Here is a 461,373-nt window from a genome sequence, read left to right on the forward strand (position 1 = left end):
TTTATGGGAGAACTTTAATCCCCAAAAATGAAAATACTTCACACTAGTTTCGAATGCCACCCTATAGCGAAAGTTGGTGGTTTAGCCGATGTTGTTGGCTCATTACCCAAATATCAATCTAATTTTGATGTAGAGTCTTTTGTCGTTATGCCTTTTTACGAAAACTCGTATTTAAAAAAGAAAAAAATTGTAGAAATTAAAAAAGGTGCTATTGATTTAAATGGTATAAGTTATCAATACGTAGTTTATAAATTCAAACCCAAGGATATTTCATATTCAGTCTATCTAATTCAAATTAAAGATTTATTGGATACTGAGAATGTTTATGGATATATCAATGAAACGCAACGATACATTGGGTTTCAGAAGGCGGTATTAGATTGGATAAAGAGTGAAGATTTAACATTTGATGTAATCCATTGTCATGATCATCATACATCGCTTATACCTTTTTTTATAAAGCACTGTTCAGAATACAAATGCCTTGAAAATACCCCAACTGTTTTAACAATTCATAATGCACAATACCAGGGACAATTTGCACATGATAGTTTAAACTTATTACCTCAATTTGATTTTAATAATGTAGGATTACTTGATTGGTATGGTTCTGTGAATCCTTTAGCAGCTGGAATTAAATGTGCTACTAAAGTTAATACGGTGTCTCCTTCTTATATGGAAGAGCTAAAAAAGAATGCAGCTGGTTTAGAAGGTTTGCTATCATCAGAGAGTGATAAGTTTCATGGAATTTTGAATGGAATAGATACTGCCGTTTGGAACCCCGAGACAGACGGTTCAATATCTAAAAATTATAGAGTAGGTAATGTTATTTCTGGAAAAAAGGCTAACAAAACGGCGCTTTGTAAAAAATATGGATTAGATCCAGAATTACCTTTATTTGGTTTTATAGGCAGACTTGTTTATGAAAAGTCTGCAGATTTGTTGGCCGATGTTATCCGCGAAACTCTTTTAAAAACTAAAGAGCTTAATATTTTTGTACTAGGTTCAGGAAACGAAGAGATTGAAGCACAGATTTTGGAGTTAAAAGAAGAATTTAAAGAACATTTTAATGCGTATATAGGGTATGACGAAGAACTTTCTCATTTAATATACGCTGGAGCTGACTTCTTATTAATGCCGTCGAGAGTCGAGCCTTGTGGATTAAATCAAATGTATTCATTACGATATGGAACAATACCTATTGTTCGAAGAACTGGAGGTTTAAAAGATACCGTTGTAGATATAGGAGATGGTGGGTTTGGTATTTGTCATAATCAAGCTACTATATGGGATATTAGCTATTCGATTGGTAGAGCCATAGAACTTTTTAAAGATCAAAAGAGTTTCAGAAAAATACAGAAGCAAATAATGAAAATAGATAATTCTTGGGATAAGTCAGCCAAAGAATATGTAGATCTATACAAATCAATCTAACCAAAAAAGAACCAAACTATAATGATTAACAAAAAAGTTCTCGCAATTATATTGGGAGGTGGACAAGGGTCTCGATTATCTCCTCTTACAGACAAACGTTCGAAACCTTCAGTTTCTATGGCTGGTAAATACAGGTTAGTTGATATTCCTATTTCAAACTGCATACATTGTGATATAAAAAGAATGTTTGTGTTGACGCAATTCAATTCGGCTTCTCTCAACAGACATATTAAGAATACATACTCATTTAGTAGCTTTAGTGAAGCTTTTGTAGATATAATGGCCGCTGAGCAGACACCAGATAATAAAACATGGTTTCAAGGAACGGCCGATGCGGTAAGACAATCAATGCATCATGTTTTAAATCATGAATTCGAATATGCCCTCATTCTTTCAGGAGATCAATTGTATCAAATGGATTTCAATAGAATGTTAGAGCAGCATATTGAAAAGAAGGCAGAAATTAGTGTTGCAACATTACCAGTTACGTTCAAAGAAGGTACAGAATTTGGTATTTTAAAAACAGATAGTGATAGTTTTATTTCTTCGTTTATAGAAAAACCTTCAGAAGATGAATTAAAAGGTTGGGAATCTGAAGTAGATGCTCAGATGAATAAAGAAGGGCGACATTATTTGGCTTCGATGGGAATATATATATTCAACAGAGATTTACTTGTTGAAATAATGTCAGATACAAGTACTACCGATTTTGGTAAGGAAATAATACCTAATTCCATTGGAAAAAATAAGGTGCTGGCATATCAATATAAAGGATATTGGACAGATATAGGAACCATTGGGTCTTTCTTTGAAGCAAATATAGATTTAACAAAAGAAGTTCCTAAATTTAATTTATTCAATCAAGCGAAGAGTATACTCACTCGTCCAAGAATATTACCGCCTTCAAAAATTTACGGAACACTTCTAAATAAATCCGTAATAGCTGATGGGTGTATTATCAATGCAAAAACAATTGATACTTGTGTTATCGGAATTCGATCAAGAATAGGTAAAGGATGTGAAATCAAAAATACCTATATGATTGGTGCGAATCAATATCAAGAAAAAGAATTAATGGAGAATAACGAACAAAATGAAACTCCGAAAATAGGTGTTGGAGATAATTGTATAGTAGAAAATGTTATTATCGACAAAGATGCGAGAATCGGAAACAATGTTATTATTAAGGGAGGAAAGCATCTTGACGATACAGATAAGGATTCTTATGTAATCAAAGAAGGAATTGTGGTAATTAAGCGTGAAGCCGTTATAGAAGATGGTTTTGTTTTGCAATAGATCGAGAGTTTGCAATTTTAAAAGCACAATTAAAGAGCTAAACTTAGAAGCTTCATGAAAAGTTGAAGTTTTAAACCTCACTTAGTGAGCAATACTATTATATGAGTAAAGTTATACCACATAGTTTATTTACAGAATTTGATATCGGATTATTCAAACAAGGAAAACATTACCGTTTATACGAAAAATTGGGCTCGCATGCCGCAACCATCGATGGCGTTATGGGTACCTACTTCGCCGTTTGGGCCCCTTCGGCGAAAGAAGTATATGTCGTTGGAGATTTTAATTATTGGTCGGATAATGAACATTTATTAAATGTTCGATGGGATGAATCTGGTATTTGGGAGGGATTCATACCTAATGTTGGAAAAGGAAGTTTGTATAAATATAAAATCCATTCTCATAACAATAACATTGTAACAGAAAAAACGGATCCCTATGCTAGGCGATTTGAGCATCCACCAAAAACCGCATCGGTTGTGTGGTATGATTCATATGAATGGGAAGATACCAAATGGATGAAAATGCGCAAGGAAAAGAATGCCCTTGATGCTCCTTTTTCTGTATATGAAGTCCATTTAGGTTCCTGGAAGAAAAAGTTTAACGACAAAAACAGGTCCTTGTCGTATGTTGAATTGGCAGATGAGCTCGTTACTTATGTAAAAAAAATGAAGTTTACCCATGTTGAGTTTATGCCCATTATGGAGTATCCTTATGATCCTTCTTGGGGATATCAAATTACAGGATATTTTGCACCAACTTCCCGATACGGATATCCAGAGGAGTTTAAACTTCTAATTGATAAATTTCATCAAAACGATATAGGGGTTATATTGGATTGGGTTCCCTCTCATTTTCCTGAAGATAATCATGGTCTAGGTTTTTTTGACGGTTCACATTTGTATGAACATCCTGATAGAAGGAAAGGTTACCATCCCGATTGGAAAAGTTTAATCTTTAATTATGGAAGAAATGAAGTAAAAAGTTTCCTTATTAGCAATGCTATTTTTTGGTTAGATCAATATCATATTGACGGCTTAAGGGTAGATGCCGTTGCTTCCATGATTTTTCTCGATTATTCACGGAATTATGGTGAATGGGAGCCAAATATGATGGGAGGAAATGAATATTTGGAGGCGATAGATTTTTTGAAAGAGTTAAATGAAGAGGTATATGGATCATTTCCTGATGTGCAGACTATCGCGGAGGAATCCACAGCCTTTCCTAAAGTTTCAAAACCAACGTCTATAGGAGGGCTTGGATTCGGAAAAAAATGGATGATGGGTTGGATGCACGATTCTTTGCAATATTTTGGAAAACTACCTATATATCGTAAAAGTCATCAAAACGATTTAACCTTTAGTATGACTTATGCGTTTTCTGAGAATTTTATGTTACCATTATCTCATGATGAAGTGGTACATGGTAAAAATAGTATTATAGGAAGAATGCCAGGTGATGAATGGCAAAAATTTGCAAACCTTAGAGTGTTGTATAGTTATATGTTTACCCACCCTGGAAGTAAATTATTATTTATGGGAGGTGAATTTGGTCAACATACAGAATGGAATTTCAGAAATAGCTTGGATTGGTATGTTTTGGAATATGATTTTCATAAGGGAATTCAACAGTTAATTATAGATCTTAATAGTTTGTATCGAAAGTATCCTGCACTTTATCAAAAGCAGTTTGAAAGCGATGGATTTGAATGGATAGCTTATGATGATTATGAAAATTCAGTAATAAGTTATTTACGAAAAGGACAATCAGAAAATGATTCTTTAATGGTCGTTTGTAATATGACTCCCGTACCTCGTGATATCTATCGAATTGGAGTACCTAGAAAAGGTACACTGGTAGAAGTATTAAATAGTGATGAAAAGAAATACGGAGGAACTGGAAATTATGTAAATGAGAAAGTTCTTACGGATACTTCAGAATGGAATGGTAGAAAATATTCGTGCGAGGTTACATTACCACCTTTGAGCACAACAATTTTTACAATAGAGAATTAATAAAAAATAAAAAGAAATTCGCACAAGTACGCGAATGATTTAATCTCACTTAAAAGAGAAAATCAACTAAACTTAAATCGTATGATTGTTAACACGCAGCTTGAAAACAAAGGAAATCTTTTTCCTGGTAAAATACGTTCCTTTGAACAGGACGTTGATAAAATCTACTTTAAAACTGAAAATGGAGTTATTCTTCAAGTTACCGTACTTCGTGGAAGTGTTATAAGGTTTAGATACGCTACTGATAATAATTTTGAAAATGATTTTTCATATGCCATAAGTAATGAAGGAGCTAGAGGTTACAGCAAGTTAGACGTCGAAGAGCACGAGAATCATTATAAAATAATTACGATTAAAGTAATTATTGAAATAAGTAAATCAGATTTAAGAACTTCGATTTACGATACTTTGGGAAATGTAATTTGTAATGATGATTGGGGGTTCCATTGGGAACAAAGCTATGAGTACGGAGGAAATATTGTAAAAATGAGTAAATCCGCACCTCAAGGAGAATGTTATTATGGGCTAGGAGATAAAGCAATGCACTTAAATTTAAAAGGGAAACGTGTTGAAAATTGGGCTACCGATCAGTATGCTTTTGGTAAAGATCAGGATCCTTTGTATAAAAGTGTGCCTTTTTATATTGGAATGTATGAAGAAAGAGCCTATGGCGTTTTCTTTGATAATACTTTTAAAACATTTTTTGACTTTTGTAACGAACGAAGAAACGTTACTAGTTTTTGGGCGCATGGAGGAGAAATGAATTATTATTTCTTTTATGGGCCAGACATGCAAGATGTTATTACAAGATATACCGATTTAACGGGAAAACCGGAACTACCTCCGCTATGGGCTTTGGGGTATCATCAATGCAAATGGAGCTATTATCCAGAATCAAAGGTGAGAGAAGTCACTCAAAAATTTAGGGAGTTACAAATTCCTTGCGATGCGATTTATTTGGATATTGATTATATGGATGGATTTAGATGTTTCACTTGGAACAAAGATTATTTTCCTGATCCAAAAAAAATGGTTTCTGAGTTGGAGGAAGATGGGTTCAAAACTGTAGTTATTATAGATCCAGGAATAAAAATTGATGATGATTATTGGGTTTACAAGGAGGCTTTGGATAAAGATTACTTTTGTAAGAGAGCCGATGGCCCTTATATGAGAGGGAAAGTATGGCCTGGAGAATGTTATTTTCCTGATTTTACGAATCCAGAAGTGAGAAAATGGTGGTCTGGTTTATTTAAAGAAATTATCGATGATATTGGAGTAAAAGGAGTGTGGAACGATATGAATGAGCCTGCGGTAATGGAGGTGCCTTCTAAAACATTTCCAAACGATGTTCGCCATAATTACGATGGAAACTTTTGCAGCCATAGAAAGGCACATAATATTTATGGTACTCAAATGGCTAGGGCAACTTATGAAGGCGTTAAGAAATATTCATATCCCAAAAGACCTTTTATTATAACTCGTTCAGCTTATTCTGGCGCACAACGATACACGTCTTCTTGGACAGGTGATAACGTTGCTTCATGGGAGCATTTATGGATCGCAAATATTCAAGCTCAGCGTATGAGTATGAGTGGAATGTCTTTTACAGGAAGCGATATTGGAGGGTTTGCTGAGCATCCAACGGGTGAATTGTATACACGATGGATTCAATTAGGAGTGTTTCATCCATTTTGCAGGACACATTCTTCTGGAGATCATGGAAATCAAGAACCATGGACATTTGGAGAAGAGGTAATCGCTGTTACAAAAAAATATGTTGAATTACGTTACCAATTACTTCCTTATTTATATACTATGTTTTGGGAATATGCTGAGTATGGAATTCCGATGCTTAAACCTTTGGTACTATTCGATCAATATGATTTGCAAACTCATTATAGAACAGACGAATTTGTTTTTGGAAATCAAATTTTAGTATGTCCAGTTCAAGAACCTAATTCGAAAGGAAGAAGAATGTATATCCCGAGAGGGAACTGGTATAACTATTGGACCAAAGAGTATATTTCTGGTGGAATGGAACATTGGGTTGATGCTGATATTGATATTATTCCAATGTTTATAAAAGAAGGAGCTTTAATACCTAAATATCCTGTTCAGCAATATGTAGGAGAAAAAACAATTGAAGTGTTAAAAATTGAAGCCTATTTTAAACTAGAAGAAAAAGAAGTATCTAAAGTTTATGAAGATGCCCAAGATGGTTATGATTATATGAAAGGGAGGTATTGTTTAAGAACTTTTACCATTACAGGGAAAGAAAAAGAGGTAATTATTCAACAGCATAAAGATGGTACTTTTATTACGGAATACGATACGATAGAATTTGAGTTTATAGGTTTACCTTTTACGATAAGAGAGGTAGAAGTAGATAACGTAATTGTAGATTTAAGAAGTATTCAGAGTTCGGAGAATGATACTATTTTAGGTATTCCGAAGGATTTTAAGGAGATTCATGTTATCGGCTAAGGATGATAACAAAATAAAAGCTCAAGATTTAATTCTTGAGCTTTTTTTAATGGACTCAATAATTACTTTTATTGATTGTCCGTTATTTTCATAATCAACATATTGGGTGTCATTTGACACCTACGATTTATGGTCAATTATGGATAAACATATTATTTTTTAATAAATTTTATCATTTTGGTTTGGCCTTTGTACCCTATTCGAATGAAATAAACCCCTGGTTGATAATGACGAATATCTTTATCGTCATGTTTGATATCATCAATATAATTTCCAGACTGATTATAAATTTTAATAGAGCCAACTCTGTTACGAAGTGATAAACTATTATTTATGGGGTTACCGACCAAAGTTGTTGCAATTAAAGCGGCGTTGCAGCTACCTATTCTTTTCCAAACTTGAGTGTATATATTGGGAAAAGCATATCTACTCCACCATATAGCTTCATAAAGTGTGTTCTGATAAACAACTTTATCTCTTATTTTATAAGTTTTTGAGGTCTTCCATTCTTCAATATTGTCACAAACACTTCCCGTACTTGGGTTTTTAACTTGAATTTGAACCGTTTTTTCGGAAGAAGCCCCCTTAGAATCTGTGGTTCTAAACCTAATTGTAAAATTACCATAATTACTAGGAGTCCATTGCGCTGTACTTGAATTAAAAGTTTGTCCACCAACATTGATTTCAGTGGTTGTAGAATCACCATCAGGATCACTAATATTGCAGCTAATAGTTATTGGCTGGAAAGTTGTTTGCTCAAAAACTTGACCATTGTTAGGGCTAATAATTGTTATGGATGGAGGATTATTGTTTGGCTCTTTAATCGTAATATTAATGGTAGAACTTCCAGTTTTTCCTGTTGTAGTAGTGGCAGTTCCTTTAATAGTGAAATTACCATATTTAGAAGGTGTCCATGAAGCGGACGTACCATTGAAGTTTTGATTATCGACGTTAATCGTAGATGAATATGAACTACTACCTGTATTAGTGACATTAATTTGAATGGAAACAGGTTTCAATTGATCTAAGGTTATTACTTGATTGTTTGTAGGAGTACTGAAAGTTATCGTTGGATTAGTTCCATTTGAAGTTCCGGTAATTGAACCAGAAATACCATACCAACCTAAAGATGAGTAGCGAGAAAAACCGTTACTAGGTGTTCCTTCCGAACCGCTTTCAATAATTAAAGTATAGTTGCCTGATGGAAGATTTTGATTAAAGTTCGCTTTACGGTCTCTTTTGGGGTTGCTTTGTGCAACGGTAGCTCCATTTGAGTTTTCAATTCGAGCATTGATATCTAAAAACGTTATATATTCTATTGGTTTAATGGAAAGGTTTATTTTTCCTCCTGAACTTCCGATTGAGAAATTAAATCGATCAGTATCTGAATTTGTTTCTATTAAGCCTTTGTTTTTTTCTTGGTTTACAGTTCCATTAGATATTTGTAAGGCTTTTCCTTGTGAATTATCATCTTGACGATATGAAAGATATCTTCTTATAAGAGTTAAATCATTTTCTTTGTTTGTCGCAGTGTTATATTCTCCTTTGCTGTATTGAAATAATGGATTTCCCCAAGAGCTTGAGAAATAATAATTACCCATAATTGGCACCCATTGAAACTCAGGTAATCCTTGATAGTACTCTCCACCTGGAGTTCCTCTATCATGACTTAGCCCTAATTGATGTCCAACTTCATGCGCAAGAGTAAGTCCATAGAATTTAGGATTTGTTTCTCTGTAAATGATAGAAGGTCTTGATGTACCAAAAGAGTTTAGATAGGCATAGGAGCGTCCTGTTTGGCTTTTCATTTGAGCAATTCCAGAGTTTACAACTGGAGTAGCTGTATATAAAGAATGGTCAGTAGTTACATTAACATTAAATGCCGAAAGGGCGGAAGCTAAACATTGATAAACCTTCCAAATGTCTTCCTTAGAACCATATTTGGGGTTGGCACCATTCATTATCTCTCTTAAATCAATATACATTACCTTAGGAGCTCCTGGTAAGCTTTGAAGCTTTCTTACATCTGTTCCTGGGTAATTCCCAATATGTTCTTTAGAATGTTCATGATGTTGATGCTGGGGGTTATTAAAATTACAAACTGAAACTAATTTATGAGAAGGAACTTTTTGAACGGTTACTTTTCCCGTTTTGTTAGTAGTGTATTCATAGCCGTAACTTTTAGTTTGATCTAAGGCATAACCGTAAATATTATTCTGATTCCCTCGAAGAATAAAAACGGACTTTTCATTTTTTTCAATGGTTCCATTTAAAGACATTTCACCATTTTCGTAATAGTAATCTTTTAAAGAAATAGGAATTGAATGGTTATCGGTTAACTTAAATTTAATTTGACGGTTTAGGTTGTTTTTTGAATTTTTAAAGGTACAGAGATCGAGAATGTCTTTAGGAGTTCCGATTTCGACTTTTTTTGATTGCTCTTGAGCAAAATTTATTGATGTGTAAAGACATATCAAACAAATTAGAAAGGGTTTGAAGGTTTTCATAATGGGTTAAAATATTAAGTTAGTACTGGTTAGTTTACTTAATAACGTTTGTAATCGAATATGATTAAATTTAATAAAACCTTCTAATTGTGTGAAAGTAAGTATATTGTGTGTTTTGGTCTAAAAAAATCTCTAAACGGAGCAATTTTGAATATGAACGAAGTGATCTAAAGGATAAACAATAGTTAGAAAACAAAAAAAGCCGAAACAATGTTTCGGCTTTGAGCGGGAGACCAGGTTCGAACTGGCGACATTCAGCTTGGAAGGCTGACGCTCTACCAACTGAGCTACTCCCGCGGTAAAGGTTTGTGCAATTTCTTGCTATGTGTTTTAAATTTGAGCGGGAGACCGGGTTCGAACCGGCGACATTCAGCTTGGAAGGCTGACGCTCTACCAACTGAGCTACTCCCGCTTTAAAGCGGTTGCAAATATAAAACCTTTTCTAGAATCTACAAGGGTTTTTTATGATTTTTTACATAATTTTTTTGTCGTTTTTTGTAACTTTCATAGTATCAGTAATTTTGGTTTTTATTTTTTTAAACATTGTTTTTAAGTAAAGCTTTATTTTTTCTCGAGATCAATTAATTTGCATCGAATGGGGAATTTAGATATACTAGCACCAGAAGATAAACTACGTACAAAATCAATAGCTTTTGTCAAATCTAGAGTCTCTATTTTTAATTCATTTGAAATTCGACCATCATTTGTCATATCCGTATCAACTACACTTGGGCATAAACAGCATACTTGGATATTAAAAGCTAATAACTCATGATACAACGATTCACTATAACTAATAAAGGCAGCTTTCGAAGCAGCATATGCAGCTATTTTAGAAGATGGTTCTAGGCCAGCCATAGAGCCTAAGTTATAAATTTCGCCATATCCCTGTTCTTTCATTTTCTCAGCGGCAATATTGCTAATAATCATGTTCGAAATCAGGTTAACATTCATTAGTTGTGTTATTTCCTTGGCTGATAGTGTCGTATTACCAGTCAGTAATATCCCTGCATTATTTACAACAACGTCAATAGTTTCATTATGATCCATAATAGTGTTAATTTTGGATTCGACTTCCAACGGTATATTGAAATCTAAGGAAACTATTTTAATTTTGTTTATTTGATGGTTTTTGTGCAGCTCAGATTTAAGTTTGATAAGGTTATCATGTTGACGAGCAATTAAAATTAGAGAATACCCTTGAGCCGCGAAATAATGTGAAATTGCTTTACCAATTCCACGACTGGCTCCTGTTATTAAAGCAAACTTATTCATTATAAAAAATGTTTAGAAACAGTATTTGTTACATTCTTTTTGATTTAAAGGCTTAATCACCATTATTGTTAAGGAATGGATTGTTCTTATCGTAGACTTTAACAAAATGAAACCCGTAGATTTCAAAACCTTCGTTGTAATAGAATTTATGCGATTTTCTATTTCCAGTATAGGTGTTTAGTTCAATAGCTTCGCATCCTTTCGATTCTGTGTATTCGTAAATCCAACTAAAAAATTGCTTGCCAATATTTTTACCTCTATACGATTCGTCAATTACAACGTGATCTGGTTCTACGCTCATACCTGAATAATGACGCATACTGTACCATAATCCTGAAATTCCAATAAGCCTATCATCATGATAAACACCAACACATTCGTAATTAGAACATTCTGTCATTTTGAGCACTCTTTCTTTCAATATTTCTTCAGGAGTTGTTGAGTTTATGACAGTAAGTAGAGGAAGAATAGTTAGTATTTCTTCCGTTTTAATTGCGGTAAAAGTTAAGTTCATTGATAAAAAAAATCTTTGAGTTATTATGAAACTCATACAATCTTTTAGATTTTAAGCGACACATATCGTCTTTTTTAGTAAATCAAAAAGTTTGATAGAGTTTGCTAATTTAGTTTGTTTTATTTTTGTGAAGTTACTGCTTAAATACGATTAAGATGGAGTTTACCGTTGAAAAAATAGAAGCGAAGGAAACTTATGCTTTAAGAAAGAAAATTTTAAGAGAAGGTATAGATTTGCCTTATAAATTTGACAGAGATTTAGATAGAGACACTTTTCATTTTGGTGTTTTAAAAGATGGTAAATTGATAGGGATTGCTAGTTTTATGAAATCAAAGAATGATTTGTTTTCATCTGATCAATATCAGCTAAGAGGTATGGCAACTTCTGAAGAAGTACGAGGCATAGGAGCAGGAAAAATTTTGATAAACACTGCAATTGATTTATTGAAAAATAAAGGAATTAAACAGGTTTGGTGCAATGCTAGAAAAGAGGCCACTACTTTTTATAAAAAATTAGGTTTTAAAGTAACAGGTAATTTATTTATAGTTGAAAAAGTAGGTCCTCATTTTACTATGTTTTTAGATCTTTAAACTATTCATCTTCCTTTAGTGCTTTTAATTTTTTGAGTCCATCAACTAAAAACCATCCCGCAAACAAGGATCTTATAGCCAGAAAGATAAATTTATTTTCAGTATGAAATCCAAATAGCACCCTATATGTATCTTTATCCAGTAAAAAAGAACGAATGGTTGCATAAATGATTAATACACCTATGATGATATATATGAAAGGAAGTATTTTTTTCATAGCTTTAAGTTTGTATAGTTGTTGGAGTTTATTCTAAATTTTCAAATTCCTTCTATATCAGAAAGTTTAGACCTTTTAATAAATATATCTTCATATACACATTTACAGGATATACAAATTGATTCGTATAAAGGTCTAAACTTTATAATTAGTATTTATTGATTCGCAGGAATTTTTATATAATATTGCTTCCTACTCTTATTATTTAGTTTTGTTTCTCTCAACCAAGGATTTGCCAATTTTAGCTCCTTATAGGTTACCCCAAAATGCTTCGCAAAACTAGGAATATTTGTAATGGCCGAATCTACAGGTACTTCATATGATTTTATTGGTTGATACAAATCTTCTTGATTGAAAACGAAACCATATTTTTTTGGATTTGAAATAATCTCTTTTAAAGCAAGAATTCTAAAGACGTATCTCGATGTTTCTTCATTTAATAGTAAGTCGAAATAGTCCGATACTTGCTGTTCTTTTAATCGTCTTGACACCCTTCCCTCTCCGGCATTATATGCGGCAGCTGCTAAGGTCCAAGATCCAAACCTTCTTTTTGATTTTTTTAAATATTTAGCGGCTATTTCAGTAGCTTTTTCAAGGTGATATCGTTCGTCAACATTATTATTTACCTCAAGTCCATATTGTCTTGCAGTTCCTTTTAAAAATTGCCAAAATCCAGCGGCTCCAGCGTATGATTTAACATTCATTAAACCGCTTTCGGCTAAAGCAAGATATTTAAAGTCATCAGGTAAGCCATACTTTTCCAATAAAGGTTCAATTATAGGGAAATACTTATGCGCTCTTTTAATCAACAAAAGCCCATTAGATTGCCAGTATGTGTTAACTAAAAGCTCTCTATCCATCCGTTCTCTAATATCCTGTCTTTTAATAGGTATTTTTTCTCCTGCTAAATTCATGTTAGGAGGTAGTTTTACCGCTTTGATTTCGTAGTTTTCAGCTACATTTTTAACAGTTGGTTCATTCTCTTTACTAATCGTATTAACAAGTAGGGTTGCAGCACATGTTATGGCTACTATAGGTAATAATCGTAATACTTTATTCATAATTGCTTTCTCTTTTAACTGTTATATGACCTAATTTAACAAAAAACATTCCGTTTCTAAAATTTTCGAGATAGTTTTTGCTTTGTTAAGTATCATTATATGTGTTCCTTGTTCAATAATTTGGGCTCCTTTAATGTTTTTAAGCGGGAATATTTCGTCATTATCACCATGAATATGAGTTATATAAGGAAGTGTTTCGCTTTGTGCCCAATGCAAAACATTAAAAATAGCCCATTGTAAATATGTTTTATCTCTTACAGATAAATATATTTTGTACAATTCGGCTCGTTTCTTTAGATAATCACTAAAAAAGTATTGTTCATACTTTTCAATATTTGAAATGATTTTTGAAGGAAACAGTTTATAAGCTTTTGTTATTTGTGCCAATTTAAGCCTGTTAGGAAGCTCTTGATTATTCTTAATACTTGAAATAATAATAACTTTATTAAAAGAGATATGTTTACTCATTTCTTGTACCATTATCCCTCCAAACGAAACTCCAACAAGTATTGGGTTTTCATGTTGAATTTTTTTACACATTCGTTGAGCATAGTCTTGAATGGGTTCGTTTGCGTTTGCCGGTAATATCCAGTCTAAAAATATTAATTCAAAATGTTCTTCCGGAAGCGAAATATGCTCGAAGATTTTAGTGTTAGCTGCAAGGCCAGGTACAAAATAAATAGGAATTTTAGTCATTATTCTAAAAACTTTCTTTTATATAACAGGTCGCCTATGTATTCATGAACTTCTATTAGTTCATCAGGTAAATCCTTCCAAAGACGAATTTTTACTTGTTTGTTGTTGTATGTAATATACGTGCTAGCTAAATCCATAATCTCTGGATCGTCATAAACGTTTTTAAAATTATTAAAGTCTTTTTTATCTAGCTTGTTTTTTAACGTTTTTAACTCATTTTCCGATAGCTTAAATGTTTGTATGCCTTCTTCTTTAACATATTGAATGCCATTAAAAACGAGATTCCCGTTTTTATCAATGGTTACTTCATATACAGGACAATCACCAAAGCATGCAGTTTTACTCAATGTTATCAATATCTTTTCTTCTTCGATAATAGCATTGTCAATGGCTCCTTCTTCATTTTTTGAAACCAATTTGAATGCACCTGATTCTTTTAAGCGTTGAATCCAGGTTTGACGATCTGTATCAGGAAGTGTAACAACCCCTATTTTGGTTACTTTAGAGTCGTAATTAGAGTCTTTCCATTGGAGGCTACTGTTTTTTAGTAAACTTAGAGCTTCATCGCTATTCTGAGCATACTTTAAGACAACAACTAATTCTTTGGAGTAATCTTTTACGGGAACGACGGTTTTCTCTACTTTAATATCTTCTTCTTCCGTTGCCTTTATAACTTCTTCAACGGGAGCGGGTATTTCTTTTTTCTTTTCTTTTTTTGGTGAGTCACATGACAGAACCAATAGTAATGTAAAGAATAAAATGTATTTCATAATGTTTATTTTTTTTGTTAGATAAAACACTTTAAAAATACACTATTTTTCAAGAAAATTGAATGTGAATATTGTAAAAGAGAGAAGAATTAATGAAATATATTTTATTGATAATGAGAATTAAAACAAGAAACGAACAATTTTAAATATACGATTGTTCGTTTTTTATTTTATGAACAAAAATCGAATCTTACAATTCCATCTTCGTCTATTTTCGTTAATGTAATTTGCTGTAAAGTATTCACAAATTCTGGGTTCCATGGAGTTTTAACTTTTACATAGTTTTGAGTAAACCCATAAATATATCCTTCTTTATTTTCATTTTCAAATAAAACTGTTAAGGTATTACCTAATTGACTTTCATAAAAAGCTCTTCGTTTTTTAACGGAAAGTCCACGAAGCATTTTACTTCTTTTAGAACGAATATTTTTGGGCACAACATCGCTCATATCAACCGCTTCTGTGTTAGGTCGTTCAGAATATGTAAATACATGTAGGTACGAAATGTCTAGTTCACTTAAATAATTATAAGTTTCTAAAAATAACTCATCCGTTTCTCCAGGAAAACCAACAATCACGTCAACACCGATACAGGCATTTGGCATTACTTCTTTAATTTTAGAAACTCTATTGGTGTATATTCTTTTTAAATAACGACGTTTCATTCTTTTCAGAAGAATATCGCTACCTGATTGCAATGGAATATGAAAGTGAGGTACAAATATGTTGGAGTTAGCAACAAACTCAATGGTTTCATCTTTTAATAAGTTTGGTTCTATGGAAGAAATTCGTAATCGGTGGATTCCTTTTACTTCATCTAAAGCTTGAACAAGTTCAAAGAAGGTATGCTCATGTTTTTTGTTTCCGAACTCTCCTTTCCCATAATCACCAATATTAACTCCTGTTAATACAATTTCTTTAATACCTTTTTCAGAAATTTCTTTTGCGTTTTTTAACACATTTTCTAAGGTGTCACTCCTTGATATTCCTCTAGCTAAAGGTATGGTACAGTAAGTACATTTATAATCACATCCATCTTGAACTTTAAGGAATGCTCTTGTTCTATCACCAATAGAATAAGAACCAACATAAAAATCTGCGTCTTCTATTTCACAGGAATGAACTTCACCAAATTCGTTTTTTGTAAGATCATTGATATAGCTTGTTACATTAAACTTTTCAGTAGCACCTAGAACTAAATCAACACCATCAACAGCAGCTAATTCTTCTGGTTTTAATTGGGCATAGCACCCAACTCCGATAATAAATGCTTGGTCGTTTTGTTTTAAAGCAGATTTTACGATGGTTTTAAATCTTTTATCTGCATTATCTGTTACAGAACAAGTATTGATAACATATACATCAGCTTTGTTGTCAAACTCAACGCGTTCGAAACCTTCATTGACAAAGTTTCTTGCAATTGTTGATGTTTCAGAAAAATTCAACTTACACCCAAGCGTATAAAAAGCTACTTTTTTATCTACATTCATTTCTCTATCCAAGGTTTACAAAAAACCGAAATTTTCATAATATGTATGGGAAGTACTCGCTTTACTGGTTAAAGTTTGTAAATTCGTCACTATAGTATGATTACGGCAAATTTTAAAAATGCAAAAGTACTTAATTTATGATAATTTTTGAAACAGAAAGATTAATTGTTAGAGAACTGATTCTTCATGATTTGGATAGTTTTCATGAGATGCAAAGTAATCCTAAAGTTATGCAGTATGCCGAAGGAGAAGTTAAAAGTTATGAAGAGCATAAGGTTGAACTTAAGCAGTTGATAGGGAAGTATAAAGAAAAAGGAAATGATTTTTGGATTTATGGCATTGAACGAAAAGAAGACAGTGCTTTTGTAGGAACTTTTGCATTGGTTAAAGATGGTGTGGACGATGAAATAGGGTATCGCTTTTTAGAAAAATATTGGAGGAATGGATATGCTTCGGAAATTTGTGAAGGATTAATTACCTATTGCCGATTAAAAGGTATAAAAAAGCTTGTGGGTTATGTTGTTGATAAAAATATAGCATCGGCAATCATTTTGAAAAAGTATCATTTTAAAATTGTGAAACAATTTATAAATGATGATATTGGATTGGCTGAAACGAAATACGAATTGATTTTATAAGAAAATAGCTTATGTATGCAGGATTGAATAATTTTTTCAAGAAATACTTCAAAGATAGTACGATATTTAGGTATGGATTTAATATTTCACCCATGTATCGAAGATCTACAGGAAGAATAAAATTTGTTTCTGATGATTTGCTAACCGTAAAGGTTGAAATTCCCATAAGTATCAAAAATAAAAACTACGTAGGGTCTATTTTTGGAGGTAGTTTATTTTCGGCAACAGATCCAATTTTTATGATTCAGTTGATTAATATTTTAGGGAAGGAATATGTGGTTTGGGATAAGAAAGCAACAATAAAGTTTAGACGGCCTGCTTTCTCAAGCGGTTTTGTTGATTTTGTTTTTACTGATCATGAAATTGAAACTATAAAGGAACGCGTAAAGATTGAAAAGGAGATAGATTTAGTAAAAGAGATAAAGATAACGGATAAAAGTGGTTCAGTAGTTTTTGCTGAGGTTTCTAAAACAATATACATTGCAAATAAACAGTATTATAAAAATAAGCGAAGAAATTAAATTGATTGTAGTAAAGCGGGTTTCTGGAATTATGAATGGGAACTTTATCATGAAAAATAGTAAGAATGATAGTGTTGTGAAAAGAGTATCTAAATTAATTTTAATTGTTTGTACACTATTGATTTTTTCATCATGTATGAAAACAAAAAGTAGTTATTCTGATATTGATGTTTTTCGTTATAATGAGCATTCTAACATAACCTCGTTAGATCCTGCTTTTGCAAAAGATCAACGAAATATTTGGGCTGTTAATCAGCTATTCAATGGATTGGTTCAGCTAGATGATAGTTTAAAGATTAGACCAGACATCGCAAAAGAATGGACTATTTCTGATGATGGGAAAACGTATGAGTTTAGCTTAAGGAAAGACGTGTTTTTTCATGAGCATGAAATATTTGGAGAAAATAAAACCAGAATAGTTAACGCTTCAGATTTCGAGTACTCATTTAATCGTTTGTTAGATCCAGATGTAGCGTCTCCTGGAGGTTGGGTATTACAAAATGTGGCTCAATTTAAGGCTAAAAACGATTCTGTTTTTACAGTAGATTTAAAGAAACCTTTTCCTCCTTTTTTAGGCTTATTAGCTATGAAATATTGCTCGGTAGTTCCTAAAGAAGCGGTGGATGCATTCGGAAGTAAGTTTCGTGAAAATCCCATAGGAACAGGCCCGTTCTATTTTAAGTTATGGATAGAAAACACCAAATTGGTTTTCCGTAGAAATGAAAATTATTTTGAAAAGGATTCAAAAGGAAATAAGCTACCGTATTTAGAGGCAGTTGCTATTACTTTTTTACCAGATAAACAAAGTGAGTTCTTGCAGTTTGTTCAGGGGAACATCGATTTTATGAAAAGCTTAGACGCATCTTATAAAGATGATATTTTAAATACTGATGGAAGTTTAAAGGGGAAGTACAGAGATAAGGTGAATATGTTAACTGGCTCCTATTTAAATACAGAGTATTTGGGAATTTACCTTGATGGAGATAAAAGTTTGGCTGTTAATTCTGTAGATATACGAAAGGCAATTAATTATGGTTTTGATCGTGAAAAAATGATTAAGTTTCTTAGAAACGGAATTGGTACTCCTGCAGTGAATGGGTTTATTCCAAGCGGATTACCTTCTTTCAATAAACAAGAAGGATATACTTATCAACCTGAAAAAGCAAGAGAACTTGTTGCTAAATACAAAAAGGAGACAGGGAAATCAGAGGTGGAAGTAACAATCACTACCAATAGTAATTATTTAGATTTATGTGAGTTTATTCAGCGAGAACTTCAAAAGATAGGTATTCAAACTAATGTTAATGTAATCCCTCCTTCAACTTTGCGTCAAGGAAAGGCAGGAGGAAAGCTTCCTGTTTTTAGAGCAAGTTGGATTGCTGATTATCCCGATGCCGAGAATTATCTTTCTTTATTTTATAGTAAGAATTTCATTCCTAACGGTCCTAATTATACACATTTTAAAAACGCCGAGTTCGATAAATTGTATGAGTTATCCATTCAAGAAGTTGAAATAGAAAAAAGATATAAGTTGTATCAGAAAATGGACAGTATCATTATTGATAACGCTCCAGTTATTCCCTTGTATTATGATGAGGTTATTCGATTCATGCAAAAGAGAGTTAAAGGACTTGGGATAAATCCAATTGATATGCTTCATTTAAAAAATGTTAGAAAGGAAAATTAATAATTGAAGCAATTCTTAGATTTGTTCGTTTCTTAAAATGTTTGATTTTATCATTTAATCTTCAAAATTACATATAAAAATTATGACGAAGTTTGGTGAAACTTAAGGTTAAGTTTTTAATCTTTTTTTTTGCTAAAAATATTGATAGTCCATTTAAATACTTAGTGTTCAGAGTGATTGGGTTTCTGTTATCCTTAACAATATTTTAAACTTTTGGTTTGGTACAAGGTACTTTTTTTATTAAATTGCGTTGCTTTTTAGAACTATTATAGTCTAAAATGAAAATATATACAAACAAAGCATACTCATGTAACTGAGAACGGCGAAGCCATACCCATCCCCCAAACAATCAATTATTTTTTTATGAATCGCAATAACAGATCGATTCTTTCATATGCCATTTTTTTGGTAGATAAAGAGGTATTAACGAATAGCCTAGAAAGCAGATTTATGATTTTTTTCACCTCTATAAAAAGTATTAAATAAAAAAATAATAGAATAATTTCTATATAAGTTTCCATGTATTCCCTCAACATAAAATTCTTTTAAAATCCTAATTATAAATATAAGTTGTAGTTAAGTCTACTCTAAATATTAATAATTGTATTGAAATCATCGTAAGAATGGATTCTTAGGAATAAACGTTATGTGTGCAGTTTTTGTATAAAGTAAACTCATAATATCAATCTAAAACCCAAATTCCTCTTGTTATATTAATAAGGAAAATAAGTAGTAATGCATCATTTTCCATTATTAAATTAAAACTAAAACCTTATTAATAAACCGCACTAAGTTTTAAGAACATTGTTTTTGAAGTTTAGAAGAGGTATTAATTAACTAACTAATTTTTTTACCATGAAAGAAACAGTAAATAAGTTTTCAAAATTTCACTTATCAGAATCTGCTAAAATTGTAGTAGAAAATGTACCAGGAGAACGTTCTAAAGAATTACTAGAGTTGCAAAAAGAAATTGAAGGAGCTGTGGTTTCCTATCCTAAAAGTATGCCTTTTGCAATTAAAAGAGCAAAAGGTGCTATTATAGAAGATGTTGATGGAAATCAGTTTATAGATTTATTCGCAGGATGCGGAGTAGTTAATGTAGGGCATTGTAATGAAGAAGTACTTTCATATGTTAAAGAACAGCAAGATCAACTAATTCATGCATTAGACTTTCCAACGGAAAATAAATTATCAGCAATACAAAAAATAATTAAAAACTTGCCTAAGGCAGTGCAAAATGATTACAAAGTAAGTTTTGGAGGGCCAACAGGTTCCGATGCTGTTGAAGCGGCAATTAAACTTGCTAAAATAAAAACGGGAAGAGATGGAATTATAGCATTTTCTGGAGGGTACCATGGTATGACATCGGCGGCTCTGGCAGTTACTGCTGACACTGCATTTAGAAAAACATTAACATCGTTAATTCCGAATGTACATTTTACACCTTTTACGTATCAGTATAGATGTCCTTCTAACGATGACGAGTTGGCATGTAAAAATTATGCAATTGATCGTTTAAAATTTTTATTAGAAAATAAACACTCAGGTATCGCTAAACCAGCGGCAATTATAGTTGAATCTATTCAAGGAGAAGGAGGAAACGTACCACCTGTAGCAGGTTTTTTAAATGAGTTGGTAGAAGTAGCTCATAGAAATGATGTTTTGGTCATTTTTGATGAAATTCAAAGTGGATTTTTTAGAACTGGTGAATTCTTGGCTTGCATGAATTATGGAGTAATGCCAGATATAATTACCTTATCTAAAGGTTTAGGAGGTGTCGGATTTCCAATATCAGCATTAGTTTATAAAAAAGAAATAGAAGCATGGGGACCAGGTGCTCATATTGGCACATTTAGAGCTAATCAGGTAAGTTTAGCCGCAGCAAATGGAGCTTTCGATTTTGTTGATAAATATGATGTAAAATCACACACTAAGGAAATGGGGAACTATTTTATGAACGGATTAAAAGAATTGGCAGAGGTATTTCCGCAAATTGGTGATATCAGAGGTAAAGGATTAATGATTGGGGTAGAGCTTGTTAAAGATCCGTTTACGAAAGCACCGTATCCGGAATTAATAAAGGAATTACGACAAACATGTTTACAGAGGGGGCTTTTATTTGAAGTAGGAGGACATTATAATAATGTTATTCGTATTGTACCACCGCTAACAATTACACCTACAATTATTGACAATGCTTTAGAAATTATAAAAGAATCACTTATTGAAATTTTATCAAAAGAAAAAGAACAACACTCACTTCCAGAAACAGTATAAAATAATTAAGTAGTAAGCATTTTTTGAGGAAAAAATAGTTTCACTGTCATAAATATAAATCAGTATTGTAATCAACATTAGAAAAAAGAGATTTCTCTAATTGTTAATGTGATTGATTACATAATCCTTAGCAGTTTTTTTAATAATAAGTATTTAAAACTATTAGATACTGAATTAATAAATCGAAAAATAAAAGAAAAATACTTTGATAATTTTTTAATTAAAGAAGAAAAACAACAAACCCGAATCGGGTACGATTATCATCATTTTTTATAAAATATAACCTTCAAAGAGGAGGAATGAAAGTAGGTGTAAGAGATATTAATCTTTCTTTAGAATAGAATGTTATCAATGAAGAGCCTATGTTAGTAGAGAGTATATCGGTGTTAAAAATAAATTTTGTAATAGATACACCGATGTCATGTTGCTGCAGCTGCAAAAGAATATGAAGTAAATTTTAAGGACATATCAATAGAATACTATTGAAAACCTTGTTTAAGAAAAATAATAAGAATGGAAGTTTTAAAATTTGGAGGGAGCTCTGTAAGTTCTGAAGTTTCTTTAAAAAACATGTTAAAGATTGTAAATAATTACGATCTAGAAAATGAACCTTTAATAATTGTAGTTTCTGCTTTAAAAGGGGTTACTAATGAGTTAGTTGCCTTAACAAAGTTGTTGAAAGATGGAGATCAAGAGTACGCGAAAGTAATCCGGACCATATTTGAAAAACACAAAGAGTTCATCAATATTATTTTTAAGGAAGAACAATCAGAGTTACTTAAAAAAATAAAACTTGTAGAGAATGATCTTTTAGAAAGTGTAAGTAATATTATAAAAAATGGGGTTACTTCTGATAAAGATTATGATAAGGTTTTAAGTTTTGGAGAGTTATTTTCAGCGCAAATTATTACAGCATTCCTTAATAAAAATCGACTAAATTTTTGTTTTAAGGATTCAAGAGATCTGATTATAACAAATAATGTTCATATGAAGGCGAAGGTAAATTGGGATTTAACAAGAACTGTTGTTAATTCTTTTTTCTCTGGAAATAAAAATAGTTATGTCGTATCTGGGTTTATTGCACGTTCTATTTATGGAGATACAACTACTTTAGGAAGAGGAGGGTCGGATTACACTGCTACGGTACTTGGAGCTATATTAAACGCAGAAAAAGTAACTAAGTGGACCGATGTTAATGGTATTATGACAGCTGATCCAAATAAAGTATTGGAAGCATCATCATTAGAGAATATTACATTTTCGGAACTTAAAAATTTATCAAAATTTGGTTCGAATGTTTTAGTACATCCAAACTCTATTGATGAACTGTCAAAACATAACATTCCCTTTTTAATTAGAAATACTTTTGATCGCGACTTCAAAGGCACGCAAGTAATCAATGAAAATAGCTCTAACAAAAAAGCTCTTTCATTACACGAATCTTGTTGTTTAGTTGGTTTTAATAATACAGCTAAAGTTCCCAAAGAATTTATCAAACAAATAATAGAGAAAGATTGGTTGTTTTTTAGAGTTAAAAGACCACAGTCTAAAGACAAAAGTTATTATGTAGTTTCTGAAGAGTGTGTTAACTTTTTTAAATCGAACATAAAAGCAAATAATAATGATGTCGATATCTTAAACGAGGAAATGGTTTTAATCACTATTACTGGAGAAAATATGGACAAGAAAAAGGAAGTAAATAAGATTCAGGAAAAATTAAAAAGTAATGACATTAATCTTATTGAATTTAGACGTTTTTATAATTCGATTTCATTAATACTCGATAATAAGGATTTAAAAAAGGCAGTAGTGTTGTTACACGAAGTAATAAAGAACGATGAAATACTTTTTGTATAGTAAACACTTTAGCTAAGGATACTCAAATAAACTACAGTAAGACAATAAAAAGATTAGTAAAAAGATAATTTCTTTAACAGCTTATAGAAAACATCTTAAAAATTAAATATCAATAAATGGACTAATGGATAAAGTAAGAATAATAGCAATTCCATTTGCTGGAGGAAACCGATATAGTTTTGGTGATATTGAAAAACATATAGTAAAAAAAATAGAGTGGATAACTCTAGAACTTCCTGGTAGAGGTGGACGATTTAAAGAAAGCCTTTTAACCAGTGTTGAAGAAATGGCCGATGATCTTTTTCAGAAGATAGTACCTCATATTTTAAAGGAAGGCGAATATATTATTTATGGTCATAGCTTAGGAACAATATTAGGCTATGAGCTAACAAGAAGAATAAGAAGCAAAGGATTAAAACAGCCTTCTTGTTTGTTTTTCACAGGAAGAGGAGCTCCAGGGTTTGAAAGATGTTCTAAAAAAAGATCTCATTTACCTAAAGATGAATTTTGGGAAGAAATTGATCAAATAGGAGGATTACCCAGTGATTTTTTCGAACATAAAGAATTGCTGGATTTGTATTATCCAATAATGAAGTCCGATTTTAAAGCTGTTGAAAATTACGAGTTTAAGGAAATGGACAAGCCTTTTTCAATGCCAATACATATTTGTATGGGAGAAGATGAAATAGGTGAAGAAGATGATGATAAAACACCTTTACCTAGCATGAAAGCATGGGCAAATGAGTCTACGGCCGTTTGTACATTTGAACTGTTAGACGGAGATCATTTCTTTATCCTAAATCATTCGAATACAATTGCCGATAAAATCTACAATGCCGCAGTTAGTGGTAAAGTTGTAGCTCATTAATAGAAGAATTTATACACTCAAATAACAATTACATATGATAAACTTAAAGAGTTTGTCATGTAAAACTAGAACAACTTAAAAATTATAAAATTGGAAAAATTAACTTTATTTAGCTTTTTTAAATTTAAGCTAGCCTTACCGATGCTTACTTTATTCACTATAATAAGTAGTTTATGGAGCATGGCTTTAATATCAATAATTAACAACAAAATATCTGGTGCGCCAATGCCATTTTTTGAAGGATATGATTGGCAAATTTTTATATTTGTAGCATTAACATCATTTGTATTTACCTATTATTTTAAACTTCATATCGTAAAAATAACCCTAAACTTTGGGAAAGATATGATGCTTAAAATCATCAATACACTTAGATTATCGGATTATGAATCTTATCTACGTTTGGGAGAGGCTAAAATTCGTACTGCAATGGAAGATATTGGAACTTTAGAAGATATTCCAGAAACATTTATCTCGCTTTTGAACGCTTTAGTTATGGCAATTGTAACTATCGCATATATGTTCTACTTGTATCCTCCAGGTGCTTTTATGATCATAGGAATTGTGGTTGTTTTAAGCTCAATTTATGCATATACTAGTTCAGTTATTGAAAAGAACATGGATGAAGAGAGAGATTTAGAAGATTCTTTTATGGATAATTACAATGATTTTATCCATGGATTCAATAAAATAAAAATGAGCACAAAAAGAAGTAATTCTATCTTTTTCAACTTTATGAAGAAAAATAGAGAAAGAGGAGTAAGTTTAATGATAAGATCTCAAAAGGCGGCTTTAGGAAATGATGTTTTGGGAGAATTTTCTTTTAATTTATTAATTGCCTCGATACTATTTATTATGCCAGTTGTCTTTACTGTGGATAGGGGAGTGATCAGTGGTTTTATGTTTGCTGTTTTATTTTTAATAGGACCTATAACAGCCTTGATTGGTTTGATTCCAGGAGTAATAGCTTTTAACATTGCAATTTCAAGGTTAAATAAATTTACAGAAATTACTACAAGTAAGTTTAACTACGAGAAACTGTCGAAAGACTTAAAAGATGACTTAGGAAGCTTTGAGAAGTTAACGATTAATGGGGTAACCTACGAATACCTTGATGAAAAAGAAGATAAAGTAAGCTTTACCCTCCAACCAGCGAGTATTGAGGTGAACAAAGGAGAGGTTATCTTTATTTATGGTGGAAATGGAAGTGGAAAAAGTACTTTTATAAATATACTATCTGGTTTATGTATTCAAAAATCTGGAGAAATTTTCTTTAATGATACTTTAATAACGAATGAAAATAGAAAATTTTATAGAGATAAACTATCATGTATTTTTTCTAATAACTATCTTTTTACTGAAAACTATGATGGGTTCGATTTAACCGAATCAAATGAAGAGTTTGTAGAATTGTTGAAAGAAATGAGATTAGATGAGGTGATCCGAAAAAATGAGGAAGAAAATAAAGTTCATCAGGATTTATCGAGTGGTCAAAAGAAAAGGCTGGCCTTGATATATGCATTACTAGAGGATAAAGATATCTTTGTTTTTGACGAATGGGCTGCCGAGCAAGATCCTGAATTTAGAAAGTATTTTTATCATAATATTATTCCTGGATTAAGAAGCAAAGGAAAAACTGTGATTGCTATAACACATGATGATGCTTATTATGAATATTGTGATCGATTAATCAAGTTCGATTACGGACATATGCATGAATTGGAGGAAAAAACATTAGGTATTCATAGTTTTTAAAAGTAAAAACGTTGAAATAACCTAAGAGCGACGTTTAATAATATTCAAACATATTAAATCGTTAATAATTAATTTCAAACAGTAATTACCTTTTTATTTTAACGAAATAAGCTCTAACTTATTTCAAAAAGATATTTACAGCTTAATAAATTACATACTACTATAATTTTCTATTCTGCCTGATCAAATCAGGTAGAATGGGAAAATTGTAATGCCCATCTTCAAGTAATTCTAGCTGTAACAGACACTCTTAACTTATTACTACAGTCTTTCCAAAAGGTGAATTTCTTGAAGCAAAAAACAATTTTAAAATGAATTTAAAAGAGAAGTTGCATTTAGCACAGCTAGAGGTTTATTATGGTCAATTAATAGATCCTCAAAGTCCAATATATAATATGGGAGGATATGCTGTTCTCACAGGTAAATTAGATATCGCACTTTTTAGGAGTACGGTAGCTAGTTTGTCATCAGTTTATGATACCTACAATTTTAGATATGATTTTACGGGAGTAGAACCATTGTTTTATGTAGGTGATCATAAAGGAGTTCATTTAAATGAAATTGATTTTTCGGAAGAGTTACATCCTGAGCAAAAAGCTAAAGAATGGATGCAACAAGGAATTGATACGGCTTTCGATTTAAGCAAAGAAAAACTTTATAGCTATACACTAATAAAATTAGCGGAAGATGTTCATTGGTGGTGCTGTTACAATCATCATTTAGTATATGATGGTTTTGGCTCAGCTTTAATGGTAAGTTATGTAATAGAAGAGTACGATAGAAGGTTGAATCAATTTGAACAACCTGAATCGATGAAATATCCGTCGTACTTTGATATAGCTAAAAAAAGTAATGACTATTTAGAATCAAAACAGTACGAAAAAGATGCTGAATATTGGAAAGAGAAATTTTCTAGTATTCCTGAATCTATAATTAGTAATAAGAGTAATACTAACAATACAGGAGGGCAACGATTTTCTATTGAAATTTCGAAAGCAGATAGAGAGTTGTTTAGTCGTTTAACAGAAAAAACTAAGGCAAACTTACCTCAATTTACAATAGCGGCATTATTACTATATTTTGGTAAAACCACAGATAAAAATACTTTTAGTTTTGGGGTGCCAATTCACAACAGAGTAAGTCGTCAAGAGCGCAAGGCATTGGGAATGTTTTCAGGAGCTATTCCTTTCAAAGGGGCTTATAATTCTGATGAAATTCTAATTGATTTTATTACTAATGTTAAAAAAACACAACGAAACGATTACAGACATAGACAATATCCAATATCACATTTAAATAGATCATTGAAGTTACTTTCAGAAGGTAGAAGACAACTTTTTGATGTTTTAGTGAACTATGAACCTTTCCCTTTTCCAAAATCACTCGAATCAGGTTTACACGTAGCCATAAAGCACTTATCTACAATAATCGATTTAGAAGTTCCTTTATCATTTCGTTGGTGTGACTACGGAGAAGATTCTTCACTTATTTTAAATATTGATTTTCTTCAAGAGTATTTTGGTCAAGAAGAAATTGAAAAATTAACAGAGAGGCTATTATTCACCTTAAGACAATTTGAAGAAAACCTATCACAACCATTAAAAGATATCTCAATACTTTCTGAAGAAGAAAATACAGAGTTAGTTAATGATTTCAATGATACATCAATAGTATATCCAGAGGATAAAACATTAATCGATTTATTCAGTACTCAAGTTCAAAAAACGCCAAATGTTATAGCATCAGTTTATAAGGATGAGGAATTAACATATAAGGAATTAAATGAATTATCAAATCAATTAGCACAGTATTTAGTTGCTAATTATTCAATAAGTATTGAAAGCTCAATTACTGTTATTTTAGAAAGGAGCAATTGGTTAATTGTTTCAATGTTGGCAATATTAAAAGCAGGAGGAACTTATGTTCCAATTGACCCATCATATCCTGAAGAAAGAAAATCATACATACTTAAAGATAGTGGTAGTATTTTTAGTATTGACAATGAATTCTTAAACGAATTTAAAGAGCAAAAAGAGGCGTACGAAATAAATTCAACGGGTGTTAAAGTAGAAGCAACGAATTTAGCGTACATCATCTACACATCTGGAAGTACAGGGAAACCAAAAGGAGTATTAATTGAGCATAGAAGTATTGTCAATACCATTCTGTCTCAAATAGAAATATTCTCAATTACTTCAGAATCTCATTGTTTACAATTTGCAAGTCAGTCATTTGATGCATCAATTTCGGAGATTTTTACTGTGCTTTTAAAAGGAGCAACATTATATACAATCGAAGAGGATAAAAAATCAGATGTTTTGTTCTTCAAAGAATATATAAAAAACAATGCGATTACCATTGCTACGTTACCACCAGCATTTTTACAATTGTTAGAAGTTGAAGACTTACAAGGATTCACCACTTTAGTAACTGCTGGAGAAGCAATTCCTTTAACATTGGCAAAGAAGTTTGCTGAGAGTTATAATTACATAAATGCATATGGTCCAACCGAAACCAGTATTTGTGCAACTACCTTTAAAGGAAATATAGAAACCCTTGTTCCAATAGGAAAACCAATCGATAACACTCAGATCTACATTTTAAATGAAGCAAATGAATTATTACCAAAAGGAGTAGTAGGAGAGTTGTGTGTTGGAGGAAGAGGAGTTGCTCGAGGATACTTAAATAGAGAAGAACTAACAGCAGAAAAATTCATTCCAAATCCATTTAAGAAAGACGAAAGAATCTACAAAACAGGAGATTTAGCTCGATGGTTACCTGATGGAAATATTGAATTCTTAGGAAGAAAAGATGATCAGGTAAAAGTTAGAGGGTATAGAATTGAATTGGGCGAGATAGAAAATGCTTTAGCATCACTTTCATCGGTAAATCAAGGCTGTGTATTAGCAACTGCTGATTCAAACGGAAACAAACGCTTGGTTGGCTATGTAGTTTCAAAAGAAACGTTCAATAAAGAACTTATTCAGGAAGAGTTAAAAGAGATGTTACCGGAGTATATGGTACCTACTCTATGGATTTCACTAGATGAAATGCCTGTAACAAGTAGTGGTAAAATCGCCAGAAAATCATTACCAACTCTGGAAGGCTCGGAGTTATCAAGTAAAGAATATGTAGCCCCAAGAAACAAGTTAGAAGAACAATTAGTAGCAATTTGGCAAGAAATATTAGGTTTAGAAAAGATAGGTGTTTATGATGATTTCTTTGAACTAGGAGGACATAGTTTATTAGTTGTTCAGTTAATCGCAAGCTTGCAGAAAATCGGATTCAGTATAGCGGTAAAGGATATCTTCTCAAAGCCTACCATTGCAGCGATTAGTAAAAATACGTCGTCGTCGTCTCCTACGTATCAAGTTCCTATCAATGGAATTTTTGAAGGAATGGATCGCATTTTACCAGAAATGGTTCCATTATTAAATTTTGGTCAAGAAGACCTCGATACAGTTGTATCCAAAGCACCAGGAGGGATATCGAATATTGAGGATGTGTATCCACTATCACCATTACAGGAAGGAATCTATTTCCATTATTTAATGAGTGATCAAGATCATGGTGATCCATATGTGTTATCAAGTTTGTTTTCATTTCCAAGCAAGGAAAGGCGTGCTTTATTTATAGAAGCTTTACAATTTGTAGTGGATCGTCATGATGTACTGCGTACTTGTGTCATAAGCGAAGGTTTACCAAAGGCTGTTCAGATAGTACTTAGGGAAGCAGTATTGAAGGTAGAGGAGTTAGATGTAACTTTATCAGAGTTAGAATTACTAACTGAGCCAGGAAACCAACGAATGGATGTATCAAAAGCACCATTGTTAGAGTTAAAATCAGCAGATGATGTAACTACAGATAGTTATTACCTAATTATCAATCAACATCACCTAGTTTTAGATCATGTTGGGTTAGAGAAAATTGTATTAGAGATCACGGCCTATTTATCAGAAAAAACATCAGATCTTCCAACACCAGCTTTATACAGAAATTTTATTGGTCATACATTACATTCGCAAACAACAAATGATAGCGAATCATATTTCAAAAATCTATTAGAGAATATTGAAGAACCTACTTATCCATTTAATTTATCAGATGTAAAAGGAAATGGAAGTGATGTAGAAGAGTCGAGTATATTTTTATCACCTAAGTTAGGTGAAGAAATTAGAGAGGTTAGTACTAAATTAGGAATGAGCCCAGCGGTCTTATTCCATGCAGCTTTCGGATTAGTTGTCGCTAGATGCAGTAGTAAAGATTATGCCATTTTTGGGAGCTTGTTTTCTGGACGTTTACAGGGAGTTTCAGGAGCTTCAGATTCTTTAGGACTTTTTATCAACACATTGCCATTTTATGCTGAATTAAGAGGGACTATTTCTGAGTATATAGAAGTTATAAAGAAAGGACTAAGAGCTTTATTACCGTATGAACAAACTTCTTTAGCTGATATTCAAAGATGGAGTGGTGTTTCTAATGAAGTACCGCTATTTAGTGCTTTGTTAAATTTTCGTCATTCTGCAACCTTATCTGAAAAAGAAGCAATTATTGAGAATCTTGGAGTTACTTCCATAGAAAGCCACGAAAGAACAAATTACCCGCTTACTTTAAACGTTGATGATCGAGGAGATGATTTTCAACTGGAAGTTCAAATGAGTGGAGGAATTTCATCAAATGTAGTTCTTGTATACATGCAAGAAGCTTTGGAACAATTACTAGAAGGATTGACTTCTGAAGGAGCTATTGAAGTTAGTAGTACGGCAATCTTACCAAAAGAGGAGTTAACATTATTAGATACATTCAACAACACTCATGCTGAGTATCCATTAGATAAAACATTGGTTGATTTATTTGCAGAACAAGTAATTAAATCACCAGAGGCAATTGCTGTTGTTTTTGAAGGTGAAGCATTAACCTTTGCTGAGTTAGACGAGCGTTCAAATCAGTTAGGATATTATTTACGTGAACAAGGAGTTACCCCAGATACTTTGGTAGGTATTTGTATCGAACGTAGTATAGAAATGCTGGTTAGCATTTTAGGAATCTTGAAATCGGGAGGAGCGTATGTGCCAATCGATCCAGAATATCCAGAAGATCGTATTGAGTATATGTTATCGGATGCTGAGATCAAATTGGTATTAACGAGCGCAAAAGTTGAATCAGAAGTATTAGGAGATCGTGAAGGTGTCACTACCGTTACATTAGATAGTCAATGGGAAACTATAGCAAGTTATTCAATAGATGCTTTAACTCCAGTAGTATCTCCAGAGAATTTGGCTTATGTAATTTATACTTCAGGAAGTACAGGAAAGCCAAAAGGAGTAATGAATCAGCACAATGGTATTGTAAACCGTTTGTTATGGACGCAATCAGAATACCAATTGACTTCAGAGGATACTATTTTACAAAAAACAACATTCAGTTTTGATGTATCGGTATGGGAATTATTATGGGGAACTATTAGTGGATCGAAATTAGTATTAGCAAAACCAGAAGGACATAAAGATGCACGTTATTTAAAAGAGATTATAGAAGAGCACAAAATAACGACGATGCACTTTGTACCATCGATGTTGAGAGTGTTCTTAGAAGAAATAGCCTCAGGAGATTGTGATTCTTTACGTCGTGTAATTTGTAGTGGAGAAGCCTTACAGGTAGATCATGTAGCTTTATTCAATGAGAAATTCACAGGAGTAGCATTACACAATTTATACGGACCCACGGAAGCAGCTATTGATGTTAGTTATTGGCCAGTTCCATTAAACAAAGAAATTAGCAATGTATTAATTGGACGTCCAGTAGCCAATACAAGTTTATATGTACTGGATGATTCAATGAATTTAGCACCGATTGGAGTTGCAGGAGAATTATGTATTGGAGGAGTTCAGGTAGCTAGAGGCTATTTAAACAAAGAAGAATTAACCAATGAGAAATTCATTCCGAATCCATTTAAGGAAGGAGATAGAATTTATAAGACAGGAGATTTAGCCCGTTGGTTACCTGATGGGACAATAGAATATATTGGAAGAAAGGATAATCAAGTAAAGATCCGTGGATACAGAATTGAATTAGGAGAGATAGAAAACACATTATCATCATTAGAAAGCATCAGTCAATGTTGTGTGCTAGCAAAAGATGATAGTATAGGAAGCAAGCGTTTAGTAGCCTATGTAGTTCCAAATGGAGAATTCGGGAAAGAAAATATTCAAAACGAATTAAAAGAGATTCTTCCAGAGTATATGGTACCTGGATTATGGGTTGAGTTGGAAGCAATGCCATTAACAGTGAATGGCAAATTAGATAGAAAAGCGTTACCAGAACCAGACGGATCATTATTATCAACGAAAGAATATGTTGCTCCAAGACATGAGATGGAATCTCAAATGGTGAGCATTTGGCAAGAAGTATTAGGGATAGAAAAGGTAGGAGTTAACGATAATTTCTTTGAATTAGGAGGACATAGTTTACTGGTTGTTCAGTTAATCTCGCGTTTACAAAAGATAGATTTCAATATCGCGGTAAAAGATGTTTTCTCAAATCCAACGATTGCATCTATGAGTGATAGCGCTTCATCATTATCGTTAATGTATCAAGTTCCAGCGAATGGAATAACAGAAGATATAGATCAGATTGTTCCAGCAATGGTTCCTTTATTGGATTTTGCTCAAGAAGATATTGATGCAGTAGTTTCAAAAGTTGAAGGAGGGGTATCGAATATTCAAGATATCTATCCATTATCACCATTACAAGAAGGGATTTATTTCCATCACTTAATGAGTGATAAGGAACAGGGAGATCCATATGTTTTGTCTCATTTACTGTCTTTTGAAAATGAAGAGAAGCGCAAATCTTTTATAGAAGCCTTACAATTTGTAGTGAATCGTCACGATGTATTGAGAACATGTTTTGTAAGTGAAGGTTTACCCAAAACGGTTCAGGTAGTACAAAGAGAAGTTAAGTTATCGATAGAAGAGCTAACCTATGAAAATGCTACAGCTGTTGAGTCTCAATTAGAAGAATTAACCGCTCCGGGAAGTCAATGGGTAGACACTTCTATTGCTCCATTATTACAATTAAAATCGGTAAATGATCTAGAAAGTGGTGCTTGTTATTTGGTATTAAATCAGCACCATTTGATATTAGATCACGTTGGAATGGAGAAGATTGTAGCAGAGATTGAAGTTTACCTTTCAGGAGAAGTAGCAACACTTTTAGAACCAGTATTATATAGAGATTTTATAGGCCATACCTTACATTCACAAACCACAAACGATAGTGAATCATATTTCAAAGATTTATTAGATAATATCGAAGATCCTACGTATCCATTTGGTTTATCAGATATCAAAGGAGATGGAGGAGATATCCAAGAATTTAGTAAACTCTTGAATAAAGAGCTAAGTAAGGAAATCCGAAATATATGTACAAAGAACGGAATGAGTCCAGCGACTTTATTCCATGCAGCTTATGGACTCGTAGTTGGAAAATGTAGTAATTCAGAGTATGCGTTATTTGGTTCGTTATTTTCAGGACGTTTGCAAGGAGCTTCAAATTCAGCAGACTCACTAGGGTTATTCATTAATACTTTACCATTTTTAACTGAGTTAAACGCAAGTATTTCAGACTATGTCATTGAAGTTAAAAATAGATTAAATGAGCTTTTATCTTACGAACAAAGCCCATTAGCTGACATTCAAGGATGGAGTGAAATTTCGAATGATGTTCCTTTGTTCAGTGCTTTATTAAACTACCGTCATTCTTTTGAAGCATCAAATAAAGAAGGCCTTACCACAAGTTTAGGAATTACAAAAATAGAAAGTCAAGAGCGAACGAATTACCCATTTACTTTAAGTGTTGATGATTATGGGGTAGACTTCGGTTTGACGGCTCAAATTGAAGAGCATATCGATGCTGCTCGTGTTGTAGAGTACATGCAAGAAGCCTTAGAACAATTAGTAAAAGGCTTGAATTCGGAAGAAATTATTGAAGTTAATAGTGCAGTAATTTTACGAAAAGAAGAACAACAACAATTATTAGAAGATTTTAATACAACAACTGTTGATTTTGGAACGGATCAAACTATTTTAAATCTGTTTTCAGATCAGGTAAAGCAATCACCGAAACAAGTAGCTGTTGTTTATAAAGGAGAAGCATTAAGTTATAAAGAATTAGATCAACGTTCAAATCAAGTAGCTCGATATTTACAAAATCAAGGAGTTCAACCAGATGGATTGGTAGGAATTTGTATGACGCGTAGTTTGGAGATGATCGTAGGAATTTTAGGAGTTTTAAAATCAGGAGGAGCCTATGTTCCAATCGATCCGAACTATCCAAAAGAGCGTATCGAATATATCATAGAGGACACTGGAATTGAATTATTATTAAGTAATGCTTCAAGTCAAGATGCTTTAGAAGACAAAGAAGGATTCACCAGCATTGCTTTAGATACAGATTGGAATCAGATTTCAGAATATTCAACAAGAAAATTAAGCTATCAATCAATCTCACAAGAGAATCTGGCGTATGTAATTTATACTTCAGGAAGTACAGGAAAACCAAAAGGAGTACTTATTGAACATGGTAATATGTTCAACTTGGTAAACTGGGCAATCTCAAACTTCAAGGATTCATTGGATTTAGGAATGCTAGCCAGTACTTCTATCAACTTCGATTTATCGATTTTTGAGATATTCACCTCACTAGCATCAGGAGCAAAGATTGAATTAGTTGATAACTTATTATCACTAGTTGAAGATTCAGAAGTTTCTGTATCATTAATCAATACAGTACCAAGTGTTTTACTAGGAGTCTTAGAATCAGGAAAATTACCAGAGACAGTAAAAACCATTAACCTAGCAGGAGAGCCATTACTACCAAGTTTAGTAGATCGTATTTATGAAGAAAGCTCAGTAGAAGCGATCTTTGATTTATACGGACCATCAGAGGCTACGACTTATAGTACCTTTATCAAGAGAGAAATCAACGGAGTTCAAACCATTGGACGTCCGATTGCCAATACTCAAATATATATTTTAAGTGAATCGAGTGAACTCCTACCGGTAGGAGTTGTCGGAGAATTATGTGTAGGAGGAAAAGGAGTAGCTAGAGGATATTTAAACAGAGAAGAATTAACGAATGAAAAATTCATTTCAAATCCATTTAAGGAAGGAGAAAGAATTTACAAGACAGGCGATTTAGCACGCTGGCTCTCTGATGGAACGTTAGAATATGTAGGAAGAAAGGATTCACAAGTAAAGGTTCGTGGATACAGAATAGAATTAGGAGAGATTGAAACAGCTTTAGCAGCCATAAGCAATATTCAAAACAGTTGTGTACTAGCCAAAGCAGATGTCACAGGAAGTAAGCGATTGGTAGGATATGTAGTTGCAGAGGGAGAGTTCGACAAAGAAAAAGTTCAAACCGAGCTAAAAGAGAGCTTACCAGAATACATGGTCCCATCTTTATGGGTTGAACTCGAAGAAATGCCATTAACCGCTAGTGGTAAATTGGATAGAAAAGCATTACCAGAACTAGACGGCTCATTATTGTCAACCAAAGAATATATAGCTCCAAGAACTGTGGTTGAATCACAAATCGCTACGATTTGGCAAGAGTTGTTAGGTGTTGAGAAAGTAGGAGTTTATGATAATTTCTTTGAATTAGGAGGGCATAGTTTATTAATTGTTCAATTAATATCACGTTTACAAAAGCTTGATTATCATATAGCTGTAAAAGATATTTTCTCAAAGACTACGATCGCGTCAATGAGTGAAATAGCAATGCCTTTATCATCAATGTATCAAGTTCCAGCAAATGGAATTACTCTAGAAGTGGAACATATAGTTCCTTCAATGGTTCCATTGTTAGATTTTACTCAAGAGGATATTGATGCAGTAGTTTCAAAGATTTCAGGAGATGTTTTGAATATTCAAGATATGTACCCTTTATCACCGTTGCAGGAAGGAATGTATTTCCATTATTTAATGAGCGATAAAGAGCAAGGAGATCCATACATATTACCAAGCTTATTATCATTTCCAGATAATGAAAAACGGGCTTTATTTATAGAAGCTTTACAATTTGTGGTAAACAGACATGATGTATTACGTACTTGTGTAGTAAGTGAAGGATTACCGAAAGCTGTTCAAGTAGTACAAAGAGAAGCTAAATTATCGATAGAGAAGCTAGCATTTGATAATACAACAGATATTTTAACTGAATTAGAAGACTTAACAGCTCCAGGAAATCAGTGGATGGATGTTACCAAGGCTCCATTACTAAATTTATTAACAGCAGAGGATCATAAAAGCAATACGTATTATTTAGTTATACATCAGCATCATTTAGTGTTGGATCATGTTGGGTTGGAAACAGTTGTTGCAGAGATTGAAATGTATCTGTCAGGAAACAAAGAAAGTCTCCCAGTAACTGGATTATATAGAAATTTCATTGGAAATACATTACATGCGCAATCTGTAAATGATAGTGAAATTTACTTTAAAGAGTTAATAGGTAGTATTGAAGAGCCTACATATCCGTTTGAGCTATCAAATGTCCGAGGTAATGGAAGCAGTATAAAGGAATCAGTAGCTGTACTATCTGAAGATGTTAGTAATGAACTTCGAGAGGTTAGTACGAAATTAGGAATGAGTCCAGCAGTATTATTCCATGCAGCTTTTGGACTGGTTGTTGCAAAATGTAGTAATTCTGAGTACGCCCTATTTGGATCGTTGTTTTCAGGTCGTTTACAAGGCTCTTTAGATGCAGCAGATTCACTTGGGTTGTTTATCAATACCTTACCGTTTTACGCTTCTTTAGAAGGTAATGTTACTGAATATGTCAAGGCAGTTAAACAGCAGTTGAATGAGTTACTGCCTTATGAACAAACACCATTGTCAGAAGTGCAAGATTGGAGTGGAATTTCAAATGAAGTTCCATTATTTAGTGCATTATTGAATTTCCGTCACTCACGTGCTTCTGAAGAAGAAATTAGTGATTCTTTTGATTTAGGAATTACAGCCATAAGTGGTCAAGAACGTACAAATTATCCATTTACCTTAAACGTTGATGATTATGGATCTATTTTCGAGCTTACAGCACTTATAGATGAACAGGTTTCTGCAGATCGTGTCTTAACGTATATGCAAGAAGCCTTAACAAGTTTGTTACAAGGATTAAAAGTAGAGCAAAAAGAATCAGTTACAAGCTTAGCTATTTTATCTGAAGAAGGAACTACAGAAATATTAGAAGTTTTCAATGCTACTGAATTAACGTATCCATCAGAGAAGTCGGTAATAGAACTATTTGAAGGTCAGGTAGTAAAAGCACCAAACAAAGCAGCGATTTCATTTGAAGGAACTACATTAACGTATGAGGAACTAGATAAACGTTCAAATCAATTAGCACATTATTTACAAGCGCAAGGAGTAGAGATGGATACGTTTGTAGGAATCTGTATGGATCGTAGTTTGGAGTTACTTATTTCGATTTTAGGAGTCTTAAAATCAGGCGGTGCTTATGTACCAATCGATCCAAGTTATCCAGAAGATCGTATCGAGTATATGTTAAGTGATACTACGATTAATTTGGTATTGACAAGCGAAGCAAATACTGAAGTATTAAAAGATAGAGATAATGTATCAATCATTTCTTTAGACAAGCAGTGGAATGAACTAATTGCAACCTATTCAGAAAACAGTTTAAATACAACTATTTCATCAAATGATTTAGCGTATGTGATCTACACTTCAGGAAGTACAGGACAGCCAAAAGGAGTTCAAATCGAACATAAAAACATTGTTAGTTTAAGTACGAGCTGTGATTATGTAGAGCTGAATTCAGATACGGTTTGGTTATCAACAGGATCGATTTCTTTCGATGCAACCACAATTGAATATTGGGGAACCTTACTTAATGGAGGAGAACTTGTTTTAACAACCAAAGACACTTTATTAGATACCGCAAGCTTTAAAGCATTATTACAAGAGAAAGAGGTAACTACATTATGGATGACTGCTTCATGGTTCCATGGGGTAGTAGAGGAAGATACGAGTGTTTTTGCTTCATTAAAACATTTACTAGTTGGAGGAGATGTAGTTCTATTCAACTATACCAATAAAATAAAAGAGTTATATCCAGATGTAACGATCATCAATGGATATGGACCGACAGAGAACACGACGTTCTCAACCACGTACACTATTGAAATCATCGAAGAAAATCTTCCAATTGGTAAGCCAATAAAGAACAGAGTGGCTTATATCGTTGATTCAGTAATGAACTTAGTTCCTGTAGGAGTAGAAGGGGAATTAGTTGTAGGAGGAGCAGGAGTTGCTAGAGGGTACTTAAACAATGAAGAACTCACCCAAGAGAAATTCATTTCAAGTCCATTTAAAGAAGGAGAAAAACTTTACAAAACAGGAGATTTAGCGAAATGGTTACCTGATGGTAATATTGAATTCGCAGGAAGAAAAGATGCTCAGGTTAAGATTCGAGGATATAGAATTGAGCTAGGGGAGATAGAAAACGCGTTATCCAATTTAATCTCTATCAGTCAATGTTGTGTATTAGCAAAAGAAACTGTTGGTGGTACCAAATACTTGGTAGGATATGTTGTTTCGGAAGGTGAATTTGATAAAGAAATAATTCAACAAGAATTAAAACAACATTTACCAGATTATATGATTCCATCGATTTGGGTGGAAATGGAAGAGATGCCATTGACGAGCAATGGTAAATTAGACAGAAGATCTTTACCAGAGCCAGATAGTTCAGATTTATCAAGCAAAGAGTATGTCGCTCCAAGAAATGAAACAGAAGAACAATTAGTTGCGATTTGGCAGGAATTGCTAGGAATTGAACAAGTAGGAGTTTATGATGACTTTTTTGAATTAGGAGGACATAGTCTATTAATTGTGCAGTTGATTTCTCGTATGCAAAAGTTGGATTTTTATGTTAATATCAATGATATTTTCTCAGAACCAACAATTGCAGAAATTAGCAAAAAAATATCTTCTGAATCATCAATTTATATCGTTCCAGCAAATGGAATTACTGCAGGAATCGATCGTATTGTACCAGAGATGGTTCCTTTATTAGGATTTGATCAAGAAGATATTGATGAAGTCGTTTCAAAAGTAGGAGATATTTCGAATATCCAAGATATGTATCCGTTGTCACCATTGCAGGAAGGGATGTATTTCCATTATTTAATGAGTGATAAAGAGCATGGTGATCCATATGTATTACCGAGTTTATATTCATTCCCAAGTAAGGAAAAGAGAGCTTTATTCATAGAGGCGCTTCAGTTTGTCGTAAACCGTCATGATGTACTCAGAACATGTGTTATCAGTGAAGGCTTACCACAGGCCGTTCAAGTGGTACTTAAAAATGTATCATTAGAAGTTGAAAAGTTAGATTTAGAGATATCAGAACTGGAGTCTTTAACAGCTCCTGGAAAGCAATGGATGGATCTTTCTAAAGCACCATTATTAGAGTTGAAATCAGCTGATGATATTGCAGGTAACAATTACTATCTGATTATCAATCGACATCACTTAGTTTTTGACCATGTAGGCTTAGAAATTGTTGTTAATGAAGTGTATGCATATTTATCAGGAAAAGAAGCAGGTTTACAGAAGTCTGCATTATACCGTGATTTTATTGGACATACGTTACATCAACAATCCATTAATGATAATAAATCATATTTCAAAAAACTTTTAAAAGGAATTGATGAGCCAAGCTATCCTTTTGGTTTATCAGATATTCTAGGAACAGGAGAAGAAACCAAAGAATCTCATACTATTCTGTCAGAGAAATTAAGTCTAGCTATTCGAGAGGTAAGTGTCGATTTAGGAATGAGTCCTGCGGTGTTATTTCATGCAGCTTATGGATTGGTTGTAGGAAAATGTAGTAATACAGACTATGCGTTATTTGGAACTTTATTTTCAGGACGTTTACAAGGAGCCTCAGGAGCGGCGGAGTCATTAGGATTATTCATTAACACCTTAGCTTTCTTAGCAGATCTTAAAGGAAATGTATCTGAGTATGTACAAGAAGTTAAACGAAAGTTACAAGACTTGTTGCCATATGAGCAAACTCCACTATCAAGCATTCAATCTTGGAGTGATATTTCTAACGAGATTCCTTTCTTTAGCGCTTTACTAAATTACCGTCATTCATCATTAGAAACAGAAAAAAATGATGAGAATACTGCTGATTTAGGAATAGAGATTCTCAGTGATCATGAGCGAACGAATTATCCATTTACCTTAAATATTGATGATTATGGAAAAGAGTTTAAATTAACAGCTCAGATTGATGGCAGTATTGATACAGATCGTGTACTGGCTTTTATGGAAGAAGCTTTGGTACAACTTGTAGAAGGTTTACAAGCAGAAGAGGCGATACCAGTTGCGGCTTTATCAATTTTAGAAAAAGAAGAAGAGCAGTTATTATTGGAGATTTTCAATGCTACTGATGCTGACTATTCATTAGATACAACCATATTAGATCTTTTTTCAGATCAGGTGAAGCAATCACCGAAACAAGTAGCTGTTGTTTATAAAGGAGAAGAATTAAGTTATAAAGAACTCGATCAACGTTCGAATCAAGTAGCAAGTTATTTGCAGGTTCAAGGAGTTCAACCAGATGGATTGGTAGGAATTTGTATGACACGTAGCTTGGAGATGATCGTAGGAATTTTAGGAGTTTTAAAATCAGGCGGAGCCTACGTTCCAATAGATCCGAACTATCCAAAAGAGCGTGTCGAATATATCATAGAAGATACTGGAATAACATTAATATTAAGTAATGCAGCAAGTCAAGAGATTTTAGAAGGCCAAGAAGGGGTAACAAACATTGTGTTAGATACGGATTGGGATCAGATTTCAGGGTATTCAACAAGAAAATTAAGCTATCAATCAATCTCACAAGAGAATCTGGCGTATGTAATTTACACTTCAGGAAGTACAGGAAAACCAAAAGGAGTCCTTATTGAACATGGAAATATGTTCAATTTGGTAAACTGGGCAACGGCAAACTTCAAGGATTCATTGGATTTAGGAATGCTGGCAAGTACTTCCATCAACTTTGATTTATCGATTTTTGAAATATTTACTTCACTAGCCTCAGGAGCGAAGATTGAATTAGTCGATAACTTATTATCATTAGTAGAAGATTCAAAAGTTTCTGTATCACTGATCAATACGGTACCAAGTGTTTTACAAGGAGTCTTAGAGTCAGGAAAATTACCAGAAGCGGTAAAAACAATCAACCTAGCAGGTGAGCCATTATTACCAAGTTTGGTCGATCGTATTTACAACGAAAGTTCGGTAGAGTCTATTTATGATTTATACGGACCATCAGAAGCTACGACTTATAGCACCTTTATCAAAAGAGAAATCAACGGAGCTCAAACTATTGGACGTCCGATTACCAATACTCAGATTTATATTTTAAGTGAATCGAGTGAACTTTTACCAGTGGGCGTTGTAGGAGAATTATGTGTAGGAGGAAAAGGAGTGGCGAGAGGATATTTAAACCGAGAAGAATTAACGAATGAAAAATTCATTACGAATCCATTTAAGGAAGGTGAGAGAATTTACAAGACAGGTGATTTAGCCTGCTGGCTCTCTGATGGAACGTTAGAATATGTAGGAAGAAAGGATTCTCAAGTAAAAGTTCGTGGATATAGAATAGAATTAGGAGAGGTTGAAACAGCTTTAGCAGCCATAACCAATATTCAAAACAGTTGTGTACTAGCAAAAGCAGATGTCACAGGAAGTAAGCGATTGGTAGGATATGTTGTTGTAGATGGAGAGTTCGATAAAGAAAACGTTCAAGCCGAGTTAAAGGAGAGCTTACCAGAATACATGGTCCCATCTTTATGGGTTGAGTTAGAAGAAATGCCATTAACTGCTAGTGGAAAGTTAGATAGAAAATCCCTGCCAGAACTAGATGGATCACTCTTATCAACCAAAGCATATGTAGCTCCAAGAACAGTAGTAGAAGAACAAATCGCTGAGATTTGGCAAGAGTTGTTAGGAGTAGAAAAAGTTGGTGTATATGACAACTTCTTTGAATTAGGAGGTCATAGTTTACTCGTTGTTCAATTAATATCACGTTTACAAAAACTTGATTTATACATAGAGGTAAAAGATATTTTTGCCAATGCAACCATTGCAGAAATCGCAGAAAAATTATCAACGGACACACCAACATACCAAGTGCCTGAAAATGGAATTACCCCAGAGGTGGAGCATATTGTTCCAGCGATGGTTCCGTTATTGGATTTCAATCAAGAAGATATTGACACAGTCGTATCGAAAGTTTCTGGCGGTGTTTCGAATATTCAAGATATCTATCCATTATCACCATTACAAGAAGGAATTCATTTTCATTATTTAATGAGTAATAAGGAAGAAGGAGATACTTATATATTATCTAATCTAGTATCCTTTAAAGACAAAGAAAAGCGCTCTTTGTTTATTGAAGCCCTTCAGTTTGTAGTAGACAGACATGATGTACTGAGAACTTGTGTTGTGAGTAAAGGTTTGCCAAAAGCAGTTCAAGTAGTACAACGAGAAGCTCAATTATCGATAGAGGAGTTGGTCTTTGAAAAAACAACAGATGTTTTATCTGAATTGGAACGATTAACCAGTCCAGGGAATCAATGGATGGATATTTCAAATGCCCCATTACTACAAATAAAATCGGCGAATGATGATGAGAATGAAATTTATTATTTAGTTATCAATCAGCATCACTTGGTATTAGATCATCTAGGTTTAGAAAGAGTGATTTTTGAGATAGAACAATACTTATTCGGTAATAAAGAAAGTCTTCCTATTCCAGTATTGTATCGTGATTTTATAGGGCATAATTTACACTCGCAGATAACAAATAATGATGAAATTTATTTCAAAGGTTTATTAGGAGATGTTGAAGAACCTACGTATCCGTTTGACTTAACGAATGTTTTAGGAAATGGTAGTGATATAGAGGAATTAGAAATTAGATTACCAAAAGAACTAAGCCAAAAAATTCGAAGCGTTAGTGTCGAGTTAGGAATGAGTCCAGCAGTATTATTTCATGCTGCTTATGGAATTGTTGTCGGAAGAAGTAGTAATAAAGGGTATGCTATTTTTGGTTCACTATTTTCGGGACGTTTACAAGGAGCGGTTGGAGCAGCAGAATCTTTAGGATTATTCATAAATACTTTACCATTTTTCGTAAAACTAGAAGGTAACATTATAGAGTATATTCAAAAGATTAAACAAGGATTAAATGAATTATTACCTTATGAACAAACTCCATTGTCTAGTATTCAGAATTGGAGTGATATTTCCAACGAAGTTCCATTATTCAGTGCTCTATTAAATTACCGTCATTCAATAGACCCAAGTAATGCAGAAGCTACGTCACTTGAGAATGACTTAGGAATAACTCTTATTAATGGTCATGAAAGAACAAATTACCCACTTACTCTGAATGTTGATGATTATGGAGTTGATTTTGGGTTAACAGTGCAAATCGAAAAACATATTAATGCAAGGCGCATTATAGATTATATAGAAGAGACCCTAGAACAATTACTAGAAGGATTGACTTCTGAAGGAGCTATTGAAGTTAGTAGTGCAGCAATCTTACCAAAAGAGGAGTTAGCATTATTAGATACATTCAACAACACTCATGCTGAGTATCCATTAGATAAAACACTGGTTGATTTATTTGCGGAACAAGTAATTAAATCACCAGAAGCAATAGCTGTTGTTTTTGAAGATGAGGCATTAACATTTACTGAGTTAGACGAGCGTTCAAATCAGTTAGGACATTATCTGCGTGAGCAAGGAGTTACCCCAGATACTTTGGTAGGTATTTGTATTGAGCGAAGCATTGAAATGCTAGTAAGTATTTTAGGAATCTTAAAATCGGGAGGAGCGTATGTGCCAATTGATCCAGAATATCCAGAAGATCGTATTGAGTATATGGTATCGGATGCTGAGATCAAATTGGTATTAACGAGTGCAAAAGTTGAATCAGAAGTATTAGGAGATCGAGACGATATTACTGCAGTTGCATTAGACAATCAATGGGAAACTATTGGAAGTTATTCAATAGATGCTTTAACTCCAGTAGTATCTCCAGAGAATTTGGCCTATGTAATTTATACTTCAGGAAGTACAGGAAAGCCAAAAGGAGTAATGAATCAGCACAATGGTATTGTAAATCGTTTGTTATGGACGCAATCAGAATACCAATTGACTTCAGAGGATACTATTTTACAAAAAACAACTTTCAGTTTCGATGTATCGGTATGGGAATTATTATGGGGAACTATTAGTGGATCGAAACTAGTATTTGCAAAACCAGAAGGACATAAAGATGCACGTTACTTAAAAGATATTATAGAAGAGCACAAAATCACAACAATGCACTTTGTACCATCGATGTTGAGAGTGTTCTTAGAAGAAATAGCCTCAGGAGATTGTGATTCTTTACGTCGTGTAATTTGTAGTGGAGAAGCCTTACAGGTAGATCATGTAGCTTTATTCAATGAGAAATTCACAGGAGTAGCATTACACAATTTATATGGACCCACGGAAGCAGCGATTGATGTTAGTTATTGGCCAGTTCCATTAAACAAAGAAATTAGTAATGTATTAATTGGACGTCCAGTAGCCAATACAAGTTTATATGTACTGGATAATTCAATGAACTTAGCACCGATTGGAGTTGCAGGAGAATTATGTATTGGAGGAGTTCAGGTAGCTAGAGGCTATTTAAACAAAGAAGAATTAACCAATGAGAAATTCATTCCGAATCCATTTAAAGAAGGAGATAGAATTTATAAGACAGGAGATTTAGCCCGTTGGTTACCTGATGGAACGATAGAATATATTGGAAGAAAAGATAATCAAGTAAAGATCCGTGGATACAGAATTGAATTAGGAGAGATAGAAAACACATTATCATCATTAGAGAGCATCAGTCAATGTTGTGTGCTAGCAAAAGACGATAGTATAGGAAGCAAGCGCTTAGTAGCCTATGTAGTTCCAAGCGGAGAATTCGATAAAGAAAATATTCAAAACGAATTAAAAGAGATTCTTCCAGAGTATATGGTACCTGGATTATGGGTTGAGTTGGAAGCAATGCCATTGACAGTGAATGGTAAATTAGATAGAAAAGCGTTACCAGAACCAGACGGATCATTATTATCAACCAAAGAATATGTTGCTCCAAGAAATGAGATGGAATCTCAAATGGTGAGCATTTGGCAAGAAGTATTGGGGCTAGAAAAGGTAGGAGTTTATGATAACTTCTTTGAATTAGGAGGACATAGTTTACTGGTTGTTCAGTTAATCTCACGTTTACAAAAGATAGATTTCAATATCGCGGTAAAAGATGTTTTCTCAAATCCAACGATTGCATCGATGAGTGATAGCGCTTCATCATTATCATTAATGTATCAAGTTCCAGCGAATGGAGTAACAGAAGATATAGATCACATTGTTCCAGCAATGGTTCCTTTATTGGATTTTGATCAAGAAGATATTGATGCAGTAGTTTCAAAAGTTGAAGGAGGGGTATCGAATATTCAAGATATCTATCCATTATCACCATTACAAGAAGGAATTTATTTCCATCACTTAATGAGTGATAAAGAACAGGGAGATCCATATGTTTTGTCTCATTTACTGTCTTTTGAAAATGAAGAGAAGCGCAAATCTTTTATAGAAGCCTTACAATTTGTAGTGAATCGTCACGATGTATTGAGAACATGTTTTGTAAGTGAAGGTTTACCCAAAACGATTCAAGTAGTACAAAGAGAAGTTAAGTTATCGATAGAAGAGCTAACCTATGAAAATACTACAGCTGTTGAATCTCAATTAGAGGAATTAACCGCTCCGGGAAGTCAATGGGTAGACACTTCTATTGCTCCATTATTACAATTAAAATCGGTAAATGATCTAGAAAGTGGTACTTGTTATTTGGTATTAAATCAGCACCATTTGATATTAGATCACGTTGGAATGGAGAAGATTGTAGCAGAGATTGAAGTTTACCTTTCAGGAGAAGTAGCAACACTTTTAGAACCAGTATTATATAGAGATTTTATAGGCCATACCTTACATTCACAAACCACAAACGATAGTGAATCATATTTCAAAGATTTATTAGATAATATCGAAGATCCTACGTATCCATTTGGTTTATCAGATATCAAAGGAGATGGAGGAGATATCCAAGAATTTAGTAAACTCTTGAATAAAGAGCTAAGTAAGGAAATCCGAAATATATGTACAAAGAACGGAATGAGTCCAGCGACTTTATTCCATGCAGCTTATGGACTCGTAGTTGGAAAATGTAGTAATTCAGAGTATGCGTTATTTGGTTCGTTATTTTCAGGACGTTTGCAAGGAGCTTCAAATTCAGCAGACTCACTAGGGTTATTCATTAATACTTTACCATTTTTAACTGAGTTAAACGCAAGTATTTCAGACTATGTCATTGAAGTTAAAAATAGATTAAATGAGCTTTTATCTTACGAACAAAGCCCATTAGCTGACATTCAAGGATGGAGTGAAATTTCGAATGATGTTCCTTTGTTCAGTGCTTTATTAAACTACCGTCATTCTTTTGAAGCATCAAATAAAGAAGGCCTTACCACAAGTTTAGGAATTACAAAAATAGAAAGTCAAGAGCGAACGAATTATCCATTTACTTTAAGTGTTGATGATTATGGAGTAGATTTCGGATTAACCGCTCAAATAGATGGGAGTGTTGATGTAAATCGAGTTATTGATTATATGCAAGAAGCCTTGGAACAATTAGTACAAGGTTTAAATTCAGAGGAAACGATTGAAGTTCGTAATGCAGTCATCTTATCAAAAGAAGAAGAGGAGTTATTGTTAGAGACTTTCAACAATACTGAAGCAGAGTATCCATTAGATCAAACTATTTTAAATCTGTTTTCAGATCAGGTAAAGCAATCACCAAAGCAAGTTGCCGTTGTTTATAAAGGAGAAGCATTAAGTTATAAAGAATTAGATCAACGCTCGAACCAAGTAGCTCGATATTTACAAACTCAAGGAGTTCAAGCAGATGGATTGGTAGGAATTTGTATGACGCGTAGTTTGGAGATGATTGTAGGAATTTTAGGAGTTTTAAAATCAGGCGGAGCTTATGTTCCAATCGATCCTAATTACCCAAAAGAGCGTGTCGAATATATCATAGAAGATACAGGAATTGAATTATTATTAAGTAATGCTTCAAGTCAAGATGCTTTAGAAGACAAAGAAGGTTTTACAAGCATTGCTTTAGATACAGATTGGAATCAGATTTCAGAGTATTCAACAAGAAAATTAAGCTATCAATCAATCTCACAAGAGAATCTGGCGTATGTAATTTATACTTCAGGAAGTACAGGAAAACCAAAAGGAGTACTTATTGAACATGGTAATATGTTCAATTTAGTGAATTGGGCAACGGCAAACTTCAAGGATTCATTGGATTTAGGAATGCTAGCGAGTACTTCCATCAACTTTGATTTATCGATTTTTGAGATCTTTACTTCACTAGCCTCAGGAGCAAAGATTGAATTAGTTGATAATTTATTATCATTAGTAGAAGATTCAGAAGTTTCTGTATCACTGATTAATACGGTACCAAGTGTTTTACAAGGAGTCTTAGAATCAGGAAAATTACCAGAAACGGTAAAAACAATCAACCTAGCAGGAGAGCCGTTATTACCAAGTTTGGTCGATCGTATTTATGAAGAAAGTTCGGTAGAGTCTATTTATGATTTATATGGACCATCAGAGGCTACGACTTATAGTACCTTTATCAAAAGAGAAATCAACGGAGTTCAAACCATTGGACGTCCGATAGCCAATACTCAGATATATATTTTAAGTGAATCGAGTGAACTCCTACCAGTAGGTGTTGTAGGAGAATTATGTGTAGGAGGAAAAGGAGTAGCGAGAGGATATTTAAACCGAGAAGAATTAACGAATGAAAAATTCATTACAAATCCATTTAAGGAAGGAGAAAGAATTTACAAGACAGGCGATTTAGCACGCTGGCTCTCTGATGGAACGTTAGAATATGTAGGAAGAAAGGATTCACAAGTAAAGGTTCGTGGATACAGAATAGAATTAGGAGAGATTGAAACAGCTTTAGCAGCCATAACCAATATTCAAAACAGCTGTGTACTAGCCAAAGCAGATGTTACAGGAAGTAAACGATTGGTAGGATATGTAGTTGTAGATGGAGAGTTCGATAAAGAAAAAGTTCAAGCTGAATTAAAGAAGAGTCTACCGGAATATATGGTTCCATCTTTATGGGTTGAACTCGAAGAAATGCCATTAACGGCAAGTGGTAAATTAGACAGAAAAGCGTTACCAGAACTAGATGGATCATTATTATCAACTACAGCATATGTAGCACCAAGAAATGAGTTGGAATCTCAAATAGCTAGAATTTGGCAAGATTTATTAGGTGTTGAGAAAGCAGGGGTTTATGATAACTTCTTTGAATTAGGAGGGCATAGTTTATTAATTGTTCAATTAATATCACGTTTACAAAAGCTTGATTTATACATTGAGGTAAAAGATATTTTTGCCAATGCAACCATTGCTCAAATAGCAGAGAAATTAACATCAGATACAGAAAGATATCAAGTTCCAGCCAATGGAATTACAGTGGATACAAAGACGATCACACCAGCAATGGTCCCATTGTTAGATTTTGCACAGGAAGATATTGATACCATCGTTTCGAAGATTTCAGGCGGTGTTTCAAATATTGAAGACATCTATCCATTATCACCACTACAAGAAGGAATCTATTTCCATTATTTAATGAGTGATAAAGAGCAAGGAGATACCTATGTACTATCAAACTTACTGTCTTTTAAAGACAAAGAGAAACGAGCTTTATTTATCGAGGCTTTACAATTTGTGGTAAACAGACATGATGTACTCAGAACTTGTGTAGTAAGTGAAGGTTTACCGAGTGCAGTTCAAGTAGTACAGCGAGAAGCAGCATTATCAGTAGAGGAATTAATTTTCGATGCAAAAACAGACGTTTTAACTGAATTAGAAGAGTTAACCGCTCCAGGAAATCAATGGATGGATGTATCGAAAGCTCCATTATTACAATTAAAATCGGCAGATGATAAGGAGCATGATCGTTACTATTTGATTGTCAATCAGCATCACTTGGTACTGGATCATATTGGTTTAGAAAAAGTTGTTGAGGAGGTTCAATTATATCTATTAGGACATGAGGAAAATCTTCCAACACCAGTATTGTATCGAGACTTTATTGGACATACATTACATGCGCAAGCAACCAACGATAGTGAGACTTATTTCCAAGGGGTATTAGGTGATATTGAAGAACCAACCTATCCATTTAATTTATCAGACACCAAGGTGAATGCCAATGCCATTAAAGTGGCAAATGTACTTTTACCAGATACATTGAATAAAGAACTTAGAGAAGTTAGCATCGAATTAGGAATGAGTCCAGCGGTATTATTCCATGCGGCTTATGGATTGGTAATCGGAAAGTGCAGTAACTCAGAATACGCTTTATTCGGATCACTATTCTCAGGACGTTTACAAGGGGCGTTGAACTCAGCGGATTCTCTAGGAATGTTTATCAATACCTTACCTTTTTATGTTTCTTTAGAATATACTACACAGGAATATATTCGCCAGGTAAAAGGACGCTTACAAGACCTATTACCTTATGAGCAAACTCCATTGTCAAACATCCAAGGTTGGAGTGGTATCTCTACGGAGGTTTCTTTGTTTAGTGCCTTATTAAATTATCGCCACTCTCATTCAGCAGTAGAAGAGACTGAAGCAGGAGAAACGATTGATTTAGGAGTGGAGGTTCTAGGAGGAGATGAGCGTACGAACTATCCATTTACATTAAACGTTGATGATTATGGATCTATTTTCGAACTTACAGCACTTATAGATGAACAGGTTTCTGCAGATAAGGTATTGTCTTATATGCAAGAAGCCTTAACGAGTTTATTACAAGGATTAAAAGTAGAGCGAAAAGAATCAGTTGCAAGCTTAGCTATTTTATCTGAAGAAGATAGTACAGAGATATTAGATGTTTTCAATGCTACTGAATTAACGTATCCATCAGAGAAGTCGGTAGTAGAACTATTTGAAGTACAAGCTGAAAAAACACCAAAAGCAGCAGCAATTTCATTTGAAGAAACTACATTAACGTATGAGGAACTAGATAAACGTTCAAATCAACTAGCACATTATTTACAAGCACAAGGAGTAGAGACCGATGCATTTGTAGGAATCTGTATGGATCGTAGTTTGGAATTACTTATTTCGATATTAGGAGTCTTAAAATCAGGCGGTGCTTATGTACCAATCGATCCGAGTTATCCAGAAGATCGAATTGAGTATATGTTAAGCGATGCAACGATTAATTTGGTGTTGACAAGCGAGTCAAACAAAGAAATTCTCACAGATAAAAAAGGCATCTCAGTTATTGCGGTAGATCAAGACTGGAATGAACTAATTGCAACCTATTCAGAAAACAGTTTAAATACAACTATTTCATCAAATGATTTAGCGTATGTGATCTACACTTCAGGAAGTACAGGACAGCCAAAAGGAGTTCAAATCGAACATAAAAACATTGTTAGTTTAAGTACGAGCTGTGATTATGTAGAGCTGAATTCAGATACGGTTTGGTTATCAACAGGATCGATTTCTTTCGATGCAACCACAATTGAATATTGGGGAACCTTACTTAATGGAGGAGAACTTGTTTTAACAACCAAAGACACTTTATTAGATACCGCAAGCTTTAAAGCATTATTACAAGAGAAAGAGGTAACTACATTATGGATGACTGCTTCATGGTTCCATGGGGTAGTAGAGGAAGATACGAGTGTTTTTGCTTCATTAAAACATTTACTAGTTGGAGGAGATGTAGTTCTATTCAACTATACCAATAAAATAAAAGAGTTATATCCAGATGTAACGATCATCAATGGATATGGACCGACAGAGAACACGACGTTCTCAACCACGTACACTATTGAAATCACCGAAGAAAATCTTCCAATTGGTAAGCCAATAAAGAACAGAGTGGCTTATATCGTTGATTCAGTAATGAACTTAGTTCCTGTAGGAGTAGAAGGGGAATTAGTTGTAGGAGGAGCAGGAGTTGCTAGAGGGTACTTAAACAATGAAGAACTCACCCAAGAGAAATTCATTTCAAGTCCATTTAAAGAAGGAGAAAAACTTTACAAAACAGGAGATTTAGCGAAATGGTTACCTGATGGTAATATTGAATTCGCAGGAAGAAAAGATGCTCAGGTTAAGATTCGAGGATATAGAATTGAGCTAGGGGAGATAGAAAACGCGTTATCCAATTTAATCTCTATCAGTCAATGTTGTGTATTAGCAAAAGAAACTGTTGGTGGTACCAAATACTTGGTAGGATATGTTGTTTCGGAAGGTGAATTTGATAAAGAAATAATTCAACAAGAATTAAAACAACATTTACCAGATTATATGATTCCATCGATTTGGGAGGAAATGGAAGAGATGCCATTGACGAGCAATGGTAAATTAGACAGAAGATCTTTACCAGAGCCAGATAGTTCAGATTTATCAAGCAAAGACTATGTCGCTCCAAGAAATGAAACAGAAGAACAATTAGTAAACATCTGGCAAGAATTGTTAGGTGTAGAACAAGTAGGGATTTATGATGATTTCTTTGAATTGGGAGGACATAGTTTACTCGTTGTTCAATTAATCTCCAGAGTACAAAAGATAGGATTGAATATCTCAGTAAAAGATATTTTCTCAGAACCTACCATTGCAGGGATTAGTCAAAATGTATCCTCATCAGAGTTGATGTATCAAGTTCCAGCTAATGGAATAACGGAAGGTATCGATAGTATCACACCAGAGATGGTTCCTTTATTAGATTTTGCCCAAGAGGATATTGATACGGTTGTATCGAAAGCCCCAGGAGGGATATCGAACATTGAGGATATGTATCCATTATCACCCTTACAGGATGGAATCTATTTCCATTATTTAATGAGTGATCAGGATCATGGAGATCCATATGTTTTACCAAGTTTATACTCATTCCCAAGTAAGGAAAAGAGAGCTTTATTCATAGAGGCGCTTCAGTTTGTCGTAAATCGTCATGATGTACTCAGAACCTGTGTTATCAGTGAAGGCTTACCACAGGCGGTTCAGATAGTTCTTAGAGAAGCTGTATTGGAGGTAGAGGAGTTAGATGTAGCTTTACCAGAATTAGAATTATTAGCTGAACCAGGTAAGCAACGAATGGATGTTTCAAAAGCACCTTTATTACAATTAAAATCAGCCGATGATAAAGAGAATAATAACTACTATCTAATCATCAATCAACATCATTTAATTTTAGATCATGTTGGATTAGAGAAAATTGTAGCAGAAATCACTGCTTATTTATCAAACAAAACAGAGAATCTTCCAACACCAGTTTTATATAGAGACTTTATCGGTCATACACTTCATGCGCAAGCAACCAATGATAGTGAAGCCTATTTTACCAATTTATTTGAAGGAATAGAGACACCTACCTATCCATTTGGATTATCAGATATTCAAGGAACAGGAAGTGATATTAAAGAATTACAAACTGTTTTACCAGAGGAGTTAAGTGAGGCTATTCGAAAGATAAGTACTGGATTAGGAATGAGTCCGGCAGTAGTATTCCATGCAGCCTATGGACTGGTTGTAGGAAAATGTAGTAATAGTGATTATGCACTATTTGGAACTTTATTCTCAGGACGTTTACAAGGAGCTTCAGGAGCAGCAGATTCGTTGGGGTTATTTATTAATACCTTAGGTTTCTTAGTAGAATTAAATGGAAGTGTTGCTGATTATATTAAACAGGTTAAAGAACGATTAGGAGACTTGTTACCCTATGAGCAAACGCCACTTTCAAACATTCAGAATTGGAGTGAGATTTCTAACGAGGTTCCATTGTTTAGTGCCTTGTTAAATTATCGTCACTCATCAATACTAACAGAAGAAGAGGTTGATCAGGATACAGTTAATTTAGGAATAGAGATTGTCAGTGATCATGAGCGTACGAACTATCCGTTTTCATTAAATGTTGATGATTATGGAAAGGAATTCAAATTAACGGCTCAGATTGATGGCAGTATTGATACCAAGCGTGTACTTGCTTTTATGGAAGAAGCTTTGGTACAACTTGTAGAAGGATTACACGCAGAAGAAGCGGTGCCAGTTGCGAGTTTAGGTATTTTACCTGAAGAAGATAGTACAGAGATATTAGAGGTTTTCAATGCTACGGAATTAGCATATCCATCAGAGAAGTCAGTAGTAGAACTATTTGAAGCACAAGCTGAAAAAACACCAAACAGAGCAGCGATTTCATTTGAAGGAACTACATTAACGTATGAGGAACTAGATAAACGTTCAAATCAATTAGCACATTATTTACAAGCGCAAGGAGTAGAGACGGATACGTTTGTAGGAATCTGTATGGATCGTAGTTTGGAGCTACTTATTTCGATTTTAGGAGTGTTAAAATCAGGCGGTGCTTATGTACCAATCGATCCAAGTTATCCAGAAGATCGAATTGAGTATATGTTAAGCGATGCAACGATTAATTTGGTATTGACAAGCGAAGCGAATACTGAAGTATTAAAAGATAGAGATAATGTATCAATCATTTCTTTAGACAAGCAGTGGAATGAACTAATTGCAACCTATTCAGGAAACAGTTTAAATACAACTATTTCATCAAATGATTTAGCCTATGTGATCTATACCTCAGGAAGTACAGGACAACCAAAAGGAGTTCAAATCGAACACAAAAACATTGTTAGTTTAAGTACGAGCTGTGATTATGTAACACTAAATTCAGATACGGTTTGGTTATCAACAGGATCGATTTCCTTTGATGCAACCACAATTGAATATTGGGGAACCTTACTTAATGGAGGAGAACTTGTTTTAACAACCAAAGACACTTTATTAGATACCACAAGCTTTAAAGCATTATTACAAGAGAAAGAGGTAACTACATTATGGATGACTGCTTCATGGTTCCATGGAGTAGTAGAGGAAGATACGAGTGTTTTTGCTTCATTAAAACATTTACTAGTTGGAGGAGATGTAGTTCTGTTCAACTATACCAATAAAATAAAAGAGTTATATCCAGATGTAACGATCATCAATGGATATGGACCGACAGAGAACACGACGTTCTCAACCACGTATACTATTGAAATCACCGAAGAAAATCTTCCAATCGGTAAGCCAATAAAGAACAGAGTTGCTTATATCGTTGATTCAGCAATGAACTTAGTTCCTGTAGGAGTAGAAGGAGAATTAGTTGTAGGAGGAGCAGGAGTTGCTAGAGGATACTTAAACAATGAAGAACTCACCCAAGAGAAATTCATTTCAAGTCCATTTAAAGAAGGCGAAAGACTTTATAAAACAGGAGACTTAGTAAAATGGCTTTCTGATGGGAACATTGAATTTGTAGGAAGAAAAGATGCTCAGGTTAAGATTCGAGGATATAGAATAGAATTAGGAGAGATAGAAAATAGTTTATCAAACTTAAGTTCAATTAGTCAATGTTGTGTGCTTGCAAAAGAAGCAGCAAACGGCACTAAACGTTTGGTAGGATATATAGTTTCAGAGGAAACTTTTGACAAAGAAGCAATCCAAACAGAATTAAAAGAGCATTTACCAGATTATATGATTCCATCGATTTGGGTGGAAATGGAAGAGATGCCATTGACGAGCAATGGTAAATTAGACAGAAGATCTTTACCAGAGCCAGATAGTTCAGATTTATCAAGCAAAGAGTATGTCGCTCCAAGAAATGAAACAGAAGAACAATTAGTAACCATCTGGCAAGAATTGTTAGGTGTAGAACAAGTAGGAGTTTACGATGATTTCTTTGAGTTAGGAGGACATAGTTTACTCGTTGTTCAATTAATCTCAAGAGTACAAAAGATAGGATTGAATATCACAGTAAAAGATATTTTCTCGGAACCTACCATTGCAGGGATTAGTCAAAATGTATCCTCATCAGAGTTGATGTACCAAGTTCCATCTAATGGAATAACAGAAGGTATAGAGACTATCACACCAGAGATGGTTCCTTTATTAGATTTTGCCCAAGAAGATATTGATACAGTTGTATCGAAAGCCCCAGGAGGGATATCGAACATTGAGGATATGTATCCATTATCACCCTTACAAGATGGAATCTATTTCCATTATTTAATGAGTGATCAGGATCATGGAGATCCATATGTTTTACCAAATTTATTCTCATTCCCAAGTAAGGAAAAGAGGGCTTTATTTATAGAGGCACTTCAGTTTGTCGTAAATCGTCATGATGTTTTAAGAACCTGTGTTATCAGTGAAGGCTTACCACAGGCCGTTCAGATAGTTCTTAGAGAAGCTATATTGGAAGTAGAGGAGTTAGATGTAGCCTTATCAGAATTAGAATTATTAGCTGAACCAGGTAAGCAACGAATGGATGTTTCAAAAGGACCCCTATTACAATTAAAATCAGCAGATGATAAGGTTTCTGATAAATATTACTTAGTTATCAATCAACATCACCTCGTTTTAGATCATGTTGGACTAGAAATGATTATTAATGAAGTGGATGCTTATTTACTAGGAAAAACATCGAGCCTTCCAACACCAGTTCTTTATAGAGATTTTATTGGTCATACACTTCATACGCAGGCAACGAACGATAGTGAAGCTTATTTTACCAGTTTATTTGAAGGAGTTGACACACCTACCTATCCATTTGGATTATCAGATATTCAAGGAACAGGAAGTGATATTAAGGAGTTGGAAGCTGTTTTACCAGAGGAGTTAAGTGAGGCTATTCGAAAGATAAGTATTGAATTAGGAATGAGTCCGGCAGTAGTATTCCATGCAGCCTATGGACTGGTTGTAGGAAAATGTAGTAATAGTGATTATGCACTATTTGGAACTTTATTCTCAGGACGTTTACAAGGAGCTTCAGGAGCAGCAGATTCGTTGGGGTTATTTATTAATACCTTAGGTTTCTTAGTAGAATTAAATGGAAGTGTTGCTGATTATATTAAACAGGTTAAAGAGCGATTAGGAGACTTGTTACCCTATGAGCAAACGCCACTTTCAAACATTCAGAATTGGAGTGAGATTTCTAACGAGGTTCCATTGTTTAGTGCCTTATTAAATTATCGTCACTCTTCAGTTGGAACAGTAGTAGAAGAGATCGATGAAAGTGCTATCAGTTTAGGAATAGAAATTGTTAGTGGTCATGAGCGCACAAATTACCCATTTTCATTGAATGTTGATGATTATGGAAAGGATTTTAAATTAACGGCTCAGATTGATGGTAGTGTTGATACACAACGCGTATTAGCTTTTATGGAAGAAGCTTTGGTACAACTTGTAGAAGGATTACAATCAGAAGAAATAGTACCAGTTGCAGCCTTATCAATTTTAGCAAAAGAAGAGAAAGTACAATTATTAGAGACTTTCAACAACACTCATGCAGAGTATCCATTAGATAAAACATTGGTTGATTTATTTGCAGAACAAGTAATTAAATCACCAGAAGCAATTGCTGTTGTTTTTGAAGGTGAAGCATTAACCTTTGCTGAGTTAGACGAGCGTTCAAATCAGTTAGGACATTATCTGCGTGAGCAAGGAGTTATCCCAGATACTTTGGTCGGTATTTGTATTGAGCGAAGCATTGAAATGCTGGTTAGCATTTTAGGAATCTTGAAATCGGGAGGAGCGTATGTGCCAATCGATCCAGAATATCCAGAAGATCGTATTGAGTATATGTTATCGGATGCTGAGATCAAATTGGTATTAACGAGCGCAAAAGTTGATTCAGAAGTATTAGGAGATCGAGACGATATTACTACAGTTGCGTTAGACAATCAATGGGAAACTGTAGCAAGTTATTCAATAGATGCTTTAACTCCAGTAGTATCTCCAGAGAATTTGGCCTATGTAATTTATACTTCAGGAAGTACAGGAAAGCCAAAAGGAGTAATGAATCAGCACAATGGTATTGTAAATCGTTTGTTATGGACGCAATCAGAATACCAATTGACTTCAGAGGATACTATTTTACAAAAAACAACTTTCAGTTTCGATGTATCGGTATGGGAATTATTATGGGGGACTATTAGTGGATCGAAATTAGTATTTGCAAAACCAGAAGGACATAAAGATGCACGTTACTTAAAAGATATTATAGAAGAGCACAAAATCACAACAATGCACTTTGTACCATCGATGTTGAGAGTGTTCTTAGAAGAAATAGCCTCAGGAGATTGTGATTCTTTACGTCGTGTAATTTGTAGTGGAGAAGCCTTACAGGTAGATCATGTAGCTTTATTCAATGAGAAATTCACAGGAGTAGCATTACACAATTTATATGGACCCACGGAAGCAGCGATTGATGTAAGTTATTGGCCAGTTCCATTAAACAAAGAAATTAGTAGTGTATTAATTGGACGTCCAGTAGCCAATACAAGTTTATATGTACTGGATGATTCAATGAACTTAGCACCGATTGGAGTTGCAGGAGAATTATGTATTGGAGGAGTTCAGGTAGCTAGAGGCTATTTAAACAAAGAAGAATTAACCAATGAGAAATTCATTCCGAATCCATTTAAAGAAGGAGATAGAATTTATAAGACAGGAGATTTAGCCCGTTGGTTACCTGATGGAACGATAGAATATATTGGAAGAAAAGATAATCAAGTAAAGATCCGTGGATACAGAATTGAATTAGGAGAGATAGAAAATACATTATCATCATTAGAGAGCATCAGTCAATGTTGTGTGCTAGCAAAAGACGATAGTATAGGAAGCAAGCGCTTAGTAGCCTATGTAGTTCCAAGCGGAGAATTTGATAAAGAAAATATTCAAAACGAATTAAAAGAGATTCTTCCAGAGTATATGGTACCTGGATTATGGGTTGAGTTGGAAGCAATGCCATTGACAGTGAATGGTAAATTAGATAGAAAAGCGTTGCCAGAACCAGACGGCTCATTATTATCAACCAAAGAATATGTTGCTCCAAGAAACGTAAAGGAAGCACAAATAGCTACTATTTGGCAAGATGTATTAGGGCTAGAAAAGATTGGTGTTCATGATAATTTCTTTGAATTAGGAGGGCATAGTTTACTTGTTGTTCAGTTAATCTCACGTTTACAAAAACTGAATTATCATATTGAAGTTAAAGATATTTTTTCTAATCCAACTATTGCAGAAATTGCAGAAAAAGTATCCTCAGGAGCTGCAGTATATCAAGTTCCAGCAAATGGAATTATTCCAGAAGTGGATCATATCATTCCAGCAATGGTTCCTTTATTAGGTTTTGCTCAAGAAGATATTGATGCAGTAGTTTCAAAAGTTGAAGGAGGCGTATCGAATATTGAAGATATCTATCCATTATCACCATTACAAGAAGGAATGTATTTTCACTATTTAATGAGTAATAAGGAGCAAGGAGATCCATATATTTTATCTAACCTATTATCTTTTGAAGATTCAGAAAAACGCGATTCTTTTATAGAAGCTTTACAGTTTGTAGTGAATCGTCATGATGTATTGAGAACATGTTTTGTAAGTGAAGGTTTACCAAAAGCGGTTCAAGTTGTTCAAAAGGAAGCAGAATTATCCATTGAAGAGTTAAAGTTTGAAAAAACAACAGATGTTTTATTAGAATTAAAGACTTTAACTGCTCCTGGAAATCAATGGATGGATGTCGCAAAACCTCCATTATTAAAACTAAAATCTGCTGATGATTTAGAAAATAATGGATGTTATTTGATTATTAATCAACACCATTTAGTATTAGATCATATTGGTTTAGAAAAAGTGATTGTTGAAATAGAACACTATTTATCAGGAAATAAAGAAAATTTACCAGTTCCTGTTTTATATAGAGATTTTATTGGGCATACTTTGCACTCTCAAGCCACAAACAATAGTGAATCGTATTTCAGAAATTTATTTGAGAATATCGAAGAGCCAACCTACCCATTTGAATTGTCAGATGTTCAAGGAGATGGAAGTAATGTGGAAGAATATGGGGCTTTATTAACGAAAAATTTAAGTGAAGAAATACGAAGTGTTAGTCATGAGTTAAGAATGAGTCCAGCCGTATTATTCCATGCAGCTTATGGTATTGTAATTGGAAGATGCAGTAATCGCGATTATGCGATTTTTGGGTCATTGTTCTCTGGACGTTTACAAGGAGCATCAAACTCTGCTGATTCATTAGGTTTGTTTATTAATACTTTACCATTTTTAACCGAGTTAAACGGAAATGTTACAGACTACATTGATAGCGTTAAAATTAGATTAAATGAGTTTTTATCCTATGAACAAAGTGCTTTAGCTGATATTCAAAGCTGGAGTGGAATTTCTAACGATGTACCATTATTTAGCGCTTTATTAAACTATCGACATTCTACAGGAACTTCAGATGAAGAAAGAAATACGCTAAATTTAGGAATTACAGCTATTGAAGGTCATGAAAGAACGAATTATCCGTTTACTTTAAGTATCGATGATTATGGAAATGACTTCAAAATAGATGCTCAGGTTAGTGGGAGTATTGCTCCAAACCGTATAGTTGATTTCATGCAAGAAGCTCTAATCGAACTATTAGAAGGTTTAAAATCTGAAAAATCAATTGGTAGTATAGCTATTTTACCGAAAGACGAAGAACTCAAATTATTAGAAATATCAGATAATGCTTCAACAGCATTTCCTTCAGACAAAACAATAATTGATTTATTTCAAGAGCAGGTAAGAAGTAATCCAAATGCCATTGCATTAATTTATGAAGGAAAAGAATTAAGTTATAAAGATTTAGATTCTAGGTCTAATCAGTTAGCTCATTATCTAAGAGAGCAAGGAGTTCAACCAGATACTTTAGTTGGTATTTGTTTAGAACGAGGTTTTGATATGATTGTTGGTATTCTAGGGGTTTTAAAATCTGGTGGAGCTTATGTTCCAGTGGATCCAGGCTATCCAGAAGATCGAATTGAGTATACACTATCGGATGCAGGAATTAAGTTGGTTGTAAGTGATGAATCTAGTAAGGAAGTTTTAAACAATAAAACTGAGCTTAATATAATTTCTTTAGATGGAGATTGGAATATGATTTCAACATTTTCATCGGAAGAATTAAGCAAGGTTGTTTCACCAACTAATTTAGCTTATGTAATTTATACTTCAGGGAGTACTGGAAAACCAAAAGGAGTTTTAATAGAGCATTTAAATGTTGTTCGTTTATTCAAGAATGATGAATGTTTGTTTGATTTCAACTCTAATGACGTTTGGACTTTATTCCACTCTTTCTGTTTTGATTTCTCAGTTTGGGAAATGTATGGAGCCTTATTATTTGGTGGTCGTTTGGTAATTGTTCCGAAGGCGATAACAAAAGATACGATAGCTTTCAGTAATTTATTAGTAAAAGAGGGAGTTACAGTATTAAATCAAACACCAAGTTCTTTTTATACGCTGCAAGAACAATACGTATCAATAGCCAACGAAAGCACAATTCGCTATGTTGTTTTTGGAGGAGAAGCTTTGAATCCAAGTTATTTAGCAAGATGGAAGAAGCTATATTCTAACACTAAGCTTATCAACATGTACGGTATTACAGAAACTACGGTTCATGTTACCTACAAAGAAATTACCGAAGCTGATGTTAACAATTCTGTTAGTACTATTGGTGCTGCCATTCCGACACTAAGTTGTTATATCGTAGATGATAATTTAAACTTGGTTCCACAAGGAGTTATAGGAGAATTATGTGTTGGAGGTAGTGGAGTTTCCAGAGGTTATTTGAATAGAGAAGCTTTAACAAACGAGCGATTTGTTCCCAATCCATTTAGTAATGATACCAATTCCCGTTTGTATAAATCAGGAGATTTAGGTCGTTGGTCCTCAGATGGAACAATTGAATATATCGGAAGGAAAGATGCACAAGTTAAGATTCGCGGATATCGTATTGAATTAGGAGAAATAGAATCAATATTATCAAAAGTAGCAGGCATTCAGAGTAGCTGTGTTTTAGCTAAAGAAGATGGTACAGGAAACAAACGTTTAATCGGATATATAGTTAAAGATAAGGTTTTAAATAAAGAGCTAATCCAATCGGAATTAAAAAGGAGTTTACCAGAGTATATGGTACCTCAAATATGGATTGAATTAGAAGAAATGCCATTAACATCAAATGGTAAATTAGATAAAAAGTCACTTCCTGAACCAGATGGATCGTTATTATCAACTAAAGAATATGTTGCTCCACGAAATTTAAAAGAAGCACAAATAACTACTATTTGGCAAGAAGTATTGAGTATAGAAAAGGTTGGTGTTTATGATAATTTCTTTGAGTTAGGAGGACATAGTTTATTGGTTGTTCAATTGATATCTCGTTTACAAAAACTGAATTATCATATTGAAGTTAAAGATATTTTCTCTAGTCCAACAATAGCTGAAATTGCAGAAAAAGTATCATCTGAAGTTTCAGTATACGAAGTTCCAGCTAATGGAATTACTGAGGATACAGATCGCATTGTTCCAGAGATGGTTCCATTATTAGATTTTGATCAAGAAGATATAGATAAAGTTGTGTCAAAAGTTCCTGGAGGTGTTTCGAACATTGAAGACATATATCCTTTGGCTCCATTGCAGGAAGGAATTTATTTCCATTATTTAATGAGCAATGAAGAAGAAGGAGACCCTTATATTTTACCAAATTTATTGTCTTTTGAAAGCGAAGAGAAACGTAATTCTTTTATAGAAGCTTTAGAGTTTGTGGTAAATAGACATGATGTATTACGAACTAGCTTTTTAAGTGAAGGTTTACCAAAAACTGTTCAAGTAGTTCAAAGGAAAGTACATTTGTCTATAGAACATCTCACCTTTCATTCTTCTCAGGATATAGCGTCAGAATTAGAAATATTAGGTTCACCAGGAAATCAGTGGATGGATATTTCTGAAGCACCATTATTAAGATTAAAATCTATAAATGATGTTGAGAATAATGTATACTATTTATTGATTAATCAACACCATATGGTATTGGATCATATTGGGTTGAAAAAAGTAATTCTAGAAATAGAGCAATATTTATCAGGAAATGCAGCAAATCTTTCTGCTCCTGCTCTATATAGAAATTTCATAGCACATACGTTACATCAGCAATCGTCAAATGATAGTGAAGCTTACTTTGGAAAATTATTAGGTTCTATAGAAGAGCCAACGTATCCATTTAATCTATCAGATGTTCAAGGAGATGGAAGTGGAATTAAGGAACATAGTATGCTTTTAACTGGCAAGTTAAGCGACAAAATCCGTAATGTTAGTCTTAGCTTAGGTGTAAGTCCTGCCGTTCTATTTCATGCAGCTTATGGTGTTGTAATTGCAAGATGTAGTAATTCAGACTATGCAATATTTGGTTCGTTATTCTCAGGCCGTTTACAAGGAGCAGCTAATTCTGCAGACTCATTAGGTTTATTCATTAATACCTTACCATTTTTCACCGAGTTAAAAGGGAGTGTTTCAGAATATGTAACCGAAGTTAAAAATAGATTGAATGAACTTTTATCTTATGAACAAAGTTCTTTATCAAATATTCAAAGTTGGAGTGGAATATCCAATGATGTACCATTATTCAGTACTTTATTAAACTACCGTAACTCTTCAGAATCATCAAGTGAAGAAGAACTCAATGAAAATTTAGGAGTTACCATAGTTGGTGGTGAGGGACGCACAAATTATCCATTCTCTATAGATGTAGATGATTACGGTGATCACTTCGGTTTAATAGCTCAAATCGATACTCGTATTGATGGAGATCGAGTACTTATTTATATGTACGAAGCTTTAGTGAGTCTAGTAAAAGGATTAAAATCCGAAGAAGAAGTATCAGTATCAGAGTTAAATATTTTATCATCTGAAGAAAAAGATCAGTTACTAGGAGCTTTTAATTCTAACTTATTAGAATTACCAGAAAATCAAACTATTCTTAATCTTTTCGAAGATCAGGTTGCAAAGAACCCAACCAATGTAGCTGTTGTTTATGAAAACAAATTAATTACATATAAAGAATTAGATGAGCAGTCGAACCAATTAGCTCGTTATATTGATCGTATCTATCAAGGTTCTAGTAACTTAGTGGGGATTTGTTTGTCAAAAGGAATTGATATGATTATCAGTACGTTAGCCGTATTGAAATCAGGAAGAGCTTATGTACCGATTGATACAAGTTACCCATCTGATCGTATTGCCTATATTATTGAAGATGCAGGGTTAAACCTTTTAATCACTAGTAAATTAGATAGTGAATTATTGAAATCTTTTGGAAGTGTTCAAAAAATCATTGTAGATGCGGAAGCAATCGTAATAGCTGAGGAGCCTACAAATACATTGGATACTGTTGTCGGTATCGATGACTTGGCCTATATAATTTATACTTCGGGAACTACTGGGAAACCGAAAGGGGTTGCCGTCAAACATTTGGGGGTTTATAATGTCGCTTTAAGTTGGAAAACTTCTTTTGAGATTGATGAAGATACTCGCTTATTACAATTAGCTAGTTTTGCTTTTGATGTTTTCGTAGGAGATTTTTGTAAATCACTATTATTTGGAGGTCAGATGATTATCTGCCCAGAAGATCTTCGTTTAGATATAGCAGCACTTTACAACTTAATAGCAGCACATAAAGTTAATATTTTTGAAACAACGCCATCGCTAGGTGTCCCATTAATGGATTATATCTATGAGCAAGACTTAGATGTTTCTTGGTTAAAACAAGTTGTTTTAGGATCGGATATTTTCCATGTACACGATTTCAGGCGTTTATATGAAAGATTTGGAAGTACCCTTAGATTAGTGAACAGTTATGGGGTTACTGAGGCAACTATTGATAGTTCATACTATGAAGTTGAAGATATCGATAGTTTATCGGATTCAGTAGCAGTCCCCATTGGAAAGCCATTGCATAATATGAGTTTTTATATTATGGACGCTTCTAAAAACTTAGCCCCTATTGGCGTTGCAGGAGAGCTTTATATTGGGGGAGTAGGATTAGCAAAGGCTTATTTAAATAAAGAAGAGCTAACCAAAGAGAAGTTTGTTCCGAATCCATTTGAAGAAGGAACTCTATTATACCGCACAGGAGATTTAGCTCGCTGGTTGTCTGATGGGAATATGGATTTCATAGGAAGAGGTGATAGTCAGGTTAAAATTCGCGGTTATCGTATTGAATTAGGAGAAGTAGAGACCGTACTTTTCGACGTACCAGCCATTGAGAGTTGTTGTGTATTGGCAAAAGCAGATATAACAGGTACGAAGCGTTTAGTAGGTTATGTAGTTTCAAAAGAAGGATTTGATAAGGAAGCTACTGAAGCATTCTTAAAAGATCGACTTCCAGAATATATGGTACCTACATTATGGGTTGAATTAGATAAGATACCATTAACAGCCAACGGTAAATTGGATAAGAAGGCCTTACCAGAACCGGATGGATCGTTATTATCTACAGCAGCTTATGTAGCACCAAGAAATGAAAAGGAAGCAGAAATAGCTATTATTTGGAAAAAGTTATTAGGCATTGAGAAAGTAGGGGTTTATGATAATTTCTTCGAATTAGGAGGTCATAGTTTATTGGTGGTTCAGTTAATTTCTCAACTACAGAAAAACGATTTACATATTTCAGTAAAAGATATTTTCTCAAACCCAACAATAGCTGGTATTGGTGAAAGTTTATCATCATCGTCAATATATGAAGTTCCAGCAAATGGAATTAAAGAAGATACAAATCGTATTGTTCCATCAATGGTTCCTTTACTGGATTTTGAACAGGAAGACTTGGATAAGATTGTTGATAGTGTAGAAGGAGGAGTTTCAAATATTCAAGATGTTTATCCATTATCGCCATTACAAGAAGGAATGTATTTCCATTATTTAATGAGTAGCAAGGAACAAGGCGATCCTTATGCAGTACCTTGTTTATTATCATTTACGGAAGAAAATAAGCGCGATTCTTTTATAGAAGCTTTACAGTTTGTAGTGAATCGACATGACGTATTACGTACAAAGGTTTTAAGTGAAGGATTACCTAAACCAGTACAAGTTGTACAAAGACAAGCCATACTTAACATAGAAAATTTAGAGTTTGATGAAAATCAAAATGTTTTATCTGAATTACAAGAACTAATAGTACCAGGAAATCAATGGATGGACGTTGCTAAAGCTCCGTTATTGGGATTACAAAAGGCAGATGATTCACGAAATAATGCTTATTATTTAATTTTATTGGAGCATCACTTAATCATGGATAATATCGGGATGGAGATGCTTATTTCTGAGATCTTGACATACTTGTCAGGAAAAGGTGCTAGTCTCACGGAACCTTCATCGTATCGAGAGTTTATAGGCCATACACTTTATCAACAAGCTACGAATGATAGTGAGTCTTACTTTACGAATTTATTAGAAAGTATTGATACTCCAACGTATCCATTTGATTTATCGAATACTCAAGTAACAGGAGAATCAATAAAAGAATCGATAGTTACCTTACCGCAGGAACTAAGCAAGGAGATTCGTACTATATGTACAAAGAAAGGAATGAGTCCAGCAACCTTGTTCCATGCGGCTTATGGATTGGTAATTGGAAAATGTAGTAATTCTGAGTATGCTTTATTTGGATCTCTATTCTCAGGACGTTTACAAGGTTCATCAGGGGCTGCAGATTCGTTAGGGTTATTTATAAATACCTTACCGTTTTATGTAGACTTAGAAGGAAGTATTGAAGATTATGTTGAAACAGTTAAAGAACGATTGTCAGGATTATTATCCTATGAACAAACCCCGCTTGCAAATGTTCAAAGTTGGAGTGGTGTTCCGAATGAAGTAGCATTATTTAGTGCTTTATTAAACTATCGTCGTACTCAAATAGGGTCTGAGGAAAAAGAAGCATGGGTAGACTTAGATTTAGGAGTTAATATTATTGGAGGTCAGGAGCGCACAAATTATCCTTTTACATTGAGTGTTGATGATAACGGAGTTGATTTTGGGTTAACAGCTCAAATAGATGAGAGTATCGATGTAAATCGAGTACAATCATATATGCAAGAGGCCTTGGAGCAATTGGTTGTAGGCTTGAATTCTGATGAAACGATTCAAGTAGGTAATACAACGATTCTTTCTTCAGAGGAAAACGCAGAAATACTAGAAGTTTTCAATGCTACAGAATTAGCATATCCATCAGAGAAGTCAGTAGTAGAACTATTTGAAGTACAAGCCGAAAAAACACCAAACAAAGCAGCGATTTCATTTGAAGGAACTACATTAACGTATGAGGAACTAGATAAACGTTCAAATCAATTAGCACATTATTTACAAGCGCAAGGAGTAGATACGGATACATTTGTAGGAATCTGTATGGATCGTAGTTTGGAGTTACTTATTTCGATTTTAGGAGTGTTAAAATCAGGCGGTGCTTATGTACCAATCGATCCAAGTTACCCAGAAGATCGAATTGAGTATATGTTAAGCGATGCAACGATTAATTTGGTATTGACAAGCGAGTCAAACAAAGAAACTCTCACAGATAAAAAAGACATCTCAGTTATTGTAGTAGATCAAGACTGGAATGAACTAATTGCAACCTATTCAGAAAACAGTTTAAATACAACTATTTCATCAAATGATTTAGCGTATGTGATCTACACTTCAGGAAGTACAGGACAGCCAAAAGGAGTTCAAATCGAACATAAAAACATTGTTAGTTTAAGTACGAGCTGTGATTATGTAGAGCTGAATTCAGATACGGTTTGGTTATCAACAGGATCGATTTCTTTTGATGCAACGACCATAGAATATTGGGGAACTTTACTCAATGGAGGAGAACTTGTTTTAACAACCAAAGACACTTTATTAGATACCGCAAGTTTTAAAGCATTATTACAAGAAAAAGAGGTAACTACCTTATGGATGACTGCTTCATGGTTCCATGGAGTAGTAGAGGAAGATACGAGTGTTTTTGCTTCATTAAAACATTTACTAGTTGGAGGAGATGTAGTTCTGTTCAACTATACCAATAAAATAAAAGAGTTATATCCAGATGTAACGATCATCAATGGATATGGACCGACAGAGAACACGACGTTCTCAACCACGTACACTATTGAAATCACCGAAGAAAATCTTCCAATCGGTAAGCCAATAAAGAACAGAGTTGCTTACATTGTTGACTCAGCAATGAACTTGGTTCCTGTAGGAGTAGAAGGAGAATTAGTTGTAGGAGGAGCAGGAGTTGCTAGAGGGTACTTAAACAATGAAGAACTCACCCAAGAGAAATTCATTTCAAGTCCATTTAAAGAAGGCGAAAGACTTTATAAAACAGGCGACTTAGTAAAATGGCTTTCTGATGGGAACATTGAATTTGTAGGAAGAAAAGATGCTCAGGTTAAGATTCGAGGATATAGAATAGAATTAGGAGAGATAGAAAACAGTTTATCAAACTTAAGTTCAATCAGTCAATGTTGTGTGCTTGCAAAAGAAGCAGTAAACGGTACCAAACGTTTGGTAGGATACATAGTTTCAGAAAACACTTTTGACAAAGAAGCAATCCAAACAGAATTAAAAGAGCATTTACCAGATTATATGATTCCATCGATTTGGGTGGAAATGGAAGAGATGCCACTGACAAGCAATGGTAAATTAGACAGAAGATCTTTACCAGAACCAGATAGTTCAGATTTATCAAGCAAAGACTATGTCGCACCAAGAAATGAAACAGAAGAACAATTAGTTGCGATTTGGCAAGAATTACTAGGTGTAGAACAAGTAGGAGTTTATGACGATTTCTTTGAATTAGGAGGACATAGTTTACTCGTTGTTCAATTAATCTCAAGAGTACAAAAGATAGGATTGAATATCTCAGTAAAAGATATTTTCTCAGAACCTACCATTGCAGGGATTAGTCAAAATGTATCCTCATCAGAGTTGATGTATCAAGTACCAGCCAATGGAATAACAGAAGGTATAGAGACTATCACACCAGAGATGGTTCCATTATTAGATTTTGCCCAAGAGGATATTGATACGGTTGTATCGAAAGCCCCAGGAGGGATATCGAACATCGAGGATATGTATCCATTATCACCCTTACAGAAAGGAATGTATTTCCATTATTTAATGAGTGATAAAAAGCAAGGAGATTCGTATGTGTTATCGAACTTATTATCTTTTAAAGATGAAGAAAAGCGCTCTTTGTTTATTGAAGCACTTCAGTTTGTAGTAAATCGTCACGATGTTTTAAGAACTTGTGTTGTCAGTGAAGGTTTACCAAATGCCGTTCAGGTAGTACAAAGAGAGGCTGAACTATTAATAGAGGAACTTATATTTGATAATACAATAGATGTTTTATCGGAATTAGAAGACTTAACCGCTCCAGGAAGTCAATGGATGGATGTATCGAAAGCTCCATTATTACAATTAAAATCGGCAGATGATAAGGAGCATGATCGTTATTATTTGATTGTCAATCAGCACCATTTAGTACTGGATCATGTTGGATTAGAAAAGATTGTAGAGGAAGTTCAAATGTACCTATTAGGACATGAGGAAAACCTTCCAACACCAGTATTGTACAGAGACTTTATTGGACATACATTACATGCGCAAACAACCAACGATAGTGAGACCTATTTCCAAGGGGTATTAGGCGATATTGAAGAACCAACCTATCCATTTAATTTATCAGACACCAAGGTGGATGCCAATGCCATTAAAGTGGCAAGTGTACTTTTACCAGATACATTAAATAAAGAACTTAGAGAAGTTAGCATCGAATTAGGAATGAGTCCAGCGGTATTATTTCATGCGGCTTATGGACTGGTGATCGGAAAGTGTAGTCATTCGGAGTATGCTTTATTCGGGTCAATCTTCTCAGGACGTTTACAAGGGGCGTTGAACTCAGCGGATTCTCTAGGAATGTTTATCAATACCTTACCTTTTTATGTTTCTTTAGAAGATACTACACAGGAATATATTCGCCAGGTAAAAGGACGCTTACAAGACCTATTACCTTATGAGCAAACTCCATTGTCAAACATCCAAGGTTGGAGTGGTATCTCTACGGAGGTTTCATTGTTTAGTGCCTTGTTAAATTATCGTCATTCTCATTCAGCAGTAGAAGAGACTGAAGCAGGAGAAACGATTGATTTAGGATTAGAAGTTATAGGAGGAGATGAGCGTACGAACTATCCATTTACCTTAAATGTTGATGACTTTGGAGAGAGTTTTGGTTTAACCGCTCAGATAGAACAAGGGATTAATGCAGATCGTGTATTGTCTTATATGCAAGAAGCCTTAACAAGTTTATTAGAAGGATTAAAGGCAGAGAAAAAAGAACCAGTTACAAGTTTAGCTATATTATCTGAAGAAGAAACTACAGAAATATTAGAAATTTTCAATGCTACAGAATTAGCATATCCATCAGAGAAGTCAGTAATAGAACTCTTTGAAGCACAAGCTGAAAAAACACCAAACAAAGCAGCGATTTCATTTGAAGGAACTACATTAACGTATGAGGAACTAGATAAACGTTCAAATCAATTAGCACATTATTTACAAGCGCAAGGAATAGAGGCGGATACGTTTGTAGGAATCTGTATGGATCGTAGTTTGGAACTACTTATTTCGATTTTAGGAGTCTTAAAATCAGGCGGTGCTTATGTACCAATCGATCCAAGTTACCCAGAAGATCGTATCGAGTATATGTTAAGTGATGCAACGATTAATTTGGTGTTGACAAGCGAGTCAAACAAAGAAATTCTCACAGATAAAAAAGGCATCTCAGTTATTGCGGTAGATCAAGACTGGAATGAACTAATTGCAACCTATTCAGAAAACAGTTTAGATACAACTATTTCATCAAATGATTTAGCCTATGTGATCTATACTTCAGGAAGTACAGGACAACCAAAAGGAGTTCAAATTGAACACAAAAACATTGTTAGTTTAAGTACGAGCTGTGATTATGTAACACTAAACTCCGATACGGTTTGGTTATCAACAGGATCGATTTCCTTTGATGCAACGACCATAGAATATTGGGGAACCTTACTTAATGGAGGAGAACTTGTTTTAACAACCAAAGACACTTTATTAGATACCGCGAGCTTTAAAGCATTATTACAAGAGAAAGAGGTAACTACATTATGGATGACTGCTTCATGGTTCCATGGAGTAGTAGAGGAAGATACGAGTGTTTTTGCTTCATTAAAACATTTACTAGTTGGAGGAGATGTAGTTCTGTTTAACTATACCAATAAAATAAAAGAGTTATATCCAGATGTAACGATAATCAATGGATATGGACCGACAGAGAACACGACATTCTCAACCACGTATACTATTGAAATCACCGAAGAAAATCTTCCAATCGGTAAGCCAATAAAGAACAGAGTTGCTTATATCGTTGATTCAGCAATGAACTTAGTCCCTGTAGGAGTAGAAGGAGAATTAGTTGTAGGAGGAGCAGGAGTTGCTAGAGGGTACTTAAACAATGAAGAACTCACCCAAGAGAAATTCATTTCAAGTCCATTTAGAGAAGGCGAGAGACTTTATAAAACAGGAGACTTAGTAAAATGGCTTTCTGATGGGAACATTGAGTTTGTAGGAAGAAAAGATGCTCAGGTTAAGATTCGAGGATATAGAATAGAATTAGGAGAGATAGAAAACAGTTTATCAAACTTAAGTTCAATTAGTCAATGTTGTGTGCTTGCAAAAGAAGCAGTAAACGGCACTAAACGTTTGGTAGGATATATAGTTTCAGAGGAAACTTTTGACAAAGAAGCAATCCAAACAGAATTAAAAGAGCATTTACCAGATTATATGATTCCATCGATTTGGGTGGAAATGGAAGAGATGCCATTGACGAGCAATGGTAAATTAGACAGAAGATCTTTACCAGAGCCAGATAGTTCAGATTTATCAAGCAAAGATTATGTCGCACCAAGAAATGAAACAGAAGAACAATTAGTAACCATCTGGGAAGAATTACTAGGTGTAGAACAAGTAGGAGTTTATGACGATTTCTTTGAGTTAGGAGGACATAGTTTACTCGTTGTTCAATTAATATCCAGAGTACAAAAGATAGGATTGAATATCACAGTAAAAGATATTTTCTCAGAACCTACCATTGCAGGGATTAGTCAAAATGTATCTTCATCAGAATTGATGTACCAAGTACCAGCTAATGGAATAACAGAAGGTATAGAGACTATCACACCAGAGATGGTTCCTTTATTAGATTTTGCCCAAGAAGATATTGATACGGTTGTATCGAAAGCCCCAGGAGGGGTATCGAACATCGAGGATATGTATCCATTATCACCATTACAGGATGGAATTTATTTTCATTATTTAATGAGTGATCAGGATCATGGAGATCCATATGTTTTACCAAGTTTATACTCATTCCCAAGTAAGGAAAAGAGAGCTTTATTTATAGAGGCGCTTCAGTTTGTCGTGAATCGTCATGATGTACTCAGAACCTGTGTTATCAGTGAAGGCTTACCGCAGGCGATTCAGATAGTTCTTAGAAAAGCCGTATTGGAGGTAGAGGAGTTAGATGTAGTTTTACCAGAATTAGAATTATTAGCTGAGCCAGGTAAGCAACGAATGGATGTTTCAAAAGCACCCCTATTACAATTAAAATCAGCAGATGATAAAGAGAATAATAACTACTATCTAATCATCAATCAACATCACTTAGTTTTTGATCATGTTGGATTAGACATCATTATCCGTGAAGTAGGAGCCTATTTATCAGGAGAAATATCGAGTCTTCCAAGGCCGGTTCTTTATAGAGATTTTATAGGGCATACACTTCATGCGCAAGCAACCAACGATAGTGAAACTTACTTTACCAATTTATTAGAAGGAATAGAAACACCTACCTATCCATTTGGATTGTCAGATATTCAAGGAACAGGAAGTGATATTAAGGAGTCACGTCTTATTTTACGAGAAGAATTAAGTGAGACTATAAGAAAGGTAAGTGCTGGATTAGGAATGAGCTCAGCAGTACTATTCCATGCAGCCTATGGACTGGTTGTAGGAAAATGTAGTAATAGTGATTATGCGCTATTTGGAACTTTATTCTCAGGACGTTTACAAGGAGCCTCAGGAGCAGCAGATTCATTAGGATTATTCATTAATACACTTGGTTTCTTTGTAGAATTAAAAGGAAGTGTTGCTGATTATATTAAACAGGTTAAAGAGCGATTAGGAGAGTCATTACCCTACGAGCAAACACCACTTTCAAACATTCAGAATTGGAGTGAGATTTCTAATGAGGTTCCATTGTTTAGTGCCTTATTAAATTATCGTCACTCGTCAATACCGACAGAAGAAGAATCTGAAGAAAGCATTATTGATTTAGAAATAGAAGTTATCAGTGATCATGAGCGTACAAATTATCCGTTTACCTTAAATGTTGATGATTTTGGGAAAGAATTTCAGTTAACTGCTCAGATTGATGGTAGTATTGATACGGGTCGCGTACTGACTTTTATGGAAGAAGCTTTGGTACAACTTGTAGAAGGATTACAGTCAGAAGAAGCAGTACCTGTTGAAACGGTATCAATTTTAGAAGAGCAAGAAAAAGTACAGGTATTAGAGACTTTCAATGCTACTGATGCTGACTATCCGTTAGATACAACGATACTAGATCTATTTTCAGATCAGGTAAAGCAATCACCAAAACAAGTTGCTGTTGTTTATAAAGGAGAAGAATTGAGTTATAAAGAACTCGATCAACGTTCAAACCAAGTAGCGAGATATTTACAAACTAAAGGAATTCAACCAGATGGATTGGTAGGAATTTGTATGACGCGTAGCTTGGAGATGATCGTAGGAATTTTAGGAGTTTTAAAATCAGGCGGAGCCTACGTTCCAATAGATCCGAACTATCCAAAAGAGCGTGTCGAATATATCTTAGAAGATACTGGAATAACATTAATATTAAGTAATGCAGCAAGTCAAGATGCTTTAGAAGGCCAAGAAGGGTTAACGAGCATTGTGTTAGATACGGATTGGGATCAGATTTCAGAATATTCAACAAGAAAATTAAGCTATCAATCAATCTCACAAGAGAATCTGGCGTATGTAATTTACACTTCAGGAAGTACAGGAAAACCAAAAGGAGTACTTATCGAGCATGGAAATATGTTCAACTTGGTAAACTGGGCAATCTCAAACTTCAAGGATTCATTGGATTTAGGAATGCTGGCAAGTACTTCCATCAACTTCGATTTATCGATTTTTGAGATATTTACTTCACTAGCCTCAGGAGCGAAGGTTGAATTAGTTGATAACTTATTATCATTAGTAGAAGATTCAAAAGTTTCTGTATCAATGATTAATACAGTGCCAAGTGTTTTACAAGGAGTCTTAGAATCTGGAAAACTACCAGAAACGGTAAAAACAATCAACTTGGCAGGTGAGCCATTATTACCAAGTTTGGTAGATCGTATTTACAAGGAAAGTTCAGTAGAAGCAATTTATGATTTATACGGACCATCAGAAGCAACTACCTATAGTACCTTTATCAAAAGAGAAATCAACGGAGTTCAAACTATTGGACGACCGATAGCCAATACACAGATTTACATTTTGAGTGAAAGAGACGAATTAGTCCCTGTAGGAGTTGTTGGAGAATTATGTGTAGGAGGAAAAGGAGTCGCTAGAGGATACTTAAACCAAGAAGAATTAACAAATGAGAAATTCGTTTCAAATCCATTTAAGGAAGGAGAAAGAATTTACAAGACAGGAGATTTAGCACGTTGGTTACCTGATGGAACGTTAGAATATGTAGGAAGAAAGGATTCTCAAGTAAAGGTTCGTGGATATAGAATAGAATTAGGAGAGATTGAAACTGCTTTATCAACTATCGAAGAGATTCAAAGTAGTTGTGTATTAGCCAAAGCAGATGTTACAGGAAGTAAGCGTCTAGTAGGATATGTTGCTGTAGATGGAGAGTTCAATAAAGAAAACGTTCAAGCCGAGTTAAAAGAGAGCTTACCAGAATATATGGTTCCATCTTTATGGGTTGAACTCGAAGAAATGCCACTAACGGCAAGTGGTAAATTAGACAGAAAAGCGTTACCAGAACTAGATGGATCATTATTATCAACTACAGCATATGTAGCACCAAGAAATGAGTTGGAATCTCAAATGGTGAACATTTGGCAAGATGTATTAGGTATAGAGAAAGTTGGAGTTTATGACAATTTCTTTGAATTAGGAGGACATAGTTTACTTGTTGTTCAATTAATTTCACGTTTACAAAAGATAGATTTCAATATTGCTGTAAAAGATATCTTCTCAAATTCAACGATTGCAGAAATAGCAGAGAAAGGGTCTTCGGATATTTTAATTTATGAAGTTCCAGCGAATGGAATTACAGAGGATACAGATTACATTGTTCCAGACATGCTTCCTTTATTAGATTTTAACCAAGAAGATATTGATGCAGTAGCTTCAAAGGTTTCAGGAGGCGTATCGAATATTCAAGATATCTATCCATTATCACCATTACAAGAAGGAATCTATTTCCACTATTTAATGAGTAATAAGGAGCAAGGAGATCCATATATTTTATCGAATCTACTTTCATTTACAAGTAAAACAAAACGTGATTCTTTTATAGAAGCACTTCAGTTTGTAATAGATCGTCATGATGTATTACGTACATGTTTTATTAATGAAGACTTACCGATAACTGTTCAGGTAGTGCAGAAAGAAGCAAAATTAGAAGTAGAAGAAATAACTATTGATGCGTCAAATGATATGGAGTTTGAGTTGAAACAACTTACAAATCCAGGAAGTCAATGGATGGATATTTCTGAAGCCCCCTTATTAAAATTAAAATCAATTGAAGATGAGGAGAACGAAACCTATTACTTGATAGTTAATCAACATCATTTAGTATTAGATCATGTAGGTTTAGAAAGAGTGATTATTGAGATAGAGCAATATTTATCAGGAAAAAAGGAAAGTCTTCCAACGCCAGTATTGTATCGTGATTTTATCGCACATACCTTACACTTGCAAGCAACGAATGATGATGAAGGGTATTTCAAAGATTTATTAGAGGATATTGAGGAGCCTACGTATCCGTTTGAATTAACGAATGTTTTAGGAAATGGAAGTGATGTTAGCGAGTTTGAAACCATATTACCAGCAGAATTAAGTAAGAGAATTCGAAACGTTAGTATCAAATTAGGAATGAGTCCAGCAGTATTATTCCATGCTGCTTATGGAATTGTTGTTGGAAGAAGTAGTAATAAAGAATATGCTATTTTTGGTTCACTATTTTCAGGTCGTTTACAAGGTGCAGTTGGAGCGGCAGAGTCTTTAGGACTGTTCATAAATACGTTGCCTCTTCTAACAAAATTAGAGGGTAACATAACTGAGTATATTCAAAAGGTTAAGCAAGGATTAAATGAGATATTACCTTATGAGCAAACACCATTGTCAAGCATTCAGAATTGGAGTGATATTTCTAATGAAGTTCCATTATTCAGTGCGATATTAAACTATCGTCATTCTGATACTTCGAATAATATAGAAGATGCTCCAGAAGAACGTGATTTAGGAATAATACATGTTGGTGGGCACGAGAGAACAAATTATCCATTTGCATTGAGTGTTGATGATTTTGGAGTTGATTTTGGGATGACGGCTCAAATGGATAGAAGCATTCTTCCAGAAAGAATTCTTTCTTATATGGAAATGGTGTTACATCAACTTTTAGATGGATTAAATTCAGAAAATACAGTCGAAAGCATAAGCATGCTTACCAATACTGAAGCAAAAGAGTTAGTTAATGATTTCAACAATACATCAATAGCATATCCAGAGGATAAAACATTAATCGATTTATTCAGTACTCAAGTTCAAAAAACTCCAAATGTTATAGCATCAGTTTATAAGGATGAGGAATTAACATATAAGGAATTAGATGAATTATCAAATCAATTAGCACAGTATTTAGTTGCTAATTATTCAATAAGTATTGAAAGCTCAATTACTGTTATTTTAGAAAGGAGTAATTGGTTAATTGTTTCAATGTTGGCAATATTAAAAGCAGGAGCGACTTATGTTCCAATTGACCCATCATATCCTGAAGAAAGAAAATCATACATACTTAAAGATAGTGGTAGTATTTTTAGTATTGATAATGAATTCTTAAACGAATTTAAAGAGCAAAAAGAGGCGTATGGAATAAATTCAACGGATGTTAAAGTAGATGCAACGAATTTAGCGTACATCATCTACACATCTGGAAGTACAGGGAAACCAAAAGGAGTATTAATTGAGCATAGAAGTATTGTCAATACCATTCTGTCTCAAATAGAAATATTCTCAATTACTTCAGAATCTCATTGTTTACAATTTGCAAGTCAGTCATTTGATGCATCAATTTCGGAGATTTTTACTGTGCTTTTAAAAGGAGCAACATTATATACAATCGAAGAGGATAAAAAATCGGATGTTTTGTTCTTCAAAGAATATATAAAAAACAATGCGATTACCATTGCTACGTTACCACCAGCATTTTTACAATTGTTAGAAGTTGAAGACTTACAAGGATTCACCACTTTAGTAACTGCTGGGGAAGCAATTCCTTTAACATTGGCAAAGAAGTTTGCCGAGAGTTATAATTACATAAATGCATATGGTCCAACCGAAACCAGTATTTGTGCAACTACCTTCAAAGGAAATATAGAAGCCCTTGTTCCAATGGGAAAACCAATCGATAACACTCATATCTACATTTTAAATGAAGCAAATGAATTATTACCAAAAGGAGTAGTAGGAGAGTTGTGTGTTGGAGGAAGAGGAGTTGCTCGAGGATACTTAAATAGAGAAGAACTAACAGCAGAAAAATTCATTCCAAATCCATTTAAGGAAGACGAAAGAATCTACAAAACAGGAGATTTAGCTCGATGGTTACCTGATGGAAATATTGAATTCTTAGGAAGAAAAGATGATCAGGTAAAAGTTAGAGGGTATAGAATTGAATTGGGCGAGATAGAAAATGCTTTAGCATCACTTTCATCGGTAAATCAAGGCTGTGTATTAGCAACTGCTGATTCAAACGGAAACAAACGCTTGGTTGGATATGTAGTTCCAAAAGAAACGTTTAATAAAGAACTTATTCAGCAAGAGTTAAAAGAGATGTTACCAGAGTATATGGTACCTACTCTATGGATTTCACTAGATGAAATGCCTGTAACAAGTAGTGGTAAAATCGCTAGAAAATCATTACCAACTCTGGAAGGCTCGGAGTTATCAAGTAAAGAATACGTAGCCCCAAGAAACAAGTTAGAAGAACAATTAGCAGCAATTTGGCAAGAGCTATTAAAGGTAGATAAAATAGGAATACACGATAATTTCTTTGAACTAGGAGGACATAGTTTATTAGCAACTCGATTGGTTGCAATGATTCGTAAAGAGTTATCAATAGAAATTTTTATTCAAGAAATTTTTGAGTTCAGTACCATAGAAGAAATGGCCTCTTATATCAATTATAAGGTAGTCAACTTTAGTGAAGATTCTGTAGATGATTACAGTATGAGTATTGACATATAATTTTTAATAACATGGATTTATTAAGTTTTTTTCAAAGACTAAACGGACAAGGTGTAAAGTTGATATTAAAAGATGGATCACTAAGTGTCAAATCAAATAAAAGAGTCAGTCAAGAATTGCTTTTAGAAATTAAGAGTAATAAGCAGTTGATTATAGACCATTTAAAAAAGTATCTAGGCGAGAATGCTAATGGATTGCAAGAAAAATATGGGAAAAAAGATTCCAAAAGAACATTATTAGAAAGTATAAAACCATTTGATAGAAAAACGGTTGAAAGAATACCTTTATCATTTAGTCAGGATCGTTTATGGTTCTTAGATCAATTTGAAGAAACCTTAACATATCATTTACCTTCTGTAATTCGTTTGGAAGGCGATTTAGATATACCAGCACTTGAAGAATCATTAAAAACAATTGTCTCTAGACATGAAGTACTTCGAACAAATTTAATGTCTATTGAAGGAGTTGGGTATCAAGAAGTGATAAGCGAAGAAAATTGGTCATTAGATCAAGTAAAAATAACACAAGAAGAATTAACAAAAACTACATTACATGATTACATTAATATTCCATTTGATTTATCAAATCATTATAAGTTAAGAGCTTGTCTATACGATTTAGACAACAATAAGTACGTATTAGCATGTGTTTTTCATCACATAGCTAGTGACGGATGGTCATCAAACATTTTAGTTGGAGAGTTTGTTGAGTTATATAGCTCTCTACGTTTGAATAGAAAACCAAAACTTCCAGAATTAACACTTCAATATACCGATTATGCCATGTGGCAACGTACGTATTTGGAAGGTGAAGTTTTAGAGAATCAATTGTCGTATTGGCAAGAAAAACTAAAAGGGGTAAGCACTCTTGAATTACCAACAGATTATGCTCGTCCAGCAATCCAAAGCACAAGAGGGGCTTATATTCCATTAAGGTTAGATAAAGAAATAAGTTCCTCATTAAAAGTAATATGTCAACAAGAAGGAGTAACCATATTCATGTTAATGTTATCTGCTTTTAAGGTATTGTTATCTCGTTACAGCGGTCAAGACGATATAAGTGTTGGAACTCCAGTAGCGAATCGAACGCAAGCTGAGTTAGAAGGAATGATTGGTTTCTTCGTGAACACTTTGGCTTTACGAAGTGATTTGAGTGAAAACCCAAGTTTTAGGGAATTGTTAAATCAAGTAAAACGAACAACATTAGCGTCTTACGATAACCAATTGGCTCCTTTTGAAAGAGTTGTAGATAGAGTAGTTAAAACTCGTGATGTTAGTACAAACCCATTATTTCAGGTAATGTTTGCGCTAGAGAATACTTCTTCAGGTTCCGAAACGGAAATTGATGGAGTTGTTCTTTCAGGATTTGAAGTTGAAAAAACAACCTCAAAATTTGATCTTACAATGCACGTTTCTGAAGAAAACATAGAAATTTCTTTAGGGTTAGAGTATTGTACAGACTTATTCAATGAAGCTACGATTAACCGAATGCTGACTCATTATCAAGAATTATTGAGAAGCATTATAAAAGATATAGACCAACCGGTTAAAGAGTTATCAGTTATCACAAAAGATGAAGAGACTAAACTACTGCAGGATTTCAACGAAACGTTTTTAGAGTATCCAGAAAATGAATCAATAATTGAAGTATTTGAATCACAGGTAGAAAAAAATCCTTCAGCGATTGCAGTTTCTTTTGGAAAAGAAACACTAACGTATAAAGAGTTAGATCAACGTTCAAACCAATTAGCTCATTATTTAACAACACAAAGAGCAGGAGCAAATTCCTATATAGGAATTTGTATGGATCGTAGTATTGAAATGATCATTGGAATCCTTGGAATTTTAAAATCAGGAGAGGCTTATGTACCTATTGATTCTGAATATCCAGAAGAACGAATCGATTATATGTTAAGCGATGCCAGTATTGATTTGGTATTAGTGAGTGAAATTACCAGTAAGATATTTGAGGTAAGAAAAAAATTGTCCATAGTTTCTTTAGATAGTAATTGGAACTTAATAGCAGAACATCCGACTACAAGTTTAAATAAAGATATAACGTCTACTAATTTAGCCTATGTTATTTATACTTCTGGAAGTACAGGAAGACCGAAAGGAGTGCAAATTGAACACAAAAGTGTCGTTAGTTTAGCAACAAGTTGCGATTATGTTTATTTAGATACTAAAACAAAATGGTTATCGACAGGATCTATTTCTTTTGATGCTACAACAATTGAATATTGGGGAACATTATTGAACGGAGGAGAATTGGTACTAACAACTTCGGAAACCTTATTAAATACTGTAAGTTTAAAAGAACTAATCTTAGCGAAAAAGGTGACAACATTATGGATGACCGCCTCGTGGTTTCATCAAGTTGTTGAAGAAGATTCAAGTGTTTTCGAATCATTACAGTACTTATTAGTGGGAGGAGATGTTGTTTTGTTTGCATTCACAAACAGACTGAAAGAATTATATCCCGAATTAACAATTATCAACGGGTATGGTCCAACAGAAAACACCACCTTTTCAACGACCTATTCAATTGAAACTACTCAAAAAGCAATTCCAATTGGAAAACCTATCAAAAACAGTTACGCTTATATTGTAGGGAATGACATGAAATTATCTCCAATAGGTATTGTTGGAGAATTATTATTGGGAGGATCTGGAGTAGCTAGAGGTTATTTAAATAACCAAGATTTAACAGATGAAAAATTTCTTGATAGTCCATTTAAAGATGGAGATCGTTTGTATAAGACAGGCGATTTAGCGAGATGGTTACCAGATGGAAATATTGAGTTCATCGGAAGAAAAGACCATCAAGTTAAAATACGTGGGTATAGAATAGAACTAGGAGAAATTGAAAATACATTATCATCACTACAAACAATTAATCAATCTTGTGTATTAGCAAAAGAGGATGCAGAAGGAAATAAACGTTTAGTAGGTTATGTTGTTGTAGATGGTGAATTTATTAAAGAAAATATTCACGCTGAGTTAAGAGAAAGTTTACCAGATTATATGGTGCCAAATTTATGGGTTCAGCTAGATTCATTACCATTAACATCTAATGGTAAATTAGATAGAAAGTCGTTACCGGAACCTGATAGTACCGATTTGTCAACTGCCGAATACTTAGCTCCAAGGAATGAGATAGAAGAACAATTGGTTACAATTTGGCAAGAACTATTGAAAGTTGAGAAAATTGGAGTTCACGATGATTTCTTTGAGTTAGGTGGTCATAGTTTGTTGGTTGTTCAATTGATCGCTCAATTGCAAAAAAACGGATTCTATATAACTGTAAAAGATATTTTCTCGAATCCTACAATTGCGGCGATAGCCGAAAAAGTATCACTAGAAAGCCCTGTTTATAAAGTTCCTGAGAATGGAATCAAGAGCGATACAAATCGTATTGTTCCTGAAATGCTTCCTTTGTTAGATTTTAGTCAAGAGGATGTAGATACTGTCGTTTCAAAGGTTCCAGGGGGTGTTTCTAATATTCAAGATATTTACCCTTTATCACCTTTACAGGAAGGAATGTATTTCCATTATTTAATGAGCGATAAGGAACAAGGAGATCCTTATGTTTTATCAAACTTACTATCGTTCAAAGAAGAAGAAAAACGTTCGTTGTTTATAGAAGCACTACAATTTGTTGTGAATCGTCATGATGTATTACGTACCTCTGTTCTTAGTGAAAATTTGCCAAGAGCAATTCAAGTTGTACAAAGAGAAGTGGCATTATCACTAGAAGAAATTGTTATTGATAGTGACAAAGATGTTCTATCTGAATTAAAAAGATTAACAGAAGGAAGTCAATGGATGGATGCATCTAAAGCCCCTTTGTTAAAGTTAAAATTGGTTGATGATAAGAAGAACGGAAATTATTATTTATGGATTAACCAACATCATTTAATATTTGATCATGTCGGGTTAGAAATAATAATATCAGAGATAGAACTTTATATATCAGGAAAGGAATCAAGCCTTTCTAAACCTGTATTATACAGAGATTTTATTGGACATACATTACATCTTCAAGAAACAAATAATAGTGAATCTTATTTCAAAAAAATATTAGGAGATATTAATGAGTCTACCTATCCATTCGGATTATCAGATATTCAAGGAAATGGTAGTAATATTAAGGAATCTCATATTGTATTATCGGAAGAGTTAAGTAAAGAAGTTCGAAGTACAAGTATTCAATTGGGGATAAGTCCAGCGGTGTTATTTCATGCTGCATTCGGGGTAGTAATAGGAAGATGTAGTAATACAGATTATGCTCTTTTTGGTTCATTATTATCAGGACGTTTGCAAGGAAGTTTAGGATCAGTAGACTCATTAGGACTTTTTATAAATACGTTACCATTTTATACAAACTTAGATAGAAGTGTACCAGAATATATTTCGGAAGTTAAAAAGTCTTTAGGAGACTTACTTTCACACGAGCAAACTCCGTTGTCATCCGTTCAAGGTTGGAGTGGAGTCTCTAACGAAGTTCCATTATTTAGTGCTTTATTAAACTATCGTCACTCTGCCATGGGATCGGAGGAAGAAGTAACCGATATGGTTGATTTAGAATTAAGTTTGATAGAAGCGAATGAGCGCACGAATTACCCACTTTCGATAGATATCGATGATTATGGTCTTGAGTTTGGATTAAAGTCTCAAATAGATGGTAATATAAATGCCGATAACTTCCTTTTGTACATAGAAGAGGCGATTAAAGGTTTATTAAAAGGATTAAAATCCGAAAAAGATGTAGCCGTTTCGGAGTTAAATATTTTACCAGATATAGAAGAAAGTCAATTATTAGAAGTTTTTAATGATACTTCAATTGACTATCCATTAGATAAAACATTTATAGACTTATTTGTCGATCAAGTTCAAAAATCTCCAGAAGCTATTGCAGCAGTTTATGAAGATCAGAAAATAACTTATGAAGAATTAGATAAACGTTCTAACCAGCTAGCAAATTGTCTAATAGAGAAAGGAGTTGCACCAAATACTATGGTTGGTATTTGTTTGGAACGTAATTTAGATATGCTGATTGGAGTGTTAGGTATCTTAAAATCGGGAGCTGCCTATGTGCCTATGAAACCAGATTTCCCGCAGAGTCGTATTGCCTATATTCTAGAAGACTTAGGAAATTCTTTAGTGGTAACAAATGCAGAAAGTAAGCTTGTTTTATCTTCTCCCGAAAACATTGACTTAGTACTATTAGATGATCCAGAGATACGTATAAATTATTCAATTAAGCCATTAGAAAGAGTTTATAATCCAACGGATTTAGCCTATGTAATTTATACTTCGGGAAGTACGGGATTGCCTAAGGGAGCAATGATAGAACATGTTGGATTATTAAACCACTTGTTCATCATGATTGATGAGTTGAAAATGGATAGTAATAGTACAGTAGCCTTTACTGCTCCGTTTACTTTTGATATTTCGGTTTGGCAAATGTTGAGTGGACTGTTATGTGGAGGACAAATAGCAATATACACAGAGGAGGATCTTTTAGCTATTAATAAATTCCAAACTTCTTTAGTTACTAATAAAGTAAGTCACCTTCAGTTAGTTCCATCATATGTTACGAGCATATTAGAAAATAGTGAAGTAGTTCCAGGTTTATCTAATTTGGCTTATTTCTTAGTAACTGGAGAAGCTGCCACGAAATCATTATTAGATAAATGGTTCTCATTATATCCAAATGTTCCAGTAGTGAATGCTTATGGACCAGCAGAAGCTTCAGATGATATCACTCTCCATATCATGAGTGAATCTCCGACAGGAATTGTAGTTCCAATCGGAAAGCCAGTAGCAAACATGGATGTATATGTGGTAGATAGCTTTGGTAACTTAAGTCCAATTGGAGTTGTAGGAGAATTATGGACAGCAGGTATTGGAGTTGGTCGTGGATATTTGAACAGAGAGGAGCTTACCAAGGAAAAATTCATAGAAAATCCATTTAAATCAGAAGGCGGAAGACTGTACAAAACAGGCGATTTAGGGCGTTGGTTACCGGATGGAACTATCGAATTTGTAGGTCGTTCAGATGATCAAGTAAAAATAAGAGGGTATCGCATTGAACTAGGAGAAATCGAAAATGCTTTATCTATTATTTCTGGAGTTCAAAACAGCTGTGTATTAGTTAAAAAAGACGCTAATGGAATAAACTGTTTAGTAGGTTATGTAGTAATGGAAGCCGAATTAGACAAAGAAAGAGTTCAAGGTGATTTATTAAATGTCTTACCAGAATACATGGTTCCTGCCTTGTGGGTAGAATTGGACGAAATGCCACTAACTGCAAATGGTAAAATAGATAAAAAAGCATTGCCTGAACCCGATGACTCACTATTATCAACGGCAACATACGTAGCTCCAAGAAATAAAACAGAAGTTCAAATAGCTGATATTTGGCAAGAACTATTGGGAGTAGAAAATATTGGCGTTTATGATAATTTCTTTGAAATAGGAGGACATAGTTTATTGATAATCCAATTAATTTCTCAATTACAGAAAATTGATTATCATATCTCCGTAAAGGATATTTTCTCAAACCCAACCATTGCATCAATGAGTGAGAAATTACTATCAGGAGCAACAATATACCAAGTTCCAGCCAATGGAATTACTGAAGATATAGACCGTGTTCTTCCATCAATGGTTCCTTTACTAGATTTTGAACAGGAAGACTTAGATAAGATTGTAAATAGCGTAGAAGGAGGAGTTTCGAATATTGAAGATATGTATCCGTTATCTCCATTACAAGAAGGAATTTATTTCCATCATTTAATGAGTAATCAGGAGGAGGGAGATCCATATGTTTTACCTCATCTATTATCATTTCCAAGTAAAGAAAATAGAGACGTTTTTATAAAAGGTTTACAGTTTGTGGTAGATCGTCATGATGTGTTGCGCACCTTCGTTATCAGTGAAGGATTGCCGAAAGCGGTTCAAGTAGTACTCAGACAAGCGGAACTATCTTTAGAATATTTAAAGTTAGATCCTTCTAAAGATGTTTTATCGGAATTAAAATTACTTACAACTCCAGGAAATCAATGGGTGGATGTTTCAAAAGCACCTTTGTTGAAATTACAATCTGCTGATGACGTTAAAAACGACACGTATTATCTGGTTTTATTAGAACATCACTTAACATTTGACCATGTCGGAGTAGAGAAAATTATTGAAGAGATTGGTGCCTATTTAACTGGAGATACATCAGTTTTGTCAAAACCAGCGTTGTATAGAGATTTTATCGGGCATACACTTCATCAACAAGCTACCAATGATAGTGCCTCTTACTTTACGAATTTATTAGGAAGTATTGATACTCCGAGTTACCCATTCAATTTATCAAATATTCATACTACTGGGGCATCTATAAAAGAATCGGGACTTATCTTACCACAAGAATTGAGTAAGGAAATTCGCAATACATGTATGAGAATAGGAATGAGTCCAGCAACCTTGTTCCATGCAGCCTATGGTTTGGTAATAGGAAAATGCAGTAACATGGATTATGCTATTTTCGGGTCTTTATTTTCAGGACGTTTACAAGGTTCAACTGGAGCAGCAGATTCGTTGGGATTATTCATTAACACCTTACCATTTTATATCGCATTAGAGGGAACAATTACCGAATATGTAGAAAAGGTAAAACAACAATTAGCGAATTTATTGCCTTATGAGCAGACTCCATTATCTCATATTCAAGCTTGGAGTGGTGTGTCGAATGAAATTCCTTTATTTAGCGCTTTATTAAACTTCCGTCATAGTGCTATTCCATCATCAAATGAAGAAGAAACAGAAACAGAAACAGTAGATTTAGGAATAGAAAAAATAGGCAGTCATGAGCGAACGAATTACCCATTTACCTTAAATGTTGATGATTATGGAGTTGACTTCGGGGTAACGGCGCAGATTGAGGAACATATTGATGCAGCTCGTGTTGCAGAGTATATGCAAGAAGCCTTAGAACAATTAATAAAAGGCTTAAACTCGGAAGAAGCTTTAGAGGTTAGCAGTACAGTAATTTTACCAAAGGAAGAAGAGCAACAATTATTAGATACTTTCAATAATACTCATGTTGAGTTTCCATTAGAACAAACAATATTAGATGTCTTCTCAGATCAAGTGAAGAAATCACCAAAACAAGTTGCTGTTGTTTATAAAGGAGAAGTATTAAGTTATAGGGAATTAGATCAACGTTCGAATCAAGTGGCACGTTATTTAAAGGCTCAAGGAGTTCAGCCAAATGGATTGGTAGGAATTTGTATGACTCGCAGCTTGGAGATGATCGTAGGTGTTTTAGGAGTTTTAAAATCGGCAGGAGCCTATGTCCCAATCGATCCGAACTATCCAAAAGAGCGAATTGAATATATCATAGAAGACACTGGAATTGAATTATTATTAAGTAATGCAGCAAGTCAAAATGCTTTAGAAGACAAAGAAGGATTAATCAGCATTGTTTTAGATACAGATTGGAATCAGATTTCGGAGTATTCAACAAGAAAATTAAGCTATCAATCAATCTCACAAGATAATCTGGCGTATGTAATTTATACCTCAGGAAGTACAGGAAAACCAAAAGGAGTGCTCATTGAACATGGTAACATGTTCAACTTGGTAAACTGGGCAATCTCAAACTTCAAGGATTCACTAGATTTAGGAATGCTAGCAAGTACTTCGATCAATTTTGATTTATCAATTTTTGAAATATTTACTTCACTAGCATCAGGAGCAAAGATTGAGTTAGTTGATAATTTATTATCACTAGTAGAAGATTCAGAAGTTTCTGTATCACTGATCAATACGGTACCAAGTGTTTTACTAGGAGTCTTAGAATCAGGAAAATTACCAGAAGCGGTAAAAACCATTAACCTAGCAGGAGAGCCATTACTACCAAGTTTAGTAGATCGTATTTACAACGAAAGTTCGGTAGAGTCTATTTATGATTTATACGGACCATCAGAAGCAACTACCTATAGTACCTTTATCAAAAGAGAAATCAACGGAGCTCAAACCATTGGACGTCCGATAGCCAATACTCAAATATATATTTTAAGTGAATCGTATGAACTACTACCAGTAGGTGTTGTAGGAGAATTATGTGTAGGAGGAAAAGGAGTAGCGAGAGGATATTTAAACCGAGAAGAATTAACGAATGAAAAGTTCATTTCAAATCCATTTAAGGAAGGAGAAAAAATTTACAAGACAGGTGATTTAGCCCGCTGGTTATCTGATGGAACTTTAGAATATGTAGGAAGAAAGGATTCTCAAGTAAAAGTCAGAGGATATAGAATAGAATTAGGAGAGATTGAAACAGCTTTATCAACTATCGAAGAGATTCAAAGTAGTTGTGTACTAGCCAAAGCAGATGTCACAGGAAGTAAGCGATTGGTAGGATATGTTGTTGTAGATGGAGAGTTCAATAAAGAAAACGTTCAAGCCGAGTTAAAGGAGAGCTTACCAGAATACATGGTTCCTAGTTTATGGATTGAGTTAGAAGAAATGCCATTAACTGCTAGTGGAAAGTTAGATAGAAAATCCCTGCCAGAACTTGACGGCTCACTATTATCAACCAAAGAATATATAGCTCCAAGAACTGTGGTTGAATCACAAATAGCTACGATTTGGCAAGATATATTAGGAGTAGAGAAAGTTGGAGTTTATGATAATTTCTTTGAATTAGGAGGACATAGTTTACTTGTGGTTCAATTAATATCACGTTTACAAAAGCTTGATTTATACATTGAGGTTAAAGACATCTTTTCAAATCCAACGATAGCACAAATAGCAGAAAAATTATTATCCGATACTCCAAGGTATCAAGTACCTGTCAACGGAATTCTAGATGATACAGAGTATATCGTACCAGCTATGGTTCCTTTATTAGAATTTAGTCAAGAAGATATCGATACGGTAGTTTCGAAGGTTCCTGAAGGAATTGCAAACATTCAAGATATTTATCCGTTATCACCATTACAAGAAGGGATCTTTTTCCACCATTTAATGAGTGATAAAAAGCAAGGGGATTCGTATGTTTTATCAAATCTTTTATCTTTTAAAGACAAGGAAAAACGTAACTCTTTTATTGAAGCGCTTCAGTTTGTGGTGGACAGACATGATGTTTTACGTACTTGTTTTATAAATGAAAATATACCAAAGGCAGTACAAGTAGTAAAGAGAAAAGCAAAATTATCAATAGAAGAATTAGTATTTGAAAATACAACAGATGTTTTATCTGAATTAGAGAAGTTAACTTCTCCAGGAAGTCAATGGATGGATGTTTCAAATGCTCCATTGTTACAATTAAAATCAGCATACGACAAGGTAAATGATTGTTATTATTTAATAGTTAATCAACATCACTTGGTGTTGGATCATGTTGGAATGGAGAAAATAGTATCAGAAATAGTAATGTACTTATCTGGTCAAGAAGCTCATCTTTCAACACCAGTATTATACAGAGATTTTATTGGTCATACATTACATTCCCAAGGAACTAATAATAGTCAATCATATTTCAAAGGCTTATTGGCGGATATTGAAGAACCAACATATCCTTTTAATTTATCCAATACCAAAGTAAATGCAAATGAAATAAAAGAGTCAAACGTACTTTTATCGGAAGCTTTGAATACTGAAATACGAGAAGTGAGTACTTCTCTAGGAATGAGTCCTGCAGTATTATTCCATGCGGCTTATGGTTTAGTTATTGGTAAGTGTAGTAATTCTGATTATGCGCTATTTGGTTCTTTATTTTCAGGACGCTTACAAGGAGCTATAGGTGCAGCTGATTCACTGGGATTATTTATCAATACCTTACCTTTTTATATTTCTTTAGAAGGGAATGTTGCTGAGTACATTGGTATGGTTAAGCAATATTTGAATGAACTATTGCCATACGAGCAAACTCCATTATCGAGTATTCAAGGTTGGAGTGGTATTTCTAACGAGGTAGCCTTTTTCAGTGCCTTATTAAATTATCGTCATTCTCATTTAGGAACAGAAGAAACGGAAGGTGATGAAGTAATTGATTTAGGATTGGAAGTTATTGGAGGAGATGAGAGAACGAATTATCCATTTACGTTAAATGTAGATGATTTTGGAGAAAGCTTTGGTTTAACAGCTCAGATAAAAGAAGGTACAGATGCCGAACTGGTATCAGCGTACATGCAAGAAGCTTTAACGAGTTTATTAAAAGGATTAAAGGAAGAGGTAAAAGATCCAGTGATAAGTTTAAATATTTTATCTCAAGAAGAAAAATCAGAAATATTAGAAGTATTTAATGCTACTGAATTATCGTATCCATCCGATAAATCGGTTGTGGGATTATTTGAAGAACAAGCAGTAAAAAAACCAAATTCGGCTGCGATTTCGTTTGAAGGAACCACTTTGACTTATCAAGAATTGGACAAGCGTTCAAATCAGTTAGCACATTATTTACAAGAACAAGGAGCACAAAAAGATACGTTTATTGGAATTTGTATGGACCGTAGCTTGGAGTTACTTGTTTCGATTTTAGGAGTCTTAAAATCGGGAGGTGCTTATGTACCTATCGATCCAAGTTACCCACAAGATCGTATTGAGTATATGTTAAGCGATGCAACAATTAATTTGGTCTTGACAAGCCAAGCGAATACTGAAGTATTAAAAGGTAGAGATAATATATCTATTGTTTCTTTAGATCAACAGTGGAATGAATTGATTGCAACCTATTCAGAAAACAGTTTAGATACAACTATTTCATCAAATGATTTAGCTTATGTGATCTACACTTCAGGAAGTACAGGACAGCCAAAAGGAGTTCAAATCGAACATAAAAACATTGTTAGTTTAAGTACTAGTTGTGATTATGTCGATCTGAACTCAGAAATGGTTTGGTTATCAACGGGGTCAATTTCATTCGACGCAACTACCATAGAGTATTGGGGAACTTTACTTAACGGAGGAGAATTAGTTTTAACCACTACAGAAACTTTATTACAAACCGCAAGTTTAAAAAGATTAATCGAGGAAAAAGAAGTAACTACATTATGGATGACTGCTTCGTGGTTCCATCAATTAGTGGAGGAGGATGCTGGTCTTTTTGCTTCATTAAAAAACATATTAGTTGGGGGAGATGTGGTACTATTCAACTATACCAACAAGATTAATGAGCTGTATCCCGAGTTAAGAATTATTAATGGGTATGGGCCTACAGAAAACACAACTTTTTCAACGACCTATACTATTGAAATCACAAATAAAACACTTCCAATCGGTAAGCCAATAAAGAACAGAGTTGCTTATATCGTCGATTCGGAGATGAACTTGGTTCCAGTAGGGGTTGAAGGAGAATTAGTAGTTGGAGGAGAAGGAGTAGCTAGAGGGTACTTGAATAACGAAGAATTAACCAAAGAAAAGTTCGTAGAGAGTCCATTTAAAGAGGGAGAAAGACTTTATAAAACAGGCGATCTAGTGAAATGGTTACCCGACGGGAACATTGAATTTGTGGGAAGGAAAGATGCTCAGGTTAAGATTCGAGGATATAGAATTGAATTAGGCGAAATAGAAAACACCTTGTCAAATTTAAATTCAATTAGTCAATGTTGTGTATTGGCAAAAGAAACCGCTAATGGAACCAAACATTTGGTTGGATATGTAGTTTCGGAAAATACTTTTGATAAAGAAGCAATTCAATTAGAACTCAAAGAATATTTACCAGATCACATGGTTCCATTGATTTGGGTAGAAATGGATGAGATGCCATTAACAAGCAATGGTAAATTAGATAGAAGAGGCTTACCAGAACCAAATCGATCTGATTTATCGAGTAGGGATTACATAGCACCTAGAAATGAAACTGAAGAAAAATTAGTAGCCATTTGGCAAGAATTAATGGAGGTTGAAAAAATAGGAGTCTATGATAATTTCTTTGAGTTAGGAGGGAACAGTTTATTGGTTACTCGCCTAGTGTCAATTATTAGTAAAGAGTTTAAAATAGAAGTTATGATTAAGGACATATTTAGCTTCGTAAGTATTGATGAATTAGGGACTTATTTAGATTATAAAAAGATCAAAGAGAAAGAGAGTTCGGATAAAGTTTATAAAAAAATAATTAAAATATAATGAATAAGGCTTTAAGTATTATTAAAACGGCACAAAGTAAAGGTGTTACATTAGAATTGGAAGAAGGTTCTTTGGTTTTAAAATCAGAGGATGAAGATATTGATGATGCTTTACTTGTTGACATAAAGCTTAATAAAGAACTTATTATTGAGCACTTAAATAAATTTGATGGCGATAGTATTTCATATAAGGGGTTTGATAAAAATGCTATAAAACCATTCGATAGAGAACTTATTCAACAAATTCCATTATCGTTTAATCAAGATAGAATTTGGTTCTTAGATCATCTTGATGGTACCCAGGCATATCACATTCCACTTGTGATGCAGTTACAAGGCGATCTCAATATCAACTATGTAGAAAAAGTATTACAATCAATCGTTGATCGACATGAAGTATTGCGCACTGTAATTTATGAAGAGAATGGAATCGGTTATCAAAAAGCGATTACTTCAGATAATTGGTCATTACAAAAAGTAGTTACTTCAGAAGAAGCAAATTTGAAAGAACAGATTCGAGCTTTCATCAACTTACCTTTCGATTTATCGAAAGATTATATGCTACGTTCTTGCTTATATGATTTAGGAAATGAGAAGTATATCTTAGCTTGTGTTTTCCATCATATTGCCAGTGATGGTTGGTCTTCAGGTATTTTAACTAGTGAATTTGTTGAGTTATACAGTGCCTTAAGAGAAAACCGTACAGTTTTTCTTCCAGAGTTGACATTACAATATTCAGATTATGCCGTATGGCAACGCCAATATTTAGATGGAGAAGTTTTAGAAGCTCAATTGTTGTATTGGAAGGAAAAACTATCTAATGTAAGTACATTAACATTACCGTTAGATCATGCACGTCCAGCTATACAAAGTACAGCGGGAGCCAATACGTCATTAATACTAGATAATAAATTAAAGAATTCGTTACTAGAATTGTGTCAACAAGAAGGGGTAACATTATTTATGTTGTTGTTGTCAGCATTTAAGGTTTTATTGTCTCGTTATAGTGGACAAGATGATATTTGTGTTGGAACACCAGTTGCAAATCGTACACAAACCGATTTGGAAGGAATGATTGGTTTCTTTGTAAACACATTAGCATTACGAAGTGATTTAAGTGACAATCCAACATTTAAAGAATTCTTAAAGGAAATAAAAAATACTACGTTAGATGCCTATGATCATCAATTAGTTCCTTTTGAAAAGGTAGTTGATGAAATAGTAACTACTCGTGATATGAGTATGACTCCGCTTTATCAGGCAATGTTCGTATTACAAAACTTGCCTTCAATATCAGAGAAAAAGGGAGAAGGAGTTAGTTTAGGAGCAGTTGAAATTTCAGGTTATAAGTATGAAGTAGAAACTTCGAAGACCGATCTTACCATTACCATATCTGAAGAAGAAGCAAGTATTAATATCGATATGGAATATTGTACTGCCTTATTCAAGCAATCTACAATTGATAAGATGTTGAGGCATTACAGGGAATTATTAGTTAGTATTGTTAACGACATTCAGTTACCTATTAATAATTTAGGTTTATTGACTAAGGATGAAGAAGCACATTTGTTAAGATCATTCAATGAAACAGCATCCGTAGATTATCCTGAGAATTTAACCATTATAGATTTGTTTGCAGAGCAGGTAGCAAACGCCCCAAATGCTATTGCATTAACATTCGAAGGAAAAGAATTAAGTTATAAAGATTTAGATGCTAAGTCTAATCAATTAGCTCATTATTTAAGAGCGCAAGGAGTTGAACCAGATACTTTAGTAGGTATTTGTTTAGAACGAGGCTTCGATATGATTGTGGGTATCCTTGGTATTTTAAAATCTGGAGGTGCTTATGTTCCAGTAGATCCAGCATATCCAGCGGACAGAATCGAATATACTTTAACAGATGCAGGAATTACCTTGGTGTTAAGTGATGAGGCTAGCAAAGAGGTTTTAAAAGATAAAGCTGAGTTGAGTACACTTTCTTTAGATGGAGATTGGGATACAATTTCATCATACTCAATTGAGGAGTTAAGTAAAGTAGTATCACCAACTAATTTAGCCTATGTCATTTATACTTCTGGAAGTACTGGAAAACCAAAAGGTGTTTTAATTGAACATCTAAATGTAGTTCGTTTATTTAAGCATGATGAATGTTTGTTCGATTTCGATTCAAATGATGTTTGGACCTTATTCCATTCTTTCTGTTTTGATTTCTCAGTATGGGAAATGTATGGAGCATTATTGTTTGGAGGTCGTTTAGTAATTGTTCCAAAGTCAATTACAAAAGATGCCATGGCGTTTAGTAATTTATTGATGAAAGAGGGAGTTACGGTATTAAACCAAACACCCAGTTCTTTTTATACACTTCAAGATCAATATTTATCAATAGCCAACAAAAGTACCATTCGATATGTGATTTTTGGAGGAGAGGCATTGAATCCAAGTTATTTAGCAAGATGGAAACAGTCGTATACAAATAGTAAGCTTATCAATATGTATGGTATTACAGAAACTACGGTTCATGTTACCTACAAAGAAATTACTGATGCTGATATTAACCATTCTGTTAGTACAATCGGTACAGCTATTCCTACATTAAGTTGTTATATAGTAGATGACTATTTAAATCTTGTCCCACAAGGGGTTATAGGAGAATTATGTATCGGAGGTAGTGGAGTTGCCAGAGGTTATTTGAATAGAGAAGCTTTAACAAATGAGCGATTTGTTTCCAATCCATTTAGTGATGATAACAAAGCTCGTTTATACAAGTCAGGAGATTTGGGTCGTTGGTTACCGGACGGAACTATTGAATATATCGGGAGAAAAGATAATCAAGTTAAGATTCGTGGGTATCGTATTGAATTAGGAGAAATAGAATCGGTTCTATCAAAAGTATCTGGAATTCAGAGTAGCTGTGTTTTAGCTAAAGAAGATGGTGCAGGAAACAAACGTTTAATTGGGTATATAGTTAAAGATGAGGTTTTAAATAAAGAACGAATTCAATCGGAATTAAAGAAGAGTTTACCAGAATATATGGTACCTCAAATATGGATTGAATTAGAAGAAATGCCATTAACATCAAATGGTAAATTAGATAAAAAATCACTTCCAGAACCGGATGGAACTGCACTGTCAACAAAAGAATATGTTGCTCCAAGAAATGAAGTAGAAACTCAAATAGCTATTATTTGGCAAGAATTATTAAGCTTAGAAAAGGTAGGAGTTTACGATAATTTCTTTGAGTTAGGAGGACATAGTTTATTAGTGATTCAATTAATATCTCGCTTACAAAAGATTGATTTTCACATTGAAGTTAGAGATATTTTCTCTAGCCCAACCATAGCAGAAATCGCAGAAAAAGTATCTTCAGAAGCTTCAGTATATCAGGTTCCTGCAAATGGAATTACGAAGGATACCGATCGTATTATACCAGAAATGCTTCCACTATTGGATTTCGATCAAGAGGATATTGATAAAGTCATCTCAAAAATTTCTGGTGGAGTTTCAAACATTGAGGATATTTATCCATTAGCTCCATTACAAGAAGGAATGTATTTCCATCATTTAATGAGCAATGCTCAAGAAGGAGATGCTTATATTTTACCAAATTTATTGACCTTTCCTGATAAAGAGAAAAGAGCAATGTTCATTGAGGCATTACAATTTGTAGTAAATCGACATGATATACTACGAACATGTTTCTTAAGTGAAGGCTTACCAAAAGCTGTTCAGGTTGTACAAAGAGAAGCACAACTTTCTATAGAGCATATAGTAATTGATGCATCAAAAGACTTCTCAAAAGAGATAGAAAGCTTAAGAACTCCAGGAAAGCAATGGATGGATATATCTGAGGCTCCATTGTTAAAACTGAGATCCATTGATGATACAGCAAATGATGATTATCATTTATTAGTGAATCAACATCACTTGATATTAGATCATGTTGGATTAGAAAAGGTTATTTCTGAAATAGAAATGTACTTATTAGGAGAAGGAACGAAACTTCCCACTCCAGTATCATATAGAGATTTTATAGGTCATACCTTATATCAGCAGACTACAAATGATAGCGAATCGCATTTCACGAGTTTATTAGCAGGAGTAGATACTCCTAGCTATCCATTCGGTCTGTCAAACATTCAAGGAACTGGAAGTGAAATCAAAGAATTACATACGGTTTTACCTGAAGATTTAAGTGAGTCTATTAGAAAAGTGAGTTTAGATTTAGGAATGACTCCGGCGGTATTGTTTCACGCGGCTTACGGATTAGTAGTAAGTAAATGTAGTAATACGAATTACGCATTGTTTGGAACATTATTCTCAGGACGTTTGCAAGGTTCTTCTGGAGCGGCAGATTCGTTGGGATTATTCATTAATACCTTACCTTTTTATGTAGCTTTAGAAGGAAGTATCTCTGAATATGTTGACCTTGTTAAGGAGCGCTTAGGACAATTAATGCCTTACGAGCAAACCCCTTTGTCTAGAATTCAAGGATGGAGTGAAATATCTAACGAAGTTCCATTATTCAGTGCTTTATTGAATTTCCGTCATTCGTATGCAACATCTGAAGAAAAGAATGAAGGTCATGGTGTTGATTTAGGAATTAATTTTGAAGCAGGTCAGGAACGTACCAATTACCCTTTTACCTTAAGTGTTGATGATTATGGAGTTGATTTTGGCTTAGGAATCCAAATAGATAAAAGCATCGATGCGGGTAGAGTGTTAGTATATATGAGACAGGCTTTAGAAGAATTATTAAAAGGCTTGAGTTCAGAAGAAAATATTCAAATCGATGACGCGGAAATCTTATCAAAAGAAGAAAAACAACAGTTATTAGAGGAGTTTAATACTACGGCTATAACTTATGAAACAAATCAAACAATATTAGATTTATTTTCAAATCAAGTTCAAAAATCACCTGAAAAAATTGCGGTTGTTTATCAAGAAGAAGAATTAAGTTATAAGCAACTGGATGAAAGGTCGAATCAATTAGCAAATTATTTAGATGAGCAGGAAGTAGAATCGGGTTCGTTGGTCGGTATTTGTATTGATCGAAGTTTAGAAATGTTGGTTGGAATTTTAGGGGTTTTAAAATTAGGAGGAGCCTATGTTCCAATTGATCCAGAATATCCCGAAGACCGTATTAATTATATGTTAGCAGATGCTAATATTAAGTTGGTATTAACAAGTGAAAAAGTTAAATCAAAAGTACAGTTTCCAAAAAATATTGTTACCGTAGCATTGGATAGTAGTTGGGCTTCAATTGCTAACAAGAGTTTAAATGTTTTAGGGAAAGTAATAGCTCCAGAAAGTGTAGCCTATGTTATTTATACTTCTGGTAGCACAGGTAGACCCAAAGGAGTATTGGTTGAGCATAAAAATGTTATCAATCTTATTGTTAGTCAGTTGGGTGCTTTTGGTGTTGATTCAAGTGACGTTATTTTACAGTTTTCAAGTTTTATATTCGATGCTTCTGTAGAACAGATATTTATGGCTTTATCGGGTGGATGTAAATTGGTTCTAATAGACAAAGAAACAATAATTGATCCTACTAAGGTAGTAGAAGTCATTCAACAAGAAGAAGTAACGCATCTTCATGCCACTCCAAGTATGTTGAGTACTTTTTCAATAAATAAAGATGTAAATTCATTAAAAAGAATTATCGCCGGTGGAGAAGTTTGTACGCCTGATTTAATGAAACATTGGACAGGTAACTATTCTTTTTACAATGAGTATGGACCAACAGAAACAACAGTTACTTCTACGATTTCATTTTATAGAGATATTAAAGAAATTGAACAAATTACTATTGGAAAACCCATAGGAAATACACAAGTTTATATTACCGATTCTAGAATGAATTTGCTTCCTAAAGGTGTAATTGGAGAACTATGTATTGGAGGAAAAGGAGTTGCTAGAGGATATTTAAATAGAGAAGAATTAACCCGTGAGAAATTCGTTCCAAACCCATTTAAAAAAGGGGATAGAATCTATAAAACGGGAGATTTAGCTCGTTGGTTACCTGATGGAACTTTAGAATATGTAGGAAGAAAAGATTCACAAGTAAAGGTTCGCGGATACAGAATTGAATTAGGAGAAATTGAATCTGTATTATCAACAATTGAAACGATTCAAAATGGTTGTGTACTTGCCAAAGAAGATGTTACAGGAAGCAAACGTTTAGTAGGATATGTAGTTGCAGAAGGAAAATTCGATAAAGAAAAAGTTCAGGCAGCGTTAAAAGAGAGTTTACCAGAATACATGGTGCCTTCTTTATGGGTTGAGTTAGAGGAAATGCCATTAACAAGTACTGGAAAACTTGATAAAAAAGCGTTACCAGAACTAGATGGGTCTCTTTTGTCAACTAAAGAATATATAGCACCAAGAACTGAGTTAGAAGAGCAAATAGCTTCCATTTGGAAAGATTTATTAGGTGTTGAGAAAGTAGGAGTTTATGACAATTTCTTTGAGCTAGGAGGACATAGTTTATTAATTGTTCAGCTGATCTCTCGTTTACAAAAAGTAGGTTTTCATATTACCGTAAAAACTATTTTTTCTAACCCTACAATAGCGGGTATTAGTGAAAACTTAGCTTCTTTAAATACAGTTTATCAGGCACCTGCAAATGGAATAACTGAAGATACTATTCAGATTACTCCAGATATGATTCCTTTGGTAACATTCAGTCAGGAAGATATTGATACCGTAGTATCCAAAATCCCAGGAGGAACGCAAAACATTCAAGACATATACCCTTTATCACCATTACAAGAAGGAATGTATTTCCATTATTTGATGAGCGATAAGGAACAAGGGGATCCATATATTACACCTAATTTATTATCCTTTACAGATAAAGAAAAACGTAATTTATTTATAGAAGCATTACAGTTTGTAGTAAACAGACATGATGTTTTACGTACTGCTATTTTAAATGAAGGATTACCTCAGGCAGTACAGGTCGTTCAAAGAGTTGCTAAGCTTCGAATAGAAGAATTAACTTTTGATTCTGTAGATGATATTTCATCAGTATTGAAAGATTTAGTTGACAATGGAAAGCAATGGATGGATGTTTCGAAAGGTCCGTTACTAGAATTAAAAATCGTAGACGATCTGCCGAACGACAACTATTATTTAGTGATTAACCAACATCACTTGATTACGGATCACGTCGGACTTGAAAAAGTTATTTCAGAGATAGAAATGTATCTCCTTGGAAATGCAGCAAGTTTAGGTGAACCTGTTTTATATAGAGATTTTATAGCGCATACATTACATCAGCAGTCAATTAATGATAGTGCATCATATTTCAAAGAATTATTTGGAAATATCGAAATACCAAGTTATCCATTTGGCTTATCAGATGTCAGAGGTAATGGTACTGAAATAAAGGAAGTCTCTATTATTTTACCGACAGAATTAAATACATCACTTCGTGAAACTTCTGTAAAATTAGGAATGAGCCCAGTTGTTTTATTTCACGCAGCTTACGGATTGGTTGTTGGAAAATATAGCAATAAAGATTACGCAATTTTTGGAACATTATTCTCAGGGCGTTTGCAAGGTTCGGTAGGAGCAGCAGATTCATTAGGACTCTTCATTAATACTCTACCATTCTTGACGGATCTGAAGGGAAGTGTTTCTAAATATGTTGAAACTGTAAAAGCTAGGTTACAAGATTTATTGCCATATGAGCAAACACCATTGTCGGATGTTCAAGCTTGGAGCGGTGTTTCTAATGATGTCCCTTTATTTAGTGCTTTATTGAATTATCGACATTCAGCGAATCCTTCGGAAAAGAATGAGATTGTTGATATAGATTTAGGAATTTCAGTAATAGGAGGAAAGGAACGTACCAACTATCCATTTACCTTAAATGTTGATGACTTCGGAGATAATTTTGGATTAACAACTTTACTAGATGGAAATATTGATGCTGATCATGTTTTAGGGCACATGAAACAAGCGTTAACAGGAATATTAAATGCTCTAGAGACTGAAGAAACAACTTCCATTGAAAGTCTAGGGATTTTATCTAAGGAAGAAACCTTAGAAATTTTAGAGGTTTTTAATGCTACTGAATTAACGTATCCATCAGAGAAATCGGTAGTTGAGTTATTTGAAGAGCAAGCTCGAAAAACACCAAGTGCAGCAGCAATTACTTTTGAAGAAACTACCTTAAGTTATGAGGAATTAGATAAACGTTCAAATCAATTAGCAAATTATTTAAAAGCCCAAGGAGTAGAGACAGATACATTTGTAGGAATTTGTATGGATCGTGGTTTGGAATTACTCATTGCGATTTTAGGAGTGTTAAAATCTGGAGGTGCCTATGTACCAATAGATGCAAGTTATCCAGAAGATCGTGTTGAGTTTATGTTAAGCGATGCTACCATTAGTTTGGTATTGACAAGTAAGTCAAATAAAGAAACTCTAGTAAATAGAAAAAACATATCAGCCGTAGCTCTAGATCAAGAGTGGGATACATTCATAGCAACATATTCTACAAACAATTTAAATACAACGATTTCACCAAACGATTTAGCTTATGTGATTTATACTTCAGGAAGTACAGGACAGCCAAAAGGAGTTCAAATAGAGCATAAAAACATTGTAAGCTTAAGTACTAGTTGTGATTATGTAGCACTAAATTCAGAGACGATTTGGTTATCAACAGGATCAATTTCGTTTGATGCAACCACAATAGAATATTGGGGAACCTTATTAAACGGAGGAGAACTTGTTTTAACTACAAAAGATACTTTACTAAACACAGTTAACTTTAAAGAAGTACTACAAGAAAAAGAAGTTACTACATTATGGATGACTGCTTCATGGTTCCATCAAATAGTGGAGGAAGATACTAGCGTCTTCGCTTCATTAAAGTATTTATTAGTTGGAGGAGATATAGTTTTGTTCAACTATACTAATAAAGTAAAAGAGCTATATCCGAACTTAACAATCATAAATGGATATGGACCGACAGAGAACACTACATTTTCAACGACTTACACTATTGACATTACAGAAGAAAATCTTCCAATTGGTAAGCCATTAAAGAACAGAGTGGCTTATATCGTTGATTCAGTAATGAACTTAGTTCCTGTAGGAGTAGAAGGGGAATTAGTTGTAGGAGGAGCAGGAGTTGCTAGAGGATACTTAAACAATGAAGAACTCACCCAAGAGAAATTCATTTCAAGTCCATTTAAAGAAGGAGAAAAACTTTACAAAACAGGAGATTTAGCGAAATGGTTACCTGATGGTAATATTGAATTCGCAGGAAGAAAAGATGCTCAGGTTAAGATTCGAGGATATAGAATTGAGCTAGGGGAGATAGAAAACGCGTTATCCAATTTAATCTCTATCAGTCAATGTTGTGTATTAGCAAAAGAAACTGTTGGTGGTACCAAATACTTGGTAGGATATGTTGTTTCGGAAGGTGAATTTGATAAAGAAATAATTCAACAAGAATTAAAACAACATTTACCAGAGTATATGATTCCATCGATTTGGGTGGAAATGGATGAAATGCCATTAACGAGCAACGGTAAATTAGACAGAAGATCTTTACCAGAGCCAGATAGTTCAGATTTATCAAGCAAAGAGTACGTGGCTCCTCGAAATGAAACCGAAGCACAATTGGTAGCTGTATGGCAAGATATTCTGGGGATTGAAAAAATTGGAGTGTATGATAACTTTTTCGAATTAGGTGGACATAGTTTATTGGTTGTTCAATTAATTTCTCGTTTACAAAAGTTCGATTATCATGTTGAGGTAAAGGATATATTTTCAAACCCGACAGTTGCTGGAATTAGTGAAAAAGTAACATCTTCTTCATTGTTATATCAAGTTCCTGCAAATGGAATTACAAAAGGTATAGATCGCATTTTGCCAGAAATGGTACCGTTATTGGATTTTAATCAAGAAGATATAGATGCCGTTGTAAATAAGATTTCGAGCGGTGTTTCTAATATTCAAGACATATATCCATTATCACCATTACAAGAAGGAATGTATTTTCATTATTTAATGAGTGGCAAAGATCAGGGAGATCCGTATGTTTTACCGAATCTTTTATCCTTCCCAAGTAGTGAAAAAAGAGATTTATTTGTTGAGGCTTTACAATTTGTAGTCAACCGTCATGATGTGTTGCGTACTGCTATTGTAAGCGAAGGTTTGCCAAAAGCCGTTCAAGTTGTATTGAAACAAGCGGAATTATCTGTTGAAGAATTGACAATAGATAATGATAAAGATATTTTATTAGAATTAAATAGATTAACCGAGCCAGGGAACCAATGGATGGATGTTTCAAAAGCACCATTATTGGATTTAAAATCTGCAAACGATAGTAAAAATGACAGCTATTACTTATTATTATTTGCACATCACTTGGTATTGGATCATGTAGGTTTAGAAAAAATAACATCAGAAATTGAAACATACCTTTCAGGTAAAAGTGAAACACTTCCTACTCCTGTTCTGTACAGAGATTTTATTGGACATACGTTATATCAACAGGCAGTTAACGATAGCGAGTTATATTTTACTGAGTCCTTAGGAACCATTGAAGAACCAACATATCCTTTTGACTTAACTGATATACAAGGGAATGGTAGCAATATAGAAGAATCAGGAATGATTCTTTCTGATGAATTGAATAAACAACTTCGAGAAGTTTCTTTGAAATTAGGAATGAGTCCTGCTGTATTATTTCATGCAGCTTATGGATTAGTTGTAGGGAAATGCAGTAACAAAGAGTATGCATTATTTGGTTCTTTATTTTCAGGACGTTTACAAGGTTCTCTAGGTGCAGCAGATGCGCTTGGGTTGTTTATTAATACTTTACCATTTTACGTTTCTTTAGAAGGGAACATGTTAACCTATGTAAAGGGTGTAAAACAACAATTACACGAATTATTACCATACGAACAAACAGCATTATCAAACATTCAGAATTGGAGTGGAGTTTCAAATGAAGTTCCGTTATTCAGCGCTTTATTAAATTTCCGTCATTCTCATGTTCCAATAGCAGTAGCTGAAGAAGAAGAAGGGAATAAGGTCGATTTAGGAATAACAGTAAAGGGAGGACAAGAACGTACGAATTATCCACTTACATTAAATGTAGATGATTTCGGACATGGGTTCCGATTAGAAGCTCAGGTTGATGGAGGCATCGGAGCAGACCGATTATTAAGTTATATGCAAGAGGCATTAACGGAACTACTAAGAGGGCTGAATTCAGAAGAAACTGCGAAAGTTAAAAATGTAGTAATTTTACCAAAAGAAGAAAAAGTACAGTTACTAGATACTTTCAATGATACTAATGCAGCCTATCCATCAGATACAAGCATCTTAGATCTTTTCTCAGATCAGGTAAAGCAATCACCAAAACAAGTTGCTATCGTTTACAAAGGAGAAACGTTAACATACAAAGAACTTGATCAACGTTCAAATCAAGTAGCTCGATATTTACAAAATCAAGGAGTTCAACCAGATGGATTGGTAGGAATTTGTATGACGCGTAGCTTGGAAATGATTGTAGGAATTTTAGGAGTTTTAAAATCAGGAGGAGCTTATGTTCCAATAGATCCTAATTACCCAAAAGAACGTATCGAATATATCATAGAAGACACTGGAATTGAATTATTATTAAGTAATTCTTCAAGTCAAGATACTTTAGAAGACAAAGAAGGATTCACCAGCATTGCTTTAGATACAGATTGGAATCAGATTTCAGAATATTCAACAAGAAAATTAAGTTATCAATCAATCTCACAAGAGAATCTGGCGTATGTAATTTATACTTCAGGAAGTACAGGAAAACCAAAAGGAGTCCTTATTGAACATGGTAATATGTTCAACTTGGTAAACTGGGGAATCTCAAACTTCAAGGATTCATTGGATTTAGGAATGCTAGCAAGTACTTCAATCAACTTTGATTTATCGATTTTTGAGATCTTTACTTCACTAGCCTCAGGAGCAAAGGTTGAATTAGTTAATAACTTATTATCATTAGTAGAAGATTCAGAAGTTTCTGTATCACTGATCAATACGGTACCAAGTGTTTTACTAGGAGTCTTAGAATCAGGAAAATTACCAGAAGCGGTAAAAACAATCAACCTAGCAGGTGAGCCATTACTACCAAGTTTGGTCGATCGTATTTACAACGAAAGTTCGGTAGAGTCTATTTACGATTTATACGGACCATCAGAGGCTACGACTTATAGTACCTTTATCAAAAGAGAAATCAACGGAGTTCAAACTATTGGACGTCCGATTGCCAATACTCAGATTTATATTTTAAGTGAATCGAGTGAACTTTTACCGGCAGGCGTTGTAGGAGAATTATGTGTAGGAGGAAAAGGAGTAGCAAGAGGATACTTAAACCGAGAAGAATTAACGAATGAAAAATTCATTACGAATCCATTTAAGGAAGGAGAGAGAATTTACAAGACAGGCGATTTAGCCCGCTGGCTCTCTGATGGAACGTTAGAATATGTAGGAAGAAAGGATTCTCAAGTAAAGGTTCGTGGATACAGAATAGAATTAGGAGAGATTGAAACAGCTTTATCAACTATCGAAGAGATTCAAAGTAGCTGTGTGCTAGCAAAAGCAGATGTTACAGGAAGTAAGCGATTGGTAGGATATGTTGTTGTAGATGGAGAGTTCAATAAAGAAAACGTTCAAGCCGAGTTAAAGGAGAGCTTACCAGAATACATGGTTCCATCTTTATGGGTTGAGCTCGAAGAAATGCCATTAACCGCTAGTGGAAAGTTAGACAGAAAAGCCTTACCAGAACTAGATGGATCACTCTTATCAACCAAAGCATATGTAGCTCCAAGAACAGGGGCAGAAGAACAAATTGCTGCGATTTGGCAAGATATATTAGGAATTGAAAAAGTGGGAGTTTATGACAACTTCTTTGAATTAGGTGGGCATAGCTTATTAATAATCCAATTAATATCACGTTTACAAAAACTTGATTTATATATTGGGGTTAAAGATATTTTTGCTAGTCCAACAATTGCAGAAATAGCAGAAAAACTTTCATCAGATACTGAAATATATCAAGTGCCAGAAAACGGAATCACTCCAGAAGTGGAGCATATAGTTCCATCGATGGTTCCGTTGTTAGATTTTGCTCAAGAAGATATTGATATGGTGGTTTCCGAGGTCCCTGGAGGAGTTTCGAATGTTCAGGATATCTATCCATTATCACCATTACAGGAAGGAATGTATTTCCATTATTTAATGAGTAATGAAGAAGAAGGAGATCCATATATTCTATCGAATTTACTCTCTTTCTCAGACAAAGAAAAACGAACTATTTTTATTGAAGCACTTCAGTTTGTAGTAAATCGTCATGATGTTTTAAGAACTTGTTTTATAAGCAAAGACTTACCCAAAACAGTTCAAGTAGTGCAACGTGAGGCGCAATTGTTAGTAGAAGAAATATTCATTGACCCTTCAAAAGATATAGTATCAGAATTAGAAATAATTAAATCGCCAGGGAATCAATGGATGGATATTTCAAAAGCACCATTATTGAGGCTAAAATCGACGGACGACCAAGAAAACGGAGTTTATTATTTGTTAATAGATCAACACCACTTGGCATTAGATCATGTAGGTTTAGAAAAAGTGGTCGTTGAGATTGAACAATACTTATTAGGAAACGGAGCTAACCTTCCAAGGCCTGTATTATATAGAGATTTTATAGCGTATACATTACATCAACAATCAACAAATGATAGCGAAACTTATTTTAAAGAGTTGTTAGGCGTTATTGAAACTCCAACCTATCCATTTGATTTGTCGAATGTTCGTGGAACTGGGCGAGATATAAAAGATTCAGAGTTTCTTATTCCTCAGGAAATAAGTAAAGAAGTTAGAACGATTAGCGCAAAATTAGGAATAAGCCCAGCTGTTTTATTCCATGCCGCTTATGGTTTAGTAATTGGTAGATGTAGTAATTCTGACTATGCAATATTTGGCTCGCTATTCTCTGGGCGCTTGCAAGGAGCATCTAATTCAGTTGATTCCTTAGGGTTGTTTATCAATACCTTACCGTTTTTTACCGAATTAAAAGGAAATGTTTCAGAATATATAATCAGCGTAAAAAATGGATTAAATGAACTTTTACCTTACGAGCAAACTTCCACAGCAGATATCCAAAATTGGAGTGGTATTTCAAATGATTTACCTTTATTCAGTGCCATATTAAATTACCGTCATTCTACAGTTCCTACGGAAGTAGTAGAAGAAATATCAAATGGAATTGATTTAGGAATTAGCAGACATGGAGGACATGAAAGTACAAATTATCCAGTTTGTGTGGATATTGATGATTATGGAGATTATTTTGGTATTGTAGCTCAGATTGACATTCAAGTTGATGGAAACCTAGTAATATCGTATCTCTATCAGGCGATTTTAAGTTTATTAGAAGCTTTAAAGTCGGAGAAGCAGACAACAGTTTCTGAATTAAAAATATTACCTGAAACAGAAGAACGTCAGTTGTTAGAGGTATTCAATGCAGAAACAGAGGATTATCCATTAGATAAAACAATTGTCGATTTATTTACTGAACAAGTTCAAAAAACACCAGAGGCTGTTGCTGCTGTTTTTGAAAATCAGAAGATTACTTATAAAGAATTAGATAACCGCTCAAATCAACTTGCACATTACTTGGCAGCTAAAGGAGTTGGTTCTGATACCATGGTGGGTATTTGTTTGGAACGAAATTTCGACATGATCATTGGAGTTTTAGGGGTTTTAAAATCGGGAGCCGCTTATGTTCCCATTAAACCAAATTTTCCAAAGAGCCGTATTGCATATATTCTTGAAGATATTGGACAATCTTTGGTAGTAACAAATTCAGGAAGTAAATCAGCTTTATCTTCTTTAGAAACAATTGAATTAGTATTGTTAGATGATCCTGAATTAACGAAAAATTATCCAAAAACAACATTAGAAAAAGTTTATAATTCTACAGATTTAGCCTATGTGATTTATACTTCAGGGAGCACTGGATTGCCTAAAGGAGCAATGATAGAACATGCTGGATTGTTGAATCACTTGTTTATCATGGTTGATGAATTGGATATGGATAGTAATAGTACGGTAGCCTTTACTGCTCCATTTACTTTTGATATTTCTGTATGGCAGATGTTAAGTGGATTATTAAGTGGAGGACGCATAGCAATATATTCGGAAGAAGAACTTTTAGCCATTGATAATTTCCAAGATTCTTTAACAAAAAATAATGTCAGTCATCTTCAGTTAGTACCATCGTATGTGGCTAGCTTACTAGAAAGTGATACTGTGGTACCTGGTTTATCCAATTTAGCGTACTTTTTGGTTACTGGAGAAGCGGCTACCAAATCGTTATTAGATAAATGGTTCTCGTTATATCCTAATGTTCCAGTTGTAAATGCGTATGGACCAGCGGAAGCTGCAGATGATATCACTCTTCATATCATGAATGAATCTCCAACAGGAGCCGTAGTTTCAATTGGGAAACCCGTAGCGAATATGGATATTTATGTGGTTGGTCAATTTGATAATTTATGTCCAATTGGTGTGGTAGGAGAATTATGGACAGCAGGAGTTGGTGTTGGTCGCGGATATTTGAATAGGAAAGAGCTTACCAAAGAAAAATTCATTGTAAATCCATTCAAATCAGAGGGTGGACGATTATATAAGACAGGTGATTTAGGTAGATGGTTGTCAGATGGAACCATTGAGTTTGTAGGTCGTTCGGATGATCAGGTTAAAATTCGAGGTTATCGTATTGAATTGGGAGAAGTAGAAAATGCGCTATCAATTGTTTCTGGAGTTCAAAATAGTTGTGTTTTAGCTAAAAAGGATGCGAATGGAATAAACCGCCTAGTAGGTTATGTGGTAATGAACGGTGAGTTTGATAAAGAAAGGATTCAAAATGATTTGTTGGAGAGCTTACCAGAATACATGGTTCCTAAATTATGGATTGAATTGAAAGAAATGCCATTAACGGCAAATGGAAAAATCGATAAGAAAGCTTTACCAGAGCTCGACGGTTCTTTATTATCAACAACAACCTATATAGCTCCAAGAAATGAAGTAGAAGCAAGAATCGTTAGTATATGGCAGGAGTTGTTAAATGTTGAGAGAGTAGGGGTTCATGATAATTTCTTCGAGTTAGGTGGACATAGTTTATCTGTTGTTCAATTAATTTCTCAACTACAGAAAAATGATTTCCATATTTCAGTAAAAGATATTTTCTCAAACCCGACAGTTGCATCAATGAGTGAGAAAGTGTCTTCGGGTGAAGAAGTATATCAAGTTCCGACAAATGGAATTACGAAAGATACAGACTATATCGTTCCAGAAATGGTTCCATTAATAGATTTTGATCAAGAAGATATTGATGCAATTGTATCAAAGATTTCTGGAGGAGTTTCGAACATTGAAGATATTTATCCGTTATCACCACTGCAAGAAGGAATCTATTTCCATCATTTAATGAGTAATCAAGAAGAAGGAGATCCTTATGTAGTTCCCTATTTATTATCATTTGAAGAAGAAGAAAAACGAACTTTATTTATAAAGGCCTTACAATTTGTAGTGAATCGTCACGATGTACTTCGTACTTGCATTATTAGTGAAGGCTTACCTAAACCTGTTCAGGTAGTAGAAAGAAAGGCCACACTTAAAATAGAGGATTTAGCTATAGATAAGAACAAAGATGTTTTAGCTGAATTACAAGAGTTAACCACTACTGGAAGCTTATGGATGGATGTTACGAAAGCTCCCTTATTAGGATTGCAGAAAGCAGATGATCCAAAAAACAATGCCTATTATCTGAATTTATTAGGGCATCACTTGAATATGGATCACGTTGGAATGGAGATAATTGTTTCTGAGATTATGGCATATTTATCAGAAAAAGAAACTACGCTTCCAACTCCGTCTTCATATAGAGATTTTATAGGTCATACGCTTCATCAACAAGCGACTAACGATAGTGAAAGCTATTTTACGAACTTATTAGGAGATATTGATACACCAACGTATCCTTTGAACTTATCAGATACAAAAGTATCAGGAGCGTCAATTAAAGAATCTGTGGTTGTTTTACCAGAGGAGTTGAGTGCGGGTATCCGAAAAGTTAGTACACATTTAGGAATGAGCCCAGCGGTAGTATTCCATGCTGCCTATGGATTAGTTGTAGGGAAATGTAGTAATATGGACTATGCTATCTTCGGATCTTTATTCTCAGGACGTTTACAAGGTTCGTCTGGAGCAGCAGATTCATTAGGGTTGTTTATTAATACTTTACCATTTTATATAGCTTTAGAAGGAAGTGTAACTGAATATGTTAAAACAGTTAAAGAACGATTAACAAAATTACTGCCATACGAGCAAACACCATTATCGAGTATTCAAGGCTGGAGCGGAATTTCTAACGATGTTCCTTTATTTAGTGCCTTATTGAATTTCCGTCATACACCGTTGGAATCAGAAGAAGATTCTGGAACGAGTTTAGATTTAGGCATCAATGCTATTGGAGGAAGAGAATTAACGAATTATCCATTTACTTTAAGTGTTGATGATTATGGAGTAGATTTCGGATTAACCGCTCAAATAGATGGGAGTGTTGATGTAAATCGAGTTATTGATTATATGCAAGAGGCCTTAGAACAGTTAGTACAAGGTTTAAATTCAGAGGAAACGATTGAAGTTCGTAATGCAGTTATCTTATCAAAAGAAGAAGAGGAGTTATTATTAGAAGATTTTAATACAACAACTGTTGATTACGGAACGGATCAAACTATTTTAAATCTGTTTTCAGATCAGGTAAAGCAATCACCGAAACAAGTTGCTGTTGTTTATAAAGGAGAAGCATTAAGTTATAAAGAATTAGATCAACGTTCGAATCAAGTAGCGCGTTATTTACAAACTCAAGGAGTTCAAGCAGATGGATTGGTAGGAATTTGTATGACGCGTAGTTTGGAGATGATCGTAGGAATTTTAGGAGTTTTAAAATCAGGAGGAGCTTATGTTCCAATCGATCCTAATTACCCAAAAGAGCGTATCGAATATATCATAGAAGATACAGGAATTGAATTATTATTAAGTAATGAGAAGAGTCAAGATGCTTTAGACGACAAAGAAGGTTTTACAAGCATTGCTTTAGATACAGATTGGAATCAGATTTCAGAATATTCATCGAAAAAATTAAGTTATCAATCAATCTCACAAGAGAATCTGGCGTATGTAATTTATACTTCAGGAAGTACAGGAAAACCAAAAGGAGTGCTTATTGAACATGGCAATATGTTCAACTTGGTAAACTGGGCAACGGCAAACTTCAAGGATTCACTAGATTTAGGAATGCTAGCGAGCACTTCTATCAACTTTGATTTATCGATTTTTGAGATCTTTACTTCACTAGCCTCAGGAGCGAAGATTGAATTAGTTGATAATTTATTATCATTAGTAGAAGAATCAGAAGTTTCTGTATCACTGATCAATACGGTACCAAGTGTTTTACAAGGAGTCTTAGAATCAGGAAAATTACCAGAAACAGTAAAAACGATTAACCTAGCAGGTGAGCCATTATTACCAAGTTTGGTCGATCGTATTTATGAAGAAAGTTCGGTAGAGTCTATTTACGATTTATACGGACCATCAGAGGCTACGACTTATAGTACCTTTATCAAAAGAGAAATAAACGGAACTCAAACCATTGGACGTCCGATAGCCAATACTCAAATATATATTTTAAGTGAATCAAGTGAACTCCTACCAGTGGGTGTTGTAGGAGAATTATGTGTAGGAGGAAAAGGAGTAGCGAGAGGATATTTAAACCGAGAAGAATTAACGAATGAAAAATTCATTACGAATCCATTTAAGGAAGGAGAAAGAATCTATAAAACAGGCGATTTAGCCCGCTGGCTACCTGATGGAACGTTAGAATATGTAGGAAGAAAGGATTCACAAGTAAAGGTTCGTGGATACAGAATAGAATTAGGAGAGATTGAAACAGCTTTAGCAGCCATAACCAATATTCAAAACAGCTGTGTACTAGCCAAAGCAGATGTTACAGGAAGTAAACGATTGGTAGGATATGTAGTTGTAGATGGAGAGTTCGATAAAGAAAAAGTTCAAGCTGAATTAAAGAAGAGTCTACCGGAATATATGGTTCCATCTTTATGGGTTGAACTCGAAGAAATGCCATTAACGGCAAGTGGTAAATTAGACAGAAAAGCGTTACCAGAACTAGATGGATCATTATTATCAACTACAGCATATGTAGCACCAAGAAATGAGTTGGAATCTCAAATAGCTAGAATTTGGCAAGAGTTGTTAGGTGTTGAGAAAGCAGGGGTTTATGATAACTTCTTTGAATTAGGAGGGCATAGTTTATTAATTGTTCAATTAATATCACGTTTACAAAAGCTTGATTTATACATTGAGGTAAAAGATATTTTTGCCAATGCAACCATTGCTCAAATAGCAGAGAAATTAACATCAGATACAGAAAGATATCAAGTTCCAGCCAATGGAATTACAGTGGATACAAAGACGATCACACCAGCAATGGTCCCATTGTTAGATTTTGCACAGGAAGATATTGATACCATCATTTCGAAGATTTCAGGAGGTGTTTCAAATATTGAAGACATCTATCCATTATCACCCTTACAAGAAGGAATCTATTTCCATTATTTAATGAGTGATAAAGAGCAAGGAGATACCTATGTACTATCAAACCTACTGTCTTTTAAAGACAAAGAGAAACGAGCTTTATTTATCGAGGCTTTACAATTTGTGGTAAACAGACATGATGTACTCAGAACTTGTGTAGTAAGTGAAGGTTTACCGAGTGCAGTTCAAGTAGTACAGCGAGAAGCAGCATTATCAGTAGAGGAATTAATTTTCGATGCAAAAACAGACGTTTTAACTGAATTAGAAGAGTTAACCGCTCCAGGAAATCAATGGATGGATGTATCGAAAGCTCCATTATTACAATTAAAATCGGCAGATGATAAGGGGCATGATCGTTACTATTTGATTGTCAATCAGCATCACTTGGTACTGGATCATATTGGTTTAGAAAAAGTTGTTGAGGAGGTTCAATTATATCTATTAGGACATGAGGATAATCTTCCAACACCAGTATTGTATCGAGACTTTATTGGACATACATTACATGCGCAAGCAACCAACGATAGTGAGACTTATTTCCAAGGGGTATTAGGTGATATTGAAGAACCAACCTATCCATTTAATTTATCAGACACCAAGGTGAATGCCAATGCCATTAAAGTGGCAAATGTACTTTTACCAGATACATTGAATAAAGAACTTAGAGAAGTTAGCATCGAATTAGGAATGAGTCCAGCGGTATTATTCCATGCGGCTTATGGATTGGTAATCGGAAAGTGCAGTAACTCAGAATACGCTTTATTCGGATCACTATTCTCAGGACGCTTGCAAGGAGCGTTAAACTCAGCAGATTCTCTAGGAATGTTTATCAATACCTTACCATTCTATGTTTCTTTAGAAGATGATGTACTCAAATATATTCACCAGGTAAAGGGACGTTTACAAGATTTATTACCCTACGAGCAAACACCACTATCAAACATCCAAGGTTGGAGTGGTATCTCTACGGAGGTTTCTTTGTTTAGTGCCTTATTAAATTATCGCCACTCTCATTCAGCAGTAGAAGAGACTGAAGCAGGAGAAACGATTGATTTAGGAGTGGAGGTTCTAGGAGGAGATGAACGTACGAACTATCCATTTACCTTAAATGTTGATGATTTTGGAGAGAGCTTTGGTTTAACTGCTCAGATAGAACAAGGGATTGATGCAGATCGTGTCTTAACGTATATGCAAGAAGCCTTAACAAGTTTATTAGAAGGATTAAAGGCAGAGAAAAAAGCACCAGTTACAAGTTTAGCTATATTATCTGAAGAAGAAACTACAGAAATATTAGAAGTTTTCAATACTACAGAATTGGCATATCCATCAGATAAGTCAGTAGTAGAACTATTTGAAGCACAAGCTGAAAAAACACCAAACAAAGCAGCGATTTCATTTGAAGGAACTACATTAACGTATGAGGAACTAGATAAACGTTCAAATCAATTAGCACATTATTTACAAGCGCAAGGAATAGAGACGGATACGTTTGTAGGAATCTGTATGGATCGTAGTTTGGAGCTACTTATTTCGATTTTAGGAGTCTTAAAATCAGGCGGTGCTTATGTACCAATCGATCCAAGTTACCCAGAAGATCGAATCGAGTATATGTTAAGAGATGCAATGATTAATTTGGTATTGACAAGCGAAGCGAATACTGAAGTATTAAAAGATAGAGATAATGTATCAATCATTTCTTTAGACAAGCAGTGGAATGAACTAATTGCAACCTATTCAGAAAACAGTTTAAATACAACTATTTCATCAAATGATTTAGCGTATGTGATCTACACTTCAGGAAGTACAGGACAGCCAAAAGGAGTTCAAATCGAACATAAAAACATTGTTAGTTTAAGTACGAGCTGTGATTATGTAGAGTTGAATTCAGATACGGTTTGGTTATCAACAGGATCGATTTCCTTTGATGCAACCACAATTGAATATTGGGGAACCTTACTTAATGGAGGAGAACTTGTTTTAACAACCAAAGACACTTTATTAGATACCGCAAGCTTTAAAGCATTATTACAAGAGAAAGAGGTAACTACATTATGGATGACTGCTTCATGGTTCCATGGAGTAGTAGAGGAAGATACGAGTGTTTTTGCTTCATTAAAACATTTACTAGTTGGAGGAGATGTAGTTCTGTTCAACTATACCAATAAAATAAAAGAGTTATATCCAGATGTAACGATCATCAATGGATATGGACCGACAGAGAACACGACGTTCTCAACCACGTATACTATTGAAATCACCGAAGAAAATCTTCCAATCGGAAAACCAATAAAGAACAGAGTGGCTTATATCGTTAATTCAGCAATGAACTTGGTTCCTGTAGGAGTAGAAGGAGAATTAGTTGTAGGAGGAGCAGGAGTTGCTAGAGGATACTTAAACAATGAAGAACTCACCCAAGAGAAATTCATTTCAAGTCCATTTAAAGAAGGCGAAAGACTTTATAAAACAGGCGACTTAGTAAAATGGCTTTCTGATGGGAACATTGAATTTGTAGGAAGAAAAGATGCTCAGGTTAAGATTCGAGGATATAGAATAGAATTAGGAGAGATAGAAAATAGTTTATCAAACTTAAGTTCAATCAGTCAATGTTGTGTGCTTGCAAAAGAAGCAGCAAACGGTACCAAACGTTTGGTAGGATATATAGTTTCAGAAAACACTTTTGACAAAGAAGCAATCCAAACAGAACTAAAAGAGCATTTACCAGATTATATGATTCCATCGATTTGGGTGGAAATGGAAGAGATGCCATTGACGAGCAATGGTAAATTAGACAGAAGATCTTTACCAGAGCCAGATAGTTCAGATTTATCAAGCAAAGATTATGTCGCTCCAAGAAATGAAACAGAAGAACAATTAGTTGCGATTTGGCAAGAATTGTTAGGTGTAGAACAAGTAGGAGTTTATGATGACTTCTTTGAATTAGGAGGACATAGTTTACTCGTTGTTCAATTAATCTCAAGAGTACAAAAGATAGGATTGAATATCACAGTAAAAGATATTTTCTCAGAACCTACCATTGCAGGGATTAGTAAAAATGTATCTTCATCAGAATTGATGTACCAAGTTCCAGCTAATGGAATAACGGAAGGTATCGATAGTATCACACCAGAGATGGTTCCTTTATTAGATTTTGCCCAAGAAGATATTGATACGGTTGTATCGAAAGCCCCAGGAGGGATATCGAACATTGAGGATATGTATCCATTATCACCCTTACAGGATGGAATCTATTTCCATTATTTAATGAGTGATCAGGATCATGGAGATCCATATGTTTTACCAAGTTTATACTCATTCCCAAGTAAGGAAAAGAGAGCTTTATTTATAGAGGCGCTTCAGTTTGTCGTGAATCGTCATGATGTACTCAGAACCTGTGTTATCAGTGAAGGCTTACCACAGGCCGTTCAGATAGTTCTTAGAGAAGCTATATTGGAGGTAGAGGAGTTAGATGTAGTTTTACCAGAATTAGAATTATTAGCTGAGCCAGGTAAGCAACGAATGGATGTTTCAAAAGCACCATTATTGCAATTAAAATCAGCAGATGATAAAGAGAATAATAACTACTATCTAATCATCAATCAACATCACTTAATTTTAGATCATGTTGGATTAGAGAAAATTGTAGCAGAAATCACTGCTTATTTATCAAACAAAACAGAGAATCTTCCAACACCAGTTTTATATAGAGACTTTATCGGTCATACACTTCATGCGCAAGCAACCAATGATAGTGAAGTCTATTTTACCAATTTATTCGAAGGAATAGAGACACCTACCTATCCATTTGGATTATCAGATATTCAAGGAACAGGAAGTGATATTAAAGAATTACAAACTGTTTTACCAGAGGAGTTAAGTGAGGCTATTCGAAAGATAAGTACTGGATTAGGAATGAGTCCGGCAGTAGTATTCCATGCAGCTTATGGACTAGTTGTAGGAAAATGTAGTAATAGTGATTATGCGTTATTTGGAACTTTATTCTCAGGACGTTTACAAGGAGCTTCAGGAGCAGCAGATTCGTTGGGGTTATTTATTAATACCTTAGGTTTCTTAGTAGAATTAAATGGAAGTGTAACTGATTATATTAAACAGGTTAAAGAGCGATTAGGAGACTTGTTACCCTATGAGCAAACACCACTTTCAAACATTCAGAATTGGAGTGAGATTTCTAATGAAGTTCCATTGTTTAGTGCCTTATTAAATTATCGTCACTCATCAATACTAACAGAAGAAGAGGTTGATCAGGATACAGTTAATTTAGGAATAGAGATTGTTAGTGATCATGAGCGCACGAACTATCCGTTTTCATTAAATGTTGATGATTATGGAAAGGAATTCAAATTAACGGCTCAGATTGATGGCAGTATTGATACCAAGCGCGTACTTGCTTTTATGGAAGAAGCTTTGGTACAACTTGTAGAAGGATTACACGCAGAAGAAACAGTACCAGTTGCAGCTTTATCAATTTTAGCAGAGCAAGAAAAAGTACAAGTATTAGAGACTTTCAATAATACACAAGCTGACTATCCGTTAGATACAACGATACTAGATCTTTTTTCAGAGCAGGTAAAGCAATCACCAAAACAAGTAGCTGTTGTTTATAAAGGAGAAGAATTGAGTTATAAAGAACTCGATCAACGTTCAAATAAAGTAGCGAGATATTTACAAACTGAAGGAATTCGACCAGATGGATTGGTAGGAATTTGTATGACGCGTAGCTTGGAGATGATCGTAGGAATTTTAGGAGTTTTAAAATCAGGAGGAGCTTACGTTCCAATAGATCCTAATTACCCAAAAGAGCGTATCGAATATATTCTAGAAGACACCGGAATTGAATTACTACTAAGTAATGAGATGAGTCAAGGTGTTTTAGAAGACAAAGAAGGTTTTACAAGCATTGCTTTAGATACAGATTGGAATCAGATTTCAGAATATTCAACAAGAAAATTAAGCTATAAATCAATTTCACAAGAGAATCTGGCGTATGTAATTTATACCTCAGGAAGTACAGGAAAACCAAAAGGAGTACTTATTGAACATGGTAATATGTTCAATTTAGTGAATTGGGCAATGGCAAACTTCAAGGATTCATTGGATTTAGGAATGCTGGCAAGTACTTCTATCAACTTTGATTTATCGATTTTTGAGATCTTTACTTCACTAGCCTCAGGAGCGAAGATTGAATTAGTTGATAATTTATTATCACTAGTTGAAGATTCAGAAGTTTCTGTTTCATTAATCAATACGGTACCAAGTGTTTTACTAGGAGTCTTAGAATCAGGAAAATTACCAGAAACGATAAAAACAATCAACCTAGCAGGTGAGCCATTACTACCAAGTTTAGTAGATCGTATTTATGAAGAAAGCTCAGTAGAGTCTATTTATGATTTATATGGACCATCGGAGGCTACGACTTATAGTACCTTTATCAAAAGAGAAATCAACGGAGCTCAAACTATTGGACGACCAATAACCAATACTCAAATATATATTTTAAGTGAATCGAGTGAACTCCTACCAGTGGGCGTTGTAGGAGAATTATGTGTAGGAGGAAAAGGAGTGGCGAGAGGATATTTAAACCGAGAAGAATTAACGAATGAAAAATTCATTACGAATCCATTTAAGGAAGGAGAAAGAATTTACAAGACAGGCGATTTAGCTCGTTGGTTACCTGATGGAACTTTAGAATATGTAGGAAGAAAGGATTCTCAAGTAAAAGTCAGAGGATATAGAATAGAATTAGGAGAGATTGAAACAGCTTTAGCAACCATAACCAATATTCAAAACAGTTGTGTACTGGCCAAAGCAGATGTTACAGGAAGCAAACGTTTAGTAGGATATGTAGTTGCAGAGGGAGAATTCGATAAAGAAAACGTTCAAGCCGAGTTAAAGGAGAGCTTACCAGAATACATGGTTCCATCTTTATGGGTTGAACTCGAAGAAATGCCATTAACCGCTAGTGGTAAATTAGACAGAAAAGGATTACCAGAATTAGACGGCTCATTATTATCAAACAAAGAATATATAGCTCCAAGAACTGTAGTAGAAGAACAAATCGCTGAGATTTGGCAAGAGTTGTTAGGTGTTGAGAAAGTAGGGGTTTATGATAATTTCTTTGAATTAGGAGGTCATAGTTTACTCGTTGTTCAATTAATATCAAGATTACAGAAACTTGATTTATACATCGAGGTAAAAGATATTTTTGCCAATGCAACCATTGCAGAGATCGCAGAAAAGTTATCCTCAGAGACTCAAGTATATCAAGTACCTGAAAATGGAATTACTCCAGAGGTGGAGCATATTGTTCCAGCGATGGTTCCGTTATTGGATTTCAATCAAGAAGATATTGACACAGTCGTATCGAAAGTTTCTGGCGGTGTTTCGAATATTCAAGATATCTATCCATTATCACCGTTACAAGAAGGAATTCATTTTCATTATCTAATGAGTAATGAGGAACAAGGGGATACTTATATTTTACCAAACGTACTATCATTCAATAATAAAGAAACCTGTGACTCTTTTGTAGAAGCTTTACAATTTGTAGTAAATCGTCATGATGTGTTGAGAACTTGTTTTATCAATAAAGATTTACCAAAAACGGTTCAGGTAGTGCAAAGAGAGGCAAAATTAAAAGTAGAAGAAATAACTATTGATGCTTCAAAAGATTTGGGTGAAGAGTTAAAATTTCTCACGAATCCAGGGAATCAATGGATGGATATTTCTGAAGCTCCTTTATTAAAATTAAAATCTATTTATGACGAGGAGAATGATACTTATTATTTGATAGTTAATCAACATCATTTAGTATTAGACCATTTAGGTTTAGAAAGAGTGATTATTGAGATAGAGCAATATTTATCAGGGAATAAAGAAAGTCTTCCAACACCAGTATTGTATCGTGATTTTATAGCTCATACATTGCATTCACAAGCAACGAATGATGATGAAGGGTATTTCAAAGGACTGTTAGGTGATATTGAAGAACCAACTTATCCATTTAACTTAACAAATGTTTTAGGAAATGGTAGTAAGATCAAGGAACTAGGAGTTATCTTACCAAAAGAGTTAAATAAAAGAATTCGAACTATTAGTACCGATTTAGGAATGAGTCCAGCGGTAGTATTCCATGCAGCTTATGGAATTGTAGTTGGAAGGTGTAGTAACTCAGACTATGCATTATTCGGTTCATTATTCTCAGGTCGTTTACAAGGAGCTTCTGGAGCAGCAGAATCATTAGGATTGTTCATAAATACTTTACCGTTTTTAGCAAAGTTAGACGGAAACATTAACGAATATATTCAAAAGGTAAAGCAAGGATTGAACGAGTTATTACCTTATGAACAAACACCATTATCTAATATTCAGAGTTGGAGCGATATCTCCAATGAAGTTCCATTATTTAGTGCTCTTTTAAATTATCGCCATTCGGAAGATCCGAGAGAAGCTGAAAATACTTCTGAAGGACATGATCTAGGAATAGCTCACATAGGAGGTCACGAGCGTACGAATTACCCACTTACTTTAAGTGTTGACGACCTAGGAGTTGATTTCGGATTAACGGTTCAGATAGAAGAGCATATTGATGCGGCTCGAATTATAGATTACATGCAAGAAACTTTAGAGCAATTACTAGAAGGGTTGACTTCTGGAGAAGCTATTGAAGTTAGTAGTGCAGCAATCTTACCAAAAGAGGAGTTAGCATTATTAGATACATTCAACAACACTCATGCTGAGTATCCATTAGATAAAACACTGGTTGATTTATTTGCAGAACAAGTAATTAAATCACCAGAAGCAATAGCTGTTGTTTTTGAAGATGAGACATTAACATTTACTGAGTTAGACGAGCGTTCAAATCAGTTAGGACATTATCTGCGTGAGCAAGGAGTTACCCCAGATACTTTGGTAGGTATTTGTATTGAGCGAAGCATTGAAATGCTGGTTAGCATTTTAGGAATCTTGAAATCGGGAGGAGCTTATTTGCCAATTGATCCAGAATATCCAGAAGATCGTATTGAGTATATGGTATCGGATGCTGAGATTAAATTGGTATTAACGAGCACAAAAGTTGATTCAGAAGTATTAGGAGATCGTGAAGATGTTACTACAGTTGTATTAGACAGTCAATGGGAAACTATTGAAAGCTATTCAATAGATGCTTTAGCTCCAGTAGTATCTCCAGAGAATTTGGCTTATGTAATTTATACTTCAGGAAGTACAGGAAAGCCAAAAGGAGTAATGAACCAGCACAATGGTATTGTGAACCGTTTATTATGGACGCAATCAGAATACCAATTGACTTCAGAGGACACTATTTTACAAAAAACAACTTTCAGTTTTGACGTATCAGTATGGGAATTATTATGGGGAACAATTAGTGGATCGAAATTAGTATTTGCAAAACCAGAAGGACATAAAGATGCACGTTATTTAAAAGAGATTATAGAAGAGCACAAAATCACAACAATGCACTTTGTACCATCGATGTTGAGAGTGTTCTTAGAAGGAATAGCCTCAGGAGATTGTGATTCTTTACGTCGTGTAATTTGTAGTGGAGAAGCCTTACAGGTAGATCATGTAGCCTTATTCAATGAGAAATTCACAGGAGTAGCATTACACAATTTATATGGACCCACGGAAGCAGCTATTGATGTTAGTTATTGGCCAGTTCCATTAAACAAAGAAATTAGTAATGTATTAATCGGGCGTCCAGTAGCCAATACAAGTTTATATGTACTGGATGATTCAATGAACTTAGCACCGATCGGAGTTGCAGGAGAATTATGTATTGGAGGAGTTCAGGTAGCTAGAGGTTATTTAAACAAAGAAGAATTAACCAATGAGAAATTCATTCCAAACCCATTTAAGGAAGGGGATAGAATTTATAAAACAGGAGATTTAGCCCGTTGGTTACCAGATGGGACAATAGAGTATATTGGAAGAAAGGATAATCAAGTAAAGATCCGTGGATACAGAATTGAATTAGGAGAAATCGAGAATACATTATCATCATTAGAAAGCATCAGTCAATGTTGTGTGCTAGCCAAAGAAGATAGTATAGGTAGTAAACGTTTGGTTGCTTATGTAGTTTCAAATGGAGAATTTGATAAAGAAAAGATTCAAAACGAATTAAAGGAGATTCTTCCAGAATATATGGTTCCTGGATTATGGGTTGAGTTGGAAGCAATGCCATTAACAGTGAATGGTAAATTAGATAGAAAAGCCTTACCAGAACCAGATGGCTCATTATTATCAACCAAAGAATATGTTGCTCCAAGAAATGAGATGGAATCTCAAATGGTGAGCATTTGGCAAGAAGTATTGGGGCTAGAAAAGGTAGGAGTTTACGATAACTTCTTTGAATTAGGAGGACATAGTTTACTGGTTGTTCAGTTAATCTCACGTTTACAAAAGCTAGATTTCAATATCGCGGTAAAAGATGTTTTCTCAAATCCAACGATTGCATCGATGAGTGATAGCGCTTCATCATTATCGTTAATGTATCAAGTTCCAGCGAATGGAGTAACAGAAGATATAGATCACATTGTTCCAGCAATGGTTCCTTTATTGGATTTTGCTCAAGAAGATATTGATGCAGTAGTTTCAAAAGTTGAAGGAGGGGTATCGAATATTCAAGATATCTATCCATTATCACCATTACAAGAAGGGATTTATTTCCATCACTTAATGAGTGATAAAGAACAGGGAGATCCATATGTTTTGTCGAGTCTGTTATCTTTTAAAGATCAGGAAAAACGAGATACTTTTGTAGAAGCTTTACAATTTGTAGTGAATCGTCATGATGTATTGAGAACATGTTTTGTAAGTGAAGGTTTACCAAAATCAGTTCAGGTGGTACAAAGAGAGGCGAAATTATTGGTAGAGCCTCTTACATTTGAAAATACAACAGATATACTATCTAAATTAGAAGAATTACGTATTCCAGGAAATCAATGGATGGATGTTTCTACAGCACCATTATTAAAATTGAAATCTGCTGATGATTCAAATGATAATACGTACTATTTATTAATTGATCAGCATCACTTGATATTAGACCATATTGGTTTAGAAAAAGTGATTGTTGAAATAGAACATTATCTATCAGGAAATAAAGAAAGTCTCCCAACACCAGTATTGTATAGAGACTTTATCGGACATACCTTACATTCGCAAGTTACTAACGATAGCGAATCGTATTTCAGAAACTTATTTGAAAGTATTGAAGAGCCAACCTATCCGTTTGATTTATCAAATGCAAAAGGAAATGCGAATGATATCATAGAATCAAGCATCCTTTTATCAGATGAGTTAAGTAATGAACTTCGAGAGGTTAGTACAAAATTAGGAATGAGTCCAGCAGTATTATTCCATGCGGCTTATGGACTAGTTGTAGGAAAGTGCAGTAATGCAGATTATGCTATATTCGGATCTTTATTTTCGGGACGTTTACAAGGAGCATTGAATTCAGCCGATTCTTTAGGAATGTTTATTAATACGCTACCTTTTTATGTTTCTTTAGAACGAAATGCATCTGATTACATTCAGCAAGTAAAACAAAGATTACAAGATTTATTACCATACGAACAAACGCCATTAACAAATATTCAAGGTTGGAGTGAAATTTCTAATGAAGTTGCCTTTTTCAGTGCCTTATTAAACTATCGTCATTCACATACAGGAACGGCGGCAGAACAGCATGATAGCGGAGAAGTAGTTGATTTAGGTATAGAACTTATAGGAGGAAATGAAAGAACGAATTATCCATTTACTTTAAATGTTGACGATTATGGGCAAAGCTTCGGATTAACGGCTCAAATAATAAATAGTATTAATGCTGGCAGAGTATTGGGTTATATGGAAGAAGCATTAACTCAATTGCTAAAGGCTTTAAAAACAGAAGAAACAGTTTCTGTAAATTCATTAAATGTTTTATCGTTAGAAGAAGAAAAACAGTTCTTAGAAGTTTTCAATAATACTAAAGTTGATTATCCTAGAGATATAACAATTGTAGATTTATTCGCGGAGCAGGTTGCAAGTGCTCCAGATGCCATTGCATTAACTTACGAAGGGAAAGAGTTAAGCTATAAAGATTTAGACACAAGGTCTAATCAGTTAGCCCATTATTTAAGAGAGCAAGGAGTTCAACCAGATACTTTAGTTGGTATTTGTTTAGAACGAGGCTTTGATATGATCGTTGGTATTTTAGGAATCTTAAAGTCTGGAGGAGCCTATGTTCCAGTGGATCCAGCCTATCCAGAAGATCGAATTGAGTATACACTATCAGATGCAGGAATTAATTTAGTATTAAGTGATGAAGCTAGTAAGGAAGTTTTAAAAGATAAAGCTGAGCTGACTATAATTTCTTTAGATGGAGATTGGAACACGATTTCTACATTCTCATCAGAGGCGTTAAATAACGTTATCTCACCAACCAATTTAGCCTATGTAATTTATACTTCAGGAAGTACAGGAAAACCAAAAGGAGTTTTAATAGAGCATTTAAATGTTGTTCGTTTACTTAAACATGATGAATGTTTGTTCGACTTCAACTCAAATGATGTTTGGACTTTATTCCATTCTTTCTGTTTTGACTTCTCAGTTTGGGAAATGTATGGAGCCTTATTATTTGGTGGCCGATTAGTAATCGTTCCAAAGTCAATTTCTAAAGACGCTATGGCTTTTAGCAATTTATTAGTTGAAGAAGGAGTTACGGTATTAAATCAAACACCAAGTTCTTTTTATACGTTACAAGATCAATACGTATCGATAGCCAATGAGAGTACAATCCGCTATGTTATTTTTGGAGGGGAAGCCCTAAATCCAAGCTATTTAGCACGATGGAAACAATCGTATGTGAATAGTAAGCTGATCAACATGTATGGTATCACAGAAACGACAGTTCATGTTACCTACAAAGAAATTACTGATGCTGATGTTAACAATTCTATAAGTACTATCGGAACAGCGATTCCAACATTAAGTTGCTATATGGTAGATGATTATTTAAATCTAGTTCCACAAGGAGTTATTGGCGAATTATGTGTTGGAGGTAGTGGAGTCGCAAGAGGTTATTTGAACAGAGAGGTTTTAACAAACGAGCGATTTGTTTCCAATCCATTTAGTGATGATACTAATGCTCGTTTATACAAGTCAGGAGATTTAGGACGTTGGTTACCAGATGGGACGATTGAATATATCGGAAGAAAAGATGCACAGGTTAAGATTCGTGGATACCGCATTGAATTAGGAGAAATAGAATCGGTGCTATCAAAAGTAGCAGGCATTCAGAGTAGCTGTGTTTTAGCTAAAGAAGACGGTACTGGAAACAAACGATTAATCGGATATATAGTTAAAGATGAGTCTTTAAATAAAGAAATAATTCAATCAGAATTAAAAAAGAGTTTACCAGAATATATGGTACCTCAAATATGGATTGAATTAGAAGAAATGCCATTAACATCAAATGGTAAACTAGATAAGAAATCACTTCCTGAACCAGATGGAGCTACATTGTCGACAAAAGAATATGTTGCTCCAAGAAGCTTAATGGAGTCGCAAATAGTTATTATTTGGCAAGAATTACTAGGACTAGAAAAGGTTGGAGTTTATGATAATTTCTTTGAGTTAGGTGGACATAGTTTATTAGTTGTTCAATTAATATCTCGTTTACAAAAGCTGGATTATTATATTAAAGTTAAAGACATTTTCTCGAATCCAACAATAGCTGAAATTGCAGAAAAAGTATCTTTAGACGCTTCAGTATACAAAGTTCCAGCAAATGGAATAACTAAGGAGATAGATCGCATTGTACCAGAGATGGTTCCACTATTAGATTTTGATCAAGAAGATATTGACAAAGTCGTAGAAAGAATACCAGGAGGAACTGCTAATATTCAGGATATTTATCCATTATCACCTTTACAAGAAGGAATGTATTTCCATCATTTAATGAGTGATAAAGAAGGGGGAGATCCATATGTTCTGCCATGTTTATTATCATTTTCAGACAAAGACAAGCGAAATGCTTTCATAGAGGCATTACAATATGTTGTAAATCGACATGATGTATTACGTACTTCTGTAATTAGTGAAGGATTACCAAGAGCAGTACAAGTTGTACAGAGAGAAGTTGAAGTCTCTGCGGAGAAATTAACTTTTAATGCATCATCAGATATATTGTCCGAACTAGAAAAGTTAACAACGCCAGGGAATTTATGGATGGATGTTTCAAAAGCTTCATTAATACAATTAAAATCGGCAGATGATCCAGCAACAGGTAACTATTATATAATTGTTAATCAACATCACTTGGCATTTGATCATTTCGGATTAGAAAGAATTATAGATGAAATTGTAGTATACTTATCTGGAAAAGGAGCAAGTTTACCAACTCCAGTTTTATATAGAGATTTTATCGGGCATTCACTTTATCAGCAGGCTACAAATGATGGTGAGTCGTATTTCAAAAGTTTGTTTGGAGATATTGATACTCCTACCTACCCATACAGTTTGTCAGATACAAGACGCGATGGAGGTGGTGTCCAAGAAGCAAGAATGACTTTAGCAGATGAATTAAGTAAAGATATTCGAGAAGTTTGTACGAGTTTAGGAATGAGTCCAGCTGTATTATTCCATGCTGCTTATGGAATTGTTGTTGGAAAATGTAGTAATTCAGAGTATGCGATTTTCGGAAGTTTGTTTTCAGGACGTTTACAAGGTACTTCTGGAGCAGCAGATTCTTTAGGGATGTTCATGAATACCCTACCGTTTATAGTCCCTATAGAGGGAGATATTTCAGAATTCATTCTTCAAGCTAAGAAAAGGTTGACAGAGTTACTATCATACGAGCAAACATCATTGTCTGATATTCAAAGTTGGAGTAATATTTCGAATGAAGTACCATTGTTTAGTGCGTTATTAAACTACCGTCATTCTTCGGGAGGTACAGTAACTGAGGCAGAGGTAGATGAAGATATTATTGATTTAGGAATTAGTGTAATAGGTGATTATGAGCGTACGAATTATCCATTCTCAGTTGACGTTGATGATTTTGAAACTGGATTCGGATTAATAGCTCAAATTGATGGAGATGTAGAGGCAGACCTTGTACTTGTTTACATTCAAGAAGCTGTTAAAGGATTAGTAGCTGGATTAAAATCTGAAAAACCTTTATCTGTTTCAAAATTAAATATTTTACCACAGGAAGAAGAAAGTCAATTATTGGACGTTTTCAACGACACTTCAGTTGATTATCCATTGAATAAAACATTTGTAGATTTATTTGTTGATCAAGTTCGAAAATCTCCAGAAGCGATTGCAGCAATTTTTGCGGATCAGAAAGTAACCTATAAAGAATTAGATGAGCGTTCTAACCAACTAGCACATTGCTTGGTTGAAAAAGGAGTTACATCAAATACTATGGTAGGTATTTGTTTAGAGCGTAATTTAGATATGTTGATTGGAGTATTAGGTATCCTAAAATCAGGAGCTGCTTATGTACCAATGAAACCAGATTTCCCTCAGAGTCGTATTGCTTATATTCTTAAAGATTTAGGACATTCTTTAGTGGTAACAAACATAGAAAGTAAACCCGTTTTATCTTCTATGGAAACCATTGATTTAGTACTGTTAGATGATTCTGAATTAACTAACAATTATCCAATTACACCATTAGAGAAAGTTTATAATCCAACGGATTTAGCCTATGTAATTTATACTTCAGGAAGTACAGGGTTACCTAAGGGAGCAATGATAGAACAGGCTGGGTTGTTAAATCACTTATTCATCATGATTGATGAGTTAAAGATGGATAACGATAGTACAGTAGCCTTTACCGCACCATTTACTTTTGATATTTCGGTATGGCAAATGTTAAGTGGACTGTTATGCGGAGGACAAATTGCAATATACGCAGAGGAAGATCTTTTGGTTATTGATGAGTTCCAACACTCTTTAGTGACTAATAAAGTAAGTCATCTTCAATTAGTTCCGTCATACGTAGCTAGCTTGTTGGAAAATAGTGAAGTAGTTCCAGGTTTATCTAATTTGGCTTATTTCTTGGTTACCGGAGAAGCCGCTACTAAATCATTATTAGATAAATGGTTCTCATTATATCCCAATGTTCCAGTTGTAAATGCGTATGGACCAGCAGAAGCTTCAGATGATATTACACTTCATATTATGGATGAATCTCCAACGGGAGTCGTAGTTCCAATAGGAAAGCCAGTGGCAAACATGGATGTATATGTAGTAGATAACTTTGATAGTTTATGTCCAATTGGAGTTGTAGGAGAATTATGGACAGCAGGAATTGGAGTGGGTCGAGGATACTTAAATAGAGAAGAGCTTACCAAAGAAAAATTCATCGAAAATCTATTTAAACCAGAAGGTGGAAGGCTTTACAAAACAGGCGATTTAGGACGTTGGTTACCAGATGGAACCATCGAATTCGTAGGTCGTTCGGATGATCAAGTGAAAATAAGAGGATATCGTATTGAATTAGGAGAAATTGAAAATGCTTTATCTGTCATTTCAGGAGTTCAAAACAGTTGTGTACTTGCTAAGAAAGGACCGAATGGAATAAATCGTTTAGTAGGTTATGTAGTAATGGATACTGAATTTGATAAAGAAACAATACAAGATGACTTATTAAATAGTTTACCAGAATATATGGTTCCAGCCTTATGGGTTGAATTGGAAACAATGCCACTAACCGCAAATGGTAAGATTGATAAAAAAGTTTTACCAGAGCCTGATACTTCAATGCTGTCAACACAAGAATATGTGGCTCCGCGTACACAAACGGAGGAGCAACTGGTTGAAATTTGGCAAAATTTACTAGGAGTAGAAAAAGTAGGAGTTTGTGACAATTTCTTTGAATTAGGAGGTCATAGCTTACTGGCTACTCGTTTAGTATCAATAATTAGAAAAGAACTAGAGGTAGAATTGTCGATACGAAACATTTTTAGGTTCACCACTATAGAAGAAATAGCTTCATACTTAGATTATAAAGCACAAAGTCTTAAAGAAGACGAAGAGGAATACAGTATAAACATTGAGATATAAAAATTAACCAAACAAACATGGACATTATAAGTTTTTTACATAGACTTGATAAGGAAGGTATAAAGCTGGTTTTAAAGAATGGGGCTTTAAACATTAAGGCAAATGCTGAAATTAATCCAGAAACAATACAAGAACTAAAATCCAATAAACAACAAATAATTGATCATTTAAAAGCTTATGAGGAAGAAGGAGCAACGAATGAATTGCAATTACCAAAAATAACCGCCTATAATAAAGAAAACATAGATCGTATTCCTTTATCATTCAATCAAGAACGATTATGGTTTTTAGACCAATTAGATGGAAGTGTTGAATATCATATGCCAACGGTTATCCGTTTAGAAGGAGCATTAAATATACCTATGTTGGAGCAGGCTTTTAAGACCATTGTAACGCGTCATGAGGTGCTTCGAACAAATATTCTGGCCGATGAAGGCAAAGGATATCAAGAAGTTGTTAGTGCAGATAACTGGTCTTTAGATCAGGTTAATGGTGCCGACGAAAGTACATTGACTGAAACTTTGGTTAATTTTATCAGTGTTCCTTTCAATTTAGCTGTAGATTATAAATTTCGTGCATGTTTGTATCACTTAGAAAACGACAAGTACGTATTGGCATGTGTTTTTCACCATATTGTTAGTGATGGATGGGCAGAAGGAATTTTGATAAATGAATTCATGACATTGTATAGTGCTTTGCAGGCAGGTAAGTCAATTGAGTTACCTGAGTTAACATTGCAATATTCGGATTACGCAATTTGGCAGCGAGAGCATTTAGAAGGTGAAATTTTAGACAATCAAATAGCATACTGGAAGAAAAAACTAGAAGACGTTAGCACGTTAACATTACCTAAAGATCATAAACGCTCGGCAATTTCAAACAAGGAAGGAGCAAACTTAGTTTTACAATTAGATAAAAAACTAAGGGATAATTTACAAGCTTTATGCAATCAAGAAGGAGTAACATTATTCATGTTATTATTATCGGCTTTCAAAGTATTATTATCTCGCTATAGTGGTCAAAGCGATATCTGTGTTGGAACCCCAGTAGCGAATCGTACACAGTCTGATTTGGAAGGAATGATTGGTTTTTTCGTAAATACTTTGGCCTTGCGTACTGATTTAGGTGGAAATCCAAGTTTTAAAGAATTACTGAAGAAAGTAAAGGCAACAACCTTAGATGGCTATGATAATCAGTTGGCACCTTTTGAAAAAGTAGTTGACACTGTACTTACTGACAGAGACATTAGCATAACTCCTTTATTTCAAGTGATGTTTGTCTTACAAAATACATCGCCTGCTATATCAGAAGGAGGAGAAGCTTTAGATTTAGGAGGAGTTGAAATTTCAGGATACGGATTTGAAGGGAAAACCGCTAAATTCGATCTTACACTAGATATTTCTGAAAGTGATTCTGGTATAGTTTTAGACATGGCATACCGAACAGCGTCGTTTGATGAAGCTACAATAATGAGAATGTTGGCTCATTATGAAAACTTATTGACGGCTATTGTCGATAATATTAGGCAGCCAATTCATGATTTATCATTATTAACTTCAGAAGAAGAAAATCAGCTGTTACACGTTTATAACGATACATCATTTGAATATCCAAAAGGATTAACAATTATTGATTTTTTCAAGGAAAATGTAGCGAAAGCTCCGAATGCAATTGCTGTGTCTTTCGAAGGGAAAACGATAAGCTATCAAGATTTAGATAAGTATTCTAATCAACTAGCACATTATTTAGTAGAACAGGGAATTCAACCTAATGATTTTCTAGGTATTTGCATGGATCGTGGTTTAGAATTGGTGGTTGCTATTTTAGGAACCCTTAAAACAGGTGCTGCATATATACCAATAGATCCGACATATCCAGAAGACCGCATCAATTATATGCTTTCAGATGCTAGTATAAACTTAGTATTAAGTGATGCAATGAGTAGCGAGGTGTTGACTGAAAGCGAGGAATTTTCAATCATACGTATTGATAAAGATTGGGATAAAATTACTTCTTATCCAGAAACAAGTATAAATGTAAACATAACGACTGATAGTTTGGCCTATGTAATTTATACTTCTGGAAGTACAGGGAAGCCCAAAGGAGTTATGGTTGAGCACCGAAACTTAGTTCATTTATGTTTTTGGCATCAATCGGCATTTTCAGTAACAGCTTCAAGTAGAGGAAGTTTATTTGCGGGAGTAGGTTTTGATGCAAGTGTTTGGGAGATATTCCCATATTTATTGGGGGGAGCAAGTTTATATCCTATTACAGGTGAAAATCGTTACGACTTAAAGTTGTTTTCAACGTTTTTAAATGAAAATAAAATAACACATGCATATGTGCCTACGTTGTTATGTGAGAATTTTATAGATGCAGATATCTCTTTACCAAGCACAACAATTTTAACAGGAGGAGATGCCTTGTCTTTAAGTAAAGAAACATCTCTTACAATTTACAATAACTATGGACCAACAGAGGCAACAGTAGTTGCTACCTATTGTAAAGTATCTCCAACAGATAGTAGTAATGAAAAACCTCCAATAGGAAAGCCAATTAGTAATGCACAAGTTTATATTGTTGATTCAGCAATGAACGTATCTCCTGTAGGAGTGGTTGGAGAATTGTGTATCGGAGGTTCAGGAGTGGCCAGAGGTTATTTAAACAGGGAGGAACTTACTAAAGAGAAATTCGTTAGTAATCCATTTAAAGAAGGAGAAAGAATATACAAAACAGGCGATTTGGTACGTTGGTTACAAGATGGAAATATCGAGTTTGTTGGAAGAAAAGATACACAGGTAAAAATTCGAGGATATCGTATTGAGTTAGGAGAAATAGAAAGCGCATTATCAAATTTAGATTCGATAAGTCAATCATGTGTTTTGGCAAAACAAGATGCAAATGGAGTCAAACGTTTAGTTGCATATGTAGTTCCAACAGACGAACTAAATAAAGAGAAAGTTCAACAAGAATTAAAAGAAGTTTTACCAGAGTACATGGTTCCTTCTATCTTGATTGAGTTAGATGAAATGCCATTAACATCCAATGGAAAACTAGATAAAAAAGCATTGCCCGAGCCTGATGGAGCAATGTTATCTACTAAAGAATACGTAGCTCCAAGAAACGAAGTAGAAGAGCAGTTAACACTTATTTGGCAGGAGTTATTAGGTGTTGAAAAAATTGGTGTATACGATAACTTTTTTGAATTAGGAGGTCATAGCTTGTTAGTAGTTCAGCTTATAGCAAGGCTACAAAAAATAGATTATTATATTCAAGTTAAAGATCTTTTTTCAAATCCAACAATTGAATCTCTGAGTAAAAAAGTATCATCAGAGGGTGAATTTTATGAAGTTCCAGCGAATGGAATAATAGAAGGTATCGATAGTATCACACCAGAGATGGTTCCTTTATTGGATTTTGTCCAAGAAGATATTGATAAGGTAGTATCAAAAATACCTAATGGTGTTGCCAATATTCAGGATATTTATCCTTTATCTCCGTTACAGGAAGGAATCCATTTTCATTATTTAATGAGTGATAAAGAGGAAGGTGATCCATACGTTTTATCTGATTTGTTAGTGTTTACAGACCTAGAAAAACGCACTTCATTCATAGAAGCATTACAATTTGTAATGAATAGACATGATGTATTACGTACATGTGTTTTAAGTGATGGTTTACCAAATGCAGTTCAAGTAGTATTGCGAGAGGTAGAGTTATCTATAGAAAACCTTGATATTGATGCATCGAAAGATGTTTTAGAAGAATTGCAAATACTATCAGCTCCAGGAAATCAATGGATGGATGTTTCAAAAGCTCCTTTATTGAAATTGAAGTTAGCAAATGACGAAGAGAAAGGGCATTATTTTTTATGGGTTAATCACCATCATTTATTATTCGATCATGTCGGATTAGACAAAATAATCGAAGAAATAGCAATTTACTCAATAGGACAGGAAGCAAGTTTACCAGAACCTGTTTTATATAGAGAGTTTATAGGTCATACGTTACATTTACAAGCATCAAACGACAGCGAATCTTATTTTAAGGAATTACTTGGAGATATTGATGAACCAACATATCCGTTTGATTTATCAAACGTTCAGGGAACTGGTGGTAATGTAAAGGAATCAATTGCAAACTTACCTGAAGAATTAAGTTTAAAAGTCCGTAATGTTTGTACGACTCTTGGAGTAAGTCCAGGAGTGTTGTTTCATGCAGCTTTCGGAATGGTTGTAGGAAAATGCAGTAATAAGGAATATGCGCTTTTTGGATCATTGTTATCAGGGCGTTTACAAGGTAGTGCTGGAGCCGCAGATTCATTAGGTCTTTTTATTAATACATTACCATTCTTTACAGAACTCAAAGGAAGTGTTTCGGAATATATTTTAGAAGTAAAGAATGCATTAGGATCGCTATTGACTTATGAGCAAACTCCATTATCTTCTGTTCAAGGTTGGAGTGGAGTTTCTAATGAGGTACCATTATTTAGTGCTTTATTAAATTTCCGTCATTCTCCTTTAGTAGCACAAGAAGAAGTTTCGGAAGATTCGGTTGATCTTGGAATGGGGCTTGTAGAAGCACATGAACGTACAAATTATCCTTTCTCTTTGGATGTTGATGATTATGGAACCGACTTTGCACTGAAAGTACAAGTAGATGAAAGTTTAAGTTCTGAAGCAGTGCTTTCGTATATGGTAGAAGCAATAGAAGGATTGGTAACGGGTGTAGAAAAACAAAAAACCGTATCTGAAATAACAATTTTACCTGAAGAGGAGAAAATAAACATATTAGAAGGTTTCAATAATAATGAAGTAGAATATCCATTTAATGAAACAGTTGTTGAATTATTTACAAAGCAAGTAGAAAGAACACCGAATGCAGTCGCAGCAATTTTCGAAGGACAGAACTTAACTTATAAACAGTTGAATGAACGTTCAAATCAATTAGCACATTACTTATTAGAGAAAGGAACTCAGTCAGAAGAATTAATAGGTATCTGTTTAAATCGTGGTCTGGAGATGCTAATTGGTGTTTTAGGAATTTTAAAATCCGGTGGAGCTTATGTTCCCATGAAACCAGATTTTCCAGAAGATAGAATAGCCAGTATTTTGGAAGATACGGCATGCAATTTATTAATTACAGATAAAGCAAGTCAATCATCATTAGCTTCATTTGATAATCTTGAATTAATAGTATTGGATGACAAATCCTTAATTGAATTGAATCTCCCAATTACATCGGTAAATGTGTCTATTAGTTCGAATTCTTTAGCCTATGTTATTTATACTTCTGGAAGTACAGGTATTCCTAAAGGAGCAATGATTGAACATGCAGGCTTGTTAAATCATTCATTAATAATGGTAGATGAACTAAAAATGACGAATAAAAGCGTTGTTGCATTCACAGCTCCATTTACATTTGATATTTCTGTATGGCAAATGTTAAGCGGATTATTATGTGGAGGAAGTATAGCCATCTATAGCGAGGATATGCTTTTAGATATTGATGGTTTTCAAAACTCTCTTTTTGAAAATGAGGTAAGTCATCTTCAATTAGTTCCATCATATATTTCTAATTTATTAGAAACGGATACAGTTTCAGAAGGATTGTCGAATCTAGCATATTTCTTAGTTACGGGTGAAGCAGCGACAAAATCCTTATTAGATAAATGGTTCTCATTATATCCATCAATTCCAGTAATAAATGCATACGGACCAGCAGAAGCTTCAGATGATGTAACCTTGCATATTATGTACGAATCACCAAAAGGTGCTGTAGTTCCTATCGGAAAGCCAGTAGCAAATATGGATGTGTATGTTGTTGATGCATTCAATAGTTTATGTCCAGTAGGAGTGGTAGGAGAATTATGGACTAGTGGAATTGGTGTAGGAAGAGGGTATTTAAATCGAGAAGAACTAACGAAAGAAAAGTTTATTGAAAATCAATTTAAATCAGAAGGAGGGCGTTTATACAAAACAGGCGATTTAGGGCGTTGGCTTCCAAATGGTACATTGGAGTTTGTTGGACGTTCTGATGACCAAGTAAAAGTTAGAGGGTATCGTATCGAGCTAGGAGAAATAGAAAATGCATTATCTGTTGTATCAGGAATTCAACAAAGCTGTGTATTAGCGAAAAAAGATATAAATGAAATTAATCATTTAATAGCTTATGTTGTTGTTGAAGGATCGCTAAATAAGGAAGCGATACAAGAAGAATTGAAATTGAGTTTGCCAGATTATATGGTTCCAATGATCTGGATAGAGTTGGAGGAAATGCCATTAACACCAAATGGGAAGTTAGATAAAAAAGCGCTACCAGAATTAGACGGAGCTACATTATCAACCAAAACATTTATTGCTCCAAGAAATGAAAAAGAAGAAAAAGTAGCTGCTGTTTGGAGAAAATTGTTTGCTATTGATAGAATAGGAATCAATGATAATTTCTTTGAATTAGGGGGGAATAGTTTATTAGTTATTAAATTAATCTCTAAACTCCAAAATGTTGGGTTTAACATAGGGATTAAAGAAATCTTCTCAAATCCTACTATTGCAGGTATCAGTGAAAATTTATTATCTGGAGCATCAATCTATCAGGTTCCTCCAAATGGAATAACAGTAGATACTAAAGAGATTACTCCAGAAATGGTTCCTTTATTAGATTTTGAACAAAAAGATATCGATAAAGTGGTGACCAATGTTCAGGGAGGTATTGGTAATATTGAAGATATTTATCCTTTATCGCCATTACAAGAAGGAATCTATTTCCATCATTTAATGAGTACGAAGGAAGAAGGAGATCCTTATGTGCTACCACATTTACTAGCATTTTCAGATGAAGAAAAACGAAATTCATTTATTGATGCATTGCAATATGTAGTAAATCGCCATGATGTATTGCGTACAAGTGTAATTAGTGAAGGTTTACCAAAAGCGGTTCAAGTTGTGCATAAAGAAGCACAACTATCAGTAGAGAAATCGATTATAGCTGATGATGTTGAAGATGTTATCGCTGAATTGAAAAGAGAAAACGCACCAGGTAAATTATGGGTTGATGCTTCAGAAGCTCCATTGATGAAACTGAAAGCAATAGATGATCCTAAAAATAACGGCTATTACTTAGTGTTATTGGAGCATCATTTAATGTTTGATCATATTGGAGTTGAAAAGGTTGTTGACGAGGTTACTATGTGCTTATTAGGAGAACATTCGAATCTTCCAGAACCAGTTTTATATAGAAACTTTATAGGTCATACATTACATCTACAAAAAACAAATGATAGTGAGGCTTATTTCAAAAACATCTATACAGATATTGAAGAACCTACCTATCCATTTGAATTGGTTGATGTCAAAGGAACAGGAACAAGTATTCAAGAATCTAGAATAATTTTACCAGAGGAACTTTCTAAGAGTATTCGAGAAGTAAGTACTAAATATGGAATGAGTCCTGCGGTGTTATTCCATGCTGCATTCGGATTGGTTATTGGAAAATGTAGTAATAAAAACCATGCTATTTTCGGGTCTTTATTCTCGGGTCGTTTACAGGGTTCTTTAGGAGTAGAAGACTCTTTAGGTATGTTTATTAATACCTTACCATTTTTGGCTCGATTAAATGGAAATGTTGCTGAGTACATAAACTTAGTTAAGGAACACTTAAATGGATTATTATCATACGAACAAACACCATTATCAAGCATTCAATCATGGACAGATATTCCAAATGATGTACCTTTTTTCAACGCCCTATTAAACTTCCGTCATGGAAATCTTTCAACAACAAATGATAGAGAAACGGAGCCTGTTGATTTAGGGGTTTATATGATTAGTAGTGAAGAAAGAACAAATTATCCATTTAGTTTAAGTGTTGATGACTATGGCGATGCTTTTGGTTTAATTGCTCAAATAGAAGAAAGTATTCCTGCAGATCGCGTCACTTCTTACATGCGAGAAGCGTTAATTCAATTGTTGGATGGATTGAATAAGGATATAAATGTAACTGACTTATCCATATTAACTGAGAAGGAAGAAGTACAATTATTAAAAGAGTTTAATGAAACTCTTATTGAGTATCCTGAAGAAAAAACAATTATTGATTTATTCTCAACTCAAGTTGAACAAAATCCAGAAGCGATTGCTGTAGTTGACAGAGAAGAAAAGTTGAGTTATAAAGAACTTGATGAGCTTTCGAACCAGTTATCGAACTACATTTTGGCCAATTACACTATTAATAATGAAACTTTCGTAGCAGTAACATTAGAAAGAAGTAACTGGTTAATAGTTTCGTTTTTAGCAGTGTTAAAATCTGGAGGAACTTACGTGCCAATAGATCCATCATATCCAGAGGAAAGAAAAGAATATATTAAAACAGATAGTAATAGCAGCTTTGTTATTGATCAAGCGTTTTTAACATCTTTCAAAAAAGATATAGATAAATATAATAACTCTACACCTGAAGTAATTGTTAAGGCGAATGATTTAGCCTATGTTATTTATACTTCAGGAAGTACAGGGAAACCTAAAGGAGTAATGATTGAGCATTACAGTATTATAAATACCATACTGTCGCAAATAGCTAATTTCTCTATTGATAACAATGACAATTGTTTACAATTTGCGAGTCCTTCATTTGATGCTTCTATTTGGGAAATAGGAATAGCTTTATTAAGTGGTGCTAGTTTGTGTATTGTAAGTGAGGAAGGTAAATCGGATGTAGCGTTGTTTAAAAAGTTCATAGAAGAACAAAGAATTACGTTTGCAACCTTACCACCTGCATTTTTACAACTATTGGAAGTAGAAGATATACCAACCATAAAAACACTGGTTACTGCAGGGGAAGCAATTCCATTAAAATTGGCAAAAGCTTTTTCTGAAAGCTATAATTATATAAATGCTTATGGACCAACGGAAACGAGTATTTGTGCGACAACATTCAATGGAAAAATAGGAGACCTTGTCCCAATTGGAAAACCAATTCATAATACGGAAGTATATATTTTAAATGACTCAAATGAGTTATTACCTTCTGGTGTAGTTGGAGAGCTTTGTGTTGGAGGAAGAGGTGTTGCTCGAGGATATCTTAACAGAGAAGAACTTACCAATGAGAAGTTTATTAAAAATCCGTTCAAAGAAGAAGAACGAATTTATAAAACAGGCGATTTAGCCAAGTGGTTATCAGATGGGACCATTGAATTTGTAGGAAGAAAGGATAATCAGGTTAAAATACGTGGATATCGTATTGAACTTGGAGAAGTAGAGAATGCATTGGCGACTTTAACAGAGGTAAATCAATGTTGTGTACTAGCAAAGAACGATGTTGGCGGGAACAAACAATTAGTTGCCTATGTAGTTACTAAAGGCGATTTTCATAAAGAAAGTTTACAAAACGAGCTTCTCAAAACATTACCGGAGTATATGGTACCTATGATTTGGGTGGAGTTGGAAGGAATTCCGGTAACAAGTAATGGTAAACTAGATAGAAAAGCATTACCAGAACCAGATGGTTCAATGTTGTCTACCCAAGCATATATAGCTCCAAGAAATGAAACAGAAGAGCAGTTAGTAACGATTTGGCAAGAATTATTGAATATCGAAAAAATTGGAGTTTACGATAATTTCTTTGAATTAGGAGGCCATAGTTTATTAATAGTTCAACTAATATCTCGATTACAGGGAATTGGTTATCACACTACAGTAAATGATATCTTTTCAGAGCCTACAATCGCTGGAATTGCTGAAAAAGTATTGTCTGTTGATGCAATGTACGTAGTACCTGCAAATAAGATAACAGAAAATGTAGATCAAATTGTACCTGAAATGCTTCCTTTATTACAAGGTTTTGATCAAGAAAATATTGAAAAAATCGTAGCGCAAACTAAAGGAGGTATTGCCAACATTCAAGATATGTATCCTTTATCTCCACTACAAGAAGGAATTTATTTCCATTATTTAATGAGTAATGAAGAACAAGGAGATCCTTATGTTCTTCCAAATTTATTATCATTTTCAAGTAGTGAAAAACGATCAGTATTTATAGAAGCACTGCAATTTGTTGTAAATCGTAATGATGTTTTACGTACTGGCGTGATAAGTGAAGGTTTACCTCAAGCGGTGCAAGTGGTACTTAAAGAAGCAACGCTTCAAATAGAGGAGTTAACTTTTGATTCGGGCATAGAAATAGAATCAGAATTAAAGAAAATGTTAGAGCCTGGTAAAAACTGGATAGATCTTACCAATGCACCAATACTACAGTTAAAATCGGCAGATGATACTGTATCGGGTAAATATTACTTATTAATAAATCAACATCACTTAATTTTTGATCATGTTGGTTTAGAGATAATTATTTCTGAAATCGAAATGTATTTAGCAGGAAAAGCATCAATGCTTCCAGAACCAGCATTGTATAGAGAATTTATCGGTCATGTATTACACTTACAATCTGAAAACGATTCAGAAGTTTATTTCAAAGAATTATTCGAAGATATTGATGAACCTACCTATCCTTTTGAGCTAGCAACCGTTCGAGGTAATGAAGGCACAATTAAAGACGCAAATGTTGTGTTATCTGAAGAATTAACAGAAGAAATTCGAAAAGTTAGTGTTGAATTAGGAATAAGTCCAGCTGTTTTATTCCATGCTGCGTATGGAATTCTTGTCGGAAGATTTAGTGGTAAAGAATATGCGGTATTCGGATCATTATTTTCAGGTCGCCTTCAAGGATCCGTTGGTGCAGCGAACTCACTTGGATTATTTATCAATACGCTACCTTTCTTAGTTGAGTTAAAAGGAAATGTAACCGGGTATATTCAAACAGTAAAACAAACATTAGGTGATTTGCTACCTCATGAGCAAACTCCATTACCAAGAATACATGGTTGGTCAGGTATTTCTAATGATGTACCATTGTTTAGCGCATTATTTAATTTCCGCCATTCAGAAATTTCAACAGAAGAAGTAGAAGCCCATGGTGATATGATGGACTTAGAAATGGATTTGATAAGTGGTAATGAAAGAACGAATTATCCTTTTGGAGTATATGTTGATGATTATGGAATAGGGTTTGGAATAACGGTTCAGGTTGACGAAAGTATTGATCCTGAAAGTATTCTTACCTATATGCAAGAAGCTCTAACTGGACTGCTAAGTGGATTGAAATCAGAAGAAACAGTAGCAATAAGCAGAGTAGGTATATTACCTGAAGAGGAAGAACTTCAACTTAGAGAAGAGTTTAATACTGCCGAGGTAAATTATCCAAAAGATAAAACATTAGTAGACTTATTTATAGAGCAGGTAAAGGATACTCCAAATGCTGTTGCAGTAGTTTATGAAGGAGTAGAATTAACATATAAAGAATTAGATAAGAAATCGAATCAATTAGCACGTTACCTAAGAGAAGAAGGAGTGCAGTCAAATGATTTAGTGGGAATTTGTTTGGAACGCAGTCTGGAAATGATTATCGGTATTTTAGGAATCTTAAAGTCGGGAGGGGCATATGTTCCTGTTGATCCAGATTATCCAGAAGATCGTATCGATTATACTCTTACAGATGCTGGTATCCGTTTGGTATTAAGTAGCGAAGCAAGCAAACAATCTTTAAAAAGTAGAGATGAATTAACAGTGGTTTCTCTAGATGGAGATTGGAATGCTATTTCAGAATTTTCTACACGAAAATTAAGCTACAAAGGAATGACGCCAAATGACCTCGCCTATGTAATTTATACATCAGGAAGTACAGGGAAGCCTAAGGGCGTATTGATAGAGCATATAAATGTAGTTCGTTTGTTCGTCAACGACGAGTGCTTGTACGATTTTTCTTCGAACGATGTTTGGACTCTATTCCATTCATTTTGTTTTGATTTCTCAGTTTGGGAAATGTATGGAGCTTTATTATTTGGAGGGCGATTAGTAATTGTACCGAAAGCAGTTACGAGAGACATGGCTTCTTATACACAATTGTTAGTAAACGAAGGTGTCACAGTTTTAAATCAAACACCAAGCTCGTTTTACACGCTACAAGAGGAATTTTTAACAGCAGATGTAACTTCAAATGCCATTCGTTATGTGATTTTTGGAGGGGAAGCATTGAATCCTACATATCTAAAAGAATGGAAAGAAACCTATTCTGAATGTAAATTAATTAACATGTACGGTATTACCGAAACTACGGTTCATGTTACTTATAAGGAAATTACTTCAGCTGAAATTTTAACACCAGCAAGTACCATAGGTACAGCAATTCCCACATTGAGTTGTTATGTGGTTGATAACCATTTGAATTTGGTTCCAAAAGGAGTAATTGGAGAGCTGTGTATAGGAGGAGCTGGTGTAGCGAGAGGCTATTTGAATAGAGAAAAGCTTACAAATGAACGATTTGTTTCAAATCCATTTAGCAACGAGGATAATTCGAGACTTTATAAGTCAGGTGATTTAGGTCGTTGGTTACCAGATGGTTCAATTGAGTATGTCGGAAGAAAAGATCATCAGGTTAAAATCAGAGGATACAGAATTGAATTAGGAGAGATAGAAAGTGCATTATTAGCCATTGATACTATAAATCAATGCTGTATATTAGCGAAGGAAGATGCTACTGGTACAAATCAACTAATCGGCTATATTGTTGTTGAAGGAGCATTGGATAAAGAATTTTTGCAAGAAGAATTAAAAGAAAGCTTACCAGATTATATGGTTCCTACCATATGGATAGCACTAGATGCTATGCCATTAACATCTAATGGGAAATTAGATAGAAAATCATTACCAGATCCTGATGGTAGCATGTTCTCAACAAGAGAATATGTAGCTCCACGCACCGAGATCGAAGAACAATTAGTTGCTATTTGGCAAGAATTGTTAGGTCTCGAAAAAGTAGGAGTGTATGATAATTTCTTCGAATTAGGAGGTCATAGTTTATTAGCGACTCGTTTAATTTCAATTGTCAACAAAGAACTAGATATAAAAATTGAAATCGTAGACATTTTTGAATTCGATTGTATAGAGCAATTAGCAAATTACATAGGGGTAATTTCTCTTAACAAAATTGAAGATGAAGATGAATACGTTACTACAATTAGTTTATAAACAAGAATCAAACAAACAAGAATCAACCAACTTACTCAATGAATTTAGAAATATTAGAAATACTAAAGATATCTGAAAAAGAAGGTATTAAATTAGTATTGGAAGGGGATAAATTAAGCATTAAATCGAAGAAAACTACAATTGATTCAGATTTACTTGAGAAAATCAAAAACCAAAAGGAAGTCTTAATAAGCTACCTTAAAAAACATCAGAAAGGAACCAGTCATATAGGAGCCGAAGGCAATATTATAGCTTTTGATAGAACCGAACTTCAGCAAATTCCTTTGTCTTTTAACCAGGAGAGGTTATGGTTTATAGATCAGTTACAAGGAAGTAGTGAGGAATATCATATTCCTACAATTATTCGTTTGGAAGGAGAATTAAATACTTCGGTTCTTGAACAGGCTTTAAAAACAATTGTTGATCGTCATGAAGTATTGAGAACAAATATTCTATCCGAAGAAGGTATAGGATATCAAGAAGTTGTTGGTTCTGATAATTGGTTTTTAGGAAGTGAAAAAGTAGTAGGAGAAGAAGAGCTGTCGACCAGATTACAAAATTATATTACCGTTCCTTTTAATTTAGCGAGTGATTATAAATTAAGAGCATGTTTGTACGATTTAGGGGATAACAAATATGTGTTGGCTTGTGTTTTTCATCATATAGCGAGTGATGGTTGGTCCGAAAATATATTGACTAATGAGTTTGTAGAATTATACAGTGCTTTAAAATCTGAAAGGGAAGTAATGTTGCCTGAGTTAAATTTGCAGTATATCGACTATGCAATTTGGCAACGTAAATATTTTGAAGGAGACATTTTAGATGCTCAGCTAAACTACTGGGAAGATAAGCTAAAAGGAGTAAGTACTTTAACGTTACCATTAAATTATACTCGTCCTCAAATACAAAGTAATGCAGGAGCAGATGTTTCAACCATCATAGATGAATCGTTTAGTAAATCATTAAAAGATCTGTGCCAGCAAGAAGGGGTAACCATGCCAATGTTGCTATTGTCAGTTTTCAAATTATTATTATCTCGTCATAGCGGTCAAGATGATATTTGTGTAGGAACATCAATAGCAAATAGAACACAATCTGAATTAGAGGGAATGATCGGTTTCTTCGTAAATACACTTGCATTACGTACGGATTTAAGCGGAAATCCTAGTTTTAGAGATTTCTTAGGAAGAGTAAAAACAACTACGCTCGAAGGATATAAAAATCAACAAACACCTTTTGAGAAGATTGTAGACAGAGTGGTGACTTCTCGTGATATGAGTACTACCCCTTTATTTCAGGTAATGTTCGATTACCAAAATGAAGGAGCTGTTTCTGAAGAAGAGAAAGGAGAGGCTGACGTAATAAATGCAGATATAGCTATAGGAGATCTTAGCATAGAACCTTATGAATATACGAATACCTCAGCTCAGTTCGATTTAACCTTAAACGTTTCCGAAGAAGGAGGAGGAATAGTACTAAGTATAAATTACTGTACTGATTTGTTTGATGAAACTAGCATCGAAAGAATGCTAGAACATTATAAGGTTTTATTAAGCACTGTGGTAAACAATATTGAGCAATCTATTGGACGTTTGCCAATGCTTACTCAACCAGAAACAACACAGTTATTGGAAGTTTTTAACGAAACCTCATCGAAGTATGATTTGGATAGAACGGTCATTGATGTATTCAAAGAACAAGTTAAAAAAGGGCCAAATGCAATTGCCGCAGTGTTTGAGGGAGAAGAATTATCATATGAAGAATTAGATAAACGCTCAAATCAATTAGCACATTACATCCTAGAACAAGGAATACGATCAGATGATTTGGTTGGTATTTGTTTGGACAGAGGACTGGATATGCTGGTTGCAGTGTTGGGAGTTCTAAAATCTGGAGGGGCTTATGTGCCTATTAAGCCTGATTTTCCAATGGATCGCATTTCTCATATTATTGCAGATACTAAATGTTCTTTAGTAATTACTGATGAATTAAATGAGCTTGTTTTAGAATCATTGTTTGAGGACACAATTACTCTAGTGGCAATAGATGAAAATGACGTTTTATACTCAAAATATCCAGGTACTGGACTGGAATTGTCATATAATTCAGGAGATTTAGCTTATATAATTTATACCTCCGGAAGTACTGGAGTTCCAAAAGGAGCAATGATCGAACATGCAGGCTTATTGAATCACTTATTAATTATGATTGATGAGTTGCATATGGATGACCAAAGTGTGGTGGCATTTACGGCTCCATTTACCTTTGATATTTCAGTATGGCAATTATTAAGTGCACTACTGTGTGGAGGTTCTATCACAATTTATAGTGAGGAAAAAATACTAGATATCAATGGTTTTCAAGCTTCATTAACAAATCATAAAATAAGTCACTTACAATTGGTGCCTTCTTATTTGGCAAGTTTATTGGAGGCTCAAATCGTTGTTGAAGGGTTATCTGCATTGAGCTACTTTTTAATTACTGGAGAAGCAGTAAACAAATCGTTGTTAAATAAGTGGTTTACATTATATCCAAACGTTCCTGTGGTGAATGCATATGGACCTGCAGAAGCGGCAGATGATATTACACTTCACATTATGAGTGAATCTCCGGAAGGTGATTTTGTTCCAATTGGAAAACCAGTAGCTAATATGAATGTGTATATAGTAGACCGATTCAATAATTTATGCCCGGTAGGAATTGTTGGAGAATTATGGACTAGTGGAATTGGTGTTGGTAGAGGATACTTAAACAGAGAGGAACTCACAAAAGAAAAATTTACTGTTGATTCATTCAGTAAAAATGGAAATCGTTTATATAAAACGGGTGACTTAGGAAAATGGTTACCAGACGGTACCTTAGAATTTATTGGACGCTCGGATGACCAAGTAAAGGTTCGCGGGTATCGTATTGAATTAGGAGAAATAGAAAGTATATTATCACAAATAGAAGGAGTTCAAAAGAGCTGTGTTTTAGCAAAGGATGATGGAGAAGGAACGAATCGTTTAGTAGGATATGTCGTACTCGACAGTAGGATAACGAAAGAGGTTATTCAAGAAAAATTGAAAGCCAGTTTACCTGATTATATGGTTCCTACTATATGGATAATTCTGGATGAAATACCATTAACAGTTAATGGAAAAATAGATAAAAAATCGTTGCCTGAGCCAGATAGTTCAGAACTATCAAGTAGAAAATATGTGGCTCCAAGAAATGAGACAGAAGAACTGCTAGTTACGGTTTGGCAAGAGCTTTTAAGGGTAGATAAAATTGGTGTGAATGATGATTTCTTTGAGTTAGGAGGCCATAGTTTATTAGCAACTCGTTTAGTTTCTATGATTCGAACAAAAATGTCTGTAGAAATTCTAATCCGTGACATATTTGAATACACGACTATATCGGAATTAAGTGTGCATATTTCAGCGCCCTCAACAGGTGTAACACTTCCTCCAGTGATTTTAGAAGAACGTCCAGAACGAATTCCATTATCATTTAGTCAAGAGCGATTATGGTTTTTAGATGAATTACAAGGAACCAGTGAATATCATATGCCAATTGCAATTCGCTTAAAAGGAGAATTGAATGTAACAGCATTGGAACAATCGTTAAAAACGATTGTTGAACGTCATGAAATACTTAGAACCAATATTGTATCCGAAGAAGGAGTAGGGTATCAGGAAGTAAAGAAGGCTGATTCATGGTTTTTATTACAAGAAAATAGTTCAGCAGAAACAATTGAAGGAAGTATTTCAGAATATCAAGCAACTCCTTTTAATTTGGATAAGGATTTTAAATTAAGAGCTTGCTTGTACAATTTAGAAGATGAAAATTATGTATTGGCTGTAGTGCTTCATCATATTGCAAGTGATGGCTGGTCTGAAGATATCTTAATTAATGAATTTTTAGAATTATACAGTTCGTTACAAAAAGGTAATTCTTTCGATCTTCCAGCGTTAAACTTACAATATTCTGATTATGCTATTTGGCAACGTAAGTATTTAGAAGGAGAAGTTCTCGCAGATCAATTGGCATATTGGGAAAAGAAGTTAAAAGGAGTTGATAGTTTAAAACTTCCTTTAGATTTTGAACGCCCAGCGACTCAACGTATAGAAGGGGGAAATACTTACTTAGCGTTAAACGAAGATCTAACGAATTCTGTTAGAGAATTGTGTCGAAATGAAGGGGTAACAATGTTTATGTTTCTTCTGTCTACATTTAAAGTGCTATTGCACCGTTATAGTGGTCAGGATGATATTTGTATTGGTACACCTATAGCCAATCGTACACAATCTGATTTGGAAGGAATGATTGGGTTTTTTGTTAATACGCTAGCACTTCGCAGTGATTTAAGTGAAAACCCTAGTTTTAAAGATTTCTTGAAACAAGTTAAAGAAACAACTCTAGAAGCTTATGATCATCAGTTAACACCTTTTGAAAAGGTAGTAGACAAAGTAGTTGTAACTCGCGATATGAGCACAACTCCTTTATTTCAAGTGATGTTTATGACGGAAAATACTTCCGTTGGTTTAACAGATGAAAGTGAGACTACTTTAGATTTTGGAGGTGTTGAAATATCAGAGTTCGAAAGTGATAACATACCATCGAAATTCGATATTACCTTGAGTATTGCTGAAGGGGATTCAGATATTCTTTTAAATGTGAACTATTGTACAGCACTATTTGAGAAGTTAACCATAGATCGAATGCTTGAGCATTTCCGCGAATTGTTAAATAGTGTTGTTAAAGATAGTACGCAATCTGTAGGGAGCTTAACAATGTTAACAGAAGAAGAGGAAACGAAATTGGTAACCGCAGTTAACAATACGGAAGCTGATTATCCAACAGATAAAACGGTTGTTGATGTATTTGTTGAGCAGGCATTGAAAGCTCCTGAAGCGATTGCCTTAGTATACAAAAATGAAGGATTGACCTATGAAGAGTTGGACGAGCGCTCAAATCAATTAGCTAGTTATCTAAGTAGCTTAGGGGTTCAATCAAATACATTTGTAGGTATTTGTATGGAACGAAGTATTGAAATGCTCGTTGGTATTTTAGGTGTTTTAAAATCCGGTGGAGCTTATGTTCCTATTGATCCTGCGTATCCTAAAGAAAGGATAGACTATATGCTGGGGGATGCAGGAATAAGTATTGTTCTTACAAATGGAACAAATAATGAAGCCATAAAAGAAAAGGATGGTATGACAGTTGTTGCTTTGGATAATGATTGGAAAGAAATTGAAAATCACAAAAAAGAAGGAACAAATAAAACGGTTATATCGAACAATCTTGCTTATGTGATTTATACTTCAGGGAGTACAGGAAAGCCAAAAGGAGTTCCAATTTATCATAGTAGTTTAATGAATTACATTACTACTTGTAGTAATCAGTACTTAGGTGAAAATACTTCCGGAAGTTATATGCATCTTTCTGCATCTTTTGACGCTTCAATGACGGAGATTTTTACACCATTAGTAAATGGTAAAATGCTCGTAATAAGTAGCGGTAGTGGTTTGGATACTTTTAAAGATGAAAACCTAGAGAAATATGCCCCTTATAGTTTTATAAAATTAACACCATCACATCTAGAATTATTAGATCCTGTGTTAAGAAAAACTAAGAATATAGCAGATCGTTATGTACTAGGAGGAGAAGCATTACAACCAAATCATTTATCAACATTTACGGAGTTAAATATTGATTCAATAATAATCAATGAGTATGGACCAACGGAAGCTACGGTGGGAACTACAACATATTCATTTAATACGTTAGACAAGCATTCATTCATTCATACTTTCCCAATTGGGATTCCAATGCCTAATATGCAAATCTACGTTTTAGATAAAAATTTAAATCTTGTTCCGAAAGGAGTTACAGGTGAGTTATGCATCGGAGGAGTAGGGGTATCAAAAGGATACCTTAATAGGGAAGAACTTAATAAGGAAAAATTCATAGATAATCCTTTCAAAGAAGGAGATAAAATCTATAAAACTGGAGACTTAGGAAGATGGTTGCCAGATGGTAACTTAGAATTTATTGGAAGAAAAGATGATCAGGTAAAAATTAGAGGATATCGGGTTGAATTAGGAGAGGTAGAAAATGCTTTATCTACACTTTTAATTGTAAATCAATGCTGTGTCTTAGCTAAAGAAGATGTAAGTGGAACAAAACAATTGGTAGGATATGTAGTTTCAGAAGGAAGTTTTGATAAAGAGGAACTTCAAACTGAATTGAAAAAAACATTACCTGGCTATATGATACCTGCACTGTGGGTAGAACTGGAAGAGATGCCATTAACAGTTAATGGAAAGTTAGATAAAAAAGCTTTGCCCGAAATTGATGGTTCTGTACTTTCAACCAAAGAATATGTAGCTCCAAGAAACGAATCGGAAGAAAAATTGATCGAAATTTGGCAGCAGTTATTAGGAATAGAAAAGATTGGGGTATATGACGATTTCTTTGAGCTAGGAGGGCATTCATTGTTGGCCACTCGTTTAGTTTCTTTAATTCGTAAAGAGTTAGAAAAAGAAATAGCTATTCGTGAAATATTCGAATACACAACCATAGCGGATTTAGCCCTACATATAGCAACACAGTCTAAAGGCGTGCTTCTACCTGAAATAATAGCTGAAAACCGAGATGAGCGCATTCCATTATCTTTTAGTCAAGAACGTTTGTGGTTCTTAGATCAATTTGAAGGAACATTGGCTTATCATATCCCTGCGATAATGCATATTGAAGGGGAGTTAGATATTGATGTATTGGAAAAAGCATTAAAAACGATCGTTTCTCGACATGAGATACTCCGTACAAATCTATTTTCAAGCGAAGGGATAGGATATCAAGAAATTGTTAGTGCAGAAAATTGGAGTTTAGAAAAGAAATCAGTTTCAGGGAAAAGTGAATTAGATAAGCAAATACATAGCTATTTAACCACTCCGTTTAATTTATCAAGCGACTACAAATTAAGGTCGTGTTTGTATGATTTAGGAGCGAATAAGTTTGTGTTGGCTTGTATATTTCATCACATTGCTAGTGATGGTTGGTCTGAAGCTATTTTAACAAATGAATTTACCGAACTATATGATGCATTGAAAACGGATAGAGAGGTTAATCTTCCAGAATTAACGCTTCAGTATGCCGATTATGCTATATGGCAACGTAAGTATTTAGAAGGTGAAATTCTTGATAGACAATTAGGATATTGGGAGAATAAATTAACAGGAGTAAGCACTTTAGCATTACCTACAGATTATATTCGTCCTTCTGTTCAGGGTACAGCAGGAGCCACTTTTTCAATCGATTTAGGAGAAGAATTAAGTGGATCATTAAAAGAACTATATCATAAAGAAGGAGTTACTCCATTTATGTTCTTGTTGGCATCTTTTAAAGTATTATTAGCTCGTTATAGCGGACAAGAAGATATTTGCGTGGGTACTCCTATTGCCAATCGTACTCAATACGAATTGGAAGGAATGATTGGTTTCTTTACAAATACTTTAGCATTACGAAGTGATTTAAGTGGTGATATCAATTTCAAAGAGTTGTTACATCAAGTAAAAACAACAACCCTTGAAGGTTATGATAATCAGTTAACTCCTTTTGAAAGGGTCGTTGATCGAGTGGTAACAACACGTGATGTTAGTATGACACCGTTGTTTCAAGTAATGTTCGATTACAACAGTGAAATAAGCGTTGTTACAGATGAGGTAGAAGAGAATACTGGAACAGCAGACCTTTTAATACTACCTCATGATTTTTCAGAAACCACGGCGCAATTTGATTTAATGTTCAATGTAAATGAAGAAGAATCAAATATTTTCTTGAATGTTGTGTATTGTACAGACTTGTTTAAGGAAGAGACCATTGCTCGTATGTTAGAAAACTACAAAACATTACTAAAAAATATTGTAGTAAATATAGAGCAGCCTATTGGCGATATACCAATGCTATCTCAACAAGAAGAAACTCAATTGTTAGATATATTCAATGATACTTCGAAGGAATATCCACTTGATGAAACGGTTATTGATCTGTTTAAAAGAAAGGCACAAGAAACGCCAGAGGCAATTGCAGCAGTATTTGAAGGAGATGAATTGAGTTATGCAGAATTAGATCAACGATCAAATCAACTGGCACATTATTTAATAGATCAAGGTGTTCAACGAGATAATCTAGTTGGAATATGCTTAGAACGAGGATTGGACATGATAGTTGGTATTTTAGGGATATTAAAAGCTGGTGGAGCTTATGTTCCTATTAAGCCAGATTTTCCAATGGATCGTATTTCTTATATTATTGAAGATACAGATTGTTCAATAGTAGTTACAGACTCATTGAACGAATTTGTTTTAGAATCGTTATTCGATGAGGCAATCAATTTAATAGCAATAGATGATGAAGATGTTTTAGATTCGGATTATCCAGTAACAGATGTAGAATTATCCTATAATCCAAACGACTTAGCATATATCATTTATACTTCTGGAAGTACAGGATTACCAAAAGGAGCTATGATTGAGCATGCCGGTTTATTAAATCATTTACTATTAATGATTGATGAACTAAAAATGTCTGATGAAAGTGTAGTGGCTTTCACAGCGCCATTTACTTTTGATATTTCAGTGTGGCAAATGTTAAGCGCATTGATTTGTGGAGGTTGTATCGCAGTATATAATGAAGATACTATTTTAGATATTGACAATTTTCAATCGTCGTTGGAAGAGGATAATGTCAGTCATCTTCAGTTAGTACCGTCATATATAGCCAGTTTATTGCAAGGTGAAGAAGTTTCTAAAGGTCTATCAGGGTTATCATACTTCTTAGTAACAGGAGAAGCAGCGACAAAGTCATTATTAGACATGTGGTTCTCACTATATCCTTCAATTCCAGTAGTGAATGCTTATGGGCCAGCTGAGGCGGCTGATGATGTTACTTTGCATATTATGGAAAAATCTCCAAGTGGAGTAGTAGTTCCAATCGGAAAACCAGTGGCAAATATGGATGTATATGTTGTTGATCAGTTTGAGAACTTATGTCCAATAGGAGTGGTTGGAGAAATATGGACTTCTGGTATCGGAGTGGGTAGAGGATATTTAAATAGAGATGAACTTACCAAGGAAAAATTTATTGAGAATCCATTTATAACAGAAGGAGGAAGATTATACAAAACAGGTGATTTAGGAAGATGGCTTTCAAATGGTACTTTAGAGTTTGTTGGTCGTTCTGATGATCAGGTAAAGATTAGAGGTTATCGTATTGAATTAGGTGAGATAGAAAATGCATTATCGCAAGTTACAGGTATTCAAAATAGTTGTGTATTGGCCAAAGAAGATACTATTGGTACAAACCGTTTAATAGGATACGTAGTTGTTGAAGATGAATTTAATAAAGAAAAGGTACAGGAGGAACTGAAAAGAAGCTTACCCGAATATATGATTCCTATGCTTTGGATAGCGCTGGATGAAATGCCATTAACAGCTAATGGGAAAATTGATAAAAAGTCATTGCCAGAACCCGATAGTTCAGAACTATCTGCAAGAGAATATGTAGCTCCTACAAATGAGAGTGAAGAGCAAATGGCCGCTATTTGGCAAGAATTATTGGGCATAGAAAGAGTTGGTATTCATGATGATTTCTTTGAATTAGGCGGACATAGTTTACTGGCTACTCGATTGGTTTCTATGATTCGTAAGGAATTGAAGAAAGAGATAGAGATAGCGGGAGTTTTTGAGTTTACAGTACTAGTCGATTTAGCCGCACATGTATCTGAATTGTCAGAAGGAGTAAGGCTTCCTTCAATTTTAGCTGAAGAACGCCCCGAACGTATTCCTTTATCATTTAGTCAAGAGCGTATTTGGTTTATAGATCAGCTGCAAGGTACTTTGGCATATCATATGCCAGTGGTAATATATTTGGAAGGAAACTTAGATAAAACGAATCTAGAGACAACGATTAAAACTATTGTAGCTCGTCATGAAGTGTTACGAACTAATATTTTATCAGCAGATGGTTATGGTTACCAAGAAGTAAGAAGTCATGAAGAATGGAGTTTGAGTCGAGAAACAATATCAGAAAATGAACTAGAAGCAAGTTTAGGAAAGTATTTGACGATTCCTTTTGATTTAGCGAATGATTATAAATTACGAGCTCGTTTGTATGATTTAGGAGAAAATAAGTATGCATTGGCTTGTGTTTTCCACCATATTGCAAGTGATGGTTGGTCGGAAGATATTTTAATACAAGAGTTCAATGAACTTTATGCTTCATTACAAATAGGTAAGGAGGCTATTTTACCGGAGTTATCTTTACAGTATGCCGATTATGCTATTTGGCAACGCAAGTACTTTGAAGGAGAAGTATTGGAAAATCAACTTTCATATTGGGAGCAAAAGTTAACCAATGCTAGCGTATTAGAGTTGCCTACTGATTTTATGCGTCCTGCAATTCAAGAAACTGAAGGAGCTAATATAACCATAAACTTAAATGAAGAATTAGGAACTTCAATCAAAACCTTGTCGAAGCAAGAAAATGTAACAACTTTTATGTTTTTACTGTCGGCATTCAAAGTATTGTTAGCACGTTATAGCGGTCAAGATGATATTTGTATTGGTACTCCAATAGCTAACCGTACACAATCAGAGTTAGAAGGAATGATAGGATTCTTCGTAAATACGTTGGTATTGCGAAGCGATTTAAGTGATGATATTAGTTTTAAAGAATTACTAAGTCAAGTAAAAACAACAACATTAGAAGGATACGATAATCAGTTAGCTCCATTTGAGAAAGTGGTGGATAAAGTGGTTAAAAATCGTGATATGAGTACAACTCCTTTATTTCAGGTAATGTTCTCATTGGAAAATACAACAGGACCTGCTGTAGAATTGCAAGAAGTAGAGGAAGAATTCGAACCTTTAGCTATTTCACCATACGAATCGGAAACAGTAAGTTCTCAATTTGATATAACGTTAGACGTAACTGAAGTAGAGTCGACTTTTGAATTGAGTCTAACATACAGTACTACCTTATTTAAAGAGGAAACCATAGTTCGAATGTTAGAACATTATAAGGAATTATTAGCAAGCATTGTTAATAATGTCGAGTTATCAGTAGGTGAGGTAGCAATGTTAACTGAGAAAGAAGAAACTCAATTATTAAATGTGTTTAATGCTGCTGAAGTTACTTATCCATTAGATAAAACAGTTGTAGACCTATTTACTGATCAAGTTCAAAAATGTCCAAAAGCGATTGCCCTAACTTTCGAAGGTACAGAATTCAGTTATGAAGAATTAGATAAGCGTTCAAATCAATTAGCACATTGTTTAGTATCTCAAGGTGTAAAATCTGATGATTTAATAGGAATATGTCTAGAGAGAGGTTTAGATATGGTAGTCGGAGTATTTGGGATATTAAAAGCAGGAGGTGCCTATGTTCCTATGAAACCAGACTTTCCTAAAGATCGTATTGAATACTTGCTTGAAGATACTGGGTGTTCTCATGTAGTTACCGATCTAGAAAGCCAAGAAATTGTAGCGCTAAGCTCTGATACTATTCAACTAATAGCAATAGAAAATGTGGCGGATTATGCCACTATTCCAGTAAAAGTAGAGTATCGTTCATACGACTTGGCCTACGTGATTTATACTTCAGGGAGTACAGGACTGCCAAAAGGAGCTATGATAGAACATGCCGGTTTATTGAATCACTTATTATTAATGGTTGATGAACTGAAAATGACAAATGAAAGTGTGGTCGCATTTACAGCGCCGTTCACATTTGATATTTCAGTTTGGCAAATGCTAAGTGCATTATTATGTGGAGGTTCAGTAGCAATTTATAGTGAAGAAAGTATTTTGGATATCGATGACTTCCAATCTTCTATCGAAGAGAATAATGTGAGTCATCTTCAATTAGTACCATCTTATGTTACTAGTTTATTAGAAAGTGGAAATTCGACTGAAGGTTTGTCAAATCTGAGTCATTTCTTAGTAACAGGAGAGGCTGCTACAAAATCATTATTAGATAAGTGGTTCTTAATATATCCAAATGTTCCAGTAGTAAACGCTTACGGACCAGCAGAAGCCGCTGATGACATCACTTTACACATCATGAATACAACTCCAGTGGGAGCTACAGTACCAATAGGAAAACCTGTGGCAAACATGGATGTTTATGTGGTTGATCGATTTGAAAACTTATGCCCAATAGGTGTTGTTGGTGAATTATGGACAGCAGGAATTGGTGTTGGACGAGGGTACTTGAATAGAGCTGAGCTTACAGAAGAAAAATTTATAGAAAATCCGTTCTCTGAAAATGGAGGGCGCTTATATAAAACAGGTGATTTAGGAAGATGGTTACCCGATGGGACTTTAGAATTTGTAGGTAGATCTGATGATCAGGTAAAAATTCGAGGCTATCGTATTGAATTAGGTGAAATAGAGAATACATTATCTCAAGTATCAAGTGTTCTGAATTGTTGCGTATTAGCAATGAAAGATCAAAATGAGATATACCGTTTGGTAGGATATGTCGTTACAGAAGGAGAATTCAATAAGGATAAAATTCAAAATACTTTAAAAGATAGCTTACCAGATTATATGGTACCTATGTTATGGATTTCCTTAGATGAAATGCCCTTAACGGCAAATGGAAAGATTGATAAAAAGTCATTGCCAGAACCAGACAGTTCACAATTATCAACAAAAGAATATATAGCGCCAAGAAATGAAATAGAACAAGAATTAGTAAGCATTTGGCAAGATTTGTTGGGAATTGAAAAAATTGGGATTAACGATGATTTCTTTGAATTAGGAGGGCATAGTTTGTTGATTGTTCAATTAATAGCTCGTTTACAAAAAATTGGTTACCATATAGCAGTTAGAGATATTTTCTTGAACCCTTGTATTACAGGGATTATAGAAAAAATGGTATTGTCGAGTTCAATGTATATAACGCCACCTAATGGAATAACAAAAGATACTGAGGTGATAACACCTTCAATGGTTCCATTATTAAATTTTGATCAACAAGAAATTGATGCAGTAGTTGCTCAAATTGAAGGAGGTGTTTCTAATATAGAAGATATATATCCTTTATCCCCTTTACAAGAAGGAATCTACTTCCATTATTTAATGAGTAATGAAAGCGAAGGAGATCCATATATCTTACCAACCTTACTTTCTTTTGCAAATAAAGAGAAACGTACATCGTTTGTAGAGGCATTACAGTTTGTAGTAAATCGTCATGATGTATTGCGTACTGCTTTTTTAAGTGAAGGATTACCAAATACAGTTCAAGTAGTATTTAGAGAAGCAGAATTATCTGTAGAAGAGTATGTTGTTGATTGTGATAAAGACTTAACAACGGAATTGGAAGAATTAGCAGCACCAGGACGCCATTGGATGGATGTTTCTAAAGCACCATTGTTAAAACTAAAATCAATAGATGATCCTGAAAACGAAATATGTTATGTAGTTGTTTATCAGCATCATTTAGCACTGGATCATATTGGATTAGAGAAGGTTGTTTCTGAAATTGTATTATATCTTTCTGGAAAAGAATCAGAACTTCCAACTCCAGTTTTATATAGAGACTTTATTGGGCATACGTTGCATCAACAAGCAACAAATGACAGTGAATCTTATTTCAAAGGGTTGCTTGGAGGTATTCAAGAGCCTACGTATCCTTTTGGGTTAACAGATACACGTGATAATTTTAGTGATATAAAAGAAGCACAGTCATTAATTCCAGAAAAGTTAGGGGAAGATCTACGAAATATTAGTATTTCATTAGGTATGAGTCCGGCAGTATTATTCCATGCGGCTTTTGGTTTAGTGGTTGGAAGATGTAGTAATACGGATTATGCAATTTTTGGGTCATTACTTTTAGGACGTCTACAGGGATCTCTCGGTGCGGCAGATTCATTAGGACTATTCATTAACACATTACCCTTTCTTACAGAATTAAAAGGAACGATATCTGAATATATTGCTGAGGTTAAGAAAGCATTAACGGAAATGTTGGCTTATGAACAAACGCCTTTATCGGATGTTCATAGCTGGAGCGGTATTTCGAATGAACTTCCAATATTTAGTGCTCTGATGAATTACCGTCATTCAACTTCAGAAGAAGAGGAAGAAGAGATGTCAGAAGAGTTATTACAAAACGAAGATGTTATTGATTTAGGTCTTGCTGTAACAATGGTTAATGAACGTACCAATTATCCGATATCTTTAGATATTGATGACTTTGGAAAAGAGTTTGAGCTTACGGCTCAAATTGATGGCGACATTAATCCAGAACAATTTTTAGGATATATTGAAGAAGCTTTAAATCAGTTAGTCGTTGCATTAAAAGAGGAGCAAAACATAACTGTGGATAGCTTAACTATTCTACCTAAAGAAGATGTTCAGTTATTAGAAACATTTAATAATACTGATGTTGCTTATCCATTGGATAAAACAGTAGTTGATTTATTTGCAGATCAAGTATTGAAGTCTCCAGAAGCTATAGCTGCTGTATTTGAGGGAGAAGAGTTAACCTATAAAGAATTAAACCAACGCTCAAATAAATTAGCTCATTATTTAATTGACGAAGGAGTAAAAACAGATGATTTAATAGGGATTTGTTTAGATCGAAATTTAGACATGCTCGTAGGTGTTTTGGCAATATTAAAGTCAGGAGGAGCCTATGTTCCTATAAAACCAGATTTTCCAATGGACCGTATTTCGTACATGGTTGAAGATACAGGTTGTTCTTTAGTCATTACAGATGAGCTAAATGAACTGGTTTTAGAATCCTTATTCGATGATACTATTAAGTTAATATCTCTAAATGAAGAGGATATTGCAGACTTTCCAGATTCAGGAATTGAAATGACGTATAGTTCTAATGATTTGGCGTACATCATTTACACTTCGGGAAGTACAGGGTTGCCAAAAGGTGCCATGATAGAGCATGCAGGTCTGTTAAATCACCTGTTATTAATGGTCGATGATCTCAAAATGAATGAGAAGAGTGCTGTGGCCTTTACTGCTCCGTTTACTTTTGATATTTCTGTATGGCAAATGCTAAGCGGTTTATTGTGTGGAGGTAAAATTGTAATTTATAGTGAAGAAAGCATCTTAGATATTTTTAGTTTCCAAGAATCATTATGTAGTAATAAAGTGAGTCATTTACAATTAGTTCCTTCATATGTTTCGAGTATATTGGATGAAGGAGCTGCTGCAGAAGGATTAGCTAATTTACAGTACTTCTTGGTTACGGGAGAAGCCGCTACGAAGCCATTATTAGAAAAATGGTTCTCATCATATCCAAACGTCCCTGTTGTAAATGCTTATGGTCCAGCTGAGGCAGCTGATGATGTTACTTTACACATTATGAATAAAGCTCCGGAAGGAGTAGCAGTTCCAATTGGAAAACCAGTAGCAAACATGGATATGTATGTAGTAGACCAATTTGATCATTTATGTCCAATTGGTGTTATTGGAGAGCTTTGGACGAGTGGAATTGGAGTTGGTAGAGGATATTTAAATCGAGCTGAATTAACAAAAGAGAAATTTGTAGCCAATCCATTTACTGAAGATGAAGGTCGCTTATATAAAACAGGCGATTTAGGAAAATGGTTACCAGATGGTACATTAGAATTTGTTGGTCGTACAGATGATCAGGTTAAAATTCGTGGTTATCGAATCGAATTAGGAGAAATAGAAAATACAATAGTGGCTTTAGATTCTATTAGTCAGTGTTGTGTACTTGCTAAGAAAGACCCAACTGGAGTCAATCGATTAGTAGCTTATTTAGTGGTTGAAGAAGGGGCGAATCAAGAGGAACTACAAGAAGCAGTATCCGAAAGTTTACCAAACTATATGATTCCTCAATTGTGGTTTGTTTTAGAAGAAATGCCTTTAACAGCCAATGGGAAAATTGATAAGAAAGCACTTCCAGAGCCAGATCTTTCACAATTGTCAGATAAAGAATATCTAGCACCAAGAAATGAAACTGAAGAACAATTGGTTGCTATTTGGCAAGAGTTACTCGGAATTGAAAAAATCAGTGTTTATGATGATTTCTTTGATTTAGGAGGACATTCGTTATTGGCCACTCGACTAGTATCTATGATTCGAACCACATTTGAAACGGAAGTATCTATTCGTGAAATTTTTGAAGAAACAACCATAGAAGAACAAGCATCACTTATTGAAATCTTTAAATCTTATTTAGAGGAAGAAGATGATAATGAGACTGACGAGGAAAACTATTTAGAAACTATTGAAATATAAGCTTTAAGTAATGAATACAGAAATTTTAAGTATCCTAAAGGAAGCAAAACAGGAAGGTGTAAAGATTGGTGTTAAAGGAGATTCTTTAACGGTAAAGACTGTGTCTCCTATTAGTTCTGAATTACTTCAAAAAATAAAAGAGAACAAACCCGATATAATAGAATATATTCAAAATCTTAGATCAAAAAATAAGACAAGTTCGCTTAAGAAAATAACTCCTTATGATCGTGAAACTATAACTAAAGTTCCACTATCATTCGGACAAGAGCGTTTATGGTTTGTTGATAGTTTGCAAGGAAGTCAAGCATATCATATGCCTTTTGTATTGCGTTTTGATGGAGAGTTGGATGCATCTCTTATAGAACAATCATTCCGATATATTATAAACCGACATGAGGTATTACGTACAAATATCTTGTCAGAAGATGGAGTAGGATATCAAAAAGTAGTAAGGTCAGAAGATTGGACTTTAACTCAAGAAACATTATCCGAAGATAAGTTAGAAGAGCGCTTGGAAGAGTATTTAACGGCTCCGTTTGATTTGGCTAATGATTATAAACTAAGAGTATGTTTATATGATATTGGGAATAAAAAGTATGTATTGGCTTGTGTTTTCCATCATATTGCAAGTGATGGTTGGTCAGAAGATATTCTAGTAAATGAATTCACGATCATACATAGTTCCTTGCAAGCTGGTATTGAAGTTAATTTGCCAGAATTAACACTACAATATGCTGATTATGCGGTTTGGCAGCGTAAATATCTGGAAGGAAGTGTTTTAAATTTTCAGCTTTTATATTGGGAAGAAAAGTTGAAGAATGCTACTCCACTTTCCTTACCAACAGATTATCCAAGACCTGCGGTACAAAGTACTGCAGGTGATCATGTAACTTTTACATTGGATAAAAAATTAAGTGATGATTTAAACGATTTATGTGAAAAGGAAGGAGTAACAATTTTTATGTTGTTACTAGCCGGATTTAAAGTGTTACTTTCTCGTTATAGCGGTCAAGATGATATTTGCATAGGAACTCCAATAGCGAACCGAACCCAATCAGAGTTGGAAGGGATGATAGGTTTCTTTGTAAATACCTTAGCACTTCGAAGTGATTTAAGCGGAAATCCAAAGTTTTCCGATTTATTAAAACGAATTAAGGATACTACTCTAGAAGGATATGACTATCAATTAGCACCTTTTGAAAGAATTGTAGATCGCGTTGTTACAGAACGAGATATGAGTAAAAGTCCATTGTTTCAAGTAATGTTTATATTACAAAATACAGCGGCAGGTGATGACGAAGAAGCAAACGAGACTGAAATAGTATCTGGAGATCTTACAATTTCTGAATATGGATTTGACGCTATCAATGCAATGTTCGATTTATCTTTAGATATATCAGAAGGGAGTCAAGGTATTTCTTTTGAAATGGTTTATTGTACAGATTTGTTCAAAGGCACTACTATTGAACGAATGATGAATCATTACCAAGAATTGTTAAAAGGTATTGTAAAAGATGCGTCGCAGTATATTGGTGAATTACCAATGTTAACAGCACTAGAAGAGAGTGATCTGATAACAAACTTCAACAATACTTCAATAACGTATCCAGAGGATACCACTGTAATCGATTTATTTTTACAAAGAGTTGAAAAAGCTCCAGAAGATGTGGCAATTGTATATGAAGAGACAGTATTAACATATAAGGAACTTGACGAGCGCTCTAACCAACTGGCAAACTTTTTATTAACCAATTATACCATCAATAAAGAAGATCCAATAGGTGTTGTTTTAGAGCGTAGTGATTGGCTGTTAGTTTCTTTTCTAGCTATTTTAAAAACAGGAGGTTGTTATGTGCCTATTGATCCAGCTTATCCAACAGAAAGAAAAGAATATATAGAAAAAGATAGTGGAAGCATTTTCATTGTGAACGATGCCTTAATTAATTCTTTTAAAGAGAATAGTTCATTACAAGCAAAAGAAGCTCCTGCGGTTGTAATTAATTCTAAAGATTTAGTTTATATAATCTATACTTCTGGAAGTACAGGAAAGCCAAAAGGAGTAATGATTGAGCATCGTAATATTATCAATACCCTTTTATCACAGATAACCGCTTTTTCAATAACTTCTGAAGATCATTGCTTGCAATTTGCGAGTCAGTCTTTCGATGCCTCTATTTGGGAATTAGGAATTTCCCTGTTAGGTGGAGCAAGCTTATATATTATAAAGGAAGATAGAAAATCAGAGACAGCGTTTTTTAAAGAGTTTATAAAAGAAAACAAGATCACTTTTGCTACATTACCACCAGCATTTTTACAATTATTAAAGGTTGAAGATTTAACAGGATTAAAGACTTTAATTACTGCGGGAGAAGCAATACCATTAGGATTAGCTCAGGCTTTTTCAAAGAGTTACAATTATGTAAATGCCTATGGTCCGACGGAAACAAGTATTTGTGCAACCACATTCAATGGAGAAATAACGGAAATTGTTCCTATTGGAAAGCCTATTGACAATACACAAATCTATATTCTAAATGATCTCAATAAATTATTACCTATTGGAGCAGTGGGAGAGTTGTGTATAGGTGGAATAGGTGTTGCAAGGGGATATTTAAATAGAGAAGAATTAACCAACGAAAAGTTTATTGATAATCCTTTCAGACAAGGAGAAAGAATATACAAAACTGGTGATTTGGCAAAGTGGCTGCCGAATGGAGATATAGAATTTATTGGCAGAAAAGATTCTCAGGTAAAAATACGAGGATATCGTATAGAAATAGGAGAAGTCGAAAATGCTTTGGCATCATTAGCTTCAGTCAATCAAAGTTGTGTATTAGCAAAAGAAGATGTTAAAGGTAATAAGCGTTTAATTGGGTATGTAGTAAGTGAAGAAGATTTCAATAAAGAGAGTATTCAAGAAGGGTTAAAGGAAGTTTTACCTGAATATATGGTACCTACGGTTTGGATAGATTTAGATGAAATGCCACTAACAACCAATGGGAAAATAGATAGAAAGTCCTTGCCGGAACCAGATGGTTTAAACTTATCTTCAACCGAATATATAGGGCCTAGAAATGAAACTGAAGTACTACTAGTTGCTATTTGGCAAGATTTATTAGGGGTTGAAAAAATAGGTGTTAACGATAACTTTTTTGAATTAGGAGGACATAGTTTATTAATAGTTCAACTAATTGATCGAATTCAAAAGGAGGGATATCATATTGAAATTGCTGACGTTTTTGGAAACCCAACGATTGCTGCCATTGATGGTAAACTTTCATCAGGTTTGTCTACTTATCAAGTTCCACCAAATGGAATTGTAGAAGGTATTGATCGTATCGCTCCTGAAATGGTTCCATTATTAGATTTTTCTCAAGAAGAAGTTGATTCGGTAGTGGATCTGGTGCCTGGTGGAATTGAAAATATACAAGACATGTATCCTTTATCACCATTACAGGAAGGAATGTACTTCCATTATTTAATGAGTGATAAAAACGAGGGAGACCTATATGTTTCGCCAAACTTATTATTGTTTAAAGACAAAGGGCAGCGAATCAAATTCATTGAAGCACTGCAGTTTGTCGTGAATCGTCATGACGTTTTACGTACTTGTTTTATAAGTGAAAATCTACCGAATGCTGTTCAGGTAGTGTTAAAAGAAGCAGTTCTTTCAAATAAAGAACTGAAACTAAATTCTTCAGATGATATCAGATCTCAACTTGAATCATTAGTTGAATCAGGAAATCATTGGATGGATGTTTCTAAAGCTCCGTTATTAGATTTGAAACATGTCGATGATAACGAAAAAGGGGATTATTATCTATTAGTGAATAATCATCATTTAATTATCGATCATGTAGGCTTAGAAAAAATTATTGAAGAGGTAAATTTACATTTACTAGGACATGGAGATATACTTCCACCTCCTGTTTTGTATCGTGATTTTATTGGACATACGTTACATCAACAAGAAACCAATGATAGCGCATCGTATTTCAAAAATGCATTAGGGAATATAAATGAGCCAACATATCCTTTTAACTTGTCAAATGTTAGAGGAAATGGCACCGATATTGCCGAAGCAAGCATTGGATTACCTGAGGAGTTAAGCAAAGAAATACGTATTGCTTGTACCAATATGGGAATAACTCCTGCAATCTTATTCCACGCAGCTTTCGGAATAGTAGTTGGAATGTGTAGTAATAGGAAGCAAGCATTGTTTGGTTCCTTATTTTCAGGACGTTTACAAGGGGCCGTAGGAGCAGCTGATTCTTTAGGTTTATTTATAAATACCCTACCGTTGTTGTTTAATATTGAAGGTACCGTTGCCGAATATATACAACAAGTAAAGGAAAGACTGGCTGAACTATTACCGTATGAACAAACTCCTTTACCACAAGTTCATAGTTGGTCGGGTATTTCAAACGAAGTACCATTATTCAGCGCTATCTTTAATTACAGACACTCTTCATCGGATGAATTAGACGAAGATTTGATTCCAGAAGGTCTGGCGGAAGATATTGCTGAATTTAATTTAGATATTGAATTACTAGGAGATCAAGAACGAACAAACTACCCATTTTCATTAGCTATAGACGATTTTGGTGACGATTTTGGAATTACAGCTCAAATGGATTTAAGTATTCAACCTGAGCGTGTTCTTTCTTATATGGAAGTAGTTGTAAGAGAGTTATTGCAGGGACTACAGAATGAAACAGAAGTAGGTAGGTTATCTATATTAGCACATGAGGAAGAAACTCAATTATTAAAAGATTTTAACGAAACTGTTACCGCATATCCAGAAGAAAAAACGATAATAGATTTATTCGTAGCTCAAGTTGAGAAAAATCCAGAAGCTATTGCTTTAACTTATAAAGAAGCAACATTGAGTTATAAACAGCTTGATGAACTTTCTAACCAGCTAGCCAATCATATTTTAGCTAATTACACTATCAATAATGAAACATTTATAGCTGTAACGCTTGAAAGAAGTAATTGGTTAATAGTTTCATTTTTGGCAGTCTTAAAATCAGGAGGAGTTTATATACCAATAGACCCAGTATATCCAGAAGAAAGAAAAGAATATATAAAAACAGACAGTAGTAGTACTATTGTTATTGATGAAGTATTTTTAGAGAATTTCAAAAAAGGTTTAGAGAATTATCACAAAAGCGCTCCTAATGTAACTACTAAATCTAATGATTTAGCTTATATTATTTATACATCCGGAAGTACAGGGAAACCAAAAGGTGTAATGATTGAACATTATAGTATTATTAATACAATACTATCACAAATAGCCGATTTCTCTATTGATACAAAAGATAACTGTTTACAGTTTGCAAGCCCATCATTTGATGCTTCTATTTGGGAAATAGGAATCGCTTTATTAAGTGGTGCTAGTTTATGCATTGTAAACGAAGAAGGTAAGTCGGATGTTTCGTTGTTTAAAAAATTCATACAAGAACAAACGGTTACATTTGCTACATTACCACCTGCATTTTTACAATTATTAGAAGTTGAAGACTTATCAACTATAAAAACATTAGTTACTGCAGGAGAAGCAATTCCGTTAAACTTAGCAAAAGCTTTTTCTGAAAAATATAATTACATAAATGCTTACGGACCAACAGAAACGAGTATTTGTGCTACCACCTTTAATGGAACTATAGAAGAACTTGTTCCTATAGGTAAACCTATTGATAATACTCAGGTGTATATTTTAAATGATACAAACGAGTTATTACCTTCAGGTGTCGTAGGTGAACTTTGTGTTGGAGGTCGAGGTGTTGCCCGAGGTTACTTGAACCGAGAAGAGTTAACCAAAGAGAAATTTATTAAAAACCCTTTCATAAAAGGAGATACAATTTATAAAACAGGCGATTTAGCAAAATGGTTACCTGATGGAAGTTTAGAGTTTATTGGAAGAAAGGACAATCAAGTTAAAATACGAGGATATCGAATTGAACTTGGAGAAGTAGAAAATGTTTTGTCAAGTTTAACAATAGTTAATCAATGTTGTGTATTGGCAAAGAGTGATGCTAGTGGAAATAAACAGTTAGTAGCATATGTAGTTGTAGAAGGAGATTTTGATCGAGAAAGTTTACAAGATGGACTCATTAAAATCTTACCAGAGTATATGGTTCCTACGATTTGGATTGAAATGAAAGAAATTCCGGTAACAAGCAATGGTAAGTTAGATAGAAAGGCATTACCAGAACCTGATGGATCAATGCTATCTACTCAAGAATATCTAGCTCCAAGAAATGAAACGGAAGAAAAGTTAGTAGAAATTTGGCAAGAGTTATTACAGATTGAAAAGATTGGAGTTTATGATAACTTCTTTGAATTAGGAGGACATTCACTATTAGTGACACGTTTAGTTTCTTTAATACGTAAAGATTTAGAGGTCGAAGTAGCAATTAGAGATATTTTTGAGCACACAACAATTGCTAGTCAGGCACTACATGTATTAACATGCTCAAGGGCTGCAATATTACCAGAAGTTGTTGCTCAAGAAAAAGAAGGAAATATTCCGTTGTCATTTAACCAAGAACGATTATGGTTTTTGGATCAACTGCAAGGAAGCAGTCAAGAGTACCATATTCCAGTTGTTGAGCCTTTACAAGGAAATATTGATGTAGAAATAGTAGAAAAAGCTCTACGTATAATAGTAGATCGACATGAGATATTACGCACAGTAATTTATGAAGAAGAAGGTGTTGGCTATCAAAAAGTAATTTCATCTGAAAATTGGCAATTGCAAAAAGTTATTCCCTCTAAAGAAGTAGATTTAGAGGAAGAAATCACCAATTTTATAGGACAAGCTTTTGATTTATCGAAAGATTACATGGTACGCGCTTGTCTATATGATTTAGGAGAAGATGGATATGTGCTGGTATGTGTGCTACACCATATTTCGAGTGATGGTATTTCCGGAATAATTTTAATGAATGAATTCTCAGAAATCTACAGTACTTTATTGTCAAAAGAACAAATAGTACTTCCTAAACTAAATTTGCAGTATTCAGATTATGCAATTTGGCAACGTTCTTATTTTGCTGGCGAAGTTTTAGAAAAACAATTATCTTATTGGGAAAATAAATTAAAAGGCGTAAGCACTTTAAAATTACCGACTGATTACATTCGTCCTACGATACAAAATAACGAAGGAAGCAGTATTATTTTAGGAATGGGGAAAGAACTTACACATTCTGTAAAATCTCTATGCAATCAAGAAAAGGTCACTCCCTTTATGTTCATGCTATCAGTATTCAAAGTACTATTGTCTCGTTATAGCAATCAAGAAGATATTTGTGTAGGAACTCCAATAGCAAATCGAACACAATTTGAATTGGAAGGAATGATAGGTTTCTTCGTAAATACATTAGCATTACGAAGTGATTTAAGTGGGAATCCTAGTTTTAAAGAGGTATTATCAATAATAAAAGAAACAACACTAGACGGTTATGATCATCAATTAACTCCTTTTGAAAAAGTGGTGGATAAAGTGGTTACTGCTCGTGAAATGAGTATGACACCATTGTTTCAAGTAATGTTCGATTACCATAATGAAGATGTAAATAACGAACATGAAGATGAAAGCATAGAGAATAATGATTCGTCAAAATATGATAATTTAGATAGAACAGCTCAATTTGATTTAACACTAGATGTATCAGAAGAAGGGGCTGAAATTGTATTGAGTTTAAACTATTGTACTGCTTTATTTAAACAAGAAACGGCGGCACGTATGTTAGATCATTATAAAGAATTGCTAGTAAGTATCGTTAATGATATTGATAAACCTATTAGTGAAACGAAAATATTAACTACGAAGGAAGAAACTCAATTGTTAAATGTTTTTAATGCTACGAAGGTTGCATACCCTTTAGATAAAACTGTAGTTGATTTATTTGGAGATCAAGTTCAAAAATCTCCAACTGCTATTGCCGCGACTTTTGAAGGTTTAGAATTAAGTTATCAAGAATTAGATAACCGTTCTAACCAATTAGCAAACTACTTGGTATCAAAAGGAGTAAAAGCAGATGATTTAATCGGAATTTGTTTAGAGCGAGGTCTGGATATGATCATTGGAGTATTAGGAATTTTAAAAGCAGGTGCCGCATATGTTCCTATAAAACCAGATTTCCCTCAAGATCGTATTGCTTACCTACTTGAAGATACTAATTGTTCTCTAGTGGTTAGCAATTTAGAAAGTCAAGAAAAGTTAGAACCGTTCTCTAACAACATTCAGTTGGTTGAACTAGAGAGTATAGCCGATTACGCGACAAATGGAGTAGAGTTAACCTATAGCCCAAATAACTTAGCTTATATCATTTATACCTCAGGAAGTACTGGATTACCTAAAGGGGCTATGATAGAACATGCAGGTTTATTAAACCATTTATTATTAATGGTTGAAGAGCTTAAAATGACGAATGACAGTGTGGTGGCATTTACAGCTCCATTTACTTTTGACATTTCAGTATGGCAGCTATTAAGTGCATTATTATGTGGAGGTTCAGTTGCGATTTATAGTGAAGAGAGTATCTTAGATATTGAAGAATTCCAGTCATCATTATCAGAACGAAATATAAGTCATCTTCAATTAGTGCCATCTTATATAGCAAGTTTATTAGAGACTGGAAATTCCACAGCAGGTTTATCAAATTTAGATTACTTCTTGGTAACGGGTGAAGCAGCTACCAAATCGTTATTAGATAAATGGTTTAGTCTATACCCTCAAATTCCAGTGGTAAATGCTTACGGACCAGCAGAAGCAGCAGATGATATTACATTACATATCATGAACGAGTCACCAAATGGAGGAGTCGTTCCAATAGGAAAGCCGGTGGCAAATATGGATGTATATGTCGTCGATCGTTTTGGAAACTTATGTCCGATAGGAGTAATTGGAGAATTATGGACGGCAGGAATAGGTGTTGGTAGAGGGTATTTGAACAGAACAGAACTAACTAAAGAGAAGTTCATAGAGAATCCCTTTATAACGGAAGGAGGACGCTTATATAAAACAGGTGATTTAGGAAGATGGTTACCAGATGGAACTTTAGAATTTGTAGGACGTACAGATGATCAGGTAAAGATTCGTGGATATCGAATTGAATTAGGAGAGATTGAGAATGCCATATCGCAAGTAGCAAGTATTCAGAATTGTTGTGTATTAGCTAAGAAAGATCAGAACGATATTAATCGCTTAGTAGGATATGTAGTTGTTGAAGGAGAATTCAATAAGGAAAAAGTTCAAGATGTTTTAAAAGATAGTTTACCAGAGTATATGGTTCCAATGTTATGGATTACTTTGGAAGAAATGCCATTAACAGCCAATGGAAAAATAGATAAAAAGTCACTGCCTGAACCAGATACTTCTCAATTATCAACTAGAGAGTACGTAGCTCCGAGAAATGAAATAGAAAAGCAATTAGTAGCCATTTGGCAAGAATTGTTAGGTGTTGAGAAAATAGGAGTTAACGACGATTTTTTCGAATTAGGAGGTCATAGTTTATTAGCGACGCGTTTGGTTTCTTTAATTCGTAAAAATTTGGAAAGGGAAATTGCCATTAGAGATGTATTTGAGTATACAACAATTGCTTCTTTGGCTATTTGTGTTTCGAAACAATCAAAAGGAGTATTGTTACCGGCTATAGTTGCTGAAGAACGCCCTGAATACATTCCGTTATCTTTTAGCCAAGAACGTCTTTGGTTCTTAGATCAGTTGCAAGGAACATTGGCATATCATATGCCAACTATAATACGGCTAAATGGAGATGTAGACGTTTCTGTTTTAGAAGAAACTTTTAAGACAATTGTAGCTCGCCATGAAGTATTACGTACCAATATTTTATCAGAAGAAGGATACGGTTATCAACAGATTGTGAGCCATGAAAATTGGGAGCTGGAACAGCAAACAATTTTGGAAGATGAATTACGAGAAAATGTTGAAGCTTATATCGAAACGCCTTTTAATTTATCAAACGATTATAAGTTAAAAGCATGTTTGTACGACCTAGGGAATAAGAATTACGTTTTAACAGCTGTTGTTCACCATATTGCAAATGACGGTTGGTCGGAAGAAATTTTAATTCATGAATTTAACACAATATACAGTGCATTAGAGTCAGGTGTTGAGGTGCCTCTTCCTGAATTAACCTTGCAATATGCGGATTACTCAATTTGGCAACGAAAGTATTTTGATGGAGAGGTTTTAGAAAATCAACTATCATATTGGGAAGACAAATTGAAAGGAGTTTCTACCTTATCAATGCCAACGGACTATATGCGTCCAACCGTACAAAGTACGGAAGGGGCAATTGTAGAGATGTCATTAACTCAAGAATTAGGTATTTCTATTCATAAACTATGTGAGTCGGAAGGAGTAACATCATTTATGTTTTTGTTATCAGCATTCAAGGTGCTATTGTCTCGATACAGTGGTCAGGATGATATTTGTATAGGAACTACTATTGCAAATCGTACTCAAACAGAATTAGAAGGAATGATAGGTTTCTTCGTGAATACTTTAGTATTACGAAGCGATATGAGTAACAATCCAAGCTTTAAACAATTATTGAGTAGAGTAAAAGAAACAACTTTAGAAAGCTATGATAATCAATTGGCGCCGTTTGAAAAGATCGTAGATCGAGTAGTAACCACTCGTGATATGAGTTCAACTCCGATCTTTCAAGTAATGTTCTCGTCAGAAAATACATCAAACTCTTCAGAAGAACAGGAAGATGTAGAAACTGGATCAGGAAACTTTGTTATTTCACCATACGAAACAGATACTTCTGTTGCAGCGCAATTTGATTTAAGTTTAGATGTTTCAGAAGAAAATTCAATTTTCGAGCTAACCTTGAGTTATAGTACCGCACTGTTTAAAGAGGAAACAATAGTGCGTATATTGGAGCAATACCAAGAGTTATTAACTAATATAATAACGAATATTGAACAACCTATTGGAAGCTTACCAATACTTACCAAGAAGGATGAAACTCAATTGTTAAACGTTTTTAATGCCACAAATGTCGATTATCCATTAGATAAAACGGTTGTTGATTTATTCACTAATCAAGTTCAAAAATCTCCGAAAGCAATTGCGGTATCATTTGAAGGTGCAGCATTGAGCTATCAAGAGTTGGATAAACGTTCAAATCAATTGGCACATTGCTTAGTATCGCAAGGTGTAAAGTCAGATGATTTAATAGGAATTTGTTTAGAACGAGGTTTAGATATGATCATTGGAGTATTAGGAATTTTAAAAGCGGGTGGAGCTTATGTTCCAATGAAACCCGATTTTCCTAAAGATCGTAACAAATATCTACTTGAAGATACAGGATGTTCATTATTGGTTAGCAATTTAGAAAGTCAAAAAGTATTAGAATCATTTTCTAATGATATTGAGTTAATTGTATTGGAAAATGTAGCTGATTATGCAACAATACCGGTGGAATTAACCTATAAATCAAAAGACTTAGCCTATGTCATTTATACTTCAGGAAGTACTGGGATGCCCAAAGGAGCGATGATAGAACATGCTGGTTTATTGAATCACTTATTGTTAATGGTAGATGAATTGAAAATGACAACTGAAAGTGTAACAGCGTTCACAGCTCCATTTACTTTCGATATTTCAGTATGGCAAATGCTAAGTGCATTGCTATGTGGAGGCTCAGTAGCAATTTATAGTGAAGAGAGTGTTTTAGATATGGAAAATTTCCAATTATCATTATCAGAACAACATGTAAGTCATCTTCAATTAGTGCCATCTTATGTAACTAATTTATTGGAGAGTGGACGTTCAACGGCAGGCTTATCAAACTTAGATTATTTCTTGGTAACAGGAGAAGCAGCTACCAAATCGTTATTAGATAAATGGTTTAGATTATATCCGCAAATTCCAGTAGTAAATGCTTATGGACCAGCAGAAGCAGCTGATGACATAACGTTACATATTATGAATGAATCGCCAAATGGAGTTGTAGTTCCAATAGGAAAACCAGTAGCGAACATGGATGTTTACGTTGTGGATCGTTTTGGAAACTTATGTCCGATAGGTGTTATTGGTGAGTTATGGACAGCAGGAATTGGTGTTGGTCGAGGATATTTGAATAGAGCAGATCTAACCGAAGAGAAGTTTATAGAGAATCCTTTCACAGCAGAAGGAGGGCGCTTATATAAAACAGGTGATTTAGGAAGATGGTTACCCGATGGAACTTTAGAATTCGTGGGTCGTTCTGATGATCAGGTAAAGATTAGAGGGTATCGAATTGAACTTGGAGAGATAGAGAATGTATTATCACAAGCTCCAAGTGTTCAGAATTGTTGTGTTTTAGCAATGAAAGATCAGAATGAGATCAATCGTTTAGTTGGATATGTTGTTGTTGAAGGAGAATTTCATAAGAGAAAAATCCAAGATACTTTAAAAGATAGTCTACCGGAATATATGGTGCCTATGTTATGGATTGTTTTAGATGAAATGCCATTAACAGCTAACGGAAAGATTGATAAAAAATCTTTACCAGAACCAGATAGTTCAGAATTATCAACTCAAGAATATGTTGCTCCAAGAAGTGAAATCGAACATCAACTAGTAGCCATTTGGCAAGAGTTATTAGATATTGAAAGAATTGGTATTTATGATGATTTCTTTGAGTTAGGTGGCCATAGTCTATTGGCGACACGTTTAGTTTCTTTAATTCGTAAAGAACTGGAAAGAGAAGTAGCCATTAGAGATGTGTTTGAACATACTACAATAGATTCTTTAGGAACTCATGTTTCCGAGCAGGCAAAAGGAATGCTATTACCAGCTATTCTAGCAGAAAAACGTCCTCAGCGTATACCATTATCTTTTAGTCAAGAGCGTTTGTGGTTCCTAGACGAATTACAAGGAACCTTAGGCTATCATATGCCCACAATAATACGTTTAGAAGGTAATGTAGATAGAGAGTTGTTACAACGAACCTTTAAGGTGATTATTGATCGTCATGAAGTGCTAAAAACAAACATTTTATCGGAAAATGGTGAAGGATATCAAGAAGTGGTAAGTTCTGATAATTGGATTTTAACGGAGGAAAGAATCTCTGAAGATTCGTTAGAGAAAAACTTAGAAGACTATCTACTAATTCCTTTTGATTTATCAAGTGACTATAAATTAAGAGCTCGATTATTTGATTTAGGAAATAATAAATATGTGTTGGCATCTGTTACACATCATATTGCAAGTGATGGATGGTCGGAAGATATTTTAATGAATGAATTAATCATTACTTATAATGCATTAGAGAATAACGCTAAAGTTTCACTCCCAGCTTTAAGTCTGCAATATGCGGACTACGCGATATGGCAACGTAAATATTTTGACGGAGAAGTTTTAGAGAATCAATTATCGTATTGGGAAGATAAACTAAAAGGAGTCAGTACATTGTCTTTACCAACTGATTATGCCCGTCCTGCGGTACAAAGTTCAGCGGGAGATTATGTGTCTCTTGGATTAGGTAAAGAATTGAGTGGAAAACTTAATGCACTTTGTGAAGAAGAAGGGGTAACGTTATTCATGCTATTATTGGCAACTTACAAAGTGTTGTTGTCACGTTATAGTGGGCAAGAAGATATTTGTGTTGGAACTCCAATAGCGAATAGAACACAAGCGGAACTTGAAGAAATGATTGGTTTCTTCGTGAATACACTGGCTTTACGTAGTGATTTGACTGGCAACCCAAGTTTCAAAGAATTCCTTGGTCAATTAAAAGAAACAACATTAGAAGGTTATGATAATCAGTTAGCTCCATTCGAAAAAGTAGTAGATCGTGCAGTTACGAATAGAGATATGAGTACTTCTCCACTTTTTCAAACAATGCTTGTTCTACAAAATACAGGAAGTAACGACACAGAGTCAGAGCTAGACAATGCTGAAGTAGGTTTAGGAGATTTAAGCATTTCAGATTATGATTTTGATGCAATCATTGCTATGTTCGATTTATCGCTGAATGTATCGGAAAATAATGAAGGTATTTCGTTAGAAATGCTCTATTGTACTGATTTATTTGAGAGAGCTACCATTGAAAGAATGTTAATTCATTTTGAGAAATTATTGAGAGGAATTGTTGCCGATATCGCTCAGCCGATTAATGGCATATCAATGCTAACTCAGCAAGAAGAACATAAACTGTTACATGTTTATAGCGCTACAAAAGTAGATTATATAAAATACAACACAGTTTTGGAATTGTTCTCAAAACAAGTTAAAACAAATGCTAAATCTGTTGCAGTAGTTTTTGAAGGAGAAAAATTAACGTACAAAGAGCTCGATAGAAAATCCAATCAGGTTGCTAGATATTTACAAAGCCATGGTATTCAAAAAGATGGTTTAGTAGGTATTTGCATGGAGCGAAGTTTGGAAATGATCATAGCCATATTCGGGGTGTTAAAATCAGGGGGTGCTTATGTACCTATCGACCCCGCATATCCAAAAGATCGTATTGATTATATGATTGAAGATACTGGAACAACGCTATTGTTGAGTAATTCTTCAAGTAAAGAAAACATTGGAGATAGAAAAGGTATTACAATGGTATGTTTGGATACCAATTGGGAAGAGGTTTCTAGTTTTTCTAACAAAAAACTAAATACACATGTCACTCCTGATAGTTTAGCATACATAATATACACCTCAGGAAGCACAGGGAAACCAAAAGGAGTAATGATTGAGCATAAAAACATGTTTAATTTAGTAAGCTGGGGAATCAGAAACTTCGAAGATTCTTTAGGTTTAGGAATGTTAGCAAGTACTTCAATAAACTTTGATTTGTCAATTTTTGAGATTTTTGTAACGCTATCTTCAGGATCTAAAATATACTTAGTCGATAATCTACTATCCTTATTGGAAGAAACGGAAATATCAGTATCCTTAATTAATACAGTACCAAGTGTTTTACAAGGACTATTAGATTCTGGTAAAATACCAAATACTGTGCGCACTATTAATTTAGCGGGAGAACCGTTGTTGCCAAGTTTAGTAAACCGTATTTATGAAGAGAGTTCAGTAAGGAAGGTACATGATTTATATGGCCCTTCAGAAGCAACTACCTATAGTACTTTTACAAAACGTGCATTAAATGGTATTCAAAGTATCGGAAAACCAATAGCTAATACGCAAACTTATGTTGTTGATGCTGATATGAACTTAGCTCCTTTAGGAGTCGTTGGTGAATTATGTATAGGAGGAAAAGGAGTGGCAAGAGGTTACCTAAACAGGGAAGAATTAACAGAAGAAAAATTCATTCCTAATCCGTTTAAAGAAGGAGATCGATTGTATAAAACAGGTGATTTGGCAAGGTGGTTATCTGATGGCACACTAGAATACTTGGGAAGAAAGGATAATCAAGTAAAAATTAGAGGGTATCGAATAGAACTAGGAGAAATTGAAACAGCATTAGCAGCATTTGCAGAGGTGAATCAAAGTTGTATTCTAGCGAAGGAAGATTCAACAGGAAACAAACGTTTAGTAGGATATGTTGTTGTAGAAGGAAAACTCAATAAGCAAGAAATACAACAAAAATTAAAAGCTAGTTTGCCAGATTATATGGTTCCTTCAATTTGGGTAGAGTTAGACGAAATGCCGTTAACAGCTAATGGGAAGTTAGATAGAAAAGCGTTGGTAAACCCTGAAGGTGATCATTTTTCAACGGTAGAATATGTGGCACCTCGAAATGAAAAAGAAGAGAAGTTAGTCGGAATTTGGCAAGATCTATTGGGCATTGAAAAAATAGGAGTTTATGATGATTTCTTTGAATTAGGAGGCCATAGTTTAATGGTGATAAAGTTGGTTGCTCAAATCAATGAGTTATTTAATACAGACATAAATATTGTTAATGTATTTGAATATCCAACAATTGCTGAATTTGTTCAGAACATGACGTCAAAAGATAAAGTTTTTGATACAAACTTAATGGTGGCGCTGCAAGATAAAGGAAGCCAAAAACCAATATTCTTGGCACCACCAGGAGGAGGGCTTTATAATTGTTATGTTGATTTGGCGAGAGCATTAGGAGAAGATCAACCTGTTTACGGGTTCCAATGTCCTGGTATCAATGGGAAAACACCAGTTTCAGAATCTATTGAAGAAATGGCGTCTAGCTTTATAGTTGAACTTCAAAAAGCGGATCCTTATGGACCTTATCGATTAGGAGGTTATTCGTTTGGTGGAGTAGTGGCCTATGAAATGGCTCTGCAACTAAAAGAAAAAGGGTTTGAAGTAGAGGAACTGTTCATGTTCGATAGTACACTTTTAGATACGCACACGACAAAAGTAGAAAACAAGGATGAACTGTTTGAAGAATTTGTAATGGATGAAATTGAAGAGTTTGTTGGAGAGAATTTCGATTTCTCAAAACTTAAATTAAAAGGAAAAACTAAAGACGAACAATTAGAAGTTGTTTATAAGCTGGCAAAAAAATTCAATATCCAAATTCCTGATGAGGAGATAAAAGGATTCTTTGAAGTTTCTTTTACAAACGAAATTTATCCGTATCATATTAAAAACGAGGTGAAATTAGATACCAATATCATCTTATTTAAAGCAATGTATATGGAGTCTGAAGTTGAAGGAGAAGAAGGGAAAATTGTACCGAATACAGAATATGAGCAATACGATTATAATTGGGGTAATTACACGAATAAAGAAGTAATTATTCACTTAATTCCATCAATACATACCGAACTTTTAGACATTGAACATATTGAAGTAATTTCTGAAAGCATTACAAATATAGAAGAAACTATTTCTTAACTAAACCTTACATTAATATTTAAAAATAACCAAATGAAAATACCTAGAGTTAGTAATATAACAACAGAAAAATTTATAGAAGAATACATTGTAGGCAATAAACCCGTTATCGTAACCGATGGAATGAAAAATTGGGATATGAGTAAGTTTTCTCCAGAACATTTAAAAGAAGCTTTTGGAGAAGAAAAGGTGCAAGTATATGATGACCTATTTAATTTGCAGAACATACAATCGTTAAAACAATATATTGATAACAATTTTGATAGAAAGGAAGAAGATGGTTTGTCCGATCAGTATATGAGATGGTATACTAAATTAAAAGAAGTAGAGTATTATTGGTCTGATAAAGTTTTTGATGCTTTAAAAGATGCTTGGAGTCATCCATATTTTATTCCAAATACTTCTTTAGTAATTCCGAGTAATGCTAACGCAGAAGAAAGAGTTGTAAACGAATTTCACTATCCGTATAAAGGCTTGTTTATTTCTGGAAAAGGTTCCAGAACAAGACTCCATAAAGATCCTTTTGCCAGCAATGCTGTACTATGTCAATTCTATGGAGAAAAGAAAATTTATTTATTTGATCCGAAGAAAGAATCAAGTGTAATGAATGGGAAAGAGTTTGTAGATGTTATGAATCCAGACCATGAAAAGTTCTCAAATTATGCTAACATTACGCATGATTATGAAGATACTTTGTCTCCAGGTGAAATCGTATTTTTCCCTTCAGGGTGGTTTCATGATGTAACTTGTGAAACAGATAGTATATCTATAACATGGAATTTTGTTCATGAAACACAGTTAAATGTATTTTGCAAGCATGTAGCAAAAAATCCAGATGATGATCAATTGGAAATAGCTAAGTATTTCTTGAAAAATGAAGTTAAAGAAGATGAAAAGGCCAGAGATTTAATACTTTTCTTAAAAAAGAAGTTTAAAACTAAAAAGCAAAAAGCTCTAGTTTAAAAGTAGTATCAATACAATTGTGGTAGATAGAATTGAGATTAAAAACGGAGTACAATTCTTTTTATACTTCATATGGTTGTACTAATTCCTGAATTTAACTCACTCATGCCATTTGCTAGAAATACAGTGATTATTTTTTAGAACTTTGAGATAAGTAATGAGGGCTCTATTGACATGAATCTCGTTACTTAGACGCTAGGGACAAAGTCTTTTCGTCTAACAAACATATAAAAACTACACTACTGAATGAAGTCATATGTTTAAACATATGACTTCATTTTTTTATTCGTAGAAATGACAAACTTGATCAATTGATTTTCTATCTAGTTTAGGTACATAAGCATTGTCTTCTGCATAGCCAACCGGAAATAGAATAAAAGCCCTTTCATTAGCGGGTCTGTCTAAAAGCTTAGCTAAAAAGTTCATGGGACTTGGAGTATGCGTAAGAGTAACCAGACCAGCGTTGTGAATTGCCGAAATCATCATTCCACAGGCAATACCTACAGATTCGTTTACATAATAGTTATTATGTCTACTGCCATCTTCATCAATTTCATAAACTCTTTTAAAAGCAACAATAATCCAAGGAGCATTTTCAATAAATGGCTTATACATATCAGTTCCTAAATGAGCTAAATCTTCTTTCCAGCGATCACTCATTCTAACTTCATAACCAAGTTTTTCTTCAATTTCTGCTGCTTTTCTTAAACTTGATTTTAAGGACGCATTTGAAATTGCACAAAATGTCCAAGGTTGTTTGTGAGCCCCTGAAGGAGCTGTTGAAGCTGATAAAATAATATTTTCAATAATCTCTTTTGGAACAGGTTTATTGGAGAATTCTCTGACGGATCTTCTTTTGTTAAGCCAATCAAAATAATCACGACTTCTTTCAAGCATTTCATTTTCGTCATAGCGTAAAGGTTCATAGGTAATGTGGTCAAAACCCTTAACGTTTTTTGCGTCTGGTGCTTTCATAATTGGGGGTGAATTTTAAGTTTTTGCTCTTCAATGTAATGAAAAAAAAAGAATAATTAAAATTACAGTACTGGAATACAGTGTTTTGGATGGTTTTTCCGATGGTTTGCTATTGAGGTATTACTAGTGAATTTATTGCTTAAAATTGAATATTATCTTCTTTTTTGAGGTTATGGAAAACTTTATTCATCATTTCAAGTATCCGTTTAGCTTTTGTTTCGTTAGTTTTTACGTTATAAACCCAATCGAGGTATGTTTTTTGTTGCCCTTCCGAAAATGCTAAGAAATTGGTAAGTGTTTGTTTCGGTTCATTATCAAAACAAGCCATTATTTCATTTGGAATAATAATGGAAGAAGTATCAATATCAAGAGTTATATGGACATAATCTCCCGCTTCCTTTTTAATTACTTTTCGAATAGCTGCTTTAACAGGAAGAAACAACTTTCCATTTCCCATAGGCATTAATTTATATTGTTTTAAGGAAAAAGTATCGATACTTCCTTTTACTTTTACCCAACCAAAAGGATTGTTTTTATTTTGTGATATTTCTGGAATTTCGGCATAAGTCCAGCCTCCTTTTCCAGGAAATTTTTGCAGGAGATATTCTGCATTCACTAAATGTTTCTTGGTCATAGAGAGATGTTAGTATAATCTATTTCTTTTTCTCTGAACCAAAAAATAGCTCCAAAGCATTATATACAGCTTGATGCAAGGTATCACCGTGAGTTTTATTCTTTAAAAAATCAAAATGTAATGTTACATTGGTTGTTGTATCGGTTTTTAAATGTTCATAAAGATCCTTAGCAACACGTTCCATTACTTTTCCTTCGGTACCAACAGCTATATAAACCTTCTTATGCTCACTATGAATCATTGGAGTTGTTTTCTGAAGTTTTTCATCATCCCACCATAAACTCGGACTCACAATGAGATAATTATCAAATAAGTTAGAGTTTTTAAAAAGAATCTCAGTAGCCAAAAGTCCACCTAAAGATTGTCCGATAAGAGTTTTTACATTTGTGGTTCTGTAGCGTTTATTAATAAAAGGTTGTAACTCTTTTTCAATAAAGGAAATAAATTTTCCAGAATGACCTTGAGTTGGTAATTCTCTTTGGTCTATTTCATTTCCAGAAGGATAAGTGAAATCCCTTTTTCTATCAACATTAGCTATTCCAACAACAATAGTTTCTGGAAGTATACCAATCCATGAAAATGACAAAAATTGAACCGCTCCAGCTACGTGAATAAAATCTTCATCGGAAGAACCATCCAATAAATAAATAACAGGATACTTCTTTGATTTATTTTTATCATAATTGTGAGGAAGGTAAATATTTAGAATTCTGTTTTCATTTAATTCTGAAGATGGTAATTGAATGATTTCTCCAATAGAAAAATCTCCTTTACGAACAAAGGAATCATTCTTTTGAGCAAAACTTGAAATTGATAAAAATAGTACGAATAGAACCGTAAAACGTTTTAATGGTAGTAGCATAGTAAGAAATGAAATATGAAAATTGAAATCATCATTGAATGTTTCCATGTATATTCAATGATGATTTTAATAGTGTATTTTGATAAAGAACTTTTTTAAGAATTAAAAAACTAGTTCTTTAATCTTATTTTTAATTGTTTTTTTGATATCAGTAGGGTAGCTTCTGTTTCCGTGAAAAACATCAGCCATGGCTTCGCTAAATCGCTGTCCGTATTTTTTCAATAATAGATTACGTATTGTTTTTTGCTCATAAAACCATTTAGAGAGCCATAATCCTGTTTTAATTTCTGGTAGAAGTTGGTTTTCTATTTTTTCAACATATAACTTTCCCGCGAGGTCTTTTTCTTGATTACTTTCAATGATAGCCTCAGCAGCAAGTTTACCACTGTATATTGCATTGGAAATTCCTTCAGCGGTAATAGGATCTGCAAAACCAGCGGCATCTCCAATTAAAAACACATTGTTTTTTACAAAACCATCAGTTCGTGGTGAAACTGGAATTTGAAAACCATGTTGAGATTCGCTTACGATATCTGAGATGCCAAGAGTCGTTAAATATTCTTTATAAAACTTCTTTAGATTTATTTTTGTTCTTCTGGCGGAGGCAACACCAATTGATAAATGTTTTTTCTTTGGAAAACTCCATGCATAACCATAAGGAATAGCGTCAATATCAAAACGTACTTCTTTGGACAAACGTTTGAAATCTTCGTCTGAAACTTCAATTTCATATTCCAAGGCAGGTATTAGTTTTCGCGTGTCTTCTTTCCAGCCAGCTAATTTAGCTGTTGGACTTAAAGCACCGTCAGCTGCGATAACGAAGTTAGCACTAAGCTTTCCCTGAGATGTCTCCAAGATAATTAAGTCATCTTCGAAATTTATTTTCGTAAGTTTATGATTTTCGAGAAGTGTTGCTCCAAATTCTTTAGCTTTTTCTGTGATTAAATTGTCAAAAGAATCGCGCATAATCATAGAGATAGTTGGATCCTCTCTTTCCGTTTTAAAGTGAAGCTTTTCTCCTAAATAAATATCTATCGTCCTAAATTCTTTTTCGACAACATCTGTAATATCAAAAGGTAAATCTTTACGCCCTCGAAAAACAAAACCACCACCACATGTTTTATATCTTGGTAAAGTTTCTTTCTCAATGATAACTGTTGAAATGCCTTTTTTGGCTAAATGAAATGCTGTGGAAGCTCCGGAAGGACCGCTACCAATTACAGCAACATCAAAATGATTCATAAATAAAAATTTGGTCTTTGGTAAAAATACAGTTTTTATTTAGAACAAGGAGAAATATAGCAATTAGCTAAGCAAGTTGATTAGTGTTTGAAAATAAGTTTCGATTACCAATTCAATCGGCTCATAATAGGAAAGTGATCCGATAATTTCACCTTACTATAGGTTTTAAATTGATTAATATTAGCATCTGTATTGGTTAAAATAAAATCGATGCGCATAGGATATACATATCTAAAAGTTTTTCCTAAACCAATTCCTCGCTCAATGAAAGCATCTTTTTTGTTATTCGCGAGTTTTTTATACACCCAAGAATAGGCCGAATTATTAAAATCTCCACAAATTATCTTTTTACCCTTCCAGCTATATTCATGTTGAATAATTCGTTCAGTTTGATCAGCTTGTTTTTTAAAACCATTGGCCAATCGTTTGAACAGGCGTTCAGAATCTTTTTCACCAAAATTCTCCTTATTCGGATTTATTTTCAAAGATTCTAAATGCACATTATAAACTCTGATCGTATCATGATTTTTAACAATGTCAATAAAGATTGTATTGTTAGCACTGTTTTCAAAATTTAAAGAACCTGAATTAATAATAGGATATTTGGAGTAAATGGCAAGGCCAAATTTATCTTTTGCCGATTTTGTTTTAATGAATTTATGAGGGAGTTGAATATCAATCATATCAGATTGGTAAAACTCTTGAAAAGCAATAATATCAGGAGATTCATTGTTTACAAACTCGTAAATCTTTTGTTCTGTGGTGACGTCTTTATTCCATTTATAGTAATTGAACATTCGAACATTGTAGCTCATTACTTTCAAATCGTTGGTTAAAACCACTTCTTTATTTGAAAATTTAATCAAGGGTGGTGCTAAAAACCATCCCAATATTAAAACAAATGCAGAGAGTAATACGTTTTTATGGAGTTTAATAATCCAATAGATTAAAAAACCTAGATTAGTGATAACAAGAAAAGGAACAAAAAGACTAAAAACCGTTAAAGAAGGTAGGCTATTAGGAGATATATAAGGAAGGAAAAACGACAATAGTAATGCGGTAGCAAGTATTGAGTTTATAAAAAATAAGAGCGTATTAAAAATTGATCGTTTTTTCACACTAATAGATTGGTTTAATTGAATCCTAAAAACTTCTTTTTTTTAAGTAAAATGAAATTTTAGCTAATTTTTTCCTTGTCTGAACAAGAAATCTTTCTCTTCTTTTGACAGTGTTTCATAGCCTGATTTACTTATTTTATCAAGTATAGAATCTACTTCTCGTTGGTTTGATGATTTGTTTGATTCGTTGGTATACGTATTTTTCTTACCAGAATTATAAACTGTTTTTAATGGAGCCTTTTTTTCTTTCTTTTTAAAGATTTCTGTTAAGGAATTAAAGATAGTAATTTCTTTATTGCTAGCATAACTTACATACATAAAACCAAACAAAGCGCCACCAAGATGTGCTAATCTACCTCCAGTATTACTCACCGGAATTTGTATGATATCAATAGCTATCCAAATAGCAGCAAGAATCCATAGTTTCACAAAGCCAATAAGAGGGAACTTAACTTCATAGTTAGGCATGTAAGTGGCAACTCCAATAAAAATCGCTGAAATACCTGCAGAAGCTCCTATTAAAATACTTCTATCAGTGTCGTTTTGAAGCGCTGGAAAGAAATTATAGCTAATCATAAAAATGAGACCACCGAACAATGTTCCGTATAAATAGAAATCTAGCAGTTGCTTAGAGGTGAAATATTGTTTAAATAAATTACCTATAAAAAATAAGGCGATAAGATTGAATAAAATATGAAGAAAACCAGCATGTAAGAAACCATAGGTAATCAAAGTCCATGGTTTATACAAAAAATCGTCGAAACTAGCAGGTAATGAAAGCCAGTCTATTAAAAAATTACTTTTTGTATTAAACAAAAAGCCAAAGGTATTTACAATGAAAACCATTAAAAACAACGCTAGGTTGATATAAATTAGTTTTTCAACAATACCTGCGTATTTGAATTTATGTTTTATGTTTTCGAGAATATTATTCATTGTCTGTGTTTATAAAACCACTTAGCCAAGTGTACGCGACAAACATTAGTATTGGTACAACAATGGAAAGGTTCATATCAAAAATAACATTTAATGGGACTAAAAGCAATATTAAAATACCATAGAATAAACCTATGTTTCTAAATGATAAATTTTGCCTTTGAAGTGAATGCGTAATAGGAATAATACTACAAAATATCGTTGTAATTAAAAAAAGTAGATAGCTATCCGGAGATATATAATAAATAATGACGGATGAAGTGCCAAGAAAGAAAAGTAATATAAAAGCTATAGCTGCATTTTTATCTTTTGAATCTAAGAGAAACTTGGTATATGTATTACTTAAAAGAATTGCATTCGAAATGGGGGTTATTATCCAAGTCCCCAATACAAATGAAAAGTAGATAAAAATAATTATTGGAACTATGAAAGTTAATCCTGCATTTTCACTTAAGTTTAGAGATACACGATAAATTAGATACAAACCAATAAAAATTCCCCATCTATATTTAGAAGATTTTTTTTGCATCCAGAAAGAATATTTTAGAAAATATCTATAAATGGAGTTTTGAGCTTTTATAGACTCTAACATTCCTTCTCTAGCATATTCGTTTTCAGGATCGTGTTTTAAAGATTCTTTAAAATGAATTTGTGCTTTTTTATGATTATCTAATTCGAGGTTGACCCAACCAGCATTGGCATGTGTAAAGTCATCATCTGGGTTATCCTGTAACGTGTTTTTAATTGTTTCAAAAGCCTCTTCCTTTTTATCAAGCTTTGTTAGAGCTTTTGTCCTTGCATTAAGGCAAATTTTATTCTTAGGATCAATATTTAGCCCTTTATTGGAAGTGTTTAGCGCTAGTGTAAATTGTTTTTTCGAAATTTCGATAAGTGATTTATGCCCAAAATAAGTCGCTTCATAAGGGTTTATTGAAATGCTATTCGTTATAAAGTGATGAGCTTTTTCTACGTGATTATTAGTTAAATGATATATAGAAGCCAAATAATGACTTTCACTTCTATCTGGAAAATTACTTATCAAAGCTTCAGAAGTAGTTTTCATCTGACTGAGATTATTCAAGTGATAATAACATAAAGATAAATAATACATTGAATAGAAATCATCAGGAGTTTCTTGAAGTGCTTCTTGAAATTTTTTAGAAGCATCAGTGAACCTATTAAGTTCATATAGCTGAATTCCTCGTTCGTAGTTGTTTCCCATATCAATTATTTCTTAATTTTTAAATAAGAGAGGACTTCATCATATAAACCAGATTCATTAGAATAAAGAGCATAATTTTTAGCTGAATTAAACCATTCTGTTGTGCTAGGTTTATGTTTTTTTATGGCTTTATTTAAAGTATTCATCGTTAGAGGCTCCAAGATTCCAGTATCAAATGATTGCTGAATTTTTTCTTCTACAGCAATATCAATTACTGCTTGAATATCAGCCCCTGAAAAACCTTTTGTTAACCTAGATAGCTTATCCAGTTGAACACCTTCTGTTGGTTTTTCTTCTAAATAAATGTTAAAAATTTCTTTTCTGGCTTGTTCATCTGGAGGAGAAACGAAAATGATTCTATCAAATCGACCTGGACGTCTAAATGCGGGGTCCAGATACCAAGGAGTATTAGTTGCTCCTAATATTAAGATACCATCATTTTTTGATTCTATACCGTCAAGTTCTGAAAGAAATTGATTTATTATTGTGCGACTTCCACTCCGATTTAAATCACTTCGATTGGCTCCTAGGGCATCAATTTCATCAATAAAAATAACACACGGCTTATTTTTTCTAGCTACTTCAAATATTTCGTGAAGATTTTTTTCACTACTACCAATCCACATATCTAAAATATCATTGATACCTATGCTTATAAAGTTAGCGTCAATTTCTCCAGCAGTAGCCCTAGCTATATGTGTCTTTCCACATCCAGGAGGGCCATATAAAAGAATTCCTCCGCCAGTTTTTTTTCCATAGGCTTTATATATTTCTGGATGTTTAAGTGGATGGATAATCTTCAGCGAAATTTCCTTTTTGATTTCCAACAGACCCCCAATATTTGAAAAATTAATATTTGGTTTTTCGATTGAATTTATTCCATCTTCATCGATTTCGTCTTGAATACCAACTTGTGTTAGTCTTAGTTTATTATCAATATCAGAATTGGTATAATTGGGGTCAATTTCTAAAATTGATTTATATATTTCTTGAGCTTCTTGTAAATCGTTTAATTCAATAAATGTTTTGGTATACAATTCTAAAAAAGAAATATTGTTGGCATTAGATGGAAGGATTTCCTCCAAAATAATTAAAGAAGCATTGTGTTTTTTTTGAGAAAAGTAAACTTTAGCAAGTGCAAACTTGGCCTCAATATTATCATTATCAATTTTCAAAATATGTAAAAATTGATCTTCGGCATTTTTAAAATCAAGTATGGCGTCATAACATTTACCTAGTCTTAATCTAATGGGAATATTATTAGGAGATAGTTTCAATGCTTCGGTTAAATCATTTATTAATTCTTTGTACATAGATGCTTATTTTATTTTTTTCCAGTAGAATGTTATTATAAAACCAACAATGGCTCCACCCACGTGGGCAAATCTACCAACATTATCTCCTGGCAGGCTAAAAATTCCCAATACTAGATCAGAGATAATTAATGAAATCATTATCAATTTATTTGGAAGAGGGAATGGTATAGGGAAAATTAGTATTTTATGGTTAGGGAAATAAACAGCAGAAGCTGCGAAAATACCAAAAATAGCTCCAGAGGCTCCAAGTGCTGAAGTATTAAATATGGTTACAATTTTGGTGAATTGAAGTTGTGTGATTGCACCTGCTAGACGGGGATCACTAGTTTGTTGAGCATTTAAAATATCAATTATCTCGGTATCGGTTAAACCAGCATTGACGAATATCTCATATATGGGATTGAATTGAAAATAATGTACTGCCGTATGTATCAAAGCTGCACCAATTCCTGCTGAAAAATACAGAAAGAGAAATCGTTTTGAACCCAATAGATATTCAACGGAACTACCAAACATCCATAGGCCAATCATGTTAAAAAATAAATGTCCAAAACTACCATGCATAAATATACTAGTGAAATACTGCCAAAATTGGAATAATTCATTTTTAGGAAAATGAAGGTTAAAGAAATTCGATAAATCTAAATTTGTAATTTTCGGACCGATAAACATTATCAAATTAATTATAACTAAATGTTTTATTGTATCGGTAAGTTTTGGAAACTGTATCATTTTCTAATTATCTAGGAAATTAAATCAAGTATATCAATAAAATTACTTAATCTTTTTGATCATTAAAATTATTTATTTGTTAAAAATACTATCAATTTCTTGTAATGAAAGCGTTTTAAAAATAGGTTTCCCGAAAGGAGAGATTGAAGGCTCTTTACAAGAAAAAAGGTTGTTAACCAAGTTCTCTTGCTCTTTCAGCGACAAAACCGTTCCTGTTTTGATAGCTAATGACTTGGCAAAAGATTTAGCCATAACATCAAAATGACTAAAACTAGCGTCAGGAACTTCTAATTTAATATCATCTAAAAGCTGTTCTAAAATTAACGTTATCTGACTTTCGGTAATAGAAGTTGGAATACCACCAATAATAACACTTTCTTTGGTGAATTCATCAAACATAAAACCGGCACTTTCTAAGTCTGATTTAATGCTGTAAATCATCTCAATATCACTCGATGAAAAAGAAATGGTTACAGGAAACAAAAGTTGTTGACTACTTGCTTCTTTTACGGTTATGTTTTCTAAAAACTCTTCATATAAAACTCTTTGGTGAGCTAAAGATTGGTGTATAAGTACCACACCAGATTTAATAGAGCTTAATAAATATTTCTTTTGAATTTGAAATGTTTTTCCCGTTTCTGTTTCTTGAGCAGATTCAAATAATTGTTCTTGTTGAGTAGATTCAAAAGAAGTGAAATTGGAACCAGAAGAAATGTCTGAATCAATATTGAAACCAGAATTAGATTCTGAATTTACACCAGATTCAAAATTCGATTCTGTATATAAAGCTTCCCAGCTACCTGGATCTTTTTTATAATTCCCTTGATAGTTGTTTTGCGAATAATTTGAAGAATTTGAACTATGTGAAGATGAGTTAGAATCTTTTTTTGGCGTGGATTCAAAATTTCCCTCAGTTTTAAATGGATTAAAATTTGGATCTACAGTAATTGGAGGAACCGATGGTACTTCATTTTTACTGTAATTATAAGGAGTGTCTAAATTGGCATCTCGTTCAAAATCTAAAACGGGAGCCACGTTATATTGTCCTAAACTATGTTTTACAGTGGCTCTTAGAATTGCATAAAGTGCTTTTTCATTATCGAATTTAATTTCAGTCTTCGTAGGATGAATATTAATATCGATGGTATTTGGAGGCACGTCTAAGTATAAAAAGTATGAAGGATGAGCCGAATGTTCTAATAAGCCTTCAAAAGCATTAACTACGGCATGATTGAGGTAAGAACTTTTGATAAAACGATTGTTGACAAAAAAGAATTGTTCTCCACGCTTCTTTTTGGCAAATTCTGGTTTTACAACAAATCCAGCTACGGTTATAATATCCGTTTGCTCATTTATAGGAACCAATCGTTCGTTCATTTTATTTCCGAAAATAGCAACAATACGTTGACGTAAATTACTTTTTCTTAAGTTGTATACTTCGTTATTATTATGATGTAATAAAAAGGAAATATCAGGATGGGTAAGTGCTACCCTTTGAAATTCATCAATTACATGCCTGGTTTCTATTGAATCAGATTTAAGAAAGTTTCTTCTTGCGGGAATGTTAAAAAACAAATTCTTTACAGAAATACTAGTTCCTTTAGAGGTGGATACTACTTCTTGTGAACAAATTTTACTTCCTTCTATTTTAATTTGAGTACCCAGCTCTTCATTTTCCTGCTTCGTTTTTAGCTCTATATGAGCAATGGCAGCAATGGAAGCCAAGGCTTCTCCACGGAACCCTTTGGTATGAATATTAAATAAATCTTCAGCCTTTTTTATTTTAGATGTTGCGTGACGTTCAAAAGAAAGACGAGCATCTGTAGTACTCATTCCTTTGCCGTCATCAATTACTTGTATTAATGTTTTACCAGCACCTTTTAAAAGTAATTTTATAGAGGTAGCTCCAGCATCAATTGCATTTTCAAGTAATTCTTTAACCACAGATGCAGGGCGCTGCACAACTTCTCCTGCAGCTATTTGGTTGGCCACATGATCGGGTAATAATTGTATTATATCAGACATTAATTAATTATTCTTGGGTATAAAAATAGAAAGATCAAAATCAATAATATATAGAAAAATAAATACTAAGATGGCTATGGTAATGAGAATCGTTTTGTTGAATCCTCCAAATTCTGAAGATTTAAATTCGTCAAGAGCAGCGCTAAATTTTCCCTTTAAACTTTTTCGTTTTCCAACGGTAGTTCTAAATTCATCAAACTTATGTCTAAACTCATAAGGATTGTTATCTCCTTTATAATAACGAGGTTGGTAATCAAACTTCTTATTTTCTCTTTTAATAAATCCCATAAAATTGTTGTTTTTTTAAGGTCAATGACAACAAAAATTGCACCATAATGAGTAAAAATCAAAGTTACTGAAATAAAAATAGGTCATCAAACATTATTAAAAAATTAGTTGGTTGTATATGAATGACCTACAAAAAAGAGCCTACAGAAGTTTCTATAGGCTCTTTTAATATTCTATATAAGAGGTTTTAAAATCCTAAACTGTTTGATTTAACCTCTTTGTTTTTTAAAGCGGCCATTTTAATTGCAGCTACGGCACATTCAATACCTTTGTTTCCTAATTTCCCTCCAGATCTGTCAATAGATTGTTGTTTTGTATTGTCGGTTAATACACAAAAAATAACAGGAACATCATATTTTATATTCAAGTCTACAATTCCTTGGGTAACACCATCACAAACAAAATCGAAATGTTTAGTTTCTCCTTGAATAACGTTTCCTATAGCAATAATTGCATCAACTTTTTGTGTTTGAATCATTTTTTTACATCCGTATACCAATTCAAAACTACCAGGAACATCCCATGATACTATGTTGTTATTTGTAACGCCACAATCTATAAAAGTGTCAATAGCTCCTTGATGAAGATTTTTAGTTATTTCAGGATTCCATTCTGAAACAACAATCCCAAATCGAAAAGGTTTCGCATTTGGGATTGTTGCTTTATCGTAATAAGATAAATTTGTTGTTGCCATATTTATATTGTAATCAAATCATCATTTATTGTGCATATTTAGCACTGTTGATATACTTTTCAATGTCTCTTCCTTGATCAGTCTTCGAGTATTGATCTTTAATTTTCGTAAAGAAACTCTCGGCTTTACTGTATTCTTTTAATTCCATTGCTGTTTGACCAGCTTTAAATAAGAATAAAGGAGTCGTAAATTCATTGTTTGTTTTGTTGGCTGCCTTTTCGTAGAACTCTAAAGCTTCTTTTGATTGATTGATGTCAGCAAAAGCATCACCAATAGCACCTAGTGCAGTTGGGCCTAAGATTTCGTCATCCGATTCAAAATTACTTAAATACTCGATAGCTTCAGAGTATTTTTTCATTTTTAAATAAGAAATACCAGCATAGTAGTTTGCTAAATTTCCTGCTTTGGTACCACTAAAAGATTCTGCAATATCAACAAAACCATATTTTCCATCTCCTCCTTCTAGTCCTAAATTGTAAAGTGAATCCGCCGCTACACCAGCAGAAGTTCCAGCTTGATCAAAAAAGTTTCTAGGATAAGCTAATTCATTTGAAGCTTGTCTTTCAGTTGGCTCTGCTACATATTTAGTATAAGCAAGGTATCCAAGAATAATAACGGCAATAGCAACTAAACCATAAAATAGAGGCTTGTTGTTTTTTTCAATCCATTCCTCAGATTTGTTAACTGCTTCGTCTAAATTATTAAATACTTCAGCTGTTGTACTCTGTCCTTCATCAAATGTCTCTTCAACTTCCTTAACAACCTTTTCTTTTTTCGGTTTATACCCTCTTTTCTTATATGTGGCCATATTGCTTTCAAATTAGTGCCGACAAAAATAGTTTTTTTAATTGGATTTTAAAAGCTGATTTTCCGTAAATTTTCAATATTTTGCGCTACCTTAAAAGAAACTCATTTTTTACATGTACTTGCAAAAGATTTCATTAGTAAATTATAAGAATATAGCGTCTAAAACATTCGATTTTCAAAAGAAAATCAATTGTTTTGTGGGAAATAATGGAGTGGGAAAAACAAATGTACTCGATGCCATTTATTATTTATCATTTGCGAAGAGTTATTTTAATTCAGTAGCAGTTCAGAATATTCAGCATGGTGAAGATTTTTTTATGATTGAAGGAAATTACCTGTTACATGAGAGAAATGAGAGGATTGTTTGTTCTTTAAAAAAGGGGCAAAAAAAAGTATTAAAGAGAAATGATAAAGCCTATGAGAAGTTCTCAGATCATATAGGGCAATTGCCATTGGTAATTATATCTCCAGCGGATAGGGATTTAATTGTTGAAGGAAGTGATACTAGAAGAAAATTTATCGATGGAGTAATTTCTCAGCAAGACAAAAAGTATCTGCAAAGTTTATTGGCCTATGGAAAGGTTGTTCAGCAGCGAAATGCTTTATTGAAATATTTTGCGGCAAATAGAACTTTTGATGCTTTAAATTTAAAAGTGTATGATGAGCAATTAATTCAATATGGTACAGTAATTCATGAGAAAAGGAAAACGTTTTTAGAACAATTTGCTCCTATTTTTATTGAGAAGCATGGGGTTATTTCGGGAAATGAAGAAAAAGTGAATTTAAAGTATAAAAGTCAATTGTTTGAAAACGATTTTGAGAGTTTATTAACAAAAAGCCTCGAAAAGGACAAAATGTTGCAATATACTTCTGTAGGAATTCATAAGGATGATTTAAGTTTTGAAATAGGAGAATATCCAATTAAGAAATTTGGTTCTCAAGGACAACAAAAATCGTTTTTAATAGCTTTAAAACTGGCTCAATTTGAATTTATAAAACAACAAGTAAATATTACTCCGATTTTATTATTGGATGATATTTTTGATAAATTAGACGAAAATAGAGTTACACAAATCCTTGAGTTGGTAAATCAAAAAGATTTTGGACAAATATTTATAACCGATACTCACGCCGATAGGACGAAAATGGTTATTGAGAAGAGTAATCAGGAGTATCAGATTTTTAAGCTATAAAATTCTTCCGGTAGAATTTATTGGCAATAATTAATACTATTTTAAAGGTAATTTACAGATTTTGAATTACCATGTTGAAAATAACTAAAATAAACTTATTCAAGTGAAAAAAGACGGAATGACGAAAAGAGAAAATGATAGTTTTTCTATAAAGGAATTGATGAATTTGTTTATAGAGAAGAGCAATCTGAAAAATGGATTTCAGAAAATCCATATAGAAGAGGCCTGGAGTAAATTAATGGGAGCAGGTGTGGCTTCTTATACCGACGGGGTAAAATTACAAAATGGAACCCTATTCGTACGGTTAAGATCTTCAGTTTTACGAGAAGAACTTAGTTATGGAAAAGAAAAGATAGCAAGAATGCTCAATGAGGAAATGGGAGAAGAAATTGTCAAAAGAATTATGCTAGTTTAATAGATACATAAAAAAAACTCGTTATTTTCATAACGAGTTTTTTTTATGTATTAAATAATGTTTTAATTAAAACATTTCTCTTCCTGAAAAGTGGAAAGCTCCTTCGATAGCAGCATTTTCATCAGAATCAGATCCATGAACAGCGTTTTCACCTATTGAAGTAGCATACAGTTTACGGATAGTTCCTTCAGCAGCTTCAGCTGGGTTAGTAGCTCCAATTAAAGTTCTGAAATCCTCAACAGCGTTATCTTTTTCTAAAATCGCAGCGATAATTGGTCCACGAGTCATGAACTCAACTAATTCACCAAAAAATGGACGCTCATTATGAATAGCGTAGAAAGTTTCGGCATCACGCTTAGTCATTTGAGTTTTTTTCATTGCTACAATTCTAAAACCTGCAGCGTTAATTTTTTCTAAAATAGCACCAGTATGTCCGTTTTCAACGCCATCTGGTTTAATCATTGTAAATGTTCTATTTGTTGCCATCTTTAAAATATCTTCTAAATTTTTTAGTCGCCGCAAAAATACATTTTTTAATGTTATTCACAAGTTAAGGATAAAATTGTGTAAACTCTTGCAATACATGCTTGTCTTCTCCCATCATTTTAAAGATAACTTTACGTTCCTTGAAGTTAAATTTGATAAGCCCATAACTCCTAGAATTAACAACATTGCCCTTCCTTAATTTATTCGGTTCATAAGTGTAAGATTCATAAGAATGTGTTAGTCCACTGGAAGTAAAGTCTATTAAAGGGTATTTTAATGAGTTTAATTGTAACGTAGAAAATTCAGAAATATGACGATCTCCAGACAAGAAAATAATGTTTTTACTTTTTGACTTTTTAATTAATGAGAAAAGTTTATCCGTTTCTGTTGGAAAGTTAGCCCATTTTTCAAAACCATGTTCGGCGGACAGAATTTGAATGCTACTAACTAGTATCGTAAAATCAGATACATTAGTGTTAAGCTCGTTATTTAACCATTTCCATTGTTGCAAGCCTAAAATAGTTCCTCCATTTTTATTTGGTTGATATCGTTTGTTTTTTTCTTTTGACTTAGTTAGGGGTGATCTAAAATAACGAGTATCAAGAAGAATAACTTTAATAGTTCCATCTGGAGTTTTAAAAATTTTCGAATGATAAATTCCTTCACGTTTGCGTCGAGGAGAATTAGCAGGTACATTCAGAAAATCGAGAAAGAGTTGTTGACTTTCTTGCTTTTTTTCAAATTCTTCGCCGCCATCATTAACTCCGTAGTCATGATCATCCCAAGTGCCTAAAATTGGAATACTTTGGGTAAAAGCTGAGTATTCTATGTTATTCTTTTGCTGTTCGTATAATAGGCGCATTTTTTCCATGTTATCGGTATCGGCATAAATAGTATCGCCTCCCCAAATCCATAAATTAGGAGATTGCTCCATTATATTTTCCCAAAAAGGGTTTGTCTTGTTTTGATCGTTACAAGAGCCGAAAGCAATGGTAAATGTTGACGTTTGTGAAAATGTAAATTGATTGAAAAGTAACCAAAATATTAAAAGAATAAAGTAGTTATTATTGTTCATTATTATGCGTTTGTCGCTAAATAACAAAAACAAAATGAGACAAAGTTTAATAGAAGTTTAATTTGTATCTTCGCGACTTATGATTTTGAAACAGTTTAACGAATTAAAAGAGTTTTTATCTAAGCCCCAACAGGTTGTTATTATAGGGCATAAAAATCCTGATGGAGATGCTGTGGGTTCGACTCTTGGATTGAAACATTATTTAGACAAAAAAGGACATAAAGCTCAGGTGTTAATGCCTAATGAATACCCAGATTTTTTGCACTGGATACCGGGGTCAGAAACGGTATATCGTTTTGATCGTCAAAATAATCAGTGCGTCAAATCATTAAAAAAATCTACCATTGTTTTTTTGTTGGATTTCAATGCATTGCATAGAGTGGGACAGGATATGCAAAATACATTAAATAAATATGAACATGATTTTGCTCTCATAGATCATCACCAACAACCTGATGATTTTGAATATATGTATTCAGATACAGCAATGTCTTCTACTTGTCAAATGGTATATAATTTTATCGAAATGATGGGCGATGTAGATATGATCGATAAAAATATTGCTACTTCCTTATATACTGGAATTATGACTGATACTGGATCTTTTCGATTCAGATCTACAACCAGTAAGACGCATAGAATAATTGCTGATTTAATTGATAAAGGCGCTGAGAACGATAAAATTCATAGTAATGTAAACGATTCTAATACCTATAGTAGATTGTTACTTCTTGGTCAAGCATTGACTAATTTAGAGATTTTACCTGAATATAAAACGGCATTTATTACTTTGTCTGAAGAAGAAAAGGATAAGTACAATTATGAAAAAGGTGATACAGAAGGAATTGTTAATTATGCCTTGTCATTAAAAGGAATAGTGTTTGGAATCATTTTTATTGAAGATGAAGAACAAGGGATTATTAAGATTTCGTTTAGATCTAAAGGGCAATTCTCAGTAAATCAATTTGCCAGAAACTACTTCAATGGAGGAGGACATGACAATGCCTCAGGTGGTAGAAGTGAATTAAATATGGATGATACGTTAGCAAAATTTAAATCATTGCTACCAAAGTATAAAAGTGAATTATTAACCTCTTATGAAAGTTAGGATATTATTTTTAGTAACATTTATGTTTTTGTTTTCTTGTGGTGAACCAGTTGCAAGAAAACCGAAGAAGCATGGAACTACTAATTTTTATAAAGAAGTAATTAGAAAAAATAAAAAGTTGAATGGACTCGAAAAAAGTAGATTAGAGTCTTGGATACGTAAAGATACCGTTCATGTATATGAGGAAAGTACTCAAGGGTACTGGTATTATTATAACAAAAAAGATAGCGTACAATCAATATCTCCGAAGTTAGAAGATGTAGTTGAAATAGAGTTTGATATTAAAAATATTAAAGGAAATTTATTGTATGAGAAAATGAAACGTTCCTATAAAGTAGATAAAGAAGATTTTATTCCGGCACTTCAAGATGGAATAAAATTGATGAAAAAGGGAGAAACTATTACATTTGTCATTCCTTCATACAGAGCATTTGGTGTTTCAGGTGATGGAAACAAAATAGGAATCAACCAACCAATAAAAAGTACAGTAACGTTAATAGACATAAAAACAAATCAACAATAATGAAAATGACTAAATTTTTAATCGCTACTCTTGTAGGGATTTCAGTAGTTTCTTGTAGTAATGGTCAATATAATTCTAAAAAATCTTTAGAAAATCAAGTAGATACCATAAGCTATGCAGTAGGATTAAACATGGCAAATCAAATTAAAGCTAATTTTGAAGAGGTAAATGAAGATTTATTTATTCAAGGATTTAAAAATGGAGTAGATTCTACCAATATGCTATTGGATGCAAAAGAAGTTCCAAATATTCTTCGTAATTATTTTCAAAAGAAGAATGAGGAAAGAATGAAGAAAATGCAAGAGGAGCAGGCTAAAAAAGCGGAAGCTGAATTTGGAGAATTCAAAAAGGAAAATGAAAAATTCTTAGAAGAAAATAAAACTAAAGATGGAGTTGTAACTACGGCTAGTGGATTACAGTATTTAGTTTTAAATGAAGGAGAAGGAGAAAGTCCAAAAGAAACTTCTAAGGTAAAAGTTCATTACCATGGTACTTTAATTGATGGAACTGTATTTGATAGTTCTGTAGAAAGAAAAACACCATCGGAGTTTTTTGTAAATAGAGTAATTAAAGGTTGGACTGAAGGTTTACAGTTAATGAAACCTGGCGCAAAGTATAGATTTTTTGTGCCAAGTGACTTAGCTTATGGTGCTACTCCAAGACCAGGAGGAAAAATAAAGCCTTTTGCAACGTTAATTTTCGAAGTAGAGCTTCTAGAAGAGGTTAAATAATAAAATGAATAGAATAAGGTTAGTAAATTTACTAACCTTATTTGTTTAAAATCTATTAAAATGAAATTGTTTAAAATATTATTCATTATAACTATTGTTTTTGCATCGTGTAAAACGGCAAAGTATCCGAATTTAGATAATGGGTTATATGCAGATATTCAAACCAATCGTGGAGATATTTTAATAAAATTACACGAAAAAGAGGTTCCTATGACAGTGGCAAACTTTGTGTCGTTAGCTGAAGGTAGTAATCCTAAAATGACTGATTCTTTGAAAGGGAAGCCTTATTTTGATGGAACCAAGTTTCACAGAGTTATTAGTGATTTTATGATTCAAGGAGGAGATATAACGGGTACAGGAAGAGGGAACGCAGGTTATAGATTCGCTGATGAATTTCCGTTGAACGAAAAAGGAGAGTTAATATACAAACATGATAAAAAAGGAGTGCTATCAATGGCTAATTCTGGGAAAAGTACAAATTCGAGTCAGTTTTTTATTACTCATAAAGCTACACCTTGGTTGGATGGAAAGCATACTATTTTTGGACAAGTTAAAGTAGGTCAAAACATAGTTGATACTATACAAAAAGATGATTTTATTAATCGTGTTGATATCATACGAATAGGTAAGGAAGCCAAAAAGTTTAAAGCGGAAGAAATCTTTCAGTTTGAATTAACAAATGTAGAGCAAAGAGAAGAGGAAAGAAAGAAAAAACTTGAAGAGGCTAAAGCGAGATTCCAAAAAGAAAAAGGAATCGAGAATGCCGTTTCTACTGATTCTGGATTAAAAATATTATCAATTCAAAAAGGAAAAGGAAAAAAAGTAAATCCGGCAATTCCTACAACAGTGCATTACACGTTGTACTTAACAGATGGTAAAAAAATAGCATCGAGCATTGATGAGAATAAGCCATTTGTATTTACAATTGACAAACAAAGTTTAATAGCTGGTTGGAAAGAAGGAGTAAAAACAATGAGAGAAGGAGATAAATCGAGATTTTTCATTCCTTATTATTTAGGGTATGGAGATAAAGGTGTTGGACCAATACCATCGAAATCTGATTTAGTATTTGAAGTAGAAGTTTTAAAAGTAGGGAAGTAGTTTGATTGATGAAATTTTACAGTTAGATAGAGAGCTCCTGATTTTTTTAAATAGCTTAGGAACTGAAACATTTGATAGTTTTTGGCTAACCATAACAAATCAGTTTACATGGACTCCATTATTTCTTTTAATACTCTATTTTGTATTCAAAGAGTTTGGTGTAAAAAAAGGGATATTCACTTTTTTGTTCATTATCGTTCTAGTAGCTTTTTCAGACCAATTTACAAACTTGATTAAAAACACAACCGAAAGATTAAGGCCTTGTAATACTGAAAATTTACGCGGGTACCTAAGGCAATTTACATACAAGCCAGGAGGTTTTAGTTTTTGGTCGGGTCATGCCTCATTGTCGACGGCTTTTAGTGTGTTTGTTTACCTTATTTTTAAAGGTAGAATAAAATACATAAAATGGATATTTATTTTTCCTATTGTTTTTGGATTAAGCAGAGTTTATTTAGGAGTACATTACCCGATAGATATAACTTGTGGTTATATAGCAGGAGGGATAGTAGGATATACCTTTTACATACTTTATAGAAAACTATTTGAAGCTGTTTTTAAGTAGGCAGCTGAATATATCATAGCAATAAAAAAAGGAGCATTTCAAAACGAAATGCTCCTTTTTTTGTTTTAATAGTTAAAATATTAGTATCTTGCATTTACTATGCATGCATAGTAAATTTTAAATTTAGCTGATTATGACCAAATACAAACATATTTTCGAACCATTAGATTTAGGCTTTACCACTCTTAAAAACAGAATTTTAATGGGGTCAATGCACACAGGATTAGAAGAGGAGAAAAATGGCATTGAGAAAATTGCGACCTATTATGCAGAAAGAGCGAGAGGAGGAGTAGGACTTATTGTTACAGGTGGGATTGCTCCTAATATACAGGGTTGGACAGCACCTTTTTCGGCGAGAATGAGTACTAAAAAGCATGCTAGAGAACATAAGGCAATAACAAAAGCCGTTCATGATGAAGGAGGTAAAATTTGTATGCAAATACTTCATGCTGGTCGTTATGCTTATCATCCTTTAAGTGTTGCTCCTTCAGCTGTAAAAGCGCCCATAAATCCATTTAAACCATTTAAATTACAGAAATCAGGAATCAAAAGAACAATTAATGATTTCGTAAACTCGGCAAAATTAGCCAAAGAGGCTGGTTACGATGGTGTTGAGATAATGGGGTCTGAAGGGTATTTAATCAATCAGTTTATTGTAAAAAGAACGAATCAAAGAATAGATGATTGGGGAGGAGAATACAAAAATAGGATAAAGCTTCCAATAGCATTGGTGAAAGAAACGAGAGAAGCGGTAGGAGAAAACTTTATAATTATTTATAGACTTTCAATGCTTGATTTAGTGAATAACGGAAGTTCATGGGAAGAAGTAGTACACTTAGGTAAAGAAATTGAAAAAGCTGGAGCGACCATTATAAATACAGGGATTGGATGGCATGAATCAAGAATTCCTACAATTGCGACATCGGTTCCTAGAGCCGCATTTACTTGGGTTACAGAGAGGATGAAAAAAGAGTTGTCAATTCCTTTAATTACTTCTAACAGAATTAATATGCCTAATGTAGCAGAAAAAGTTTTATCGGAAGGTCATGCCGATATGATTTCAATGGCGCGTCCATTTTTAGCAGATTCAGAATGGGTGAATAAAGCAAAAGAGGAACGAGAAGATGAAATAAATACATGTATTGCTTGTAACCAAGCATGTCTTGATCATGTTTTCGAGAATAAAATAGCAAGTTGTTTGGTTAATCCGCGTGCTTGCCATGAAACTGAATTGAATTATATTAAAACGGACAGTGTAAAGAAAATAGCGGTTGTAGGAGCTGGACCAGCAGGTCTCGCTGCGGCTACTGTTGCAGCCCAAAGAGGTCATGATGTTACCTTATTTGATGCAGATACAGAAATAGGTGGGCAATTTAATATAGCAAAGCAAATACCAGGGAAAGAAGAGTTTTATGAAACCATTCGCTATTTCAATAAGCAGATAGAATTACATGGTGTAAAGTTAAAATTAAACACAAAAGTAGGGGTAGATGATTTGGCTAATGGTGATTTTGACGAGGTTGTTTTGGCAACAGGAATATCTCCAAGAATGCCTCGAATTGAAGGGATAGATCACGAAAAAGTTCTTAGTTATATAGATGTTTTAAAGCACAAGAAGAAGGTTGGAGAAAGGGTAGCTGTTATTGGAGCTGGTGGAATAGGTTTTGATGTGTCTGAATATTTAACTCATGAAGGAGAAAGTACAAGTGTTAATATTGATGCTTGGTTGCAGGAATGGGGTATTGACAAAACTCTTGAGTCAAGAAGTGGTATCGAAAATATGAGTCCGAAAATTCATCCATCTTCAAGAGAAGTTTTTATGTTTAAAAGAAGCGCAGGTAAGTTTGGAGGGAATTTAGGAAAAACAACAGGCTGGATTCACAGAACAAATTTGAAGAAGAAGAAAGTTCAGTTTATCAAAGAAGTTCAGTATACTAAAATAGATGATCAAGGATTGCATTATTTGCAAAATGATGAGGCAAAATTATTAGAGGTTGATAATATTATCATATGTGCAGGCCAGGTACCTTTCAAAGAATTGTATGAACCTTTAAAGTCAAAAGGAGTAACCGTTCATGTTATAGGAGGAGCTCACATTGCGGCGGAGTTAGATGCTAAAGAAGCTATAAATCAAGGAAGTAGGTTGGCGGCCGTTTTGTAGTTGTCAATAAAAATTACTATATTTATTATAATTATCATTAAAAATGATATCGGCTAAAGCCCCCATCGAGTCAAGTTTAAGTTGATGATGCGGGGCTATTTTTAATATAAAAATCGGAGGATCTCCTTTATTTTTTAAGGAGTAGCATTAGAGATAAGCTTATAAAATACAATTGAGAATTTTATTGATTGTTTTTTTTGCAAAAACTAATTATATAAAATCTGGTTTTACAAACACCTTTTGAAATGGTTTTTTGTTTCTTTACTCGCTAATAAATAGAAAGTTATAAGCTTTCCTTCATAGACTTTTTAATGGTGGTTTAAGTAAACGAATGCAGAACTTAAAAGGGTGATTATAAAAGGGGATTTCAGAATGATTTTAGCGGCACAAATAGTGTTATTGTTAGGTGCTTGTACTTTTGAGAAAAAAAAGACAAGTGAATATGAAATAACTATAATGACCCTTAAAGAATTTGATTCTATTAGAGATAATTTATCATATGCTAAATTAGATCCAGATCAAATTTCAGAAACAATACGAAGGTTAACAAAAGAAGTACAATTTTCCAAAAACTCTAACGAAACGGCTAAACGCAATCGTTTATTAGCTATTTATTATTTAATTTTTGCAGATTATCAAAAAGCAAACGAGCGTTTCGATACGGTAGGTAAATATTATAAAAAACACGCTAAATGGAAGCAATATGTTTGCATTAGTAAGTTAAGGGCAATATCCTATAGAGGTCAAGGTAGGTATTCAAAAATGGAAGAAGTTTTGAAGGAAGCCATTGAAATATCAAAAGAGCAGGACGTGATTCCATATGATTTGCTGCCTATTCACGAGCTTTCCGTTTATTATAGTTACGATATCGGAAATCCTATGAAAGGAATTGAGTATGGTAAAATTTTTATAGATAAACTCAAAAAATACGACACAATTAAAGAAGAAAGACGTGCTTATGATTCTATTAAGGGGCATAATTTAAATATTCTTCTTTTAAACTTAACAAGGTCTTATATAGAAACAAGACAACTGGATAAAGCTGATGAGAATTTGAAGTTTTTAGAAAACGAATTCACAAAAGTTGGAGATGTAGAGAAAATAATGAGGGTTTATAGCAATTATATAGATTATTACGTTAAAAAGTCGGATACGAATAAAATACAAGAATATAAAGAAAAGTATTTTAAGTATAGTCATAAATTCAATGATTCACTTATAACAATCAATAGAAGAATTTCCGAAGCAAATCTTCAGTTAATGAAGAAAGAAAAAAGTAATTTAATGGAGGATGGAGAGAGCAATAGAAAAGTTTTAGTAATAGCGTTCCTGGGAACTCTATTGTTGTTAATTTTTCTGTTTGAGAGATATTTTTTAAAACTTAAATATGAAAAGGAAGGGGTTGAGCTTGCTTTAGAAAATGAGCAAGATTTTAAGAAGTTTAGAGCTTCTTTATTTATTAATATCGCTCACGAAATACGAACACCATTGTCTTTAATTCTTGGGTATATTGACTTGTCTACAGATAAAACTATTAATAGAGAAGAATTAAAAAAATACCTTAAAGAAATTAGAAGAAAGAGTAATAAAGTAATTGATAATGTTTCTGAGGTTATATCTCTAATAAAAGAAGATAAACCAAAAGAAGAGGTGAAATTGGAAAAGGTAATAATAGAACCTCATTTGCAACAGTTATTCTTTTCTTTTGAAGGAATTGCAAAAATTAAACAAGTTAAGCTTGAGTATAATGTAAAATTACCCGAGAATTACTTTTTGGAGACAAATCTTAATAAACTAGAAAGTCTCGTAAATAATTTAGTAGGGAATGCTATTAAGTTTTCACCAAAATATGCAACAGTTTTTTTTAATGCCCAAATTAAAAACAACACATTTTATATTGAGGTAAAGGATCAAGGAAGTGGAATAAGTAAGGATAATCAAAAAAATATTTTTAATAAGTTTTATCAGGAAGAAAAGACAGGTAAATCTGAGGGATTTGGAATTGGTTTGGCTATTGTAAAAGATATTGTTGATACCCTAAAAGGTACGATATCCGTTGAGAGTGAAACTTCTGAAGGTGCTGTTTTTATACTAGAATTCCCTATTTCGGGAAATACTGAACTTTCACAAATTAATACCATTACTAGACAATCGAAAATAGAAGAAAAACCAAAAGAAGAACAAAGGTCAAATGGTTTTAAACAAAAAAACAGATTGTTAATAGTTGAAGATAACCCTTATATGGTTGATTATTATGAAAAAGTACTTTCAAAAGAGTATCAATGCGATTTTGTGTTTAATGGTGTTGAGGGAATTGATAAGTTGAAAAATAATAAGTATCATCTCGTAATTTCTGATTTAATGATGCCAAAGATGAATGGGATTGAATTTAGGCAAGAGATGAGAGGAGTTTTAAAAGACAATAATACTCCTTTTATAATGGTTACGGCTTTAGATTATGAAGAAAACAAGGTAGAAGCCTTTAATATTGGTGTAGATGATTATGTGGTTAAACCTTTTAGCAAAAGCGAGTTATTGGCAAGAATAAATTGCTTGATTGAAAATAAACAAAGAAGAGAGGAGTGGAATAAATTAGAGAATGAGGAAGAGAGTGTAGTTGAAACTTATAATGAAAAAAAACTGAAACATATAAAGGGAATTATTTTAGAAAGTATTCATAAAGATGATTTTACTGTAACTGCTTTAGCGGAATATGTTAACTTAAGTCAACGGCAATTAGAAAGAACCATTAAAAGCCTTACTGGACTCACTCCTGTTAAATTCATTCTTGAGGTTAAATTAATAGAAGCTTATAAAAAGATAAAAAACAAAGAAGAGGAAGATGTCAATAACATACGATACTCAACTGGTTTTAAAAGCGCGTCTTATTTTTCAGTAAAGTTTAAAGAACGTTTTGGGGTTAATCCAAGTGAATTACTAAGAGAAGAATTGAAATAGAAGTTAAAAGAAAAAGAAGATTAAGAGCAGAAAATTAATAAATGGGAATACGGAGATAGAGATACCTGTGTTCATTATAAATATATGAATATAAACTAGTAGTGATTGTTTAGCTTTAACCAAATAACGATACAAGCACTTTTTAAGATTGTGGTTTTGTTAATGTGGATATTATCTGTTTTTGGATGTGAACTTGATAAAAGTGACTCAAAAAAAATAGAAATACAACCATTGACGAAAAAGAGGTATGATTCGTTGCGAAATATAATTTTTCATAGACTAGAACCTCATAAAGGTTTTGAAGTTTTCTATAAACTTGAAAAAGAAACTCAACATCTTGAAGACTTTGACGAATTATTGAAGCGTTATAAATTAATGCTTTGGTATTATATTATTTCATCAGACTATAGAGACGGAGATGCAATTATAGAGAAACTTAAAACGTATTATAAAGATCATAACAAATGGTCAGATTATATGATGTTGAGTAAAATGATCTGCATTTACTATCGAGGAAGAGGGAGGAATGGAGAAATGGAAGCCGTTTTAAAAGAGGCCATTACCATGGCTCAAAAACATAAAGAGGTTTACCCATACGATTTGTTACCTATTCATGAATTATCTGTCTTTTATACTTATGATATAGGGAAACATAAGGAAGCTGTAAAGTATGGAGAGTTGTTTTTTGATAAGGTAAGAATATACGATACTATTAAAAGTAGAAAAAAAGTTTTTGATTCTATTAAAGGTGAAAATGTACATATTTTAAGTTTAACCTTAGGTAGATCTTACACAGAGTTAGGCGAATTAGATAAAGCCTATCCTTATTTAGAATATGCGGAAAAAAGTTTTGAAGAACTTCATAATGTCGGAGTTTTAACAAGGGTGTATAGTAATTTTATTGATTATTATTTGAAAAAAAAGGATGTTGAAAAACTTAACTATTACAAAAAAAAGTATTTAACTTTTAGTCAAAGTAATAATGATTCTTTGTTGTCGACTCGACAAAAAATATCTGAAACAAATTTGAAGTTGATTTCTAATGAAAAAAAGGTATTTCTAGAAGAAGAAGAGAATAAAATAAAAATTTTGGTAATCGCCGTGCTGGGAGTTTTGCTATTTCTTACTGTGATTTTCCAAAGGTTTTTTTTAAAACTAAAATATGAAAAAGAAAGTATTCATTTAGCATTAGAAAAAGAGCAAGAGTTTAAAAAATTTAGAGCGTCTTTATTTATCAATATCGCGCACGAAATCCGAACTCCTTTGTCTCTTATATTGGGTTATATAGATTTGTCAACAGATAAAACTATTTCGAAGGCTGAGTTAAGAAAATATTTGAAGGAAATTAGAAGAAAAAGCAATAAGGTTATTAGGAATGTTTCCGATATTATTTCCTTATTAAAAGAGGGGAAACCTAAGGAAGAACTGAAATTAGAAAATATAATTATAGAGCCTCATTTACAACAGTTATTTTTTTCTTTTGAAGCAATGGCCAATATTAAAGAAATAACACTAAGCTATAAAGCAGAGCTTCCTGAAAACTTTTCAATGCTAACAAACTTAAAGAAGCTGGAAAGCCTAATAAATAATTTAGTGGGCAATGCCATAAAATTTTCACGTAAAGGTTCGAAGGTAAGTTTACTAACGTTTATTGCGGATAATCATATATACATAAAAGTGGTCGATCAAAGTAGCGGAATAAGTGAAGTAAATCTCAAACACATTTTTGATAAATTCTATCAAGAAGAAAATAAAGGGAGTTCAGAGGGTTTTGGAATTGGGCTGGCGATAGTTAAGGATATTGTAGATGTTCTAAAAGGGAAGATTACTGTAGAAAGTACGTTAAACAAAGGAGCGACATTTAGCGTAATGCTTCCTTTTGATACTGCTGAAATGAATGAGCTAACCACGGTGTCGAGAGAATCACAAGTTGAGAGGAAAAGCGATACTAAAAAAAGATTGGTAGATAATTTATTTAATAAGAAGAACAAACTTCTAATAGTGGAAGATAACGCTTATATGGTCGATTATTACGATAGATTATTGTCGAAATTATATCAATGTGATTATGTTTTTAATGGAATAGAAGCTTTGGAGAAGCTTAAGAATGTAAAATATGATCTCGTTATTTCTGACGTGATGATGCCTGAAATGAATGGAATTGAGTTGAGGAAAGAAATGAAAAAGCTTTTTAAAGACAGATATTTACCATTTATAATGGTAACAGCAATGGATTATGAAGAAAATAAATTAGAAGCTTATAACCTAGGTATCGACGATTATATTGCAAAACCTTTTAGTAAAAATGAGTTGATAGCAAGAATAAATCGTCTTATTGAAAATAAAAATCAAAGAGAAGCATGGACAAAAGATCTAGATGATACCGATGGGAAAATTGAAACATACGATGAAAAGAATTTAAGAAGTATTCAGCAAGTTATTGTTGAGAATATTGATAAGGATAATTTTACAGTATCTAGGTTAGCGGAGCTAGTAAATTTTAGTCAAAGACAATTAGAAAGAATAATTAAAAATCTTACAGGGTTAACACCAGTGAAGTTTATTCTGGAAGTAAGGTTACAAGAAGCTTATAAAAAAATAAAAAATAAGGAAGAAGTTGATGTTAATAATGTTCGTTATTCTGTAGGTTTTAAAAGCGCTTCATATTTTTCAGTGAAATTTAAAGAACGATTTGGAGTGAGTCCTAGTGAACTGCTAAAAGAAAAAAATAGGAAAGTATAAACTATTTTTTGTTTTTTGAAGAACTATGATTCGATACATAATTTGACTAAACATTGGTAAAGTACTTGTTTGTTTATTTATCGATTCAAATAAGGTGATTAGTATAACAAAATATTTAAAGTGTAAAGCTTATAACCAAATAAAAATGACCAATTATTTTTTAAAGGTAATAGTCCTCTTAATTATTTTTGCATCTTCTAGCTGTGGATTCAGAAATAGTAGTAAAAAGCAAGGAGCAGTTATTCCTTATACGAAAAAGGAGTATGATTCCCTCCGCACATCCATGTTGAATGTTAATTTAAAGTCGAATCAAATTTCTGAGTTGGTGAATAAACTTCTTAAGGAATCGGAAGAAGTGACGAACCTGAATGAATTAGCAAAACGTCAAAATTTATTAGTCCTTTATTATCTGAAAGTTAATGATTACAAAAAGGCAGATCTTTTGTTAGATGAAATACAAAACTATTATAGGGAAAATAAAAAATGGAAGGATTATGTTGCTCTAAGTAAAATAAGATGTATATCTCTCAGGGGACGAAAAAGGTATGCGGAAATGGAAACAATATTGAAAGAGGCTATTGAAATTTCAAAAAAGGAAAATGTAGCGCCCTATGATTTATTACCCATTCATGAATTGTCTGTATTCTATAGTTATGATGTTGGAAAACATCGAGAAGGAATTAAGTATGGAAGCCTGTTTTTTGAGAAATTGAAAGATTTTAACGTCACAGAAGAAAATAAAAAACTATATGATTCAATAAAACTTCACACTGTGGATGTACTCAACCTAACATTAGGGAAGTCGTACGTTAATATAAATAATTTAGAGAATGCATATAAACATCTTAAATCGGCAGAACAGAAATTTCTACAGGATGATGATGTTAAAAAAATAATTAGAGTATATGCCAATTTTATTGAATACTATTTAAAAAAGGGAGAATTAGGCAAAGTAAAAGATATAAAAACGAAATACTTGGAGTATAATTCAAGACTAAACAATTTTCTTATTACAAGTAATAAGAGAATCGCTGAGGACAATATCAATTTAATGAAAGAGGAACGAGAAGGATTGGTGGAGAAAGAGGAAAATAAAAGAAGAATGTTGATTATAGGTTCTTTAGGAACATTTTTATTACTGGTAATTATTTTTCAAAGGTATTTTTTAAGGCTTAAATACGAAAAGGAGAGGATTCATTTAGCATTGGAAAAAGAGCAAGAATTTAAGAAATTCAGAGCATCCTTGTTTATCAATATAGCACATGAAATTCGAACTCCACTATCTTTAATTTTGGGGTATATTGATTTGTCTGAAGATCAAAGTATTAGTGAAAGTGAGTTAGAGAGATATCTCAAAGAAATTAAGAGAAAGAGTAATAAAATTATCAATAACATTTCTGATATCATTTCTTTATTAAAAGAAGATAAAAAAGAAGAAGAAGTAGTACTCGAAAAAGTAGTTATCGAACCCTTTTTACAACAATTATTTTTTTCTTTTGAAAGTGTCGCTAAAATAAAAAGAACTGAGCTTAATTACAATGTAGAGTTACCAGCAAATTATTCATTAAGAACAAACCTTAATAAGTTGGAAAGTTTAATTTCAAACTTAGTAAGCAATGCCATTAAATTCTCGCCTAAAAATTCAGTGGTTACGTTTACTGCATTTCTTAAAAATGACATCTTTCATATTCACGTAAAAGATGAAGGAAGTGGTATCAGTAAAAAAAATCAAAAGTATATTTTTAGTAAATTTTATCAAGAAGAAAAATTAGGTAAATCCGAAGGGTTTGGTATTGGTTTGGCAATTGTAAAAGATATTGTAGATAAATTACAAGGTAGTATTACGGTTAAGAGCGATGAAGGACGAGGAGCTGTTTTCATGGTTAAATTCCCTGTTCTTCACGAAGAAGAGAACCAGGAGAAGGAAATTGTTACAAAGAAAATCAAGAATGAGAAAGACGGAGTTATAAGTCTTGATAATGTATTTAATAAAGGAAGTAAATTGTTGATTGTAGAAGATAATCCTTATATGGTTGATTATTACGATAAAATATTATCTAAATTTTTTAGATGTGATTTTGCTTTTAATGGGGAAAAAGGTCTTGAGAAAATGACCCATAAAGAATACGACCTTATTATATCTGATGTTATGATGCCTCAAATGAATGGTATTGAGTTGAGGAAGAGTATGAAAGGATTGTCAATAAACGAAAAGACTCCTTTTATCATGGTAACTGCCTTGGGATATGAAGATAATAAAATAGAAGCATTTAATATTGGAATAGACGATTATATAGTAAAACCGTTTAGTAAGAAAGAGTTGATAGCTAGAGTTAATTGTTTAATTGAAAACAAGCAAAAAAGAGAAGAATGGGTGCAGAGTTCAGATGAAGAGGAAAAAGAAATTGAAACTTTTGAAGAAAGAAACTTAAGAGAACTGCAACAATTAATTCAGGAAAATATTCATCGTGAAGATTTTTCCGTTGCAGAATTAGCCGAAAAGATAAATTTTAGTCAAAGGCAATTGGAAAGAATAACGAAGAAGTTAACGGGGTTAACACCAGTGAAATTCGTACTAGAGATAAGGCTCCAAGAAGCGTACAAAAAAATCAAAAATAAAGAAGAGGCAGATATTAACAATGTACGTTACTCCATCGGTATGAAAAGCGCCTCTTATTTTTCTGTGAAATTTAAAGAGCGTTTTGGAATAAGTCCAAGTGAACTGCTAAAAGATGGCTAGTAATACTATGGAAATCTTATGTTTATACTTATAATAGAATAAGAACAACTTATAATTTTAGTTTTTCTAGAGAAATAGATGTAGTAAAGGCGGTCTAATTAAGTATGTGAATATAATTTAATAGCTCAAATTATAAAATATAAAGAAAGCCCCAATTTCGCCTAGTTTAGGTTACTGGTATGGGGCCAATTGACTTAGGGGGATCAATTAAGATTGTTAATCTAAAATGGTTTGTTTGTTGTAACAAATGTAGTATCCTTCTTGAAGTGTTGATTAATGAAATACGTCAAATAATTGCGTTTGAAAAAAAAACTCTTGCTCAAATTCGACTTCCGATGTCTTTTTTTTAATAGCTTTTTCGTTACTTTGTTGACTTGAATAGAAGTGGTTATGAGCCGCGAATAAATAATCCACTTAAAAAGAGTTATAAAAAGTGGATAGATGGCTTTAAGGTAGTGATGGAAAAAGTATATTTTTTTAGAATTGTTGTCGCGTTAATTTTGCTAACGTTGTTAGGTTGTGGGTTTAATAAAAACAATCTTGCTGGAATTGAAAGAGTCTCTCCTTTAACAAAAAAAGAATATGATTCTTTAAGAGAAATAATTTTCTTTAGTTTGGAACCAGAAAGGGCCTCTAAAGCAATGTTTAGGTTGTCCAGAGAGGCTGAAATGGTTGACAACGAGCATGAGTTGGCAAAAAGATATAGACTCATGGTTTGGTATTACTTGATGAGTGCCGATTACCAAAAAGGTGACGATATTCTTGATAAGTTACAAAAGTATTACAGCGATTTTAATAGGTGGTCTGATTATGTAAGTATTAGTAAAATTAGAGCAATTTCTTATCGTGGAAGAGAAAAATATGATGAAATAGAAAAGATTTTGAAGGAAGCCATTGAAATTTCTAACGAAAAAGATGTGCATCCGTACGATTTATTGCCTATTCATGAATTATCAGTTTTTTATAGTTACGATATAGGAAAGCATAAAGAAGCGGTTAAATATGGGGATTTATTTTTTGAAAGACTCAAACAATATGATACGATAACTTCTTTAGAAAAAAGAAAAGTTCTAGATTCTATAAAAAGGCAAAATTTAGACGTTATTAATCTTACACTTGCAAAATCATATACCCAAACAAATGAGTTGGATAAGGCTTATGAATGCTTGAAGCGCGCTGAAAAAGGATTCGGAGATATTGATGATGTTGAAAAGATAATGAGGGTATATAGTAATTTTATTGATTATTATCTTAAAAAAGAAGATTTAAGTAAAGTTGAGTTGTATAAAGGGAAGTATCTCGAGTACAGTAAAAGAAATAATGACTCTTTAGTTTCTAGTTTAAGAAAAATGACAGAGACAAATTTAAATCTAGTAACTAAGGAAAAAGATGGGGTTGTTGTCAAAGAAGAAAATAAACGAAAGTTATTAATAATAGGGTCTTTGGGTACGTTTTTGCTACTAGTAATTATTTTTCAGAGATATTTTTTAAGACTCAAATATGAAAAGGAAAAAATAAGATTAGAACTTGAAAATGAACAAGACTTTAAGAAATTTAGAGCTTCCTTGTTTATTAATATTGCTCATGAAATTCGAACACCTTTATCACTAATTTTAGGTTACATAGATTTATCAGCAGATAAAAGTATCTCTGGTGATGAATTGAGAAAATATCTAGGTGAAATAAGAAGAAAAAGTAATAAGGTAATAAACAATATTTCAGATATCATTGCTTTACTCAGAGAAGATAAGAAAGAAGAAGATATACGCTTAGAAAGTGTTATTATAGAACCTTTTTTACAGCAATTGTTTTTCTCCTTTGAAAGCATCGCTAAGATTAAAAACATAGAATTAAATTATAGTGTTGAATTACCAGTAAACTTTGCGTTACAAACTAACTTAAATAAACTAGAAAGTTTGGTTAATAATTTGGTGAGTAATGCGATAAAATTCTCGCAAAAGAATACAAAAGTTACATTTATTGCATTCATAGAAGAGGATATGTTTTACATACAGGTTATCGATCAAGGAAGTGGAATAAGTGAGGAAAATCAGAAGAACATATTCAGTAAATTTTATCAGGAAGAGAAAAAAGGTAAGTCTGAAGGGTTTGGAATTGGTTTGGCAATAGTTAAAGATATTGTTGATAATCTTAATGGAACGATAGAGGTTGAAAGTAAACCAAATGAAGGAGCAGCTTTTAAAGTTCAATTTCCAATTGTTAATGAGGAAACACTGCCCGAAAATACAGAAGTAGTTTCAAAACAATTAAAAAATAAATCTAACGTAAATACCACCTATACCAATAACCCATCAAATAAAGGAAGCAAAGTTCTTATTGTTGAGGATAATCCTTATATGGTTGATTATTATGAAAAAATATTATCACCAATATATAGTTGTGAGTTTGCCTTTAATGGTGAAGAAGGTTTAGAGAAGTTAAAAGAAAAACAATTTGATCTTGTCGTTTCAGATGTAATGATGCCTAAACTAAATGGTATTGAATTTAGAAAGGAAATGAAAAAGTTTCCAGAAAATGAAAATATACCATTCGTTCTTGTTACAGCTTTAGGCTATGAAGAAAACAAAGTAGAAGCATTTAATATTGGAGTTGATGATTATATTGTAAAACCTTTTAGTAAAAATGAATTGGTAGCCAGAATTAATTGTTTATTAGAAAATAAAGAAAAAAGAGAAAGCTGGATAAAGCATGCTAATGAAACAGAAAAGGAAGTTGAAACTTTTGAAGAGAAAAACCTTAAGAAGCTTCAAGAAATTATTTTAGAAAATATTGATGAAGAAAATTTCTCTGTAGCGTTACTCGCCGAAAAGGTAAATTTCAGCCAAAGACAATTGGAAAGGATCATAAAAAAACTTACAGGGTTGACTCCAGTTAAGTTTATTCTCGAAGTTAGACTGCAAGAAGCGTATAAAAAAATAAAGAATAAAGAGGAAGCAGATATTAATAATGTTCGATACTCAGTAGGTATTAAAAGTGCATCCTATTTTTCTGTAAAGTTTAAGCAAAGGTTTGGAGTAAGCCCAAGTGAATTACTTAAAGCGGGTTAATTTCTTTTCTGATATTCTAACACTAATGTAGAACTCTAAAAATCTTTATTGTTTTCTTGAATAAATAATTACGATATTTGCTTTTTACTTTTGTGTAGAGAAGGTCGTAAAGTCCTTCTTTATCCTTTATATAATATATCAATTATGGCAATGAATAAAAACACAGTTCTTGGATGGGCAACATTAATTATGGTTTTAATGGGAATTCTACTAATCGCTTTAGCAGTATTTAAATATGATGAAATTGCGGGGTATGGATTTGGTGCTGTCGGTTTAGGTTTTTTTGCAAACGCTTGGGTATTTAATGCACTTAAAGGTAGAGTATAGTATATTCTGAAATAAAATTTTAAAAGATTACAAATAATGAGCGACGATAAGAAGATTATCTTTTCAATGAATAAGGTTTCTAAAACCTATCAGAGCACTGGAAAACAAGTTTTAAAGGATATTTATTTGAGCTTTTTCTATGGAGCTAAAATTGGTATTCTTGGTCTTAACGGATCAGGTAAATCTACTTTGTTAAAGATTATAGCTGGAGTAGAAAAAAATTATCAAGGAGATGTTGTATTCTCTCCTGGTTATAAAGTAGGATATCTCGAACAAGAACCTCAATTAGATGAAGATAAAACGGTTCTTGAAATCGTAAAAGAAGGAGTTGCTGATGTGGTTGCTGTTTTAGATGAATACAATAAAATAAACGATATGTTTGGTTTAGAGGAAGTGTATTCCGATCCAGACAAAATGGAGAAGTTGATGGCAAAGCAGGCTGAGCTTCAAGACCAAATTGATGCTTCGAATGCTTGGGAATTAGATACGAAGTTGGAAATTGCAATGGATGCTTTAAGAACTCCAGACCCTGACAAGAAAATAGGAGTTTTATCTGGAGGAGAAAAACGTCGTGTGGCATTATGTCGTTTATTATTGCAAGAACCAGAAATATTATTATTAGATGAGCCTACCAACCACTTGGATGCGGAATCGGTACATTGGTTAGAGCATCACTTAGCACAATACAAAGGTACAGTGATTGCTGTAACTCACGACCGTTACTTCTTGGATAATGTTGCTGGTTGGATATTAGAACTTGATAGAGGAGAAGGAATTCCTTGGAAAGGAAATTATTCATCTTGGTTGGATCAAAAATCAAAGAGATTAGCACAAGAAAGCAAAACTGAATCAAAACGTCAGAAAACTCTTGAAAGAGAATTAGATTGGGTACGTCAAGGAGCTAAGGGACGTCAGGCAAAATCAAAAGCTCGTTTGAAAAACTACGATAAGCTTTTAAATCAAGATCAGAAACAAGTAGAAGAGAAATTAGAAATCTTTATACCGAATGGACCTCGTTTAGGAACAAATGTAATCGATGCTACCGGAGTTTCTAAAGCATATGGTGAGAAATTATTGTACGAAGATTTGGAGTTTAATTTACCTCAAGCTGGTATCGTGGGTATTATTGGGCCAAATGGAGCTGGTAAAACAACGATTTTCAGAATGATAATGGGGGAGGAAAATGCTGATACAGGTACGTTCTCAGTTGGAGAAACTGCGAAGATTGCTTACGTTGACCAAAACCATGCGAACATAGATCCTAAGAAAACAATCTGGGAGAATTTCTCAGATGGACAAGATCTAGTTATGATGGGAGGGAAGCAAGTAAACTCTCGTGCTTATTTAAGTCGTTTTAACTTCTCCGGAAATGAGCAAAACAAAAAAGTGGAGACTTTATCTGGAGGAGAACGAAACAGATTACATTTGGCAATGACACTTAAAGAAGAAGGAAATGTACTATTGTTAGATGAGCCTACAAACGATTTGGATGTAAATACATTGAGAGCGCTTGAAGAAGGTTTGGATAATTTTGCAGGGTGTGCCGTAGTAATCTCCCATGATAGATGGTTTTTAGATAGAGTATGTACACATATCTTAGCTTTTGAAGGTGATAGTCAAGTGTATTTCTTTGAAGGATCTTTCTCTGAATATGAAGAAAATAAAAAGAAACGTTTGGGTGGTGATGTCATGCCGAAACGAATAAAATACAAGAAATTAATAAGATAATTTAAAAGAGAGGATTTTTTCCCAGTCATGGTCGGAAGATTTTTCTTCCGACTTTTTTTGTTTCTAAGAAATAAAAAAAAATTATTTTAACCTGCTGTTTTTCAGTTGTTTAACTTGTTTTTGAGTGTTGTTTTTTGTATCTTATATACTGATAATTAAGCTATTATGTCAGTATTTAAAGATCATAAAATATCCGTAAAAGAATTATTAGGTATTATTCCAGAAGCTCTTTTATCTAAATTATCATCCACAACTAATGTGGATTATTACACCAAAGTGCTTCATGGTAAAAAAATGTTTTATTTGTTGCTTTATGGTATTGTAGAAAACGAAAAATTAAGTCAACGTACCTTAGAAGATACTTTTAATGATTCTCTGTTTAAAACTCTTTTCAATTTAGATAAATCAGAATCCATCAGAAGAAGTTCTATCTCAGAAAGGTTATCTAAAATTGATTCCGATTATTTCGCTCAAATATATCAATGCATTTATAGCCAGTTTCACGATGCTTATCCAATGACTTCTAATAACGAAAAACATCAATTAGTTCATGTGGATAGCTCGATGGTTAGTGAAGCTGCTAGTAAATTATTAGAAGGAATTGATCATAAAAATGGTAAGAAATCTGTTAAATATACTATTACCTTTGATGGTTTATTGCCTTGTGAGTTTAAAGTGTTTACAGAACCTAAGTATTCCAGTGAAGATATGGCTTTGCCTGAAGTTATAATGGATCATGTAAAACAACACAAAAATCATAAAAATATTTACGTCATTGATAGAGGTCTTCAATCTACCAGAACCATGAAAGATTTTAGTGGTAATGATATTTATTTTATTGCTAGAGCAAAAGAAAATAGAAAATATGTAGAATTGGAATCTTTACTCGATAAAAATCAAAACTCTGACCTAGGAGAGTTAAGCCTTATAAAAGATAGTAAAGTATATCTGTATACTGGTAAAGCTATAAATAATAAGAGAGGAAATATTCACTATAAACAAGAGTTAGTAAAGACTCCTTTACGTTTGATTGTTGCAAAAACAAAAACTGAAGATCACAAAGAATTTTGTTTTATTTCTAATCAATTTGATCTCTCTGCTAAGGAAATTACGCAAGCCTATAGAAAGAGATGGGATATTGAGGTCTTTTTTCGCTTTATAAAGCAAGAACTAAATGTAAGTCACTTAGTATCTTTGAATAAAAACGGAATCAAAGTAGTTCTATATATGACTTTAATTGTAACAATGTTAATAGCAATCTATAAAAAAGCTAACAATATTGGGTATAAAACGGCTAAAAGAAGGTTTAAAATGGAACTCAGAAATTTAGCCATTGCTATGATTGTGGTAATTTGTGATGGAAATTTAGATCATTTTGAAACTTAAAAATAAATGGTCGGAATTTCTTCCGACCATGACTGGATTTTTTCCTCTCTTTTTTTTATGCAGTTAATAAATTTTGAACTGCAAATTGCTCTAATTCTCTTTCGTTATCTTCTTTGTCTTTTTTAGGTAAATTGTTAAGATAGTCCCTAATTTCTTTTGGGTTAATCTTTTCAATGTTTTCGTTGTTATGAAGATCAGGAAAACATCTTATAAAATAGTGTTGAATATGAGCGATAAAATCAATTAGATCGCTGCAATATATAGAAGGGTTATTGAATCCGTTTTTTTGACTGTATCTATGAACTAGCCGTCCTCCTGTGCAAATATCTTTTAAAGGACATTGTTCGCATTGAGAACAAAGTTTCGTACTATAATCACTAAAATAAAGTTTTCCTAGTGAAGAAGTTTCGATATCATTTAAATTATGTTTATGAATATTTAATGAGGTTTTAGTAAAGTTATGTCCACACGCTTTTAAGGAATCAATAGCTTCAATTTCGCCGTTACTTTCAATAATTAAAACAGTAGATTCATTTCTTATATTTTCTTTAATTCTCATGAGTCTATTGAGAAACCCAATGAATATTGGTATCTTAAAACGATTTTTATCTTTTATCCAAATATCAAATAATTCAATCATCCAGGTTCCTAAGGATGTATGATTAGACTTTGTTTTTGGAAGGTTATCGTGAGTATAATCTGGAACCAAAAAGTTTACGGAGTTGGCGTCTAATTTTTTAAAGCTGTTATATACCTCTAAAGGTGTTTCTTCCGTGTTCATGACACAGACAATATCTAATATGCCAAGTTCCTTTTTTACGAGCTTAGCACCCTGAATAACTTTTTTATAGCTACCTTTTCCTTTATGGTCAACCCTATACATGTCATGTGCTTTTTCGGTTCCGTCGATACTGATACTTGGATGTATTTTTAGTTTTTTAAATAGTGTAATCCATTCCTTGTCAATTAAAGCCCCATTGCTTTGTAAGTCGTAAAAAAAAGAAACATTCTTAAGTTTGTTTTGTAGTTTGTTTGCCTTTTCAATAAAGGAAGTGTAAAATTCCTTAGAAGCAAGAAGAGGTTCACCTCCATGGAAAATAAAAGTAAACGATTTCTTGTTGTATGTTTCAATAAACTTTTGAGTTTTAGCAAGAATTGCATCTATGGTATCGGAACTCATGAATTTTGGTTGAAGTTTATAGCTAGAGTCTCCTAAATTATACATAAAACAGTAAGAGCAGTTAAGGTTACATCTACTAGCAACTTTTATTATTAAAGCATCAAAGAGCATAAGAGAATAGTTTTAAATAAGAAGTTATTCAAAAAAGAATAACTTCTTATATTAGAAATAGTGGTTATACTAATTTATGAGACACTTCTGCTGCTTCAATATAATTAACACATTTCCCCAATCTGTCTGACCATACTTGCCCGTGTGGGCAACGACGTCCTCCTCCAGTCGGATAATAAACATCTACAGGAATATCTTCAGCTCCTCCTGTTATGTTGTTTAAGTCGTTAACTTGAAAATCAGTGAATTTCTCTAGCCCTTTTGATAAAAAAAATGATTTTTTCATTATAGTTTAATTTTAAAGTTTTGCCTACTCTTATTGATTTTCGGCCTACTCATAATTAATTTAAATTAATGCGTATTGTTTGAACGTTCTTTATATAGTATAGATATAATTGTTTCATTACCCAATAATTTAATTAAAGGTGAATAAAGAAAGGTAAAGTGTAAAGTTGAATTGTAAATGGTATGATATGAATGGATAGTGTAGGAGTAGCTGTAAGTTATGTAAATGGAAAAAGCTTGTCGTATTCCAACAAGCTTTCTCTTTTTAATCCCCTAAAAAAAATCCGAAGCTGTTTGCTTCGGATTAGCGGAGAAAGAGGGATTCGAACCCCCGGACCTGTTACAGTCAACGGTTTTCAAGACCGCCGCATTCGACCACTCTGCCATTTCTCCTCGAGTGTCACCAGGTTGTGTGCCCTGATTGCGGGTGCAAATATAGAACCTTTTTTTAATTCTAAAAAAGATTTTTAGAAGTTTTTTTGATTCGTTTTTTGAACACTTGTTTAACCTTTTTATTGTCAGGTGTTTCCGTTGAAAAAAAAGTTTTATTTTTTTTGAAGATAAGTCTTAGTTACGGTGTTTAACTTTAAAATGGAATAGAAGTATGTGTTTTTCTCAATCGTTTTAGTAAAGTATGTTTATGAAATACAGAAAAACACCATACAATTGTACCTAAATATTTGTGTTATTATGAGAAATAATTCTACATTCGCTGGTAAAATACGAACACATGTTTAATTCATTTGGAAATATACTTAGGTTAACAACTTTTGGAGAATCGCATGGAATTGCGATAGGAGGTGTAATTGATGGATTCCCTGCTGGAGTTAAGGTGAATTTTGAAGCTATTCAAAACGAATTAGACAGACGGAGGCCTGGGCAATCTAAAATTGTAACACAAAGAAAGGAACCAGATCAGGTAGAGTTTTTGTCTGGAATTTTTGAAGGAATTACTACCGGAGCGTCTATTGGATTTGTAATCAAAAACACAAATCAAAAAAGTAAAGACTATAATCATAATACAGATGTGTACCGCCCATCACATGCTGATTATACGTACGATAAAAAATATGGTACTCGTGATCACAGAGGAGGAGGTAGAACTTCTGCGAGAGAAACCGCCAATTGGGTCGTTGCGGGAGCGTTGGCAAAGCAATTAATTAGCCATATAAGTATAAATGCTTTTACATCGTCTGTAGGTGCTATTTATTCGGAGACACCATATTCGGAGTTAGATTTTTCTAAAACAGAAGAGAATGATGTAAGGTGTCCTGATGAAAAGGTCGCCGAAAGAATGATTGAAAGAATTAAAGAAATAAGGAAAGAAGGGAATACTATTGGAGGAACCATTACTTGTGTTGCTCAAAATATTCCTGTTGGTTTGGGTGAACCAATTTTCAAGAAACTTCATGCCGAACTAGGCAAGGCGATGTTGTCAATAAATGCGGTAAAAGGATTTGAATTTGGTAGCGGTTTCGCAGGAGCGGAAATGAAAGGGTCTGATCATAATGATATTTTTAATGCAGATGGTTCTACAAAAACAAACATGTCAGGAGGGGTACAAGGAGGTATTTCTAATGGAATGGATATTTATTTTAGAGTTGCTTTTAAACCAGTAGCAACCATAATGCAGAACCAATCAACCATAAATTCAGAAGGAGATATAACTGAAATACAAGGAAAAGGAAGGCATGACCCTTGTGTGGTTCCAAGAGCTGTTCCTATAGTAGAAGCGCTTGCAGCACTGGTGCTGGCGGATTTCTATTTATTGAATAAAACAAGAACAATTTAAACAAAGGAGCCAACGGCTCCTTTGTTTTGTGAATAAATATTTGACTTTCATTATTTTTTGTACGAGTTTTTGATATACCTTTATAAGGTATTAGAGTACGAATAATACAGATTTTTGTATTGAGAAGTTCAAACCAACTTTTTCTCGATAAAATCATTTTTTCTAATTTTTAATGATTTTACTATGGAGTATATTAAAGGTAGGGGAGCACAAACCAATACACAAAATAAGTTCTTAAAGAACGAACACAACCTTCTAGATGAATTTTTAAATTATTGTGAGATTCAAAATGAAAAAGTAGAGCAGAGTTCTACTTCGTATCTAGAAGTCTTCCCAAAAACAATTTTAAACAAAGTAACAAGTCCTGATATTGGATTTGTGTATTCCATGAATCCTTATCAAGGGTGTGAACATGGCTGTATTTATTGTTATGCCCGAAATAGTCATGAATACTGGGGATATTCCGCTGGATTGGATTTTGAAAAAAAAATACTATATAAATCAAATGCTGCACAATTATTGAAAAAGAAGTTACAAAGTCGATCGTGGCAACCTGAGAATATTATGCTATCTGGTAATACTGATTGTTATCAACCCATCGAAAGAAAGTTAAAAATAACAAAGGCAATGCTTGAAGTTATATTAGAGCATAAACATCCAGTTAGTATCATCACCAAAAACGCGTTGATATTAAGGGACTTGGATCTGTTAAAGGAACTGGCAAGCTTAAACTTACTAAAGATTAGTATTTCAATAACATCACTTTCTGAAAAAACCAGAACTTTTTTAGAGCCCAGAACGGCAACTATAAAAAGACGTTTTGAAGTTGTAAAAATATTATCGGATAATGGGATTCCTGTAAATGTAATGATCGCTCCGATCATTCCTTCGATTAACAGTCATGAATTATTGCCTTTGGCAAAAAAAGCTTCGGAATCCGGTGCGAATTCAATCGGATATACCACTATAAGGTTAAATGGAGCAATTGGTGAAATTTTTAGAGATTGGTTGAACAAAACTTACCCCGATAGAGCAAATAAAGTAGTTAATCAAATAAAAGAGATTCATGAAGGGACTTTAAATGAATCGAGGTATGGAATAAGAATGAGAGGAGTAGGGCAGATTGCAGAGCAAATAAAGCAGCAGTTTTTATTAGCAAAGAAGCTTTATTTTAAGCATGAAAGGAGGATAGATTTTGATCTTAGTTTATTTGATAAAAATCCATCATCTCAAATGAAATTATTTTAAAATAACGAATAAATTAACATTGTATCTATATGAGTTAAAATTAGCAGGTATAGAAAACCAAATTAAAGCTTAAATTTATTTAATTTCTTCTGTTAAGGTGTTATTTAATTAGAAAATTTTGAGCGTAATGAGTGAAAAAATATAAAAAAAGTAAAAGTGTAATACCTCCCAGTTTCTATACATAATTTTAACATATGTTTTAGTCAGAATATATATATTTGATATGTTATTCTACGCTAGGTATACGCAATTTGAACAAAGAAAATATAGTAATATAATAGAAAAAAATACTTAAAAAATATTCCAGACGAATATTAAAAATGAAGGAAAGTTAATAGAAAAAAAACTTAGTAAAAACATTTGTATTTAGGGGAAATATAAATGTTGTTCAAATAACGACTATACTTAGAGTAAAACCAAAGAGACAAAATTGTATCTATAGGAAAACTTAATTACGAAAACAACCATAACCTAACCATAACCAAACTACTAACCACTTAATAAATGAACTACACAAGAAGGTGCTGTTAATCACAGTATTTATAATCATAAACAAATAGCTGAATTTAACTGGATTGAAGATTCCATTAATTACTGCGGATTTAATAGTAAGGTATTTACTTTAAGTTTTCCAGTAATTAATCAATCTAAAACAGAAACTCATTAAGAGCTTAATAGTTCTTAAGTGGTTTTTACTAGGAAGAAGTTAGCCCTTTTGAAATTCATAAAAATAGTAAAGTGAATTTCGAAAAGGGTAGAGGGTATCTATTATTTAATTTAATCAAAATGAAAAAACTACTATATATATTATTACTAGTACTTAGTAATTATGCCATAGCGCAATATAATCCTAATGCGCCATGGATGAAGAATTTGAAAAATCAGGAATCAGGAGCGAGATCACAAGAGAGTACAAATAAAAATGTTCCTTTGGCTAAAATATCAGAGGCTTTTAATGAATATTGGAAAGATAAAGATCATACTGTAAAGGGATCGGGGTATAAACCTTTCAAAAGATGGGAATATAATAGACAAACAATGTTATTGCCTGATGGAACGATTCCTTCGGCGAAATATGTATATGAAACCAACATAGCAGAGCATCAAAAGTTTGCAAGTAGTAGTAATTCAAGTAACTGGACAACTACAGGGCCGATGACAGAAAGCACAGGGCAAGGCCGTGTAAATGTAGCGACTGTTGATCCAAAAAATCCTAATATCTATTACGTAGGAGCACCAGCTGGTGGATTATGGAAATCAGTAGATAAAGGAACTTCTTGGGAGCCATTAACGGACCATTTACCAGCAATTGGAGTATCAGGAATTGCCATTGATCCTAATGATTCAAACATTATTTATATTTCTACTGGAGATGATGATAATAATGATTCCAATGGATTGGGAGTATTTAAAACTATTGATGGAGGAAGAACATGGAAAACAGATGCAAGATATACACCTGAGTTGGGAGAGTACTCTTCAGGTAGTGAGTTGTATGTGAATCCGAATAACTCTAATATACTTTGGCAAGCGACTAGTGATGGGTTATATAAAACATTGGATGCAGGAAATACTTGGACTAGAGTTCTTGAAGGAAGGATACAAGATTTTAAGTTGAAGCCTAATAACCCAGACGTACTATATGCAACAAGTTTTGTGCCTTCAGGAATTAAGTTGTTTAAATCGATGGATGGAGGAACAACCTTTATAGATAAAACAAGAGATATTCCTATGCAATTAGATAGGACGGTAATCGATGTAACTCCAGCTGCACCCGAAAATTTATATGTTTTTTCAGCAAATGTATTAACTGCTAGTACTGGTGGGATTTTGTATAAGTCCGAAAATGCTGGAGATTCATTTGTAGAATTAAACAGGAATCTTCTCGATACAAAACAGAGTTGGTATGATTGGGCTTTAGCAGTATCGGATGTCAATCCTGATCATATTGCAATCGGAGGAATTAAGGGTAAGGTATCAAAAGATGGAGGAAGAACTTTTAGGTTTACTCGTTATGGGCATGCTGATGTACATTTTTTAAGGTATAACAATGGTGTCCTTTTTTGTGGAAACGATGGAGGTTTTATAACCATTGATGAAAATGATACTTTTAAAGATCATTCTAAAGGTTTAAACATTGGGCAGTATTATAAGATTAACATTGGGGATCTTTATAATGGAGACACAGGCGTGATTATAGGAGGAACTCAAGATAATGGGGGACAAATTTTAAAAAATCAAGCTTGGAGTCAATGGCATGGTGCTGATGGTATGGATTGCGCTATTGGATCGGGAAATGAAGGATTAATATACGGTTTAATGCAAAACGGCGATAGGCTGTTTCTTGGACGAAATTTAGGAGAGTACTATGGCGGTTCAATAGATAAGCCAATTGAAGAGGATTACTCTTTATGGGTTGTGGCTTCAGATATAAACTCTAAGGATGAGATGTATGTTGGATATGATGCTTTATATAAAGCAAATATAGCATCTAGTAAATTTGAAAAATTACATGATTTTGGAGCTACTATTTTTACAGTTATTATAGATGATAATGATGATAATATAATTTATGCTTTAGTTATTACTGATGCTAATGTTACATCTTATGATTCTATGTTATTTAAGAGTACGGATGCAGGGAAAACATTTAGTGTATTTCACGATGATGTAAATCCAATTAGAGAAATGGAGTTGAGTCAAGATGGAAGTAATACAATATGGTTTACAACCAAAACAAGTAAGGGAGATGAGCAACTTTATAAAGCCAATACTACTGGACAAACAGCGAGTGAAATTACTCTAGTTTCAAATGATTTACCAAAGAGTATTAATGTCATTAAACATCAACCATATTCAGATAACTTATTTTTAGGAACCCGTTACGGTTTATTTTATAAAAATGGAGAAAAACCTTGGGAGTCGTACGATAATAACTTACCCAATGTGCCTATTAGAGACCTAGAAATAAGTGTTGAAGATAAAATCATTGTGGCTGGAACTTATGGAAGAGGTATTTGGAGATCTCCAATTCCTGAGGCGAACGGAGTACTATGTGCCTTAAATATTCCAAGTCAATTGGATTCTTTAGTTCAAGACAAAGGAGTTTCTATTTCTTGGGAAGGAGATAAAAAGTTAGAAGATTACGAAATTCGTTATAAAACTGTTAATGGTAATGAGTGGATTACTAAAACGATTGGGGTAAACAACTATTATTTAAATAACTTAACCCTACAATCTGGAGTAGAATATGAATTAAAAGTAAGAAGTACTTGTAATAGTTCGTTCTCAGAATTTAGTATTCCGATAAAGTTTACTTGGTCAGATGTAAAAGCACCTTCAGTTCCAGTTAATTTAAATGTATTTGATATAAAGAAAACTTCTGCAATTTTAACTTGGGAAGCTTCAACAGATAATACACAAGTTTCACATTATGAAATTTATAATCGAATAGGAAATGAAACTGTTCTACTAACCGAAACAGTTGGTCCTGAAAGTTATTTGCCACTAGAGGGATTAAACGGTTCTGCTGATTATACTCTTTTTATAGTAGCTCTAGATCTTGCGGGAAACAAATCTGAGCCATCAGAAACATTGAGCTTTTCAACCAAAAGCATTTTAATGCCAGGTCCTCCTCAAAATTTATTAGTTTTAGAGAATACTGGAGTTCAGGCAACTTTAAAATGGGAAGCACCAGCAGGAACAGAGGTGGTAAAGGCCTATGAAGTATACGATTCTAATTATCATTTATTAGGAACTACTTTAGATGCTCAAATAGTATTGGATAAATTACCATCAAATTTCTGGTTTTACTGTTATGTGAAAGCGGTAGGAAGTGATAATTCTACATCCGAAAAAAGTAATGCAGTTAGCTTCAGGTTTCAAGGAGTAAATCAGTTTGAGCCAAACCCTCCTACCAATCCAGAAGTTCTAGGTAATGTTCATACTAGTGTTGAATTTAAATGGGATGCGTCCATAGCGAAGGAGAATGTAGAAATATCTCATTATGATGTTTTCGTTCAAAATGGTTTTGATTTTGAAAGATTTGGAGGTGAAAATAGAAAGATAGGTTCGTCTACAACCACTCAAATAAGAGTAACGAGTTTAAAACCTGATACCATTTATTGGGGAAGTATCGTTGCAGTAAGTAAGAACGGATTTAAATCTGTGCCTAGTCAAAGTTTCCAGATTTATTTGAAAGGAAATCCAGATATAGAAGCACCAACAGTACCTAGAAATTTACGTTCAGGAAAGGTTTCATCATCAAGTTTAGAGCTGATTTGGGATGCATCAACAGATAATGTCGGTGTGGCATATTATGAAGTTTTTGAACAAATAGGAGGAAGAACAGTTAAAGTTGGAGAAGATAGGATCGCTAATGTTATAATTGAAGGATTGTTACCATTTTCACTGCATACTTATCAAGTAAGTGCAACAGATTACGAAGGAAATGTATCAGAATTAAGTGAGCCTATTACGATAGCGACTTTACATAAGGAGTTTCCAGGAAGACCCTATGGTTTAGTAGCGAGTGATATTAGTCCAAATTCATTTGTGGCTACTTGGAGAGATACTGCAAATACAAGTCAATACTATGTTTCAAGTTATGATGGTGTCAATATCAAAGAGTTCGGTCCACTCAGAAGCGCTAATTATGTTTTTGAAAATATAGGTACTCCATATTTATTCTGGCGTGTAATTGCTGAAAATGAGTTAGGAAGAATGTATTCTTCTTGGGAGTTAACCTCGTTAGATACACGAGAAGGGGGGATTAATATCGTTTTAAACGGAAATGAATCTCAACAGGTAGTTGTCGTATCTAGTGCTTATGAAAACGCTAGCTATAATTTATTTAGCTTAAGCGGAATTTTAATAAAGAGAGGAGTCGTGAAAGAAGGCGAAGTGAATGTGACCAATCTGAAAAAAGGAGTTTATATATTGAAAATCGATAATGACTTAAAACCATTTACTAAAAAGGTGGTGATTGAGTAAGTTATTGTTTTTTAAAATTATGAAGGTTGCCTATTAGGCAACCTTTGTTTACTATGATTTTTTAATTGAACCTTTATGTTTAAAAAGATACAATTCTAATTATTTTTAATAACATACTAGATACACTCAAAGCAATAACAAATTGTTTAGAGTAAACTAACTACAAGATGGAATGTCGAAAAGTAGAAGTGTCTAAATCAAATATAATAACTACACATTTAAAATTTCACTGGATTAGTAGTTTCATAATTCGCTACCGAAATTAAATTGACAATCGTATTTGTTGAATTCACTTGTAAGTAACTAATCCAAAACAAAAGTTAATTAAAACACATTCATAATTCTTAATGAGTTTTGGAGGGAAGAATCGACAGCATCTTTAGTAAAAAAAATCAATATTATAGAGCTTAAAAAAGGGAATAAAGCTCTTGTTATTTAAATTAATCAAAATGAAAAAACTATTATTAGGACTGCTATTAATTAGTGGTTATGTCATGGGACAGTATAATTCTGATGCACCATGGATGAAAAACTTAGACAATCGTGAAAATCGATCTTTACAAAGGGCAAATAACAAAATTACCTTATCGGAAATTTCCGCTGCTTTTAATGATTATTGGAAAGATAAAGATTATACGGAGAAAGGTGTTGGTTATAAGCCCTTTAAAAGATGGGAGTATAACGTAAAATCTATGTTGTTACCTGATGGAACCATACCTTCGGCAAAATACTTATTCGATACAAATATAGAAGAGCATCAGAAGTTTGGTAGCACCAGTAATATTAGTAATTGGACAAGTACTGGGCCAATGACTGAAAGAACGGGTCAAGGAAGGATAAATGTGGCTATTGTTGATCCCAATAATTCAGATATATACTATGTAGGAGCTCCTGCTGGTGGACTTTGGAAGTCAGATGATAAAGGAACAACATGGCAACCACTTACTGATAAACTACCAGCCATAGGTGTTTCGGGTATTGTAATTGATCCTAACGATTCAAATATCATATATATATCAACAGGAGATGACGATAACGCTGATTCATACGGATTAGGTGTATTTAAAACTATTGATGGGGGAAGAACATGGAATACAAATGCAATATATACTCCCGATATTGGAGAATATGGAAGAGGTGGTGAATTGTACATGCATCCTAACAATTCAAATATTTTATGGAATGCTACATCACAAGGATTATATAAAACTACTGACGCCGGAAAAAGTTGGAATCTAATTTTAGAAGGATGGATTAGAGATTTAAAGTTAAAACCGAACAATCCAGATGTAATTTATGCGGTTGGCGGAAATAGTGGAGATAATAAATTTTTTAAGTCTATAGATGGAGGGAGAACATTTGTTGATAAATCCTCAAATATAGGAAGAAGCTTAGATAGATTGGTTATCGATGTTACACCAATGGCTCCTGAAAATTTATATGTTCTTGTGGCAACAGAAACAAATGCGGGTTCTCAGAGTGGAGGCGTTTTGTATAAATCTGAAAATGAAGGGAATTCGTTTATAGAATTAAATAGAAGCTTGTTGAGTATCAAACAAGCATGGTATGATTGGTCGTTGGCGGTTTCGGATACCAATCCTGAACATATAGCAATAGGATCTATATTTGGTAGTATATCTACAGATGGAGGACGTACATTTTTAGGCACATGGTATGGTCATGCAGATGTTCATTTTCTTAGGTATTATAAGGGAGTGTTATTCTGCGGAAATGATGGAGGCTTCGTAACGATTGATGAAAGAAATACTTTTAAAGATCATTCAAAAGGATTAAATATCGGACAATATTATAAGATTAATATTGCTGATTTAAACAGTTCGGATACTAACATGGTCATCGGTGGAACTCAAGACAACGGAGGACAGTTCTTTCAAAATAATTCTTGGAAACATTGGCATCATTCTGACGGAATGGATTGCGCGATTGGATCTTTAAATGAAGGGTTGTTATATGGTTTAAAGCAACATGGAGAAATGTTATTTATGAGTAATGATTTTGGACAATCATATTCATCCATTGTAAAACCAAATGAAGAAAAATATACTGAGTGGGTTGTGGCTTCAGATATCAACTCAAAAGATGAAATGTATGTTGGCTATAAAGCATTATATAAGGCAGACATGGAAAATAATACCTTTATAAAACTGCATAACTTTGGAATTGATATACAAAGAATTATTATCAATGATAATAATGATAATATGATTTTTGTGTTATGCGATGACGGAAAAATTTATAAAAGTATTGACGCTGGAAAAACTTTTTCTTCTTATTATGTTAAAAGAGACGGTTCAGTTTTCAATATCGAATTGAGTCAAGATAATAGCAATCAAATATGGTTTGTAACGGAAAATCTTAGAGGAGTAATGGAATTGCATGGTGCTAATTCTATAGAACAAACCGCTAATAACACCATAACTCTAGTTTCAAATGACCTTCCAAGAGGAATTAATGTAATTAAACACCAACCTTATTCAAATATTTTATATGCAGGTACTGTTTATGGTTTATTCTATAAAAATGGTGATAATCGTTGGGAGCGATATGATAATAATTTACCTAATGTACCTATTAGAGATATAGAAATTAGTAGTGAAGATAAAATTATAGTCGCTGGAACTTATGGAAGGGGAGTATGGAAATCTCCAATTCCTGATGGGAATAGAGTTTCATGTGCTCTTGATGTTCCAAGCAGATTAAATGCTGTATTGATAAGTGAAGGGGCTTTAGTGAATTGGAATGGAGAGCAGAAATTAGAAGATTATGAAGTGGCCTATAGAAAAGTGAATGATCGAGAGTGGATTACAAAACCAACTGGAGTTAATAAAGTTTTACTTCGAAATACAGAGTTTCAAGCGGGGGTTGAATATGAAGCAAAAGTTAGAAGTACTTGTAATGGGGTGTATTCAAATTATAGTGAAGTAGTAAAGTTTACATGGTTAGATTCTGAACCTCCAACAGTCCCTTATTTTTTATCTGCCTTTAATATTAAAAAAAGATCAGTAGATTTAAGTTGGGGAGATTCATCGGATAATTCCGGAATTTCTCATTACGAAATTTATAATCAAATTGGAAGAGAGTCGTTATTGTTGGATAGAACACGAGGAACAGAAAGCTACTTTACAACAGAGGTTTTAACGGCATCTACTGAGTATAATATTTATGTGGTAGCAGTTGATTTGAATGGAAACAGATCAGAACCTTCAGAAATTGTGAAATTTTCGACTATGAGTAGGTTTATGCCTGATGCTCCTCAGAATTTAACTGCAATAAATAATACTGGAACTCAAGTTGTTTTAAAATGGGACGCCCCGAGAGGACCTGAAGAAGTAAAAAAGTATGAGGTATACGATTACCAATATGGATTAATAGGAACAACTACTGATACACAACTTTTATTAGATAAGTTACCAACCAATTACAGGTTTTTAGTGTATGTCGTAGGAGTGGGAATAGAAAACGTAAAATCAGATAAAAGTAATGAATTTGGTTTTGTTTTAGAGGGAGTTAATGATCGCCAACCAAACCCTCCGGTTGATATCGTTGTGGCAAATGATGTACATACAAATGTTGTTCTGCAATGGAAGGTTCCAAGAGGAAATGTGGCAATATCTCATTATAAAATATATTTATGGGGAGATTATTATTTGGAAGATTTTAATGGAGGAGGTAAAAAAGAATATTCTTCTCAAACTACTGAAGTAACTATAACAGACTTGGCACCAGGAAGGTTGTATTGGGGGAATATTATTGCTTTTAGTGAAGATGGGGCAATGTCTATTCCTAGTGAAAATTTTGAAGTTTCTGTTCAAAGAGATAGAGATAGAACATCACCGAGTATTCCTGAAAACTTAAATGCACTTCATATTGAAGCATCGAGCTTAGAGTTGGTTTGGGATCGCTCAATGGATGACGTAGGTGTGGCATACTACGAAGTTTTTGAGAAAGTAGATGGAAGAAATGTGAGTCTTGGACAAGTAGGAGAAACTACTATGAGATTAGAAAGATTAGTGCCATTTTCTCAACATATTTATAAAGTTAGCGCAACAGATTTTGAAGGCAATACCTCCGAACTGAGCAAGCATCTTATAGTTTGGACCTTACATGAACAGTTTCCAGAAAGACCTCATGGACTTGGAGTAAGAAGTGTTACAGAAAGTTCATTTGATGCATCTTGGAGAACAACTAAAAATACAGATCATTATTATGTTTCAAGTTTTGATGGTGTCAATATAAAAGAGTTCGGTCCACTCAGAAGTGCTAACTATGTTTTTGAAAATATAGGTACTCCATATTTATTCTGGCGTGTAATTGCTGAAAATGGTTTGGGAAGGATGTATTCTTCTTGGGAATTAACCTCGTTAGGCACAAGAGAGAGTACTATTAACATTGTTTTAAACGGAAATGAATCTCAACAAGCAGTAGTTGTATCTCGTGCATATGAGAACGCTACCTATAATTTATTTAGCTTAAACGGAATTTTAATAAGGAGCGGCGTAGTAAAAGAAGGAGAGGTTAATGTGATGAACCTTAAAAAAGGAGTTTATATATTGAAAATCGATAATGACTTAAAACCATTTACAAGAAAGGTGGTAATTGAGTAAGTTATTGTTATTTTAAATTATGAAGGTTGCCTATTAGGCAACCTTTTTTTTTTAGAGAGTGGGCGAATTTTTTCTAGTTTTTGCTGAAAAAAAGACTTGAAATTGACCCTGAACTTACATTTTTGGAATAAGACGTAATTTTGACTGTGAGATAAAGTTAGAATAATGCTTAATATTATTGAAATACTATTGTTATGATGTTATTTTATTAAATAGTTTTAAAGGTTTTTTAAGTGAAAATTTCAAAAGAATAAAAATACAATACCCTACGGTTTTAGTAGGTGAATTTATTAAAGGTCTTAAGTGAAATGTTTACCTTTGATATAGTATTATAACACTAGGTATACATGGTGTTGGTATCTTAAATTAAAAATAAATAAATATTCTTTTTTGAATAGAAAAATGAAATAAAAAATAACCAAACAACTTAGTAAAATTAAAACATTTGTATTTAAGGGAAATATAAATGTTATTCTAATAACCATACTTAACATAAAAATAAATAATCTTAAGTATACCTTATAGAAACACCTATTACAAACAACCATAACCAAGCAACTTACTACTTAAATAATGAACTACAAGATGAAATGCCGCAAGATGTGAGCATTAAAATTCAAATAACCATAAGGAAAAGCTAAATTTTACTGGATTGAAGATTCCGTTAACTACTATTAATACTAAAATTAGTAAACTAAACTAAAATAATCAGTAGAAGTAGTAATTAATCAATCGAAACAGAAACTAATTAAGAGCCTGTAAATAGTTCTTAAGTGTTTTTTATTTGGAAAAAGTTGAACCTTTTTAAAATTCATGACCATTATAAAAATGAATTTTGAAACGGGTAATGGGATATCTATTTATTTAAATTAATCAAAATGAAAAAACTATTACTAGTAGCGCTACTATCAATTAGTAGCTATGTCATGGGGCAGTACAATCCTGATGCACCATGGATGAAAAATTTAAACAATCAAGAATCTACAGGTAGATCATTGCAAAGATCTGCCAATGACAAGTTAACACTTGGTCAAATATCTGCGGCTTTCAATGATTATTGGAAGGATAAAGATCATACGGTAAAAGGTTCTGGTTACAAACCATTTAAAAGATGGGAACACTATATGGAGTCTATCTTATTGCCCGATGGAACAATCCCTAGTGGAAAGCAACTATGGGATAATGCTCTAAGAGAAGAGAGAAGATTTGGGAATTCTTCTAATATCAGTAATTGGACCTCAACAGGACCAATGACAAAAGAGACAGGGCAAGGACGTGTTAATGTTGCTATGGTAGATCCTAACAATCCGAATACGTATTATGTAGGAGCGCCATCTGGAGGTTTATGGAAGTCAACTGATAAAGGAACTTCTTGGGAGCCTTTAACGGACCAGTTACCAGAAATTGGAGTTTCTGGTATTGCCATTGATCCGAACGATTCGAATATTATTTATATTGCTTCAGGAGATGATGATCACTGGAGGAACTATGGACTTGGAGTTTTTAAATCTACCGACGGAGGAAGAACTTGGGATACTTCAGCTACATTTACGCCTGCTATAGGAGATTACAATGATGCCCACGAAATTTACATTCACCCAAGAAACTCAAATATTTTATGGGTAGCAACAAGTGAGGGGTTGTACAAATCGATTGATGCAGGGAAGACTTGGAATAGAATATTTGAAGGCAATATTGAAGATTTAAGATTAAAGCCTAACGATCCTAATGTTCTTTATATAATTGCTAACGATAATGATGGATTTAGTTTTTATAAATCAGTAGATGGAGGTACAAGCTTTACAAAAAAGTTTTTAGGATTAAGTGGATATGTACCAAGAACAGTTATTGATGTAACACCTGCGGCTCCAGAAAACGTATATGTATTAGTATCAAAAAACGTAGACCAAAGTCCAAATGGTTTTAAAGGTGGTATTTTTTACCGTTCAAATGATGCTGGAGAAAGCTTTAGAGAGGTGAATAGAGGTTTCATGTCTGTAAAGCAAACATGGTATAATTTAGCATTAGGAGTGTCAGACATTGATCCTGAAAAATTAGCGATTGGAGAGGTGTCAGGATTTTCATCAATCGATGGAGGGTTAACTTTCCAACATATTAGATATGGTCATTCTGATGTACACTTTTTAAGATATACAGACGGTGTTCTTTTCTGTGGAAACGACGGTGGATTCATTACATATGATGTGAATGATACTTTTAAAGATCATTCAAAACAACTAGATATTGGGCAATATTATAAAATTAATATTGGTGATTTCAAAGGAACCAATGTAGCGGATATCATAGGAGGAACTCAAGATAATGGAGGACAGTTTTTTATCAATGGAGCATGGGAGCAATGGCACGGTGCCGATGGTATGGAGTGTGCTTTTGGTGCTATTGATACGGGATTAAAGTATGGTTTAATTCAAAATGGAAATTACTTGTGTTATAAACGAGATATTGATAATTATACCAATTGGGTTAATGGACCTGAAAATGGGCGATGGATAGTTGCAGCTGACATCAATTCAAAAGATGAAATGTATGTAGGTTACAATGCACTATATAAGTTTGACATTAAAACAAGATCATTCGAAAAGTTACATGATTTTGGAGGCGCTATTGATCAGGTTATTATCGATGATAATAATGACGAAGTTATTTTTGTATTACAAGGAGGTAATATCTATAAGAGTATCGATGCAGGAAAAAGTTTTCAATTATTTTATGATAATGCTAACGGAGGGTATGTTCGTTTTATTGAGGTAAGTGAAGATAATAGTAATAAAATCTGGTTTATTTCTTGGAATGGATTATACTCAAGAAGCACTTTGGGAGATATTAGTACCGAGCAGCCAGTATTAGTTAGTACTTCTTCTGAATTACCAGCTGACATTCATGTTATAAAGCACCAGCCTTATTCTGATAATCTTTATGTAGGAACTCAATATGGAATTTTTTATAAAGATGCGAGTAATGTTTGGTCGGCATATAATAACAACTTACCTAATGTGCCAGTTTTCGATATTGAAATAAGTGTTGAAGATAACACTATTATTGCAGGAACTTATGGTAGAGGTATTTGGAAGTCGCCAATCCCTAATGGAAACAGAACTTCTTGTGCTCTTAACATTCCAACGGCATTGAACGCAGAAATTACTGATGAAGGAATTTATCTTACTTGGACTGCTGAGAAGAAGCTTGAAGACTATGAGGTTGCTTATAGAAAAGTAGGAGATAGAGAATGGATATCAAAGGATACTGGAGTAAGTACAATGTTGTTTGATATTACCGAAATTCAAGCGGGAGTTGAATACGAGGCGAAAGTAAGAAGTACTTGCAATAGCGCGTCTTCAGAGTTTAGTGCCGTACTTAAGTTTACATGGGCAGACATAGAGGCGCCAACAGCACCAACGTACTTTTATGCATATGACGTTAAGAAAACTTCTGCTTACTTAAGCTGGGGAGATTCAACAGATAATTCTGGAGTTTCTCATTACGAAATTTATAGTCAAACTGGAAGAGAAGATGTATTGTTAGATAGAACACCTGGACCTGAAAGTTATTATAATATTGAAGTGTTAACTGCGTCTACTGAGTACAATCTTTATGTAAAGGCTGTTGATTTTGCTGGAAATAAATCGGAGCCATCTGTTATAGCTAACTTTAATACTCAAAGTGCGTTTATGCCAAATGCACCTCAAAACTTAGTGTCGTCAAACAACACAGGAACAACTATTACTTTAAACTGGAATGCACCAACAGGACCAGAAGAAGTAAAAGCTTATGAGATATATGATAATCAATTAGGTTTAATTGGAACAACTACAGAAACACAATTTGTAGTTAATAATTTACCATCAGGAACTTGGTTCTATGTGTATGTTAAAGCTGTTGGTATTGATGATAGTAAGTCAGATCAAAGTAATGACGTAGGATTTATTTTAGAAGGAGTGAATGATAAACAGCCAAATTCTCCAGCTAATATTGTAGTTGTAGATGATATTTATTCAAATGTTGTACTTCGATGGGATGCTCCAAGAGGAAATGTAGCCATTTCTCATTATGATGTTTATGTGCAAGATTCATGGTATTATTTCGAAGATTTTTGGGGTGGAAGTAGAAAAGTAGGAACTTCAGAAACCACAGAAATTACCATAACAAGCTTAGATCCATATAGAAATTATTGGGTAACTGTAGTTGCCGTAGGTACTGAGGGTGTGATGTCTTTACCAAGTGAATCTGAGGCATTATCAGTAAAAGGAGATCCTGATACGGTAGCGCCAACTGTACCTACGAATCTGAGAGCAGAATTTATTACATCTTCAGGCTTAGATTTAGTATGGGATGCTTCAACTGACAATACAGGAGTTTCTTACTACGAAGTTTTCGAAAAGGTAGGAGAAAGAAATGTAAGTATTGGTCAAACGGGTCGTGCAAACATTGTTGTTGATGGGTTAGAACCATTTACCCAGCATATCTATCAAGTAAGTGCTACCGACTTCGAAGGAAATACTTCTGAATTGAGTCAGCCAATAATAGTATGGACATTACATAAACAATTTCCAGAGAGACCAAGTGGTTTAAAAGCTATAAATATAACTGCAGATTCATTTGAAGCAGGATGGAGAAGTACAAGAAATACAGATCATTATTATGTCTCAAGTTATGATGGTGTAACTATTAAAGAATTTGGACCATTATTAGGAAATAGCTATAAGTTTGAGAACATAGAAACACCATTTTTATTCTGGAGAGTAATTTCAGAAAATGAGTTAGGAAAAATGTATTCTTCTTGGGATTTAACTACGTTAGATACTCCTAGAGGAACCATTGATGTTGTTTTAAATGGAGTTGAATCTCAGCAAGTAGTTATAGTACCAAGTGCTTATGAGAATGCACCTTACGATATCTTTAACTTGAGTGGTGTATCAATCAATCGAGGAATTGTAAGTGAAGGTTCAGTTGATGTAACTTCTTTGAAAAAAGGAGTCTATATCTTAAAAATTCAAAATGACTTAAAGCCGTTTACTAAAAAAGTAGTAATTCAATAAGTTATAATTGTAGTCAATATGTAGAAGGGTGCCTGAAAAGGCACCCTTTTATTTTTAAAAACTTAAAAACCTTTAATCCTTGTTTTTAAGTTTTTAATTTTAAGAGAGTTGCATTTTAGGGTGTTTTTCGTGCTATTGATCTAAAAAGTTTGTCAAACCTTGAAACTAATCTGAATTTGAAAGTTGTTAAGTTCGTTTTCTTTTATTTATAGTGTGGTAAATTAAGGTTAACAAACTGGCAAACAACAAAAACCCTCTAAAATTTATAAAATGAAACGAACAATTTGTGTGCGGTTCATAATGGTATTTCTTTTCTCAGTTTTTACCATGAACGCAAACTCTATCGATTTCGTAACTACGAAATCGAATGTCAACTTCAAAAGTGACAAAATTGAATTAAAAAATTACGAACAAACTACTCAAACCCACCCTTTAGTTTCTAAAGAACAATGGAACACTTTATTTCCATACAGATTTGGTGCTAAAGATACTGGTGGAGGTGTATGGGTACTAGACCCAAAAGACGATTTTTACACCTACGAATCATTTATTGAAGCCATTAATAGAATGGATAAAATTAAGGTTGTATTTGATAGAAGGTGTGGTACAAATGCTTACAAAATTACAAGAATTGATAAAGTAACTGGAGCAACGAGTATTATTAGAACTGATGTTGATTTTGATGCACCAAGAAATGCAGATAAAGAAATTATTACTGAAGAAGTAGATTATGGTGCTTTTTTAAATGAAGGCGATTTAGAAACTCGTAAGAGAGAACTTATGGCATTTTTTGCGAATATCTCTCATGAAACTACTGGTGGTTGGGATACCGCTCCAGGTGGAAGGTTTTCTTGGGGACTTCATTTTAGAGAAGAACCAACAAATGCATCGTATGCATATCCTGACACGAATTATCCTCCAACGCCAGGGAAATCGTATAAAGGAAGAGGGCCAATACAGCTTTCTTATAATTATAACTACGGTCCAGCAAGTGAATTTATTTTCGGAGATAAACAAGTTTTATTAGATAACCCGGATTTAGTGATTCAAGATGCAGCATTAGCATTTCAAACGGCTATATGGTTCTGGATGACTCCACAGTACCCAAAACCTTCTGCTCATAATGTAATGGTAAGAAAGTGGACTCCAAATGAGCTTGATAAAACTAAAAATAGAGTTCCTGGATTAGGAATGACGGTTAATATTATTAATGGTGGTGTTGAGTGCGGACAAGGAACTGAAAAGCCTCAAGTATTAGACAGAATCGGTTATTATGAAAGATTCGCAAGTATCTATAATATTGGTACTGATATGGATGGTGTGAATGATTTGTCTGATTGCGGATGTAAAGACATGGCGAAGTATGGAGGAGATTCTTCTGATTTAACAGCAGAGCCATGTGCACAAAAACCAGCAATTACTTTTGTTACACCAATTAATGATCAATTAATAAAACAAACTACATTTTCTGCTGTAGGAGTGAGTATAAGTGTTGATCAAAAGAATTCGGTATTAAAAACACTTACAACTACCATCGGAACTAAAACGTTTTCAGGAACTACGTTTTCTTGGACACCTGAGGCTTATGGAGCTGTAAATTTAGTTGCAAACGCTACTTTCGAAAATGGACTTACAGCTTCTAACACAATTAAAGTAGTTATTTGGGATGGGGTGAATATAGACTGTACTCATATTCCAGCCTGGAGATCGACAAAAATTTATGATAAACCAAACAACTATGTAACCTACAATAACGCTGTTTACAGAAATAAATGGTATGCAGGTATAGGAACAACACCTGGAGTTGATGGTGTTTGGGAAAAAATTAAAGATTGTGGTGTAGTTATAGGAACTCCTCCTGTGGTAAGTTGGCAAGCGCCAACTCAAGGACAAGTTTTTGAAACTCTAGTATTGTCACCAATCACATTAACAGCAAATGCAACGGATAACGACGGTACCGTAACATCGTTTTCTTATGCGTATAACGGTACTACAATTGCAGCAACGAAGTCTGGAAATACTTATTCAGGAGAGTTTACACCAACTGCTTTTGGAGCTTATACATTAGAAGCAGTAGCCGAAGATAATGACGGAAAAGTAACTCGTAAGGAGGTAAGTTTTACTGTAAAGCAAAAAACTATATCAAACGAAGCCCCTGTAGTTACTTGGCAAACACCAACAGATAACCTTGTAATTGAGCAAGACGTTTTGGGGGCAGTTGCTTTAAAAGCTACCGCTACTGATAGTGATGGAATAGTAAGTTCATTCAGTTTTAAAGAAGGAGCAAATGTAATAACGGCTACCAAAACAGGAAATAACTATACAGCAAGTTTTAATCCTGCAAGTTTCGGAGAATATGCATTAACGGGCGAAGCAACAGACGATAAAAATGCAATTACTACTAAGACAATTAGAATTATTGTAAAGGAGAAAAGTACAACAAATCCAGCTCCTGTAATAGCTAATGTTCAGCCACAAAATGGAAGCATTATTGAGCAAACTGCATTAACAGCAATCCAGTTAAAAGCATCAATTACAGATAATTCGGCAGTACAAAACGTAGCTTTTTCTATAGATAATACTGCAGTAACTGCTAACAGTACTGCAACAGGATTATATACAGCTACTTGGACACCTTCGGCATTTGGAAATTATTCATTTAAAATAGTGGCTACTGATGATGAAGGAGCTTCTTCAAATAAAACAGTTTCATTTACCATTAAAAAGAAAGTATCTGGAGGTGCATGTGATGGAATTCCTGCTTGGGAGGCTAAAATTTATGCAGCATCAGGAACTAAGGTTACCTATAATGGAGTTATTTATAAAAATAAGTGGTATGCCTCTAGTACAGATGTTCCTGGAGCCAGTGGTGTTTGGGAGTATATTCAACCATGTGGAGGAACAAAATTGTATTGTGGTTCTCCTGAATGGATAGCAACTAAAGTGTATAACACAGGTGATAAAGTATATTACAGTAAGAAAATATATAGAGCCAAATGGTGGACACGCGGTAGCACTCCTAATAATAGTAATGAATGGGCATATGTTCAAGACTGTCTAGAATCTTCTACGTCTACTCTTAAAGCAAATATATATCCTACAATAGTTTCAGACGAAATTAACGTAACTATAAGCACATCATTAAAAGCAAAAGTTAAGATTGAATTACGAGATACTTCAGGTAACTTATTGCAAACACTTTTAAATACAAATGTTGAACAAGGAACAAAAGTATTTACAAGAGATCTTTCGGGGTTAAAGAAAGGTGTGTATATCTATAGTATTCATTCTAACGGAAACATAGAAACCAAAAAAATTATCAAAAACTAAACTAAGTTATTTTAGGATACCAATTGAATGTTAAAATGTCATTTTAAGATTTAATTGGTATTACTTGCATTGTGTATTAGAACTGTAATATGATTTTAAGTAATCATTTTAAACAGGTGCTTCTTTGGTGGTATACGTAGTAGCTATGGTACTATCAAATAAAGAAAAAAGGACATTGTTTTTAAGCAGTTTCTTAGAGTCATAACTTCTAAAACATAATGCAAGTTTGGAATAGCATAACCCTTCAAATTTTTTATTATGAAAAAAATAGTATTCTTACTAGTTTTATTTTTGAGCGCATGTATGTACGCTCAATATCAATTCCCTGCTTGCTATCCAGCGCATGAAACAGGGAAGGTATACCGTCAGGGAGAAAAAGCTTCCTTAAACGGAATTAACTATACTGCAAAGTATTATACAACCGCAGCACCAGGTGATGCTTCTTGGCAAAGTGTTGGAGCTTGTGGAGATGGAGGCTTAGGAGCTGACTATCCGGGGCCACAGCGTATTATAGGATATTTACCAACTTGGATTCCTGATTACGACATTAAAAACAACTTTAATCCAGAAGTCGTTACTAATATTAACGTTTCGTTTTTAATGTTTAAGCGAAATAACAATGATTACAATAGTGCTGACTTCGGATCTATTGCTTTTGATGATTTTCAATTGAGAAAAGTAGATTCTGTATTAACTGATTGTAGAGTTCTTGAAAAAGCAAAAGCTAAAAATGTAAAGGTATCGGTAGCTCTTGGTGGGGCAACTGACTATGCGTTTTTATGGTTAATGACCAAGTACTACAACAATGATCAAAAATTAGAAGAAATTGCTAATTTATTGGTAAACTATATCAATGCACGTAAAATAGATGGTATTGATTTAGATTTAGAATGTTGGTGGGCTGATCCAGCGATTGCAGGAACTTCAGATCAAGGAGGAAGAGTTAGAGGAAGTAAATGGGGAGATAGAGATCAAGGGCCTCACCCAGCGGCAATAGGTATGACAAATTTAAGTAAAAAGCTTAGACAGAAAATGCCAAATAAATTAATTACAGCTGCGGTTTTCGGTACTTCTTGGTATGGTAATAATTACGATGCGGATGTAGCACAATACATGGACTGGATCGGATTAATGACCTATGATTTTACAGGGTCTTGGGATAAGTCACCAATTGGACCGCATTCTTCATTACATAAGCTTCCTTTGAATACATATCCAAAACAAAATGCTGATAATCCAATTTACTCAGCCCAAGATGCGTTAGAGTATTGGTTAGGAATTGCTCCAGCTACATGGAATCACGCAGGAGGATTTGGGGTTAAGAAAGCGAAATTAGCGATTGGAGTTCCAATGTATGGATATGATTTTTCTGAAAAGAAACCAGGAGGAGGAAACGGAGCGAAATTTGTTCCATATAGAGATATTATTGCTGAATTCCCGAATGCAGCAACTAGTTATGATCAAAAAGATCCTAAAAAGTTAAATGGGCATGTTGATCAAAACGGAAAAAATATTTATTTCGATACACCTAAACAAGCAGGTGAGAAAATAAAATATACAAAGAACTTCGGACACCAAGGTGTTATTATTTGGGAATTAACGCAAGATGTTGCTTATAATTCTTCATCAAGTATTTTAAAAGCAATTAACGAAGCAGCAGGAAACAATACACCAGTAAATCAAGCTCCTGTAGTTACTTGGCAAACACCAACAGATAATCTTGTAATTGAGCAAGATGTTTTAGGAGCAGTTGCTTTAAAAGCTACCGCTACTGATAGTGATGGAACGGTAACCGCTTTCAGTTTTAAAGAAGGAGCTAATGTAATTACGGCTACCAAAAATGGAAACGATTATACAGCAAGTTTTACACCTACAAGTTTTGGAGAGTATGTATTAACAGCAGAAGCTACAGATAATAAAAGTGCAATTACCACGAAAGTAATTAGAATTACTGTAAAGGAAAAAAGTACATCAAATCAAGCTCCTGTAGTTACTTGGCAAACACCAACAGACAATCTTGTAATTGAGCAAGACGTTTTGGGTGCAGTTGCTTTAAAAGCTACCGCTACTGATAATGATGGAACAGTAACTACATTCGTCTTTAAAGAAGGAGTAAATGTAATTACAGCTACTAAAACAGGAAACGATTATACGGCAAGTTTTAACCCTGCAAGTTTCGGAGAATATGCACTAACAGCAGAAGCTACGGATGATAAAAATGCAATCACTACAAAAACAATTAGAATTACTGTAAAGGAAAAAAACACCACAAATCCAGCTCCAGTAATTTCAAATGTTAAACCATTAGATGGAAGTATTATTGAGCAAACTGCTTTGGCTGCGATAACTTTACAAGCAACCGTTACAGATGACAACTCAGTAGGTTCAGTTGAGTTTTTTATTAATAATGCATCACAAGGAGTGGTAACTTCAGCAGGCGCGGATGTATATTCTTCTAGTTGGACACCACAAGCTTTTGGGAATTTTAATTTCAAAGTAGTTGCTACAGATAACCAAGGAGAAGTTACAACAACTACGGTTTCCTTTACAATAAAAGAAAAGTCTACAGGTGGATGTGATAACATTCCTGCTTGGGAGCCAAAAACCTATGCAAAAGCTGGAACAGAAGTTTCTCATAATGGAGATGTATATAAAAACAAGTGGTATGCATCTGCTGGAGAAGAGCCAGGTAAAAGCGGTGTTTGGCAATATCTTAGACCATGTGGAGGTGTTGTTACTTTCTGTGGAGTAGAAGCGTACAGAGCCGATAGAGTTTATAATAGCGGAGATAAAGCTTATTATATGGAGAAAATTTATGCTGCCAATTGGTGGACAAAAGGAACGAATCCAAGTAGTTCAGGTGACTGGAGTTTTGATTCAGACTGTCCTCAAACCCCTGGAAGATCGGCATTAAATGAAATAAAGCCTCAAACTTTAGTGAAAGATTTTGTAAACATACAAATCAATACTGAAGAAGAAGTTACTGGTAAAATTGAATTATACAGCTTATCTGGGCAATTGGTGAAAACTATTATGAATCCAAGAACTTTAAATGGTAAAGAAGTAATTAGAGAAAATATCTCAGACTTAAGAAACGGGGTTTATGTATATAAAATCTTCTTAAACAATGAAGTAATCACTCAAAAAATGGTGATTTCTAAATAATAGAAGTTAATGTTTTTATGTCATCAAGTATAAATAAAAATTAAGGGTTTGTCGAATTACTCTTAAAGCGGTTACTACAAAATACTTGATTCGGCACATAATAAACAGCTTATTAAAACGATAAAGGCGGTAAACGAAAGTGTTACCGTCTTTTTTATATCTATAGCCCATGTATTAGTCATTTCTACTCTTTCGATAGTGGTTACATTGTTTCGTTAAAATTACAGGAACAAGCAGTGGTGTTTTTACAGTTTGTGTTAACTAAAGGTGGAACCTATTGATTAATAACAATGATGAATGTTTCTTTTTAGTGACCTCGGTTTGTCCGATGAGGTTTACTTTATGTTTCATTTTGTGCTGTTATCCGTTTATGGATGCCCTAATTAAAATATGTGATGTAGTGTAAGTAATTTGTAAACGATAAGGGTCGTAAGTCAAATCTATAATGTAAGGATTAAGTTTTTTGAAGAATCAAGTGATGCTAATTTTGTGAATGTTTCTTTTTAGAGGCCTCTGTCTATCTAATAAGGCTTACTTTATGTTTCATTTACTTTGTTACCAGTTAATTGATGTCTGTTTAAAAGTTAATTTCGAAATAAATAAGAACGTTTTCGTTTACATTAAGTATGACACATTATTTTTTAAAAGGTCACATTATGTTTTAAAAAACAGCGTTTTAGCGTGTTTTTATTTTACTGCTATTGCTTGACTGTATCGAGTGCTGTCAAATACTAATGCAGTGGAATATTTAATTCCGAAAGAGTAAGAAGAAAACGTAAATTTGAGTGTGGTTTGTTTAGAGAATTACTGGTTTTGAATAAGTGTGTGATATTGTAGGCACTCGTCTAAGACGAGCGCTAACCCTTAGTTTAGTATTGTTATTTATATAGAGGTTTTTATTTCAAAGAAATAATAATGTAACTTTCTTTTCTTTTTCCATTGATGAAAAAGAAGCAAAAAATCTAGTCTTAACCATACTTCACTCAAAACTAATCATCCTCGAATCGAAATTAAAAGAACTCGCTGTCGCTCAAACAGCTTTTAATTTTCACGATTCTTGCGGTGTTATTTTTGGATTGTCTGTCTATGACGGTTAATAAAGTAATCGTCAGCAAGGGCTAACGCTCGTCTTAGACGAGTGCTTTCAAAGACTAATACACTACAAAATTTAAATCTGAAAAAGCAAGAAGAAAACGTAAATCTAAGTGTGGTTTGTTTAGAGAATTACTGGTTTTGAATAAGTGTGTGATATTGTAGGCACTCGTCTAAGACGATCGCTAACCCTTAGTTTAGTATTGTTATTTATATAGAGGTTTTTATTTCAAAGAAATAATAATGTAACTTTCTTTTCTTTTTCCATTGATGAAAAAGAAGCAAAAAATCTAGTCTTAACCATACTTCACTCAAAACTAATCATCCTCGAATCGAAATTAAAAGAACTCGCTGCACTCAGACAGCTTTTAATTCTAATGATTCTTGCGGTTTTATTTTTGGATTGTCTGTCTATGACGGTTAATAAAGAGGCTGCTGTAAAGAGGTAAACTTTATCCTGAACTAGATTCCTCAGTCACCCCTGTTAGCGCTCGTCTTTGACGAGTGCTGCCAAAGAGTAATTTCGTTTCGAGAAGTTTTTGACAGTTCGTTTTAGGAATAGCTCTCGATATAATTTTACGCTCACTAAGGTTCAATTAAATTCACTCGAACTAACAATTAAGTTTTTCAAGTTATTTATACAGTTCAGTTAATAAACAGATATCTCCTCTACATCGACGGCATATTTAGCGAAATTTTTTCCTGTTTTACTATCTATGAGATATACTATTTTTAGACTATCAGAAGCCGTACTCACTATGATAAGTTCATTCTTTCTCGAAACTATTTTAGCTTTGGTGTTAAAACGATTTAGTTTGTGATTTCGATTAAAAGTAAAAACCCATAATTTATATTCGCTATTTTCATGAGTGACTTCAAGTGTATCATTTTTAACAACGAAAGGAAACTCTCTACCATGTTTATTGATTAAATCATTTGATTCCTCAAATGACGGATAAAAACCGCCATATACACCTTTCTGATATCCAAACAGTTTCGTACAAACTTTAACAGCAACATTATTAGGGTAGTTTATAAATGGCTCTATTCCCGTAACTAGGCAACCCGAAGATGAGGTATGGACTCTGTACTCCTTATTTAAATTTTCAAAACCAAAAGCCGGAAGCCCAACAGTTCTAAGAAAGGCTTTTCCATGAGTATAATCATTAACCCCAAAGCAAAAACTTAAAAAAGGAAGAACTGTCCATGCAGAAAGTCCGATGAGCCACCATTTTAAACGGGATTTATGAATCCACAAACTAGCAAGACTTATTACCCAAAAAGCAAACGGAATAAACCAGAAAAAAGGAAATACAGAAAACACCACCCAAGACGTAATTAGGGCTGACCAAAATAAAATTCTAGAGATGGTTTCGGTAGATTTCATACCGATATTATTCTTTGAAGGTTAAGGCATAAAAAGCCTGCATCATTAAATCAGAATGTTTTGATTTATCGTTGCTCATAAAAGTAACAATAACATCTGCAACATCATCTTTATGGAGGTAGATGAACTGTCCGTATGTATACCCCTTTCCAAACTCACTATTAAACTCCAAAAAACAAGAACCACCCGCATCGGCATGAAATTCTTTTTTAACAGCTTTAGGATGAAAAGCTCCGATAGAGTACATCACACCACCTGTCATATTTAATACATTTGTTTGTACACGCCCTTTGTAGATGTTATTCACAGGAATCATCATGGCATTTTCATCCTTTAATGTTTTTTTATATTCTTCCAAGGCAGGCTCTAATGACCAGATGGTGTAGCGAACCTCCATACTAGCATCTTCGTTAATAATAGCATATGAATAGTATAAATCACCATTTTCTTTGGTGTCAATTCGTTTAAAACCTTTTGGCATTTTAAATTGTAAATCGGAGGCATCACATTCTTTTTTGAACTCTTGAAGTGTTTGTTGTTGTGCGAAAGTGTTAAGGCTAATAAAAGAAATTACTAGTAGAAACAAGTTGAGATTTTTCATAGTTTTTATTTTCTAATCATTACAGTGAAGCCAAGGTAGCTAAAATTCCTGGTTGTACAAACCTTCTATTTCCTCGTTCATAATGCCGAAAATGTAAATAACGGTAAAAAAGACCATAATTTTGATAATATCCAGGAATTCGATATTCGAAGATACCCGCTGGATGAAATTGATAACCATTTTTTTCGATGATATAGCTATAGTAATTCACGCCAGTTCTTGTAGTTCCATCAAAATATTGTCCAATACAATTCATATCGTATACCCTGCACAGTGTTACTCCGAAGTAAGCACTGCATTCCGCTTTCAATATTTCCTCTGATTCTATACCCTGATAATGTTCAATAGCGTAAATGATTTTATCGATTTCATATTCTAAACTCCGCAATGAGAAATCCATAACGTAGCCTTTAGTCTTGTATTTTTTAGCCATTTTTTCGGCTGCTAGGGAAGGGGCAGTGGCATCTTGAAAGTTGAACATAGCAAAAACAAAGATTTCCTGTAAAAATAAGCATCTCTTTCTGAATTCATCGTAACTTTTTGTTTTAACCAAAAATGAGTTGAAATTTGACTAGATGAGACACTTTTTGAAAGTAATAGCCATGTCTGCGAATGAAAAGAGTAACGAAATAGGTGGGAGTTTAAGTCGTTTTTAGGAAATAGAAAAACTCAAAATGAGTTCTTTAGTGTAAAAACAAACAAAATTAAAATAACTAACTTTTTTCTATTTGTAAAATTTGAATTTATAAATATTTTTCCCAACCATACTTTCAAAGATTACAAAAACGCATACCTAATTTTAATCGCAGGGCGATAGCCTAGAGTTTAATTTCTTGCACGCTTATATCGGAGCACTATAGTATACTTATTAGCAATTACAAGTTTCTTAAGGTTTTCCGTAATGATGTTTCCTAAGGTTTTACTATTTTTATAAGCGTTTTTAAGAAAACATTAAAAAAAGAAATAAGAAAGTGACCTTTAACGAAGACTCAAGGGTAAAAATACCAACGATACTGCATTTAATGCAACTAGGATACCAATATCTATCCTTAAAAGACAATGAATGGGATCCAGGTACCAATATTTTTACAAAAATATTTAACCAACAAATAAAAGCCATTAACCCAGGACTGTCCGATAATGAAGTACAGCAAGTATTTTCAGAAGTATCGCTATCCTTGGAAAATGAAGACTTAGGAAGAGCATTTTACAATAAACTCATTGACCAATCTGGTATAAAGCTCATAGACTTCACCGATTTTGAGAAGAATTCCTTCCACGTGGTCACAGAATTACCCTATCAAAAAGACGATGAAGTTTTCAGACCCGATATTATTCTGTTGATCAACGGCATGCCATTGGCTTTTATTGAAGTAAAAAAGCCCAACAACAGAGATGGAATATTAGCGGAGCATAAACGAATGCAAACACGCTTCAGAAACAAAAAATTCCGAAAGTTTATCAATATAACACAGGTAATGGTTTTTTCTAACAACATGAAATACAGCGAAGACGATTTGCTGATGTTAGAAGGCGCATTTTACAGTACCACCAATTACCACAAACCCATATTCAATTACTTTCGAGAAGAAGAAGATTTCGATTTAGAGCAGTTATTACAACCCCTAAGCGATGCTGAGGAAACCTTTGTTTTAAAAGATACCAACCTACTAAGTATAAAAAACGCAAAAGAATTTAATTCAAATAAAAGTCCGAACACACCCACCAATACAATAGCAACTTCCTTATTTAGCAAAGAGCGTTTACAATTTATGCTGCAATATGCCTTTGCTTATGTAGAAGAAGAAAGAGGACTAGAAAAGCACATCATGCGTTATCCGCAATTGTTTGCTACCAAGGCCATTGCCAATACCTTAGATAAAGACATAAAAAAAGGAATCATTTGGCATACCCAAGGCTCTGGTAAAACAGCATTGGCATATTTCAATGTAAAACATCTAACCGACTATTTTCAAAAGAAAAATATCATTCCGAAGTTTTATTTTATTGTGGATCGCTTAGATTTATTAACTCAGGCTTCTAAAGAATTTACCGCTCGCGGACTCATTGTGCACAAAATAAATAGCAGAGAAGAGTTTACCAAAGAGATAAAATCAACAAAGGTGATCCATAACCATTCTGGGAAGAGTGAAATAACCGTGGTAAACATTCATAAGTTTAAAGACGATCCAGATCTTATACAAAATAACGATTATAGCCTTAGTATACAACGCGTTTTCTTTTTAGATGAGGTACATCGTAGTTATAATCCGAAAGGAAGCTTTTTAGCAAATTTAGAATTAGCAGACAAGCATTCCATTAAAATTGGACTTACAGGAACCCCGCTTTTAGGAAAAGAATACAATTCAAGAACTTTGTTTGGGGATTATATTCACAAATACTATTACAACTTATCCATAAAAGACGGATATACGCTGCGTTTAATTCGTGAAGAAATTGAAACAAACTATAAACTAACCCTAAAAAAAACCTTAGAGGAAATCCAAATTCTGCAAGGCAATAGCGATACCAAAAAGCTATATGCGCATCCTAAATTTGTGGAGCCCATGCTCGATTATATTGTGAAAGATTTGGAGCAAGGTAGAATTTCTATGGGCGACAATAGTATTGGGGGCATGGTGGTTTGCGATTCCTCTCCACAGGCGGAAATGATGTTTGAAATTTTTCAGAAAAACTATGCAAAGAGTAACGATAAAGACTATGCTATTGCAGCGGAGGAGCCACTTACGTATGGGAAACAAAAGGAAAAGGATAGCAGCGTGCGGAAGGCACAGGTCATACTACACGATATCGGAACCAAAGAGGATATTAAAGATTGGGTAGCGGATTTTAAAGCGGGGAAGATAGATCTATTATTTGTTTTTAATATGCTGCTTACAGGATTTGACGCCAAACGGTTAAAGAAACTATACATCGGTCGTAAAATAAAATCGCACAATTTATTACAAACCCTAACCCGTGTGAATAGAACCTATAAAAACCATAGATATGGCTACGTAGTGGATTTTGCCGATATTCAAAAGGAGTTTGACAAAACCAACCGCGATTATTTCAACGAATTACAAAACGAGCTAGGTAGTGAAATAGAACACTATTCCAACCTGTTTAAATCTTCGGAAGAAATAGAAAAGGAGATCGAGGATATCAAAGACATTCTTTTTAAATTTGACACCGAAAATGCCACGGTTTTTGGAGAGCAAATTTCTGAAATTAACGATAGAACCGAAATTAGGCAAATTGCCAAAGCATTAAATAATACTAAGGAATTGTATAATTTGATTCGTTTGTCGGGGAATTTTGAACTATTAGAAAAGTTAGATTTTAGAACATTAAACGTGCTAGCTAGGGTCACCCAAGAAAGGCTAGGGATGATTAACACGAAAATAGCACTAGAAAACAATGTTGCCACCGAAAATATTTTAAACACAGCGCTAGAGGATGTGATCTTTGCTTTTGCCAAAGTAAAAGAAGAAGAAATGGTACTGGCAGATACCTTAAAAACAACCTTGCAGCGCACTCGAGAAATGCTAGGTGGTAATTTTGACCAACGAGATCCTGTTTTTGTATCCTTGCGTGAAGAACTAGAGCGTTTGTTTAAAAAGAAAAACCTGACCGAAGTTTCTAAAGAAGAAATGGAGGCAAATATAAAAGCCTTAAACGCTATTTACGATAAAGCGAAAAGGCTAGAAAGAGAAAACCAATTGCTAAAAGCCAAGTACGATTACGATGCTAAGTATGCCCGTATTCACAAGCGTTTGGTAGAAAAAAATCCATTAACGGATAGTGAGCGTAAGCTATATGAAGCCTTAAAAGGATTAAAAACTGCGGTAGATAAAGAAGTATTACAAAATGCGAAAGTATTAGAAAACGAAAGTTATGTAGAGCGAATGATGATGCGTTTGCTCATACAACATTTTAAAACAAAACAAAACATACCCTTGAATGCTGCCGATGCCAAACGCATTAACAGTATGATTGTAAAAGAATATATGAACGAATATAACGGCTATCTTGTCTATTAAGGAAAGAAGCGGTTATGAATCGGTGCGTACCTAGTACAACCCAATATCTTAAATGAATAACAATACATGACTACAAAGCAATTTGAAACCCAAACCAAAGCATTAATTGACGACTTAAAAAGTGTATGCGCCAATTACGGGTTGGGAAATGATGGAAACGAATTTAAAATTATCACCCAAGTTTTTCTCTACAAGTTTTTAAACGATAAATACGTGTACGAGCTCAAGCAACTAGAGCCAGCTTTTGCTAAACCCAATACCTTTGATGAAGCACTAAAAGCCTATCCAGCCGAAGACTTGGAAATGCTGACCTTGCAAATCAGTGAAAGTACCGCTCGCATTGCGCCGCAGAACTTTTTATCGCGTTTGTATGAGCAACAAAACAAGGATAATTTTGCCGATATTTTTGACCAAACCTTGCTGCGTATTGCAGAGGATAACAACGATATTTTCTCCGTGCTTACCCAAGGAGGAGAAAAAGTGGTGTTGTTTGAAAACATTAGTAAATACGTTACCGATGATAAAGACGCTTTTTGTAAGGCGCTGGTAAATAAGCTTACCACGTTTAGCTTTGAACATATTTTTAGCGAAAAGTTCGATTTTTTTGCTACCATTTTCGAGTACCTAATCAAAGACTACAATACCAATAGTGGCGGTAAGTATGCCGAATATTTTACACCACATGCCGTAGCCAAAATCATGGCGGCTTGTATGGTTACGGATACAGACATACAAAACGTAACCTGCTACGATCCAAGTGCGGGGTCAGGAACCTTGTTAATGAATATTGCCCATGCCATAGGCGAAGATAAATGTACCATCTATTCGCAGGACATTTCGCAAAAGTCCTCTGCCTTATTGCGTTTAAACTTAATTTTAAACAATTTGGTGCATTCTATTAGAAACATTATCAAAGGAAACACCATTTTAAAGCCCTATCATAAACAAGAAGATGGACAACTAGAAAAGTTCGATTATATCGTATCCAATCCACCATTTAAATTAGATTTTAGCGATTACCGAGACGATTTAGAGAGCAAAATAAACAAAGAACGTTTTTTTGCAGGAATTCCTAAAGTGCCCAACAAAAAAAAGGAATCCATGGCTATTTACTTGCTGTTTATCCAACATATCATGCATAGTTTGTCGGATATCGGAAAAGCAGCGATTGTAGTGCCTACTGGCTTTATTACGGCACAGTCGGGTATTGATAAAAAAATTAGACAAAAGTTAGTCGAAAGCAAAATGTTGGCTGGGGTGGTAAGCATGCCGTCTAATATTTTTGCTACGACGGGTACGAATGTGAGTATTTTGTTTTTAGACAAAACCAATACCGAAAAAGTGGTGTTGGTAGATGCTTCCAACTTAGGGGAAAAGATAAAAGAAGGAAAAAACCAAAAAACCGTATTAACCGAGGCGGAAGAACAGCATATTATTGACGTGTTTAATGCCAAAGAAGCGGTAGACGATTTCTCTGTGGTAGTATCCTATGAAGATATTAAAAACAAAAACTATAGTTTAAGTGCCGGACAGTATTTTGAAGTAAAAATTGAATATGTAGACATCACACCCGAAGAGTTTACGGCTAAAATGACTGCTTTCGAATCTTCCTTAGAGAGTTTGTTTGCGGAATCGAAGAGTTTGGAAAAAGAGATTCAGGAGAATTTAAAAGGTATCAGGAATGAATAATGAGTATAATGTATATAGGTTAGGCGAGGTAGTAAAAATAATTGCAGGAGGTGATAAACCAAAAATATTTAGTGAAGAAAAAAATGATTCAAATATTATACCTGTATTTGCTAATGCTGAAAAAAAAAATGGCTTGAGTGGTTATACAAATAGTCCGAGAATAGTGGAATCTGCTGTAACAGTAGCTGCGAGAGGTTCAAACGTAGGTTTTGTAGCTATAAGAAAAGAACCTTTTTTTCCTATTGTCAGATTACTTACATTAATCCCAGACAGAGAGTTATTAGATGTAGATTATCTTTTCTATAATCTAAAACAAAATCGCCAGAATGGAACAGGGTCTGGTCAACCGCAAATTACAATTCCTCAAATTTCAGATAGAACAATTTCATTACCATCTCTTATTACTCAACAAAAAGCAGCAAAAACCCTTGCTAGGCTTGACGCAAAAATAGAAATCAACAACAAAATCAACCAAGAGTTAGAAGCCATGGCAAAGCTGTTGTATGACTATTGGTTTGTACAATTTGATTTTCCCAATGCCGAAGGAAAGCCTTACAAAACCTCTGGTGGTAAGATGGTGTATAACGAAGCACTAAAACGAGAGATTCCTGAGGGGTGGGAGGATGGAACAATATTGGATTGTGCAAATTTATTAGGTGGAGGAACTCCTAGTAAGAAAATAAAAGAATATTGGAATGGGACAATTCCTTTTTTTACACCAAGTGATACAGAAAACAATGTTTTTTGTTTGAATACAATACTTCAAACTAATTTGTTAGGGGTGAAAAAAAGTAGTACTAAACTTTTAGATAAAGGCACAGTGTTGATAACAGCAAGAGGGACTGTAGGTAAAATAAATATAACAGGAGGAGTTATGGCCATGAATCAATCCTGTTATGCATTGACACCTAAAACTAACTTTGAATCTGAATTTCTTTATTTTCATACTTTACAAATGGTAAAGTATTTAAGGGCAAAATCCAGTGGATCTATTTTTAAAGCTATTGTTACTAATGACTTTAAGCTTACTCCAATAGTAATTCCTAATGAAGAGATTGTTAAAACATATTCAGAAAAAATCATGCCTATGTTTAACCAAATTTTGATTAAAAAGAAAGAAAACCAAAAACTAGCAGAGTTACACGATTGGTTACTGCCTATGCTAATGAATGGGCAGGTTACCGTAGGTAATGATACAGAAACAGATAGTAATTTGGGGATGGTGGCAGAGGAGGAAATGAAATATGGGAAGGAGTAATTAATAAAAGAGAGAAATATAAGGTAAATTAATAAATTGTTCTTTTTGAAGGAAAATATAATCAATAGACTCTTTAAAAATCTTTTTAATAAAAAGGTAAAAGAAAATGCTGGAAATGAAAGTGAAGAAGTATTTTCTGATACTGATTATTTACATTTAACAGAGATTTATTTTAAAAATAAGTGGATAAGGCATAAAGCTAACTATACGGGGTTTGAGGTTTTGTGGAGTGATTTTACCGATAGTAAAGAGAAGGCTATAATTAAAAAATTAATCAGTAGTTTTAGATACTTAACTAATGAAGAAGCGGATGAATTGTGTCTGAAGTCTTTGAAAAAGATGATTTTGCAATGGAAACTTAATCCTCTTGATACTTTATTCGTAGCCACTAAAATGGGTCCCTCTCCTGACGGTTCAAATAATTTTATGGGGTATATTAAAGATATTCTACATGAGATAAATGAAGCTTGGTCAGAGAGAAATTTGTTTACGAGCATTGAGGAATCAAAACATTTTCTAATCAGTAACCCTACTAAGAGATCGCGAAGAATAAGAAAAATAGTTTTAATGGATGACTTTGTAGGAACTGGAAAAACAGCAGATGAAAGAATGAAGCACTTTAAAGAAGATTTAGCAGATAGAGAAGTTAAAATCTATTTTTTTGCTTTGGCGGGGATGGAATTAGGATTTAAATTGTTGAAAAAAAATAATAGAGAATTTATAAGTTGCATTGAGTTAAAGAAGGGAACAGAACTATCCTACCCTATATGGGAACGAGAAAAAGTACTTAAGAAAATAACTAATATGGAATCTATTTTAAGCGAAAAAATAAAGAAGAGAGAGTTAAAAGATCATTCATTAGGTTGGGGTAAATCGGAAGCTCTATATACTTGGACTAGATTTAATATACCTAATAATGTTTATCCTATTTTTTGGTGGAGAAAATATAAAGATAACGGAAACCGTAAAACAATGTTTAATAGAATGCAGTAGAAAATGAAAAAAGAAAAACTGTATGCTATTATTATGAAAAATGAAAGTAATGAATTATATATTACGTCATTGAAAGATAGGTTTACACCTGTTGAATTAGCTACTCAATTAGAGTCTTTAGTTGAACAAGAAATTGTAGAGGTAGATTGGAATCGTGGACTTATAGTTAAAATAGGCGATGAAAAAGACATTATAGTTGCTAAGAATAATTTGGATAAAGGTAAAAGAAATACTCCCGATTATATGAGAGCTAATAAGACCCAAATAAACAAACCATATTATAATGAGAGAGAGGATTAGAAAATAAGGCGTAGTCGCCTTAGTAAGGCTCAGGCTGTTTTATCCATTGAAATGATTTGTTAGCACTGAAAATATTTCGATATATTTCCAGAGATAATAAAACATCTCAACATTTGATAAAGTTTCGAGTTTTATTGCTTTAAGGATTGTCGTAATCCTCTCTTTTTCTATTATGAAAGTTGAATATAAAATATCCGATTGGGAAGACCTAATTAACGAGTCTTCATTAACAAAGAAAGAAAAAGTTGAAAAGATGCTTTTTATTAAAAAAGCATATGATAACAATGTTCCTGTTATTTTAGATTTAGATCATCTCTCGCATTTATTTGGTTTAAAAAAAGGAATTGTAGCCAGTATGATAAATAGCTCTCAGAGTTTTTATAGGGAGTTTAAAATACCTAAGAAAAGAGGAGGTTATAGAGATATAGTCACTCCCTACCAATCTTTATTAGAAGCACAACAATGGATTATTGAACATATTTTATCAAAATTTAAAGTTCATGATGCGGCTCATGCTTATGTCAAGAAAAGAAATGTAGCTATGAATGCTATGAGACATATTGGTTGTGACGAGATGCTTAAAATCGACTTAAAGGATTTTTTTCCTTCTATAAAAATACCGAGAGTTAGAGAGTTGTTTAATAGGGTAGGGTACAGTAAAGCGGTAGCAGGTTATTTAACAAAACTATGTTGCTTAAACGGTTCAATACCTCAAGGAGCGGCTACAAGTCCAATGATTAGCAATATTATACTGAATAGTTTAGATAGAAGACTTTATGTTCTTTCTAAAAATATAGGTGTTAAATATAGTAGGTATGCAGATGACTTAGTTTTTTCAGGAGAACATATACCACACGAATTTGCATTAAATGTTGTTAAGAATATAGAAGATTATGGATTTAATATTAACATAGTTAAGTCAAGACATTACAAAAGCCAACAAAGGAAAATGATAACTGGTATTGTTGTGGGAGACGATAATATTCGTTTACCAAAAGTTAAGCGCAGAGAAATAAAAAAAGAAGTCCATTACTTGAAAAAGTTTGGGGTTTTGGATCAGGTAAAGCGATATAATGACATTTATTATATAGATAGAGTACTGGGAAGATTAAGTTTCTGGAAACAGATAGAACCTGATAATATTTATGTGTTGAATTCAATCAAAGAAATAAAAAAAATGTATGAGGAATTTTTAAAAAGTTAAATTAAGAACCAAATTTATTATAAATGAAAAAAGAATTAGAAATAAAAAATGATAGGTAGATTTAAATTCTTAGTAGTAAACTTATTTGTTTAATAGAAATTAACCTTTTACCTGTGATACAAGAAAAAAGAGAAGCAAATGACTGGTCAGAACTCTTTTATATTTGGAGAGAGTCTCTTCATTATGATCAGAGAAATAAAATCAACGGAGTTTACATATATGTCATTGAAGGGATTTTTGATAATCTAGTCATAAATTTTCACTTTGATTTTACTGTTTTTCGCAAACATTGGGATGAAGGATGGAATTATAAACTAGATTTCGGTCTAAATGGAATCATATTTCAAAAATGTATTTTTAAAGAAGATGTTGTTATAGATAATACCAAGGAAGACGCATCGTTTATTAAAGGTTGTACTTTTGAAAAGGCAATTATATCTAAGGGGACTTCAAACAATTTATTATTTAAAAATTGTATTCTAAACGAGGTGAATTTTGAAGATGGCGTTTTTGGAATTGAAGAAAAAGTTAATGATAAAAAGGGGAAAGTTAGATTTCATGATTGTAGAATTCAAAAAGCAAATTTTAGAAATACTACTTTTCATGGTTTAGCTGATTTTTGGAAAACCACCTTCAACAATCGTATTATTTTTTATAAAACAGATTTCTTAAATATTACCGTTTTTTCAGCGGTTACGTTTAAAGATAATGTACTTTTTACGTATTCGTTGTTTAATAGTAAAACAATTTTCAGAGGTACTAAACCTGAAAAAGGAATGGACTTATCCTTAGCCATAATTTCAGGAGAGCTGAACTTATTTGATTTAAACTTAAAATATTTTAAGCATTCGGAACCTCTTACCGAGGAAGATTATGAACATGAAGTTTCTGAAGTTGGTAGTATACCTCTAAAAAACAAGCAGGAAACCTACAGGATCCTGAAAAAGAAATATGAAGCGCAATCAGATAATATTCGAGCTTTAGATTTTAAGTATTTAGAACGGACAAGTCAATCAAGAGCCATAGCAAAGGAAATATTTAGGGCAAAAAGGTATAAGAATGAACATTTCTTGGATTTTATTTATGCTAAATTAAAAGCATTTATAAATCAAATAATTCATGTTTTAAACTTGAGTTCAAACGGTTATGGGAAGTCTTATATTTTAGGGCTTGTATTTACTTTTACTTTGGGCATTCTTTTCTTTAGTTTATCGTTGTTATGTACATCAATATATAAACTAAGTGATTTTACGCATCCTTTTTTTATCATAGAGAATAATGTATCTCATTTTTTAAATTTCTTAAACCCAGCACATAAGTTCAACTATTTAGGAAAAGAATTTGCTCATAAAACCTTTTATATAGGTTTTTATATATGGGATTTCGTTGGTAGGATATTTGTTGGTTATGGAATTTATCAAACCATACAAGCCTTTAGAAAATATAGATAATAGATAAACAAGAATTAAAACCAAACTACTATAAAATGAATAAAGAACTAGAAAATTTAAAACAACAATTTTTGGACCTGTTTATAGATACAAATGAGATTAGTAATGAAACTTTATTAGAAGGTTTAAGAGTTCCTTTGAAGGTGAAAAATATTAATGATTATGAAATGGGTAAGATGAAAAGAGACATTTGTAAACAATTAAGTATTATTAAATAAAGTAAATAATCCCTCAGAAATGAAATTAAAAGAATTAACTGAAGATATAGATGTTTGGTATAATTGGGTGAATGCCTATAAAAAATACGTACCTCTATTTATTACAGAAGCAATAACCAAAATCAATTGGCAGGATTGGGAAAAAGACGTTTTTAATGAGTTTTTTGAAAAATCAGGAGATCAATGTGTGTCCTCTTTAAAACAAGGTTATTTTACTAACGAAGAGAAGAACAGAATAAAAGACAATTGGAATGAAATAGCTCCTTTTCTAAAAATTATTGCAAAAAATCAAGAAACTCCTCAGTGGGAGCAATATGAAGAGCTAAAAAAAATCATTAGAAAATTTACTAAAAATGATATGAGATCAGCAACAAATAGATTGATTGCTGGTTTACAACCTAAGTTACTTTGCACTATAGTAAAAGAAGAAAGTTTAAGGGAGTTGTATGATTATTTGCGAGAAACTGTGGAGGAAGAAGTACCACCCTACCGACACAACTGGTTTAGAGATAGTAATACAATAGCAAAACTTTTCCAGAAGAGTCGTACAGAAGAAGATTTTATGGATTTAATATCTTATCCATGGCAAGTATATGAAAATTCAAGAAATTCTAATTTAAAAGCTGAAATGATAAACAAGGAAGAAGTAAAAAGATATATTGATTTATTAAAATCAAAAAACCAAATTATTTTGCAGGGACCTCCTGGTACGGGAAAAACTAGATTGGCAAAACAAATAGCTGGAGAATTAACAAAAGGATCTACTGTAGAAGAGTTAGCTGGAGAACAAACTGAGATAATACAATTTCATCCAAGTTATACCTATGAAGATTTTGTACGAGGAATTACCATAAAAAATAATGGAGAGGGCTTAGAGTATGTAACGGAAAACAAAGTGTTAGCTAACATTGCTGACCGTGCCTTAAAGAATTATACCAATCACCATAAAGAAGTAAAAGCGTTTAATAAAGAAACTTTATTAGAAAAACAGTTCAATTTATTTCTTGATACTATAGAGCAAGGAATTGAAGAAAGTAAAGGGTATTTAGAATTAACTGAAAATGTAGGTCTCATTAATTTAGATGAAGATGCTTTTAGGTATAAGGGAAAAGCGGAAGGTTGGTTAAAAAATGGAAATAGAATGTTGTTTAAAGATATTAAACAAGCATTTTTAGATGGAAATAAAGAGCGTCAAGATTTAAAAAATAATCCAAATTTATCAGGTTTGGCCAAACAACATGCAAGTTACTTTGTACGTGTTTTAAATAAATTCCAACTTTTTATAGAGGAAAATAAAATCTCATTTGATGAAATAGTAATAGAAAATGAACCTCTTAAAAATTATGTGTTAATAATAGATGAAATAAATAGAGCTAACTTATCAAGTGTTTTAGGTGAACTCATTTATGCATTAGAGTATAGAGGAGAGTCAGTAGATAGCATGTATGCTTTGGAAGATGGCAATAAAGAAATTATTTTGCCACCTAACCTTTATATTATTGGTACTATGAATACTGCTGATAGAAGTGTTGGACAAATTGATTATGCAATCCGCAGACGTTTTGCTTTTGTTGAGGTGTTACCAGAGGATTTGACGGGGAAATTGGAAGGCTTGGAGTTTGCAACTGAATCATTTGAAAAAGTTCAAAAAATTTTTGATAACTATATTTCATCTGAGTTTAAAAAGGAAGATGTACAATTAGGACATAGTTATTTTATTCACGAAAGGAATGACGATTTTTCAATAAAAAAGAAATATGAAATCCAACCTATTTTACATGAATATATAAAAGATGGAATTTTAGAAGATAGAGGAAAGTTGTTAGAAGAAATAAAAGATTTATAAATGATAACTCTAACAGAGCATACAGGTTCTTCAGTTAAGGAGCCTCTGAAATTTGAAGAAGTGGATAAAGAACATTTAAAAAACAATGACTTTGTCCGCTTTTTCGGAAAGAAAGAAGATGGTCGTATTTGTTATCAGATTAGATACGATAAAGAGAAAATGGATTTTCAATTCAATTCTTCTTACATGGTGGGCTTGGATTGGGTAATTCCTAATAAGGTAAGTATCCAAGTTCTACCAAAATTAAACAATGAAGAGATTGAAGTTGATTTTCTCTCTATGTTGTTTGAAGCTTTAAAGGAAACGGAAAATTTAAAGCATATAGAAGGTCTTTGTGAAATAGATTTTAAAGCTCCGAGGATATCAGTTCAACAACAACAAGATGTTTTAACTCCCTTTTTATTAATTCAGTTTTTAAGTGTACTACAAGTTATAGTAAAAAAAGGCTTAAGAAAATCGTATTACAAAGTATCAGAAAGCTTGAATGGAAGAGTCAAAGGTAAAATAGGTATTGCAAATACAGTAAAAAAACACCATATAAAGAAGAAGTTACAATATACATATTGCACTTATGAGGAATTTGGGGTTAACACTTTAGAAAATAAAATTCTAAAAAAAGGATTGTTTTTCTGCATGCAAATAATTAACGAGTATGCTTTTTTAAAAGATAGATATATTTACTTGCTTAATTATCTACAGGCTGCTTTTGAAAAAATATCGGACGATGTTTCTATAAAAGAAATAAAACATAGAAAAAAGAATCCTTTTTACAAAGAATATGATATAGCTTTAAAATTGGCTGAACAAATTCTAAAAAAGTACGATTATAACATAACAAAAACTTCAGAAACGCTTCATGAGACGTTTCCATTTTGGTTAGATATGTCAAAGCTATTTGAACTATATGTATTTAAAAAATTGAAAGAAAGGTTTCCTTTAGAAGGAGAGGTAGTATATCATAAAAAATACCATCGTTTAGAGCCCGATTTTATTGTAAAGGAAAGTAATGGAGACTATGAGCTAGTAGTGGATGCTAAATACAAGCCAAGGTATGAAAAAGGTAATATTTTGCATAAAGATGCCGCTCAAGTGAGTGGATATACAAGACTTAAAAGTATTCGAAAAGAGCTTGGATGTTCTGGCAATGAGATATTAAAAGCCTTAATAATTTTTACAAGCAAAGATACCGACAATCAGAGTATTGAGAAGGAAGATATTTTGAACGTGGAAGATAAACGTTATAAAGAATTATATAAATATTCAATATCGTTACCAAAAATATTACAAACCGTTGTCGAAGTGGAGCGTTAGCTTCTGAAGCTTTCATAAACAGCAAAAAAACTTTGTAAAGAATAATGATTAGCAAAAACTCATTAATAAAATTTAGAACCCACAATTAAATATTGATCACTGATCATTGGCCACTGAAAAACCTTCCCAGCCACGCTGGCATGGCTTCGGGGACTGCCGAGAGCTTCCCAGCCTCGCTGGCACGACTTCCGGGACTGCCGAGAGCTTCCCAGCCACACTGGCATAACTTTGGACAATGCACAGAACTCCTGTTCTTTCCAAGGTGTTGGTTTTTAAGAGAAAGTACTCGTGTCAGACGAGCGTTAGCCCTTAGTTTAGCATTGTAACATATACGGAAATCGATGGACTATCTTGTCATAAACAAATCGTCACCCTAAACTTGATGCTGGGGTTCATCCATATAGAATTTTATTACTATGAGATGCTGAACTCAATCCAGTATGGCGTATATTTTTATGCCTTCACAGTCATTTCGACCAGAGGGAGAAATCTTTGGCTATTTCAAAGGTAATTCAGATTTCTCAGTCATTACCATTCCTTCGAAATGACTTTAGTTATTGACGCTGTAAGCACTCGTCCAAGACGAGCGCTAGCGATGAAATTGTATGGAATGAAATGGAGTTTAACTTAGTATCGAGAAGTTTTTGATAGTTTGTTTCAAGAATAGTTCTCGATACAATTTTAGTCTCACTAAGGTTCGACTAAAATCACTCGAACTGACAGTTGAGGTTGAAAGATTATTTCCGTATATAATTCAGAATTATTTTTTATTTCTGTATTTCAAAACAATATTCATGAAGCCTTCTGTCTAAACCAAGAAATAGAGAACGAAGGAGCGGAATTGCGATGCGGAGTATCAAGCATGCAGCTTGGAGAGAGAACGATACGAAGTAATTTCCTAGGTTGTACTTGATTTTTTGTTTCGTTTTGTATCAAGACAAAATGAAAAGAGTATTAAAAATATTTCTGTCTATAATCTAGATTTCTCAGTCATTACCATTCCTTCGAAATGATCATACGACTAGTAATAAAACAAAACACCGCTGAAAAGCGGTGTATGTCTTGAAAAACGGTTAAATAAATAATGTTTACTCACTATGTGAGTTGTATGTTTCGATTTTTAAATCAAATATTTTGAATTGTTTCTTTTTAGATTTTATAATAAAATCAATACAATGATTAATCAGTTTCAGTTTGATTGTCATTGTCAATATCCGTATCTGAATCCACTGGTGGGTTTTCAGAAACTTGAGTATTGTTACTATTAAAGCTTCTTAAAACCGCCGTATTGTATTGATCGGTTAAGGTATTCCATTCATTGGCAACAGTATCAAAGAGCCCTATATTGGGAAGCCCGTCCACTTGAGCTATTGTAGCTCTGGCAATAAATAGATTCTTTAGCGTTTTAAATTCGCTAACCGCTCTTTTTCGAATTTCTGCAACCAAGCCTTCTTGTTCAACAGACAAGTTTTGGGCACGTGCTACGTACTTTTCGTTAAAAGAGTTATTTAGGTTTTTTAAATGCGACACCCATTGGGTTAGTTCAAGCGAGGTTACTTCAGCAATCAAATCGGTTTCCAAATCATTAATAATAGCACTTAAAGTAGCTGTTTCCTCTTGATAACGTAAAAGTTGAACATCAGCACCATAACTAGCAATCTTATCAGAAATTAAAAAAGCTGCGTTTTTTAAATTTTCGTTGTAGTGATTACTCGCCCATGCTGATACTGTAAGTTTGAGCCCGACAAAACTGGCATCACGTTGTGCGTCAAGTTCTGCAATTTGAGGGGTAAGCTCACTACCTTTACTTTGTTGCCAATTAGGAATAAAACTAGCCATAGTACTAGCTAAAGCCATTCTGTGATTTTCTAGTTGTAAATTGGTAGCTCTTTCTGGGGTTAAAATTTCGAGTACATTATTAAAGTATTGTACTACATCTCCTTTACGGTACTTCTCTAAATTAGGAGTGGTAATTTTCATAGAATAAAATTTTACTTTTTCAAGACCTTCTAAAATAAGTATTTTTGTTTGATATTTAGTGTTTTAGTTTTTGCAATCTTCGCAAAAGAGAATTGAAATAGGGAGATTTCTATATCATATTAGAAAAAGGATTGTTCATAGATCATTAAAGCCGTCCAAACCAAGAAATAGAGTTATAAAGTATAGTGTTATCTTTTCTTTTCTTTTTCCATTGATGAAAAAGAAGCAAAAAATCTAGTCTTAACCATGCTTCGCTCAAAACTAATCATCCTCGAATCTAAATTAAAAGAACTCGCTGGTGCTCAAACAGCTTTTAATTTTGACGATTCTTGCGGTGTTATTTTTGGCTTGTCTGCTTATGACGGTTTATAAAGAGTATGTGGTAAAGAGGTAAACTTCACCCTGAATTAGATTTCTCAGTTATTACCATTCCTTCGAAATGACCGTAATGATCAAGGACGTCCAAACCAAGAAATAGAGAACGAAGGAGCTGAATTGCGATGCGCGGCATCAAGCATGTAGCTTCGAGAGAGAACGATACGGAGTAATTTCCTAGGTTGGACTTGATTTTTGGTTCTTTTTATCAAGAAAAAGAATGAGCAATGAATAAACTGTAAGCTATTATGATGAGATACAGAACTAAATTCAGCATGACGTATATTTTTATATCCTCACAGTCATTTCTACTTGTGGGAGAAATCCGTTATTGATTCAGTATGCGATTTGGATTTCTTAGTCACTATCGTTTCTTCGAAAAAACCTTAGTATTGGAGTTGTAAGCACTCGTCTAAGACGAGCGTTAGCGATTGTTTTATATAAAAGAAATAATGATATAAATGTAACTTTCTTTTCTTTTTCCATTGATGAAAAATAAACAAAAAATTTGGTCCTAACCATACTTCACTTAAAACTAATCATCCTCGAATCGAAATTAAAAGAACTCGTTGCACTCAAACAGCTTTTAATTCTAATGACTCTTGCGGTGTTATTTTTGGATTGTCTGTCTATGACGGTTTACCACAGAGGTGCTATGTTGGTTTATAATACAATTCAGGTTTCTTAATTAGTATCATTTCTTCTAAATAACCTTAATGATCAAGAACGTCCAAACCAAGAAATAGAGAACAAAGGAGCGGAATTGCGATGCGCAGCATCAAGCATGTAGCTTCACCTGTTAGCGCTCGTCTTTGACGAGTGCCATCAAAGACTAATGGAATACAAAATTTAATTCCAAAATAATAAGAAGAAAAAGTAAATTTTTGTGTAGTTTATTTCGAGAATAGACAACTATTTTATAGACAAGTCTTGTTGTAGAGAGCGAGAGCACTCGTCAAAGACGAGCACTAGCAATGGAAATGAAATGGAGTTTAATTTAGTATCGAAAAGTTTTTGATAGTTCGTTTTAGGAATACTTCTCGATACAATTTTAGTCTCACTAAGGTTCGACTAAAATCACTCGAACTGACAGTTGAATTTTTAAGTTCATTTCTAGTGGAATGGAGAAATCTTTCCCTGTATTGGATAAGCTTAAAGTCCATTGATTTCAGAAGTTTTAACAAAATCGACTTTCAAGCCATGACATACCGTTGTCATGGGGCCATCGTAGTTTTGCAGCATAACAAAAATAAATAGTCATGATACGACCAAATAGCGGAAAGCCAAAAATAATGGAGTTTACCTCATTTAAGAAAAGAGAAGAAATTTCAGATGAGGAGTTGATTCAAAGTGTAAGACAATTTGAAAATTCTTTTTTAGCAAAAGAAGAAGGAATTCTTTTTCATTGTTTAGTAAGAAATTCAAATAATGATTATGCCAATGTGCTTTTTACTGAGAATATGGAAAGCATGAAAGAACTAGAAAAAGCGGCAGCGAATAGTGAAGAAGCGACGTACTTTTTTAGTTTAGTAGAACCAGGGTCGGTTCAAATGAATTTTCAAACGATTGAAAAAAATGATTTCATTATACCTGATAGCTTTTCCTGTGTTGAGTATGGAAGTTTTTCTTTAAAAGATGTTTCAAACTTTGAAAACCTGTTGTCTGTTTCAGAGACGATAGAGAAAGAGTATTTAAGTAAGTCGGAGAATACGAAGGCTCATTTTATCGGTAAGATTACTGAAAACCATTTTTCTGAAGTAACATTTGGAAGTACTTTGGATAAAACAAAAGAAATTTGTTCAGGCTATACTCAAAATGAGTATTGCATACCCATGCTTGAAATGGCAGATGCGGATTCTATGAAGCTTGATTTTTGGCATCTAATAAATTAATTGATGTCAGAGGAATAAGATTGTAGTTTTAAAAGTTTCGAAAAGATTTGTTATTAAGCATCTTTTCGAAATTTTTTTTAAATCATTTGAGAGAATCAGGTGAATTATTATGTGGTAATATATTTTCTTTTTATATCAAGAAGTACATAATAGTTTGTTTTAAGAATAGTTCTCAGTATAGTTTTATTCTCACCTATGTTTGATTAAAATCATTCGAACTGATAGTTGTATTTCAGTGTCATTTCGACCTAAGGACTAGCGCTCTGCCGTATCGAGTGCCGTCAAAGGCTAATACACTACAAAATTTAATTCCGAAAGAGTAAGAATAAAAACATGTTATAGTTCGGTTTATTTAGAGAGTAGATACAACTGTTTTTTAATGGGTGTCTGATGTTGTAAGCACTCGTCTAAGACGAGCGCTAACGATTATTTTATATAAAAGAAATAATGATATAAATGTAACTTTCTTTTCTTTTTCCATTGATGAAAAATAAACAAAAAATCTAGCCCTAACCATACTTCACTCAAAACTAATCATCCTCGAATCGAAATTAAAAGAACTCGCTGCACTCAGACAGCTTTTAATTCTAATGATTCTTGCGGTGTTATTTTTGGATTGTCTGTCTATGACGGTTAATAAAGTAATCGTCAGCATGGGTTAGCGCTCGACTGTGTCGCGAGTGTCGTCAAAGATTAATGCAAAGCTATATTTAACTTTAAAAGAGTAAGAATGAAAGCATATTATAGATAGGTTTATTTAGAGAGTAGATACAACTGTTTTTTAATGCGTGTCTGATGTTGTAAGCACTCGTCTAAGACGAGCGCTAGCAATTGTTTTGAATAAAAGAAATAATGATATAAATGTAACTTTCTTTTCTTTTTCCATTGATGAAAAAGAAGCAAAAGATCTAGTCCTAACCATACTTCACTCAAAACTAATCATCCTCGAATCTTAATTAAAAGAACTCGCTGGTGCTCAAAAAATTTTTAATTTTGACGATTCTTGCGGTGTTATTTTTGGCTTGTCTGCTTATGACGGTTAATAAAGTAATCGTCAGCAAGGGCTAGCGCTCGACTGTGTCGAGTGCCGTCAAAGATTAATGCACGGCTATATTTAACTTTTAAGGAGTAAGAATAAAATCATATTATAGATCGGTTTATTTAGAGAGTAGATACAACTGTTTTTTAATGTGTGTGTGATGTTGTAAGCACTCGTCTAAGACGAGCGCTAGCGATTGAAGAAATCTAATATTCGTTGAACAAATAGTCTAAATTTCTGAGCTACTATCGTGAATTACTATATGTGGTAATGTATTTTCTTTTTGTATCAAGACAAAATGAAAGAGAGATTAAATATGATTCAGGATACATTGAAAGTTTTCAGTTACGATCCTTCCTTCGAAACAACTTTGATTTTATGGTTTCATTAAGAGGAACCTATAATATGCTGAAGTAATTATAGTATTTTACTTTCGAATGAGGCTCTTAATAATTTTGATATTATTAGTTTTACAGTGAATTTATATTTTATAAATTCATGTTAACATTTTGTTGTTGCAACTAAATTGCATTAATATTGTTTAATTATCTAAATTAACATGGTAAAAACAGCTGATTTATCGTATTCGTATGGTACTGAGGAGAGTTTTAACTTTCCAGATATAACCCTTAACCCAACTGAACATCTGCTTATATTAGGCCCGTCAGGAGTGGGGAAAACAACGTTATTGTATTTAATGGCGGGGCTTTTACAGCCTCAAAAAGGAAATGTATTTATTGATGAAATAGATTTAAAATCTTTATCAAGACAGCAGTTAGATACTTTTAGGGGTACACATGTAGGTCTTATTTTTCAGCAATATCATTTTGTGAATTCTTTAAATGTTTCAGAGAACTTAAAGCTTCGACAAAGTTTCCCAAAAAAAATAAATGATAAAAAAAGAACTATGGAGCTTGCAGAGAGATTGGGATTGGCGGAACATTTAACCAAAAAGGTGTCCAATTTGAGTCAGGGGCAACAGCAACGATTGGCGATTGCCTTGGGAATTATTCATCAACCAAAAGTTATTTTTGCCGATGAGCCAACCTCTAATTTAGATGATGCAAATTGTGATAGAGTAATTGAGTTATTGAAGGAAGAAGCAACCATCAGTAAAAGTAGTTTGGTTATTATTACACATGATTTCAGAGTGAAGTCCCATTTTAAAAATCAGGTTACCTTATGAAAATAGGATATTTAGCATATAAAAATTTAGTATCAAAACCATTCAATTTATTGTTGAGTTTAATGTTACTGGTGTTGAGTGTTTCCTTGGTTACTTTTGTGTTGCAATTAAGCAAGCAGGTAGGAGGACAATTAAGTAAGAATATTACTCCTTTTGATATGGTAGTAGGGGCGAAAGGGAGTCCTTTGCAATTGGTGTTGTCATCAGTGCTTCATATTGATGCTCCCACGGGAAATATTAAGTTAAAGGAAGCGAAACAAGTACAAAACAATCCACTGGTTAAATTCGCAATACCACTTTCTTATGGAGATAATTATAAAGGAGTACGAATTTTAGGGACCACAACGGATTACATAGATAAATATGGAGCCATTTTAGAAGAAGGTAGGTTGTTTGAAAAATCTTTTGAAGTGGTTATAGGGAGTAATGTTTCGAAAAGATTAGAACTAAAAATAGGTGATAGTTTTAGTGGATCGCATGGATTATTAGAATCTGCTTTTGATGTGCATGATGAACATCCTTTTACGGTAAAAGGAATTTTAAAATCAACAGGAACAGTTGTTGATCAATTGATCATTACTAATTTAGAAAGTGTTTGGGAAACACATGATCATGGAAGTCATGATAACGAAACTCCCGTAAATAACCACAATGATGAACATGACCACGATGATGATGCTCACGATCATGGAGATGATAAAAAGGAGCATGGTGGACATGACCACGATGAAGAAATACACGATCATGGAGATCATGAAAAGGAGCATGGTGGACATGACCACGATGATCATGATCACGATCACGTAGATCATGAAAAAGAGCATAATGAACATGACCGGGATGATGATGCTCACAGTCACGAAGATCATGACCATGATAGTATGGAAAAAAATGGGAAGATTGATCTAAATAACTATAGTGATAATAAGGAAATTACTTCTTTATTGGTGAAATTTAGAAGTCCAATAGGAATGATTCAATTTCCAAGGTATATTAACGAAAATACAAATATGCAATCGGCTTTACCAAGTTATGAGATTCAACGATTAACAAATCTTTTTGGTTCAGGAATAAAAATGATCAACGGAATCGCTTTTGCTATTTTATTAGTTTCTGGATTAAGTATATTTATAAGTTTGTTAAAAACAATCAGAGAAAGAAAAAATGAACTAGCTTTGTTGCGAACGTATGGAGTTCGTAGTAGTCAATTATTGGTTTTAGCACTTTTAGAAGGTTTGTTTTTAGCAGGATTGGGGTATGTTTTAGGATGGATTTTCGGAAGAATTGGAATATGGGGTGTTTCTAGTTATATGCAAAAATCATATGGTTATGCTTTAGAGATTAACGGACCAGAAATATTTGAGTTATTTTTACTGGGCATGGTAATTGTTATAGCAATAGTGGCTACTTTACTAGCTTCACTTTCAATTTTTAAATTAAATGTAGCAAAAACATTGTCTGATGGATAAAAAAAATATCGTAACCTTTTTCATTTTTACATTATTAAGCATCTGTGCTATGGCTCAAGAAAAGTTAAACTGGGTCGATTTCGCTGATGTCACTTTTAAGTCTGAATACAATACACTTCATAAAGCCAATTATTTGGTGCCTACTTTTGGTGAAACAATAAAATCATATACAGGAAAACAGATTAAAATTAAAGGATATTTTTTAGATATTGCTGGAGATGGTTCCATGCTTTTACTTTCTCAAAACCCTATGGCAGCTTGTTATTTTTGTGGCGGTTCAGGACCCGAAAGTATCATAGAAGTAATATTTAAGGAGAAACCTAATTTTAAGACAGATCAGATTATTGAAATTGTAGGAACTCTTAAACTTAATAATGAAGATGTAGAACACTGTAACTATATTCTTGAAAATGCTACAGGTGTTTTAATTGATTAATAATCAGCTTTTCAATTAAACCTTTTTAGAAAATGTAAGTCTAAGGTGTTGTTCAGAAGGGAATAACATCAAATCTAACAAAGGGGGAATTGGAAGAGTCAAAAAATACAGAAGTATTAAGATTCAAAAAGAATGTCGAAAACGTTGGTTTCGAAATAATTCGTTTATCTGATTTTTATTCAAGAATAGATGAGAATAGACAGGAACCTCACATTATAAATTTTTATGCAATTTTGTTTATTACCGAAGGTAAAGGAATACATGAAATTAATTTTGAAAGATATTCTTATAAAGAAAAGAGTTTCCTTTTTATAAATAAAGGTCAATACCATAAGTGGGTTGATTATAATAGCACAAAGGGGTATATTATTGTTTTTACTGAAGATTTTTTGGAAAGCAATCAATTAAAATTTAAAGATTTATCATATTCATTTCCTTATAATAGTTATTTGTACAAACCTTATTTAGAACTAAGTTCATTGGTTGTAAATTCATTTCTTAATTTAGTAGCGTTTTTATATGAGGAATATAAATTGCCTGAAAGTGATGAGAAAAATGAAATTTTACAATGTTTATTGCGTACTTTTTTACTGAAAATAAAGAGCAAAGAGCCATTGAATAAACAATATTCTAATGTAACTCAAAAGGAGCTTTTTATTAGGTATCAAAAAATGATTGATCATAGATTAAATCAGTCAAGAAATGTAAATGATTACTGTCAATGGTTATCCGTTTCGTATAAAAAGCTCAATGAATCATGTAAAACATTTACCCAAAAAACTGCAAAGAATTTTCTCGATAGTATATTAGTTCTTAGGGCAAAGCAGCTCCTTATTGAAAATAAAAAGAGTATTAGTGAAATAGCTTACTCATTAAGCTTTGAAGAACCTACCAATTTTGCAAAATTCTTTAAAAAATATACTAATTGTACACCAAAAGAATTTCGAGAGGTGTAGAAAAGAATAAAATAGAGAAAAGATTTACCATTCTTTTTAAATATTGACCTTTTGTACAATTGGCAATCATTCGATTTTTGTAACATCATTAATTAAAATCGAAGATGATGAGAAAGTTTAAATTTATTTATTTTTTAACCATAACAGCATTACTGGCATTTTTTGTAGCTTGTAATAATAATGACGAAGATTATAATCATGAAAACACAATTAATATACCTAGCAATTTATCTGTAACTGATATTGGGTTTTACCCAGAGGATATCACCATTGTTAATAATAAGGTTTTTATTAGTGGTTTTGGAGATGGAACGGTACAATATTTTGATTTATATGAGACAGAACCATCAGCAAAATTATTTGTGAATGTGGAAACGGGGTATGCGCAAGCATGGGGTTTAAAAAGCGATGGAACCGTTTTATTAAGTCTTTTGAATAATGCAGATTTTACTGGGAATCCTCCAGGAGCAAGTAAATTGGTTGCATATGGTGTTAATAGTGGAGAAAAAATAGGAGAGTGGGACCTACCCGAAAGCACAATTGGTCATACCGTATCAATTGTTGATGGCAAGTATTACATAAGTGATTTTGGAAATCCTAGGATTATTCAAGTAGATCCTTCAACAGGAAACGTAAATGCTAATTGGTTTACATCTGATCTATGGGATCCATCAATAGATGGAAATTTATGAGGAACAATATATGATCCAGTAAAGAATGCTTTCTATATTTATTTAGGATTTAAGCTATGATATTTACCCATTAGTAATGGTCAGCCAGGGGAGATGCAAGAGGTATCAATTTCAGGATTAAGTATGGAGCAAGTTAATATGGATGGTATTTCGTGGGGAAAAGATAACAATACACTTTATTATGCCTCAAATGATGCAGGAAACCCTGAAAATGTAGGAACGGTTTATAAATTAGAATTCTCAAATGAAGTGACGGCTTCAGGAACTATAATTAAAACAGGATTAGATGATACTTCTGGAGTTTGGTACTTGAATAATAATGGTTCAGAATATCTTTTTGTTTGTGAATCGCAGTTTGGAGCATTGTTTGGTTTAAATTCTTTAGAACCACCATTTAATATTGAAATAGTGAATTTATAAAACAATATTGTTTCAGTATAGAAGGGAATGTTAGGAATTTGATTTTAGGTGAAACGATTAAAGGTTCTTAACATTCTTTTTTTAGTTTTTTATATTTGAGTAGTTAAAAGTATTGATTTCAATCAACATTTTTTTTAAGGAAAATAATCACTTTTGAAAAAAATAAAAAAGATGATTTTTAATAAGGAAGAATTACTAAATGAACTTATCCAATTAGTGGATTCACATATTGAGTTTGCAGAGACTCTAAGAAGCAAAGACATTGGAAATTTACACTATAAATTAAACGATAAATCTTGGTCTGTAGTTGAATGTATTGAGCATTTAAATTTATATGCAAAGTTTTATAATAAAGAAATTACTCATAGGATAGAGACATCTAATTATCCAACTTCAGATGTTTTTAAATCAGGAACTTTTGGTAATAAGTTTGCGATGGATATGTTACCAGGAGAGCAAATGAAAAAGATGAATACTTTTAAAAGTAAAAATCCTATTTATTCAAAGCTCGATAGTGAAAAAGTACTTTCAGAATTTTTAAACCTTCAAAAGGAATTATTAGATCTTATTGAGAAAGCTAAAACAAAAAATTTAACAAAAACGAAAACGTCTATTACCCTACCTTTATTGAAGTTTCGCTTGGGAGATACCTTTCGTTTTGTTATTTACCATAACGAAAGGCATGTCGTCCAAGCTAAAAATGTTTTGAAACAGTTATAAAATAGCTGAGTTGTATCCTTATTTCAAATCATAAAAAATACCAACAGAATACGAAGGATTCGCTGCGATAATTCTTCCTGAAAAGGCGGAATCAAAAGAAACAGATGCTCCAATTTTATTGGTGATATAGTAGGCGGCTTCGAAACCATAGCTACTAAATTCAACGTTGTTAGCAAAAATACTACCATTGCTATTGGCAGCATTTAGCGTTCCATTTTGTAATGATTGTAGAATGTTAACTCTTGAGCTTAACCATAGTTTATTCACAATTACATTTACGCCAACTTCGAATCCAACTCTAAGTTCATCTGAAAATCCTTTGGTTCTATTATTATAACCCAAGTAAGATTTCAAATAGGCAGGTCGTTTAAATAAACGGGTACTATAGCCAATAGAGGTAGAGAGATATTGATTAAACTCACCATCTCCAGTTTGGTAACTTCCATCACTTCCACCAAGAGAACTTCCTGTGGGAAGCCCTAAAAGTAGCTTTGCGTCTAAGGCCCAATTTCCTTTTTTAAAGATGGCATATCGAACTCCGAAATCAATATCACCAAAAGAATTGAAAGATTCACCAGATTGAATGGTATTATTGTTTGTACCGGAAAGTTGGTTGTTTTGAGCAACTCTGGCAAAAAACGGAATGTAAGCAATCACATCAAGTTTATTTGAAAGTCCGTATTCTCCGTATAAATTGGTATTGAATTGGGTTCTGGTCACATTAGGATCTAATTCACCTGTGTTTGTAAAATGTTGATCAGATTGTAAGTACCAAGCTGATAATTTAAAATATCCTTTACCTTTTCCTTTTGACCATTGCGCAAAGCTTTGGATTCCAGCAAAAAGAAAAGCGGTTATAATTAATTGTTTTTTGATCATAATGTATATTATTCTGTAATTTCTCCGTCTCCAACTTTCACACTAAAAGGCTTACACCAATATAGTAAATGACTAAAATCGTTGATACCCGTATTTGGAATTATGTAGGTATGTGAACCGCTGAAAACAGCTACTTTTTGTATTTCTTTTGCATTACCAACGGTATTAGGGTTGTTAGTCATGTATAAATAGAGTCCAGGAAGGGCAGTAGAAGCCCTATAGTCGTCGTTTATTTTTAATTCTAAATCATTGGTTCCAGGAATCTCACTTAATGTAAAAGCACCTGTAAGTTCATAACTGCTGGTCGTTCTAATAGTTCCAGATTTTGTATTTGTTTGCCCTGCTTGAATATTGAAAGTATCTGTGTCTGATATTTCTTGTCCGTTAGTATTTGTATATGAAGCCTTAATAGTAACTTCTCCTGCGGTTTTAGCAGTGACCGTTCCTTGTTCATCTACGGAAGCTATGGAATCATTAGAACTACTCCAGTTAATAGTAATATTTTCATTTTGACCTACGTTATTGGTATAGGTAGCAGTATATTGATGCGTATCACCAACAGTTAGTTCTTCAATAGGATTGTTAATACTCATCATTTCACCAACAGGGTTCACAGTAAAGCCATCTTCCGTACTTATTGTTTTTCCATCAGCAACTGTGGAAGCAGTTATAACAACATCTCCTAAATTATTGGCAGTGACAAGTCCTGTTGAAGATACACTCGCAATATTTGAATCTGAGCTGGACCATGTTATGCTTACGTTTTCTATTATTCCTAAAGCATTAACAAAGGTGGTCTGGTATTGATGTTCATTATTTACAATGATATTTTCAATAGAATTGTTAATTGTTAAAGTTTCTTCAAGACTAATAACGGTTATAGTTAAAGAAGAACGAATTGTTTCTCCTTCGGAGGTTTCAGTATTCGCTATAATATCGGTTGTACCGAGACTAATAGCGGTTAGTAGTCCATTCTCTGAAACCGTTAAAATAGAGTTTTCAGAGCTACTCCAACTTATTGTGGGGGTTAAAACTTCACCAACATTGTTGGTGTATTTTGTAGTTAATTGATGCGTTTTAGTAACGGCTAATTCTTCAATAGGATTATTAAAACTCAGTTGCTCTTCAACACGATCATCAATGATGTCGTTAGATACACACCCGATAAGTATAAAAATGGTTAATAAATGATAGATATGCTTCATACAAAATGATTATTGTTTTTGGATTTAGTCGAAGGCATTTCTGAACATTACATAAAATAAAAATTTCTATGAAGCAATACTTCATAGAATGAACTCTTTTAATAGATGATTTATGCTATTTTTATTTTATGCATTACTGGTTATTTCGGAATATTAATTCGAGTGTTTTTTACGAAGTGACAACGAAACAAAAATAAATCGAGAAGAGCTCATTATCTAAATAAAAAATCGCCACAAATATTTGTGGCGATTTTCGTTTTAATCATTTATAATTTTAAAGGATTTTTGTTTGTCATCCGAAAAGACTTTAAGCAGATACATTCCTGAAGGATATTCTGAAAAGTCAACTTTATAAATTGGTTCTATTGATTTTATATCTGATTCAAACAATAAATGACCTATCGTTGAGTATAGTTGAATTTTGGTAATTGGAACTTCTGATTTTATTGTTAAATCATCCTTAACAGGATTTGGATAAATAGAAACACCAGATAAATAAACAGGGTCGTGAGTACTTAAAGTGCTCGAATCATCTACTTTAATTTCATCAATAAGAATGTCGTTATAATAAGGATTATTCAGACCGTTCTCTTCAATAGAAAATTCTAATTGAATTGTATTCGAATTAATAGGATAATCGCTAAGATTAAAAGAGAAAGTTTCCCAACTACCATTTTGTGTTTGACCCTGTAAATCTAAAAGATTTTGAGCTGAACCAGTATCATCAAAAACTTTTACATTTAAGGTATTTAGGCTATTATCGTGGTTATTTACACTAAATACAGAGAATTGAACAGAAGGAGACGTCAAACCAGAGATATCGATAGGTAAGGTTCTTAGATAACTTTTATGACCAACACCATTCGGACTAGATCCATCAATCCAAGCATAGTTCGTATTTCCAGAAGGGGTAAAGTCTCCCGCAGAACTCGCGTCATAAGCTGTATTGGTGTTGAAATTCCAAGCCTCTGAGCCCGATTGAGTCCAACAATGAGGTATATTGTTTGAACTGAAATTTTCATAAAATGGAGCATTAAGTTCACCACATAAAGTACGAAAGCTAATAGGACCTTCCCAAGCACTATTTCCGTCAGTATTGCAAACGGCTCTAACATATAAATCATACGAGGTTGAAGGTGATAAGTTTTCAAGTAAATGACTACTTGTGTTTTCTACCAAGATCTTTGTTATGTTAGGATTATTTGCATCAAATCCAACGGTACCATAGGTAATTTCCCATTTTGTTTCATCTCTTCCCAGTGTCCAAGATATATTAGCCGTATTATGGTTAACATTTTGAACAGTCAAATTATTAGGACTTGGACATGCTATTCTTACACAATTAACTGTAGCGTCCCAACCTCTTCCTGTTGTATATCCATTCGATTGAAATCTGAAGGTAAGTGCTCCACTTTCATGAGTGGAAGTAATGGTGTTTGGAGAGCTACTTCCTGAATAGGTTCCAATTAATGTAGCACTGGTATCTGGACCATCATATATATATAAGTAATCGCAGCACCCAACTGTTTCAAAATAATTAAAGGTAACTGATACATAGTCGTGATCTTCCGAGGGGAAGATGGTTTCCGTTATACTTTCATTATTGCTATAATTACCATCGGAACCTCCTGAGTCGTAAAATCGATCACCAGCGCAGTAATCGCTTAATGTTTGAAAAGTGATTACTGAAGCTTCACTGCTGCTGTCATTTCCACAGTCAGTTCTAACATATACATCATAAATTGTGCTCGATGATAATTCTGATAAATTGACTGAAGGAGTTGAGTTCTCAATAATGGTCCCTGACCCGGGAGTAAAGTTTTGAGGACCGTATTCAATAATCCACTTATTTTCCGTGCTGGTGGCATCCCAGTTTACTGATGCAGAATTTGTGGTTATTGCGGTAGTATTTAAATTATACGGAACTCCGCATCCTTCAATTTCACATAAAACTTGAGCTTCCCATCCAGTTCCCACAACAGAACCATCAGATGTAAATTTGAAAGTAAGAGTACCAGATGCATGTGTAGAACTAATTCTTCCAGGGTTATTGAAACCATTATATCTACCAATTAAATTAGCATTAGTATCAGGGCCGTCGTAAACGGATAGGTAGTCACAACATGATTCTAATTGAAAAGAATTAAAGACAACGGTGATAAAATCGGTACCAGGTGAAGGAGAAATAGTTGTCTCGTAATTTTCATTATTCGAGTATGGACCAATAGCACCACCTGTATCATAAAATAGGTCGCCGCTACAATAATCAGCGTATGTTTTGAACGAGTAAGGTCCAGACCAACTACTTTCATCATTTGAATTACAAGTTGACTTTATGTAAATATCGTAATCAGTATTTGAGTTGAGATTCGTTAACTCGTGCGGTAGGCTATTAACAATAACTTGGGTTCCAGTTCCTGTTGTAAAACCTATTGTTCCATATTCAATTACCCATTGATTTTCGTTGTTATTACTTGTCCAGTTTATTGTTGTTGAAGAATGAGTAATTGCATCAAACGTAGGGTTTGTTGGTGGGATACAAGTAGGTTTTTCAACGATATTGATATCATCAATAGCTATTTCATTGGAATTATATGTGTTTTCTTGTGGACTTGCTTTAAATCGTATTTGAATTATTCCAGAATAATTAGAAAGATCTACAAAATATTCCTTCCATATGTCCATTGCAGAAGTTTGTTGAGCTCCATCAATAACTAAAATGTCATTATCCCAGTTACCATTGGCAAAAACATCAATGCTTAAACGTCCGATATTATTTCCATGCATAAAAGTGAAAAAGTTTAGCAAAGGACTAGAAATTTGAGAAACATCGATTAAAGGAGTATTTAGAATGGCTTGCTCGTTTGGATTTACACTATTTGAAAAAGCTGAGAAATATTTTTGACCATTTCTAGCAGAAAACGGTCCTGTATCGTCATTCGAGTTATTTGTATTCAAAGTTAGCCATCTATAATAATTACCTTCATAAGAGCTACTCCAGCAATCTGAAACATCGTATGATTGGTTTTCAACATCGTACGTAAATGGCGCAATAACAGGAGCACATAATGTTTTGATGTTAATTGGACCTATATTTTCACTTTCTGAAGTACTACATTCTGTTTTTATATAAATATCTAACTCGCGATCAGAGGGTAATCCTGTTAGTGTAAAAGGAGTGTTTTGCGTAGTTTGTGAGGTTCCTGTACCTGGGGTAAAGTTAGTGTCTCCATACTCAATTATATAGGTTGCTGATTGTTGGTTGCTAACCCAAGAGAGATCCACTGAATTATAAGTTACATTAGAATAGTGTAATCGAGTTGGAGAGGGGCAATCTGGCTTCTCCTGAATATGAATTGCATCGATATCTATTTCATTATATGAACTGTTTTCTGAAGATATCGCTCTAAATCGTACTCTAATTTCGTTTGAATAATCGCTTAGGTCTACTAAATGCTCTTGCCATAAATCAGTTGAGAAGTACTGTTGTTCACCGTTGATTTCATATACATTAAGAATCCACTGATTGTTATGGTATATATCTACATGTAAACTTCCCAAGCCTTCTTCTAACATGAACGAATGAAAATTTAACACAGGATTTGATAACTGGCTAATATTTACCACTGGCATAGTTAGTTCGGCTTCGCTACTAGGGGTATTGGTTCCAGAATTCTGTATTGTTCTATAATATATATTTCCTTCGTACGCTCTATATGGAGAACTTGTACTTTGATAATTATTAGAATAACGAGAAGTCCAATAAAAACTACCTCCATTAACTTCTGGATTTCCAACGATACAATTTGTTATAGGTCTCAACGCGTTAGGAGATTGGTTTTCTGCACCATTTGAATAAGGTGCATCAAAAGTACCACAAGGTGTTTTAACAGCAAGAGGTCCAACAACGAAACTATCATCTTCTTCAGGAGCCGCACCACAAATAGCCGTTACATAAAAATCAAACTCGGTATTAGGAGTTAAGTTATTAATTTGTGCTGGGTTTGTTGTTGCAATGATTTTTGTTCCTTGCCCCGGAGTAAACCCTTTTTCTCCATATTCAACTTGCCATTGACTTTCACTTCCGTTGGCATTCCAAGTTAATTTAATAGAGTTACTGGTAAGGTCATCATAAGAAAAATCAGATGGTTCAGGACAAGTAACAGTTATACAATTAACAGAAGCTTCCCAACCTTCATAGGTAATACTTCCATCAGATATGAAAAGAAAAGTAAGCCCTTGTCGAAATTTAGATCGAATTGTTCCTGGTGAGGTAGCTCCAGAATAACGTCCAATTAAGGTGGCATTGGTGTCGTTTCCGTCATAAATATTAAGATAATCATACCCCGATTCTAAATTGAATGATTCAAAAGTAACTTCAACGTAATCGGAGTTGTTAGGGAAAATAAGCGTTTCTATATGTTGATTATTGGGATAATTTTCATCGAGCCCTGGATCATAGAATTTATCACCATTACAATAATCTGCTAACGTATGGAAAGAGATTGGTCCAACCCAATTACCAACATTGGTAGCAGAACAACGAGATCTTAGATACAAATCATAAGAGTTATCAGATTCCAAATTGTTAGCAGTGTAAGGATTGGTGCTAATATTAACACCTGTACCCGTTGGTGTAGTTCCAGAAGGAACAGTTTCAATTTCCCAATTAGTATTACCACTAGTATCTGTCCATTGTATATCAGCAGTATTGGTGCTAGGTGTAACTAGGATTCCTGATGGAGCATAGCAAGAAGTTGTAAATGAATAAACGTCGGAATAACTACTTTCTGTACAAGAGTTACGAGCTTTAACTCTCCAGTAATAAGTGGTATTATAGGATGAAACCTGACCGCTGGTAAAATTATTATAAAGGATATTATTGGTTTCAATTATAGAGTTAAATTGTTCGTCTTCGGCAATTTGAATCGTATATTCTGCTACATTTAAATCTTCATTCCAAGAAAATTGAGGTAGAACATCAACCCCAAAAGAATTATTTAATGGAGTGCTTAACGTTGGAACTGCTAATTGATCTTCGTACGATTTTAGCAATAGTTGGGTTTGTCTAGTTAAAGAAGTAGAGCTTCCTTTAACAATAAAGTTTACATCTCCAACAGGAAGGTTTTCTGTTCCTGTTATGGTTAGCTTAACAGTTGTACCGTTTGATGTAGCTGAGGTAGGAGAGAATGTTGCCGTAACATTTTGAGGTAAGCCTTCAGCAGAAAATACAGTGGTTTCATTAAAGTTTAAAAATGTTTGATACACAAAATCAAATTCAACAGTGTTTGGTTTACATACATTTTGTTCTAAAGAAGCAAAATTCATCGCAAAATCCGTAGATTGAATACTGATATCAGCCGAGTTGATAGCATAAAAAATATTGTTAACAGGTTTAATTCTAATTCTAGCTTGTGTTGTTGATTCGCTTAGTGTAGGAATAATAACATCGGCACTACCATTATTTGAAGTGCTATTCTTAAGAATATAAGGATAGGTATACCCTCCATCAACGGACATAGAGATTTGAACATTTTGTGCGTTTATTGGGGCGTTATCTGTACCAGCGACATTCCATGTGATGGTTTTGGTATCACCTATAGTCCAATTTTCTTGAGAATTTTGTGAGGTCACAGTAAAAGCACCTCCATTATCCACTACAGTAATTATTTTTTCATCCGAAGCCGTTTTTGGACCTGAAATAGCATTGTCCCTTACTGTTAAAACAAAATTGATTGTTCTACCTACTGAAGGAAGGACTTCCCAAGTAGGAGTCAAATTTCCTTGAATTACATCTTGAATAGAAGGAATGTATCTGTTAACAGTATCAGCAGGAAGTTTAGATCTAAATAAAGGCCCATATACCCAAGTTGGTTGAGGTGTATTAGAAGAACGCGGGTCTTCCGGATTGTTTTGTTCCCAACAATAAGTAAGTGTGTTTCCAGCATCAACATCAGAAGAGATACCTTCTAATACGAAAGGAGTGGAAACTGGAATATAATAATCATCTCCAGCACTGACGACGGGATCACTATTACCAGTGCTAATGAGTTCAGCACACGAACTATTTACCCTTGTCCACTCAATAACATCTCTAATATCGACATAGTTAAAATAATCGTCTGGATGGTCTTGAACATTTGGGGGACAAATACCAGCATATCCCATTATAGAACTACCGCTTCCTGGTTCCACTTCTTGGCGCCCAGCTGAGCTTCTACAATTAGAACTACTTTGCACGTGATATCCTCCAAATTGATGACCGAACTCATGACATGCAATCATATAAAAATTATCAGAGTCGGGTGTTGTATGTGCTGTAAAGGCACTTCCTTTTTGATTTGTCTCACAAACACAAGCTATACAACCAGCATTTCCATAAATACTTGAGGTATGAACGTACAGGTGTCCAACATCATAATTATCATTTCCAATAACTGAGTCTAATGTATTTTGGAGTTGAGAATTATAATTACCAGAAGAGAAAGGATCGGAGTTAGTATCGATAAAAATAACTTGGTCATTATTGTCTACAAGTTCCATTGTAATTCCGAAGTCACGTTCAAAAATACCATTAATTCTGGTGAGAGATGTATTTAGTGCCGCTAAAACGACCTCTATTTTCTCTTGATCTGAGGTTTCATTTCCAGTAAGGAAAAATTCTGAATAATCTGAATTTGTAGCGATAGCGACTCTATATTTTCGTAAGTAGCCATCATTATTAGAGTAGGATGTACTATATGATTCTTTAGTTCTTTTTAAAGTAGTTTCAATAGTTTCACATTCAAAAGAATTAAAAGTCTCTGAATTTTTTCTATCAAAGAAAACATATTCGTTGTTCAATAGGTTTGAAGGTTTTACAATTTGAGTACCTTCCTTTGTTTGAATAAAAGCTTGTAAACCACTTACTTTAGAATAACTGAATCTAATCGTTTTGTTGGTGTAAATACTTCTTCCTATATATGATTTAATAGAGGGGTATTTGGCTTGCAATGCAGGGCTAAAGTTAGATGATTCGAATATTTCGAACTCCTCATAATCTTTATTACTTGTTGGGAATACTAACGAGGCAGACTTTACAAAACTTTTAGCGTTTCTGTTTTGAGCAAGTGCTAGTTTTGATTCAAATGCTTGATGATCTAGTTTTAAAGAAATAGAATTCGTCGGTACATCGGAAACTTTGCTGCTACTGATAGAAGTAACTGTGTTTTGCCAAATTTGTTGTCCGTAACATAGGGGTATACCCAATAAAAGGAAGGATAGCATAAGCCACCTCCATAGCAATTTAGTAGTCATAGTTTATTTTTTGTTTAGTAAGCGCAAAAATAGAGAAAAAGCCATAAACTATAAACTATTCATAAGCAAAAAAAATACCCAGAGTGTTAAAATTAACGCTCTGGGTATATGTTACATTTTATTTAGAAATTAAGCCAGCATAGTAACTGGATTTTCTAAATATGTTTTTAATGTTTGTAAAAATTGAGCACCAACTGCACCGTCTACGGTTCTATGGTCACAAGCTAAAGTTAATTTCATTGTATTTCCTACAACGATTTGTCCGTTTTTAACAACAGGTTTTTCAACGATCGCTCCAACAGATAGAATTGCTGAGTTAGGTTGGTTAATGATAGAAGTAAAACTTTCAATTCCAAACATACCTAAGTTTGAAACAGTAAAAGTACTTCCTTGCATTTCGTCCAAAGACAATTTCTTATTTCTTGCTCTTCCTGCTAAATCACGTACTTGAATATCTATGTCATTAATATTCATGTGGTCAGCGTGTTTCAATACAGGAACTAGAAGTCCATCAGGAACTGCTACTGCTACGCCAACATGAATATGTTTATTGTATATAGTTGCGTTATCACTCCATGAAGTATTTACCTGAGGATGTCTTCTTAATGCCATAGCACAAGCCTTTACCACCATATCGTTAAATGATACTTTGGTGTCTGGCATTTGATTGATTATTTTTCTAGATTGAATCGCATTATCCATGTCTATTTCAATGTTCAAATAGAAATGAGGTGCGTTAAATTTTGAAGTTGATAAAGATTTCGCAATAGCTTTACGCATTTGAGAGTTCTTTACCTCTTCGGTACCTTCTTGACCTGCAATAGCAAAACTAGTAACAGATGCCGAAGCAGATGGAACTGATTGTTGAGGAGTTGCTGCTTTAGCAGCAGGAGTATAGTTTTCAACATCTTTTTTGATGATACGACCATTTTCTCCAGAACCTTTGATATCTGATAAATTAAAGCCTTTGTCTTTTGCTATTTTCTTAGCTAAAGGAGAAGCAAAAACACGACCGTTCGAAGAACTATTTGCTGCAGCTTCAACTGTTGGAGTTTCTTGAGCAGCAGGAGTGTTATCAGTTTTTGGAGCTTCTTTTTCAGAAGTTTCTGTTGTAGTTGATAAATTACCGTCTTTATGAGCCGCAACTAACGTAGCTACATCAGTACCTTCAGCACCAATAATTGCTAATAAACTATCTACAGGTGCACTGTCTCCTTCATTAATACCAATATGTAATAAAGTTCCTTCATAAAAAGATTCGAACTCCATAGTAGCCTTATCTGTTTCAATTTCGGCTAAAATATCTCCTTCCTCTACTTTATCTCCTACATTTTTCAACCAAGAAGCAACAGTTCCTTCGGTCATGGTATCACTTAATCGAGGCATTGTAACTACTTGAACACCTTCTGGTATTGCAGTAGTTGAACTGGCATCTGATGTTGTTTCATCTTGCTTAGGAGCTTCTTCTGGTTGTGTTTCGTTAGTCGTAGTTTGACCTCCAGAAACTAAAGAAGAAAAATCCTCTCCTTCGTCTCCAATGATTGCTAATAAAGTATCAACAGGAGCTGTTTCGCCTTCATTTACACCGATATGCAATAAAGTACCTTCATGGAATGATTCAAATTCCATTGTAGCTTTATCAGTTTCAATTTCAGCTAAAATATCACCTTCTTCTACTTTGTCTCCAACATTTTTTAACCATTGTGCAACAACACCTTCTTCCATGGTGTCACTCAAACGAGGCATATTAATTATTGTAGCCATAATTTAATTAATTTGTTGGATTTATTATTTTATAAATGGATAATCTTCTTGTTCGTATACCATATCATGTAATTGATTTAATTCAGGATATGGAGATTCTTCTGCAAATTTTTCACACTCTTTTACAGAAGCTTTAACTTCTTTATCAATAGCCTTGATTTCTTCATCAGAAGCATACTTTTTTTCTTTGATAATATCAAGAACTTGAGTAATAGGGTCAATTTTCTTATACTCTTCAACTTCATCTTTAGTACGATAATGTTGAGCATCAGACATTGAATGACCTCTATATCTGTAAGTCTTCATTTCTAAGAAAGTAGGTCCGTCGCCTCTTCTAGCTCTTTGAATAGCTTCATCTACTGCTTCAGCGACCTTAATAGGATTCATTCCGTCAACTGGTCCACAAGGCATTTCGTAACCTAAACCTAGTTTCCAAATATCAGTATGATTGGCTGTTCTTTCTACAGAAGTACCCATTGCATATCCATTGTTTTCAACAATAAATATAACTGGTAACTTCCAGTTCATTGCCATATTAAAGGTTTCATGTAAAGACCCTTGACGAGCAGCACCATCACCAAAATAACATAGAGTTACTGCATCGTTACCTTTATATTTATCACCAAAAGCAAGTCCAGCTCCTAAAGGAATTTGACCTCCTACAATACCATGGCCTCCATAAAAACGGTGTTCTTTAGAAAAAATATGCATAGAGCCTCCCATTCCTTGAGATGTACCCGTAGCTTTACCATATAGTTCTGCCATTACTCGTTTAGGATCTTCTCCCATTCCAATTGGTTGAACATGGTTTCGATAAGCAGTAATCATTTTGTCTTTGGTTAAATCCATTGCATGTAATGATCCTGCCAACACAGCTTCTTGACCATTATATAAGTGTAAAAAACCTCTTACTTTTTGTTGAATATAAACGGCTGCCAGTTTATCTTCAAACTTTCTCCAAAATAACATGTCTCTATACCAATTGATATAGGTCTCTTTGGTGATTTCTTTCATTATATATTAGTTGTTTATTATAGTTTGTTTGTTTTGCCTAACTCAAAACGTGGCTACAAAAGTAGTAGTTTTTAGTAATTTAAAAAAGCTTCTATGTAAAAGAAATTATAAAGAGTTCTTTTATTTTTTGTTAAAGTTATAATTACTTTTCTTTGGCAATAATTATACTGGCTTTTGCACCTGTTGCTAGGTTCCATTGATTTGAAGAAATTAGCATACCTGCATCGTTGTATATTTTGAATGCCGCTGTATTAGGGCCTGACGTTCCTTGGTTTAAAGCAATAATTTGTATGGTATTTACACCTTTTTCTAAAGGAATGTTAAATGATTGGTAGCGCTGTTGTAATGTTAATCTGGTTATGACTGGTATATCATTTACAAGAATAGTTACTTGATCCCCATCTGGATATTGAAAATCTCTACAAATAATATTTACACTTTTTGACTTGGTACTAAAGCTTCCCAAATCTTGATCTATAACTGGGTATTGATACTGCCCATTAATTTTTTGAAAAGAATTGAGGTATTGTTCTTCTGCTATTTTTGCTTTGGTTAGTATCCCTTTGTTTAAATAGGCTTCTTCCTCTTGCTTTTTCTTACGTTCTTGCTGTTGTTTGTTATGAGCTGTTTTAAAACCGTGGTCATTTTTGAAGTCTAATGATTTCGGTTTTTTCGCTTCTTTAGCAGAAATACTCATATTTCCTAAGGTGAAACTTCCTTTTTTATTTCCACCACTAGAACCATCTATTTGTCCGTAAACTAAGGCAGAAAAGCAAAGAGCTAAACTTAAAATTATGTACTTACCAACTTCTTCCATATATCAAATTGTTATAACAAATATAATGCCGATTTTATATCATAGTCTAAATAAAGCGTTAAAAATTACTTAGTTACTGTTATTTATGAAGTTTAGTACTTCTGTTTTACGCTTTTAACCTGAATTTATACATAAGAACCACAGCTAAATATGACATTTTCTTGCTTTTGGTTTAGCGCTATTAATAGAAAATCGAAAATAATTTGTTATCTCTGATTTTGAAGTAGTTTTATCTGGAATAATATGGTTTAGATAGTTACTCAAGAATAATTGCTCATATACAATGGCACTTTATTTAATTGGAAAATTAAAGAAGGTTTTTGGGAAAGGTTCATTTCTCAAAGTAAAATGCCACCACTCGTTTTTATAAGGTCTAAAACCATGTTTTACCATTGTTTTTTGTAAAATGGAACGGTTTTTTTTCTGTTGAGGAGTAAGTTTTTCAAAAGCGATGTGCGAGGATTTTCCGAAGAAATCGAATGGACTCCCCATATCTAATTCTTCATTTGTTTTTAGATCGACCATAGTTAAATCGACGGAGCTTCCTCTCGAATGTCCTGATTTTGAAGCAATATAGCCCAGCTTAAACAAATGTCTTTTATTGATTTTTGGATAGTATTCTGATTTCATTAACGTGTCGTTCATAACTCTAGCCCAACGAACAAAGTGATTGACAGCTTGTTGTGGTCTGTAAGCATCAAAAATTTTTAACGAGTATCCTTTTTTAACAAGTTCGTTTTGAACTTTTTTAAGAGCTTTTGCAGTTAATGTAGACGTGATGAGCACATCATCAAAATATCCGTCAATCGGAGTCCCTACAAAATTGTTGTGATTGCAATAACGTAATTCTCTCTGAATACTAGGCGCAATATCTCTGATATAAGAAAATCCTTTTGGTAATTGAGACCATGTAATGAAAGTGAAAAATAAAAATGTTATCGTTGTTAAGGTTTTTGCTTTCATTTCAGAGTAATAATATGTGTTTTATTTAATATACTTTTTCTTGTATTTTTATTAGCAAATTTTAGGTTCAACCTAGTTATTCTAAAATTATCAAAATCTTGATCTATATAATAGCTCACTTTGTTACTGTTTAAATGTTGTAAAAAGTTATCGCTCACATAAAATGTTTTATCTTTAAAGGATGCGACATTTTCTAAACGAATTCTATTAACGTTTTTTGCAGTGTAAAATTCAAATCCGAAATCAGCTGCATCTTCCACAAATATATGAATATCTGAGTTTGATTGATTGTTCTGTCTTGCAGCATAAACACCTCCTTGATATTTCAGAAGAGTGGGGTAGAAGTTCGTGATTAAAAAAGTGTATACGAACATAAATGATAATGAGCTTATAATAAAAAGGGTATCTACTTTATTTCGCTCTTTGTTTTTCACAGTCATAAAAAGTAAAAAAATAATTACAATTGTTATGACAATGAATAGATAACTGATTTCGTCAATCATTAAGTAAAAAAGCACAGGAATTAAAAGAATAGTTAGTACCGAAACTATGGTCTGTATTATCGTGTATAGTTTTTGCTTAGTTTGATAACTTTCCTTCAGTTTATAAATAAAATCAGCAGTGATAATAGCCATAAAAGGGAAAATAATATTGGTGTAGTGTGCTAATTGAAATTTACTTACAGAGAATACAATTATAGCTGTTAATGCTGCAAAAACCGAATAGAATTCTTCATTTCTATTAGTTTTTTTTAGGTTGCGTTTAACTTTAAAAAAGGTTGCCAAATAAAATAATATCGACCATGGAAGAAATGCCCATAAAAGTGTGTGCAGGAAAAAGAAGATACTTCCATTATGATTTACAATGGGGCCCGTGTTAAAAAAACGACCGAATTGACTATCCCAAAAGAAGAATTTAAGTCCAGATACATTGTTTTTTTCAAAAACCAATTTTTCCGGATGAAGATCAAATTGGAGGTATAAGGTATAAAGTTCAGGAAGTGTTACAATAAGAATAATAACAAATGCAATTAGCCAAATAGGAGAGAATAATTGCTTCCAATTTCTTTTTACAATAAGCTCACCTGCAAGTGCTGCTATAATTGGAATTAACGTAAAAACACCTTTAGTCATTAAAGAAAAACCAGCAAATAAACAACCTAAAAGCAAATGCTTTAATTTTTTGTTTTTAATGTATCTATCAAAATAATATACCGAAGCAATAATGAAAGCAGTTAAAAAAGGTTCCGCACGAACATCAAAATTAGAAATCACACTGTGAAGAGATGTTGCTAGGATGATTGTTGCTATAAGTGCTGTTTCTTTGTTATAGTTTTCTTTAGTAAACTTGTAGGTCAGCCAAATACCGAAAGCAAATACTAAAACAGCTGGGAATTTGTAAGCGAAATTGTTTAACCCGAAAACTTTAAAAGAGATTGCTGTTAGCCAAAAAGGCATATGAGGTTTATCTAACCAGTCTTTACCCAATGAAAATAGGTTAACAAAATCATTATTTAAATACATGGTTTTGGCTATAGAAGCGTATAGAGCTCCATCTGGAGCCATAATATCTATAAATAAACCTATAGCCGTAATAAAGCCTATTAAAGTTAAAATACTTAGAAGTAAGTTTTTTGTTTTCATTGATAGCTTTTTATCCTTTTGCAAAGTAATGCAAAAATTATATCCTGTCACTCAATATTAGTAAAAATGAATTTTTAGAAAAAACCATAAAAAAGCCAAAGCATATATGCTTCGGCTTTTAACTAATAAAACCAAGTATTAGTACGTTTTATTTGAAGTTAGCTATCAACGTACTAATGTTTTCTTGTTAAGAAATTTTTTAATTATTTATAATTCCTAACATTTTTTTAATTCTTATAACTGTTTAAATAGTTTTCTATTTCTTCTTGTTTATATTTTTCAGCATAATCTAAAGCTGTTCTTCCATTATTGGTGGTTTTCAGATTAGCCCCATTTTCTACTAAGTATTTTACGGCACTTAACTGGCCGTATTTTACAGCGTACATCAGCGGTGTTTTACCTGTACATTCTCCTTCTAAGTTGGCTTTTCTTGTTACGAAATATTTTAAAGATTCAATAGATTTCATTTTAATGGAAATAGCCAGAAAGTTGTACGAACTGCCTCGAACTTCATAGCATTCGTTTAGCTGGTTATCTGAAACGAGTTCATTTAAAGTTTCGGTGTTTTCATTCTTAATAGCCATGAGAACTTCGTTAGAAATACTTTGTGCAGACACAATATTTTGCAAGAACAGGCTAGAAAGTAGTAAAAGGAATGTTTTAATTGTTGTAGTCATAGTTAATTTATTTTTTATTCATCTTTTACGTATTCACCTTGAAAAGTCCCTTGCTCGAATAAGAGTTCCTGGCCATTGTCAGTGAAAGTGAATTTTATATTTTCAGCATACAATTGTTCGAAAATAAACTGATTATTTCCTTTATAGATTAATGGTTCCTTAAATTCATTTTTTATAACAAGAACCAATGAGTTGTTTTCGTTTATAAAAACTGTAGGATCTGTTTCGTTTTTTGTTGATTTATATGTTCCTACGAAATGTTTAATTTTTTCGGAATCAACCTTAATGGTAGTATCATTGAAATATAACTTAAAGATTTTTTGATACAAAATATTCATATCCTCCTTAGAACCATTTGAAATCATTGTAAAACTTAAGTTTTCGTTCGGAAAATAAATTGCTGTAGATCTGAATTCATCAATATGTCCTCTATGACCATAACCTTTTCTGTTGTTTATAGTATATTCAATAAGCCCCAAGCCATATTGGTTTTTAATTGTTTTCATTTCGTTCAAAGAGTTCTTAGTGACCACTTTTCCTTTTAAAAGTGACTCTAGGAAATAATTGGTTTCTTTTATAGTAGATATAATAGATCCTGAACCGGTTCCAATAGATAAGCTAGTGGGATTAAATTTTATCCACTTATCCTTGTAAGTATATGAATGACAATACTTGTTTGTGTTTCTCTCAGCATAGGTGTTTTTTAAATTAAGAGGAGAGCAGATTTTGTGTTGTAATAAGTCTTCGTAGGAAGTTTCATATACTCTTTCTAAAATCATAGAGAGAAGAAAGTAATTTGAATTACTGTATTCAGTTTTGCTACCAGGTTCAAAATCGTTATTGTATTTGTTTATTCTCGAAAGTATTTTTTCCGAAGAAATGTTTTGGGTTCGAGTTTTCCAGAAAACTTCATCTCTTGTAAAATTGTGTACTCCACTTCTGTGTTGTAAAAGATGTTTTATCGTGATTTTTTCAGCATTTTTCAATACTGGAAAATATTGCTGGATCGTTCCATTTAATTGTAATTTTTTTTCTTCTATAGCCTTCATAATAAGAACAGCTGTATATGTTTTAGAAATCGATCCTATATTATATTTAGTATCTGAGTTTATTTTTTTATTCAAATCAACATCTTCGAAACCGATTGATTTCTCATATATTTTGTTATTAGAATTGATATATAAGCTGCCCATAAAATCTTCTTTCTTTTCCTTTATGGTTAATAGACTATCAGTCCTTTTTACGAAAGAATCAAATTTGGTAAGGCTTTCTTGTTTACAGGAAATTGATATTAAACTTAATAAAAATAGTGTTAGGTTTCTCATTGTTTAGTAGTTCGCGCCATTTTTTTAGTGTAAACTAATGACTTTGGTGATATGCCATTGATCTTCGTTTTTTTTCCAAATTGTAATGAATTTACTCGGAATTGATTTTGCGTTTGGTTCTTGACTATTAAAAAACGTATGATACCCAATTTCGACGGCTCCATAATTATGAATGGGATATACCTCAATACTACCTTTAATTAAAGTTCGGGTAACTTTATTACAAATATTTTTTTTGATAGCGTTTAAGATGTCTTCTTTAGAAGTTGACAGTCCAGTGTTATCATGAAAAAACTCAATATCATTACTTAAAATTTTCGTTTGTGTTTCAAGGTCGCAGTTGTTATATGCATTGAAAAAAGTAGCATCCATTACCAAAATCTCTTCAAATAACTGCTGGTTTTTAGGTTGAAAATCTGGAATTTCATGTACCTGTCCATTGGTAAACCATGATACAAAAAGAGCGTACAATAACATAAGTAATTTCATAAAGAAGTTACCTTTAAAAAAGAAGTCGAAAATTGAGTCCATAGTTTTTAATAGTTTACTCACAATATGTGAGGGGTAAAATACGTCACTTGATGATGATGTATTTTATAGTTGTATTGAATTTCTAGTATAATTATAAGGTTTTGTTGTATATGGTTAACTACCAAATTTTAAAGGCGTAGCTTTCACCATTTTCATCATAGTTTCTTATAAAACCGTGTTTTCCAATTCCAATAACAGTATTTTTTGAAGTACTTTTTCCGTTAAAACCATCATTACAGTCAACTTCAATTTTATATGTTTTTATTTTTCCATTATCGAAAAAGGTAGATTTAGAAAAATCGATATCAATATTTTTTCGGTTTTTAAACCAACGAGCTAATTTTTTAAGTTCATTTCTAGTGGTTTCTTCAGTCACAACAAGTTCCGCCTTGAAATCATTAATTGTACTCTCAAACAAAAAACTTACATCTTCCATATCTTCATTTTCGTTTTCAAAAGAGTCGTCCTCGTTTTCTTCATCTTCAGAGTTGTTGTTTGTTTTTTCGCAATCAGTACACTCAAGTCCCTTTGACGTCATATTAAAATGATGATTTACCATATCACGATCATAAATGTCTTCAGTGTTATCGATGCTATATAAGAAGTCTCGAGATGATCTTTCAAAATATACTGATGAGCCTTCAGGAAGGTAAAGTGTCGCTTTTACTTCTTCATCTTTCCACATATTCTTATAATCATTTAGAAAGTAAGCATCAAAAACAATTACGTTATTATTCGATTTAAAATTGTATTTTATTTTTTCTGCATTTTTATTAGCGATACCGCGTTTTCTTCCTTCTGAAGTTTTTTTGATTTCTATATACGCATTACCCGTTTCACTTTTCTCTACGTCAATGTTTATATCATTTGAATACTTCATTTCAACATCATCAACGGTAACATTTACATAGTTATCTCTATTACGAAGCCTAGATTGATAGTAGATATTCTCGTCGTTTACAACTCTGATTTTTAAAGGCTTTTCAGTGTCATATGTAAGGCTGTGTTTTTCAACATTGGTTCCGTTATGAGCTCTTGATGTTGTAAATTCGATAGCCGAAAAACCAACACCTAATAAAGCAACTAACCAAATACCTAATAGCGTTAAAACAGCAGAAGTATTTAACTTCTTAATATTTGGAGAAAGGATACGTAAACCTAAAATAAATAGCACAACAAAAGGAATACCTATTAATACAAATAAGAATGTTGCAAGTAACCATTTAGGCATTGATGACTCATAGAAAAATGGTGGATACTGAACAATGTCACCATCAATTTGCAGTATTTCTAAACTCCCTATTGAAAAAACTCCTAGTAAAAGTGATACTAGAGTTGCTCCAGCGATAAAAATTAGAATGACACCCATGAATTTTCCGAATACTTTGAAAACAGCGAGTAATATTTTACCTAAAGTGTCTATAAAATCTTGAAATCCCGACTTCGTTTGCTCTCTAAGTTTTTCATAATCTGCACTTGAAATCTTGTCAGAAATTTCATGAGCACCATCTTTCAGCTTGGTTGATAGGTTTTCAAACTCGTTACGAATTTTTTTTTCAATGTTATCAATATTTACGGCTTCACCTTCCATTTGAAGTTTCTCAGAAGTAGTTCTGGCTTCAGGAAGAAGAATCCATAAAATAATATATATTAAAGGTGAAAATCCACTAGCAGTTAAAATAATAAAAGCTAAACGAATCCATATAGTATCAATACCCACATAATGTGCCAATCCAGAACAAACTCCTCCTAAAAACTTATCATTACCATCTCTAAAAAGCTTTTTAGTTGGATCTTTTCTACGCCCGCTGTTTGAGTTATTTTCACTGTATTCTTCTTCAACATCAGCATAATCTTCTGGCTGCCCCATGATAGCAATAATTTCTTCTATATCACTTTCATTTACAACTTGACGAGCATCAGTTATTCTTTCAGACAATAATTCACTAATTCTAGCTTCAATATCAGAAATGATTTCATCTTTTCCTTGGGGATCGTTGCTTAAAGAACGCCCAATAGCGTCTAAATAACGTTTTAGTTTTTGGTAGGCGATTTCATCTATATGAAAGAAAAATCCACCTAAATTTATGTTGATCGTTTTATTCATTTTCAGTTGATTTTGTACTTGTTACTTGGTTTACAGCGTTCACTAGGTTATTCCATGTTTTATCTAATTCTTTTAAGAATAATTGTCCGTTTTCGGTTAAAACATAATACTTCCTTGGGGGGCCAGAGGTAGATTCTTCCCATCTATAACTTAACAACCCGGCATTTTTTAAACGAGTTAGTAATGGGTAAATGGTTCCCTCGACCACTATCATTTCAGCGTTTTTTAGGGTAGATAGAATTTCTGATGTATAGGCATCTCCATTTTTAAGAATGGATAAAATACAGTATTCTAGCACTCCTTTACGCATTTGAGCTTTTGTGTTTTCTATCTTCATTGAGCGTGGTTTAGAGTGGTTATTTAATAAATTTTATAGTAAATGGATATTTGTAAATTTCTCCATTATTGGCTTTCATGGCAGCTAAGATGATTAAAGCTATTTTAATAAGAGTAACAATACTAACTAAAGAAGCAACTCCTAAAATTCCAAAAAGTCCGTTGTATGAATGGTGTCCACCGAAATCAATATCTACACCATTGAAGATATCGAAGATATTGCCAAAAAGGAAAGAGAAAAATGAAGCGCCTAAAACAAATATATATAAGCTAAAGCTAATGTTAAAGTTAACGGCTTCTTTTCCTTGTTGATCTAAATAGGGACTTTTTTCTTTTAGAGTTTGCCAAATAATTAGAGGAGTTATAATGCTGCCTAGTGGAAATAAATACCCCGCGAAAGAGGAGATATGTATTAGAAAGGCATTTGTATTCTCGTTGTTATTTTGCATGATAATATGATTTATATAATACTTGACTATACAAATATATGGATATTGGATAGTATTATGCAATACATAGTACTAAATTTAACATAATTTAACATTTGTTTGGGTGCTGGAGCTTTGAGTTGAATGAGTCTTTTAACTAGAAGTGTACAACAGTATTTTGAGGTTTTAAAATTCATTTTCTCAATGTTTTAAAGGTTTTAAGAACGGTTTGTGTACGTACCTGTTTTTAGAACAACCTGAATTTTTTACTGTTTTTTTCTTATTACCGATGATGGATTAGTTGATTGGAATTTTTTAAAACAGCATTTAAAATAGGGTTAAATATTGCCAAAAGCTTAGAGTTTTGCTTTATAAGAGAATCGTAAAGAGCAAGTCAATAAATAATGTTTGCATTAAAAGTGTGACGTAAAAGGTGTACGAAATCACTTAGTAAAATAACGATCTATTCTTTGTGATTATAGAATGTATGCTTTTTTACATATTTTAGTAGAAACAAATAAACAAGAATGTACTGTTATTTATTATCGATAAGACGGTACATTTCTTTGCTAATTATATTGTAAATATAAATAAGGATGAATTTTACACCGAGAAAAATTAATACATTTTTACTTTTTAAATTACCAGCCGCTTTTTTTACAGGAGTTAGAGTAACTAGTATTACTGAAATGAATTCAGTAGTACATGTACGTTATAAATGGGCGAATCAAAACCCGTTTAAGTCTATGTTTTGGGCAGTGCAAGGAATGGCTTCAGAGCTCACTACAGGAATTTTGGTGATGAAATCAATAAGTAATTCTGGAAAAAGAATATCTATGCTGGTTACTAACATGAATGCGGTTTTTTTAAAGAAGGCGGTAGGTAAAATACGTTTTGAATGTAATGATGGTCAACTTATAAGTGAAGCAATAGAAAGAGCCATAGAGACTGGGGAAGGGCAAACTGTTGTTGTTCGGTCTGAAGGTATTAATGAGGAAGGTATATCTGTTTCAAAATTTGAATATGAATGGAGTTTGAAATTAAAATCGTAACAAATAAATTATAAAAGCGTCTAACCAATAAAACTAATTATTATGAATGCACACGAAATTGATTACCGAATATATGGTGAAGAAATGCAATATGTAGAAATTGAATTGGATCCAGAAGAAGGAGTTGTTGCGGAAAGTGGAAGTTTTATGATGATGGATTCTGATATTAAAATGAATACCATTTTGGGTGACGGATCGAATCAAGAGAAAGGCTTACTTGGAAAAATATTTTCTGCGGGAAAGAGAATTTTAACAGGGGAAAGTTTGTTTATGACGGTTTTTACGAATATAGGGCATGGAAAAAAACAGGTGTCTTTTGCTTCTCCTTATCCTGGGAAAATTGTTCCAATTGATTTGACTGAATTCGGAGGAAAGTTTATTTGTCAAAAGGATGCTTTTCTATGCGCAGCTAAAGGAGTGTCTATTGGTATTGAGTTTTCGAAAAAATTAGGAAGAGGACTTTTTGGAGGAGAGGGGTTTATTATGCAAAAAATGGAAGGTGATGGAATGGGCTTTATTCATGCTGGGGGTACTATGGCAAAGAAAGTTTTAAAGCCAGGTGAAGTTTTAAAAGTCGATACGGGTTGTATTGTAGGTTTTACTCAAGATGTGGATTATGATGTTGAGTTCGTGGGAGGAATTAAGAATACTATTTTTGGAGGTGAAGGATTGTTCTTTGCTAGTTTAAGAGGTCCAGGAACCGTATATATTCAATCATTACCATTTAGTAGATTGGCAGGGCGTGTTCTTTCGATGGCTCCTCAATCGGGAGGTGAAAGAGGTGAAGGAAGTGTTTTAGGTGGCCTAGGAAATATTTTAGATGGAGATAATCGTTTTTAATTGGAAGGAGTTAGTTAATTTCTTTACTAAATAGAGTTTGAATATATAAATACTCATAGAATAAAGGCATAAAAAAATCCGCAATACTGCGGATTTTTTTATGTAATATATAAGGTATGTTTTTACTAAATACTAATTCCAAGCTCTTCAAGCATGTTTATTAGTTTTTCACCGTCTGAAGGTCTAGGTGCATTTGGACTGATTATATTTCCTTCTGGATCAACCATGATAAATCTTGGTAGTCCTTTAATTGCGAACTTTTTAATAAAGTCAGAACCGAAAGATTTGTCAGCAAATAACTGAACTCCTCCCATTTCTTTTTGTTGAATAGTTTCTTTCCATTTGTCTTTAGCGTTAATATTGTCAACACTAATACTTACAAATTCAATATTCTGATCGTGATATTGTAATTCAAGTCTTTTTAAAAGTGGAGTTTCACGCTTACAGAAGCTACACCAAGTAGCCCATACATCAATATATAAATATTTTCCACTACCTAATAATTCATCTAATGAAGTAGCTTCTCCATCAATATTTTCATAGTTTTCAAACTTAGGACAAGGCATCCCTTTTGCTGTTAACTTTAAAGAATTATAGATTTCAGAGATTCTGTCTTTGTGAGCTTTATTAGTAGAGAAAGACATGTATTTATTATAATAACCTTCTAAGTCTTCAGCATATGTAATACCTTTCTGACCCTTTTCAAACAATAAGTCGTTCTTTACAATACTATCAGTAACCTCTGTTTGAACAGTTTCTAAGTAAGTAAGTGCAACATCGGCATCTTCGGTGGCTCTTTCGTCGGCTAATCTTTGGATTTCGTCCTGAACAATTTTTTGGTAAAAATCGAAATCTTTGTAATCTTCTCCTTCATTAAAGTTGATCTTATCTGTTACAGAAGGAAAATTCTCTGAAGGTACAAAGTCTTCATTTCCACTTAAAGCAGGGTAATAAGTTGGATAGAAGTATAAATCTCTTAAATATTCATATTCTATATTCTTTATTTCTTTCTTTAAAAATGCTTCTGGCAATTTACTGTTAATTGCTAAATCAGTAAGAGCGTTTTTGTACGTGTCTAGAGTTGAAAGAAAATCAGGTTCTTCCTTACCTAATAGTTCTCTTAAATTAATAATTTGCTCAGCAAATAAGTTTTTCTTTTTAATGAAATAACTTCCAGTTACACCATTAACACCCTCGAATTTTATCGCATCTGGGTTTTTGTAATCTAAAAGAAGTTTAAGATCATCAGTTTTTGTTAAATAAACATCAAACTTTCTTTTATTAATGGTTAGTTTGTAGTACCCATCTCTTTCTATCCTAAGAGTATCAACAAATGTTTTTGTTTTTTTGTTAAAAGGGACTTTTTTTTCAAATTCAAAACCTTCTAATTTAATATCTCGTTTTTTGAAATTATCAACGGTTCCAGATAAAATTAGATAGTCTTTTACAGGCTCTTCTTTCTTACATGAAAGCATAATACCTCCTATGAGGGCTAAAAGTACTATTTTTTTCATTCTTAATTATTTAGGTAAATGTAGTGTTTAAAAGCCCGAAAGTACTTTATTTAGTTTTTCTTTCAAAGAAATTAGTTAAATATTTCATTTTATTGAAGTTCCAACTTTGACTAAGGTGTTTTCAGGCTTTTCAATATTAGATGCCTTAAAATACGAAAAAAGGATTAAAGAGCCTTGCTATCTGTTGAAAAATGAAAAAAACTGAAGTAGCACTTCAGTTTTTTAGATTCTTTTTCTCTTTTTCACAAGCAATTACTCCCACAAAATAGTTTTAGATAATAGTAGATGATTTCTCATAGTAAAAGTATTAATTGTTAAAGTGGTGTTAAAACAATAATCATACCAAACAATTAAAATACTAGTAAAAATGAAAAAATAAATGGTAAGACCAAGAATGTGTTCATATGAAAAGTTTGTAGGCGGTTATACCGCAATTACATACGTTTAGCGGCAAAGATTCTTTCTTCATAACATTTTTTTAATAAAAGGAAAGACTTATAGAGATATTTGTTTTTATAATTAAAAAGATAAAGAAAGTTTTAATATGAACAACCATATAATTTTCCCTATTGAGGTAGAGGCCTTTAGAGTAGGAGAGGATGATAAAGTTTTACTCGTAGCAAAGGGGAGAGAAGAAGGAATAAATAGAGTTCAGATTCAAGTTTCTGCGGCAACTATTTATCCGCCTATGTATTTAGTAGTCGGAGAACCAATAAATCAACCAGGTTATTTTTCATATACCGTTCAAAAAATGATAGCCTATCCAAGTAATATTGATTATATCCAATTTCAAACGGGTAGTGGAACGAAAAGAATTCCTATCATTGATGTAACTGAGGGAGATGATGATTTAAAGAACTTGTTAACTTTAGAAGAGAATCAAGTTATTGGATATGTTTATAATGCAATTGATATGAATAAAGCAATTGTAGATGCAACTGATAAAATAAGGAAGATGAATGTTGATTTTTATTCTGCCGAAATAAAGAGGTCAGGAGTAGTTTCATTATCTCATTTTTCTGATTTTCAATTTTTCTATGTTATTATGGAATATAAAGAGTAAACATTATAAGATAAAAGAGAAAAAGTAAGGGCAAATAGGGAGCTTTGAAGTAAAGCTCCCTCCACTATACACTTAAAAAACCCTTCTTACAAATTTATAAGCTAAATAGTAGTGCAAAAGTCATAAAAAAGATTTATTCCTGCAATAAGTAATTTTACTAATTTTAATTAGGGTTTTTACTTGTCTGTAATGAAGAAAACCATGAGTTTTCTTTTTTCTATTGGATATAATAAAAAAAGAAATAATACATGAAGTTATGAACAAAAAAAGATTCTCCATGGAGAATCTTTTTTGTGAAATGATTTTATAAAAAAATCTACTACTAAACTATACTACTACTATTATGACACTTTTGTTTTTAAAAAGTCACAAAAAAGGTAAATAAAATGAAAAAAGCTCCCGAAGGAGCTAATTACAAAAGTTATATAAGGGGATAATTCGGTTTGTTGTAGGTTAGTTGATTTTCGAAATATTTATAAAAATTCCTACTCGAATGAGGAGTAGGAATTTTCCCCTTGAAATATTAAGCTGTCCGAAAATTTTGATTCCAAACTTATTGCAATTTAAAACATGTAATAGGATCTTACAATTGGTAAAATCCCTAGTTGTATACTAATGGTTTTTACTGGTAATGTTGAAGATAACCATGAGTTAATGTGTTGTTTGTATTGATGGTAAGTTTGTTGGAATTAATTTATAAATAGAAAAATACTCTTTATCACTAAAGAGTATTTCTAATCAAACTAACTAAACAATGAAATAAGTTTTTAAACTCATGTTAAAGATAATTTATATAAAAGCCTTAAATATTCGAATTTAGATTAATTACCGTTTTTTGTGGTTAAGTGGTTGGTTTTGATTGATTAAGTTGTTTTTTCTTTAGTTTTTAAAAAACCTCCTTTTTAAAAAGGAGGTCAGTTTAATTGAATATAGCTTAATGCAAAATTGACATGGACTAAAATCCATTTACCTACTACTACTTTGTAAAAATATTTAACAAACGGGTAAACAATGTTAATGAAGTTTGAACAAAAGTTTATGAGAAGAATAAGTCTTACTGATGAATTACCTTAATGCGAGGATATAGCCAAGGTTTTATAAATCGAGGTTTTTAACGAAATCTAAGTGTGTATGCATATAGTAGTTATCAATTTTTGAAAGTGTATAAGAGTGAATTTGAAGAAACGAAACTATTGTATAAGGGAAAAGAGCTCCATTTTGGAGCCCATATTTAAGGGGCTATAAAAATTCGGGGGGGTATGAAATTTTTATTCACTTCAAATATAAAAGACTGAATGAGTTTGTTTTTACAAATTAGTTTAGTGGTATGTCTTAATCGATAAAGCGATAAAAAGTATAGTTGAGTGAGTAGCGGAAGTAAATAGATTATTAAGTTCTTTACTATTGATTGTTTTGTGGTGGGAAATAATAAGAGCGGGAGGTAAATCCCGCTCTATTAAAATTTTTTCTCTTTCAACGGATTATAAAATAATCAGTTTTCTTTGTTCTGAAAAATTAGAGTTTTCAATTTTAACTATGTAAATACCTTTTGGCAATCTTTCAATATTTATTTGTTTTTGGTTATTAAACTTCTCTATCGTTAATACATTATCTCCGTTTAAGTTTAAAACCCTAATGGTTGCTTTGCTTTTTAAGCCGTCAATCATTAGTTTGTTAGATGCAGGGTTCGGGTATAACATAATGTTATTTCCATCTTTTGCTTCTGGAGGTAATATTTGGTGTTCCGCTTGGTGGATATTACTTTCACGATTTACCAAATCATCTTCGCATGTAATAAGTATGAAGTTGTAAGCTGAATTTAGGGTTGGCCCAGTAGTTTCAAAAGTAAATGAACTTGTAATTGTGCTATTACTTTCCCAAATAAAAGCTCCATTACTATTTGAAATATCATTTGAGGTTGTGTTTCGAACGAAATAGCGATTACCGTCCGTACCACTAATAATTTCATTGTCAATTTGTGAAGTTAAAGTGTAATTATCATTAGAAATTACCGAATCATCTACATTTGCACCAAGTCTTCTAAAGTGTCTTAGTATGGCTCTTGTAGGTTGATTTCCAGTTATAGTAAATGTAGAATTTTCATTTTGAGAAACAACAAGTTGACCGTTATTGTTAGTGTGAGTATTTTGACCACTTACGATAACACTTCCATCAGGAAGTCCGTAATTTTGACTAATATCTTTGGTGAAGTTTACTCCGCTAGTGTTACTTCCAAGTTCCAAAACAGTTCCATTAACAGTTACGGAATTAGTTGTTGCGTTGTTACATGGATCACATGCTCCATTTACATCGGCGTTTGTAACTGCTTCTGTAGTACTTTGTGGTGATGCAGAAATGGTTGGGACTCCATCTCCATCAACATTTGTTCCCAGATTTTCAGAGCTACCACCATTACTTCCGCCAGAGAGTGTGTCTGTTGGATCAATATTATTGGCTCCTTCTAAAGCATCGGGGCAACCATCATTATCAGAATCGGTGTCCAAATGATTAGGTATACCATCGTTATCGGTATCTCTATTTGAATCTCCTTCCTGTTCAATAGTGTCTAAAATACCATCATTATCATCATCTAAATCACAAGTATTTGCAATCCCGTCGTTATCGTTATCAGGAAGATTAGAAACTGTAGTGTCACAGCATATTATATTTAAAGTAAAGTTGTATGCAGAATTCAAATTAGGTCCTGTGGTGGCAAATGTAAAGGGATTTGTTATGATACCGTCACTTTCCCAAACGAATGCTCCTGTACTATTTGATACGCCATTTGTACTTGTGTTTCTAACAAAGTATCTATTTCCATCAGTTCCACTAACAATTTCATTATCAATTTGAGAAGTTAAAATATAGTTGTCGTCAGAAATGACAGAATCTTCTACACCAGCACTTAATCTTCTAAAATGCCTCAATGTAGCAGTTGTCGGTAAGTTTCCAGTGATTGTGAAAGTGCTACTTTGATCTTCAGAAACAACTAATTGTCGATTACCGTTAGTATAGATATTTTCACCATTTACGATAACACTTCCTTGTGGAAGACCATAGTTTTGACTGATATCATGAGTAAAGTTCACGCCATTTGCATTACTTCCAAGTTCTAAAACAGTTCCGTTAACTGTCACTGAGTCATTTGTTGCATTACTACAAGGGGCACATGAACTATTTATGTTCGAGTCAGTAACAGCATTTGTAGTGTCTTGAGGAGCTCCAAGAATAGTAGGAATACCATCGCTGTCTACCATAATACCAAGATTTTCTGAACTACCTCCGTTACTACCTCCATTTAAACTGTCTGTGGTGTTGATCATATTGGCTCCTTCCATGGCATCAGGACATCCATCATTATCAGAATCAGTATCTAAATGATTAGGGATTCCATCGTTATCAGTATCTCTGTTGGAATCACCTGATTTCTCTATGCTATCTAAAATACCATCGTTATCGTCGTCTAAATCGCAGGTATTGGCAATACCATCACCATCAGTATCTGGGAGATTAGAAACTGTTGAATCACAGCATATTATGTTTAAAGTAAAATTGTATGCAGAATTTAAATTAGGACCAGTTGTAGCGAAAGTAAATGGATTGGTTATTGCATCATCACTTTCCCAAACAAATGCTCCTGAACTATTTGATATCCCATTAGAGCTAGTATTACTTACAAAATATCTGTTTCCATCAGTTCCGTTGATTATTTCATTATCAATTTGTGAGGTTAAGTTGTAGTTATCATTGGAAATAACTGAATCTTCCACTCCAGCATTTAACCTTCTAAAGTGTCTCAAAATAGCAGTTGTAGGTAGGTTTCCACTTATGGTAAAAGTTGTGCTCTCGTTTTCAGAAACAACCAATTGCCTATTGTTGTTGGTGTATGCGTTTTCTCCTGTTATGATAACACTTCCTGCGGGAAGTCCATAATTTTGACTAATATCTTTGGTAAAGTTTACGCCAGTTGCATTTAGACCAAGTTCTAAAATAGTTCCGTTTACTGTGACTGAATTTGAGGTAGCATTACTGCAAGAGTCGCATGAACTTGTTGTAGTGGCATCTGTTACCGCTGTTGTAGTATCCTGAGGAGAACCAGAAACAGTGGGGATGCCATTTTGATTAACACTAATACCAAGATTTTCTGAACTTCCTTCATTACTACCTCCTGTTAAAGTTTCGGTTGTATTAATTGCATTTGCAGCTTCTGTGGCATCAGGACAGCCATCATTATCAGAGTCTGTGTCTATTTCGTCTGTGAGTCCGTCATTGTCTGAATCTGGACATGGGCTAAAAATAGTTCTGAAGTTATCCACAAAAGCCCATCGAAAATAGTTTGCATTTATCCTTCGGTTGGCACCAATTATAATGTAGTTGGTTCCGTTTGTTAAACCGTAATCGGCAGGAATAAAAGTTAATTCTCTTAACTCCCAATTCCCTGAACTTGTTAGAGGAATGTTAGGGATGTCATACAAAAGATCTCCATCAGTGGGACTTGTTGGAGGTTGCCCATTGATGTAGATTTCGGCGTTAACAGGGTTTGTGCTTGGGGTGGAATTTGGAACAGTATATTCAGTATAATAAAATTGTAAGTTAATAGGGATGGTGACATCAGGTATTTCAATAGCCTGAGTAATATATTCCTCACCACGAAACCCCATAAAAGAACCACCAGCAGGTGAAGATCCGAAACCAGGAAGGTTTTTTCTGTCGATATGATTTGAATTAAAAGCGATAACATCATTTGTAGACAAATCGGGAGTACCCCCTTTAACCCAGGGATATGGGGCAAAATTTCTACTCGGAGTCGTATATGGAGTACCAGAATTTTCAGGGTCAACATAATTTTCGTTAAAGTTGCCATTTAAAACCAGTTCGGTTTGGGGGAATCCATTTGTTGTACATTCGGTAGTGTCTAGAATACCGTCATTATCATCATCTAAATCTTCATTATTTGGAATGCCATCGCCGTCAGTGTCTATGATGGTGTTGATTTTTTTGATAGAACTCTTTAAATTGAGATTTCTCTCTTGTCCGGTTAGTGACAATGTTGAGAAACAAATTGAAAGTGCCAAGAAATACTTAGCGTATACCATTGTTTTCATTGATTTTTGTTTTAAATTAAAATATAGAATAGGTATAGTTTCTATAGTTCAGTCGTTTAGACTCAATGTAAGTTTGGTTGAATGGTCTGTTAATTTGCTGTGAAAGACTAAAAGATACTTTGATAGCTACTTTCGTGTAGATTGACTAGAAAAAATGTTTCATGTTGTAAAGGGTTTTAGGTTTATGTAATATTGTTTCGATTTGCTTTTTGGGCTCGAAACAACTTTAATTTTGCCATACTCTTTGCAGAGCTCCCTTTATGCTTGTTGTATTTAGCTTTTAATTAAAAACTTCAAGTTCAACATTTTTTAATTTGATAAGAGTAACTGGGGTATAGGACTGTATTAACACAGTGTACGTTTTGGGGTAGTGTAAGTTACTGTATGTTACAAGGTTATGTTAATGTGTTTAAATCGACAATACCTAGTTTCCCTTAAAAGCATACTAGGGATAACCCTTAGTTGTCTGAGATAAAATTTGGAGATTGCAGATTGATGTAAAATTAAAAAACCACTAAACTTACTGCTTCATAAGGAACTAGTTTAGTGGTTTGTCAAGGTCAGTGAATCGACCAGTTTTTAGGTAAATAAAAATATATTTAGCCTATTAGAGAAGGGTGTTCTTCTTTTTTAGGGTTATGTTTTTTATGCTTCTAAATTAATTTCAAAACCCTTTGTGTCGTATAAGTAAGATAGTGTAAGGATTCAAAATTGGTTAACGTAGAAATCTTTACCAGAGTTGAGATTTCTCTTTCCATGATAGAAATTGGTTCATAAATTTTATAAATGTTTCTTTTTAGGGAACTCGATTTATATGTTAGAGATTTACTTTATGTTTCACTTATTGTTTATTATGAACCAAAATATATCATGTCATGTTAAATAATTCGTTTAATGGAATTCGAAAATATTTTTTCGTTTTCATTAATTATGACACATGTTTTTTGGCTAAGTCACAATTAATGAGATAAAAAAGTCTTTTTTTGTGAAAAAGACACGTTAAGCAGTATAAACAGTTCTATTAAATTGTTTTTTGAAAGCTTAAAAAAATTATATTTGAGCGCATTAATACTAAAATCGAATTGAAATAATGGTAGTGAAGAAAAATAATAAAAACAAGTTGTTTATTGTTTTTATGTTAGTGGTAGCAGAGTTTTTTATGTCTTGTAATGTTAATAAATCCGAGCATAAAGATTTAGAAACAGGAGCTTATTCAAAGGGAAATGGAATAACCTGTAAAAATGTTCAGATTACTACTAATGGAAAATTAGTTAAAAAAAATCAATTTGTTTATGGTGAAAGGGTGAATTTAGTTTTTAATGATGTAAAAGGTTTGAAGAAATTAGATAGTTTGATTTATCCTGGACTATCAATGCATATTATAAAAAACGAAAAAGACACATTAGTAGCAAAACCTGATTTACTTGAAAAATTGAAAAATGGAGTTAAATTATCTCCGCTTCAGTTAAGAGCTGCATTTAAAGCAGCATTACCTTATAAAAATAAAGAGGAATATAAAGTACTTGTTAATATATGGGATAATAAAGGTGAGGGAAGGTTTTCATATCAATTACCTTTTTCGATCGAAAAAAATAAAGTTTTAAATGTACAAAGTTTAGGGATTAATTATTCGAAAGTTTATTTATATAATGAAACACTGAAGCAAATTGTTACTTCTAAAGAGATAAATTCAAATCATACTTTCATTTTGGTGGTGGAACGAGTTGATGGATTAATTCAGAAAGACCAAAGAGTGTTTCCTGTATTTTCAATAGAAATGGGAGACAGTAAAGGAAATAAAATTATATCAAATACAAATGTATTAGAGAGGTATGAAAGTGGAGGAGTTTTGGCCGATGATTTAAAGGTTGGTAGGTTAACAGCTAAAATAACGTTTACAAAAGGAAATTTTAATAATCCTTACAAATTAAGGGCTAAGTTCGGTGATAGGAATTCATCTAAGAAAATAGACATTTTAGGTAATTTAATAATTAACTAAAAAAAGGAAAGTATTATTTATCAAATAATATACTATGTATGAAAATATAGAACCAATCTTGAATGCTTTAAACGAGACTCCAAGAATTTTAAATGAATTAATTTCAGAAATAAATTCGGGTTTATATAAGAAAGAAATAGTGAGTGGTAAGTGGACTATTCACGAACATGCAACTCATGTTGCAATGTCTGATTTACAGGGGTTTCAAAAAAGGTTAGTAGATTTTAAAGAAAAGGAAAAACCTGCATTTACTTCTTTGTCAGGAAGTAACTTTCATTCAAATTATTATCTCAATTTAAATTTAGAAAAGACGGTTGAAGATTTTTTTAAAGTAAGACAACAAACAATTGATTTTGCTTTGTCTTTAACTGATAAAGATTGGAATAAAGAAGCTATTCATTCTGAATACGAAAAGTATACTCCGAATATAATGCTTAGACATTTACTAATGCATGATCATAATCATCTTTATAAAATTGAAGACATGGGCTTTGGAATTGGACATGTAAAATAAATTGATGCTTTGTTCTTTAAGCTTAAATTTTAAAGTAATAAAAGAGCAAAGAAAAAGCTCCCGGAGGAGCTTGAGCAATTTTCCCAAGTCGAAACGAAATAAGCAACCAAAAGGGGTGAGGGTTGATTTTGTATTGGGTATAAGTTCTTTAGATGGCTTATTTGTAATGGATGTATATTTGATACTATCAATTACACTGCAAATGTAGATTCTTAGTAGAGGTCAATATGCGGTGACGTATAACTGTTGATGATATTTACTTAAAAAGAGAAAAGAAATGTCTAGAAAGAGAATTTTAGAGCTTGGTGGTGATTGTGTAACTTATGAATGGTGTGGAACTGTTTGCAAGTTAGGTGATTAATGAAGTTGTGACTTATTTTGAATATTGGTGAATTAAAAGAGATATAGGGAAATTAAAATAGCGAAAGTTATTGTCGCTAACAATGAAATATCCAGAGCTTTTATAGATTTTTTGATTCTTTATAAAGTTTATTCGGAAAGAACATTATAGAAGAAGGACAAAAAAGCTCCCGAAGGAGCCAATCATCCCCAAATAGAGGATGTAAAAAAGCTATCAAAACGTTTTAAAGGGGAAATACTGTATCGGATGATTGTGTTTTGATAGCTAATTTTTGTTAACTAAATTATGATAATTGTAACTAATATTTAAGGGGTAAATTATAATTACAGGACAAAAGTATAACTGTTTATCTATTAAAACCGGAGTGAAGTAGTCATGTCTAGTGACTTTTATGAAAAAAAGCAACAATTTGTCTAAAACGAGAATTTTTATGGATTTTTAAGTGTTTACTATTCAGTCAGATGTGTCTTTAAAAAATAAAAGAGTGGAGATACCTCCAGTCATGGTCGGAAGAAATTCCGACCATTTATTTTTAAGTTTCAAAATGATCTAAATTTCCATCACAAATTACCACAATCATAGCAATGGCTAAATTTCTGAGTTCCATTTTAAACCTTCTTTTAGCCGTTTTATACCCAATATTGTTAGCTTTTTTATAGATTGCTATTAACATTGCTACAATTAAAGTCATATATAGAACTACTTTGATTCCGTTTTTATTCAAAGATACTAAGTGACTTACATTTAGTTCTTGCTTTATAAAGCGAAAAAAGACCTCAATATCCCATCTCTTTCTATAGGCTTGCGTAATTTCCTTAGCAGAGAGATCAAATTGATTAGAAATAAAACAAAATTCTTTGTGATCTTCAGTTTTTGTTTTTGCAACAATCAAACGTAAAGGAGTCTTTACTAACTCTTGTTTATAGTGAATATTTCCTCTCTTATTATTTATAGCTTTACCAGTATACAGATATACTTTACTATCTTTTATAAGGCTTAACTCTCCTAGGTCAGAGTTTTGATTTTTATCGAGTAAAGATTCCAATTCTACATATTTTCTATTTTCTTTTGCTCTAGCAATAAAATAAATATCATTACCACTAAAATCTTTCATGGTTCTGGTAGATTGAAGACCTCTATCAATGACGTAAATATTTTTATGATTTTTGTGTTGTTTTACATGATCCATTATAACTTCAGGCAAAGCCATATCTTCACTGGAATACTTAGGTTCTGTAAACACTTTAAACTCACAAGGCAATAAACCATCAAAGGTAATAGTATATTTAACAGATTTCTTACCATTTTTATGATCAATTCCTTCTAATAATTTACTAGCAGCTTCACTAACCATCGAGCTATCCACATGAACTAATTGATGTTTTTCGTTATTAGAAGTCATTGGATAAGCATCGTGAAACTGGCTATAAATGCATTGATATATTTGAGCGAAATAATCGGAATCAATTTTAGATAACCTTTCTGAGATAGAACTTCTTCTGATGGATTCTGATTTATCTAAATTGAAAAGAGTTTTAAACAGAGAATCATTAAAAGTATCTTCTAAGGTACGTTGACTTAATTTTTCGTTTTCTACAATACCATAAAGCAACAAATAAAACATTTTTTTACCATGAAGCACTTTGGTGTAATAATCCACATTAGTTGTGGATGATAATTTAGATAAAAGAGCTTCTGGAATAATACCTAATAATTCTTTTACGGATATTTTATGATCTTTAAATACTGACATAATAGCTTAATTATCAGTATATAAGATACAAAAAACAATACTCAAAAACAAGTTAAACAACTGAAAAACAGCAGGTTAAAATAATTTTTTTTTTATTTCTTAGAAACAAAAAAAGTCGGAAGAAAAATCTTCCGACCATGACTGGAGATACCTCCACTCTTTTTAAATTATTTAGGACTAGTAAAGCTCTATCGATGTAAATTGTAAGTGGTGGTAGAAGAGCAGTTTCCCGTTAAAATATGATCCGAAGAAATTTCTTCTCCTGTACGTATATGAACAATTTCCATAAGGTGTTTATCCTCTATTGGGAAATCATTAATAAGTAAAGTTTTGTTAGGAACTAAATAACCTAATGATGATCTACCATTACCGTTATTGCGTATAGAAATGTGCAAGTTGTCAGTAAAACCGGTGAGGCCAGGAGAGGTGTTTCTTAACATTATGTTTGCAGATTTTAAGACATTTACTGTTAAGATGTTTTGTTCTTTATAACGATTACCTAATACAGTTTTAGAGCTTTCATCGGTAAAATAATTATTCAAGAAGAAAAGATTGTTTTTACATTCGGAAGTGTGTTCAACTTTCGCAGTGTATTTCTGGTGTTTCTCGATATTTTTATTGAATATTATCTTACCAGATTCATCAGTAATTCCTGTTGCTACTGGTTTTGCTTCATCTAAAGGGTATAGGTTTTTCCTCAAATAAAGAGTTACTTCAGCTGATTCTAAAGGAACTCCTTTATCTAATACTTCTACGGTTAAAGAAGGTTGCTCAATCGGAAGTTCTTCATTAGAGTTGCAAGAGATTAATAAAGCTGTTATAAAACAGCTAAACATTAGTTTAGTTTTCATATGTAGTAAAAAGTTTAAGTTAAATATAGTATTGCTTTTTTAGTTAGCAAATACTAAAAATAGTGCAACAAATTTCATACCGTTATGGGCAAATTGTTTAGAAGGTTGAATATTTAACATTGAGGTGGTTTTACGGGATAAATGAAGAGTAATATGAATGAGATCCGTAAAACAAATTGAGTTATAAAAATTAAGAATAACCCTATTTTACAATATCTATTGATTACGAAGGAGATAGGTTCCTGTTTCCATGTTTTTGAAATTAAATATTATAAAAATCGAGAGTATTAGTTTCTATGGTTTAAACTTAATGCTTCTTTGAGTTATTGAGTAGTTTATAAATAAAAAATAAAGGAATAATACTAAATAGGCCTATGGTGTTTTGGAGTATACTCCAAATGATTATTCCAATGCAGAAACCAATGAGTATTGCGTTGATGAATTTTTTGTTTTTCATTGTATATATATTAGGTTAGAGTATATGCGTAAAAGAATTGATTAATCATGGATTAAAGTATAGAATGAAAGTTTTGAAACTTTATTTGTTGGTTGTTTAATTGATTTTAAAGATAGTAACATTAGAATAACTTTGGTAGTAGTAAAAAAGCGATACCGGCCAAAGCTAAAATTATACCTATGATTATTTTGGTTTTTCTCTCTAATTCAAGAAAGAAGAACGTTAGAAGTAACACGTTTTAAAAAATCAAACCTATCTATTAAGGAAATTTCTAATGAATTAAGATTCAAAAACTCTAGCTCATTTAGTCCTTTTTTTTCGAGCTTTAGGGGTGTTTTTTATAGTAGAAAACTCTATTTAAGAGAACCTTGTTTGTAAAACAATTCTCTAATGTAGGGTGTTTTTTTTCTAGAAATGGGTATAGCTTGATTAGTATTGAACAAAGTTAGATGAGATGTTTTAATGTTGCCTTGAATTGATTTTATTTTTTGTGTATTTATAATGTATCCTTTATGAATTCTTACAAGGTTATGTACTCTACCTTCTAATATTAAGTTTTCTATAGATAAAAGAGAGCAGTTTAAAAGGATATATTCTTTCTCGTTAACATCTGTCAAGTATATTTTAGAATAATTTCCATATGCCTCAATAAATAAGATAGAATTGACGGCTATATTATTATAAGTATTGTTTGATCGTATTTTTAGAGTAGATTGAGTTTTTCGGAATACTTTTTTTCCTAAAAAAGACCATCCTTGGAAACTTCTTAAAATGATATAAGTCCATAACGTAAGACAGAATACTACGTAAAAATTATATAATAGTAGTTCAATATCATGTTCAAGAGTTTTATGAATATAGACGAAAGTGAAATAAAATACAAGAACAAAACCAATACCAATTAAATAAGAGCATAGAATTAACAATAATTCATTTTTAACTGTCCAGTTTCTAAAAGTCATTAGGCTAAGTGATGTGTATGTGATTATACCAGAAAGTACACCACAACAAATGCCCGCATAAATTATTTGAAAGCTCGAATAATTATAAATATCAAAAGGCTGTATTGTACCAATGATAAAAAATATGACTATGCTACTGAGAAGAGAAATTTTCAATTTATCATAACCCGAAAATCCAATAATTTTCTTATTCATTAGGTTTTTAACGAAGTCCAATATTTTTAGTTTAAAAAATGGTTTAAATATCATAGTTTACATAGAATGAGGACTTTCTCTTTTTCGTGCATATCTAATGTAGCAAAAAAAAATAAATATTTATTGTACTTTTTTACCTATTATTTTTAAACGTTGTTGTTTAACAATTGGCGAGGCTAAATGTTGTTAGGTTTTGTTATATCTGTTTTTTGTTATGTTTTAAAAATAGTCAGTTTTTAGATCAATTTGAAATAGGGAGTTCTTCCTGTATAGGTATAGTTAATGTAAAATAAAAGTTCCCATTCGTCCAATAATTTACCAAAACATCAATATTTATTTCCAGTTCATACATTAGTCAATTTATAGTTTTATTTAAAACTTTTAATTAGTTACATTTAAAAGCGGCATATGGTATTTTACTATGCCTTTTAACTAATTTTTTTCTGAAATAAAGACAACTGAAAGGGAGTTGTTTGGTAGCAGATGCGAAATAATTTGGAGTTGCAGGGAATGATCACGAGGACTATATAGAGGTAGCTTCATAGAATAGAAGTGCTTTAACAAATTGTGAAAATCCAACAGACAACGTGCCCTAGTACGTTACGGGGTCAAATGTGCAAGAACATTTAATATTAACTGCATTTGGCCAAAGCAGAAATTTTTATTCAGTAAATCTATTAAAAGCTAAAGAAAAGGTTACGTATTTGAAGCTAAAATGCCAAGAACAGCATATGGTAACGAAATATATGATGTACCGATTAGTCAATATGATATGTCTTATTAACAGATTCGTAATCAAAAAATAAATCCAAGATATATTCTTAGAAGAAGATGTCTTTTTAAAGTGTTTTGCGTCAAATGTTCATTAGGTAAGTTGTCATAATTATAGAATTACACTCATTTAAACGAACACTATAATTATTAATAGAAGAAGTCCCCTCCCCCCAGCTATATTATTACTTTGTTCTCTTTAAATTAAAAATCTATGATTTTAAATATAAATAAATTTAGAAGCAGGAGTTTTTATATAAACTTAAAATTACGAGACTTCAGTCCTTATAACTTTTTTTCTATGCAAGACAACGTAAAAGTTTCAAAACAAGAATGATTAAAGGCTATATTTTCTTAAAATATTAAAAGTATTTTATTTAGATCACTGTAGCAATTAATGATTACGAGTGGATCTCATTTTTAGTAACTAATAAAAACATACTAAATATGTCTTTATGGGGATATGAATTAGGGAATATTTAAAAGATAATAAAAAAGCGATCCGAAGATCGCTGTTGTTATCCTAAGCATTCAGAGGTCCAAGGGAGTAGACATGATCCGTTTACACCAGCTTGAGGTACCCATATGCCATTACAAGAAAGGCATTTACTTGGTGTGGTAGGATGACCTCCTCCGTTGATAGATTGTTGATCCGACTTGTTTAATATTGATCCTAAGTTTGAAATGTTTTTTAACATAGTTAGTCTTTTAAAGATTAGTAATTTGTAATATAATAATATTAAGTAGAAGTTACTTAGGGTTGGAATAAAGTTTATTGTAAAGGCGTTTTAAAAAGTGTATAATCGTCGTAATTTAAGTATGTCTTTTATTGATTTTTATACTTATGAGTCAAAAAGCGTTTAGTAATAGAGAAGAGATGCCTTATAGAAATAAGATATATAGAATTATATTAAGCGGTGTTTAATATGTAGCGATGGATTTCTTATTTTGAGCTTTACGCAAGAAGCTTGACTGTTTTATTTTGTAAGTTATTTTTTGTTCCTATTTTCAAAGGGATAGTGATTATAATTGAAATTAGCAAAACCCTAGAAATAAAGGGCTTTACTAATCTCAAGAATTCAAAAATTATATAAGATGTTTATTATAATGAGTCTTTTTTTAAGAATAGATACTCTTAAAATATTAAAAATTGGTAAATAATGTAATTAAGGAGGGCTTTAGAAAAGGATATCTACTAAAAAAAATAGGGCTGTATGTATTTCTGCAATAAAAAAGAGTAGTACTTCCTATAGTAGTTTAATTCTTGAGGTAGTAAGAACAAAATAATCTGCAAGGCTCGAGTCTTAATTGAAAAGAAAAAGCTATCAGAACATCATAAGGGGAAAATATTGTGTTGGGATGATTTCGCTCTGATAGCTATGCTAATATTTAAGGGTGTAATTAATATTATTAAGGGGAAAAATTAATTACACTACAAATGTATGGCTGAATTGTGTGAGAAAACTTAATGTAGTGTTTGTGATGTAGTCATTTTTTGAAAAAAAGAAAAAATATGTCTTAAAAGAGAATAATATACCACAGTTACTGGTTAAAATAGCTCAAGGATATACTGGAAAAAAAAGAGTGTGAAAAACTTGATAAAGTAGAGTGATTAAAAGCTTCTGCGAAACGGGTAAAGGTAATAGGATTGGTGATGGATTTTTACTTTACTAAAAAACAACCATGAAATCTATTGAAGTAAGAGATAAAAAGAGAGGTGAATTTGTTTCAATAAAACATCGATGTTATGTTAAAGTGGTACCCTTAGGATGGGGTAGTCAATAAGTCATTGGTAGGTTTGTTTCTTTGGCTGAAATTTTTCGAATTATCGAAGTTTTGATATCGGATATCAGAGTCAATGAAGTATTTATGATATCTGTAGTGTTTAATGTACGAATCAAAAACTAATTGTAGAATGTAGTGATGATAAGAGCGAGTTCAAGCCCGCTCTTATTAATATTTAACCTTTTTCCTCACAAGGAGAGCATCTACCGTCTTCTTCACATGCCCAAGGACAAGTTTTACCACCGCTAATAACTTTCTGTTCAGTTTTGTTTAAAGGTTTTCCTAGATTATAAATGTTCTTTAACATACTATAAAAATTTAAGATTAGTAATTGTCTAAATCTAATCATTTAAAAAGGACTAATAGTTAAAATAAATATAAAAAGGTTAGTAATTTATTGCTGTTTGTCTTAAAATATTAATAATCAGTTTAATGGTTTTTTTTTGGTCGGAAAAAGCTGGTAAGATTATATGTGTAATAGCCATTATAACAAATGGAAACTGAAGTAAAGAAAAAAAGAACCGCGTATTAATCTGGTTCAAGGTGTAGTTAGAAGTTTGGTTAATACGCAGAACACTTGTTTTTAACCTCAAACTTACCTACATAGTCCCCTGAGATAAGTTTTAAGTCGGAATAAATATAAATAGACATTTCTTTAAAAAAAATAGATAAAACCCCTGAAAAGTGAATCAGTAAAAACCATTAAAAGAATGGTTGTATAAAATATATTTGGTAACGAAAGGAGTGAATAAAAAAATAACTAAATACCCCGATGTAAGTATCGGGGTAGTGAATTTATAAATTATTTTCTTCTGTATGTATATGTAAAGGTTTTTCCATTTTCATTATCAGTAAAAGAAAAGGTGTTATTGTTGTCTTTAAAGATAACCTCTCTAAGGTCGGGTGAAGTGTCTCCAGTTAAAGTAATTCCATAGTAGTTTCCGTCATGTTTACTCCATTTTCCAGAGGCCGTACCATCATCGATACAATCATTTTCATATTCTTCAAAAGAAGATATAGAAAGATCTCCATTCTCTTCAACGATGAAGGTAGTCTTTTTTTCACAGTCACTTACTTCTTCTCCTTGAAAGGAAAATTTATACCAATTACCAATAAAAGGGTCTTTAATGTCCTGATCTGAATCGTTACATGATAATAAAGAAATTAAAGAAAGCGTTAAAACAAATAGTTTTTTCATAATAAGGTTCATTTTTAGGTTGGCGAAAGTATTAAAATTAAAAGGATTATAAATATGGGATTCTGGAAAAAAGAAAAATAGTATGGAGGTGTTGTCTTTTAGTAGAGGAGTCATAAATATTGCATATGAGTTTCATATCAGATATAACTTTAATAGAAGGAGTAGAGGTCAAAATTGGGGTAATGTTATTAAAACTATTTAGTAAAAAGAGGTTGTTAAAATGTTAACATGGGGGATTAAGTTTGTTGTGGGATGATTTTCTTTTTTGACAACCTCAAAAATTAACTACTTAAAGGAGATTCAAACATGAGACAAAAATAAGATTATTTTATATACTAAAACCTCCATGTAGTTTATATGAATGGGTGTTTAAACTATGTGTAGTATCTCCGAGTATACTTTAAAAGTATAGTAAGGGAAAGTACTGAAAAAAAGAAACCCACTCAAAGATTGAGTGGGAAAATTGCTATGAAAAAGAACTTAAGACGTCTCTTAAGTGATAGCAAATTTAAGAATAATAAAATGAATTAAAGTATAAATTAGGAAAAAAATGTAAAAACCTACTGGGTAATTGTTTGTTGTTTGATTGTTAGTGTTTTATGTTTTGGGTTAAGAAAAGAGCCATTGTATGTAGGGGGAATCAAAATAATAGTAAGCCATAATTTCCCTTTTCTATTATTTTTTCAGAAAGTATAAAAGGAATTGATTTGAGTTTTAAGGAGGCTGCAGTAAACATAAGAATTAGAAGAAAGGATTTAAAAAGAACTGCGCACTAACATTATTAAAGAAAACAAATAGTATGAAAAGTTTGGTTAATACGCAGGTTATTTATTAAAAACAATCTGTTTACTTGTCCCTTAAACAAGCTTAAAATTGTTTTAGCTAAATTAAAGAGATGTTTTGTTAAAAAAAATAGATAGTACTACTGAAATTGATATAAGTAAAAACCATTACATTGAACGGTATATAAATGTGAAAAAGACGTAAAATTGGAAAGAAAATTTATGCATATGTCATATTAATAATTGATTAGGAAGATGTTTTATTTGATAAATGGAATCTAATATAGGAATGAGGATTTAGTTGCGAATAATGTTGTAGAGCAAATTATAGAAAGAAGAAATTTACGGTCATTAAAATTATTTTGAATAATTATTCAATTGATAATCAGGATTGAGGTGAAAAAGTGAATATTATTTCGCACAATATTCTATTGAGTATTCGCTTTCTAAAATAGTGAGAATTTTGTCCATAAAAAAATGCGCTGAACAGCGCATTTTTATTGTGGTTTTAACATCGTAGCGAAAGGGGGACTTGAACCCCCGACCTCAGGGTTATGAATCCTGCGCTCTAACCACCTGAGCTACCTCGCCTGATTGCGGGTGCAAATATAGATGTTTTTTTAATTTACCAACAAAAAAAAATCATTTTTTTTTCAATAAAAATTCTATATATTGGCACTCAAACGTATATATAAATGAGTAAAGTTAAATTTGAATTAGAATTCCCTATTCACGCTTCTCCAAGCATGCTTTATACTTATCTCGCCACACCTGCTGGGTTAGAGGAGTGGTTTGCTGATAGAGTTAATTCCAGAGGAAAGCAAATTACTTTTATGTGGGACGATTCAGAAGAAGAAGCAAAAATTGTAGCTAGTAAAACAGATGAACGTATTAAATTTAAATGGAAGGAGAGCGAAGGTGACGAAAGCTATTTTGAATTTAGAATTCAAGTTGATCCGCTTACGAAGGATGTAGTTGTTTTAATAACTGATTTTGCCGATGATGAAGAGGATGCAGAAGAGGCAAAAATGTTATGGAAAAGTCAAATTGAAGAACTAAAACATACTATTGGAGCTTAAATAAGTATTTTGAAATAATAAACCCAACAAATTTTGTTGGGTTTTTTTGTGGTATTGCATTATCTGTTCTCTGAATAATATTCGCGGATATTTATATTTAATAATTAGGATAATTATGTTTAAAATTCTCTAAAATTAGTAATTTTGCAATCCCAAAAATCATATAATGATAAATCTAAACGGAACAATAATTTCTTCAAACGAAGTTGCTCTAACAAATGAAAACAGAGCTTTTAAATATGGAGATGGTGTTTTTGAAACGATTAAAATACAAAACAATAAGGTTGTCTTTTTTGAAGATCATTATTTTCGATTAATGGCTTCAATGCGCATGTTACGTATGAAGATTCCAATGACATTTACATTAGAGTTCTTGCAGGAAGAAATTCTTAAAACAGTGAAAGCAGATTCTTCTGGAAACACGACTTTCAGAGCTAGATTAACTGTTTATCGTAAAGATGGAGGATTGTATTTACCTAAAACAAATGAGATAGATTATTTAATAGATGTAACTCCACTTGAGGTAAAATTAAAAGAAGTATATACCATAGATTTATTTAAAGATTTTTATAATTATTCAGGGTTGTTATCTACGGTTAAAACAACCAATAGAATGTTAAACACTTTAGCCTCGGTTTTCGCACAGGAAAATGATTTAGATAACTGTGTTTTATTAAATGAAAATAAAGGTGTGGTTGAGGTAACCAATGGAAATATATTTATTGTAAAAGGTGCTGTTATTAAAACACCGGCATTAACTGAAGGTTGTATAAAAGGTGTGATTCGAAAAAAAATTATTGAAATAATAGAAAAGCACGCTGATTTTACTTTGGAAGAAACATCAATTTCTCCCTTTGAAATTCAAAAAGCCGATGAAGTTTTTATAACAAATGCTATAGTGGGGGTTCAGTCAGTAACTAACTATCGAAAGAAGAAATTTTCTAAAGAAGTTACACAAAAACTACAAAATAGTTTGAGAGTAATGAGTATAACAGGTGGATAAAGTCTAGTTTAATTGAACATCACTCGGAGCATTCGCCCAAATCTTGTATTCTCCTCCTCTTTTTAAGAGTTGGTTTTTCCAGAGAGTTTCGTTGTTTATAGCGAAAATATTTGGATACACATTTTGAGAGACAAACCAAGAATTGGTTTTTAATTCATCGTCTAATTGATTGGTGTCCCAACCCGAATAACCTAAGAAAAATCGAATATCACTTGGTTTCACAGTGTTATTATTTAAATGTTCTTTTAAACACTCAAAGTTACCTCCCCAATAAATGCCATCATTTACTTCAATACTATTGGGTAAAAGTTCAGGAACTTTATGAATAAAGTACAAGTTGTCTTGTTCAACTGGACCGCCTTGATAAACAGTGAAATCACAATCAATATCAGGAACTAGGTCGCTTAAAGTATAATGCAGTGGCCTATTCATAATAAAGCCTACAGAACTCTTTTGAGTATGTTCGGTAAGTAGCACGATGGACCTCTTAAACGAGTTATCGTTCAAAATGGAAGGCTCTGCAATGAGCAGTCTTCCTCTTTCTGGTTTAAGAATACTTGCTGGCATGAAATTTTTATTTAAAATACCAAGATAAGTAAAAATTAATAAAACTTTAACATAAAAGGTGTAATATATTCAGTTAAATGCGTTGCAAAGCTTCAATAACTTCGTTTTTCTTTCTTACAGAAACGGGAATCGATTGATTGTTTTGAAGAACAATATATCCGCCGTCTGACTTTATGAATTCTTTAACAAACTGTAAGTTAATAAGATGGCTCTGATGAACACGTAAGAAGTTATATTCCTTTAGAATGTCGGAGAAGTATTTCAAGGTCTTTCCGACTAAAATTTTCTTAGTATCATTCATGAAAAATTCAGTATAATTATTGTCTGATTTACAGTGCATAATATCATCTAAATTCACCACAATTATCTTATCAGAGGAATTAAGTGATATTTTTTTGGGTCTTTGGTTGGGGTAAGAAATAGAATCTTGAAGTACCGATAATTGTTCTTTATTCGGAGATATTTGTGATTTCGCTTTTTTAATGGCATTACTCAAGTCTTCCGATGAATAAGGTTTTAAAATGTAATCAATAGCTGCAAATTTAAAAGCTTTGATAGCGTATTCATCACTTGCCGTAACAAAAATAATTTTTGAAGATAGATTAGGATGAATTTCTAGCACATCAAAACCAGTACCATCTCCAAGCATAATATCAAGAAAAAGAATATCTGGTTCTTGTTGCCTCAATAACTTAGAAGCTTCAACAACACTTTTGCCTTTAGCTATAATTTCAATTTCGGGATGATTAATGGAGAGATCATTTTCTAACATTTCCAAAGCTGGTGAATAATCGTCAACAAGAATAGCGGTTAAATTTTTCATTTGTTTGTTTTTTATTGGTGCACTACAAATACCTTTTTTAAAAATCCGTTTTTAGCGGTATTTTAAACCAAACTTTAGTTCCCAGTATTTCTTGGTTTTCTTTTAATTCTGTAAAATTAATAGAAGTTTCTGAACCCAGGTTTTTAATTCTCTCTTTTGTTACTTTCAAAGCTAAAGAAGCATGCTCTTTTTTATTTTTTGCTTTTTGAGAATGGAATATACCAATACCATTATCAATAATTTCACAATGAAGAAAGTTTTTATAGTCGAAAAAATTAATAGTTAGTTTTCCGTCTTTTATGGATTTAATACCATGCTTAATGCTATTTTCCACAAATGGTTGAACTAGCATAGGCGGAATCATAATTTCTTCGGTATCTAATGATAATTTTGTGTTTATTGTATAGGTGAATGAATCATGACTCATTTGTTGTTCAAGGCAAACATAGTTATCTAAAGTTTGAATTTCCTCTGCCAAGCTGATATCATCTTTTCGTGAAGTATTTAGTACAGATCGTAAGAGACTTGAAAATTTAGAAATGGTACTATTTAAATCATCAACCTTTCCCGCATTTCCTAAAGCTTTAATCCCATTTAAAACATTGAATACAAAATGAGGGTTCATTTGTAATTGTAAGGCTTTTTGCTCTAAAGTCAATAGATGATTTTCTATTTGTAATTGCTTGATTTTTTCTTCATTTTTACCTTGAAGTTTTTTTACATAAAGAAAAATAAAGAATCCTATAATTGCTAAAAGAAAAACTCCAACAGACCATTTAAACCATAATTTTTGATAAAAAGGTTTGTCAATATAAAATTGAAAATGGATGGGGGTACTTTCTTGTTGATTACTTACTTTCGATTGCACACTAAAGGTGTATTCACCAGCACTTAAATTAGCTAAGTTGACAGAGCTTTTATTTGACCAAGGACTATAATCTCCATTAAGTTTATATCGATAAACAATGTTTTTTGGATTATTAATGTCGATGGCTTTATATGAAAAAGCAAGATGATTTTTATGTGAAGGTAACTCAAAAACTTTATCATATCCATTAAAGCTAATACTATCGATGGGTTGGTGTAATACCTCAATGTTTTCGAAGGAAATTGAAGGCGTAAAGCTTTTTCCATGAATGGTATCTTTAAATTTAAAAATTCCATTATATAAAGTAGCCACCCAAACATTACGTTGGGAATCTTCAAATATGTCTGTAATAGCGTTCGTTTTAAATGTATTGTATTTGTTTATTTTTCTGTTGAATGTAAAATTATTATTCAAAACTTCAATACCATCACTAGGAGAAAAAGCCCAGTATTGATTCCCAATTTTTCTAATTCCTTTGATGTTGTTGGTAGAAATAGAAACGGTAGAAACTTTTTCATTATGAACTATTTTGATACCACTATTTAAGGTACTGGCTACTATTTTGTTTTTCAGGAGTAATAGTGAAGTGAAATTGCCTGATTCAATTTTATCGATTGATTTTGGATTTCTTAAATAATCGATTTTCCAAAGGGCCTTATTAGTGGCTACCCAGTAGTTTTTTCCATCAAATTGTATATCGTTTACTTGATTTAAATCTATTTGAAAATTAGTTCTTAAAGGAGCTAAAAAGCCTTTTGCAAGCCGATAAACACCTTTGCTAGTTCCAATAAACACGGTTTTTTCTATAGGAGTAATACAGAATATTTCTTTGTTTTCTACGAATTTGAAAGAGTTGTTTCTTCTAATAGAAAACGAGCTAGGGCTTCCAATAAAAAGACTATCGTTATTATTGGATAGCGCACTAATATAATTGGCCGAGATTCCATTTTTTTTGGTAAAGTTTTTAAAATCACTTCCATCAAATCGTGTTAAACCTTTGTTAGACCCAAACCATAGGTAACCTAGTTTGTCTTGAATAATGCAAGTAATTCTATTACTTAATAAGCCTTCTTTTTCTGTATAATTCGTATAGGAGTTAAATCGATTTCCATTTGGATTCGAATCGAAATAAGCATTTGAGTAGCTATTTTGTTGAGCAACTAGAAAGTTAGTACTTAAAATAAATAATAAAAAAATAATTCTGTCTACAAGCTTCATAAAGCAAACTTACTTAAATTCAAAAAGAAAACCGCCATTATTAATTTATCCAAAGTCTAAATAGAATTTTATAAAACCTCTTTAAACCTCATACTATTGAACTTTGAACAATTTTAATAATAGCGGAAACAACTATTAATCCGTTAACTATTTCATAGCAATTCAACTTATTTCATAGCATATAAACGTTTGTTTGAGGTATCTGGCTTCACATGTTCTAAATCGCCATAAGGTTTAATAATGGGTTTCAAAACACATAATACAGTTGAGAGTCCTTTAATAGTTAACTGGTCATCTTTAAGCTGCCATTTCCATCTGAATTTTTCAATAGGAATATTCAATTCTTTTACTTTTTTAGACAAGTCTTCGTCATTTGCAATTAAATCCATAATCTCTTCTTGCATAGTAAAATATGGCATCTCTTCATCAGAATTTACATAGTTGAATGTGAATTCAATTGGTACGTTGTATTTAACGGTATAGGGTTCACCAACATATCGTTCTCTTTCATTTGTTAAAGCTGAAAACCATTCAATTTCTTTTTCATTAGGATATTTACGAGCTATTTCTTTTGATAGGTCTACTTTACCTGGAGAATTTGCAGTAGGGTAGAAAACATAGTGGGGTTTTGCTAAATAATGGTCGGTAAATTCACCTCCGAATACTGTAAAATAGGGAGAAGCTAAAACTTGAGGTGTTTTATTAGTTTCAAAAGTCCTTTTCAAGTTCGAAATTAAACCTGTCATTTTGGAGATTCCATTTCCATGAAAGATAATTTTTGAAGTTTCGTTTAACACATTTTTTAAAGCTGGGATTTCTCCATTTTCTATAGTTTCCTTTAAAGCTTGTTTATTCAATTTTTGACCGTTTACAGTCGTTTCTAAATCTAATCCTAGCTGCGGTATATTATTGTTAACAATGTGAATTTCGCCATAAGGATATTCAGAAGCATTAGAGTTTAACCATTCAATGATTTCTTCGATAGAGTAAGCACCTTCAACAATTTGATATTCCTTATTCGCAAAATATGAAATGGCGGTGGTATAGAAACTAGCTTCGTTTTTATCGTAACCTGTTACAAAAACCACCGGCTTTCTGGTTGTTTCTTTATCTGAAACTAGATTATTTAGTGCTGATTTATTTTTTTTATTTTGCAAAATTTCGCTTGCTGTTTTTCCTTTTTTACAGCCAATAAAATTACCTGTAAGTACTAACAATCCCATTGTTATCACTATTGTTTTAAATCTTCTTTTCATGTGTTTGTATTTATTATTTTTCAATTGTCACATGTAACCTTTGATATTTAAAATAATTATTATGTTATGTGCCACTAATTATTTTTGAATATGTCGGTTTCATTTTTTATAATTTTATTGAAACATTTTCAACTACCATTTAAGGGTGTTTCCATTCATGTTAGTGTTTCAAGGTTACTATTACGTTTTTATAGGTTTCAAAAGTTATAGGAAGGTTGTTAAGTATTTTTTTTAGATTTCTATCTAACAACCAAACTCCATCGCTTTCTTTTTCGGTTTTAGCAACTTTCCCACTAGCATCAATATGTAACTTAATTTGTGCATACTTTTTTAAATACATTTCTATAAGCATTGAATAGTAAGTCTCTAGTTTCATTTTTCTTTGTTTTACACTTCAAAATTACAGGAGAATTAAAGTAGTATTTGGACAGAATTAGAATTCGTTTGGATTAAATTAGAATTCGTTAAAAGAAATAGAAAAGTAATGCGTCAGTGTTAAAATCGGGCTGCTTTTTTGTGAAAAGAACTACTTTAGTAAAACATTTTCATCTATATACTTTTAGAGGTTGAAGAGGTGGAGTAAAAAATTAATAATGAAGACGGATTTAGAATATATTCAAGAAAACTATATTGAATTAAGCGACTTGTTTGATACGTGTAATATTTCACGCGAGGAGTTTAATCAATTAGTAGAAAATAAGCTCGTACCAAAAAGCTCTTATGAAATAAAAACCAAGCATGTGATAACATCTTCCTTAGGAGATGAGATTGTGGTGGAGGATGTAAAGAAATACTACCCGAAAAACACTGTTGATTTGGTTGATAAAAACAGAAAACTAAATAATCCTCAAGAATTTAAGAAAGTGTTTAAAAAAGAGTTTCTAAATACTTTTATGAATAATAAGGATCATAATTTTGCTTATGATGGAATTGTAAATAAAGAGGGAAGTATTGATCTTGAGAAATTAGAAAATGCATTTGAAATAGAATGGCAATATTATCTTCAAGGAATCTATGGGATTTGTACATTAAATAATAATGCAAAGGAAATAGCAAGTAAAGAAATAGCCGTTAAGAAGTTAATTGATTTTATTAATCTCCATGGAGAAACTATTTTAAATGATGGACTTAAAGAGGAGTTAAAAGGGTTAAATAATGATTTTAATTCGATATCTAATGTATTTGCTCCTTACCAACGGGAAGCAAGTAGTAGAGGTAAATACTTAGATAAAATGCTTGAAATAAATTCACTGAGTCATTTGAAAAAGAAATATGAGTAAATCATGAAAACTAAAAATAGTGTGTTTATAGCTACAAGTATTGATGGTTATATATCAGATAAGAATGGAAAAATAGATTGGCTAAATACAATCCCGAATCCATCGAACGATGATATGGGCTATAATGAGTTTATGATTGGAATTGATGCTTTGGTTATGGGAAGAAAAACGTTTGAAACGGTTTGTAGTTTTGATGTTGATTGGCCTTATGAAAAGCCAGTTTTTGTTTTATCTAATAGTTTGCAGGAAGTGGAGGAGGAGCTTAAGGATAAAGTGTTTTTGATTCATGGTTCTTTGAAAGAAGTCTTACATCAAATACGCAAAAAAGGATTTAAAAACTTATATATTGATGGAGGAGCAACGATTCAAAGTTTTTTAAAAGAAGATTTGATTGATGAGTTTGTTATTACAACTATTCCCATATTATTAGGTGGAGGCACGTCTTTATTTTCTGAGTTACCTAAAAAAATGGAGTATGAATTAGTAAATACGAAGCAATACTTAAATGCCATTTCACAAAATCGTTTTAGAAGAAAAAGAATAAATTAAGAATTATCTATCATCAAATAAATAAAGTTATGCTAGACAATAAATTTGAATTGGGGTTTTTCCCAACTCCATTGCAAAATTTGAAGAATCTTTCTGAAAAGTTTGAAAACTATAGCATCTATATAAAAAGAGATGATCATACAGGATTGGCGTCTGGAGGAAACAAAACGAGAAAATTAGAGTACTTGATTCAACAAGCAATCGATGAAGGTTGTGATACGGTTATTACCGCAGGAGCGCAACAGTCAAATCATTGTAGACAAACTGCGGCAGCATGTAGCATTGCGGGCCTAGAATGTCATTTACTTTTAGGAGGACATAAACCAGATGTATTTGATGGTAATTTATTGTTGTCTTCTATTTTAGGAGCTACCATACATTTCACAGGTGACAATAGGAAAGGAGAAGATAAAGAGTTTTTGAAAGCAAAACTAGAAAGGGAAGGACGAAAGTGTTTTGTTATTCCTTATGGAGGATCCAATTTAACTGGTGCTTTAGGGTTCGTTAGTGCTGTAAAGGAGTTAAAAGAACAATTGGAGCAACAAAAGTTGAATATCGACTATGTTTTCTTTGCTTCGAGCTCTGGAGGAATGCAGGCTGGACTTACTTTGGGAAAAGAACTTTACGGTTTAAATACTGAATTGATACCTATAAACATTGATAAAGACGAAACAAACGGACTATCATTAGAAGAAGTTGTTTACGGTATTGTAAAAGAGGGAGAAGAGAAGCTTCAGGTAAATACCAATATACAGTTATCAGATATTTCTTTAAATAGAGCATATGACAAAGATGGGTATGGAGTGGTCACTGAAAAGGAGCGAAAAGCTATTAACGAATTGGCGAGAACTGAAGGGATTTTATTAGATCCAGTGTATACGGGAAGGGCTTTTTATGGAATGCTTGATGTTTTAAGACGGAAAAATATTCCAAAAGGAGCAAATGTCCTTTTCTGGAATACGGGCGGTTTACCAGCCGTTTTTAAATATGCTGAGGAGTTGAAGAGTAAATAGATAAAATTAATGATTCCAACTAGTCAAGATTTTTATTTAGTTTATGGTTGTTATATCGTTACTTTCATATTAATATTGATTGGATATAGGTTTGGAAGAAATAAAAAAGCGTATTTCTATCATTTAATGTTTTATCTTGTATATACCATATTAATGGTTTTTGTTTATATGGATAAAGATAATTTTGGAGGCGGAGCTTCTTTGGTAGTGCTGTTCTATTCAGGACTATGTATCGTTATACATTGGACTGTATTTTTTCTCATAGAAATTATTAAGGGTATTAGAACTCTTAAGTTTTAGACATTCTGTTTAGTTAAAAAGTTCATACTATACTTTTTGACCGTTATTGCATGAATCAATTACTGTACTTAAGTTTGTAACTATAAAAAATATAGTATAAAATAAATACCTATGAGTATACCTAATATTTCAAAAGAAGATATTTTAAATGCATTTAATTACAGACATGCAACCAAAGAGTTTAACGCTGATAAAAAACTAAGTAAAGAAGACATTGATTTTATTCTTAAGATAGCGAACCTTTCACCAAGCTCTTTTGGATTTGAACCTTGGCATTTTATTGTGGTTCAAGATAAAGAATTGAGAGAATTATTAAAACCTGTGGCTTGGGGAGCCCCTGTCAAATTAGATACAGCAAGTCATTTTGTATTGGGGTTAACAATGAAATCTCCTTTGACAAAATGGGATTCAGATTATATCATGCACATGATGAAAGAGGTAAAGCAGTTTCCAGAAGATGTTGTGGAAATGTATTCAAAGTTTTATCGCGAATTTCAGCAAAGAGATTTTGATTTAGATACCGATAAGAAATTATTCGATTGGGCTTCAAAACAATGCTATATCGCATTAGGGAATATGATGACTGCTGCAGCTTTAAATGGTATTGATAGTTGTCCTATTGAAGGATTTCATCAAGAACAATCAGAGGCCTTATTACGCGATAAATTTGGAGTAGATATTGAGAAATATGGACTGTCATACATGGTAGCTTTTGGATATAGAAAAGAAGATCCACCACGAGAAAAATCAAGAAGAAATATAGAAGAAATTGTAACCTGGAAGTAACAGGTTAATAAAAACCTCACAGATTTCAAAATCTGTGAGGTTTATTTTTTTGATATTCATGGCTTGGATTATTCCAATTCACGAACCCAAATATTTCTATAGCTAACACCGCTGTTGTCTTGGTGATCTTGAAGTTTGATTGGTGCTTTACCGTGGGCTTCGTTTTTAGGCCAGCCAATATATTCTGAGGTTCCTTCAATTTCAAAATGATCTTGTACTAAAACTCCGTTATGCAGCACTGTAATGGTGCCTGATTTGTTTTTTTTTCCCTCCTTATTAAACTGTGGTGCATGATAAATAATATCGTAACTATTCCATTTTCCAGTTTCAACAGAAGCCATTGCTAGTGGAATTGATTGTTTATAAATAGAAGCTACTTGTCCATTTACATAAGTAGGATTATCATTATTATCCAATACTTGAACCTCATATCGATTTTGTAGGAATACACCACTGTTACTTTTATTTTGGTTTGTTTGTGTATTATTAGGGTCAGATCGCCATTCGATATGCAATTGAACACTTCCAAAATTACGTTTGGTTTGTATATCGCCGGTTTTGTCTTTAACGGTCATACTACCATTTTCATTTAAGTTCCATTGCACAGCGGTACTATCTCTGCTTGAAATCCATTCATTAAAGTTGGTTCCATCGAATAAAACAATGGCATCTGAAGGAACTCCAGATTCATTAAAATTAACTTTCGGAGGAACTGGTTTCCAAATTTCAGTTTCTTCTGGTTTCGTAGGTTCTTTCTTTTGTTCCGTTGCTTTAGTTGTTTCGTTTTCAGAATTATTATTTACTGAATTGTTTTCACAAGCGGTTAGTAAAACAATTAGTAATAACAATAAGCTTATTGACTTAAATTTCATTGGTTTGTTTTTATGTTATATAACTTTTTCGGCGATTACCATATAAGTTGGAAACGCATAGGTTTTTCTTTTAAAAATATCGTTTACTTTAAAATTAGTTAAGTTTAAAAAAAGTAAGATTTCATCTTTTGTAAAGGCTCTAACTTTTGCTGAGTCCTTTCCAATTTCTATTAAATTACCTTGTTGTTCTTCGTAATAAGTGGAACTCCAATTCAGATGCCAATTCGATAAAATATTCGGTTCCCAAATACTTTTACGTATGTAATTTTTGTTTTTAAACTCAGCTTTGTGAGTAATACTATTTGTTTTATTTACGTAAGGTATAAACTCATTGGCGTCTATGAAATCGAAACAAAACAATCCTTTTTCCGTTAAAACGTTGTGTATGCATTTGAATGAAGATAGAACATGGTTATTTTCAACTAAATAACTAATCGTTCTCCCCGTAATTAATACACTTTCTATTTGATTGGCTAATTTAAAAGAACGCATGTCACCTTGTACAAAAGGAGTATTTGGATTTTTCTCCTTTGCTATTTTCAACATATCAGCACTCATATCAAGACCACAGTACTCATAGTTATTACGAATAAAATGTTTTGCTAAACTACCTGTACCACAACCAATTTCTAAAAGCTTTTTTTTGTTGAATTTATCTAGGAAGCTTTCGTATAGTTCATATTCTAACTTATAATCTATGAATGTTGCATACATAGCTTCGTAAACCTCTGCTAAGTCATTATATAAATTACTCATCGTATGTCGCGTTTTATAAGCCCAAAATGCGTTTTAACTTTTCGTCATCGGTATCATCTCCAGCGAAATCATCGAAACGTTTTTTCGTTGCTTGAATAATATGATCACTAATAAACTTAGCACCTTCTATCGCTCCTTGTTCCGCATCTTTAATACAACATTCCCATTCCATAACGGCCCAAACATCGCAGCCATATTGTGTTAGTTTTGAAAAAATGGTCTTAAAATCGATCTGACCATCTCCTAAAGATCGATAACGACCAGCTCTATCTCCCCAATCTGAATAACCACCAAAAGCACCTTTTTTTCCTGTAGGATTGAATTCGGCATCTTTTACATGGAAAGACTTAATAAACTCATGATAATGGTCGATATAAGCGATGTAATCCAATTGCTGCAATACGAAGTGAGAAGGGTCGTATAAAATATTCACTCTTTTATGGTTATTGGTCGCTTCTAAGAAACGTTCGAAAGTAATTCCGTCATGTAAATCTTCTCCTGGATGAATTTCATAACAAACATCTACACCACAATCATCAAAATGGTTTAAAATTGGAAGCCATCTATCAGCAAGTTCTTTAAATCCCATTTCAACCAATCCGTTTGGGCGCTGTGGCCATGGGTGCATGGTATGCCAAAGTAAAGAGCCAGAGAAGGTAGCATGAGTATTTAATCCCAAATGCATACTAGCAGTGGCTGCATTTTTAACTTGTTGTTTAGCCCATTCCGTTCGTTCTTTTGGATTATTTTTTAAATGCTCAGGAGCAAAATTATCAAACATGACATCGTAAGCTGAATGTACTGCAACTAACTGCCCTTGGAGATGGGTTGATAATTCAGTGATTTCGAGTCCATATGAAGCTACTTTGCCTTTGAGTTCATCGCAATAGGTTTTACTTTCAGCAGCCTTATCTAAATCTATCAATCGTTGTTCCCAAGTAGGAATTTGAATTCCTTTATATCCTAAATTGCTAGCCCATTTACAAAGCCCATCTAAAGAATTAAACGGTGCTTTATCATCTATAAATTGAGCTAGAAAAACAGCAGGTCCCTTTATTGTTTTCATGCGTTTATTGTTGTAGTTTTTTAATGGTCACATGTAACCTTTGATGTTAAAAATAACCATTCTATTTTAGTAATTATTTTTAGCATGTCGGTTTCATTACTATTTAAATTTTGAATCTTCGGTTTTCCATATTATAGAATTCGAAATTGCTATTGATTAATTCAAGGGGTTTAAACCCCTTGAATTAATCAATAGCAATCCAAACATTCCCTTTTTGATGAGATTCAACGGATTTTTCTATGAAATTCATTCCACGTAGACCTTCTGTAAGGTTAGGGAATTCTCCAATGTTGTATTCTTCATTATTAATAGCTCTGGCAACACCTTTATAAATATTTCCCATAGCATCAAAAATACCTTCTGGATGCCCAGGAGGAAGTTTGGTTCCATCTAAAGAAATAGCACTGTTGTATTCATGTCCTGGTTTTAAGGTTTGAATAGGTTTACCTTCTTCCATTAAATAGAGGTAATTAGGATTTTCTTGCTCCCACTTTAAACCTGCCTTATCTCCGTATATTTTAACTTGAAAGTCGTTCTCTTCTCCCGTGGCAATTTGACTGGCGCAAACAACTCCTTTTACCTTGTTTGAACCTCTTAATAGAACAGTTCCATCAATATCCATGACATTGTCTTCGTAGACGTGATTTAAATCAGCCAGAATACTTTCAATGGTAACTCCAGAAACATATTCTAACATATTAAAAGCATGTGTTCCAATATCTCCAATACAACAGCTAATTCCAGATTTTTCAGGATTAAGACGCCAAGTACTTTTACGTTTATCAACATCATGAATAATTGGGTTAATCCATCCTTGATAATATTGAGCATCTATTTTTTGTACGTTTCCAATAACACCATTCAAAATCATTTCACGCATTTGTCGTACCATTGGGTATCCAGTGTAGGTATAAGTAACGGCAAAAATGATATTGGCTTTTTTAGCAGCATCAAATAAATTTTTAGCTTCGGAATAGGTTGTTGTTAAAGGTTTTTCGCAAATAACATGAAAACCATTTTCGATTAATTTTTTCGCCATAGAGTAATGCAAAAAGTTAGGGGTTAAAACCGATACTATTTGCATTCTTTCTTCCTTCGGAAGTTGTAATTCTTCTGCAACTAACGTATGAACATCCTTATATACTCTATTTGATTTTAAACCAATACTATTCGCAAAATCGAGATTGTTTTTATGGCCCGAGTTAAAAACTCCACCAATCAAATTGTATTTATCAAACATTGAAGAAGCAATTCGATGAACAACACCGATTAAAGAGTTGCTTCCACCACCTAAAATTCCTAATCTTATTTTAGAATTCATTCTAATTATCAAGCTTTATATTCTACATTTTCGTTTTTAAACAATATTGCAAAAATGAACAAAACTACCACCGCAAAAATTGCTGGGAATGTCCATATACTTTGCCAATTATGAGCACCGTTTTCAGTTAAAATATTTTGATCAACGATTTGTCCAGCCACCCAAAAGCCAACTAGCATTCCAACACCATATGTTGCAAGTGTAATTAATCCTTGTGCAGCACTTTTTACTTTTTCACCAGCTTTGGAATCTGTATAAATTTGACCCGAAACAAAAAAGAAATCATAGCAAATGCCATGCAAGGCTATACCGACGGCAATCATAAAGAATAGATCACCAGAATTTCCATAAGCAAATAATAAATATCGAATTCCCCATGCTAGCATTCCAAATAAGATGGTTTTTTTGAACCCGTATTTTTTAAAGAAAAATGGAAGTAATAGCATAAAAACCACCTCTGACATTTGTCCCATAGAGGCCCATGCTGTAGAGTTTTCTACTTTAAGTTCTGTTAAATATGGGCTAATATTTTGATAATAAAAAGCCAATGGAATACAAATAAGAACCGATGAAATAAAGAACACTAAGAAGTTTCTGTCTTTCAGTAATTTCAACGCATCCAGTCCTAGAATATCCGAAATGGTTACTTTTTCATTTTTATTCGAAGGTGGAGTTTTTGGTAACATAAAGCTGAAAAGACCTAAAATTAATGAGGCTATAGCTACCATGGTAAAGGTATTTGACAACATGCCTTGTTCAATATTTTCAATAGCATCCCATTTAAATGCCAAACTAATAATCCAACCTGCAGCGATCCATCCGATCGTACCAAAAACACGAACTAAAGGAAATTGCTTCGAAGGATCGTTCATTTGATTAAAGGCTACGGAATTCACTAAAGCCAAGGTAGGCATATAGGCTATCATATACCCCAAAACATATGGATAAAAAGAATCGAAAGTAGTGGCTTGTGACATGATATACATTAATGCTGCACCTATTAAATGTAAAACTCCAAGTATTTTCTCTGCGTTAAAATACCTATCGGCAATCAGTCCAATAATAAAGGGAGCAACTATTGCACCCCAAGACTGTGTAGAATAGGCCATAGCAGTATCCGCGCCAGAGGCATTTAAGTTATTCCCCATAAATGCGCCCAATGTTACAAACCATCCTCCCCAAATGAAGAATTCAAGGAACATCATGAATGATAGTTTAGTATAGGTTAAAGACTTCATGTTTATTTAGTTATTAAGGTTGTTTATACATTTTTTTACTAGGTCTTTCGTTTTTAGAATTCCTTCTTTGTAATCGGAACTTCCTTCATATTCAACACCAATAAAACCAGTAAAATTTGACTTTGAAACAATTTGTAGCATTCTTTGATAATCTATTTTTGTTTCCTTGCCTTGTTCGTTAAAGGCGTATGATTTTGCTGAAACTCCCTTAGCATAGGGCATTAACTCTTCAATACCTTTATAAATATCATATTCTTCAACACATGGAGCAGACCAACGCGCATTACCTTCTCTTTTCACGCAGAAGTTTCCAAAGTCAGGTAATGTACCACAATAATCAGAATTAACTTGTTTCATTACTTCAGCTAAAAGATTGGCTTTGCTTGAATTACCTCCATGATTTTCTACTAAAATAGCAACATTTTTTGGTTTTGAGTATTCAACAAGCATTTTTAAAGAACGTACAGAGTTTTTAATCCAAAGTTGTTTATCTTCTTCACCAAATAGATTAATTCTTATAGAATGGCAACCTAAGAATTGAGCAGCGTCAATCCATTTTTTATGATTTTCGATAGCTTTATTTGTGATCTCCTCATCTGAAAAAGATAAATCACCTTCTCTGTCAATCATGATAATTAAGTTTTTCATTTCTAAACTATCACTTCTTCTTTTTAATTCCTTCAGAATGGCATCAAGTCCCTTTTCTTTATATGGGTAAGAAACCTCTTCTGATACATATAATTGACTTACGTATTCCAGTCCTTCAAAGCCAAACTTTTTTGCGTCGTCTGCAAAATTCATTGGATCTATGGAGCCATCGAAAATTCCTTTGTGGAGTGACCATTGAGCTAAAGAAAGCTTATAATCAGCTTTTTTAATTTCAATAGTTGCCGATTCAGTTTGTTTAGTCTTCTGAACATCTTTTTTACATGAATATGCTACGCACAACAGTAACATAACCAAAATTACTATTTTTTTAGTTTGTGAATATTTCATTTTTTGAGTTAAAGATTTATTAAATGTATTAATTTTAGATGTATAATATTGTAAATAGGTAATAAAGAGGTGCGTTTGGTTTCAGAAAACGTTTTCGCTCTTCTTTTCACGTTTTTTATGTTAAGAATATGAGAAATCAAAAATCTTTGACTAATTTTCTTTCCAACAAAAACTATCATAATCTTTAAAATATAAGCTAATGAATATAACTAAAGATGTAAATTCTTATGACGCTATTGTTGTAGGAAGCGGAATTTCAGGGGGATGGGCCGCTAAAGAGTTGTGTGAAAAAGGACTTAAAACTTTGGTTTTAGAGAGAGGGAGAATGGTAAATCACCCAACAGATTATCCAACAGCAAATTTAGATCCATGGGATTTCCCAAATGCTGGAAAACCTACTCAAGAGGATATAAAGCGTCAGGAAAAGCAGCATAGAACGGGGTATACAACAAGAAAATATAGAAGTCATTTTTTTGTAGACGATATTGAGCACCCGTATAATGAAAACAAGCGATTCGATTGGATACGCGGGTATCATGTAGGGGGAAGATCCCTCATGTGGGGGCGTCAAAGTTATCGCTTAAGCGACATTGATTTTGAAGCAAATGCAAAAGAAGGAGTTGCCGTAGATTGGCCAATTAGGTATAAAGATTTAGCTCCTTGGTACGATTATGTTGAAGAGTATATTGGAGTAAGTGGTGAGAATTTGGGATTAAAACAATTACCAGATGGAAAACTATTAAAACCAATGGAGTTAAATTGTGTGGAGACCCACTTAAAGGGTAGCATTTCAGAAAATTATGAAGATCGACTATTGACAATTGGTAGAACCGCTCATATTACTGAAGGAACGAAACCAGGAAAAGGCAGGGTAAATTGTCAATATAGAAACCGATGTATGAGAGGTTGTCCGTTCGGGGCATATTTTAGTAGTAATTCATCTACATTACCCGCAGCGGAAGAAACAGGGAATCTTACAATTCGTCCTAACTCGATTGTATATGAGATCGTTTATGATAAGGACTCTAAAAAAGCAACTGGAGTCAAAATTATTGATGCTGAAACCAATAAAACAATAGAATATAAAGCTAAAGTTGTTTTCTTATGTGCTTCAGCAATTGCATCAACATATATTTTATTGAATTCAAAATCGGATCGATTTCCTGAAGGAATGGGAAATGACTCTGGAGAATTAGGTCATAATATTATGGATCATCATTTTAAGGCAGGTGCTTATGGAAAGTTTGATGGCTTTAATGATAAGTATTATTCAGGAAGGCGACCGAATGGTGTTTATATTCCTCGATTTAGAAACTTAGGTGGAGACACAAATCAAAAAAGTTTTTTAAGAGGCTATGGCTATCAAGGAGGAGCTAGTAGAGAAGATTGGTCAGGAAGTATTAGAGAGTTAAGTTATGGGAAAGCTTTTAAAGAAGCAATAATGCAGCCTGGAGGATGGACAATGGGATTGATGGGCTTTGGTGAAACATTACCTTACCATGAAAATATGATGTTTTTAGATTATGAAAAGAAAGATAAATGGGGCTTACCTACAGTAACATTTGATGCTGAGTTTAAACAAAATGAGTTGAATATGCGAAAAGATATGATTCAACAAGGTATGGAAATGTTGGAACGAGCTGGATTTAAAGATATAAAACCGATGGATAGTATTGGAGCTCCTGGATTAGGTATCCATGAGATGGGAACAGCAAGAATGGGGAGAGATCCTAAAACATCGGTATTGAATAAATATAATCAAGTACACAGTGTTAAAAACGTATTTGTAACTGATGGTGCTGCAATGACCTCGTCAGCTTGTCAAAATCCATCGTTAACCTATATGGCGATGACGGCAAGGGCTGCAAATTATGCGGTTAGTGAACTTAAAAAAGGGAATTTATAAAATAGTAATTATGAACAGAAGAGAAGTTTTAAAAGGTTTAGGCTTATCGATAGGTACATTGTTAGTAACTCCAACGGCTTTAAGTTTATTACAGAGTTGCGCGAAAGAAGAAAAAATATCTTGGGTTCCGAAATTTTTTACTGTTGAAGAGGTTCCATTATTAAATACAATTGTAGATGTTATTTTGCCTAAAACAGAAGATTCTCCTAGTGCTACGGAGGTAAACGTTCCGCAATTCATTGATCGATATGTGGCTGAGGTTTATGAAGAGAAAGATCAAAAATTGTATAGAAAAGGGTTTGAAAGTATTGTAAATATTTTTAAAGGGACAAAAGAGTCTATTAACTTTTTTAATGTGAAAGAAGCGGAAGTAGAGGATGTTTTGGCTAAAGTTTTAAAGAAGACAGAAGAAGAACATAATGGTATTATGCAACGTTTTTTTGCGGCTGTTGAAAGTAAATCAGATGTGGATAGTGAAGATCTTAAATATGTAACCTTAGATGGAATAAGAAATTTAAGTGTTTTTGCTTATAAAAACACGGAGCGAGTAGGGGAAGAGGTTTTAAATTACGACCCCGTACCAGGGAAACAAAAAGGTTGTATTGATATTGACTCTTCCACCAAAGCATATTCTTTGTAATTGTTTAAAACATTGAAACAAATGAAAAGAAATAAAATTAGAGTATTGCAATTAATGTTCTGTATTGCAATAATTTTCAGTAGTTGTTCAGATAAAAAGGAAAAGAAACAGGAGAGCTCAACAGATGCTGTAGTTTCTATTCCTGAGAAGATAGAAAACAAACAAACGACTGTTGAAAAAAATGAAATAGTGGATCTCGTAAATAAAGGAATAGGCCCCATTAAATCGCTAGAGCTCGGAGAAATTGATAAAGAATTGGCTAAAAAAGGAGCTGAGCATTTTAAGCAAAAATGTACCAGTTGCCATAAAGCCAATAAAAAGTTTCTAGGGCCTCCTATGAAGGGTTTGCTAACCAAAAGATCACCAGAATGGATTATGAACATGATGTTGAATCCAATGGAAATGACAAAAAAAGACCCTATAGCGAAGCAATTATTAAAAGATTATAATAACCTATTAATGGTCGGGCAAAATCTTTCCGAAGAAGATGCTCGGAGCATCTTAGAATTTGTAAGAACCTTATAAAACTACTGATATACAAAACACTTATTTGTAAAATCAGTTAAGTATTAAAGAATAAAAACTAGTAACAATCTGTTTTTATTCTTTTTTCTTTTTTTAGAGTATCTAAGGAAATACCCAATTCATTTTTAGAAATATTTTCAATAACTAGAAGTACTCCATTCATCATGGCAATAGATCCACAAATATACACACAACCTTTATTTTTAAGTGTAGAAAGAATTATCTCGCGCTGATCCTTTAAAACATCTTGGATATATGTTTTACTATTCCCTTGTTGAGAATATCCCACATGAAAAGAGCAAAGCTGATTGTTTTCAAGATTAGTAGTAATAAATTTTTCATACAATTTAAATGAATCGAATGTTCTTCCTCCCCAGAAAAGGTGTGTTTTTATTTTAGAAGTGTTTTCGGAAATCATCCCTAGAAAAGGGGCAATTCCAGTTCCGTTGGAAATTAATAAAACCTCTTTTGCTTTTTTAGAAAAGTGAAATTCTGCATTTCTTTTGATAATAGCTTGAATAGCTACATTATTTCCAAGTTCATTTAAATAGTTGGAACAAACTCCAAACTGATGCTTTTTTATACTTAGAAGAATATTGTTGTTAACACGAGCAATAGAGTACAACCTTTCGATACCATCTTTTTCTGGATAAATAGCTAGTAAATCTCCAGAATGATAGTTCTCTTTTTTACTAGGGTTGAGTTTTAATAAAAATGTATCGTCCGAGTTTAAATTTGTTTTGGAAACAACACTGAAAGAATGTTGTTTTTTAGGGATTCGTTTCTCTAAAGTAACGTTTAAATCTATTTGCAATCGTTCATTGAGTTTGAATACCCAATTTTTAAAGGTGTCTGAAGATTGATTGTTGATTTTTGTTAAGGGTAAAATAGGAGAGAATTCCTCTTTTTTTCTGAATAACTCATCTACCTCAATAGCATATTCACAATATTTAGGATACGCCAAAGAACCAAATCCAACAACGGTATATTTCATTGGTCGTTGAGGTTTTGTTGTAGCCAAAAGAGATTCAAATTTTTTGGCATTTAAAGGAGCCTCACCATCTCCATATGTTGATGTTAATATGATTAAATATTTCGCTTTTTTATAGGATGTATAATTGTTTAAATAGGTAGAGTAAACTGTTTTATTACTATTCAAAAAAGAATTGAATAATGTATTAGCGAAATAAATCGTATTATTTGTTTCTGAACCTGTAAGAATTATGTACTCAGCTTCGTCTTTATCATAGTTGTTTTTAATAAGTTCAACAGAACTTTTTCTTCTTCTTAAAGTAATAGAAAAACCAGAATAAATAAAAAAAAGTATTGCAATACAAGAAATAAAAAGTACGATCGCCCAAGTAAAACTGCCATTTCCTGTGTGTAATATAAAACTTAAATCAAGAAAATTGCTTGTATTGTTATATACATATGAACTTAAGATTTGACCAGAATATTGATGAATAAAAAGTTCTCTATTATTTAAAGTTAATGTAAAGTAATCTTCTTCATCAGGGGAAAAAGGAAACTCGATACTTTTAATACTTGACAGAGGTGTTTGCTGAAAAATGGTAAATTCTGAGGGCTCTTTTTTTGATATTGATTTTTCGGGAAAAGTAACAGAATGCTTTACTTTTTCTTTTGGAAGTACAGAGAATTTATCTAAGGATAAGTAGATTCCTGTAACCGTAATTATGATGATAGGAATCAATGTAAAACGACCAATGACAATGTGATAATATTGTTCAAATTGTTCTTTGACTATTTTCGAAAAAAACTTGAGAATTCCACCTTGGCGTTTGGCTATTAAAACAACTCCAGTAATGGCAATTATTAGTAAAAGAAAAGAAACAAATGCTACGATGAATCTTCCTGTTGATTTTAGAAATAGAGATCTGTGTAGACTTGTAGCAAACTTATAAATGGATTTCCTTTTGGTGAGTTCACCTAATTTCTTACCAGTTTTTGGATGAATGTAAAAGGTTTCATTCTGACCATTTTTAGTAACTACAGAGGCTTTTACTCTACTATTTTTATCGATGTCAATAGAAATAACCTCAGAATATTTTTTTGTTAATATTCCTAGTGTTTCTCCTAAACTGTGGTCGCTTAAGTTTGCAATACTCGTGTTTGAGCTTTGAAGTTCAATAGGTTCAAAGGCTAAAATAGCTCCTGTAATAGAAGCAATGAGTATAAAAATGAAAGAAGATATAGCCAAGGTTAAGTGGCTATATCTCCAAATAGAAATGGTCATACGGTATGTACAATTATTGCGAAATTAGGCGTATATATCTGATAAAGCCTTTTCCTTCTATTTTACTTTTTAAATTTTCAGAAGTCAGCTCGAATTGAACATCATCCTTGTAATATTCTTGATCTTCAACAGCAGATTCAAAACGTAATTTGTATCCTTTGTCTATTTTGTTATTATCAATTTGAATAACACTAATAGTTCTATTTCCTCCACTGATAGTAGCACCTGTTATAGCATCAATGTCAGCTCGAACTTTTCCTTGATAGTTCCACCATTCTGTGATATCAGAATACCATTCTTCATCATCACCTTGCACATATACGGTTTCAACATACTTGTTTTCTTTATCTAATATTGAAATTACAATATAAGCTCCTTCACCTGTATAGTTCTTCATTTGAATCATACATTTATACGAGGTATTGTTAGTAATTCCTGTGAAACCGAATAAAAAAAGCGAGCTAATTAAAACAAGTGTTAAGATTTTTTTTGATATCATAATTTTACTATTTTAAAAAGTTAATATCTATATTCTTTGAACTTAATATCTCATTTTCTTTTGCAAGATCAAATACAGTTTCACCAAATTCCGTAGTGATTGATTTTTTAGCTCCAATACTTAATAGGTATTCAATGATTTCAGTGTTTTTAGCAGACATTACAGCTTTGTGTAACACGGTTAAACCATCGCTGTTTTTTGCGTTAACATCTAAATTTAAAGAACTAAGCCCCTTTAATAAATCAACACTATTTTTGTCGATAGCTAAATGAAACAAGGTGTTATTGCCTGCTTGTAAAGCGTTTAAGTTTAATCCTTTTTCAACTAAAAGAGCTTTCTTTTTATTGAAATCTTCTTGATAACGAGGACTATAACTTTCTATTAAATAATAGGCCAATGAATTTCCTTTAGTATCGATTACCTTAATATCTCCTCCTTTATTCAATATTAAGTTCGTTACATCTTTAGAATTTCCAGCAACTGCCGCCGTTAAAGCTGAATTACCATCTTTATTCTTATGATTTATGTCTTTTGTTTTGTTCGCAAAAAGAGAAACAATCTCGGAAGAATTTCTGTAAGTAGCATGCATTAATACTGAGTTACCTTCTTTATTGACCTGGTTTGGATTTACTCCTTTGTTTAAGAAATATTGAAACGTATTAAGATCTTTGTTTCCATAAGCTAGATTATGTAAAGGATTGTTTCCGTCTTTATTGGTAATATTCACCTCTAAACCAATACTTTCTAAATATTGTAAATATTCTAATGAATTATACCCCTTTCTAGAACCTCTTGTAGCTAAAAACAAAGCATTTTCTCCTTTTTTATTTAACTTATCTGTTGAAATTCCTTTGGCTTTTAATTTTACAAGAAGATCCTTGTTTCCTCCTTTAGCCACATAATTAAAAATTCCATTTCCGTCATGATCTCTACTTTGAATGTCAACTCCTTTTGAAACAAAATAATCAATCAAAGAAAAGTCTTTTAGACTACCAGAAGCTAATAAAAGAGCATTGGCTCCATGTTCGTCAGTATCATTTTTAATGTCGATTCCATTGTCAATACACAGATCATAAATTTTAGTATTAGTTTGTCCGGTTGCAGCAGCAAAGGTCAATACTGAGAAATTATGAGAATCTTTTAAATCCATTCTGGCGTTATTGGCTATTAAATGTTTCATTAATTCAACATTATTAGAATAAGCAGCCCAAAAAACATATGTTCTCTTGTCATGCGTCAATTTATTCACATCGTTGCCTTCAATAGCCAGAAGATGCTTAATAGCAGTGTTATTGGTTTTTTCAAGAATGGCATAAACAACGGCATCAAACCCATATGGGTTCAATGCTGTTGGATTATTTCCTTCAGAAATTTTCTGCTGTACAGTTTGTACAGTTGGATTTGTTTGCCAAAACTTGCGATCTAAAAGTTCATTTTTAGTTTGTGCAACAATCATTCCTACACAAAAAATGAAAATAGCGGTAAGTTTTTTTCTGTTCATTTTTTTAAATTAAAATCTATAACGCAGCGTTGTTCCAAAACTTGCTGGGTCAATTCTGTTAATAAATGCCGTTCTATAGGCGTTGTAACCTAAAGCGTCGAATACATTGTTTCCAAATACATCAATACTAAAGTTCTTGTTAAACTTATAAGATGCTTGAAGATTTACGGTTGTATATGCTTTTAAGTCAAATGGTTTTACTCCGGGTTCAACACCAGTATGAGTATAGTTTCTCGACCATACATTATGTGGTCTTTCTCCCAAATAGTAAGCTCCAGCCGCCAAAGATAATCCTTCTAAATAGTTTTCGAAATTATATCTGGCCCAAAAGTTAGCTGTGTGTTTTGGAGTGTTAAGTGGACTAGAGTTGTAATAGTATGAGGCATGGTCTTTATATTTAGCGTTTAAATAAGAATACCCACCTATAACTTCTAAATTTGGTAAAAGTCTACCAATCAATTCAACTTCAATACCATTTCTAGTATCTTCACCTCCTTTAATATAATACCCTAAGAAAGTTCCGTTAGTATCAAGAGCTTGAAGATTCAAGTTTTTACTACTAGTATAGAAAGCAGTTATATTAAAACGCAGTGAATTGTTTAACCAAGTAGATTTTATTCCAGTTTCAATTTGATCCCAACGTTCGGTTCCTAACTCGTTTCCATTTATATCTCTATAAAAAGAAGTCATAGGGTTAGAACTACTAGCATATGATCCAAATACGATAACATTTTCGGTAGGTTTTAAGTTAAAACCTACTAAAGGATTTACTGCATCATCTCTTTTCGCACCAGTTAAACTTCTGCCTAAGAAATTACCTTTGGTTCTTTCAAGGGAGGTATATCGGATACCTAAAAAGACATCTGCCCAATCATTGAATGAGATTTTATCCTGAATAGTAAATCCGTAAGATTTCGTAGTTGAACCAGTTGTTGAAGTACCTTTAGTAACACTTACAGAACCAGGTAGAGTATTGTTAATAGATTGGTTTACCTCAATAATATCAACATATGGTAATGTTTCATCTGGAAAAGCAGTCGTGTAAGGCGTATTTGTAAAGTCAGTTGTTCTATAATCAACACCTACTTGAAATGTGTGTTTTATAGAACCTGTTTGAACATTTTTTCCAACTAAATCTATTTGAAAAACACTGTTTTTATCAGCTCTACCTGATGCGTAGTATTCTCTATAACGTTGTGTTGACCCTAATATAGGTAATTGAGTTCTACCTCCTCCTTGAAAAATATAAGATGCCTCAGTATAGGTTTCTAAATTAGAAGAGAACAAACCAGCTTTTACTGTTAATTTGTCACTAATTTTTCTATCCAATCGGATCGCATAAGTAGTATTTAGAGTATTCGCTCTATCCGTGTCAAAACCAACAAATTTGTTATCCTGAAGTTTTAAGATGTTATTTACATCATAAGTTCCTAAGTTGATAGTTCCTTGATCGGGAGTTCTACTATCATCCATATAATCCATTTCTAAAACAACGGTAGTTTTATCGTCTGGTCTCCATGCCAAAGATGGATTAATATAAAAACGTTCAGAGTTTACATGCGTTCTATAACTATCAGCTCTATCGTATGCTCCTGCTACTCTAAAGGCTAAAGTTTTTTCCTCGTTAATAGCACCGTAAAAATCAAAAGTAGGTCTTACTTTACCGAAGCTACCAGTTCTAAAAGTAACTTCACCACCATCGTAAAACTTAGGGGTTTTTGTAACGATATTGATAACTCCTCCAGCAGATCCAATGTCAGCTCCTAACCCTTGACTAATGGCAGAAATACCTTTTAAAACTTGAATGTTATCCACTCCAGACATATCGGTTAGAACTCCAATTCCTCTAAAGTCAGAGTTAATTCGTACTCCATTTTTTAATATAGGAACTCCGCGATATCCTCTTAACGACATACTTTCCCTTACATTACCGTACGTAGAGAAAGTATACACACCAGCAACGTTTTTAGTAACATCACTTATACTTAAAGCGTTTTGCTGGTCGATTAACTTATGGGATAGCACTGATATACTCTGTAATTGCTCATTTGGAGCTAATGGTAATCGAGTTAAGGTTTCTAACTTTTCTGCTCTTTTGTTTCTTGAACCAAATAATTCAACTTCATCAAGTTGAGTATTTGGTTTAATTGTAAAGTTAGCCGTGTTTGCACCTTCCTTAATTTCAATTTGAAGTACTGTTTTGTGATAACCAACAGCGCTGGCTATAACAGTATAAGTACCTAAAGGAATGTTTGTAATAGTATATGAACCGTTTTCATCACAAGAGGTTCCTAATTGTTTCTTTTTCAGAAATACGCTGGCAAAAGGTATCGTTTCATTGTTGACGTTCTTGACAGTACCTTCAAGCGATGCCTGACTGAAAACTTGTACAATTGTACATAGCAGCAGCAGTAGGGAAAATTTTATTTTCATGATTGTTGTAGTAGGTTTTAATTGTCTTTTTGCGTTTTAATTGTTTATAAAGGATTCAATAATTTCATTAATCTCTTTTTCTTCTGTTACTTTATCAGAAAAAAGATGCTTGTATAAAGGTTTGTTTTCAACCTTCTTCTTTAATGATAGCTTGGCATTCCTTCCATATACTTCGCTCCATTTAGTTCTTACTGTTTGCCATTTAGAAGCATGAGATTCCCACCAATCTTTAGCAGCTTTACATTTATTATCAGGAACACGTACATAGGTGTTATATCCTTTTTCATGAGCCAAAACAAAGTCTTCCTCATTTGCTTTTCTTAATACTTTCATATTATCTTGATCATGTAACCACCCGTAATCTGTAATTTCATGTCTGCTTCCCCTAACAGTTACATTATAATCACTTCTTTTAGTGTATTCACGTCTAGGTAAAGGTGCGTCAGTAATACTTTCCCAATAGCTTTTACCATTTAAGTGAATCCAGTTTCCTGAGCCTTCGTATCTTGGACTGTCATCAACTTGATAAACTTTTTGAGTCCATTGTTTCTTTACTTCACGTTTAGTTTTGTTTTCATAAAGCCAAACATTATCTCCGTTATACCTGTAGAAATCTTGATTTTGGTAAGTCCAATCTTGGCGCCAGTGTTTAACAATATGTGGTGAAGCTGGATTTCCAACTTGCAACAAATGTTGAATTGAAACCTTGTTGCTTTCATCCTCTATTAATTGAGCCCATTCTAAAGCCTTGTCAGTCTTAGTTTTTGATGGTTTGTAAAGAGAATCTTTACTATTGTTAAATGTCTCAGCAAAATTAAATGTCACTTCATAACATCCGCACATTTTTTTTATGGCCTCCCGGTCTTTACCCTTTTGAGCTTGAATAGTGCTGATAGAGAGCGCTAAAGCAAGAATTGATAGTATACTTTTCTTCATTGTTTCTTTATTTAGATTAAATAATTTTGACAAAAATATAAAATTTATTTAGATCGATTAAAAATAACTAATATATTTGCATCAAAATTATTAAGAATGTTTCTAAATAAATTGTTTTTATCATCTCTATTATTCAGCGTTTCTGCTTTTTCTCAAGTCGATCTTGAGAAGAAGAGTGACACGATTAAGAATAATGATTTAGATGAGGTTGTTGTTACGGCTACAAGGACCAAAAGACAGTTGTCATCGGTACCAATGCCCGTAACATTGATTTCAAAAAAACAAATTCAGAGGTCAGGCTCAGTAAGGTTACGTGACATATTATTAGAACAGACGGGAATAACTATTGTTCAGGATGTAGGAAACTCAGAAGGAGTTCAGTTACAGGGTGTGGCAGCAGACTACACTTTAATTATGATTGATGGAGTTCCAATTGTGGGAAGAGTTGCGGGGAATATTGATTTAAATAGAATTACCGTTAATAATATAAAACAAATTGAAGTTGTAAAAGGACCGTCTTCTGCACTTTATGGTTCAGAGGCTATGGGTGGAGTGATTAATATAATTACCGAGAAGCCTTTAAGAGAGAGTTTGGATGGTCAGTTTCATGTTTTAACTAGAGGAGGAGGAAGAAACGAATTGGATGTAAATAGCAATTTCACTTATAGAAGAAACAAAGTAGGGCTTGTTGTCGGAGTAAACTTAAATTCTAGCGGTGGTTTCGATTTAACTCCATTGTCGTCTTCTAGAACCGTAAACCCTCATCAAAATTACACTTTTAATTCTCGATATTTATATGATATATCTGAATCTTTAGAATTTGATTTGTCTGGTAGGTATTATAACCAAGAACAGTATGTGGGTGAAATGACCAATACACAAACTGATTGGAATTTCAATGCGTTATTAAGACAGAAAATATCAGATAAATGGGATGTAACTTATACGTTTTATGGTACTCAGTTCAAAACTATAAGTGCTTTAAATGGAGATACCGCTGAGAACAAAAGAACTTTATTAAGACCAGAGATTCGTACACAATACAATTTTGAAAAATGGGGAACTCTTATTGGTGGATTCGGAGGTAACCTTGATAAGTTGGATAGAAACTCAATAAATGGTGAAAAGCAATTTCAATCTTGGTATGCCTATGGCCAGTATGATTTTAATCCAATTTCTACATTGAATGTAGTATTAGGAGCAAGATATGAAGGAAGTGATAGTTATCAATCGGCATTTAGTCCGAAAGTGTCAGCGAGTTACAAGTTAAATGATAAGCTAACTTTCAAAGGTTCTGTGGGATATGGGTTTAAGATTCCAGACTTTAGACAGCTATATTTTGATTTTAGAAATGTAAACAATGGTTATATTGTTTTAGGAACTTACACCGTTCATAACTTATTTGACGGATTGACTGATTTGAGTGCAATTCAAAGAGAATTGAAAACAGAATCATCGATTGGGTATAACTTTGGTTTTCAATGGAAACCTATTGATGGCTTGAAAGTAAATGTAAATGGTTTTAGAAACAACATTAAAGACCTTATAGATACATTTGACACACAACTTCCTTATGATGCTTTGGGCTTACCTCAAGGAACTCGCACATTTTCATACAGAAATATAAGCAGCGTTTATACACAGGGTATTGAACTAGATATTAACTACAGATTTAATAAAAATATTCGATTGTTAGCCGGATATCAATTTTTGGATACTGGAAGTAATGAAGATTTAGATCGAATTGATGACGGAATATTTTATAGGGATTCTAATGGTATTTCTCAGGAGCTACAATCGTCATCATATTTTGGATTAGCAAACCGCTCGAGACATATGATTAATGCAAGAATATTCTATGATAATTACAAACATAAATTCTCAGTGAGTTTAAGAGGTACATATCGAAGTGAGTTTGCACCGTTTGATAGTAATGCTAATTCCGTAATCGATGGTTTCGACAATTTTGTGAAGCCTAATACGCAGGTCAATTTGGCTGTAAATAAAACATTGTTTAGCACTATTAATTTGCAATTGGGGATTGACAATTTGTTTAATGAAACTGGAATAGAGAATAAGGAGCTTTTTAATTTTACTGATACCAATGGTAATATTATCGCTAATGATGCCTATTTACAACTAGGGAGAACAATTTTCGGAAGAATACAAATAAACATTTAAATACAAACAAAGGATTATATAATGAAAAATTTAAAATCAATCATAGGGGGGCTAGTTATCGCTTTTGTTTTTACATCTTGTAATAACAATGAAAATGACCAGCCAGATCAACAACTTCAACCAGTTGAAACTAAAAAAATAGAGAATTTACATGCGCCAGCAGAAGGGAGAGGTAATTATACAGGGCCTTTTACAAAGTTTAGTTTTTCTGAAGGAAAACAAGTAGAAGGAGATAATTGGGATATTGCATTTAGAGCTACTGATATTATTGTAAACGGAGGAGAGAAAGGCTTTTTGTTAGAAGATATTGATAGAGTTCAAGATGCTTCAATGGTGTTAGTTGAATCAACTTTTGCTGGGATTACAGAGGCTCCAGTAGAATCAGAATTTAGACAAGATGCAGCTGATGCTTTAGCTGTTACAAAGGGGAGTGGAAATGGATGGTATACTTATAATTTCAGTACACATCTTATTGGTCCAACTCCTGGAAGAATATTAATCGTAAAAACACATGATGGACACTACGCTAAAGTAGAGATTTTAAATTACTATAAAGACGAAGATACTACATCAGAATCAAAATATTTCACCTTTAATTATACATACAACCCTAATAAAGGTGATAAAGCACTTCAGTAAGTATATTTATTGAATTTTGTTAGTTTTTGTTACGTATAATAGCCTAATCAGGAAGATTAGGCTATTCTTTTTTTATAAAAAACGGGAGGCTAAAATCAACTCCTGTTTTATTCATTTTATGTTGTAAATACTACCTTGTATAATCAACGGCCATCTCTAATTTGATGATAGCAGTGACACCTCCTTGAGAAAAATTTTGATCTATAGATTTTCTCAACTTCAAAGAATTAGAGGTTAGCTCTATAATTTCAAGGTCTCCATGACCAAGATTTGTAAAAGAACTGATTTCATCTGGTAAATCAACTTCAACTAACTCTCCGTTTGAAAGAATTAAAAGATTGTCTCTAAGTTCCCAATCGACAACACTTGTAGTATTATCCAAGGTATAAGTGTTTTGAGTTGTTTCTCCATTGGAGTCCGTCTGTTGCACACTAAGATCATATGATCCAGAATAATTTGCTTTATTTGGGTTTTCAGTAAAAGTAGTAATCGCATCAATGTTAATAGCTCTACCTTCAAAATCTCCTGTATATAGTGATATTGTACCATTCGAAACATCAAAGTTTCCTGAATAGGTATAACTTGCTAAATTCCATTCTCCTAGAAGATCGCTTGCGTTGTAATTAATATCTTCGTCTGATTTTGAACAGCTTACCATGGTAACCATAGAGAATAGTACCACAAATACTTTTAAGAATGCTTTTTTCATAATAGTTTTTAATTAAAAATTTATTTATAATTTTTTTTTAAAAGTGTATGATGTTTATTGCGAGTCAATTAATATCATAGCAGCTTTTATCAATTTTCTACAAAGTTGTCATTTTTAAGGAGATAAGTGGTTTTTGTAATTGTTTTTTTGTTAAATAAGGATAAGATGAGGGAAAAAGAATAGGTGTGATTCCTGTTTTTGTAAGGGAAAAGTTAATTTTTTAATTCAGTTCAACAGATCGAAAATAAAACTTTTGATGTTTGTTATATTCGCGAAAAAAAATCTAATCAATACACAAATAATTCGATTGTACCGCCTATTCGGAGGTATAATTCTAAGGCAACTAATTACCAGATTAATAAATGAAATTTACCTTTTTATCAGTTTTTATACTTTTTACAAGTGTTACAATATTTGCTCAAAATGAGAGTAATTTAGTATCAATAGGCAAAAAACATAATATTTCTTCTAAAGTATTGGATGAAACTCGTAATTATTATGTGTATTTACCCACTTCCTATAAAACATCTCAAACAAAAAAATATATTGTTGTGTATGTTTTAGATGGAAATCAGAGTAAATTTCACGAGGTTACTGGTATTGTGCAATCTATGAATTCGATATCAAATTTGAAAATGCAAATACCGGAAGTAATTGTAGTGGCCATTGAAAATACTGATAGAGTTAAAAATTTCACGCCTACGAATTCCTTAAACTATTTAGACAGAGAGAATATATTGAGCTTTAGTTCAAGTGGAGGAGCTAACGATTTTATGAGTTTTATTGAAAATGAATTAATGCCTCATATTAATTCAATATATAGAACTATCGGGAAAAATATGATTATTGGCCATTCACTTGGAGGGTTGTTTGGATTACATGTTTTATTAGAAAATCCAACTTTGTTTCAATATTATATTTTAATAGACCCATCTTGGTTTTGGGATCATAACTACATTGGCAAAAGAGCTAAGAGCATATTGCCTAACAAATCAGACTTAAATGCAAGTGTTTATACAACTTTAGCAAACAATTTTGCTGAAGATGAAAGACATTTTAAATGGGGACAAGAGTTTTATCAGTTATTAGAAAATAGTAATGCTCCTAACTTAAGAACTAAAATTAAGTATTTTGAAGATGAAAAACACTTAACCGTTCCTTTGCCGAGTACATATAAAGGATTCCGTTTTATATTTGACGGGTTTGAAATATCCGATTTTAACGAAATTTTTAAGGACCCAACTATTATTAATACACATTATAATAAGTTTTCAAAACAACTAGGAGTGACGTTTACTCCAGATGAAAGCTATGTCAATACTTTAGGATATATAGCTTTGCGTGATCGTAATCTGCCAGAAATTGCTAAATCAATTTTTAAAATTAATTCAGAAAATCATCCTTTATCATTAAATGTTTGGGATAGTTTGGCAGATGCATTTAAGGCGACTGGAGATGTTCAAGAAGCAAAAAAATGTTATAGAAAAATACTAAGTATAGATTCTGGAAATGTACATGCTAAAAATGAGTTAAAGAAATTAAAATAGCTGAGTTTACAAAGGAGAAGTGCGGTTTTAAAAAGAAATATCTTAACCTAACAAAAACGTCAATGATTCCGAAAGGCTTCCAAAAGTCTACAGATAAATGTATTTCGATCCTTTTGCTAAATTCTTATTTGTAAATAGTAAAGTTCATAATAACTAGATTAAATAGATTGACTCTGGGATGTTAAGATTAGACGGATAAATAGAATTAATTAAAAAGTAGATCGTATTATTAATTACTTGGTTTAGCTACATTCAAAAATGGAATATTCAGAAACAAATAGATTATCAAGGTTAACCGCTATATTAATTCAATTTCAAACTAAGAGAATAATTACGGCGTTTGAATTATCTCAGAAATTTCAGGTTAGTAAGAGAACAATTTATCGAGATATAAAATCTTTAGAACAGGCGGGAGTTCCTATTTTAACAGAAGAAGGAAAAGGATATGTATTAATGGACGGCTATAAAATCCCACCTGTAATGTTTACAGAAAAACAAGCAAATGCTTTAATTCTAGCAGAGCAGTTAGTGTTAAAAAATAAAGATGCTTCATTTGTGAAAGATTATTCAGAGGCAATAGATAAGATAAAATCAATTTTAAAATATAGTATTAAAGATAAAACAAATTTACTTACAGATAGAACGCAATATGATGAAGTTGTACATCAAACAAGAAATAGTAATAATTTATCAGATTTACAAAATGCCCTTACTAATTATAATTTAGTAAAGATAGAATATATCAATAAAGAAGGGATCATAACAGACAGAATTATAGAACCTTTCGCTATAATAAGTACCGAAAATTGGTATTTGATTGCGTGGTGTCGTTTGCGAAACGAGTTTAGGTTTTTTCGACCAGACAGAATTCAAAGAATAGTAGTTCAACCTGAAAGTTTTGAACCGCATAATATGACTTTGCAAGAATATTTTGATAAGTATCATTAGTTTTTTCTGACATTAGTTTTTTCTGACCCTAGACATAGGGTTGTCATAGGGCGGTTTTACGTTTGTACCTTATTATTTCTTAAACTATACATAAAATGACAAACGTAATTAATACAAAATTTGAACCAATAGATTTTCCACATCCTACCCTAATTTCTGTTAATGGTATAGAACTTGAAGTGTTTGAAGCAGGTAAAAAAAATGCAGGGAATCCCATTATACTATGTCACGGTTTTCCTGAACACGCATTTTCTTGGCGTTATCAAATTCCTGCCTTGGTCGAAGGAGGGTATCATGTTATTGTGCCTAATCAACGCGGTTACGGTAACTCATCATGTCCTTCTGAAGTAACTGATTATGACATTAAGCATTTGACTGCCGACTTAGTTGCTCTATTGGATTATTACGGATATCAAGATGCGATTTTTATAGGGCATGATTGGGGGGCTAATGTTGTTTGGAATTTAACATTACTGCATCCTGAACGCGTAAATAAAGTGATAAACTTGGCATTGCCTTATCAAGAGAGAGGGGAAAAACCATGGATCGAGTCTATGGAAGAAATATTTGGGGAAGATTTTTATTTTGTTCACTTCAATAAACAACCAAAAGTTGCAGATGCTATTTTGGAAGAAAAAGCATTTGAGTTTCTTCGTAATTTATTCCGCAAGAATTTAACTCCCGAACCACCTAAACCAGGGATGTTGATGATTAATCTTGCTAGGGCTGAAAAACCCTTAGGAGAGCCAATAATGAATGAAAGTGAACTAGCTGTTTTTGTTGCTGCCTTTGAATCATCTGGGTTTACTGGAGGGATAAATTGGTATAGAAACCTCGATCGAAACTGGCACTTATTGGCAGACATAAACCCAGTTATTCAGCAGCCAGCACTTATGATATATGGTAATCATGATACAATTCCTAAGTTTGAAAGGTTGTCAGAATTTGTGCCAAAAGTAGATGTGGTTAGTTTAGATTGTGGGCATTGGATTCAGCAAGAGCTTCCGGAAGAAACAAATAGAGTTATTTTAAATTGGTTGAAACAATAATCTAGATAAAAATGAAGAGATAAATAAAGTAATAGACTTTTATTCTTGACAAGTATAATCGCAGAAGATACTTTGCTATTCAGGGAAAGGTTGTGTGAATAATCGATAGAATAGGACTTAAAAATCATATTAAAAAGGATTGATGGATGAGGTAAGTTCTAGGTAAATAGGATGATAACGTTCACCAAATAAAATATTCCGCATGTACTCTCTTTTAAATGCGGAATATTTCTTTTTATTGGATTGATAAACGCGATAAGAGATAACTCATTTAAACCACTGATTAATTAATATAGTTACCACATAAGGTATTATCAGAAAGTTGATATCGAATTAGACAAATGTCCTTTCTATGGAATTTTATCTTGCTGTTCTTTGTAACAAAATAAAGAACAAATTATGAAGCAAGTTTTAATAATTAATGGGCACCCAGATATACAGAGTTACAACCATGCATTATCTGAAGCTTATAAAAATGGAGTGAGTAATACGAACGCAATTATTGACACAATAAATATTTCTGAGTTAGACTTTAATCCTAATTTAAGGTTTGGGTATCGCAAAAGAACAGAGTTAGAACCAGACTTAAAGGATGCTATTGAAAAACTAAAAAGAGCGGACCATATTGTCTGGTTTTTTCCTTTATGGTGGGCTGGATACCCTGCAATAATGAAAGGATTTATTGATAGGACATTTTTACCTGGAATTACGTTTAAATTTGAAGAAGGAAACGAATTACCAATAGGATTGTTAAAAGGTAAATCCGCAAGTGTTTTTATAACTTCAGATACTCCAGAATTATACGACAAAGAGGTAATGAAACAGCCAGCTCTTAATCAGTTTAAAATAGCAACGCTTGAGTTTTGTGGTATTAGTCCTGTGAATGTTACTTATATTTCTACAATAACCGATTCTAGCGAAGAGTTTCGAAAAAATTGGATAGATAAATTATATAGATTAGGAGCAGAACTAAAATAATTATTTTGTGTACAAAAAGGAAGGTGTAGCTTATTAGATTTGAGTTTAAAAAGGTGAACATAATAAAGATATTTGTTTATCAAAATATTCCGCATTTAAAAGAAAGCAAATGCGGAATGTTTTTGGTTTCTTATGTTAAAATAAGGGTGTTTTTTTTGATAAAAATTAACTAAAGAAATCATTCTAAAATCGCAAATTCGTCGTGTGAGTAATGATATAAATTGTCATAAAAAAAGAGTATAAACAAAGCCAGTATCAAGGATAAGAATACTATGAAATTACAAAAAGAAGCAAAAATAGAATTTGAAAAAATCGCATTAAAAAGAATTGATAAATTTCCAGATAGACCAACCATAATTTTTTTGCACGATTCTTTAGGGTGTATAAAATTATGGAGAGACTTTCCCTTTAAATTAGGTGAACTTACCAAATGTAACGTCCTTGTTTATGATCGACCAGGATATGGTGAATCTTGCGGCTTTTCATACTCTAAAAGGAACAATTATTATATGGAACAAGAGGCGGATTTATTGTCAGAGTTGTTGGACTTTTGGCAAATTGACGATGCCTTTTTATTCGGACATAGTGACGGCGGATCAATAGCTTTGATAACAGCGGGAAAGTATCCCGAAAAAATTCGAGGAGTAATTGCGGAAGGAGCGCACATTTTTGTAGAAGATATTACTATCAAAGGAATAGAAGAAGCAATTCAATTCTATAAAACCACTAATTTAAAATCAAGGTTGGAGAAATATCATGGAACTAAAACGAACGAAATGTTTTGGGCTTGGGCTTCTACATGGACAACCAATGAGTTTAGAAACTGGAATATTGAAGAATTTTTAAAAGATATTGAATGCCCTTCGCTTATAATTCAAGGTGAAGAAGATGAATATGGAACCTTAAAGCAAGTAACGGAAATTGTTAGACAAACAAAAGGGGAATCAATTCAATTGGTATTACCTGAAGTTAAACACACACCGCATAAAGAAGTACCAGAAATAATCTTAGAGAAGGTTAACGAGTTTTTAAGCGAACAAAACCGATCAGTAGTATTTTAAAGTTTAGGCTTTAGAAAAATAATCTTTAAAATTTGAAATAAAATTGTTGATGTATTTTTTTGATCTATCCGAGCTGCGGTAAACTAAATAATGGGTTCGTTTTAGGCCGTGTTGGCTAATTGTTTTGAATACTAAATCACCAGAAATTTGAAAGGAACTAATTGCCCATTTGGGCATACACATAATTCCCATGTTGGCTTGAATCATTTCTAAAGCAACTTCAGTTAAAGGGATAGCGGAAATCTTTTTTGGATTTATTTTATTAGGTTTTAAAAATTGTTCATGTACTGAAACTGTTTTCAAAGGGAATGAATGGATTATTAAATGGATATTTTCAAAATCATTCGGTTCTAAGAATTTTTTTTCACTCAAAGGGTTTTCTTTATGCATGATAGTATAAATTTCATCGTTGTGAATTTTAATACTTGATAACGCATTGTTTTCTGGTTTTACGGTTACCAACGCGATATCAATTTCATTCGAAATAACCTTTGGTATTGGTTGATGAGTAGCTTCAAGAGTTAAATCAATATTAATTTCAGGATATAAAAGCCCCATTTTTTGCACAAATGGAGGAAGACCTTGATAAAAACTATAACATTCAGTGCTCACTTTTATTGTCCCTGTAGATTCATTTTGTAGCTGTTTAATATTTTGGAAACTAATATCTATTTTTTCAAGTATTTCGTTACTTAATTTATAAAGTTCAGCACCTTCATCTGTCAATTCCCATTTGTTACGCGTTCTTAGAAAAACTTTAAACCCTAATCTTTCTTCCAGTTCTCTTAACTGATGACTTAAAGCGGATTGGGTTAAGAATAGTTTTCCGACAGAATTGGCAATACTACCTTCTTCGGCAATAGCTTTTATTAATCTAAAATATTTGATTTCCATACCTAACAAAGGTAATGATTTGTGTGATTTGAATAGATTGAGAAAAATTCATACTAAGATTAAAAACTATCAATTTCAAGAATAGAAATACTTAAGTGTTACCTTTAATTTTGATAAAAAAACAAAATCATGCAAAACCAAGAAACTAATTCGGTAAACAATTTATTAAAGGCAATACAAACATACTTTGAAGCGATTCATTTCTGTGATATTGAAAAATTGAATAAAGTATTTCATGAGAGTTCTAGTCTTTTTGATGTTGACAATCAAAATATTTTTGTTGAAGCTATTGAAAGCTTTAGCAAGGATGTTGGAGGAAGAGTATCGCCAGCAAGCAAAGGACAGGAACTTGATGCCGAAATTCTAATGATAGACTGGCTGTCATCAGTATGTACTACCGTAAAAGTTAGAATCCGAGCACATCAAAATGTTTTTGTTGATCACTTAGGTTTTGTCAATGGCGAAAATGGTTGGCAAATTGTTTCTAAAATTTGGCATTTGGAAAGGGTAATAAAATGAATTCGTTTAAACTTTTTGAGTTTAAGCGAAAATTAAAGGTTTTTAGTTCTATTGAAGGCTTTTTTTCCTCTCATAGCAGAGCTACGAGAGGAAAAAAAGGAGAAAATAGGGTTAAAAAGACTAATTTTTTAGCAAATTGAAAAAGTTTAAACGAGTTCAATAAATGAGCCTGCCTAGTTAGAGTAGACTAAAAATTATTCTATTTTTTTATGAAATCCATTCATTGGTAAAAATAAGAGAGCTTCTCTTGTTAAGCGCTCTCTTATCTCTTATTTTAATAAAGCTATACTGTAGTCTATAGTTAACTTAACTTTTCAGCTAAGTACTTTGCCGTGAATGATTTTTTATTTTTGATTAACTCTTCAGGTGTGCCTGAAAAAACTAAATTCCCACCGTTTTTACCACCTTCAGCTCCAAGGTCAATAATATAATCGGCACATTTTATAAGTTCTATATTATGTTCGATTACAATGATGGAATGCCCTTTTTCAATAAGTGCGTTAAAAGAATTTAGTAATTTTTTTATATCGTGAAAATGAAGCCCCGTTGTAGGCTCATCGAAAATAAATAGTGCTTTATCTTTCGTATTCCCTTTAACCAAGAATGAAGCTAACTTAATTCTTTGAGCTTCTCCACCCGATAGAGTAGAAGAAGACTGCCCTAGTTGAACATAGCCTAAGCCTACATCTTGTAAAGGTTTCAATTTTCTTGCGATTCTGGTTTCATTATGAAGTGTGAAAAAGGCTACAGCGTCATCAATGGTTAAGTTCAAAATATCATCGATATTTTTCCCTTCAAAATTAACTTCTAAAACCTCTTTTTTAAAGCGTTTACCATTACATGCCTCACATTCTAAGTGAACATCTGCCATGAATTGCATTTCTATGGTTACTTCACCTTCTCCTTTACAAACTTCACATCGACCTCCTTCAACGTTAAAGGAAAAATGTTTTGGTTGGTAGTTCCTAATTTTTGATAACTTCTGAGAGGATAACAATTTTCGGATATCATCGTAGGCTTTTATATATGTTACTGGATTTGATCTTGATGATCTTCCAATTGGGTTTTGATCTATAAATTCAACATGTTTCAGGAAATCATAGCTTCCATTAACATCAGTATGTTGACCTAACTTATCTCCATAACCTATCAATTTTTTTTGCATTGCAGGATACAAAATCTTCTTCACAAGAGTACTCTTTCCACTTCCAGAGACTCCTGTTATAACGGTTAAATTATTTAAAGGGAAAGAAACATCAATATTTTTTAGGTTATTTTCTCTCGCTCCAATAATATTGATCATATCTTTTGAAGCTCTTCGTTTCTTTGGAAGTTCGATGTTTAATCGTTCAGAGAGATATTGCGACGTTAAAGATTCTGATTTTAAAATATCTTTAAAAGATCCTTCTGCAACAACATTACCTCCATAGGTTCCGGCTTCAGGGCCAATATCAATGATATAGTCAGCTTCTTTCATGATGTCTTCATCGTGTTCAACGACAATAACAGTATTTCCAAGATCTCTAAGGTTTTTAAGAACTTTGATAAGTCGCTCAGTATCTTTCGGGTGTAAACCAATGCTAGGTTCATCCAAAATATACATAGATCCTACCAAACTACTACCCAATGAAGTCGCTAAATTAATACGCTGACTTTCTCCTCCAGACAAGGTATTTGAAGTTCTATTTAACGTTAAATAGCTCAAACCAACATCTCTTAAAAACTGTAGTCTGCTATTTATTTCGGCAAGTAATCTTTTACCGATTTGTTCTTCGTGAGAAGAGAGTTTAACTGAGGCAAAATATTCAGCTAATTCATCCAAAGGAAGTTCTACTAATTCGGAAATCGTTTTTCCGTATACTTTAACATAATTGACCTCCTTTCTAAGTCGCTTGCCATTACATTCAGTACAGGTTGTTTTACCTCGATATCGAGAAAGCATGACCCTGTTCTGTATTTTGTAACTTTTTTCCTCTAATGTTTTAAAGAGATGATTAATTCCCTTGAATTTTTTATTTCCACTCCAAACCAATTCTTGTTGTTCCTTGGAAAGTTCAAACCATGGCTTATGAATAGGTATTCCAAATTCTTCTGCATGAAGAATAAGACTATTTTTATATTTTTTATAACTATCCGTTTTAAAAGGAAAAATTGCATCTTCATATATAGATAAACCAGTATTCGGAATTACAAGTTCTTCATCAATTCCTACAACACTTCCATAACCTTCGCAAGTAGGGCAGGCTCCATAAGGATTATTAAAACTGAAAAAGTGCGTATTGGGTTCAAGGAAAGTAATACCGTCAAGTTCAAACTTATTACTAAATTCTGTGGTATTTTCTAAGGATAAATCGTGAATTTGACAAATACCTTTTCCTTCAAAAAAAGCAGTTTGTATAGCATCTCCTAATCGATTATAAAAGTCCTCTTCATGTTTCACTACAATTCTGTCAACGACTAGGGAAAATTGATCGCCTTTAAAATCCTTTACAGGAAAATCATCAATTCTATATACAGTTTCATTGTACTTGAGACGCGCATACCCCTGCTGTTTTAACACTTGTAAAACGGTTTCCAGCTTTCGGTTTTCATTAATTGCAATAGGAGCCAGTAAAAGCAATTTGGTTTTTTCATCAAACTCTTTTACAAAACGAATAACATCGGTTACTGTATGTTTTTTAACTTCTTCACCAGAAACAGGAGAGTAAGTCTTTCCAATTCGAGCATAGAGTAATTTAATATAATCGTAAATTTCAGTAGATGTTCCTACTGTAGATCGTGGGTTGGTAGAATTCACCTTTTGTTCAATAGCAATTGCAGGAGCAATTCCCTTAATATAATCTACCTTAGGTTTGTGAAGTTTTCCTAAGAACTGTCGGGCATACGATGACAAACTTTCTACATAGCGTCGTTGTCCTTCTGCATACAACGTGTCAAAAGCTAGTGAGGATTTTCCTGAACCCGAAAGGCCAGTAATAACCACCAATTTGTTTCTTGGAATAACAACATCAATGTTTTTTAGATTATGGAGTTTTGCTCCTTTTATAATGATGTTTTCCTTAGGGCTAACCTTTGAAATATCTATTTTCATTTGTTTGTTTTTGCTACCTTAAATTATCAGTTGTGGATACTTGTTTTAAAATATAACCTTCTGAATGAGAGAGATAGTTAAATTAAAAATGTATGATCCATACGCTCTAAAAAATGAGGCATAAAAATACGGCTTTTTGAATTAGTGAAGAAGCTAAGTTTCGGATAAAAATTGCAAAATCAACTAACTTAATAAGATGTAATTACTATAGTTAGCTGATTTATTGGTTTTAAAATTCTCTGCACTTGGGTGCAGAGTCGTTTAGTTAAACTGAAAGTTGATTAAAAAATAAAACAATAAGGTCATTTAGAATATTCTAAATGACCTCAAATTTTAGTTACAAAATGATTTACTAAACCGTTTGAAGATTTTCATAGTAAACTAAATCTTTCTGTATTACAAAGCGAGGATCAGCTTTTACGAACTTCAAAGCTTTAGGTTGTGAAGGTTTTGACAGGTCTAAAAGGATTAGTTTAATGTGATAACTTATAGTTTCATTAAACTTGGGTTCGGCCTTTACATTAGTCTCAGGTATACTTATTTCAGAGCTACTGCCTTTTAGAAAGTTTCCAGAAGGTTGGTTAGGACTATTAAAACCATTCGTTAATTGAGCGAAATAAGCTTCAACATTTCTTGAGTCTGGACTTGTTAGGGCATTATCCCAATTCGATCCAGTTTCAAAACCATACATGACAACACCATATTGGTTGTCGTTTAATAGGTTACTTGGGTTTACAACCCATTGTATATTATCGTGAGGTTTAACTTCTAGTGAAAAGTTTGTATCATTACCAGTAACAACTTTACCATCGGTGTTTCTTGTTGCAACAAAATAAATATGGTCATTGAAATACTGACCTCCTCCAACTGGATTTTCCCAAGTACCAGAACCGCTTAAGTCATGTAAAAATTGAGTGTTAACAATTGTATTAATTGTCCAAATAGCTTTACTCATTATAATTGAATTTTTAATCCCTACTCATAAGGCTTTTCGGGATACGCCTCGTTTTTAATGTAGTTTCTGAACTCTACTATTTGGTTAGATTATGAAAACATGGATAGCGCAATATGTTTTCATTATGGTAATTTTAGATTACCAAATCAAAATTTTGATAGTTTAAAGTTCATCTTTTTTTACCTTAAAAAATATATCAAGCTATGTCATCTTAAGGTTTAGAAAAGAGTATGTTAAGTTCTAAAGGGAAAGGTTTTTGTAATAAAATAAAAATCCCCTTCGCTAGAAGGGGAGGAGTAAGTTTAAATAATAGTTTTTCTGGATCTAAAATGATTAAATGGATCTTCTGAATAGTTTTCTTTTATCTTGATTAGTTTATCATAGCTATCAGCAAAATAAGTTTTAGTAGGAATAGAGCTATCTTTAAAACTTATAAAAGCACCAGAGGTATTTGGAATATCAAAATCTCTGCACACTTCAATCCAATCTAAGGCTCTGTTGGTATAGTCATACAAAGTATTGTTTTGGAAATTCTTTATTTTTTCTTCTATATAATTTTTTATAACTGGGTCCATATCTCCATCTAAAGCTTCCCACCAACATTGATATTGAATAGTATACTGTTTATCATTATATGGGAAAGCGCTATCAGTTTTAGGATGGTTTTTATAGAAATCACCTGTAATTGCTCCAAGAGTGATATAAGTTGTAATGGTGTTTTTTCTGTTGTGTTCGTTTAATAAAGTGGAACATAAACTTTCAATTAACTTTTGATGACCATTATTGCCTAAACCGATTTTATCGACAAGTCTAGAGGTAATTTTATGGGGTGCAGGAAGATCTAGATCTGGTTGTAAAGGAGTTCCCATTAATAAATCAGAAGGTAACAAGGCTGTTTTGATCTCGTTAAAAGACTCTCTATCCCATGAGCTCATTAAATTTTCACCATAGTTACTTTTATGTTCGAAGTCAGCACCTGTCGCTGGTTCAATAGTTAACATTTCATCTGTAACAGCAAGTACACCTTTAAAATTAGATTTAACATATTCTCTTAGACTTCCTTCATTTCCTTCCCAATAGCCATTAAATTGACAATTCAGATTAATTGTTTTATAAGGAACAGGTGTGTTTTCATCCCAAGACCTTGCACTCATTTTTAAGTTGGTTCCAATAAGTTGAGGTGAGTTAATTGGTAGTATAATCTCCTCCCATTTTTTTAGCACTTCAAGAGCAGGAATATCTCCCTCAATTTCATCAGGATTGATGTCGCTATATGGATTCCAAACAATATTAAAGCGGTGTAGTACTTTGGGTAATTCGAATGTTTTAATTCGAAACTCAGTTACTATCCCGTAACTCATTCCACCTCCACCTCGCAGTGCCCAAAGCAAATCTGGAACCTCACCGTTTTTTTCATTGAGTTCTACAAATTCTCCATTGCCTAATAAAATGGTAGCTCCAACTAAACGTTCGCAGCACATTCCGTATTTACGAGTCCATGGTCCCCAGCCACCACCCATGGTGAATCCAGCAATACCAACAGTAGCACAAGTACCATGTGCGATCATAACATCTTGATCGGCTAGCCTCGATGTTAAGTCTTTAAAACGAATACCTGGACGAATATGAGCGATTTTTTCTCCATCAATGTTTTCAATAAATATTTTTTCATTGTTGTGTTCAGGGTAGTTCATTTTTGAAACATCAATAAGAATTACATTCGTTCCAGTACACTCTCCTTCATGATCGTGTCCTCCAGCTCTTACTTTAAATGGAAGGTTATTGTTTTTTGCAGCCTTGAAGGTGTTTTGAACATCTTCTGGACTTTCACAATAAACAATTATAAAGGGATTGAATTGGAGTCTTCTATTGAAAATACGGCTATTTTTAAAATGCTCATAAACATTATCCAAGCTTCCCCAATTTGTGGATACCGTTACAGTTGCTGGTAAAGTTTTTTGAATCTCTTTTAAAAAATTGTTAATGTTTTCTTTTAGTAATTTGTTTACTTCTTTTTGAATATTGGTGTTCATAGATATTGTAATTTAAGGCTTAAAGATTAAAAATACCTTTTGTTTAAATACTCTTTAGAAAGAGTTCTTTAAGTGATTAAAAATTGAATTTGAGTGAATAGAGAAGAGGCATGAGTGTAAATAAATATATATAACCTTTTTATTCATTCGATCCTGTTTTATTAGAAGTTGAAGCACTCGATTAGATAAAATATTTGAGTTTATTTCTTCTTAGAGTCTTTGTAAATAATTCTTTTATTCTTAAATAAAACTAAAATTAAATTTGCATTTCAGTGTAAAAAAAGCAATATTTGTAACAGTTTATAAATCAATATTTAACGCCTATAGCATACAATTACTTTTAAAAAGAGAGTTTTTACCCCTAATCAAAGATGGTTTTTAGCCGTCTTTATAAAAGTAATTATATGGACAAAAATGTAGTAAAAGATAGTTCTTTAGTAAAAGACTATATAAATGGAAATGAAAATGCCATTGCGATATTGATTAAAAGACATAAGCAAAAACTGTATAGCTTCATTTACAGTAAAATTCAGAATAGAGATTCTACCGAAGATATTTTTCAAGATACATTTATTAAAGTAATACGAACCCTTAAACGTGGTCATTATAACGAAGAAGGAAAATTTTTGCCTTGGGTAATGCGAATTGCTCATAATTTGGTAATAGACCATTTTAGAAAGAGTAATAGAATGCCAATGTTCAGCGGTACGGAGGATTTCGATATTTTTTCCGTAATAAGTGATGGTGAGCTGAATGCAGAGTCTAAAATTATTAAAGATCAGATTTTAAATGATGTAAAGAAGTTAATCGAAGAATTACCAGAAGAGCAGCGAGAAGTTCTTATTATGCGTATGTATAACGATTTAAGTTTTAATGAAATATCTGAAAATACAGGTGTAAGTATTAATACTGCCTTAGGAAGAATGCGTTATGCATTAATTAATTTAAGAAAGATTGTAGAAAAAAATAATGTAATTTTAGTAAACTAAACAATAAATGTAAAAAATAAGCGTTAAGTGTTTGATAACAAATTAATAAATAAGTAATACATGACGCAACTTTACTCTAGAGAAAAGTCTAATGACTCAAAAAATAACCCCAAAAAAGAAACAATTCAATTTTTACTTGATTTCTCAAAAAGCCTAAAAGTAATAGAATCAAAGTCAAACTATCTCATTGAATTGAATTTGAATTAAGAGTGGAAAAAGCTTCAACGAATGTTGGAGCTTTTTTTATGAGTATTATTTTTTTATTTCATCAAAGATTTCCTTCCAACTGTGGTGGTAATAATATCCTTTTCAATTTTCCATCCTCTAGCGGGCGAATATTCTCTTCCGTAATAAATTATTTGAAGGTGTAGTTTATTCCAAAGTTCTTTCGGAAACAATCTTTTGGCATCTTTTTCAGTTTGATTAACACTTTTACCATTTGATAAATTCCAACGATACATTAAGCGATGGATATGTGTATCAACAGGAAAAGCAGGAATGTTAAAAGCTTGTGCCATAACTACACTTGCGGTTTTATGACCAACCGCAGGTAACTCTTCTAAGGCATCAAAATCAACAGGAACATTTCCGTTATGTTTTTCAATTAAAATTTTTGATAAGCCATGAATTCCTTTTGATTTCATAGGAGATAAGCCAACAGGTCTGATAATGTCTCTTATCTCATCAACAGTAAGTTTTACCATATCATAAGGGTTATCTGCTTTATCAAAAAGTAAAGGAGTAATAGTATTCACTCTTGCATCCGTACTTTGAGCTGAAAGCAATACAGCAATAAGAAGTGTATATGGATCTTTATGGTCTAACGGAATTGGAGTTTCAGGATATAATTTTTCAAGAGTGTCGATTACAAATTGAACTTTTTCAGCTTTTGTCATATAGATAAAATTTACTCATACTTTATACTAGGCGCTTCATATTGGATGATAATCACAAATTTTAAAGTGATATACTTTCATGATAATCCAAACGAAATAGCCTAAACAAATGTACAAACTTAAAGTACTAAGTTTTATCGTTTCTTAACTTATTTGTAAATTTGAGTTTTAAAAAACTCACAAATATCATAGAATTATGACGACATTACAAATTGGTGATAAGGCTCCAAATTTTGAAGCAAAAGACGAGAAAGGAAACGTAAGAAAGTTATCTGATTATACAGGTAAAAAATTAGTATTGTTTTTTTATCCGAAAGCAAGTACACCTGGATGTACGGCTGAAGCATGTAACTTAAGAGATAATTATCAGAGTTTTTTAGCGAAAGGATACGAAATACTTGGAGTAAGTGCCGATAGCGCTAAACGTCAGCAAAATTGGATTAATAAGCATGAATTGCCTTTTTCTTTATTGGCAGATGAGGAGAAAGAAGTAATCAATGCTTTTGGTATTTGGGGGCCTAAAAAGTTTATGGGTAAAGAGTATGACGGAATTCATAGAACTACTTTTGTTATTGATGAAAATGGAGTGATTGAAGATGTTATAGCAAAAGTAAAAACAAAAGAACATACCAACCAGATATTAAAATAACGAAAAAGGAGCGATTTTGAAATCGCTCCTTTTTTTATGCTTTTTGTAATTCTTGTTTTATTTTGTGTTCAGAGTTTCTAGTTAAATTATCTCTTAACTCCTTTTGTAGTTCTTTACTTGTTTTACTACTTCCATCATGACTCCAACCTGGAGGCATAAAAACATATTTCAATCTAGTTGTTACTGGCAAACCTTTTCTACGAACAAAAAAGTCCTTAAAAATTTCTTTCCATTCATGAAAAATGACGTTAATAGGACCTCTATCTTCTAGATCTGTTGTTAAACCATATTTCAACTTTTCATATTCTGTTTCATCTTCCTCTGCTTGAAAAGTACCAAATATTCTATCCCAGATAATCAACACCATTCCCATATTTTTATCTAAATATTTAGTGTTAGAAGCATGGTGAACTCTATGGTGAGAAGGAGTTACAAAAAAGTAGCCCCATAAACCTAATTTACTTTTAATGAAATTGGTATGACATAGTGTACCATAGTTTTGATTCATGGCATAAGCAAACATAATATGCAAAGGAGCTATACCTGCAAATGCTAATGGTAAGAAAAACATATATCTAAACAACGGTTGTAACACAGGAGATCTGAACCCTGTAGAAATATTATAATATTTCGAGTTGTGATGAGTTACATGTACCGCCCAAAAGAATCGAGAATGATGATCTACATAATGATGTATGTAGTATAAGAAGTCTTGACCTATAAAAGCTACTAACCAATATACAACTTGATTATCCCATGTAATAAACCTGTATTTAAAGCATAAGCCCATTACTAAGAACGAGAATGCTTTCATAAGAAGGTCGAGGCTAAAGTTGACTAAAGCAAAATAAACATTGGTAGAAGTATCTTTAAAATCATAATTTTTGGCTTTAGCTTTATAACTAAAGTACATTTCTATGAATATAATCGATAAAAAGAACGGCGCGCTCCAGAAATAAAGCGTGTCTTGATTTAATATATCAAACATAATTTTCACTTAAATTTAAACAAAAGTATAGTATTTCTACTCAGAAAAACTGATATAAATCATCTTCTAAAAATATTATAACCTTTGTTTGATCCAGGCCTTAAAGCTATAAAAATTTTGCGGAGCAACACCATGACCTACAGGATATTCTGAATATTCGTGTATTAAATTATTTTCTGAAAGAAAAACTGGAGCCTTTCTAGCCCAATCAACAGGAAGAACTTGGTCAACAGTACCGTGTGAAATATAGTAATCCGTTTTTATTTCTGGATGTATTTCGTTAGGTAATAATTCGTCATTAATATACCCGCTCAAAGCAACTACATGTTCAACTTTATTCGGATAATTTAAACTCAAAGCATAACTTAAAATGGCACCTTGACTAAAACCTAATAAAAATGTTTTGTCAGAAGCAGTTGTATACTTTGTCTTTATTTCATCAATAAAGTTGGCAATTTTATCTACTGACTCTTTGGCTTGAGGTATATCCGAAAACTTTTCATTTTTTGAATCGAAATTAATAGCGTACCAAGCGTACCCGCCATATCCCATTTCATTTGGAGCCTGAGCACTTACAATAAGTAATTCATCAGGAAGTTCTTCTGCGAAAGAAAACAAATCCTGTTCATTACTTCCATAACCATGCAGTAAAATTAATAAAGGTGGGTTTTCAACTGCAGTTTTTGGTTGTCTTACGATATACTGTAAACTCATTATTGAATTCCTTTAAACCATTCTTGAAATTGCTCACCTAAAAATGGAATAAGCTTTTCCTGTTCATTAATTGCTCCTATAAAACTTATTAACCAAAAAGCAAATATGAGAATACCTATAATTGTTCCAGCCCATCCACCTATGTATTGACTTACAATCCATCCATTAACAAAGGATAAAATATGTAATCCTATCATTTGTCTTATGTAGAAACTAGTGAATTCATTTTTAGAATTATTGTTTAATACAATGGCAATTATAGTACCTATAATCGTAAAATGACCGATAATAGCATTTGTTTTTCCGTCTTGAGCGGCTGATAAGTTACGCATGATTGTCTAAAATTAATTGGTTATTATTAAATGATCCATATACTTTTCCTTTTAATGTTTTATCGAAGAAAACACTATTTTTCGAAGTTGATAAAACATGTTTTTCTGTAAAGGCGTATTCCTCTTTTGTTGAGAATAAGGATAAATTAGCTTTGCTATTTTCTTGTATACTATTGATCTCAATTCCAAAACGCTGTTTTGGAGTAGTTGATAAACATCTTTGAATAGTCTCTAAGTCTAAAATAGTATTCAAGGCACCAAAGGCACTTTCAAAACCAATGGTTCCATCTTTTGCAGTTGAAAACTCAACTTTTTTATATTCTATATCAATCGGGTTATGATCGGTAGTAATAATATCTATAGTACCATTTTTTACACCTTCAATTAAAGCGATCGTATCTTCTTTGGTACGTAAAGGAGGATTTACTTTTTTATGTGCATCAAAGCCATGAAGCTCATCATCCGTTAAAAACAGATTATGGACACTTACACTACAGGTAATATCTAAGCCTTTTTCTTTAGCTTCTTTAATTAGTTCAACTGATTTTGCAGTAGATATAGTCGGAATGTGTAATTTTCCTCCAGTATATTCTAGTAAAAAAATGTCTCTTGAAATTTGAATTTCTTCAGCAAGAGAAGGAATTCCTTTTAAACCGAGGGTAGTACTATTTACACCTTCATTCGCAACGCCTTCGCCTGCAATAGCTTTGTTCTTTGGGAAACTCATAATAAGACCATCAAAGTTTTGAGCGTACAATAAGGCTATTTTTAATAGATTATCATTTGTGATAGGTTTTTTATAATCTCCAAATGCTATGGCTCCAGATTGTTGCATATCGAACAATTCAGCCATTTCAATCCCTTTACTTTGTTGCGTCAGAGCTCCAATGGGGAATAAATCCGTAGTAAAACCATTGGCTTTATTTATTAAAAACTCAATAGTTGCTTTGTTTTCCGCAATAGGTTGGGTATTTGGATTAACAGCAACAGCGGTAAAGCCACTGCGAGCAGCAACACTTAATCCATGTTGTATAGTTTCTCGTTCTTCATATCCAGGTTCTCCTAATGATACACTGGTATCGAACCAACCGGTAGAAACATGTAAATCATTTAATTCTACCGTTTTATATTCGTCTTTGGTAGGAATGTTATCATCAATTTTTGAAATGGTTCCGTCAATAATTAAAATATCTTTAGTTTGATTATGAAACGGACTAGAAGTGTCTATAATAGTAGCCGATTTAAGCAGCGTTGTCATGATTTGAAGAATTTTAAGATCAAAATTTCAAAAAGCAAAGATACAATGGAAAGAGCTAAAAACCATTTCCAAAGCCATTGAACTTCATTTTTTTTCTTAATACTATTTAGTGTGCTTTTTACAGAACTTGAAATACTAAGGTTTTGTTTTTGGTTAACAATGTTTTGAGTGCTAGGGAACGCAAGTAAACTTTCCTGTTGATGATAGTTAAAAGCAATGCGTTTTAAAGTATCCTTTTGCTTTAATATATAATTGAATCCAGATTGAATTGGCTGTTCATTCGTTGTAATTCTTATTTTATTTTGAAAAACCTGTTGTAGTGGTATGAAAGAATGATTGCTATTGGCAATTGTTAACACAGCATCTTTGCCGAAAGAGTCGCTAATATCGATAGTGTTTTCCTTTTCTACAGTATAATACAATTCCGTTATTTTCAAACTTTGTTTACCAATATTATAAAAAACAGGTACAATTAAAGGAGAGTTACTGAAGTTACTATATTTCTTATTTATTGGACTAGAAACCCAAAAAACAGAGGCTGTTTGAGATTTAATCTGAGAAATAAATCCTTTCTTATTCTCAAATGAAAGTATATTACTAGTATTCGATAAAGTAGTATTATAGGAAACAGAGGTATATGGATATTGGAAATTACGTACATTTTTCTCAAAAACATTTGCGAAAATAGGATGTTTAAAATTAATGTTGGTAATTTTTAAACTATCGGTGTCTTTTTCAAAAAGACTCGTCTTTATTCCAAGTTTTTTGAATAAACTTTTGTAAGATGATGTATTGCTATTTGCATTTGGAATAAGAACTAAGTAACCACCTTTTTGAGCATACTCTTTTAAAGTTTCTTGCATAGAAACAGGAATTTCTTCCAATTCATTTAAAACAACTAGTTGCTGTTTTGCAATAGCATTATAGTTGGTTTTTTGCAATGACGTTTGAGAAAAATTAAACTCATCAGGAGTATAAATCTTTGGTAAGTAAGAACTAACTGCGCCTATTGATAGAACATTTATTTTTTCATTTGTAGTTAAAGTGAAATAAAAAGTATTATCAAAAGAATAGGTGTCACTATAATTTAAAACCAGTTTTCCTAAAAGAATTGGAGTTTTTTGAAGAGAAAAAGTGATAGTTTTATTTGAGTTTTCCTCGATATCAAATGTTTGTTTATTAACTAAAGATTCATCGTTATAAATGGCAATAGGAATATTCTTTTTTTCTGTTCCTTGGTTTTTTACAATGATTTTGACTTCCATTGTATTGGCCTTCGTATTTTCTATATATACACTATCCAGGGAAATATTCTCTTTTAACTGCGGTGTTAGCTGAACCAAGGCTGTAGTATAATCGATATTGTTAAAATCTTCTTCTGGAATATTCTGAAAATCAGAAATAAGAACCCTCTTAAACGAAGGAATATCATTGTTTTGTTGGGTAGCCATTTTTAACAAAACATCCTTAATACTTTTTTGAGATGCAGAGTTTTTAACTCCAAATAGAATATCTTTTAATTCATCGGAAGTTTTTTTAGGATAAAAGTTTGTATTTGTTTGCAATGAATATATACTATTTTCAGACAGGTTTTCAACTAAGTCTTGAACAGCTATTTGCAATAGGTCACCTCTTTTTCCTTTGGTCTTAGTGCTTAATGAATTATCTAGGTATATGGAATAATGTAGTTTCTCACTGGCTTCTCTATTACTAAAATAAGGTTGAGCAAAAGCGAGGATAAGAAATGTAAGTAGTAATAATCTAGTCGTTAAAATCAACCATTTTTTAATACGAGAGCTTTTACGCGTTTGTAAAGACAACTTTTGTAAAAATGCCACATTGGTAAAAGGAACCTTTACAAAACGTTGCAATTGAAATAAATGTACTATAATTGGAATTAATAGTAGTGCTAAAAAGTATAAGATTTCAGGTTGTTTAAATTGCATATTTTATAATTAAGAAATATTAATTATCGATACTGTTTTTTTTCTAAAGATACTTTGAGTTAACAATAATATCGAAGATTGCTTAGCGAGTAAAAATAATCAAAAACATGATTAATTAACAAACAAGTTAAAAATATGTTAGAAGGCTATATGATTTTCGGCAAAAAGTGAAATTTTACTATTTTTGATTCATGACTTCAAACGAAAATGACTGTAAAAAACCAAAAGACTTTGACCTTAAAAATCATTGGGATAAAGCTTGTACTAAAAAAATAACCGTAAACCATGGATGGTGTGAGGCGAGTACTAAAGAAGCTTCCATTTTAAATGTCGGTGTAGGCTCATCTGTTATTACAAATCCTAACGGTAGCGAACAACCATATATTTACACATTGTTTCAAAGAAAAAGCTAATAATGAAAACATACCAAATTCCTTTTAAAAGTACTGGTTTCTTCTCGAAAACAATGCTTCATTACCTTGAACAGAACTCAAAAATAAAATCGTTTTATAATAATTTTCCTTCTTTAGATGGATTTAAAAATCAAATAGTTGAAAAAAGAAACTCGTATAACTCAGAGACTAGAGCGAATTTGTTTTCAGTACTTACTGAGCAATACGAAAAGGTGAATATTTCAGAAGAAACACAAACGAATTTATCAAAATTAAAAGAGCCCAATACTTTTACTGTAACTACGGGGCATCAATTAAATTTGTTTACAGGCCCTCTTTATTTTTTGTATAAGATAATATCAGCTATTAATTTATGTGAAGAGTTAGCGATTCAATTTCCTGAAGAGAATTTTGTGCCTGTTTATTGGATGGCAACCGAAGATCATGACTTTGATGAAATTAATTATTTTAATTTTAAACAGGAAAAAATTCGCTGGAACTCTAATCAACAAGGCGGTGTTGGAAGGTTTAAAACGGAAGGATTAGAGGAAGTTTTTTCGGTGCTATCAAATCATTTTGGAACCTCTAAAAATGCGGTATATTTAAAAAATCTCTTTAAACAAGGATATTTTGAACATTCTACACTTGCGGAAGCAACAAGATATATAGCAAATGAATTATTCGGAAAATACGGATTGGTTATTGTTGAGGCAGATAATGCTCGTTTAAAAAGAGAATTGATTCCTTTTATAAAAGAAGAATTGTTTGATCAAACTTCATATAAAACAGTTTTAAACGCGTCGGAAGAACTTGCACAAAATTATAAGGTACAGGTCAATCCAAGAGAAATAAATTTGTTTTATTTAATTGATGGATTGCGCGAGAGAATAGTATTAGAGGATACCATATATAAAGTAAACAATACTGATGTTTCATTTTCGAGAGAAGAAATTGAGGAAGAATTAGAAAAACATCCCGAAAGATTTTCTCCGAACGTCATTATGCGTCCTTTATATCAAGAAGTTATTTTACCGAACCTCTGCTACATCGGAGGAGGAGGAGAGTTGGCTTATTGGATGCAGTTGAAAGAGTTTTTTAATAAAGTTTCGGTTCCTTACCCTATTTTATTATTAAGAAATTCTGTTCAAGTACTTACTGAAAAACAGGAACGTAAATTAGCAAGTTTAAATGTTAGTATTAAAGAATTGTTTTTAAAGCAAAAAGATTTGTTAAAGTTAAAAGTTAACGAAAATGCTGAAGAAACAGTTAATTTTAATGAACAAAGAAAATTTTTAGAAGAACAATTCGTTATGCTTAGAGGAGTTGCTAAAAAAACGGATATGTCGTTTATAGGAGCAGTAAACGCTCAAGAAAAGAAGCAATTAAAAGGACTCGCTAATTTAGAAAAGAGATTGTTAAGAGCTGAAAAGCGTAAGCAACAAGATTTGGTTCACCGAATTACAACGTTACAGGAGGAAGTTTTACCAAACCAATCATTAGAAGAACGTCAACGAAACTTTTCTGAATATTTTATAGAGTATGGAGATTCGTTTCTCGATGCTTTAAAAGAAAATCTAAAACCTTTAGATTTAGAATTTACAATGTTAGTAATGAAATAAGGAATTGTATGGAATTGAAGATTACAGTTGTAATTTTCTTCATGTTATTTAAAACTGCATATGGACAAATAAAAACCATTCATGTGTTTGTTGCATTATGTGATAATCAGTTCCAAGGTATTGTTCCAGTTCCTAAAAAGTTAGGAAATGGAAAAGATCCAAAAAACAATTTGTATTGGGGCGCAGCCTATGGTGTGAAATCATTTTTTAAATATAAAACAACTGATTGGCAATTCGTAAAAAAGATAAATTCATCTAAATCCATAGTATTGGAAAAGTTGCTTTTTAAACATGTATCTAAGAATGTTTATTTGTTAGCAGAGGCTTATAATGGTAAATATATAAAAACATGCATCGAGGATTTTTTAAAAGCGTCCAATAGTCAAAGTAACGAAATCTTACTTTATAACAATGAAAAACTCGGTTTTGGAGGAGATGCAGATTTATTGGCGTATATAGGTCATAATGGTTTAATGGAATTTAATATGAATATTTCCTATAGGGAAATTGGTAAAAAAAAGAATAAAGAAGCTATTATTTTGGCATGTTTTAGTAAAGATTATTTTTCGTCAGAAATAAAAAGAGCGGGTGCAATTCCATTGTTATGGACTACTCATTTAATGGCTCCTGAAGCTTATACTTTAAAATCAGCTATTGATGGCTGGATTCTAAATGAAACAGGCGAACAGATAAAGGAAAGAGCTGCTCGAGTTTACAACAAATACCAAAAATGCGGTATTCGTGGAGCAAGGAATTTATTTTCAACTGATTTTTAAATGAATGGGGCTTGAAATTTTGGTTAAATATATTATTGAAGGTACTTCTTTTCGTGTTCATATTGTTTACGATTTATGGGCATGTTTGGCTACTTTTTTTAAGTATGGTTTCGGATGATTCTAATTTATTAAGAGATAGTAATCCTTATCTTTCTTTATTTGCTAGTTTGTTATTTTTAGTTCTTTCTACGTTATATCTAAAAGAATTGTTTTTAGGGTATTATTATAAATCAAGGGAGAAGAGTATAAAATCAACTGTTTTAATAGTTGTATTGATGATTCCATATTTTATTGGACATGCCGATTTTATCACTATTACAATGAATAACATAAGTCTTGAACCGACTATTATTTTAATATTTACGATTATGGCCCCCATAGCTTTGTTAATCCATAGAGTTTTAGCTTTGAAAGAAAATAAATGATAAAAATATATTTTAAAGAGTTCTGATAAATAATGGAATCTTTTTAGTTGCTTTGCATTCTCAATTCAATCAATCAGTTTTAGATTAAGTTAAATGAAATCACTACACCCAAATAATATTCATAACAATGGATACGATTTTAAAATATTATTAAAAGAAAATCCAATTTTAGAGTCATTTGTCGTGGAAAAGTTTGGGAAATTAACAATTGATTTTTCAGATCCAAATGCAGTAAAGACATTAAATAGGTCATTATTAAAAACTCATTATGATATTGGTTACTGGGATTTTCCTGATGAAAATTTGTGCCCACCAATTCCTGGAAGAGTTGACTATATTCATCATTTAGCAGATTTGATAGAAGGAAGTTCTACTGTAAAAGTATTAGATATTGGTACTGGAGCAAGTTGTATTTATCCGCTTTTAGGTAGTGCTATTTATGATTGGAGTTTTGTTGCTTCTGATGTAAATAAGAATTCCTTAGAGGTAGCAAAAATGAATATTGATAAGAACCAATTAGAGGAAAAAATAGAGCTTCGATATCAAAATAATTCGGCTAATATTTTAGAGGGAATTATAAAAGTAGAGGATAAATTTACTTTAACGATGTGTAACCCTCCATTTTATGCTTCAGAAAGTGAAGCAAGAGGAGCCAATAAAAGAAAAAGCAGAAATTTAGGAAGTACTGTGGTTCGAAATTTTTCAGGAACCGATAATGAGTTGTGGTATAAAGGAGGGGAAAAAGCTTTTTTGCATAATTATTTATATCAGAGCTCGCAATACCCTAACGCGAGTTTATGGTTTACTAGCTTGGTTTCTAAAAAAGAGAATGTTAAAAGTTTAGAAGATTCTGGGAAAAAAATAGGGGTAACAAAGTTTAAAAAAATTCAAATGAATCAAGGAAACAAGGTTACCCGAATTGTTTGTTGGAAGTTTTAATTATAGGACTATAGTAAAAGGTTTAATTACTAGATGCTGGTATAGAGATCATTCATTTAATCACTTTCTATATCACTTTTAATACTTGCAATTTCTCTTAGTTTTTTCATTTCTTTTTGAACGCCCTTACGAATAATAAAAAATAGGAGTATTCCAATTACTACATAAGAGGTATTCATGAGTAGTACTTGCCACTTCTTTAAATACAAGCTAAACTCTGGGGTAATCATAAAAAAACCGATGGTGTATAATGTAACAATTGTAGGCGCGATAATTTCATGAATAAATTTTCTATATGAATGAAATTTGGTTGTATTTGTTGCAGTTTTCAAAAGATCATCGAGTTTGTTTATTTTCTTTGCCTTACCAATACTTATTACTTCTATTAAAATTCTAACAATAAGCCCTAAAATCATTAATCCAGCTCCTATTCTACTTAATAGTTGTTTTACGGGAGCGATATGGTAAAAGAATAAGGATATGGCAATGCAAGTTGTGATAAGAATAGTTATGGTGCCATAATAGAAAAAGAAATTTTCTTTCTGTTTCTTTTTAATTTTTTTATAAATTAAACTTATAGAATCCGTATCCGATTTTATGTGTTTTTTATCGTTGACCCAATTTTCTTGGAGTTGTTTAAAATCCATACTCATCACTAAATATTTTTAATTATTTTTTCAAGACGTTTCTTTACTCTATGTATTTTAACACGGACATTAATAGCTGAAATACCCAAAATTTCTGCAATGGAGTCATTGTCTTCATTCTCCAAAACCATCATAATTAATAAACGATCTACTTTTTTTAATCGACCTATTGCTTTGTACAAGTCTGATATCGGGTTTTTAAGAGAACCTTCATTAGAAGTTTCTTCAATTACTTCTTTAAATTCATGGGTACTTATTGTTCCTTTTTTATTTTCTTTTTTTACAAATTGTAAACAAGTATTTACGGTAATTCGATAAATCCAGGTTTTATAAGAAGACAACCCTTTAAATTTATGAAGATTATTCCATACACTAATAAAAACTTATTGAGACAAATCATTCGCACTGTCTTGATCTCCCTTTACAAAACCTAGGCACATTTGTAGTACCATAGGCTGATTTTGTTGGTAAATCTTTTCAAAGGTTTCTTTATTATTGGTTGTCATTGGCCAGAAAGTTATTCAAGGTTTGGTTGAACCATTCAGGTTGGTCAAACATAACAAAGTGCTTACTATTTGAAGCCATTGTAATGGACTTATTTTCTAACAGATCATATTGTTTTTCAAAGTTTTTTTGCGCGATATCGATACTTGGAAAAGAGGCTCCAATAATGAGAGTTTTACACTGGATTTTCTTCAAAATAGTTCTTTGATCTAATTTTAACAAATCGATATATCCATATACCCAAGTTTTACGATCTGCTTCTAGTATCCAATTGCTAATCTCTTCAGCTTTAGTTTTATTATTTGTCATGTTGGAAGCCATCATCGCAGTCATTTCTTTAAATTGATTCTCATCCATTTCTAACATTTGCTTCGTATATGGGCTTTCGTAAAAGAGGTGTTCGGCTTTCACGTTGGGCATCATAACCTCGCGCATACAAGGAAGGGAATCTACCAAAATAATTTTGTTTACTTTATGTGGAAGCTCCGAGGCGACATCAATAGCAAGGTTTCCCCCCATACTATGACCAATAATAATCATGTTGTTGAGGTCATTCTTTTTGATGTATTCGATTATAGCATTTTTTACACTGGAATACCAAGGCATTTTTATGGGATTATTTCCATTAAACCCGGCGTATGAAAAATAGTATGCTTTACCTTTTGTTTGCATTTGGCTATATGTTTCTCGCCAGGATAATCCCGAAACAGTGAAACCCGGTAAAAACAAAATTGGAGAACCATTTCCTTCTGTAGAAACTTTTATAGCATTGGTTATTCTCGAGTTTGGTTTTTCTGATTCTGTTTGAAATGAATAGCTAAATGTTGTACATAAAGTTATTAAAAGTATTAACGTTGTTTTTATCAATCGTACCATAATGTGTTTTTTAAAGTTGGTTTTACCCTTTGATTACAAAAAACACATTTGTTACACTTTTAAAATTATTTTTTTAATTAAGAACAATTTTTAGAAGTTCGTTTTATATTGAGGTTGATTATTAGAGTTTAAAAAGTTTGTGAGTTTCAGCTTTGCCATTGTGTCGAATTCTTAAGAAATAAACTCCAGAAGCCAGTATTGGTAATGGAATAGTAATTTTATTGTTTACGGAACTTTTACTGTCCTTTAAAACAAGTTGTCCTTTACTATTAAATAATTGATATTGTGTAGAAAAAGATTCTTCTAAAGTATTTAAGTGCAGTAAGTCATTAAAAGGGTTCGGGTAAACAAACCATTTTTTATCATTATTTAGAATAGGATTGTCGTAAGAAGATAAAGTGTCACCTAAGCAATTTGAAGCAACGGAATGAGACTCTTTAAGTAACTCGGAAACCTTCAAATCGGTGAAACTTTGATTAACTGAATGGTTAAAAAAAGTAGTGTCAATTACTAAGTTACTAGCTCCTAAAAAGTCTTGTAGTAACGTACCAAATATCTGCCTGTAGTCATGTTGTACTGTTTCTATTTGATAATTGTTGTTACTTGTAGCTTCTGCGAGGTTTACATTTGTGCCTGAAACTCCTCCTTTAACTGGATTTCCAAAAACAAACATTGGAGCAATTTCACCATGATCTGTACCTAGGTTACCGTTTTCTTTGGCTTTTCTTCCGAATTCCGAAAAGGTAAGACCCACAACATCGTCAGCTATTGTTTGAGAAGTTAAGTCGTTCATAAAGGCATTAACAGACTCTGAAACGGTATTTAATAAATCATAATGCTTCCCTTGAATATCATTTTCTTCTTGGTTTTGACTATTATGAGTATCGAAACCACCAATTCGAACCATGTAGATTTTCGATTTCAAACCGCCACTGATAAGTCTGGCGACTGTTTTTAATTGATTAGATAAATCTGTGTCTGGATAGGAAACATCATTTTGCCCGTTGTTAAATGCATTTGAAATAGATTGAGAGTATTGATTTGATAAATTACTTGTGTTAATGATGTATTGTAATTCCGTTCCAAAATCAGAATTTGGAATATTAGAAGGAGGAGAGCCTCCTAAACCGTTCAGTTCTGTATAAAACCCAGCAGGATCTTGACCAGATATATTGATAGAAAGTCCATGTTCTTCTTCTCCATGAAAACCTAATTCGGTTTTACTTGAACCTATTTGAACACCCAGAGGGTAGTTTTCTCTTAATTCTTCTGAATAGTATTTTTCAATAAATCGACCAATCCATCCTGAGTCATTTCCATTATCCCAACCGTTACCATCGTTTCCAGTGGAGTAGAGGTCTTTTGAAGCGAAATGACTTTTGTTTTGAGAGGGATATCCAACAGATTGCAAAACTCTGAGTACTCCCTGGTCATATAAAGATTTAAAACCAGTTAAAGCTGGATGCAAGCCTAGTTGTTGGTTTTCAGATAAAGTACTATCTAAAGTAATGAGTCCGTTGCTACCAGAATTAGGGATTTTTATAGTGGGACGAAGATTAGAGTATTGGTCGTATTGATTGATAGGTATTAAGGTATTTAAACCGTCATTACCGCCTGCTAAATTTATAAGAACCAACTTTCGATTAGACAAGTCACCACAATCCGTAAGATTATTAGCTTTCAGCATAGCACTTAATTCAAAAGGCATTAACCCTAAAACGGAAACAGTAGAAGTAAGTTTTAAAAAAGATCGTCTTTTCATGATGTTAAAATTTTAGAGGTTACATTAATTGAAATTCAGGAGCATTAATCATTCTTGTAATTAGAGCATTTAAACGAGACTTTACAATGGTGTCGTCACCTGTTCCTTCATATTGTAACCAAGCATTGGTCCAATAATAATCAGGAAAACCTTCTAAAAGATTTTCTGCGAAGTAATCTTTTCTTTCATTGTTAATGCTTTCAATATATAAATAATCAGAAAGTTCTGTTATTAGTTCAGTTGCATTTGAGGGATTTGAGATATTCGTTTTAATAAAGTCAGGGAGATTTAACTCCGCTCGAATTCTCCCATTATTTCCAACCTTATTTCTTCCTGTAATTAAGGAATCAATCATTTTATACCTTGATAATACAGTATTTGATGAAAACCAATGACGATCAAAATCGGGTTCTTGATAGTGAGCAGGATATCCTGCAACAGAATCTGGTCCCCAAAGATTCATTCCAGCAGCGGCTAAATACGAGTTATGAATGAAGTTGAAAAAAGTATAGAAATAACCATCATTGTTTAAAGGATGAGGTATATCAAGTTTAAAAAAGGAAATAGTTTCGCTAATTAATTGCAATGGACTTTTAATAATACTTCCTAATATTTCATCAGTTCCGTTAGAATCGTCTAAATCATAAAAATGATTGGAGGTTAGCAACGTTTTCAGCGTTGGAAGTATTTCATAGTTGTCATTTTTTAGTTGAACAGCAAGTGGGATAATAATATTATTTTCGACATCCTCATTCCATTCACTTTTTACAAAAAAACGATACAATTTTCTACAATAAGAAATAGCAGTGGCATCCATAGAAAAAACCATTTCTACATATTCATCTAATTCGCCAACAATACCTTCTTCTGTGTTTTTTCCTAAAATTGTATGTTCATTAAAGGCCTCACTGAATATTTTATCGTTCTGATCGTGTTGGTTAATAGCAACTCTTCCTTTTGGTAAGTTCGTATCGGAATCTATGATACTACGATCTGCCTGAGTTTTTATTCCAGAAAATACTTTTGCGGTTTGTTGAATATCATGTTCAGTATAATTGGTGTAATCTCCACTTCCATTTTGTGGCCCTTTTAAAATGGTAAACAACTCTAAAAATTCTCTGGCATAATTTTCATTAGGGTTATTGGCATTGTTTTGGGTATTGTCAAGATAATTCAACATGGAATTATCGAAAGTTATTTTTTTAGCTAACGTTTTAACATTACCGAAAGCAAAGCTCTCTACTAATCTTAAGTGATCAAAAAAATGTGTTGATGATCCAGCTCCTTCGTCTTTAGAGACCGTAAATGATGTATGGAGAAAAAAAGTAAGTTTTGCTTTAAGAGAACACTTATTAATGGTATTGTACCACCACCATGATGTTACAATACGCCTTTTTCTTCCCTGACCATTAAATGTATTGGGGTTTTCAGAAGACGATGTCCAGTTTCCATCTGGTGATCCATTTGGAAGAGGGTCATAAGGCTCCGTCCATTCTGTATTTTGACTTTCAGTGAGTTTTGAGAAAGCCTGTTCAGGTGTTAATTCAGCGAATTCATTAAGTGTTTCAATCGTATAATCGAATGAAGTTCGTCGTAAAAGGTGTTTCGCCTTTCGAAGTCCTAATACTTGTGTATATTGTTGTAAACCATTCATTAATTTAGGGGATAGAAATGATCACTCAATATAAATAAAAAATATTAAAGCGCTGAAAAATAGATGTTAAGGTAGGGTTTTCTTCGTTGGAAGTTAACTTGCCATAGATGAAAAATTAGTTGAAAACTCTGGTTATTTCTTTACAAACTTTACCCCATATTTGTTTGCGATAGTATTTATGACGGACTTTGAAGGCCTTCCATTTTTTGAGGCTTCAGCCATTTCACTAAAAAACTTTTCAAAGCCTCCAGGTGTAATGGTATTCATAGTGATGCCTGTTATTGTATCCGTGTTTACAAATCTATGAGGTATACCTCTCGGTAAACGAATAAAATCGCCTTGCTTCGCTTTCATTTTTTTCTCTCCACAAGTAAACGTGTATTTTCCTTTGAGTACATAGAATAGCTCATCTTCATTTGAGTGCACGTGTAATGGAGGGCCTCCTTCAGGTGGAGTTTCGGTTATAATTACTGAATAGGTACCGTTTGATTGACTACTTAAGATTTTGCTAGTTATTTTAACACCAAGTAAGTTCCATTTTTCTCCCTCATCGGAAGAAACATAAATCATTTTTTCATTGCTATGATGATGTCCAGATTGATTGTTTTTGCAGCTCAGGCTTAAAATTGAGAAAAAACTCAAAAAAAGAATCTGTTTTATAGTCATAATAAAGGGTTGTTTTTATTCAAAAATGTTAATAATAAATGTTTACTAGTGTTTTTAACGTTTTGGTGCTTAAAGGTATAAAATTGTAGATATGAAACCCTTTATTATAGTTTTTATATTTTGAAAAAATGATCAATGAATATAGTTATTTTTGGTATTTCGAAAATATAAACGAATACTTCTTTCAATTGATGAATAATCTTTTAAAAGGAAAAAATAATACCTAAATAAAATGAAGGAGATTGATAAAATCGCATATATAGAAATAAAAGATGGTCAGATACTAAGTACGAGGTCAAAAGGAAAAGATAAATATTACATTCCAGGAGGTAAAAGAGATGAAGGAGAAAATGATGAAGAAACATTGATTCGAGAAATTTTTGAAGAGCTGAAAGTAACGATTGATAAAGAGACCATAAAATACGTAGGAACGTTTAAGGCGCAGGCTGATGGAGCTACGGATGGAGTATTAGTGAAAATGACTTGTTATGAAGCCGAATATTCAGGAACATTAGTCGCTTCAAGTGAGATTGAAGAACTAAAATGGTTAAGTTTTAGTGATATTGATTTAGTTTCAGAAGTGGATAAAATAATTTTCAATTCTTTGAAAGAAAAAGGAAAACTTCGGTAATAAAAAAAGCAAGTAAAAACTTAGAGATAGGTGTATTTACTTGCTTTCGGGGGACAACACTAAAAGTTTGGTTAGTATGATTCACTACATTGTCATAGCAAACATAGCTATTCTTTTTTGATAAATTTTACGGATTTCCGTAGATGAGGTGATTTTTTTTAAAAAAAAATAACTTAATTTTTTCTAGGCTATTTTACTGAACATTAGTTCAATAAAAAATGAGCAAAATAGATGTATTTGAAATAGAAGTAAAAAAAACAATCACCGAGTTAACGGTGATTGAATGCTATCGGGGGACAACACTAAAGTACATACATTTGTATATACGAGATTGTAAGTTTGAATGTATTACGAGGCAAATCTACAAGCTCTTTTTGAAATTTTATTACGGGTATCCGTAGAAAACAAACTTTTTTTTAAAAAAAATAAAATCGCTATTTTTTTTAAGAATAGTGACTCTTTATAATTTGGTAAGAGAAGGGGTAAAGGCTTGTTTTATGTTTTCTTAGTAAGATTTTCAAGCTCTTCCAAAAGTGTTTCAAATTTATCTCCTGACGTATACGGAGAGAAACTACTAAAATAGTAAGTCGCTAAATCATAAATCAATTCATATGCCTTTTCATAGTATTCATCAGAGTATTCTTTTCGAAAATTTCTATGTGTAGACCAATTTTTAATAAAATGAGAGATATACCAAACTCCTTCAGCAATATTCCTGTTCAAGATAATATGGTCATTTGTTTTTTTACATTCTTGTAATAAATTATTTAACAAATTTAAAAAAGCGCGGTGATTCCAGTTTAAATCTGTTCTTAACTCAAGTAAAAAAGAGCCTTCTTTAGCATCGAATTCATCAATTAATTTCATGTATTATTCTGTGTATAATTTGCTCGAAATTTACAATAAAATGAATGTATGAATTTAGCTATAAAAAATATAGTAACATAAAAAAAAGAAGTTTTGTAACTTTGTTAAAATTAAAAAGAAACTGTATGTATCAAATTAAAGGTAAAGAATACCCTTGTTGTACGAGTGTAACGATGGGAATTATAGGAGGAAAGTGGAAAACGGTTATTTTATTTTACTTAATGGACGGAACACTTCGCTATAATGAACTAAGAAAAAAAATGAAAGGAGTTACAGAAAGAACCTTGAGTTTACAATTACAGCAACTTCAAAAAGATGGCGTAGTAAACAGAAAAGTGTATACATCAAAACCACCTTTAAAAGTTGAATATTCATTAACAGAATTTGGAAAAACCTTAATTCCTTTATTAAATGCAATTGCAGATTGGGGGATAATAGCTGCTGAAAATTATAACGAAATTACTGCGGTAAATTAATCATAAAAACGAATTATATTTCCATTGTCTTTCCCTAGAACACTTCTAACATAAGCATTAATAACTTTATTGGTAGGTATAGGGTTGTGCCCAGGGAAATAGTCTTTATATTTTTCATAAGCATCTTCCACAACACCTAAAGAAACTGCGTTAACTCTTAAATTATTGGGTAGTTCAAGAGATACCGCTTTTACAAAGCTATGAATAGCACCATTGACCATTGCGGCGCTTGTTGTTTTCAGAACTGGATCGTCTGCTAAAATTCCTGTCGATAGTGTAATAGATCCATTAGGTTTTAAAAAGTTTTGGGCAATTCTAACCAAATTAACCTGCCCCATTAACTTACTTTTAATACCTATATAAAAGTCTTCTTCAGTTAAGTTTTTGAACAAATCCCATTTCGCTTCTCCAGCAATGCATACGATGGCATCTAGGTTATCTATATTTTTTAATGTGTTTTCTATAGACTTGCTATTTGCGATGTCAATAGTTAAATCCCCAGTATTTCTACCGGCAATTAAAACATCATGTTCTTTAGAAAAATGAGATGAAACTTTTTTACCTATAGTTCCGTGACCTCCAATAATTAGAATTTTCATGTATTATATTTTTTGATTTGTCATGGCCAATAACGATGACATGGCCTTTTCTTTGTCCTTTACGTCTACAAAAATATGGTCGTGGTAATATCCAGCGATTACATTACAACTAATATTACTATTCCCCAATTTACTAGAGAAGGCTGCGGTTAGCCCAACAGCATCTAGAGAAGAATGGATATTAAGAGTAATCCATGCCGCTACATAGTCGTAACTTAAGCCGTATTTATCGGCATGTTCTTTTGATAATACCAGGGTAACTCCTTCGGATTCTTTTATTTCGCAAATGGTGATTTCTCGAGGAATATGATCACAGTTTTTTATGGTCGAGAAAACATATTCTCCCTTATTAAGAATAGGTTCCATTTCACTTATTAGTATTTTCAGATTTGTTTCTCCTGACATAGAATAGAGTCGCTTAATTATTAGACAATTGTTTTGTAGGCTTCCGGATCGTAATAAAAATCGTTGTATTCTTTTATCTGGATAAATTTAGTGATATAATTTTAAAAAAAGGGAGTAATGTTACATTACTCCCTTTAATAAGTTGCTTTTTATGAGTTACTTAATACTATTTAAAATTTCTTTTGGATCAGCCCTTTCGGTATAATCTTCTGGAATAAAAGCATAGGTGATAACTCCTTCAGGGTTGATAACATAGGTCGCGGGCATTGGTAGCTCATAATCTTTATTTCCATTGTGTTTTGGAACATCAATATCGAAAGAATGATACACCTCTCTTAAATTTTCTGGTAATTGAAAAACAAGTCCCATTTGTTTAGCCACCTTATTATCAATGTCGCTTAAAACTTCAAACGATAAGTTGTTTTTTTCAACCGTATTTAATGAGTTATCAGGAGTTTCTGGAGAAATAGCGATTAGTGTGGTCGAATATTTTTCAAATTCAGGTAATAAATTCTGTAAAGCTTGAAGTTCTATATTACAATAAGGACACCATCCGCCACGATAAAAAGAAATTACAACAGAACCTTTGGAAAGAGAGTCTTCTAATCTTACTTTATTTCCCAGGGCATTTGGGAGCTCAAAATTGTTAACTGAATCACCAACCTTTAGTGCTTTATCGGAGATATTTTTATTTTTAAGATTTTGAGTGCTTTGGGCCATAATGACCAGTTTTTCTTCAGGAATAACTTTTAATGATGCCTCTTTTTTGGCTTTTAATTCTTCTATTAAATTCATATTTCTATCTTTTTTGGATTAATACAAAAACAAAGATCAACTAGAAAGAGAAGTGAAAAAATGGAAAATATTCCTAAAAGATGTCATATTTTCTCAATAATTTTTATTGAATTTTTTGATTTTAAGAGAGTTTAATACTGTTTTCTGTATTGAGTTGGGGTTACTCCAACATTTCGTTTAAAATATTTTATAAAATAATAAGGCTCTCGGAAACCTAATTGATAGGCAATTGTTTTACTAGAGTCTTTTGTAGTAGTTAATAGTTCTTTTGCTTTTTTTATAACATGCTGACTAATAATGAAGCAAGGTGTGGCGTCAGTTTCTTTTTTAACTTCATTTATTAATTTTTTTAAAGGTATGTTTAACATTTCAGCATAAGCAGCGGCGCAATAATTATTTTCTATGTTTTCTTCAATTAAATGCACAAAGTTATTGAATAGTGAATCTTCATTTTTTTGAATAAGACTTTCTTCCATTTTTTCAAAAATAATAGTGAGGTAGCTCATAATTAAAGATACGTTATCTTTTGATTCAGAAGAAAGGGAAAACAAAAGAGATTTAACTAATGGAATATTTCTTAAATTATTTATTTGATAGTTTTTGGGAAACGAGGAAGCTATAGGAAGAGTGTCTTTGATCAAGTCATTTTTAAGAGTTAAAACATACCCTTCATAAAAAGGGGATGTGCTTGTAACTTTAAATGTATTATCAAAATATAAAAAACTCTTTTTAGGAATGTGAAAAGAATTTTCAAGTGATTGAATAGAGGCATCGCCGGCAATCATAAATAGAATATTTACATCTAAGCCAGAATAAGTAGATTGATTTTCTAATTTTTGAATAGACCACATAAAAACTATTGTTAATTTTTTAGAATTAAAAAGTCGTTTTTTTTAGTAAAACTTACTTATGTGAATACGTTATTGTGGCTTTTAATTCAAGAAAAATTAATATGCTTATTAGCATAAGCTCTAATAAGATGTAGGCCCATCCTAAATAGGTTGTTTTCTCTCGATGTTTAATTACTAAAATTAGAGATATAATGCAGTAAAGAAAGTTTAGAAACGCAATTATTCTTAAATGATTATTGATGTTTTTGTCGCTATTACAATAAAAATAAACATCCAATAAAATATAAAAACAAGGGAAGCTCGCAAGCAGGTATAAACTAGGAATAGGAATTCCCACAAGAGCATTAAAGTAAGTGAAAATAAATCCTAAAAAAAAGGCAGAGCATAAAGCTCCGATACCATCGATTAAAAATAAGGTTTTAGGAAGTTTTTTTATTTTTTTACTAAGCAATTTTAGTTCCGTTTTTTACCATTCTTTCCGGACTGAGCAAGGTTACTTCTTTTTCATCTCCTAAACCACCCAAAACAAGACACTCACTCATCATATTGGCAATTTGTTTTTTAGGAAAGTTAACCACAGCTACTACCTGTTTGCCAATTAAGTCTTCTGGTTGATATAGTTTTGTTATTTGTGCCGAAGTTTTTTTAATTCCGAACTCTCCAAAATCTATCTGCATTTTATAGGCTGGATTTTTAACTTTTTCGAAAATTTCAGCATTTATTATGGTCCCGATTCTCATGTCTACTTTAGTGAAGTCAGTCCAAGAAATTAGATTAGTATTTGTATCGTCCATTAGGTTATTGTTTTTTATCAAAAATACACGTTTTTTTTCTTTGACTTAGGTATTGGTAAATATTAAAATGCAAAAGGTTAAAGAGTTTGTTTCGAGTGATTTATGTATTCATACCTTATCATTATACGTTTATTCTTTCAAGTACTACGCTTAGTATCTTTATTTATAAACAAACAAATAATTTATAGATATTTGAAATGTTAATAATAAGTGTTGTTACTAAGCAATAAAGATTAGAGGCAAAGAGAAATTAGAATGAAGAGAAAAAGGTTTAAATGTAGGGGTTTAAACCTTTTTTTTATTTTCAGACTCTTTTAGAAGTCTATTCGCAGAACTAAAAGGAGTTGTTTTACCGTTTTCTAATTGAGAGATTTCAGTATTCAATAATTCTTTTATTCTTGGATCATTATAAAAATTATCCTTTAGTTTTTGATTAATTGTTTCGAGCAACCAAAATTTATTTTGCTTATTACGTTTTTTATCAAAAAAGGACTTTTTCTTCGTATCAATAATATAGTCGTTAATCATATTGTAAACAGTATCGATACCTTTATTTTTAAGAGCACTAGCAACTAATACTTTTGGAATCCAATCATTCTCTTTTGGAGGATATAAATGCAAGGCTCTGTTAAATTCAATTTTGGCGATTTTAGCATTTTTTGTGTTATCACCATCCGCTTTATTAATAACAATAGCATCCGCCATTTCTATAATTCCTCTTTTTATTCCTTGAAGCTCATCACCAGCACCAGCAAGTTTTAGTAATAAGAAGAAATCAACCATTGAATGAACGGCCGTTTCTGATTGACCAACTCCTACAGTTTCAATAATAATACTATCATAGCCAGCGGCTTCGCATAAAATAATGCTTTCTCGAGTTTTTTGTGCTACTCCTCCTAAAGATGTTCCAGATGGAGAAGGGCGAATAAAAGCATTTTTATCGGTAACTAATTGCTCCATTCTTGTTTTGTCACCTAAAATGCTCCCTTTGTTAATAGAGCTACTAGGATCAACCGCCAATACAGCAACTTTTTTATCCAAACTAGTTAAATATTTACCAAAGGCTTCAATAAAGGTACTTTTACCTACTCCAGGAACTCCCGTAATTCCTATTCTAACAGAATTATTAGCGTAAGGTAAGCAAGCTTCCAAAATTTCATTTGCTTTTTTCTGATGCTTTTGGTTCGTACTTTCAACTAAAGTAATTGCCCTACTTAAAAAGGTAATATTTCCTGATAATATTTTTTCAACAAATTCTTTTACAGATGGTTGCTTTCTCCTGTTTAGCTTAATCTTTTCAGCAGAAGACTTATTGGTTGTTTCAGGTTGTGAAATACCATCTTTTTCAGTTAATGCAGACTTGTTTTTTTTTGTCATTTAACTTGGTAAACAGTGGTTGTGTTATGGTCATAAAAAGTGAAAACTCTTTTCTAATCTAAATTCGAGCAGAAGAAGACTTATTTTCATATGTACGCTACATAATGTAAATTTAAAAATAAAATTTTAGGGAAAATGCAACGAACAAAAAAATATCTCGTCTATTAGAACAAGAAACCAAAAATGAGAGTGACTAAACAGCTTCATCAGCCCATAATAGAGGCTTGCAAATTAAATGATGCAAAAGCGCAAATGCAGCTGTATGATTTATATTGTGACGGGATGTATACAATAGCATTACGATATGTAAAGGATACTTATGAAGCTGAGGATGTAATGCAAGATGCTTTTATTAAAGCGTTTAAGAAAATACATTTGTATAAAGAAGAGGTTACTTTTGGAGCTTGGTTGAAAAGGATTGTTATTAATCAAAGTATTGATTGGTTAAAGAAGAAAAAACTAGCAGTTGTTCCTATAAATGAAGAAATAACAACAGTTATTGATGATGATGATAATTGGCAAGTAACATCAAGAGTAGGGTATGATGAAATTGTTAGTTGTATTAATAAGTTGAAAGAAAAATATAGAATAGTACTTACTTTATATCTTTTAGAAGGCTATGATCATAAAGAAATCTCACAAATTTTAGGAATTTCGGAAGTTACTTCTAGAACTCATTTAATGAGAGGGAAAAAACAAGTACAAGAATATTTAAAAACCTCATATTATGCATAAAGATATTAGGGAAGTATTAAAGAATAACGTAGATAATAAGGAGAAATTATCTCAGAATCATAGAAATCGTTTTCAAGAGAGATTAACGAAAGAACTTCATGAAGAGAAAAAGGAAAGGTTTTCATATAAATGGTTATTTGTAGCGGCATCAATAGCTTTATTATTAGGAGTAACTTTTCAAGTGTATATAAATACAACTGTTATTGAACCGGTGCCTGCTCAGGATACTGATAAAAGTTTAGATATTAGTACCCAGCGTATAAGTTTAGGAAGTATTTCTCCAGAATTAAAAACTGTAGAATCATATTACATAAATACAATTAATTACGAGTTAAGTCAATTAGAGTTAACTGAAGAAAATAAAGAATTATTTGATGGTTATATTTCTCAATTAGAGGGGTTAACTAAAGAATATAAGTCGTTAACCGATGAGCTCAATACAAAAGGGATTAACGATGATACTATCAATGCATTGATTGGGAATCTGCAATTACGTTTACAGCTGTTAAAACGTATGCAAAAACAATTACATGAATTTAAAAATCCAAATCAAAATGACATTCAAACCATTTAAATTAAGTGTGCTCTTATTGTTGATAACAAGCGGAATTTGGGCGCAAAAAGTAGAAAAGAAATTTAACGAAAAGTTTTATACGAATAAAGATGTAACAATAGATATAAATGCTTCAAATGCCGAAATAGAGGTAACTACTTGGAACAAAAATGAAGTATCCGTTGAAGCCGTTATAGAAATAGAAGGGCTTGATAAAGAGAAGGCTCAACAATATTTAGATAATTGGAAATTTGAGGTTTTAGGAAATAAATCGAAAGTTGAAGTAAGAGCAGATAAAGGAAGATTTAAGTCTTTTGGTAAAGATAATTTTATTGTTTTCAATGAAGGAGAACATGTATTTCCTCAAGGAGCTGATATTATAGAAATACCTGAAATAAATTTTGGAGAAATCATGAGTTCTGAAATGATGGAGAATTTGATTGTTGTTCCTGAGATAAATTTTGGAGAAATTATTATTCCTGAAATTGAAGAGTTGGAGTTTGATTTTGATAAATATGCGATAGACGGAAATACTTATTTTTTTGATTGGAAAGACGGGGTAAATGATGTGAAAATTCGTTCAAAAAAAGAATGGGAAGAGTTCAAGAAATCGAAGAAATATAAAAAGCTAAAGAAAGAACAAGAAAAAATTAAAAAAGAGCTCAAAGCAAAGTCAAAAGAATTAAGTAAAGTTAGAGAAAAGCAAAGAAAGGCGATGAAAGAGCATAAAAAAGAGCTTTTGAAAGCTAACCGAGAGCAGAAAAAGGCTTTGATAGAGCAGAGAAAGGCTTTTGTTGAGGCTCGAAAAGTAATTGAAAAAATTAACTCCAAAGAAAGAAGAGAATCTATAGAAAAGGCGAGGTTAGTTAGTAAAAATGGAAATTCTTTTGTGTATTCTTTTCCACCAGGAGATTCGAATGATTTGTTTGTAAATGGGAAAAAGGTTAAGATAAATAAAAGAATAATTATTAAAGTACCAAAAGGAGCTACTTTCGATTTAAATACACGCCACTGTAAGGTGAAGTTGCCGAAAACCAAAGCTTCTGGTAAAGTTAGTTATGGTTCGTTTAAGGCAGATGCAATTAACGGAGGGAAATTAAATGTTTCATTTTCTCCGGTAATAATCAATTCATTAAATACTTGTTCTTTATTTTTAAATAATGTAACCGATGCTCAATTAGCATCGGTTACCGAAACAATAGTAGAATCAAAATCGTCTGATGTTTTGATAGAAAACTTATATAGAAATGTTCAAGTAAGCAATAGTTTCGGAGATTTAGATATTCAAAAGGTTCACAAAGGGTATAATACATTTAAGGTTTATTTGAACTATTCCAATGCTATAATTGGAGGAGCCGAAATTGACGGTCATATCATATATACAAATCAAGAGCAATCTTCTTTTTACCCGACTCGATCTTCAAAAGAGTTCACGATTGAAAATGGAGATAAAAAATTGAATGGAAATTTTAATTTGACATCAAAGGATAATAAAATTCAAATTAAAGGGAAGTATTCTCAATTGAAAGTAAAGACGATGTAGATAGGCTTTTTTAATTGAATAATATCACCGCATTTTATGCAAATGTTTTATTGAGTGATCAACTAGCAATCTGATAAATAGTTGTAATTCATAGATTATTTTTAAAATTCTTCTTTTAATTTTTCCGTAGGAATATGTATGGTCAGTAAAGACTAAAAAAACACCTATATAAGCTATTCCTGTGTTCTATAGATGTAGCTTTTACCTTTCCTTTTCTAATTTTTTTTAAACTATACGGAAACAGTTTCCGTATTTATATCATCATTGGATGATATTCTTTTAGATTTGTAGTATAAAAGCCGTGTGAGAGGTTTAGGATGAAAATTCCTGTATCTACTCGACTACAAACCGGTTGTAAAACATTAAAAACTACGATGAAATTAATACTGAAAATATTCAAGTGGATTGGTAAAATATTAGCAGGAATTGTAATTCTGATATTGATATCAGGATTATGTTTTCGATTATTTAATACGAAACCTATTCTACCAGGAAAATTAGTTGATGTAAAAGGAACTAAACTTCATATAAGAGCAGAAGGGAACAAAAATAATTTACCAACTCTTGTCCTTGAATCGGGTGCTGGAAATGACACAGACGTGTTTCATTGGATTGCAGAAGGTTTGAAAAAAAATATGAGAGTTGTACGTTATGATAGAGAAGGGAAATGGTTTAGCGAATCAAGTAAAGATAGTATTACACCAGAAATTTATGCTCACCAATTGCACAATTTACTGGAAAAAAACGGTGAAAAGCCTCCTTACATATTAGTTGGTCACTCAATGGGTGGTCCTTATAATAGAATATTCAGAGACCTATATCCAGATGAAGTAAAAGGGATGGTTTTTCTAGACTCAAGTCATCCAGAACAATGGAAACGATTGGCTGAAAATGGATTATTTGAAAAAAATCAAATCAGTTTAATAAAAACTCTTGCAGTCCTTTCCGATATGGGAATAATGGGAGTTTATAATTCAATAAGTAATCCAAAATATATGGATGATAATTTACCAAAAGAATGTCAGAATCGTAAACAGAATCTCACTTCTTATTCGGGGAAAATTTATCGTAGATATTTAAAGGAGAATACTATAAATAAGGCTATTCTTTCAAGAACAAGTCAAGTAAGTAAATTAGATTCATTACCTGTTTTAGTTTTTACAGCAAAAAAACAATTTGGCGATCCCGAAATATGGTTCGAGATGCAAAAAGAACTAAAAAATTTATCTTCTAAAGGAAAACACTTTTATATTAATGGTAATCACGGTTCCATAATTACAAAAAAAGAAAACGCTAAAGTAATTAATAAAGAGATACTTTTAATGGCTAAATTAATTAATTAATTAAAAAAGTAAAAAACGTTTCCCGTTTCCCAAGCGTATTATAAATAATAGCGGTTTAAGTGCTAAAAAGAAAATGGAAATCTACTAATACTCATACATAAGACTTTTGGAGCTCCTCTTAAAGAAGGAAAGTATTTTATATTTGAACTTCCAATTAACCTATAATATTTCAGAATCATCTAGAAATTAGCAAAGTTGACTCAATTCCTCGCTTTATTGTGATTGATAAAAACTTCAATATAGTTAGCGCTTATGTTCCTAAGCCATTATCTGGGGAATTGGATAAAATAATAACAGAAAATCTCCGATTTTGTTATTTTTAGGACGCAGTAAATATAAAAAGAGCTCAATATTTGAGCTCTTTTTTATGTTAAGGGAATCTGTGTTTTAGGGAATCTCTTTATTAAGTACACTTCAAAAGTAAGGAAGGTTTGAACGTTATTTTTCATGTTTTAGATGCCTAGTTTAGTTTAGGAGACGAGTATGATAACTAGTTGGGTAAACCATTAAACGATCGGTTAATCGATGAGTACGACGTTTTATTTCGTTAAATAAAAAATACATAAGTACAGCTATAGTTCTGCAGAACTTCTAGAAGAATGATTAACAAGATTAGGAAATGCATACAAATTATTTAAAAGAGGATGTCGACTTAAGAGGAATAGCAAAAAAAACGAAGGGACGTATAGAAAACGAAATTTCCAAGTAGAAAAAGAAATGAGAAAAAGAGTTTATCCGTAAGCTCGTTTTCTCATTTTAAGGTTAAATAATTTCGGGGGGTATCTTTATTTAATACCTTAAAAATAGGATTAAAAAAGGTTGTTTACATAGAAAAAAGTTGTATTCAACCTTTTGAAAGATCAATGCCTCTAATTCGTAGACGAACGGATTAGATACTATTTGTTTTCTTTGTGTGCAAAAAAAAAGATTGCCAGTGTTATACTGGCAATCTCTAATTTTAATTATAACATTTTATAATAAAAATATAATTAATTAGTGAGTCGACTAATTAACTAATAACTTCAACGTTAACGGCGTTTAAACCTTTTTTTCCTTGTTCAGTCTGATATCTAACTCTATCATTTTCTCTAATCTCATCGATTAAACCAGAATTGTGAACAAAAATATCTTTTCCTGATTCTGCTGATGTAATAAATCCAAATCCTTTTGAATCGTTAAAAAACTTTACTGTACCTTCTTGCATGGGTATTAAATTTTATATTATTAAATTATTTTTCTGTTCATGAAGAGCACGATTAATTATCATGATTCATAAGAATAATGAGTATATCTAATGCTATAAAAACACTAAAAACAATAAAGGAATAATGAAATAAAAAAGGGCAAGAAGAGTATAAACTCAAAAGACTAATTACTAAATAATACCTTAAAATTAATAGATGATCTCAATGAACGGTGCAAACATAAGTCTTTTAAAATTATAAATTTATAATTTTTTCTATTTATTTTAATTGAAGCTAAATTTGAAGTTGTTTTTTCTAAAAAAATAAAAAAGAACTCAATTTTTGAGTTCTTTTTCAATTTCAAAAATAGTTTATGATGAGATTTTTTCGAAATTACTTGTCAAACATATTTGAAATAATCTTGTAGCAAGTGTTTTTTAGTTAGGCGAAACTTTTTTTTTGATGAAGTTCCATTATCTATAGTTCGTTGGCAATAGGTTTTACCAATAAGTGAAATATACTTTTTTAATACTGGCTAATTGACGTTTTTTTCGTAACTTTTTTGAGCTATTTGAAGCTTACTACTCATTGTTTGATGTTAACTTCCAAAATAATATCCCAAAAATTATTGGTTTTAATTTAAAAGAATAATTGGATAAAACTTTTTTGAAAATTTAGGGTCAAAGAAAATTGTAACACCGTTCTACTTGAAACCATCATTTATAATGATATACAATAAGTGCTTATTATTATAAAGTTCTTTTGGTTTATGGAACTTACAAAAATATATACCAATGAAAAAAGCTGTAGTAAGTTGTTTGATTATATTCTTATTATTAATGGTAGGATGCTCAGAAGATAGCGATACTTATACTCCGATAGAACAAGATCCGTTAGAAGATCTAAATCTACCAAATGAATATTTCAATTATGCCAATATACCATTACCAGCCCATTATACGAGTAACGCATTTAGTTCTCAATCTCCATTTCAACATGCTGCAATAGACTTTGATAATACTCCTGCAAATAATCCAATTACTGATGAAGGAGCTACTTTAGGCAGGGTTTTGTTTTATGATAAAAAATTAAGCGCTAATGGAACTGTAGCATGTGCGTCATGCCATAAGCAAGAAGTTGGTTTTTCTGATACTGATGTTTTAAGTGAAGGATTTGATGGTGGTAGAACAAGAAGACATTCTATGGGACTAACCAATGCTAGATTCTACTACACGGGTAAATTTTTCTGGGATGAAAGAGCCGCTACTCTAGAAGATCAGGTGCTAATGCCATTTCAAGATGAAGTAGAAATGGGATTAACAATTCCAAAACTAGAAGAAATAGTTCGTAATGAATCCTATTATCCGCCATTATTTGAAGCCGCTTTTGGAACCGAAACCATTTCTAGTGAAAAGATAGGAAGAGCGTTGTCTCAATTTATTAGAAGTATGGTTAGCACTACTTCAAAGTATGATATTGCGAGGAGCGAAGTACAATCACCAACGGATAATTTTCCAGGATTTACACAAGAGGAAAATCAAGGGAAATCTTTATTTTATTTACCGATAACGACAACGAGTGGAGATCGGGTAAACTGTTCTGGCTGTCATGTTTCTGAGGCATTTGTTGGCCCAATACCAAATGGACCTTTCGGAACGACAACATCGGTAACCAATGGCTTAGATGCTGTTTCTACCGATGACTTAGGAATTAATGAAACCACAAATAACGCAAATGACATAGGGAAGTTCAAAGCCCCGTCTTTAAGAAATATCTCCATAAGACCACCTTATATGCATGATGGAAGATTTGCTACTTTAAAGGAAGTAGTTGAGTTTTATAATTCAGGAATTCAAAAGCATACGAATTTAAGACCGCCACTTTTAGGGTCGGATGACAATCCTATACGACTTAACCTAAATCAAGCACAAAAAGATGCATTGGTAGCGTTTTTAGAAACACTTACTGATTATGAAATGTTATCTGATGAAAAATATAGTGACCCATTTAAAAATTAAACTTTATGCAAAAATCTACCTTATTAATTATTGCTTTGTTTTTTTTAATTTCCTGCGGAAATGATAACGGCGAGGTTTCTAATTCTACACCAACGCCTTCACTCGAAGAAACCCCCAATATCTTATTAATTATTGTAGACGATTTAGGAAAAGATGCTCTTTCTGGATATTCTGAAGGGGTAATTAAGCCCAATACCCCGAATTTAAATGAACTTAGAAATAATGGATTATTATTCAATAATTTTTGGGTGTACCCAACATGTTCTCCCACAAGAGCTTCAATTATAACTGGTAAGTATGGATATAGAACAGGAATAAAATGGGCGGGTGATGTTTTAAGTAATTCAGAAACAATTCTTCAAAAATACATTAGCAATCAAACTAATAACGAATATGCCACCGCTGTTGTAGGCAAGTGGCATTTAGCGGGAGGAAATAACCGTACATTTAATCCTGAAAGTTTGGGAATCGATTATTTTGCAGGTATTATTTCAGGAACTTCCGACTACTATCAATGGGAGTTAACCGAAGATGGTAGTGTAACCACTCAGAATAATTATATTACTGAAAAGTTTACGGATTTATCTATTGATTGGATTGCAGAGCAATCGAAACCATGGTTTTTATGGTTAGCTTATACTGCCCCTCATACGCCTTTTCATTTACCTCCAAACGAAATGCACTCGCAAGAAGGGTTGGCGGAATATAATAACGGGACTGATGTTTTACCTTATTATTTGGCAGCTATTGAGGCAATGGATTATCAAATCGGTAGACTTTTAAATAGTATGTCTTCTGAAGAAAAAGGAAATACAACAGTGATTGTTCTTGGTGATAATGGAACACCGAATCAAGCGACTCAATCTCCTTATGAATCTAGTAAAGTAAAAGGAACATTGTATCAAGGAGGAATTAATACTCCAATTCTTGTGTCAGGAGCAGGAGTCTCTCGCACAGGAAGTGATAATAGCTTAGTATCCAGTACCGATTTATATACCACTCTAGCTGAAATAGCTGGGGTATCAATTAATGAAATTAATGATAGTAAGAGTTTTAAATCATTATTTTCAATAAACAATCAAATTAGAGAGTATCAATATTCTGAAATGAATAGTGATTCTAAAGATGCTTGGTGCATTAGTAATGGAAACTTTAAGCTCATTGTTGATTCAAATGGGCAAGAACAGCTTTATGATTTGATGAGCGATCCTTATGAGAGATCGAATTTGATGGAAGGGACTTTAAGTGAAAATGAAACATTGGAAAAAGAAAAATTAAAAGCAGAGTTATTGAAAATTAGAAATTAACTATCTTAATCGGAATTAATTAAATGAATTATTAATGAAAGGGATAGGAAATACGCCATTAATTAAACTAGATAAAATAGTTGACAAAGATATGGCCGACATCTATGTGAAATATGAAGGAGCTAACCTTTCTGGAAGTATGAAAGATAGAATGGCACTTTCTATGATTGAAGGAGCTGAAAAAAGAGGAGAGCTAAAACCTGGAGGCACCGTCGTTGATTATACTGGAGGAAGTACGGGAAGTTCCTTGGCAATGATATGTTCGTCGAAAGGTTATAAAGCACATTTTGTTTCTTCAGATGCTTTTGCAGCGGAGAAACTCCAAACGATGCGAGTTTTTGGAGCATCATTGGAATTGATTCCGAGTGAAAATGGAAAAATTACTGCTAATATTATAGATAAGGCTCTTAAAAGAGTAGGAGAAATTGCAGATCAGCCAAATGCATTTTACACGAATCAGTTTAGAAACTCAGATAATAAAAAAGCGTATCATACAATGGCGGAAGAAATTTTGAATGATTTAGGGAATGATATTCATGAATTCATAGCTGGTGTAGGAACAGGCGGCTGTTTTTCTGGAAATGCTGAAATTTTAAAAAAACAAATCCCTTCCATTAAGTGTATCCCAATTGAACCTTTTAATGTGAAAACTTTATCAGGAGGAGATACTTCAGGAACTCATAGGTTAGAAGGAATGGGAGCTGGTTTTATTCCAGAGATTTGCAGGCTAGATTTAGCGGATTATATTATCGCTGTGAAAGATGAAGATGCTTATACTACCGCAAGAGCTTTAGCTAATAAAGAAGGTATATTTGGAGGGGTAACTTCAGGTGCTAATGTATGGGCAGCATTACAAAGAGCAAGAATTTTAGGAAAAGGAAAAAAAATTGTCACCGTTATTTGCGATTCAGGATTAAAGTATTTACAAGGAGATTTGTATAGGTAGATTGTAAAAACAGACCATTTAAGATGGTGTTAGAGTCAATAAAAATAGTCCAAAAGGGAAATTATAGTATGGGGGATTTATACAAGAATAAGTAAACCTTTTTAACAAAAACTTCACTATAATTCCATTTCTCTATTCTCTATAAAGTGCCTATCTTAGCGTTTGTTAAATGCAACTATACCTATGGAATTATTGAAGGAAAACAAACTTAAAATTTACAACTCATTATCAAAAAACAAAGAAGTTTTTAAACCTGTAACTGAAGGAAGGGTAGGTATGTATGTTTGTGGACCTACAGTATATAGTAATGTACATTTAGGAAATGTAAGAACCTTTATGTCATTCGATATGGTTTTTCGTTATCTGTTACATTTAGGATATAAAGTGCGTTATGTTCGTAATATAACCGATGCAGGTCATTTAGAAAGTGATGCCGATGTAGGAGAGGATAAAATTGCGAAAAAAGCTCGTTTAGAAGAAATTGAACCTATGGAAGTAGTTCAACGTTATACTGTAGATTTTCATAAAGTAACGGCGTTGTACAATTTTTTACCTCCAAGTATTGAACCAACGGCTACAGGACATATTGTAGAACAAATTGAAATGGTCAAAGAAATCCAAGAAAAAGGATTGGCTTATGAAGTAAATGGTTCGGTATATTTTGATGTGAAAAAGTATAACGAGGATAGTAATTATGGAATTTTATCTGGTAGAACTATTGAAGATGCAATTAACAACACAAGAGCATTAGATGGTCAGTCGGATAAGAAAAACCCTCAAGATTTTGCATTATGGAAAAAGGCCGATGATCGTCATATAATGAAATGGCCGTCTCCATGGGGTGAAGGTTTTCCAGGTTGGCACCTCGAGTGTTCTGTAATGAGTTCAAAATACTTGGGAGAGCAAATAGATATTCACGGAGGTGGAATGGATTTAAAGTTTCCACATCATGAGTGTGAAATAGCACAATCTCATGCTTGTTCAGGTGTGCAACCAGTCAATTATTGGATGCATGCAAATATGCTGTTATTAAATGGTCAGAAAATGGCAAAATCATCAGGGAACTATATTTTACCTGAAGCAATTTTAACAGGCGAAAACAACATTCTACCGAAACCTTTTAGTGTAGGAGTTGTGAGGTTTTTTATCATGCAGGCACATTATCGCAGTATTTTAGATTTTTCAGGGGAAGCCTTATTAGCTTCTGAAAAAGGATTTAACAAGCTAATGGAGGCTATTAAAAATTTAAAAGAAATTAGTGCAGGAAAAACAACTTCTGAATTTGATGTTAGTAATTGGAGACAGAGATGTTACGATGCCATGAATGATGATTTTAATACACCAATACTTATAGCGCATTTATTTGACGCTGTTAAGTTTGTGAATTTGTTAAAAGACAAGAAAGCTACAATTTCTGCTGACGATTTAGAAGTGCTTAAGAATACACTTAATGTTTTTTCTTTTGATGTTTTAGGGCTAGTCTCTGAGACGAGTAAACAAAATACAAAAACATTAGATGGTACGGTTGAATTATTGATTAAGCTACGTAAAGAAGCTAGAGAGAATAAAGATTGGGCTTTATCAGATCAAATACGTGATGAATTGTTAGCTTTAGGTGTACAATTGAAAGATGGGCGAGAAGGAACAACATTCACTATAAATTAATTGAAAAAAATACTGACATACCCGTTTATACTTTTGGTACGTTTTTACCAAACGGCTATTTCTCCATATACACCGTCAAGTTGCAGATATACACCAACTTGTTCGCACTATACAATAGATGCTCTAAAAAAACACGGACTTTTCTATGGTGGATGGTTGGCAATTAAACGTATTTTAAGTTGTCACCCTTGGGGAGGAAGTGGCTATGACCCAGTTCCTGATAAGAAAAATAAAAAAGAATAATATACATGAATTTTTTATCTGTTGTTTGGGATATAAATCCTGAAATTATTAAAATTGGAGGTTTTGGAATTAGATGGTATAGTTTAATGTTTGTGATAGCATTTATTCTAGGTCTTCATTTAATGAAAAAAATATACATTGAAGATAAAATTTCTGTTGAGAAATTAGACCCTCTTTTTATGTACGTATTCGTATCGATGTTGATAGGGATGCGTTTAGGAGATGTTTTCTTTTATAGCTGGGATTATTATCAAAATCATTTATTAGAAATCATTATACCATTTAAAAAACAAGAAGGAGCTTCTGCACTTTTTGGAATTCTTGATGGATGGAAGTTTACTGGTTTTACAGGCTTTGCTAGCCATGGAGCTGCTATTGCTATTCCCATAACACTTTATTTTTACGCTAAGAAACACTTGCAAAAGCCATGGTTGTTTATTTTAGATAGATTGGGAATTATGGTAGCCTTAGCAGGCTTTTTTATCAGGTTTGGAAATTTCTTTAATTCTGAAATTTATGGAAAACCAACAGGGAGTAGTTTCGGTGTTATTTTTAAGAGGGCAGGAGAAACGGTACCAAGATACCCAACACAATTGTTTGAGGCGTTTAGTTATTTAGTATTGTTCTTCGTTTTGTGGCATTTTTATTGGAAAACAAATAAAAAAAATCAAACAGGTTTCTTATTCGGATTATTCATGGTGGTGCTGTGGTCGCTTCGTTTCTTTATAGAGTTCTTCAAAGAGGCTCAAGTAGAAGGACGAGAAGACTGGGTGTGGAACTCATTAAACACAGGACAAGTATTAAGTATTCCTCTAGTATTAATCGGATTGTGGTTAATGTTTAGAAAAACTAAATAAATTATAAATAGAATAATTTATATATAGAACCGAGCGGGTAGCTCGGTTTTTTTATGAATTAAAATTTGGCAAAATACTACTACCAATTTCTTCAATTACTTCATTAGCTTCTCTGGAACTGTATTTTAAATTAAGCAGGACATGATTTACACCAAATGATTCTAAAGATTTTAAATAAGATAATAGAAACTTACTTCCCGTTCTTATCCCCAAATGAATAGGAGAGGGAGAAATATTTGGATTATCGACTAAATCAATATAAAGTGATTGTATATAGGGTTTCCACGATTGTTTATTTTCGCTAAGGGCTTGATGCCAATCATTCATAGAGCGCTTGAGTATATTAAAATCTCTAGGATAATACAACCATCCATCGGAGTTTTTCGCAATCCAATCTAAAGATTGCCCCGAATGTCCTGTCACAAGAAATGGAATTTTATGATTCGATTTGGGGACTAAGTCAGTACTCCCATTCATAAATCCGTAGTGAGAAGACTCAATTGAAGGATAATCTTTTAATAAAGATTGTATGTATTCGAAATTATCTCTAAATAAATCACCTTTGTTATGTATATTTTTATTGAAAGCTGGATATTCCGAAGGTCTATCTCCTGAAGCAATACCAAATATTGCTCTTCCTTTCGAAAGTTCCTGAATACTTAACATTGATTTAGCGGTATGAACTGGATGTCGAAGAGGAAGTATTATGGATCCCGAAGCAAGTGCAATGGACGACGTTTGATTCATAATATGCGTCATATACACCCATGGGTCATACATTTGTCCAGTATCTCCAAAATTTGGATCATGCAATGGAATATCTCGAAACCATAGAGCTTTAAAACCTAGTTCTTCTGCTTTTTTAGCAAGCATTTCCTGACGTTGCATAGTAGGTATAGAGCCAGAATAGGCTTCAATAGGAAAAACAAGCCCTAAACTTAATTTTCCCTGCTGCGCTATATCATTTAACTTACTCATTAATAGTTTAGGTTTGAATTTCGGAGTATTTCCGTAGTAACTTTCATTAACTCTTCTATTTTTTCATCATTATAACTATCTGCATGGGCAGATCCGAAGGCTCCTTTGTCATTATCGAAATATTTTCCACTTATATTTTTGTAGGAATGAGATAGCGCTAGATCATATAAAATCTGAACCCCTTTATCGGCTGATGACCAAAATTGTCCATACGCTTCTTGTACCATTTTAGTATTCAATAATGATCCGGGATTAACAGCAATAGTATTGATAGAAGGATATATCTTTGCAAGATAGAACGACCACATAGTTATAGCTAGCTTACTTTGAGCATAGGCTTGTTGCATTCCTAAGGTTTCATTACCCTTTAAGGCTTCTAAAGATATTGTAGCTTGAGCAGCAGAACTTAAATTGATTATTTTTGAATTATGCCCTTTTTTTAATAGAGAAAGCAAGGTTGATGTAAGTATTACCGGAGCGAAAAAGTTTACTGAGAAACGAACATCATAACCATCTTTAGTTTTTGGAGTAGATGTTGAAAATATTCCAGCATTATTAATAATAATATCAAGAGAATCATGTTTTTCGATAATATTCGAAGTGAATTTCTTTAAAGATGATAAGTCCGAGAAATCTGCAGTATAGCCAAATATACTCTGATTATTTGATGCTGTTTTTATTTCTAATAGAGTGTTCTCGAGTTTTTCTGAGTTCCTACCATGTAAAATCACAACATGTCCGTCATTTGCTATTTTTAAGGCTGTTAATTTCCCTATTCCATCTGTACTTCCAGTTATTAGTATGGTTTTAGTCATCACTTTTGAATTAATTTTATCAAAATAAATTTGATTTAGTTATTTAACTATAAAAAATATAGTAACAAAAATAATTATAGTTTTTAGTTCCTACAATAACGGTCAAAAAGGATAGTCTGTTTGATATCAGTAATCTAAAGGAGCTTAGCTGTAATCTTCTGTAAACTTTTCATAGTTTGTTCTTCCTTTGCAGAGAGTTCTAAAAGAATGTTGCTCACTTCTTCTATATATATAATATTTTCGGTGTCACCAATTAAATGGAGTAAATCGGAAACTCTTTTCCACATAGAAGCAATTTTCGAATAACTCTCGCTAGCTTCTAGTAGTTCCGAAGAATCCAATACATTAGCACTTTCTTTAAGAAAGTTTTTATACAAGTTTCTAAAGAGTGAACCACCAGTTCCTCCTCCTTCCATGAGAGAGGCGCATAGCTGAAAATCTTTTTTTATAGAAGTACTAGATTGAAACCATTTCTTTACTTCTAAGCTGGTCTTGGCGATTCCTTTATATCCGATATTTTTTATTGGAGGATTTAAAAAATCTGAGGCATTGTTATGTATAGCTTTTGGTATTACTTTTTTTAGTGAAGCTATATCTACTGTCTTTGAAATGGTATAAGATAAGTTTTTAGAAGACATTGGTCCCTTTTCGTTTCTTGCCAATGCTAAACTTTTTAAAGAAGTAACAGCATTTCGACCTTGTTGATTGGTGTCATTGAGATAAGCATAGAGTTCATCATAACCGTAAATAGAAGCATAATGGCCAGCAAAATGAATTTTACTAGCAAAGTATTCCAAATGATAGCAATCTAGCTTTAAACCGACAGGTATTCCTTTATCAAGCGAATCTTTTACAGTACTCCAAGCTTTTCTTGTAGATAAAGTCTCTTTTACTTCTAAAGTTAAATTTAAATTCTGGCAAATGTTTTGCGTTAGAAGATCTGGTTTAATTCTTCCTCCAATGAAAGGAAAGTCCATCATTTTCATATTCCAATAAATATATCCCAAACCCTGTCCGATGCCAAACAACATAGGTTCGGATAAATGTATCCCAATATGCTTTAAAAGACTTCCAGTGGTTGTTGTTTCGCAGTGTTCACCAATAAATGGTTGAAAATCCTTAATAATCATTCGTGTATTTTTTACAAATCTACTACAGTCCTAAGTCAACCTGTTGTCAGGGGTGAAAATTATAGAAGTATAAAATAGCAAAGGTGGAATTAAAACTTCATGCCAAGTTTTACGTTTAAAACCCTTCCAGTCATAAAGTTCGGAATTCCATATTGTTGCTTGCTGTAGGCATCTCTAACCCAGGTGTTAGTAATTGAGTTTCTTACGTCAAAGATATTGAAAAGTTCAAGTCCAATAGTAAATTCCTTAAATTGACTTAAAAAACCGCTAGAAACAGGTTTATTTACATCGGTTAACACATAAGAAACGCCTAGATCGGCACGTTTATAATCGTTTAATCTATTTTGAAACTCATAAACATCAGAATAGGCAGGAGCTCCACCTGGAAGCCCTGTATTATAAACGATATTTAAATAGGCTTTTAAATCAGGAAGATTAGGTACGTAATCTTGAAATAAAACTCCAAATTTCACCCGCTGATCTGTTGGGCGAGCAATATAACCTTTATTGTCTATATTTTCTTCTGTTTTTAAATATCCGAAACTTATCCAACTATCACTACCAGGCACAAACTCACCGTTCAATCGAACATCAAGTCCATATGCATAAGCTTCCGTGACGTTATCGGCTCTATAGCGTATTCTAACGTTATCAATTGAATATGAATTAACATCCGTAAGGTTTTTATAATAGACCTCTGTGGTTAATTTAAACGGTCGATTCCAAAGATTAAAACTATAATCATTTCCTGCAACAACATGGATTGATTGTTGAGCTTTCACTTCGGGGTGAATTTGCCCATTATAATCTCTAAGTTCTTTGTAAAATGGAGGCTGTGCATACCATCCACCAGATAACCTAAAAAGTACATCGCTATTCCAGTTAGGTTTTATTGCTATTTGTGCTCTTGGGCTAAATATAATATGGCTTTGAGAGGCCTGTGAATTAGCGGTAACATTCCAGTAATGAGCACGAACTCCTAAATTTAGCCAAACTTGATGATCGTCAATGAAGGTCTTTCGGCTTACTTGCGTAAACCCCGAAACTCTTTGTATATCAATATTGTTTTGAGCTCTCACATTTTGATAGGGCTCTATAGGTCCATTAAATGGCTCATAGGGTTGTTCATTTATGGAATGATGAGGAGGGCGAACAGAAAAACCTAATGAATCAATAATTTCCCATTCATTAATTCGATCCTTTATGTTTTCAGTTTGATATTTAATTCCTGCTCTCCATTCATTTTTACCTTGCTTTAAAGTTGCTCTGATTTGAACGGCATTAATCAAAGCATCTAAATCGTTTCTAGCATGATTTATTTGGGAGCCTATGCCTTGAGAGAATTCAACTTCTCCAAAGTTTTCTGAACCTGCATTGGTGTCAACTTCACCTAAGTTGTACGAAGCAGCAATATCAAAATACTCTTCCTCTTGGGTGTTAAAAGAAGAAATTGTACCTGTCAGTTTTAAATTTTCATTTACATTGTAATCAGCAGAAAAAGCGCCAAATAAAGTTTTGAATTGATCTTGTTCTTGCCCTTGATAAAAAACGATTAATTCAAGTGGGTTGGCAAGGGTTCCAAATCGAGTTCTTCTAGTTAAAGGTTGATAATTATAATCATTCAGAGAAAAATTACTCAAAAAATTGAGTTTTAGTTTATCGGATAACTCATAAGAAAGGTATGTTTGAATATCAGTAAACTGCGGTCTAAAATTAACTTCAGTTTGCTTGCTATTCACAAATAAACTGTTGTCACGATACCTCACTCCTAGAATGGCTCCTAATTTATTATTTAAGAAAGAATCTTCTATCGTTAAGCTTCCTCCTAATAAACTCATTTCAATTTGAGCTCCGAACTCTTGAGGCTTTCGGTAGGTAATGTCTAATACTGAAGAAAGTCTATCGCCATACTTTGCCTGAAATCCTCCAGCAGAAAAATTAATATTCTGAATCATATGTGGATTGATAAAACTAAGACCTTCTTGCTGACCAGAACGAATTAAAAAAGGACGGTATATTTCAATACCATTTACATACACCAAATTTTCATCAAAATTTCCTCCTCTAACATTATATTGCGTGCTAAGTTCATTATTATTACTTACTCCCGGCATTGTCATCAACACATTTTCAACTCCAGCGTTGGCTCCAATAAGGTTCTTAACTTTTTTAACGTCAATTTTAGTGATTCCTTGGGCTTCCTTTTTTCTATTCTTAACAATAACCTCTTTCAGGTTTTCATCTAAAGCTTTTAATTTTGGAGAAAAGTTAAATGTTTTATTTCCTCGGGCCGTAAACTTTTTGGTGATTGCTTTGAATGAAACATGACTAAACGTTACTGTTACCGTTTTTCGTATAGGAATAGAAAACTCGTAAACTCCGTTTTTATCTGAGGTAGTTCCTTTATTTAAATACGTGATTGCAACGTTTTCAATAGGTGAATTATTTCGGTCGGTTATTTTTCCCTTAACCGTGGCTGTTTTTTGAGCAAAGATTAAAGTAGGGAAAAAAAGTATAAAAATAAGTTGTTTCAAAGTGTACGGTGTTTACTTTTTAAAAAACGCTGTTTTTAACGTTTTGGTATTTCCAACGTTATCAGACACTACAATTTTAAAAATATGTTTACTACCCACCAACTTTTTATCACTAAAATTGTAAGTTAATATCCCTTTTTTGTGATTGTATTCCATTAAAATCCACTCATTATCAATAGTGGCTCTATAATTTCTGATACCTGTTTCCTTGTCTTTTATTTTTACTTTTAGTGTTTTGTTTTTAGATATCCATTTTCCTTTTTGAAAGTTAACAGGTGTAATCGAAGGTTTTTTGGTGTCGTAATTTAAAGTGTACTTACCTAATGATTTTGTTGAGGTATATACTTTGTCAGTTTTCTTTTTTGTAGAAACATATCTCGGGTATTTGGGATTATCTACATTAGCGATATAAACCTGTTCTCTTTGAGCATCGGAAAGATGCGATATACCAAAGGTTAGCGTATATCTTTTATCTAAAGGAACAGTACGTTCATGAATTGAAGCGACTCCGTTATTTAATTCGAAATCTATAAAACAATCTTCATAAAACGTGTTTTTTGGAAAAGCCACAGTAACATTTTGTAGCTTGAATTTATTGAAATCTCCAGTTTTTATTTTGTGTTTGGTTGTGTCTAATTTTTTGAAAATTAAATTACTTTTCACACCCTTGATAGGTATTTTTATTCGTGTTTTATTTTTTTTGAAATCACTACTAATAATTTCGACGGTATAGTTTGAGTTTTCTTCAACAGTAATTTTACCGTTATTAACTAAATCTTCATAAAGACTAAGTTTATTGGCAGGAACCTTATGTGTTTTTTGAAATTTCTTTCTGTATTTTTTATAGTGGGCATAATCAATATGAAGATTAATGAATTTACTTTCAGAAAATGAAAACGTTTCCAGATCATGATAATAAACTCTGTTTCCATTTACTTTCATTTCTAAACTGAAAATTCCATTTTTATTGGAAGCACCATCTAATCGATCAAATACATTAATTCCAAAACCGATGGATCCAGAAGCATAAATCCTATCCGTTACAAATTCACCCTCTTTAATGTTTTTTAGTTCAAGAGCAGTGTTTTTAGCGAAGTTATTTATGCGTGCGTCATTACTTAAAGGGTATACCATTAATTGATTGACTGTTGGTTTTATATTGTCGTTAACATTAAAACTAAAAAATAAAGGATTTATAATGTTCTCTGTTTTGGTGTTTCTTATTTCGTAATGTAAGTGTGGCCCACCTGAACTACCTGTGTCACCAGTATAACCAATAATATCTCCTTTTTTTATAATAAACCTATCTTGTTTGGGAAAAAGGTTCCCAATAGCGTACTTCTCCTTTTTATATTGGGTTTCTTTTACGAAACTCTGAATATTTTTTGCAAATTTTCTTAAATGAGCATATACCGTTGTATATCCGTTCGGATGGTTCATATATAAAGCTTTTCCAAAACCATATTGACCGACTTTTATTCTGGAAATATATCCATCAGCTGGAGCATATATAGGCAAGCCTTCTTTACCTTGAGTTTTTATATCTATTCCTGAATGGAAATGATTACTTCGCAATTCTCCGAAAGTTCCTGAAAGTATAATTGGAATTTTTAGCGGAGAATCAAAGTAATTTTTTGGATATTGGTTTTGAGCAAGAGTAGTTCCAAATGCTAAAGAAAAAAAAAATATAAGGTAAAGTTTCAAAATTGCAATAGTTTTAAAACAAAATTAGTAAAATAAATATTAAAATGATAGTATCTTTGTTATCAATAACTTATTAAAAAGGTGCAAAAAATTTGTTAAATTAATCTATATTAATAACTTTGTAAAAATAGTTTTATTCTCACTAAATTAATGAGTAACACTCAAGAAGCGATTCATTTACTGGAAGTTAAGTTGAAAACATTGCTTTCGAAGTATGAGTTTTTAAAGGAAGAAAATAATATTTTATTCCAAAATAACGCGAAATTACAACGTTTGTTACAAGAGAAAGAGCAACAATTAATAGAAAAACAAGAAGAATATGACTTGTTAAAGGTTGCAAAAACTATCGAGGGCGGTAATAATAACACGAGAGAAACAAAACTCAAAATAAATACATTAGTAAGAGAAATTGATAAATGTATCAAACTCTTAAGTACCTAAAAGTTCTTTACATGACGAAACTAAAAGTTAATGTTGTAATAGCAGGTAGAACATATCCATTAAGCGTTGGTTCTATAGATGAAGAGGAAGGGATGAGGAAAGCTGCTAGGAATATTAATGAATTAATTGCTAAATTTGAACAAAATTATGCTGTTGCTGATAAACAAGATGTTTTAGCGATGTGTGCGTTACAGTTTGCGTCGAAATTAGAAATAGAATCGATAAGTAAAGAAAAGAAAGATAAAGAAGCGTTACAAAAAATAAAGGGGTTAATTAAATTAATTGATGCCGAAATATAAATAAAAGTTCTTTTAAATATATAATATTAATATACTGCCTGCATTAGTACTATAGTTTAATAAACTCAACACTATTCAATTAGAAAGGATGAGTCTTGATTAGTAAAGTATGCCAACTTTGTTTTGGATTCTTGATCAATCAGTTAGTCCTAAACCTGTCTATATGGAGTTTATAAAACCCTATTAATGTGGGCTTTTTTTATACAATCAATTTTAAATTATGGAAGGAGTATTATTTCCTGCTTTGGCGGGAATTATAGGTTTAGTAATAGGTTTTATTATTGCTAAAATGTTAGAGAAGACTAAAGCGAATAAGTTAATAGTTGATACTAAGGATAAAGCTAGGAATATAATAAAAGAGGCAAGAGTTGAGGCTGAAGCAATAAAAAAGGATAAAATCTTACAGGCTAAGGAAAAATTTATTGAATTAAAATCTGAACATGAAAAGGTTATTTTATCCAGAGAAAAGAAAGTTTCTGATGTAGAGAAAAGGGTAAGAGACAAAGAAAGTCAGGTTTCGAATGAATTAGATAAGTCGAAAAAGAATAATAAGTCATTGCAGAAAAAAGAGGCTGACTACGATTATAAAATAGAATTTCTAGAGAAAAGAGAAAGTGAAATAGAAAAAATTCATAAGCGTCATGTTGATATGCTTGAGCAGATATCTGGATTGTCTGCTGATGAAGCAAAAACAGAATTGGTAGCTTCTTTAAAAGAAGAGGCAAAATCTGATGCTATGGCTTTTATTCAGGATACTGTTGAAGAAGCTAAAATGACTGCGCAGCAGGAAGCTAGAAAAGTAGTTTTGAATACAATTCAGAGAGTAGGAGTAGAGCAGGCTGTTGAAAATTGTGTTTCAGTTTTTAATTTAGAATCTGATGATGTAAAAGGGCGAATTATTGGTAGAGAAGGACGTAATATTAGAGCCTTAGAATCGGCCACGGGAGTTGAAATTATTGTTGATGATACGCCTGAAGCAATTATTTTATCTTGTTTTGATCCTGTTAGGAGAGAGATCGCTAGATTATCAATGCATAAATTGGTAACAGATGGAAGAATTCACCCAGCAAGAATTGAAGAAATAGTTCGTAAAACGGAAAAACAAATTAATCAGGAAATTATCGAAGTAGGTAAGAGAACTGTCATTGATTTGGGAATTCACGGCTTGCACCCAGAACTAATAAAGACGGTTGGAAGAATGAAATACAGATCTTCTTATGGTCAGAATTTATTGCAGCACTCTAGAGAGGTAGCAAATCTTTGTGGAATTATGGCTGCTGAAATGGGGCTTAATGCAAAAGCGGCTAAAAGAGCTGGGTTGTTACATGATATTGGAAAAGTGCCAGAAACAGAAAGTGAATTACCACATGCCATATTGGGAATGCAATGGGCAGAAAAGTATGGTGAAAAACCGGATGTATGTAATGCCATTGGAGCTCACCACGATGAAATAGAAATGAAGAGTATGCTTTCTCCAATTGTTCAAGTTTGTGATGCTATTTCAGGAGCGAGACCAGGAGCGAGACGTCAGGTTTTAGATAGTTATATTCAACGTTTAAAGGATTTAGAAGATATTGCTTTTGGATTCACAGGTGTACAAAAAGCATACGCTATTCAAGCTGGTAGAGAGTTGAGAGTTATGGTTGAAAGTACTAAGGTTAGCGATACGAAAGCAGCTGAGTTATCGTTCAATATATCTCAGAAAATCCAAAATGATATGACCTATCCAGGTCAGGTGAAAGTTACGGTTATTAGAGAAACCAGAGCTGTTAATGTAGCGAAATAAATTAAAGTTCATATATATTAAAATCCCGAGTCATTTTTGACTCGGGATTTTCTTTTATCTATTCCTTCTAGACCTCCCTTGTTGTTCAGGAGTTGTGTTTTTAAAATGACGGCTCTTGCTCTTTTGCTTTTTTCTTCTCAGAACTTTACTTCTCTTACCTATATCCGCGTTAGGAGTGGCTCTATAATAAAAATAATTATCGTCTTCTCTAAATTGTCTGTAGTTATTTCTGAAATTTCTTCGATTAAAATACACATCATTATAGTCATAAATGTCTCCAATATTAATATCGATACCTATGGAGTCGTCACAACCTATTCCATCTTCAAAATAAACTCCATTTTTCACACTTCCTTCGTAATAAGGATTTCCCCATCGATCGTAACGAATGCTCAAATCTCCAACTCTTATCAAATGTCCTCTTCTATATCTCATAAAAACATTTCCAATTCTTGTTACGTTTCCTCTGTTGTCATAATTCACAAAAACGTTTCCAACTCTGCGTATTTTTCCTCTATAATCTCTTTCAATTCTTACACCTCTATCAACTCTAGATCTTCTACCACGATAATCAACATATCTGTTGTTTCTAAAATGGGTATTAAAATCAAAATTACCGTTAAGGAAAACATGAAATTCTACACCTCGCTCAACGAAGGAAATAGAACTATTATACGTTCGTTTGATATTAACCCCAAGCTCGCTAGTTGATATCTCATTAGTACTTGCTTTTACTGGTGTTAATAGTATTAATGTTAATAAAAAAAGTATCCCTGTTCTCATAATTGCTAAATTTAGGGTTATGCTTACTCTATATGCTTTTCGGCTTCCGCAGTTATTAATGAATATTCAAAACGTGTGCCAAAAATTTTTCGCAACTTTATAAATCGACCAGAAATAAGATTATGTGCTTGTATATAAGTTGGTTGTAAAAGAGCAATAAAATATTATTGATTACTCGTAAAATAACCTATATTTATGCGACTTAGTTATTAAATAATGAATAATATAATGATTGAAGCTATAGACGAGAATTTACAAAGAGGTATTAAATTATTGAATAGTATTAATGATCAAGAATATTGTAATAAATCTGTAGCACCATATTATTCAAGTATCGGTACGCATATGCGTCATGTACTTGACGTATTTTCATGTATTTTCAATGGATTAGAAACTAAAACTGTTGATTTTTCTGATAGAGAGAGAAATACCTTAGCAGAAGAATGGATTGTGGAAGGTTTAAAATATTTTGAAGAAATACGATCCAATTTATTAAAGCTTGATAAGGTAGATTTTAACGAACTGATATACGTTACGGATGATTTGGGAAAAGGAAGAGTAACTGTTCAGTATACTTTAGGTAGCGCATTAGTTCAAGCACATAGTCACGCTATTCATCACTTTGCAAGTGTGGGTTATATTATCAATCAATTAGGAATTCAATTGCCAGATGCAGATTTCGGTTATAACCCTACTACACCAAAAGAGGTCGAAAAATCTTAATATTTGTTTTATTACTTATATATGATGTAGTAGTAAGTAGTAAGTAAATTTTTTGCGTTATAATTTAACTATTATTATCTGTGAATATAAACCCAACCTCTTTGAGTTTTACTTCCGTTATCAGTATCAATATCTAAAGAGTAAAAATATGTTCCTACAGGTAAATCATTCTTTTTGTTAATGGTAGCTCTACCAGTTGATTCTCCTCTCCAATTATTCTTATAATCGATAGCTTCGTACACAACATTACCCCATCTATTAAAAATGGTTAAGCTGTTTCCATTATATTGCTCTAAACCTTCAAAAATTAAAGTTTCATTCGTTGGGTCACCATTTGGAGTAAATATTAGGTTTACATTATCAAGAGAGTTATTAGAAAATTCAGAACCGATAGTGATTACTGTAAAATCATTTGGTGTGAATGCGTTTGAAGTAATTTGACCAGTACCAACATCACCATTAACTCCAGTTCTACCTAAATCTATCCATTTACCTTCAGATTCACTCCAACCTACTACTCGCAATAAATTTACATTTGAACTAATGTTGCTAATGTCACTATTGTTATCCCAAGTAAGGGTAATTCTAGTTTCTACATCTCCATCTAAATCCCAAAACTCTGTATTACTAACATTATCAATAAAAATTTGTTTTTGAGTTGTATCATAATCGTAAGGAGTGTTGTTAGGATTTATAGCAAAGTAAGCACCTTTGAAAGTAGAAGCAGTACCTTGTGTTGTAAGAATCATTGGTCTCAAACTATTATCATCACCTATAGGAAATGAGAAAGTACTAGAACCTGTAACCGAAACGTAACCGTCAACATGTCTTTGATCATCTTCTCCAGCATAAACGTTGTGATTTATAAAATCAAGTGAAGTGTTTGAGTTGTCTCTAGATGTAAATACTTTACCATTGATAAAACTTAAATCATTTGTAACTCCAAGAGAAGTGTAAAGCTCGATATCATTGATGACATCTATTTCAACATCGTTGAACACAGCTCTATTAGCTCCTGATATACTTCTGATTTCGTTATCGCTGTAAAAACCAGCAATACCTTCATTATTGTTGTCCAAGTTTCCATCATTAACTAAATCTGTATGGAAACCAACGCTTGCATCACTGTGCAATTTTACTTCTCCGAAATTATGAAAAGCTGTTTGAGCACCTAAAAACATAGGCATAGCAATAGCTATCATAGATAAAAAATTTTTCATAATACCCCCGTATTTTTATTATTTTTTATTACTAATTAATACTTTAAAACTGTCTGTCTTTTAAATGTCGTTTACTTTTCAGAAATATGTTAGTTTTTACTAGTGCACAAATATACTATTTTTTTTGTATTTCACAAGTTTTTTTATACCATACATACTTGATTTTTAACAATCTATGTACAATATTGTACTTTGTTCGGTTTTTTACACTATTTGTTTAAACTAAATTGGCTAAATGGTGAACTAAAATTAAATTTATAAATGTTACTTCTTCGAAAACTTTTAACTACTTGTTAGAGTTACGGTCTGTTTCATTTTTGAACTTAATTTTTACATTTTAAAGAACTTATGTAATAGACGTTGGGTTAACATCTTAATTACATTTATATGACACAAATAATTTAAGTTGGTCACAATTAACGAGTTGTAATTAACTTTTTGTTAATTAACCTCTTTTCAAAGGTATTGTTTTTATTGTTTTTTTTTGTTTTAATTTCGACAAAAGAACCAAAATCACTGATATAGACTTTAATTTGTTTAATCTCGAAAAATTTACCGTTTATCGCTTTAAATGCCCCAAAAAGTAGTGGAATTACTTTCTATCTCTTGATATTGGGTGACATTTATGTCTGTTCTATACATAATGAGTTCCATAAAAGCTGTCGTTGATCGATTACCAGTTCCATCACCATTAGCCCAACCAATAGCAAAATCTTCAGTTCGAGTACATCGCCCTGTAGTATGGGCACCATTAAATCGTTGAACTCCTCCTGATCTAGCTACCGCATTGGTATTTGTTTTAATAAAAGTATATATTTCCCAAACATTAATATTTCCCGCGTTAGAAAAATATCGAGTGCTGTTACAACAAATACCTGGATCAAAATACAAATTGTTATTACTCCAGTTCATGTGTGTAGACCATCTATTCGTACCTGTTAAAACTCCGAATGAATGTTGACTTTTTGTAGTCGCTCTTACAATGGTAAGAACGGTTCCTTGATTCCCCGCATTGGTTACATCTTGAATACCATTTGGTGTATCAATAATTAAATAATCATTGCTGCCATCTCCTTGAAAATGAGGCCTGGTAATATTTGGAAAAAACTGTGGTTGCTGAGTGTTATTAGTTTGAACAGCATTTCTACCAAGTCCACTTTGATCATACCAGGTATGAATAAAAACATTACTTCCGCCTCGCCAAGTGTTAATGGCATTAATATCCAGAATGTCATTGTCTCCCCAGGTAAAGTCCTGTTGAGCATTATCGCTCGCTCTCCTAAGTCTAACTAAAGGGCCATTGTAATCACTTTCTAAGACTCTCATAGAAAAAGCAAAACTAATGTCCGTTAGCTTGTCATCAAGAATATGATGGGGTTTTAGAGTGGGGTAGTGGTTAAAATGACTAATTTGTGCTGTTAGAGTATAGCAGAAAAAAAAAGCTACACAAGTTATTTTTAAATTAAACATCCTTATAATCTTAAATCTCCTGTTAAATGAAAATTATTAGTACTAGTAGATACAAGACCAGCTCCAGCATGTTGGCCAGCTGTTGTAAATCTGGATAAACGATTTAATATGCTAACACCTCCAGCACCACTTATGGTAACTCTACCTGTGTTGATTTGATATATACTTATATTAAAACCAATAGGTAATCCACTTGGCACTGTTAATGTAAGATTGCCCGTACTATTGAATGTAAACACTTTTCCGTTATCATTTGCTGTTAAAGTATAATTTGAAACTTGATTTACTACTTCAGCGGTAGCTGGATCATTCCATTGAGTTCCGGTAACTGTGGAAGTTAAGATTTGTCCATTTGTTCCAGTCGATCCTGAACTATCGGCAAAGGAACCTGTTACACTTAAGTTGTTTGAAACTGATGTATTACCATTTAAGGTTATTCCATTAGCAATGGCATTAATTTCTACTCCAAATGTTCCAGTTACTTGAATTGTACTTCCAGTAGAACTGAATTGCATTGCACCAACAGAAAAAAACTGAGATGCGGTATTGGTGAATAATTGAAATGTGTTTAAATTATTTAAAGTGAGAGAATTTCCTCCTCCGTTTACTGTTCTTGAACTAGATAATGTTCCGTTTATCGAATAAAGGTTTGATCCTAAACTTGAAGGGGAAGTCCAGTTTGTACCATCAAAAAAGAAGATATTTTTTTGACTTGAATTATATAGCAATGAACCTTCATTTGCACCTGTTAGATTGTTCATTTCCGTATCGTCTGATGCATTGGGTAAGCCAATTACAGAATTAGCGTCTAATTGCGAGTAACAATACTGTGTTGACGCAAAAACGAAAACAGAAATTGTAATTATTTTTCTTATCATAAACCTAAATAAATAAATGTGTTAACAACTAAATATGGTTGGTATCTTTCAAATGATTGGTTGCTTCCACCACTATTTACAGTAATGGTATGGTTATGGTTTCCAGAAGTACTGGTATTGGTTGTTCCTGTTTGATTAAAAAAAGTTCTATTTGCATCAGCTCCATTTCGAATTTGGTCTGATCCAGTAGATCTGTTAAAAGTATGCCTATGACTCCCGTTGGAGGAAGTGGTTCCTGTAAAATTAATATTTGGAAGATTTGCTCTTGTTAAAACGGAAGTCGCAGATCCTCCTATATCGCCCGTACTTTGTATAGATGTAGGGTGTTTTAATATTCTATTCTGTGAATTAGGTATATTTGTTGTAAAACCTAAATTGGTTGCATTTGTTTGAGCACTGGCTGGAAGAGAACTTGTAGTTCTTCCATTGAGTATGTACCATCCACCATGATCAGATGCCAGGACACTGTATTTGACCTCACCTAATGAAATTGACTCCCTGTTGACAGGAATCCAATTGGTTCCGTTAAATAAATATATATTTTCATGAGTAATGTTATAAAGTATAGAACCTTCACTAGCGCCTGTAATACTATTCATTTCGGTATCATTGGAAACAACAGGAATACCTTTTACAGAATTAGCATCTATTTGAGCCTTTATTATTTGAACGGCAAATGTAAAGATTAAAATCACGATATAATTTCTCATAAACCTAAATAAATAAAAGTGTTAAAAACTAAATAGGGTTGATATCTTTCAAATGCTTGACTGCTACCACCAGTCGATACTGTAACTGTATGGTTATGATTACCGGTGGTACTGGTGTTTGTAGTTCCTCCTTGATTAAAAAATGTTCGGCTTGCGTCACTATTGTGCCTAACTTGATCAGTTCCGATACCTCTATTGATTGTATGTGAATGGTTTCCGTTGGAAGACGTAGTTCCAGTAAAGTTTACATTGGGTAAATTTGCTCTAGTTAAAGTGGTTGCTGCTTGACCTCCAGTATCTCCAATACTTTCGCCTGCACTTGGGTGTTTCAATACACGATCTTGGGCATTTGGTAAGTTTGTTGTAAAACCTAAACCAGAAGCGTTAGATTGTACATTCGAAGATAGAGTTGATGTTGCTCTACCATTTAATAAGTACCATCCATTGTGATCTGATGATTGTGAACTATATTTAATATCTCCAACTGTATTTTTTTCTTTATTAACAGGAACCCAATTAGTTCCATCAAATATGTATATGTTTTTTTGTGCAATATTATATACCATTGAACCCTCATTAGCTCCTGTAATACCATTGATTTCAGTGTCATCAGTAGCTGAAGGTATTCCCATTACTGAATTCGCATCGATTTGCATAAATGCTTTATGGCTAAAAAAAGCAAATAAAAAAAAGATATAAAAATTTTTCATAATGTAGGTTATTTATAAGCAGTAAAAAGAACGACTAAGTTTTCTGTAGCTGCTGTACCCGTTTTTGATATGTTAATATTGAATCCGTTTGTGTTAAAGGATGTTAGTGAAGCTGATACTACACCAAGGTTATCTCCATTTTGATTTCCATACCTTATACCAATACAATTGGAATTACTGGCATATCTAGAAATATCATTTATGGAATTTCCATGACCACCAACATAAATTACCTGTTGGACAATTGTACCAGCATCATTTCTGGCAAACCCAGTCATGGTTCCATAGGAGTTATTGAGTCCTGTGTTATTATTGCCAACACCATTATCACTATTAACATTAAAGCTTTCGACATTAGCATGAGCGCTAAATGTTATAGAAGTAGGGGAGAATGGTACCCCTGATATCGTTTGACTTCCTGCGGAAGAAATTATAAAAGCACCAACATAAATGTTACTGGTTGTTAACATTTCCTGCCAACCCGAACTGGTATATTCAACAACTCTATCTTTAGAAGTGTCAAAAGCAATGCTTCCTAATTTTGGAGAAGTAATATTATCTAATTCAGTGGTTGTTGCCGCAGGTAAACTGATAAGGGAGTTTTCATCAATTTGTCCTGTAAGCAAGTAAGTAGAAAAAAATAAAAAAAGAAAGGGGATTAACTTGTTCATTTTATCTATAATTATCAATTTATACGTTGCCAACTAGTGCCATCACTTTGAAGCCATAAGGCAGTACTGTTAAAAACAGTTGTTGAATTCCCATTACTGAGAGTTTTATATGTTGATATAGTTCTATTATTTCCAGATATATTTTTAATTATATATAGACGACCACTACAACTGTTAGCTGCGGGTAAAGTTATGTTATGTGTTCCTGTTATAATTACAGTATGATGATCTTCATTTAATGATATATTCGAGGTTGTTCTTAAGATAGCAGTTGAAATAGAACCACCGACTTGTAAAGTGGAATTAGCAACATTATATCCAGAGCTAGACGTGTCGTTGTAAGTTGGGTCTAAGGAAACTTGTTGAGGATTTATATTAATTCCAAATCTAGGTTTCGCATTGGCGCCGCCATTACTACCTTGCACTCTGAACAATTCTGTATGAAATCTACCATTGCGATAATCATACCTTTTGAATACAATCGGTTCATTTCCGTCATCACCGATAATGAATTCCATTCTTCCATCATTAGCAGGACCAGCTGAACCAATTTCAAATAAATCAGTTCCACCACTACTACCTTTTAATCGAAAACTACCGTTTGCAGTAGTAAAGAACATAGGTCGATAAAAAGAGGCTCCAGATGCCGCAAACTGAAGAGCAGCAACATTTCCATTACCATTTAAGTGTATTAAGGGTTGATTAGTATCCGTATAGTCTGGGAAATTTTGGACTAAGCCAAGTGTTTGCCTTCTTCCAAATTCTAATAAAGGTAAATTATTAGAGCGAATTTGCATTTTTATATCATTTGTGGTTCCAAGGAAATTGGAAGAGGTTGTACCGTTATTTCCGGTAATTAGCCAATTGCTTCCACTAGGAGATACCCAATTCGTCCCATTAAAAATATAGATTCCTTTTTGACTTTCATTATAAACTATGGAGCCCTCTTGGGCTCCATTTATAGAGTTCATTTCTGTAGTACTACTAACTAATGGTAAACCTAAAACAGAATTACTATCAATCTGTGCTATAGCAACAGACGAAAAAAAAAGGAAGATTATTTTTAACGAGATTTTCATGGATTAAAAATCAATTACGTTAAACATAAATTCTAAATCAATATCATCTTTTTGATTCCCACCATTATCGCTATCTCCAATATTAACTCTGAAACCATTAGCGGTTTGTTGGTAATAAGTGACTCCTGGGTCATCATAATTGGTTGTTGTATTACCAGGACAATCTCCTGCACAGTCTGCTATTGACAATTGAATAACATAGTTTGCGTCTGATCTAGGTGTAGTAAATGTAACTTGATAATCACCTTCATCAACCCTAGTAACGGTTGCACCATAAATTTTTAAAGCTGTACCAGCTCCGCTTACTTTACCTGCCGCAACAGTTACAGGCCCTGCAAAGTAAGCTCCACCATTTGCACCAACAGTTAATTTATTATCAGTTTCAGCAGCAACAACATTCGCAGTTTGATTAGTTGCGGTTTCATTACTATAAGTGATAACTCCTGTTGTTGTATTTTGAGAAAGTGAGGTAACAGTTTCGTTTACATCCACTGAAGTAGCTGTTGGAGTAGCACGGTATTCTCCAATTTTGTGGGTTGTTCCTGTCGTCGTGTTAGTGTACGTTCCTACTTCGTTGGTAGGATCCGTATCTAAATCAGCAGTTATGTGAGCATTTAAAGCTGTTTGTAAAGCAGCATCAGCAGCATCACTATCAGTTTCATTTTGATTAACATCGTTTTGTACGGCAGTAACATCAGTATCCAAAGCAAAATCACTAAGGTCAGCTGTTGTATTGGTACCATTTTCGATATTTATTTCTAAGTTTTCACCAGTTAAAGTAGCAGCTCCTAGATTTTGATCATCAGTACTAACACCAGATATATCTATAGTTTGATCTCCACCGCTATCAGTAATTGTTAAAGAAGTTCCATCAAAAGCAATTCCTGTATTGTGTTCGTTGGTAGGATCCGTATCTAAATCAGCAGTTATGTGAGCATTTAAAGCTGTTTGTAAAGCAGCATCAGCAGCATCACTATCAGTTTCATTTTGATTAACATCGTTTTGTACGGCAGTAACATCAGTATCCAAAGCAAAATCACTAAGGTCAGCTGTTGTATTGGTACCATTTTCGATATTTATTTCTAAGTTTTCACCAGTTAAAGTAGCAGCTCCTAGATTTTGATCATCAGTACTAACACCAGATATATCTATAGTTTGATCTCCACCGCTATCAGTAATTGTTAAAGAAGTTCCATCAAAAGCAATTCCTGTATTGTGTTCGTTGGTAGGATCCGTATCTAAATCAGCAGTTATGTGAGCATTTAAAGCTGTTTGTAAAGCAGCATCAGCAGCATCACTATCAGTTTCATTTTGATTAACATCGTTTTGTACGGCAGTAACATCAGTATCCAAAGCAAAATCACTAAGGTCAGCTGTTGTATTGGTACCATTTTCGATATTTATTTCTAAGTTTTCACCAGTTAAAGTAGCAGCTCCTAGATTTTGATCATCAGTACTAACACCAGATATATCTATAGTTTGATCTCCACCGCTATCAGTAATTGTTAAAGAAGTTCCATCAAAAGCAATTCCTGTATTGTGTTCGTTGGTAGGATCCGTATCTAAATCAGCAGTTATGTGAGCATTTAAAGCTGTTTGTAAAGCAGCATCAGCAGCATCACTATCAGTTTCATTTTGATTAACATCGTTTTGTACGGCAGTAACATCAGTATCCAAAGCAAAATCACTAAGGTCAGCTATTGTATTGGTACCATTTTCGATATTTATTTCTAAGTTTTCACCAGTTAAAGTAGCAGCTCCTAGATTTTGATCATCAGTACTAACACCAGATATATCTATAGTTTGATCTCCACCGCTATCAGTAATTGTTAAAGAAGTTCCATCAAAAGCAATTCCTGTATTGTGTTCGTTGGTAGGATCCGTATCTAAATCAGCAGTTATGTGAGCATTTAAAGCTGTTTGTAAAGCAGCATCAGCAGCATCACTATCAGTTTCATTTTGATTAACATCGTTTTGTACGGCAGTAACATCAGTATCCAAAGCAAAATCACTAAGGTCAGCTGTTGTATTGGTACCATTTTCGATATTTATTTCTAAGTTTTCACCAGTTAAAGTAGCAGCTCCTAGATTTTGATCATCAGTACTAACACCAGATATATCTATAGTTTGATCTCCACCGCTATCAGTAATTGTTAAAGAAGTTCCATCAAAAGCAATTCCTGTATTGTGTTCGTTGGTAGGATCCGTATCTAAATCAGCAGTTATGTGAGCATTTAAAGCTGTTTGTAAAGCAGCATCAGCAGCATCACTATCAGTTTCATTTTGATTAACATCGTTTTGTACGGCAGTAACATCAGTATCCAAAGCAAAATCACTAAGGTCAGCTATTGTATTGGTACCATTTTCGATATTTATTTCTAAGTTTTCACCAGTTAAAGTAGCAGCTCCTAGATTTTGATCATCAGTACTAACACCAGATATATCTATAGTTTGATCTCCACCGCTATCAGTAATTGTTAAAGAAGTTCCATCAAAAGCAATTCCTGTATTGTGTTCGTTGGTAGGATCCGTATCTAAATCAGCAGTTATGTGAGCATTTAAAGCTGTTTGTAAAGCAGCATCAGCAGCATCACTATCAGTTTCATTTTGATTAACATCGTTTTGTACGGCAGTAACATCAGTATCCAAAGCAAAATCACTAAGGTCAGCTGTTGTATTGGTACCATTTTCGATATTTATTTCTAAGTTTTCACCAGTTAAAGTAGCAGCTCCTAGATTTTGATCATCAGTACTAACACCAGATATATCTATAGTTTGATCTCCACCGCTATCAGTAATTGTTAAAGAAGTTCCATCAAAAGCAATTCCTGTATTGTGTTCGTTGGTAGGATCCGTATCTAAATCAGCAGTTATGTGAGCATTTAAAGCTGTTTGTAAAGCAGCATCAGCAGCATCACTATCAGTTTCATTTTGATTAACATCGTTTTGTACGGCAGTAACATCAGTATCCAAAGCAAAATCACTAAGGTCAGCTGTTGTATTGGTACCATTTTCGATATTTATTTCTAAGTTTTCACCAGTTAAAGTAGCAGCTCCTAGATTTTGATCATCAGTACTAACACCAGATATATCTATAGTTTGATCTCCACCGCTATCAGTAATTGTTAAAGAAGTTCCATCAAAAGCAATTCCTGTATTGTGTTCGTTGGTAGGATCCGTATCTAAATCAGCAGTTATGTGAGCATTTAAAGCTGTTTGTAAAGCAGCATCAGCAGCATCACTATCAGTTTCATTTTGATTAACATCGTTTTGTACGGCAGTAACATCAGTATCCAAAGCAAAATCACTAAGGTCAGCTATTGTATTGGTACCATTTTCGATATTTATTTCTAAGTTTTCACCAGTTAAAGTAGCAGCTCCTAGATTTTGATCATCAGTACTAACACCAGATATATCTATAGTTTGATCTCCACCGCTATCAGTAATTGTTAAAGAAGTTCCATCAAAAGCAATTCCTGTATTGTGTTCGTTGGTAGGATCCGTATCTAAATCAGCAGTTATGTGAGCATTTAAAGCTGTTTGTAAAGCAGCATCAGCAGCATCACTATCAGTTTCATTTTGATTAACATCGTTTTGTACGGCAGTAACATCAGTATCCAAAGCAAAATCACTAAGGTCAGCTGTTGTATTGGTACCATTTTCGATATTTATTTCTAAGTTTTCACCAGTTAAAGTAGCAGCTCCTAGATTTTGATCATCAGTACTAACACCAGATATATCTATAGTTTGATCTCCACCGCTATCAGTAATTGTTAAAGAAGTTCCATCAAAAGCAATTCCTGTATTGTGTTCGTTGGTAGGATCCGTATCTAAATCAGCAGTTATGTGAGCATTTAAAGCTGTTTGTAAAGCAGCATCAGCAGCATCACTATCAGTTTCATTTTGATTAACATCGTTTTGTACGGCAGTAACATCAGTATCCAAAGCAAAATCACTAAGGTCAGCTATTGTATTGGTACCATTTTCGATATTTATTTCTAAGTTTTCACCAGTTAAAGTAGCAGCTCCTAGATTTTGATCATCAGTACTAACACCAGATATATCTATAGTTTGATCTCCACCGCTATCAGTAATTGTTAAAGAAGTTCCATCAAAAGCAATTCCTGTATTGTGTTCGTTGGTAGGATCCGTATCTAAATCAGCAGTTATGTGAGCATTTAAAGCTGTTTGTAAAGCAGCATCAGCAGCATCACTATCAGTTTCATTTTGATTAACATCGTTTTGTACGGCAGTAACATCAGTATCCAAAGCAAAATCACTAAGGTCAGCTGTTGTATTGGTACCATTTTCGATATTTATTTCTAAGTTTTCACCAGTTAAAGTAGCAGCTCCTAGATTTTGATCATCAGTACTAACACCAGATATATCTATAGTTTGATCTCCACCGCTATCAGTAATTGTTAAAGAAGTTCCATCAAAAGCAATTCCTGTATTGTGTTCGTTGGTAGGATCCGTATCTAAATCAGCAGTTATGTGAGCATTTAAAGCTGTTTGTAAAGCAGCATCAGCAGCATCACTATCAGTTTCATTTTGATTAACATCGTTTTGTACGGCAGTAACATCAGTATCCAAAGCAAAATCACTAAGGTCAGCTGTTGTATTGGTACCATTTTCGATATTTATTTCTAAGTTTTCACCAGTTAAAGTAGCAGCTCCTAGATTTTGATCATCAGTACTAACACCAGATATATCTATAGTTTGATCTCCACCGCTATCAGTAATTGTTAAAGAAGTTCCATCAAAAGCAATTCCTGTATTGTGTTCGTTGGTAGGATCCGTATCTAAATCAGCAGTTATGTGAGCATTTAAAGCTGTTTGTAAAGCAGCATCAGCAGCATCACTATCAGTTTCATTTTGATTAACATCGTTTTGTACGGCAGTAACATCAGTATCCAAAGCAAAATCACTAAGGTCAGCTGTTGTATTGGTACCATTTTCGATATTTATTTCTAAGTTTTCACCAGTTAAAGTAGCAGCTCCTAGATTTTGATCATCAGTACTAACACCAGATATATCTATAGTTTGATCTCCACCGCTATCAGTAATTGTTAAAGAAGTTCCATCAAAAGCAATTCCTGTATTGTGTTCGTTGGTAGGATCCGTATCTAAATCAGCAGTTATGTGAGCATTTAAAGCTGTTTGTAAAGCAGCATCAGCAGCATCACTATCAGTTTCATTTTGATTAACATCGTTTTGTACGGCAGTAACATCAGTATCCAAAGCAAAATCACTAAGGTCAGCTGTTGTATTGGTACCATTTTCGATATTTATTTCTAAGTTTTCACCAGTTAAAGTAGCAGCTCCTAGATTTTGATCATCAGTACTAACACCAGATATATCTATAGTTTGATCTCCACCGCTATCAGTAATTGTTAAAGAAGTTCCATCAAAAGCAATTCCTGTATTGTGTTCGTTGGTAGGATCCGTATCTAAATCAGCAGTTATGTGAGCATTTAAAGCTGTTTGTAAAGCAGCATCAGCAGCATCACTATCAGTTTCATTTTGATTAACATCGTTTTGTACGGCAGTAACATCAGTATCCAAAGCAAAATCACTAAGGTCAGCTGTTGTATTGGTACCATTTTCGATATTTATTTCTAAGTTTTCACCAGTTAAAGTAGCAGCTCCTAGATTTTGATCATCAGTACTAACACCAGATATATCTATAGTTTGATCTCCACCGCTATCAGTAATTGTTAAAGAAGTTCCATCAAAAGCAATTCCTGTATTGTGTTCGTTGGTAGGATCCGTATCTAAATCAGCAGTTATGTGAGCATTTAAAGCTGTTTGTAAAGCAGCATCAGCAGCATCACTATCAGTTTCATTTTGATTAACATCGTTTTGTACGGCAGTAACATCAGTATCCAAAGCAAAATCACTAAGGTCAGCTGTTGTATTGGTACCATTTTCGATATTTATTTCTAAGTTTTCACCAGTTAAAGTAGCAGCTCCTAGATTTTGATCATCAGTACTAACACCAGATATATCTATAGTTTGATCTCCACCGCTATCAGTAATTGTTAAAGAAGTTCCATCAAAAGCAATTCCTGTATTGTGTTCGTTGGTAGGATCCGTATCTAAATCAGCAGTTATGTGAGCATTTAAAGCTGTTTGTAAAGCAGCATCAGCAGCATCACTATCAGTTTCATTTTGATTAACATCGTTTTGTACGGCAGTAACATCAGTATCCAAAGCAAAATCACTAAGGTCAGCTGTTGTATTGGTACCATTTTCGATATTTATTTCTAAGTTTTCACCAGTTAAAGTAGCAGCTCCTAGATTTTGATCATCAGTACTAACACCAGATATATCTATAGTTTGATCTCCACCGCTATCAGTAATTGTTAAAGAAGTTCCATCAAAAGCAATTCCTGTATTGTGTTCGTTGGTAGGATCCGTATCTAAATCAGCAGTTATGTGAGCATTTAAAGCTGTTTGTAAAGCAGCATCAGCAGCATCACTATCAGTTTCATTTTGATTAACATCGTTTTGTACGGCAGTAACATCAGTATCCAAAGCAAAATCACTAAGGTCAGCTATTGTATTGGTACCATTTTCGATATTTATTTCTAAGTTTTCACCAGTTAAAGTAGCAGCTCCTAGATTTTGATCATCAGTACTAACACCAGATATATCTATAGTTTGATCTCCACCGCTATCAGTAATTGTTAAAGAAGTTCCATCAAAAGCAATTCCTGTATTGTGTTCGTTGGTAGGATCCGTATCTAAATCAGCAGTTATGTGAGCATTTAAAGCTGTTTGTAAAGCAGCATCAGCAGCATCACTATCAGTTTCATTTTGATTAACATCGTTTTGTACGGCAGTAACATCAGTATCCAAAGCAAAATCACTAAGGTCAGCTGTTGTATTGGTACCATTTTCGATATTTATTTCTAAGTTTTCACCAGTTAAAGTAGCAGCTCCTAGATTTTGATCATCAGTACTAACACCAGATATATCTATAGTTTGATCTCCACCGCTATCAGTAATTGTTAAAGAAGTTCCATCAAAAGCAATTCCTGTATTGTGTTCGTTGGTAGGATCCGTATCTAAATCAGCAGTTATGTGAGCATTTAAAGCTGTTTGTAAAGCAGCATCAGCAGCATCACTATCAGTTTCATTTTGATTAACATCGTTTTGTACGGCAGTAACATCAGTATCCAAAGCAAAATCACTAAGGTCAGCTATTGTATTGGTACCATTTTCGATATTTATTTCTAAGTTTTCACCAGTTAAAGTAGCAGCTCCTAGATTTTGATCATCAGTACTAACACCAGATATATCTATAGTTTGATCTCCACCGCTATCAGTAATTGTTAAAGAAGTTCCATCAAAAGCAATTCCTGTATTGTGTTCGTTGGTAGGATCCGCATCAGCATCTCTAATATCAATAGTTGTATTTGTTCCGTTTGTTATTTGAATTTCAATTGATTGATTTAGAGTTACAATACTATTAGAAAGTCCTTGCGAATCCGTGTTGTCAAGATATACAGATAAGTTAGCCGTAGTATCAGATGTAGTACCATTACTAAGAGTTAATATATTTGTGGTATTATCAAGTGTAATTGTTTGAGCATCTGTATTGTCTAAAAATGTTGATAGATTAATTTGGTTTGTTACACCATCTTCATCTGTATAGTCGATGTTTGTATTGTCTGCATTAAGAGCTATGGTTGTTAATGTTTCTAAGTTTTTAACATCAATATTAGTAGCCCCCCCATTTTCGTCAGTATAAGTAAAGATTCCATTAGAACCTTCAACAATAGTAGTCAACGTTTCAAGGTTTTGAACCACATTGGTCAGATCAAGTTGAGTAGTTACTCCATCTTCATCAGTATAGTCGATGTTGGTATTGTCTGGATTAAGAGCTATGGATGTTAAAGTTTCTAAATTCTTAACATCAATATTCGTAGTTGCACCATTTTCATCGGTGTATGTGAAAATACCATTAGAACCTTCAACAATAGTAGTCAACGTTTCAAGGTTTTGAACCACATTGGTCAAATCAAGTTGAGTAGTTACTCCATCTTCATCGGTATAGTCAATGTTTGTATTATCAGCGTTAAGAGCTATGGTTGTTAATGTTTCTAAGTTTTTAACATCAATATTAGTAGCCCCCCATTTTCGTCAGTATAAGTAAAGATTCCATTAGAACCTTCAACAATAGTAGTCAACGTTTCAAGATTTCTAACAACATTAGTAAGATCTAATTGATTAGTAACCCCATCCTCATCAGTATAATCGATATTTATATTATCATTGTTTAGAACAAGAGATGTAAGTGTTTCAAGGTTTTTGACATCAATAATAGTTTGAGCACCGCTTTCATTAGTATACGTAAATGTTCCATTAGAACCTTCAACAATTGTTGTAATTGTCTCGATGTCGCTAATAACATCTCCCAAATTCACACTACCACCATTTACTAAATTTAAAGTATTGGTGGTGTTGTCAAAAGTAAGAATCTGGATTTCGTTTGTAGGATCATTATCGGCATCATCGATCAATGAGCTTAAGTTAACCTGTCCCCAATCACCCAATGACAATATGTTCGTGTTGGTATCAAATTCTAGAGGACGACTTCCAACCTGATCACATAAGCTTGTCCAGGTCATATTGCCATATTGGAAAATACAATCTTGATCTGTGTTATAAACAATGGCTCCTTCTAGAGGGAAAATCAAGTTCATTTGATTGTCGGTAACTCTAGTAATTACAAGTACCTTGTCACTGCTTTCGAGTTCTAAAACGGAACTTCCATTAATTACATTGGGATTATCTCCGATTTTTACTTGACCTAAGGTGCTAGCAATTGATGTAAAAATCAGAGCAAATAAAATAATAATTCTCTTCATAATATCACGTTATTAATTCATTGAAGTTGAGATAGCTCCAATAAATATAAGGGGTTATATAATATTTAGACGTTGTTTTCTTTAAATAGTCACAAATATAGGGTTTAAATTATATTTTTAATAGTTGATATATAGTTTTTTAACTGCAATATTTCCTTGGAAAATTCCCTTGTATTCTTGTAGGGAATCTTTAAAGCCTTATGATTTGTAGTAGATATATTGTATAGGTTTTTCCAATGATTTCGAATTTCTTTTAAGGCTTCTAGGTAGGTAAAGTTTTCACTATCATATATGTGAGTTGGTTCAGCTATAATGCCATTTATTTCAAGTATTTTAATGTTTTCTCCTCTTTCGAGTTCTTCGAATGAGTTATATTTTATGTCGAGACGTCCGTAATACCATCCATCAATTGATTTATTTATTTTATCAAAGGTTTCATGAAGCTTCTTACTGATCAAATAATTTCCATTAATAAATTGAGTTCCTTTAGAATGATTTCCTATTACAGATAACCTGATCAATTCATTTTTCTTAGGGATTTTTTCCAACTCCGAAAAATTAGTTTTACAAATAATATCAAAATATAGCTTAGCTCTTTCATCATTTAAAACCAGATCTTTCAGTGTAGATGTTCCGTCACCTCTAACAGATAAAAATCTTTTTAAAGTTATTGAGGTGATTGTTCCTTTCTGAGCTTTTGGATTTCTTATATAAAAGATACCACATTCATTATTCATATTAACATATTCTTGAATAATAATGTCAATTTTATATTTTTCTAAATACTCTTTTAGCTCATTTTTTGATTTTATTTTTCGTACAAGTAATCCTCTAAATCCTATATCTGGTTTCGCAATTAAAGGAAATGTGATCTTTTTTTCAATTAACCCTTCAAGTACTGAATTAAAATTAGTAGTTGATTTAATCAGTAGCGATTTTGGCCTTAAATTCTCAGGAATTAATTGTATGGTTTCGTATTTACTTTCAGTTCCATTACCTGAGCTTTTTATACTCGGATTTGCCGCTGTGAAAAACGTGAGTTTCTTCGCTCTCCATGCTAAATAAAATGCATAGGGAATATTTGGGATGTAAAAAAATGACGATGGCCAGTACTCCCAATTAAAGATTTTATAATACTTTATTCTATACTTCAAATTAACGTTTTTATTCTTTGAAAAGAGAATCTAAAATGGTTTTTATAGTTTTAAATCCGAAATATACTGTATATAAAGTTAAGAAAATACTTAGAATAAATAAAGAATAGGCGATAAATATTTTTGGAGAAGTTGTAAAAACTCTTAAGGCTTTAAATGAAATATTCAAAAACAAAGGAGATAATATAAGTAAAAATAGAAGGATGAGCGTGTTTCTAAAACCTTTTTCCATATCGTTATTTTTGTTTATAGTTTTTAAGTGCATTTCTCACATTGCCATAAGTTTTTATTAAAATTTCGGCTTCTGACTCCACAATGTTAAGTTCTGATTTAAGTATGTCAATTCCACGTTTTACTAACTTATTGTTTGAAAGTTGCATGTCTACCATTTTATTTCCTTTTACTTTACCTAACTGGATCATTGTAGAAGTAGAAATCATGTTTAGAACTAATTTTTGAGCTGTACCTGCTTTCATTCTTGAACTACCTGTTAAATATTCTGGTCCAACGATAACAACAATAGGGAATTGAGCTGTTAGTGCCAATGGACTTTTATCATTACAAGTAATACATCCCGTAACAATATTATTCTTATTACATTTTTCAAGAGCGGCAATAACATAGGGAGTAGTTCCCGATGCCGCTATACCTATAACAACATCATTTTCGTTAATATTATGTTTTGATAAGTCTACCCATCCTTGTGTTTGTGAATCTTCTGCAAATTCAACTGACTTACGAATTGCCTGATCTCCACCAGCAATTAATCCAATTACTAGTTCATGAGAAACACCAAAAGTGGGAGGGCACTCACTAGCATCAACAATACCTAGTCTTCCACTAGTTCCTGCTCCTATGTAGAAAAGGCGACCACTATTTTTAAGTTTAGCAACTATTTGCTCTACCAATTTTTCAATTTGAGGTATTGCTTTTTCAACCGCGATAGGAACTGTTTTGTCTTCACGGTTCATATCGTTTAAAATTTCTGAGAGCTCTTTTTTTTCTAAATCGTTATACTTAGAGTCTTGTTCTGTTGTCTTTATAAATGTCATATAACAAAGTTACGAATATTGGTTTTACGTAAGTATTAAATTTCTTAAAGTGACCAACAAAAAAAAGTAGGGTCTTACTATATATAAATCAAAAAATTAAAAGTATAATGGAAACAATACAGAATTCTTTAACCAATTTTTATAATTCTATTGCTACTGGTATTGGTGATTGGGGACTTAAACTCCTTGGAGCGTTAGCTGCCTTATTAATTGGATTGTGGATAATCCGATTCATTATGAAAGGTGTTTCTAGGGCCTTTGAATCAAGGCGTATAGATGAAACGTTAAGGCCATTTTTAATAACTCTTTTAGGATTTGTTCTAAAAGCATTGTTAATTATTTCAATTGCGGGGATAGTTGGTGTGCCTACGGCTACTTTTGCAGCTTTAATAGCTGGTATTGGTATTGCTATTGGTGCTGCCTTTAATGGTTCTCTTGGGCACTTGGCTTCTGGAATAATGTTATTAATATTTCGTCCGTTTAAAGTTGGAGATTTAATAAAAACAAATGGAGCTTTTGGTTTTGTTAAGGAAATATCTGTTTTTGTTACGGTAATTGAAACTTTTCAAAAGGAAACAGAGATTATTCCTAATTCGGCTATTACATCTGGAAAAATTACCAATTTATCGACTGTTGGGAGTTTACGTATAGATATGCCTTTTGCTATTAGGTACGGGGCTGATATTACTAAGGCAAAAGATATTGTACTTGATGTTTTGGTAAAGGATATTAATGTGTTAAAAACAGAAGGAATGCAACCTAGAGTGGCAGTAAATAATTTGGGCGAAAATAGTGTTGAATTATTAGCTTTGCCATACGTGAAAAGCGAAAATTATTGGGAGGTATACTGGGATACTAGACAAAAAATAGTGGAAGCTTTAGGTAATGAAGGATATGAAGCTCCGTTGCCACAAAGAGTAGTGACAATGCATAAATAATATATACTAAATAGTAAATAAAAAAAAGGAATCGAATTCGATTCCTTTTTTTGTTTCTATTTTGTGATTTCTTTATTAAGAAACCTTAACGTTAATATTGTCAATAATTAAATTGAATGTTTTACTAGGTCTCATAATAGGATCTGCAAGTTGATCATTGGGTTCGTAATAACCTCCAATGTTTACATTATTCCCTTGGACAGAATTTAACTCCTCAACAATAGATGTCTCATTCTCTTCTAAACTTTTAGCGATGCTTGAAAATTGAGATTTTAATTCGCTATCTGAGTCTTGATTAGCAAGAGCTTCAGCCCAATAAAGTGCTAAATAAAAATGAGAACCTCTGTTGTCTAACTCACCAGTTTTTCTTGAAGGACCTTTTTTGTTTTCTAAAAGTTTCCCAGTTGCAAAATCTAATGAATCAGCAAGTACTTTTGCTTTTGGATTATCGTTTACTTCAGCTAAGTGTTCTAAAGAAACAGCCAATGCTAAAAATTCACCCAAAGAATCCCAACGCAAGTGATTTTCTCCTGTTAACTGCTCGACATGTTTTGGAGCAGAACCACCAGCACCAGTTTCAAATAAACCACCACCATTCATTAAAGGAACAATTGACAACATTTTTGCAGATGTACCAAGTTCAAGAATAGGGAATAGATCCGTTAAATAATCACGTAAAACATTTCCTGTTACAGAAATTGTGTCTTCACCAGCTTTTACTCTTTCTAGTGTATATTTAGTAGCTTCTACAGGAGATAAGATTTTAATTTCTAATCCAGAAGTATCATGATTAGGTAAGTATTTTTCTACTTTCTTAATAATCTCAGCATCATGAGCTCTATCTTTTCCTAACCAGAAAACGGCAGGTGACCCAGTTGCTCTTGCTCTAGATACAGCTAATTTAATCCAGTCTTGAATAGGAGCATCTTTGGTTTGACACATTCTCCAAATATCTCCTTCTTCTACAGTATGTTCAATAAGTATATTATTATCGTTATCTAAAATTTGAACTTTACCATTTGAAGCGATTTCGAAAGTCTTGTCATGAGATCCATACTCTTCAGCTTTCTTAGCCATTAAGCCAACATTAGGTACTGTTCCCATAGTAGTTGGATCAAAAGCACCATTCTTTTTACAAAAATCAATAGTTTCTTGATATAATCCTGCATAAGAACTGTCAGGAATAACTGCTTTTGTATCTTGAGTGTTACCTTCTTTATTCCACATTTGACCCGAAGTACGAATCATAGCTGGCATAGAAGCATCAATAATAACATCTGAAGGAACATGTAAATTAGTGATTCCTTTATCAGAGTTTACCATGGCAAGATCAGGATTACTTTGGTAAATAGCCTCAATATCTTTTAATATTTCTGCTTTCTTTTCGTCGGAAACTTCTTCTAAATTTCTTAATAAATTACCAAACCCGTTATTTACATCAACACCAATTTCTTCGAATGTTTTACCATGTTTATCAAATAAATCTTTAAAGAATACTTTTACTGCATGCCCGAAAATAATTGGATCAGAAACTTTCATCATAGTTGCCTTCATGTGAAGTGAAAAAAGAATTCCTTCATTTTTAGCAGCAGTAACTTGTTCTTCTAGAAAAGAGATAAGTTTATTTTTGTTCATTAAAGAAGCATCGATAACTTCTCCATCTAATAACGAAACTTTTTCTTTTAAAACTGTAGTGTTTCCGTTAGTGTTGGTGTGAACTATTTTTATATCAGTGGCTTTGTTTAAAGTAACTGATTTTTCATTATGTGCAAAGTCTCCATCATTCATGGTTGCAACATGTGTTTTAGAGTCAGGACTCCAAGCACCCATTGAATGTGGATTTTTCTTAGCGTAATTTTTTACGGCCTTTGGTGCTCTTCTGTCAGAGTTCCCTTCACGTAAAACTGGGTTTACGGCAGATCCTTTTACCTTGTTGTAACGGTCTAAAATAGCTTTATCATTATCATTAGTTATTTCTTCTGGGTATTCAGGAAGTGCAAAACCAAGATCTTGTAATTCTTTAATTGCAGCTTTTAACTGAGGAACAGAAGCTGAAATGTTTGGAAGCTTAATAATATTAGCTTCTGGTTTAGTTGCTAAATCACCAAGAAAAGCTAAAGTATCTTCAACTTTTTGATCCTCTGGCAATAAATCAGAGAAATTAGCAAGAATACGCCCTGCCAGTGAAATATCTTTAATTTCAATTTCTATATTGGATGATTTTGTAAAAGCTTTTACTATAGGTAAGAACGAACGAGTAGCTAGCGCTGGAGCTTCATCCGTTTTAGTATACATAATTTTAGCCGTATTGCTCATAAGTAAGAATTAAATTAATTATTTTGAAGTCAGGCAAATTTATGAATAACCTATGAATTTTTTGATGCAAAATTATTATTAATTCAGTGGGTTTATTGATTTTATAATAATTGTAAAAGACTTTTTTGAGGATTTGTTGATGAAAGTAAAAGCCATATTAAAATTTTTGGGTTTTAATATGGCTTTTTAAAATAGATAAACTTAAGTAGGTTTAGCTATTTTATGAAGCCTTGCGGCTTCAGATTAGGTAACTCTTTCTATTAATTCAATAACTATTATTACTTCAATTAAGATGTGTAAACCATTCATCTTATGGATAAAATGTTTTTCGACGATCTCTCTCTTTGCTATAAAAGGAACAAAACATTACCTAATAATATATATAATAAAGATCTTTATTACTCCAAAATTAAGGGTTTAAAATTTAAGTAATGATTTTTTAAGTGTTTAGTTATTAAGAAGGTATAAACCAAAGTTGTTAACTTTTGTTAATAAAAAAAGCGCAGTGAAAACTGCGCTTTTTGAAAATATAAACTCTTGTTTAGTTTCTTCTTTCTTTAATTCTTGCTTTTTTACCAGTAAGACCTCTAAAGTAGTAGATACGAGCTCTACGAACCTTTCCTTTCTTATTGATCTCAATTTTTTGAATTGAAGGCAAGTTTATTGGGAAAATACGCTCAACACCAATAGTTCCAGACATTTTTCTAATAGTAAATGTTTCAGAGCTACCATTACCGCTTTTTTGGATAACAACACCTCTAAAGAACTGAGTACGTGTTTTATTTCCTTCTTTAATTTCGTAATAAACTGTTATCGTATCACCAGCAGCAAATTTTGGTAAATCATTTTTCGCTACAAATTCGTCTTGTACAAATTTTACTAAAGACTCCATTTTAATCTATGTTTTATGGTTTACAAAAAACAACATTCACGATTCTCGTCAGAGGTTAATTTTGTGCGTGCAAATATACTATTTTTCTTTATTTAAAATACTTAACCGTTAAATTATTTTTAAGTTATTTTATTTTTATGCTATTTTAAATAAAAAGTTTAGGTAAAGTTAACTAAGTTAAATTCTTCAAAGTTCCTTAAGAATGTTTTAATATCCTAGAAATCTTCTTCAACTAGTTTTACGATCTATTTAAAAGTAGAATCTTATGAATACCAGCTTAGTATTAAAGTCAAACCAAAATTGGAGGAAACAGGTTCAAAAAAGAATACGTAATTCAAAAAGTACTTTAAGAGGGTTAATAGGCTCGATTAGATCGCAAACTTATATTGTTTATGGTGTGTTTTTTTTTGTTTCACTTTGTTTAATCACCATTGTGAATAAATTTTCTTTACACCTTGTCACAAATAAATTTCATAATACTTTTTGCGATGTTTTTTTTAAATATTCTACGCATATTGGAGATGGTTTAATTTTCGGAGTATTAGTAGTGATCTTTTTTTTTATAAAACGTAAAATGTCATTAGTTTTTTTAGTTGGAGGAATACTAACTCTCTTTATCACTCATTTATTAAAAAAAGTTATTTTTAAAGGAATAGCCAGACCCGTTGGTGCTATGGGCGAAGATACTTTACATTTAGTTGAGGGGGTTAAAATGGCTTTATGGAATTCTTTTCCTTCGGGGCATACAATTACTGCTTTTACCGTTTTTACCGTCTTATCATTGTATTTTGCTAAATGTAAGTCACAGTATTTATGGTTTTCACTGGCTATAATTGCTGGACTTTCCCGAGTATATTTATCGCAACATTTTTTAATTGATGTAGTAGTTGGTTCTGTTATTGGAGTAGTGATTGGTTTTATTAGTATGGCATTTTTTTGTAAATCTGAAAGAACAATTCATTCATGAATTTAGGTTACAAACAATCGGCATTTATACTCATTATAATAAGTACGTTAGTTAGAATTTTTCTTGCAAGTCAATTGGAATTCGGGAATGATGAAGTGTATTATTGGTTGTATGCAAAATACCCTGGATTAAGTCACTTTGATCATCCTCCTTTTGTAGGTTTTTTTATTCAATTTTTTACATTTAACTTGTTTTTTAAAAACGAGTTAGTAATTCGTCTGGCAGCTATTATTCCTGCAAGTGTTTCTATGTACTTAGTGTTTTTAATTGGAAGCTATATTAGAGATTATAAAACTGGGTTTATATCTGTTTTGTTATATAATATTAGTATTTATGGTTTTATAATTTCTGGATTGTTTATTCTACCCGATGCTCCGTTATTATTATTTTGGTTACTAAGTTTTTATTTTTTGATTCAGGCATTACCTAAAGTCCCTAGTAATAACTCGAGATTAAAATTGTTTCTTGGGTTCTTTTTTATAGGTTGTGCTATTTATTCAAAATATCAAGCTATATTTTTATTATTTGGAGTAGCACTTTATGTAGTTTTTATCAACCGAGATTGGTTAAAAGACTGGAGTTTGTATGTTTCATTGCTTTTACCCGTTGTATTTATCTTACTGATCGTGTTATGGAATTATAATAACGATTTTATTAGTTATACATTTCATAATGATAGAGTTTCATTAGTAAGCTTAAAGTTCAACAGACATTCCTTTTTAAGAGAGTTGTTGGGACAAGTTCTTTACAATAATCCTTACGTATATGTGATGATTATTGTAATGTTTATTGGAATTATTAGAAAGAAATTTACTATTCATAGAGAGTTTTTATGGATGTTTTTATTATTCAGTCTTCCATTGATTTTTGTCACATTATATGTATCTCTTTATAGAGATACACTACCACATTGGTCTGGTTTATCTTATATAACAATTTTACCTTTATTGGCTGTTTTTTTAGAAAGAAAAGAGGGAATAGAACGAAAGTTGAAAATCGGATTTGTATGTTTTACAGCGCTATGTATCCTAGCTTCGTTTTGGGTTAATTATGGATGGTTTTCTCCTAAGGTTGAAAATATAAATAAAGAAGCTTATGGTAGAAATAATGCTGTTTTAGATATGTACGGATGGAAACAAGCATCGAAGAAGGTTACTAATTTTTTAATAAAGGAAAAGTTAAATAATTTACCAATAGTTTCTGATAAATGGTTTCCGGCAGCTCATATTGATTATTATATTGCTCGCCGTAATAATATGAATGTATATGGAGTGGGAGAGTTGACTGATATTCATAAATATTACTGGGTAAATAAAGAGTTACCGACTATTGAAAATAAAAAGGAATACTTATACATCACTGATAGCCGAAATTTTAGAAATCCAGAGGATGTATATATTAATAAATATCAAGAGTACAAACTTCTCCAAGTATTTCCAATAAATAGAGGTGGGCAAGTTGTTAAAAATGTGTTTTTGTATCTTTTAACTAAGGATTAGTTCGGTATTTTTCACAATAAAACACCCAAAATTTACGTAATTTTTTACCATTTTTCTTAATAATAATAGGCTCAAGTTGTGTGATACTTGAAAAGTAATTTTTTAGTAAAGGATTTACTTCTTCCTTCTTATCATTATTTTTAAAACGCTTGTCTGAATCTATGAAAATAGCATTTTTACCATTTAAAGTCGATAAATCATCTCCTAAATAATCAAAATGTAAAGCGTGTTTTCCGATAATATTTTGAGCATAAACTTTATCATTCATGTAAAAATTAAGAACAGCTGACGTTTTGTATTTATCATCTGAAAAAATAAATGAGTCAGGATATTTATTCTGGATTTTTTGAGTTTCTAAAGCTAACTCTTCCCAACCTACCCAAGTATCATCACTTTTAATTGGAACAATATAAAAAACGACTTGAAGTGCAACTAAAAAGTGTAGTACAACCGAAATAATTAATTGAATTTTTAAAAGCTTTCGTGTAATCAACATAGAGGCTAAAATAATACCCGTGATGTATGATGGCATTAACCAGTTTAGTTTTACCCAATAAAATGGTGTTAAGAGCATAAAACCTAAAAAAGTAGGAATAAAAAAGGCAAGTAAAAACAATGTTTTTGTACTCGGTAATTTAAATTTTACGAGGGCTCTTTTCACATATTTAAAAGTAAAAACTAAGAATATTGAAAATAAAATTGGTAGTAATAACAATAATTGATGCCCTAGAGCTCCAAAGAAAAAATTTGGATGTACTTTAAATCCAGACATTGAAGATGTTCTTTCAGAAGATTGGAACAAAAATGAAGCAAAGTCATGTTGATAATTCCACCACCAAACAGGAAAAGTAACTAAAACAGAAATGATGAGGCATGCCCAAAACCAAGGTGATAATAAAAGTTTTCTTTTTTGATTCGAAAATAACACAAAAGCAATCAATCCGAGTTGTAGTAAAAGGGCTGTATATTTACTGTCAAATGCCAGTCCCATCGTAATTCCTGCATAAATCCAGTAAGCTTTTTTGTCTTCAAAAATGGCTCTGTAAAGGAACAAAACACTTAACGTCCAGAATAACATTAAGGGAACGTCAGGAGTTGAGTTAAAAGACAATATTGAGACAAATAATGTCGAAACTAATAATAGTAAAGACTTTAGTATTTTGTCTTTCGATAAAAACAATGTCGAAAGTTTATAAAAACTAACAATAGTTAATGTCGTAATAACAAAATTGGCAAGTTTTACCACAAAAACAGATTTACCAAAAGTTAGCGTGAATAATCTCAAAATATAACCAATCATTCCAGGATGATCAAAATAAGATAGCGATAGATTTTCGCCATAAAAGTGATAGTATGCATCCTGTGGCATTAACCCCATAGAAGGAAGTAAACAAAATCGAAATAATTGAAAGGCAATAATGATGGTTATTGCGGGATGTTTTTGAATAAATGTAGTTATAGTGTTCAAAATTATCTTCCTTTAGGTTCGTGTTTGGAATTAAGAGTTCGTCTCAATAGAAAAATATTAATTGAGTTTTATGGGGTAGTCTATTTACTCATCGAGTAAATCAGGACGGATAGACCTTGTTCTTTCATAGGCTTTTTCGGTTCTCCATTCTTCGATTTTAGGGAAATTTCCCGATAGAAGAACTTCAGGTACCTTTAATCCTTCGTATTCCGAAGGCCTAGTATAAACAGGTGGAGACAATAAGTTATCCTGAAAAGAGTCTGTTAGTGCTGAAGTTTCATCTCCAAGAACTCCAGGAATTAATCGAATAACAGCATCACAAAGTACAGCGGCCGCTAATTCACCTCCTGTTAAAACATAATCTCCGATTGATATTTCTTTGGTGATATATTTATCACGAACTCTTTGATCAACGCCTTTATAATGGCCTGTTAATATAATAATATTCTCTTTTAAAGATAAAGTATTGGCAGTAGATTGGTTTAATGTAGGAGCATCAGGAGTCATATAAATGATTTCATCATATTCCCTTTCAGCTCTTAATTTTTCAATACATTTTGCAATGGGTTCAATCATTAAAACCATGCCAGCACCGCCACCAAATTGGTAATCGTCTACTTGACGATAATTTCCAAACCCAAATTCTCTTAAATTATGAAGATGAACTTCGGCAAGGTTTTTCTCAATAGCCCTTTTCATCATTGAGTTCTCAAAAGGGCTTCTTAATAAATCTGGTTCTACAGTAATAATGTCAATTCGCATTTGGCAAAAGTAAGACTTACACTCTTTATGTTACAAATTATATTGTAAATGAAATTACTATTGATAATTTCATAAATGAAAAACGGTCGCTCTTACCTCAAATTAATACGCTAATAGATTTTATTCTATGGGAGGGTAAATAATAACTAACTTAAATGGAAACGGTTATGTAAATCTCTTGACCAAGGAAGTTTTGGTATAATTAAAGCACCACTAAAGAAGACGAACTATTAAGCACTGTTGAAAGCTAGTTCTAACTAAACTACATTTAATAATGAAAGAAAAATATATAATCATAGTATCTGATTATAATAAAACACTTTCAAATATAATGAGCCATTTAGAATGTATTAAAGGGTATAATAAATTAACCATTAATTCTATATCTCTTTTAAGTCAATTATTGACATCATTGCAACCTGAACTCGTTATTGTAAGTTGTAAAAATAATGCTATTGAGCTTACTCGGCTTAATAACTTAAATGTTAGACGTTTTCCAAACATACTTTGTTTGATTACTAGATTTGAGAGGTTAAATTATTCAGAAATAAAGCCTCCGTTGCTAACAATGTCTTTAGAACTTTCATTAGAAGGAGATTATTTGTCACATAATGTTAAGAATTTACTCAAAATTAATAACAATACTACAGCTATAAATTCTTTACCTAAAACTTATAAAAGTGAATCTCAAAACATGGTAGAGGAAAATAAAAACTTAGCACGATATGTTCTTGAACTAGATCAAAAAAGACAGCTTTTGAAAAATATTGTGGAAAAAATAAAAGAACTGGGAGGACATGCTAATTCTGAAGTAAAAATTCAACTGAATTCAATAGTTAATCGAATAAAGTTGGATGGTACCTCAAATCATTGGGAAGATTTTAAGGTGTATTTTGAACATGTAAATCCAGGTTTTATAAAATCATTAAGTTTAAAATACCCATCGCTTACTTCTAAAGATTTGAAATACTGTTGTTATTTAAAAATGAATATGTCTAATGAAGATATTCGTAATTTGTTAGGGATTAACCAAGAAAGTGTTCGAACTCACAAATACAGATTAAAAAAGAAAATGGTATTGAATAAAGAACAAGATTTAAATAGCTACATCAACTTATTTTAAACTTAAATCAAAATTTACTCCAATAGAAAAATGGCGTTGTTGTGTTATAGGTAAATTTTTTGCGGTACTTTTTTTATTTCTTCAATTGTTGTTTATAGACTCTTCATTTTTTTAGCTTTGGATAAGAAGCCGCTAATTTTATTCAGCTATATCATCTTAAAAAACACTTTGTCTACGAATTGTCTACGCTTAAGTGTAGCTCTAAACAGACTGTATATGAATTGTAGACAGGTATAACAGTAAAGAACTTCTCTTGCTATTTAACTTTGTAGAACAACCAAACGAACTAATAATGATAGCAAGTGCTCTGCGATATACGAAGTTAACTTTTGATCAGTTTCTGAAATCAAATTTTGGTTTAAATGATTCGATCGTTGCACTCGATAGAATTATAGATCAAAATGGAGCGGTTCCTTTGGAAGTGAAGAATAAAGTGGTTCTTACTTTGATTCATGTTGAACAGGAAACTGTAAAACCATTTTACAGCAGAAACAGAAGTCTCGATAATGGAAAGTTCGAACATACTTCATCAGAGGAGAAATATAACCTTTTTCTCTTAGTAAGTTCTTGTTTTGATGATTATGAAGAAACTTTAAAGTTTTTAGATAGTTCTATACAATTTTTTCAGACTTATGGAACAATAGATAAGAGCGTGAATTCATTAATACCTGAAGGAATAAAAAAACTTGAATTTGAATTTCAAACGGGAAATGACTATTTACAAATGCATAACCTATGGAGTGCATTAGGGGCAAAGTACCAACCTTCAGTGATTTATAAAATGAAGCTTATTACCATTGGAGGTAAGGAAATAAAAGAGTTTATCTCAGGGGTTAATCAATCATCAAACACAATTGTTTAAAATGGTTAGTGATTATACAAAAATATTTCAGCTAAAAGTAAGCCATTCTTATTATGACAGTGGAGTATGTGACACACTAATTTATGAACCATCCAATAGAACAAAAGAGATTTTTAATAGGTACCAGTTCAAGACTAATATAGGAGCTGATGGTTTATCGCTGTTTTTTTTAAGTAAGAATGATAGAATTACCTTTTTGAATTACATAATGAAGACGACAGGGGAGCGAATATTGGAATATACAGTAAGTGCTAATGAGCAGTTTTATCAAGTAACGCAATGGCCAGATAATAAAAGAGGGTATTTCAATACGATAACTTCCTCAATAAAAAATAATTCTGATAGTAATGAATTGATAAAAAGTTTTAAAGAAGCTAACAATTCGGGTATCGTGGCTAAAATAACTTTAAACATTGAAGATTTGCTAAATAACCCAGATGTAGATTATGTGTTGAAATTTAATGCTAAATCTACTCAGTTAAGCTACGCTTTTATAAATAATAGTGGTAAACATTTTAAAAAACTCTACATCCAATCAATTCCGGAAATGAATTTTTTTGCCCCTTATAATATTGTGCTCGAAAATGGGCAAAAAGCCATTTGTTTTATTTCAGAAAATACAGAAATACAATTATCGCAAACCCCGAAGTATCAACTTAATCTTTATGAAGAGAATGAAAAGTTAGGCACAAAAAGAAAGCAAGTTGTTTTTAAAGGGCTGCCTCATCCAAATCCATCGGTTTATGAAATAGTAAAACAAGAAAATATAATAAGATCCTTAATGTATGTATACATATGAAATTCTTCTAAATAGCCAGAAGATAACGTTTTAGCTCAAATCAAATAACAAGTTCTAATTAAGTAAACAAAATTGTGCTAACGTATAAAAACAAACAAATATTTTAAATAATGAAAATATAATCCAACCTTATGAATCTATCTACTATTAAAACACCCGGGGTGTATATTAATGAATTAAATGCATTTGGTAATTCTGTTGTTCCTGTAGCAACTGCAGTACCCGCATTTATAGGGTATACTCCTCAGGCATTGTATGAAGGAAAATCATATAAAAATGTTCCAACAAAAATCAGCTCGTTTTCTGAGTTTAAAGCAATTTTTTGTTATCCAGATCCTCCAGCTCCGGCTGATCCTTCTAAACAGTATAATCCAGAGTATTATTTGATGGCAGAGAAAAGTCAACCAGAAAAAGGAGACTATATTCTAATTGAAGATACTTACTATTCTATTGTACCAGATCCGAATACCATCTATTACTTATATAACAGTATTCGTTTGTTTTATGAAAATGGAGGAGCCGATGCATACATAGTTTCGGTGGGTACATATGGAGCATCTTCGGGTAAACCAATGACTCCTGGAGATCAAATTGTTAATCCGAATGTTCAATTAAATGATTTAACGAGTGGTTTAGCTTTACTTAAAAATGAGCAAGAACCAACAATGTACATTTGTCCCGAAGCAACGTTAATGGCACCAGCCAATAATGAAACTTTAATGCAAGAAATGTTATTGCAATGTACAGAAATGCAAACCGCTGTTAGTGTCTTCGATGTTATAGGAGGAAGAAATCCAGATCCTATTTTATGGACTCAGGATATTCAAAATTTTAGAAATAGTACAGGAACTAATGGCTTAGATTATGGAGTTGCTTATTATCCATTTATAGGTACTACGATAATGCAAACTTCTGATATTGACTATACAAATCTTTTTGGAGGCGATTTGAAAAAATTACAGTCTTTACTGAGCACAGCCAGTAATCCAAATCAAGCTGTTGAAACAATTATTTCAAATATAGAATCTCCATCAGGAAATCCATTAACGGTAAGTCAATATAATAATTCTTTGATTACTGCTAGTAAAACGTATAGTACCATTATTAATCATGTACTAAGTGATGCTAATATTTTACCTCCAAGTTCAGGAATGGCTGGGGTAATTACGGTAACAGACAATCAAGTAGGGCCTTGGCAAGCACCTGCCAATACTTCAATTGTAGGAGCAGCTAGTTTACCTATTAAACTATCAGATTCGCAACAAGCAGGACTAAATGTTGACGCGGTGTCTGGAAAATCAATTAATGCTATTCGCTTTTTTAATGGCCTTGGAATTTTAGTTTGGGGAGCTCGAACTCTTGATGGAAACAGTTTAGATTGGAGGTATATTTCTGTTAGAAGAACTATGACCTTCCTTGAACAATCATGTAAGTTGGCTTGTCATGCTTATGTTTTTGAACCAAATGATAAAAATACTTGGGAAGGAGTAAAGGCAATGATTGGAAGTTTCCTTAATGGAATTTGGAAGCAAGGAGGACTTCAGGGAGCTAGCGCTGCAGATGCTTTTTCTGTAGAATGTGGCTTGGGAGTAACAATGACAGGAGAAGATATATTAAATGGATTTATGAATGTTACTATAAAAGTAGCAGTTGTGAGACCTGCAGAATTTATCGTGCTTACGTTCCAACAAGAAATGGCTAAGTCAAGTTAATTGAAAAGTCAAAAAACAAAACAAGAATAACCAAATTATAAAAAATAACTAAAAATATAAAGACATGGCAGATGATGGCAGTAAAGAAGGGGCAACATGGCCCATGCCTAAGTTTCGATTTGAAGTAGATTTAGGAACCGAATTAAAAGGAGTTGCATTTCAAGAAGTTTCTGGAATGGACGTTGAAAACCAAATTATAGAATACCGTAAAAGTAACAGTCCATTGTTTTCAACGGAAAAAATGCCTGGAATCGTAAAATATGGAAATGTAACCATGAAACGTGGTGTTTTCGTAAACGACAATACGTTTTGGGATTGGCATGCCGAAATTAAAATGAACACCATTAAACGCAGAACTGTGTTAATTAAGCTGCTAGATGAAAGTGGGAAAGTAACTATGCAATGGCAGCTAAATAATGCTTGGCCAACAAAAATTACGAGTACTGATTTAAAATCTGATGGTAATGAAGTAGCTGTTGATACTATTGAAATAGCACATGAACAGTTAATTATAACAAATGGATAATAACAATTCTTATCCTGTAGGTTTTTATTTTGAGCTTTCTTTTAAAGGACAAGATGCTGCTTTCAAAGAAGTATCAGGATTGTCAAAAGAGTTAAGTTTAGAAGAAGTTACATGCGGTGGGGAGAATCGCTTCAAATATCGACTCCCTACTGTGTCTTCAAGTAAGAACATTGTTTTAAAACGAGCCTTAATTCCAGAGGGTTCACCTTTGGTAGATTGGTGTGCTAGTTCTCTTGATGAAGGACTTGCGAATCCGATTGAAGTTCATGATGTTTCTGTGAATTTATTGGATGAGGAAGGAAAAGTGTCAGTGAAATGGACCTTTTTTAATGCATATCCAGTAAAATACTCAGTATCTGATTTGAAATCACAAGAAAGTGAAATAGTAATGGAATCTATGGAGCTTGCTTACACCTATTTTGAGGTTGCGCAAGATACTTCTATTGCAGATTTATTCTCGTAAATAGATGCTAATTATGAAGTTGAACTATAAAATACTTACATCACTTTCTAAAAAATAAAGTTCGTATAACTAACATTAAAATAAAAATATGCCTGTAGAAATTAGAGAATTAATCATTAAAACAGAAATAAGGTCAATCGAACAAAGTAAAAAGCCAATAGTATCGAGCGGTTTAATAGATGATATAAAAAATGAGGTTTTAGAGAACTGTAAAAGAATGATTTCAGAAAGTGCAAAAAAGAAAGTATATAATCGATAACTAAAACTTTTTAAAATGGCAAGCTTGGAATTTATGAAAATAACGGGATATTCTGATGAGAATTTTCAATCGCAGGTTGGTTCTCCATATACTGTTATGATAAACCCAGAAAGCATAAAATGGGATAGAAGTATTGATTATAATGAACAACAATCACTTGACGCGGGAGCACCAAATCAAAAATATAAGAGTACACCAAGCGGTAGCTTAAGCTTTGATATTGTTATAGACTGTACGGGAATAGTAGATAACAAAAGGGTAGATATGGAGAAAGAGATTGATGCACTTGAAAAGATTATCTATACCTACAATGGAGATATTCATAGACCTAATTATGTTAAAGTGCAGTGGGGAGATATTACGTTTAACAGTGTTTTAAAAACGTTTAATACTTCTTACACCTTATTCAAACCTGATGGGAGCCCTCTTAGAGCCAAAATTTCAATGAGTTTTAGCAGTTATGTGTCTCCTAAAAAAAGGAATCAAGAGGAAAAGAAGAATTCTCCAGACATGACTCACATTGTAAAAGTTATAGAAGGAGATAGTTTGCCGCAGTTATCTAATAAAATTTGGAATTCACCAAATTTTTACATCCAAGTGGCAGAATATAATGGGTTGAATAAGTTTAGGCAGTTGAAAGGAGGACAGCAGTTAATTTTTCCACCGATAGAAAAAAAATAGTATGAGCGGATCAGCAACAAATATAACTAGTGGAGGTTTAGTTACCATTTCGGTAAAAGTGAATGGAACTGACGTAAGTAGCACAGTAGATATAAGAAGTTTAGAAGTAGTGAAAACTGTTAACAAAATATCTCTAGCTAAAATTGAAATACTTGATGGAAATGCAGCTGATGAAAGTTTTAAAGTGAGTTCTTCATCTACATTTATCCCTGGAAATGAATTGATTATTGAAACTGGATATGACTCTAAAAATAAAACAATATTTGAAGGTATTATAACCAATCAAAGTATTAATATTCATAATACATCGGGACCAGTTCTAGAAATTACATGTAGAGATAAAGCCATTAAAATGGTTGTAGGTAGAAAGAATATAACCTATTCGAAAAAGAAAGACAACGATATCATTTCCTCAATAATAGGTAACTATTCTGGTTTATCTGCCAGTGTTAGTGCAACGCCAACCGAATGGCCAGAGCAAGTACAATATTACGTAACTGATTGGGATTTTGTTTTAGCCAGAGCTGAGGCGAATGGAATGGTAGTAACTACATTAGAAAATAAAGTTTCGGTTTTTGAACCCGATGAAAATACTTCATCTGTAATTACAATTGAATATGGCAATAATTTATACTCCTTTAATGCTGATTTAAACGCGATTACTCAGTTGGGAGATGTTAAAGCAAGCTCTTGGGATTTTAAAAATCAAGCGGTTATTTCAGGAGAAGAATCAAATAGTTTCGCGGGGCCAGGGAATTTATCAGCAAAAAAATTATCTGAAGTCATAGGTCTCTCCGATTTTGACCTTCAAAGTACGGCTCCTATTCAAAATTCAGATTTAACAAATTGGTCAAAGGCGCAGTTGGTGAAAAGTAACTATGCCAAAATTCAAGGAGAGGTTACTTTTCAGGGAAGCGATGTAGTAAATCCAGGAAATTATATGACATTAAATGGTTTGGGCGATAGGTTCGATGGAGACCATTTTGTTTCTGGGGTAAGGCATACTATTGAAAATGGAAATTGGGTAACCGAAGTATCATTTGGGTTATCACCTATATGGTTTACAGAAGAACCCGATGTAATGGCACCAGCAGCTTCAGGATTATTACCAGGAGCGAAAGGATTGTTCAATGGAACAGTTAAAAAAATGTATGAAGATCCTGATTCACAGTTTAGAGTTTTGGTTGATATCCCCATGTTTGATGCTAATGGAGAAGGGGTTTGGGCTCGATTGACTAACTTTTACTCTACCTCAGGAGCTGGTGCATTTTTTATGCCAGAAGTTGGTGATGAGGTGATACTTGGTTTTTTAAATGAAGACCCCAGATATCCAATCATTTTAGGAAGTGTTTATAGTAACTCTAAAAATAAACCTTTTGATGGATTAGACCCTGATGAAAAAAACACGAAAAAGGCGATTGTTTCAAAAGAAGGAATATTCATTCAATTTGATGATGAAAATAAGGTGTTTACAATTGAAACTCCAAGTAAAAATACTGCCGTATTCAGTGATCAAGACAAGCAAATTGAAATAAAAGATCAAAACGGAAATAGTATTGTAATGTCAGAAAGTGGAATAACCATAAAAAGTGAAAAAGATATCAATATTGAGGCAGATCAAAGTGTAACAATCAAAGGAAGTCAGGGAGTTACGATTGAATCGTCTCCCGGCGATGTTTCTGTAAAAGGAATGAATGTGAATATTAATGCAGAAACACAACTATCTGCGAAAGGTTCCGCTACTGCTCAAATAGAAGGAGGAGCAGAAACTACTATAAAAGGAGCTATGGTAATGATTAATTAATAGATATGAAGATAAAAGAAGATTAGAACCTAATGAAGAGATAAGAAGGAGTAGAAATTAGATCTTAACACAGAATCATGTTCTGTAATGTCAGTTCGAGTGGTTTTCATGGAGTGATAACAAAATGAAAATTTTATCGAGAACAGTAAGTGTGCTATAGTGAATAACTAGCAAAAGCCGAAAAAGTAAAAGAAGAAAGGTATAATAGGAAAGATCAGAGATAGAAAAAAATGAGAGAATAAAAATCTCCATACTCAATATTAACATCAAAATACAAACAAAAAACGATGCCACCAGCAGCAAGATTAACAGATTTTCATGAATGCCCAATGGAAACCCCAGCAGTTCCAGCTCCAATTCCTCATGTTGGAGGACCAATCACAGGACCTGGAGAACCTACAGTCTTAATTGGAGGGCTTCCAGCCGCAAGGGTTGGAGATATGCTAGTATGTGTGGGACCACCTGATTCTATAGTAAAAGGCTCGGCCACCGTAACAATAGGAGGAATGCCTGCGGCGAGAGTTGGAGATTCTACCGCTCATGGTGGTGAAATTTTAGTAGGTTGCTTTACAGTAATGATAGGAGGTTAATATGGAAACAAAAGAAGTTAAAGAGTTTTTAGGCTCAGGTTGGGCTTTTCCAGTAACATTTTCGGATGGGAATTACGAGTTAAACTTAACAAAGTATGAAGCAAATGTTGAAGACAGTATCAGCATTATTATGCAAACTAATTTTGGTGAACGACCCATGGAACCAGAATTTGGTTCAGGGCTTCAGAAGTTCTTTTTTAGAAAAATGGATAAAGCTCTTAAAGCCGATATAACCGATGTTGTTAAGACTAGTTTATTGCAAAATGAGCCGAGAATTTCGGTTACGGCTGTGGAAGTAATTTACAAGGATTTTCAAACTGGATTGATTGAAATAACAATCGATTATTTGTTCAATCAAACTAATACAAGACATAACTATGTATACCCATTTTATATAAAGGAAGGAACAAACTTATAACTAATTAAGACTTAAATGATAGTTAATTCAAAAAATATGTTAGTCTCTATAGAAGATGCTTTACTCAACACCAATAATTTGGTGGATGGTAAAACAGAGATGGATCATGTTTTCTTTTTAACAGAATTTGCTTCATTAATTAACTTTTACGATCAATCAAACAATGTTAAAGGAGATTGGTCTCCTTTCTTATTAAAAGACCCTCTTTTTTTACTTGGATCTATAGCAAAGACACCTAAACGAAAAATTCAAGATTTATATATACATACCATTTTAAAGTTTGAAAAAGAGCTTGAAAATGCAAAAACGGATATATCTGGAACAATTGATTTAATCAAGATATCAGGTTTAGTAAATAGTTTTTTTTATCAGATAACCGAAATATTTAGATTATTTGGGAAATGGGTAAAGTGCTTTCTACAATCTACTTATCAATATAATTTTAAAACCTATTTTCTAAAGAACATAAAAAACTCTTATAGTATATTATTCTGGGCGCTTTTATCACTCCAAGAGCAATTATGTTTAACAAAATTATTACCAGAGATACTGCCGGTAAATAGGTGTGATTTAGAAATATTCAACAACAAAATATGGCTTGAAAATAAAGGAAAGTACCCTTATTGGGAAATCTTTGGTTTGAAAGCTCCATTAAAGGAAATTATAAAGGAAGATTTTACTTCAAAAGAACAAAGTACATTTATAGCTAAGCTTTTTAGTAATTTAAAAGCCGTTGGAGATAAAATAGTTACATTTTTAAATTCTTGTGTTGAAGCTGCGAATGAGGCGTATCAATCATTTAAGAAAGAAAAGAATAAATATCCAGATACGATGTTGCTGCGAACATTTACAACATTGTTACAACATTATAAGGAGCAAATTAATTCTGTAACAAATAAACATTTAGATTTTTATTACCAAGATATCTTAAAAGAATATCCTTCAAAAGGAACAGCCGATTCAGTGTATGTTTGCGTTGATTTATTAAAGAATGACGAAACGTTTTTACTTCCGAATAAAACATTATTTAACGCAGGTTTAGATAAAAACAAAAAAACGATTGAGTTTCGTTCATTAGAAGCTGTTACATTAAATCCAGCGGTTATAAGTAAGGCATATACCTTAAATGCGGTAACGAAGAACAATGGAGCAAGTCTTTTATATCTCGGAAACATTGAAACTCCGTCAAAACTTAAGAAAGATCAAGAAGACAAAATAGTTCCATGGAATACTTTTGGAAGTCAACGAGATTTTAAAAACTTGGTTGTACAAAATATGGGGTTTTCAATAGCATCTCCCATGTTATATCTGAAAGATGGTGTAAGAACGGTTACCATTGGTGTTAGTTTTACAGATGCCATAAATAGTACGCTCTTTGAAAAAGCAACATATTATTTAAGTACGAAATTTAATTGGTTTGAAATCACAGAAAAAGTCGAGAACTTCTCGATAAAAACGGGTAAACGAAATGTAACATTCCAAATCAAATTATCAGCGAAAGATTCCCCCATTGAAGCATTTGCTAAACCGCAAGAAGGTGTATCTAAACTATGGCCAATGCTTAAAATGGAGTTTTCTGAATTTTCAAATTTAGAAGTTCCACCAAAAATTAAAAAAATAGAGATTGATGTTGATGTAAGCAGCATTAAAAGTTTTGAGTTGTATAATGATTTTGGAGCTTTAACCTCCAATAAGAAATTTCAACCTTTTGGTCCAATTCCTGCCAAAGGAGATAGTTTTATTGTTGGAAGTAAAGAGGCTTTTAGCAAACCAATAACGGATTTAAATGTTATTTTAAACTGGGCTAAGGTTCCTACAGCGGATGCAAATGAAAATCTTGATAATTTCGGAAATTATTACAAGCAATATAACCAATACTTAGATGAGCAATTTAAAGTGCTTTCAGGGGAAAGCTGCACGGAATTAACGACAAATCAGAAGTACTTTAATAACACTTCTTTTAAGGTTGTTTTCGAACAATTAAACAACCAGGTATGGGGGGGGATTCAAGTAATTGAAAATAAAACTAATGTATCTGAAGTATCTCTCTTTCAAGAAAAAATTATCCCAGTAGAAAAGTCAGATGCTGCAGAGAATCCAACAGAAGACAAAGAAGGTTTATTTAGTTGGTTTCATTGGCCATGGCATTCGGATGATAAAGAAGACGATAAAATCCCTCCTAAAGAGAAAAAAGAATTACTCAATTCAAGTTCTTTTTCATTCAAAAATTTATTTAAGAACGGGAAACCCAATGCATTGTTGCAACAGGACAATACACCTTTTTCAAATTTGTCGAGTTCTGGATATTTAAAAATGAAGCTTAACGAACCACAGTATGGTTTTGGTACCGATTTGTATGCACAAGTAGTGAATGCTATTGCATTGTTTAATGCGGAAGCCATAGCAAAATCATATAAAAAAGGAAAACCAGTAACCATAATTCAAACACCCAATATCCCGTATGTTCTTGAAGGTGCTAGTTTTAATGGCGGTTATAAAGCTAGTAAAACCTATTACTTTGATGTGAATAATGTTCATTATGGTTCTCTTGAAATCGAGTTAGATAAATTGAAAATTTTTGCGGATAAGGCTGAGGTTTCAATGCTCGAGGCCATAGAATCAATCATAACGGTAATTGTAGGTTTTATTAGTAATGGTATAACCATAATTAAAGAATTAATAAGTTGGATTACAAACCTTAAAGACGATTTTCTAGCTGCTGTAAAACGAATAATCGATCTTATAAACTCTGGGTTAGGAATCTTTATAAATAAAATACAAGATATCTCTGCGTCTGGGATAACCAAGGAATTTGAAGCGTTGGTAAAAGATATTTCTAATAAAGATAATATGTATGCTATTATCGAGTCTGTATTTGGAGAAGTGCTTACAGAACTGTATGAAAAAATAGTTAGTATTCCTAAAAAAGAAGCACAAGATAAAGGGAACCTTGATGAAGTGAGTATACATCAAATAACTAGAACTTCTTTATCAAAACTAAAACTAAAATTACAACAAGCAATAACGACTTATGGCATTCAAAGCAAGCGCGAAATTAGTGACATGATTGTGAATTTATCTAGTGGGGTAAAGCGTAGTTTAACAAAAACAGAAAGTAGTAAGCAAACCCAAAAACCAGAAAATTTTATAGAAACAATTATAGGGAAGATTGAAGGTTTTACAAATGAAATTGAAGCAGATGCAGAACGATTAACCATGATACTTTCTGATAAAGATTTATCTAAAATTATTAATGAGTATATTCAAAATCATTTCCTAACAGCACTAAAAGAGGATATTCAACGATATGAATTGAATATTAAAGGAATTAGTGAAGAATATCCCATTGAATGTTTTTATGTAACACCCTTTAACAGTTACAAGGTTTACGACTCTATTTCTGGGATTCAATCTGACGGCTTAACTTTAGGGGGGGAACTACAAGTATTTCGGACTTAACTTTATATCCATCATTATCCTTTAAAGGACAACTTTTCTTACAATTAAATAATATCATTTCAGGCAATACAATTAATGTATACTTTGAGTTAGAAAGACAATACTCTACTGAAAACTCAATGTCTCAGTCAGTAATTGATTATTTTGGATATACCAGTGAAGGATGGAAAAAATTAAATATTGTTAGTGATACAACAAGTAATTTGGTTTGCTCTGGTATTGTTATGTTAGAACTTCCTTCTACTATGCTTAAAAATGGATCAACAATGCCGAACAATAGCTTTTGGCTGAGTATAGGAGCGGGTAACAATTCCGATAGTTATGCAAAAACGACTTTTTTAGATACAAATGGAATTCTATTGTCGCGCGTTGAAAGTACAAGTACGACAAACGTGAATAATGAAATTAAGGCAAATACTATTTCTTCAACGGTAAACAGTATCCCTGAAGTAGCAAAAATCAAGCAGCCTTTTAATTCTTTCGGCGGAAAGTCATTTGAAACCAAAGAAGACATGAATATCAGGGTAAGCTCAAGATTGAAAACAAAAAATAGAAGCGTTACATCCTTTGATTTTTATTCATTAATAGAACAAGAATTTAGTTCGGTTTTTTATTCAAAGGCATTTTTTAATAAAAGTCAAAATTGTACTACAATATTCTTAGTTAAAGAGATGAGTGATTATCAGCAATCAAATGCGTTTACGCCGATGGTAAGTGAATGTGTTGAGTTAAAAGTACAAAAGTATTTAGAAGATAAATCTTCGAAAGCCTTTCCTTTAAAAGTAACCAATTTCATTTTCAAGTATGTGAAATTAAAAGGGGTAATAAAAGTAAATAAGAAGTACCAGCTTAAAACAGCAGAGCAAAAAATAAATTTATTAATCAATGTATTTCTATCACCATGGATACAATCACAACAAGAGCAAATAATTATTGATAGTGGTTTGAGTACTTCTCAAATAGCATCCTTTATTAATAAGACTGATTTTGTTGATGAGGTAAATGGACTTCAAATATATATTGGAACTAAAAACCAAGAAACATGGGAGATAGAATATTCAGAGAATTCGTTTTTAAGAGTTGTAAATGATAAAACTAATGTAAATAATGATTGTTTCCTTTTGAATAAAGGAGATTTATTGGTGCCATCTTTAGATTACTTAGATATAAATTATAGTAAATGATAGGACAAAACCACATAAAAGATATTCAGTTACCTACAATAATGGATTTTAATGCCCTTAAAGAAGAGGGACTTAAATTCATTCAAGAAGGGAGTGGTTTAGAATGGACTAATTTTAATCCAAGTGATCCTGGAATTACAATTTTAGATCAATTATGTTTTGCCTTAACCGAACTGGGATATTGTATGAACTTTTCTATCAAAGATATTTTAACTGATAGGAAAGGGGCTCTTGTTATGGAAAATCAATTTTTTCAACCCGATACTATTTTAACAACCTCAGCAATTACGGGAAACGATTATATAAAACTAATTGTTGATGCCATACCTCAGGTTGAAAATGTAATCATTGAAACTGTGAACACTGGACTAAGTTTTTTAGGAGGTATTTATCAAGTTTATTTGGCTGTGGATTCAAAAAATAAAACCGAAGAAAATTTAAAAAATATATACATAGCTACACATATTCAATTAAATACCAATAGAAATCTTCAAGAATTATTTATTACCCCAAAAATACTAACTGTAAAAGTTTATAATACTCATTGTCAAGTTCAGTTTGAAGAGCATGTTAATCGCAATGATATAACAGCAAAAATAAATCAAGCAATACGTGAGTTTGTATTTCCAAGTGTTATACAAACTGGATATGATAAATTAGTTTCGGAAGGAGAAAATAGTAATTCTGTTTTTAATGGTCCTAAACTAAAAAATGGTTGGGTGAAAAGTGGAAGTATAGGTGGTAAAAAGAATACAATTTATGCCTTCGAAATTTCTCAGTTGATAGAGTCTATAGAAGGAATTATACGTGTTGATGATTTCTGTTTTTATGATAGTGATTCTTCGGAGCAAAAATATATGGTAACTTCCGATATAGAAGAGTTATTAGTAATTAATTTTACTCGAGAATCTACAAAAAAGTTTGAAAAAGTTTTAAATAATGAGCATCACATTAACCAGAGTATTGTGAGTTATTTAAATGATATAACTACTAAAATTGACCCTAACAATGAAGTGGAAAGTGCCAAGTTAACTCCTGACTTACCTATAGGGAAATATAGAGATATACAATCTTATTATTCTATACAAAACACAATGCCTGATGCTTTTAAAGTTGGAGAAAACTCTTTAGACGAAAGCTCCAGTAAGTTTCAAGTGGCACAGTCTCGACAATTGAAAGGATATTTAACGTTATTTGATCAAGTTTTGACAAATCAATTTGCTCAATTAGCTAACGCACATCAATTATTTTCTTTTAAAAATTCCATTTCAGGCACTCCTTTTGACAGAGAGAACTATTACAACAAGCAAGATAAGTTTGAAAAATTACATCAAAAATACCCGGTACCTTATGAGAGTTTTTCTCCTACATATTTTTACCAATCTTTATATGATTCTGTTTCTGATATAAGACCTTTATTAAAACATAATAAAGAATTTAACTTTAGTAATGAAGTTATATCTGCAAGCGAATTGGAACATGATTCTTGGGAGGAATATAAAGAAGATCCATATAATTCATATATATGGGGAGTAAAAGCCATCGTGGAAGATGACGATGATAATTTACAACGCAGAAATAAAATACTTGACCATCTTTTAGCACGTCATGGTGAGTCACCATTGTATATTAATAATCTTTGTAATACTTCAATTTTAACAGGAAACATATTTAAAGATAGGGTTATTGTTAAAAGTAGTTATCTTCAGAATTATCAGAAATTATCGTACAATAGAGCAAAAGGCTATAATTATTTAGGAGCAAATAAGTTGTATTTAAATAATGAACTTAGATCCACTAATGAGTTTACACCAGTTTCCGAAGAAGTTCAAAATAACTATGAACTCGGAAATCAAACTGATTTTATAGTAAATATTGAATTAATAGATGAGGAGTTAAAAGTTTCATCTGCTGATATTATCAATTATTCAGGAATAGATTTAAAGATAAATACCATATTTCTTCTAAGTCAATACTATAAAAATTACATAATTGATACACCCTCTGAAACAGCTTTTTGGTTTTTGAATAACAGAAAAGGGTTTATAAGTATTGAAAGTAATTTATTATTGAGATTTGCAACATTCGAAATCGTTTTTAAAGAAGACAAAAATCAATGGATTACCGATAAAGATCTATCTTTTGAAGAATTATTGAACTTAAGTCAGAAGGTAAATGGAAATAAAAACCAAGGAGAGGATTTGTTTTCAGAGATTAAAAAAGTGTTTTCATTAAAAGCAATAAGCAATACAACTAAACCGAACGAGTTTATTGAAGCTTCACAAACATTATATTGGTCGGTAAATGCAGTTTTTGATAAGGAAAAAATCAATGTGACAGATTCGTTATCACTATTGAATGGAACTATTTTATACTTTTTCCCAAAGTTCATACCACAATTTAATTCAAGTAATTTTCAGAATAAAATAACCATGTTTTTCGAACAAGAATTACCAATTCATTGTGATGCTAAGTTTATTTTGGTTGGTAAAGAGATCTTAAAACCTCTAATAAAGGCGTATGTAGATTGGCATAACGAACTAATATTATGGACAAAAACTGAAAGTAACTCCTATAATTTATTGCAAGAGAAGAGCAATGTTTTAGCTAAAATAATCATTCAAAACTTTACTACAGAATGATAAAGACTAATCAACATATCGTAGCAAAATGTTCTTGGAATACATACTTTGATAACAAAGTAAAAGGAACGGAGCTTCAAAATAATATAAGCTCTTGGTGCCAATATCACTTTCAGGAAATCTTAATGCAGGTATTTGATGAAGTATGCCCTAAAGAAAAAACATTTAAAATTAAGAGGCTAGAGTTGAATTTAGGAGAAATTGATTATCACAATTTCTATGAAGAGTTGTCCGATAAAATAAAAAGAGAGCTTTATAAAAATTTGCAAAACATAGTTCAGTACCCTTATAAATACAGACAAGGTGTTGAGGTTATTAACGAAAAAACTTCTCATGTAAGAGCTTTAGAATATTTTTTATTAAATGGGGTAATGCCTTGGAATTACCAAACAAAATATGGTAATTTAAATCAAATAATATCTGTTCAATGGCATCTCAATAAAGAGGAAGTGATTCAAATGCTACAATCGACAGGAAAGAATGAGTATGTTAGAAAAAGAATTGCATGGCAATTTGAAGAACGTAATATTATGGCGCTGGTTCAGAACTTTGAACAAAGCAATTATAAATATGTAAAAGATGTTACTGGAGAGTTAATAAAAATACAAGAGAAAGAAAATGTTGTTCAAATTGGTATACAAGATTTTAAAAGAAATATCTGGTTCTGGGTATTAAACTATTTATTCGTGGAAAGAGGAACCATGTTTAACAAATATGCATTTGTAAAAAGTGCTATTAAACAAATGGCGAATCATTTTAATTTAGAGTACAATGAGCTTTTAGAAATTATTGATGAGGCTGTTAATCGAGTTAAAAATCAATATTTTATAAAAACTGAGTTTATTTCAATTATTCAAGAATTGTCAAAAGAACAACTAACAGGGAGAATAAAATCAAAAACTACAGAAAAACAATTCGAATACTATTGGGAATTATTAGCGAATCAACTTAAGAATAAAAACCTAAGAAGTTCTTCGGTAAAGAAGGCGGAATTTAATGATTTGCTTATTAACCTGAGAAATCAAAATGAATACCGATTTAAACAACTCATAGAATCGTTATTTGGAAACAATCGACACTATTGGGAGCAAGTTTTACAAGATTTAGAAATAAAAGCTATTTCAGAGATAATTAATGTTATTTATAAAGATTCGAATAATTTATGCAATCAAATTAACTATCTGGAATCGCTGAAGTTGTCGGAAATACTAAAGCTTTCATCAAAAGCTTTATGGACAACTGGTTTTATGTATTCTAGGGAGTTTCAGTATTCAAATAAGGAATCCTTTTTGGTGTACTTTATTCAAAAAATAAGTAAAAAAATAAACTTAAAAGAAATAGATGTTATAGATATACTATGGACTACTCAGATAACATCGAAGCAAAAACAGGTTAAGAATTTAGTTATACATAATGCCATTAAGAAGGCATATTTAGAAAGAACTTATCTAGGTAATAAAACAAATTCAATATCGATAATATCGATGGTAGATCAACTATATATGATGTTGAAAAATAGTAGTTCTGATATTGAGTTTATAGACAAGCTAAAAGAATCATTCGAAAGCTTAATAGAAAACAAACCTTTTGAAGTAATTAACGTATTAAAAGGAGAGCATTCTGAAAAGTTTATAATGGTCATTACTTCTTTAATTGATGAGGTGTTAGTAGAAACGTTAATTGGTAACACAATTCCATCTTATAAGAAAATTATTAGTGCAGTGGACACTTTCTTTAAGGGGTTTGAAATGAAAAGTAAGGGTGAAAGAGGACTGTACAGAAAGTCAAAAATACTTCTTAATAAAATTCTACTTAATACAATATCGGGAGGTGAACAATCTTCTCTTTTTAAAATTTTCAAATTATTTGTTCAAGACATAATTCGAAGAAATAGCTTAGTTAAAAATAAAGGTTTATTCTTCAAAGAATTGTTAGATGAATTGAAGAATAGTAGTTTAGCTTTTACCTCTCAACAATTATTTGAATTCGAAAATTGGATAAATGAGTTATTGAATGTTTCTAATATTGAATATATAATTCATGATATCAATAAAAAAGAACCTCAGCTTAAGGTAATTAAATTATTGAGAGAACTGATATTTACTGAGCAAAAGGCTTATGTTTTTTTAGAAGAACATTCTCATACTATAATCAATTATTTCTTAAAGAATGATAAAGAGATAAAAGACAAATTGGTCGCTGAATATAGAGTGAAGATAGTGAACGTTTATACGAATGAGAATAGCGATAGGGCTTCGCAAGTATTATTGGAACTATTCTGGAAGTGCTTATTAAGATATCAAGAATATTCTGGAGATAGCATCAAATTCAAACGTCTATTTAACGCAGGAGTAATAAAAATGTTTCCATCGATAAATAAAAATGGTCTAGGGAAAAAATCGAATATTATTGAATACTATAATAATCCATTCTTTGATAGAAGCAGTATTGAAAATGTAGTAGATGTAATGTTCACTTACTTGGAGTCAAAGAATAAGGAAGATAGTTTTATTGTAAACAAAATTAAACACAAACCTGAACATGTAGTTCTTTGGACTTTAGAAATGGATTCTAGTAGTTTTTATTATAGAATAAGAAATTCAAAAAGAGCCGTTGAGATAAAAAATAAAATTAAAAAAAGAATTGAATTTGATCAGTTTACCCAATTATTATTGCATTCTTCAAAGCAATCAAATGAGGTAATAAAGTATTTCGACGGGATTTTAAGTTTGTTTAAAATATGTAAAGAATTCGTTCAATCTAATGTCATGGCAGATTTGTTTTGGAATGAATTATTTGAAATAATTACCAAGAGTAAATACTCAGAGGAAAATTTTATTCAATTTGTATATAGTGCCATATCGAAAATTCAAAAAAACAGAACAGTAAATTCTGAAGATATAGACTCTGTAGTTCATAATAATGGGATAAAGGTAAATCATTTATTGATGAAAGTATTAAAGAAACAGGGATCAGAATTCAAAGGATTACTGAAAGTAACCAAAAAACCTACTACGGGTACTCTTAAGACTTTGGATGAAAATCAATTGAAAGAAGTTTTAGTATATGCAATAGAGCAGCATCATATCCCTTATTGGTTTAATTATGGAAATGTTACGTCGCTCAGTTTATTTATCAAAGAAGTCGTTGAATGCAGGCCGTTAGTGTTGCTGAAAATTTTACGTTTGAAAGGGTATTCTCGAATAAAGTTACAAGAAGTTATTCATGTTTTAGATTTTAATCAATTAATCAGAACACTAATAAATTTATATCCTGAAAGACAGAGACAACTTTCAGTTATAGAGAAGTTTTACAATGCGATTCGAAATGTGTCCCTGAAAAAAACTCCTGCGTATCAAATACAAAATTTAATAGCCGAAATAGTCCTGAATGCCTGGGTTAGTATAGATTGGAAGCAAATAGATACAATTTCTATTTGGAATGAGTTGGTATGGGAATTAACTACTCAAAAAAGAATATCTGAAGAAGATTTTTTTAATGCTTTTGATAAGATAAAAGAGCATATTCCCGTGGCTTTACAACTAACTTATGAGAGTATAGAGAGAAATGAAAAAACAAGTCAAAAACAGAGTTTAAGAAAAGAACAAAAACTAAAGATGGAAAGCGAATATAAGAATGAACTAACTAAAACAATTCCACCAGAAGGAATTCCAGTTAAAAACGCTGGAATGGTATTGATCAACAGTTATTTTTCAATGTTGTTGAAGAGATTAAATTTAACAAAGGATTCGAACTTTGTTTCAGAAGAAGCACAACAAAAAGCTGTGCATTACTTGCAATATGTAGCTACAGGGATGGTAAATACAGAAGAACATGATTTACCACTGAACAAAATTTTCTGTGGAATTCAGCTACATCATCCAATCATTGCAGGAATTGATATTTCAGAAGAAGAAACACAATTGATTAATGGATTAATCCATTCATGTATCAACTATTGGAGTGCTATTGGTTCCTGTTCGGTAAACGGATTTAGAGGTAATTGGCTAGTAAGAGATGGTTTGCTGATGGAAGAAAAAGAACGTTGGCAATTGACTGTTGAACATAGACCTTATGATGTATTGATGTTGAAATCACCATTTTCATTTTCAATTATCAAATTACCATGGATGAAAAAGCCATTACATGTTACATGGCCATTTTAATCTTAAGTAATAGACAAAACCAAACAGAATTCCTCAGATAAAAAATTAGAGGAATTAAAATAAAAACATTCGACGTTAGGTCGAATCATTTAAAGCTCACTATGTGAGTAAAAGTATATTAACTAAAAACGAAAACTTATGAACTCATACAATGAAAATTTGAATTCAAGTGTATCGTCTTCATTAAACAATCAAGAGGTTGCTTTAAAAAAGGCAGAATCACAATTAGATGCTACTTTGTTCTCCTTATACTATGCCCAAGGAGATTATATTACTATCTATGAAGACTTAGAAGTCGAAAACAGTAAAAATACGTTCAATCAAAAGTTATTCAACGATATGGTAGTCGATAGTGATATTTCTACCAATGTTTTATCTTCTGTAAACCAAGGAAAAACGCTAGTAGCTACAAGCACAAGTAATGCGAGTGTTGCTGCTTCAGATGTGCAACTTGCAACAAATGCTATTGTAAAATTAGCAAGTGATATTGGTAGTATTTTTAACATCGTTAGTGCAGCTGATTACGGAAGTGAACTTTACCAACAAAGTGAGGATGCACAAATTTTGATGGGAGAAACGGCATATTTAGCAGAGGTTCTTTCACAAATAACCATGGATACTTCTGCTGCTATTTCCGAAGTTTCTGCAGAAGAGTTAGCAACCAAAGCAGAAGCAAGTGATACCATGGTTAAGAAGTTATTGGCAGTAACTAAATCAGAGTTTGAAAAATCCGCGAATCAGGTAAATACTGAAAATGATAATTTAGCTAAGGCAAGTACTAACGAGAAAAAGTTAGAAGGAGAATTAGAAGACTCTAAGGTTAATTTCGATGCATCAAAAGAAGCCTATAAATTAACTAATGATAAACTAAACTTAGACTTAACTGTTAAGCCAAAAAACAAGAAGAATCTTCAATACAAAGTAAGTTTTACTCCATATAAAAGCCCATTTCAAATTAGTGAAGATAATTTGCCAAGCGGATATCCAGTCGATTCTTATAACATCTTTTTGGTAAAAGAAAGTAAAAAGAAAACTTTTTCAATTTCAGGAGCCGAAGGAATTGTTAGTAAGGAAGAGAATAAAAATTATATCAATATTAAAATCAAAGGGAGGTCTACGAATACTGACAGTTTTACGGTTGGGGAAAATCAAATTAGTGGAACTATTAAATACGATGATTTAAACGATACCGATGGTGATGTACTTCAAATAGGAAATGATTATGTGGTATTCGTCATGGCAGTTTTAAGTACAGAATATAAAAAGTTGATCAATAATTTTGAAGATTATTTATCTGCTCCTACTGCGTCGTTTAGCTTAACTAATCAGTTGGTTGTTCCTCAGATCAATCAAATAAAAATAACGAATTTGTCTTCAAAGAAACTAGAATTGTCTTTGGCGGATAAAATTGTTCATGGAGATTCTATCTCTGATGTAGATTTTACAGGAGCAAAACCTTCAAATAATATAAGTGTTGAGCAACAACTGGAGTTTGATATAAAACAGAGTTCTAATTTTCAATTGAATGAAGGAACTAAAAATGTAGAAACGGAGTATCGCTGCATGTTCTTGCCTGATAATTCTGAATTTATAAAAGGTCTGTTAACGTCTCAAGAACTTAATTATTTGGCAACATCAGTTGAAGATGATGGTTCAATAGCATTAGAATTATCTGAATTAAAATTAAGGGAGGTAAACTTAACGGCTAATTTAGAAAAATTAGAGAAAGCTCATGATAATGACCCCGATGTGAAAAAATGGTTTGTTAGTGTTCAAAAATCAGTAAGCTCGAAAACCTTAGAAACTTTAGTAGAAACTAAAACCTTGGCAGAAGGAGGTGAAGCAAACCTTTCAACAGTATTAAAAAAATTAACTGTTAAGAATATCAGTGCTAAATTATCAGCAACGATATTATTAGAGTCTATTATTTTGAGTATTGACCTTTCTTTAGTTCAAAAGAGTATTACGACAGAAGAAAAGGAGCAGAGTAAAAACGTTAAAGAAAGTGAAAACAATAAATTCAAGCCTGGATTTATGTTTAACTCGCTCGTAGCGGCAAAAATTCCAGCAGGATGTTATTCAAATCCTGTTAAAAAAGAAGATGCTTATACTGTTGCCATTACAGCAGATGTAACGGATAATTTTGGAAACCGATTAATTCCTGGAGATTTGTATATCCCTGTGGTATTTGCAATAAATAGTCAGGCGGAAGAAATTAGTAAGCAATTTAATAACGCCTTATCTGATTTTCAACAAACCCCTCCTTTTACTTACAAAAATCAAACTATTCCTAACCAAAACAAATAGCCATGTCAATTTATAAAATAAATACACTCAAAAATAAATATGGAGTAACTGAACAGAAAAAAGAAACTTTAGATTCTCTATCGAATCAAGTCTTGGATGCTCAAAATGAAGTAGCGCAATTACAGGCAATTGTTCAGTCATTGACTGAAAAGTCAAACAAGTTGACAAATCAATTGAATTTAGCAGAAGAAAATAAGAAACAAACTTTAAGCAATAAAGAATTAGGTGATGAGGTGATCTCAAAAGTAAAAGAGCTCGACCAACTATCAGAAACCGCGGTTAGTGAAGTTGAAATAGCCAATGCAAAAAGTAAGAGCTGTGCAACTCAAGTTAAAAATTTAATAGATAAGCTTATTTATTCATCTGAAGTCATAAACAAGTTGGCTAATTTGGTAATCAGAAAAAAAGCACTAAACCCTTTGATTTCTGACGAATTGGTTGAAATGGTCTCAAAAGCGGGGACAGATGCTAATAACGCAGTTGCTTTAACTTTAAAAGCTTTAGAAGCTGTATTCGCATCTCAAGCAACAATACTAGAGTCTAACGGATCATTAGTTATAGGGAAGGAGCAAGCCGCAAAACTTTATGAATATTTTATAGGGCAAGAAGTTGATAATGTAGAGAATTCTATACCCGATACGAATGTGCAAGAATTATTAGAAGTAGCTCACGATGTATCAGTATCAACCTATAGCAGCGCATTACTGGCATCAGAAGACAATACGAAACAGTTAAATGCTGCAGAAAATGACTTGAATAGAGCAACGATAAAGTTAAGTTCTTTAGAGTCAGGATATGCAGCAGCAAAAGCTGCCGCGTTGGCTTCTTAATATGATTTTATTAAGGTAACTTCAAATTGTAAATGATATTAGTTCTATCATAAAATTACTAGTGAAGGAAAAATATTGAATAATTATTTTAATGTTTATCCTTCACTTGATAGAGCTTCTCTTTGAAATTTTTAAAAACCTAACCACATCAAATGAGCGATAACAAATCTCGATATATACTGATGTGATTAAGGATGAACAAAACAATTTTTATTTTAGGTTCGAGGACGATTATTTCTGCGAGCATTGTTGTTAAGATTAGATTTTTTGTTAAGCTCATTAATTCTTATTGATTTTTTAAAGGAATTAATGAACCTCCAAAGTTGGTTTCTTTTTTATCAATGGAAAAAGAAAAGTGGCTCAGAAAAAAGATAGTTCTATATGAAATTTAAGTTGTTAAGAAAAGATGTTAATGGTAGTATTTTTTACCAAGTATTTACGAAGTAAAAAAATGTATCGAGAGCAGTATACAGGAGCAGGGAAAACTTCTCGACACAAAATTATTCTTCATTTCATTTCAAATAATTTTACTTGAAGTGACAAATGTAATAACACGAAAACCTAAAATAAAAACTGTATTACATCAGATCTATTAGTAAGTATAAAAAACAAACAGATGAAAGACGTATTCAAACAATTTTATAAAGACTGTTATATTAAAACTCAAGGTTTCATACCTTCTAAACCAATAGAACAGCATTTATTTCCAGGTGATTTTTTTCAAATAAAAAACGGGAATATTGTTGTATTGGGTAATATTTTTAAAGGGAAATTGATTGCAACAGAAGAAATTTCATTTGTAAACGGAATGGCAATTAATCAATCTAATTGGTCTTTTAATCATAGTATTTCTAAAACTTATTCAGGAAGAGAAATAGGAGAGAGTAAGTTACAAGGAGAGTTTAATTATAGTAAGCAGGTAATTTCCTTTAATGGCTATGGAAGTTTTTACTTTAAAGCAATAAATCCTGAAGTTGTTAAAATGGATAATTGGAGTCAAATAGCGGAAGAGCTCATAATTAAACTAACTCAAACAATTTATTCATTTAGAGAGGTGTATGTTGTAACGGATGTTGTCACAGCATCTCATTGGACTTTGGCTGTTGGAGGAGATGAAAATGCTGAGCTTGAAATTGTCACTGAAGAGGAAAATTTTGGACTTGTTGATATTTTTGGTAATGGTAGCTCTCAAACTATTCAGGCTAGACATATTGAATATTATCATGAAGAGAAAAATCGGAAACCATCTTTTTTTAAAGCAAAGAAGTTAGTCGTAAACCCTCGTCAATTAGATGTTTTTGTAAGCGATTTAATAGCGAAACAATCGGATAGATCAAGTTGGGTTAAGGACTTTTACGAATATGATTTTAATCACGATTCTATTGATTTTTCTTCGTCTGCATCTTATATATCTAATGATAATATTTTAGACATGCTGCAAGTAAATCAGTTAAATCCCAATACGGCTTTATCATATTTCGATTGGGCAGACGCTAGTTTAGACGATGTTCAAAAACTTTTTAATACTGTTTTATGACCGTCGAAGCAAACATAAAGTCATTACTATTAGAAATTGATTGGTTGGAGATGGTAATACATCATGTAATAAGTAGCTATTTAGAGCATGAAGGAGATTGGTATTACTGGACAGATATTGAAATGCCTGTGGCTAATGATTCAATTTATCATCATTGGTGCGAAAAAAATCAAGTTAATCAATATCAACGACTAGCATTAGCATTGGCGTTGGCACCACAAATTAAACCCGAAGTACTTGATGTATTCTTTGGTAAAAATCAAATGTATGATAGAGGTTTTACGGAGTTCGGTGGAATTATTGACGCGAATCATAGTGGCTTTTTACCAACAGGACAAACATTAATGTTTTTAGCAACAGCCATAGAACCTACTTTAAGAAATGAAGTGAAGTCATTATTTAGAAATGAAGGACTTTTTAGTATTGAGCAAGTTTTATCAATAGAAAGTACATCATCTCATATTCCTGATTTAAATGGTGTACTCATTTTGAATAAAAGATGGTTACGTTATTTTCAAACGGGTAAAATGCTCGATTTAGAAGAGTCAATAGAGTTTCCAGCGAAGCGAATTGAAACCTGGTTAAAATGGGAAGATGTTGTATTAAACGATCAAGTTATGGATCAGATTATAGAACTAAAAACTTGGCTATTGCACGGAGAAACATTGATGAGTGAATGGGATTTGAAAAAAAAGATTAAACCAGGATATAGGACATTGTTTTATGGGGCTCCAGGAACAGGTAAAACGTTAACGGTTACTTTATTGGGGAAGGTGACAAATAGAGAAGTGTATCGTGTTGATTTATCTATGATTGTTTCCAAATACATCGGAGAAACCGAAAAAAACTTGGCGAAAATATTTGACATTGCACAGCATAAAAACTGGGTTTTGTTTTTTGACGAAGCTGATGCTTTATTTGGAAAGCGTACTGAAGCTAATTCTTCAAATGACAGACATGCAAATCAACAAACCTCATATTTATTACAACGTATTGAAGACTTTCCAGGGGTAATCATTTTGGCATCTAATCTTAAAACGAATATGGATTCAGCCTTTACAAGACGTTTTCAGTCGATGATCCATTTTCCTATGCCCGATGTGAATGAACGTTATCAACTATGGAAAAATGCATTTAACGGAAAATGTAGGTTAGATTCCGACATAGATCTTTGGAAAATAGCCGAAAATTATGAATTAGCAGGAGGAGCTATTATTAATGTTTTACGTTTTTGTGCCTTGGCAGCTATCCAGCGAAACGATACTGTTGTAGAATATCATGAACTTATAGAAGGTATTCGTAGAGAGTTTAAAAAAGATAATAAAACAATTGTCAATTATCAATAAACAGTGATCAATGAAAACCGAAACTGATAATTGATAATTGGTCACTGAAACCAATGAAGATAATAGAAGAAATAATTATTCAAGAGAACTATACGTTTGTTAAACAAGAAATGGTGTTAGAGTTAACTGATTGGGTAGGAGATGTGTCTTCTCAACAGGTTAAACTCTGCTTGGCCAAGGTTTTAAATATATCTGTAAACGAAGGTGATATTATAATTAAGGGCTATTTAATAAAAAGAAGGGCTCTGTATTTAATTGCTTATTTGGTAGAAAGCACAGGAGAATTCCTTCAAAAACTTGAAAAACTCATACGAAAGGAATCGCGGACTTATTTTAAATCAATATCGGATTTTGAAGCGTATGGAGATGATTTTCTTGAACTAGAACCTCTTTTTGTAAAACATAAATTCCAGAATGCATATCTAAAAAGTTTATTGGTAGGAGACAGGATAGAATTACCTTATTTTGATCCGTATGCAAACTGGTTACAAAAGGAAATATTGAAGTACAATTTTTGTTCTTGTATTGATTATACTGGAGCCATTGGCCCTGTGAAAGTTGATGTGAGATTTTAATATTTATGTTCCCTCAAAACATATAAGATTTTGGTTAAGTAATAATTAAAACAAATGGAAATGTTTTCAAAAAAAACGAAGTTAGTTAAGAGAGGAACGGTTGTTAGTTCAGTTAGTCAAACGAAAAAAAGGAAGGGAGTATTCCTTCCGGATAACAGGAAGAAGGTTAACAGTCTTTTTTCGAGTAATCTAATTCAGATGAGACAAAGAAGTAAGGGATTTAAAGGTCGTCCTACGAGAACGAGTAACCCTACAAAGGGAGTGAGACAGGCTCCTGATGATAAACTAGGACCTTTAAGAATTACAGTGCAACAAGGAAATTTGATACCCAACCATGGTGTAGGGCAAGTGGCTAATGTAAATGCGGTAATTCCTCATATAACAACAGCAAATATGTATGCAGCTCCAATTTCAACCCAAATTGAAGATATAAATGGAATGCGTATGGATCAGCAACAGGGAGCGAATCCCCATGATAGAAATATTGCGATTCAAAACAATATTCATCCACAAAACCTAAGTCAAACGTTTGCAGCTGCTTATGTTGATGCTGATGCATTAGAGCATAATGAAGGAGAAGATCGATATGCACTCAGGATGGTAAAACACGCACTCAGACAATCGAACAGAGATCGACATATTTATAGAGTGCATGGAAGAAGAGCTGTAATGTCACAAGAAAATCATACCTATAGTCAAAAACAAGAGATGATAAATGCAAATCCATAGCATTCAAACTTGTTTGTTTATTAAAATTAAAAAACAATAAAGAAAACCAATGTACGTAAATAGAGAAGGAAAAAATACAAAACAATTGTACTCAAGAGGTGGCGTTTCTCAAAACGGCAACAAAGTTAATGTGTTGAAAGATAATAGGAATACAACTCAATTGAAAGGGGTTGTTCAACGGGTTACAAAGACATTTGATGAGTTAATAGACGATAAGAAAATTGAAGCAAGTAATTTTTTTAACATGAATAAAGGATTGGCAGGTGTATTTCTTGGTTTAGATGGTAAACTTAGTGTTTATGATACGCTAGCTACGCAAACATACCTTGATATGGTATTGAAAGATATTGATGTTCGAGCAAATGAAAGTAATAGAAAAGAATTACTGAAGTATTTAAAAATAAAATTATTAGAACCTAAGAAGAAAGAAGCAAAAGGAGTAGATAAAAGTATGTTTGTTGGAAGTACTCTTAGTTGCACCAATGGTCAAATATCAAATATGGCAAGTGATAAAACACAAGGAATGTTAAAAGGTGAGTTGTATTCAGGTAAGCAAATTTATCATATAGAAGGGAAGTATCCAAGTGTTGGAAAACCGTTATGGGTATTATCAGGAGGAAAGATTAGTGTCATAGGGCTCTATAGGCATGGCTCTACCAATAAAATTTATGTAAAAAACGAAGGTTTTGGTCCCAAAAGAATCAACTTATTATAGATGTAATTTGATTAGTAACTATAGTAAAGTAAGATAAATAATAGGAAAATAACAGAGCAACAATTAGGTATGGATTATCAAGGCAAAAAATATAAGAATACCCAGAGTGTAGTCCAAAGGGTAGGAAAAAATGCTATGCCAATTCAGGATAACAGAAAACATAACACTATCCAAAGAAAACCGAATAACACAGGGTTGCCCGATAATTTAAAATCTGGAATAGAAAACCTTTCAGGTCATTCCATGGATGATGTTAAAGTTCATTATAATTCAAATAAACCTGCTCAATTAAACGCACATGCCTATGCACAAGGAACCAATATTCATATAGCATCAGGACAAGAGAAACATTTACCACATGAAGCATGGCACGTTGTACAGCAGAAGCAGGGTAGGGTAAAACCAACTATGCAGTTAAAAAGTAAGGTAAATGTTAACAACGATGCAGGGTTGGAACAGGAAGCGGACATTATGGGAGCAAAGGCAATGCAGGCACAACCAGTTCAAAGAGTATTGGCCAAAGGGCAGTCGTCAAATCAATCTGTAACGCAAAGAGTGCAAGAGGTAAACAGACCAATGCAGCAGCAAATGACCGGAGATGAACGTAACCCTAGTAACCATCCACACGAATGGAACGCTAAGTTTATGGTGGAGGTAAAAGATCGAAAATGTATAGTTACAATTCGTTTAACCACCAATGCGCCAGGACAATTATTTACAGTCTGGGCAGAGCATGTAAGGGCTAAATGGGACGACCGTTTTTGCATAAAACAAGGTCCACACATTTACCCCATACAAATTCGGTTACATAATGTAACGGGAACCGAACATGTCGCTACTGCACACCATCATATTAACTATACGGAAAATGCCAATACCAAGAACATGACCGAGTGGGGCGATAAATCCAACGTAGACGTGTCACATGAAGTGGGACATATGATTGGCAACAAAGACGAATACCATACAGTAGATAATGTGCATTATTCCAATTCGGGCGCTGCTAGAAATGCAATGCAAATTATGGATGTTAGTCCAGGCCATAGCGTAATGAATAACCCTAAAAGTAATCCAATAGCAGACCATTATACAATGATTGCCAATGCTGCCAGTGCAGAATTACACAAGCATGTAACAGTAGAGCCTTACACACCCGGTATGGAGCGGGAATACGACGATAAGGAACTTAGAAAAGATATTTTGGTGAGCAATTCGAGGCAATTGGAAGCAAAATTTCGGGCGCATGGAACCCTGCTAGGTAACATAATTGCAGAAGGCTTATCAAGAGGACGTGGTTTTTTTATAATGGGGTTTGGAGCTGTCAATCCTACCAAAACTTATGCCGCTATATTGGAAGAGCATGACGCCTTATTGAATACATTTAAGTACGGTGTTTCTAAGTTTTCCGAAACACTTCATTTATTGGATAAGGTAGATGCAGTATCGGGTAGATTGACGGCACATGCCTCTAAGTTTGGAGAGGTTATGAAAATTTACGTGCAAAAAACGTTGGCTGATATGCAAAAAGTATTAAATGCTACTGTATCTGAGGACGGTTTTGTAGAAGAAATTAAGCGATTTGGTGCCTCCTTGAAAACCCTAATAAGAGACGCTGACCAGCTTATTCAAGAAGAAAATACACCCGGAGGTATTGCTCCATTTACAGGTATTATGGAAACAAATTATCCCGAAATAGCGGCCGATCCGCATTTAAAATAAACAGCGAAGTAAATCACGTAAACTAAAATAAATAGTTATGACTACCCCCGCTAGCGCTCGACTGTGTCGAGTGCCGTAAAAGTAGGAAAGTACTGTTTTTAGCCAAGGTTAGTAATATGTTATACTTTATTGGAAATAGCTGCCTCTTTTTTTTGTTAAAGCTTTATTTAGAAAGCACTCGTCTAAGGCGAGCGCTAGCCTTTGTGATAATATTTGTGCCATAAAAATAATGGTAGAACGAATAGAGTATTATTACAATTTTCACGAAACCCTTTCCAAACGCTCTTACTCAAAATTAATACGCTCATAGGATTTTGTTTATATGTAATCTAATCATCAATTAATTTTGAAGAAGTCAGCTGTTGTTTTTTATTTCTTTATGAATTTTATATGAGAGAGGAATAAGGCTTGCTAGTAATAACCAATGATAAAACAATGAGAATATATTATTTAATGTGCATTACTCTTTCATTAATTATGTTGGGTTCGTGTATAACTAAGAACAAAAAAGGAAGTACCAATCACAATATGGGAGTTGTTGAAAAGAAGAAAGAACAATTTGTTTGTGGTATTGATATATCGCACTATCAGGGTAATGAAATTGACTCCATGTTTAACGATACAAATAATTTACATTTTGTGATATGCAAAGCTACAGAAGGAGTAACCATTATCGATCCTTTATTTAATAAGAATTGGAAAACAATAAAAGAGCATGGTTTTTTAAGAGGAGCCTATCACTTTTACAGGAGTAATGATTCTCCTTCAGATCAAGCATCATTTTTTTTGAAAACAATTGGCGACATTCAAAATACAGATATTCCTCCTGTAGTTGATTTTGAAGAGGGAGGAATTGATAAAACGCAATCGGTAGAGGAAGTACAATCCTCCTTGAAAACATTTATTCTGGCTGTTGAAAAGCAAATTGAATGCAAGCCTATAATTTACACAGATATAGTTACTGGAAATAAATATCTGAATGATAGTTTTTTTTCTCAGTATCCATTATGGATTGCTGATTATGTGACAAAAAAAACTCCTGATTTGCCCAATGCATGGAAAAATAAAGGCTGGTTAATTTGGCAAAAAGAAAGTAACTATCGTTTGGATAACCAAAACAATGACTTTGATGTTTTTAATGGATCTCTTATGGATTTTAAAGAATTTATTAGAAATAGTTATCCTAAATAAATGTCTTTAGATATTGATTGTAGATCGTTTGGTGAACATAATGAATTTCTTCTTTAGAATATTCACTAAGTGATTAAATGGCAATAATCTGAGTTTATTTTCTACTATAAATCGCTTGTGGTCGAATTTAATACGTTCATTACCATTGTTTTATTTAGTAATGCGCTAATATTTAACTTAAAGGGAATTAACCTTAAAATAAGTTATTATGGCAATTTTAGCTAAGTCTCCATTTGTAAGTGAGCTTCCATCAAAAAATTTATCAATAAGTAGTTTTCCAAACTTACCAAAACTACAAGACGGATTACCAGCGGGAATGCAACGCGTTATTATTCCGGCTGGACATTTATTAACGCCTCATTTACATCCAGATACTAATGAAACAACCATTTGTTTAAGTGGATCGGGTACCGTAGGTATTATACAACCAGATGTAACGAAAGAAAATCCAATAGGGGCGAATGAAATTGAAACTGAGTTTAAGGAAAATAACGTGGTGTTTTTGCCACAAGGCTATCTTCACTATTTTAAAAATACCGGTTCAGAGGATATGGAACTATTGTTAACATTTGAAAATTACGATTTTAATATTATCACTTTAGCAGATGTTTTAAAAGATTTACCAGATATAGTAGTTGACGCCGTAAATAAAAGCGTACCAAATTCTGGACATGCTCCTTTAATCTCTTATAAAAATAGTGTTCGAGAGTTACAAATAGAAAACAAGTAAAAATTAAATTATAAACCATGGAAATAAAAGAAAAAACAGTAACCATACCATCAGGATGGATAGGAGGTTTTGCCGAATCTAACCCAGCATTTGCTTATCCTAATCCAAATTTGACTTCATTGCCAATGCCTGATAATATGTTGAATATAAATAGGCTTCAACGTCAGCAGGCTGTGAAGTGGCCCGAGTTTAGTTGGGAAACGCAACCTGATGCTAAAGATACGAAGCGTTGTTATCAGATGTTTGCTCCTGATATTTCAAGAATAGGATATACAGATGAAGGCAGAGTATTTTCTATAATTTGTCCGCAGCAGGGTATTTCATCACCCATATTGGGAACTCTAAATGTTGAGGTTACGGTAACGGGAACTAGAGGTTGGGTAAATGAAGATAACCGAGAATTAGCGGCAGATATGGGAGTTGTAGGGAAAATATGGTTCAGTCCTCCAAAAGGAAAAGAAAGCTTTATCATCAAGGCTATTCAAAACCTGATATGGACTAAATTAGAAGGAAGTCATTTTCCATTTCCCTTTACGAAATCGCAGGCTATTATGGTGACTACTCATAAAGTGAATGATCCTGAGCAACCCGTATTTCCCTTAAGCAAAGGGCAAAGTACGGGATTTCCTATACCAGATTTTGCAATGCACGACAAAGAAGCTTGGACAGTTGGAAATCTAGGTGTACAAATTGGTCCTATTGTAAAAACAGGATATCCAGTAGTTGATGAATTTAACCAATTAATTATGGATATATTTAATTTAGGTTCTGGTAATATGTTATTAAAAGAAAACATACTTACTTGGAATGTTTGGTTTACTCCTCCTGAGTTGGTAGATCAAAATGAATGGGCGAGTCATGCATGGAGATGGAGACAGTCTATTGATGCAGATCATGGTTCTCCAGATGGAGAAGGTACCGAAGCAAAATATTATGATGGAAAACCTTTTGAAGTAGATTTAAAATCAATTATTGAAGAAGAAGGAGCTAAGCTAATTCACTTCCTAAGACATTTTGAAGGAGAAGAAAAAGATAAAATTCTATCTGCTATAAAAGATATTTAAATGAGTTCTATATTTTCAAATCAGAAGTTGAATATGCTTCTGATTTGATTTTTTTATAGTTTCCGTAAGTCGAATAATGGTTTTTTTATAGGTGTTGCTTTTCTTTTAACGGGACTTGGAAACGCCAAATTTGTACTTGAATAATATGTCCCGAATGTTAGGTTAGCCAAGTATACTTGAGAAATAGCATCTCGAATTTGACCTTCACTAAGCTCTTTTAGAGGATGCGCGAAAACAGACCATAAAATATCTTCAGAAATAGCGTATTTTACATCTAAGGCTGTATGGAAATTAGCAATCAAAGAATTTAATAACAGCTCTTCATTTAGCTGTTCTTTTCTTGCAATGGGTGAAATTATACGCATTCTATTCGCCTTTTCATCTGCAATACACATCATAAGTCTATCTTTATAAGTAAACTTCCAAGTATTATTAGTTTTAAGAATAGTATCAGATTCAGAAGATATAATGGCATCAAGTTTTTCCATTGTCATATTTTGACCAACGGCAGAACCGAGGTGGAAAATTAAGAAAAATAGAAAGTATTTCATAAGTTAAAGTTTCCTATTCAGTCGTAAATAAGTTGGAAAACTAACAATACATTAGGGGAATATTCTTTGAAATTTTTGGGGTAAATTACTTGATTTTTTTATTGTTTTTAAGGTAAAGGGGTGAACAAATTCAAGATAGGATGCATGAAGGTAAAGCCCATTTCCTTTTAGAATCAAACCCTCTAAATAATAGTCTTTATCTCCCAGAATAGGGGAGTTTAGGTTGAATAAATGTTTACGGAGTTGATGTCTTCTTCCTGTACTCGGCTGAAGTTCAATTAAATTTAAACAGCCAAACCGTTCAGAAGGTACAGTTTTTAATACAGAAAACTTTGTCAAAGCAACCTTAGAATCAATAGGGGTGTTAATTTCTCCATTTTTAGACAAATTACCTATTGAAATAGCATGATAGGTTTTTTTGATCAATTTTGATTCAAAAAGTTTGTTTAGCTCAATAATACAGGAAGCCGTTTTACCAATTAACAGCAATCCACTTGTTGGGTAATCCAAACGATGTACAGGTCTTGGAATTGTAGCATCACTCAGACTGCTCTTTTTAAGGTTTTGAGGTAAGGCATTGTTA

At 32.9% G+C, this 461,373-nt stretch carries 252 protein-coding genes, 4 tRNA genes and 1 other RNA gene (1 of these 257 cut by a window edge); 136 read left to right on the top strand and 121 right to left on the bottom strand.

Features of this window, described 5'->3' with window-relative positions; all coding sequences use genetic code 11:
- Window positions 1-27: 27 nt before the first annotated feature.
- From BLW23_RS00030 to BLW23_RS00045, 4 genes are all read left to right on the top strand, one after another.
- Window positions 28-1,434 (top strand): glycogen synthase, encoded by a 1,407-nt coding sequence (locus BLW23_RS00030; RefSeq protein WP_093667214.1) that lies wholly within the window; start codon window positions 28-30, stop codon window positions 1,432-1,434.
- 21 nt (window positions 1,435-1,455) lie between these two features.
- Window positions 1,456-2,730, top strand: coding sequence for a glucose-1-phosphate adenylyltransferase (locus BLW23_RS00035; RefSeq protein WP_093667215.1), 1,275 nt, complete (start codon window positions 1,456-1,458; stop codon window positions 2,728-2,730).
- 101 nt (window positions 2,731-2,831) lie between these two features.
- Window positions 2,832-4,745, top strand: a complete 1,914-nt coding sequence (glgB, locus tag BLW23_RS00040) for a 1,4-alpha-glucan branching protein GlgB (protein WP_093667216.1) — start codon at window positions 2,832-2,834, stop codon at window positions 4,743-4,745.
- 81 nt (window positions 4,746-4,826) lie between these two features.
- Window positions 4,827-7,229 (top strand): glycoside hydrolase family 31 protein, encoded by a 2,403-nt coding sequence (locus BLW23_RS00045; RefSeq protein WP_093667217.1) that lies wholly within the window; start codon window positions 4,827-4,829, stop codon window positions 7,227-7,229.
- 152 nt (window positions 7,230-7,381) lie between these two features.
- On the opposite strand, the gene BLW23_RS00050 is transcribed toward BLW23_RS00045, so the two are convergent.
- The 5 genes from BLW23_RS00050 to BLW23_RS00070 form a co-directional block, all read right to left on the bottom strand.
- A complete protein-coding gene (locus BLW23_RS00050) occupies window positions 7,382-9,706 on the bottom strand; it encodes a T9SS type A sorting domain-containing protein (RefSeq protein ID WP_176829717.1) in 2,325 nt (774 codons plus the stop codon).
- Between the two features lie 254 nt (window positions 9,707-9,960).
- Window positions 9,961-10,033, bottom strand: a tRNA-Gly gene (locus BLW23_RS00055).
- Window positions 10,034-10,075: 42 nt separating this feature from the next.
- Window positions 10,076-10,148 (bottom strand) — tRNA-Gly (locus tag BLW23_RS00060).
- Between the two features lie 149 nt (window positions 10,149-10,297).
- Window positions 10,298-11,011 carry an SDR family NAD(P)-dependent oxidoreductase gene (locus BLW23_RS00065; protein WP_093667219.1) on the bottom strand — a complete coding sequence of 238 codons (714 nt, stop codon included), beginning with the start codon at window positions 11,009-11,011 and terminating at the stop codon, window positions 10,298-10,300.
- A gap of 52 nt (window positions 11,012-11,063) precedes the next feature.
- Window positions 11,064-11,525 carry a GNAT family N-acetyltransferase gene (locus tag BLW23_RS00070; protein WP_093667220.1) on the bottom strand — a complete coding sequence of 154 codons (462 nt, stop codon included), beginning with the start codon at window positions 11,523-11,525 and terminating at the stop codon, window positions 11,064-11,066.
- A gap of 155 nt (window positions 11,526-11,680) precedes the next feature.
- Between BLW23_RS00070 and BLW23_RS00075 the strand changes: the two genes are divergently transcribed.
- On the top strand, window positions 11,681-12,115 hold the full coding sequence (locus BLW23_RS00075; protein ID WP_093667221.1) for a GNAT family N-acetyltransferase: 435 nt from the start codon (window positions 11,681-11,683) through the stop codon (window positions 12,113-12,115).
- A 1-nt stretch (window position 12,116) separates the two neighbouring features.
- Here the strand turns inward: BLW23_RS00075 and BLW23_RS00080 are convergent, their stop codons facing one another.
- From BLW23_RS00080 to mtaB, 5 genes are all read right to left on the bottom strand, one after another.
- Window positions 12,117-12,332, bottom strand: a complete 216-nt coding sequence (locus tag BLW23_RS00080) for a hypothetical protein (RefSeq protein ID WP_093667222.1) — start codon at window positions 12,330-12,332, stop codon at window positions 12,117-12,119.
- A 155-nt stretch (window positions 12,333-12,487) separates the two neighbouring features.
- On the bottom strand, window positions 12,488-13,393 hold the full coding sequence (locus tag BLW23_RS00085; protein WP_093667223.1) for a lytic transglycosylase domain-containing protein: 906 nt from the start codon (window positions 13,391-13,393) through the stop codon (window positions 12,488-12,490).
- A 30-nt stretch (window positions 13,394-13,423) separates the two neighbouring features.
- The gene (locus BLW23_RS00090) at window positions 13,424-14,089 is read right to left on the bottom strand and encodes an alpha/beta hydrolase family protein (RefSeq protein ID WP_093667224.1); all 666 of its coding nucleotides are present in this window, start codon (window positions 14,087-14,089) and stop codon (window positions 13,424-13,426) included.
- Window positions 14,089-14,859, bottom strand: a complete 771-nt coding sequence (locus tag BLW23_RS00095) for a DUF6438 domain-containing protein (RefSeq protein WP_093667225.1) — start codon at window positions 14,857-14,859, stop codon at window positions 14,089-14,091. The genes BLW23_RS00090 and BLW23_RS00095 overlap by 1 nt, the downstream gene beginning before the upstream one ends.
- A gap of 170 nt (window positions 14,860-15,029) precedes the next feature.
- Window positions 15,030-16,349 (bottom strand): tRNA (N(6)-L-threonylcarbamoyladenosine(37)-C(2))-methylthiotransferase MtaB, encoded by a 1,320-nt coding sequence (gene mtaB, locus BLW23_RS00100; protein WP_093667226.1) that lies wholly within the window; start codon window positions 16,347-16,349, stop codon window positions 15,030-15,032.
- Window positions 16,350-16,486: 137 nt separating this feature from the next.
- Between mtaB and BLW23_RS00105 the strand changes: the two genes are divergently transcribed.
- The 14 genes from BLW23_RS00105 (at window position 16,487) to BLW23_RS00170 (ending at window position 173,755) form a co-directional block, all read left to right on the top strand.
- Window positions 16,487-16,987: a GNAT family N-acetyltransferase gene (locus tag BLW23_RS00105; RefSeq protein WP_093667227.1), complete on the top strand. Its 501-nt coding sequence runs from the start codon at window positions 16,487-16,489 to the stop codon at window positions 16,985-16,987.
- 11 nt (window positions 16,988-16,998) lie between these two features.
- Entirely contained in the window at window positions 16,999-17,508 is a 510-nt protein-coding gene (locus BLW23_RS00110) for a DUF4442 domain-containing protein (RefSeq protein WP_093667228.1), read from the top strand.
- A 49-nt stretch (window positions 17,509-17,557) separates the two neighbouring features.
- The gene (locus BLW23_RS00115) at window positions 17,558-19,195 is read left to right on the top strand and encodes an ABC transporter substrate-binding protein (protein WP_093668391.1); all 1,638 of its coding nucleotides are present in this window, start codon (window positions 17,558-17,560) and stop codon (window positions 19,193-19,195) included.
- A gap of 855 nt (window positions 19,196-20,050) precedes the next feature.
- On the top strand, window positions 20,051-21,472 hold the full coding sequence (locus BLW23_RS00120; protein WP_093667229.1) for an aspartate aminotransferase family protein: 1,422 nt from the start codon (window positions 20,051-20,053) through the stop codon (window positions 21,470-21,472).
- 513 nt (window positions 21,473-21,985) lie between these two features.
- Entirely contained in the window at window positions 21,986-23,329 is a 1,344-nt protein-coding gene (locus BLW23_RS00125) for an aspartate kinase (protein ID WP_093667230.1), read from the top strand.
- 124 nt (window positions 23,330-23,453) lie between these two features.
- Entirely contained in the window at window positions 23,454-24,197 is a 744-nt protein-coding gene (locus BLW23_RS00130) for a thioesterase II family protein (protein ID WP_093667231.1), read from the top strand.
- 90 nt (window positions 24,198-24,287) lie between these two features.
- Window positions 24,288-25,952: an ATP-binding cassette domain-containing protein gene (locus BLW23_RS00135; protein ID WP_093667232.1), complete on the top strand. Its 1,665-nt coding sequence runs from the start codon at window positions 24,288-24,290 to the stop codon at window positions 25,950-25,952.
- A gap of 311 nt (window positions 25,953-26,263) precedes the next feature.
- Entirely contained in the window at window positions 26,264-77,725 is a 51,462-nt protein-coding gene (locus tag BLW23_RS00140) for a non-ribosomal peptide synthetase (RefSeq protein WP_093667233.1), read from the top strand.
- 11 nt (window positions 77,726-77,736) lie between these two features.
- Entirely contained in the window at window positions 77,737-90,849 is a 13,113-nt protein-coding gene (locus tag BLW23_RS00145; RefSeq protein ID WP_093667234.1) for a non-ribosomal peptide synthetase, read from the top strand.
- Complete coding sequence (locus tag BLW23_RS00150) at window positions 90,849-126,626, top strand: non-ribosomal peptide synthetase (RefSeq protein WP_093667235.1); 35,778 nt, start codon at window positions 90,849-90,851, stop codon at window positions 126,624-126,626. Before BLW23_RS00145 ends, BLW23_RS00150 begins: the two co-directional genes overlap by 1 nt.
- 17 nt (window positions 126,627-126,643) lie before the next feature.
- On the top strand, window positions 126,644-139,705 hold the full coding sequence (locus BLW23_RS00155) for a non-ribosomal peptide synthetase (protein WP_093667236.1): 13,062 nt from the start codon (window positions 126,644-126,646) through the stop codon (window positions 139,703-139,705).
- Between the two features lie 38 nt (window positions 139,706-139,743).
- On the top strand, window positions 139,744-155,985 hold the full coding sequence (locus tag BLW23_RS00160; protein WP_093667237.1) for a non-ribosomal peptide synthetase: 16,242 nt from the start codon (window positions 139,744-139,746) through the stop codon (window positions 155,983-155,985).
- A gap of 10 nt (window positions 155,986-155,995) precedes the next feature.
- On the top strand, window positions 155,996-172,792 hold the full coding sequence (locus BLW23_RS00165; RefSeq protein ID WP_093667238.1) for a non-ribosomal peptide synthetase: 16,797 nt from the start codon (window positions 155,996-155,998) through the stop codon (window positions 172,790-172,792).
- A gap of 33 nt (window positions 172,793-172,825) precedes the next feature.
- Window positions 172,826-173,755, top strand: a complete 930-nt coding sequence (locus BLW23_RS00170; protein WP_093667239.1) for a cupin-like domain-containing protein — start codon at window positions 172,826-172,828, stop codon at window positions 173,753-173,755.
- Between the two features lie 282 nt (window positions 173,756-174,037).
- On the opposite strand, the gene BLW23_RS00175 is transcribed toward BLW23_RS00170, so the two are convergent.
- The 13 genes from BLW23_RS00175 to BLW23_RS00235 all read right to left on the bottom strand — a co-directional run bounded on the left by BLW23_RS00175 (window position 174,038) and on the right by BLW23_RS00235 (window position 186,607).
- Complete coding sequence (locus tag BLW23_RS00175) at window positions 174,038-174,730, bottom strand: nitroreductase family protein (protein ID WP_093667240.1); 693 nt, start codon at window positions 174,728-174,730, stop codon at window positions 174,038-174,040.
- 139 nt (window positions 174,731-174,869) lie between these two features.
- Complete coding sequence (locus tag BLW23_RS00180) at window positions 174,870-175,364, bottom strand: YdeI/OmpD-associated family protein (RefSeq protein WP_093667241.1); 495 nt, start codon at window positions 175,362-175,364, stop codon at window positions 174,870-174,872.
- 19 nt (window positions 175,365-175,383) lie between these two features.
- Window positions 175,384-176,274: an alpha/beta hydrolase gene (locus BLW23_RS00185; protein WP_255362688.1), complete on the bottom strand. Its 891-nt coding sequence runs from the start codon at window positions 176,272-176,274 to the stop codon at window positions 175,384-175,386.
- A gap of 54 nt (window positions 176,275-176,328) precedes the next feature.
- The gene (locus tag BLW23_RS00190) at window positions 176,329-177,468 is read right to left on the bottom strand and encodes a geranylgeranyl reductase family protein (protein WP_093667242.1); all 1,140 of its coding nucleotides are present in this window, start codon (window positions 177,466-177,468) and stop codon (window positions 176,329-176,331) included.
- A 104-nt stretch (window positions 177,469-177,572) separates the two neighbouring features.
- Window positions 177,573-178,586, bottom strand: a complete 1,014-nt coding sequence (locus BLW23_RS00195) for an endonuclease/exonuclease/phosphatase family protein (protein WP_093667243.1) — start codon at window positions 178,584-178,586, stop codon at window positions 177,573-177,575.
- A 63-nt stretch (window positions 178,587-178,649) separates the two neighbouring features.
- A complete protein-coding gene (locus tag BLW23_RS00200; protein WP_093667244.1) occupies window positions 178,650-179,522 on the bottom strand; it encodes a rhomboid family intramembrane serine protease in 873 nt (290 codons plus the stop codon).
- Entirely contained in the window at window positions 179,515-180,744 is a 1,230-nt protein-coding gene (locus BLW23_RS00205) for a tetratricopeptide repeat protein (protein ID WP_093667245.1), read from the bottom strand. The genes BLW23_RS00200 and BLW23_RS00205 overlap by 8 nt, the downstream gene beginning before the upstream one ends.
- 5 nt (window positions 180,745-180,749) lie before the next feature.
- A complete protein-coding gene (locus BLW23_RS00210) occupies window positions 180,750-182,057 on the bottom strand; it encodes an ATP-binding protein (protein WP_093667246.1) in 1,308 nt (435 codons plus the stop codon).
- A 6-nt stretch (window positions 182,058-182,063) separates the two neighbouring features.
- Window positions 182,064-182,792: a rhomboid family intramembrane serine protease gene (locus BLW23_RS00215; protein WP_093667247.1), complete on the bottom strand. Its 729-nt coding sequence runs from the start codon at window positions 182,790-182,792 to the stop codon at window positions 182,064-182,066.
- A 72-nt stretch (window positions 182,793-182,864) separates the two neighbouring features.
- Window positions 182,865-184,817 carry a DNA mismatch repair endonuclease MutL gene (gene mutL, locus BLW23_RS00220; protein WP_093667248.1) on the bottom strand — a complete coding sequence of 651 codons (1,953 nt, stop codon included), beginning with the start codon at window positions 184,815-184,817 and terminating at the stop codon, window positions 182,865-182,867.
- Window positions 184,818-184,820: 3 nt separating this feature from the next.
- Window positions 184,821-185,105, bottom strand: a complete 285-nt coding sequence (locus BLW23_RS00225) for a riboflavin synthase subunit beta (RefSeq protein ID WP_093667249.1) — start codon at window positions 185,103-185,105, stop codon at window positions 184,821-184,823.
- A gap of 187 nt (window positions 185,106-185,292) precedes the next feature.
- Window positions 185,293-185,799 carry a 6,7-dimethyl-8-ribityllumazine synthase gene (ribH, locus tag BLW23_RS00230; protein WP_093667250.1) on the bottom strand — a complete coding sequence of 169 codons (507 nt, stop codon included), beginning with the start codon at window positions 185,797-185,799 and terminating at the stop codon, window positions 185,293-185,295.
- A gap of 25 nt (window positions 185,800-185,824) precedes the next feature.
- Complete coding sequence (locus tag BLW23_RS00235) at window positions 185,825-186,607, bottom strand: tetratricopeptide repeat protein (RefSeq protein WP_093667251.1); 783 nt, start codon at window positions 186,605-186,607, stop codon at window positions 185,825-185,827.
- Window positions 186,608-186,719: 112 nt separating this feature from the next.
- Here BLW23_RS00235 and recF point away from each other — a divergent pair, with 112 nt between their 5' ends.
- Both recF and BLW23_RS00245 read left to right on the top strand, forming a co-directional pair.
- Entirely contained in the window at window positions 186,720-187,799 is a 1,080-nt protein-coding gene (gene recF / locus BLW23_RS00240; protein ID WP_093667252.1) for a DNA replication/repair protein RecF, read from the top strand.
- A gap of 103 nt (window positions 187,800-187,902) precedes the next feature.
- The gene (locus tag BLW23_RS00245) at window positions 187,903-188,214 is read left to right on the top strand and encodes a DciA family protein (protein WP_317039297.1); all 312 of its coding nucleotides are present in this window, start codon (window positions 187,903-187,905) and stop codon (window positions 188,212-188,214) included.
- Between the two features lie 66 nt (window positions 188,215-188,280).
- Here BLW23_RS00245 and BLW23_RS00250 read toward each other — a convergent pair whose 3' ends face one another.
- Both BLW23_RS00250 and BLW23_RS00255 read right to left on the bottom strand, forming a co-directional pair.
- Window positions 188,281-188,700 (bottom strand): nucleoside-diphosphate kinase, encoded by a 420-nt coding sequence (locus BLW23_RS00250; RefSeq protein ID WP_093667253.1) that lies wholly within the window; start codon window positions 188,698-188,700, stop codon window positions 188,281-188,283.
- A gap of 64 nt (window positions 188,701-188,764) precedes the next feature.
- The gene (locus tag BLW23_RS00255) at window positions 188,765-189,775 is read right to left on the bottom strand and encodes an alkaline phosphatase D family protein (RefSeq protein WP_093667254.1); all 1,011 of its coding nucleotides are present in this window, start codon (window positions 189,773-189,775) and stop codon (window positions 188,765-188,767) included.
- A 79-nt stretch (window positions 189,776-189,854) separates the two neighbouring features.
- Between BLW23_RS00255 and BLW23_RS00260 the strand changes: the two genes are divergently transcribed.
- From BLW23_RS00260 to BLW23_RS00320, 13 genes are all read left to right on the top strand, one after another.
- Entirely contained in the window at window positions 189,855-190,883 is a 1,029-nt protein-coding gene (locus BLW23_RS00260) for a DHH family phosphoesterase (protein ID WP_093667255.1), read from the top strand.
- The gene (gldI, locus tag BLW23_RS00265; RefSeq protein ID WP_093667256.1) at window positions 190,873-191,406 is read left to right on the top strand and encodes a gliding motility-associated peptidyl-prolyl isomerase GldI; all 534 of its coding nucleotides are present in this window, start codon (window positions 190,873-190,875) and stop codon (window positions 191,404-191,406) included. The genes BLW23_RS00260 and gldI overlap by 11 nt, the downstream gene beginning before the upstream one ends.
- A gap of 5 nt (window positions 191,407-191,411) precedes the next feature.
- A complete protein-coding gene (locus BLW23_RS00270; protein ID WP_255362689.1) occupies window positions 191,412-192,137 on the top strand; it encodes an FKBP-type peptidyl-prolyl cis-trans isomerase in 726 nt (241 codons plus the stop codon).
- Between the two features lie 60 nt (window positions 192,138-192,197).
- A complete protein-coding gene (locus BLW23_RS00275) occupies window positions 192,198-193,238 on the top strand; it encodes a peptidylprolyl isomerase (RefSeq protein ID WP_093667258.1) in 1,041 nt (346 codons plus the stop codon).
- A 1-nt stretch (window position 193,239) separates the two neighbouring features.
- Window positions 193,240-193,803: a phosphatase PAP2 family protein gene (locus BLW23_RS00280; protein ID WP_255362690.1), complete on the top strand. Its 564-nt coding sequence runs from the start codon at window positions 193,240-193,242 to the stop codon at window positions 193,801-193,803.
- Between the two features lie 133 nt (window positions 193,804-193,936).
- Window positions 193,937-195,964 (top strand): NADPH-dependent 2,4-dienoyl-CoA reductase, encoded by a 2,028-nt coding sequence (locus BLW23_RS00285; protein WP_093667259.1) that lies wholly within the window; start codon window positions 193,937-193,939, stop codon window positions 195,962-195,964.
- A gap of 372 nt (window positions 195,965-196,336) precedes the next feature.
- Window positions 196,337-198,922, top strand: a complete 2,586-nt coding sequence (locus BLW23_RS00290; protein WP_093667260.1) for a hybrid sensor histidine kinase/response regulator transcription factor — start codon at window positions 196,337-196,339, stop codon at window positions 198,920-198,922.
- Window positions 198,923-199,027: 105 nt separating this feature from the next.
- Window positions 199,028-201,664: a hybrid sensor histidine kinase/response regulator transcription factor gene (locus BLW23_RS00295; RefSeq protein WP_143032062.1), complete on the top strand. Its 2,637-nt coding sequence runs from the start codon at window positions 199,028-199,030 to the stop codon at window positions 201,662-201,664.
- 145 nt (window positions 201,665-201,809) lie between these two features.
- Entirely contained in the window at window positions 201,810-204,404 is a 2,595-nt protein-coding gene (locus BLW23_RS00300) for a hybrid sensor histidine kinase/response regulator transcription factor (protein ID WP_093667262.1), read from the top strand.
- Window positions 204,405-204,778: 374 nt separating this feature from the next.
- The gene (locus tag BLW23_RS00305; protein WP_093667263.1) at window positions 204,779-207,472 is read left to right on the top strand and encodes a hybrid sensor histidine kinase/response regulator; all 2,694 of its coding nucleotides are present in this window, start codon (window positions 204,779-204,781) and stop codon (window positions 207,470-207,472) included.
- A gap of 150 nt (window positions 207,473-207,622) precedes the next feature.
- The gene (locus BLW23_RS00310) at window positions 207,623-207,799 is read left to right on the top strand and encodes a CAL67264 family membrane protein (protein WP_093668395.1); all 177 of its coding nucleotides are present in this window, start codon (window positions 207,623-207,625) and stop codon (window positions 207,797-207,799) included.
- 36 nt (window positions 207,800-207,835) lie between these two features.
- Window positions 207,836-209,527 (top strand): energy-dependent translational throttle protein EttA, encoded by a 1,692-nt coding sequence (ettA, locus tag BLW23_RS00315; protein ID WP_093667264.1) that lies wholly within the window; start codon window positions 207,836-207,838, stop codon window positions 209,525-209,527.
- Window positions 209,528-209,692: 165 nt separating this feature from the next.
- Window positions 209,693-210,913: an IS4 family transposase gene (locus BLW23_RS00320; protein ID WP_093667265.1), complete on the top strand. Its 1,221-nt coding sequence runs from the start codon at window positions 209,693-209,695 to the stop codon at window positions 210,911-210,913.
- A gap of 55 nt (window positions 210,914-210,968) precedes the next feature.
- Here the strand turns inward: BLW23_RS00320 and BLW23_RS00325 are convergent, their stop codons facing one another.
- From BLW23_RS00325 to BLW23_RS00335, 3 genes are all read right to left on the bottom strand, one after another.
- Complete coding sequence (locus BLW23_RS00325; RefSeq protein WP_093667266.1) at window positions 210,969-212,204, bottom strand: radical SAM protein; 1,236 nt, start codon at window positions 212,202-212,204, stop codon at window positions 210,969-210,971.
- A gap of 64 nt (window positions 212,205-212,268) precedes the next feature.
- Window positions 212,269-212,490: a hypothetical protein gene (locus BLW23_RS00330; RefSeq protein ID WP_093667267.1), complete on the bottom strand. Its 222-nt coding sequence runs from the start codon at window positions 212,488-212,490 to the stop codon at window positions 212,269-212,271.
- 307 nt (window positions 212,491-212,797) lie between these two features.
- Window positions 212,798-212,882: transfer RNA gene (locus tag BLW23_RS00335), tRNA-Ser, on the bottom strand.
- A gap of 337 nt (window positions 212,883-213,219) precedes the next feature.
- Here BLW23_RS00335 and aroC point away from each other — a divergent pair.
- From aroC to BLW23_RS00370, 7 genes are all read left to right on the top strand, one after another.
- Complete coding sequence (gene aroC / locus BLW23_RS00340) at window positions 213,220-214,281, top strand: chorismate synthase (RefSeq protein ID WP_093667268.1); 1,062 nt, start codon at window positions 213,220-213,222, stop codon at window positions 214,279-214,281.
- A 183-nt stretch (window positions 214,282-214,464) separates the two neighbouring features.
- Window positions 214,465-215,529 (top strand): PA0069 family radical SAM protein, encoded by a 1,065-nt coding sequence (locus BLW23_RS00345; protein ID WP_093667269.1) that lies wholly within the window; start codon window positions 214,465-214,467, stop codon window positions 215,527-215,529.
- Between the two features lie 786 nt (window positions 215,530-216,315).
- Window positions 216,316-220,521, top strand: coding sequence for a fibronectin type III domain-containing protein (locus tag BLW23_RS00350; RefSeq protein WP_093667270.1), 4,206 nt, complete (start codon window positions 216,316-216,318; stop codon window positions 220,519-220,521).
- A 449-nt stretch (window positions 220,522-220,970) separates the two neighbouring features.
- Window positions 220,971-225,146, top strand: coding sequence for a fibronectin type III domain-containing protein (locus tag BLW23_RS00355; protein ID WP_093667271.1), 4,176 nt, complete (start codon window positions 220,971-220,973; stop codon window positions 225,144-225,146).
- A gap of 878 nt (window positions 225,147-226,024) precedes the next feature.
- Window positions 226,025-230,203: a fibronectin type III domain-containing protein gene (locus BLW23_RS00360; protein ID WP_093667272.1), complete on the top strand. Its 4,179-nt coding sequence runs from the start codon at window positions 226,025-226,027 to the stop codon at window positions 230,201-230,203.
- Window positions 230,204-230,473: 270 nt separating this feature from the next.
- Window positions 230,474-233,533, top strand: coding sequence for a glycoside hydrolase family 19 protein (locus BLW23_RS00365; RefSeq protein WP_143032064.1), 3,060 nt, complete (start codon window positions 230,474-230,476; stop codon window positions 233,531-233,533).
- A gap of 258 nt (window positions 233,534-233,791) precedes the next feature.
- A complete protein-coding gene (locus tag BLW23_RS00370; RefSeq protein WP_093667274.1) occupies window positions 233,792-236,698 on the top strand; it encodes a glycosyl hydrolase family 18 protein in 2,907 nt (968 codons plus the stop codon).
- Window positions 236,699-238,439: 1,741 nt separating this feature from the next.
- On the opposite strand, the gene BLW23_RS00375 is transcribed toward BLW23_RS00370, so the two are convergent.
- Genes BLW23_RS00375 through BLW23_RS00385 form a run of 3 tightly spaced genes read right to left on the bottom strand, consistent with a single transcriptional unit; the run spans window position 238,440 to window position 240,259 of the window.
- On the bottom strand, window positions 238,440-239,177 hold the full coding sequence (locus BLW23_RS00375) for a hypothetical protein (protein ID WP_093667275.1): 738 nt from the start codon (window positions 239,175-239,177) through the stop codon (window positions 238,440-238,442).
- A 7-nt stretch (window positions 239,178-239,184) separates the two neighbouring features.
- The gene (locus BLW23_RS00380) at window positions 239,185-239,778 is read right to left on the bottom strand and encodes a hypothetical protein (RefSeq protein ID WP_093667276.1); all 594 of its coding nucleotides are present in this window, start codon (window positions 239,776-239,778) and stop codon (window positions 239,185-239,187) included.
- Window positions 239,779-239,797: 19 nt separating this feature from the next.
- Window positions 239,798-240,259 (bottom strand): hypothetical protein, encoded by a 462-nt coding sequence (locus tag BLW23_RS00385; RefSeq protein WP_093667277.1) that lies wholly within the window; start codon window positions 240,257-240,259, stop codon window positions 239,798-239,800.
- Window positions 240,260-240,749: 490 nt separating this feature from the next.
- Between BLW23_RS00385 and BLW23_RS00390 the strand changes: the two genes are divergently transcribed.
- From BLW23_RS00390 to BLW23_RS00435, 10 genes are all read left to right on the top strand, one after another.
- Window positions 240,750-243,821: a type I restriction endonuclease subunit R gene (locus tag BLW23_RS00390; RefSeq protein WP_093667278.1), complete on the top strand. Its 3,072-nt coding sequence runs from the start codon at window positions 240,750-240,752 to the stop codon at window positions 243,819-243,821.
- A gap of 66 nt (window positions 243,822-243,887) precedes the next feature.
- A complete protein-coding gene (locus BLW23_RS00395) occupies window positions 243,888-245,510 on the top strand; it encodes an HsdM family class I SAM-dependent methyltransferase (RefSeq protein WP_093667279.1) in 1,623 nt (540 codons plus the stop codon).
- Entirely contained in the window at window positions 245,503-246,768 is a 1,266-nt protein-coding gene (locus BLW23_RS00400) for a restriction endonuclease subunit S (RefSeq protein WP_093667280.1), read from the top strand. Before BLW23_RS00395 ends, BLW23_RS00400 begins: the two co-directional genes overlap by 8 nt.
- 45 nt (window positions 246,769-246,813) lie before the next feature.
- A complete protein-coding gene (locus tag BLW23_RS00405) occupies window positions 246,814-247,761 on the top strand; it encodes a phosphoribosyltransferase-like protein (protein ID WP_093667281.1) in 948 nt (315 codons plus the stop codon).
- Window positions 247,762-247,794: 33 nt separating this feature from the next.
- The gene (locus tag BLW23_RS00410; protein WP_143032065.1) at window positions 247,795-248,061 is read left to right on the top strand and encodes a hypothetical protein; all 267 of its coding nucleotides are present in this window, start codon (window positions 247,795-247,797) and stop codon (window positions 248,059-248,061) included.
- A 172-nt stretch (window positions 248,062-248,233) separates the two neighbouring features.
- The gene (locus BLW23_RS00415) at window positions 248,234-249,265 is read left to right on the top strand and encodes a retron St85 family RNA-directed DNA polymerase (protein WP_093667283.1); all 1,032 of its coding nucleotides are present in this window, start codon (window positions 248,234-248,236) and stop codon (window positions 249,263-249,265) included.
- A 113-nt stretch (window positions 249,266-249,378) separates the two neighbouring features.
- Complete coding sequence (locus BLW23_RS00420) at window positions 249,379-250,716, top strand: pentapeptide repeat-containing protein (RefSeq protein ID WP_093667284.1); 1,338 nt, start codon at window positions 249,379-249,381, stop codon at window positions 250,714-250,716.
- 35 nt (window positions 250,717-250,751) lie between these two features.
- A complete protein-coding gene (locus BLW23_RS00425; protein WP_093667285.1) occupies window positions 250,752-250,934 on the top strand; it encodes a hypothetical protein in 183 nt (60 codons plus the stop codon).
- A gap of 19 nt (window positions 250,935-250,953) precedes the next feature.
- Window positions 250,954-252,780 (top strand): McrB family protein, encoded by a 1,827-nt coding sequence (locus BLW23_RS00430; RefSeq protein ID WP_255362691.1) that lies wholly within the window; start codon window positions 250,954-250,956, stop codon window positions 252,778-252,780.
- The gene (locus BLW23_RS00435; RefSeq protein ID WP_093667286.1) at window positions 252,781-254,091 is read left to right on the top strand and encodes a 5-methylcytosine restriction system specificity protein McrC; all 1,311 of its coding nucleotides are present in this window, start codon (window positions 252,781-252,783) and stop codon (window positions 254,089-254,091) included. It abuts the gene before it with no gap.
- A gap of 1,179 nt (window positions 254,092-255,270) precedes the next feature.
- Here the strand turns inward: BLW23_RS00435 and BLW23_RS00440 are convergent.
- Window positions 255,271-256,071, bottom strand: a complete 801-nt coding sequence (locus BLW23_RS00440) for a DUF6261 family protein (protein ID WP_093667287.1) — start codon at window positions 256,069-256,071, stop codon at window positions 255,271-255,273.
- A 246-nt stretch (window positions 256,072-256,317) separates the two neighbouring features.
- On the opposite strand from BLW23_RS00440, the gene BLW23_RS23540 reads away from it, so the two are divergent.
- The 9 genes from BLW23_RS23540 (at window position 256,318) to BLW23_RS00480 (ending at window position 265,256) form a co-directional block, all read left to right on the top strand.
- The gene (locus BLW23_RS23540) at window positions 256,318-256,443 is read left to right on the top strand and encodes a hypothetical protein (protein WP_255362692.1); all 126 of its coding nucleotides are present in this window, start codon (window positions 256,318-256,320) and stop codon (window positions 256,441-256,443) included.
- Between the two features lie 1,262 nt (window positions 256,444-257,705).
- Entirely contained in the window at window positions 257,706-258,338 is a 633-nt protein-coding gene (locus BLW23_RS00445; RefSeq protein WP_093667288.1) for a hypothetical protein, read from the top strand.
- Between the two features lie 1,598 nt (window positions 258,339-259,936).
- The gene (locus tag BLW23_RS00450; protein WP_093667289.1) at window positions 259,937-260,563 is read left to right on the top strand and encodes an ABC transporter ATP-binding protein; all 627 of its coding nucleotides are present in this window, start codon (window positions 259,937-259,939) and stop codon (window positions 260,561-260,563) included.
- Window positions 260,560-262,032 (top strand): ABC transporter permease, encoded by a 1,473-nt coding sequence (locus BLW23_RS00455; protein WP_093667290.1) that lies wholly within the window; start codon window positions 260,560-260,562, stop codon window positions 262,030-262,032. The genes BLW23_RS00450 and BLW23_RS00455 overlap by 4 nt, the downstream gene beginning before the upstream one ends.
- A complete protein-coding gene (locus BLW23_RS23545; RefSeq protein ID WP_255362693.1) occupies window positions 262,025-262,468 on the top strand; it encodes a hypothetical protein in 444 nt (147 codons plus the stop codon). Before BLW23_RS00455 ends, BLW23_RS23545 begins: the two co-directional genes overlap by 8 nt.
- An 89-nt stretch (window positions 262,469-262,557) precedes the next feature.
- Window positions 262,558-263,424: an AraC family transcriptional regulator gene (locus BLW23_RS00465; RefSeq protein WP_093667291.1), complete on the top strand. Its 867-nt coding sequence runs from the start codon at window positions 262,558-262,560 to the stop codon at window positions 263,422-263,424.
- A gap of 107 nt (window positions 263,425-263,531) precedes the next feature.
- Window positions 263,532-264,116 carry an NHL repeat-containing protein gene (locus BLW23_RS00470; RefSeq protein ID WP_093667292.1) on the top strand — a complete coding sequence of 195 codons (585 nt, stop codon included), beginning with the start codon at window positions 263,532-263,534 and terminating at the stop codon, window positions 264,114-264,116.
- 93 nt (window positions 264,117-264,209) lie between these two features.
- The gene (locus tag BLW23_RS00475; protein ID WP_093667293.1) at window positions 264,210-264,536 is read left to right on the top strand and encodes a hypothetical protein; all 327 of its coding nucleotides are present in this window, start codon (window positions 264,210-264,212) and stop codon (window positions 264,534-264,536) included.
- Between the two features lie 171 nt (window positions 264,537-264,707).
- Entirely contained in the window at window positions 264,708-265,256 is a 549-nt protein-coding gene (locus BLW23_RS00480) for a DinB family protein (protein WP_093667294.1), read from the top strand.
- Window positions 265,257-265,274: 18 nt separating this feature from the next.
- On the opposite strand, the gene BLW23_RS00485 is transcribed toward BLW23_RS00480, so the two are convergent.
- From BLW23_RS00485 to BLW23_RS00550, 14 genes are all read right to left on the bottom strand, one after another.
- The gene (locus tag BLW23_RS00485; RefSeq protein WP_093667295.1) at window positions 265,275-266,135 is read right to left on the bottom strand and encodes a hypothetical protein; all 861 of its coding nucleotides are present in this window, start codon (window positions 266,133-266,135) and stop codon (window positions 265,275-265,277) included.
- 8 nt (window positions 266,136-266,143) lie between these two features.
- Window positions 266,144-267,340 carry an Ig-like domain-containing protein gene (locus BLW23_RS00490; protein WP_093667296.1) on the bottom strand — a complete coding sequence of 399 codons (1,197 nt, stop codon included), beginning with the start codon at window positions 267,338-267,340 and terminating at the stop codon, window positions 266,144-266,146.
- A gap of 258 nt (window positions 267,341-267,598) precedes the next feature.
- Window positions 267,599-274,636 (bottom strand): CUB domain-containing protein, encoded by a 7,038-nt coding sequence (locus BLW23_RS00495; RefSeq protein ID WP_093667297.1) that lies wholly within the window; start codon window positions 274,634-274,636, stop codon window positions 267,599-267,601.
- Between the two features lie 129 nt (window positions 274,637-274,765).
- Complete coding sequence (locus BLW23_RS00500) at window positions 274,766-276,400, bottom strand: pyruvate dehydrogenase complex dihydrolipoamide acetyltransferase (protein ID WP_093667298.1); 1,635 nt, start codon at window positions 276,398-276,400, stop codon at window positions 274,766-274,768.
- A gap of 24 nt (window positions 276,401-276,424) precedes the next feature.
- Window positions 276,425-277,414 (bottom strand): pyruvate dehydrogenase (acetyl-transferring) E1 component subunit alpha, encoded by a 990-nt coding sequence (gene pdhA / locus BLW23_RS00505; RefSeq protein WP_093667299.1) that lies wholly within the window; start codon window positions 277,412-277,414, stop codon window positions 276,425-276,427.
- Between the two features lie 142 nt (window positions 277,415-277,556).
- The gene (locus BLW23_RS00510; RefSeq protein ID WP_093667300.1) at window positions 277,557-278,231 is read right to left on the bottom strand and encodes a hypothetical protein; all 675 of its coding nucleotides are present in this window, start codon (window positions 278,229-278,231) and stop codon (window positions 277,557-277,559) included.
- A 291-nt stretch (window positions 278,232-278,522) separates the two neighbouring features.
- Window positions 278,523-279,194 (bottom strand): M15 family metallopeptidase, encoded by a 672-nt coding sequence (locus tag BLW23_RS00515; protein ID WP_093667301.1) that lies wholly within the window; start codon window positions 279,192-279,194, stop codon window positions 278,523-278,525.
- The gene (locus BLW23_RS00520) at window positions 279,191-280,837 is read right to left on the bottom strand and encodes an ArnT family glycosyltransferase (RefSeq protein WP_093667302.1); all 1,647 of its coding nucleotides are present in this window, start codon (window positions 280,835-280,837) and stop codon (window positions 279,191-279,193) included. Before BLW23_RS00520 ends, BLW23_RS00515 begins: the two co-directional genes overlap by 4 nt.
- A gap of 227 nt (window positions 280,838-281,064) precedes the next feature.
- Window positions 281,065-281,514, bottom strand: coding sequence for an ankyrin repeat domain-containing protein (locus BLW23_RS00525; protein WP_093667303.1), 450 nt, complete (start codon window positions 281,512-281,514; stop codon window positions 281,065-281,067).
- Between the two features lie 14 nt (window positions 281,515-281,528).
- Window positions 281,529-282,839: a serine hydrolase domain-containing protein gene (locus BLW23_RS00530; protein WP_093667304.1), complete on the bottom strand. Its 1,311-nt coding sequence runs from the start codon at window positions 282,837-282,839 to the stop codon at window positions 281,529-281,531.
- Between the two features lie 24 nt (window positions 282,840-282,863).
- Entirely contained in the window at window positions 282,864-283,370 is a 507-nt protein-coding gene (locus BLW23_RS00535; RefSeq protein ID WP_255362694.1) for a nuclear transport factor 2 family protein, read from the bottom strand.
- Window positions 283,371-283,488: 118 nt separating this feature from the next.
- Complete coding sequence (locus tag BLW23_RS00540) at window positions 283,489-285,477, bottom strand: PspC domain-containing protein (protein ID WP_093667305.1); 1,989 nt, start codon at window positions 285,475-285,477, stop codon at window positions 283,489-283,491.
- Window positions 285,470-285,814, bottom strand: coding sequence for a PadR family transcriptional regulator (locus BLW23_RS00545; protein WP_093667306.1), 345 nt, complete (start codon window positions 285,812-285,814; stop codon window positions 285,470-285,472). The genes BLW23_RS00540 and BLW23_RS00545 overlap by 8 nt, the downstream gene beginning before the upstream one ends.
- 19 nt (window positions 285,815-285,833) lie before the next feature.
- Window positions 285,834-286,262, bottom strand: coding sequence for a DUF4870 domain-containing protein (locus BLW23_RS00550; RefSeq protein ID WP_093667307.1), 429 nt, complete (start codon window positions 286,260-286,262; stop codon window positions 285,834-285,836).
- Window positions 286,263-286,837: 575 nt separating this feature from the next.
- Between BLW23_RS00550 and BLW23_RS00555 the strand changes: the two genes are divergently transcribed.
- Together BLW23_RS00555 and BLW23_RS00560 are read left to right on the top strand one after the other, a co-directional pair.
- Window positions 286,838-287,293, top strand: coding sequence for a DUF4442 domain-containing protein (locus BLW23_RS00555; RefSeq protein WP_093667308.1), 456 nt, complete (start codon window positions 286,838-286,840; stop codon window positions 287,291-287,293).
- A 42-nt stretch (window positions 287,294-287,335) separates the two neighbouring features.
- Window positions 287,336-288,133 carry a TIGR00266 family protein gene (locus tag BLW23_RS00560; RefSeq protein WP_093667309.1) on the top strand — a complete coding sequence of 266 codons (798 nt, stop codon included), beginning with the start codon at window positions 287,336-287,338 and terminating at the stop codon, window positions 288,131-288,133.
- 125 nt (window positions 288,134-288,258) lie between these two features.
- Here BLW23_RS00560 and BLW23_RS00565 read toward each other — a convergent pair whose 3' ends face one another.
- A complete protein-coding gene (locus BLW23_RS00565) occupies window positions 288,259-289,647 on the bottom strand; it encodes a TlpA family protein disulfide reductase (protein WP_093667310.1) in 1,389 nt (462 codons plus the stop codon).
- A 544-nt stretch (window positions 289,648-290,191) separates the two neighbouring features.
- Between BLW23_RS00565 and BLW23_RS00570 the strand changes: the two genes are divergently transcribed.
- Window positions 290,192-290,710: a hypothetical protein gene (locus BLW23_RS00570; protein ID WP_093667311.1), complete on the top strand. Its 519-nt coding sequence runs from the start codon at window positions 290,192-290,194 to the stop codon at window positions 290,708-290,710.
- A 1,481-nt stretch (window positions 290,711-292,191) separates the two neighbouring features.
- Here BLW23_RS00570 and BLW23_RS00575 read toward each other — a convergent pair.
- The gene (locus BLW23_RS00575) at window positions 292,192-295,815 is read right to left on the bottom strand and encodes a T9SS type A sorting domain-containing protein (protein WP_093667312.1); all 3,624 of its coding nucleotides are present in this window, start codon (window positions 295,813-295,815) and stop codon (window positions 292,192-292,194) included.
- Between the two features lie 1,090 nt (window positions 295,816-296,905).
- Between BLW23_RS00575 and BLW23_RS00580 the strand changes: the two genes are divergently transcribed.
- Window positions 296,906-297,814 (top strand): hypothetical protein, encoded by a 909-nt coding sequence (locus BLW23_RS00580; protein WP_255362695.1) that lies wholly within the window; start codon window positions 296,906-296,908, stop codon window positions 297,812-297,814.
- A gap of 34 nt (window positions 297,815-297,848) precedes the next feature.
- The gene (locus BLW23_RS00585) at window positions 297,849-298,328 is read left to right on the top strand and encodes a DinB family protein (RefSeq protein WP_093667313.1); all 480 of its coding nucleotides are present in this window, start codon (window positions 297,849-297,851) and stop codon (window positions 298,326-298,328) included.
- 893 nt (window positions 298,329-299,221) lie between these two features.
- Here the strand turns inward: BLW23_RS00585 and BLW23_RS00590 are convergent.
- From BLW23_RS00590 to BLW23_RS00615, 7 genes are all read right to left on the bottom strand, one after another.
- Window positions 299,222-300,442 carry an IS4 family transposase gene (locus tag BLW23_RS00590; RefSeq protein WP_093667314.1) on the bottom strand — a complete coding sequence of 407 codons (1,221 nt, stop codon included), beginning with the start codon at window positions 300,440-300,442 and terminating at the stop codon, window positions 299,222-299,224.
- A gap of 188 nt (window positions 300,443-300,630) precedes the next feature.
- Window positions 300,631-301,293 (bottom strand): hypothetical protein, encoded by a 663-nt coding sequence (locus BLW23_RS00595; RefSeq protein ID WP_093667315.1) that lies wholly within the window; start codon window positions 301,291-301,293, stop codon window positions 300,631-300,633.
- Window positions 301,294-302,103: 810 nt separating this feature from the next.
- Window positions 302,104-302,907, bottom strand: coding sequence for a LytR/AlgR family response regulator transcription factor (locus BLW23_RS00600; protein WP_176829718.1), 804 nt, complete (start codon window positions 302,905-302,907; stop codon window positions 302,104-302,106).
- Window positions 302,908-304,196: 1,289 nt separating this feature from the next.
- Entirely contained in the window at window positions 304,197-304,376 is a 180-nt protein-coding gene (locus BLW23_RS00605; RefSeq protein ID WP_093667317.1) for a hypothetical protein, read from the bottom strand.
- A 1,262-nt stretch (window positions 304,377-305,638) separates the two neighbouring features.
- Window positions 305,639-305,770 (bottom strand): hypothetical protein, encoded by a 132-nt coding sequence (locus BLW23_RS23550; protein ID WP_255362696.1) that lies wholly within the window; start codon window positions 305,768-305,770, stop codon window positions 305,639-305,641.
- A 495-nt stretch (window positions 305,771-306,265) separates the two neighbouring features.
- A complete protein-coding gene (locus BLW23_RS00610) occupies window positions 306,266-306,661 on the bottom strand; it encodes a hypothetical protein (RefSeq protein ID WP_143032067.1) in 396 nt (131 codons plus the stop codon).
- A 1,299-nt stretch (window positions 306,662-307,960) separates the two neighbouring features.
- Window positions 307,961-308,034 (bottom strand) — tRNA-Met (locus tag BLW23_RS00615).
- A 104-nt stretch (window positions 308,035-308,138) separates the two neighbouring features.
- Between BLW23_RS00615 and BLW23_RS00620 the strand changes: the two genes are divergently transcribed.
- Both BLW23_RS00620 and BLW23_RS00625 read left to right on the top strand, forming a co-directional pair.
- Entirely contained in the window at window positions 308,139-308,522 is a 384-nt protein-coding gene (locus tag BLW23_RS00620) for an START-like domain-containing protein (protein WP_093667319.1), read from the top strand.
- Between the two features lie 166 nt (window positions 308,523-308,688).
- Window positions 308,689-309,525 carry an aminotransferase class IV gene (locus BLW23_RS00625; RefSeq protein WP_093667320.1) on the top strand — a complete coding sequence of 279 codons (837 nt, stop codon included), beginning with the start codon at window positions 308,689-308,691 and terminating at the stop codon, window positions 309,523-309,525.
- Window positions 309,526-309,528: 3 nt separating this feature from the next.
- Here BLW23_RS00625 and BLW23_RS00630 read toward each other — a convergent pair whose 3' ends face one another.
- The 5 genes from BLW23_RS00630 to BLW23_RS00650 all read right to left on the bottom strand — a co-directional run bounded on the left by BLW23_RS00630 (window position 309,529) and on the right by BLW23_RS00650 (window position 314,633).
- Window positions 309,529-310,092 (bottom strand): YqgE/AlgH family protein, encoded by a 564-nt coding sequence (locus BLW23_RS00630; RefSeq protein ID WP_176829719.1) that lies wholly within the window; start codon window positions 310,090-310,092, stop codon window positions 309,529-309,531.
- A 73-nt stretch (window positions 310,093-310,165) separates the two neighbouring features.
- The gene (locus tag BLW23_RS00635; RefSeq protein WP_093667321.1) at window positions 310,166-310,915 is read right to left on the bottom strand and encodes a LytR/AlgR family response regulator transcription factor; all 750 of its coding nucleotides are present in this window, start codon (window positions 310,913-310,915) and stop codon (window positions 310,166-310,168) included.
- 37 nt (window positions 310,916-310,952) lie between these two features.
- A complete protein-coding gene (locus BLW23_RS00640) occupies window positions 310,953-313,001 on the bottom strand; it encodes a histidine kinase (RefSeq protein ID WP_093667322.1) in 2,049 nt (682 codons plus the stop codon).
- Window positions 313,002-313,168: 167 nt separating this feature from the next.
- Entirely contained in the window at window positions 313,169-314,257 is a 1,089-nt protein-coding gene (locus BLW23_RS00645) for a hypothetical protein (RefSeq protein ID WP_143032068.1), read from the bottom strand.
- Window positions 314,258-314,417: 160 nt separating this feature from the next.
- Window positions 314,418-314,633: a hypothetical protein gene (locus BLW23_RS00650; RefSeq protein WP_093667324.1), complete on the bottom strand. Its 216-nt coding sequence runs from the start codon at window positions 314,631-314,633 to the stop codon at window positions 314,418-314,420.
- 217 nt (window positions 314,634-314,850) lie between these two features.
- Between BLW23_RS00650 and BLW23_RS00655 the strand changes: the two genes are divergently transcribed.
- The 5 genes from BLW23_RS00655 to BLW23_RS00675 all read left to right on the top strand — a co-directional run bounded on the left by BLW23_RS00655 (window position 314,851) and on the right by BLW23_RS00675 (window position 318,185).
- A complete protein-coding gene (locus BLW23_RS00655; protein ID WP_093667325.1) occupies window positions 314,851-315,537 on the top strand; it encodes a DUF6058 family natural product biosynthesis protein in 687 nt (228 codons plus the stop codon).
- Window positions 315,538-315,540: 3 nt separating this feature from the next.
- Complete coding sequence (locus BLW23_RS00660; RefSeq protein WP_093667326.1) at window positions 315,541-316,086, top strand: dihydrofolate reductase family protein; 546 nt, start codon at window positions 315,541-315,543, stop codon at window positions 316,084-316,086.
- Window positions 316,087-316,115: 29 nt separating this feature from the next.
- Entirely contained in the window at window positions 316,116-317,099 is a 984-nt protein-coding gene (locus BLW23_RS00665) for a D-cysteine desulfhydrase family protein (protein ID WP_093667327.1), read from the top strand.
- 9 nt (window positions 317,100-317,108) lie between these two features.
- Window positions 317,109-317,399 (top strand): hypothetical protein, encoded by a 291-nt coding sequence (locus BLW23_RS00670; protein WP_093667328.1) that lies wholly within the window; start codon window positions 317,109-317,111, stop codon window positions 317,397-317,399.
- 111 nt (window positions 317,400-317,510) lie between these two features.
- On the top strand, window positions 317,511-318,185 hold the full coding sequence (locus BLW23_RS00675; RefSeq protein WP_093667329.1) for an NAD(P)H-dependent oxidoreductase: 675 nt from the start codon (window positions 317,511-317,513) through the stop codon (window positions 318,183-318,185).
- A gap of 68 nt (window positions 318,186-318,253) precedes the next feature.
- Here BLW23_RS00675 and BLW23_RS00680 read toward each other — a convergent pair whose 3' ends face one another.
- From BLW23_RS00680 to BLW23_RS00705, 6 genes are all read right to left on the bottom strand, one after another.
- Entirely contained in the window at window positions 318,254-319,057 is an 804-nt protein-coding gene (locus BLW23_RS00680) for a 3-keto-disaccharide hydrolase (protein ID WP_093667330.1), read from the bottom strand.
- Window positions 319,058-319,072: 15 nt separating this feature from the next.
- Window positions 319,073-319,813 (bottom strand): class I SAM-dependent DNA methyltransferase, encoded by a 741-nt coding sequence (locus BLW23_RS00685; RefSeq protein ID WP_093667331.1) that lies wholly within the window; start codon window positions 319,811-319,813, stop codon window positions 319,073-319,075.
- Between the two features lie 13 nt (window positions 319,814-319,826).
- Window positions 319,827-320,879 carry a sugar phosphate isomerase/epimerase family protein gene (locus BLW23_RS00690; RefSeq protein ID WP_093667332.1) on the bottom strand — a complete coding sequence of 351 codons (1,053 nt, stop codon included), beginning with the start codon at window positions 320,877-320,879 and terminating at the stop codon, window positions 319,827-319,829.
- 184 nt (window positions 320,880-321,063) lie between these two features.
- Window positions 321,064-322,200 (bottom strand): Gfo/Idh/MocA family protein, encoded by a 1,137-nt coding sequence (locus BLW23_RS00695; protein WP_093667333.1) that lies wholly within the window; start codon window positions 322,198-322,200, stop codon window positions 321,064-321,066.
- Between the two features lie 8 nt (window positions 322,201-322,208).
- Entirely contained in the window at window positions 322,209-323,438 is a 1,230-nt protein-coding gene (locus tag BLW23_RS00700; protein WP_093667334.1) for a nucleoside permease, read from the bottom strand.
- 6 nt (window positions 323,439-323,444) lie between these two features.
- Window positions 323,445-324,434 carry a sugar phosphate isomerase/epimerase family protein gene (locus BLW23_RS00705; RefSeq protein WP_093667335.1) on the bottom strand — a complete coding sequence of 330 codons (990 nt, stop codon included), beginning with the start codon at window positions 324,432-324,434 and terminating at the stop codon, window positions 323,445-323,447.
- Window positions 324,435-324,633: 199 nt separating this feature from the next.
- On the opposite strand from BLW23_RS00705, the gene BLW23_RS00710 reads away from it, so the two are divergent.
- Genes BLW23_RS00710 through BLW23_RS00720 form a run of 3 tightly spaced genes read left to right on the top strand, consistent with a single transcriptional unit; the run spans window position 324,634 to window position 327,505 of the window.
- A complete protein-coding gene (locus tag BLW23_RS00710) occupies window positions 324,634-326,340 on the top strand; it encodes a GMC oxidoreductase (RefSeq protein ID WP_093667336.1) in 1,707 nt (568 codons plus the stop codon).
- A gap of 10 nt (window positions 326,341-326,350) precedes the next feature.
- Window positions 326,351-326,980 carry a gluconate 2-dehydrogenase subunit 3 family protein gene (locus tag BLW23_RS00715; protein ID WP_176829720.1) on the top strand — a complete coding sequence of 210 codons (630 nt, stop codon included), beginning with the start codon at window positions 326,351-326,353 and terminating at the stop codon, window positions 326,978-326,980.
- Between the two features lie 21 nt (window positions 326,981-327,001).
- The gene (locus BLW23_RS00720; protein WP_255362697.1) at window positions 327,002-327,505 is read left to right on the top strand and encodes a c-type cytochrome; all 504 of its coding nucleotides are present in this window, start codon (window positions 327,002-327,004) and stop codon (window positions 327,503-327,505) included.
- Window positions 327,506-327,563: 58 nt separating this feature from the next.
- Here the strand turns inward: BLW23_RS00720 and BLW23_RS00725 are convergent, their stop codons facing one another.
- From BLW23_RS00725 to BLW23_RS00745, 5 genes are read right to left on the bottom strand one after another with little or no spacing between them, the layout of a single operon-like run.
- Window positions 327,564-329,759, bottom strand: coding sequence for a PepSY domain-containing protein (locus tag BLW23_RS00725; protein WP_093667338.1), 2,196 nt, complete (start codon window positions 329,757-329,759; stop codon window positions 327,564-327,566).
- A 13-nt stretch (window positions 329,760-329,772) separates the two neighbouring features.
- A complete protein-coding gene (locus BLW23_RS00730) occupies window positions 329,773-330,258 on the bottom strand; it encodes a DUF2271 domain-containing protein (RefSeq protein WP_093667339.1) in 486 nt (161 codons plus the stop codon).
- A 7-nt stretch (window positions 330,259-330,265) separates the two neighbouring features.
- Window positions 330,266-331,759, bottom strand: a complete 1,494-nt coding sequence (locus BLW23_RS00735; RefSeq protein ID WP_093667340.1) for an ankyrin repeat domain-containing protein — start codon at window positions 331,757-331,759, stop codon at window positions 330,266-330,268.
- 9 nt (window positions 331,760-331,768) lie between these two features.
- Complete coding sequence (locus tag BLW23_RS00740) at window positions 331,769-334,192, bottom strand: TonB-dependent receptor (RefSeq protein WP_093667341.1); 2,424 nt, start codon at window positions 334,190-334,192, stop codon at window positions 331,769-331,771.
- 36 nt (window positions 334,193-334,228) lie between these two features.
- Window positions 334,229-335,128 carry a DUF6607 family protein gene (locus BLW23_RS00745; protein WP_093667342.1) on the bottom strand — a complete coding sequence of 300 codons (900 nt, stop codon included), beginning with the start codon at window positions 335,126-335,128 and terminating at the stop codon, window positions 334,229-334,231.
- 96 nt (window positions 335,129-335,224) lie between these two features.
- On the opposite strand from BLW23_RS00745, the gene BLW23_RS00750 reads away from it, so the two are divergent.
- Both BLW23_RS00750 and BLW23_RS00755 read left to right on the top strand, forming a co-directional pair.
- Window positions 335,225-337,309 (top strand): TonB-dependent receptor plug domain-containing protein, encoded by a 2,085-nt coding sequence (locus tag BLW23_RS00750; RefSeq protein ID WP_093667343.1) that lies wholly within the window; start codon window positions 335,225-335,227, stop codon window positions 337,307-337,309.
- 21 nt (window positions 337,310-337,330) lie between these two features.
- A complete protein-coding gene (locus BLW23_RS00755) occupies window positions 337,331-337,948 on the top strand; it encodes an HmuY family protein (protein ID WP_093667344.1) in 618 nt (205 codons plus the stop codon).
- 130 nt (window positions 337,949-338,078) lie between these two features.
- Here the strand turns inward: BLW23_RS00755 and BLW23_RS00760 are convergent, their stop codons facing one another.
- Window positions 338,079-338,657, bottom strand: a complete 579-nt coding sequence (locus BLW23_RS00760) for a hypothetical protein (protein WP_093667345.1) — start codon at window positions 338,655-338,657, stop codon at window positions 338,079-338,081.
- A gap of 362 nt (window positions 338,658-339,019) precedes the next feature.
- Between BLW23_RS00760 and BLW23_RS00765 the strand changes: the two genes are divergently transcribed.
- From BLW23_RS00765 to BLW23_RS00785, 5 genes are all read left to right on the top strand, one after another.
- Entirely contained in the window at window positions 339,020-340,204 is a 1,185-nt protein-coding gene (locus BLW23_RS00765) for an alpha/beta hydrolase-fold protein (protein ID WP_093667346.1), read from the top strand.
- Between the two features lie 258 nt (window positions 340,205-340,462).
- A complete protein-coding gene (locus BLW23_RS00770; RefSeq protein WP_093667347.1) occupies window positions 340,463-341,152 on the top strand; it encodes a helix-turn-helix transcriptional regulator in 690 nt (229 codons plus the stop codon).
- Between the two features lie 95 nt (window positions 341,153-341,247).
- Window positions 341,248-342,201 (top strand): alpha/beta fold hydrolase, encoded by a 954-nt coding sequence (locus BLW23_RS00775; RefSeq protein ID WP_093667348.1) that lies wholly within the window; start codon window positions 341,248-341,250, stop codon window positions 342,199-342,201.
- A gap of 399 nt (window positions 342,202-342,600) precedes the next feature.
- A complete protein-coding gene (locus BLW23_RS00780; protein WP_093667349.1) occupies window positions 342,601-343,179 on the top strand; it encodes an NAD(P)H-dependent oxidoreductase in 579 nt (192 codons plus the stop codon).
- 272 nt (window positions 343,180-343,451) lie between these two features.
- A complete protein-coding gene (locus BLW23_RS00785; protein WP_093667350.1) occupies window positions 343,452-344,240 on the top strand; it encodes an alpha/beta fold hydrolase in 789 nt (262 codons plus the stop codon).
- Between the two features lie 3 nt (window positions 344,241-344,243).
- Here the strand turns inward: BLW23_RS00785 and BLW23_RS00790 are convergent, their stop codons facing one another.
- On the bottom strand, window positions 344,244-345,134 hold the full coding sequence (locus BLW23_RS00790) for a LysR family transcriptional regulator (RefSeq protein WP_093667351.1): 891 nt from the start codon (window positions 345,132-345,134) through the stop codon (window positions 344,244-344,246).
- A gap of 129 nt (window positions 345,135-345,263) precedes the next feature.
- Between BLW23_RS00790 and BLW23_RS00795 the strand changes: the two genes are divergently transcribed.
- On the top strand, window positions 345,264-345,653 hold the full coding sequence (locus BLW23_RS00795) for a nuclear transport factor 2 family protein (RefSeq protein WP_093667352.1): 390 nt from the start codon (window positions 345,264-345,266) through the stop codon (window positions 345,651-345,653).
- A 301-nt stretch (window positions 345,654-345,954) separates the two neighbouring features.
- On the opposite strand, the gene uvrA is transcribed toward BLW23_RS00795, so the two are convergent.
- The 3 genes from uvrA to BLW23_RS00810 form a co-directional block, all read right to left on the bottom strand.
- Window positions 345,955-348,744, bottom strand: a complete 2,790-nt coding sequence (gene uvrA, locus BLW23_RS00800) for an excinuclease ABC subunit UvrA (protein WP_093667353.1) — start codon at window positions 348,742-348,744, stop codon at window positions 345,955-345,957.
- A gap of 352 nt (window positions 348,745-349,096) precedes the next feature.
- Entirely contained in the window at window positions 349,097-349,699 is a 603-nt protein-coding gene (locus tag BLW23_RS00805) for an AidA/PixA family protein (protein ID WP_093667354.1), read from the bottom strand.
- 302 nt (window positions 349,700-350,001) lie between these two features.
- Window positions 350,002-351,732 (bottom strand): FAD-binding oxidoreductase, encoded by a 1,731-nt coding sequence (locus tag BLW23_RS00810; protein ID WP_093667355.1) that lies wholly within the window; start codon window positions 351,730-351,732, stop codon window positions 350,002-350,004.
- Between the two features lie 404 nt (window positions 351,733-352,136).
- Here BLW23_RS00810 and BLW23_RS00815 point away from each other — a divergent pair, with 404 nt between their 5' ends.
- Window positions 352,137-352,721 (top strand): RNA polymerase sigma factor, encoded by a 585-nt coding sequence (locus tag BLW23_RS00815; RefSeq protein WP_093667356.1) that lies wholly within the window; start codon window positions 352,137-352,139, stop codon window positions 352,719-352,721.
- Between the two features lie 260 nt (window positions 352,722-352,981).
- Here the strand turns inward: BLW23_RS00815 and BLW23_RS00820 are convergent, their stop codons facing one another.
- The gene (locus BLW23_RS00820; RefSeq protein WP_093667357.1) at window positions 352,982-353,617 is read right to left on the bottom strand and encodes an endonuclease III domain-containing protein; all 636 of its coding nucleotides are present in this window, start codon (window positions 353,615-353,617) and stop codon (window positions 352,982-352,984) included.
- Window positions 353,618-353,813: 196 nt separating this feature from the next.
- Here BLW23_RS00820 and bcp point away from each other — a divergent pair, with 196 nt between their 5' ends.
- Window positions 353,814-354,266, top strand: a complete 453-nt coding sequence (gene bcp, locus BLW23_RS00825; RefSeq protein WP_093667358.1) for a thioredoxin-dependent thiol peroxidase — start codon at window positions 353,814-353,816, stop codon at window positions 354,264-354,266.
- 34 nt (window positions 354,267-354,300) lie between these two features.
- Here the strand turns inward: bcp and BLW23_RS00830 are convergent, their stop codons facing one another.
- From BLW23_RS00830 to BLW23_RS00850, 5 genes are all read right to left on the bottom strand, one after another.
- On the bottom strand, window positions 354,301-355,254 hold the full coding sequence (locus BLW23_RS00830; protein ID WP_093667359.1) for a sterol desaturase family protein: 954 nt from the start codon (window positions 355,252-355,254) through the stop codon (window positions 354,301-354,303).
- Window positions 355,255-355,329: 75 nt separating this feature from the next.
- A complete protein-coding gene (locus tag BLW23_RS00835; RefSeq protein WP_176829721.1) occupies window positions 355,330-355,968 on the bottom strand; it encodes an alpha/beta hydrolase in 639 nt (212 codons plus the stop codon).
- Entirely contained in the window at window positions 355,968-356,300 is a 333-nt protein-coding gene (locus BLW23_RS00840) for a hypothetical protein (RefSeq protein ID WP_093667361.1), read from the bottom strand. Before BLW23_RS00840 ends, BLW23_RS00835 begins: the two co-directional genes overlap by 1 nt.
- Complete coding sequence (locus BLW23_RS00845) at window positions 356,293-357,558, bottom strand: dihydroorotase (protein WP_093667362.1); 1,266 nt, start codon at window positions 357,556-357,558, stop codon at window positions 356,293-356,295. The genes BLW23_RS00840 and BLW23_RS00845 overlap by 8 nt, the downstream gene beginning before the upstream one ends.
- On the bottom strand, window positions 357,555-359,504 hold the full coding sequence (locus BLW23_RS00850; RefSeq protein ID WP_093667363.1) for a BatA domain-containing protein: 1,950 nt from the start codon (window positions 359,502-359,504) through the stop codon (window positions 357,555-357,557). The genes BLW23_RS00845 and BLW23_RS00850 overlap by 4 nt, the downstream gene beginning before the upstream one ends.
- A 191-nt stretch (window positions 359,505-359,695) precedes the next feature.
- Here BLW23_RS00850 and BLW23_RS00855 point away from each other — a divergent pair, with 191 nt between their 5' ends.
- The 5 genes from BLW23_RS00855 to rlmF all read left to right on the top strand — a co-directional run bounded on the left by BLW23_RS00855 (window position 359,696) and on the right by rlmF (window position 363,655).
- The gene (locus tag BLW23_RS00855) at window positions 359,696-359,917 is read left to right on the top strand and encodes a hypothetical protein (RefSeq protein WP_093667364.1); all 222 of its coding nucleotides are present in this window, start codon (window positions 359,696-359,698) and stop codon (window positions 359,915-359,917) included.
- A 2-nt stretch (window positions 359,918-359,919) separates the two neighbouring features.
- Window positions 359,920-361,515, top strand: coding sequence for a bacillithiol biosynthesis cysteine-adding enzyme BshC (bshC, locus tag BLW23_RS00860; protein WP_093667365.1), 1,596 nt, complete (start codon window positions 359,920-359,922; stop codon window positions 361,513-361,515).
- 8 nt (window positions 361,516-361,523) lie between these two features.
- Window positions 361,524-362,291, top strand: coding sequence for a hypothetical protein (locus BLW23_RS00865; RefSeq protein ID WP_093667366.1), 768 nt, complete (start codon window positions 361,524-361,526; stop codon window positions 362,289-362,291).
- An 11-nt stretch (window positions 362,292-362,302) separates the two neighbouring features.
- Window positions 362,303-362,716, top strand: coding sequence for a hypothetical protein (locus tag BLW23_RS00870; protein WP_143032069.1), 414 nt, complete (start codon window positions 362,303-362,305; stop codon window positions 362,714-362,716).
- Window positions 362,717-362,809: 93 nt separating this feature from the next.
- Window positions 362,810-363,655, top strand: a complete 846-nt coding sequence (rlmF, locus tag BLW23_RS00875; protein ID WP_093667368.1) for a 23S rRNA (adenine(1618)-N(6))-methyltransferase RlmF — start codon at window positions 362,810-362,812, stop codon at window positions 363,653-363,655.
- 56 nt (window positions 363,656-363,711) lie between these two features.
- Here rlmF and BLW23_RS00880 read toward each other — a convergent pair whose 3' ends face one another.
- The 7 genes from BLW23_RS00880 to BLW23_RS00905 form a co-directional block, all read right to left on the bottom strand.
- Window positions 363,712-364,308 carry a hypothetical protein gene (locus tag BLW23_RS00880; RefSeq protein WP_093667369.1) on the bottom strand — a complete coding sequence of 199 codons (597 nt, stop codon included), beginning with the start codon at window positions 364,306-364,308 and terminating at the stop codon, window positions 363,712-363,714.
- A gap of 2 nt (window positions 364,309-364,310) precedes the next feature.
- Window positions 364,311-364,679, bottom strand: a complete 369-nt coding sequence (locus BLW23_RS00885) for an RNA polymerase sigma factor (protein WP_093667370.1) — start codon at window positions 364,677-364,679, stop codon at window positions 364,311-364,313.
- 6 nt (window positions 364,680-364,685) lie between these two features.
- Complete coding sequence (locus BLW23_RS23555; protein ID WP_255362698.1) at window positions 364,686-364,808, bottom strand: hypothetical protein; 123 nt, start codon at window positions 364,806-364,808, stop codon at window positions 364,686-364,688.
- Complete coding sequence (locus BLW23_RS00890; RefSeq protein WP_093667371.1) at window positions 364,795-365,682, bottom strand: alpha/beta fold hydrolase; 888 nt, start codon at window positions 365,680-365,682, stop codon at window positions 364,795-364,797. Before BLW23_RS00890 ends, BLW23_RS23555 begins: the two co-directional genes overlap by 14 nt.
- 121 nt (window positions 365,683-365,803) lie before the next feature.
- Complete coding sequence (locus tag BLW23_RS00895; RefSeq protein ID WP_093667372.1) at window positions 365,804-367,444, bottom strand: DUF1501 domain-containing protein; 1,641 nt, start codon at window positions 367,442-367,444, stop codon at window positions 365,804-365,806.
- A 19-nt stretch (window positions 367,445-367,463) separates the two neighbouring features.
- A complete protein-coding gene (locus BLW23_RS00900; protein WP_093667373.1) occupies window positions 367,464-369,098 on the bottom strand; it encodes a DUF1800 family protein in 1,635 nt (544 codons plus the stop codon).
- A gap of 132 nt (window positions 369,099-369,230) precedes the next feature.
- Window positions 369,231-369,764 carry a cupin domain-containing protein gene (locus BLW23_RS00905; RefSeq protein ID WP_093667374.1) on the bottom strand — a complete coding sequence of 178 codons (534 nt, stop codon included), beginning with the start codon at window positions 369,762-369,764 and terminating at the stop codon, window positions 369,231-369,233.
- A gap of 232 nt (window positions 369,765-369,996) precedes the next feature.
- Between BLW23_RS00905 and BLW23_RS00910 the strand changes: the two genes are divergently transcribed.
- Complete coding sequence (locus tag BLW23_RS00910; RefSeq protein ID WP_093667375.1) at window positions 369,997-370,395, top strand: NUDIX hydrolase; 399 nt, start codon at window positions 369,997-369,999, stop codon at window positions 370,393-370,395.
- A gap of 495 nt (window positions 370,396-370,890) precedes the next feature.
- Here the strand turns inward: BLW23_RS00910 and BLW23_RS00915 are convergent, their stop codons facing one another.
- On the bottom strand, window positions 370,891-371,262 hold the full coding sequence (locus BLW23_RS00915; protein ID WP_093667376.1) for an Imm41 family immunity protein: 372 nt from the start codon (window positions 371,260-371,262) through the stop codon (window positions 370,891-370,893).
- Window positions 371,263-371,387: 125 nt separating this feature from the next.
- Here BLW23_RS00915 and BLW23_RS00920 point away from each other — a divergent pair, with 125 nt between their 5' ends.
- Window positions 371,388-371,738 (top strand): winged helix-turn-helix transcriptional regulator, encoded by a 351-nt coding sequence (locus BLW23_RS00920; protein WP_093668402.1) that lies wholly within the window; start codon window positions 371,388-371,390, stop codon window positions 371,736-371,738.
- Here the strand turns inward: BLW23_RS00920 and BLW23_RS00925 are convergent.
- The 6 genes from BLW23_RS00925 to meaB form a co-directional block, all read right to left on the bottom strand.
- The gene (locus BLW23_RS00925; protein WP_093667377.1) at window positions 371,735-372,337 is read right to left on the bottom strand and encodes a short chain dehydrogenase; all 603 of its coding nucleotides are present in this window, start codon (window positions 372,335-372,337) and stop codon (window positions 371,735-371,737) included. The two genes, BLW23_RS00920 and BLW23_RS00925, sit on opposite strands and share 4 nt — an antisense overlap.
- Window positions 372,338-372,340: 3 nt before the next feature.
- Window positions 372,341-372,742 (bottom strand): ACT domain-containing protein, encoded by a 402-nt coding sequence (locus BLW23_RS00930; protein WP_093667378.1) that lies wholly within the window; start codon window positions 372,740-372,742, stop codon window positions 372,341-372,343.
- A 156-nt stretch (window positions 372,743-372,898) separates the two neighbouring features.
- Window positions 372,899-373,537 (bottom strand): peroxiredoxin-like family protein, encoded by a 639-nt coding sequence (locus BLW23_RS00935; RefSeq protein WP_093667379.1) that lies wholly within the window; start codon window positions 373,535-373,537, stop codon window positions 372,899-372,901.
- Window positions 373,538-373,668: 131 nt separating this feature from the next.
- Window positions 373,669-374,388 (bottom strand): helix-turn-helix domain-containing protein, encoded by a 720-nt coding sequence (locus BLW23_RS00940; protein ID WP_093667380.1) that lies wholly within the window; start codon window positions 374,386-374,388, stop codon window positions 373,669-373,671.
- 443 nt (window positions 374,389-374,831) lie between these two features.
- Window positions 374,832-375,182 (bottom strand): tRNA-binding protein, encoded by a 351-nt coding sequence (locus tag BLW23_RS00945; protein ID WP_093667381.1) that lies wholly within the window; start codon window positions 375,180-375,182, stop codon window positions 374,832-374,834.
- A 285-nt stretch (window positions 375,183-375,467) separates the two neighbouring features.
- Window positions 375,468-376,559, bottom strand: a complete 1,092-nt coding sequence (gene meaB, locus BLW23_RS00950; RefSeq protein ID WP_093667382.1) for a methylmalonyl Co-A mutase-associated GTPase MeaB — start codon at window positions 376,557-376,559, stop codon at window positions 375,468-375,470.
- Between the two features lie 183 nt (window positions 376,560-376,742).
- On the opposite strand from meaB, the gene BLW23_RS00955 reads away from it, so the two are divergent.
- From BLW23_RS00955 to BLW23_RS00970, 4 genes are all read left to right on the top strand, one after another.
- Window positions 376,743-377,294 (top strand): RNA polymerase sigma factor, encoded by a 552-nt coding sequence (locus tag BLW23_RS00955; protein WP_093667383.1) that lies wholly within the window; start codon window positions 376,743-376,745, stop codon window positions 377,292-377,294.
- Window positions 377,287-377,868, top strand: coding sequence for a hypothetical protein (locus BLW23_RS00960; RefSeq protein ID WP_093667384.1), 582 nt, complete (start codon window positions 377,287-377,289; stop codon window positions 377,866-377,868). Before BLW23_RS00955 ends, BLW23_RS00960 begins: the two co-directional genes overlap by 8 nt.
- On the top strand, window positions 377,825-379,390 hold the full coding sequence (locus tag BLW23_RS00965; RefSeq protein ID WP_093667385.1) for a hypothetical protein: 1,566 nt from the start codon (window positions 377,825-377,827) through the stop codon (window positions 379,388-379,390). Before BLW23_RS00960 ends, BLW23_RS00965 begins: the two co-directional genes overlap by 44 nt.
- A 374-nt stretch (window positions 379,391-379,764) precedes the next feature.
- A complete protein-coding gene (locus BLW23_RS00970) occupies window positions 379,765-380,733 on the top strand; it encodes an alpha/beta fold hydrolase (protein WP_176829723.1) in 969 nt (322 codons plus the stop codon).
- A gap of 1,009 nt (window positions 380,734-381,742) precedes the next feature.
- Here BLW23_RS00970 and BLW23_RS00975 read toward each other — a convergent pair.
- Entirely contained in the window at window positions 381,743-381,937 is a 195-nt protein-coding gene (locus BLW23_RS00975; protein ID WP_093667387.1) for a cold-shock protein, read from the bottom strand.
- Between the two features lie 774 nt (window positions 381,938-382,711).
- Between BLW23_RS00975 and BLW23_RS00980 the strand changes: the two genes are divergently transcribed.
- The 6 genes from BLW23_RS00980 to lgt all read left to right on the top strand — a co-directional run bounded on the left by BLW23_RS00980 (window position 382,712) and on the right by lgt (window position 388,953).
- Window positions 382,712-383,935, top strand: a complete 1,224-nt coding sequence (locus BLW23_RS00980) for a cytochrome-c peroxidase (RefSeq protein WP_093667388.1) — start codon at window positions 382,712-382,714, stop codon at window positions 383,933-383,935.
- Between the two features lie 5 nt (window positions 383,936-383,940).
- Window positions 383,941-385,242, top strand: coding sequence for a sulfatase-like hydrolase/transferase (locus tag BLW23_RS00985; RefSeq protein WP_093667389.1), 1,302 nt, complete (start codon window positions 383,941-383,943; stop codon window positions 385,240-385,242).
- 34 nt (window positions 385,243-385,276) lie between these two features.
- On the top strand, window positions 385,277-386,188 hold the full coding sequence (locus BLW23_RS00990) for a PLP-dependent cysteine synthase family protein (RefSeq protein WP_093667390.1): 912 nt from the start codon (window positions 385,277-385,279) through the stop codon (window positions 386,186-386,188).
- A 183-nt stretch (window positions 386,189-386,371) separates the two neighbouring features.
- Window positions 386,372-387,853, top strand: coding sequence for a cysteine--tRNA ligase (cysS, locus tag BLW23_RS00995; RefSeq protein ID WP_093667391.1), 1,482 nt, complete (start codon window positions 386,372-386,374; stop codon window positions 387,851-387,853).
- Window positions 387,854-388,096, top strand: coding sequence for a membrane protein insertion efficiency factor YidD (yidD, locus tag BLW23_RS01000; RefSeq protein WP_093667392.1), 243 nt, complete (start codon window positions 387,854-387,856; stop codon window positions 388,094-388,096). It begins immediately after the preceding gene.
- Between the two features lie 5 nt (window positions 388,097-388,101).
- Window positions 388,102-388,953, top strand: a complete 852-nt coding sequence (lgt, locus tag BLW23_RS01005; RefSeq protein ID WP_093667393.1) for a prolipoprotein diacylglyceryl transferase — start codon at window positions 388,102-388,104, stop codon at window positions 388,951-388,953.
- 51 nt (window positions 388,954-389,004) lie between these two features.
- On the opposite strand, the gene BLW23_RS01010 is transcribed toward lgt, so the two are convergent.
- From BLW23_RS01010 to BLW23_RS01030, 5 genes are all read right to left on the bottom strand, one after another.
- The gene (locus tag BLW23_RS01010) at window positions 389,005-389,931 is read right to left on the bottom strand and encodes an LLM class oxidoreductase (protein ID WP_093667394.1); all 927 of its coding nucleotides are present in this window, start codon (window positions 389,929-389,931) and stop codon (window positions 389,005-389,007) included.
- The gene (locus tag BLW23_RS01015; protein WP_093667395.1) at window positions 389,931-390,746 is read right to left on the bottom strand and encodes an SDR family NAD(P)-dependent oxidoreductase; all 816 of its coding nucleotides are present in this window, start codon (window positions 390,744-390,746) and stop codon (window positions 389,931-389,933) included. The genes BLW23_RS01010 and BLW23_RS01015 overlap by 1 nt, the downstream gene beginning before the upstream one ends.
- Before the next feature lie 134 nt (window positions 390,747-390,880).
- Window positions 390,881-391,876, bottom strand: a complete 996-nt coding sequence (locus BLW23_RS01020) for a BtrH N-terminal domain-containing protein (protein WP_093667396.1) — start codon at window positions 391,874-391,876, stop codon at window positions 390,881-390,883.
- A gap of 89 nt (window positions 391,877-391,965) precedes the next feature.
- A complete protein-coding gene (locus BLW23_RS01025) occupies window positions 391,966-394,410 on the bottom strand; it encodes a TonB-dependent receptor (protein WP_093667397.1) in 2,445 nt (814 codons plus the stop codon).
- Between the two features lie 12 nt (window positions 394,411-394,422).
- A complete protein-coding gene (locus tag BLW23_RS01030; RefSeq protein WP_255362699.1) occupies window positions 394,423-396,114 on the bottom strand; it encodes a M23 family metallopeptidase in 1,692 nt (563 codons plus the stop codon).
- A gap of 150 nt (window positions 396,115-396,264) precedes the next feature.
- Between BLW23_RS01030 and BLW23_RS01035 the strand changes: the two genes are divergently transcribed.
- The 4 genes from BLW23_RS01035 (at window position 396,265) to rny (ending at window position 398,640) form a co-directional block, all read left to right on the top strand.
- Window positions 396,265-396,555, top strand: coding sequence for a hypothetical protein (locus BLW23_RS01035; protein WP_093667398.1), 291 nt, complete (start codon window positions 396,265-396,267; stop codon window positions 396,553-396,555).
- 11 nt (window positions 396,556-396,566) lie between these two features.
- Window positions 396,567-396,854 (top strand): cell division protein ZapA, encoded by a 288-nt coding sequence (locus tag BLW23_RS01040; protein WP_093668404.1) that lies wholly within the window; start codon window positions 396,567-396,569, stop codon window positions 396,852-396,854.
- A 63-nt stretch (window positions 396,855-396,917) separates the two neighbouring features.
- A non-coding RNA gene (gene ssrS, locus BLW23_RS01045) (6S RNA) lies at window positions 396,918-397,026 on the top strand.
- A gap of 48 nt (window positions 397,027-397,074) precedes the next feature.
- On the top strand, window positions 397,075-398,640 hold the full coding sequence (gene rny / locus BLW23_RS01050; RefSeq protein WP_093667399.1) for a ribonuclease Y: 1,566 nt from the start codon (window positions 397,075-397,077) through the stop codon (window positions 398,638-398,640).
- A 54-nt stretch (window positions 398,641-398,694) separates the two neighbouring features.
- Here the strand turns inward: rny and BLW23_RS01055 are convergent, their stop codons facing one another.
- Window positions 398,695-399,423: a hypothetical protein gene (locus tag BLW23_RS01055; protein WP_093667400.1), complete on the bottom strand. Its 729-nt coding sequence runs from the start codon at window positions 399,421-399,423 to the stop codon at window positions 398,695-398,697.
- A gap of 216 nt (window positions 399,424-399,639) precedes the next feature.
- Between BLW23_RS01055 and BLW23_RS01060 the strand changes: the two genes are divergently transcribed.
- Window positions 399,640-400,146, top strand: a complete 507-nt coding sequence (locus BLW23_RS01060) for a DinB family protein (RefSeq protein WP_255362700.1) — start codon at window positions 399,640-399,642, stop codon at window positions 400,144-400,146.
- A gap of 74 nt (window positions 400,147-400,220) precedes the next feature.
- Here the strand turns inward: BLW23_RS01060 and BLW23_RS01065 are convergent, their stop codons facing one another.
- The 12 genes from BLW23_RS01065 to murQ all read right to left on the bottom strand — a co-directional run bounded on the left by BLW23_RS01065 (window position 400,221) and on the right by murQ (window position 417,966).
- Complete coding sequence (locus BLW23_RS01065; protein WP_093667402.1) at window positions 400,221-401,366, bottom strand: gliding motility-associated C-terminal domain-containing protein; 1,146 nt, start codon at window positions 401,364-401,366, stop codon at window positions 400,221-400,223.
- A 567-nt stretch (window positions 401,367-401,933) separates the two neighbouring features.
- Window positions 401,934-402,836 carry an arabinofuranosidase catalytic domain-containing protein gene (locus BLW23_RS01070; protein ID WP_093667403.1) on the bottom strand — a complete coding sequence of 301 codons (903 nt, stop codon included), beginning with the start codon at window positions 402,834-402,836 and terminating at the stop codon, window positions 401,934-401,936.
- 2 nt (window positions 402,837-402,838) lie between these two features.
- Window positions 402,839-403,714, bottom strand: a complete 876-nt coding sequence (locus BLW23_RS01075) for a hypothetical protein (protein ID WP_093667404.1) — start codon at window positions 403,712-403,714, stop codon at window positions 402,839-402,841.
- On the bottom strand, window positions 403,711-404,424 hold the full coding sequence (locus BLW23_RS01080; RefSeq protein WP_093667405.1) for a hypothetical protein: 714 nt from the start codon (window positions 404,422-404,424) through the stop codon (window positions 403,711-403,713). The genes BLW23_RS01075 and BLW23_RS01080 overlap by 4 nt, the downstream gene beginning before the upstream one ends.
- The gene (locus tag BLW23_RS01085) at window positions 404,421-405,134 is read right to left on the bottom strand and encodes a hypothetical protein (protein ID WP_093667406.1); all 714 of its coding nucleotides are present in this window, start codon (window positions 405,132-405,134) and stop codon (window positions 404,421-404,423) included. The genes BLW23_RS01080 and BLW23_RS01085 overlap by 4 nt, the downstream gene beginning before the upstream one ends.
- 8 nt (window positions 405,135-405,142) lie before the next feature.
- A complete protein-coding gene (locus tag BLW23_RS01090) occupies window positions 405,143-405,805 on the bottom strand; it encodes a hypothetical protein (RefSeq protein WP_093667407.1) in 663 nt (220 codons plus the stop codon).
- Between the two features lie 14 nt (window positions 405,806-405,819).
- Window positions 405,820-406,884 (bottom strand): hypothetical protein, encoded by a 1,065-nt coding sequence (locus tag BLW23_RS01095; RefSeq protein ID WP_093667408.1) that lies wholly within the window; start codon window positions 406,882-406,884, stop codon window positions 405,820-405,822.
- Window positions 406,885-406,887: 3 nt separating this feature from the next.
- Window positions 406,888-414,879: a beta strand repeat-containing protein gene (locus BLW23_RS01100; RefSeq protein WP_143032071.1), complete on the bottom strand. Its 7,992-nt coding sequence runs from the start codon at window positions 414,877-414,879 to the stop codon at window positions 406,888-406,890.
- Between the two features lie 113 nt (window positions 414,880-414,992).
- Window positions 414,993-415,760, bottom strand: coding sequence for a hypothetical protein (locus tag BLW23_RS01105; RefSeq protein WP_093667410.1), 768 nt, complete (start codon window positions 415,758-415,760; stop codon window positions 414,993-414,995).
- A 104-nt stretch (window positions 415,761-415,864) separates the two neighbouring features.
- Window positions 415,865-416,914, bottom strand: coding sequence for an ATP-grasp domain-containing protein (locus tag BLW23_RS01110; RefSeq protein ID WP_093667411.1), 1,050 nt, complete (start codon window positions 416,912-416,914; stop codon window positions 415,865-415,867).
- 10 nt (window positions 416,915-416,924) lie between these two features.
- Window positions 416,925-417,179: a DUF6095 family protein gene (locus BLW23_RS23890; protein WP_093667412.1), complete on the bottom strand. Its 255-nt coding sequence runs from the start codon at window positions 417,177-417,179 to the stop codon at window positions 416,925-416,927.
- Complete coding sequence (gene murQ, locus BLW23_RS01120) at window positions 417,151-417,966, bottom strand: N-acetylmuramic acid 6-phosphate etherase (RefSeq protein WP_093667413.1); 816 nt, start codon at window positions 417,964-417,966, stop codon at window positions 417,151-417,153. The genes BLW23_RS23890 and murQ overlap by 29 nt, the downstream gene beginning before the upstream one ends.
- A 107-nt stretch (window positions 417,967-418,073) precedes the next feature.
- On the opposite strand from murQ, the gene BLW23_RS01125 reads away from it, so the two are divergent.
- Entirely contained in the window at window positions 418,074-418,904 is an 831-nt protein-coding gene (locus BLW23_RS01125; RefSeq protein WP_093667414.1) for a mechanosensitive ion channel family protein, read from the top strand.
- A 75-nt stretch (window positions 418,905-418,979) separates the two neighbouring features.
- Here BLW23_RS01125 and BLW23_RS01130 read toward each other — a convergent pair whose 3' ends face one another.
- Both BLW23_RS01130 and rplS read right to left on the bottom strand, forming a co-directional pair.
- Window positions 418,980-421,220: an NADP-dependent isocitrate dehydrogenase gene (locus BLW23_RS01130; RefSeq protein WP_093667415.1), complete on the bottom strand. Its 2,241-nt coding sequence runs from the start codon at window positions 421,218-421,220 to the stop codon at window positions 418,980-418,982.
- Window positions 421,221-421,761: 541 nt separating this feature from the next.
- Window positions 421,762-422,112 (bottom strand): 50S ribosomal protein L19, encoded by a 351-nt coding sequence (gene rplS / locus BLW23_RS01135; RefSeq protein ID WP_093667416.1) that lies wholly within the window; start codon window positions 422,110-422,112, stop codon window positions 421,762-421,764.
- Window positions 422,113-422,686: 574 nt separating this feature from the next.
- Here rplS and BLW23_RS23095 point away from each other — a divergent pair.
- Entirely contained in the window at window positions 422,687-423,079 is a 393-nt protein-coding gene (locus BLW23_RS23095) for a phosphatase PAP2 family protein (RefSeq protein WP_176829724.1), read from the top strand.
- Window positions 423,076-424,578, top strand: a complete 1,503-nt coding sequence (locus tag BLW23_RS01145) for an ArnT family glycosyltransferase (protein ID WP_093667418.1) — start codon at window positions 423,076-423,078, stop codon at window positions 424,576-424,578. The genes BLW23_RS23095 and BLW23_RS01145 overlap by 4 nt, the downstream gene beginning before the upstream one ends.
- On the opposite strand, the gene BLW23_RS01150 is transcribed toward BLW23_RS01145, so the two are convergent.
- Window positions 424,568-426,046 (bottom strand): glycosyltransferase family 39 protein, encoded by a 1,479-nt coding sequence (locus tag BLW23_RS01150; protein WP_255362701.1) that lies wholly within the window; start codon window positions 426,044-426,046, stop codon window positions 424,568-424,570. The genes BLW23_RS01145 and BLW23_RS01150 overlap by 11 nt on opposite strands.
- Window positions 426,047-426,130: 84 nt before the next feature.
- Entirely contained in the window at window positions 426,131-426,808 is a 678-nt protein-coding gene (gene trmD / locus BLW23_RS01155) for a tRNA (guanosine(37)-N1)-methyltransferase TrmD (RefSeq protein ID WP_093667420.1), read from the bottom strand.
- A 274-nt stretch (window positions 426,809-427,082) separates the two neighbouring features.
- Here trmD and BLW23_RS01160 point away from each other — a divergent pair, with 274 nt between their 5' ends.
- From BLW23_RS01160 to BLW23_RS01280, 26 genes are all read left to right on the top strand, one after another.
- Window positions 427,083-427,931 carry a helix-turn-helix transcriptional regulator gene (locus BLW23_RS01160; RefSeq protein WP_093667421.1) on the top strand — a complete coding sequence of 283 codons (849 nt, stop codon included), beginning with the start codon at window positions 427,083-427,085 and terminating at the stop codon, window positions 427,929-427,931.
- 292 nt (window positions 427,932-428,223) lie between these two features.
- The gene (locus BLW23_RS01165) at window positions 428,224-428,793 is read left to right on the top strand and encodes a Pvc16 family protein (protein WP_093667422.1); all 570 of its coding nucleotides are present in this window, start codon (window positions 428,224-428,226) and stop codon (window positions 428,791-428,793) included.
- A gap of 1 nt (window position 428,794) precedes the next feature.
- Window positions 428,795-429,592, top strand: coding sequence for a hypothetical protein (locus BLW23_RS01170; protein WP_143032073.1), 798 nt, complete (start codon window positions 428,795-428,797; stop codon window positions 429,590-429,592).
- A 131-nt stretch (window positions 429,593-429,723) separates the two neighbouring features.
- Window positions 429,724-431,304 carry a phage tail sheath family protein gene (locus BLW23_RS01175; protein ID WP_093667424.1) on the top strand — a complete coding sequence of 527 codons (1,581 nt, stop codon included), beginning with the start codon at window positions 429,724-429,726 and terminating at the stop codon, window positions 431,302-431,304.
- Window positions 431,305-431,368: 64 nt separating this feature from the next.
- A complete protein-coding gene (locus BLW23_RS01180) occupies window positions 431,369-431,830 on the top strand; it encodes a phage tail protein (RefSeq protein WP_093667425.1) in 462 nt (153 codons plus the stop codon).
- Window positions 431,823-432,293: a phage tail protein gene (locus BLW23_RS01185; protein ID WP_093667426.1), complete on the top strand. Its 471-nt coding sequence runs from the start codon at window positions 431,823-431,825 to the stop codon at window positions 432,291-432,293. The genes BLW23_RS01180 and BLW23_RS01185 overlap by 8 nt, the downstream gene beginning before the upstream one ends.
- Before the next feature lie 88 nt (window positions 432,294-432,381).
- Window positions 432,382-432,552: a DUF5908 family protein gene (locus tag BLW23_RS23100; RefSeq protein WP_176829725.1), complete on the top strand. Its 171-nt coding sequence runs from the start codon at window positions 432,382-432,384 to the stop codon at window positions 432,550-432,552.
- Window positions 432,553-432,567: 15 nt separating this feature from the next.
- The gene (locus BLW23_RS01190; RefSeq protein WP_176829726.1) at window positions 432,568-433,233 is read left to right on the top strand and encodes a CIS tube protein; all 666 of its coding nucleotides are present in this window, start codon (window positions 432,568-432,570) and stop codon (window positions 433,231-433,233) included.
- 1 nt (window position 433,234) lies between these two features.
- Complete coding sequence (gene vgrG / locus BLW23_RS01195; protein WP_093667427.1) at window positions 433,235-435,037, top strand: type VI secretion system tip protein VgrG; 1,803 nt, start codon at window positions 433,235-433,237, stop codon at window positions 435,035-435,037.
- Between the two features lie 287 nt (window positions 435,038-435,324).
- Complete coding sequence (locus BLW23_RS01200; RefSeq protein ID WP_093667428.1) at window positions 435,325-435,627, top strand: PAAR domain-containing protein; 303 nt, start codon at window positions 435,325-435,327, stop codon at window positions 435,625-435,627.
- Window position 435,628: 1 nt separating this feature from the next.
- Window positions 435,629-436,045 carry a GPW/gp25 family protein gene (locus BLW23_RS01205; protein WP_093667429.1) on the top strand — a complete coding sequence of 139 codons (417 nt, stop codon included), beginning with the start codon at window positions 435,629-435,631 and terminating at the stop codon, window positions 436,043-436,045.
- A 15-nt stretch (window positions 436,046-436,060) separates the two neighbouring features.
- Window positions 436,061-439,504, top strand: coding sequence for a hypothetical protein (locus BLW23_RS01210; RefSeq protein ID WP_093667430.1), 3,444 nt, complete (start codon window positions 436,061-436,063; stop codon window positions 439,502-439,504).
- 119 nt (window positions 439,505-439,623) lie between these two features.
- Entirely contained in the window at window positions 439,624-440,688 is a 1,065-nt protein-coding gene (locus BLW23_RS01215; RefSeq protein WP_093667431.1) for a hypothetical protein, read from the top strand.
- Window positions 440,685-443,330 (top strand): hypothetical protein, encoded by a 2,646-nt coding sequence (locus BLW23_RS01220; RefSeq protein WP_093667432.1) that lies wholly within the window; start codon window positions 440,685-440,687, stop codon window positions 443,328-443,330. The genes BLW23_RS01215 and BLW23_RS01220 overlap by 4 nt, the downstream gene beginning before the upstream one ends.
- The gene (locus tag BLW23_RS01225) at window positions 443,327-447,496 is read left to right on the top strand and encodes a contractile injection system tape measure protein (RefSeq protein ID WP_093667433.1); all 4,170 of its coding nucleotides are present in this window, start codon (window positions 443,327-443,329) and stop codon (window positions 447,494-447,496) included. Before BLW23_RS01220 ends, BLW23_RS01225 begins: the two co-directional genes overlap by 4 nt.
- Window positions 447,497-447,634: 138 nt before the next feature.
- Window positions 447,635-449,803 carry a hypothetical protein gene (locus BLW23_RS01230; RefSeq protein ID WP_093667434.1) on the top strand — a complete coding sequence of 723 codons (2,169 nt, stop codon included), beginning with the start codon at window positions 447,635-447,637 and terminating at the stop codon, window positions 449,801-449,803.
- 2 nt (window positions 449,804-449,805) lie between these two features.
- The gene (locus tag BLW23_RS01235) at window positions 449,806-450,633 is read left to right on the top strand and encodes a hypothetical protein (RefSeq protein WP_093667435.1); all 828 of its coding nucleotides are present in this window, start codon (window positions 449,806-449,808) and stop codon (window positions 450,631-450,633) included.
- A 616-nt stretch (window positions 450,634-451,249) separates the two neighbouring features.
- Entirely contained in the window at window positions 451,250-452,170 is a 921-nt protein-coding gene (locus tag BLW23_RS01240) for a hypothetical protein (RefSeq protein ID WP_093667436.1), read from the top strand.
- On the top strand, window positions 452,167-453,516 hold the full coding sequence (locus BLW23_RS01245) for an ATP-binding protein (RefSeq protein ID WP_093667437.1): 1,350 nt from the start codon (window positions 452,167-452,169) through the stop codon (window positions 453,514-453,516). Before BLW23_RS01240 ends, BLW23_RS01245 begins: the two co-directional genes overlap by 4 nt.
- Before the next feature lie 53 nt (window positions 453,517-453,569).
- Window positions 453,570-454,091 (top strand): hypothetical protein, encoded by a 522-nt coding sequence (locus BLW23_RS01250; protein WP_093667438.1) that lies wholly within the window; start codon window positions 453,570-453,572, stop codon window positions 454,089-454,091.
- A 60-nt stretch (window positions 454,092-454,151) separates the two neighbouring features.
- The gene (locus BLW23_RS01255; RefSeq protein ID WP_143032074.1) at window positions 454,152-454,820 is read left to right on the top strand and encodes a hypothetical protein; all 669 of its coding nucleotides are present in this window, start codon (window positions 454,152-454,154) and stop codon (window positions 454,818-454,820) included.
- 49 nt (window positions 454,821-454,869) lie between these two features.
- Window positions 454,870-455,535, top strand: a complete 666-nt coding sequence (locus BLW23_RS01260; protein ID WP_093667440.1) for a hypothetical protein — start codon at window positions 454,870-454,872, stop codon at window positions 455,533-455,535.
- 135 nt (window positions 455,536-455,670) lie between these two features.
- Window positions 455,671-457,254, top strand: a complete 1,584-nt coding sequence (locus tag BLW23_RS01265) for an eCIS core domain-containing protein (RefSeq protein WP_218134019.1) — start codon at window positions 455,671-455,673, stop codon at window positions 457,252-457,254.
- A 435-nt stretch (window positions 457,255-457,689) separates the two neighbouring features.
- Complete coding sequence (locus tag BLW23_RS01270; RefSeq protein ID WP_093667442.1) at window positions 457,690-458,445, top strand: GH25 family lysozyme; 756 nt, start codon at window positions 457,690-457,692, stop codon at window positions 458,443-458,445.
- Between the two features lie 208 nt (window positions 458,446-458,653).
- Window positions 458,654-459,175 carry a cupin domain-containing protein gene (locus BLW23_RS01275; protein WP_093667443.1) on the top strand — a complete coding sequence of 174 codons (522 nt, stop codon included), beginning with the start codon at window positions 458,654-458,656 and terminating at the stop codon, window positions 459,173-459,175.
- Window positions 459,176-459,192: 17 nt separating this feature from the next.
- On the top strand, window positions 459,193-460,239 hold the full coding sequence (locus BLW23_RS01280; RefSeq protein ID WP_093667444.1) for a hypothetical protein: 1,047 nt from the start codon (window positions 459,193-459,195) through the stop codon (window positions 460,237-460,239).
- Window positions 460,240-460,292: 53 nt separating this feature from the next.
- Here the strand turns inward: BLW23_RS01280 and BLW23_RS01285 are convergent, their stop codons facing one another.
- Together BLW23_RS01285 and BLW23_RS01290 are read right to left on the bottom strand one after the other, a co-directional pair.
- Window positions 460,293-460,790 carry a hypothetical protein gene (locus BLW23_RS01285; RefSeq protein WP_143032075.1) on the bottom strand — a complete coding sequence of 166 codons (498 nt, stop codon included), beginning with the start codon at window positions 460,788-460,790 and terminating at the stop codon, window positions 460,293-460,295.
- A gap of 51 nt (window positions 460,791-460,841) precedes the next feature.
- Window positions 460,842-461,373: the 3' portion of an RluA family pseudouridine synthase gene (locus BLW23_RS01290; RefSeq protein ID WP_093667446.1), read on the bottom strand. Its footprint extends 332 nt past the window's final position; only the last 532 of its 864 coding nucleotides appear in the window; the start codon falls outside the window, past its right edge — the gene reads right to left on this strand; it ends in the stop codon at window positions 460,842-460,844.

Origin of the sequence: Tenacibaculum sp. MAR_2009_124 (assembly GCF_900105455.1) — a bacterium.
Lineage (GTDB): Bacteria > Bacteroidota > Bacteroidia > Flavobacteriales > Flavobacteriaceae > Polaribacter.

Coding starts and splice junctions, on each gene's coding strand:
- BLW23_RS00030 (WP_093667214.1), top strand. CDS start 28: ATGAAAATACTTCACACTAGTTTCGAATGCCACCCTATAGCGAAAGTT.
- BLW23_RS00035 (WP_093667215.1), top strand. CDS start 1,456: ATGATTAACAAAAAAGTTCTCGCAATTATATTGGGAGGTGGACAAGGG.
- glgB (WP_093667216.1), top strand. CDS start 2,832: ATGAGTAAAGTTATACCACATAGTTTATTTACAGAATTTGATATCGGA.
- BLW23_RS00045 (WP_093667217.1), top strand. CDS start 4,827: ATGATTGTTAACACGCAGCTTGAAAACAAAGGAAATCTTTTTCCTGGT.
- BLW23_RS00065 (WP_093667219.1), bottom strand. CDS start 11,011: ATGAATAAGTTTGCTTTAATAACAGGAGCCAGTCGTGGAATTGGTAAA.
- BLW23_RS00070 (WP_093667220.1), bottom strand. CDS start 11,525: ATGAACTTAACTTTTACCGCAATTAAAACGGAAGAAATACTAACTATT.
- BLW23_RS00075 (WP_093667221.1), top strand. CDS start 11,681: ATGGAGTTTACCGTTGAAAAAATAGAAGCGAAGGAAACTTATGCTTTA.
- BLW23_RS00080 (WP_093667222.1), bottom strand. CDS start 12,332: ATGAAAAAAATACTTCCTTTCATATATATCATCATAGGTGTATTAATC.
- BLW23_RS00085 (WP_093667223.1), bottom strand. CDS start 13,393: ATGAATAAAGTATTACGATTATTACCTATAGTAGCCATAACATGTGCT.
- BLW23_RS00090 (WP_093667224.1), bottom strand. CDS start 14,089: ATGACTAAAATTCCTATTTATTTTGTACCTGGCCTTGCAGCTAACACT.
- BLW23_RS00095 (WP_093667225.1), bottom strand. CDS start 14,859: ATGAAATACATTTTATTCTTTACATTACTATTGGTTCTGTCATGTGAC.
- mtaB (WP_093667226.1), bottom strand. CDS start 16,349: ATGAATGTAGATAAAAAAGTAGCTTTTTATACGCTTGGGTGTAAGTTG.
- BLW23_RS00105 (WP_093667227.1), top strand. CDS start 16,487: ATGATAATTTTTGAAACAGAAAGATTAATTGTTAGAGAACTGATTCTT.
- BLW23_RS00110 (WP_093667228.1), top strand. CDS start 16,999: ATGTATGCAGGATTGAATAATTTTTTCAAGAAATACTTCAAAGATAGT.
- BLW23_RS00115 (WP_093668391.1), top strand. CDS start 17,558: ATGAAAAATAGTAAGAATGATAGTGTTGTGAAAAGAGTATCTAAATTA.
- BLW23_RS00120 (WP_093667229.1), top strand. CDS start 20,051: ATGAAAGAAACAGTAAATAAGTTTTCAAAATTTCACTTATCAGAATCT.
- BLW23_RS00125 (WP_093667230.1), top strand. CDS start 21,986: ATGGAAGTTTTAAAATTTGGAGGGAGCTCTGTAAGTTCTGAAGTTTCT.
- BLW23_RS00130 (WP_093667231.1), top strand. CDS start 23,454: ATGGATAAAGTAAGAATAATAGCAATTCCATTTGCTGGAGGAAACCGA.
- BLW23_RS00140 (WP_093667233.1), top strand. CDS start 26,264: ATGAATTTAAAAGAGAAGTTGCATTTAGCACAGCTAGAGGTTTATTAT.
- BLW23_RS00145 (WP_093667234.1), top strand. CDS start 77,737: ATGGATTTATTAAGTTTTTTTCAAAGACTAAACGGACAAGGTGTAAAG.
- BLW23_RS00150 (WP_093667235.1), top strand. CDS start 90,849: ATGAATAAGGCTTTAAGTATTATTAAAACGGCACAAAGTAAAGGTGTT.
- BLW23_RS00155 (WP_093667236.1), top strand. CDS start 126,644: ATGGACATTATAAGTTTTTTACATAGACTTGATAAGGAAGGTATAAAG.
- BLW23_RS00160 (WP_093667237.1), top strand. CDS start 139,744: ATGAATTTAGAAATATTAGAAATACTAAAGATATCTGAAAAAGAAGGT.
- BLW23_RS00165 (WP_093667238.1), top strand. CDS start 155,996: ATGAATACAGAAATTTTAAGTATCCTAAAGGAAGCAAAACAGGAAGGT.
- BLW23_RS00170 (WP_093667239.1), top strand. CDS start 172,826: ATGAAAATACCTAGAGTTAGTAATATAACAACAGAAAAATTTATAGAA.
- BLW23_RS00175 (WP_093667240.1), bottom strand. CDS start 174,730: ATGAAAGCACCAGACGCAAAAAACGTTAAGGGTTTTGACCACATTACC.
- BLW23_RS00180 (WP_093667241.1), bottom strand. CDS start 175,364: ATGACCAAGAAACATTTAGTGAATGCAGAATATCTCCTGCAAAAATTT.
- BLW23_RS00185 (WP_255362688.1), bottom strand. CDS start 176,274: ATGGAAACATTCAATGATGATTTCAATTTTCATATTTCATTTCTTACT.
- BLW23_RS00190 (WP_093667242.1), bottom strand. CDS start 177,468: ATGAATCATTTTGATGTTGCTGTAATTGGTAGCGGTCCTTCCGGAGCT.
- BLW23_RS00200 (WP_093667244.1), bottom strand. CDS start 179,522: ATGAATAATATTCTCGAAAACATAAAACATAAATTCAAATACGCAGGT.
- BLW23_RS00205 (WP_093667245.1), bottom strand. CDS start 180,744: ATGGGAAACAACTACGAACGAGGAATTCAGCTATATGAACTTAATAGG.
- BLW23_RS00210 (WP_093667246.1), bottom strand. CDS start 182,057: ATGTACAAAGAATTAATAAATGATTTAACCGAAGCATTGAAACTATCT.
- BLW23_RS00215 (WP_093667247.1), bottom strand. CDS start 182,792: ATGATACAGTTTCCAAAACTTACCGATACAATAAAACATTTAGTTATA.
- mutL (WP_093667248.1), bottom strand. CDS start 184,817: ATGTCTGATATAATACAATTATTACCCGATCATGTGGCCAACCAAATA.
- BLW23_RS00225 (WP_093667249.1), bottom strand. CDS start 185,105: ATGGGATTTATTAAAAGAGAAAATAAGAAGTTTGATTACCAACCTCGT.
- ribH (WP_093667250.1), bottom strand. CDS start 185,799: ATGGCAACAACAAATTTATCTTATTACGATAAAGCAACAATCCCAAAT.
- BLW23_RS00235 (WP_093667251.1), bottom strand. CDS start 186,607: ATGGCCACATATAAGAAAAGAGGGTATAAACCGAAAAAAGAAAAGGTT.
- recF (WP_093667252.1), top strand. CDS start 186,720: ATGTACTTGCAAAAGATTTCATTAGTAAATTATAAGAATATAGCGTCT.
- BLW23_RS00250 (WP_093667253.1), bottom strand. CDS start 188,700: ATGGCAACAAATAGAACATTTACAATGATTAAACCAGATGGCGTTGAA.
- BLW23_RS00255 (WP_093667254.1), bottom strand. CDS start 189,775: ATGAACAATAATAACTACTTTATTCTTTTAATATTTTGGTTACTTTTC.
- BLW23_RS00260 (WP_093667255.1), top strand. CDS start 189,855: ATGATTTTGAAACAGTTTAACGAATTAAAAGAGTTTTTATCTAAGCCC.
- gldI (WP_093667256.1), top strand. CDS start 190,873: ATGAAAGTTAGGATATTATTTTTAGTAACATTTATGTTTTTGTTTTCT.
- BLW23_RS00270 (WP_255362689.1), top strand. CDS start 191,412: ATGACTAAATTTTTAATCGCTACTCTTGTAGGGATTTCAGTAGTTTCT.
- BLW23_RS00275 (WP_093667258.1), top strand. CDS start 192,198: ATGAAATTGTTTAAAATATTATTCATTATAACTATTGTTTTTGCATCG.
- BLW23_RS00285 (WP_093667259.1), top strand. CDS start 193,937: ATGACCAAATACAAACATATTTTCGAACCATTAGATTTAGGCTTTACC.
- BLW23_RS00290 (WP_093667260.1), top strand. CDS start 196,337: ATGATTTTAGCGGCACAAATAGTGTTATTGTTAGGTGCTTGTACTTTT.
- BLW23_RS00300 (WP_093667262.1), top strand. CDS start 201,810: ATGACCAATTATTTTTTAAAGGTAATAGTCCTCTTAATTATTTTTGCA.
- BLW23_RS00310 (WP_093668395.1), top strand. CDS start 207,623: ATGAATAAAAACACAGTTCTTGGATGGGCAACATTAATTATGGTTTTA.
- ettA (WP_093667264.1), top strand. CDS start 207,836: ATGAGCGACGATAAGAAGATTATCTTTTCAATGAATAAGGTTTCTAAA.
- BLW23_RS00320 (WP_093667265.1), top strand. CDS start 209,693: ATGTCAGTATTTAAAGATCATAAAATATCCGTAAAAGAATTATTAGGT.
- BLW23_RS00325 (WP_093667266.1), bottom strand. CDS start 212,204: ATGCTCTTTGATGCTTTAATAATAAAAGTTGCTAGTAGATGTAACCTT.
- BLW23_RS00330 (WP_093667267.1), bottom strand. CDS start 212,490: ATGAAAAAATCATTTTTTTTATCAAAAGGGCTAGAGAAATTCACTGAT.
- aroC (WP_093667268.1), top strand. CDS start 213,220: ATGTTTAATTCATTTGGAAATATACTTAGGTTAACAACTTTTGGAGAA.
- BLW23_RS00345 (WP_093667269.1), top strand. CDS start 214,465: ATGGAGTATATTAAAGGTAGGGGAGCACAAACCAATACACAAAATAAG.
- BLW23_RS00350 (WP_093667270.1), top strand. CDS start 216,316: ATGAAAAAACTACTATATATATTATTACTAGTACTTAGTAATTATGCC.
- BLW23_RS00355 (WP_093667271.1), top strand. CDS start 220,971: ATGAAAAAACTATTATTAGGACTGCTATTAATTAGTGGTTATGTCATG.
- BLW23_RS00360 (WP_093667272.1), top strand. CDS start 226,025: ATGAAAAAACTATTACTAGTAGCGCTACTATCAATTAGTAGCTATGTC.
- BLW23_RS00365 (WP_143032064.1), top strand. CDS start 230,474: ATGAAACGAACAATTTGTGTGCGGTTCATAATGGTATTTCTTTTCTCA.
- BLW23_RS00370 (WP_093667274.1), top strand. CDS start 233,792: ATGAAAAAAATAGTATTCTTACTAGTTTTATTTTTGAGCGCATGTATG.
- BLW23_RS00375 (WP_093667275.1), bottom strand. CDS start 239,177: ATGAAATCTACCGAAACCATCTCTAGAATTTTATTTTGGTCAGCCCTA.
- BLW23_RS00380 (WP_093667276.1), bottom strand. CDS start 239,778: ATGAAAAATCTCAACTTGTTTCTACTAGTAATTTCTTTTATTAGCCTT.
- BLW23_RS00385 (WP_093667277.1), bottom strand. CDS start 240,259: ATGTTCAACTTTCAAGATGCCACTGCCCCTTCCCTAGCAGCCGAAAAA.
- BLW23_RS00395 (WP_093667279.1), top strand. CDS start 243,888: ATGACTACAAAGCAATTTGAAACCCAAACCAAAGCATTAATTGACGAC.
- BLW23_RS00400 (WP_093667280.1), top strand. CDS start 245,503: ATGAATAATGAGTATAATGTATATAGGTTAGGCGAGGTAGTAAAAATA.
- BLW23_RS00410 (WP_143032065.1), top strand. CDS start 247,795: ATGAAAAATGAAAGTAATGAATTATATATTACGTCATTGAAAGATAGG.
- BLW23_RS00415 (WP_093667283.1), top strand. CDS start 248,234: ATGAAAGTTGAATATAAAATATCCGATTGGGAAGACCTAATTAACGAG.
- BLW23_RS00425 (WP_093667285.1), top strand. CDS start 250,752: ATGAATAAAGAACTAGAAAATTTAAAACAACAATTTTTGGACCTGTTT.
- BLW23_RS00430 (WP_255362691.1), top strand. CDS start 250,954: ATGAAATTAAAAGAATTAACTGAAGATATAGATGTTTGGTATAATTGG.
- BLW23_RS00435 (WP_093667286.1), top strand. CDS start 252,781: ATGATAACTCTAACAGAGCATACAGGTTCTTCAGTTAAGGAGCCTCTG.
- BLW23_RS00440 (WP_093667287.1), bottom strand. CDS start 256,071: ATGAAAATTACCACTCCTAATTTAGAGAAGTACCGTAAAGGAGATGTA.
- BLW23_RS23540 (WP_255362692.1), top strand. CDS start 256,318: ATGCTTCGCTCAAAACTAATCATCCTCGAATCTAAATTAAAAGAACTC.
- BLW23_RS00445 (WP_093667288.1), top strand. CDS start 257,706: ATGATACGACCAAATAGCGGAAAGCCAAAAATAATGGAGTTTACCTCA.
- BLW23_RS00450 (WP_093667289.1), top strand. CDS start 259,937: ATGGTAAAAACAGCTGATTTATCGTATTCGTATGGTACTGAGGAGAGT.
- BLW23_RS00455 (WP_093667290.1), top strand. CDS start 260,560: ATGAAAATAGGATATTTAGCATATAAAAATTTAGTATCAAAACCATTC.
- BLW23_RS23545 (WP_255362693.1), top strand. CDS start 262,025: ATGGATAAAAAAAATATCGTAACCTTTTTCATTTTTACATTATTAAGC.
- BLW23_RS00470 (WP_093667292.1), top strand. CDS start 263,532: ATGAGAAAGTTTAAATTTATTTATTTTTTAACCATAACAGCATTACTG.
- BLW23_RS00475 (WP_093667293.1), top strand. CDS start 264,210: ATGCAAGAGGTATCAATTTCAGGATTAAGTATGGAGCAAGTTAATATG.
- BLW23_RS00480 (WP_093667294.1), top strand. CDS start 264,708: ATGATTTTTAATAAGGAAGAATTACTAAATGAACTTATCCAATTAGTG.
- BLW23_RS00485 (WP_093667295.1), bottom strand. CDS start 266,135: ATGATCAAAAAACAATTAATTATAACCGCTTTTCTTTTTGCTGGAATC.
- BLW23_RS00490 (WP_093667296.1), bottom strand. CDS start 267,340: ATGAAGCATATCTATCATTTATTAACCATTTTTATACTTATCGGGTGT.
- BLW23_RS00495 (WP_093667297.1), bottom strand. CDS start 274,636: ATGACTACTAAATTGCTATGGAGGTGGCTTATGCTATCCTTCCTTTTA.
- BLW23_RS00500 (WP_093667298.1), bottom strand. CDS start 276,400: ATGGCTACAATAATTAATATGCCTCGTTTGAGTGACACCATGGAAGAA.
- pdhA (WP_093667299.1), bottom strand. CDS start 277,414: ATGAAAGAAATCACCAAAGAGACCTATATCAATTGGTATAGAGACATG.
- BLW23_RS00510 (WP_093667300.1), bottom strand. CDS start 278,231: ATGGAAGAAGTTGGTAAGTACATAATTTTAAGTTTAGCTCTTTGCTTT.
- BLW23_RS00515 (WP_093667301.1), bottom strand. CDS start 279,194: ATGAAAGCAAAAACCTTAACAACGATAACATTTTTATTTTTCACTTTC.
- BLW23_RS00520 (WP_093667302.1), bottom strand. CDS start 280,837: ATGAAAACAAAAAACTTACTTCTAAGTATTTTAACTTTAATAGGCTTT.
- BLW23_RS00525 (WP_093667303.1), bottom strand. CDS start 281,514: ATGACTACAACAATTAAAACATTCCTTTTACTACTTTCTAGCCTGTTC.
- BLW23_RS00530 (WP_093667304.1), bottom strand. CDS start 282,839: ATGAGAAACCTAACACTATTTTTATTAAGTTTAATATCAATTTCCTGT.
- BLW23_RS00535 (WP_255362694.1), bottom strand. CDS start 283,370: ATGGACTCAATTTTCGACTTCTTTTTTAAAGGTAACTTCTTTATGAAA.
- BLW23_RS00540 (WP_093667305.1), bottom strand. CDS start 285,477: ATGAATAAAACGATCAACATAAATTTAGGTGGATTTTTCTTTCATATA.
- BLW23_RS00545 (WP_093667306.1), bottom strand. CDS start 285,814: ATGAAGATAGAAAACACAAAAGCTCAAATGCGTAAAGGAGTGCTAGAA.
- BLW23_RS00550 (WP_093667307.1), bottom strand. CDS start 286,262: ATGCAAAATAACAACGAGAATACAAATGCCTTTCTAATACATATCTCC.
- BLW23_RS00555 (WP_093667308.1), top strand. CDS start 286,838: ATGAATTTTACACCGAGAAAAATTAATACATTTTTACTTTTTAAATTA.
- BLW23_RS00560 (WP_093667309.1), top strand. CDS start 287,336: ATGAATGCACACGAAATTGATTACCGAATATATGGTGAAGAAATGCAA.
- BLW23_RS00565 (WP_093667310.1), bottom strand. CDS start 289,647: ATGAAAAAAATAGTACTTTTAGCCCTCATAGGAGGTATTATGCTTTCA.
- BLW23_RS00570 (WP_093667311.1), top strand. CDS start 290,192: ATGAACAACCATATAATTTTCCCTATTGAGGTAGAGGCCTTTAGAGTA.
- BLW23_RS00575 (WP_093667312.1), bottom strand. CDS start 295,815: ATGAAAACAATGGTATACGCTAAGTATTTCTTGGCACTTTCAATTTGT.
- BLW23_RS00580 (WP_255362695.1), top strand. CDS start 296,906: ATGGTAGTGAAGAAAAATAATAAAAACAAGTTGTTTATTGTTTTTATG.
- BLW23_RS00585 (WP_093667313.1), top strand. CDS start 297,849: ATGTATGAAAATATAGAACCAATCTTGAATGCTTTAAACGAGACTCCA.
- BLW23_RS00590 (WP_093667314.1), bottom strand. CDS start 300,442: ATGTCAGTATTTAAAGATCATAAAATATCCGTAAAAGAATTATTAGGT.
- BLW23_RS00595 (WP_093667315.1), bottom strand. CDS start 301,293: ATGAAAACTAAACTAATGTTTAGCTGTTTTATAACAGCTTTATTAATC.
- BLW23_RS00600 (WP_176829718.1), bottom strand. CDS start 302,907: ATGAATAAGAAAATTATTGGATTTTCGGGTTATGATAAATTGAAAATT.
- BLW23_RS00605 (WP_093667317.1), bottom strand. CDS start 304,376: ATGTTAAAAAACATTTCAAACTTAGGATCAATATTAAACAAGTCGGAT.
- BLW23_RS23550 (WP_255362696.1), bottom strand. CDS start 305,770: ATGTTAAAGAACATTTATAATCTAGGAAAACCTTTAAACAAAACTGAA.
- BLW23_RS00610 (WP_143032067.1), bottom strand. CDS start 306,661: ATGAAAAAACTATTTGTTTTAACGCTTTCTTTAATTTCTTTATTATCA.
- BLW23_RS00620 (WP_093667319.1), top strand. CDS start 308,139: ATGAGTAAAGTTAAATTTGAATTAGAATTCCCTATTCACGCTTCTCCA.
- BLW23_RS00625 (WP_093667320.1), top strand. CDS start 308,689: ATGATAAATCTAAACGGAACAATAATTTCTTCAAACGAAGTTGCTCTA.
- BLW23_RS00630 (WP_176829719.1), bottom strand. CDS start 310,092: ATGCCAGCAAGTATTCTTAAACCAGAAAGAGGAAGACTGCTCATTGCA.
- BLW23_RS00635 (WP_093667321.1), bottom strand. CDS start 310,915: ATGAAAAATTTAACCGCTATTCTTGTTGACGATTATTCACCAGCTTTG.
- BLW23_RS00640 (WP_093667322.1), bottom strand. CDS start 313,001: ATGAAGCTTGTAGACAGAATTATTTTTTTATTATTTATTTTAAGTACT.
- BLW23_RS00645 (WP_143032068.1), bottom strand. CDS start 314,257: ATGAAAAGAAGATTTAAAACAATAGTGATAACAATGGGATTGTTAGTA.
- BLW23_RS00650 (WP_093667324.1), bottom strand. CDS start 314,633: ATGAAACTAGAGACTTACTATTCAATGCTTATAGAAATGTATTTAAAA.
- BLW23_RS00655 (WP_093667325.1), top strand. CDS start 314,851: ATGAAGACGGATTTAGAATATATTCAAGAAAACTATATTGAATTAAGC.
- BLW23_RS00660 (WP_093667326.1), top strand. CDS start 315,541: ATGAAAACTAAAAATAGTGTGTTTATAGCTACAAGTATTGATGGTTAT.
- BLW23_RS00665 (WP_093667327.1), top strand. CDS start 316,116: ATGCTAGACAATAAATTTGAATTGGGGTTTTTCCCAACTCCATTGCAA.
- BLW23_RS00670 (WP_093667328.1), top strand. CDS start 317,109: ATGATTCCAACTAGTCAAGATTTTTATTTAGTTTATGGTTGTTATATC.
- BLW23_RS00675 (WP_093667329.1), top strand. CDS start 317,511: ATGAGTATACCTAATATTTCAAAAGAAGATATTTTAAATGCATTTAAT.
- BLW23_RS00680 (WP_093667330.1), bottom strand. CDS start 319,057: ATGAAATTTAAGTCAATAAGCTTATTGTTATTACTAATTGTTTTACTA.
- BLW23_RS00685 (WP_093667331.1), bottom strand. CDS start 319,813: ATGAGTAATTTATATAATGACTTAGCAGAGGTTTACGAAGCTATGTAT.
- BLW23_RS00690 (WP_093667332.1), bottom strand. CDS start 320,879: ATGAAAACAATAAAGGGACCTGCTGTTTTTCTAGCTCAATTTATAGAT.
- BLW23_RS00695 (WP_093667333.1), bottom strand. CDS start 322,200: ATGAATTCTAAAATAAGATTAGGAATTTTAGGTGGTGGAAGCAACTCT.
- BLW23_RS00700 (WP_093667334.1), bottom strand. CDS start 323,438: ATGAAGTCTTTAACCTATACTAAACTATCATTCATGATGTTCCTTGAA.
- BLW23_RS00705 (WP_093667335.1), bottom strand. CDS start 324,434: ATGAAATATTCACAAACTAAAAAAATAGTAATTTTGGTTATGTTACTG.
- BLW23_RS00710 (WP_093667336.1), top strand. CDS start 324,634: ATGAATATAACTAAAGATGTAAATTCTTATGACGCTATTGTTGTAGGA.
- BLW23_RS00715 (WP_176829720.1), top strand. CDS start 326,351: ATGAACAGAAGAGAAGTTTTAAAAGGTTTAGGCTTATCGATAGGTACA.
- BLW23_RS00720 (WP_255362697.1), top strand. CDS start 327,002: ATGAAAAGAAATAAAATTAGAGTATTGCAATTAATGTTCTGTATTGCA.
- BLW23_RS00725 (WP_093667338.1), bottom strand. CDS start 329,759: ATGACCATTTCTATTTGGAGATATAGCCACTTAACCTTGGCTATATCT.
- BLW23_RS00730 (WP_093667339.1), bottom strand. CDS start 330,258: ATGATATCAAAAAAAATCTTAACACTTGTTTTAATTAGCTCGCTTTTT.
- BLW23_RS00735 (WP_093667340.1), bottom strand. CDS start 331,759: ATGAACAGAAAAAAACTTACCGCTATTTTCATTTTTTGTGTAGGAATG.
- BLW23_RS00740 (WP_093667341.1), bottom strand. CDS start 334,192: ATGAAAATAAAATTTTCCCTACTGCTGCTGCTATGTACAATTGTACAA.
- BLW23_RS00745 (WP_093667342.1), bottom strand. CDS start 335,128: ATGAAGAAAAGTATACTATCAATTCTTGCTTTAGCGCTCTCTATCAGC.
- BLW23_RS00750 (WP_093667343.1), top strand. CDS start 335,225: ATGTTTCTAAATAAATTGTTTTTATCATCTCTATTATTCAGCGTTTCT.
- BLW23_RS00755 (WP_093667344.1), top strand. CDS start 337,331: ATGAAAAATTTAAAATCAATCATAGGGGGGCTAGTTATCGCTTTTGTT.
- BLW23_RS00760 (WP_093667345.1), bottom strand. CDS start 338,657: ATGAAAAAAGCATTCTTAAAAGTATTTGTGGTACTATTCTCTATGGTT.
- BLW23_RS00765 (WP_093667346.1), top strand. CDS start 339,020: ATGAAATTTACCTTTTTATCAGTTTTTATACTTTTTACAAGTGTTACA.
- BLW23_RS00770 (WP_093667347.1), top strand. CDS start 340,463: ATGGAATATTCAGAAACAAATAGATTATCAAGGTTAACCGCTATATTA.
- BLW23_RS00775 (WP_093667348.1), top strand. CDS start 341,248: ATGACAAACGTAATTAATACAAAATTTGAACCAATAGATTTTCCACAT.
- BLW23_RS00780 (WP_093667349.1), top strand. CDS start 342,601: ATGAAGCAAGTTTTAATAATTAATGGGCACCCAGATATACAGAGTTAC.
- BLW23_RS00785 (WP_093667350.1), top strand. CDS start 343,452: ATGAAATTACAAAAAGAAGCAAAAATAGAATTTGAAAAAATCGCATTA.
- BLW23_RS00790 (WP_093667351.1), bottom strand. CDS start 345,134: ATGGAAATCAAATATTTTAGATTAATAAAAGCTATTGCCGAAGAAGGT.
- BLW23_RS00795 (WP_093667352.1), top strand. CDS start 345,264: ATGCAAAACCAAGAAACTAATTCGGTAAACAATTTATTAAAGGCAATA.
- uvrA (WP_093667353.1), bottom strand. CDS start 348,744: ATGAAAATAGATATTTCAAAGGTTAGCCCTAAGGAAAACATCATTATA.
- BLW23_RS00805 (WP_093667354.1), bottom strand. CDS start 349,699: ATGAGTAAAGCTATTTGGACAATTAATACAATTGTTAACACTCAATTT.
- BLW23_RS00810 (WP_093667355.1), bottom strand. CDS start 351,732: ATGAACACCAATATTCAAAAAGAAGTAAACAAATTACTAAAAGAAAAC.
- BLW23_RS00815 (WP_093667356.1), top strand. CDS start 352,137: ATGGACAAAAATGTAGTAAAAGATAGTTCTTTAGTAAAAGACTATATA.
- BLW23_RS00820 (WP_093667357.1), bottom strand. CDS start 353,617: ATGACAAAAGCTGAAAAAGTTCAATTTGTAATCGACACTCTTGAAAAA.
- bcp (WP_093667358.1), top strand. CDS start 353,814: ATGACGACATTACAAATTGGTGATAAGGCTCCAAATTTTGAAGCAAAA.
- BLW23_RS00830 (WP_093667359.1), bottom strand. CDS start 355,254: ATGTTTGATATATTAAATCAAGACACGCTTTATTTCTGGAGCGCGCCG.
- BLW23_RS00835 (WP_176829721.1), bottom strand. CDS start 355,968: ATGAGTTTACAGTATATCGTAAGACAACCAAAAACTGCAGTTGAAAAC.
- BLW23_RS00840 (WP_093667361.1), bottom strand. CDS start 356,300: ATGCGTAACTTATCAGCCGCTCAAGACGGAAAAACAAATGCTATTATC.
- BLW23_RS00845 (WP_093667362.1), bottom strand. CDS start 357,558: ATGACAACGCTGCTTAAATCGGCTACTATTATAGACACTTCTAGTCCG.
- BLW23_RS00850 (WP_093667363.1), bottom strand. CDS start 359,504: ATGCAATTTAAACAACCTGAAATCTTATACTTTTTAGCACTACTATTA.
- BLW23_RS00855 (WP_093667364.1), top strand. CDS start 359,696: ATGACTTCAAACGAAAATGACTGTAAAAAACCAAAAGACTTTGACCTT.
- bshC (WP_093667365.1), top strand. CDS start 359,920: ATGAAAACATACCAAATTCCTTTTAAAAGTACTGGTTTCTTCTCGAAA.
- BLW23_RS00865 (WP_093667366.1), top strand. CDS start 361,524: ATGGAATTGAAGATTACAGTTGTAATTTTCTTCATGTTATTTAAAACT.
- rlmF (WP_093667368.1), top strand. CDS start 362,810: ATGAAATCACTACACCCAAATAATATTCATAACAATGGATACGATTTT.
- BLW23_RS00880 (WP_093667369.1), bottom strand. CDS start 364,308: ATGAGTATGGATTTTAAACAACTCCAAGAAAATTGGGTCAACGATAAA.
- BLW23_RS23555 (WP_255362698.1), bottom strand. CDS start 364,808: ATGACAACCAATAATAAAGAAACCTTTGAAAAGATTTACCAACAAAAT.
- BLW23_RS00890 (WP_093667371.1), bottom strand. CDS start 365,682: ATGGTACGATTGATAAAAACAACGTTAATACTTTTAATAACTTTATGT.
- BLW23_RS00895 (WP_093667372.1), bottom strand. CDS start 367,444: ATGAAAAGACGATCTTTTTTAAAACTTACTTCTACTGTTTCCGTTTTA.
- BLW23_RS00900 (WP_093667373.1), bottom strand. CDS start 369,098: ATGAATGGTTTACAACAATATACACAAGTATTAGGACTTCGAAAGGCG.
- BLW23_RS00905 (WP_093667374.1), bottom strand. CDS start 369,764: ATGACTATAAAACAGATTCTTTTTTTGAGTTTTTTCTCAATTTTAAGC.
- BLW23_RS00910 (WP_093667375.1), top strand. CDS start 369,997: ATGAAGGAGATTGATAAAATCGCATATATAGAAATAAAAGATGGTCAG.
- BLW23_RS00915 (WP_093667376.1), bottom strand. CDS start 371,262: ATGAAATTAATTGATGAATTCGATGCTAAAGAAGGCTCTTTTTTACTT.
- BLW23_RS00920 (WP_093668402.1), top strand. CDS start 371,388: ATGTATCAAATTAAAGGTAAAGAATACCCTTGTTGTACGAGTGTAACG.
- BLW23_RS00925 (WP_093667377.1), bottom strand. CDS start 372,337: ATGAAAATTCTAATTATTGGAGGTCACGGAACTATAGGTAAAAAAGTT.
- BLW23_RS00930 (WP_093667378.1), bottom strand. CDS start 372,742: ATGTCAGGAGAAACAAATCTGAAAATACTAATAAGTGAAATGGAACCT.
- BLW23_RS00935 (WP_093667379.1), bottom strand. CDS start 373,537: ATGAATTTAATAGAAGAATTAAAAGCCAAAAAAGAGGCATCATTAAAA.
- BLW23_RS00940 (WP_093667380.1), bottom strand. CDS start 374,388: ATGTGGTCTATTCAAAAATTAGAAAATCAATCTACTTATTCTGGCTTA.
- BLW23_RS00945 (WP_093667381.1), bottom strand. CDS start 375,182: ATGGACGATACAAATACTAATCTAATTTCTTGGACTGACTTCACTAAA.
- meaB (WP_093667382.1), bottom strand. CDS start 376,559: ATGACAAAAAAAAACAAGTCTGCATTAACTGAAAAAGATGGTATTTCA.
- BLW23_RS00955 (WP_093667383.1), top strand. CDS start 376,743: ATGAGAGTGACTAAACAGCTTCATCAGCCCATAATAGAGGCTTGCAAA.
- BLW23_RS00960 (WP_093667384.1), top strand. CDS start 377,287: ATGCATAAAGATATTAGGGAAGTATTAAAGAATAACGTAGATAATAAG.
- BLW23_RS00965 (WP_093667385.1), top strand. CDS start 377,825: ATGAATTTAAAAATCCAAATCAAAATGACATTCAAACCATTTAAATTA.
- BLW23_RS00970 (WP_176829723.1), top strand. CDS start 379,765: ATGAAATTAATACTGAAAATATTCAAGTGGATTGGTAAAATATTAGCA.
- BLW23_RS00975 (WP_093667387.1), bottom strand. CDS start 381,937: ATGCAAGAAGGTACAGTAAAGTTTTTTAACGATTCAAAAGGATTTGGA.
- BLW23_RS00980 (WP_093667388.1), top strand. CDS start 382,712: ATGAAAAAAGCTGTAGTAAGTTGTTTGATTATATTCTTATTATTAATG.
- BLW23_RS00985 (WP_093667389.1), top strand. CDS start 383,941: ATGCAAAAATCTACCTTATTAATTATTGCTTTGTTTTTTTTAATTTCC.
- BLW23_RS00990 (WP_093667390.1), top strand. CDS start 385,277: ATGAAAGGGATAGGAAATACGCCATTAATTAAACTAGATAAAATAGTT.
- cysS (WP_093667391.1), top strand. CDS start 386,372: ATGGAATTATTGAAGGAAAACAAACTTAAAATTTACAACTCATTATCA.
- lgt (WP_093667393.1), top strand. CDS start 388,102: ATGAATTTTTTATCTGTTGTTTGGGATATAAATCCTGAAATTATTAAA.
- BLW23_RS01010 (WP_093667394.1), bottom strand. CDS start 389,931: ATGAGTAAGTTAAATGATATAGCGCAGCAGGGAAAATTAAGTTTAGGG.
- BLW23_RS01015 (WP_093667395.1), bottom strand. CDS start 390,746: ATGACTAAAACCATACTAATAACTGGAAGTACAGATGGAATAGGGAAA.
- BLW23_RS01020 (WP_093667396.1), bottom strand. CDS start 391,876: ATGATTATTAAGGATTTTCAACCATTTATTGGTGAACACTGCGAAACA.
- BLW23_RS01035 (WP_093667398.1), top strand. CDS start 396,265: ATGAGTAACACTCAAGAAGCGATTCATTTACTGGAAGTTAAGTTGAAA.
- BLW23_RS01040 (WP_093668404.1), top strand. CDS start 396,567: ATGACGAAACTAAAAGTTAATGTTGTAATAGCAGGTAGAACATATCCA.
- rny (WP_093667399.1), top strand. CDS start 397,075: ATGGAAGGAGTATTATTTCCTGCTTTGGCGGGAATTATAGGTTTAGTA.
- BLW23_RS01055 (WP_093667400.1), bottom strand. CDS start 399,423: ATGAGAACAGGGATACTTTTTTTATTAACATTAATACTATTAACACCA.
- BLW23_RS01060 (WP_255362700.1), top strand. CDS start 399,640: ATGAATAATATAATGATTGAAGCTATAGACGAGAATTTACAAAGAGGT.
- BLW23_RS01065 (WP_093667402.1), bottom strand. CDS start 401,366: ATGAAAAATTTTTTATCTATGATAGCTATTGCTATGCCTATGTTTTTA.
- BLW23_RS01070 (WP_093667403.1), bottom strand. CDS start 402,836: ATGTTTAATTTAAAAATAACTTGTGTAGCTTTTTTTTTCTGCTATACT.
- BLW23_RS01075 (WP_093667404.1), bottom strand. CDS start 403,714: ATGATAAGAAAAATAATTACAATTTCTGTTTTCGTTTTTGCGTCAACA.
- BLW23_RS01080 (WP_093667405.1), bottom strand. CDS start 404,424: ATGAGAAATTATATCGTGATTTTAATCTTTACATTTGCCGTTCAAATA.
- BLW23_RS01085 (WP_093667406.1), bottom strand. CDS start 405,134: ATGAAAAATTTTTATATCTTTTTTTTATTTGCTTTTTTTAGCCATAAA.
- BLW23_RS01090 (WP_093667407.1), bottom strand. CDS start 405,805: ATGAACAAGTTAATCCCCTTTCTTTTTTTATTTTTTTCTACTTACTTG.
- BLW23_RS01095 (WP_093667408.1), bottom strand. CDS start 406,884: ATGAAAATCTCGTTAAAAATAATCTTCCTTTTTTTTTCGTCTGTTGCT.
- BLW23_RS01105 (WP_093667410.1), bottom strand. CDS start 415,760: ATGAAGAGAATTATTATTTTATTTGCTCTGATTTTTACATCAATTGCT.
- BLW23_RS23890 (WP_093667412.1), bottom strand. CDS start 417,179: ATGCACTTAAAAACTATAAACAAAAATAACGATATGGAAAAAGGTTTT.
- murQ (WP_093667413.1), bottom strand. CDS start 417,966: ATGACATTTATAAAGACAACAGAACAAGACTCTAAGTATAACGATTTA.
- BLW23_RS01125 (WP_093667414.1), top strand. CDS start 418,074: ATGGAAACAATACAGAATTCTTTAACCAATTTTTATAATTCTATTGCT.
- BLW23_RS01130 (WP_093667415.1), bottom strand. CDS start 421,220: ATGAGCAATACGGCTAAAATTATGTATACTAAAACGGATGAAGCTCCA.
- rplS (WP_093667416.1), bottom strand. CDS start 422,112: ATGGAGTCTTTAGTAAAATTTGTACAAGACGAATTTGTAGCGAAAAAT.
- BLW23_RS23095 (WP_176829724.1), top strand. CDS start 422,687: ATGTCATTAGTTTTTTTAGTTGGAGGAATACTAACTCTCTTTATCACT.
- BLW23_RS01145 (WP_093667418.1), top strand. CDS start 423,076: ATGAATTTAGGTTACAAACAATCGGCATTTATACTCATTATAATAAGT.
- trmD (WP_093667420.1), bottom strand. CDS start 426,808: ATGCGAATTGACATTATTACTGTAGAACCAGATTTATTAAGAAGCCCT.
- BLW23_RS01160 (WP_093667421.1), top strand. CDS start 427,083: ATGAAAGAAAAATATATAATCATAGTATCTGATTATAATAAAACACTT.
- BLW23_RS01165 (WP_093667422.1), top strand. CDS start 428,224: ATGATAGCAAGTGCTCTGCGATATACGAAGTTAACTTTTGATCAGTTT.
- BLW23_RS01170 (WP_143032073.1), top strand. CDS start 428,795: ATGGTTAGTGATTATACAAAAATATTTCAGCTAAAAGTAAGCCATTCT.
- BLW23_RS01175 (WP_093667424.1), top strand. CDS start 429,724: ATGAATCTATCTACTATTAAAACACCCGGGGTGTATATTAATGAATTA.
- BLW23_RS01180 (WP_093667425.1), top strand. CDS start 431,369: ATGGCAGATGATGGCAGTAAAGAAGGGGCAACATGGCCCATGCCTAAG.
- BLW23_RS01185 (WP_093667426.1), top strand. CDS start 431,823: ATGGATAATAACAATTCTTATCCTGTAGGTTTTTATTTTGAGCTTTCT.
- BLW23_RS23100 (WP_176829725.1), top strand. CDS start 432,382: ATGCCTGTAGAAATTAGAGAATTAATCATTAAAACAGAAATAAGGTCA.
- BLW23_RS01190 (WP_176829726.1), top strand. CDS start 432,568: ATGGCAAGCTTGGAATTTATGAAAATAACGGGATATTCTGATGAGAAT.
- vgrG (WP_093667427.1), top strand. CDS start 433,235: ATGAGCGGATCAGCAACAAATATAACTAGTGGAGGTTTAGTTACCATT.
- BLW23_RS01200 (WP_093667428.1), top strand. CDS start 435,325: ATGCCACCAGCAGCAAGATTAACAGATTTTCATGAATGCCCAATGGAA.
- BLW23_RS01205 (WP_093667429.1), top strand. CDS start 435,629: ATGGAAACAAAAGAAGTTAAAGAGTTTTTAGGCTCAGGTTGGGCTTTT.
- BLW23_RS01210 (WP_093667430.1), top strand. CDS start 436,061: ATGATAGTTAATTCAAAAAATATGTTAGTCTCTATAGAAGATGCTTTA.
- BLW23_RS01215 (WP_093667431.1), top strand. CDS start 439,624: ATGTCTCAGTCAGTAATTGATTATTTTGGATATACCAGTGAAGGATGG.
- BLW23_RS01220 (WP_093667432.1), top strand. CDS start 440,685: ATGATAGGACAAAACCACATAAAAGATATTCAGTTACCTACAATAATG.
- BLW23_RS01225 (WP_093667433.1), top strand. CDS start 443,327: ATGATAAAGACTAATCAACATATCGTAGCAAAATGTTCTTGGAATACA.
- BLW23_RS01230 (WP_093667434.1), top strand. CDS start 447,635: ATGAACTCATACAATGAAAATTTGAATTCAAGTGTATCGTCTTCATTA.
- BLW23_RS01235 (WP_093667435.1), top strand. CDS start 449,806: ATGTCAATTTATAAAATAAATACACTCAAAAATAAATATGGAGTAACT.
- BLW23_RS01240 (WP_093667436.1), top strand. CDS start 451,250: ATGAAAGACGTATTCAAACAATTTTATAAAGACTGTTATATTAAAACT.
- BLW23_RS01245 (WP_093667437.1), top strand. CDS start 452,167: ATGACCGTCGAAGCAAACATAAAGTCATTACTATTAGAAATTGATTGG.
- BLW23_RS01250 (WP_093667438.1), top strand. CDS start 453,570: ATGAAGATAATAGAAGAAATAATTATTCAAGAGAACTATACGTTTGTT.
- BLW23_RS01255 (WP_143032074.1), top strand. CDS start 454,152: ATGTTTTCAAAAAAAACGAAGTTAGTTAAGAGAGGAACGGTTGTTAGT.
- BLW23_RS01260 (WP_093667440.1), top strand. CDS start 454,870: ATGTACGTAAATAGAGAAGGAAAAAATACAAAACAATTGTACTCAAGA.
- BLW23_RS01265 (WP_218134019.1), top strand. CDS start 455,671: ATGCCAATTCAGGATAACAGAAAACATAACACTATCCAAAGAAAACCG.
- BLW23_RS01270 (WP_093667442.1), top strand. CDS start 457,690: ATGAGAATATATTATTTAATGTGCATTACTCTTTCATTAATTATGTTG.
- BLW23_RS01275 (WP_093667443.1), top strand. CDS start 458,654: ATGGCAATTTTAGCTAAGTCTCCATTTGTAAGTGAGCTTCCATCAAAA.
- BLW23_RS01280 (WP_093667444.1), top strand. CDS start 459,193: ATGGAAATAAAAGAAAAAACAGTAACCATACCATCAGGATGGATAGGA.
- BLW23_RS01285 (WP_143032075.1), bottom strand. CDS start 460,790: ATGAAATACTTTCTATTTTTCTTAATTTTCCACCTCGGTTCTGCCGTT.